We start from the raw sequence: 461,373 nt of genomic DNA on the forward strand, positions 1-461,373 counted from the left end.
CGGAGCGCACCAGCTTGTAGATCAAGGACCTGGGCGCACCTTTGAGTTGGCCCAAGAGGAAATTATCGAGCCGTTGACCTTCACGATCGTCGGGTACACGCACCGTCCGTGCGCCGGTGTTACCGGAGTTTGCTGTCTGGGTCATCCCGAAGCGTTATCTGTTACACTCGCGACGCGAGATAAGGTTTTGATTTCGCTGGGAGTTGTACCCGACCGCGTCGCCTGACAAGCGTGCGGTTCGGTACGGGCCGAAAGCCCCTCTCGCGATTCCGATCCGCGTCTAACCACTGCCCACGGGGTAGCCATGTTAGCAGCGACGGACCGGCGGAACCGGCCAGCGCCCGATGGGTCAAACCGTCGAGATGAACACCCGTGCGGCGCCCAAGCCTCGGCTTGACGCGCCGCCGCCCCGCCCCGAGCGACGTTCGCGTCGCCGGCCCCGAAAGAACCGAGTAGGTAAGAAGCGCTCCCGCGGCGTGCCGTGGTGATGTAGCGCTGGTAGTGGAGACCTCGCCGGCGCGCGGGCGGCCCGCATTCGCTGCGGCCGACGATCGCGACGGCGAAGTCTCAGTTCCCAGATAGCGAAACGCCATGGCGTTCCGCGCGGTAGAGCGCGCGAGGAACGCAACAATGAAGCGCATGCTGATCAATGCGACGCAGGCGGAAGAACTGCGCGTCGCCATCGTCGACGGCCAATCCCTGTACGACATCGATATCGAACAGCCGTCGAAGGAACAGAAGAAGTCCAACATCTACAAGGGCCGCATCACTCGGCTCGAACCTTCGCTGGAAGCCGCGTTCGTCGATTACGGCGCGGACCGCCACGGCTTCCTGCCGCTGAAGGAAATCTCCCGCGACTATTTCCAGCCCGGCGTCGACCATAACAAGGCCGGCCTGCGCGAACTGCTGCGCGAAGGCCAGGAAATCGTGGTCCAGGTCGACAAGGAAGAGCGCGGCAACAAGGGCGCCGCCCTGACCAGCTTCATCTCCCTGGCCGGCCGCTACATGGTGCTGATGCCGAACTCCCCGACCGCCGGCGGCGTTTCGCGCCGGATCGAAGGCGAAGACCGCGCCGCGCTCAAGGACGCGATGGACAAGCTCAACATCCCCGACGACATGGGGGTGATCATCCGCACCGCCGGCGTCGGCCGCGATGCCGAAGAGCTGCAATGGGACCTGGACTATCTGCTCAGCGTGTGGAAGGCCGTCACCGACGCCGCCCTGAGCAAGCAGGCGCCGTTCCTGATCTACCAGGAATCGCGCCTGATCATCCGTGCCCTGCGCGACTACATGCGCCCGGACATCGGCGAAATCCTGGTCGATACCGACGAGATGTACGCCGAAGCGCGCGAGTTCGTCGAACAGGTCATGCCGCACAACCTGCGCAAGCTGAAGAAGTACGCCGACGACACCCCGCTGTTCAACCGCTTCCAGATCGAGTCGCAGATCGAGAACGCCTACGAGCGCACCGTGCGCCTGCCTTCCGGCGGCGCCCTGGTGATCGACCAGACCGAAGCCCTGACCGCGATCGACGTCAACTCGGCGCGCGCGACCAAGGGCGGCGACATCGAGGAAACCGCGTTCAACACCAACCTGGAAGCGGCTGAGGAAGTCGCGCGCCAGATGCGCCTGCGCGACCTCGGCGGCCTGGTGGTGATCGACTTCATCGACATGGCCTCCAACCGCCATCAGCGCGACGTCGAGAACCGCCTGCAGAACGCCCTCAAGCAGGACCGCGCCCGCGTCCAGATCGGCCGCATCTCGCGCTTCGGCCTGCTCGAACTGAGCCGCCAGCGCCTGCGTCCCTCGCTCGGCGAGTCCAGCCAGCTGGTCTGCCCGCGTTGCGACGGCCACGGCCGCATGCGCAGCGTCGAGTCGATGTCGCTGTCGATCCTGCGCATCGCCGAAGAGCATGCGATGAAGGAGAACACCGGACAGGTGCTGGTGCAGGCCCCGACCGAGATCGCCAACTACCTGCTCAACGAGAAGCGCCGCGCGCTGACCGAGATCGAACAGCGCCACGGCGCGCCGATCGTGATCGTCGCCGACGAGCAGCTCGAGACCCCGCATTACGAAGTCACCCGGGTGCGCGAGAACGAGATCGGCGAAGAGTCCTCCAAGCCCAGCTACCAGCGCGGCACCCAGCGCAAGCTGCCGCTGCATGCGCTGACCAAGGCCCATCTGAACATCCCGGATGCGCCGATCGTCACCAACGTCAAGCCGCTGCAGCCGGCACCGCTGCGCGAACCGCGCGAAGCGCCGGTGGCGGCGGCAGCGCCGGCCCCGGCGCCGGTCGCCGCTCCGACCCATTCGGTCGGCCTGGTCGAGCGCATCCTGCGCATCTTCCGCGGCCCGTCGCAGCCCGCTCCGGCCCCGGCCGAGCCGGCCGCGCGCAACTCCGAAGGCCGTGGCCGCAACGACCGCAACGGCCAGCGCCGTGGCGAGAATCGTAGCAACGCCGGCAAGGGCGGACGCGATGGCGGCCGCCGCGACGAGCAGCAGCGCCGCGACGAACCGCGTCGTGACGAGCAGCGTCGCGACAAGCCGGCGCAGAACGCCCAGCCGCAAGCCGCGCAGCAGCCGCCCAAGCAGAAGCAGCCGCAGGCCCAGCAGCCGAAGCCGCAGCAGCAACAGCAGCCGCAAGCGCAACAGCAGCCCAAGCAGCCCAAGCCGCAGAACGAAGAGCGCGCGGCACAGGCCGCCGGCGGGACCCCGCGTCCGCCGCGCGAACCCAGGCCGCCGCGCCAGGACGCCCCGGCTCCGGCCGAAGCGCTCAGCGCCGCGGTGATCGTGCCGGCCGCCGTGGCTGCCGCGTCGGCCAGCGCCGGCGCCCCCATCGCCGTGCCCGCGGTGCCGGCCGTCAGCGACGAGACCGCGCTGAAGACCGAAGCCGCCGTCGCTGCCGTCGCCGTCGACAACGCCGGCACCGAGCCTCGCGACAGCGATGACGCCGCAGGCGAAGGCGGCGGCCGTCGCCGTCGTGGCCGTCGCGGTGGCCGTCGCCGTCGTCGCGGCAACGGTGAAGCCGCCGTCGGTGGCGAAGGCCAGGGCCAGGACGAGAACGCGTTCGACGACGAAGACGAGATCGGCGGCGAACCCGCCACGGCCCCGGCCGCGGCGAACCGTTCGCAGCCCGAGTTCGACTTCGACGACGAAGGCGGCGCACCCGCGTCGCGCGCCCAGGCCGCGGCACCCGCCGCTGCCGCTGCCGTTGCGCCTGCAGCAGCCGTCGCCGCCAGCCGCGTGTTCACGCCGGCCCAGGAGACGGCGGCCGAGCCGAAGGCTTCGTTCGCGAACATCGGCCACGAGGCCAAGCCGGCGGTGAGTGAAGCTGCCGTCAGCGAACCGTCGTCCGTGCAGCCGCAGGCCGAGCCGACCCAGGTTCAGCCCTCGCGCAACGACTATGTCGTCGCCGAGCCGATCGTGAACGAGCCGGCAGTCAACCAGAGCGTCGTCGCCGAAACCGCACCGGCCGAGCCGGTGCTGGAAGCGGCCATGCCGGTCATCACCCGCCTGCCCGAGGCAACGGTCGCGGTGCCCGCCGAAGCCGTCACGCCTGCGCAGAGCGCAGTCGCGGCGATCGAACAGGCGCAGCCCGCTCTGCAACAGCACGCCCTGCAACAGCCGGCTCCGCAACAGCAGGCTCCGCAACAGTCTGCGCTGCGGGCCGCGGCGCCGCGCAACGAAGACGTCGAACCGGTCGTCGAGCCGACTTCGGCCCTGGTCGAAGAGACCCGCGTCGAAGACACCGTGGTCGAACAGGCCGTGATCGAGCAGACCCCGGTCGAACCGACCGTGATCGAGCCGGTGGCCCCGTCGGCCGTCGACGAGACTGCTCAGACCGAAGCCCACCCGGCGTCGGTCGAACCGGCCGTGGCGGCTTCCGCTGCGACCGGATCGGTCGAACCGAAGGCGGCCGCCGCTGAAGCCAACTCGGTCGAATCCGCTCCGGTCGAACCCGCACAGGCCGACGCCGGCAACGCGGCGCCGGCAGCGACGCCGCGCACCGCCGGCCTGTTCGATGCCCTGCCCCATCCGGTCGAACCGGCCCGCACCGACGCGGCCAACGCCGCCGTCGAAGGCGAGCAGGATGCGGCCGATGGGTCGTCCGACGACGAGCGTCGCGCCTGACCGGCGACGCTCCAAGCGGAACCTGAGAACGAAGAAACCGGCCGCTGATGCGGCCGGTTTCTTTTTGCGCATCGGGTTGGCGACCCTGCGATCTCGCGGCCGCCACCCCGCATCGGTCAACGCCCGGCATCACGGTCTCGCCGTCGTGGATCGGCGCAGCAAGCGAGCCGGCTCGTTCGAGCCACGGCAGACAGCGCACCTACTGCGCTAAGGCACTCGACCGCAGTGGGCGCCAGAACGGCGCCAGCGCGAACTCAGCGCCGGCGCGCCCGCATCACAGCGAATGCGCGGGATCGGCCAGTCCGTACTGCGCGGCCAGGCGGGCCAGCGCGATGCTGTCGGTGATCGCCAGCTTCTCGAACAAGCGGGTCTTGTGGGTGTTGACCGTCTTCGCACTGAGGCTCAGGCGCTTGGCGATTTCTTCCTGGCGGAAGCCCTGCACCAGCAGCAAGGCGATCTCCAGCTCGCGCGGCGACAGCTCGTCGAACGGCGAGCTGCCGCCGTCGATGTTCGACAACGCCAAGTGCTGGGCGATGTTGCTGGCCAGATAGCGCTTGCCGCGAGCCACGTCGCGAATGGCGCGCAACAACTCGCTGGCATCGCCGCCCTTGCCGACATAACCGGACGCGCCGACTTCGAGCAGACGCTTCGGCATCGGGCCGTCTTCGAGCACCGAGACGATGATCACCCGCGTGCCGTGGTCGCCCTTGACGATGCGCTCGGTCACTTCCAGCCCGCTCACGCCGGGCAGATGCAGATCGCACAGCACCACGTCGGGTTTGAGCTTGCGGATCAGCGGCATCGCCTCTTCGCCGCTTTCGACGTCGCCGAGCACTTCGATATCCGTCTCCGCCGACAGGATCATGCGCATGCCCGTGCGGACCAACGCATGGTCGTCAACGATGAATACACGGATAGTCATTGTCCCTTCCCCTACGACCCAGACCTGCAACGCCAACGAGGCTACGCGCCGGCATGGTGCGGTGCAAGGCATTCATAATGTGAAAGTGGGCACAATGCGCTTCACATCCGGCCCTCCAACCTTCCCTCGAGAAGACCCAATGCGTTCTCAGAAACTCTCGCCGATCGTCACAACCGTCGTCACATCCCTGTTGTTGCTTTCGATGGCAGGCGCGAGCGCGCGCGAAACCGCTTCGGCGCCGACCGCGGTCACCACCGGCTCATGGCTCGGCGACGTCCGCAGCCTGTCCGAAGCCGGTGTCGGCAACCGCCGCGCGCCGATCGAAAAGCGTCTCGACGGCCTGGGCCTGAAGTGGAAAGCGGTCGCCTTCGAAACCGCCAAGAAGCAACAGGGGCAGAACCTGATCGCCGAAGTCTCCGGCGCCGCCGCAGCGCCGCTGCTGCTGTTCGGCGCGCATTTCGACCAGGTCGACGAGGGCCGCGGCGCGACCGACAACGCCTCCGGCAGCGCCACCGTGCTGGCCCTGGCCGAACGTTTCAAGCACAAACCGCTCGCCCACCATCGCGTCGCGGTCGCGTTCTGGGACCTGGAAGAAGCCGGCCTGCTCGGTTCCAGCGCCTACATCGCCCAGGGCAGCGAAAAGCCCGCGCTGTACGTCAATTTCGACGTGTTCGGCTGGGGCGACACCTTGTGGATGATGACGCCCGACGCCGACAGCGCCCTGGTCGGCGCCAGCCGCGATGCGGTCAAAGCGTCCGGGCTGCAGTTGTCCGCAGGCCGCGAGTATCCGCCGAGCGACCACCTGCCCTTCATCAAGGCCGGCTGGCCGGCGGTGTCGTATTCGCTGATCGGCAACGAAGAAGTGCCCTTGATCCTGTCCTTCTTCAAGGGCGAGAAAACCGCGACCCAGGCCAAGGTCATCAAAGTCATCCATAGCAGCAACGACACCGTCGAACAGATCGACGCGGCCGCCACCGCGCGCGGCGTCGACGCGGTCGAACGGGCGATCCGGCAGTGGGATGCGGCTCAGAATTGACCGATCACGTCAATAGCCGAAAACGGCGAGTCTGCGGGCGCGCGGCGTGAGATTCTTGCGCCCTCGCCTCGTTCTTCTTGCCCCTCTTCTTTCGGAGTCTTTCGCATGAGCGCACAAGCCCAACAAGCCGATCACTTCCACAGCCTGCACCGCGACGGCCTGCTGCTGCTCGCAAACGCCTGGGACGCCGGCACTGCGCGCCTGATCGAAAGCCTCGGCGCCAAGGCGGTCGCCACCACCAGCGCCGGCGTCGCCTGGTCGCACGGTTATCCCGACGGCGACCTGCTGCCGGTACGGCGCCTGGTCGCGACCGTCGCCGACATCGTCCGCGTCATCCGCGTGCCGCTGACCGTCGACATCGAAGGCGGCTATTCCGACGATCCCGCGGCGGTCGCCGAAACCGTGGCCGGCCTGATCGACGTCGGCACGGTCGGCATCAACCTCGAAGACGGCGGCGGCGACCCCGAGCTGCTGTGCGCGAAGATCGAACACATCAAGCGCGCCAGCGCGCGGCTCGGTGTGGCGCTGTTCGTCAACACCCGCACCGACGTGTATCTGCGCGGCCTGGCGCCGCCCGAGCGCCGGGTCGAGGAAACCCTGGCACGCGCTGCGCGTTATCGTGCCGCCGGTGCCGACGGCCTGTTCGTGCCCGGCCTGACCGACGAAACCGAAGTGCGCGCGATCGCCGCCGATGCCGGCCTGCCCTTGAACCTGCTCGCGCGCCCGGCCTTGCCGGCCGCGGCCGAACTGCAAGGCTGGGGCGTGCGCCGCCTGAGTGCGGGCTCGGATATTTCCCAGTCGATGTTCGCGCGCACCAGCGCACTGGCCAGTGGCTTCCTGCGCGACGGCGATTCGGCTCCGCTCGGCGCCGACGTCATGGCGTATTCGCAACTCAACGCGTTGTTCGCCGACCGTTGAGCGGCGGCGCCGCTCAACGCATCAGTCCATAGTCCTCGAAACGGACCTTGAACCTCAGCGCATCCTGGTACTTCGGCGGAATATCGCCGAGGTGCCGGTCGATGCGCTCGTCGTCGTCATCGTCGAACAGATAGAACGGCAGACCGTTCGCCGGGGTGATCTTGACGATCCGCCCCGGCCGTCCCCGCGCGCGGTATTCGCGGATCACGTCGTCGCCGGCGTAACGTACGCGCACCTGCGGGTCGACCAGGCCCGCGGTCGGGTCCGGCAGGCTGGCGCAGGCCGCCAGCGCGGCCACGGTCGATAACAGCACGGCATACCGCATGGAACTCTCCTTGCGATTCGCAACCGACTATACCCGGGCTGCAGGCCGACACAGCATGGCGCTTTCGGGTAGGAGCGGCGCAAGCCGCGACCGCGACATCGCGGTAACGACGCGCGCGGCAGGAACGCGATCGCGGCTTGCGCCGCTCCTACCCTAAAGCAGGAGTCTCCCGGCCGACAGGACGCAGTTCGCCGACTAGCCGCAACGGGCTATTTCGCCGCACCCGCGCCTGCCGTAGCTTGTGCCCCAAGCCGGGCCGGCGCGTCCCTACCGCATGCGCCACGGCCGATGTGCAGGCAGTTCAATGGATGGACTACCGAGGGATGGTCATGAACGATCCGAACCGAGCGCCGGCGGACACCGCCGGATGGACCGAAGCTCAACGCGCCTTGTGGCAACGCCTGTGCGATTACCGATTCGACGACGACGATTCGAACGAATTCCTTACCCGCGTCGCCACGACGTCTCTGCTCGCTCTGAGCGAAGCGCGTGCGGCACTCGATGAATATCGCCGTTTCTGTTTTCTCGCCGTCACCGTCGCCCATGCGGTCACGCCGAGCCAGCTTGTCGATGAGATCTGGCACACCCACATCATCGATACCCGGCGCTACGAGCGCTTCCGCACCGAGGTGCTGCGGTACGAACTGCATCATGTGCCTTCCCGCGGCGGCAGCGGCGAAGAGCTGAAACACCAGCGCCAGTACGCCGACACCGTGGACAGCTATCGGCGCTTTTTCGGCCTGCCGCCGAGCCGGTTCTGGCCGGAACCGCGCGCACCGCGTGCGCCTGCGGCGGCGAGCATCGCGTTCGCCGAGCCGCGCGCACCCTGGCGGCCGATGCGGTTCGGCATGGTCGCCGTCGTCGGCACGTATGCGCTGATGGCGCTGGGCGCAAACGAGACCAACCCGCTGCATTGGAGCGGCGGTCTGTTCCTCGCCTGGTTCGTCGTCCTGATGATCGCCGCGCTGATCGCGGGCTCCTGGCTGCGGCAGCGCATGCGCGGGCCGCAGGGCGCGGGGTCGAGTCACGATGCCGACCGTTGGGAGCTGGCGTATCTGTCCGGCGGCAGCGATCGCGTCGCCGATGCGATCGTGGTCGACCTGCTCGCGCTCGACGCGGTCAGCCTGGATTACGACCGCAAGAAAGCGCGCGAAGCCTACGAGAACGATCGGGTGTGGTTGCGCCCGCGCCTGCCCCCCGAACAGATCGAGACGCTGTCGCCGGTGCTGCGCGAGGCACTCGAGGTCGTCGCCGAAAAGCAGACCCTTTCCCGGATACTGCTGGCGCTGCGCGAACGTCATCGATCGCAGGAACGGCGCTTGCACCGCAAAGGCTGGCTGATGACCCCGCAGCAACAAGCCTGGGCGGCGAGGCTGTCGGCTTTGCCCTTGGCCGCGGTCGCCGCGCTGGGGCTGTGCAAGATCATGATCGGCCTGCAACTGCAACGCCCGGTCGGGTTCCTGATCGCACTGACCGTCCTGGCCGTGTTCATCGCGCTGTTTCGCGCGCTCTCGACCCAGCACCGGCCCCGTACCTGGGCCGGCGACTGGGAACTGTACAAAGCCGCCCGGCAGCAACGGGCAGGCGCCGACGATCCGGCCTCGACGGTGGCACTGGTCGGCACCGCGGTACTGATCGGCACCCCGTTCTCGGACTATCAGCAGATCCGTACGCCGTCTTCCTCCGACAGTTCGGGCGGCGACGGAGGCGGCGGTGGTGGAGACGGGGGTGGTGGCTGCGGCGGGGGGTGCGGAGGTTGCGGAGGTTGCGGCGGCAGTTGATCGAAAGCCACGGCTCGCCCCGCGCCAGCTCGGCCCGCCCCAGCCCGGCGCGATCCACAGGACCCGGCCGTTCCGACTCTCGCCCGCCAGGACGAGAGCCGGCACGCCGATGCTTCAATCCACGTTGATCACCACCACACTCATCCACGGCACCGACACCACTACCCGGCCCTGCGAGAACGCTCGCGCCGTAGCGACCTTCACCGGCGGCAGGAACTGCGCGCCGCTGGTGAAGTTGGCCGGATCCATACCGCGGCCGTAGCGCCACGCCGTATAGGTGCCGCTGCTCTTGCCGGTCAGGGCGAGCACGGCCTGACGGTCGGTGCTCTCGGACTTGTTGATCAGCACGATTTTCTTGGCGTTGTCGGTGGCGAACACTTCCAGGTCCGGCACCGCCGTCGTCGCCGTAACCATGCTCTGGCCGTAACGCCGCGACCAGGCGCCGCCGCTCCAGGCCGACACGCCCCAGTACGCCGGCAAACGCACATGACGGCCGCCGGGCTGATCGTTGAGGTCGGTGCCGTCGCTGATCAATCCCAGCGGGCCGTTGTTGTCGGAGTACTGATACGCACTGCCGCCGGCGCGCAGCACGTGGCCGATCACCGAGGCGGTGTGGAGGACGTTGCGCGAGGTGTAGAACGAAGCGCGCCACTGCGAGTCGTAACGCGTGTGGTAGTTGAACTCGCCGACCTGGATGGCGATGCCGTCGGCGCGCTCGCCGAAGCTCAGGTCGATCTCGTTGCGCAACCAGGCGATCGCATCGCCGTACTGCGCGGTCGCACCGAGGTTGCCCAGCGGCTGGCCGTCGCCGTACTTGTGGAAATCGACGACGTCGGTATCGGCATGGCTGCTGGCGAAGAACTGGCGGAAATCGCCGTACTTGTAGTCGGCCCAGGTCACCAGCGACGGCCCGGCCAACGACAGCGGCTGGGCACTGGCCTGGCGCATCGCCACGGCGATGTTGTGGAAGCCGTCGCTGCCGTTGCCGCCGGCGATGTAGTTGCCGACGCCGAAACCATTGTCGGGCTCGTTGCCGATGATGTAGTCGGCCACCGGGCCGCCGCGCTGGCCGCCGTTGTCGTTGAAGTAACGCACCAGCGCCGCCGCATCGGTCGCGCGAATGTCGTTGTCGCCGGTGCTGCCGCCGACCACGATCATCGGGATGCCGCCGATGCCCTTGATCCCGCGGACATAGGCTTCGCCTTCGTTGCCGCCGTGGATGTTGCCGGCCGACGAGCCCACCTGGCCGTTGTGATGGAACAGCGGAACACGCCACACCAGCGGCCCCAGGTCGCGCAGGTATTGGGTCCACAGCGTGCGCTTGCTGCCCTTGATCAGGTTGGTGCCGCCGTCGGCATAGGTCGAAATCGTGCCGCCGAGCGAGTACTCGGACGTGGGTTGGCCATGCGCGGTGAAATCGACGAATACATTCGCGGTCGGGTCGGCGGCGCTGACGGAACACACGGAGCCGGCGGCGAACAGGCCGGCGACGATGGCGATCAACGCGCCACTGAGGCGGCGGCGTCGGGGCGATGGGGGATTCGCTGTGCGGAGCATCGATGATCCTTGGTCGTTACGAAACGGAGAGCGCCGCCACGGAAAGACCCGAAGCGGCTGCGGGTGCTGGACGGCGACCACGGCATCGCCGTGCCCGGCCCCACGGCCGAGGCACGACGAATCGCAGTGCATGGCGCAGCCGGCCGCGATAGCGTGCGGCCGGATACGCTCCAACCGTTGCACGCCATCGCCTGCCCTGCTCGAATCTGCCCTGCTCGAATCGCCGGCAACATCCCCTTGCGCGACGGTCGTTGCGATAGCGCATGCACGCCTGCCAGCAGCGACCAAGGCTAGTGGGCCGCCGCTTGGCACGGCGTGATGCGCCGAGCGCTTCGACGATCCGATACGTGTCCAGATGTACTTTCGTGATCGCGGCTTTGTTCTGTGCAGAACGAGCGCCGCCAAGCATGCGAAAGCGATCGCGCGCTACAACCTTTCGCTTCGATTCCGCATCACATACGGCAGTCTCCACACACGGACTCGCCGATGAATCTGTTCCGACTCTGCTTCGCCGCGGCAATCGCCAGCGCGACCGCCGTCGTGTTCGCCAGCACGAACGCGGCGGCTCCGATCAAGACCTCCAAAGCGCCGGATGCGCGCTGCCACGTCGGCGCCTACCGGCTCGACGACGGCCGCGTCGTCAGCGTGATGCCGTCCGATGATCCCGGCAAGCTGCGCTGGCGCCTGCTCGACGGGCGCACCGGCAAGCTGGTCCGCGAGAACGGCGCATGGACCAGCACCCGCGGCTGGACCGAGCAGCCGGACGGCATCAAGGTGGCATTCGGCGCCTGCAATCAGTCCCGCATCCGCTTCGACGGCCGGCGCGGCAGGAAGATCGGTTTCGACATCGCCGAGACCCGCTTCGACAGCCATGGACTGAGCTTGCGCGGCCGTCTGGTGCTTCCACGCGGTCACGACAAAGTGCCGGTCGTGGTGCTGGTGCACGGTTCCGGGAATCTCTCCGGCGTCGACGCTTACTTCCAGCAGAACCTGTTTCCGTCCCAGGGCGTCGGCGTGTTCGTCTACGACAAGCGCGGCACCGGCGGCTCCGAAGGTAAATTCTCCAAGGATTTCGACCTGCTGTCCGACGATGCCGTGGCCGCGCTTGCCGAAGCCCGCCGTCTCGGCGGTACCCGCATCTCGCGTATCGGCTTCCACGGCAGCAGCCAGGGCGGCTGGGTCGCGCCGCTGGCGGCGAGCAAGACGCCGCAGGCGCAGTTCGTCATGGTCGTGTTCGGCCTCGCCGACAGCGTGCTGTCGGAGGATCGCGATCAGGTCGCCGCCGATTTGCGTGCCGCCGGTTTCGGCGACGCCGAAACGCTGGCCAAGGCACGCCAAGTCAGCGACGCCACCGGTCTGCTCGCGACGAGCAAGGGCCAGCACGGCTGGGAGGAGTTGGAGGCATTGCGCGCGCAGTACCAACACGAACCCTGGTGGAAAGCGCTCAAGGGCGAATACACCGGCGACGTCGTGCAGCGCCGCCGCGGCGACGACCTGATGCAGATCGCCATGCTCGACAGCGACGTCAGCTGGACTTACGACCCCATGCCGGTGCTGCGCAAGCTGGCGCAACCGCAGATGTGGATCCTGGGCGGCGACGACGCCGAGGCGCCTTCGCAGGAAACCCAACGGCGCTTGAGTGCGCTTGCCGCCGAAGGCCGTGCGATCGAGGGCGCCGTGTTCCCGCAGGCCGACCACGGCATCCTCGAATTCGAAACCGATGCCACCGGCGAGCGCCTGCACACGCGCATGGCCGAGGGTTATGTCGCCCTGCAATTGGACTGGATCAAGCACGGCAGGCTCGACGACACTTCCTATGGCCGCGCCGTGCGCCTGCCGGTTTCGCGCTGAGAAAACCTTTCCGGCCGACACAGCCGACACTGGCCAGCGCCTGCATCGTCACGAGCGCGACGACTGCGAGCGATGCAACGACGCCCACCAACGGATCTTGGCCGCACCGGCGAAGGCCTGCGTCCGAGGAAGCCATTACCGCGACTGGCCGCCCGCGCCCGTCGCGGCGGCGTCCGTGCGCCGCAGGACCTGCCCGCCGGCATCCTCGCTCACGGTCCAGCCTGGGTTGAGTGTGAGCGTCCAACCCTCGCCTAGCCACAGGCCATCGCTGTCGCGCAGCCGGCCCGGGCCCGGCAGGCGCGCCTGGCTCCAGGCCTCGTCGATCAGGGCGCCGGCGTTCGCTTCAAGAATGCCCCACTGGTCGCTGACCCTCAGGGTCGGGTAGACCGTGCCGTGCGGCGGCAACGGAAACAGCGCGCGCGGATCGAAGGAGATGTTCATCGCCACGAACGGCACGCGCAGACCGGGCCGATCGACCAGCTTGGCGGTCCATTCGGCCGTCCGGCGCTTGCGCGCGAGATCGCGGCCGATCTCATCCGCGCGCACCGCGTCGATGCCGTAACGCGCACCGGCCAGTGTCGCGGCCCTGGCGAGATCCTTGGCGGGGACGATGCCGGCCTTCGCCGCCAACAGGTCGCCGAGATCCGAATCCAGGTTCAAGCCGCGGCGCCAGCCGCCGTAGCGATCCAGCAGCAATCCGTAGGCTGGCCCGGACCGGTAGGCGAAGCTGCGCACGAAGGAGTCGTCGCCGTCGTGTTCGGCCAGTTGCGCGGCCGCATACGCCGCGGCATCCGTGCGGCCTGCGAGTCGTTGACCGGTGTATTCGGCCAGCCCCTCGTTGAGTTCGAGCTGGTTTTCCAGTTCGCCTGCCGTAACGGTCGCGGTACGGCGCTGGGCACGGAACAACAGCGCATCGCTGATCGCGCGTTTCCTGGCGCTGTCGTCGCTCGCGCTCAAGGCCACCGCCAATGCGCGCCACTCCATGCGCAAGGCGATGCGCCCTTCCGGTTCGGCCAAGTGCGCCGGCGTCGGCGAGCGCGCGGGCAAGTTCAGTCGATCCTGCGCGGCATGCCAGGACTCGTGCATCAGCAACTGGCGCCGCTCGAAGGCATCCTCGGGCAAAGGCCACAGCACCATCACCCATCGCTTGCCATTCCAATCGATCGCGGTATTGGCCGCGTTGCGCTCTTTCGGCAAGCGGCCGACGAACACCTCGCCCTTTGCAGCGAAACCTTCCACGGCCTGGCTCGCCACCGTCGCGCGAGTGGTCGCATCGACGAGCAGCAAGGGCGCACACAGCGGCTCGCCCCACAACTGGCCGGCATCGCCGCGACAAGCCGCATCGCGCTCGGCGATGTAACGCGCCGCCACTTCGGGATCCGGCGCTTCGGCAGCGGCCGTCGCGCTGAGGAATGCAAGCGCGAGCGACAGGCATAAGCGAGGCACGAACAAGGTCAAGGCGGGATCTCCGATGAGCGGTCTGCGAAGGCTAGCCGAGCGTCGCAGCTTCGTTATCTCTCGTGGCTTCACTTTCGAAAAAAGACACAGTCCGCTTGCCGATCCCGATCCTCTTGGCCGCTGCCCCGCGCAAACGGCGTTTATCTGGCAAACAGGGGCCAGGAAGGATCTATACATGAACGGATTTTTCGCGACGCTGCTGCTGGTCGCCGCGCTTCCCTTGGCTGCCGAAGCCGGCACCTGCAGTCGCTTCGACGCCAAGAACAGCACCGCCTACGATCCGGCCGCCAAGAAGATCACGCTGCCGTGGCGCACCGACTATCCGGCCGCGATTCCCAGCCATCCGGCTTACAGCTGGGAGTCGATCAGCTTCAAGACCAGTTGGAGGCGCTACACCGACGCGGTGCTCAAAGACATCCGCGATTCGGGCATCAGTATCAACAGCGCCGGCAAGATCCGCATGCCGGCGGGCTCGCCGTGGTGGATCGCGCCGTGGATGGACTACGGCTCGAACGGGCGCGAACGCGTCAACGGCCTGACCAAGGAACGCAGCCCCGATCCGCTGGATCTTTCGCCGACCTCGCCCGGCGGTTTCGACGTGTGGGCAGTCGGTTGGTACAACAGCGAAGGCGCGGTCGGACTGGGCAAGGTGTTCGCCGATCCCTGCGATCCACAACTGCCCGCTCGAAATGCACCCGGGCTGAAATTTCCCGACAAGACCGTCTCGTTCAAGATGCTGTTCTCCAACGCCACCGGCCTGAATTATCTCGACGGCGCGCCGACGGTGCTCGCCAAGATCGACAAAAACGGCAACGCCAGACGCCTGAAGTTGTTGCAGGTCGACATCGCCATTCGCGACCCCGACGCGGACGAAACCGATTGGGTCATGGGCACCTTCATCTGGAAAGGCCCGGCTCGCGGCGACGGTTTCCTCGACAACCTGGTGCCGGTCGGCCTGATGTGGGGCAACGACCCGAACGTGCACGATGCCAACTGGGGCGCCTGGGCGCCGATCAAGCAGAGCCGGATCAACAACGACCTGGCCGGCGTGCTCTGGCAGGGCGCACCCGGCAGTTGGCTACACCGCCCCTTCCCGGGTTTCCAGGGGCGCTTGAACGGACCGGCCGACAATATGCGTTCCTCCTGCCTGTCCTGCCACGCCCTCGCCCAGTGGCCGCGCCACCCCACTTTGAGCATCGTGCCGACTTACCCGGTCGGCCCCAACGGCCCGCAACCGCCGCTGACCGATGCCGACATCCAGAAGATCGTCAGCGACTACTTCCGCAACACCCGCGGCGGCGACTTGGTCGATCCGACGTTCGCGGCGCGGCCGCTGGATTACTCGCTGCAGCTCGAAGCCGGGTTGACCCGCATGTGCCAGGCCTGCAAGGAAGGCAAGCTGACCGGCCCCACGCCGAAGCTGTGCGCCGAGGCGCCCACGCGCTATCGCGTCACCGCCCCGGCGTGCGACCTGCCCTTGCTGCGGCGGATATTCATGAACCGCATCGAAGACGACCCGCCGCGGCAATAATCGATGCATTCGAGCGCGGCGATCGCCATCGAGATCGCCGCGCTGCAGGACCGCATCAGGCCAGCGCGAGATGCTCGGGTGCGAGTGCAGTCAGAAACTCCGTCGCATCGAAGGCTTCGCCGGCGGCGACCGTACCGATGCGCGTGCGGCGGCCATCGACGACCCGCTCCATCGCCTCGACGATCAAAGGCGCGCTGACCGCATAGATGTCGCGGCCTTGCGCGCTGGCATGACGTTGTACCTCGCCCTTGCGCACCATCACCTCCACCAGGAACCGCTGCGCTGAGCGCCCACTGCTGTCGGCCGCAACCGGCGCCGGCGTGGTGGGGTCGCGCACGTCCTTGAGCGAGACGAGGTTCAAGTAGGAATGCACCTCGCTCGAACGCAGATGCTTCGAGATCAGGACGATCTCGCTGAGCGGCACGCCGACGACGTCCTGCGTCCCGAACGGCGCCTGAAACCTCCATTCGCGCGTCGGCGCCGGATCGGCCACGAAATCCAGGGCGCCGTTGGACACCACTACGCGTCGCGCCTTGTTGCGTTCACCGGTCACGCGGGTGCCCTTGGTGGGATGCCAACTGTCCAGGCCGACCGCGATCAGGATCTCGTCGGCCGCCTCCCAGTCGCCCATCGCCTGGGTCGCCAGCAGATCCGCCAGCCCGCCATAGAACGCCATCGCCGGCACGATGACGATGCCGGCCGCCTTGGCCGCCTCGTCGTAACGCTCGAACAAGGCCAGTGCGGGCTGCTGCTCGGCCACCGTGTCCAGGTAATGCACCCGGGCGCGCAACGCCGCCTCGACCACCGGCACCGCGGTATCGCTGAAGGGCCCGGCGCAGTTGATCACCGCAACCGTGCCTGCCAGCGCACGATCCAGCGACGCGGGGTCGTCGACCGAGGCCACGACTCGCTCCAATCCCGGGAAGACGTCATCGAGCGCGGCCAGGCGATCGGCATCGCGGCCGCAAGCCACCGGCACCCAGCCACGCTCGCGCAGGCGCGCGATCACGAACCGGCCGGTATGGCCGTAGGCGCCGAACACGGCGACGCGACGGCCCTGGGTCGCCTGGGAATTCGAGGCTGCTACTGCATTGATCGACATCGTGCGTTTCCGTGATGCCCGCAGATCGGGCAGGCATAGGAAACCGCGAACCGGCCTGGCTGCGCTATCGAAATCTTTAGTTGCCTCGATCAGCCGGCCGGCTTCGCCTTGCTGTTCGCTTGCGACGGTCGATAGAACGCTGCGATCTGCGGGATGAAGCCTTCCGGATTGGCGCCGACCAGGTTGGTCAGCACCACGATGGCCAATCGCCGGTCCGGATAGACCACGAACGCGGCGCGCGCACCACCGATGCCGGCCACCTGGCGGTCGGGAGACTTCGCCAGCACCGGCCAGCCGACGGCCCAGGCGCCGTCGGCGCCGCTGTTCAATGTTTCCGGCGTCCACATGCGCTGGACCTGGGCGCGATCGATCAGGCGCCCGTTCGACAGCGCGATGATCCAGCCCGCCACTTCATCGGCGGTGGTCTGGATACCGCCACCGGCCCACAGGCCCTGCGGCATGTCGTAGAACCAATGCGACAGGCGCGGCTCGTCGTTCTCCGCGTCGGTCTTGCGCGGGAAATAGCTGTACATGGTGGCGGCATTGGCGACCAGGTCGTAACTGTCGCCGAAGGTCGACGAATGCATGCCCGCTGCAGCGAACTGGCGCTCGGTCATGTAGCGCTCGTACGGCATCTTCGCCTGCTTGGCGATGATGCGCGCCAACAGGCCGTAATTGGTCTGGTTGTAGAGGAAGCGTTCGCCGGTGGGAGCAGCCATGGGCAGCGCTCGCAACGCCTTCCATGCCTCCGCTTCGGAGGAACCACCGATCAGACCGTTCTGGTCGACGATGTCGGGCAGCCCCGAGGTATGGGCGAGGAGCTGACGCACGCGGATGTTGCGCCACGCCGCGGGCAGGTCGTCGAGATACCGCGACACCGGTGCGGCGAGATCGACCTGCCCCGCTTGCTCCAGCTGCATCATCGCTACACCGGTGAACGACTTGGTGGCCGAGTTGATCGGAAACAGCGTGGTGCGGGTCGCGGGCACGTGGTTTTCCACGTTGGCCAGACCGTAGCTTTCGGACAAGATCACCCGGCCGTCCTCGACCACCGCGATCTGCAGGCCCGGTATGCGCTTGTCCTTCATGGTCTGCTGAATCCAGTGCCGGGTACGCTCGTTCGCTTGCTCCGTAGCGCTCGCGGCGCCGGCAAGGCCAGGAAGCGACAGCAGGGCAACGGCGAGGATCGTGGTGTAGCGCTTCTTTGCAGACAGCATGGAGGTTCCTGAGGCGGAGTCGCCGATGAGGTGATGGCTAACGGTGTGTCCTGCGGTGTCGCATCCAGCGGGCCTGGGATGCATCGCGCGGTCGCAGAGTTTAAACCCGCATCGAAAACCGGCATGGCGGCGCGCGGCCGGCAGGAACCCGCCGAACCCACCTGGATCTGTGCGCAAACCGCACAGCTGCTGTTCGGACAGACGCCTGGGCATTCGGCAGCAGATCTTCATCATGGCGCCTCCACCACAACGAGGTTCCCCGGATGCGAATTTCTTCTCTGATCGGATTGGCGGCGCTCGGTATGGCCGGGCTCGGCAGCATCGATGCGCAGGCGTCGAAGCCAGTACCCCACCCGACCATCCGCGCCATGGCCGGGGCCGCACCGGTGTCGGAACTGCAGGCCGGCAAGACCGCCCTGCTCGTCATCGATTTCCAGAACGAATACTTCCCCGGCGGACGCATGCCGATCGCCGACGCCGATTCGGCACTGCGGCAAACCCGCCGCTTGTTGGATCTCGCCGACCGTAATCGCATCCGTGTCATCCACGTCCAGCACGTGCTGCCGGCGGGTGCGCCCTTGTTCGCCGACGGCGGCAACACCGTGAAGTTCCACGAGGCGATGCAACCGCGCAAAGGCGAACTGGTCGTGAAGAAGGATACGGTCAGCGTGTTCGCGGGCGCCTCCACCGCCACGATCGAACAGGCCTTGAAAGACGCCGACATCGACACCCTGGTCATCACCGGCCTACAGACCCACGCCTGCGTCGCCGGCGCTGCCCGCGATGCCGCCGCGCGTGGCTACAAGGTCATCGTCTCTTCCGACGCCACCGCCACCCGCGACCTCGACCTGCGCAACGGCAGCACGATCGGCAACGCTCAGTTGCACGCATCGGCCCTGGCCGAGATCGAGGACACCTTCGGCGACGTGCTGAGCACCGATCAGATTCTCTCGTTGCCGGTCCGCTGATACCCTGGCCGGAACACGGCATCCGCGCCACGCGGCTGCCGTCCGTGCGGAGTCGAGTGATGGATCAGTTGTCAGCCATGCGCGCCTACCGGAGCATCGTCGAGTCCGGGAGCTTCACCAAGGCGGCCGAACGCCTCGGCACCACCCATACCTCGGTCTCGCGCCTGCTGGGCCAGTTGGAAACCCACCTCGGCGTGCGCCTGTTGAACCGCAACAGCCGCCACCTGACCGCTACCGAAGCCGGCGCCCAGTACTATCGCGACTGCATCGACATCCTCGACCGGCTGGAAGCGGCGCAACACCGGTTGAGTACCGACCCCGAGCTGCCGTCCGGCGTGCTGCGGCTCAGCCTGCCCCACGCCATCGGCGCGCTCGAGCTGGCGCAGTGGCTGCCCGGCTTCATGCAGCGCCATCCGCAGATCGATCTCGACCTGTCCTGTGACGACCGCATGGTCGACCTGGTCAAGGGCGGCTTCGACATGGCCATCCGCATCTCCGGGCCACTCGCGGACAGCAGCCTGGTCGCACGCGAACTCGCGGTGTCCGAGCGGGTGCTGGTAGCGGCACCGCAGTACATCGCCCAGCACGGCCTGCCGCGCACCGTCGACGATATCCAGAACCTCCAGTTGCTGGCCTATGCCGCCGATGGTCCCGCTCTGCAATTGGCCTCAAACAGCGGCAAGGAAGCCGAGCTCAAGTTCGGCAGCCGGCTGCGCCTGGACTCGATCCTCGCCCTGCATGCGGCCGTCGTGGCCGGCCAAGGCATCGCCGCCTTTACCTTCCTCACCGTGCACGACGACCTGGCCGCCGGCCGCCTGCTGCGGGTATTGCCGCAATACCACGCCGGCCAACGGCACTACTTCGCGCTCTACCCTCACGCGCGCCAGCTGACGCCCAAGGTCCGTGCGTTCACCGAGTACATGCGGGCGCACTACGCGATGATCCGGCAAGGGCTTGCCGGAAAGTCAGCGTGATCTCGTTTAACCCGGCAGGGTCGCATTCGAACAATCGACGCAGGCAGACTGCCTGCTGTGCCGGCTTTCTTAACATCGCTGGCGTAAGCTTCGCAGTGCGTCCTCTACCCGTATCGGAGACCGTTATGGACAGGCAGCACGACCCGATCACCCGAGCAGAATTCGAATCGCGCATCACCGCGCTTGAAGGCCAATGCGAGGTGTACCTGCGGTACATCAAGGCATTCTTGACCGTCCTTCCGCCAGAGCAGTACGAGCTCGACGTCATTGCAACCACGGTGAGAGAGATCAATGTGTCCGCGGAAGAACATCCAGAACCGCTTCGAGCTGCCATACAGGCCACGAATCAGCGGGTGAACGCGCTAGAGCTGCCCCGGCGCCGATCCGGAAGTGCCGGCGGCATAGCTCGTTAGTTTCGTCACTGGACCCTACCTCGCCTTCGGAAAACGCCGCCGGGCTCACCCGAACCCGACGCGCGATGCAAGGCGCAAGCGCCCTCATTCTTCGCCGAAAACCTTGGCCGGCAAGCGCATGCCCGGCGTCCAACCGCTCTGCGCCAGCAACGCCTTCGGGTCGTCGAATTCGATGATGTTCTTGAGCGCGGCCTTACGATCCTTCGATCCCAGGTAATACGCCTTGGCGATCCGGTAGCCCACCCAGTAACCCAGGTCGTAGGGTTCGTCCGGACTGCGATAATTGGCGAACCAGGCGGACAAGTCGGTGCCGTCCATGACGCGTGCGAAGGCGGATTCGATCTCGGTTTCCTTGCCGCGGGTCCACTCGGCGTGTCGGCCGTTGCCGACATTGCCCGAGATCAATTCGGCGACGAACTCGGCCCCGCCCTCGATCAGCGCGAAGCGCAGGGCCGTGCCATTCGGGTCGCCCGGCTCGAACTCGGTCGGCCCCGTCTGCTGGATGTGGGCATACTCATGGGCGATGACGTGGACGAAGCGGTCTTCGGCATCCGGGTTCATGAAATCGGCCGAGCACAAGGCTTCCAGACCGATGGTGAGGCCGCCGTTATCTGCGATACCCACTGGCCGTCCGCGACCCACCACGACCGCCACCGGCGGGAATCGCGCCTCGGGATACCAGGTTGCGAGCTTGCCTAGCGCCGTAGCGACCCGCCGCTTCACCTCCGGCAGCTCGACCAGACAATCCTTCGCCTTCGCATACACCGCCGGGTCCTTGGCCAACCGGTCGGCGATGCTCTGCGCCGTCACCCGCCTGAGCCTGGCGAACTCACTCAAGCTCCGCGTGCCCTTGGCGAGATAGTCCTTCTCGATCTGCTCCACCGTCGGATGGCCGCCGGTGGCGTCGTACAACGCATAGAAGCGCGTGACGTCCTCGGTCAGGATTTCGGGTTCTTGCCTGGGCGCCGCCTGCACGAAGGCGGACGCGGCGAGCAAGCAGAGGAAAATAGCGGAGCGCGGTAACTTGGGCACGATCTCGATCCTGGAAGGCCTGCGCAGCCGGACATCGGTCGACTTCGGATCGCTTGCTTCCGAAGGCCGGTCTGCTATGGGGTGGGACGAACCGATGCGCCCGAAGCTTCCGGGCGCGTCGACGCGTACATCACCTCACACCCAGGCGCCGTTCAAAAGTGACGACAGTCACCCCCCCTCTCGCCAGGCGATTGCCACCCCTCGAAGGCTTTCATCTCAAGCAGCGCCCCGTCCGGGTAACTCTCCGCGCGCCTCCCAGAGCCTTCCCTGGCGCGGCTCTTGATGAATACACCGCACCATTTAGGACCGTTGTACGATGGCCGTGTCCCGCTGCCCAATCAAGGAACGACGCACCGTATGGACCAGACATCTCCCCCTGTCCCGCAACGCCTGCAGGACATGCTCAAGGATTATCCCGAGCTGATCGAAGCGCTCGCCGGCACGCTCAACGACGCCGCCACCAATCCTCGCGGCAATCCGCCGTATGAAATGGCGATTTGGGCGCTGGAAGACATGCTCAGCCGCTTTATCAGCGATGCCCGCGACGAGCTCGAGGCGGCCGAGGCCGGCGGCGATGCACAGGCCATCGAACGCGCCGACGACAAGTTGAACCTGATGTTCCGCGCCCGCTCGCCCAACATCGGCCTGCGCGACCTCAATGGATTGTGGGCGCACTTCAACGGTGCCAAGGAGAATCAAGGATGAGCGTTCCGGCCGACCATCTGGATAAGGAGACCCACGCCCGGATTCTCCAGAACAGGATTCTCCCGAACAGCGGCATCAACGAAGCCACCACGCAGGCCCATCCCAAGGCCATCATCCTCGCCGGCCAGCCGGGCGCGGGCAAAGGCGGTCTAGTCAACACCGCCGTAAACGAACTGGGTGGCGACGTCGTCGCCGTCGACCCCGATGCGCTGCGCGACTTCCACCCCAAGGTCAAAGAATTCCGCGCCAACGCGCCCTATACCTGGGCCGACTACACCCATCAGGACGCCAGCCAATGGGCTAAAGAACTGCGCGCCGCGGTAGTCGACCAGCACAAGAACATCATCATCGACACCACGCTCGGCAGCGGCGACAGTGCGGTCAATCTGGTCAACGACCTCAAGGCCAAGGGCTACGACGTCGAGATCCGGGCCATCGCCACCCACAGCCTGGAAAGCGAGCTGGGCGTGGATTCGCGGTTCGCCGCTTCCTTGGACAAGAACGGCTATGGCCGTTATGTGCCCGCCGAGATACGCCGCGAGGTCTATCAAAACCTGCCCGACAACCTGGACCGCGTGCATACCGAAACGGCTACGCCGATCCGGATATTCAACCGCGAAGGCACCGAACTCTACGACAGCCGGGTCAATACCCAGGCACCGGGGGAGGCGCTGCACCAGGCGCGCGAAGCGCGCATGCGCAATCCGGAAATCACTCGCACACAAAGCGAAAAATGGGCGCAACAGCAGCAGTGGCACGACGAACTGCCGCAGCGGCTCAAGGACAATCCGAATATCGATGCGAAGACCGCGGAAAACCTGCTCGCGGAACGCAAGGCGCTGAACATCGCCGATGACGTCGCCGTGGGCGCCAGGCAGGTGGCCGGGATCGATCATGCGGCGCGCGTGCGCCCGACCATGATCAAGGGCCTCAGCGCCGCCGGCGCATTAGCCACCGCCTACGACGCCGCGACCACGGGCTACAAAGTTTCGCAATTGAACGAAAAGGGCAACAGCGTCGGGATGGAATCGGAAGTGGTCCGGTTCGCGGCGACCAACGTCGGCGCCTGGGGCGGCGCGTCGCTCGGGGCTTTCGCCGGCGGCGTCGCCGGCGTCGAAACCGGTCCGGGCTTGTTGGTGACCGCGGCGATCGGCGGCGTGGTTGGCGCGGTCGCCGGCAACGAGCTGTCGCAGTGGCTGGAAAACCGCAAGATCAATCGGCAGGAAGACGGTAACGGCCATACCTGGCATCTCGATCCCAAGCATCCGGAACAGGGCTGGCGACGCAACGAAGACGTGGTCCGCATCGACCCGGTCACCGGTGCCCGCACCCAGACCCAGGACAACTTCGTCGCCTCGCCGGAACTGGCCAACCAGTTGAACTACCAAGCCAGCAATGTGGCGATCCAGCTCCGCCTGGCTACGCCACCGGCGCCCAGCGATCCCTATTCGATTCCGGCCGGCCCCAAGGACACCGTCAGCGAAGGCGCAGCCGATTGGAAGCGTTCCGCCGACGGCCATTGGAACCGCGAAGTCGTCGACGGTTATATCGAACACGGCATCAAGCTGACCCACAACGAAGGCGCGAACCCGCAGCGTTCCGCCGAACTCGACCAACAATCGCGGCAGATCATCGCCGGCAACGCCGCGCGCACGCCCGCGGCCATGGCCGCACGTTACGAAACTGCCTATGCCCAATTCGGCTGGTCCGCCTATGGCGAAGTGCCGGAGCCGGTGCGGCACGCCAAGGCCGAGGTCGACACCCTGCAAGCCTCCGATGGCGACGTCTATCGGCGCGGCGACGACGGCCAATGGGTCAGCAGCGGCTGGCTCTACGACAGCAAGGCCGACGGCAACACGCGCCAGGAACTCGACGCCACACACCAGCAATTGAGAACATTGCTCGCGCAGCAACCCGAAGTGCAAGCCCGCGCGCCTGCGACCGCGCACGAATCGCTGTATCAAACCGTCGCGACCGTGTATCAGAACGCCGGAGTCGCAGCCTCGCCGGAGCATCTGCAGGCGGCCACCTCGGCGATCGAGTGCAAGCACACCGAACAAGGACTTCCAGCCGGCGGTTTCGCCATCCAGTTGCTGGCCGCTCCAGGCGAACGCGCGGTCAGCCTCAACAGCAACCTGGTCACGCTGCAGGACGACGGCAAAGGCGTTTACGTTCCCAAGGCAACGACGACGGCCGCGGATATCGAACAAGCGAAGCAAACGGCTGCGCAGCAGCAATCGTCCCCTGCCCAATCGCTCCCCGCCGACCACCCGGATCGCAAGCTGTACGACAGCATCCGCGAACGCTTGCCCGACAGCGTCCCCGACGAGAAAGCGCTCGAAGCGACCGTGCAGGCCAAAACCGCCGGCCATATTCGCGAACCGAGCGATATCGATCGCGTCGACGTCGCCAACGGCCAGATCTTCGTGTCCGGGAAGGTTCCCGGCTCGCTCGCCGCGGTAGGCCTGTCCACCCCCGCGCCGACCGTGCAGGAATCGATGCAACGCTCCGATGCCTTCGACCGGCAGCAGGCGCAGACGCAGGCGCAAGGTCAGCAGCAAGAGCAGACGCAGGCGCCTCAGGGGCCGTCGCGCTAAGGGACGTACATCCGGGCTTATCCCGCTTCGATCAGAAGCGGGACTAGTGACTGGCGTCCTGGTGAGTTCGGAGCGCAGAAGTGTCGGCTTGAATACCGCTTACCAGCTCGAATCAGCGCAACTAACAAAAAAGGGGGGAGGTTCATTTCTCAGGAAATGAACCTCCTCCCTTTTTCACAGTACCAAAAAGTTGCCGACATAAATCTGACCCTTTGACTTGGTCGCTGTTGCCCTCGAAGGCGCCCAGCACTGTGCCGCTCACACCGATGTGAGACTCACTCAAATCAGATCCGCAGCCCGGCGGCAGCGGTTGTAGCCATTCTTTGCCGGAATCCTCCCGCCCCTGCGTTAGCTATCGATAGGCTCGGCTCCCAACCCGATCTCGATACCTGGGACTGATGTCAGAAAAGACCGACCGCAAGTCCATCCTGACGCCCGTTCGGCAAGGAAGAGCATGTGCGGCCACACCTCGTTTCGTAATTACTCCGACGAAGGATAGATGCCATGTACACGAGACGCGAATTCCTCGGCAGCGCAATGGCAATGGGCCTTATCGCCATGACCTCCAATCGCACCTGCGGGGCGCAGGATCTGTCGTTCGAATCGCTGCTTCAAGCCGCGGCGCAGGACACCGATGCATTGGATGCCTCCAGAGAAGTGCGCGAGGGTCTCCTGAGCCAGAGGAGCAGTCGCGCGATCACACCTGATCTGCCAGTGTCGACCCGGGCCATCTCCGAAGATGCGATGAAACTGATCGTGCTCTTCGAGGTCACCAGTCAGGCCCGATATGAACGGCAGTTCCAGCGTCCGATCTGGCCGCACGGTGCATCCGGTGTGACCATCGGAATCGGCTATGACGCTGGTTACGTCAACGAATCATGGCTGCGCAGCGACTGGAAAGACTATCTTTCGCAGGAGGAACTCTCTCTACTGGCTCCCGCCTGCGGCTTGACCGGCGAAGACGCCCGCGACGCCCTGCCGCGCTTCCAGACGTTGGCCGTTCCTTGGGATAAGGCAAACCCGCAGTTCCGCAAACAAGTGCTTCCGCGCTACATCGCGCAGACGCTCAAGTCTTTGCCGAAGGCCGCGACACTTTCGGACGACTCCCTCGGAGCACTGGTATCACTGGTCTACAACCGCGGCGCGAGCTTCCGTAAGCAAGGCGGCCGCTATAAGGAAATGCGCAAGATTCGCGAGCTGATCGAGAGGGGCGAGTCTGAAGCGGTTCCGGAGCAGATCCGTGAAATGAAGAACATTTGGGCCGGAGACCCGAAGCTCAGGGGGTTGCTGACCCGTCGCGATCTGGAAGCCAAACTGTTCGAGCGCGGCTTGAGCGCCTGAACGTTCTGCCGAATTGAACTGGAACAGAACGCATGGGAGTCCGATCATGTCGATGACCCGGTCGTTGTACGTACTGCTGACATTACTCTTCTTCATTGTCGCGTCGCCAGCTTCAGCCCAAAGCGAGCCCCCGCATCGTGTCGCGCTGCTGATCGGCAACTGGGATTACAACATGAATCGGAAATTTGACAACGAACGTTCGGACCCGTTCGTTTCCGACTTAAGTAATCCATGCCGGGACATCGAACGGTTACGGCCACTGCTTGAGCACAATCGTTTCAAGATTCATGAGTACTGCAACAACGACCGCGCAGCGTTTGAACGCAATATCGACGAATTCTCCAATTCCACCAAGGAACTACCTAAAGGCTCAATCGTATTTGTCTACTACGCCGGCCACGGAATTCAGTACCTTGGGCAAGCCTTTGCTTTGCCGGTTCTGATCCAGTTCGACCGAAATACCATCGAATAGAAGCACACCAAAGAGCGCCTTAAATTCTTCAAGGACAATGCCAATAGCATCGCCCGCCTGTTGGAGCGCCTAAACGATGACGACAACATCGCCTTGGTCGTTGCACTGGATAACTGCCGAAATTCACCTTTTGATGAGGAATCCGAGGAACGCATCGATAACGAAGTCGTCTATAGCAATGCCGTGTCGATCCGAACACGTCCCAACACCCTGATTCAGTACGCGACGACCGCTGGCGACCGTGCGGGAGACAGCTCCATCGAAAACTCCGGGAACAGCCCATATGCGGAGGTGCTCAGCCAGGAAATAGCCAAGGGCGGCGATATCGGCGACATCATGTCGCGCGTGGACGTGGAGGTTTACCGGCGTTATAACAGCGGCAAGCTCGACGCTTATACCGAAACCAACACCGGACCGGCCTTTAGCGCCTTGAAACACACTCCAGAGCGGGCGTTTGATCCGTTCACTGGAGCCAAGCCTGTGATGCCGGCAATGACTGCAGTAGCCATGGCATCACCCCAGGCAACGAAACCCGCTCCTGCCGCGAGCACCACTATCGTGCCGACGGCCCGGCCAGCGACACCGCCTTCAACCAGTTCTCCTGCGGCTTCACGGCACAAGATATTAGTTCGCAATATTTATGATGGCACCAGCCTGGACATCATTTGGTGCGAGGGGCCCGGAGAAGAGGAACGGTTTCGATACGCTAGCTGGATCGCGACGGACATTGCCCGGCGCGCACGCGAATTCGAGATCGGAAGAATCCAGATCAAACCGCTCAGCCAGCTGAAGAACGAGCACGGACGCTACAACGTCTATCGCAATTTGATGCGCTACGACATCGAGTATCCCGACGAAAGAAAGGTGCTCCGGCGCATCGCCGCAGCTTATCCACAGAGTCATTTCCTACTTCAGCGCGGCATCGGCGTCGGCGGCCGCCCCCTCCAGAACTACGTATCTGCCTTCATCTGCGAGCGCTTCGCTGACAACAACCTTGCTGCCGACGAGCCCAAGCAGTGATCGCTCCAACCGATTCGGGCACGGAAATCACGCGAGGCTGAGCCGGATCGATCGTGAGGAAGATGGAATGGCGGAGAGAGTGGGATTCGAACCCACGGAAGGTTTAACCCTTCGGCGGTTTTCAAGACCGCTGCCTTAAACCACTCGGCCATCTCTCCGTTGAGGTCTTGCGGCGACGGTCTTTCGATCCGTCGCGGGCGATTCCTTGCGAACCGCCCTGCGCGCCCGGTCTTGCACCGGGCGCGGGGCATTCTCTCATGCTGCCGGCGGTTACGTCGCCGGCCCTGATCCTGCCGAGCTCACCCCGCCGGGGCGGAAATCTTCACCGACCTGTCGTGCTTCTTGTCGTGGCGGGCGATGCCGTCGGGGCACGGAATGCCCTTGATGTCGCTGCACTGCAGGCGCGCGGACTCGACCAGGGACGGGGCCTTCTCGGCCAGGAAGTCGATGAACACCCGCACCGCCGGCAGCAGGCCGCGGCGGGAGGCGAACACAGCGTGGAAGATGCCCTGCGGCAGGCGCCAGTTCGGCAGCACCACTTCCAGGTCGCCGCGGCGCACGGCTTCGGCGCAGACGGTCTCGGGCAGCAGGGTGATGCCGACGCCCTGCTCGGCCAGCGCCATCAGCATGGGGAAGTCGAAGCCCATCACCCGCGGCTTGAGCTCCACCCGGCGCACTTCGCCGTCGGGGCCGTGCAGCTCCCAGCGCTGACGGGCATCGTCTTCGCTGATGCTCAGGGTGACGTGGTCGGACAGTTCGTCGGGGTTGCTCGGGCGGCCCATGCGGGTCAGGTACTTCGGGCTGGCGACCAGCAGTTCCTGGATCTGGCCGAAGCTGCGCATGACCAGGCTGCCGTCGTCGTCGAGCTTGGAACGCACGCGCAAGGCCACGTCGACGCCTTCGTTGATGATGTCGACGCGGCGGTTGCTGACGTTCAACTGCACCCGCACCTGCGGGTATTTGGCGAGGAATTCGGGCAGCAGCTTGGGGATCTGCTGTTGCGCCAGGCCGACCGGCACGCTGACCCGGATCACCCCGCGCGGTTCGGCGCTGAGGCGGTCGACGACTTCGCGGGCGGCCTGGGCCTCGGCGAGCATCGATTGCGCATGGCGGTAGACGCTGTTGCCGACTTCGGTGACGGCGAAGCGGCGGGTGGAACGCTGCAGCAGGCGCACGCCCAGGTCGGTCTCGAGCTGGCTGATGCGGCGGCTGAGGCGCGACTTCGGAATGCCCAGCGCGCGCTCGGCGGCGGCGAAGCCGGCGTGGTCGACGACCATCGCGAAGTAGTAGAGGTCGTTTAAATCGTGCATGACGATAGTTCCAATATTAGAACAATAAGTGATATTGAAGCATCTTTATCCCACCGAAGCAACGATACAGACTTTGCTCCAACGCGGCGACGCCCGCTTTACCGGCTCCGACCGAGCCACCGAGGTCCACCATGAAGCTGTTGCATATCGATTCGAGCGCCCTGGGCGCCCATTCCGTGACCCGTGAGCTTAGCGCGGCCGTGGCGGCGCGTTGGCAGGACGAGGTGCCGGGCCTGACGATCGACTACCGCGACCTGGATGCCGACCCGATCCCGCATCTTACCGGCCGTTCGCTGGCCAAGGCCGATCCGGCCGAAGCCGAGGAATCAGAACGCATCCTGCAACAATTCCTCGCGGCCGACGTGATTGTCCTTGGCGCTCCGATGTACAACTTCGGCATTCCTTCGACCCTGAAGGCCTGGGTCGACCGCGTCGCGGTCGCCGGCAAGACCTTCCGCTACACCGAGAAGGGACCGCAGGGTCTGGCGACCGGCAAGCGCGCGATCGTGGCCAGCGGCCGCGGCGGTTTCCACACCGATGCGCCGAGCGATTTCCAAGAGGCCTACCTGCGTCACGTACTCGCATTCATCGGCGTGACGAATGTCGAGTTCGTGCGTGCGGAAGGTGTGGCTTACTCGCCTCAGCATCGTGCCGACGCGCTCGCTGCGGCGCACGCATCGATTCCGTTGCCGTTGCGTCGGGCCGCGTAAGTCTTCGCGATCGAGTCTGCCCCGCCCAACCGTGTAGCTCCAAGTCCGACGCTTCCTCCCCCCGCGTCGGAATTAGCCGGGTCCTGACAGGCCCGGCTTTTTTCTTGCCCGATCGAAACGCTGGAACTCGGCAAAGATCAGGGCGAGACGGGAATCGCAGCAACACCGCCGCGAGCCCGCGCGACGAGCCACCGGCTCAGGCAATGACTGACGCCAAGGGCGACCAGCCCGCCGACCGGCAAGGCGATGAACATCATCAGCCAGGGCAGGCCCTGGAAGTCGCCGGTGAGGTAGGACGGGACGTACATGGTCAGCCAGAGCGCGCCGAACCCGGCCGCGCTGCCGACGATCACGCCCGCCGCCGCGCGCGCGGCCACACCCCGGCCCGACAACGGCACCGGGCGTTTGCGGTTGCGGCCGATCAACATCGCGTATTGCAGGGCGAAGAAGCCGATCAAGGCCGGCCCGAGCATCGTCGCGACGCTCAGGTAGTAGTCGAGTGCTTCGGCGTCGTGGGGCACGCGCTTGCCTTCCATGCCGCGCAGGCGGCGATCAGCTCAGTACTTCGACGCCGCCCATGTAGCGGCGCAGCGCCTCGGGCACGGTGATCGAGCCGTCGGCGTTCTGGTAGTTCTCCATGACCGCGATCATGGCGCGGCCGACGGCGACACCGGAGCCGTTGAGGGTATGGGCGAGTTCGGGCTTGCCCGTGGCCGGGTTGCGCCAGCGCGCCTGCATGCGGCGGGCCTGGAAGGCTTCGCAGTTCGAGCAGGAGGAAATCTCGCGGTAAGTGTTCTGGCTCGGCAGCCAGACTTCCAGGTCGTAGGTCTTGGTCGCGGCGAAGCCCATGTCGCCGGTGCACAGCAGCATGCGCTTGTACGGCAGGCCGAGGGTTTCGAGCACGACTTCGGCGCAGCGGGTCATGCGCTCGTGTTCGTCGTAGCTTTCGTCCGGACGCGCGATGGTGACCAGCTCGACCTTCTCGAACTGGTGCTGGCGGATCATGCCACGGGTGTCGCGGCCGTGGCTGCCGGCTTCGGCGCGGAAACACATCGAGTGCGCGGTCATGCGCAGCGGCAGCGCGGCGTCTTCGACGATCTCGTCGCGGACGATGTTGGTCAGCGGCACTTCCGAGGTCGGGATCAGGTAACGCTTGCTGGCCGCCTCACCCTCGCCGACCACGGTCGCGAACAGGTCGTCCTCGAACTTCGGCAACTGGCCGGTGCCGCGCATCGAGTCGGCGTTGACCAGCAGGGGCACGCTGGTTTCCTGATAGCCGTGCTGCTCGGTGTGCAGGTCGAGCATGAACTGGGCCAGGGCGCGATGCAGCCGCGCCAGGCCGCCGCGCAGCACGGTGAAGCGCGCGCCCGACAGCTTGGCGGCGGTGTCGCCGTCGAGCCAGCCGTTGCGGGCGCCGAGTTCGACGTGGTCCTTGACCTCGAAGTCGAACGTACGCGGGGTGCCCCAGCGGTGGGTCTCGACGTTGTCGGTCTCGTCCTTGCCGGCCGGCACCGAGTCATGCGGCAAGTTCGGGATGCCGAGCGCGATCGCTTCGATCTCGGCCTTGATCGATTCCAGGCGCGCTTCGCTGGCCTTGAGCTCGTCGCCGAACGCGGCGACCTCGGCCATCAGCGGGGCGACGTCCTCGCCCTTGGCCTTGGCCTGGCCGATCGCCTTGGAGCGCGTGTTGCGCAGGTTCTGCAATTCCTGGGTGCGCACCTGGATCTGCTTGCGCTCGCTTTCCAGCGATTCCAGCACGGCCGGGTCGAGGGCGTAGCCGCGCGTTTCGCGCAGGCGTGCGGCAAGTTCGGCGGGCTGTTGGCGCAGCAGGGTCGGATCGAGCATGGCGTAGCCGGTCGCAGTGGCAAGAAGAACCGCAGATTATCGCGTCACTCGGGGCTTTTCGCGAACCTTGCACTTGTCGGGAACGGCCGATCGAGAGGCGAGCCGGGGTCGGATCGCGGGCCATGGACGACGCTTTCGGGCGTTTCGTTGCAGAATGCGGCCCAACGCACATTCGGACCGCCCATGTCGACCACGCCCCCCGCTCCGTCGCGCCGCTCCTTCGATTTCGCCGCCTGGCGCCCGTCGGGCAAGGCCTGGCTGTTGGTGCTGGGCGCTTTCGCCATCGGCCTGGGGCTGTTCGCGTGGGTGTGGTCGAGCAACCGCAACAAGAGCGACGACTTCTACCGCGCCGACGGCGCGCTGCCGGCCGGCACCACGCCGCAATACGCGCCCCTGCCGGCGCCGGCCGGGGCCGGCGGCGACGGCGTCGCTCCGGCCGCGCAGCAGTCGCCGCAGGCCGCGGCACCGGGCCAGGACGAGGAACGCGCCGAGCTGGTCGAGAACCCGAACCCGCCGGCACCGCCGCAAACCATGCCGAGCGCGCCTGCGGCCGCGCCGGCCGCTTCCACGGCCGCACAGACGCCCGCCGCACCGCTGCCCGGCAATCGCCCGCCGCAGTACCCGGCGCAGGCCCTGCGCCGCGGCGAAGGCGGCACGGTGCGGATCCGGGTGTCGGTCGACGAGCAAGGTTCGTCGGGCGATGTGCAGATCGTCGAAGGCAGCGGTTCGCGCCTGCTCGATCGCGCGGCGGTTTCGGCCGTACGCCAGTGGCGCTTCCGCCCGGCGATGCGCAACGGCCGCCCGGTCGCCGACGCGGTGATCGTGCCGATCACCTTCAACGCCAACCAGTGATCCGCGTCTTGTAATCCGCGGCTTGCCTGTCGCTCGCCTGAATCTTCTTTACCTTTCGTTCACCGCTGGCTAACGAGCACCCTCGGAAGCTCGGCGCGCGCTCCCGCCCCCGAGGACCGCAAAACGGAGGCAAAAATGAGCGTTGCATCACATCCACTCGGCCCGAACGGCCACGATCTCGACGCCGCGCCGTCTCCCGAGAGCACTGCAGTCGAAGTCGCACCGAGTTCTACCGGCCTGTGGCTGTTGCTGCTCCTGCTCGGCGCCACCTTCATCGGCTGGTATTACTACGGCAAACGCCCGCCGGCCCCGCCGCCGGCCCCGGCGATGCCGCTGGTCATCGTTCCGCCGATCGATCGCAACCTGGTCGCTGGCGAAGCCGCGCCGGCCGTGGCCGCACGCAAGGCGGCCGTAGCCGCTGCCGTCGCCGAAGCCGCAGCGAAGCCGGCGCTGGAGGCCTCGGCGACGACCGAACCACCGCGTGCGACCGAAGCGCTGCCTTTGGCCACCGGCAATACCGAGCCGCGCTATCCCAGCGGCGCCCTGCGCCGCGGCGAAGGCGGCACCGTGGTCCTGCGGGTCAACGTCGGCGCCGACGGCAAGCCCGAGGAAGTCGAAGTCGCGCGCCACAGCGGTTCGCGCGAACTCGACCGCGCCGCGCTGGTCGCGGTGCGCGACTGGCGCTTCCGTCCGGCGACCCGCGACGGCCGCGAAGTGGCCTCGGTGGTCGAGCAGCCGGTGGAGTTCAAGCCCCGCTAACGGCGATTCCTGCCGAGAGCCGAGATAAACCGACGATGATGGCGAAGGTCGGCGACGACGAAACTCACGAAGAACCTTGCGGCCGCCATTGAGAAGCCGCGACGATGGCGAAACCGCCAACCGCGCCACTCGCCTCACCCATCGCTGATCTCACACAGCAAAACGGCGGCCCCAAGGCCGCCGTTTTGCGTTTGCAACGGGCTTGCTGCAAGCGCCCTACTCGGCCGCACCGACCCGCATGCCCGCCTTAGCAGCCAGGGATTCGAAGTCGGGGAACGAGGTCGCGACGTTGGCGACGTCGCCGATGCGCACCTCGCCGCTCGCCAGTTGCGCGGCGATCGCGAAGCTCATGGCGATGCGGTGATCGCCGTGGCTGTCGACGTCGCCGCCATGCAAGGCGCCGCCTTCGATGATCGCGCCGTCGGGCGTCTCGACGATGTTCGCGCCGAGCGCGCGCAGGCCGGTCGCCATGGTCGCGATGCGGTCGGATTCCTTGACCCGCAGCTCGGCGGCGCCGCGGATCGTGGTGCGGCCCTTGGCCGTCGCCGCGGCGATGAACAAGGCCGGGAACTCGTCGATCATGTCCGGCACCAGCGCTTCCGGCACCTCGATGCCGTGCAGCGGCGCGTACCGCACCCGCAGGTCGGCGACCGGTTCGCCGCCTTCGGCGCGCGGGTTTTCCTCGACGATGTCGGCGCCCATCAGGCGCAATGCCGCCAACAGGCCGGTACGGCGCGGGTTCATGCCAACCGCTTCCAGGCTCAGTTCCGAACCCGGCACCACGCTCGCGGCGACCAGGAAGAACGCCGCCGAGGAGAAATCGGCCGGCACCGCGATGTCGGTGGCGCGCAGCACATGGCCGCCGCTCAGGCGCGCGTAGCCGGGCGAGAACTCGATCGGCCAACCGAACGCGGCGAGCATGCGCTCGGTATAGTCGCGGGTCGGGTGCGGCTCGTGCACGACGGTGTCGCCGTAGGCGTACAGGCCGGCCAGCAGCAACGCCGACTTCACCTGCGCGCTGGCCACCGGCAAGGTGTATTCGATGCCCTGCAACGAACGGCCGCCGCGGATGCGCAGCGGCGGCAGGCCGCCTTCTTCGGTGTCGATCTTCGCGCCCATCGCCGCGAGCGGCTCGGTGACCCGGCGCATCGGCCGCTTCGACAGCGAAGCATCGCCGATCAGCACGCTGTCGAAATCCTGCCCGGCCAGCACGCCGGCGAGCAGGCGCATGCCGGTGCCGGCGTTGCCGCAATCCAATGCTTCGGCGACGCCGCGCAGGCCGTGCATGCCGACGCCGTGGACGATGCGTTCGCTCGCGCTCGGCGTTTCGATGCGCACGCCCAGGCGCTCGAACACGCGCGCGGTGGCGCGGGTGTCCTCGCCTTCCAGGAAACCGGTGACGCGGGTGACACCTTCGGCCAGCGCGCCGAGCATCACCGCCCGATGCGAAACCGATTTGTCGCCCGGCACGCGCAGCGAACCGCGCAGGGGCGAACCCGACCCGGCCGTCCAGGCCGCTTGTTCTTCGATGAGCGCACTCATGTCAGCACTTGGTCCAATGCCGCCAGCAGGCGGCGGTTTTCGTCGGGCGAGCCGACACTGATCCGCAGGCAATCGGCGAGCCCGTAGCCGGCCATCGGCCGCAGGATCACGCCACGCTCGACCAGGGCCGCTTCGATCTGCGCGGTGCGCGGACCGAACTCGACCAGGACGAAATTGGTCTGCGAAGGGAAGACCCGCAGGCCGCGCTGGCGCAGGGCCGCCGCCAGCGCATTGCGCTGTTCGGCGTTGCGCGCGCAGGCCCAGTCCAGATGCGCTTCGTCGGCGAGCGCCGCGACGCACGCGGCCAGGGCCGGGCCGTTGACGTTGAAGCTTTCGCGCAGCCGGTCCATGACCTGGATCAGGCCGGGCTGGGCGAGCAGATAACCGACCCGCAAGCCGGCCAGGCCATAGGCCTTGCTGAAAGTGCGGGTGATGGCGAGGTTCGGATAACGGCCGAGCAGAGGCAGCGCGCTGGCGTAGTCCGGGGCCTCGGCCATTTCGGCGTAGGCCTCGTCCATCACCACCAGCACGTCGGCCGGCACGCGGTCCAGGAAAGCGACCATCGCCTCGCGGCCGAACCAAGTGCCGGTCGGGTTGTTCGGGTTGGCCAGATAGACCAGGCGCGTGGCCGGGCCGATCGCGGCCGCGATCGCATCGAGGTCGTGGCCGCAGGGCATCGCCGCATCGCGCGGCAAGGCCTCGACGATGCGCATGCTCGCGCCGGCGGCCTGGGTCGCGAGCGCGAACACCGCAAAGCCATAGCGCGAGAACACCACCTCGTCGCCGGGGCCGGCAAACACCTGGGCGAGCTGCATCAGCAGTTCGTGCGAGCCGTTGCCGAGCTGGACCCGGGCGACGTCGACACCGTGTTTGGCGGCGAGCGCGCGCTTGAGATCGGCGCCGAGCGGGTCGGGATAACGGTGCAGCGCATGCAGCGCATCGAGGATCGCCGCGCGCGCCTGCGGCGACGGGCCGTAGGGGTTTTCGTTGGAGCCCAGCTCGGCGAGGTGGGCCTCGCCGAAACGGCGCCGCAGCGCGACCAGGTCGTGACCCGGGTCGTAGGCCTTCAGGCGCTGGATGCCGGCCTGCGCGCGCCCAGCGAACCAGGCTTCGTCGTAGGCCGGCGTGTCCGTGCCCGGCACGCCCTCACCCGGCGCACCCTTGCCGGGAATGTCCCTGTCCTCGCGACTGGCAGGCTCTTGCGCTTGCGTGGCCGGCGCGCTCATGCGATCGCCACCGGGTAGGAGCCGAGCACCTTCACTTCGTGCGCCAGCTCTTCCAGTTCTTCCAGCGCCTCACGCATCGCCGGCTCCTGCACGTGCCCACCGATGTCGACGAAGAACGCGTACTGCCACCGGCCGGTGTGACCCGGACGCGACTCGATACGGTTCATGCTCAGGCCGCGCTTGGCGAACGGCGACAACACGTTGTAGAGCGCGCCCGGCTCGTCCTTGATGAAGATCAGCAGCGAGGTGCGGTCGTTGCCCGAGGGCGTGAACAGCTCGCGGCCGATCACCAGGAAGCGGGTGGTGTTGTCGGGGCGGTCTTCGATCGGCCCCGCGACGGTGCGCAGGCCGTAGACGCTGCCGGCGCTGGCACCGGCGATCGCCGCGGCGTCGTCGGCATTGCGGGCGCGGCGCGCGGCTTCGGCGTTGCTCGATACCGCGATCTTCTCGGCTTTCGGCAGGTACTCGCGCAACCAGGCCTTGCATTGGGCGAACGACTGCGGATGCGAATAAACGCGTTCGATGTCCTCGATGCGGCCGCTGCGCGACAGCAGGTGCTGGTGCACGCGCAACTCGACTTCGCCGCTGATCTTGAGCCCGGAGGTCAGGAACATGTCGAGGGTCGACTGGATCGTGCCCTGGGTCGAGTTCTCGACCGGCACCACGCCGAAGTCGGCGTTGCCGGCTTCGACTTCCTGGAACACTTCCTCGATGCTCGCCAGCGGCAGGCCGTGGATCGAGTGGCCGAAGTGCTTGTACACCGCCTGCTGCGAGTGCGTGCCTTCCGGGCCGAGGAAGCCGATCTTGAGCGGCTCCTGCTGGGCCAGGCAGGCCGACATGATTTCGCGGAACAGACGCACCAGCACTTCGTCGTTGAGCGGGCCGTCGTTGCGGTCGACCACCCGGCGCAACACCTGGGCCTCGCGCTCGGGGCGGTAGTAATCCACCGCGGCAGCGAGCTTGCCCTTGGCCTTGCCGACCTGGTTGGCGAACTGCGCGCGCTCGCCGATCAGTTCCTGGATGTGGCGGTCGATGCCGTCGATGCGCTCGCGCAGCAACGCCAGATCGGGACTGGCCGCGGTCGGTTCCACTGTTTCAGGCACTGCTTCAGGCGCCGCTTTCGGTTTGCCGACGGCTTTCTTTTCGGTCGCGCTCTTAGCGGCAGCGGCCGGCTTTTGCTTGCCGGGCTTGGCCGGCGGCTTCTTGTCTGTTTGCGGGGTCTTGCGGGACTTGTCGGTCATTGTCGTCTCGTCGCTTCCGAAGCCGTTGCGATGGCGTCCCTGGCGCAACCTGGAGCGTTCGGATCGCACGGCCCGGCCATCCGTGACCGGGCGTTCGCAGCCGCAGCCGATGCCGATGCGGCACCGGACTGGCGTGGCCGCTTACCCGTGCCGTTGCTGGAAGTCCTGCATGAAGGCTGCGAGCGCTTGCACGCCCTCCTCAGGCATCGCGTTGTAGATCGAGGCGCGCATACCGCCGAGGGCGCGGTGGCCCTTGAGCGAGATCAGCCCCGCATCCTGCGCTTGCTTCAGGAAGGGCTTGTCGAGCGCCTCGTCCTTGAGGAAGAACGGCACGTTCATGCGCGAACGCGCGGCGGTCGCCACCTCGTTGCGGTAGAAGCCGCCGGAGTTGTCGATCACGCCGTACAGCAGCTTGGACTTGCGGTCGTTGCGCTTGGCGAATTCTTCCACGCCGCCTTCGGCCAGCATCCACTTGAACACCAGGCCGGCCAGATACCAGTTCCAGGTCGGCGGCGTGTTGAGCATGGACTCGCCCTTGACGTGGGCGCGGTAGTCGAAGATCTCGGCGCGCGGCTGGCCGGCGCGTTCGAGCAGTTCGCGCTTGACGATGACCACGCTGACGCCGACCGGGCCGAGGTTCTTCTGCGCACCGGCGTAGATCACCCCGAACTTCGACACGTCGAGCGGTTCGGAGACGATGCTGGAGCTGAAATCGCCGATCAGCGGCACCGCGCCGGTGTTCGGAATGTCGCGGAACTCGACGCCGTGGATGGTCTCGTTGGCGGTGTAATGCACATAGGCCGCGTCCTTGGACAGCGCCCAGCTGTCGCGTGCCGGGATGGTGCGGAAGCCGTCGGCCTCGCCGTTGGCGGCGATGTTGGCGTTGACGTAGGGCTTGACCTGCTTGAGCGCGGTCTTGCCCCAGTGGCCGGTGACCACGTAGTCGACGGTCTGGCCCGGTTCGGCGAAGTTCAGCGCGATCAGCGCCTGCTGGGCGGTCGCGCCGCCCTGCAGGAACAGCACGGCGTAATCGTCGGGGATCGACATCAGCGCGCGCAGGTCGCGCTCGGCTTCGGCGGCGACCTGGATGAACTCCGGGCCGCGGTGGCTGAGTTCGACGATCGAGGCCCCGGCGTTGTTCCACTCCAGAAGTTCCGACTGCGCCTGCAGCAGGACCGGTTCGGGCAGGGTCGCGGGACCGGCACTAAAGTTGAAAGCGCGGGACATCGGAAACTCCGTAGTGGGGGTTGGCCCCTCAGTATGCCGCAGTGCAACACCGTGTGCGCCTCCGTTTCGCGCGCAACTTTTGCCCCGCTGGCTGCCTCTATCCTCACATCGGGTCCCGTATGTGTTGAGGACTCGTAACCTGCCCCCGGAGCTGTCTCATGTCGTTGCGCGATGCCCTCAATATTCCCTCCTCCCAGGTCACCGACGAAGCGGTTTACCGCGAGCGACGACGCCTGCTGGCCGCCTTCGCCCTGACCCCGGCCCTGGGCCTGTCCGGCTGCGCCGAGGCCGAACCGCCGGCGCCGCCGGCGCGGCCGGCGGCGAGCCCGGAGCAGAAGGCCGGCTTCCGCACCGACGAGGTGCTGACCCGCTACGAAGACGTCACCACCTACAACAACTTCTACGAGTTCGGCACCGGCAAGTCCGACCCGTCGCGGGCCCGCCGGAGCCTGCGCACCAGCCCGTGGACGGTCGCGGTCGGCGGCGCCTGCGCCAAGCCGGGCAAGCTGTCGCTGGAAGACCTGATCAAAGGCCTGACCCCGCAGGAGCGAATCTACCGGCTGCGCTGCGTCGAGGGCTGGTCGATGGTGATCCCCTGGCTGGGAGTGCCGCTGGCCGACGTGCTCAAGCGCTTCGAGCCGACCTCCAAGGCCAAGTACGTCGCCTTCACCACCCTGGCCGACCCCAAGCAGATGCCCGGTATCGACTATCCGTTCATCAATTGGCCGTATCGCGAGGGCCTGCGCATCGACGAGGCCATGCACCCGTTGACCCTGCTCGCGACCGGCCTGTACGGCAAGGCCCTGCCGCAACAGAACGGCGCGCCGCTGCGCCTGGTGGTGCCGTGGAAATACGGCTTCAAGAGCATCAAGTCGATCATCGCCATCACCTTCGTCGAGCGCCGGCCGCTGACCAGCTGGAACGACCTGCAGGCCAGCGAATATGGCTTTTTCTCGAACGTGAACCCGGACGTCGACCACCCGCGCTGGACCCAGAAGACCGAACGCCGCATCGCCGGCACCGGCAGCAAGCTGTTCGTCGATCGCATCCCGACCCGCTTGTTCAATGGCTATGGCGACCAGGTCGCCAGCCTGTACGCCGGCATGAACCTGCGGACCTGGTTCTGAGATGGCCCAGGATTCGATAGCGAACACGACCGCCACGTCATCCCGCTGCCCGCCTCGGCCCGTGGTCAAACGCCGGACCCCGGCCGGGGTGATCCTGGCGAAGGTCCTCGTACACCTTTTAGCGCTGACCCCCGCGGCGATCCTGGCCTGGCAGATCCGCGCCGAGGTGCTGACCGGCAGCGGCGGGCTCGGCGCCGACCCGATCGCCGAGGTCGAACATCGCCTGGGCTTGTGGGCGCTGCGTCTGCTGATGATCGCGCTGGCGGTCACGCCGCTGCGCCAGCTCAGCGGCCAGGCGGTGCTGCTGCGCTTCCGGCGCATGCTCGGCCTGTACGCTTTCTTCTACGCCAGCCTGCACCTGACCGCTTACCTGGCGCTCGACCTCAAGGGTTATTGGACGCAGATCTTCGAGGAGATCGCCAAGCGCCCCTACATCACCGTCGGCTTTCTGGCCTGGCTGCTGCTGATCCCGCTCGCAGTCACCTCGACCCAGGGCATGATGCGGCGCCTCGGCCGGCGCTGGGGTCAGTTGCACCAACTCGTCTATGCGATCGCCGTGTTGGCGGTGCTGCATTTCTGGTGGCTGGTGAAGTCGGACATTCGCAAGCCCTTGTTGTACGCCACGATCCTGGCCGCCCTGCTGGGCTGGCGGGTGTGGCGCAAGGTCGCCGAGGCGAGGACGCGACGCAGGGCGGCGGCGCACTAGGCGCGGTTCGGTCTTCACTTGTAGGAACGGCGTCCCACAGGGATTTCCTCCGGTCATAAGCCGCGACCGCGTCGGCGACAGATAACGACGCGACCGGATACGGAACGGTCGCGGCGCGCGCCGCTCCTACCCCGGAACTGCGGCTTTCTGTAGGAGCGGCGCAAGCCGCGACCGCGAAAAGCAAATAACGGCGCTGGCTTGAACGGGCGGTGCGAGCTGAAGGAACACGGTCGCGGCTCGCGCCGCTCCAACCCTGTGTCTTGGGCTCAGCGGGTGCCGTAGAGCAGCAGCAGGCTCAGCAGGCCGGCCATGACCACCGCGGCCAGCAGCAGCCACGGCATGCGCCGCACCGAGGCCGGCAGGGCCGACGGCGGCTGCATGCGCTCTTCGTTCGAGGCCGCTTCCTGGGCCAGCTGGGCCTGCAGGGCTTCGGCGGCGCTGAACTGGCGGGTCGGGGCTTCGATCACGAAACGATGCTGGCCGTCGAGCAGCAACTGGTCGCCGGGCTTGAGCAGGGCGTGACGCACCGGCTGGCCGTTGACCACGCTGCCGTCGACCGAGCCGACGTCGCGCAGCACCACGCCATCGGCATGGGCTTCCAGACGCGCGTGGCGATCGGCGAAGGCCGGTTCGTTGATGCGGATGTCGCAATCGCCGGCGCGGCCGATCAGGCGCGGCTGCTCCAGGGTGTAGCAACGCCCGTGATGAATGCCGCCGACGCCGCGCACGACCATGCGCGAATCGGCCGGGATGTCGACCCCGAACGGCGGCGCGGGCTCGGGCTTGTCGTCGATCAGCAGCAGTTCGACGCCGTCGAGAAAGATCGCGTCGCCGGCACGCAGCATCGCCACGCGCTTCACCGGACGGCCGTTGACGTGCAAGCCGCGCAGGCCTTCGCGCACCTGCAGCCAGACGCCGCGACGGTCGACGCTGAGTTGGGCGATCGCCGCGCCGGCGTCTTCGACCAGCACGGTGCGTCCGGCCGAATCGCGGCCGATCGCATGCACCCCGGGCTTGAGGGCCAGGTCGGCATGTTCGCGATTCGGGTATCGAAGTTTGAGGGCGCTCACTCCGCCGCAATCTAGCAGGTTGTCGAATCGCGTACATCCTAACGGGCGCGAGCCGATCGCATCGGCGCCTTGCGCGCGAGCCGATGCGCATCGACCGCGCGGATGCGCCCAGCGGCCTCCGGCGAGCGACCGAGGCTTGGATGCGCCTGTCCCTGCCCCCACAATACCGGCCTCCAGGGAGAACCCAGACCATGTCCAGCATCGATATCCGCCATCCGCACACGCTCGCTCCGGCCAAGGCACGCAAAGCCGTCGAGGAAGTCGCGAAGAAACTCGCCGAACGTTTCGATGTCGAGTACGACTGGGTCGGCGACACCCTCAACTTCGTCCGCAGCGGCGTCGACGGCAAGATTTCCCTGCAGCCGAACCAGTTGCACGTGACCGCGCAACTCGGCTTCCTGCTCGGCGCTCTCAAGGGCCCGATCGAGTCGGAAATCCGCCGCGTGCTGGAAGAACGCTTCAAGTAAGCGGCCTCGCCCCGGCGCAGCGGAACCGCTGCGCTTCAGCGCCATAAACGGCTCGGCTCGTTTCAGCCTTGGCCGAGCTTGAGGATCGGTCTCACCCGCACCGATCCAGACACCAGGCCGCCCGCACTCGATCCAGCATCGGCTCAATCCAACTGCGGAAACGGATCGGCCTGGCCCGCGAACAGCCGCTCGGCGATGTCGCGTTCGTCCTGCTCGATCTCGGCGATGAACTCGCGCACGTCGCCGAGCCGGCCGAACGCCGCGAAGCCGCGTTCGAGAAACCCCTGCAATTCCGACAGCCCGGCCGCCTTGGCCGGACCGCGCGAGAGTTTGAGCAAGGTCAGGATGCCCGGCATCCGCACCGACTGGCCCAGGCCCAGGCCGACCGCGGCGATCAGGTCGATCTGGCGGTCGCGCAGCCGGGGCAAGCCGCAGGCGCGGTAGATCTGCGCGTATAGCGGCCCGTCGAGACGGCGCCGGCGCGGCGCCAGCGCCTGCAGGCGCTCGGCCATGCGCAGGTCGAAGGCGTGGGTCAGCAAACCCAGCTCGATCGCATCGGCGACCGTGCTCAGCAGCGAGCCCGGCAACAGCCGCTGCATCATCGGCAAGACCTTGGCGATGTCGGCGTCGCGGCGGCTGAAGTCGCGGTCGTTGTAGACGTCGCTGAGGAAGAACTGCGCCGCCGGGCGCCGGCGCGGGTCGCGCAGGAAGCGGTCGAAACTGGCCTCCAGCCGCCGGGCCTGCCACAGCCGCAGTTCGGGCAACCAGCGCAGGCGATTGCGCGGTTCGCGCCCGGGGTCGTGCAAGGCCTGGTGGCGGGCCAGCAGACACCCCAGACGCTGGCTATGTTCGGTCGTCCTGGCCATCGCGACGATGATCGCGGCGCCGGCCGGCCTCCGCAAGCCGACCGACGAGCCAGCCGAGGCCAGCCCATCGAGCCGGCTCAGACTTTGGTCCTGGCCCCCCTGGTGACCCTCTGGTGCCCCGCCCGTCCTGGGCTACACTCGACCGAATTCCGTCCGGGCCGTGCTGCCTATCACATGCTGTCACTCCATTCCGCCCGGAACCGGGCGAGCCGCAAACGTTCGGCCCACGGCACCCACGCTTCCGCTCCGAAGATCGGCCTGGCCATCGCCGGCGGCGGTCCCATTGGCGGCATGTACGAGCTCGGCGCGCTGCGCGCGCTCGACGAAGCGATCGAAGGCCTCGACCTCACTCGCCTGGACTGTTATGTCGGCGTCAGCAGCGGCGCCTTCCTCGCCGCCGGCCTGGCCAACCGCATGGACACCGCCGAGATGTGCCGGATCTTCGTCACCGGCGACAGCGCCGACGTCGAATTCCGCCCGGAAACCTTCATGCGCCCGGCCTTCCTCGAATACGTCAAGCGCGCGGCGAGCTTTCCGCGCCTGGCGACCGAGTGGTGGCGCGAGCTGCTGTTCTCGCCGCTGGAGGCGCGCTGGTCGGACCTGATCACCCGCTTCGGCGGCCTGATCCCGAACGGCCTGTTCGACAATGCCCAGGTCGAGCTGTTCCTGCGCGAGGTCTTCACCCGCCGCGGCCGCAGCAACGACTTCCGCGAACTCGACGCCGAGCTGTACGTGGTCGCGGTCGATATCGACAGCGGCGACGCGGTCCGCTTCGGCGGCGACAATTGGAGCGACGTACCGATTTCGCAGGCAGTCCAGGCCAGCGCCGCGCTGCCCGGGCTGTATCCGCCGGTGCAGATCCGCGGCCGTCATTTCGTCGACGGCGCGCTGCGCCGGACCATGCATGCCTCGGTGGTGCTGGATCGCGGCATCGACCTGCTGATCGGCATCAACCCGTTGGTGCCGTTCAACCACAACCAGGGCGTGCCGGTCGCCGAGGACAACAGCCTCGCCGCGGGCGGCCTGCCGGCGGTGCTGTCGCAGACCTTCCGCACCCTGCTGCAGTCGCGCATGCAGGTCGGCCTGGCCCGCTACGCCCAGCAATACCCGGACATCGACCAACTGGTGTTCGAGCCCAACGCCGAAGACCGCGAGCTGTTCTTCACCAACGCCTTCAGCTTCTCGGCGCGCCAGCGCATCTGCGAGATCGCCTACCGCAACACCCTGGCCGACCTGCACCTGCGCGCCGACGTGCTGGCGCCGGTGCTCGCCGCGCACGGCCTGCACCTGCGCAGGGACGTGATCGCCGACGCCCAGCGCTCGATCCTCGACGGCATCACCCCGCCCAAGCGCGATACCGAGACCACCGCACGCTTGCGGCGTGCGCTGGACGACGTCGACCGGCTGGTGGCGCAACCGCGACCGCGGCGGCGCAGGACGGCGTCGGAAGCCAGAAGCGAGAAATGAGGGGCGAGGAGTGAGAAACGAGTAAGAGCGAGCTCGCTTTCACTCGTTTCTCACTCCTCGCTCTCGTTACTGGCTCTTCGCTCTGGGTTGGTGTGATTACTCTAGACAGGGGGGCCATCTTGAGTGCACAGCGATAGCACTCATTACAGGACGTCCATGGCCGCCAAGTTCAAGAAGACCGCTAAGAAGACCACCGGCAAGAGCAGCAACGCCGGCAAGGGCAGCGCGCAGGAACAGGCCGAGCGCCTGTCCAAGACGCTCAGCGAATCCGCGCAGCAGATCTGGCTGGCCGGCGTCGGTGCGTTCGGTCGCGCCCAGGCCGAGGGCACCAAGCTGTTCGAAGGCCTGGTCAAGGAAGGCCTGAACCTCGAGCAGACCGCGCGCAAGTTCACCGGCGGCCAAGCCGGCGTGCTGCGCGACGCGGTCGAGTCCAAGGTCGGCCAGGCGCGCGAGCGCGCGTCCGACACCTGGGACCGCCTCGAAAAGGTGTTCGAAGAGCGCGTCCAGCGCGCCCTGGTCAAGCTCGGCGTGCCGGGCCGCGACGATCTGGCCGACCTCAGCGAGCGCGTCGAGTCCCTGACCCGCGAACTGCGTCGCCAGGGCGGCAGCGCCCCGGCCGCACGCAAGAGCGCAGCCAAGGCACCGGCCAAGGCCACCACGAAGAAGGCCGCGGCCGCCAAGCCGAAGGCGCAGAAGTCGCCGGCGGCGAAGAAGGCCACGCGCAAGTCGATCGCGCGTCCGAAACCGCCGCTCGCACCGTAACCCGCTTCAACTCCGGCTTCACTGCGCTGCGGGTCATCCGCAGCGCGACGTTTAAGCCCGCCAGTCCGCGCTTCCGTATGCTCCCCTCCCCTTACGGTTTCGGACTGGCGGGCTTTCTTATGCCCGCGACCGCCGCGGTCGGGTCGCGACGATGCCCTGCATCGAACGCCGTGCATCCGCCATGCCGTAGCGGATGGACTTCACGCTGACACCGAATCGTCGTTCTTGATGGAACGGCCAATGACGAACACGTCAATTTCGCGAACTGCGTCTCAGTTCGTATAAGTGCTAGATGTCGCAGGCCGTATATCCTCAGCGTCTTTTATGGGCCTAGCGCTTCATGTCGAGTTTTTCCCTGTGGGCTGCTGCCGCCGTCGCACTGACGATCGGATTGGTGTCCACCGCCTATCTCTGGTCCTATCGCCGTCACCGCACTGAGGTCGACACCGGCATCGCCGGCCTGGCCAAGATGCGTTGGCGCGAATTCGCTCGCCTGATCGTCGAATCCCTGCGCGAACGCGGCTTCGAAGCCGAATCGGTCGAGGAATCCCTCGCCCGCGGCACCCAGGCCGAGCTGCGCTTGCTGCGCGCCGGCAAGCCCTGGCTGCTGTCGTGCAAGCTCGGCGATGCCGACTACCGGGTGTCGGCGGCGACGGTGGCCGAACTGGCCGATGCGGTCCGCTTCAACGGCGCCGCGGGCGGGATGATGGTCACCACGGGGCGCTTCGACAGCAATTCCGAGCGCGTCGCCAACGGCCTGGACCTGTACAGCGGCGACACGCTGTGGGAACTGGTCGAACCGCAATTGCCGGCCTCGACCCGGCACGAAGTCATCGCCGCCGCGCAGAAACGCAGCATCGGCACCATCGTCGGCGCCTGGATCGCGGCGATCGTGCTGGGCCTGATCGCCGGCTTCGTGGTGCCGCAATTCGTTTCCGGCGAACCGGACGCCCCGGCGCCCGCGCAGGTCACGCCGGTGGAAGCGACGACGCCGCAAGAAGCGCCGTCCGACGCCGCGACACCCGCCGCCGCATCCACGTCGCCGGCAGCACGGCCAGCAGCCACGCCTGCGCCGACGCCGGCCGCAGCCGCACCGAGCGTCGCGCAGGCCGCGCAGACGCCGCCAGCGACCGCTTCGGCCGCTACCGCCAGCGCGCGACCGGCGAGCCCGCCGGCAGCCGCCCACACCGGCAACCCCGCGGCCGAACGCGGTCAGGTCATTCGCAGCATTTCGACCCTGGACGGCGTCGAACGCGCCCTGTGGTCGACCCCGTCGAACCTGTTGATCTACCGCCTGACCGACGCGCAGCAACAGGACATCGACCGGATCTGCTCGATCCTCGATGCCTATCCGGACCTGCGTTCCTCGCGCGTGCAACTGCAACCGCCGCCGGGCAGCAAGGCACGCGTGCGCTTCTTCCAGTGCCGGGCCTATTGATCCGGCCTCGTCGAAACGAACCGAGCGAACCCGAAAACAGCGCGCCGTGACGAACGGCGCGCTGTTTTCGTTTGGGGCTGGTCCGGGGCGCGATGTCGTGGACATCGCGATCGGGTTGGATCGCGGTCGCGGCTTGCGCCGCCCCTACCCGCCTCCGGGCTGTTACCGCCGCCCTTTGCAGGAGCGGCGTGAGCCGCGACACGCCACTACGCCCACGACGCGATCCCGAGGTCGCGCCGGACCTCAGTCGCGGCTCACGCCGCTCCTACAGGGGAGACGGCGCGCAAACGCATCGGGGCGGCCTGAGCCGCCCCGATGTTCGCGCCACGATGCGCGCCACGTACGGGCGCGCGCCGCTTACCAATGCACGCCGCGCATCAAGGCCGCGAACGCGATCTGTTCGCTGCTGGCGTGTTCGTCCTTGAGCCCCTTGCGGTCGCCCTTGGCAGCGGCCGAGTCGGGGAACAACTCGAATGCCGTGCTCATCACCACCTCGTAGGCCTTCGGCGCCAGCGCGTTGACCACGGATGCGAAGATGCCCAGGCGGGTGGCGATGCGGGTCGGCCGCTCGATGATGCCCTTGACCACCAGGTCGGCGGCTTCGTCCGGGGTCAGGGTCGGCACGCTGTCGTACATCTTGGTCGGCGCGATCATCGGCGTCTTCACCAACGGCATGTTGATGGTGGTGAAGCTGATGCCCTTGCCCGACAACTCGCCCTGGGCGCAACGGCTGAATGCGTCCAGCGCCGCCTTCGAGGCGACGTAGGCCGAGAACCGCGGCGAGCTGGCCAGCACGCCGATCGAACTGATGTTGATGATGTGGCCCTTGCGGCGCTCGGTCATCTTCGGCATGAAGCCCATGATCAGGCGCAGGCTGCCGAAGTAATTGAGCTGCATGGTGCGTTCGAAATCGTGGAAACGATCGTAGCTGAGCTCGATCGAGCGCCGGATCGAACGGCCGGCGTTGTTGACCAGGATGTCGACGTGGCCATGTTCTTCCAGGATCTGCTTGACCAGGCGGTCGCAATCGGCCATGTCGGCCAGGTCCGCGGTATAGGCGAAAACCTTGCCGCCGGCGGCTTTCATCGCGTCGCGGGCCTTGAACAGCTCGTCCTCGCCACGCGCGATGATCACCGTCACCGCACCGGCCGCAGCCACCTTCTCCGCCGTCGCCAGGCCGATGCCCGAGGACCCCCCGGTGATCACCACGACCTTGTTGCGGACCTTGCCCTTGAGGGTGCGGTCGATGAACAGGTCCGGGTCGAGATGGCGCTCCCAGTAGTCCCACAGGCGCCAGGCGTAGGTGTCCAGGTTCGGCACCTTGATCCCGCTGCCGCGCAGCGCGCGCTCGGTCTCGCGGTTGTCGAAGCGGGTCGGATAGGTGATGAACTTCAGGGTTTCCTTGGGAATCTTGAAGTCGCGCAGCAACATGCCGATGAAGCGCCGCACCGGCGGCAGGTTGCCGACCGCGCCGCGCACGCTGCTGGGCACGAAGGCGAACATGCGCGCATCGATGCGCATGGTCATCTCCGGGGTGTGGCCGGCGCGGGCGAAGGTGTTGAGCACCTCGCCGACGCGCTGCGGCTCCGGATCGGTCAGGTGGAAGCAATGGCCGTCGAGCTTGGGCTTGTGCGCGATGTGGTCCATCGCATCGACCACGTAGTCGACCGGGATGATGTTGATGCGCCCGCCTTCGACGCCGAGCATCGGCATCCACGGCGGCAGCATCTCGCGCAGCTTCTTGAGGAAGGTGAAGAAGTAGTACGGCCCGTCGATCTTGTCCATTTCGCCGGTCTGGGAATGGCCGACGACCATGCCCGGGCGGTAAATGCGCCACTTGATGCGCTTCTCGGCCCGCACCAGGCCCTCGGAATCGTGCTTGGTGCGCAGGTAGGGATCGTCCAGGCCCTCGGCCTCGTCGAACATGTCCTCGCGGAACACGCCCGAGTACATGCCCGCAGCGGCGATCGAGCTGGTGTGGTGGAAGCAGCCGACGTTGAGCGCGGTGCCCAGGTCCAGCGCGTGCTGGGTGCCGTCGATGTTGGCGGCGCGCTGCGCGGCCGGGCTGGCGGTCAGGTCGTAGATCGCGGCCAGGTGGAAGAAATGCTTGATCTTGCCGTTGAGCGCGCGGATCTGCGCGGCGCTCAGGCCGCACTTCGCCTGGGTCATGTCGCCGGCGACCGGGATCACCCGCTTGAGGTCCCAGCCCATTTTTTTTGCGGTGGCGTCGAACTTTTTCTGCGAGTCCTTGCGCACCAGCACGTGGATCGTGCCCTTGCGTTTCAGCAGATTGCTGACGAGGAAGCGACCGATGAAACCCGTCGCGCCGGTGACGAAATAGCTCATACCCCTCTCCTGGATGGCCGATCGACCGCCAATGCGGCGGCATGACGCTACGGTGCCAGAGCCCGTGCCGCGGAACAATTCCTTTCCGTATTGACCGTCCCGGGCGTGCATGCTGTTATGCCGCTTCACCCTGGCGCCAGGAGAGGCTCGCCGTGTCCGATATCCAGTCCGCGTTCGAACAAGCCGCCAAAGACGTCCAATCGCTGACCGACCGCCCCGACAACGACACCCTGCTGCGCCTGTACGCGCTGTACAAGCAGGGCGCCGATGGCGACGTCAGCGGCCCCAAGCCCGGCTTCTTCGACTTCGTAGGCACCGCCAAGTACGAAGCCTGGGAAAAGCTCAAGGGCACCGCACAGGCCGACGCGCAGAAGAAGTACGTCGACCTGGTCAAGAAACTGCGCGGCTGACGCCGCGCCCGCCCCTGCACGGCACGCCCGATGGCGAAACAGACCCGTCAGCGCATCCTCGACACCGCCTTGACCATGTTCAACGCGCAGGGCGAGCCGAACGTCACCACCAACCACATCGCCGACGAGCTGGAGATCAGCCCGGGCAATCTGTACTACCACTTCCGCAACAAGGACGACATCATCGAGCAGCTGTTCGCGCGCTTCGAGGAGCGCATGGACGCTGCGTTGGCTGCGCCGCAAGGCCGCCTGCCCGGGCTCGAGGACATCTGGCTGCAGCTGCACCTGGTGTTCGAGTGCATCTGGGACTACCGCTTCCTCTACCGCGACCTGGTCGAGATCCTCAGCCGCAACCGCCGCTTGCGCATGCGCTTCGCCCGCATTCTCAAGCGCGCCGATGAACAGGCGCACATGGTGATGCGCGGGCTGTCGCAGGCCGGGGTCATGCGCGCGTCCGGCGACGAACTGGCCGCAACCGCGACCAACGTGCTGGTCATCGCCACCTTCTGGCTCAACTACGCCGCCGCGCGCGGCGACAAGGACGAGCATGCGGCGATCCGCGACGGCATCGTCCAGGTGATGATGCTGCTCGCACCGTTCCTGCGCGACGCCGAACGCCTGCATCTGAACACGTTGATCCGGGTCTACCTGGACTGAGCGGGCGCTCGCTCGCCGGCCATGTCTGCGCGGGCTCCGAATTCAAACTCGAATCCGAAACCGAGCCGCAACGCAGCGAGGGCGCCGATCGGCGCCCTTGCTTGCTTCATCTGCTTGCTTCGTTCGAACCGACTCGCCGCCGTGGATGCGGCGAACGGACCGATCAGGCCTTGCGTGCGCGACGCGCCGCCGGCTTGCGGGCGGCGACCCGGCGCGATTGCGGCTTCTTCGCCGCGGTCTTGCGGGCCTTGCGCTGGCCGCGCTTGGGCTTCTTCAGGCCCAGCTTGTCCAGCACCGGTGCGAGGCGGGCTTCGACCTCGGCGCTGAACTTGACGACCTTGGGCTCGACCTGGTCGCGCACGTTTTCGATGCCGCCGCGCACGTTGCTGCGCGCGTCGTCGGCGAGGTCGCGTACGCGCTGCTGCAGCGCATCGACGCGGCCGACGCCGCGGCCCGCCGCGGCGATCGCTTCGCGACGCGCCAGCACCACCAGACCCAGGCCGGCCAGCCAGACATGGCGCAGCGTGGTTTCGCTCGCCGCCGGTTTCTTGCGTTTCACTGCTGCCATCGTTAGCTCCGCTGACCGCTCCGGATGAGCGGTTTCACCAGGCCACTGTGGCGACGGAGCATCGAGCAATCACACTAGCCGCTTCAGCTTTCTGACGGCGAAGCGCCGATGCATCGTCCCTCTTGCCACGGCGCGGCGACGGCGGGATGCTGCCTTCCCGACCTGTCGACAAGGACTGCAGATGGCTGCCAAATCCGCTTGGGCCAACTTTCCCCATGATGCCAAGGGCTATGCCTACGCTGGCGACGCCCTCAAGAAAGCCTGGCCCAAGCTGCACGCCGGCGATACCGAGCCCTTCCCCGACGCCAAGCGCGCCAGCGCGCTGATCGGCGCGGCCGGCAAGGCGGCCCCGAAGGGCCTGGACGCCGAGGCACTCGCCGCCGCCCTGCAAGACGCCTGGCGCGCCTTCCACCGCGGCGATTTCAAGGCCGCCTTCGACGCCGGCCAGGCGCTCGGCCCGGTCGGCGCCAGCGTCGCGGTCAAGGCCATGGGCATCCACGCCACCTACCTGGTCGACGACGACGCCGAAAAGCTGCACCGCTTCGAGCAGGCCGCCAAACTCGCCGAGACCGCGATCAAGGCCTTGCCCGAGGACGCCAACAGCCACTATCGCCACGCCTTCGCCCTGGGCCGCTACAGCCAGGGCCTGAGCATCGCCAAGGCGCTCAAGGCCGGCATCGCCGGCAAGGTCCGCAGCGCCCTCGAAACCGCGCTGGAGCTGTCGCCGAAGCACGCCGAAGCGCATACCGCGATGGCCCTGTACCACGCCGAGATCATCAACAAGATCGGCGGCATGATCGGCGGCCTGACCTACGGCGCCAAAGCCGCCGAAGCCGAAAAACACATCAAGACCGCGGTCAAGCTGACCCCGGACTCGCCGATCGCCCACATCGAATACGGCAACGTGCTGATGCTGCTGCACGGCGACAAACAGGAAAACGCCGCCGCCGCGGCCTACGAGAAAGCCGCCAAGCTCAAGCCGCTGGACGCGATGGAAACGCTGGATGCGGCCTATGCCAAGGAGCAGTTGGAATAAGCACTCTGACCCGGACAGTACCCGGCTGCGCCCCACCCGGCCCCTGCGCAGCGCCCGGGGCCGGTCCTGACAGGCGATTCATCCGGAGGCTTGCCTGTTCCGCGAGTCCCCCTGTAAACTTTGCGGCCCGATTCAACTCGGGCGGTTAGCTCAGCGGTAGAGCATCGCCTTCACACGGCGAGGGTCGCAGGTTCGAACCCTGCACCGCCCACCAGTTCCACGAAAGGCCGGCGCAAGCCGGCTTTTTTCGTTTCCGGGCCGCCACCACGGCGGCGATTGCTCGCAGGCCCGGCGGCCCGCGCACTGCCGAGGCCGGCGCCTCGCCCGGGCGGTCGCATCGCCACGAGCCGTATCGACGGCCCGCCCTGCCGATGCCCCGAACACGAAGCCTCCCTCGCCCGCGCGACCACCGAACCGTGAGGACCCGCCATGACCGATATCCACCCCGCCCCGACCCGCCTCTACCACAACCCGCGCTGCTCCAAATCGCGCAGCGCCCTGGAACTGCTGCACGCCCGAGGCATCGAACCGACCGTCCTCGCCTACCTCGACACCCCGCCGAGCGTCGATGAACTGCGCGAACTGTTGGCCCTGCTCGGCCTGCCCGCCCGCGACCTGCTGCGCAGCGGCGAAAACGAATACCGCGAACTCGGCCTGGCCGACCCGGCCCTCGACGACGACCATCTGCTCACCGTCATGGCCGCCCACCCGCGCCTGATCGAACGCCCCGTCTTCGTCCACGCCGGTCGCGCCGTGATCGGCCGCCCGCCGGAGCGCGTGCTCGAATTGCTTTGAGCGACGACGCGGCAATAAGCCGTTGCCGTTGCCGTTGCCGTTGCCGTTGCCGTTGCCGTTGCCGTTGCCGTTGCCGTTGCCGTTGCCGTTGCCGTGAAGATTTTGCTGTGGCTGTGCGTCGCCGAGCATTAGCGAAGGCAATCGAAGACCCGGAGGGCGGCGCGCAGGGATGCGCGCCGTTTTTCATCGGGACAGGGATGTCCCGTATGTAGAGCCCTGCGTCGGCATTGCTCGTGCGGGCCCTTGACTCAAAGAGAAGCAACTTCTTTGGTTACCTTTGACCGAAGGAACTCCCTGTGGGACTTTTGTTGCTTTAGACAAAAGAAAGTAACCCGCCGCTTTAGTGGCGGAAGCTTTAGGCGTTTGATCTAGATTTTGCATCGACGGATGCGCAGCGAGACCATCGTAACGATGTCGCGGCTTGCGCCGCTCCTACCCTGGCTCCAGCCGGGAGCGGCACAAGATTGTGGCGTCGTGGTCGCCGCCTCTAGGGTAGGAGCGACGCAAGTCGCGACCGCGTCCTGCCGGCTGCCGGCGCAGCCTTCAAGCAAAGAGCAGAGCTTCCGTCCGCTGACGCGGCCAGGTTACTTTCTTTTGCTAAGCCCAAAAGAAAGCTAACCAAAGAAAAGGGCTTTCCTTGACGAAGCTCCCCTGCGAGTACACAGCTTGCGCCGGGATTTTCCGATAAGACGTCCCTGTCTTATCGGAAAACGGCGCACGTCCTGTGCGCCGCCCTCCGGGTCTCCAGGGGTTCTCGCAAGCTCGTCGCTGCGCCAAGCTCTCGCTCGATTGATCGATGCGGCGCAAGGCCATCACGGCGCGGTCGCGGCTTGCGCCGCTCCTACCCTTCGCGAAAGCACGCCGCTTCGATGGATAACGTCGGCCTTGCAGCCTCTGCGCGTCCCTTGGTCGCGACTCACCTCGCTCCTAAAGTCGCGAAACTCGCAGCACGCCTCAAAACGACTTACTGCCCCGCATCGCCAACAACCGATCCGGCGCCGCAAACGAATCGCTGCGCGCATTCGCCCAGAACGATTGGAACACCGCATGCGCAGGTATCTTGCCGAGCAGATCGCCAGGAGCGAGGAAGTTGTACAACGCACCCAGCGAACGCACTTCGGTCGGCGAGACCCGACGCAGGATGTGTTCGGGCCCGATCTGGGCCGGATGGCTCAAGCCGGCCGCGCACAACAGATCGCGCAAGGCCTTGAGGGTGTTGTCGTGGAAGTGGAACACACGCGTGGCCTTGTCCGGCACGTCGAGCTTGCGCCAGCGACTCGGGTCCTGGGTCGCGACGCCGGTCGGGCAACGATCGGTGTGGCAGCTCTGGGCCTGGATGCAGCCCAGGGCGAACATGTAGCCGCGCGCCGCGTTGCACCAATCCGCACCCATCGCCAGGGTGCGGGCGATGTCGAAGGCGCTGGTGATGCGGCCGGCCGCGCCGATCCGGATCTTGTCGCGCAGTTCCAGGCCGATCAAGGTGTTGTGGACCAGCATCAAGGCCTCGTGCATCGGCACGCCGACGTGGTCGATGAATTCCGCCGGCGCCGCGCCGGTGCCGCCCTCGGCGCAGTCGACGACGATGAAATCCGGCAACACGCCGGTCTCCTGCATGGCCTTGGCGATGCCGAACCACTCCCAGGGATGACCGATCGCCAGCTTGAAGCCGGTCGGCTTGCCGCCCGACAGTTCGCGCAGGCGGGCGACGAAATGCAGCAGGCCCTGCGGCGAATCGAAGGCGGTATGGGCGGCCGGCGACACGCAATCCTGGCCCATCGGCACGCCGCGCGTGGCCGAGATCTCGGCGCTGACCTTGGCCGCCGGCAGCACGCCGCCGTGGCCCGGCTTGGCCCCTTGCGAGAGCTTGATCTCGATCATCTTGACCTGCGCGTCGCCGGCGTTGGCGGCGAAACGCTCTTCGCTGAAAAGCCCGCGTTCGTCGCGGCAACCGAAGTAACCCGAGCCGATCTCCCAGACCAGATCGCCGCCGTTCTCGCGGTGATACGGCGAGATCGAGCCTTCGCCGGTGTCGTGGTAGAAGCCGCCGAGCTTGGCGCCGCGGTTCAGCGCGCGGATCGCGTTGGCCGACAGCGAGCCGAAGCTCATCGCCGAGATGTTGAACACGCTCGCCGAATACGGGTGCGCGGTGTTCTCGCCGATGACGATGCGGAAGTCGTGCGAGACGTGCGCGGTCGGCGCCATCGAATGGTTGATCCATTCGTAATCCAGGCCGTAGACGTCCTGCTGGCTGCCGAACGGCCGCACGTCGTTGACCGACTTGGCGCGCTGGTAGACCAGGGCGCGCTGCTGGCGCGAGAACGGCACCTCGGCGGTGTCGGCCTCGATGAAATACTGGCGCATCTCCGGGCCGATCGACTCCAGGCCGTAACGGAAATGCGCCAGCACCGGGTAGTTGCGGCGCAGGGTGCTGCGGGTCTGCAACAGGTCCCAGGTACCGAGCGCTGCGAGCGCGCCGAACACGCCCACGCCCCACAGCCAATCGGTGTGGTGCAGGAACACCAACAACACCGAGATCAGGGTCAGGAGCAGGCTGGCGACATAAGCGGTATAGCGCATGGCGATCGGATCAGTTCACGAGCTGACGGCGAGCATAACCCTGCGCGTGTGCAATCGCTGTACGGGGCCGGGCGGATGGCCGTTCGGCCCCAGAACCACGCCACACCACACCACGCCACACCGCGTCACGCCTCGTCACGCCGACCACTCAACTCAGGCGCGTGCCGGCCGACCGATCAAAGCCGCGCGTCGACCTCGGCGCGCGGGTACAGGCTCTTGATGTCGTACAGCAAGGCGCCCGGACGGCCGTAGGCGCGCGCACCGGCTGCGCCGAGGGTGCGGAACTCCTCGTGGGCGACCGCGACCACGACCGCATCGAAGGCCCCGGCCTCCGGCGCGTCGATCATTTCCACGCCGTACTCGCGCCGCGCCTCCTCGGCGTTGGCCCAGGGGTCGTGGATCTGCACCTGCGCCCGGTACTCGCCGAGCTCGCGCGCCAGATCGACCACGCGAGTGTTGCGCAGGTCGGCGCAGTTTTCCTTGAAGGTGATGCCGAGGATCAGGATCCGCGAACCGGCCAGGGCCACGCCGCGCTGGATCATCAGCTTGACGATCTCGGAGGCGATGTGGCTGCCCATGGCGTCGTTGATGCGCCGGCAGGCCAGCAGGATGTCGGGGTAGTAGCCCGCGCTCTGCGCCTTCTGGATCAGGTAATACGGGTCCACGCCGATGCAGTGGCCGCCGACCAGGCCGGGCCGGAACGGCAGGAAATTCCACTTGCTGCCGGCCGCCTCCAGCACCTCGGTGGTGTCGATGCCGAGTTTCTGGAAGATCAGCGCGAACTCGTTGATCAGGGCGATGTTGGCGTCGCGCTGGGTGTTCTCGATGACCTTGGCGGCCTCGGCCACGCGCAGGCTGGAGGCCAGGTGGGTGCCGGCCGGAATGATGCTGCGGTACAGCGCGTCGACGCGCTCGGCGGTCTGCGGGGTCGAGCCCGAAGTCACCTTGGGAATATCGACCAGGCGGCGCGTGCGGTCGCCGGGATTGATGCGCTCGGGGCTGTAGCCGACGAAGAAGTCGACGTTGAAACGCAGCGACGAGGCGCGCTCGAGCTCGGGAACGCAGATCTCCTCGGTCGCGCCGGGGTAGACGGTCGACTCGTAGATCACCGTGTCGCCGGGCTTGAGCAAGCCGCCGAGGACCCGGCTGGCTTCGATCAACGGGGTGAAGTCCGGACGTTTGTGTTCGTCGATCGGGGTCGGCACGGTGACCACGTAGACGTCGCGGTCGGCCAGGTCCGCGGCGCTGGCGGTGAAGCGCAGGTGGGTCGAGGCCGCGATCTCGTCGGCGTCGTTCTCGCGGTGATGGTCTTCGCCGACGCTGAGCTGGGCCACGCGCACGGCATTGGTGTCGTAACCGATGGTGTCGTAGCGCTTGCCGAACTCCAGGGCCAGCGGCAGGCCGACATAGCCCAGACCGATCACGCCGATGCGCGTTTGCGCGATGCTGCCTTCGTACTGCGTCATGCCCTGCCCTAGGTTCACCGCCGTGGTGGCGGTCCGGTCCTGGATTCTAGAGACCCGCTTTCCGGACTGGCAAACCGGTGCGCCCGGTCGCCCTCTGCGGCCAGCCGGATCGCCCAGGCCAGGACGGCCAGAACGAACGGCCAAAGCAGCCGTAGCCGCCGATCGCCGGCTTCATCTCAGTTCTCGGCCACCACGACCGCATTGCGCCCCAACTGCTTGGCGCGATACAGGGCGCTGTCGGTATGGCGCATCCACATCGCCGCGCTGATGGTCTTCGGCCCGGTCGTCGCGACGCCGATGCTGACCGTGCAACGCAAGGCCGGCGCCTCGTCGAAGCGTGCGTCCTCGACCGCGTTGCGGATGCGCTCGGCGATCGCCACCGCCGCCTCCAGGCCGGTGTCCATGAGGATGAGGGCGAACTCGTCGCCGCCGATGCGGCTGGCGGTGTCGGTCAGGCGCACCACCTCGTGCAAGGTGCCGGCGACCCGCCGCAGCACCGCATCGCCGACCAGATGACCGTGGAAATCGTTGATCTCCTTGAAACGGTCGATGTCGATCAGGATCAGGGCCGCGCCCTTCGAGGACCGCGCGCAGTACGTCATGCTCGCGGTGGCCGAATCGTCCCAGTGCAGGCGGTTCTGCAGGCCGGTCAACGGGTCGGTGCGGCTGAGCTGGTCGAGCTGTTTGTTCTGGCGCACGACCTTGCGCGCCAGGCCATAGGCCGCGCTGCTGATCGCCATGGGGTAGACGAACATGAAAGGCAGGCTGGCCAGGATCACCGGCATCGAGCTGTCCGGCGCGAACCGGAAGCCCAGCAGCGCCCAGACCGTGGCGCAGGTCAGCAGCTGCGCGGCGGCGGTGCGCACGAAGAAGCGCCAGCCGCCCACGCTGATCTTGTCGGCCGACAGCATCACCGCCAACAGCGCGCTCGGCACGACGTTGAAATGCATCACCGCGATCCAGATGCCGCCGAGCGCCGAGTCGATCACTAGGTTGCGGTACTCGGCGTACTCGGGGTCGACGCTGCGCGAGGCGATCAGGTAGGCCAGCGGCGGCCACAGGTAGCCGTTGGCGAACAGCAGCGCCCAGACCCAGGCGCCGGCATCGTGTTCGTACAAGACCCCGGCCACGGCGAAGAACCCCGTACCCAGGCCGAGGGTGCGCATCTGGTAGATGCGGCGCACGAACCGCAGATGTTCGGTCGCTCGAACCGGTTCGAACGAGGTGTCGGCAATTCCAGTCACGCACGCTCCCAGCGGCCTGGATCATCGATACGAGTACCGCCCGGTGGGGGGCTGCGGCGGCGACCAGCATACCCTGCTCGCCTGGCCCTGAATGCGCAAGCGGGGCGGCTTCCGATGACCGGCGGCAGGGCTGCTCCGGCCCCTTGGGCAGGTCCCCTGGACGGGTCGCCGATCGGCCATGCGCCGGTCGAGTACCGGGCCGCGCCGGCCGGGCCCCGGACAGCGGGGATTTGAACGCCGCCTACACGGGGCGATAACGCCGTGATCGGGCAAGATTCGCCGCACAGGGGGTTCCCCGAGCGGAGCCTGTGTGATGACGACGACCTTGCAAGGCCGCCCCGCCCCGACGACGCCCGGCTTGAGCTATTGGGCGAGTCAGTTCCGCAACGCCGACTTCTATCGCGACGGGCTGCGTTTCAGCGACTACGCACCCGCCTTCTACGTCGGCATCGCCGCCCACCTCGAGCATCCGGACCGCGATTTCGACGATCCCCGTCTCGAGCTGAGATCGCGCTATCAACGCATCCGCCTCGGCTCGGCATTGGACTGGGACCAGGCCGAACACGCGGCCCGCTCGGCCTGGCAACGCGCGAAAGAGAACGCCGAAGCCGCGCAGTTGGGCATCGAACGCCGCGTCGCCGAACTGGCCCTGCATTCCTGAGCGAAACCCTCGCCGCCTGATCGCCGCATGCGACCCGGAGCGCCCCGCGCGCTGCGGACGCTCGCGTTGCGACCGCTACCGCCGCGCAGAATATCGATCAGGCCAGTTCGAGCTCGTAGTGGAACACCTTCGAGATGATCTGCCAGCGGCCGTCGAGCTTGATCAGGGTCAACAGATCGGTGAAACGCTTCGGCGGGATCGCGCATTCGACCCGCGCGAACGCAGTGACCGGCCCGGCGAATTCGACCGAAACGACTTTGTCTTCGCGCGCAACGCCTTGGCTGGCCGGCGATGCGCGTCGGTCGACCACCGCCCAATACGACTCCATGTCGAGCTTCAACAGACTGCCGTCGGTCGCGCTGACGTAGTGCGCCTGCGGATGCATGGCGCGACGCAAGCGAGTGGTGTCGCTGTGGTGCAGGCCGTCGAAATAATCCGCCAGGGTCGCGATGACCCCTTCGTACTCGTGGCTATGCTCGGTGCTCATGCGGCTTCCCTGGCGAGATGACGATGCAGCCGATTATCGGCAGCGCCCGCCGCCGCTACGACTGCACCCATGGACCGGCCTGTCGCGCCCTTGCAACGTTGTCGGCTGGGGCAGGCTCAGAGTTTGAAGCGGCCGCCGTCGACGCGCAGGATTTCGCCGGTGCTGTAGCCCGCATCGCGCAGATACAACACTGCCTCGACCACCGCCTCGACCGTGCCCATGCGACCGAGCACGGTGCGTGCCGCGATAGCGTCTTCCTGTTCGGCGCGCTCGGCCGGGTCGCGCGCCGACGGCAACACCGTGCCCGGCGCGACCGCGTTGACCCGGGTCGGCGCGAGTTCGGCAGCCAGCGCGCGCACCATGCCGGCACCGGCCGCACGGCTGACTTGATAGGCGGCGTGGCCCGCGAACGAGCGATCGAGATAGGTGTCGAGCATCACCACCACCGAGCGCAGCGGATGCCGCTGGTGCAGGCCGATCACCAGCTCCCAGGGCGCGATCAGATTGACCCGCAGATGCCGCTCCAGGCGCTCGCGCTCCTCCTCGGTATCGCCGGCGCCGAGGTCGCCCCAGGCATGGCCGCGCTCGAACAATGAAGCGTTGAGGACCAGGTCGGTCACCGCCACCGGCGGCAGGGCCTGCAACGGCTGGGTCATGTCCCAGCTCCATTCGTGCACCGGCGCCGAGTACGGCTGCGGCGTCGACGCGGCGCGGCGACGATGGGCGACGACCTGCTCGCCGCGTTGCAGGCAGGCCTCGACGATGGCCCGGCCGATGCGTTGCGAAGCGCCGGTAACGAGAGTGATCCGTTCGGACATCAGCTGGCCTCCTCGGCGGCGGTGGCTGGCGTAGCGGCCTGAGCGTGCAGAAAGCGTTCGACGAAGTCCGCTCCGGCCAAGCAATAGAAACCCATCGCATTGTGTTCGGGACGAAAGCCGCGTTGCAAGGCGACGGCGTCCAGCGCCTGCTGCAATCGCGGCAATGCCAGTTGATGCAGGCCATGGAACAGATAGGGACGGGCCGGGTCGTAGCGATCCTGCCACTGGACTTCGCCGTCGATCCTGCCGACCAGATCGATATCCAGCGGCACCGGCAACACCCGCTGCGGATCGCGCTCGCGTCCGAACGCCGCCTCGATCTGTTTGAAACGACGCTCCATGGTCTCGACCGACCACCGTGGCGCGACTTTCATCGCCAGCATCAGATTGACCGTGGCGCCGCCGCGATGCACGCGATGACGGTCGCCGTACAGCTCCGAGCAAGCGCACAAGGCGCTTGCGTCCGCCCCGCCGTCGAACTCGGTCAGCAACTGCGCCGCCGACAGCAGCAGATTCTCGACACGCGGACCATCGCTGGCCCCCAGGCAGATCAGTGCGGTCCAGCTCATAACACGCAAGCGGCCACGACCGCTGCGGCCGGGCGCGGCATCGATGCGACGGCCTGCGGCGGGGCCGCAACGATACGACATGTCAGGAACAGGTGCGGCAAGGGCCGGCCAGAATCGATCGCCATCTCGTCTACTCCTCGGCGCTGCGTCCAATCGACGGCGGCCGGAGCGTCGGCGACGGGGCGTACCTGCCGCAAAGCTCCGATCGCGATGATCGGCATTCTAGCCAGCTGACGGCGGTTTTCCCTATTCCAGCCCCTCAATGGCATGGAAACGAGACCGGTTAGACGGCAAAGGATGCCGACACGGCAGTGGGTAGGAGCGAGGCAAGTCGCGACCGTGACCTCTCCAGGCCAGGTTCATCCGCGGCCGCTCGCAATGCCGTGATCGCGGCTCGCGCCACTCCTACCCCGGCCTTCGGCGGTCCGATACCGCATCAGGCCACCGGATACGGCATGCCCTCGAACACGCGGTCGTGATAGCCCTTCACGCCGACCTCGTGGGCCAGCGCGCTGCGGAAATCCATGCCGGCTCGCAGGCAATCGAGCACGTAGGCGAAACCGTAACGCGGCTCCCAACCGAGATCGCGACGGGCCAGCTCGTTGACGTAGACCCGGTCGAGCTGCGGGAACAAGCGCCAGCCCTTGGCCGCGAACAGCTCGCGACAATCGGGAAACAAGCGCTCGACGACCGCAGCGGCGTCCTGGCGCAACGCGAGCAGATCCTCGCGGCCGAACGGCGTGGTCGCCGACACGATGTAGCGGCCGAAGCCCAGCGCCGGCGCGCGCTCGACCGCGCGCAGATGCGCGTCGACGATATCCTCGATATCCGCGCGCCGACACAGCAGTTCGTTGGCCTGGACATTGGCCGGCTGGTAGACGTCGCGCACCGAAGCGTCATCGTCGTCCTCGGGAAAGAACCGCGAGGTCCGCAACACCAGCAGCGGCAATCCATGCTTGCGGTGAAACAGCTCGCACAGACCTTCGGCAGCGATCTTGCTGGTGCCGTAGATATTCTTGGGCACCGGCGTCACCGCTTCGGTGATCCAGGTCGCCGGGCCGCCGGGCAACGGCTTCAAGGCCGCGCCGAACGCGCTGGTGGTGCTGGTGAAGACGAAGGACTCGACGCCGGCGGCGACCGCTTCCTCGAGCAGCACCAGGGTGCCGGTGACGTTGGTGTCGATGAAATCCTGGTAGCTGTGGGTAGCCACATGCGGCTTGTGCAGGGTCGCGCTATGCACGACAGCGCGCACGCCCTGCATGGCGCGGCGGACGAAACCGCGATCGGCGATCGAACCGACCTGGCCGGTGAACGCCGAGGCCTTGATGTCGATGCCGACGGCGTCGCGCGATTGCGTGCGCAGACGGCGCATCAGGCCTTCGCCGAGGTGACCGGCGCTGCCGGTGACGAGGATGGACATCGAGCGAACTCCTGGCGACGCACGCGCCTGCTGCCGCAGCGACAGCGGCCCGGGCTTGGATGGGTGCGCAAAGCCTAGCAAGGCTGCGATCAGGACGCCATGTGCAGCGCCTCCCATACTCGTTGCTGCGATAGGCCGACACGCAAGAACGGCGGCGCTGCGGATGCAGCGCCGGCGCTCGGTACCGGCTTAGGGCATGAACGGCGAAGGCTCTTCGACGTTGTAGCGGGTGACCGCACAGTCGGAGAAGCCCGAACGCGCGGTATTGATGGCGACGTTCTCGATGCAGGTCGCACCGCTGCCGCCCATCAGCCCCTGCACGCCCGAACGCGTCCGCAGCATGATCGAGTTGTGCACCAGCCGCGCCCGCGGCGAATCGCGCAGCTCGACGATCCGATCGGTATTGTCCGGAAAATCGAGGAACTGGTTGCCGGTCGCCTGTACGTCCGCCGAGCGGTCGACGAGCAGGCCGCCGCCGTTGTAGCCGGCGACCACGTTGTTGGTGATCACGGTGCGCGGCGCCATCGTGATCCGGATGGCTTCGCGCCACGGCGACACGTTCGGGTTGCCGTAGTCGATGACGCGATTGCCGACCAGCCGTGCGCCTTCGCCGTCCTGCGGGCTGTCGCCGATGATCACGATGCCCGCATCGTACGGACGCACCACGGTGTTATTGAGCAGTTGATCGCCCGATCGCGTGCGCAGGTGGATGCCGAGCGAATAGCCCTCGATGCGGCAGTTGCGCACCGTCACCTTGGACCAGGAGTCGACCGTAATGGCAGCGGGAGCGTTGCCGCTCGGGTCGGGATTGGCCAGGGTCCGCCCCTTGCAATCGAACTCGATGTCTTCGCCGGTGATGACGATGGGAACGTCGAGATTCCTGGCCAGGCAATACTTACCGGGGGCCATGATATGCGGATTGGCCGAAGTGACGACGGTGTCGCAAGCGAACGCGTTCGCACTGAACATCGCCGCCGACAGGGCCAGGTTGGAAAACAGAAAGGAGCGCATGAATATCCTTTTAAAAGCGCCGATGAAACGACGGCTCGCCAAACGCGCCGTCGTGCCGCGCAGGGACCCACGGTCGAACCGGCCGCGGCGCCCTGCCTTGGGTTGCATGTCGTGATGAAGCAGGCCGGCGAGCCCGGCGGTCGTCCTTGGACCTGCGGCGCGCCGGAAAGCATCGCATTCGATACCCGACATCCCTGTCGAATGCGGCGCTCGTGGCGTCGACCGCGAATGAAGCCGTCTCCCCGGCCTGCCTGCATCGCGACCGGGACAGAATGATCGATCGCCGTCGCAGACATCGCGACGGTTCAAGCCGTCCGAGCCGCTTTAAGAAGACGAGAATTTCGCTGGTGCTGCGACGCGCATACCGGGTCGGCGGCGTCTGCATTCGAGCGACCGGGAACTGCGCTCCCGCATCGCGATCACGTCGCGCGAACGACGCTTCTCGGTCGGCGCGTTGGCCGTGCCCGGCGCCTCGCCGACGGTAGAGGCGCGCTTTCAATCCGCGCCGCAACCGGCATAAGCCCTGCCGGTTGCGGTGATCGACGCCCGAGGCTCAGGCCTCGGGTCCGATCGTTGCCAGAGCCGACTCAGTCGTGCCCTTTGCCTTTTCCTTTGCCCTGCCCCTTGCCATGGCCGCCCCTGTCGGAGTTGCCCTGGCCGCGGCCGTTTCCTTTCGAGCTCGGGTGGTCGTAATGCGAGGAGGCGGGCCCGCTCTTCTTGCCGCCAGGATGGCCGTTGCTCTTGCCTTTGCCCTTACCCGGTCCGTGCTGGGCCCAATCCACGTGCACCGATTGATGCACGGTGATCGGATAGCCCCAGCGGTCGTAGGTGCCGACCGCGCCGCGCTTGAGCGCGTGGAAGGCCGGCGAACCCGGCTTGATGCCCATGCGCTGGGCGACCGCGCCCCAGCCCTGGCCGGGATTGCGGTCGTATTCGCGCACCACGTTCAGACACGGCACGCCGAGCGAACGCGCGATGGCGCATGCGTAGTAAACGTCGCCGGGCGCCCAGCCGCGGCGATCCAGCAATTCGTCGATCAGCGAACGCGGTGCGCCGTAGTAACCGCTGACCTCGTTGATGAAGGGCTCGCGATAACGGCGACCGTAGTCGTTGATCTCACCGAGCCGCGTGTCGACCCAGACGTCGCCGGTGCGGATGTTGTAGCCGACCGTCTGTGCCTGCGCGGCCCCTGCCAGACTCAAACCCAGCAACAGGGCCATACCTGCTCGCTTCATGTACCGCATGGCAAACACCTCGTCGTGATCGTGCGTGAAGTCTGGATGAAGGCGCCGAGCATACGTTTTCGCCGAGCCTTCGAGCGCAGTATCCGCCGTGCGCCTTAACCTCGACGGAGTAAAGCGTGATGCATCGCACAATGCATTCAGGGCGACATTCTGGTTACGTGGACGGGTCCGACCTGCCGGACACTTGGTTCATTTTCTCGGGGGTTTTTGAATGAAAATCAGTCTCATGTCCGCGGTCGCGGGCAGCATCGTTCTCGCTGGCGCGATCGCTTCCGTCACCGCGGCCCCGCCGCACGAAAAGAACAATCCTTTACGCATCGGTTTGATGGCCGTGGCCGATCAGAACGGAAACTTCGGCGGCCAGGTCGAAGTCACCGTCACCAACACCAGCCGTCACACCGCTCGCGTGCCGTCATGGCAACTGCCTTCGAGTCTCGCCGAGTCCAAGTTGTTCAACATCAGCCGCGATGGCGCAGCGGTGGCCTATAACGGCCCGATGATCAAACGCGGCCTGCCCGATGCGGCCGACTTCACGATCCTGCGCGCCGGCGAAACCTTGCGCAGCATCGTCGATCTGTCCAAGGCCTACGACTTCTCGCAAAGCGGCCAGTACGTGGTCAACCTGGATTCGCCGTTGCAATTCGCCTCGCTCTCGGACGGCAAGCTGCTGCGCCAGGACAACGGCCTGCCGCTCGTCGCCAAGAGCGCTCCGCTGAGCCTGTGGGTCAACGGCAAGGGCGGGATCAGCGGCCAGGGCAAGCCCGGCGGCGGCGGCAGCAGCGTCGTCAACGGCGTGTCCTACAAGAGTTGCAGCGCGACCCAGATCGACACCATCGGCAGCGCCATCACCGCCGCACGAGGCTATTCGGAAAACGCAAAGAGCTACCTCGGCGCCGGCACCGTCGGCCCGCGCTACACCACCTGGTTCGGCGCCTACACTTCGCAGCGCTACAGCACCGCCAGCCAGCACTTCGTCGCCATCGACTCGGCCATGGACCAGAGCAACGGCGCCATCACCGTCAACTGCGGCTGCAATCAGAAGTACTACGCCTACGTTTATCCGAACCAGCCTTACGAGATCTACGTCTGTCGCGCGTTCTGGACCGCGTCGCTGACCGGCACCGACTCCAAGGCCGGCACCCTGATCCACGAGATGAGCCACTTCGACGCCGTAGCCGGCACCGACGATCACGTCTACGGTCAGGCCGGAGCGAAGAACCTCGCGATCAGCAATCCGACCAACGCGCTCGACAACGCCGACAGTCACGAATACTTCGCCGAGAACACCCCGGCGCAGAACTGACGCTTACCGCAGCAACGAGAAGGCCCCGGTTTCCCGGGGCCTTTTTTGCGTGCTCGATCGGTCGCTCGCCCGAGAAGCCTCGCCTCAGAAACCACTGGCGTTGAGGCGCCCGCCGCTCACGGTCTTGCCGCTCAGCGACGGTGTTGCGATCGCCGAACTCATGATCGCGCTCTTGATGTCGGCCGCTGTCGCGCCCGGATGCGAGGAGGCGTACAACGCGACCGCGCCGGTCACGTGCGGCGTCGCCATCGAGGTGCCGTTGTAGCTCGCATAGCTCGGCACGACCTTGCCCTTCGAGGAAACCGGCACGGTCGACCAGATGCCGTAGCCCGGCGCGCCGATATCGATGGTGGTCGAACCGTAGCTGTAGATCTGCGAGCCGTCCGAACGCAGCGCCGTCACCGACAGCACGTTCGGGTTCGGGTACTCGGCCGGATAGCAGTCGGAGGTTTCGCAATTGACCCCGGCATTGCCGGCGGCGACCACGAACAGGATGCCGGCGGTGTTGGCGCGGCCGATCGCATCCTGCAAGGCCTGCGAGAACGGCCCGCCGCCCCAGGAGTTGTTGGTCGCGACGATGTTCAGGCCGTGGCGCGACTTGAGGTCGTTGAAGTAGTCGATCGCCTTGATCGCATTGGCGGTGGTGCCGCTGCGGCGGCCGAGGAACTTGCCGCTGATCAGCTTGACGCCGCTCCAGCACACGCCGGCCACGCCCTGGCCGTTGCCGCCCGCACCGGCGATGGTGCCGGCCACATGGGTGCCGTGATCGTCGCCGGCGCCGTCGAAGACCTGGTTGTCGTTGCCTTCGAAGTCCCAGCCGCGTACGTCGTCGATGTAGCCGTTGCCGTCGTTGTCGACGCCGTCGACCGGATCGTAGGGATTGGTCCAGGCGTTGGCGGCCAGATCCGGATGCGAATACATATAGCCTTCGTCGATGATGCCGACGACGACGTTGCTGCAATCGGTGTGGCCGCCGGCCCAGGCGACCGCGGCTTGCGAGCCGTACTGGTTCGCCGGGCTCGATCCCGAGCCGTACATGCCCCATAACGAACCGTTGGTGTAATAGGTGTCGTTCGAAGCGGCCTGGTGTTCGTACTGCCAATTCGGTTCTGCGTATTCGACGCTCGGGTTCCGGCTGAGTTCGTACAGGGTCGCGGCCAGGTCGCGGCCGGCCGGCACCCGCATCAGGGCCAGCTCGCCGCGTTTGGAATTGCCGCCGCGCAGGGTCTCGAGCTTTTGCAGACCGAATGCCTGACGGGCCGAAGTTTGCTGCACGGCATTGCTGCCGTCGCGGTACTTCACCAGGAGCTCTCCCGGCTGGTGCGCGCGGCCGGCCTTCAGCCCGGCCAGGACCAGGTCCGGCCTGCCGCCGGCGACCGCAGCGGACGAAACACCGAGCGCGGACAGCACCGCACCACACAGCAAGGCGATACGAAACGACGATTTCATTGGCTGACACCCTTCAGGTATTGGCTGACGACCCGACCGGTCGCTTGACGACTGTAATGTGCCGACTCGGTCACATACATGTTGCGTCGCAGCAATCACTGAATTGGCTGAATCCGGCCGCAAACTTGCCTGAGACAGGCGCCTTACGGCCCGCTCGGCGGGCCTAGTTTTAGCCGGGCACGGCCCGCTTGGCGGGCTCGTCTTTAACCGCGCACGGCCCGCTTGGCGGGCTCGTCTTTAACCAGGCACGGCCCGCTTGGCGGGCTCGTCTTTAACCGGGCACGGCCCGCTTGGCGGGCCTTGCCTTTAGCCGGTCAGGCCTCCTTGCGCGCGCGCGCCGGGGCGCGCTCGGCCTTGGCGCGGACGGGTGCGGTCTCGGGCATCTGCGGGTCGGTATCGGTGCCGAGCGCGCGCAACCTCACCGGCGTAAACTCGCCGTCGCCGAGCAGATCGAGGCTGGCGAGCGGATTGCGCAGCAGGGCCTCGCGTTGCAGGAAGGTCTCGCTGCCGACCTTGGGCGGCCGGCGCTCGCTGCACAGACGCAAGCTGATCTTGAGGATGCTGGTGCCGGAACGGCGCCAGGCGTGGCCCGGGATGAGTCGGCTGACGATGGCGCTATCGAGGCGAACCGTCACCGACGATTGATCGATGGATTCGCATTTGCCAACGGCGATGTCGAACATAAGCTGCATGAAAACCTCAATGCGACACGGTAGTTAAAACACTGCTGAGCCTGGAATCGTCCAGCAGCCGGCGAAGACGCGACTCGACGACACGCAGATCGCCGAGCCTGGGCGAAGCGCGCAGGGAATAGATCGCGGTGCGCTTTCCCAGCAATAAACGGTGAGTGCGGTGAACGCTCACGTTGGTGGAACTGCAGGCTTCCATCCAGATCCGCCGCAATTGCAGCGGCCCGATGCTTTGGCCATTGCCCAGCGTGAAATAGAACCATTCGACGTTCTCTTGCATCGACCTCTCCGGCACACGGCGAACGGGTTGCGTTGCGCCCGGCTGATTCCATCGCGAGCCGCCGCGGCGGTACCGGACCTGAAGTCCTTTACCGTCGACTCCTTGGCTCGCACCTAAACGACGGCGAAGAATCCCTCGCCGCCTCGCTTTGTTGATGGATCATTGACTCTTCGATTCGGCGCACCGGCGGTTGGGTCGTGCCGGCGCTGCGGCCGAGGCCGCACCAATACCGGATGCGGAACCCGCAAACGCCAGTCATGCCGATCGTTCACTACGATCTCCAGCGACGCGATAAACGACCAAGACCGTGCACTCGCCGGACGCGGGAGTGCGAAGCTGATGCGGAAGGAAAGGATTCTTCTGCGCCTGAATGGCTGAATACGACATTGCGTCGTGGTGACGGGCCAGCCTGCGCCCCCAAGCGTTAGCCGCACGTGAATCAACCCAAGGCCATCTTGCCCCGGCCCCCAGGCTGCGGCCCCGATCCTCGCCGATACGGCCCGGCCGGGGGCTGGTCTGGTGGACCGATCGCCTTGCCCTGCGGTCTTTCAGCGGTTTGCCTCCCGCTCACTGGGCCCGCCGTCGGCGGCTCGCCGCCTCCACAGCCGGATTGACGCAACCCAAGAATATCCACTAAAAGATACAAATGACCACTTTACTGGATGACTCCAGCCTGCAACTCGCCCGCCGGATACGCCTGGAGCGCGAAACCCGTGCCTGGTCCCTGGCCGAGCTGGCGGCACGCTCGGAGGTATCGAAGGCGGCGATCAGCAAGATCGAGCGCGGCGAAACCAGCCCGACCGCGGCCTTGCTGGTCCGCTTGGCCGGCGCCTTCGACCTCACTCTGGCCGGCCTGTTGCTGCGGGCCGAAAGCGATGGCGGACGACTGTCGCGGGCCGATGCGCAACCGGTCTGGCGCGATCCCGAAACCGGCTATCGGCGCAAGCAAGTGTTCGTCCGCTCCGACCATCCGGTCGAGATCGTCGAGGTCGAGATGCCGCCGGGCCAACGCGTCCACCTGCCCGCCTCGTCCTATGCGCGCATCCGCCAGGCCATTCGCGTGATCGAAGGCGAACTGAGCATCGTCGAGGGCGGCGACAACCACCGACTGCTGGCCGGCGATTGCCTCGGATTCGGCGCGCCCTCGGACGTCACCCTCGCCAACGATTCGTCGGAACCCTGCGTTTATCTCGTCGTCCTGGCCAGGAGCTGAGCCGCATGCTTTCCATCGACATGCCCGCCATCGAAATCGGACCGCTGTCGTCGTCGGCCGAAATCCGCTCGATGCTGAGCGAACTGCTGATCGACGTGGTCGCCCACGGCGGCTCGGTCGGCTTCATGCATCCCCTGCCGCTGGAGCAGGCGCAAGCATTCTGGCGTAATTCGCTGGCGGCGGCCGCTCTCGGCGCGCGCATCGTGCTAGGCGCCTTCGAGCGGGACAGTCTGATCGGAACGGTGAGCCTGCTGCTCGACTGCCCGCCCAACCAACCGCACCGGGCCGAGATCGCCAAGCTGATGACCCGCCGCGACCATCGCGGCCGCGGCGTGGCCTCGTCGCTGATACGCGCCGCCGAAACACTCGCTGTCGAGCACCGACGCTCGTTGCTCGTGCTCGATACCGCCACCGACCAAGGCGCATCGGCCTTCTACGAAAAACTGGGCTACGTACGCGCCGGCGAAATCCCCGATTACGCCCTGAAACCGCATAGCGGGCTGACCGGGACGATCGTTTTCTGGAAAAGGCTTCAGGCCGAGCCGCTCGGCGCGACCGAGGCTATTCGATAAGTCGCGGCCCGGCTCGAACAGGTCGTTATCGGCGAATTCGCCTTGCCCCAGGCGATTGTCCGGTCATTCGCGAAAGCCAGGCCCGACCGTCGTATGCGGCACTTATGCTCGACACCGAGCCAGGAACGACTGGGCCGCAAATCCAAACACGCCCCAAATCACGGTGCGTTGGTGCCCGGAGCCGGAATCGAACCGGCACGGAGTTGCCCCCGGCAGATTTTAAGTCTGCTGCGTCTACCGATTTCGCCATCCGGGCAGGATGCGGTGACGGGAATAGCTTACGACAGCCGTGCGCGACACGACACCACGAGCGCTGTCCGAACCACCCGGCGCGCGGTTTCGCCTGGCTACCGACGGCAGCAGCGTCCGGTGTTCGACTCCGCACTGCACATCCGGCGGGCCGTGAACTTGCGAATGTGTCGAGGCAGTTCCCCGCCCGATCCGATCGCAACACTCCGCTGCTGGAGTGAGCGAAGCCGCCGCGGCAAAACGACCCGCGACGAATAATCGCGATCGTCGATGCATGCGATAAGCGCGCAAGACCATGGCGCAAAAAAAAGCGACCAGGTTGCCCTGGTCGCTTTTCGAATTGGAGGCCGAGGTCGGAATTGAACCGGCGTACGCGGATTTGCAGTCCGCTGCATAACCACTCTGCCACCCGGCCGGTGACTTGCCACAGCATACTGCCTGCGGCCGCGTCGGCTTGCAATCGCTGCAAGCTTTCGCCTGAAAAAACAAAACCCCGCGGGCGGGGTTTTGTTTCTGAGGGTGACTCCGTTATCGGAGGCCCTCTTATCTGGAGCGGGAAACGAGACTCGAACTCGCGACCCCGACCTTGGCAAGGTCGTGCTCTACCAACTGAGCTATTCCCGCTGAAGGAAGCGATATTTTAGGGATCGAAAGAAAAGTGTCAACTACTTTTTTCGATGCCTGGAAGCGATTCAGTCCCCGATGCGTTCGTTGCCTGCCAAGGCTTCGTTCGCGCCGAGCCGATGCGATCAGTTCGTGGGCTTGTTGGCGTCCTCGCGCATTATAGGCCATGCCGCGCGTAAATACGCTAGTCCCGACCACAAAGTCAGCAACGCCGCCGCAGCCAGCAACCATTCACCGATGCCGAAGATCGGCAAACCCCACACGCGCTCCTGATAAAGCAGGCAAACCAGCGCGACCATCTGCACGATGGTCTTGATCTTGCCGATCGAGGCCACTTTCACCGCAGCGCGCTGGCCGAGCTCGGCCATCCATTCGCGCAGCGCGGAAACCGCGATTTCGCGACCGACGATGACCGCCGCCCACAAGGTCATCCACACGGTCGGATGCTTCTGCACGATCAGCAGCAGCGCCACCGCGACCATCAGCTTGTCGGCCACCGGGTCGAGAAAAGCGCCGAAAGCCGAGTACTGGTCGTAGCGGCGCGCGATCCAGCCGTCGAGCCAGTCGGTGATCGAGGCGAAGGCGAAAATGAACGCGGCGGCGAAGTTGGTCCACGGATAGTCCAGGAAAAACACCACCACCAGCACCGGGATCAGCACAATCCGGGCCAGAGTCAGCATGGTGGGTATGGTCAACTTCATCCTTCACTCCGCTTGCGATCGGGTGCCGCAGCCGCGGCCCCCTGCTTCTTGCCGCCCGTCGCCGCCGCAGCGGCGCCCTTTTGGATAGTGCCCGTAACCGCGGCCTCGGCGGGCGCGTCCAGCCCGTGCAAGGCGGCGTAGATGCGCTCGGCCAGGGCTTCGTTGACCCCCTCGACCCGGGAAATCTCCTCGACCCCGGCGGCCTTCAGGCCGCCCAGACCGCCGAAATGCCGCAACAGGTTAGCGCGCCGACGCGGTCCGATACCGGGAATGTCTTCCAGCCTACTGCTGTTGCGGGTCTTCTGGCGACGCCCCCGATGGCCGGTGATGGCGAAACGGTGCGCCTCGTCGCGAACCTGCTGGACCAGTTGCAGGGCCGGCGATTCGGCGCCGGGGCGCACGGTCCGGCCGTCCGGGAGCAGCAGTTCCTCGTCGCCGGGGCGGCGGGCCGGGCCCTTGGCCACGCCGACCAGGATCAGGCCCTCGACCCCGAGCTCTTCGAGCGCGGCCCGGGCCTGGGCCACCTGCCCGGCCCCGCCGTCGATCAGCAGGATGTCGGGGACGACCCCGTTTTCTTCGACCGCGCGCCGGAACCGGCGCGAAATCGCCTGGTTCATGGCGGCGTAGTCGTCGCCCTCGACGATGCCGGCGATGTTGTAGCGGCGGTACTGGCCGCGCACCGGCCCTTCGGCATCGAACACCACGCACGAGGCCACGGTGGCCTCGCCCATGGTGTGGCTGATGTCGAAGCACTCGATCCGGGCCGGCAGCGACGGCATGCCGAGCAGGTCGCGCAACGCCTCGGCGCGGGCGAGCTGGGCGGCATGGCTGGTGAGCTCGGTGCCGAGCGCCAGTTCGGCGTTGCGCCGCGCCATGTCGAGATAGCCGGCGCGTTCGCCGCGCACGTTGTATTTGATCTGGACCCGGCGCTCGCCGGAACTCGACAGCGCGTGCTCGAGCAACTCGCGCTCGGGCAGGTCGCGGTCGAGCACGATCTCGCGCGGCGGCGGTTGCTCGGCGTAGTACTGCGAGACGAACGCGGCCAGCACTTCCTCGGGGTTGTCGCTGCCGTTGGTCTTGGGAAAGAACGCGCGCGTGCCGAGGTTGCGGCCGTCGCGGAACGCCAGCAGCAGCACGCAGGCCGAGACGCCCTGCATCGCCACCGCGAGCACGTCGAGGTCGGCGGCGCGGCCGTCGACATATTGGCGCGCCTGCAGGGTGCGGATGCCGGTGATGAGGTCGCGCAGGCGTGCGGCGTCTTCGAAATCCAGGCGCATGCTCGCCTCTTCCATGCTGCGGCCGAGCTCGTCGGTGAGCTCGTCGCTGCGTCCGTCCAGCAGCAGGCCGGCACGGCGCACGCTCTCGGCGTAGTCGCGCGCCGGCACCAGGCCGACGCAGGGCGCGCTGCAACGGCCGATCTGGTGCTGCAGGCACGGCCGCGAACGGTTGCGGAACACGCTGTCCTCGCAACTGCGCAGGCGGAACAGCTTGTGCATCAGGTTGAGCGTGTCGCGCACCGCGCCGACGCTGGCATACGGGCCGAAATAGCGGCCCGGGATAGCGCGCGGACCGCGGTGCATGGCGATGCGCGGCCAGGCCTCCTGGGTCATCAATACGTAGGGATAGCTCTTGTCGTCGCGCAGCAGCACGTTGTAGCGCGGCTTGAGCGACTTGATCAGCTGGTTTTCGAGGATCAGCGCCTCGGCCTCGGTGCGGGTGACCGTGACCTCCATGCGCGCGGTCTGCGCCAGCATCGACATGATGCGCGTGGACTTCGGCGTGGCGTTGAAATAACTCGAGACGCGATTGCGCAACGCCCCGGCCTTGCCGACATAGAGCACGTTATCGTCGGCGCCGATCATGCGATACACGCCCGGCGCGGTGCTCAGATGCTTGACGAAGGCCTTGCCGTCGAACGCTGCGGGCTGGGAAGCGGTCGTCACGAGGCCCTCGCTTGCGGACAGGCGCGAACGCCTATCGCGCGGGCGGACACGCCGCGGGCGCGGCCCCGCGCGCCGGCGACGGCACGGTTGAAAGCGTTCGAACGGGCGGGCGCGGTGGCGGGCATCGGCAGATCGGGGAACCGAAAACAAAGGGCCGGGTTCTGGATTGGGTTGATTATGCGCGAGCGCAAGGGCCCGAACCGGGCCCTCGGACTGAATGCAGCGGGGAACGGCCCAGGCGGCAAGGCGGTCGTGCCGCGATCGGCAAATCCGTATGCGCCATGGCGGTGGCCCGGCCCGACGAGTCTCCGGCGCATGTTCGGTGCCGCCGCCCCGCCCCCATCCGTCCCGCCTCCATCCGCATCGGCCGGCGCCGGCGCGGTGCCGAGGCCTGCCGCCGCACCCGGCGATCAGCGCAGATGCAGCTCTTCGCGCAAGCGCGCGATCGCGCCGTCGGCGGCGCGGTCGAGCAACTGGAACACATGCTCGAACTGGGCCGGCCCGCCGGTGTAGGGATCGGGCACTTCGCCCTCGGTTTCCAGGCCGCACCAGTCCAGCAGCAACGCGCTGCGGGCCCGTGCGCCGCGCGGCGCACGGGCGCGGACATCGCGCAGGTTGGCGCGATCGGCGCACAGCAACCAGTCGAAGTCGGTGTAGTCCGACGAAGCGAGCTGGCGCGCACGCAGGCCGGAAATGTCGACGCCGTGTTCGGCGGCATTGGCGATCGAACGCCGGTCCGGCGGCTCGCCGACATGCCAATCGCCGGTGCCGGCCGAATCGAGCTCGACTCGCCCGGCCACCGACGAGGTCTCGATGCGTGCGCGCAGCACGCCCTCGGCGACCGGGGAGCGACAGATGTTGCCGAGGCAGACGATCAACAGGCGCATGCTCAGCCGCCCTCGCCCGCCGCACCCGTTCCGTTTTGAGCCAAATGCGCTTCGGCGCGGGCGAGGTCTTCGGGGGTGTCGACGCCGGGCGGAAACGGCTCCGGGGTGATGCCCACGGCGATGCGGTAGCCGGCTTCGAGCGCGCGCAGTTGCTCCAGCGACTCGATTTGTTCGAGCCGGCCCGGACGCAGCTTGGCGAACTTGCGCAGGAAGCCGGCGCGGTAACCGTAGATGCCGATATGCCGCAGCCATTCGCCGCCGCCGGGCATGCGCTCGCGGTCGTTGGCGAAGGCGTCGCGCGGCCACGGAATCGGCGCGCGGCTGAAGTACAGCGCATCGCCGTTGCCGGCGCGCACCAGCTTGACCGCGTTCGGATCGAACAGGACCGCGACCTCGCTGATCGGCGCGGCCAGGGTCGACATCTCGGCGCCGCTGTCGCGCAGGGCGGTCGCGGTGGCGAGGATGCCCGAGGCCGGCGCGAAGGGTTCGTCGCCCTGCAGATTGACGATGACAGTATCGTCGCGCCAGCCGGCGATGTCGGCGCATTCGGCGAGGCGGTCGGTGCCCGAGGCGTGTTCGGTCGAGGTCATCGCCACCTGCACGCCGCTGTCCTTCAATGCTTGGGCGATGCGCTCATCGTCGGCCGCGACCCAGACCTCGCGCGCGCCGGCCGCGAGGGCGCGACGGGCGACGTGCAGGACCAACGGCTCGCCGGCCAGTTCGCGCAGGGGCTTGCCCGGCAGGCGCGAGGCAGCGTAACGGGCGGGAATGGCGACGACGAAATCCTGGGACATGTTCGGTTCCGGTTATGGACTAGAGCGCATCGCAATGGCCGACGCGTACGCAGCGATCTTGGGTAGGAGCGACGCGAGTCGCGACTGCGACATCTCAGCTACGACGCAAACGGCGCCATGACGGTCGCGACTTGCGTCGCTCCTACCCTGGACCACTGCGAATGCGCTTGTCATTGCGACGGACTTCAGCGCGCGGCGCGCGCCGGCAGCTTGTCCAGCAGCGAAACCCAGAACGCTTCCGGCAATTCGGCACGCACGGGCACGCTGTAATGCAGGTCCGAGGCGAACGCGCCCTCGCCCGCCAGCGGAATCTTGACCGCGTCTTTCTCGGTCATCAGCACCGGCAGGCGGCTGCCGAACTCGAAATCGGCGGCGCTGTAGCGGTGATGGTCGGGGAAGGCGTGCGGCACGATGGCGATGCCGAGGCTGCGCAACATGCTGAAGTAACGCTCGGGGTCGCCGATGCCGGCGACCGCGTGCACGCGCTGACCGACGAAGACGTCGAGCTTGAGCGGGCGGCCGCCCAGCAGCGGCAGCGCCTGGTCGGCGATCAGTCGCATCGGCCATTCGCCGAAACCGGTGGTCGCGGCGGCATCGCCGCCGGCGAGGTTGGGCATGTTGACCACGCGGAAGTCGCATTCGGCGCCCCGTTCGGGCGGTTCGCGCAACGGCCCGGCCGGCAGCAATTGGCCGTTGCCGTAACGACGGCGGCCGTCGACGACTTCGATCTCGATGTCGCGGGCGAGCCGGTAATGCTGCAGGCCGTCGTCGCAGACGACGATGTCGCAGCCGGCGTCGGCCAGCGCTTTCGCGGCGGCGGCGCGGTCGCGGTCGGCGCGCAGCTTGGCGCCGGTGCGACGCACGATCAGCACCGGCTCGTCGCCGCCCGCACGCGGATCGGTGTCGCGCTCGACCCACAGAGGCGTGGCGATATCGTCGCGGCCGTAACCGCGGCTGGCCACGCCCGGGTTCCAGCCTTCCTGCTTCAGGCGCTGGACCAGGGCGATCGTCAGCGGCGTCTTGCCGGCGCCGCCGGCGGTGATGTTGCCGACCACGATCACCGGTACGCCGGGGTGGCGGCGGCGCTTGAGGCCTTTGCGGTACAGGGTGCGGCGCAGGTCGGTGACCGCGCCGTACAGGCCCGAAAGCAGGCGCGCATGCGCAGGCACCGGGACGTCGCCGTACCAATACGCCGGCACATGCGGTTGCCGATCCGAGGCCCCGCTCATTCGGCTTCCCGGAACTGCATGCGGTGCAGATGCGCGTACAGACCGCCCTGGGCGAGCAATTCGCCGTGGCTGCCGCGCTCGACAATGCGGCCCTGGTCGAGCACCAACACCTGGTCGGCATGCTCGATCGTCGACAGACGGTGAGCGATGACCAAGGTGGTGCGATCCGGCATCAGGCGTTCGAGCGCGTCCTGCACCAGGCGTTCGGATTCGGTATCGAGCGCGGCGGTGGCCTCGTCGAGGATCAGGATCGGCGCGTCCTTGAGCATCGCGCGCGCGATCGCCAGGCGTTGGCGCTGGCCGCCGGAAAGCTTGCCGCCCTTGGCGCCGATCGGCGTGTTCACGCCTTCCGGCAGGCGCTCGATGAACTCGCTGGCATTGGCGCCGCCGACCGCGCGCTGCAGGGCCTCGGCGTCGCTGTCCTGCAGTTCGCCGTAGGCGACATTGGCCGCGACCGTGCCGTCGAACAGCATCACCTGCTGGCCGACCAAGGCGATCTGGCGACGCAGGTCGGCCAGGCGATAGTCCTGCACGGGGTGGCCATCGAGCAGGATCTGCCCGGCCTCGGGGTCGTAAAAGCGCGGGATCAGCTTGATCAGGGTCGACTTGCCGCTGCCGGAACGGCCGACGATGGCGGTGACGGTGCCGGGACGCGCAACGAAGCTGATGTCCGACAACGCCGGACGGTCCTGGCCCGGATAACGCGCGGTGACCTCGCGGAACTCGACCAGGCCCTGGCTGCGGGCGAGTGCGCGGGTGCCTTCGTCGAGCTCGTCGGGAGCGTCCAGCACGTCGAACAAGCGCTCGGCCGAAGCCAGGCCGCGCTGCAGCATGTTTTGCACGTTGGTGAGCTGACGCAGCGCCGGAATCATCGCCATCATCGACATCATCAGAGCGACGAAACCGCCGGCGCTGAGACGCCCGGCGAAGGCTTCGTGGCTGGCGACCAGCAGCAGCAAGGCCAGGCCGATCGAGCCCATCAGCTGGACCATGGCCGAGGCGATGCTGCGGGTGGATTCGACCTTGAGGCTGAGGCGCAGGTAGTCGTCGGCGATGGCGCCGTAGCGGGTCAGCTCGGTCGGCTGCGCGCCGTAGACCTTCACTTCCTGCTGGTTCGACAGCGCCTGATCGGCCGCGAGCAGCAACTGCGCACCGCTTTCCTGGATCTTGTGGCTGATGCGGCGATAACGGCGGCCGACCTTGTCCATGACCCAGGCCAGCGGCGGCGCCATCACCGCGACGGCGATGGTGACCTGCCAGCTCGTCCAGATCATTACGCCGAGCAGTGCGATCGCCTGCAGCGACTGCTGGACCATGACCTTGAGCGCGTCGACCGCGGCCTGCGCGACCTGGTCGCTGTCGGAGCCAAGCCGCACCAGCATCGACGGCACCGGCTCGGTATCGAAGCGCGAACCCGGCAGGCGCAGGTACTTGCCGAGCACCTTCACCCGCAGATCGCGGGCGACGCCGCGGCCGGACTTGGCCATGTAGTAGTCGGTGATATAACCGGCGACACCGCGCAACACGAACAAGGCGACGATCGCGGCCGGCAGCCAGATCGCCAACGCCGAGTTCTTGGCGATGAAGGTCTGGTTGATGATCGGTTCCATGATCTTGGTGAAACCGGCGCCGGCGGCGGCCTCGATCAACATGCCGAGGGCGGCGATCCAGAGCAGTCCGCGGTAGGGCCGCGAGAATTCGAGCAACCGGCGGTAGGTCTGCCAGGGCGATGCGGTGGCTGTCACCGCACCGTCCCCGCGGCCGCCTGGGCGCCCGGTTGCGGCGGCGCGGTCGCGCTCATGATCCTGCGGAAACCGAGCTGGCCGAGCGCGTCGTAGACGGTGACCACGGCCTGGTACGGCGTGCGCGCGTCGGCGCGCAGCATGACGGTGCGGTCGCGGTCGCTGCCGGCCACCTCCGCTATCGTGGTCTTGAGCGATTCGAGATCGTCGCGCAGCACTTCGCGGTCGCCGACGAAATAACGCCCTTCGGCGTTGACCAGCACAATCAGGGCCTTGCTGGCGTCGCCCGAGGGCTCGCCGGTGGCGCGCGGCAGCTCGAGCTTGAGCACCGAGCGCGCGTCGAAGGTGGCGGTGACGACGAAGAAGATGATCAGGACCAGGATCACGTCGATCAACGGCACCAGGTTGATCTCGGGCTCATCGTCGGAGCGATGGTCGCGGATGCGCATGCGTGGGCGCCTCAGCCGGCCTGGCCGGCCAGGCGCACCGGCGCGCGCGCCTCATGCTGCTGGCGCGACTCGACCGTACCCGGGGTCAGCACGTCGACCAGGGCGATCGCTTCGTGCTCCATCGCCACGATGTATTCGGCGATGCGGCCGCGGAACCAGCGGTGGGCCATCAGCGCCGGAATCGCCACGATCATGCCGGTCGCAGTGCAGATCAGCGCCTTGCCGATGCCGCCGGCGAGTTGGTTGACGTCGCCGATGCCGTGGTCGTTGATGACCATGAACATCTGGATCATGCCGACCACGGTGCCGAACAACCCGAGCAGCGGGCCGGCGGCGGAAATGGTGCCGAGCGTGTTCAGGTAACGCTCCATGCGGTGCACGAGATGGCGGCCGACGTCCTCGATGCGTTCGCGGATTTCCTCGCGCGGGCGATGGCGGACGTCGAGCGCGGCGGCGAGCAGTTCGCCGAGCGGCGCGGTCGCACGCAACGACTCGATGTGGGCCGGGTCGAGCTTGCCGGTCGCGGCCCAGGCGCGCACTTCCTGACCGAGCTGCGGCGGCAACACCGCCCTGCGACGCAGGGTCCAGAGGCGTTCGATGATGATCGCCAGCGCCACCGCCGACAGGATCAACAACGGAATCATCGGCCAACCGCCGGCCTTGACCAGTTCCAGCACTCGCGAACCTCCGGCCCGTGGCCGACATCAATCTGGCCGATAGGATAGCCCAGCGCCCGCACGCCGGGTCGCATCCCACAGGCGCGGGTGTGTCTGGCGTCGCGTTTCCACGGCGATGCCGCCGGCGCGCAGCCCCACCCGCAGGGCGCCGTCGGCAGCGGTATCGCGGGTGGCGGCGCCGGCCCGCTGCCAGCGCTCCAGCACGTCCGCACGCGGATGGCCGAAGCGGTTGCCGTGCCCGCTGGAGACCAGGGCGTGGCGCGCGCCGGTCGCGGCGATGAAGTCCGGGTCGGAGGAACCGCCGCTGCCGTGGTGGGCGACCAGCACCACCTCGGCGTGCAGGCGGTCTTGCGCAGACAGCCCGGCGCGGCGGACCAGGTCGCGCTCGACCACCTCGCCGATGTCGCCGGTCAGCAGCGCCGAGCCGTGCCGGCTTTCGACCCGCAGCACGCAGCTCGATTCGTTGCCCAGGTAGGGAAAATGCCGGGGCGGGTGCAGGAAACGCAGGCGCACGCCGTCCCATTCCCAACTGCGCCCGGCCTCGCAGGGGCGCGTACGGATACCGCGCAACGCCTCGCCGTCGACCTCGGGCGGCGCCCACACGTCCGGCGCCGGAAACGCGCGCAGCACGCTGGCGACGCCGCCGGCGTGGTCGTTGTCGCCGTGGCTGGCGACGACACGGTCGAGACGACGCACGCCGAGCGCATGCAGGGCCGGCACCACCGCGCGCTCGCCGGCGTCGAAGCCATCGCGCACCGAGGGCCCGGCGTCGAACAGCAGGCTGTGGTTCGCCGTGCGCACCAGCACCGACAGCCCCTGCCCCACGTCGACCACGATCAATTCGGCCTCGCCCGGCTCGGGCAGGTGGCGGTCCGGCCACAGCAACGGCAGCCACAGCAGCAGGGCCAGCGCCTTGCCCGGCACGCCGCGCGGCAGCAGCAACCAGAACGCGCCCAGCATCGCCAACGGCAGCGCGAACCAGGCCGGTTCCGGCAGCCACCACAGGGCCAGGCCGCTGTCGGCCAGCCATTCGAACCCGGGCCAGCTCGCGTCGAAGCAGGCGGCGGCCCAACGCCAGGCGAACTCGCCGGCGCCGGCATGAATCGCCTCCAGCCCGGTGCCGAGCAAGGCCAAGGGCACCACGACCAGGCTCCACCACGGCACCGCGACCAGGTTGGCGAACGGCCCGGCCAGAGACGCCTGGCCGAACAACAGCACGCAGACCGGCAACAAACCCAGGCTCGCCACGCCCTGCGCGCTCAGGAACCCGCGCAGCCGATCGCGCCAGCCGGTCGCGGCCATCGAATCCGGCAGACACCACAGCAGCCAGGCGACGCCGAGAAAGCTCAGCCAGAACCCTGCACCGAGCAAGGCCAAGGGATCGGCCACGGCCATCGCGATCGCCGCCATCGCCAAGGCGTCGAAGGCATGAAAAGGCCGGCGCGACATGCGCAGCGCCGCGACCAGGGCGATCATCAGCCAGGTGCGCACGGTCGGCAGGGCGAAACCGACCGCGGCCGCATAGGCCAAGCCGCCGAGCATCGCCGCGACCGCCGCCGCGACCACACAAGGGCAACGCCGCCCGAGCGCGGGAAACAGCCGCCAGAGTCGGCCTGCGAACAAGGCGAAAAAGCCTGCGACCAGGCCGACGTGGAAGCCCGAGATCGCGATCAGATGGGTCAGGCCGTCGGCGCGCAGCACGCTCCAGTCGCGCTCGTCCAGGCCGCGGGTATCGCCGAGCGCGAGCGCACGCACGAAGCGCGAAGCCGGCGAGCGCACCGTAGCGGCGATGCGGTCGGAGATCGATTCGCGCCAGGCATCGAGCCCGCTCGCTTTGGCCAACAGTCGCCCACGCTCCGGTTCGCGCAGGTAGCCGGTCGCGGCGAGGCGCTGCATCAAGGCGTATTTCTCGGCATCCGGACCGCCCGGGTTGCGCAGGCCGCGCGGCGCCCTCACCCGCACCTGGAAACGCCAACGCTGGCCAGCCCGCAGCACCCGGCGCGGTTCCAGTTCGTCGTCGTACCAGGCCAAGCGCAGCAAACGGCCGCGCAAGGGCTCGGGCTGGGCGGTGTCGTCGTCGACCCGGAACAGGAAGCGGCTGCGGCGCGGTTCGTGCTGCGGCAGGTCGACGATGCGCCCGCTGACCGCGACCTCGCGCTTCTCCCACTCCGGCGGCAGTTGCAGGCTCAACGCATACGTCGCGTGCAGGCTGGCGAGCGCGAAGCCCAGTACCGCCGAGGCGAGCCAGCGCCAGCGTGGCAGCCGCCACCACGCGACGGCGGCGGCGATCAGGGCGGGTAACGAAATTCCCCACGGACACGCCTGCGGCAAGGCCAATCCGGCACCGATGCCGGTCAGCAATGCGCAGGCGACGAGTTTTCCGAAGGGCGGCGTCCTTGCCGCGTCGTGCATGTCTACACCTCGGCGGCGTCCAGTTGCCGCAGTTTGCCTTCGTGCAATTCCAGCACGCGGTCCAGGCGCCGCGCGAGGCGGCGGTCGTGGGTCACCAACACCAGGCTGGTGCCCTGGTCGCGGTTGAGCGCGAGCATCAGCTCGAACACCACCGCGGCGGTTTTTTCGTCGAGGTTGCCGGTCGGCTCGTCGCCGAGCACGCAGGCCGGGCGGTTGACCAGGGCGCGGGCGACCGCGGCGCGTTGGCGCTCGCCGCCGGACAGCTCGCCTGGCTTGTGATCGAGACGGTGGCCCAGGCCGACCGATTCCAGCAAGGCCTTGGCCCGCTCGGTCGCCTGCTTGGTCGTGGCCGAACGGCTGCGGCCGTCGAGCAGCACCGGCAGCATCACGTTCTCCAGCGCGGTGAACTCGGGCAACAGATGATGGAACTGATAGACGAAGCCCAGCGCCTGATTGCGCAGCAGGCCGCGCGCGCGATCGGACAGGGAACTCATGCGCTCGCCGGCGACATAGACCTCGCCCGCGGTCGGCGTGTCGAGGCCGCCCAGCAGATGCAGCAGGGTGCTCTTGCCGGCGCCGGACGCGCCGAGAATGGCGACCGTCTCGCCCTTGCGCACCGCCAGTTCCAGCCCCTGGAACACCGGCGTGTGCAACTTGCCTTCCGAGTAGGTCATCGCCAGGCCGTCGCAACGCAGCACGATGTCGTCGGCGACGGCCTCGCGGACGTCGGCCTTGTGGGTATTACTCATAACGCAGCGCCTCCGCCGGCGCCGTGCGCGCGGCGCGCCAGGCGGGATAGATCGTGGCCAGGAAGGCCATCGCCAGCGCCACGCAGGCGATGATGGTCACGTCGCTGGTCTGCAGATCGGTCGGCAGGCCGGTGATGTAATAGACGTCTTCCGGCAACAGCTGCACACCGAGCACGGTCTCGATGGCCTTGAGGATGTGTTCGAGATTGAGGGTCAGGACGATGCCGCCGACCACGCCGAGCACCGTGCCGATGATGCCGATCAAGGTGCCCTGGACCATGAAGATCCGCATCACGCTCATCGGGGTGAGGCCGAGAGTGCGCTGGATCGCGATGTCGGCCTGCTTGTCGGTGACCAGCATGACCTGCGAGGACACCAGGTTGAATGCGCCCATGGCGATGATCAGCGACAGCAGGATCGCCATCACCGTCTTTTCCATCTTCAGGGCGCGGAACATGTTGGCGTTGTCGTTGCTCCAGTCGGTGACCCGGTACGGGCCGCCGAGGTTCACCGCGAGATCGCGGGCGACCTCCCAGGCCTTGTCCATGTCGTGCAGTTTCAGACGCACGCCGGTGACGCCGTCGCCCATGCGCAGCACGCGCTGGATGTCGCTCATGTTGACCACCGCCAGGCCCTTGTCGTACTCGTTGTAGCCGGCCTCGAAGATGCCGCTGACGGTGAAGCGCTTGAGCTGCGGCATCGCCCCCATCGGCGTGCTGCGGCCGTCGGCGGTCATCACCACCACGCTGTCGCCGACCTGGGCGCCCATCCACAGGGCCAGCTCCTTGCCGAGGACGATGTTGAAACTGCCCGGGGTCAACGAGCTCAGCTTGCCTTCGACCATCTTCTCGGCGAGCACCGAGACCTTGCCTTCCTGGGCCGGATCGACGCCGCGGATGATCGCCGGCTGTTGCCGCGTCGACGACAGCAGCGCTTCCTTTTCGATGTAGGGCGCGGCGCCGGCGACGCGCGGGTCGGCGGTGGCCTTGTCGATCGCCAGCCGCCATTCGGCCAGGGGCTCGCCGTAGGCACTGACGGTGGCGTGGGCCGCCATCTGCAGCATGCGATCGCGGATCTCGCGCTGGAACCCGCTCATCACCGCCAGAGTGGTGATCAGCGCGGTCACGCCGAGGGCGATGCCCGCGATCGAGGCCAGGGAAATGAAGGAGATGAAGCCGTTACGGCGTTTGGCGCGCAGATAGCGCAAGCCGATGGCGACGGAAATGGGTTTGAACATCTATGCAGCCGGGACCATGGAGTTGGAAATAGCTTTCATCGTGGGGCTCTGTCTCTGTGATGCCGGCTGCGAATGGACGAACGGTGCTGATGGTTCGGTGATGGCGGATGCCGACGAGTCCCGAATCCCGAATCCCGAATCCCGAATCCCGAGTCCCGAGTCCCGAGTCCCGAGAATTCCGAATCCCGAGAATCCCGAATCCGCCTCATGGTGCCATCGAACGCGTATCGCGCGCAGGGGCTGAGACCGCGACGGCCAGCCTCAGTTCACGGCGGCCGCGGGCGTCCAGGCGATCCGGCCACCACAGCAGGCGCCGCCGCTGCCCGTCCGGGCCGGTGAAGTCGAGCCGGGCCAGCCAGCCGCGCCAATGCAGGCGCAACTCGGTGATCGGCAATTCATCGAGGCTGGCACGCTCGCCGGCGATCAGCAGGCGCTGCGGCGGCCGGCGCAGTTCGCGCCGTGCCGAGTGCAAGCCCCAACCCAACGCCAGCACAGCCAGCGGCCAGGCCACCGCGCGTGGGCATTCGCTAAGCCACAGCGAGAACGCCGCGGCCAGCCCCAGGACGATCAGCGCCGCGGCGAGCAGGCGCGAGGGCCGCCACTCAAGGCGGCAAGGCGCGGATCGATTGGACGAGACGGTCGAGTTCGGCATCGCTGGCGGTTTCGTGGCCCATGAACCAGTGCCAGAGCTTATCGTCCTCGGTTTCCAGCAGCCGTAGGAAAACCCCGCGCTCGGCGTCGGAAGCCTGCTTCCAGACGCGGTCGAGATAGCGCCCGAACAACTGGTCGAGTTCGCGCATGCCGCGCCGGCAGCGCCAACGCAGGCGACGCAGTTCGATCTCGTCGCGTTCCGCGCGGCTGGTTTCGGCTTCGCTCATCTCGTCGCTTCCTCGCACCGAACGCTCACGGCGCGGCCTGGGCCGGCTTCAGCACGTCGCACAGCCCGCCCGGATGATTCCCGCAATAGCCTGCGAGGTCTTTCGCCAGGGCCGGGTCCTGCTCGAGCGCGAGCTTGGCCGAGGCGGCGAAATCGGCATCGCCGCTGTCGCCGGCCATGATCTCGCCGAGCTTGTTCTCGATCGAGGTGTCGGCGAAGGCGCGATGCGCCTGCAGGTGCGCCTCGCCGCCGCGCTCGCGGATGCAGTCGAGCGTGGTCGGCGTGCCGAGCGTGTCGCGCACGCAAGCCAGCTCGGTCTGCCCGGCCGCGCCGCGGAAGTACGCTAAGGCCTCGTCGATTTCGGCCTGAGTCGCGCTTTGCGCCAGACGCTGGGAGGCGCCGTCGAGGAAAGGCCCGCCCGGCATGCTGTCGAACAAGCGCTTCATCACCGCGTTGTGCTCGTCGGAAAGCGCCTCGCTGCCGGGCATGGCCTGACTGAACACCAGGCTCAAACCCTGCTTGAGGATCTCCGCGTAACGCATCGTCTCCAGCAGCTGGCGGGCATCGGCGACGCGGGCGCCGCCCTGCGGAGCATCGGCGGTCTTGCTGGTGTCGGCGAAAGCCGGTGCGGCGCAGAACGCAGCGGCGATCAGCACGACCAGGCTGCTGCGGGCAGAACGCGAAGCGGTCACGCGGGAAAAATTATTCATGAGCTCAGCAATCCGATTGCGAGATGTATCCACAACGCCCACAGCGCGAGCGCGCCGGCGGCGTAAACGAAGAAACGGTGCATGACCCGGTTGTAGCTGCACTGGATCGCGCTATGGGCGATGCGCAGCACTACGAACGACCAGACCAGGGTCAGGCCGATGCCATCGGCCAACCCGGCCAGCACGGCGACGACCACCGCCAGATAAAACAGCACCGGCAGCTCGAACAGATTACGGAAGTTGTCGGCCGCCGCGCTGTCCGTGAGCCTCGCGGTGGCCTGCGCCGAGGTCGCCACCGCTTGCGGGTGGATGCGATCGCGGCGCATCTGCCCGATCCGCACCACGTACATGCGCAACCACACCGCGCAGGTCAGCGCGACCATCGCCAGCACCGGCAGAAACATCGCCTTCGAGTGCATCGTTCACCCCCGGCGCGGCGCGCATCGGCCGCCTGCCACTGGCTGGGACGGCACGACGGCGCCCGAGGCGCCGTCGTGGGTTCGAACTGGGCGGTACCGCGTCGGCTTAGACGCGACGCGCCAGCATCAGCTTCTTGATCTCGCCGATCGCCTGCGCCGGGTTGAGACCCTTCGGGCAGGTGCGGGCGCAGTTCATGATGGTGTGGCAGCGGTAGAGCTTGAACGGATCTTCCAGATCGTCCAGGCGCGCACCGGTGTCCTCGTCGCGCGAATCGATGATCCAGCGATAGGCCTGCAGCAGGATCGCCGGCCCGAGGTAACGGTCGCCGTTCCACCAGTAGCTCGGGCAGCTGGTCGAGCAGCACGCGCACAGGATGCATTCGTACAGACCGTCGAGCTTCTTGCGGTCTTCCGGCGACTGCAGGCGCTCGCGGTCCGACGGGGTCGCGCTCTGGGTGCGCAGCCACGGGCGGATCGAGGCGTACTGGGCGTAGAAGTGGGTCAGGTCCGGCACCAGGTCCTTGACCACCGACATATGCGGCAAGGGGTAGATCGGCACCTCGGGCTTGTCGCAATCGGTGATCGCGCGGGTGCAGGCCAGGGTGTTGGTGCCGTCGATGTTCATCGCGCACGAACCGCAGATGCCTTCGCGACAGGAGCGGCGGAAGGTCAGGGTCGGGTCGATCTCGTTCTTGATCTTGATCAGCGCGTCGAGAACCATCGGGCCGCAGGTCGCGAGGTCCACTTCATAAGTGTCCACGCGCGGGTTGAGGCCGTCGTCGGGGTTCCAGCGGTAGACCTTGAAGGTACGCGGCTGCTTGGCGCCCTGCGTCGGCCAGTGACGGCCCTTCTGGATCTGGGAGTTCTTGGGTAGAGCGAATTCGGCCATGCTGGCGATCTCTCGGCTTGCGGCAGTACTGCGGTGGGTTGCGTGAATGGCGCGCAGCGGAACTGCGCGCCGTAGCGCCGATCAGTACTTGCGTTCCTTGGGCGGGACGTAGGCGACGTCGTCGGTCAAGGTGTAGTTGTGCACCGGACGGTAGTCGATGCTGGTCGTACCCTTCTCGTCGACCCAGCACAGCGTGTGCTTCTGCCACTCTTCGTCGTTGCGCGTGGCGAAGTCCTCGCGGGCGTGAGCGCCGCGCGACTCGGTGCGGTTCTCGGCCGAGACGATCGTGGCCAGGGCCTGGCCGAGCAGGTTCGACAGCTCGTAGGTCTCGATCAGGTCCGAGTTCCAGATCAACGAACGGTCGCTGACCTTGACGTCGGCGAACGAGGCATGGATCTCGCGCATCTTGCGCACGCCGTCGGCGAGGGTCTCGCCGGTGCGGAACACCGCCGCGTCGGCCTGCATGGTGCGCTGCATCTTGTCGCGGATGACCGCGGTCGGGGTGCTGCCGGTGGCGTTGCGCAGCTTGTCCAGGCGCGCGAGCGCTTCGTCGCAGGCGTCGCCGGCCAGGCGCGCGTGAGCGCCGCCGGGGGTGATCGTTTCGGCGCAGCGGTTGGCCACCGCACGGCCGAACACCACCAGGTCGAGCAGCGAGTTCGAGCCCAGGCGGTTGGCGCCGTGCACCGACACGCAGGCCGCTTCGCCGATCGCGTACAGGCCGGGCACGACCGCATCGGGGTTGCCGTTCTTCAACTGCACGACTTCGCCGTGGTAGTTGGTCGGGATGCCGCCCATGTTGTAGTGCACGGTCGGGATGACCGGGATCGGCTCCTTCTCGACGTCGACGTTGGCGAAGATGCGCGCCGATTCGGCGATGCCGGGGAGCTTTTCGTGGATGACCTCGGGGCCGAGGTGGGTCAGGTCGAGCAGGATGTGGTCCTTGTGCTCGCCGACGCCGCGGCCTTCGCGGATCTCGATGGTCATCGAACGGCTGACCATGTCGCGCGGCGCCAGGTCCTTGACGCTCGGCGCATAGCGCTCCATGAAGCGCTCGCCGTTGGCGTTGCGCAGGATGCCGCCCTCGCCTCGCACGCCTTCGGTGATCAGGCAGCCGGCGCCGTAGATGCCGGTCGGGTGGAACTGGACGAATTCCATGTCCTGCAGGCCGAGGCCGGCGCGCAGCGCCATGCCGCCGCCGTCGCCGGTGCAGGTGTGGGCCGAGGTGGCCGAGAAATAGGCGCGGCCGTAACCGCCGGTGGCCAGCACCGTGCCCTGGGCGCGGAACAGGTGCAGCGTGCCTTCGGCCATGTCGAGGGCGAGCACGCCGCGGCAGGCGCCGGTCTCGTCCATGATCAGGTCGAGGGCGAAGTACTCGATGAAGAACTGCGCGTCGTGCGCCAGCGACTGCTGGTACAGGGTGTGCAGGATGGCGTGGCCGGTGCGGTCGGCGGCGGCGCAGGTGCGCTGCGCCGGCGGGCCTTCGCCGTACTTGGTGGTCATGCCGCCGAACGGGCGCTGGTAGATCTTGCCCTCGTCGGTGCGCGAGAACGGCACGCCCTGGTGCTCGAGCTCGATGATGGCCGGGATGGCCTCCTTGCACATGTACTCGATCGCGTCCTGGTCGCCCAGCCAGTCCGAACCCTTGACGGTGTCGAAGAAGTGGTAGCGCCAGTCGTCCTCGCCCATGTTGCCGAGCGCGGCCGAGATGCCGCCCTGGGCGGCGACGGTGTGCGAACGGGTCGGGAACACCTTGGTGATGCAGGCGGTCTTCAAACCCTTCTGGGCGAGACCGAAGGTGGCGCGCAGACCGGCGCCGCCGGCGCCGACCACGACCATGTCGAACTTGTGTTCTTGAATCTTGTAGGCAGAGGCCACGACTCAGGCTCCCAACGCGATGCGGATGATGGCGAGCACGCTGGCGAGAGCCGCGAGTACGCAAACGAAAACCACCGCGAGCTGGGAAGCGATCGCCAGCCCCGGGGTGTGGACGTAGTCCTCGATGACGACCTGCAGGCCGAGCTTGGCGTGCCAGAACATCGCCACTACGAACGCGCTCAGCAGCACCGCGTTGCAGGGATGGGCGACCGAGGCGCGCACCGAGGCGTAGTCGCCGCCGATCCAGGACACGATCAGGCCGAGCACGTACAGGGTCAGCGCGATCAACGCGATCGCGGTGATGCGCTGGACCACGAAGTGGTGGGTGCCGTCCTTCGCCGAGCCCAGGCCGCGCGCGGTCTTGAGCGGGTTGCGCAGATGCTTGTTGTTCGCGCTCATGCGCCACCTCGCGACATCATGGCGACGATCCAGATCAGGGCCGTCAGCACCAGGCTGCCGATCACGCTGATCCAGCCGTTGCGCACGAAGGTGTCGACCTTGTAGGCGTAGCCCGCGTCCTGGACCAGATGGCGGATGCCATTGAGCAGGTGGTAGGCGAAGGCCCAGGTCCAGCCGAACAGGACCAGGAAGCCCAGCGGCGAGCGGGCGCAGGCGGTGAACTGGGCCCAGGCTTCGGGACCGGCCGCGAGCGACACCAGCGCCCAGGCGATCAGCAAAGCGCCGACGGAAAGGATGACACCGGTGGCCCGGTGCAGGATCGAGGTCACCATCTGTATCTGCCAGCGGTAAACCTGCAGATGCGGTGACAGGGGTCGTTCGCGGTTCGCCATTAGCGTGGCAATCTCGGCTGGGCGGCGGCGCCGCGTGGCGGGGGGAGCGTGGGAGCGCTGTGTGGGGGCGTGAGGGCTAGCGGTCGGACGTCGGATCAGAAATCGATGCAGCGGCCGTTCTTTTCCCAGTCGCCGTAACGGGTCGGTTCGGGACCCTCGCGACCACCGTGCTCTTTACGAGCGTCCTTGGCGGAAGACGAATCGCCTCCCGTATCCGGTACGGGAGTCGCCGGGGTCTCGGACCCAAGGTCCGAAGGTGCTTCCGGGGTGGTTTCGCCTATCATCACAGCGTTAAATATTAATTCCCGGCCCCCATGCCTGACAACCCGCACCCCTTGCACGGACAGGCGTTTGCCCTGCCCGGCCAACGCCTCATTACCCTCGAAGGCCGCGACGCAGCAGCGTTTGCGCAGTCTCAGTTCATGAACGACGTGAAGACGCTCGCCGACGGTCATTGGCATTGGAGCGGCTGGCTGACGCCTAAAGGGCGCCTGATTGCGCTATTTGCGCTGCTGCGCCTGTCCGACCAGCGCATCTGGTTGCTGCTCCCCGATGCCGACCCGGCGACGATCGTCGAGGCGCTGAAACGCTTCGTGTTCCGCAGCAAGGTGGCGATCGCCCTGCGCGAGGACCTCAGCGCCGAAGGGCGCTGGGCCGAACCGGCGCAAGCACGCGGCGGCGCCCTCGGCGGCGACGAGAACGAAGACCTGGAGCTGGACTTCAGCGGCGATGGCAGCGCGCGCAGCCTGCGCATCGTCGCGACGGCGGCAGCGCCCGAGGACCCCGCGGCGGTCGCGCAGTGGGCGCTGGCCGATCTGCGCCACGGCCTGCCCCGGCTGCCGGCGTCGCAGGCCGAGCAATGGACCCCGCAACAGCTGTCGCTGGAACGCCTGCGCGCCTTCAGCGTCAAGAAAGGCTGCTACCCCGGCCAGGAGATCGTCGCGCGCACCCATTTCCTCGGCAAGGCCAAGCGCGGCGTGGTGACATTCGCCGCTTCCGCGCCGATCGAGGCCGGGGCGGAAGTGCGCGGCGAAAGCGCTGCACTGGGCACCGTGGTCGCCTCGGCGAGCGATGGCGGGACCCATCTCGCCCTGGCGGTGTTGCCGCTGGAGCGCCCCGAACAGACAGTGACCATCGGCGGGCAGGCGGTGGAGGAAGTGCCGCTACTGGAAGGTTTCGCACGCTGAAGAAACTGCGCTTCCAAGAGTAGGAGCGGCGCAAGCCGCGACCACGGGGTTGCAGGTGGCGGCGTCGGTGTCTTGTGGAGGCGCGGTCGCGGCTTGCGCCGTTCCTACCCTGATTGCGCGACCAGATCGCCTACAACCCGCCTTCGCCGGTGGTCGACATCCAGACCGAGCGCCCGACTTCGTTGCGCTCGGTTTTCCAATGCTCCTGCCAGGCCTGGAACATCAACACGTTCCACAGATGGGTGTGCCAGCGGCGCTCGCCGGCCAGGAACTGTCGCCACAGGCCGCCGACCAACTCGGCGTCGAGATAACCTTCCTGCGCCAGGCGCGACGGGTCGAGCAACCCCGCCGCCCATTCGCGCAGGTCGCCGCGTAGCCATTGCGTCACCGGCGCGCCGAAACCGCGCTTGCCGCGGTCGACCATGGCGTCCGGCAGATAGCGCTTGAGCACGCGCTTGAGCAGGTACTTGCTGCCGCCGTCGCAGCGCTTGAACTGCAACGGCAAGGACCAGGCGAATTCGGCGACGTGGGTGTCGAGCAACGGCGCGCGCGCCTCCAGGCCGACCGCCATGCTGGCGCGGTCGACCTTGCACAGCAGGTCGTCGGGCAGGTACACGCTGTAGTCGGCCAGCATCATCGCGTCGGCCGGCGTGCCCAGGCCGCCCAGCGGTTCGGCGAGGTCGTACATCGTCGCCGGCAGTTTCGACCCGGGCACCGCGGCCTGCGGGAAGCGCCAGCGCACGATGCGGTTGCGGTAGACGTCGCCGATGCCGTGCGCGCCCATTTCGGCGGCGAACGCAGCGAAACCACCGGCGCGCGAGGCTTCGCCGTGGCCGCTCGCGGACTTGGCCAGCCAGCGCCGCAGCGGCGCCGGCACCCGCTGCTGCAGACGCAGGTTGCGCAAGGCGCGTTCGTAGCGGGTATAGCCGAAGAACAACTCGTCGCCACCATCGCCAGACAGCGCCACGGTGACCTGGCTGCGCGCCAAGGCGCAGACCAGGGCGGTCGGTACCTGCGAAGCGTCGGCGAAGGGTTCGTCGAACATCGTCGGCAGCCGCGGCACCACCGCCAAGGCATCGGCGCCGCTGACGTAGAGCTCGGTATGCGCGGTGCGCAGATGGCGCGCGACTTCGCGCGCGAGCGGCGCCTCGTCGTGATGCGAGCCCTCGAAGCCGATGGTGAAGCTCTGCACCGGCTTCGCGCTCAGCGCCTGCATCAACGAAGTCACCACCGACGAATCGGTACCGCCGGAGAGAAACACGCCGACCGGCACGTCGGCGACCATGCGCAGGCCCACCGCATCGCGCAGCAAGTCGTCGAGCCGGTCTTCGGCGGCATCGATGTCGCCGTCGAAGGGGTGCCGGATCGCCGTGGCCATGCGTTCGCGCGCCTGCCAATAGCTGTGCTGGTCGCGCTTGGGATCGTGGGCTGCGGCACCGCGCGCGACCGTGGCGGCGTCGAAACGCAGCAAGGTGCCCGGCATCAGCTTGAAGGTGTCGGTATGGATCGCATACGGCGACGGCACGTAGTCGTAGCGCAGCAACAGAGCCAATGCGTTGCGGTCGACGCCGTTGTCGAATTGCGGATGCCGCCACAGCGCCTTGAGTTCGGAACCGAACACCAGGCTGTCGCCAGCCCAGCCGTAGTACAGCGGTTTCTTGCCGACCCGGTCGCGGGCCAGCCACAGGGTCTGCTCGTGGCGGTCCCACAGGGCGATCGCGAACATGCCGTTGCAGCGCGCCACCGCGTTCTCGACGCCCCACTCCACCACCGCGGCCAGCAACACCTCGGTGTCGGAATGGCCGCGGAAAGCATGGCCGCGTTCGAGCAGTTCCTCGCGCAGGGCGGCGAAGTTGTAGACCTCGCCGTTGTAGGCGATCACATAACGGCCGTCGGCCGAAGCCATCGGCTGATGGCCCAGCGGCGACAAGTCGAGAATGCTCAAACGGCGATGCGCCAGGGCGATGCCCTGCCCGGCATCGGCCCAGACGCCGTCGTCGTCGGGGCCGCGGTGACGCAAGGCGTCGCCCATCGCGCCGGCCAGTTCGAGCAGATGCTCGTGGCCGATATCGGTGCGCGGACACAGCAGGCCGGCCAGTCCGCACATGGCCGTCAGCCCTTGGCCAGCGCGGCGGCGGCGCGGACGATGTCGTCTTCGCCGGGGATCACCAGGAAGGCCGCGCCGGCCAGCGGGGTGTAGGTGTCGACGCCGACCACGCGCTGCAGCGGCACGCCGCCGAAACCGGCCTCGGTCAATGCCGCGATCACGCCCTCGCCGACGCCGGCGCTGCGCCGGCCTTCGTCGACCACGATAATGCGCTTGGCGCCGCGCGCCTGTTCGGCGATGTAGGCGTCGTTGAGCGGCACCAGCCAGCGCAGGTCGACCACCCGCGCCTTCCAACCGTGCTGCTTCTCTATCTCGCGCGCCGCGCGCAGGCTCATCGGTACACCGTTGCCGTAGCTGAAGATCACCAGGTCGTCGCCCTGGCTGCCGTCCTGCGGCGCATACACGCGACCTTCGCCGAGGGTCATCGCCTCGTCCGGCTTCGGATACGAGGTCAGCCAGGCGCCGTCGCCGGCTTCGTACAGATCCTTGGTCATGTACAGCGCGATCGGCTCCAGGAACACCGACACGCGGCCGTCGACCTTGGCCAACGCGGTCAGGGTGCGCAGCATGGTCGCTGCGTCGTCGCCGCGCGAGGCGCAACCGACCACCAGGCCGGGGATGTCGCGCAAGGCGGTGATCGAGTTGTCGTTGTGGAAATGCCCGCCGAAACCGCGCTGGTAGCCCAGGCCGGCGATACGCACCACCATCGGGTTGCGGTACTGGTTATTGCTGAAGAACTGCAGCGACGCCGCCTCGCCGCGGATCTGGTCGCAGGCGTTGTGGAAATACGCCAGGTACTGGATTTCCGGGATCGGCATCAGGCCGACGTTGGCGAAACCCTGGGCCATGCCCAGGATCATGGTCTCGTCCAGCAAGGTGTTGAATACGCGGCGTGGGCCGAAGGCCTTCTGCAAGCCCTTGGTGACGGTGTAGACGCCGCCCTTCTGCGCCACGTCCTCGCCGAACAGCAGCGTTTCCGGGTACTTGGCGAACAAATCGTGCAGGGCGTTGTTGATCTGGATCGCCAAGTGCCGCGGCGGCTGTTGCTCGGGCAGCTTGGCCTCGCTGCCGAACACCTGCAGGCGACGCTCGGCGAAATCGGCGCGCTTGGCTTCTTGCTGCACCGCTTCGGGCGAATACGGCGCCAGCGGCGCGATCACTTCGTCGAGGCGGTCGAGCTTGGGTCGGCGGTCGGCTTCCTCGGCGGCGGCGAAGCACTGCTTGCGCGTCGCCTCGTACAGATCGAGCACGTCCTGCTTCGACATCAGCCCCGATTCGAGCGCGATCGCCGCCGAGCGCAGCAGCGGGTCGCTGGCTTCGACCGCGCACAGCTCCTCGAAGGAACGCCATTCGATTTCGAAATCGGTGCCGGCGTGGCCCATGATGCGGGTCGTGCGCAGGTGCAGGAAGGTCGGACGGCGGCTGCGGCGGCAATGCTCGACCGCGCGCTGCACGTCGGCGTAACCGCTGGCCAGGTCGAGGCCGTCGGCGGCGAAATAATCCAGGCCGTCCATGTTGCGGAAACGGTTGGCGATCCAGCCGCCGGGCGTCTTGACCGAAATGCCGATGCCGTTGTCTTCGCAGACGAACAACACCGGTGCCGGCAGTTTTTGATATGCGGTCCAGGCGGCGGCGTTGAACGCGGTCTGGGCGGTGGCGTGGTTGGCCGAGGCGTCGCCGAACGAACAGATGGCGATGCTGTCGTCGGGGATCGGCAGGGCGTGGCCGAGGCGGCGGCCGGTTTCGATGGCGACCGCGGTGCCGAGCGCCTTCGGCAGGTGCGAGGCGATCGTCGAGGTCTGCGGCAGCACCCACAAGGGCTTGCTGCCCCACACTTTATGCCGGCCGCCCGAAGCCGGGTCGTCCTTGCTGGCGGCGAAGCTCAGCGCCGAATCCATCACCGGGTCCATACCGGGCAACTTGCGGAAGCGCTCGGCCATGAAGCCGCCGCTGCGGTAATGCAGGAACGCCGGATCGGTGTGGCGGGCCAACCGCGCGACCATGGCGTTGCCTTCGTGGCCGCTGGAACCGATGGTGTAGAAGACCTTGTTCTGCACGCGCAGCACGCGCGCCATCAGGTCGAGATGGCGGCTGATCAGCTGCGACTCGAACAGTTCGCGGAAGCCGCGCGCGTCGAGCGCGCTGCCCTGCAGGATCGCCTCGTCCGGCGCCGGCCGCGCATCGGCGCGGCCGTTCCACCGATTGACGAACTCGACGAAATTGACGTCGCAGATCTCGGCCCGGTTGAGCCCCTTCATGCGTGCCGGGATCGGGCTCGGCACCGCATTGAAGTTCGGCACGTTGTTGAAGATCGAAGACTGCAGTTGCGCTGACATCGAACACTCCGCCGCCCGTCGCCGGGCCGGCTCATCAAGGAAGAATTAGACGGAACCCGTCACGGCGTCTGGGCGATGCGCTGCGCCGCCTGCGGGTCGGGATCGGGCAAGGCGACGAAACCCGGCGTCGCCCGCACCCGCGCGCGCCAGGCATCGATCGCCGGATACGGCGCCAACTCGATGCCGCCATGGCCGGCGACGTCGGTGTAGGCGAACAAGGCGATGTCGGCGATGCCGTAGGCCTCGCCGCTGAACCAATCGTGGGACTGCAGATGCCGTTCCATCACCGCCAGCGCGCGATGGCCGCGTTCGCGCAGCGACGGCAGCTCGGCGCGCCGCGGCGAATCCAGCGGCGTCCAGCCGGCGATGAAACGGGCCACGGCGACATAAGGCTCGTGGCTGTACTGCTCGAAGTTCATCCAGCTCAACGCCTGCGCGCGCTGCCAGCGATCGCTCGGCAGGAACGCGCTGCCGTCGGCGAGGTAGTACAGGATGGCGTTGGATTCGCTGAGGGTGCGGCCGTCGTCGAGCTCGATCACCGGCACCTTGGCGTTGGGATTGCGGGCGAGGAATTCCGGCGTGTGGGTTTCGCCGCGGCTGCTGTCGACCTCGACCCAGGCATAGGCTTCGCCGAGTTGTTCGAGCAACAGGCGCAGCTTGTGGCAATTGCCCGAGGGCGAGAAACCGTAGACGGTGATCACGCGGCGGCTCCCGAGCGGCGGCGTGCCCGCCATTCCTCGCGGGTCTGGCCCCAGACTTCCACTTCCATGTCGGCCGGCGCCGGCAGCCGGTCCTGACGCATGTAGCGCGAACCGAGTTTGGCCGCTACGCCTTTCGACGGCAGATTGTCCGCGTCGATGGTGTGGATCACCTCGCTCCAGCCCAGGTGTTCGAAGGCCCAATCGGTCGCCGCGGCGGCGCCCTCGGTGCCGTAGCCCTTGCCGCCTTCGCTTTCGACGATGCCCCAACCCACCTCGGTGCCGGGCCAGCCGTCCGGCTGCCAGGGGCCGAGGCGGCCGATCCAGCGGCCGGAGGTTTTTTCGTAGACCGAGAAGAACCCATAGCCGTATGCGGCCCAGGAGCCGATCACCGACATCAGGCCGCGCCAGGCCACCGAACGCGGCTGCGGCCCGCCGATGTAGCGCAGGTAGTCGCCGGCATCCATGAAGGCGGCCCAGTCGTCGAAATCGTCCAGGCACGGCGGGCGCAGGACCAGGCGCGGCGTTTCCAGTTCGATGTCGGGAATCGTCATCACGGCTCGGTTCTCCCCTTGCGCCAGCATCGCCATGTGAAAGCCCCTCGCCGCTTATGTGAGAGAGATTGGACGAGGGCCGCGATCCGGCTGCCTCCGGTTGCGTACAGGGCCGTCAGACCGCGTGCGCCCTCATCCGGCCCTTCGGGCCACCTTCTCCCGCGCGCGGGAGAAGGGAAATACCGCAGTTCGCGCCTATCGCATCAGGCCTATCGCATCAGGCGAGAGCGGACACTCAGAACGCGCTGATCCCGGTCAGCTCGCGGCCGACCACCAACTGGTGCACGGTCTCGGTGCCTTCGTAGGTGATCACCGACTCCAGGTTCAGCGCGTGACGGATCGCCGCATGCTCGGTGGTGATGCCGGCGCCGCCGAGCAGGTCGCGGCATTCGCGCGCGATGTCGATGGCCATGCGGCAGTTGTTCCACTTCGCCAGGCTGACCTGGGTCGGCTGCATGTTGCCGGCGTCCTTGAGGCGTCCGAGCTGTACGACCAGCAACTGCGCCATGGTGATGCGGCGCGCCATCTCGGCCATCTTGATCTGCGCCGACTGGGTCGCCGCGACCGGACGCTCGAACAGGATGCGTTCCTTGGTGTAGCCCAGCACTTCGTCGAGGCAGGCGATGGCCGCGCCGATCGGGCCCCAGGTGATGCCGTAGCGGGCCTGGGTCAGGCAACCCAGCGGACCCTTCAGGCCCTTGACGTTGGGCAGGCGGTTGGCCTCGGGCACGCGCACGTTGTCGAAGAACAGCGACGAGGTCACCGACGCGCGCAGGCTCATCTTGTGCTTGATTTCCTGGGCGGCGAAACCGGGCATGCCCTTCTCGACCACGAAGCCCTGGATGCCGTCGTCGGTCTGCGCCCAGACGATGGCGATGTCGGCCAGGTTGCCGTTGGTGATCCACATCTTGGAGCCGTTGAGGACCCAGTCGCCGCCGTCGCGCTTGGCGTTGGTCTTCATGTTGGCCGGGTCGGAACCGCCGTGCGGCTCGGTCAGGCCGAAGCAGCCGATGATCTCGCCGCGGGCCATGCCCGGCAGCCAGCGCTCGCGCTGTTCTTCGGTGCCGTAGGCGTAGATCGGGTACATGCACAGCGAGGACTGCACGCTGACGAAGCTGCGGATGCCGCTGTCGCCGCGTTCCAGCTCCTGGCAGATCAAGCCGTAGCTGACTGCGTTGAGGCCGGCGCAGCCGTACTTTTCCGGCAGCGAGGAACCGAGCAGGCCGAGTGCGGCGATCTCCGGGACCAGCTCCTTCGGGAAGCGGCCCTGGTCGAAGGCGTCGCCGATGATCGGGATCACGCGCTCATCGGTGAAACGGGCCACGGTGTCCTGAACGGCGCGCTCCTCGTCGCTGAGCAAGGAACGGACGTCGTAGAGATCGTAGGGATTCAGGGCCATGGCGCGCTTGGGAGACCTCTAGGACAGAAAGACCGTCATTGTAATGGCCCCTTGCGACCGGGGTAAGGCCGCAACCCCCCGGATCTGCGCCGTGGGCGGTATTGGGGGAATTCTTGCGCCAGCCCACGCGGCAACGGGCGGCTTTCTCGTCCGCGCCTGCGCTCAAGCACAAAACCGTGCGCCCTGCGCGGCCGCCTGCACGTTTGCTCAAGGCCGCGACGACGCACCCTGGCCGCTCCGGCCGCGACGGCCTCAGCCAGACCCGGCCTGGCCTGGCCGTCGGATCGCGAGGCAAAAAAACGGGGCCGGAAGATCCGGCCCCGTTCGGGTGTCGCGTGGTGCGCTGGGCTCAGCCGCGGCTCGGCACGCCGGCCGACGCGGTCTGGGTCACGACGTGGCCGTCGATGACCGGCAGGCGCTGGGTCGGGCGCTCGTCCATGCGGATGGTCTGCTCCTGGCCCTGGTAGCGGTAGGTCACGTCGTAGCCGACGACCTTGTCTTCGCTGCCCAGCGCGATGCGGCTGCCCGGCTTGCTCTCGGTACGCATGGTGCCGGTGGTGCCGTCCGGATTGCGGTAGGTCACGTTGTAGGCGACCACGCGCGAGGACTGCGACTTGTCCGAGACGGTGTGGCACTGGCGCTCGGTGCGGTTCACGACGCGACCGCCGACATGGTTGCGGTCGACGCGGTTGCCGATGAAGCCGCCGGCCACGGCGCCGGCCGCGGTCGCGGCCTTCTTGCCGTTGCCGCCGCCGACCTGGTTGCCGAGCAGGCCGCCGATGACCGCACCGGCGACGGTGCCGCCGACGTTGCCGTCGCGCTCGGGCAGGCGCTCCTGCACGACCACGTCTTCGCAGACTTCGCGCGGGGTCGAGGTGGTGTTGGTCTCGCGGACCGGATCGGTGCCGATCACGGTCGCGTACAGCTTCTGCTTCTCGTTGATCGGGTCGACCTTGACCACGTCGGCGTAATCGACCTGCGGCGCGGTGTTGATCGCGCCGTTGGCGGCGATGTCGCCGACGGTGCCGGCCGGCGCGAGTTCGGCGCCTGCCACCGGAGCCAGTGCAGCCTGACCGGCCGCACCGTTGCCACGGAAGCTCTGGAACGCCGCGACGGCAACGCCGCCGACCAGCAGCGCCGCAATCGCTACAGCTATCATGTTCTTGTTCATTTGGAGTCTCCGGGGCGCGGTGAGCAGCTATGTAAGTACAGACGGTCGGGATAGGTTGCCGACCGTTGGGGGGATGGCGCCATTCCACCACTTGAAAGCTGAACCAGTGCCTATTGATATTCGCCAATCTGTCCCGGGTATGAATCGTCACGCGGCCCCGTGCTAGCGTGTTTGCAACCTGCGTCACAACTCGACTGAACATGGCCAATCCTCTGCTCGCTCCCCTGTTGGGCTTTCTCGGACGCCTGAGCTATCCGCGTCTGTTCGTGGTCACCGCGGCGCTGTTTCTGGTCGACCTGGTCATCCCCGACTTCGTCCCGCTCGCCGACGAAATCCTGCTGGGCCTCGGCACCTTGCTGTTGGCCAACTGGAAGAACCGCAAGGCGCCGCCGACCATCGAGCCGCCGCGGCCGCCCACGCGCTGAGCGCATGCACTTCCTGGTCGACAGCCACTGTCACCTCGATGCGGCCGAGTTCGACCTCGACCGCGGCGACGTCGTCGCACGCGCGCGCAAGGCCGGCGTCGCCCGCCAGGTCGTGCCGGCGGTCGACGCGACCGGCTGGCCGAAGTTGCGCGAGGTCTGCGCGAGCGCACCCGGCCTGTATCCGGCCTACGGCCTGCACCCGATGTATCTGTCCTCGCACCGGCCCGGGCATCTGCACGAATTGCGCGATTGGATCGAGCGCGAACGGCCGCTCGCGGTCGGCGAATGCGGCCTCGATCATTTCGTCGAGGGGCTCGATCGCGACGAGCAAATGCGCTACTTCGAAGGCCAGCTGAAACTCGCGCGCGAGTTCGACCTGCCCTTGATCGTGCACGCACGCCATGCGGTCGAGGCGGCCATCGCCGCGTTCCGCCGCATCGGCGGCCTGCGCGGCGTCGTCCACAGTTATTCCGGCAGCGAGGAACAGGCCGAGCAGTTATGGAAGGCCGGTTTCCTGCTCGGTCTCGGCGGGCCGGTTACTTACGACCGCGCCAAACGCTTGCGGCGCATCGTCGCGGCGATGCCGATCGAACAGTTATTGCTCGAAACCGATGCGCCCGACCAGCCCGATGCCGCGATTCGCGGCCAACGCAACGAACCCGCGCGCCTGGCCGGCATCGCCGAAACCATCGCCGGACTGCGCGGGATATCGCTGGACGAACTCGCCGCCGCGACCAGCGCCAACGCCGAGGGGTTGTTCAAGCTGCCGGCTGCTTCAGACATTGCTTCTGAGTAGGAGCGGCGCAAGCCGCGACCGCGCCAACGCAACGACGGCGCAAACACAGTTGCCGATTGATTTCGCTACTGCTGCCTTCGCACTGGGTTGAAAGCCCGCGGTCGCGGCTCGCGCCGCTCCTACCCCTTTGAGCCTCAGCGCTCAGGCCGCCTGCGCCTTGGGCTTGAGCAGGATTTCCAGCGCACGCCCGACCGCGACGAAAGCGAACACGCCGGTGATGTGGGTGGCCGCGCCGAGCCCGGCACCGCAATCGAGCTTCAAGGCCGCGTCGCCGGCGAGCTTCGGCCGCAGGCCGCAGACGCTGCCGTCGGGCTGCGGGTATTTGACGTTCTCCAGCGAGTAGATCGCCGAGACGCTGAAATAGCGGCCGGGGTTCTTGGGGAAATTGAACTCGCCGCGCAGCTTCTTGCGGATCAGGGCCAGCATCGCATCATGTTCGGTGCGCGACAGATCGCGCACCCGCACCAGGGTCGGGTCGGTGCGTCCGCCGGCCGAGCCGACCACGATCACCGGCAGCTTGCGGCGCCGGCACCAGGCGATCAGTTCGACCTTGCTGCGGAAGCTGTCGCAGGCATCCAGGACCAGGTCGAAACCGCGGTCCAGCAGCTCGTCCAGGTTCGACGGGGTCAGGAAGCTCTGCACCGCATCGACCTCGATCGCCGGATTGATCGCCCGGCAACGCTCGGCCATGGCCTCGACCTTGGCGCGGCCGTACTGGCCTTCCAGCGCCGGCAACTGGCGGTTGGTGTTGGACACGCACAAGTCGTCGGCATCGATCAGGGTCAGGTGGCCGATGCCGGTACGCGCCAGCGCTTCGACCGCCCAGGAACCGACGCCGCCCATGCCGACCACGGCGATGCGGCATTGGCGGAAGCGTGCGACCGAGCCGTGGCCGTACAAGCGGTCGATGCCGGCAAAGCGTTCTTGCCAGAGGGTGTCGGAGGATTGCGGGGTCATGCGCTTATTGTAAGGGCGACGGCGCGGCTTTCCGGCGCGGCCGCTGGGACACTGCGGCGCAGGACCTGCGACATGCGGGCAAGGCCGCCCCACCCGCCTCCCCACCCGGCCGCCATCTGCGCGCATGCAATGTGCCTTTAAAGGCATCGAAAAGCCTGATCCGACGGGCTTTCGTCCGCTCCAGCGCTGACCCGGGCCTCACATCGGCGCGTGCTATCGTGCGCCGACATTGGATGGAGGCCAGGCAATGAGCGATACCCAGCCCACTAACGCCGAAGCGAAACGCAAAGGCAATGGTTCGAAGTACCTGTTTCTGTTTCTGATCGGCTTGGTCGGCGGCGTCATCGCCACCGTCATGGCGGTACGCGCACTGGATCAACGCAAGGACCATTTCCCCGACAGCGTCATGCAAGTGCAGCAGTGGCACCTGGGCCAGCTCAAAGGCAAGGTCGAGCAGAACCGTTGCGGAGCCACCGACACGCTCCCGCATCTGAAGGCCTTGCGCACCATGGCCGACGATCTCGAACCGGCCTTCCCCGATCTCAAGGACGACGCCCGTTTCGGCCAGCACGCAAGCAAGATGCGCGCCGCGCTCGACGGCGCCCTGACCAGTCCGCCGCTCAATTGCGCCGGCGTCGGCGCAGTCTCCGAACAGATCGGCGAAGCCTGCAAGGCCTGCCATCAGGACTTCCGCGGCTGAGCGCCCCGCGCTTCCCCGCCGCGAGCTGAACGCGGTGGGGATTTGTCCGATACAGGGCGCCGAAATTGAACACGTGTTCACGTGACTGCGCATAGCTTGACTGGCGCGTGGCAACTGTCCGCCACCCGCCCCTAAAGCGCAGGAGCCTCGAATGAACACCAATAACATCCGATTGCTGGGTCTGGCCACGGTCGCTACGCTGGCCCTCGCGGGCTGCGCGACCTCCCCGGGCTACGGTGGAGGCTACGGCAACAGCTACCCGCCGCCGTCGCAGCCGAGCTACGGCAATCAACAGAACAATTGCTACGACTGCGGTGTCGTGACCCGCATCGAGCAGACCACCGCGACCAGCACGGCGCCGCGCGCGACCGGTGCGATCCTGGGCGGTCTGGTCGGCGCCGTCGCCGGCCGCGAAATCGCCGACGACCACACCGACAGCAAGGGCCGCCGCAACACCGCCACCGTCGCCGGTGCCGCCGCCGGCGCCCTCGCCGGCAACGCGATCCAGAACCGCGTCGGCGCGCCGACCTACAACGTCTATGTGCGCATGAACGACGGCCGCACCGTGGTGGTCAGCCAGAAGGATCTCGGCGGCATTCGCGAGAACACCTACGTCCGCGTCGCCAACGGTCGCGCCTACATTCGTTGATCGAAGCGCGACCGATCGATAGGTACGGTTGCTCGACGCGGCATCGAACCAAGTCGACGCCTACTTGCGATGAAACAATGTAACGAGAAACGATAACGAAAAACGGCCCGCATCGCGGGCCGTTTTTTGTTGCGCGCGCGCCGCGATTCGCGTTCACGACCCGCATCACGATTAAGCGCGGAACTGGCTCACTTATCGCGCGCTGCACGATCTTGCCTTCGGTTAGGGTTTTCGGGTCCGCCACCGGACCCCGCCCATCGCAACATCAGGAGATCGTGGAATGAAACTTCGCTTCGTGCATCTGGTTTCCGCGAGTGCCGTGCTCACCGGCGCCATTGCAGCCGCCGTCGCCGCGCCCGGCGCCGCCCAGAATAATCCGCTGCGCGTCGGCATGGTCGCCGTCTCCGGAGCCGCCGACGATTTCCTCGGCTCGGTCGAGATCAGCATCACCAACACCAGCCGCAAGGCCGTGCGCCTGCCGAAGTGGCAGCTGCCGTCGGACCAGTTCGACGCCAAGCTGTTCAACGTCAGCTACAACGGTCAGCCGGTCGCCTACGAGGGCGCGATGGTCAAGCGCGGCCTGCCGCAGGCCGAAGACTTCGCGATCCTGCAGCCGGGTCAAACCTATCGCCGGGTGATCGATCTCTCGGCCGGTTACGACCTGTCGCAAACCGGCCAGTACGTGGTCAGTTTCAACGCGCCGTTGCAGCACGCTTCCACCTCGGACCGGGTCATGCTGCATCAGGCCAACGGCCTGCCGATGAGTGCGCAGAGCGCGCCGCTGAGCCTGTGGGTCGACGGCCTCGACCAACTCGGCGGCAGCAAGGCCTCACCGGCGGCGAAGAAGCCCCCGGTCGGCCCGAGCGCGATCGTCAACGGCGTCAATTACGTCGGTTGCACGACCTCGCGCACCAGTTCGGCCGGCCAGGCGGTCAACGCCGCGCGCAGCTATGCCGAAAACGCCAAGGGCTATCTCAATGCCGGCACGGTGGGCCCGCGCTACACGACCTGGTTCGGCGCCTACACCTCCAGCCGCTACAGCACCGCGCGCTCGCACTTCGTGTCGATCGATTCGGCGATCGACCAGAGTAACGGCCAGATCACCATCAACTGCGGTTGCACCAGCAGCGCCTATGCCTACGTCTATCCGAACCAGCCGTACCAGATCTACGTCTGCAACGCGTTCTGGAACGCGCCGCTGACCGGCACCGACTCCAAGGCCGGCACCCTGATCCATGAGATGAGCCACTTCACCGTCGTCGCCGGCACCGACGATCACGCCTACGGCCAGAGCGCGGCGAAGAGCCTCGCCAGCAGCAACCCCAGCGCCGCGCTCGACAACGCCGACAACCACGAGTACTTCGCCGAAAACACCCCGTTCCAGAACTGAGCCGCGCACTCGCGCAGCACGCTCGCCCCGTCGAGCTCCGAACGGCCCGCTACGGCGGGCCGTTCGCGTTGATGCCGTCGTCGATGCGAAACCCGCTCGCGCTCGACCCCATGCATCGGACTCGCGCGTTCGATAACCACGAGCCTTCCGCCAGCTGTGGAAACAAGCACGATGTGGAAACCAGCACGATGCGGAAACCGACGCCAGGATGGCGCGAGGCGCCGACCGGGAGACGAGGCCGGGTCGGCGCCGTGCGGGGCTCCTTCCGGATGGAGATCCGGAAGCGCGAACGGCGCAGGGCGATGGGAAGCGCCGCTCGCGGGCAACAGGCGCAGGGACGCGGGACGGCTCGGCAAGGCCGTCGGGTTGCCGGGGGCTTCGTGCCCCCGGCGCTTTTTTTCTCCGGGATTCGCGCAGGCGCATCGGCCGACCGACGGCTTGGCGATGCGGTCGCCGATACCGCACTTCTACCCATCGGCATTCAATCGATACAACCAAGGGGGATTTCGTATTCGCAGGATTCGCGCTCGGCTGCGCTGGCGGCGTTTCGAATCCGGCGGTGCCGGAATCGTTGCGATTGCGCTGGAGCGAAGCGGGCAATATCCGAAATTGTGACGAAAATCAAGAAATGTATAGCAAAAAGCCCGGCCGAAGCCGGGCTTTTCTGACGCTATGCGCTGCGATCGAAGAGCGCAGCTGAACATCGGTGCGAGCTTTACAGCGGTTCGACTGCGTCGGCCTGCAGGCCCTTCTGGCCCTGGACGACGGTGAAGGAGACCTTCTGGCCTTCCTTCAGGCTCTTGAAGCCCTGGGATTGGATCGCGCGGAAGTGCACGAAGACATCTTCGCCGTTTTCACGGCTGATGAAGCCAAAACCCTTGGCATCGTTGAACCACTTGACGGTTCCCGTTTCTTTGCCGGACATCGCTACTCTCTCCCTGGAACGTGATGTTGTTAACACGACCTTCGTCGCGTGCTGGTTGCAAGGAGGAAGCGAGGTGCAACGATGTAGCGGATCGATGGATCTACCGCATCGGGGCCACGATTCACGGTGACCCTTGGCAAACGCAGCGACCGCAACGTACCCCGACATGGGCCAAAATGCAAACAGCCCGGACAGCCTGTCCGGACAAGGGATTCGGGATGAATTTGGATACGTTTTATTACATTTTGGCCGGGGTGCTGGTCGTTGTCGGAATGGTCGGAACGGTGCTCCCCGCCCTGCCCGGCCTGCCCCTGGTTTTCGCCGGGATGGTGCTCGCCTCCTGGGTATCCGGATTCGAGAAAGTCGGCTGGGTGGTGCTGGTCCTCCTCGGCGTGCTGACGGTGCTGTCGATGGGCGTGGATTTCGCGGCCACCGCGATGGGGGCCAAACGAGTCGGGGCCAGCAAGCTGGCGATCGTCGGCTCGATCATCGGCACCTTCGCCGGGCTGGCCTTCGGCCTGGTCGGCGTGTTCATCGGCCCCTTCGTCGGCGCCCTCGTCGGCGAACTGATCCACACCCGCCAGCTCAGTCAGGCCACCAAGGTCGGCGTCGGCACCTGGGTCGGCATCGTCGCGGGCACCGTGCTCAAGCTCGGCCTCGCCTTCGCGATGGTCGGCCTGTTCGCTTTCGCCTGGTTCTTCTGATGCATGCCTCTTCTGAACCGCGGGCGACCGCGTCGCCGCCGCGCGCTGCGACGCGGTTCACGTCTCGTTCGCATCCGGATGCAAGACTGCATCGGTTTTCGTTCGCGATCCATACGCTATGAATGAGGCCATGCCCTTGCAAAGCACCCTGCTGTTCGCCGCGCTCGCGAGTACGCCCGCGCTCGCCTTCGCCCAGGCCGCATCGCAAGCGGCGACCCCGGAGGCCTGCGTGGCGATCACCAGCAATGCCGATCGCCTGGCCTGCTACGACGCCGCACTCGGCCGTCCGGCCGACGGCGCGCGCCAGGCCGACATCGCGGCCAAGGAAGCCAAGGCGATCCAGCAGAACCTCGAGGTCGGCGACGAGATCGCCGGCGAACCCAAGCCGACGGTCGGCGAACGCGCCAAGCGCGCGCTGTCGGGCAGCGTCTTCAACCACGACGACCCACTCGGCAGCGCCATCGCCAACGCCGGCAAGGGCAGCCTGCTCGACAGCCGTTGGGAGCTGGCCAAGGACTCCAAGCTCGGCGTGTTCAACTTCCGCGCCTACAAGCCGGTGTATCTGCTGCCGGTGTTCTGGAACGACGACCCGAACACGCTGCCGTCCTCGCCGAACCCGCGCAACACCGTCACCGAGCCGCAGTCGCTCAAGGACATCGAGGCCAAGTTCCAGATCAGCTTCAAGACCAAGGCGGTCGAAAACCTGTTCGGCGACAACGGCGACGTCTGGATGGGCTATACCCAGAGTTCGCGCTGGCAGGTCTACAACGGCGAGGATTCGCGGCCGTTCCGCGAAACCAACTACGAACCGGAAGTGCTGCTGGTGTTCCGCAACAACTACCGCATCGGCGGCTGGAACGGACGCATGGCCGCGATCGGCATCAATCACCAGTCCAACGGCCGCACCGATCCGTTCTCGCGCAGTTGGAACCGGGTGATCGCCAACGTCGGCCTGGACCGCGAGAACTGGGCGGTGATGCTGCGTCCGTGGTGGCGTTTGTCGGACGGCAACGACGACGACAATCCGGACATCGAGGATTACATCGGCCGCGGCGACGTCACCGTGGTGCATCGCCGCGGCGGCCATGAGTTCTCGCTGATGGCGCGCCACTCGATGCGCGGCGGCGACCGCTCGCACGGCGCGCTGCAGTTCGACTGGGGCTTCCCGATCCACAACCAGTTGCGCGGCCATCTGCAGATCTTCGACGGCTACGGCGAGAGCATGATCGACTACAACCATCGCGCGACTTACATCGGTCTGGGCGTGTCGTTGCTGGAGTGGTATTGAGCTCGTAGCGACCGCCGCGCCGGTTCATAGCCGTCAGTCGTGGCCCCTCTGTAGGAGCGGCGTGAGCCGCGACCAAGGGACGCGCAAGGGTAACGAGGCCGTCATCATTCGTCGAAGCCGCGTGTTATCGCCAGAGTAGGAACGGCGCAAGCCGCGACCGCGCTGTGTCGGTCTTGCGGCGCATCTTCGAGGGGATGAGCCTCCCACTGTAGGAGCCACGTAAGTCGCGACTGAGGGACACGCAAGGGTAACGCGGCCGTCGTCATTAACCGAAGCGGCGCGCTATCGCCAGGGTAGGAGCGGCGCAAGCCGCGACCGCGCCGCCTGCCGTTACGGCGTTTTTTCCGCAGAGCGGTGAAGCAACGTCAACATCTAAAGCTTCCGTCCGCTGACGCGGCCGGGTTACTTTCTTTTGCTAAGCCCAAAAGTCCCACAGGGAGTTCCTTCGGTCAAAGGTAACCAAAGAAAAGGGCTCTCCTTGCAAGGGCACAAGCCCGCACGAGCGATGCATACGCAGGGATGCTCCAGACAGGCCATCCATGGCCTGCTTGCGCACGGCCCGCATCCATGCGGGCCGCCCTACGGGTCTTCTCTTGACCGGAAAAGCGGCAAAGCTGCAAAGCGGATCAAAATCACGGCAGCGGCAGCGGCAACGCGCTGTCGCATGAGCGAACTGCGACGGTCTGTAACCCGGGTCGTGGCCGAGCTGCGTTAGTCTGCGAAGATCGACGGAGAACCCGATGAAGATGCGGCGCATCCTCTCGCTCGACGGCGGCGGCATACGCGGCCTGGTGAGCTGCCATTGGCTCGACGGCGTCGAGCGGACGCTGACCCAGGCCGGCAAACCCGGCCTGCTTGAGAGTTTCGACCTGATCGCCGGCAGCTCGACCGGCGCGCTCGTCGCCTGCGGCCTGGCCCATGGGCTGAGCCCGGCGGCCTTGGCCGAGCTGTATCGCGACCAGCGCCACCTGATCTTTCCCGACCTGGCCGGGCGACTGTGGTCGCGCGCCGGGCGGCTGTTCTATGCCGGCCTCTCGGCCCCGCGCTACGATGGCCTCGGCCTGGAGAAAGTGCTCAAGAAGGTGTTCGGCAAGACCACCCTCGGCCAACTCAAGACGCCGGTGCTGGTCACCAGCTACGACACGATTTCGCGCACCCCGGTGATCTTCAAGAACTTCGATGCCTGCCATCGCGGCTTGCCGGTGTGGGAAGTCTGCCGCGCCTCGTCGGCTGCGCCGACCTATTTCCCGGCCCACCCGATGAAGATCCAGGGCCAGCAATGCGCCCTGATCGACGGTGGCGTGGTCGCCAACAACCCGACCGCCTGCGCGATCGCCGAAGCCATGCGCAAGGACGCCCAGGTCGACAACAGCCGCGACCTGGTGGTGCTGTCGGTCGGCACCGGCGAACGCACCCGCAGCATCGACCTGCATTCGGCGCGCGAATGGGGCGCGCTGGAATGGGCGGTGCCGATCATCGACGTCCTGTTCGACGGCAACACCGACTCGGTCGACTACATCGCCAGGCAGCTGGTCGGCGACGGCTATTACCGCATGCAGACCGAGCTGCTGGTCGGCCTGGACGACCTCGACGACACCAGTGCGACCAATGTCGCCGCGCTGGAGATTTTGTCGAACGAGTATCTGCTGCGGCCGGCGACCAGGAAGATGCTGGCGCAGTTGGTGAAGAAGCTTTGAGGGGCGGCTGCGTCACCCGGGAACGCGACGCGGTTGCATGCAGATTCGCGGTCGCGGCTCACGCCGCTCCTACAGGGCAACGGAAGTCCAGCCGATGGCGACGCGAGTCCGCGGCATGACGGTCGCGACTTGCGTCGCTCCTACCCAAGAGCAGCGAGGACCTGGCCCGGCCGTTTTCGTTGCAGTTGCTGTTGCTGTTGCTGTGCGCCGCCTCGCACCAGCGATGGCAGTAGAAGACCCGGAGGGCGGCGCGCAAGGATGCGCGCCGTTTTTCATCGGGACAAGGATGTCCCGTATGAAAAATCCCCGCGTTGGCATCGCTCGTGCGGGCCTGTGATTCAAAACAAAGCAACTTCTTTGGTTAGCTTTCTTTTGTTGCTTTAGACAAAAGAAAGTAACCCGCCGCTTTAGTGGCGGAAGCTTTTGGCGTTTGATCTTGACCTTGCGTGAGCGATGCGTCGCGAGACCGTCGCAGCGCGGTCGCGGCTTGCGCCGCTCCTACCCTGGGCTCCAGCCGGAAGCCGCGCGAGATTGAAGCGTCGTGGCCGGCGCTTCTAGGGTAGGAGCGACGCAAGTCGCGACATCGTCCTGCCGGCCTCCGGCGCAGCCTTCAAGCAAGTGCAAAGCTTCCGTCCGCTGACGCGGCCGGGTTACTTTCTTTTGCTAAGCCCAAAAGAAAGGTAACCAAAGAAAAGGGCTTTCCTTGACGAAGCTCCCCTGCGAGCACGCAGCTCGCGCCGGGATTTTCCGATAAGACATCCCTGTCTTATCGGAAAACGGCGCACGTCCTGTGCGCCGCCCTCCGGGTCTACGATTGCATCGCAAGGTCGGAACTGCGCCAAGCTCATCACGGCAACGGCAACGGCGATATTTGATCGACCTCAGTCGAAAGATACATACCGACCACGGTTCGCGGCCGCGGCTTACGCCGCTCCTACAGGGATACATACGCGGCGACACATCCACGAGGATGACTACGAAGGGGACACATGCGACAACGCCCGGCACCAGGCCGGGCGTTGCGTGGACATACGAAGTGACGACTCGCGACTCGCGAAAGCGAACCCCAGGCTTACTCCACCACGACCGGAATCTTGCCGATCCGCGCCTGCCATTCCTTCGGCCCGGTCTGGTGCACCGACTCGCCGGCCGAATCGACCGCGACCGTCACCGGCATGTCCTGCACGGTGAACTCGTAGATCGCCTCCATGCCGAGGTCGGCGAAACCGACCACGCGCGAGGCCTTGATCGCTTTCGACACCAGATAAGCCGCACCGCCGACCGCCATCAGATACACCGAGCGGTGCTTCTTGATCGACTCGATCGCGACCGGGCCGCGCTCGGCCTTGCCGACCATGCCGAGCAGGCCGGTCTGGGCCAGCACTTGTTCGGTGAACTTGTCCATGCGCGTGGCAGTGGTCGGGCCGGCTGGGCCGACCACTTCGTCGCGCACCGGATCGACCGGGCCGACGTAATAGATGAAGCGGCCCTTGAAATCGACCGGCAAGGCCTCGCCCTTGTTGAGCATGTCGACCATGCGCTTGTGCGCGGCATCGCGGCCGGTCAGCAGCTTGCCGTTGAGCAGCAGCACTTCGCCGGGCTTCCAATTGGCAACGTCGTCGGCGGTGACCGTGTCGAGGTCGACGCGACGGCCCTTGGACGAGTCGTACGTCAGCTTCGGCCAGTCTTCCAGCGACGGCGGATCGAGCGCAACCGGGCCGCTGCCGTCGAGGGTGAAGTGCGCATGGCGGGTGGCGGCGCAGTTCGGGATCATCGCCACCGGCAGGTTGGCGGCGTGGGTCGGATAGTCCTTGACCTTGATGTCGAGCACCGTGGTCAGGCCGCCGAGGCCCTGCGCGCCGATGCCGAGCGCGTTGACCTTCTCGTACAGTTCAAGACGCAGCTCTTCGGCGCGATTGCTGGCGCCGCGCGCCTGCAGGTCGGTGATGTCGATCGGCTCCATCAGCGCTTCCTTCGCCAACAGCATCGCCTTCTCGGCGGTGCCGCCGATGCCGATGCCGAGCATGCCCGGCGGGCACCAGCCCGCGCCCATGGTCGGCACGGTCTTGAGCACCCAGTCGACGATCGAGTCGGAGGGGTTGAGCATGGCGAACTTGGACTTGGCCTCGGAACCACCGCCCTTGGCCGCGACGATCACCTCGACGGTATTGCCCGGCACGACCTTCATGTTGACCACCGCCGGCGTGTTGTCCTTGGTGTTGCTGCGCTTGCCGGCCGGATCGGCCAGCACGCTCGCGCGCAGCTTGTTGTCGGGGTGGTTGTAGGCACGGCGCACGCCTTCGTTGACCATGTCCTCCACGCCCATGGTGGCGCTGCCTCCATCGGCACCGCTCCAGCGCACGTCCATGCCGATTTCCAGGAACACGGTGACGATGCCGGTGTCCTGGCAGATCGGCCGGTGGCCTTCGGCGCACATGCGCGAGTTGATCAGGATCTGCGCGATCGCGTCCTTGGCCGCGGTGCTTTCCTCGCGCTCGTAGGCGGCGGCGAGGTTCTTGATGTAGTCGACCGGGTGGTAGTAGCTGATGTACTGGAGCGCATCGGCGACGGACTGAATCAGGTCGTCCTGGCGGATGACGACGGGTCCGCTCACGGCGGAAACGGCATGGGACTGGGAGGCGCTCACGGCGGGCGTAGGCTGGCGGTGGGGACCGCCATTCTACCCGTCCGGCCCGGCCCCAGCCCTTGCACGATAGGTCGGGCGCCACGGTCGCGGCTAAGCTGGCGGCTGTCCCGGCCGTCTCCCTGGTCCCTCGTGCCCCCTTCGCCCCCACAAACCCCGCCGGCGCCGCAAGCACCCGCCCGCTTCAACCCGGCCCTGCCGATCATCGGCCTGGCCCTTGCCGGGCTCGGCGGCGTCAGCCCCTTGCTGCTGGTGCCACGGTTCGAGCCGATGTTCGCAATCTTGAGCATGGATCTGCCGCTGCTCACCCGGACCCTGATCGACTACCCCTGGGTGCTGTGCCCGCTGCCGGCGGCGGTTTTGGCGCTGTGGATGCTGTGGCCGAAGCGGCGCCGCGATCTGGCCGCGTTGCTGTTCGGCGGCATTGCCGGCATCGGCGCCGGCGCAGTGGCGTTGATCGCGATGTATCTGCCCATCTTCAGGTTGGCGCAGACACTCTGATTGAATCCCCTGGGCGAGCACTCCGAGCGAGGCCGTGCACCCGCATCGCAGCCCCACCGCGCCCGTCGCTGAAACCGGCGCGGCCGCAGGCTACAGTGCCCGCCTGCATTCGTCCCTGGAGCCATCGTCCGTGATCACCTGTTATCTGCGCTACGTCATCGACCCTTACCAACTGGCCGAGTTCGAGCATTACGGCAAGCTGTGGATTCCCCTGGTCGAAAAATTCGGCGGCCAGCACCACGGTTATTTCCTGCCCTCCGAAGGCACCAACAACATCGCCCTGGCGATGTTCTCGTTCCCTAGCCTGGCCGCCTACGAGGACTACCGCACACGCTCCTTCGACGACCCCGACTGCCAGGCCGCCTTCGCCTACGCGCAGGAGAAGCGCTTCATCGTCAGCTACGAGCGCAGCTTCTTCCGCCCGGTGTTCAAGCCCGACTGAGCGTCCGCCCATCGGGGCGCCGTGGCGCGACCGCCGACCAGGCCACAACCCTGTGGCCCGGTTCTTGGGCACAATCGCCGCATGAGCACATCCAGCGACGCGAGTCCGTCGCCCCGGCAGGTCCAGGCCGACGGCGGCAAACCCAGTCTGCGCGAACGCTTCGACGCGTTGCGCAATCTGCGTCCCTTCCTCAAGCAGATCTGGGCGACCAGCCCGGCGCTGACCCTGATCACCCTCGGCCTGCGCCTGATCCGCGCCATGCTGCCGGTGGTCACCTTGTATGTCGGCAAGCTGATCATCGACGAGGCGGTGCGTCTGGTCGCCGCCGATCCTGGCTTCGATTCGCTGTCCTCGGCCTGGGCCAGCGGCCAGTTGAATACCCTGCTGAGCTTGCTCGCGCTCGAGTTCGGCCTGGCGATCGGCTCGGACCTGCTCGGACGCATCGTCGCCTACGGCGATGCGCTGCTGTCGGAGCTGTTCACCAACGCCACCAGCGTGCGCCTGATGGAACACGCCGCCACCCTCGACCTCGAAGACTTCGAAGACCCCGACCTGCAGGACAAGCTCGATCGCGCGCGCCGCCAGACCATGGGCCGCATGAACCTGATGAGCCAGTTGTTCGGCCAAGTCCAGGACACCATCACCGTGGTGAGCTTCGCCGTGGGCCTGCTGGTCTACGCGCCGTGGCTGATCCTGCTGCTCGCGGTGGCGCTGGTCCCGGCCTTCATCGGCGAGGCGCATTTCAACGCCTTGGGGTATTCGCTCAACTTCGCCTGGACGCCGGAACGGCGCCAGCTCGAATACGTGCGACAAATGGGCGCCAGCGTCGAAACCGCGAAGGAAGTGAAGATCTTCAATCTTCATCGCTTCCTGATCGCGAAATACCGCGAGCTCGCCGGCAAATTCTTCAAGGCCAACCGCGCCCTCGCCCGCCGCCGCGCGCTGTGGGGCACGGTGCTGGCCGGGCTCGGCACCCTGGGTTACTACATCGCCTACGGCTATATTGCCTGGCGCACGGTACGCGGCGATTTCAGCATCGGCGACCTGACCTTCCTCGCCGGCAGCTTCCTGCGCCTGCGTCAATTGCTCGAAGGATTGCTGATCGGCTTCTCGCAGGTCGCCGGACAGGCGCTGTACCTGGAAGACCTGTTCTCGTTCTTCGAAATCAAACCCGAGATCGTCTCGCCGGCCGACCCGCTCGCGATCCCGAAACCGATCCGCCAGGGCTTCGTGTTCGAGAACGTCGGCTTCCGCTATCCCGACGCCGAGCAGTGGGCTCTGCGCGGGCTGGATTTCGAACTGCGCGCCGGCGAAGTGCTGGCCCTGGTCGGCGAGAACGGCGCCGGCAAGACCACCCTGGTGAAACTGCTCGCGCGTTTGTACGACCCCGACGAAGGCCGCATCCTGCTCGACGGCCGCGACCTGCGCGACTACGACCTCGACGACCTGCGCGCCAGCACCGGGGTGATCTTCCAGGACTTCGTCCGTTATCACCTGACCGCCGGCGAGAACATCAGCGTCGGCCAGATCGAGGCGATGGGCGATGCCGCGCGCATCCGCGAAGCGGCGCGGCGCGGCATGGCCGACCAAGTCATCGAGAGTCTGCCGCGCGGCTACGACCAATTGATCGGCCGCCGCTTCAAGACCGGCGTCGACCTGTCCGGCGGGCAGTGGCAGAAGATCGCGATCGCCCGCGCTTACATGCGCGATGCGCAGGTGATGATCCTCGACGAACCGACCGCGGCCCTGGATGCGCGCTCGGAGTTCGAGGTATTCCAGCGTTTCAAGGAACTGTCGGCCGACAAGACCGCGGTGTTGATCTCTCACCGTTTCTCCAGCGTGCGCATGGCCGACCGCATCCTGGTGCTGGCCGAGGGCCGGCTCGAAGCCAGCGGCACCCATGTCGAACTGCTCGCCCAGGGCGGGCGCTATGCCGAACTGTTCGAGTTGCAGGCCGCGGGCTATCGCTGAGCCGGCAGCGGATACCCAGGCGGAACTGTCTCGGCGCCTCGTTGTCCCAGTGCGGAGCGGCGGCTATGGTGGGCGCGCCGTCGCCGAGCGGGCTTCCGCTCGCGAACTCACCGATCCAGGAGCGCACATGATCCCGATTCTTCATCGCAGCGTCCTTTCCCTTGCCCTGTTGCTGAGCCTGGCGGCCTGCCAGCGCAACCAGGAAGCCGAAGCCGCGACCGCCAAGGCGGCGCCGGCGCAACAAACCACGCACCAGGTCAAGAGCGAACTCGGCGAGGTGCGCGTCACCGAAATCGCATCGGGCCTCGAACATCCCTGGGCGGTCGCGCTGTTGCCCGACGGCGGCTTCCTGGTCACCGAACGCCCCGGCCGCCTGCGCCATGTCGCGGCCGATGGCGCGATCTCGGCGCCGATTTCCGGCGTGCCCGCGGTGTGGGCCGAAGGCCAGGGCGGCCTGCTCGACGTGGTGCTGTCGCCCGACTTCGCCAGCAGCAAACGCATCTACCTCAGCTATGCCGAGCCCGGCGACAACGGCAGCGCCGGCACCGCGGTGGCCTCGGCGACACTCGGCGACGCGGCCCTGGCCGACGTCAAGGTGATCTATCAGCAGCAACCCAAGCTGGTCGGCCCGAATCACTTCGGCTCGCGCCTGGCCTTCGACAAGCAGGGGCATATTTTCATCACCCAGGGCGAGCGCCAACAGCGCATGGCCTCGCAGGAGCTCGACAAACTGCAGGGCAAGCTGGTGCGCCTGAACCTCGACGGCAGCGTGCCCGAGGACAACCCCTTCGTCGGCCGCCAGGATGCACGCCCGGAGATCTGGAGCTACGGCCACCGCAACATGCAGTCGCTGGCCGTCGACCCGCGCACCGGCACCGTCTGGGAAGCCGAACACGGCCCGCGCGGCGGCGACGAAATCAATCTGCCGCAACCCGGCAAGAACTACGGCTGGCCGTTGATCACCCATGGCATCGACTACAGCGGGCTGAAGATTTCCGAAGCGCAGGGTAAAGAGAAACCGGGCCTGGAATCGCCTTACCACGTCTGGGAAAAATCCCCGGCCTTGTCGGGCATGGCCTTCTACACCGGCCAGCCCGGCTCGCCGTGGAACGACAGCCTGTTCCTGGGCGCCCTCGCCGACGGCAGCCTGATCCGCTTGAACCTGGACGGCGACAAGATCGTCAAGGAAGAGCGCCTGCTCAAGGAGCTCGACTGGCGCATCCGCGATGTGCGGGTATCGGCGGATGGGAAGGTGTATGTGTTGACGGACGAGAACGAGGGCAAGTTATTGCGGTTGGAGCCGCCGACCAAGAAGTGACCGGCGGTTGCGGTTGCCGTTGCCGTTGCCGTTGCCGTTGCCGTTGCCGTTGCCGTTGCCGTTGCCGTTGCCGTTGCCGTTGACAAGATTTTGATCTGCTTTGCGCTTTACCGGTCAATTGAAGACCCGTAGGGCGGCCCGCATGGATGCGGGCCGTGCGCAAGCAGGCCATGGATGGCCTGTCTGGAGCATCCCTGCGTCGGCTTCGAACGCGCGAGCTTGTGCCCTTGCAAGGAGAGCCCTTTTCTTTGGTTACCTTTCTTTTGGGCTTAGCAAAAGAAAGTAACCCGGCCGCGTCAGCGGACGGAAGCTCTGCTCTTGCTTGAAGGCTGCGCCGGAGGCCGCCAGGACGATGTCGCGACTTGCGTCGCTCCTACCCTAGAAGCGCCGACCACGGCGCCTCAACCTCGCGGCGCTCCCGGCTGGAACCAGGGTAGGAGCGGCGCAAGCCGCGACATCGTTGTTGCGGTCTCGCTTCGGATCGACCGAGCAAGATCAGGATCAGGATCAGGATCAGGATCAAACGCCAAAAGCTTCCGCCACTAAAGCGGCGGGTTACTTTCTTTTGTCTAAAGCAACAAAAGAAAGGTAACCAAAGAAAAATGCTTTGTTTTGAATCACAGGCCCGCACGAGCGATGCCGACGCAGGGATTTTTCATACGGGACATCCCTGTCCCGATGAAAAACGGCGCGCATCCTTGCGCGCCGCCCTCCGGGTCTTCTATTGCCTTCGCAAGGTCGAATCGGCGCACAGCAACAACAACATCTATACGACAACGGCACTGCTCGGCTCGGCAACCAAAGCCAAGGCTGAGCGGCAACTCCGCCGCCTCCATCAGCGACACCCTCGACTCATCCATAAAAAAACCGCCCCCTTTCGCAAGGAGGCGGCTTTCGATTGTCGCCAAAAACAAAACCCTGAAAGTCAGGGCTTCTGCTTCGCTCTCGCGAATGCATCCGCCAGGGCGCCGCCCATCGGTGCGGCGGCTTTCGGGGCGAACGAGCCGCCGCGGGCCGGGGGCGCGTCGCGACGGCCGCCGCGCGGGTCGTTGCCGCGCCCTCCGTTGCGGTCGCTGCGTTCGTTGCGCTCGGCGCCCGCTCCGGGCGCGCGCGGCGCCGGCACGGCGTCGTCGAGACGGCGCGTCAGGGCAATGCGCTTGCGCGGGATGTCGACTTCGAGCACCCGCACCTTGACCACGTCGCCGGCCTTGACCACGTCGCGCGGGTCCTTGACGTATTTGTCCGACAGGGCCGAGATGTGGATCAGGCCGTCCTGGTGCACGCCGATGTCGACGAAGGCGCCGAACGCGGCGACGTTGCTGATCACGCCTTCGAGGATCATCCCGACCTGCAGGTCCTTGAGGTCCTCGACGCCGTCGGCGAAACGCGCGGCCTTGAACTCGGGACGCGGGTCGCGGCCGGGCTTTTCCATTTCCTTGAGGATGTCGCGCACGGTCGGCACGCCGAACTTCTCGTCGGTGAAGGCTTCCGGTTTCAGGCCACGCACGAACTGCGGGTCGGCCAGCAACTGTTTCACCTCGCGTCCGCATTGCTGGACGATGCGTTCGACCACCGGATAGGCCTCCGGGTGCACCGACGAGGCGTCGAGCGGTTGTTCGCCGTCGACGATGCGCAGGAAGCCGGCGCATTGCTCGAAGGTCTTGTCGCCCAGGCGCGGCACCTTGAGCAGGGCCTTGCGCGAAGCGAAGGGGCCGTTCTCGTCGCGGTGGCGGACGATGTTCTCGGCCACCGTGCTCGACAGGCCCGATACCCGTGCCAACAGCGCCGCCGATGCGGTGTTGACGTACACGCCGACCGCGTTGACGCAGTCCTCGACGCGTGCGTCGAGCGTGCGCGCCAGGCGGTACTGGTCGACGTCGTGCTGGTATTGGCCGACGCCGATCGCCTTGGGTTCGATCTTGACCAGTTCGGCCAGCGGGTCCTGCAAACGCCGCGCGATCGAGACCGCGCCGCGGATGCTGACGTCGAGATCGGGGAACTCCTTGGAAGCGAATTCGGAAGCCGAATACACCGAGGCGCCGGCCTCGCTGACCACGGCCTTGGTCAACTTCGCTTCCGGCACGAGCTTGATCAGGTCGGCGGCCAGCTTGTCGGTTTCGCGCGAGGCGGTGCCGTTGCCGATCGCGATCAATTCGACGCCGTGCTTGATGCACAGCGCGCGCAGCGTGTGCAGGGACTGGTCCCACTGCTTGCGCGGCTCGTGCGGGTAGATGGTGTCGTGGGCGACGAACTTGCCGGTCGCGTCGACCACCGCGACCTTGACCCCGGTGCGCAGCCCCGGGTCGAGCCCGAGCACGGCACGCGGACCGGCTGGCGCGGCCAGCAGCAAATCCTTGAGGTTGTCGCCGAACACGTCGATCGCCTCGGCCTCGGCCTTCTCGCGGGCCTGCCCGAACAGGTCGAGTAACAGGTGCAGGTGCAGCTTGGCGCGCCAGGTCAGGCGGCAGGCGTCGAGCAACCAACGGTCGGCGGCGCGGCCCTGCTCGGAAATACCGGCGTTGAGCGCGACCCGGCCTTCGCCATAGGCGTGGCCGGCATCGGGGTCGGTGCCGGGTTCGAGTTCGAGAAACAACACTTCTTCGCGACGGGCACGGAACAAGGCCAGCAGGCGGTGCGAGGGAATCTTCGCCAGCGATTCGGCATGGTCGAAATAATCGCGGTACTTCGCGCCCTCGGCCTCCTTGCCTTCGGCGACGCGGGCGCGGATCACCCCGACCTCGGTCAGCCAGCCGCGCAGTTCGCCGACCAGCCTGGCGTCTTCGCCCCAGCGCTCCATCAGGATCGCGCGTGCGCCGTCGAGCGCGGCCTTGACGTCGGCGACCTGCTTGTCTTCGCTGACGAAACCGGCGGCGAAGGCTTCCGGGCTCAGGCTCGGGTCGGCCAACAGACCGTCGGCCAGTGGCTCCAGGCCCGCTTCGCGGGCGATCTGCGCCTTGGTGCGGCGCTTGGGCTTGTACGGCAGGTACAAGTCTTCCAGGCGCGCCTTGCTGTCGGCCGCTTCGATATCGCCGCGCAACTCGTCGGTCAGCTTGCCCTGCTCGGCGATGCTTTCGAGCACCGCGGCGCGGCGGTCTTCGAGCTCGCGCAGATAGCGCAGGCGCGATTCCAGGTCGCGCAGCTGGATGTCGTCGAGGCCGCCGGTCACTTCCTTGCGGTAGCGGGCGATGAAGGGAACGGTCGCGCCTTCGTCCAGCAAGGCGATGGCGGACAGGGCCTGGGCGGTCTGGGCGCCGATCTCGACGGCGATGAGTTTGGCGATCTTGTTTGCGATCTGCGCGGACTGCGTGTTCTGGTCTTGCATCGTTTCCAATCGATTAGCCCCGCTGGCGGGGGACCGGGCGATTGTCGCAATGCCGGCGTGAACGCGAAACCCATTGACAGGACTGGGTTTTTGGGGCCGGGCGGATGAGAAACGAGCGAAAAGGAGTGAGGGGTGAGCTGAGCCGTTGCCGGTCCAGCTCTCGCTCACTCCTCGCTCCTCTCCGCTCACTCCTGGCTTTAAGAACCGTTCTCATCGCTCGGGTACAATGAGCGCCCCGCTCCACCCGAATCGATCCTCGCATGTCCTCCGCTTTTGGCACCGAAACGGTGCTGGACGTCCGCCACTGGACGGACGATTACTTCAGCTTCACCACCACCCGCGACGACGGTTTCCGCTTCGAGAACGGCCAGTTCGTGATGATCGGACTGCAGGTCGAGCAGGCGGACGGCTCGCACAAACCGCTGCTTCGCGCCTATTCGATCGCCAGCGCGAACTGGGAAGAACAGCTCGAATTCTTCAGCATCAAGGTGCCCAATGGCCCGCTGACCTCGCGCCTGAAGTCGATCCAGCCCGGCGACAGCGTGCTGATCGGGCGCAAGCCCACCGGCACCCTGCTGATCCACGACCTGCATCCGGGCCGCAATCTGTATCTGCTCGGCACCGGCACCGGCCTGGCGCCGTGGCTGTCGGTGATCAAGGACCCCGAGACCTACGAGCGCTTCGACAAAGTCGTGCTCTGCCACGGCGTGCGCAACGAAAAAGACCTGGCCTACCGCGACTACATCGTCAACGAGCTGCCGCACCACGAGTTCCTCGGCGAACAGATCACGGCCAAGCTCAAGTACTGCCCGGCGGTGACTCGCGAAGCCTTCGAGTACGCCGGCCGCGACCAACGCGGCCGCCTGACCGAGATGATGGAAAGCGGACGGATGACGGATCTGCTCGGCATCGAGGCGCTCGACCCCGAACACGACCGCGCGATGATCTGCGGCAGCCCGCAGGTGCTGGCCGATTTCCGCGGCGTGCTCGACCAGCGCGGCTTCACCGCCTCGCCGCGCATCGGCACGCCGGGCCAGTACGTGTTCGAGCGCGCCTTCGTCGAGAAGTAAGGCCGCCCCGGCCCGGCGTGGTATGAGCCGCGATAGAGCGCGGGCCTGCATGGGCTTGCGACGTCGTTGCGTTGGCGCGGTCGCGGCTTGCGCCGCTGCTACCCCGACACTGCGCACGCTCAGGCCGCGCGCCGCTCCTGGCGCAGGGCGCCGCGATAGCGCCGGCTGCACGGGATGCGGGTGCCGTCGCTCATGGTGATGCGCGCATCGCCGCTTTCCAGCGGCTCGATCTCGCCGACGCAATCCAGATTGACCATGTAGCTGCGGTGCACGCGCACGAAGCGGGCCGGATCGAGTTGGGTCTCGATACCGGCCATGGTCGTGCGCAGCGGATAGTCGCGGCCGCGCAGATGCAGGTTGACGTAGTTGGACGAGGCCTGCAGCCATTCGACCTCGGCCGCGGCGATCAGGAACTCCTTGCCGAGCTTGCGCACCAGGAAGCGTTCCGGCCGTTCCGCCACGACCGGCTCGGGCATGTCGTCGGCGACGGTCAGCACGCTGGCCTCGCCCTGCCACCGCCGCAGCAACAGGCGATAGGCCTCGATCCACAGGACCATATAAGTGTAGGAACGCACGTCCTTGAGGTATTCGTAGACGTATTCGGTCGCCCAGGGGCTGAAGTCGTAGCTTTCGCCGAAGCCGACGTAGATCGCCTTGCGGATCGCCACCATGCCGGTCACGTGCGCGACCGACCAGGCCACGCTGCCGAGCAGGTGCAGGGCTAGGGCGCGGCGCCAGGTATCGACATGGAACGGGACCCGGCGCGTATACCAGACCAGGGCCGGCACCAGCGCCAGCGCGACCAGGCAACTGCTGCCCTCCCACACCGGTGGCGCCCAATTCGGGATGTCGAGGCCGGCCCGACGGATGTCCATCAAGGTAGTCAGGCTGCCGGCGACCGCATTGACCCCGAACAAAACCACCCAGGCCAGGACCTCGACCGTGCGGCGCCACGGCTGAAAGCGGTCCCAGGCGCTCGGCGGGACCGTCGGATGGGTGGGGGGAATGGCTGCGGCGCCGGAGTCGGCCGCATGGATCGGGGAAACGTCGTCGCTCATGCGCGCATTCTCGCCCGGCGGCCGTCCAACGCGACGACCGGTCGTCCCCCGGGACCGCGATTCGTCCCCCCGGACCGCCACCGGTCACCCCGGCCTCGCTCGCAAACGCCCGGCGCCACAGGCTTGCGGCTCCGCCACTGCCGTGACCGCCCATGCAACGCCGATACGACATCGACGCCCTGCGCGCCCTCGCCTTCGCCCTGCTGATCCTCTATCACTGGGCCATGCTCTACGTCGCCGACTGGGGCTGGCACCTCAAGAGCACCCACCTGTCGGAGACCCTGCAACTGCCGATGCTGTTCGTGAACCGCTGGCGCATGGACCTGATCTTCCTGATCTCCGGCCTGTCGGTGCATTTCCTGTTGCGCGGTACTTCGCTCGGCCGCTTCCTGCTCCAGCGCAGCTGGCGGTTGCTGCTGCCGCTGACCTTCGGCTGCCTGGTGGTCGTGCCGATCCAGCCCTATGCCCAGGGCGTGGCGAACGGCCTGGTCGAGCCGGGCTTCGTCGACTTCCTGTTGCGCTATTACCGCTTCCAGCCCTGGCCGGCGGAGGCCTTCGACGGCTGGGAGTACGGCTTCACCTGGAACCACCTGTGGTACCTGGTCTATCTGTGGGTCTACACCCTGGTCTTCGCGGCGGTGTTGCCGTTGTTCCGCAATAGCCATGGCCGCCGCGCCCACGCCGCGCTGGCGAGATTGCGCGGCTGGAAGTTGATGACGCTGCCGGCGCTGCCGTTGGCGCTCGGCTCGATCCTGCTGCAGCCGCATTTCGAGGAGACCGGCGACCTGATCCACGACTGGTACCGCCATGCGATCTATTTCAGCGTGTTCCTCTACGGCTACTGGCTCGGCAACGAGGCCGGGCTATGGCAGGAATTGCTGCGCTTGCGCCGCCGCACCCTGGGCTGGGCGCTGGGCCTGTTCGCTGTCTATCTGGCGATGATCCGGCTGTTGCCCGACGAGGTGCCCGACAGCGTGCAATACGCGATCTGGACGATGCGCAGCCTGTACATCTGGACCGCGATCTGCGCGATCCTGGGCTGGTCGCACCATCTGCTCAACCGCCCGTTCCGTTGGCTGCCCTGGGCCACCGAAGCGGTCTATCCCTGGTACGTGCTGCACCAGAGCTTGATCGTGCTGATCGCTTACTGGGTGCTGCCGCTCAAGTTCGACGCAGGGGTCGAGCCGGCCATCGTCCTGGTCGGCACGGTGCTCGGCTGCTGGGTGCTGCACGAGGCGATCCGGCGCGTGCCCTGGCTGCGGCCTTGTTTCGGTTTGAAGGCGAAACGTCGTGGACGGCCGCAAGCCGCGATATCGAGCGACGGCCTGCCGCGGCCGGTGGCGGAAGCCGTGTGATCGCCGCTAGCTGAGAGGGCGCGCCGGCTTCGGAGTAGGAGCGGCGCAAGCCGCGACCACGTGGCTTCGACCGCCGGCGCGGTCGCGGCTCGCGCCGCTCCTACCCGGTGAAGCCTGCGGCAGTCATTGAGCGATTCGGTCGGAAGCGTTCCGCAGCGGCCGCAGAGACCGCTCGATCGCCGAGTACTACACGGCGCGCCGGCTTCGGGGTAGGAGCGGCGCAAGCCGCGACCACGTGGCTTCGGCCGCCGGCGCGGTCGCGGCTCGCGCCGCTCCTACCCGATGAAGTGCAGCGCTCGCTTCAGGCCAGCGCTTTCTCGATGTCGGCGGCGATCGATTCTGGCTTGTCGGTCGGCGCATAACGCTTGATCACGGCACCGTCGCGGCCGACCAGGAACTTGGTGAAATTCCACTTGATCGCATCGATGCCGAGGAAGCCGCCCTTCTCGTCCTTGAGCCACTTCCACAGCGGATGCGCCTGGTCGCCGTTGACGTCGACCTTGGCGTACAGCGGGAAGCTCACCTCGTAGGTCAGCGAGCAGAATTCCTTGATCTCGGCCTCGTTGCCGGGTTCCTGGTGACCGAACTGATCACAGGGGAAGCCCAGCACCTCGAAACCGCGCGCGGCATAGTCGCGCTCGAGTTTTTCCAGACCGGTGTACTGCGGAGTGAACCCGCATTTCGAGGCGACGTTGACGATCAGCAGCACCTTGCCGCGATAGCGGTCGAGCGACTGGTTCTGACCGTCGATGTCGACGGCGGAGAAATCGTAGGCGGTGGTCATCGCGGGGACTCCCTGGGGACTGGACGCACCATAGCGCTTCGCGATGGCGGTGTCTGGGGCTGGATCCCCCTTGGCGACGGAAGCCGCAATGCAGTGCGGATATTCGCAGGGCCGTCACGCTTTTCAAGCCGCCTCCGGTCCACAACCCGCTTCCGTCCTCCCGGTAGTGCCGTGGTCCTTCTTGCCGTCATCCCCGCGAAGGCGGGGGTGAGTGGATGCCGCATGCGAGCCTCTGGCTCGCGCATCCACTCACCCCAAAAAACGAACGGCCCGCACAGGGCGGGCCGTTCGCAACATCACATGCAGGCTCGGATCAGAACGAAGCCTTGAACTCCGCACCGACGATGCGCGGGTCGTTGACGAAACCGACCAGGTTGTTGAAGTCGATGCCGCCGACCGCACGCTTCTCGTTGAGGATGTTGCGGCCGTACAGAGCCACGTCGTAACGGCCGTTATCCCACTGGTAGCCGATGCGCAGGCCGCCTTCGAGCAGGTCCTTGCCACGGAACTCGCGGGCTTCGTACAGGAAGAAGTTCACTTCGCTGCGATACGCCCAGTCGGTGTAGACGTAGAACTCGTTGCCGTTGGCGAGCGGCAGGCTGTAGCGCGCGGTGACGTTATAGACCCACTTCGGCGCCTGCGGCAGCGGATTGCCGTCGATCGCCGCGAGGGTCTGGCCGTTGCGCACCACGGTCGGGTCGGTGACGGTGCAGCCGCCGCCGCAGGGAGCCACGAACAGGTTGCTGTCCTGGATCTCGGTGTCGTTGTAGCTGGCGCCGAAGGTGACCATCAGGTTATCGGTCACGTAGGCGTCGAGGTCGACTTCCACGCCCTGGCCGAGGGTCTTGTCGGCATTGACCAGGATGGTCTGGTTGAGCGCGCCGCCGACCGCGTTGAGCTGCTGGTTGTCGACGGTGTAGCGGAACAGGGCCACGCCGAGACGTGCGCGCTTGTCCCACAGGTCGGCCTTGAGGCCGGCCTCGTACGAGATCACCTTCTCGGCGTCGGCGACCGACGGCTGCGGCGGCGTCTGGAACAGCAGGCGGCCCTGGATGCTGGGCGCGCGGAAGCCCTTGGCGATGCGCGCGTACAGATTGATGTCCGGGGTGGCCTGGAACACGCCGCTGATGTCCCAGCTGACGTCGTCGACGTCGGTGCGGACCTTGAACGGGCCCGATACCGGCGCACCGAACGGCGCGCTCTGCAGCACGCTGGCGCTGAAGTCCTTCTTGTCCTGGGTGTAGCGCAGACCGCCGCGCAGCTTGAAGCGCTCGGTCACGTCGTATTCGAGCGAACCGAACGCGGCCCAGGCCTTGTTGCGCTGCTTCTGCTGGGCGTGACCGGCCTGCACGCCACCGGCGAGGCTGTCGTAGTTGAGGCTGTCGACGGTGATGTCTTCGTCGAAGTAGAACAGGCCGGCCTGCCAGTTGAGCGGGCCCGCATAGCTCGACTCGATGCGGAATTCCTGGGTCCACTGGCGGTGGTCCGGCAGGCCGTCGGCCGACTCGGCGGCGAACGGAATGCCGACCGGGGTGCTGCCGCCGGGCAGGAACATCGCGCCGACGCCGCCATCGATGTCGCCGCGGCTCAACGAGTCGGCGGTTTCGTAACCGGTGATCGAGTACAGGGTCAGGTCGTTCGGCAGTTCCCAGCTCAGGCGCGCGCTGGCGCCGTAGCTGTCGAGCTTCTGCGAGTTGCGGCCGTCGATGCCGACCTCGTCGATATCGAAACCGTCGACGAAATCGTTCGTGCCCTTCTTGAACAGCATGGCGCGAAACAGACGCGCGGTGCCATTGAGGTGGCGCGAGTGGACGTTGAACAAGGCGTTGAAGGTGTCGCTGCCGTCGTACTGCAGCTGCAGGCGCACGGCGGATTCGTCGTAGCCTTCGAGTTCGCCGTTGCTGCGCGCGTTCGGATTGGTGTTGGTGACCCAATCGTCGCGGCGCTGGTACATCGCCGACGCGCGGGCCGACCAGTTGGCGCTCAGCGGGCCGCTGATCGCGCCTTCGAAATTGGTGGTGCCGTAGGTGCCGTAGGACACCTGGCCGTAGCCTTCGAGCTCGCGGGTCGGCTTGGCCGACTCGAACTTGACCACGCCGGCCGGGGTGTTGCGGCCGAACAAGGTGCCCTGCGGGCCGCGCAGCAGTTCGACGTTCTCCAGGTCGAACACCGGGAAGCCCTTCAGCAGCGGGTTCTCCAGGACGATGTCGTCATAGACCAGCGAGACCGGCTGCGAGGCGTTGAGGTCGAAATCGGTGTTGCCCAGGCCGCGGATGTAGAAACGCGGGAAGGCGCGGCCGAACGAGGACTCGATGTTGAGGCTCGGCAGGCGGCCGGACAGGAAGCGGATGTCGCCGCCGCCGGAGCCCAGCACGTGCAGCTTCTCGCGGTCGACCGTGGTCAGCGCGACCGGGACATCCTTGGCGCGTTCGACCTTGCGCTGGGCGGTGACCATCAACGCGTCGAGGGTCTTGGCCTCGCCTTCGGCGGGCGCGGCCGCGGCGGGCGCAGGGTCTTGAGCGAAGACCGAGGCGGAAGCGAGGGTCAGGCCGATAGCGACGGCCAGGGCGTGACTACGGGGCGCAGGGCTGCGAAGAGCACGCAAGTGCTGGAACATGGTCGGGTTTCTCGATGGACGCGGCGCGTGGGGCGCCAGTTCGTGGGAAACCGCCGCCGCCATGCTCCCTCGGGCACGCGCGTACGGCGATGGGCGATCGGACCGTCCCTTGACGGCCGTGGCGCGGACTGCCCGCGCCGGTGGCGGCTCATTGACCGGCGAATGTTACCAAACCATTAAAGAGTCGGTGCTCGAATGGGCTTTCCGGCCGATCGGCGGGACTCGGGGCTCGGGACTTGGGACTTGGGACTTGGGACTCGGGACTCGGGACTTGGGACTTGGGCCTCGGGATTCGGGGCTTGGGATTGGGACGGCTGGGGCTTGGGCGAGTTTCAGGCTCCATGCGGCCTCTTTGAGGAGCCGCGTGGCGATCAAAAGCAAATCCCCCCTGCCCCCCCCTTTTTCAAAGGGGGGAACTCTTCGGCAGGTTTCGAAGGGGCTTTTCGCCTGGCTCCCGGGGAACTCTTCGGCGGGTGTCGAAGGACGGGTCTTCGGCCGATCCCAAAGGGACGCTCGGGTAGTTTTGAAGAAGCCGCCGAACCATGGCCCCCTTTGACAAAGGGGGCTAGCGCACGGCGCATCGGGCCGAAGGCAGGGATCTGTAGCGCGGGGGATTTGCTGTTGCGCGCTCGCTTGCGGCGTTGTCCGAAGCAACAGCAAATCCCCCCTGCCCCCTTTCACAAAGGGGGGACGCTTCGGGTTGGATTCGTCGCGGGCCATATGCCGCGACCCGTTTCGCTACGACGTACGCTCGCGCTTACTTCGCCGCGGCCACCTTGGCCGGTGCGGCGAAGGGCTTCACGCCCAGGGCGTCGTAGACCTCGCTCGGGTAGTAGGCGGTCTCGCCCTGCAGCACCAGCGAGACCTTGCGGATGTCGGCGATGTCGCGGGTCGGGTCGCCGTCGATCAGGATCAGGTCGGCGCGCTTGCCGGCCGTCACCGAACCGCGGTCGTCGAGCACGCGGGCGACCTTGGCGGCATTCCAGGTCGCGACCTGCAAGGCCTGCGACGGGGTCAGGCCGGCACGCACGTACAAGGCCAGCTCGTGCTGCAGGGTGAAACCGGGCACTTCGTCGGTGCCGGCCAGCAGCGGCACGCCGGCCTTGTAGGCGCGACCGACGAACTCGACCGCCTTGGCGTAGGACTTGTTGTAGCGCGCGGCGGTCGCGTCGTCGGGGATGTTCATCTCGGCCGAACGACGACCGCGCTGCACGTCGGGCGGCAGATGATCGGCGATGCCGTCGACGATCGGCGACAACTCGCCGTCGCGCTGATGCAGGAACTCGAACGTCGCCAGGGTCGGGTCGATCGCGATCTGCTTCTTCGCCAGGGTCGCGATGAAGTCCTGCACCGGCTTGGAATCCAGGTCGAGGTCGGCGGCCTTGTCGGCGACCAGGTAGAAACGCTGCAAGGTGCGGGTGTCGGTCTTGTCGTCGACGAAGAAATTCAACAGCAATTGATTGATGTGCTGGACTTCGTCGTAGCCCTGGTCGACCACGTCCTGGGCGCGCATGAACGCCGGCACGTGGCCGCTGACGCGCAGGCCTTTGCTGTGCGCATAGGCCGCGGTCTCGCGCAACAGTTCCTTCGGGAACGAGTTGTAGATCTTGACCTGCGGATAGCCGTTGGCGGCGTACCAGTCGACCGCCGACTTGGCGCCGGCGATGTCCTTGATGACGAAGCCGTTGCGCGCCGAGAAGTTGCTCTCGCCCTCGATGAAGCCGGCCGGCACCACGTTCGGCGACAGCAAGGTGCCCGCCTTGATCTCGCCGATCATCTGCTGCAGGGTCGCGTTGTCGTTGCCCATGTCGCGCACGGTGGTCACGCCGGCGGCGATGTTGAGGCCGCCGTCCCAGCGCGACAGGTGGCCGTGCATGTCGAACAGGCCCGGCATCAGCACGCGGCCGCCGCCGTCAACGCTGCGGTCGTACTTCAGCGCAGCCGCGGCCTTGCCGACCGAGACGATCTTGCCGTCGGCGACGACCACGTCGGTGGCCTCGCCGAGCTGGGCCTTCTCGCTGTCGAACACGCGCACGTCGCGCAGCAGGGTGGTGCCGCCGAAACGGTGGCCGAGTTTCTGCCTCAGGTCCACCAGCAGCTTGCCTTCGGCGGCCTTCTGCCGGGTTTCCAGGGCAGTGGCGTTGCTCTGCCAACCCTCTTCGATCAACTGCAGATAGCCGGGATAGATGAAGGCGAACAAGCGCGGTTCCGCGCCGGTGGTGGCCCAGGCGAAGTTCGGGGTGAAACCCTGCCCGGTCATCGCCAGCAACTGCACCTTTTCGGTCTTGCCGTCGCGGGTGACCTCGGCCTCGTCGATCTTGCGCGCGCTCAGGCTGCCGTTCGGCAGCAGCGGCAGCTTGCCGTCGCTGCGCTTGGCCAGCGCGTTGAGGACCACCGAAAAACCGGCCGGGGTGCCGCCGAGCGGTGCGTACAGACCGGGGCCGGACACGGTCGCCTCGCCCGAATCGGACAGCGACTTCCACACCGCCTTGTCGCCGTCGCGGCGGAAGCTCTCGTCGACTTTCGCGCCGAAGGTCGAGGTGCCCTGGACCTGGTAGGTCCGGTAGGTGCCGTCCTTCGCCAGCGTGTAGGTTTCCTTGAGCTCGGGGCCGCGACCGTTGTCCTTGAAGATGAAATCGACCGTGGTGGTGCCGTCGTCGGCGCGGGTCACGACCTGCTGGCCGGCCTGCTTGCCGCCGTCGACCAGGGCCAGATAACGCGTGGTCTCGGCCGCGAACGCACTGGCGGCAAAACCCGAGGCGAGACAGACCGCCAGCGCCAGGCGGGCGACGCGGGGCAGGCGCGATGCGCGCAGGGTCGAACGGGAGATCGGCAGTTGAGGCATCGGATCGTGCTCCGGAAGAATGGGTGAGACTTGGGAAAGAAGCCTGGGCAGGCCGTCAGTCGTGATGGGTGACCATCAGGACGTAACCGTCCGGGTCGCGGACCCGGAACTCGCCCTTGGGTCGGTAGAACGGATAGGCCATCGCGCCCGCGTCGATGCCGGCGGCGAGCACGCGTTCGCGCATCGCCGCGACGTCGTCGCAATACACGTAGAACAGCACGGCCTGCACGGTGTCGTCGACCGGCCCGTCGGCCAGCACCAGCATCAGCTCGGCGCCGCCAGGGCTGTGCAGCGAGGCCCAGACCGGGTCGTCGCCGCAGGAGGGCTCGTAGTGGGCGTTGCCGATCGCGAAGCCGAAGGTGGCGTAGAAGGCTACCGCGCGCGGCACCTGGGCGACGTGCAGCATCGGCACGAAACGCTGTGCGCTCGGCGCCGTCATGAGGTCCGTCCTGGCACCCGTCCTGTGTGTCGGCCGCTGCGCGCCATCGCCCCGCTCCCTGGTGAACTGCGCCGGAGTGTAAACCCGTCGCCGCCGGCGAACCTGGTCCCTTGGTCATGCTTTGCCCCGCCTCATGGGCCGGTCCCGGGCGGCCATGCCTTTCGTCACGGGCCGCCCCGGCCCGGGGTCGGTTAGGCTTTAAGGTTCCTATTGACGAGGTTCCGCACGATGAAGCATCCCCTCGCGCTGGCGTTGGCCGTGGCCCTGTTCGCCACCGGTACCAGCCTTGCCCACAATGCCCAGGCCCAGACCAAAGCAGACCAAGCCGTGACCGCCAACGCTCAATCGCACGCGAACCCGTTCTTCCAGGAGAGCCCGCTGCCGCTGCAGTTCCCGCAGTTCGACAAGATCAAGGACGCCGATTTCGCGCCGGCCTTCGATCGCGGCATGGCCGACCAGCTCAAGGAGATCGACGCGATCGCCAACAGCGCCGACGCGCCGAGCTTCGACAACACCATCCTGGCGCTGGAGCGTTCGGGCCGCATCCTCGCCCGCTCGACCTCGACCTTCTTCAACCTGATGAGCACCGACACCAACCCGGTGCGGCAGAAGCTCATGCAGGAATACGCGCCGAAGATGTCGGCGCACCGCGATGCGATCAACCTCAATCCCAAGCTGTTCGCGCGCATCAAGACCCTGTACGGCCAGCGCGACTCGCTGGGCCTGGACGCCGAGGGCGTACGCCTGGTCGAGCGTTACTACACCGACTTCGTGCGCGGCGGCGCCAACCTCGGCGATTCGCAGAAGACCCGGCTGAAGGCGATCAACGCCGAGCTGGCCGAGCTGGGCGCCAAGTTCAGCGAGAACGTGCTCGAAGAGGTCAAGGACTCGGCCATCGTCGTCGACAGCAAGGCCGAACTCGACGGCCTGTCCGACGAGCGCATCGCCGCCGCGGCCGAAGCGGCCAAGGCGCGCAAGCTCGAAGGCAAGTACCTGCTGACCCTGCTCAACACCACCGGCCAGCCGCCGGAAACCGACCTGACCAACCGCGCCCTGCGCGAAAAGCTGCACAAGGCTTCGGTCGCGCGCAACAGCCGCGGCAATGCCTTCGACAACACCGAGCTGGTGTCCAAGGTCGTCACCCTGCGCACCGAGCGCGCCAAGATGCAGGGCTACCCGAACTACGCCGCCTACGTGCTCGAGGACGAGACCGCCAAGAACCCCGAGGCGGTCAACAGCATGCTCGGCCAGCTCGCCCCGGCCGCGGTCGCCAACGCCAAGCGCGAAGCCGCCGATCTGCAGGCGATGATCGACAAGGAACAGGCCGCCAAGGGCGAGAAGAGCTTCCAGCTCGAGCCCTGGGACTGGGCGTTCTACGCCGAGAAGGTGCGCAAGGAAAAGTTCGCCTTCGACGAAGCCCAGCTCAAGCCCTACTTCGAGATGAAGAACGTGCTCGAGAACGGCGTGTTCTACGCCGCCGGCCAGCTCTACGGCCTGAAGTTCAAGCAGCGCACCGACCTGCCGCTGTACCGCCCGGACACCAGCGTCTACGACGTGTTCGACGCGAACGGCAAGCAGTTGGCGATCTTCATCGCCGACATGTACTCGCGCGACTCCAAGCGCGGCGGCGCCTGGATGAACTCCTACGTCGACCAGTCGGAACTGTTCGGCACCCTGCCGGTGGTGGCCAACCACCTCAATATCCCGGCGCCGCCGGCCGGCAAGCCGACCCTGATGACCTGGGACGAGGTCACCACCATGTTCCATGAGTTCGGCCATGCCCTGCACGGCATGTTCTCGAACGTGAAGTACCCCTACTTCTCCGGCACCAGCGTGCCGCGCGACTTCGTCGAGTTCCCCTCGCAGGTCAACGAGATGTGGGCCGACTGGCCGTCGGTGCTGGCCAACTACGCCAAGCACTACCAGACCGGCGAGCCGATGCCGAAGGAACTGCTGGACAAGGTCCTGGCCGCGTCCAAGTTCAACCAGGGCTTCGCCACCACCGAATACCTCGGCGCGGCCATGCTCGACCAGAACCTGCACCAGATCGGCGACGCCGCCCAGGTGCCGAAGGCCAAGGACGTGATGGCCTTCGAGACCGCCTCGCTGAAGAAGGACGGCATCTACTACACGCCGGTCCCGCCACGTTACCGCACCCCGTACTTCAGCCACATCATGGGCGGCTACGCGGCCGGCTACTACGCCTACATCTGGTCGGAAGTGCTGGACGCGAACACGGTGGAATGGATCAAGCAGCACGGCGGCCTGACCCGCGAGAACGGCGACCGCTTCCGCGCCACCCTGCTCTCGCGCGGCGGCAGCAAGGACGCCCTGCAGCTGTTCCGCGATTTCTCCGGGCATGAGCCCAAAATCCAGCCCCTGCTGGAGCGCCGCGGCCTGACCGCTCCGGCCACCGGCGAGCCCAAGAATAAATAATTCAGGCTAGCCCCCGGCTTTTTGCCAACCAAGGCCGCCCACCTGTCCGGTGGGCGGCCTTTTTGTCGTTGGAAGGCACATAACCACCGTTATCACGATCTAAAGATTTCCAAGGAAATTACGCACTTTCGACGAAGCTCGACTTATGTCACATTCGGTCCAAGTGGAGCCCAACTAACCTGATTTTGGATATCGACCGCGTCGTCGCGCGCAAGCGCAACGGCAGGAAGTTCGATCAACAGGGGACATCAGGATGGCCGCCATCTCCGTGGTCCAAGCTGCAAGCTCGTCCGGCACCAGTTCCAACCGCAACGAACGACGCATCGCGCTGGTCGAACGCGACCCGTTGTTGAGACAACAGATCCTGCACTCGCTGCAGATGCGCCAGTTCGCGGTCGTCGAATGCGCGAACGCCACCGCGCTATACCGCAACCTGCTCAGTTCGCCCTGCGATATCGCAGTGATCGCCAGCGACCTGCCCGACGACAATCCGCGCACGGTCGCGCTGCACCTGCGCCAACATTCCGACATCGGCATCGTCATGCTCGACGCCGATGCCGACAGCAGCCGCCACGCCGAGTCGTATCACGAGATCGCCGACGCCTGCTTCGCCAAGCCGGTCGACCTCGACGGACTCGCCGCGGTCATCACCGCGATGCACAGCCTGCAACACCACATGCGCGCCATGCCCACGCGCAGCAGCGCCGGCTTGAGCGAGTGGGAACTCGCGCTCGACGGTTGGACCCTGCGCACGCCCGACGGATCTTCGATCGACCTCAGCGCACCGGAACGCAGTGTGCTTTTGCGTCTGGTCAACACCGGCGCCGGCGGCCATCCGGTTTCGCACGACAGTCTGATCGGCTCGTTGACCAGCGACGTCTACGATTTCGATCCGCACCGCCTGGAAATGCTGATCTATCGTCTGCGCAAAAAAGTCGCGCTGATGAGTCCCTTGCCGTTGCCTCTGCGCGCCGTGCGCGGCATGGGTTATCTGTGCACCATCGTGCGCGCGAACAACTGAATAGTCATTGCGGACTTTCATAGCAGCCGCAGGGGGCGGCTGACGTCGAGAACTGTGCAATTTCACACATTCGCTTGCGTGAGCGCACGTGAGTGAAGGTGATGCTGCATGAGTGTATTGCGTAGATGGGCTACCTAGCCTGCATCAGCCGATGGCTGCCGCGCCAGCGAACGCGTCAGCAGTGATACCCGGGGACGAAAAACGAATCGCGGCCCAGCGGCCGGCTTGCATGCGCTTCGTCTCGCGCTATCGATCGGCTCACCGCATCGATCGTAGACGGAGACTGTTGCCATGAATCAGCGCGACACGCAGAACGGAATTCTTCTGACCACTGCACCGGCATCCACGCGCGAAACCCGAATGACGCGCACGCCTTTGTTCCGACTGACCACGTGCTGGTGCCTCGCGCTGAGCCTGGCGGCCACGCCCTTGCTCGCCAGCGCCGCCGAAGACGGCTCGGCGCTGTCCGTACCCACGATCGAAATCGGCGACGAAACCTCGTCCTCCTCCGGCGAACAACCGACCACCAGCGATGAATTGCTCGACGAGGAAGCGCCGCTGCTGCCGCTGGTGTTCGACGGCATACCCAACAGTTCCACCTGGGATTCGATGGCGTTCGACGATGGCGGCATGGCCTCGCCGATGAGCGTGATCCAACCGCCCGACCCGGCCAACAACAGCCTGCCCGGCATCAGCGCCTACCTCAGCAACTGGCTGCTCGGCAACGACTACCAGGCCTGCGGCCTGCTCGGCAGCGGCTGCCTAACCATCGACCGCGCCAACTTCAACTATTCGTATCTGTCGCTGATCCTCAACCTGGTGCAGGCGCCGAACGTGCTCGACCTGGACGGCAACCAGCCCGCGAACCATTTGACCCTGATCGGCGCGGTGCAGTCCGACAGCTACATCCAGTTCCAGGACAGCAACTACACCGGCAACAACAACAACGCCTCCTGCATCATCATCGGCCTGGCCTGCACCTGGCGCACCAATGCCGCGCAGAACAACCAGGTCATCATCGGCGACGGCAGCTACGCCAACGGCTCCAACACCATCGTCATGGGCACCAACGCGCGCCATCAGCTGCCGACCGTCACCGCGGCCTCGCAAGGCTTCACCGGCGGCCCCGACACCAACTACGCCGCGCGGCTCGGCAACTCGGTGCTGATCGGCGACAACACCTTCGGCAACGCCAACCGCCAGACCATCCTCGGCTTCGGCGCGACCTCGACCCACGCCAACAGCGTCGCGCTCGGCGCCGGTTCCAGCACGGTGGTCGGCGCCCAGGCCGGCTATACCGCGTTCGGCCTGGTCGCGCCGCAAACCTCGGCCGGCGAACTCTCGATCGGTGCGGCCGGCGCGACCCGCTAGCTCACCAACCTCGCCGCCGGCAGCCTCGGCACCGACGCGGTCAACGTGGCCCAGTTGCAGGGCGCGCTGGCCAACGCCGCGGCCGATCCGTTCGCGGTCAAGTACGACGACCTCGGCGGCAGCCCCGACTTCGGCAACGTCACCCTGCAGGGCGCAGGCGGCACCATCGTCTCCAACCTCGGCGCCGGCGTCATCGCCGCCGGCAGCACCCAGGCGGTGAACGGCAGCCAGATCTTCGCGATCAGCCAATCCAACGCGCAGCGCCTCGGCGCCGGCGCCTCGGTCGCGGCCGACGGCACCGTCACCGCACCGAACTTCATCATCGACGGCAACGGCTACAACAACGCCGGCGACGCCTTCGCCGCGGTCAACGCCGGCATGGCCAATGCCGACGCCTTCGCCGTGCAGTACGACGACGACGGCAGCGGCAACCCCGACTATGGCCGGGCCACCCTGCGCGGCCCGGCCGGCACCGGCACGGTGATCGGCAACCTCGCCGCCGGCCAGATCGCCCCAGGCAGCCTGGAAGGCGTCAACGGCGGCCAGATCTTCGGCATCGGCAGCTCGGTGGCGAACCTGCTCGGCGGCGGCACGGTGTTCAACATCGGCGGCACCTTCACCGCGCCGAACTACGTCATCGCCGGCAACAGCTACAACAACGTCGGCGCCGCGCTGACCGCGCTCGACGGCGGCCTGGCCGGCAGCAACGCCTTTGCCGTGCGCTACGACGACGACGGCAGCGGCAATCCGGACTACGGCAACGTCACCCTGCAAGGCCCGGCCGGCACCGGCACCGTGATCGACAATCTCGCCGGCGGCCAGATCGCGGCCGGCAGCCTGCAGGCGGTCAACGGAGGCCAGTTGTTCAGCCTCGGCACCTCGACCGCGGCACTGTTCGGCGGCGGCGCCACCTTCAACGTCGGCGGCGGCTTCACCGCGCCGAACTACGTCATCGGCGGCAACACCTATAACGATGTCGGCGCGGCGCTGAGCGCGCTCGACGGCGGCCTCGCCGGCAACGACGCCTTCGCCCTGAAGTACGACGACGACGGCAGCGGCAACCCGGACTACACCCGCGCCACCCTGCGCGGCCCGGCCGGCACCGGCACCACCCTGGACAACGTCGCCAACGGCCAGATCGCCGCCAGCAGTCTGGAAGCGGTCAACGGCGGCCAGGTGCAGAGCTTCGGCGACGGCATCGCCACGATCTTCGGCGCCGGCGCCAGCTTCAGCGGCGGCGTTTTCGGCGCACCGAGCTTCACCGTGCAAGGCGGCAGCTACCAGGACGTCGGCGCCGCTTTCGCCGCGGTCGACGCCAGCCTGACCAACATCAACAACCGCATCGACAACCTGCCGCCGGGCAGTACGCCCGAACCGCGCATCGCCATCGACGGCACCGGCAACGCTACGGTCGGCGCCGGCACGCGCGCGATCGCCGCGGGCGCCAGCGCCAGCGCGATGGGCCAGCACGGCGTCGCGATCGGCGGCGACGCCTACGCCGCCGGCGACAACGACACCGCGGTCGGCGGCAACGCCCGCGTCAACGCCGACGGCAGCACCGCGGTCGGCGCCAACAGCAGCATCTCGGCGAGCGCGACCAATGCGGTCGCGGTCGGCGAAAGCGCCAGCGTGACGGCGTCGGGTGCGGTCGCACTCGGCCAGGGCGCGGTGGCCGACCGCGCCAACACGGTCTCGGTGGGCACCGCCAGCGCGCAGCGCCAGATCGTCAACGTGGCCGCCGGCAGCCAGGACAACGACGCGGTCAACGTCGCCCAATTGCGCTCCTCGCAGGCCGGCACGGTGCGTTACGACACCAACGTCGACGGCAGCGTCAACACCACTCAAGTGACCCTCAACAACGGCGGCGGCTCGGTGCAGATCCGCAACGTCCGCGCCGGCACCTCCAACACCGATGCGGTCAACGTCCAGCAGCTCAACGAGGGCGTCAACCGCGCCATCACCACCTCCAACCAGTACACCGATAACTGGGGCAACGGGCTGCGTCGCGAGATCGGCCAGCTCGACGACAAGGCCAGCGCCGGCGTCGCTTCGGCGATGGCGGTCGCGGGGCTGCCGCAGTCGTACATGCCCGGCAAGAGCATGGCGGCGATCGCGGCGAGCTCGTTCCGCGGCGAAACCGGCTTCGCGATCGGCGTCTCGACGATCAGCGAGGACGGCCGCTGGGTCTACAAATTCTCCGGCAACAGCAACTCCAAGGGCGATGTCGGCGTGACCGTCGGCGCCGGCCTGATGTGGTGAGCCCGGAAACCTGACCTCCCCCCGGCGACCGCGCGCGCCCCGCCGTGGTACGCCAGGCCGCCCGAAGCGATTCGGGCGGTCTTCTTTTGCGATAAGCACCCCGTCGCCGCGGAACCCGCACCTTGGATCGCCGCCGCATCGCCGCCATCTAGGCTTCAGCCCCGCCCCCTCTGCGAACGCCCCACGAATGACTTCGAACACCGCCGCCGATACCCGAGATACGCACGCCGCCGCGCAGGCCTTGTACGAGTGGCTGCGGCCGCACCGGCGCGTGTTCGTGCTGACCGGCGCCGGCCTCAGCACCGGCTCGGGCATTCCGCATTACCGCGACGAGAACGGCGCCTGGCAGCGCAAACCGCCGATCGATTTCCGCGCCTTCGTCGGCGATGCCCGCGCGCGTGCCCGCTACTGGGCGCGCAGCTTCGTCGGCTGGCCCTCGTTCGCCGGCGCGCGGCCGAACAGCGGCCACCAGGCATTGGCGCGCTGGCAGGAACGCGACGGCCCGCATGCGCTGGTGACCCAGAACGTCGACGGCCTGCACGCGCGCGCCGGCAGCCGCGACGTGGTCGATCTGCATGGCTGCCTGGACGAGATCGTCTGCCTCGACTGCGGCGTGCGGCGTGCGCGCGAAGCCGTGCAGGCCGAGTTGGCCGAACGCAATCCGGACTGGATCGATCTGGGCGCGGCGGTCCTGCCCGACGGCGACGCCGACCTGGAAGGCCTGGAATTCGAGCGCTTCGCCATGCCGGTGTGCGAACACTGCGGAGGCATGGTCAAGCCCGACGTGGTGTTCTTCGGCGAAAACGTGCCGCGTGCGCGCGTCGCCGCGGCCCAGCAGGCCCTGGCCGAGGCCGACGCGATGCTGGTGATCGGCTCGTCGCTGATGGTCTATTCGGGCTTCCGCTTCGCCCGCGCCGCGCGCGAGGCCGGCCTGCCGCTGGCCCTGCTCAACCGCGGCGTGACCCGCGCCGACGACATCGCCACGCTCAAGCTCGAAGCCGATTGCGCGGCGACTTTGCAGGCGGCGTTGGGGTGAGTTGGGGTTCGGGACTCGGGACTCGGGACTCGGGACTCGGGACTCGGATGATGATGCCGCCGACTGCAGGAGCGGCATGAGCCGCGACCAACCGAAGTAATTAACGCCAGCGCCATAACCGAAGCCCGGATAATCGGTTTTTTGTTTTCATACGTCGCAGCCCCGCCTGCAAACGAGGACGTGGCATCTCACCGCTTCGCCTATCGGGGCTTACATCCCTCCTACACAAGCCGCGCGGCGGCAATCAGGGCATCGGGCGCTGGAGGTTAACGCCAGCGCCGTAACCGAAGCCCGGATAATCGACGTTTGTTCTTTCGCATGTCACAGCCCCGGGCTGCGGACGAAGACGTGATATTTCACCGCTTCGCTGTGTCGCGGCTTGCGCCGCTCCTACCCCAAAGCGCCGGCACGGCGGCGCTCAGGGCGTCGGACGCCGATCGATCCGGCTGTGTTCGAGAAACAGCTTGCGCGCGGCCACGCCGATGTCGGGTTGGTCGATGAAGAAACCCTGCACGCCCAGGCTGTAGAGCTGCAGCGCTTCGCCGAGCGCGCTCTGGGCCACGCCGTTGGCGGTTTCGGTCAGGAAGGGTTCCTCGGCGCGCACGGTGTACGGATGCACTTGCAACCCGAGTTGCAGGGCGCGGCCCAGCACCGGATGGACAAAGCCGGTATTGCGCGTCGCCAGCACGGCGTGGCCGTCGCCGTCGGCATCGCGCTTGGCCGGCAAGGCCACGCGCGGCAGCAGGCTGCTCTTGGACGGGCCCAGGCCGGCGACGTAGTGGGTCCGCATCCAGCTCAGCGCCGCGGTTTCGGTCAGCGCCGCATAACCGGTGCCGGCGCCGATGCCGCCCGGGAGCGCCGCGCCGAGGTCGCCGTAGATCGCGCCCAGGTCGCTGCCGTGCGCGAGGTGATAAACGAAGTCATAGGGGCGGTCGCGCTCGAAGTCGCCGTACAACTGCACCAGCGGCAGGTCGATGCCGGCCTTCGGCAGGATCGTGCGCTTGAGTTCGATCAGGTTGGCGACTTCGAAACTCTGGATATAGACCCGGGCCGGGTCGGTGAAGCCCTCGGCGACCAAGGTCTGCACCAGCTTTTCGCCGAGCGAGACGTGGATCGGGGTGCCGTCGATGCGCTTGCCTTCGAGGGCGAACCAGGTCGGATGCTTGGTCTCGGGATAAATGCCGATGACGCGGCCGTCGCGGCTGTGCTGCTTGGCCAGGGCGATCACTTCGCGCAGGGTCGCGATCTCGAACTGGCCGTCGAAGCGTCGGTTGCCTGGACGGATCTGCGGGATGCGTTCGCGCGCGCGCAGGGTCTTGAGCTCGGCCAGGGTGAAGTCTTCGGTGAACCAGCCGGTCAGGGTCTCGCCGTCGATGACCTTGCTGACTCGGCGGTCGGCGAACTCGGGGTGGTCGGCGACGTCGGTGGTGCCGGAGATCTCGTTCTCGTGGCGCACCACCAGTTCGCCGTCGCGGGTCGCGACCAGGTCCGGCTCGATGAAGTCGGCGCCCTGCTGGATCGCCAGCCGATAAGCCTCGAGCGTGTGTTCGGGGCGATAGCCGCTGGCGCCGCGGTGGGCGATCACGATCAGGCGCGGAGCGGCGGCGGTGTGCACGGCGGACGAAGGCTCCGGGGCGGCGACGGGGGCGGCGTCCGCAGCCGCGCAGGCCAGCGCGCCGCAGACGATCCAGGCCAGTCTAAGAGATGTCATGCGCTTCACCGATCGATTCTCCACAAGTTCGTGTGCATCCGTGTATGTCCGTGCGGGTCCATGCCGGTCCGCGTGCCGCCTCGAGCGTTCGCGAGCCGGCGCCATGGCCGCCAGCACAGGTGCGAAGGCCGCGCCCGACCCGCCATCATCCGGCCCGGGCATTGCCGCGATTTGACGATCCGGCCCCAGAACGGTCCCGTATTGAGGCGCGACCCGCCGCAGCCGCTATGATGCGGCGATCATTCGGGGAGAGCGTTCGATGAGCCTGGTGGCCAAGGTATTCCGGCACAAGTCGGTGGAACAACTGCAGGCCGAGGCCAGCAAGCGTACGGATTTCCGCCGCGTACTCGGGCTCTGGCAGCTCACCGCGATCGGCATTGGCGGCATCATCGGGGTGGGCGTATTCGTTCTCGCCGGCCACGAAGCCGCGACCAACGCCGGCCCCGCCGTCGCCCTCGCCTTCCTGCTCGCCGGCATCGCCAGCGCCGCCGCGGCGCTGTGCTATGCCGAATTCGCCGGCATGATCCCGGTCACCGGCAGCGCTTATACCTACAGCTACGCCACCCTCGGCGAATTGCCGGCCTGGCTGATCGGCTGGGACCTGTTGCTCGAATACGCGCTGATCGTGGCGGTGGTCGCGATTGGCTGGTCCGGCTATGTGCAGGCCTTGCTCGGCAGCGCCGGCTTCCATCTGCCGGTCTGGGCGCAAGGCGCCATCGGCACCGGCGAAGGCCGGGTGTTCAACCTGATCGCGGCCCTGGCCACGCTCGGCGTGTCGGCGCTGCTGGTGTTCCGCACCGAATGGGGCGCGCGCTTCAACACCCTGATCGTCGCGATCAAGGTCGTCGCAGTGGTGCTGGTGATCGGCGTCGGCGCGTTCTACATCGACCCGGCCAACTGGGTGCCGTTCATCCCCGAGCGCGTCGTCGACGCCAACGGGGTCGGCCACTTCGGCCTGCAGGGCGTGGCGACCGCCGCCGCGGTGGTGTTCTTCGCGGTGTTCGGCTACGACACCCTGACCACGGCTGCCGAGGAGTCCAAGAACCCGCAACGCGATCTGCCGCGCGCGGTGCTGCTGTCGCTGGGCGTGTCGATGGCGCTGTACCTGGCGGTGTCGCTGGTGCTGACCGGCATCGCGCCCTATACGACCCTCGGCGGCGACGCCCCGGTCTCGGAAGCCTTCACCCGCCTCGGCCTGCCGTGGATCGCCGCGGCCATCTCGATCTCGGCGGTGATCGGCATCGCCAGCGTGCTGTTCGCCTTCATGCTCGGCGCGGCGCGCATCTGGTTCTCGCTGTCGCGCGACGGCCTGCTACCGGGCTGGTTCGCCAAGATCCATCCCAAGTACGGCACGCCGCACCGCCCGACCATCGTGCTGGGCGTGTTCACCGCGCTGGTCGCCGGCTTCCTGCCGATCGGCGAGGTCGCCAAGCTGGTCAACATCGGCGTGCTCTCGGCCTTCATCATCATCTGCGCCTCGGTGTGGGTGCTGCGCGTGCGCAAGCCCGACCTGCACCGCGCCTTCCGCACCCCGCTGGTGCCGCTGATCCCGCTGATCGGTATCGCGTTTTCGATCTGGCTGCTGTCCGAGCTCGCCGCGATCACCTGGCTGATCTTCCTGATCTGGGTCAGCCTGGGCCTGGTGGTGTATTTCGCCTACGGCATCCACCACAGCAAGCTGGCGGCCGAGGTGCAGGAGTGAGTTGAGAGGAGTGAGTTGAGAGGAATGAGTGGAGAGGACTGAGGAGTGAGTAAGGGCAAGAGCGGCTTTTCGCTCACTTCTCACTCCTCCCCATTCACTGCTCGTTCCTCCTGCTCACTTCTCGCTTCACCTGGGCGCGACGTAACCGCCCGGTACGCCTTCCGGCGACAGCACCAGCTGCCACAGCTGCGCATGGCGGCTACGGAAGGTCGCCATCGACGCGGCCAGGTAGAACCGCCACATGCGCCGGAAGCGCTCGTCGTAGCGCGCCGCATCCAGATGCTCCCAGCCGCGCTCGACGTTGTCGCGCCAAGCCTGCAGGGTCAGGTCGTAGTCGGCGCTGAAGTTGTGCCAGTCCTCGATCACGAAACGGTCTTCGACGTGCTCGGCGATCTGCATGGCCGAGGGCAGCATCGAGTTCGGGAAGATGTACTTGGCGATCCACGGGTCGGAATGGGTGACCGAGCGGTTGCCGCCGATCGTGTGCAGCAGGAACAGGCCGTCGCGGCCGAGGCAGCGCCGGGCGACGTCGAAATAGACGTCGTAGTTCTTGACCCCGACGTGCTCGAACATGCCCAGCGAGAACACCCGGTCGAAGGGCTCGTCGAGCTCGCGGTAATCCTGCAGCCGGAATTCCAGCGGCAGCCCGGCGCAGAGTTCCCCGGCCAGATCGGCCTGCTCGCGCGAAACGGTCACGCCGACCCCGCGGATGCCGTAGCGTTCGGCGGCGAACTTCAAGGCCTCGCCCCAACCGCTGCCGATGTCGAGCACGCGCATGCCGGGGCGCAGGCCGAGCTTGCGGCAGACCAGGTCGAGCTTGGCCTCCTGGGCCGCGTCCAGGTCGCGCAGCGGCTGGCCGCTTTCGTCGCGCCAATAACCGCAGCTGTAGACCAGGCGCTTGCCGAGCATGGCCCGGTAGAGGTCGTTGCCGAGGTCGTAATGGCGCTCGCCGATGGTGAAGCTGCGGCGGTGGCTCTGCAGATTGACCAGGTGGGCACGCAGGCCGTCGAGAATCGCCGCCCAGCCGTGGACCTGCTCGTCGACATGGGCGCGCATCAGGCGCACCAGCATCTCGTCGAGCGAATCGGTATGCCACATGCCGTCCATGTAGGATTCGCCCAGGCCGAGCGAACCTTGCGCCATCACCCGGGAGTAGAACTCGTCGTCTTCGACCCGGATGTCCCAGGGCCGTTGGCCGCCGACGCGCACGTCGGCCAGTTCCAGCAACCCTTCGACTCGTTTACGCAGCGACGCAACGGACATTTCGGCCTCGGCTCGTTCGTTGAAACGCACGGCACTGCCTGCGGGCCACGACGATGGGCGGACCCGCGCTCTTCCTGAGACGACGCTCCTGGGCAAGACCTTCGTACCGCCGTGCCGCATCGCCGGCACGATAACAAACGCCGCGCCGCGCGTTGTGCCGGGCTTGGCCGTTTCGCGCGGCGCTCAGCCGATGTTCGTCCACCCAGGCACGGCGGCGGCGACGCTCAACCGCCGCCGCTGAACATCGCACGGTACTGCGGCGCCAGATGCGGCAGCAGCGCCGAGGCCGGCACTTCCACGGTCTGGGTGCCGTCCGAGTACGGCCCGACCTCGTAGGGAGCGAACACGAACTTCAGCCCGCTGAGCTTGCCGTCGGCGGCCTTGACCGGTTCGAACATCGCGAAGTTGGCCGGATCGGCCGCGGTGCCGTCGTCGATCATGCGGCCGCCGGTCTCGATCTGTTCGGCGCGCACCGCCGGGGCCAGGTCGTCGGCGTCGATGCGCTGCGACAGAGCCGAATGCAGCTGTTCGCGGACGTAGCGCGAAATCGCATCCCAGCCTTGTTTCTGCGGCACCAGTTCGGCGGCGGTGAGCTGCTTGTTCTGCTTGGGCAGCCAGACGAAGCGCGCGATCAGCGGCGCGGCATGGGCGCCGCCGGTGTAGCTGCTGCCGTCGGCGGACACCGCGACCAGGTCGGGGGTGTCGAGGAGGTCGTTGAAGGTCAACGACAACTCGTACGGCGACGGGTTCTCTTTCGCGGTGCGTCCGTTGGCCGACTCGATCAGCTCGGCGCGCGCACGGTCGGCGTAGGCCTTGAGTTCTTTCGCCAACCCCGGGTATTTCGCCGCCTGGGTGTCGTAGGTGATGCCGACCACGTAGTTCGGCGTGGTCTCGACGACTTCCTTGAGCTCGATCGGTGCGTCCGCGACGGCGACCGGCGCCGGCAAGGCCGCACCCGGATCGGCCGGCGCGACGCCCGGCGGCGGCGAGGCTTCTTTCTTGCAGGCGGCCAGGGCCAGGGCCAGCAGGGAGACGGCGATGACACGCTTCATACAGCAATCCTTTTGGCAGACGTCCATGGTCGTTTCGCGCGACATTATCGCGCAAAGCGTGACGTCTACATCTAGATCGCCTTCGGTCCGCCGCTGTGCGCGGCGCCGTTCACCACTCGTTGCGCTGAGGCAGCAGCCCTTGCAGTTCCTGGTCGGTCAGGTTGCGCCATTGGCCGGGCTTGAGATGGCCCAGCTTGACGTTGCCGATGCGGGCGCGCAGCAGTTGCTTGACCCGGAAACCGAAGTGCGCCGCCATCAGGCGGATCTGCCGGTTCAAGCCCTGCACCAGCACGATGCGGAAACCGAAGCGGCCGAGCTTGCCGGTCTTGCACGGCAAGGTGGTCTGGCCATGGATCGGCACGCCGCGGCCCATGCCGCGCAGGAACTCGGGGGTGACCTCGTGGTTCACCGCGACCAGGTATTCCTTTTCCAGCTTGTTCTCGGCGCGCAGGATCTCGTTGACGATGTCGCCGTTGCTGGTCAACAGGATCAGGCCTTCGGAATCCTTGTCGAGGCGGCCGATCGGGAAGATGCGGCGCTCGTGGCCGACGAAGTCGACGATGTTTTCCTTGACCGTCGACTCAGTGGTGCAGACGATGCCGACCGGCTTGTTGAGCGCGATGTAGACGTGCTGGCGCTTGCCCTTGACCACCGCGCGCGCGCGCAGGACCTCGCCGTCGATGCGGACCTCGTCGCCCTCGCCGACTTCCGCGCCGATGCCGCCGCGCATGCCGTTGACGGTGACCCGGCCTTCGGCGATCAACCGGTCGGCCTCGCGGCGCGAGCAGAAACCGGTGTCGCTGATGTGTTTGTTCAGACGCATAAAGACAGGATGCCGGAAACCGGCAGCAGACGGGCGAAGGGCGCGTAGGCTGGCACAGCCGCGCCGGCTTGGCGACCCCCGGCCGCGCTCGGTTCAGGCCCGCGAGCGTCGCCGGCGCCCGGCCGGGCGGCCCAGACGCCCGGCCCGGGCGTCTCGGCACGATGGCCTCGGCCGCACCGCGCCGCGGAGGCTCAGCCCAGTTGCTCGGTGTATTCCGGGTGGCGTTGGATCCAGGCCGCCGCATAGGAACAGGCCGGGCGGACCTTGTAGCCGGCCTGGCGGGCATGCTCGAACGCCGCCCTGACCAGGTCGCCGGCGATACCGCGGCCGCCGATCGCATCCGGCACCAGAGTGTGGGTGATGACGAGCTGGTCGCCGTTGAGGTGGTATTCGAGCAGCGCCTGCACCCCGTCGACTTCGGTGAGGAAACGCTGTTGGTCGGGAACGTGGCGGACGGAAACGGCCATGGGTCTACCTGCAATGCGAGTGAGGACGGGTCGGACATCGGGCCAGGCTCGGCCCGATGTCCTGCCCGCCGGTCGGGGCTCAGCGATTATCGCGCTTGCCCTGGTTGTGCCGGTCCTGGGTGCCGATCGACCCCTGGATGGCGTCCATCCGGCTTTCCGCGGCGTGCAATTCCTCGGCCTTTTGCGCCGCAGCCTGCGACTGCGGCCCCGGCTGCGGCACCTGGCCGTGCTTGGGCTCAAGCTGCTGCCAGGGCTGCGGCTCGCGCGCGTGCTCTTGCTTGGCCTCCAGCAACTGGCGGGTGTTGGCCAGGGCCTGTTCCGGGGTGATGCGCGGACGGCCGCCCTCCTCGTCGCCGCTGCCGGCGGCCTCGGCCGCCTCCATGGCCGCCTCGTCCTCGCGTCCCGGCGCATCGGCGCCGGCCGGCTCGGCTTCGGCGGCGGCTCCGGCGGCGGCCAGGCTTCCGGCCGCGCCCGGCGACTGCGACGCCCGCGAGCGGTGAGCCTCGGCCTGCAAAGCCGGCGCCGCCGACCCTGAAGCGGCCGCGGACGCCACCAGCGAGCTCGCCGCCGACGACCCGGCGGCCGGGGCATCGGCCGTCTTCTTGGCCTTGCGCGGCTTGGCCGCGGGCTTGGGCAGCGCGGTCACTGCGGGCGTCGCGACCAAGGGCGTGTCGACGACTGCATCGGTCGGCGTCACCGCGGCGATGCGACTGTCGATCAGCGGCGCCAACGGTGCCGCCGGCGTCACCGCCCGCGGTCGGGGCGCACGCGCTGCCGGCGCCTTGTTGGCGACGGATGCGCTGCCGAGGTTCTGCACGGCCTTGTCGTCGCGCCGTGCGCTTGCGCTCGATGGCTTGGCGACGGGCTTGCTTGCGACAGGTCGGCTTAGGCCGGTCTTGCTTGCGGCGGGTTTGCTCACGGCGGCCGGCTTGATGACTGCAGGCTTGGTGACTGCAGGTTTGGTGGCTGCCAGCGCGGCTTGCTTGCTCGTGGTCTGTTTCGCGGCGATGCCTGGCCTTGCAAGCTTGTTCGATGCGGCCTGGCTGGCCGTGCTCCTGGCGCCTGCAGCCTTGTTCGCCGATGCTGTTTTCGCGGTGTTTTTCGCTACTTTCTTGCTCGCGGCCGGTTTGCTCGCGGCGGGCCTGGAAGAAGCCGGCTTGGCCGGTACTTTCCTGACGCTCGCTTTCTTGGCGACGATTTTCTTGGCATTCGCCTTCTTGCTCGCCGTCTTGCCGGCGCCGGCTTTCTTGGAGACGGTCTTGTTGGAAGCGGTCTTCTTGGCCGCCGCCTGCTTGGTCGGGGTCTTGCCCGCGGCCTTCTTCGCCGGCGCTTTCTTGCTTGCGGCCTGTTTGGCGACGGCTTTCTTGGTTGCCGCTTTCTTGGCGACGGTCTTCGTCGCCGCGCGCTTGTCCGCTGCGCTCTTCGTAGCCGCACTCTTCGTGACCGTGGTTTTCTTGGCTGCGATTTTCTTGGCTGTCTTGGCAGCCTTGCGCACGACCTGCTTGCCTGCGCGCTTCGTGCTCTTGCCCGCGGCGCTCTTGCCTGACGTTTTAGTGACTGACTTGCTGACGGACTTGCCGGCTTTCTTGATCGCCATGCCCTGCTCCTGTCGGTTTTTCCGGATGAGCGGTCACCCCAAGGACCGTGCTGATTTGTTAACACGTGCGACCTTCATGACGGGTGAGCAAAGGTGAGACTCGCCCCTCGACGTCAGCCGCCTGATCCTGACCGCCCGGTGTTGACACGATGTGTCACTTTTGAACGCTCAAACCCCTTGAAATCGCTGGCATGGAATGTGCTTCAATGTGAAGTACGTCACACAGTAAAACCAAAGGGGGTCTCAAATGCGTTACTTCAAGCCGCAGGACGACGACCAGCAGGCCGAAGCCGTCATCACCCGTCTCTACGAGCTGGCCCGCACCGGCGAACCCGACGCAGCCGAACTGCGCCGACTCGATGCCCAGATCTACGCGGGACTGATCGCCTCGTACGGCGACGAGGCCTACGACAAGGCCACCACGCCCGCACTGCTCCTGTCCTGAGCATCGCTCAAACGGCAACGGCGGCCTGAGCCGCCGTTCGCAAAGCCGCAATCCGGGGACGCGGCGATACGACATGGCAGCGGCGAAGGCCGCTGCCGCCTTCTCAGCCGCCGAAGAAGTTCGGCAGGCTTGGGCTCGCGAGCCGCTGCAGGAACACCCAGAACACCTGCGGCTCCATCAGCAGCATGAACAGCACGCCGTAGATCGCGCCCGACAGATGCGCGTTGTGGTTGATGTTGCCCTGGCCGCGCTTGTCCATCCAATACGAATAACCGACATAGGCGATCGCATAGACGATGGCCGGCACCGGGATCACGAACACGATGATCCAGCTCCAGGGGTTGATCAGCACGAAGGCGAACAACACCGCCGACACCGCGCCGGACGCGCCGAGGCTGACGTAGCCGGCATCCTTGCGATGGCGCAGATAGCTCGGCAGGATCGCGACCACGATCGCCGACAGATAGAAGAAGGCGTAGCCGAACGGCCCGACCAGTTCGCCGAACAGGCGCTCGACCGCGCCGCCGAAGAAATACAGGGTGATCATGTTGAACAGCAGGTGCATCCAGTCGGCATGCACGAAGCCGTGGGTCAACAGGCGGTCGTATTGACGGAACCGCGCGACGCCCGGCGGCCACAGCACCAGGCGTTCGTACAGGCTGCGTTTTTCGAAGGCTTGCCACGACACCAGCGCGGTCACGGCGATCAGGATGAGGGTGATCAGCATCGGCTCGGGTTCTCGTCGGCGGGTCCGGCCGGGCCGGAATCGCTCAGGTCGGATCGCCCGGCGGCGCCGGGCGGGTTCGGATGGGGGCTGGCGCTGACCGCAGGCTCGCTCACGCGGCCTGGCGGTAGTGGTCCTGCATCGGATAGCTGCGCGCGTACAAGGCGAACGCGGCCGCCGCGACGAAGGCGAACCCGGCGAAGAAGAACATCAGGAAGGCGTTCTCGCTGAGCCCGGTCGCGGCGATATGCGTGGTTACCGCTTCGTTGCGCACCGCGGCGTTGGTCAGCATCACCCACAGGTTGCCGAAGGTGCTGGTGAGGTACCACAGCGCCATGATCACGCCCTTCATCGCGTGCGGGGCCTGGCTGTAGGCGAACTCCAGCGCGGTCGCCGAGACCAGCACCTCGCCGAGGGTCAGCAGCACGTAGGGAAGGACCTGCCATGCCAGCGACATGGGGTGGCCGGCGTCCATATACAACTGCAGCACCGCGGCCACGATCCAGGACAGGCCGGAGATGGCGATGCCGAAACCCATCCGCCGCAACGGCGTCGGGTGCAGGCCGATGCGGCGCAGCGCCGGGTACAGCAGCAGGTTGTTGAACGGGATCAACAGCATCACCAGCAACGGATTGATCGCCTGCATCTGCGAGGCCGCCGCGCGCGCGCCGCCTTCGCCGGAGATCAACCAGGTCGGCCACCACCACAAGTCGGTCGGCACGAACATCTTCTGGCCCTGCAGCACCCAGGTCGAAGCCTTCTGGTCGAACAACGACCAGAATGGGGTCACGAAGGCGAACACGATCAGGATGCGCAGCACCGCGCGCACGCCATCGACCGCGGCGTCGGGGTGCTTGCCGCGGGCGCGGTCGAGCTGCAGGGAAATGCCGTAGCCGCCGAAACCGATCAGCAGGCCCAGCGCCAGGCAGGCGCTCTTGACGAAGCCCATCGCCGGCACCGCGGTCAACGACAGCGCGCCGACCGCCAGGGCCACGCCGAGGCCGGCGACGATCGCGCCGGGGTTGCCCTGCCCGGCCACGCGGGTGCTCAGCGCGGTGCGGGCGACGTTGAAGAACGAATCCGGATCGGGCGCGTCGCGGGTCGGCGGCACCCGCACGTAACGCTTGCGGCCCAGCCAGAAAATCAGCGTGGCCAGGAACATCAGCGCACCGGGAATGCCGAAGGCGATGCTCGGGCCGTACTCGCGCAGGAAGATCGGCATCAGCAGCGAGGCGAACAGCGAGCCGAAGTTGATCGTCCAATAAAAGGCATCGAAGACCAGTTTGGCCTTGTGCTTGTTGCTCTGGTCGAACTGGTCGCCGCAGAACGACACCACCAGGGGTTTTATCCCGCCGGCGCCGAACGCGATCAGGAACAGGCCGGTATAGAAGCCGGCCTGGCTGTGCTCGAACATCGCCAGGCAGGCGTGGCCGGCGCAGTAGATCAGCGAGAACCAGATGACCGTGTTGTATTTGCCGAAATAGCGGTCGGCCAGCCAGCCGCCCAGCAAGGGGAAGAAATAGGTGCCGATCATGAAGCTGTGGAACACCTCCTTGGCGAGGTGTTCGCGCTCGGCCAGGTCGGAGGTCGAGGCCAGCAGCAGGGTCCCGACCAGGAACGAGGTCAGGATGTTGCGCATGCCGTAGAAACTGAAGCGCTCGGCCGCCTCGTTGCCGATGATGAAACCGATCTGGCGGGGCATCTTGCCCTGCGAATCGGCGGTGGCGGGGGCGGTGGCGGCTTGGCTCATCTACGGCAGTCCTCGGCGGTCGGGCGCGGAGGCGGTCGATAGGCGCCCCCGCTGGACCCGGGCGCGACGGCGGCCAGGCGGTCCAGCCCTACAGCCTAACCGATCGCCCCGGCGGCCGGCCTGACCGCACGCGCCGGCTCAGGGGCCACGGCCGCGGCCGTCCGGACCGCCGCGGGCAGGCCTTGTCCGTTGCCCCGTTCAGACGACCGGCGGCGTCATACCGCCGGCTCGCCGATCTCCAGCTCGTACTCGAAGTTCTGGATCATGCGGCCGAAGTCCGGGTCCTCGTCGCTGCCGTAGTTGGCGCCGATGCTCAGGCGATGGCGCCCGGGCGACAGCGGCGGCAGCATCACCCAGTACCCGTCGGCCGCGGCGTGATAAGGGCCGTCCGACGGACCGGCCGCGTCGATTGCGGCGAAGGGGTCGAAACATTTCGCCGTGGTCAGGCGCATCGAACCGTTGCGGTCCAGGCGCCGGCCGTCGAGCACGACTACGGCGCTGACCAGACGGTCGTTGTTGAGCGTGACCTGCGCCTTCACTTGTTGGCAGGTATGCGCGTACCGGCCGAAACGCGGCGCGTGGTAATACATATTGATCAGCGGCACCAGCACATGCTTGCCGAGCGGAATCCGGCAACGCCGCTTCGCATTGAAACGGCCGTCGGTACCGGCCAAAAACCACACCGGCCCGTCTTCGTCCTGGCCCATCGCGCAGCGGCTGCCGTCGCGGTCGAGATAAGGCTGCAGGCCGTCGGGGAAGCTGCGCGTCCAGCGCCACCAGCGCGCGGTCCACTCGGCCGGCTGTATCCCGCCGACCGCGCTGCGCAGCGGTTGTACGGTCGCGACGCCGGTTTGCACCACCGATTTGCCGGTCGCACCCGCGAACGGACCCGACAGCGCCAGGCACAGGCCAAGCGCTATCGCTGCACCGCCCCTCAAGCCCATTCGGTCAACCCTTCGCGCTCGTACACGGCGGCGAAGGTCGGCCGCGCCTTCATCCGCTGCGCGAACGCGCCCAGGTGCGGCCAGTCGTGCGCCGGCCGCGGCATCTTGCGGGTCCAGCGCATCAGCATGGTCAGGTAGAAATCGGCCGCGCTCAGGCGCTCGCCGAGCAGGTACGGGCCCTGCTTGGCGAGTTGCGCGTCCAGGCGTTCGCAGGTGGCCTCGATGCGCGCTTGCGCGCCGATGCGCACCGCCACGTCGTCGGCCTGCACGTCCCACGGATACCACCACAACCGCAGCGGCGATTGCAGGGTATTGGCGAGGTTGAACATCCACTGGTTGTATTCGGCGCGCTGCGGATCGTCGAGCGCCGGCGCCAGGCCGGCCTGCGGATGGCGATCGGCGAGGAACATCGCCAGGGCCGCCGCCTCGTAGCGCGGCTGGCCGTCGACGATCAGGGTCGGCACCACCCCGTTCGGGTTCAACACCAGGTACTCGGCGTTCTTGTGCGCGCGGGCGTCGATGTCGACCAGGCGCAATTCATGCTCGATCCCCATCTCGATGAGCAGCCAATGGACGACGAAGCTGGCGGTACCGGGGGAGTAATAGAGCGCGTACATGCGGAGGACTCCGGAAGTGAGGGCGACAGTCTAGGGGAGCGATGACGGTTGCGGGTTGAGGAGCTGAAGCAAATCCCCCTGCCCCCCTTTTCCAAAGGGGGGGACGGCACGGGCGAGATCGGGGATGAGTCGCCTTCGCATGGAGTCGCCTCTCGGACTGTCGCCGCTGCGAAAGTCGCACCCCCGAAACGCCCCGCCCGAAACTCGCGCCCCCCGAAACACGTCCCCCTGGAACACGCTCCGCTAAAAGTCGCCACCGCTGAAACTCGCCCCCTTTGGAGAGGGGGCTGCGCGCTGCGCAAGTCCGATGCAGTGGCGTAATCCATCGCGAGGGGGATTTGCTCTGCACTCGTAGCGACCATTGCAGCGCCACGCAGCATGCTCGCATCGCCACCGCCCCCAATCTCCAACCCCAAGCATCGATCCTGACAGCAGGCTGTCAGCAGTCTTGCCGTTTCGGCGCCGATCGGACGCCTGCGGCCAATCCAGAGGTGCGGTTCTTCGCTACCATGCGGAGCGATTCCGGGGAGAACCGATCCGATGCCACGTACCGCCTCACGTACCGTCCTGGTCGCCGCGATGCTCGCGGCCGCCGTTACCGCCTCGCTGCCGGCCGCAGCCGCTACCGATGCCCTGACCACCGTCGCCGAGCGCAGCGGCTTCCTCAAGACCGGCCGCTACGACGAAGTGATCGCAATGTGCGCCTCCTTCGCCAAGCGCTACCCCGACGCGGTGCGCTGCGAGGACTTCGGCACTACGCCGGAAGGCCGGCCGATGAAACTGCTGGTCGCGACCCGCAGCGGCGCGTTCACGCCGGCGCAGGCCCGGGCCAAGTCGCTGCCGGTCACCCTGATCCAGGGCGGCATCCACTCCGGCGAGATCGACGGCAAGGATGCGGGCTTCCTCGCCCTGCGCCAGATCCTCGACGGCGAGGCCGCGCCGGGCGCGCTCGACAAACAAGTGCTGCTGTTCGTGCCGGTGTTCAACGTCGACGGTCACGAGCGCTTCGGCCGCTGGAACCGCCCGAATCAGCGCGGCCCCGAGGAAATGGGCTGGCGCACCACTGCGCAAAACTACAACCTCAACCGCGACTATCTCAAGGCCGATGCGCCCGAGATGCAGGCCATGCTCAAGCTGTTCGGCCGCTGGGACCCGCTCGCCTACGTCGACCTGCACGTCACCGACGGCGCCAAGTTCGAACACGACGTTTCGATCCAGGTCGAACCGGTGCACTCCGGCGACGCCGCGTTGCGCCCGGCCGGCCTCGCCCTGCGCGACGGTGTGATCGAGCGCCTCGCCAAGCAGGGCTCGCTGCCGGTGTCGTTCTACCCGTCCTTCATCGAATCCGACAACCCGGCCTCGGGCTTCGAGGACGCGGTGCCGCCGCCGCGTTTCTCCCACGGCTATATCCCGCTGCGCAATCGCCTGGGCATGCTGGTCGAAACGCATTCGTGGAAGGACTATCCGACCCGCGTGCGGATCACCCGCAACACGATAGTGGACGTACTCGAATTGGTCGCCAGCAACGGCAGCGACTGGCGCCGCGAAGCCCTGGCCGCCGACCAGCGCGCGCAGGCGCTCGGCGGCCAGCCGGTCGCGCTCGACTACCGCGCCACCGACAAGACCCGCGACGTCGCCTTCCGCGGTTACGCCTATACGCGCACACCTTCGGAAGTCTCCGGCGCGCTGATGACGCGCTACGATGAGACCAAGCCCGAGGTCTGGAACGTAAAGCTGAAGTACGACATCCAGCCGAGCCTCGTGGTCGAAGCCCCGCGCGGCGGTTACCTGGTGCCGGCCGCGCAGGCACCGTGGGTCGCGGCCAAGCTCGATCAGCACGGCGTGAACTATCGCCGCCTCGGCGCCGCGCTCAAGGACGCGCAGGTCGAGACCTTCCGTTCCGACAAGACCGAGTTCGCCGCGCAATCGGTCGAAGGCCATCAGCGCGCCACCCTCAGCGGCGCCTGGAAGCCGGAAACTCAGAGCCTGACCGCCGGCGCGCTGTTCGTGCCGATCACCCAGCCCAAGGCGCGCCTGGCGATGTCCCTGCTGGAACCGCAGGCGCCCGACTCGCTCGCGGCCTGGGGCGAGTTCAACAACGCCTTCGAGCGCAAGGAGTACATGGAGGACTACGTCGCCGAAGAAGTGGCGCGCGAGATGCTGACCAAGGACCCGAAGCTGAAGGCCGAGTTCGAAGCGAAGATCAACAACGATCCGGCCTTCGCCAAGAGCCCGCAGGCACGCCTGGAATTCTTCTACCGCCTGCATTCGGCCTGGGACACGCGCTACAACCAGTACCCGGTGCTGCGCACCCAGCAGACGCTGCGCTAATCGTCGGCAGGTCCTGAAATAACGACTCTGAACGCGCGGAGCCCGAGCGGCTCCGCGCGTTTTTTTATGCCGTCGCCCTTGTAGGAGCGGCGCAAGCCGCGACCGTCGAAGCGACGATCCAACCCGTATCGCATGGCGACCGGAACGAGCTCGCGGCTTGCGCCGCTCCTACCCTGTTGCATCGCCGCCTGCCGAAGTCGAGCCGTCCGTCCGATCATTCACATCGGCCACGCTATCCTCGGCGCTTGTCCCGATCGGAGCGTCGCGCTGCATGCGAACCTTCCCTTCCTCCGCGATCACGCAGCCCCGGCGCGCCTTCGCCTCCGCACTCGTCACGCTGCTGGCCTCCACTGTCCTGCCGTCGCAGGCGGTCGCCGCGGAAAAAGCACCGCCCATCGAAACCCGCGCGACCACGGTGACGGTGCTCAGCTTCAACCTCTGGCACGACAAAGGCGATTGGCCCAAGCGCCGCGCCATGATCGTCGCCGAGATCGCACGCCTGAAGCCGGACGTGATCGCCCTGCAGGAAGTGCTGCAACGCGACGGCCTGCGCAACCAGGCCAAGGACCTCGCCGCCGCGCTCGGCTATCGGGCGCATTTCGTCTCGGTCGACCCGGCCGATGCGGCGCGCCGTTACGGCAACGCCATCCTCACCCGCAAGCGCAGCGAAACGCTGGAGATGCGCAAGCTCGAACCGCTCGACGACTACCGCACTGCCGCGCATGCGCGGCTGCGCGCGGGCGTGCCGCGTACCCGTATCGACATCTACGCCACCCACTTGCACAACGACCAGGGCGGCGGTGCGATCCGCGCCAGACAGGTATCGAGCCTGCTCGACTTCATCGACGCCAACGCACAGGGCGCCTACGTCATCGTCGCCGGCGACTTCAACAGCGATGCAGACTCGCCGGAACTGCAGGCGCTGGCCGCGCGTTATCGCGATGCCTACGGCAACGCCCACCCCGATGCCTCCGGGAATATCGCCGCCCACACCACGCTCAACCCCGCCTACCTGCCGGCGCAGCGCATCGACCACGTTTTCTACGACCCGGTCGGCTTCGAGCTCGTCGAGGCCCGCGTCGTGCTCAATCAAAACCACGACGGCGTCTGGCCGTCGGACCACTTCGGCGTGCTGGTCAAACTGCGTACCCGGCCGCGCATCGTGAGCCTGCCCGCGTCACCGAACTGACACTTGCGGCGACTAGCGTGGGTGGGTTCCCCCGCCCCTGCCGGAGCCCCGCATGATCCGTTCGACCCTGACTTCGTTGTTGCTCGCCTGCGCCGCGACCGCGTTCGCCGCCCCCGCCCTCGCCGCTCGTTGGTCGCTGACCGACCTCGTCGAAACCCCGGCGACCCAGCGCGACGCGGTGCGTCTGCCGCCGGGCACGCCCGACCAGGCCAACCTCAACCGCTTCGGCTTCTACTCCGACCTGAGCTATAACCCGCGCGACGGCTACTGGTACGCCCTGTCCGACCGCGGCCCCGGCGGTGGCGTGATCGACTACGCCACCCGCGTGCAGCGCCTGCGCATTGCCTACGACCGCCGCAGCGGCCGCATCGGTCAGCCCATCGTCGACAAGACCGTGTTGTTCAGCGCGCGCCGCGGCGACAGCCTCAACGGCCTCAACCCGCAGTTGCTCAACGGCGACGCCGCCAAACTCGGCCTGAGTTTCGACCCGGAAGGCTTCGCCGTCGGCCGCAACGGCCACTTCTACGTTGCCGACGAATACGGCCCGAGCGTGTACGAATTCGCCCCCAACGGCCGCTTCCTGCGCGCCTTCGCCACGCCCGCCAATCTGCTGCCGCGCAACGCCCAGGGCCGGCTCGACTACGTCGGCGACCGCAAGCTCGTGGTCAGCGGACGCCAGGACAACCGCGGCTTCGAGGGCCTCACCATCACCCCCTCCGGCGACAAGCTCTACGCCGTGATGCAAGACCCGCTGGTGCAGGAAGGCGCGAACAACGACGGCCGCCGCAGCCGCAACGTCCGCATCGTCGAGTTCGACCTGCGCAGCGGCCGTTCCAACGCCCAGTACGTCTACCAACTGGAGTCGATCGCCGCGCTGAACGCGCTCGACCCGTCCAGCGACGACGATTTCTCGGCGACCCACCAGGGCCGCAGCATCGGCCTCAGCGCCATCCACGCCTTGAGCGACCGCGACTTCCTGGTGCTGGAACGCGACAACCGCGGCCTCGGCGTCGAAGTCACCGCCGCGCCAATCCACAAGCGCGTGTATCGCATTTCCCTGCGCGGTGCGAGCAATGTCGCCACGCAGTCGCTGGCCGGCAGCAACGACCTGCCTGCCGGCGTGCGTCCGGTCGACAAGGCGCCCGAACTCGACATCCTGGCCGCCCTGCGCAACGCCGGCGTTCGCGACATCCCCGAGAAGCTCGAAGGCCTGGCGATCGGCCCGCGCCTGCGCAACGGCAAGCATCTGGTGCTGATCGGCAGCGACAACGACTACAGCGTGACCCAGAGCGGCGCCGGCGAGCAGTTCGAGGTTTGCGTCGACCGCAGCAGCGGCGAACGCGCGCAGGTTCCGCTGGATGCCGATTGCCCGGCCGGCAAGGCGCGCATCCCCGGCACCCTGATCGCCTTCGCGGTCGATTTCCGTCGCTGAGTCGGGCCGGAACGGATACTCCGGCGGCCAGACGACGCAACCCAAGTTGTTCCCCCCTTTGGAAAAGGGGGGCTGGGTGGATTTGCTTTTTGCTCAGTGGCATGGCCGGCGCAAATCCGAACGAAAGCAAATCCCCCACGCTGCATGGAACAGTCGCTCCATGCGCGCAACGCCGGGCGCCCGCCCCCTTTTTCAAAGGGGGCAGATTGTCGCGGCTACGCGGCGAGTGGCAGCCAGCAGAAATGCCCAACTCCCCGTGCTGTTCCCCCCTTTGGAAAAGGGGGGCTGGGGGGATTTGCTTTTCGCCCGTCCCCTCACTTCGCCATGTACTTCCAATTGCGTACCTTGCCTTCGGCCATCCACTCCACGGCCTGGGCCACCCGCGCCTTGCGGGTTGCTTCGCGTTTCGCGCTCTCGATCCATTCGACGTACTCGCGTCGTTGGCTCGGCGGAAACGCTTCATAGGTGGCCTTGGCTTTCGCGTTTTTCTTCAACGCCAGCGCGGCGGCCAAATCCGCGGGCAGTTCGACCGGCGGTTTGGCTTGCGCACGCTTGGTCGTGGGCCGCGCCACCCCGGCCTCGATCAAGGCCATCGCCTGCTTCACCAGCCGAGTAAGTTCGCGCTTGCCGGGCAAGTCGCCGATCTTGCCCAGACGGCCGAACTGGCCCATCGCATCGCTATCGGCGGACTGCTGCGCGCCGACGATGTTCGCGCCTTGCCAGAAGCCGAAGGTGGCGTGCTGTTTGAACGCCGCCATGCTGCACATCAGTTTGCCGCAGTAGACGAAACTGGGCATGCCCCACTTGATCGCTTCCTCGACCTGCGGACAGGCCGCGTGTACGACCGCGCGCAGGTGTTCGAGGATCGGCTGCGCGAACGGCGCGGCCTTGGCGATATAGGCGTCGATGCGCGGATCGGGGTGGCTCATGGCGGTCGACCGTCGGTCTGGCGATGAGGCCCTATTCTGCGCCGCTCACGCCGTCAGCGGCCACTGGCCCAGCACGTCGTAGGCGTTGCGCGAGCCGAGCTGGCTGTGGATCAGCACGAAAGCATCGACGCGCCAGTCGATCGCCTCGATGGCGACCGGCGGATGCAGGGGACGGACCGCGTCCCGGACGATGGTCACGTGCGGCACCAGGGCGCGCCCGGACTCGACCCGCACGCCTTCCTTGGCCAGGGCCACGCCGAGCCGTTGAAACAAGTTGTCGAGGGCCTCCGGCGTGCGCTCGCTGCCGAGCCACCAGGGGATCGACTTGTTGCGGAAACTGCCGGCGCGGTCGAGCCGCAGATCGAACGCCGGCAGGGCCAGGCTGGCCGCGGCCGCCTGCGCACGCGCCGCGCGCTCGGGCTGGAACTCGGAGGCGTCGCCGAGGAACTGCAGGGTCAAGTGATAACGGTGCGCGCCGATCAGGCGCCCGCCGGCGTCGTGCTCGCGGTGCAGAGCCGCGGCGGCATCGGCGATGCGCGCCTGGGTCGCCGCATCGGGCAACAGGGCGAAGAACAATCGATGGATATCGGACGAGGCGGCCGGGGCCGCGAACAGCGAGTCTTGATGCATGGCGGCAGTGTAAAGCGGCCGCCGCGGCCTGCCCATTACGCGAACTGGGTCGACGCCGCCATACAGGCGCTGGGGCATGATGGGCGGGCCGCCGGCTGGCGGTCCGAAAACCTCGCGCAGCCCGTAGCGGCGGCGTCCCCCAGCGAATGGAGTCCCTCATGAAGTCGATCCTGAATCTCTGCGCCCTCGCCTTTCTGGCGCTGTCCCTGCACGCCCAGGCGCAGACCGCGCCGGCCGCGGCCCCACAGGGCTCCGACACCCACGAGCAGGACCGACGAGCGCAAGCCAGGCGCGAAATCGAGGGCATCGTCGAGGCCTTCAAGGCCGCGATCATCGCCAAGGACTCGGCCACCTTGAAGAGCCTGTTCCTGCCCGAACACAACTCCTGGATCCTGGTGTCCTCCGACGAAGAGTTCCGCCAGCGCAAGGCCAAGAACCCCAAGCTCAACAAGCTCGAACCCGGCACCTACGTCGAGTTCGCCGAGCAGATGGGCCAGGGCAAAGAACGCTTCGAGGAGAAGTTCTCCAACCTCAAGATCGACACCGACGGCGCCATCGCCAGCGTGCATTTCGATTTCGTCTTCCTCGAAGACGAGCGCATGACCGGCAAGGGCCAGGAAGCCTGGCAGTTGGTCAAGACCGAACAGGGTTGGAAGATCAACGCGGTGATCTACTCCTCCTACCCGCTCGAGTGAGTCATGCTCCCGGCCCACGCCGGGAGCACCGCGCTATCGCCTGAGACCGCCGCGAACGGCGCCGCATTCGCCTAAGCCGTCGCCGCGACCGGCGCCGGCTCGCTCGAAGCGCGCTCCGAATATGCATCCAGCAGGCTGGCAACGATCTTGCGCGCCCCGCCGAACGGCTTGCGTCCGTGCGCCATCTGCATGTTGTCGAGCAGCATCACGTCGCCGACCTGCCAGGGGAAACGGATCGAAGCGCCGGCGAAGGCCTCGCGCACCGCCTGCAGGTCCTCGGCCGCGATCTCGCCGCCGTCGCCGTAATAGGCATGGCGCGGCAGCCGGTCGGCGCCGAACATGTTGAGCAAAGAAGTCGCGACTTCGGCGCCCAGATTGCTGACGTGGAACAGATGCGCCTGGTTGAAGAACACGCGTTCGCCGGTCAGCGGGTGTCGCGCCGTGCCGTGGTTGGTTTGAGCGGTGCGCAGGGTCTGCGCGTCCAGCCATTCGTGGACGATGCCGTTGGCCTCGCAGAAACGCGCGACTTCGCCGCGGTCGGAGGTCTGGAACACGGTTTCCCAGGGAATATCGACATAGGGCCGGTAGTGGCGCACGTAGCGCACGCCCCGCGCCTCGAAACGGTCCATCCGTTCCTCGCCGATGGCCGCCGCGACCCGGCGCATGTCGGCGATCGGGGTCTCGCCGCCGCTCTGCGGCGCGACCAGGCAGCAAAACGCGATCTTCAGCGGCCAGTCGCGCTGATAGGCGTTCTCGCAATGCAGGGCGATCTCCTGGTCGGGCGGGTATTCGGTGGCGGTGAACACGCCCTTGCCGACCGAACTGCGCGGGGTCGAGCGATAGGTGTAGTCCAGCGCACGCGGGGACACCGCTTCGCCGAAGCCCTCGAAGTCGGCGACGCTGGCAACGTCGAAACCGCGGAACAACAAGGCGCCGTGTTCGAGCAGGCGCTCTTCGATCAATGTGCGGCGCGCCGACACGAACGCGGCCAGATCGCGTTCGCCGGCGCCGGGTTCGAATACGCGCGGTGCGCGGCCGTCGGCGAACAGCGCGGTTTCCTTGAAAGCATGCATGGCCGGTACTCCTGTAAAACGTTGCGTCGCGGTAGCCGCCGCGGCGCATGACGATGTTGGCGCGGCTCAGAACCGGTAACGGATCTTGGCCAGCAGTTGGTCGGAATCGCGCAGTTCCAGCGCGTCGGTGAATTGGTCGTAAGTGCCGAGCGGATCGCGTTCGAGGAAGGTCGAGCCGCCGCGCGAATAGGCCACGAAGATGTCCGACTGCGGGCCGAGCAGATAGCGATAGCGCAGCTGCAGGCCGAAGTTGTTGACGTCGAAGTCCGCCCTCGCCTGCCCGCTCGCCAGCATCTGCCCGTTCGGCTGCAGGAGGTAGCCCTGGCCGCCGTCGGCCCGCACCGAGGCCCACTCGGTCTTCAGGCGCACCTCGTGATGCAGGCCCGGGAACCAGCTCAGGTTGAGGCTGGCGTAGTCGCCGCGCCGCGAGTAGCGGCCGAAATTGCGTCCGTCTTCCCAGATCAGCCAGTCGCTGCCGCGGTCCGGGCTGAAGATCAACTGGGCGTTGAAGTCGTCGTTGGGGTACCAGACCGCGCTCAGTTCGAGCTCCGGCGTGGCCTTGCCCGACAGGCCCTGCGGCAGCATCGACAGCGCCGCCCCGTAGGTCCAGTCGCCGTAACGGCGGCTGACGAACTCGGCTTCGGAGCGATAACGCTGCGAACGCTTCCACAGACCGTTGCCGCGCGAGATCAAATCGTCCCAGCCGGAGCTGATCAGGCTGACGTTGAAGTTGAGGCGGTTGCCGCTGCGGTAGTTGTAGTTGTTGACGATCGCCAACGTGGTCGGCAGACGGTCGCCGCGGTCGTTGCTGCGTGCCTGCAGGTCGGCGAACCAGCGCACGCTGCGCAGGTTGGCGTCCTCGTCCTTGACCCGGTGAACGTAGTCGGCGGCGAGCTTGACCTCGTTGAGGCTGGCGCGGCGCTGGTAGCCCAAGTCGTTGAAGTCCAGCTGGTTGCCGACGTGATTGGCTTCGAGGCGATAGCGCCAGCTTTCCGATGGCGTCCAGTTGATCCGCATCCAGGCGCCGCTGTCGTTGACCTTGCGGCCGCGCTGCTCGATGAAGCTGCCGAGCACCTGGCCGTTGATCACCAGCGCATCGCTCGGCCGCCAGCTCATGTCGACCGCCTGCACCTGCGCGCTGCGATCGCGGAACGGGCGCTCGGTGTCGGTGCCGAGCCAACCGATGCTGAGCTTGTCGTGCACCGGGAACAACAAACGCGCCGCGTAGAAATCGCGGCCGGCCTCGCCGTCCTCGGTCGCCGCCAGCACGCCGTAGCTGAGCCGGCCGAGCGAGCCGTTGAGCTTGATCGCCGCGTCGATGTCGCTGGCGCCGCTGCCGTCGTCGGCATCGCCGCCGATGCGGCGAGTGTGGATCAGCCGGCCCTGGTCGGGCGTGCTGAGGTCGAAGATGCCCTGGTTCTCGGTGAAGAACGGGCGCCGGTCGCTGAAGAAGGTCTCGACGGCATCGAAGTTGATCACCAGGTCGTCGGATTCGACCTGGCCGAAATCCGGATTCACCGTCGCGCTCAACTGGAAGCGCGGCGACGGCTTCCAGAACAGGTCGACGCCGCCGTTGTACTTGGTCCGGCCGGTGATCATGTCGTGGTTGGCGGTGACGTAGGGCCAGAAGTGCAGCAAGGCCTTGCGGTACTGCGGAATCTCCAGGCGCTCGAAGCCGGAGACGAAGCGGCCGCGTTCGATCGACACCGCCGGGTAGGACTGGCGCTCGCCGTTGCCGCCGAGCACGCGGCTGAAATACACCGCGATATTGCGACTGGCCGAATCCGTGCCGCGCATCGGCGCCACCGTCCACGGGATCAGCATCTCGACCTGCCAGCCGTTCTCGGTCTCCTCGACCGCCCAGCTCCAGTCAGTGTCCCAGTCGTAATTGGGCACGTTCTCGTTGGTCACCACGCCGTCCATGATCGAACCCGACAGGCCGACGCTGAAGGTGTAGGCGGTGCGGCCATCGCCGTCGAAATCGACCATGAAGTTGACGCCGTCGATGACGTCCTCCTGGTCGCGCTCCAGGCGCGGCTTGACCCGCGCGAATGCCGGCGCCTGTTCGAGCACGAAGGCGACGACGATGCCGTCCGGCGTCGACAGCAGACGCGCCTGGGTGCCGCTGCCGGTGTCCGGCGCGGTCAGGCGATACGGCTCGGTGACCTTGAAGTCGTCGTAGCGCTTGGCCTGTTCCCATTCGATTTCGTCGAGCTTGCCGTCGATCACGATCGAGGCGCAGGCCGGCGCGCTGACCATGAGGGTCAGCATCAGCACCGAACCGGCGCGCAGTCGCGAGGCGGGAAAATCTGCAGTCATGTGGTGTCCAAAGGTGGGGCTGGAAGAAGGCGTGGCGCGTCGGGTCCGGATCAGGTCTCGGACAGGTAGGCGAGCGTCTTGCGTTCTCCCTTGAACGATTCGCGGCCGTGCATCATCAGGATGTTGTCGATCATCAGCAGATCGCCGCGCTGCCAGTCGAACAGCAGCTTGCTGGCATCGAGCGCGCGACGGACCTCGGCCAGGGCTTCCTCTTCCATCGGCTCGCCATCGCCGTACTCGCACTCGTGCGGCAGATTGCCTTTGCCGACCATCTGCTCGTACATGCTGCGCAGTTGCGGATTCAGCGCCGAGGGATGCCACTGCTCGGCCTGGTTGAACCACACCTCCTGACCGGTCTGCGGGTGGGTCACGAAGGCATCGCAACGCGTGGTCACGCGCAGCACGCCGTCGGCCTGCCAACGGCAGGTCGAGCCCTGCTCGGCGGCGATGCTCTCGACCTCGGCGCGGTCCTGGGTCTGGTAGGTGGTCTGCCAGTTCTTGCCGAGCGGGATGCTCGACTGGAAATTGCGCACGTAGTTGATGCCGCGCTCGCGCAGCTTGCGCACGATCTCGTCGGGCACCGCGCGCAGCACGTCGCTGCTGTTGGCCAGCGAGGTCTGTCCGCCCGAGGCGGCCGGAATCACGCTGTGGAAGAACAGCCGGCGCGGCCAGCGCGGCAGGTAGGACATCTCGTTATGCAGGCTGATCACTTCGCTGGCCGGATATTCGGTCGAAGTGTAGACGTCGGCGGCGACACGGCTGCGCGGCGAGTTGCCGCCGATGTAGTCGAAGGCCTGCGCGCCGAGGCGCTCGGAACAGGCGCGGAAATCCTCGGCGCCGTTGAGCTGAAACCCGCGCAGCAGGACGCCGCCGTGCTTGAGCAACCAGGCCTGGACCTGATCGCGGTTCTGGACGAGGTAATCGTGCAGCACCGCCTGGCTGGCATCGCCGGCGGGGGTGATCACGATCGGATGGTGGTCGGAGTTGAACAGCGCGTTGACGTTCATGGCAGGTCCCTGTCGTTCTTGAAATCCGTAGCGTTCGAATACTGTGCGTGCAGCGTCGCGTCTGGCGCGGCGGCTATACACACAAATTTGCGGTCAGTTCGGCGTTGAGTTGTTCCAGCACCGCCGCGCGCTGGCTGTTGACGAAAAAGTGGCCGCCGTCGAACCAGGTCGCCTGGCAGGCCCCCGAGGTTTCCTTCTGCCAGCCGTCGACCTGGCCGGGCTCCTTGTTCAGATCCTCATGCCCGGCGAACACGCTGATCGGCATCGACAACAGCGGGCCGTGGCGATAGCGGTAGTTCTCGGCGATGGCGAAATCGGCGCGGATCGCCGGCAGCAGCAGCTCCATCAGCTCGCGGCTTTCCAGCACTTCCGGCGGCGTGCCCTCGTACTCGCGCAGCACCTCGGTGAACTGCTCGTCCGACAAGGTGTGCAGTTGCCGGGTCGGGCTGCGGAACTGCGGCGCGTGGCAGCCGGACATGAACAGATGGCTCGGCGTGCTCAAGCCGTGCAGGCGCAGATAACGGCTCAGCTCGAACGCGACCAGGGCGCCGACACTGTGGCCGAAGAACGCGCACGGCAGATCGTCCATGCGCGAGATCACCGGCGCCACCGCCTGCAGCAAGGCCGGCAAGGATGCGATCGGCTCCTCGGCGATGCGCGCGCTGCGCCCCGGCAACTGCACCGCGCAGACTTCCACGGCCGGGTCGAGCGCCTCCTGCCAGCGGAAGAAATTGAAGGCGTTGCCGCCGGCGTAGGAAAAGCAGAACAGCCGCATGCGCCGGGTCGAGGACGGCGTGCGGATCAACCACGGCGTGGTCTGCAAGGACAGCGACGAGCTCATGTCAGGGTCTCGGCAAGGGCGCACGCGGCATCGGCGCTGCCGCGGGAGGTGCGTGTGGAGGTGGAATGGGCAAGGAAGCCGGCGATGGCCGCGGCGATGCTTTGCGCATGCGGCTCGGCGAGCATGGCGTAGTGGCCGGCGTCGACCGCGACCGCGGTGCCGCTGCCGGTAATGACCTCGATGCCTTCGGCGATGCGAGTCGACGAATCCGCAGCGAAGGCCTGCACCGGCGCATCGACGCGGCTCGCGACATAGCCCGACAACAACTGCAGATGCGCACGCGTCACCGGCCATTGCGCCTGCAGATGGGCGAAGGCCACCGCATCGGCGTCGTGCCAGCCAAGACGCTGCAACAGCGGTTCGGCCTGTTGGAAGTTTTGCGCCGACAACACCTCGATGGCCAGTCCGTCGAACTCGACCGATACTGGCCAGGCCAGGCCGCGGCTCTGCAGCTCCGCGCGCAGGGCGACCTCGGCCGCGCGCATCGGGTCCTTGTCGAGACCGGCGATGGGCAGATGGGTATCGAGCAGGCCGAGGTACTCGACCCGTTCCCCAGCGGCGATCAATTGTTGCGCGATGGTCGCCGCGAGGATGCCTCCGCTGGACCAGCCGAGCAATCGGTACGGGCCCTGCGGCTGGCGGCCGCGGATCGCTTCGAGCTGGGCCTGCGCCAGCGCCTGCAACGAGGCGGGGCGCTGCGGCAGGCCGGCCGCCTCCGGCGATTGCAGGCCGTAGACCGGACCCAGCGCGGCCAATCGCGCGGCCAGCGCGCCATAGAACGACACCTGCCCGCCGACCGGATGCACGCAGAACAGCGGCCGGCCCGACGTTGCCGCCTGCAGCGGCACGCACAGCGACGCCGGTTGCACCGCCGCGTCGTCGATCATCGCGGCCAATGCCGCGAGTGTCGGCGCCGAGAAGGTCGCCGACAGCGGCACCGCCACGCCGAGGCGCGCACGCAGCTCGTGCACCACCCGGATCGCCAGCAACGAATGGCCGCCGAGTTCGAAGAAACGCTCGTGGCGCCCTACTCGCTCTACGCCGAGCAACTGCGACCAGATCTCGGCGATGGCCTGCTCGGTCGCGCCCTGCGGCGCGGCGTACTCGTATTGCACCCGCGCTGCGCCATCCGGCGCCGGCAAAGCGGCGCGATCGAGCTTGCCATTGGCGGTCAGCGGCCACGCCGGCAGGACCATGAACGCGGCCGGCAGCATATGCTCGGCGAGCGAGCGCGCCAGTTGCGCGCGCAATTCAGCCGCGCCCGGTGCGGCGTCGCCGCGTGCGAGCAGATAGGCCACCAGGCGCTGATCGCCGGATTGGTCTTCGCGTGCGACCACCACCGCCTCGCGCACGCCGTCGCATTCGCCCAGCCGGGCCTCGATCTCGCCGAGCTCGATGCGATGGCCGCGGATCTTGACCTGGAAATCGTTGCGGCCCAGGTATTCGATGCGGCCGTCTTCGCGCCAGCGGCCGAGGTCGCCGGTGCGGTACATGCGTGCGGCAGTCTCGGCGCCGAAGGGATCTTCGACGAAACGTTCCGCGCTCAGCTCGGGACGATGCAGATAGCCGCGCGCCACGCCGGCACCGCCGATATACAGCTCGCCGGCCACGCCGATCGGCACCGGCTGGCGTTCGCCGTCGAGGATGTAGACCTGGGTGTTGGCGAGCGGCGTGCCGATATGCGGGGCGACGCCGGCGCGGATCGGCGCCAGGGTCGCGTCGACCGTGCATTCGGTCGGGCCGTAGACGTTGAAGCAGTGCAGCGACGAGGCCGCGGCGGCGTCCCAGGCGCGCGAGGACAGCGCTTCGCCGCCGATCAGCACCATGCGCAGGTCGCCGTCGTCGCGGCGCAACAGGCCGTGTTCGATCAGCAACTCGAACTGGGCCGGCGTGCAGTCGAAGGCCTGGATGCGTTCGCGGACCAGGAAGTCGAGCATGGCCTGGCCATCGGCGCGGACCTCGGCCGGCACCAGCACCACGCTGCGGCCGGACAGCAACTGGCTCAGCGCTTGCAGCGAGGCATCGAAGGACAGGCCGGCGTTGAGCGCGACCCGCGCGTCGGCAGTGCAATGGACGAAGGCCTCGGCTTCCAGCGCGGCCCACAGATTGAGCACGTTGCGGTGCTCGACCATTACCCCCTTCGGCCGTCCGGTCGAACCGGAGGTGTAGATCGCGTAGGCCAACTGCTGCGCGCCGATGCCGGCCACCTCGGGGTCGTGCTCGGGCTGCGCGGCCAGGGCCGCATCGTCGAGCGCGATCGTCGGTAGCGCGGTCGTGAGCTGCGATGCCGCGGAGGTCGTCAGCAAGGCCACCGGCGCGCTGTCGGCGAGCATGTAGTCCAGGCGCTCTTGCGGATAGGCCGGGTCCAGCGGCACGTAGCCGGCGCCGGCCTTGAGGATGCCGAGCACGCCGACGATGCTGTCGAGCTCGCGTTCGACCCGGATCGCGACGCGGTCGTCGGCGCGCACGCCCAGTGCGATCAGGCGATGAGCGACGCGGTTGGCGCGGCGGTTGAGTTCGGCGTAGCTCAAGCGGCGTTCGCCGCAGACCAGGGCCTCGGCCTCGGGCGTGCGACGCACCTGCAGTTCGAAGCCGCGATGGATCGAGTCGGGCAGAGCGAACCTTGCCTCGGTGTCGTTGAAGCTGCGCAGCACCTGCACGCGTTGCGGCGCGCCCAGCAACGGCAACGCGGCTATGGCACAACGCTCGTCGGCGACCATCGCTTCGAGCATCGACACCAAGCAGGCGGCATAGCGCTCGGCGGTGGCGCGATCGAACAAGGCGGTCGCATAGGCCAGGCTGCCGGCAATGCCGTCGGCACCGTCGGCCAGGGCCAGCGACAGGTCGAACTGAGTCGTCGCCAGCGGGCTGTCGATCGATTCCAGGGCCAGCCCCGGCAAGGCGAGCGCGCCGCCGCCCGGGGTGTTGTTGAACGCGAACATGGTCTGGAACAGCGGGCTGTAACTCAGGCTGCGCGCGGGCTGCACCGCTTCGACCACCTGCTCGAACGGCAGGTCCTGATGCGCATAGGCATCGAGCATGGTCGCCTTCACCTGCGCCAACAACTCAGCGATGCTGGCCCGGCCGTCGACGCCGATGCGCAAGGCCAGAGTGTTGACGAAGAAACCGATCAGCGGCTCGATCTCGGCACGCTGGCGGTTGGCGACCGGGCTGCCGATCACCACCTCTCCCTGTCCGCTCAAGCGCGACAACAGGCTCGCCCAGCCGGCCAGCAAGGTCATGAACACGGTCGTGCCGTGACGCTGCGACAAGGCACGCAAGCCCGCCGAGGCCTGCGCCGACAGCCGCAGTTCGACCCGGTCGCCGGCATAGCTCTGCAGCGGCGGGCGCGGACGGTCGCTCGGCAGTTCCAACAGCGCCGGCGCGCCTTGCAGATGGCCGCGCCAGAACTCGACCTGCTCGCGCAAGGTCTCGCCCTGCAGCCACTGGCGTTGCCAGAGTGCGTAATCGGCGTACTGGATCGGCAGAGGCGGCAGTGGATCGGCGCGGCCCTCGTGGCGGGCCGCGTACAAGGCCGCCACTTCCCGCACCAGCACGCCGATCGACCAACCGTCGGAGACGATGTGGTGCTGGGTGACCAGCAATACGTGCTCGTCGTCGCGCAGGCGCAGCAGGCGGCCGCGAATCAGCGGGCCGCGAGCGAGGTCGAACGGCGCGCGCGCCTCCTGCAGGCTCAGGCTGGCCAGCGCATGTTCGCGCGCCGTCTCGTCGAGTTCGCGCAGATCGTGTTCGATCAGGGCAAAGCCGGCATCGACGGCGGCGATCAGCTGCACCGGCTCGCCATCGACCTCAGCGAAGCACGTGCGCAGGTTCTCGTGGCGCGCGACGACCCGGTCGAGCGCGGCCTTGAGCGCGTCGCGGTCCAGCGTGCCGCTCAAACGCAGCGCCGCCGGCATGTGATAAGCCGCGCCCGCGGCCGGATCGAGCTGATCCAGGAACCACAGGCGTTGTTGCGCCCACGACAAAGGCAGCGGACCGTTGCGGTCGGCCGGCGCGATCGGCGCCAGCGCCCCGGCGACGCGGTCGATGCGATCCAGGGCACGCGCCATGCCTTCGAGGCTGGGCTGCGCGAACACCTCGCGCAGGGCGAACTCCAGGCCGAGGGTCGAACGCAGGCGGGTGACCAGTTGCAGCGCCAACAGCGAATGCCCGCCGAGTTCGAAGAACTGGTCGTGGCGGCCGACCCGCTCCAGGCCCAGCAGCTCGCACCAGATTTGCGCGAGCGCGGTCTCGGTCTCGCCCTGCGGCGCTTCGAAATCGCGGCGGATCACCGCGTCGTCGCCCGGCGCCGGCAGTGCCTTGCGGTCGAGCTTGCCGTTCGGGGTCAGCGGCAGCGCCGCCAGGCTCACGAAGGCGCTCGGCAGCATGAACTCGGCCAGGCTGCGCGACAGTTGTTCGCGCAGGTTTGCGGCCGACAGTTCGATGCCTTCAGCGGGGACCACGTAGGCGATCAAGCGCTTGTCGCCGCCCTCGCCTTCGCGCGCCACCACCACCGCTTCGCGCACGCCTACGCAGGCGGCCAGCTTAGTCTCGATTTCGCCGAGCTCGATGCGGAAGCCGCGGATCTTGACCTGGAAGTCGTTGCGCCCGAGGTATTCGATGGTCCCGTCGGCGCGCCAGCGGCCGAGGTCGCCGGTCTTGTACATCCGCGCATCGGGATTGGCGACAAAGGGGTCGTTGAGGAAACGTTCCGCGGTCAGCTCCGGGCGATGCAGATAGCCGCGCGCCACGCCTTCGCCGCCGATGTACAGCTCGCCGACCACGCCAACCGGCACCGGCTGCAGGTGCGCATCGACGATGTAGATACGGGTATTCGCGACCGGCTTGCCGATGTGGGCGACGAAGCCATCGTTACGATCCATCGCCACCCAGGTCGAGTACGTCGTGGTCTCGGTCGGGCCGTACAGATTGGCGACCGTCGCCACCTCGGTCTGGGCGAACAACTGCTCGACCAGGGCGCGCTTGAGCGGTTCGCCGGCCAGATTGACCGTGCGCGTGGCCGCCGGCACCCCGCCGCTCTGCAGCAAGGCGTTGATGCCCGAAGGCACGGTGTTGATCAGGCTCAGCGGGCTGCTCGGGTCGGTGGCCAGCACATCGCGCACGACCGTGATCTGCGCACCGACACTGAGTGGCGCGAACAGCTCGTACACCGCCAGGTCGAAGTTGATCGACGTCGAGAACAGCGTGTTGGCAAGCTGCTCGCGGCTGAAGTTGGCGTTGGCCCAGGCGATGAAGTTGGCCGCATTCGCGTGTTCGATCGCCACGCCCTTGGGCTGGCCGGTCGAGCCGGAGGTGTAGATCACGTAGGCCAGATGACGGGCAGTCAGCCCATCCACCGTCGGGTTGTGCCCGGGCTGATCGGCCAAAGCCGTATCGTCGGCGCATAGCACCGGCACAGCGACCTCGCCGAGCAGACCCGCCAACGACGTTTGACTCAGCAGAGCCATCGGCGCGCTGTCGGCGAGCATGTAGGCCAGACGGTCCGGCGGATAATTCGGGTCCAGCGGCACGTAGGCGGCACCGGCCTTGAGGATGCCGAGCACGCCGGCCACCAGCGACGGACCGCGTTCGAGGCAGATCGCGACGCGGTCGTCGGCACGCACGCCGCGCGCGATCAGACGATGGGCGATGCGATTGGCGCGGCGATTGAGTTCGGCGTAGCTCAACCGCTCGTCGCCACAGAGCAGCGCGGTCGCTTCCGGGGTCGAATGCACCTGTGCCTCGAACGGCTGATGCAGCAAGCGCTCGCGCGGGTAATCGAACGCAGTGTCGTTGAAGCTCTCCAATACGAGCTCACGCTCGGCCGCCGGCAGCAGCGGCAGGCGGCTTACCGGGCACTGGGCGTCGGCGACCATCGCTTCAAGCAGGCGCACGAAATAGCCGGCGTAGCGTTCGATGGTCTCGCGCTCGAACAGGTCGCTGGCGAAGGACAAATTGCCCTGCAGGCTGTCGCCGCTGTCGGCCAGGGCGAGTTCGAGATCGAAATGCGCGGTGTGCAGCGGCCGGCCGATGCTTTCGAGTTCCAGCCCCGGCAGTTGCAAGGTGCCGCCGCCCGGGGTGTTGTTGAACGCGAACATGGTCTGGAACAACGGGCTGTAGCTCAGGCTACGCGCGGGCTGCACCGCTTCGACCACCTGCTCGAACGGCACATCCTGGTGCGCATAGGCGTCGAGCATGGTCGCGCGCACGCGATCCAGCAGCTCGGCGACGCTGGCTTGGCCGTCGATCTCGATGCGCAGCGCCAGGGTGTTGACGAAGAAACCGATCAGCGGCTCGATCTCGGCGCGCTGGCGGTTGGCGACCGGGCTGCCGACGACGATCTCGCCCTGCCCGCTCAGCCGCGACAGCAAGGTCGACCACGCTGCGAGCAAGGTCATGAACAAGGTCGCGCCGTGGCGCTGCGACAACTCGCGCAGACCTGCGGTGAGCTGCGGCGACAGGCTCAGGCCGACGCGGTCGCCGGCATAGCTCTGCAGCGACGGGCGCGGACGGTCGCTCGGCAGTTCCAACAGCGCCGGCGCGCCGTGCAGATGTCCCCGCCAGAACTCGACTTGCTCGCGCAAGGTCTCGCCCTGCAGCCACTGGCGCTGCCATTGCGCGTAGTCGGCGTACTGGATCGGCAACGGCGGCAGCGGGTCGTCCTGGCCCTGGCTGAAAGCCGCATACAGCGCGGTCACTTCCTTGACCAGCACGCCGAGCGACCAACCGTCGGAGACGATATGGTGCTGGGTCAGCAACAGCACGTTCTCGGCCTCGGCCAGGCGCAGCAGGCGGCCGCGGATCAGCGGGCCGGCGGCGAGGTCGAACGGCGAGCGCGCTTCCTCGGCGCCGAGTTCGGCGACCGCACGGTCGCGCGCATCGGCGTCGAGCTCGCGCAGGTCGATCTCGATCAGGTCGAAACCGCGATCGGCCGGCGCGATCGACTGCGATGCGATCCCCTCGATTTCGACGAAACAAGTGCGCAGGTTCTCGTGGCGGGCGACGATGCGGTCGAGGGTGGCCTTGAGCGCATCGCGGTCGAGACGGCCGCTGAGGCGCAAGGCGGTCGGCATGTGATAGGCCGCGCCCGCGGCCGGATCGAGCCGGTCGAGGAACCACAGCCGCTGCTGCGCCCAGGACAGCGGCAGCGCCTGGCTGCGGTCGGCGTGCGGAATCGTCGCCTCGTCGGCGCGTTCGGCGCCGGCCAGGGCCGCCGCCATCGCCGCCAGGGTCGGCCGCGCGAACACCTCGCGCAGAGCCAGCGCCGCGCCCAGGCTTTCGCGCAGGCGCGTGGTCAGTTGCACGGCGAGCAGCGAGTGACCGCCGAGTTCGAAGAAATGGTCGTGACGGCCGACACGCGGCAGGCCCAACAGCTCGCACCAGATCGCCGCGACCGCGGTTTCGGCCTCGCCCTGCGGCGCCTCGTACTCGCGCGCCGCTACCGCCGATGCGTCCGGCGCCGCCAGCGCCTTGCGGTCGAGCTTGCCGTTCGCGGTCAGCGGCCACGCGCTCAGGCTGACGAAGGCCGACGGCAGCATGTAGTCGGCCAGGTTCTTGGCCAGGGCTTCGCGCAACGTTGCCGCCGACAACTCGATGCCGTCTTCGGCGATCACATAGGCCACCAGGCGCTTGTCGCCGGGCTGGTCTTCGCGCGCCAGCACCACCGCTTCGCGCACGCCTTCGCAGTCGGCCAGGCGCGCTTCGATTTCGCCGAGTTCGATGCGGAAGCCTCGGATCTTGACCTGGAAATCGTTGCGGCCGAGGAACTCGATGCTGCCGTCGGCTTGCCAGCGGCCGAGGTCGCCACTGCGATACAAGCGCGCGCCCGGCTCATCGCCAAAGGGGTCGGCGACGAAACGTTCGGCGCTGAGCTCGTCGCGGTTGAGATAACCGCGGGCCACGCCGGGGCCGCCGATGTACAGCTCGCCGGCGACGCCGACCGGCACCGGCTCGCCGCGCGGGTCGAGCAGATAGATGCGGGTGTTGGCGATCGGCTTGCCGATCGGAATGCTGCGCGCGCCCTCGGCGACCGCGGCGATCTCGAAGTTGGTCGCGAAGGTGGTGGTCTCGGTCGGGCCGTAGCCGTTGACCAGGCGTCGCGGCCGCTGCGCGCGGCTCAACGCGCGCGCGACGCTGCGCGGGTCGAGTGCGTCGCCGCCGATCAGCAGATGGTTCAGCCCGGCGAAGGCCGGCGCCAAGACATCGACGTATTCGTTGAACAGGCCGACCGTCAGCCACAGCGCGGTCACGCCGCCGTCGATCAGGGCTGCGGCGAAGCGCGCCGGTTGCAGCACGTCGGCGGCTGCGATCACTTCCAGACACGCGCCATTGAGCAAGGCGCCCCACAGTTCCCAGGTCGAGGCATCGAAGGCCGGGTTCGCGCACAGGCCGATCACGTCGTCGACGCCGAACTGGGCGCACTCGTTGTTGATCACCAGACGCAGCACGTTGCGGTGCTCGACCATCACCCCCTTGGGCAGGCCGGTCGAACCCGAGGTGTAGATCACGTAGGCGAGATGACGCGAACCCAGCCCGGCCACGTCGGGAGCGAGATCGAGCGGCGACGGCGATTGCGCATCGGCGATGCCGTCCATGGCCACGAACGCGGCCTCGGCCTGCGCCAGAGCGGCCACGGACTCGCGCAAGGCGGCCGGCGCCAGCAGCGCACGCGGCGCGCTGTCGATAAGCATGAAGGCCAGGCGTTCGTCGGGATGCTGCGGGTCCAGCGGCACGTAGCCGGCGCCGGCCTTGAGGATGCCGAGCACGCCGACCAGCAGCTCCAGGCCGCGTTCGGCGCAGATCGCGACGCGATCATCGGGTCGTACGCCGAGCGCGATCAGGCGATGGGCGACACGATTCGCGCAGCGGTCGAGTTCGGCATAGCTCAGGCTGCGGCCCTGGAAACGCGCGGCGATCGCCGTCGGCCGCTCGGCCGCGCGCTGCTCGAATACCTCGTGGATGCAACGCTCATGCGGATAGTCGGCATCGGTGGCGTTGAAGCCGCGCACCACCTGTTCGCGCTGCTCCGCGCTGAGCAAGGGCAAGGCATCGACCGTACGCGCGTCGTCGCCGGCCATGGCTTCGAGCAGGCGAACGAAGTGCCCGGCGTAGCGCTCGATGGTGGCGCGTTCGAACAGGTCGGTGGCGAAGGCCAGATTGCCTTCGAGAGTGGCGCCGGCGTCGGTGACCGCCAGTTCGATGTCGAAGTGCGCGGTGTGGCGGGCGCCGCCGATCGCTTCCAGGGTCAGCCCCGGCAGCTCCAGGGCGCCGCCGTCCGGAGTGTTGTTGAAGGCCAGCATGCTCTGGAACAGCGGGCTGTAGCTCAGGGTACGCGCCGGCTGCACCGCTTCGACCACCTGCTCGAACGGCAGGTCCTGATGCGCATAGGCATCCAGGGTGGTGGCCTTGATCTGGGCCAGCAGCGCGGCCACGCTCGGCGCCGCGCTCAGGTCGACGCGCAGGGCCAGGGTGTTGACGAAGAAACCGATCAGCGGCTCGACTTCGGCGCGCTGGCGGTTGGCGACCGGGCTGCCGACGACGACCTGGTCCTGCCCGCTCAGACGCGACAACAGCACCGACCACGCCGCCAGCAGGGTCATGAACAAGGTCGTGCCGTGGCGCTGCGACAAGGCGCGCAACGAGGCGGTCAAGGCCGGCGACAGGCTCAGGGCGACGCGGTCGCCGGTATAGCTCTGCAGCGGCGGGCGCGGACGGTCGGCCGGCAGTTCCAGCAAGGCCGGCGCGCCTCGCAGATGCTCGCGCCAGAAGTCCAGCTGCGCCTGCAGGGTCTCGCCCTGCAACCACTGCCGTTGCCACAGGGCGTAGTCGACGTACTGGATCGGCAGCGGCGGCAAGGGATCGTCGCGGCCCTCATGGAACGCCGCGTACAGCGCGCTGACTTCGCGCACCAGCACGCCGAGCGACCAACCGTCGGAGACGATGTGATGCTGGGTGACCAGCAGCACGTGCTCGTCCTCGGCCAGCCGCAACAGACGGCCGCGGATCAGCGGGCCTACGGCGAGATCGAACGGCGCCTGCGCTTCCTGCGCGGCCAGTGCCGCCACCGCGGACTCGCGCGCCTCGGCGACGATGTCGCTGAGGTCGTGTTCGATCAGGGCGAAGCCGACTTCGGCCGGCGCGATCACCTGCACCGGCGTACCGCCGCCGTCGACGAAACTCGTGCGCAGGTTTTCGTGACGGGCGACGATGCCGTCGAGGGTGCGCTTGAGCGCGCTGCGATCGAGCGTGCCGCTCAGGCGCAGCGCCGCCGGCATGTGATAGGCGGCGCTGGCGGCGCGATCGAGTTGATCGAGGAACCATAAGCGCTGTTGCGCCCACGACAGCGGCAAGGCGCCGCTGCGGTCGGCGCGGGCGATGGCGCTGTCGTCGGCGCGGCCGGCCTCGGCCAAGGCCGCCGCCATCGCGGCCAGGCTCGGGTGAGCGAACACCTCGCGCAAGGCCAGCTCGACGCCGAGCGCTTCGCGCAGGCGCGTGACCAACTGCACCGCGAGCAAGGAATGCCCGCCGAGTTCGAAAAACTGGTCCTGGCGGCCGGCGCGTTCCAGGCCGAGCAGTTCGCACCAGACCCGCGCCACGGTCTGCTCGAGTTCGCCCTGCGGCGCTTGGTACTCGCGCAGCGCCAGCGCGGACTGGTCCGGCGCCGGCAAGGCCCTGCGGTCGAGCTTGCCGTTCGGCGACATCGGCCAGGCGTCCAGGGTCACGAACGCGGACGGCAGCATGTATTCGGCGAGGTCGCGGGCCAACGCGGCGCGCAAGCTCGCCGCCGACACGTCGGCGCCCCGCTCGGCCAACAGATACGCGACCAGGCGCTTGCCGCCGGCCTGGTCGTCGCGCGCGGTCACCACCGCCTCGCGCACGCCGGCGCAGGCGCACAGGCGCGCCTCGATCTCGCCGAGCTCGACCCGGAAGCCGCGGATCTTGACCTGGAAATCGTTGCGGCCGAGGTAGTCGACCGTGCCGTCGGGCAACCAGCGGCCGAGGTCGCCGGTCTTGTACATGCGCGCATCGGCGTCGGCGACGAAGGGGTCGGCCAGGAAGCGCTCGGCGCTGAGTTCGGGGCGGCCGAGATAACCGCGCGCCAGGCAGGCGCCGCCGATGTAGATCTCGCCGTTGACGCCGGGCGGCACCGGTTGGCGCTCGCCGTCGAGCAGATAGATGCGCGCATTGGCGATCGGCGCGCCGATCGGCGGCGTCGCCGGCCAGTCCGTCGGATCGCCCGCCAGGACGTGGGCGGTGCAGACGTGGCTTTCGGTCGGGCCGTAGTGATTGTGCAACTCGCGTCCGGGGACGCGGGCGAAGAAACTGCGGATCGCCGGGTTGACGAACAACTGCTCGCCGGCGGTGACCACGCGGGTCAGCGAGGGCAAGGCTTCGCCGTTGCGCTCGGCCGCCGCGACCAGGCCCTGGAAGGCCACGAACGGCAGGAAGATCCGCTGCACCTCGTGGCGCTTGATGAACTCGACCAGCGCGAACGGGTCCTGGCGGGTCGCTTCGCGCAGCAGCATCAGGCAGCCACCCGAAGCCAGCGTGTAGAACAATTCCTGGAAAGCGACGTCGAAACCGAGCGCGGAGAACTGCAGCACCTTCTCGCCGGCGGCGCGGCCGGCCTGGTCGCGGCACTGCCAATCGATCAGGTTGACCAGCGGCGCTTGCGGCATCGCCACGCCCTTGGGCTGGCCGGTCGAGCCCGAGGTGTAGATGACGTAGGCCAAGTGATCCGGCGTCAACCCGGCCACGAGCGGGTCGTGTTCGGGCTCGGCGGCGAGTGCGGCATCGTCGAGGTCGAGCAGCGGTACACCCGAGGCAGCGAGCGCCGGCACTTCGACGAGCAGGCTGCGCTGGCTCAGCAAGGCCAGCGGCTCGGCGTCGCCGAGCATGTAGGCCAGGCGCTCGTCGGGATAGGCCGGGTCGAGCGGCACGTAGCCGGCGCCGGCCTTGAGGATGCCGAGTACGCCGATCACCAGTTCCGGCCCGCGCTCGGCGCAGATCGCGACACGGTCATCGGACTTGATTCCGAGCGCGATCAAGCGATGCGCGACGCGGTTGGCGCGGCGGTTGAGTTCGGCGTAGCTGAGGCTGCGTTCCTCGAACACCAGCGCACAGGCATCGGGCGTGCTGCGCGCCTGCTGCTCGAACACTTCGTGCAACACCCGCGGCGGCGCGAACGCGATCGCGCTGTCGTTGAAATCTTCGAGCACGCGCTGGCGTTCGGCCGCGGCCATCAACGGCAGGCGTGCGACCGGCTCGGCGCGATCGGCGGCCAGGCCTTCGAGCACGCTGACGAAATAACCGGCATAGCGCTCGATGGTGGCGTGATCGAACAAATCGCTGGCGTAACCGATGTTGCCCTCGACCGCGCCGTCGATCTCGCGCAGGCCCAGTTCCAGGTCGAAATGGGCGGTGTAGCGCGAGGTGCCGAGCATCTCCAGGCTCAGGCCCGGCAGCGTCAGTTCGCTGTTGCCGGGCGTGTTGTTGAACGCCAGCATGGTCTGGAACACCGGCCCGTAGCTGAGGCTGCGCGCCGGCTGCAGGGCTTCGACGACCTGCTCGAACGGCACGTCCTGGTGAGCGTAGGCGCCGAGGGTGGCGGCCTTGACCTGGGCCAGCAAGGCGGCGACGTCGGGCCGGTCGCGGAAGTCGATGCGCAGGGCGATGGTGTTGACGAAGAAACCGATCAGCGGTTCGACTTCGCTGCGGCGGCGGTTGGCCACCGGGCTGCCGATGACGACTTCGTCCTGGCCGCTGAGCCGCGACAACAGGGTCGCCCAGGCCGCCAGCAAGACCATGAACATGGTCGTGCCGTGACGTTGCGCCAAAGCATGCAGGGACGCGGTCAACTGCGGGGTCAGACGCAGGTCGACGCGGCCGCCGGCATAGCGCTGCACCGGCGGGCGCGGCCGGTCGCTCGGCAGTTCCAGCAGCGCCGGAGCGCCGCCGAGGTGGCCGCGCCAGAAATCCAGTTGTCCCTGCAAGGCTTCGCCCCGCAGCCATTGGCGCTGCCACACCGCGTAATCGGCGTACTGGATCGCCAGCGGCGGCAGCGGATCGGCCTGGCCCTGACTGAAGGCGCTGTAGAGCGCGGTGACTTCGCGCACCAACACACCGATCGACCAACCGTCGGAGACGATGTGGTGTTGGGTCAGCAGCAGCACGTGCTCGTCGTCGGCCAGGCGCAGCAAGCGGCCGCGTATCAGCGGGCCGGTGGCGAGGTCGAACGGGGCGCGCGCTTCGACGCCGCCGAGTTCGGCGATGGCGGTTTCGCGCGCCTCGGGCGCCAACGCGCCGAGGTCTTGTTCATCGAGAGCGAAACCGCGCTCGGCCGGGGCGACCACTTGGGTCGGCACGCCGTCGACTTCGATGAACCCGGTACGCAGGTTTTCGTGGCGCGCGATCAGACGATCGAGCGTGGCCTTGAGCGCATCGCGGTCGAGGCGGCCGCGCAGGCGCAGCGCCACCGGCATGTGATAGGCGGCGCTGGCGGCGGGGTCGAGCCGGTCGAGGAACCACAGCCGCTGCTGCGCCCACGACAGCGGCAGCGGCGCGCTGCGGTCGGCGAGCGGGATCGTCGTCGCGGCGAGGTCGTCGCCGCGCTGTTCGATGCGTTTCTTCAGCCGGTTGCGCAAAATCGCCTGTTTCAGCTCTTCCAGAGCCTGGTCCTGCTTATTCATTTACGGATTCCCTTTCCAGCAGCTTGCGCAGTTCGTCTTCCGACATCGAATCCAACTCGTCCTGCATGTCGCCCAGTTCGTCGCCGATGAAGACCTCGACCTGCAAGGCCTTGATCGCATCGGCCAGCACCGACAGCAGCGGGCGTTCGAACAGCTCGCGCAGCGGCACTTCGACGTGGAACTGTTCACGCACGCGGATCGCCAACTGCATGATCAGCAGCGAGTGACCGCCGAGCTCGAAGAAATGATCGTGGCGGCCGACCCGTTCGATCCCGAGCAGGTCCTGCCAGATCGTCGCCAGGGTCTGTTCGACTTCGCCGAGCGGCGCTTCGTACTCGCGGCTGGCGAGCGCGGACTGGTCCGGCGACGGCAAGGCCTTGCGGTCGAGCTTGCCGTTCGGGTTCAAGGGCAGGGATTCCAGCGCGACGAAGGCGCTTGGGATCATGTATTCGGCCAGGTCGCGCGCCAGTGCTTCGCGCAGGTTGGCCGCCGAGATCTCGACGCCCAGCTCCGCCACCACATAGGCCACCAGGCGCTTGTCGCCGCCATCGTCTTCACGCGCGATCACCACCGCCTCGCGCACACCGTCGCAAGCGGTCAGACGCGCTTCGATCTCGCCGAGTTCGATGCGGAAACCGCGGATCTTGACCTGGAAGTCGTTACGGCCCAGATATTCGATGCTGCCGTCGGCGCGCCAGCGGCCGAGGTCGCCGGTCTTGTACATGCGCGCATCTTCGTTCGCGGCGAACGGATCGCGGACGAAGCGCTCCGCAGTCAGCTCCGGACGGTCCAGATAGCCGCGTGCGACCTGCACGCCGCCGAGAAACAGCTCGCCCGGCACGCCAACCGGAACCGGCTCACCACGGCTGTCGAGCAGATACACCGGGGTATTCGCAATCGGGCGACCGATATTCGGGCCGCCGACCGCATCGCGGATGCTGCCGATGGTGGCGTCGACCGTGCATTCGGTCGGGCCGTACATATTGTGGAAGTGGATGCTCGGCGAGGCCTTGAGCTTGTCCCACATCGCCTTGCCGATCGGCTCGCCGCCAAGCAGCACGCTGGTCGGCTGGTGACCGGGCTTGCCGATCAGGCCGGCCGCCAGCAACACCTCCAACTGCGACGGCGTGCTGTCGAAGGCATCGATGCGGTAGCGGTCGATGAACTCCAGCATCGCCGGGCCGTTGGCGCGGATCGCTTGCGGGATCAGTACCAAGGCATGGCCGGACAACAGTTGCAGGATGCCCTTCAAGGACATGTCGAACGAGAACGCGGCATTAAGCGCGACGCGCGACGGCTGGGTCAGCTCGCGATGAGTGGTTTCGCCCATCACCCGCCAGAAGTTCACCGCCGAGCGATGCTCGACCATCACACCCTTGGGCTGGCCGGTCGAACCGGAGGTGTAGATCACGTAGGCCAGGTTGCGCGGGCTCAGGCCTTCTATGCTCGGATTCGCATCGCTATACGTCACCAACGACTCGTCGTCGAGCACCACCAGCGGCAGCGGCGATGACTCCAGCATCGGCATCGCCGCACGCAAGGCCGACTGGGTCAGCAAGGCGATCGGACGGCTGTCTTCGAGCATGTAGGCCAGACGCTCGATCGGATAGCTCGGGTCCAACGGCACGTAGGCCGCACCGGCCTTGAGCACGCCCAGCAGGCCGACGATCATCGCCACGCTGCGCTCGGTGCAGATCGCCACCCGATCATCGGGTTTCACGCCGAGCGCGATCAGACGATGCGCGACCCGGTTGGCGCGGCGGTTGAGTTCGGCGTAGCTCAGCGCTTCGTCTTCGACCAACAGCGCTTCGGCATCCGGCGTGGAAGCCGCCTGCGCCTCGAACAGCGCATGGATGGTACGGTCGTGCAGCGCATCCGCGCGCAGATCGTTGAAGCCGTTGAGCACCTGCTCGCGCTCTGCGCCCGGCAGGATCGGCAGCGCCAACAACGGCGTCTCGCCGCCGGCTTCGAGCGCGCCGATCAGCGACTCCATCGCGGTCTGCATGTAGCGGACCACACGCGGGCCGTCGATGCCGGCCACCGACAGCAGGGTCAGGCCGAAGCCTTCGCCGCGGTCTTCCACCGACAGAGTCAGCGGGTAGTTGTTGCGGGCATCGCCGCCGATCAGGCGCATGCCGTCCCAGGCCGCATCGGCGTCGCGGTTGTCGGCCTGGCGCAGTTCGCGGCGATTGCGGTAGTTGAGCAAGGCGGTGAACAGCGGCAGCGGCGGCAGGATCGCGCTGCATTGCTGCGCCAACGCCAGCGAGGCTTGTTCGCGTTCCAGCAACTCACCGAGGAAGGCGTAGGTTTCGCCCACCGCCTGGCCGACATCGCGGCCGGCCAGGCCGACCCGCACCGGCAAGGTGTTGAGGAACATGCCGACCACCTGGTCGGCGCCTTCCGAACCCTGCATGCGGCCCGACAGCACCGTGCCGAACACCACGTCGTCGCGGCCGCTGCACTGGCCGAGCACGCGGGCCCAGGCCAGGTGGAACAGCACCGACGGGGTCACGCCCCGGCGGCGCGCGGTGTCGCGCACGCGCACGGCGAAGGCATCGGCGAACTCGACCCGCGACTCGTTGGCGCGGGCGCCGTCGACCTGCACGTCGAGCACGCCGAACGGCGCGGTCGGTTCGTCGACGTCGCCGAAGCGCTCGCGGAACCAGGCCTCGTGCTGCTGTTCCGGCGCGGCCACGGTGCGGGCGATGAAGTTGCGGTACGGCATCGGCGCCGGCAGCGCATCGCCCTGCCCCTGCAGCAGCAGCTCGGCTTCCTTGAGCATGAGCTGCTTGGAGTAGTTGTCTTCGACGATGTGGTGGGTCAACAGCGCCAGCAACCACTCGCCCGACTCGGCATCGAAAGCGATCTGCGCCGCCATCACCGGCGCGCGGCTCAGGTCGAGGCGAATGCGGTTGGTGTCGCTGTGCGCCATGAGTTGCGGCAAGGCCGCCTCGCCTGCGACCAGCTGCAATTCGTCGACCGGCAGCGGCGCGCGCCGCTGCACCACCTGCACCGGCTGCGGCAGGCCGTCCCAATGCACGGCGCTGCGCAGGATGTCGTGGCGGTCGATGACCTGCTGCAAGGCGCCGAGAAAACGGTCGAGGCGCTCGCGGCCGTCGAAGGCCACCACCGAGCGCAGCAGATAGGTGTCGCCCTCGCTCTGGTTTTCGAGCAGGTGGTGGAACAGGATGCCCTTCTGCAGCGGCGCCAGCGGATAAATATCCTGGACGTTGCCGACCCCGCCCGGGACCGCGGCGACGATCGCGTCGATCTGGGCCTGTTCCAGCGCCACCAGCGGCAGCAGCTCCGGGGTGATGGCGACGGTGTCGGCGGCGATGCGGTTGGCCGGCACCTCGGCCTCGCCGGGTGCGTTCGCGCCGTCGGCGCGCGCGGCCAGCGCGCTCAGGGTCGGCGCGGCGAACACGCTGCGCACGTCGACCGACAGGCCGTGCTGACGCAGGCGTTCGATCAGGCCGATCAACAGCAGCGAGTGACCGCCGAGTTCGAAGAAATGATCGTGGCGGCCGACCCGTTCCAGGCCGAGCAGTTCCTGCCAGACCCCGGCGATGACGCGCTCGGTCTCGCCCTGCGGCGCCTCGAAGCCGCGGCTCGACACCGAAGCCTGGTCCGGCGCCGGCAAGGCCTTGCGGTCGAGCTTGCCGTTGGCGGTCAGCGGCAGCGCCTGCAGGCGCACGAACGCACTCGGGATCATGTATTCGGCCAGCTCGCGCGCCAGCGCTTCGCGCAATTCGGCCGCGCCGGGCTCGGCGCCGTCGGCGGCGATGAAGTACGCGACCAGGCGCTTGTCGCCCGGGCTGTCTTCGCGCGCGATCACCACCGCTTCGGCGACGCCGGCGCAGGCGGCCAACTTGGCTTCGATTTCGCCGAGTTCGATGCGGAAGCCGCGGATCTTGACCTGGAAGTCGTTGCGGCCGAGGTACTCCAGATCGCCGTCGGGCAACCAGCGGCCGAGGTCGCCGGTCTTGTACAAGCGCGCCCGCGGCGAAGCCGAGAACGGGTCGCGCAGGAAACGCTCGGCACTGAGTTCGGCGCGGTTGAGATAACCGCGGGCGACGCCGTCGCCGCCGACGTAAAGCTCGCCGGCCACGCCGACCGGCACCGGTTCCAGCCGTTCGTCGAGCACGTACAGCTGCAGGTCCGGGATCGCGCAGCCGATCAGGCTGCCGCTCGCCTGGCGCACGTCCTCGGCGCGGATGCGCCGATAGCTCGCGTGCACGGTGATCTCGGTGATGCCGTACATGTTGATCAACTGGGTGCGTTCGCAGTCGTTGCGCTCGATCCAAGGCGCCAGGGTGTGCAGCTCCAGCGCTTCGCCACCGAAGATCACCCTGCGTAAGGCATGCGCCTGTCCGCTGCGCGCCTGCGCCGCGATCAGGGCGCGGAACGCGCTCGGGGTCTGGTTGAGCACGGTCACGCCCTGCCCGGCAAGCAAGGCATAGAACTCGTCCGGCGTGCGCGCGCACAGCTCCGGTACCACCACCAGGCGGCCGCCGTGGAACAGCGCGCCCCAGATTTCCCAGACCGAGAAATCGAAGGCGAAGGAATGGAACAGGGTCCAGACGTCGTCGCGGCCGAATTCGAACCAGGGCCGGGTCGCCGCGAACAGGCGCACGACATGGCCGTGTTCGACCATCACGCCCTTGGGCTGGCCGGTCGAACCGGAGGTATAGATGACATAGGCCAGGTGCTCGGGGCGCACCGCGATCAGCGGGTCGTGGCCGGGCTGGCCGGCGAGCGAGCCGTCGTCGAGCGCCAGCACGGGCGCGCCGGTGTCGCCGAGCAAGGGCAACGCGTCGCGCAGGGCGGTCGAAGTCAGCACCGCCACCGGCGCGCTGTCGCCGAGCATGTAGCTGAGGCGCTCGCCCGGGTACACCGGGTCGAGCGGCACGTAGCCGGCACCGGCTTTGAGGATGCCGAGCACGCCGACCAGCATGTCGAAACCGCGGCCTATGCAGATCGCGACGCGGTCGTCGGCGCGCACGCCGAGTTCGAGCAAGCGATGCGCGATCTGGTTGGCGCGGCGGTTGAGTTCACCGTAGCTCAGCTCGGCACCGTCGAAGCTCAAGGCGATCGCGTGCGGGTCGCGCGCCGCCTGCGCCTCGAACAGGCCGTGGATGCTGTCTCCGCTGCGGTAGTCGCCGCGCGCGGCACCGAAGCCGTCGAGCAGTTGCGCACGCTCTTGTGCCGGCAACACCGGCAGGCCGCGCAGCGCACGCTGCGGCTCGTGCGCAAGCGCATCGACCAGGGCGCGCACCGCGGTTTCCAGGTAGCCCATCAGGCGCGGGCCGTCGATGCCCGGCACCGCCAGGGTCGACAGACCAAAGCCCTGGCCGCGGTCGTTGACCGACATCGTCAGCGGGTAATTGGTGCGGTCGTCGCCGCCGATGCGGCGCATGCCGGCCCAGACCCTAGCGGTGTCTTCCGACTCGGCCGCGCTTTCCTGATGGCTGTGGCGGTAATTCAGCAAGGTGGTGAACAAGGGCGTCGGTGCGCGCACGCCGCTGCAGCGTTGGGCCAGCGCCAGCGACGCCTGTTCGTGGGCCAGCAACTCGCCAAGCGCGCGGTAGGCGTCGCGGACCGCGTCGCCGACCTCGACCCCGGCCAGCGCCACCCGCATCGGCAAGGTGTTGATGAACATGCCGACCACGTTCTCGGCGACTTCGGCGCCCTGCAGGCGGCCCGACAGCACGGTGCCGAACACGACCTCGTCGCGGCCGCAGCATTGGCCCAGGACCTGCGCCCAGGCGACGTGGAACAGCACCGCCGGGGTCACGCCCTGGCTACGCGCGGCCTCGCGGATCGCCGCGGCCAACGCATCGTCGAATTCGACCCGCGCCTCGGCGACGGCGGCGCCGTCGCCCTGCACGTCGAGCACGCCGAACGGCGCGGTGGCCTCGTCGATGTGGCCGAGTTGCGCGCGGAAATAGGTCTCGTGCTCGGCCTCGCCCATGGCCCGGGTGCGGGCGATGAAATTACGGTACGGCAACGGCGCCGGCAGCAAGGCGCCCTGCCCCTGCAACAGCAGATGGATCTCGCCGAGGATCAGCTCCATGGTCACGTGGTCGCAGACCATATGGTGATTGAGCAGCGCCAGCAGCCATTCGCCGCTGTCGGCGTCGAACACGATCTGCGCGGCCAGGTTCGGCGCGCGTTGCAGGTCGATGCGGTGACGGCGCGGGTCGCTGCGCTGCATCAGGCAGTCCATCGCGGTCTCGCCGACGTCCGGGGTCAGTTCCGACAGCGGCAACGGCGCGCGGCGGTGCACCACCTGCACCGGCTCGGTCAGGCCCTGCCAGCGCACCGCGCTGCGCAGGATGTCGTGGCGGTCGATCACCGCCTGCAGCGCGCCGAGGAAGGCATCGAGACGCTCGCGCGCCTCGAAAGCGACGACCGAACGCAGCAGATAGGTGTCGCCGCCGTCCTCGCCTTCGAGCAGATGGTGGAACAGGATGCCTTCCTGCAAGGGCGCCAGCGGGTAGATGTCCTGGATGTTGGCCACGCCGCCGGGCACGGCGGCGACGATGCCGTCGATCTGCTCTTGGCTCAAACTCACCAACGGCAGCATCTGTGGAGTGATCTTCGCCGGTGCCTGCTCGCGACCGCCGCCGACCAGGTCGACGCCGTCCTCCACCGCCATCGCCAGCAGGGCCGGCTTGTGCAGCTTCAACTGCGCCAGCAGTTCCGGCCCCATCACGCCGCGCGGCGCGCGGATCGACAACTCGCCTTGCTTGACCAGCACGGCGACGTCGAGTTCGCGCAATCGGGCCAGCAGTTCCTGGAGACTCATACTTGGAATTCCTCGGTGTCCGCATCGGCAACGGAAGCGGCGAAAGAGTCGGGGATCAGATTGACCGGCACCTGGTAGGCGTCGGCGGCCGCGCCGGCCACCGGCACCAGGCGCTGGGCGAGCTCGCTCAGACTCGGCGCGGTGAACACCGCACCGATGTCGGCGTTGTAGCCGCGCTGGCGCAGGCGCTCGATCAGCACCATCGCCAGCAGCGAATGGCCGCCGAGAGCGAAGAACTGGTCGTGGCGGCCGACCCGTTCGATGCCGAGCAGGCCCTGCCAGACCTCGGCGACGGCGAGTTCGGCCTCGCCCTGCGGCGCTTCATAGGCGCGCGCGGCGACCGCCGAAGCGTCCGGCGACGGCAGCGCGCGGCGGTCGAGCTTGCCGTTCGCGGTCAGCGGCCAGGCCTCGACCACGACGAAGGCGCTCGGCAGCATGTACTCGGCCAGCTCGCGCGCCAGCGCTTCGCGCAACTCGCCCGGCTGCGGCGTCGCACCGTCGTGCGGCAGCACGTAGGCGACCAGGCGTTGATCGCCGGGGCTGTCCTCGCGCGCGATCACGACCGCTTCGGCGACGCCGGCGCAGGCGGCGAGCCGGGTCTCGATCTCGCCGAGTTCGATGCGGAAGCCGCGGATCTTGACCTGGAAATCGTTGCGGCCCAGGTATTCGAGTTCGCCGTCGGGGCGCCAGCGCGCGAGGTCGCCGGTGCGGTACATGCGCGCGCCGGCGACGCCCGCGAACGGGTCGTCGAGGAAACGCTCGGCGCTCAGCTCGGCGCGGCCGAGATAGCCGCGCGCCACCTGCACGCCGCCGATATACACCTCGCCGGCGACACCGACCGGCACCGGCGCGCCGAGGCGGTCGAGCAGGTAGATGCGGGTGTTGGCGATCGGCTCACCAATCGGCACTGCATCGGCGGCGGACGACGCTTCGTTCGCCTTGCTGACGTAGACGGTGCAGCCGACCACGGTCTCGGTCGGGCCGTATTCGTTGACGACCAGCGAGGCCGGCAGCACGCGTTCGCGGAAGCGCTGCAGGCCTCGACGGGTCAACTGTTCGCCGCCGACCACCAGCACGTGCGCGGTCTGTGAGACCGCAGCCGCGGACAGGTTGGACAAGGCATCCAGATGCGCCGGAGTCAGCTTGAACAACCACGGCTGCGCCTGGCCAGCGTAATCGAGCAATTGCGCCAGGCAGACCTGCGCTTCCTCCGCCAGCAGCACCACCGGCTTGCCCGCGAGCCACGGCGTCAACAAGGTGGTCACGGTGGCATCGAAGCCGAACGGCGTCGCCACCAGCGCGCCCTGTAGCGCCTCGCCAAGGTATTCGCGGCGCGCGTGTTCGAGGTAATTCACCAGGCCCTGGTGATGGACCATCACGCCCTTGGGGCGCCCGGTCGAGCCCGAGGTGTAGATGACGTAGGCCAGGTGCGCGGGGGTCAGCGCCGCGACCTGCGGTGCCTGTTCGTCGCCGTCCGACCACTGCCCTTCGTCGAGGGCGAGCAGGTTCGCCGACGGCGCCAAGGCCTCGATGCGGCCGCGCAAGGCCGGCGACGCCAGCACCGCGACCGGCGCGCTGTCGTCGAGCATGTAGGCCAGGCGCTCGTCGGGATAGCCCGGCTCCAGCGGCAGGTAACCGGCGCCGGCCTTGAGCGTGGCGAGCAGGCCGATCGCCATCGCCTCGCTGCGTTCGGTGCAGATCGCGACGCGGTCATCGGGTTTCACGCCGAGCGCGATCAGACGATGAGCCAGGCGATTGGCGCGGTGCTCGAGTTCGGCGTAGCTGAGCCGGGTCTCGCCGCAGATCAGCGCGAGCGCCTCGGGCGTGCGCGCCGCCTGCGCTTCGAACAACTCGTGCGCGCAGCGGTCCTGCGAATAAGCCACCGCGGTGTCGTTGCAGGTCTGCAGTAGGCGTTCGCGTTCGGCCGCATCGAGCAAGGGCAGACGCGCGACCGTGACGCTGTCGTCGGCCGTCATCGCTTCAAGCAGACTCAGCAAATGCCCGGCGTAGCGCTGCATGCTGGCGCGGTCGAACAGGTCGGTGGCATAGGCGAAGCTGGCTTCGAGCGCCTCGCCGGTGTCGTTGACCGCCAGTTCCAGGTCGAAATGCGCGGTCTGGCGCGGCGTGTCGATCGCCGACAACTCCAGCTCGGGCAGCCTCAGCACGCCGCTGCCGGCGGTGTTGTTGAACGCCAGCATGGTCTGGAAGATCGGGCTGTGGCTGAGCGAACGCTGCGGCTGCAGCGCCTCGACCACCTGTTCGAACGGCAGGTCCTGGTGGGCATAAGCGTCGAGCGTGGTCGCCTTGATCCGCTGCAGCAGCTCGGCCGTGCTCGGCTCGCCCTGCAGGTCGACGCGCAGCGCCAGGGTGTTGAGGAACAGGCCGATCAGCGGTTCGAGCTCGCTGCGACGGCGGTTGGCGACCGAGGTGCCGATGACGACTTCGTCCTGCCCGCTGAGGCGCGACAACAGCGCGGCCCAGGCCGCGAGCAGGGTCATGAACAAGGTGGTGCCGTGGCGTTGCGACAGCGCACGCAGGCTCGCCGTCAACGCCGCCGGGATCTGCAGGTCGAAGCGATCGCCGGCATAGCTCTGCGCGGCCGGGCGCGGCCGGTCGCTCGGCAGTTCCAGCAGCGCCGGCGCGCCGCTCAGGCGCTCGCGCCAGAACTCGATTTCCTGCTGCAGGGTCTCGCCCTGCAGCCACTGCCGCTGCCACGCGGCATAGTCGGCGTACTGGATCGCCAGCGGCGGCAGCGGGTCGTCCTGGCCCTGGCTGAAAGCGGTGTACAGCGCGGTCACTTCCTTGACCAGCACCCCGAGCGACCAGCCGTCGGACACGATGTGGTGCTGGGTGACCAACAGCACGTGCTCGTCCTCGGCCAGACGCAACAGGCGGCCGCGCACCAACGGGCCGGTGGCGAGGTCGAACAAGGCATGCGCCTCGGCCAGGCCGCGTTCTACCACCGCCGCTTCGCGCGCGTCGCCCGACAAGGCACTCAGGTCTTCTTCGACCAGATCGAAACCGCGCTCGGCCGGGTCGATCGCCTGCACAGGGGTGCCGTCGACGCTGACGAAGCGCGTACGCAGGTTTTCGTGGCGCACGACCAGGCGGTCGAGGGTGGCCTTGAGCGCATCGCGGTCGAGGCGGCCGCGCAGACGCAGCGCCACCGGCATGTGATAGGCGGCGCTGGCGGCGTGATCGAGGCGGTCGAGGAACCACATACGCTGCTGCGCCCACGACAGCGGCAGGCTCGCGGTGCGCTCGGCACGCTGCATCGGCGGCAGCGCCGCGGTCTCGCGGCGCGCGCCTTCGCGCTTGCGCAACTGCTGCAGAGCCACCGCGCGGCGCAGTTGCTCCAGCTTGCGGCTTTGATCATCGTTCATCGACGGCGTCCTCCGACAACAGGGCCAACAACTCGCTTTCGCTCAATTCGCCGAGCGACTGCTCGATATCGGCGACATCGCTCTCGGCGAAGGATTCGATCTGCGCCGACACCACCAACCCGGCGAGGAAGGACAGGGTCGGCTGCTCGAACAGGGTGCGCAGCGGAATCTCGACCTCGAAGCGCTCGCGCACCCGAATCGCCAACTGCATGATCAGCAGCGAGTGGCCGCCGAGTTCGAAGAAGTGGTCGTGACGCCCCACCCGTTCGATGCCCAGCAAGTCCTGCCAGATCGTCGCCAGGGTCTGTTCGACCTCGCCGAGCGGCGCTTCGTACTCGCGGCTGGCGAGCGCGGACTGGTCCGGCGACGGCAAGGCCTTGCGGTCGAGCTTGCCGTTCGGGTTCAGCGGCAAGGATTCCAGCGCGACGAAGGCGCTCGGGATCATGTACTCGGCCAGATCGCGGGCCAGCGCTTCGCGCAGGTTGACCGCCGAGATCTCGACGCCCCGCTCCGCCACCACATAGGCCACCAGACGCTTGTCGCCGCCGTCGTCTTCGCGGGCGATCACCACCGCTTCGCGCACCCCGTCGCAAGCGGTCAGGCGCGCTTCGATCTCGCCGAGTTCGATGCGGAAACCGCGAATCTTGACCTGGAAGTCGTTGCGGCCCAGGTATTCGATGCTGCCGTCGGCACGCCAGCGGCCCAGGTCGCCGGTCTTGTACATGCGCGCATCTTCGTTCGTGGCGAACGGGTCGCGGACGAAACGTTCGGCGGTCAGTTCCTGACGGTCCAGATAGCCGCGTGCCACTTGCACGCCGCCGAGAAACAACTCGCCCGGCACGCCGACCGGTACCGGCTCGCCGCGGCTATCGAGCAAGTACACCGGCGTATTCGCAATCGGGCGACCGATGCTCGGGCCGCCGACCGCATCGCGGATGCTGCCGATGGTGGCGTCGACCGTGCACTCGGTCGGGCCGTACATATTGTGGAAGTGGATGCTCGGCGAGGCCTTGAGCCTGTCCCACATCGCCTTGCCGATCGGTTCGCCACCGAGCAGCACGCTGGTCGGCTGGTGACCGGGCTTGCCGATCAGGCCGGCCGCCAGCAACACCTCCAACTGCGACGGCGTGCTGTCGAAGGCATCGATGCGGTAGCGGTCGATGAACTCCAGCATCGCCGGGCCGTTGGCGCGGATCGCTTGCGGGATCAGTACCAAGGCATGGCCGGACAACAGTTGCAGGATGCCCTTCAAGGACATGTCGAACGAGAACGCGGCATTAAGCGCGACGCGCGACGGCTGGGTCAGTTCGCGATGGGTCGTTTCGCCCATCACCCGCCAGAAGTTCACCGCCGAGCGATGCTCGACCATCACACCCTTGGGCTGGCCGGTCGAACCGGAGGTGTAGATCACGTAGGCCAGGTTGCGCGGGCTCAAGCTCTCGACGCTCGGATTGCTTTCGCTGTACGCCAAAAGCGACTCGTCGTCGAGCACCACCAACGGCAGCGGCGAGGATTCGAGCATCGGCATCGCCGCACGCAAGGCCGACTGGGTCAGCAAGGCGATCGGACGGCTGTCTTCGAGCATGTAGGCCAGGCGCTCGATCGGGTAGCTCGGGTCCAGCGGCACGTAGGCCGCACCGGCCTTGAGCACGCCCAGCAGGCCGACGATCATCGCCACGCTGCGTTCGGTGCAGATCGCCACCCGATCATCAGGTTTCACGCCGAGCGCGATCAGACGATGCGCAACCCGGTTGGCGCGGCGGTTGAGTTCGCTGTAGCTCAGCACCTCTTCTTCGACCAACAGCGCTTCGGCATCCGGCTTGGACGCGGCCTGTTCCTCGAACAGCGCATGGATGGTGCGGTCGTGCAGCGCATCCGCGCGCAGATCGTTGAAGTCCTTGAGCACCTGCTCCCGCTCGGAGACCGGCAGAATCGGCAGCGCCTGCAACGGCGTCTCGCCACCGGCTTCGAGCGCGGCGATCAAGGACTCCATCGCGGTCTGCATATAGCGGACCACGCGCGGGCCGTCGATGCCGGGCACCGACAGTGCGGTCAGGCCGAAGCCCTGGCCCAGATCCTCGACCGACATGGTCAGCGGGTAGTTGTTGCGGGTGTCGTCCTTGAGCACGTAGACGCCGTCCCAGGCCTCGACCATGGCCTGTTCCTCGGCGGCGTTGCCGGGTTCGTGGCTATGGCGATAGTTGAGCAACGCGGTAAACAAGGGCAACGGCGGTGCGATCGCGCTGCAGCGCTGGGCCAGGGCCAGCGAGGCCTGCTCGTGCGCCAGCAGTTCGCTGAGCCGGCGGTGGGTGTCGCGCACCGCCTCGGCCACGGCTTCGCCGCCGACCGGAATGCGGATCGGCAAGGTGTTGAGGAACATGCCGACCACTTGGTCGGCGCCCTCCGAACCCTGCAGGCGGCCCGACAGCACGGTGCCGAACACCACTTCGTCGCGGCCGCTGCAGCGCGCCAGCACTTGCGCCCAGGCCACATGGAACAACACGGCCGGGGTCACGCCGCGCTCGCGCGCGAGCTCGCGGATGCGCCGCGCCAGGGCGTCGTCGAACACGATCCGCGCTTCGCGCGCCTGCTCGCCGCTGCTCTGCACGTCGAGTACCCCGAACGGAGCGGTCGGCTCGTCGACATGGCCGAGCTGTTCGCGGAACCAGGCCTCGTGCTCGGCCTCGGGCACCGCGCGGGTGGCGGCGATGAAGTTGCGGTACGGCAGGCTGGCCGGCAATGCTTCGCCGCGCCCCTGCAGCAGCGCCAGGATCTCCGACAGGATCAGCGCCATGGCGACGTGGTCGCCGCTGACGTGGTGGCGCAACAAGGCCAGCAGCCATTCGCCGCTGTCCGGGTCCTGGGCGCGGAACGCGGCCAGGATCGGTGCGCGCTGCAGGTCCAGGCGCATGCGCCGCGGGTCGGTGTGGGCGAGCAGTTGCGGCAACGCCGGCGCATCGGCCGACAGCTCGGCCTCGTGCAGGGGCAAGGGCGCCTGCCGGTAGACCACCTGCACCGGTTGCGGCAGGCCCTGCCAGATCACCGCGCTGCGCAGGATGTCGTGACGGTCGATCACCTGCTGCAAGGCATCCAGGAAAGCGTCCATGCGCTCGCGGCCGTCGAAACCGAGCACCGTGCGCAGCAGATAGGTATCGCCGCCGCTGTCGTTCTCCAGCATGTGATGGAACAGGATGCCTTCCTGCAACGGCGCCAGCGGGTAGATGTCCTGGACGTTGCCCGCACCGCCGGGCACGCTGGCGACGATGGCGTCGATCTCGGACTGGTTCAGCGTCACCAGCGGCAACAGCTCGGGGGTGATCGCGGTGGTGCCGGCGACGATCAGGTTCGGCGCGACTTCCGCCGCCGGCGCTTCGGCCTCACCGGCGATCTTGCCGGCCAGCACGCTCAACACCGGGGTGGTGAACACGGTGCGCACGTCGACGTTGAGGCCGCACTGCCGCAGGCGTTCGATCAGGCTGATGACCAGCAGCGAATGCCCGCCCAATTCGAAGAAATGATCGTGGCGGCCGACCCGCTCGATGCCGAGCAAGTCCTGCCAGACCCCGGCGATGGCCTGTTCGGTCTCGCCTTGCGGCGCCTCGTATTCGCGGCTCGCCAAGGCCGACTGGTCCGGCGACGGCAAGGCCTTGCGGTCGAGCTTGCCGTTCGGCGTCAGTGGCAGCGCGTCGAGCACCATGAAGGCGCTTGGGATCATGTATTCGGCCAGGTCGCGCGCCAGTGCTTCGCGCAGGTTGGCCGCCGAGATCTCGACGCCCTGCTCCGCCACCACATAGGCGACCAAGCGCTTGTCGCCGCCGTCGTCTTCGCGGGCGATCACCACCGCTTCGCGCACCCCGTCGCAAGCGGTCAGGCGCGCTTCGATCTCGCCGAGTTCGATGCGGAAACCGCGGATCTTGACCTGGAAGTCGTTACGGCCCAGATATTCGATGCTGCCGTCGGCGCGCCAGCGGCCCAGGTCGCCGGTCTTGTACATGCGCGCATCTTCGTTCGTGGCGAACGGGTCGCGGACGAAACGTTCGGCGGTCAGTTCCGGACGGTCCAGATAGCCGCGTGCGACCTGCACGCCGCCGAGAAACAGCTCGCCCGGCACGCCGACCGGTACCGGCTCACCACGGCTGTCGAGCAGATACACCGGGGTATTCGCAATCGGGCGACCGATGTTCGGGCCGCCGACCGCATCGCGGATGCTGCCGATGGTGGCGTCGACCGTGCACTCGGTCGGGCCGTACATATTGTGGAAGTGGATGCTGGGCGAGGCCTTGAGCCTGTCCCACATCGCCTTGCCGATCGGTTCGCCGCCGAGCAGCAAGCTGGTCGGCTGGTGACCGGGCTTGCCGATCAGGCCGGCCGCCAGCAACACCTCCAACTGCGACGGCGTGCTGTCGAAGGCATCGATGCGGTAGCGGTCGATGAACTCCAGCATCGCCGGGCCGTTGGCGCGGATCGACTGCGGGATCAGCACCAAGGCATGGCCCGACAGCAATTGCAGGATGCCCTTCAGCGACATGTCGAACGAGAACGCCGCGTTCAAAGCCACGCGCGACGGCTGGGTCAGCTCGCGATGAGTGGTTTCGCCCATCACCCGCCAGAAGTTCACCGCCGAGCGGTGCTCGACCATCACGCCCTTGGGCTGGCCGGTCGAACCGGAGGTGTAGATCACGTAGGCCAGGTTGCGCGGGCTCAAGCTCTCGACGCTCGGATTGCTTTCGCTCTGATCCGCCAGCGACTCGTCGTCGAGCACCACCAGCGGCAGCGGCGAGCCTTCCAGCATCGGCATCGCCGCACGCAAGGCCGACTGGGTCAGCAGAGCGATGGGACGGCTGTCCTCAAGCATGTAGGCCAAGCGCTCGCTCGGATAACTCGGGTCCAGCGGCACATAAGCCGCACCGGCCTTGAGCACGCCCAGCAGGCCGACGATCATCGCCACGCTGCGTTCGGTGCAGATCGCCACGCGATCGTCGGGTTTCACGCCGAGCGCGATCAAACGATGCGCGACTCGATTCGCGCGCCGGTTGAGTTCGGCGTAGCTCAGTACTTCGTCTTCGACGAGCAAGGCATCGGCCTCCGGCACCGAAGCCGCCTGTGCCTCGAACGACGCATGAATCGTACGGTCGTGTACCGCATCGGCACGCAGGTCATTGAACTCGCGCAGCACCTGCTCGCGCTCGGTGCTCGTCAACAGGGCCAGCTCGCCGACCTTGCGCGCATCGCCGCCGACCATGCCCTGCAGCAGCGCGATCCACTGCCGCACCATGCGTTCGGCGGTGGCGCGGTCGAACAGGTCGCTGGAGTATTCCAGCTCGCCGTTGAGATCGTCGCCAGCATCGCCGAGCAGCAGGCGCAGGTCGAAATGCGCCTTGGCGTTGGTCGCCGGCACTGCGCTCAGTTCCAGGCCGGGTAGCGCCAAGCTGCCGCTGTCGGGGGTGTTGTCCAGGGTCAGCATCACCTGGAACAAGGGGCTGTGGCCGAGGCTGCGCTCCGGCGCCAGCGCCTCGACCACTTGCTCGAACGGCAACTCCTGATGCGCATAGGCGCCGAGCGTAGTGGTCTTGACCTGGGCCAACAGCTCGGCGACGGTCGGGTCGTCGCGCAGGTCGACGCGCAAGGCCAGGGTGTTGATGAACAGACCGATCAGCGGTTCGAGTTCGGTGCGCGCGCGATTGGCCACCGGCGTGCCGATCACCACCTCGTCCTGGCCGCTCAGGCGCGACATCAGCGCCGACCAACCCGCCAGCAGGGTCATGAACACGGTGGTGCCGTGGCGCTGCGACAACGCGCGCAAAGCGGTGCTCAAGGCCGCCGGCAAGGCGACCGGGATGCGGTCGCCGGCATAGCTCTGCAGCGGCGGGCGCGGACGGTCGCCGGGCAGTTCCAGCAAAGTCGGCGCACCGCCGAGGTGACCACGCCAGAAATCGATATGTTTCTGCAAGGCCTCGCCCTGCAGCCACTGGCGCTGCCACACCGCGTAATCGGCGTACTGCACCGGCAGCGCCGGCAAGGGGTCGGCGCTGCCCTGGGTGAAGGCGGTGTAGAGCGCGCTGACTTCGCGCACCAGCACGCCCATCGACCAGCCGTCGGAAATGATGTGGTGCTGGGTCACCAGCAGCACGTGCTCGTCGTCGCCGACCCGCAGCAGACGGCCGCGGATCAGCGGGCCGGCGGCCAGATCGAACGCCGCCAGCGCTTCGTCGCGGCCGATCCGGGCGGCTTCGGCTTCGCGTTCGGCCGGCGCCAACGCGCGCAGGTCGTGATCGACCAGGACGAAACCGATTTGTTCAGGCGCGATCTCCTGCCGCGCCGAACCGTCGACGCCGACGAAGCGGGTACGCAGGTTTTCGTGGCGGGCGACGATGCGGTCGAGCGCGGACTGCAGCGCAAGGCGGTCGAGCCGCCCCTTCAGGCGCAGCGCCGCCGGCACGTGGTAAGCCTCACCGGCCGCCTGGTCGAGGCGGTCGAGGAACCACATGCGTTGCTGCGCCCACGATAGCGGCAGTTCGCCGTCGCGATCGGCGCGCGCGATCGGCCGCGCGCCGTCGGGCTGCGCGGCCGGGGTCGCCGACTTGTTGAGCCGGCGCCGCAACAGTTCCAGTTTCAGCAGCTCGATGTCCGCCGACGATTCCTTAGACATCCCGCATCTCCATCGCTAGTTGTTCCATGGTGTGTCGTCCCGCAACGGCCGCGTGCTCGCGGCGGCTCACGGGTTTTCCTCTTCGAGCAGGGCGCGCAATTCTTCTTCCGAGAGCTGGTCGATGTCGGCGGCCATGCGCTCGACGTCCTCGTCGGCGTAGCGGCCGACGCTGGCGACCAGCACCACCCGCGCCAGCAGCGCGACTTCCGGCGACTTGAACAACTCGGCCACCGGCACGTCGACGGCGAAGGCTTCGCGCACCCGCGCCATCACCTGCACCGCCAGCAGCGAGTGCCCGCCGACCTCGAAGAAGTGGTCGTGGCGACCGACCTGCTCCAGGCCCAGCAGTTCCTGCCAGATCGTCGCGATGGTCTCCTCGACCTCGCCCTGCGGCGGCTCGTAGCTGCGCGCGGTCACCGCGATGCGATCTGGCGCCGGCAAGGCCTGGCGGGCCAGCTTGCCGTTGCCGGTCAGCGGCCAACGGTCGATCAGCATGAACGCGCTCGGCACCATGTACTCGGGCAACTGCGCCGCCAGCACTTCGCGCAAGCGGCCCGGCAAGGTGCTGCGCCACTTGGCTTCGAGCGGGTCGTGAGCGAAGCCGGCTTCGTCCTTCGACAACTGCTCCTGTGCGATCACGCTGCGCCAGTCGAAATGCAGGGCCTGGCCGTCGCGACCGATCAGGGCGTGGTACTCGCCGCCCTGCGCGTTCGGCGCCCAGCTCAGGTCCAGGCTGTAGCCGCGCTCGCGGCAGAAGTCTTCGAGATCGGCGCACAGCGCGCCCTGGCGCGCGTCGAGCGCGGCCTGGGCCTTGATCGCCGCGACCGAGGCCCCGCCCCCGCCCTCGTCCGCGCCCGCGCCCGCGCCGAGCCGCTGCCAGGCGCGTTGATAAGGCGTGGCCCAGGGATGCGCGATCGCGCGCAGGCCGAGCACCGCCTCGCCGGCGGCGTCGACGCGCTGCTGCAGGCGCTGCGCATCGAAGCCCTCGTCGCCCCAGTCCTGCCAATCGACAGCGAACACCTCGTCGCGTTCGCCGTCGATGCTCAGCACCACGTCGTAGCGATAGGCCGACATCTCGTTTTCGTGACGCGCCAACTTGGGCAGCACGCGCACCGCGCTGATCCGCGGATAGCGCTCGCGCAGGGCATGGAACCAGACCGGGTCGATCAGCAGTTCGATGTCGCCGCGCATCTTCTGCGCTGCGCGGTCGCCCAGTTGCGTCGCCGACAGGCTGTCCGGCGACTGGAAGGCCTGCACCGACAGATGGAACGAGGGCATCAGGCCGTGGTGGCGCACGTCGCCGATCATCAGCTTGCCGCCGGCCGCGGTGACCCCGATCGACGAGGCGATCACCTGCTCCAGGTAGGCCAGGTTCGGGAAGTACTGCACCACCGAGTTGATCACCACCGTGTCGAACTCGCCGCGGATCGCCGAGAAGTCGGTGGCCTCGCCCTGGAACACCTCGGCCTTGCCGATCAGGTCCGCAGTGACGCCGACCAGATGGTTGACCTTGGCCACGGTCTTGACCGACAGGTCGGTGCCGACATAGCGCTCGCAGCGCGGCGCGATGTTGCACAGGATCATGCCGGTGCCGACGCCGATCTCGAGCACGCGCCGCGGCTGCAGCGCCTCGATCCGCACCAGGGTGCCGTCGAGCCATTCGCGCATGCCTTCGCTGGCGATCGCCTCGCGGGTGTAGGTGCTGTTCCAGCCGGTCAGGTCGAAACCGAAGTCGGCTTGCTCGATGGTTTCTTCCTCGCCCTGGTCGTCGAAGATGTCCGACCACTGCGCGACCTGGCCGTCCAGCAGTTCTTCCAACGCTTCGTCCTTGGCCGCGGCACGCGGCGCGATGTAGGCCACCAGGCGCTTCTCGCCGGGCTGGTCTTCGCGTGCGATCACCACCGCCTCGCGCACGTCGGCGCAGGCCGACAAGCGCGCCTCGATCTCGCCGAGCTCGATGCGGTAGCCGCGCAGCTTGACCTGGAAGTCGTTGCGTCCGACGTATTCCAGCTTGCCGTCGCTGCGCCAGCGGCCGAGGTCGCCGGTGCGGTACATGCGTGCTTCGGCGCCGGCCGCGAACGGGTCGCGGACGAAGCGCTCGGTGCTCAACTCGGGGCGGCCGAGGTAGCCGCGGGCGACGCCGGCGCCGCCGATGTGGATCTCGCCGACCACGCCGACCGGCAAGGGCTCGCCGTCGCCGCCGAGCACGTAGATGCGGGTATTGGCGAGCGGCCGGCCGATGTGCGGCGCGACCCCGGCTTCGATGCGCGCATAACTGGCGTCGACCGTGCACTCGGTCGGGCCGTACACGTTGTAGCAACGCATCGACGAGGCCGCGGCCGCGTCCCAGGCGCGCGCCGGCAGGGCTTCGCCGCCGACCAGCAGGGTGCCCGGGCGTTTGCCGCCGCTGACCGCATCGTCGAGCAGACCGGCCGCGAGCAAGGCCTCGAACTGGGCCGGCGTGCAGTCGAAGATGTCGATGCGCTCGCGACCGAGGAACTCGATCAACGCCGCGCCGTCGGCGCGGATCGCCGCCGGCACGATCACCATGCAGCGGCCCGACAGCAGTTGCACCAGCGACTGCACCGAGGCGTCGAAGGACAGCGCCGCATCCAGGCCCAGGCGCGCGCCCGGCGCGCATTCGGCGAACACTTCGCGCTCGAACGCCGACCACAGATTGAGCACGTTGCGGTGCTCGACCATCACGCCCTTGGGCTGGCCGGTCGAGCCGGAGGTGTAGATCACGTAAGCAAGGTGCGACGGCGACAAACCACCGACCACCGGGTCGTGCTCGGGCTGCGCCGCCCAGGTCTCGTCTTCGTCGAGCATCAACACCGCGATGTCGGGGGCGTGTTCGTCGAGCGACCAGGCCGCTTCGCGCAGCGCGTTCTGGGTCAACAAGGCCTTGGGCGCACTGTCGCCGACCAGATAGGCCAGGCGTTCCGGCGGATAGGCCGGGTCCAGCGGCACGTAGGCGGCGCCGGCCTTGAGCACGCCGAACACCGCGACCACCGCATCCAGGCCGCGTTCGACGCAGATCGCGACGCGGTCGTCGGGCGCCACGCCGAGCGCGATCAGGCGATGGGCGACGCGGTTGGCGCGGCGATTCAGCTCGCCATAGCTCAGCGCACGGCCCTCGAACTCGACCGCGGTGGCCTGCGGATCGCGCGCCACCTGGGCCTCGAACAGGCCGTGCACGGTCTGCCCCTCGTGACCCGCAGCCGGCGCATCGCCGCCCACCTCGTTGAAGCGTTCCAGCACCAGCCGGCGGTCGTCGGCGCTGAGCAGCGACAGGCGGCCGATGCGGCGCTGTTCGTCCTCGGCCATCGCCTGCAGCAAGGTCTGCAGATGCTGCGACCAGCGTTCGATGGTGGCGGCGTCGAACAGGTCGTTGGCGTATTCCAGGCTGCCGTCGAGGCCGCCTTCGTTCTCGATCAGTTCCAGCGACAGGTCGAACAGCGTCTCGTCGCGCGGCTGGTCGATCAGGCTCAAGCTGAGCTCGGGCAGTTGCAGAGTGCCGGTCGGGGTGTTCTGCAGCACCAGCATGTTCTGCACCACCGGGTTGTGGCCCAGGCTGCGCGCCGGCTGCAGCATGTCGACGACCTGCTCGAACGGCACGTCCTGGTGCTCGTAGGCGCCGAGCATGACCGCGCGGGTGCGGGCCAGCAGTTCGCCGATGGTCGGGTCGTCGCCGACGTCGACGCGCAGGGCCAGGGTGTTGACGAAGAAGCCGAGCAAGGGCTCGACCTCGCCGCGGCGGCGGTTGGCGACGGCGGTACCGACGACCACGTCGTCGCTGCCGCTCAGGCGCGACAGCAGCAACGACCAGCCGGCCAGCAGGGTCATGAACAAGGTGCTGCCGTGGCGCTGCGACAAGGCGCGCAGGCCGTCGACCGTGTCCTGGCCGATGCGGAACCGGCGGGTGCTGCCGATGTAGCGCTGCACCGGCGGACGCGGCCGGTCGGTCGGCAGTTCCAGCAGGGCCGGCGCACCGCTGAGGTGCTCGCGCCAATAGCCCATCTGCGCTTCGAGCGCGTCGCCGCGCAGCCACTGGCGCTGCCACACCGCGTAGTCGGCGTACTGCACCGGCAGCGGCGGCAGCGGATCGGCGCGGCCTTCGGTGAAGGCGGCGTACAGCGCCGACACTTCGTCGACTAGCACGCCGAGCGACCAGCCATCGGAAATGATGTGGTGCTGGGTCAGCAGCAGCACGTGTTCGTCCGCGGCCAGGCGCAGCAGGCGGCCGCGGATCAGCGGGCCGGTCGCCAGGTCGAACGGTTTGCGCACTTCCGCCGCCGACAGACTCTGCACCTCACGCTCGCGCGCCGGCGCGTCGAGCGCGCTGAGGTCGAGATCGTCGAGGACGAAGCCGCAATCGGCCGGCGCGATCGACTGCACCGGCTCGCCGTCGCCGGCGACGAAGCAGGTGCGCAGGATCTCGTGGCGCGCGACGACGCGGTCGAGGGTAGCCTGCAGCACCGCGCGGTCGAGCCGGCCGCTGAGGCGCAGCGCCGCGGGCATGTGATAGGCGGCGCCGGCGGCGGAGTCGAGCTGGTCGAGGAACCACAGGCGCTGCTGCGCCCACGACAAAGACAGCGGCGCGCTGCGGTCGGCGGCCAGGATCGGCGGCAGCGACGCCGCACTGGCGCCGCGCAGGTTCAACGCCATGTCGGCGAGCTGCGGCCGCGCGAACACGTCGCGCAGCGACAGCTCCAGGCCGTGGCCTTCGCGCAGGCGGGTGACCAGCTGCACCGCGATCAGCGAATGGCCGCCGAGTTCGAAGAAGTGATCGTTGCGGCCGACCCGTTCGCGGCCGAGCAGGTCCTGCCAGACCTGGGCCAACGCCGCTTCGGCCGCGCCCCGCGGTTCGGCGTAGGCGCGCGCGGCCATCGCCGCATCGTCGGGCGCCGGCAGGGCCTTGCGGTCGAGCTTGCCGTTCGCGGTCAGCGGCAGCGTATCGAGACACACGATCGCCGACGGCAACAGGTAATCGGCCAACGAGCGCGCCAGTTGCTCGCGCCACTGCGCCACGCTCGGCGCGGCCTCGGCGACGACGCCGCTTGCGGCCTCGACCGCAACCACGACATAAGCCACCAGGCGCTTGTCGCCGGGCACGTCCTCGCGGGCGATCACCACCGCTTCGCGCACGCCGGCGCAGGCCGACAGCGCCGCTTCGATTTCGCCCAACTCGATGCGGAAGCCGCGGATCTTGACCTGGAAATCGTTGCGGCCCAGGTACTCCAGGCTGCCGTCGGCGCGCCAGCGCGCCAGGTCGCCGGTCTTGTACATCCGCGCCAACACCGGGTCGGAATCGCGACTGACGAAAGGATCGCGGAGGAAACGTTCGGCGCTGAGCGCCTCGCGGCCGAGGTAGCCGCGTGCGACCTGGGCGCCGGCGATGCACAACTCGCCGCCGACGCCGATCGGCGCCGGTTGGCCCTGCGCATCGAGAATGTAGACCCGGGTATTGGCGACCGGGCGGCCGATCGAGACTTCGTGTTCGGGCAGTTGCGAAGCATCGGAGAATGCCGCCGCGGTCGCATACACCGCGGCCTCGGTCGGGCCATAGGTATTGAGCAAGCCGCAGCGCAGGCCTGGTGCCTCCAACCACTGGGCCAGGTGACGGCGTTCGACTTTCTCGCCGCCGACCACGACCAGGCGCAGGCTCGCCGGCGGCGACAACCGGCCTTCCGTCACCGACTGCGACCACTGCTGCCAGAACGCGGTCGGCAGGTCGGCGATGTTGATCCTCTGGGCGGCCAGGAAATCGACGAATTCGGCATCGGGCGCGAGCAGATGCGGCGGACGCAGCACCACCGTGGCGCCGGCCGACAAAGTCGGGAAGATTTCCACGACCGAGCTGTCGAAGGAATACGAAGCGAACTGCAGCATGCGGTCGCCGGGCTGCAGCGCGCATTGGCCGATGTGGGTGCGGACCAGCTCGGCGACGTTGCGGTGTTCGACCATCACGCCCTTCGGCTGGCCGGTCGAACCCGAGGTGTAGATGACCTGGGCCAGATGCGCCGGGCTCAGCCCGAGCGATTGCGCATCCGGATCCTGCGACTCGCCCTCGCCCGCTGCCGCGATCAGTTCGTCGATGGTCAGTACCGGCAGGCGCGCCGGCTCGCCGAGCGGCAGGCGTTCGCGCAACCCGGCCTGGGTCAACAAGGCCACAGGACGGCTGTCTTCGAGCATGTAGGCCAGGCGTTCGGACGGATAGCCCGGGTCCAGCGGCACGTAGGCGCCGCCGGCCTTGAGCACGCCGAGCAGGCCGGCGACCATCGCCGCGCTGCGTTCGACGCAGATCGCGACCCGGTCGTCGGGCTTCACGCCCAGGGCGATCAGGCGATGAGCGATACGGTTGGCGCGACGGTTGAGTTCGCCATAGCCGATCGCGGTGGCGCCGTCGATCACCGCGATCGCATCCGGCTGCAGCGCGGCCTGACGCTCGAAGCGGCGATGCAGCAAGCCGTCCGGCGCCGCCGTGGTCGCGGTGTCGTTGAAGCCGAACAGCACTTGCTCGCGCTCGGGCGCCGACAGCAGCGGCAAGGCGCTGAGCGGGCCTTCGGCGCCCTGCGCCAATGCGCTCAACAGATTGCTCAGATGAGCGCCCATGCGCTCGGCGCTGGCGGCGTCGAACAGCGCTTGTGCGTAGTGCAGACGGCCGCGCAGGCCGTCGGCGCCGTCGGCGAGCTCCAGCGCCAAGGCCAGGTCCTGCGACGAAGATGTCGCCACCGTCGCGCCGTCGAGTGACAACAGCACCTCGTACAAGGCTTCGCCGCGGCCGCGCACGGCTTCGGCGATCTGCGCGAACGGCAGTTCGGCATGCGCAGCGGCCTCATTGAAAACAGTTGCGGCGCGAGCGATCGCATCGGCGACGCTCGGGTCGTCGTGCAGGTCCAGGCGCAGGGCCGCAACCTCGTTGCTCAGGGCGGTCGAGGCCAGGCCGGTCACGACCTCGCCCTGCCCGCTCCAGCGCGTCAATGCAGCCGTCCATGCCGTGAGCACCACGGCCGGCAACGGCGCCGCCTGTTGCGCAGCGAGCGCGCGCAGAGCCGCCGTGGTCTGCGCCGGCAAGGCGATCTCGACCGAACCGCAGCCACGCTCGACCTGCGTGCGCTCGACCTGCGTGCGCTCGGCCTGCGCACGGCGCGGACGATCGCTCGGCAACGCCAACGCTATCGGCGCATCGTCGAGCTGGGCCTGCCAGTAGGCACGGTCGCGATCGAACACCCCGGCCTCGCGCCACGGCGCGGCGCTGCCGGCGCGCGCCGACAACACCGCGCGGTCTCCGATCAACATGCGGTAACGCGCGATCAAGGCGCTGGCCGCGGCCGGATCGGCTGCGGTCAACGCGGGCGACAGGCGCAGGGCCAGGACCTGGGCACCGTCGCGGCGATAGGCGGCGACGGTCAGCGGCGCATCGGTGGCCCCGATCTGGCTCAGGGCGACGTCGATGCCGGCCTGTTCGTCGTGGCCGGCGGCGAAGGCCGGGCTCAGCAGATGCAGGGCCGGGCCGGCGGCGCCGGCACCGAAGGCACGCTGCACCACCTCGGTCGCGGCGGCGTCGAGCGCGGCGGCGTCGAGCGCGGCGTCGAAACGCAGCAGCGCATGCGCGGCACCGTCCTGGCCGTGGCCGAACACCGGCAGATGGTGCGCCGGCAGCGGTGCGATGACAGCGTCGAAATCGGCGGTCATCGCCTCCAGCGCATCGACATAGGTGCGCAGCAGCGCCTCGATGTGGATCGGCTGCAGGTTCAGGCGCGCATCGAGGATGACGGTGTAGCCGTCCTCGCGGTTGCCGTTGGCGTGCAGGGACAGACCGAAGTTGACCTCCTCGAACAACTCGCCTTCGCGCACCCGCAACGAGGCTTCGCGGGTCAGCGGATTGGAGACGCGGAAATTGGTGTAGGTGAACAACGAATCGACCGCGAGCGCGGGATGGCGCTGCAGGATCGAGGCCAGCGGATAGCGGCGGTGAGCGCGGCTGGCGCTCTCGGCCTCGTGCACCGCCGCGGCCAGTTCGCGCCAGCGCTTGCCGCGCAGGTCGACGGTCTGCGGCAAGACATTAAGGAACAGGCCGAGCACGTTCTCGGCGCCGCGCGCTTCCAGGCGGCCGTTGTCGGTCTGGCCGGTGACCACGCGGTCGCTGCCGATCATCGCCCGCAGGGTGCAGGCATGGGCCATGAACAACAGCGTGCGCACCGCCACGCCTTCGTGCACGGCCAGCTCGTCCAGGCGCGCGGCCAGAGCGGCGTCGAGACGGATCTCGCGGTGCTCGCGGGCCGGCGCGGAGGCGGCGACCGCGGCCAGGCGGCCTTCGCCGGCACGACGGCCGGCATCGTCCCAGAATGCGCGGTTGGCCGGGTCGGCCTGTTCCCGCGCCAACTGGGCGACGTAGTCGGCGAAACGCGAACGGCCGCTGTCGAAGGTCGGCGGCGTCTCGGCGCCGGCCTGATAGGCGCGATAGCACTCGAACACCTGGCGCTGCAAGGTCGCCATGCTCCAGCCGTCGAGGATCGCGTGGTGGGCGTCGATCACCAACTGGATGCAGTGCTCGGCTTTGCGCAGCACGGTGAAGCGGATCAGGCTCGGCCCTTCGAGGGCGAAGCCCTTGGCCTTGATCGCAGCGATGACGAGCGCGACTTCGCGCGCCTGCGCCGGCTCGTCGAGCCCGCGCAGGTCGGCCTGGTCGATGTTCGGGGCGACCTGGGCGTGCACCAGTTGCAACGGCACCGAATAACGGCCGAGGTCGAAGCCGGTGCGCAGCACCGGATGGCGGGCGACGACGTCGCCGATCGCGCGCACGAAGGCCTGCACGTCGAAGGCATCGAAGCTGAGTTCGAACGAGAACACGTCGTGATAGGTCGAACCGCTCGTATCGAGCAGGCCGTGGAAGATCATGCCGTGCTGCAGCGAGGTGACCGGATACGCGTCCTCCAGGCCGTCCGGCAGCAGGCCGCGGTCGGCCTCGGACAACAGCGCGAACGGCGCCAGCACGGCGTCCTCGGCGGCGGCGCCGGCCTGGTCGTCGGCTTCTGCCGCGACCGCGGCAGCGGCATTGCGCGCGGCGAGGCTCGCGAGCTGGCCCAGGGTCGGATGCTTGAAGATGTCGGCGACCGAGACCTTGATCGCGTGCGCCTGCAGTTCGGCCACGAGCTGGATCGAGAAGATCGAATCGCCGCCGAGCGAGAAGAAGTCCGAGCCGCGCTCGATCCCCTGCACGCCAAGCAATTGCTCCCAGACCGAGGCGATCAGGCGCTCGGTCTCGTCGAGAGTTTCGTCGACCGCTTCGGCGTTGGCGCGCTGCGCCTCGAACACCGCGGTCAGCGACTTGGTGCAGATCTTGCCGTTCGGGGTCAGCGGCATGCGTTCGACGAACAGGATCTGCGCCGGCACCATGTGTCGCGGCAGCCGCTGGGCCAGGCTCTGCTTGAGTTCGTCGACCCCGGTCGCGGCTGCGGCACCGCCGTCGGCGAAGGCCAGCAGCAGTTCCATGCCGTTGGCGGCGTACAGCTGCACGCTGATCTTGCGCGCCGGCAGCAAGGCGGCGAGCTGGGCGACGATCTCGGCCGTCTCCACGCGCTTGCCGCGGATCTTGATCTGGCCGTCGCGACGGCCCAAGTAAACGATCTGGCCGTCTTCGTCGTAGCGGCAGACGTCGCCGGTGCGGTAGATCGGCGAATCGGCGAGTGGCGCGCGCACGAAGCTGCGCGCGCTGGCCTCGTCGAGGTTGTGGTAGCCCGCGGCGACGCCGCGGCCGGCGATCACCAGCTCGCCCGACACGCCCGGCGCGCACAGGCGCAAGCCGGCGTCGACGATATAGGCCTGCGCGTTCTGGATCGGCCGGCCGATCACCACTTGCGAGCGCTGCAACCATTCCTCGCGGCCGGCCTTGTACACCACCGAGATATCGGTGCACTCGGTCGGGCCGTAGATGTTGGCGAGCGCAGCCTGGCAGGCCTCGCTGGCCAGCCACGGCCGCAGCAGGCTCAGGTCCAGGGCTTCGCCGCCGAGCGCGAGCAGGCGCAGGCTGCGCAGCGAGCGATAGCCATGACCGGCATCGTGCTTGACCAGGGCGTACATCGCGCTGGGCGCGCAGTTGATCAGGCTCACCCCGGTCTGTTCGATCTGGCGCAGCTGCGACTCGGGATCGAACAGGTCCGGGCGCGCCAGCACCAGGGTGCCGCCGGCCATCAGCGGGGCGAAGATGTTCTTGATCGAGGCATCGAAACCGATCGGGATCATCAGCAGCACCCGGCTGCTCGCGTCCAGATCGCAGAAACGGATGTACCAGTCGCACAGGTTGGCGAAGGCGCCGTGCGGGACCAGCGCGCCCTTCGGCCGCCCGGTCGAGCCGGAGGTGTAGAGCAGATAGGCGATGTCTTCGGCGCCCAGGGCCGGATAGGCCGGCGCGGCGATGTCGGCATTCGGCGTCGGCAAGGTGTCGAGATCGAGCACGAAGCCGTAGAACTCCGGCAGGTGATCGGCCAGGGTCGATTGGGTCACCACCACGCCGGCGCCGCTGTCGCCGAGGGTGTAGTCGATGTGCTCGCGCGGATAGCTCGGGTCCAACGGCACGAACACCGCGCCGGCGCGCATCACCGCGACCACCGCCGCGGCCAGGTCGATGGAACGGTCCAGGTGCACGGCGACCTTGTCGCCCTTGGCGATGCCCATCGCCAACAGGCGCGCGGCGATCTGGCGCACGCGCGCGTCGAACTGCGCGTAGCTGGCTTCGCCGTCGACCGCGCGCACCGCGATCGCCTGCGGGTTCGCCGCCACCGCGGCGTCGATGCGGGCGAACAAGTCGGCGGGGTCGACGACGCGCTGCTCGCCCTGGGTGAAGTCGGCATAGCGCTGGGCCAGGCTGCCCTGCAGCAGCTCGGCGACCGGGCGTTGCGGCTGCTCGACGATTTCGTCGAGCAAGGCCAGGTACAGATCCAGCCAGGCCTCGACCGTGCCGGCGCGGAACAGGTCGGTGTTGTAGTAGGCGATGACCTGGTCGCCCTGCACTTTCAGGGTCAGGTCGTATTGCGAACGGGTACCGAAGGAGGCGCGTTCGCTGGCCTCGACCTCGTCGAACAGCTCCAGCTTGCGCGCCGCGCGCTCGTACAAAAACTTGACCTGGAACACCGGCGAATAGGCGGCGTCGCGCTCGATGCCGAGGGCGTCGACGACCTTGTCGAAGGGCATGTCCTGGTAGCGCAGCGAGTCCATCGCGGCGATGCCGGCCTGGCCGAGATACTCGCCGACCGGCGTTTCCGGATGGATCTGGCTGCGCAGGGCGAGCTGGTTGACGAAGAAGCCGGCCATGTCGCGCAGGTCGGCGTGGTCGCGGCCGAACACGTCGGTGCCGACCACGATGTCGTTCTCGCCGCTGAGCTTGTTGAGCAGCAGATGGCAGACGCCGAGATAGAAACCGAACTCGGGCAGGCCGCGGCTGCGCAGGAAGGCGCCGACTTTGCCGCTCAGTTCATTCGGCAGCTGGCGGGCAAGCTGGGCGCCGTTGTAGCTCTGCAACGCCGGGCGCGGGAAATCCAGCGGCAGTTCCAGCACGCCCTTGATGCCGTCGAGCTGGTGCTGCCAGTACGAACGCGACACCTCGTAGCCGCCGGCCTCGTACTGCTCGACCTGCCAGGCGGCGTAATCGAGGTAGGACACCGGCTCGACCGCGACCCTCGCGTGGCCGCGGTCGCGGTAGATCCGCGAGACTTCGTGGACGAACTGCTGGATCGACCACTCGTCGGTGGCGATGTGGTGGAAGCCGACCAGCAAGGTGTAGGCGCCGGCGCCGCGCTTGAGCAGATGCACGCGCAGCGGCAGTTCCTCGCCGAGGTCGAACGGCCGCTCGGAGACGTCGCGGCGGCATTCGGCCAGGCCGGCCTCGCGCGCGGCCTCGGAGGCCTCGCTGAGGTCGCGGAAACCGACCTCGAAGCTGCGCCCGGCGTCGAAACGCTGGCGCGGCACGCCGGCCTCGACCCGGTACGTGGTGCGGTAGATCGGATGGCGCTGGACCACCGCCGCGACCGCGTCGCGAAAGGCAGTGACGTCGAGTTCGCCGCGCAGTTCCAGCTCCATCGGCAGGAGGAAGCTGGTCAGCTCCGGCTCGTACTGGTACAGGAAGTACAGGCGCTGCTGGGCGAACGACAAGGGATAGGAGCCTTCGCCAACGCGCGCGGGGATCGCATCCTGCGACATGCGCGTGTAATAGGCCGACAGCTCGGCTTTATAGCGCTTCATCGTCGCTTTGACTTCGTCGGTCAGCAAGGCCTGGTCGCCGGTGATGCGCAACTTGCCGTCGACGACCTTGATGTCGATGCCGTTTTGTTCGACGTACTGCACCAGCTCGAAAAGAAACATTAGCTAATTCCCTGTGATCCTGTGGGGTCGCCGCTACCGGCGACCGCTCGACGTTGCATTCCCTGCCGCCGCGACGCGCCTGTCGGCCGCCGCGGCGTGCGCATCAACTAAAGTTCCAGACGTGCTTGGCGAACAGACGCCCGGACTGCACCTGGCGGGCGGCGCAGAATTCGAGCAACTGGCTCGATTCCTGGATCTGGCGCGCGTCCTCGGTGTAGTCCATGCCCATGAAGTACTTGAACCACGGCTCCATGCCGAGCGCGTAGACGTAGACCTGCGAGGGCTTGAAGATCTCGATCATCTTCTGCGCCGAGGCGCAGTCGGAGCCGTTGAAGCGGCGCGACTCGTTGATCTCGCGCGGAATCGGCTTGGTGAACAGCGAGCCGTACAGCCAGCTCATCGGCGCGCCCACGCATTCCATGCCGATGAACAGCAGGTCGATATGGCCGATCACCTTCTGGATGCGCTCGTACATGCGCTCATCCAGGCTCGAGGAGTCGGCGCCGGAGAAGATCTTCTGCCCGGCGAACTCGAAGTACCACGCAGTCTTGGAGCGGATGTGCAGGTCGGCGTGTTCGCCGAGGAAGGGGATCGCGCGGATGCGTCCGTCGACGCAGTCCAGGATCTCCATGTCCTCGAACTCGCGCACCTTGAAGCCGATGGTCTGCAGCATCAGCTTGATCGAGGGGTCGACGATGCTGCCGCCGCCGTTCTTGGGCACCAGCACCTCGCCGATCTTGTGGCGCAGCTGCAGCAGGGTCTCCACACAGACGTGGTCCATGTGGGTGTGGGTCAGGCAGACGTAGTCGATGGTTTCGGGCAGTTCGCTGAAGCTCAGCACGCGGTCGCCGTTGGCCTCGTCGCGCACCGCGATGATCGGGTCGACCAGGATGCTGGTGCGGTCGGTCTCCAGCAGCAGGCCGGCGTGGCCCAGGTAGCTGACCCGCAGCCGCCCCTGCAGCGGCGCCCGCGTCAGCCGCGGCGGCTCGGTGGTGAACAGCTCGTCGACGGTCAGCCCGCCCTGCAGGCCCACGCCATCGAACAGCTGGTCGATCTGTTCGCGCTTGATCGGCGTGCCGCGTGCGGCGAACAGGCCGTCGATGAAGTCGTGGGCGAACGGCACCTCGACGTGCAGGTGGTTCTCGTCGGGCAGGCGCGGCGAGCTGAGCACGAACGGACGCTCCTTGACCTTGCCGAGCAAGCCGAGCGAGACGCTCTGCGCCAGCGGCTTGTACAGCGGGCTCTCGTAGATCAAGCCTTCGATCAGGCGGAACGAGGCGTTGTGGTTCATGTCGTAGATCAGCTCGACGTAACCGCGCAGCGCCTCCGGCACCTGCGCGTACAGCGGCTCCAGCGACAGGCCCTTGGCCTGCTCCAGCATTTCGTTGAGCTTCGCCACCGCCTTGCGCAGGTCCAGGTAGTCCTGGTGGGTATGTTCGATGTCGTGGATCAGGCCGCGCACGTTGTCGAGTTGGTCTTCGCTGCAATTGACGAAGTCGCCGCCGGACAGCTCCGGGTTTTTGCTCGCGGCCAGGTGCAACTGATGATTGGCGACGAAAGACTTCATCAGGCGCAGGCTGCGGCCGGTGATGTTCATCGCCGCGCTGACCGGCGGCAGCAGGTAGGGCCAGGCGTACCACTTGAGCACGAGCGGCTCGAAATAGACGTTCTCCTTGAGGTAATAGCGCTGCTGCATGCTCATGTCCTTGCCGTTTCCATTCCAGAATGTGGTCGTTCGTTCAGTGCGTATGGCCGCGGCGGCCGCGGCTACAGGTCGAATTCGATGACGGTGGCGTCGTCGGCCTCGCGGCGCAGGCGCGGCGATTGCTGCTCGACGTAGGCGGCCATGTCCTTCAGCGCCTGGCGTCCGTACAGCTCGCCGACGTTGGCGTTGATGCCGTAGCGCTGGCGGATCTCGAAGCCGAGCCGGGTGATGACCAGCGAGCTGCCGCCGAGTTCGAAGAACTGGTCGTGGCGGCCGACGCGCTCCAGGCCCAGCAGTTCGCACCAGATCGCGGCGAGCGCGGTCTCGGTCTCGCCCTGCGGCGCTTCGAAATCGCGGCGGATCACCGCATCGTCGCCCGGCACCGGCAGCGCCTTGCGGTCGAGCTTGCCGTTCGGGGTCAGCGGCAGCGCCGCCAGGCTCACGAAGGCGCTCGGCAGCATGAACTCGGCCAGGCTGCGCGACAGTTGTTCGCGCAGGTTTGCTGCCGACAGTTCGATGCCTTCAGCGGGCACCACGTAGGCGATCAAGCGCTTGTCGCCGCCCTCGCCTTCGCGCGCCACCACCACCGCTTCGCGCACGCCCTCGCAGGCGGCCAGCTTGGTTTCGATTTCGCCGAGCTCGATGCGGAAACCGCGGATCTTGACCTGGAAATCGTTGCGGCCCAGGTATTCGATCGTGCCGTCGGCGCGCCAGCGGCCGAGGTCGCCGGTCTTGTACATGCGCGCATCGGAGGCCGCGACGAAGGGGTCGTTGAGGAAGCGCTCGGCGGTCAGCTCGGGGCGATGCAGATAACCGCGCGCCACGCCTTCGCCGCCGATGTACAGCTCGCCGACCACGCCGACCGGCACCGGCTGTAGGTGCGCATCGACGATGTAGATACGGGTATTCGCGACCGGCTTGCCGATGTGCGAGGCGAAACCGTTGGCGCGGTCCATCGCCACCCAGGTCGAATAAGTGGTCGTTTCGGTCGGGCCGTACAGGTTGGCGACCACCGCTACGTCGGTCTGGGCGAACAACTGCTCGACCAGGGCGCGCTTGAGCGGTTCGCCGGCCAGATTGACCGTGCGCGTGGTCGCGGGAACCCCGCCGCTCTGCAGCAGCGCGTTGATGCCCGAAGGCACGGTGTTGATCAGGCTCAGACGGCTGCCGGAATCGGTCGCGAGCACGTCGCGTACCAGGGTGATGGTGGCGCCGACACTGAGCGGTGCGAACAGCTCGTACACCGCCAGGTCGAAGTTGATCGAGGTCGAGAACAGCGTGTTGCCGAGCTGTTCGCGGCTGAAGTTGGCGTTGGCCCAGGCGATGAAGTTGGCCGCGTTGGCATGTTCGATCGCCACGCCTTTGGGCTGACCGGTCGAACCGGAGGTGTAGATCACGTAGGCCAGATGACGGGCGGTCAGGCCGTCGACCTTCGGATCGTGCTCGGGCTGCTCAAGCAACGCGGAATCGTCGGCGAACAACACCGGCACAACGACCTCGCCGAGCAATCCGCTCAGGGACGTTTGACTCAGCAACGCCATCGGCGCGCTGTCGGCGAGCATGTAGGCCAGACGGTCCGGCGGATAATTCGGGTCCAGCGGCACGTAGGCGGCGCCGGCCTTGAGGATGCCGAGTACGCCGGCCACCAGCGACGGACCGCGTTCCAGGCAGATCGCGACGCGGTCGTCGGCACGCACGCCGCGCGCGAGCAGACGATGGGCGATGCGATTGGCGCGACGATTCAGTTCGGCATAGCTCAACCGCTCATCGCCACAGACCAACGCGGTCGCTTCCGGGGTCGAATGCACCTGTGCCTCGAACGGCTGGTGCAGCAAGCGCTCGCGCGGGTAATCGAACGCGGTGTCGTTGAAGGTTTCCAGCACCCGCTCGCGCTCGGCCGCGGGCAGCAGCGGCAAGCGGCTGACCGGGCACTGGGCGTCGGCGACCATCGCTTCGAGCAGGCGCACGAAATAGCCGGCATAGCGCTCGATGGTCTCGCGCTCGAACAGGTCGGTGGCGTATTCCAGCTCACCGACGATCTCGTCGCCGGACTCGCTGAGCGCCAGCGACAGGTCGAAGCGGGTGGTGCTCTGCGCCGTCGCCAGCGGGCTCAGGCTCAGGCCCGGCAGGTTCAGGGTGGCGCCGCCGGGCGTGTTGTCCAGCGACAGCATCGCCTGGAACAGCGGGCTATGGCTGAGCGTGCGCGCCGGCTGCAAGGCATCGACGACCTGCTCGAACGGCAGGTCCTGGTGCTCGTACGCATCGAGCGCGACCGCGCGCACCCGCGCCAGCAACTGCGCCGCGCTCGGGTCTTCGCGCAGGCTCACGCGCAGGGCCAGGGCGTTGACGAAGAAGCCGATCAGCGGCTCGGTCTGCGGATGCTGGCGATTGGCGACCGGCGTGCCGACCACCACCTCGTCCTGCCCGCTCAACCGCGACAGCAGGGTCGACCAGGCGGTCAACAAGGCCATGAACAAGGTCGCGCCCTGCCCCTGCGCCCAGGTGCGCAGCTCGGCGCTGAGCGCGGCCGGCACCACCAGCGGCACGCTGTCGCCGGCATAGCTCTGCAGCGGCGGGCGCGGCCGGTCGCTCGGCAGTTCCAGCAGCACCGGCGCGCCGCGCAGTTGCGCGCGCCAGAATTCGCCGAGCTCGCGCAGCCGCTCGCCCTGCAATTGCTCGCGCTGCCAGGCGGCATAGTCGGCGTACTGGATCGACAGCGGCGGCAATGGGTCCGGCTGGCCCTGGCGCAGCGCCGCGTACAGCGCGCTGACTTCCTTGACCAGCAGGCCGATCGACCAACCGTCGGAAATGATGTGGTGCTGGGTGAACAGCAGAATGTGTTCGTCCGAGGACAGCAGCAGCAAACGGCCGCGGATCATCGGGCCGCTGGCGAGGTCGAACGGCGCCACCGCTTCGGCTGCGCCGTGCTCGGCTGCGGCCAGGGCGCGCGAACCGGGGTCGAGATGACGCAGGTCGTGATCGACCAGTTGGAAGCCGGTATCGGCCGGGCCGATCGACTGGCGCGGCTCGCCCTGTTGCTCGACGAACACCGTGCGCAGGCTTTCGTGGCGGGCGACGACCCGGTCCAGCGCCGCCTGCAAGGCGCCGCGGTCGAGCTTGCCGCGCACGTGCAAGGCCGCGCACATGTGGTAGGCGGCGCCGGCGGCCGGGTCGAGTTGATTGAGGAACCACAGGCGCTGCTGCGGCCACGACAGCGGCAAGGCGGCGTCGCGTGCGACCGGCCGGATCGGTTCGAACGAGGCGACCCGCGGCGCGTCCAGCGTGTCGGCGTGCGCAGCCAGCGCCGACAGCGTCGGACGCGCGAACAGATCGCGCAGGGCGATGTCGACGCCGATCGTCTGACGGATCCGCGACACCGCCTGCAAGGCCAGCAAGGAATGCCCACCGAGTTCGAAGAACTGGTCGTGGCGGCCGACCCGCTCCAGGCCCAGCAGTTCGCACCAGATCGCGGCGAGCGCGGTCTCGGTGTCGCCCTGCGGCGCCTCGTAATCGCGGCGGATCACCGCATCGTCGCCCGGTGCCGGCAGCGCCTTGCGGTCGAGCTTGCCGTTCGGGGTCAGCGGCAGTGCAACCAAGGTCACGAAGGCGCTCGGCAGCATGAACTCGGCCAGGCTGCGCGACAGCTGCTCGCGCAGGTTCCCGGCCGACAACTCGACGCCATCTTCAGATACCACGTAGGCGATCAAGCGCTTGTCGCCGCCCTCGCCTTCGCGCGCCACCACCACCGCTTCGCGCACGCCCTCACAGGCGGCCAGCTTGGTTTCGATTTCGCCCAGCTCGATGCGGAAGCCGCGGATCTTGACCTGGAAGTCGTTGCGGCCCAGGTACTCGATGGTGCCGTCGGCGCGCCAGCGGCCGAGGTCGCCGGTCTTGTACATGCGCGCATCGGAGGCTGCAACGAAGGGATCGTTGACGAAACGTTCCGCGGTCAGCTCAGGGCGATGCAGATAGCCACGCGCCACGCCTTCGCCGCCGATGTACAGCTCGCCGACCACGCCGACCGGCACCGGCTGCAGGTGCGCGTCGACGATATAGATACGGGTATTCGCGACCGGCTTGCCGATATGGGCGACGAAGCCATCGTTGCGATCCATCGCCACGCAGGTCGAATAGGTGGTCGTTTCGGTCGGGCCGTACAGGTTGGCGACCGTCGCTACGTCGGTCTGGGCGAACAACTGCTCGACCAGGGCGCGCTTGAGCGGCTCGCCGGCCAGATTGACGGTGCGCGTCGTCGCCGGCACCCCGCCGCTCTGCAGCAAGGCGTTGATGCCCGAAGGCACGGTATTGATCAGGCTCAGACGGCTGGCCGGATCGGTCGCCAGCACGTCGCGTACCAGGGTGATGGTGGCGCCGACACTGAGCGGCGCGAACAGCTCGTACACCGCGAGGTCGAAGTTGATCGAGGTCGAGAACAACGTGTTGGCAAGCTGCTCGCGGCTGAAGTTGGCGTTGGCCCAGGCGATGAAGTTGGCCGCATTCGCGTGTTCGATCGCCACGCCCTTGGGCTGGCCGGTCGAACCGGAGGTGTAGATCACGTAGGCCAAATGGCGGGCAGTCAGGCCGTCGACCTTCGGATCGTGCTCGGGCTGCTCAAGCAACGCGGAATCGTCGGCGAACAACACCGGCACCTCCACCTCGCCGAGCAAGCCGCTCAGGGACGTTTGACTCAACAACGCCATCGGCGCGCTGTCGGCAAGCATGTAAGCCAGGCGATCCGGCGGGTAGTTCGGGTCCAGCGGCACGTAGGCGGCGCCGGCCTTGAGAATGCCGAGCACACCGGCGACCAGCGACGGACCGCGTTCGAGGCAGATCGCAACGCGGCCGTCGGCACGCACGCCGCGCGCGATCAGACGATGGGCGATGCGATTGGCGCGGCGATTGAGTTCGGCGTAGCTCAACCGCTCAGCGCCGCAGACCAACGCAGACGCTTCCGGCGTCGAGCGCACCTGCGCCTCGAACGGCTGATGCAGCAAGCGCTCGCGCGGGTAATCGAACGCGGTGTCGTTGAAGGTTTCCAGCACCTGCCTGCGCTCGGCCGCGGGCAGCAGCGGCAAACGAGCGACCGGGCACTGGGCGTCGGCGATCATGCCGTCGAGCAGCACTTCGAAGCACTGCGCGTAGCGCGCGACCGTGGCCTCGTCGAACAGATCGGTGTCGTAGACGAAATCGCAGCGCAAGCCGTCGTCGAACTCCATCGCCTGCAAGGCCAGGCCGATGCGGTCGCTGCCGAGGCGTTGCGGCAGCGGGAACGGGCGCAGGCCGATCTCGCCCCAATGCGCCACCGGCGCGTCGGATGCATCGGCCTTCCATAGCGCCGCCAGGTCCTGGCTGCGACGCGCGTTCTGGAACACGAACACACTCTGGAACAGCGGATGCTCGCCGCGGTCCTGGCCGGCGTGCAGGCGGTCGACCAGCCGCGAGAACGGATAATCCTGTTGGGCCATGCCCTTGAGCGCGGCGTTGCGGGCCAGGCGTAGCACGTCGGCCACGCTGTGGCGCTCGGCGAAGCCGGCGCGCAGCGCGACCATGTTGACGAAGTCGCCGACCACGCCGTCCCACTGCGGGCGGCTGCGGCCCGGCATCGGCGAGCCGACCACGATGTCGTCCTGGCCGCTGAGGCGGTGCAACAGAATCTGGTAAGCGGCCAACAACGTGGTGAACAGGGTGCCCGCCTGGCGCGTCGCCAGGGCCGTCAAGGCTTGCGTCGTCGCCGCCGACAGCGACAACGAAACCACTGCCTGTACCCCGCTCGGCCGCGCCGGACGCGGACGGTCGCCCGGTAGGTCCAGCACCGGCGCGGGCGTAGCGAAGCGGTCCTGCCAATAGGCGAACTGGCGCTCGGCCTCGGCGCTGCCGAGCCAGTCGCGCTGCCAGGCGACGTAGTCGCGATAGCTGGCGGCGGTCGCGCTCGCTTCAATCTCGGCCGCGGCGCCGGACAGCAGCGCACCGAACTCTTCGAGCAGACGCCAGTACGACCAGCCGTCGCAGACCAGGTGATCGAAGGCCAGCACCAACACCGATTCGCGCGCATCGCGCACATAGAGGGCCGCACGCACCAGCGGCGCACGCTCGTCGTCGAACGCGCGCAGCGCATCGGCGCCGACCTGCGTCTTCAACTCGTCTTCGTCCAGCCCGCCCGCATCGATGATCGACAGCGGCACCTGCGCGTCGGCCGCGATGCACTGCTCGGGCTCGCGACCATCCAGGCAACGCACGCGCGCACGCAGCATCGGGTGACGCCCGGCCAGGGTTTCCAGCGCACGCGCGATCGCCGACGGCTCGACCCGCCCCTGCAGGGCCACGGCGAACACGTTGTTGTGATTGCCGCGCCCGGCCGGGTCGAAACGGTACAGGAACCACCGCCCCTGCTGCGCAGCGGACAGCGGAAACCAGGCGTCCATGTCCTCGTTTCGCTCCATGTCGATGGCCCTCTCCAAATTCATCTATCGCGTCCTGTCGATTCGCGTCCTGCGGAAACCGGCCCGGAAACTCCGGCCCGGTCCTGTGTCGTTGCGCCTCAGTCCTGGCGCGTCCAGTGCGCCGCGGCCGCGACCACGTCGCTGAGCACGCCGGCGGCGGTGATCTCCACCCCCGCACCCGGGCCGCTGACGCACAAGGGCATGCGGTCCTGCAGTTCGGTGCGGATCGAGATCAGGTTCTGGCCCGGTTCGAGCTGCGCGAACGAGGAGTGCGCCGGCACCCGGCGCAGGTTGATGCGCCCGCCTTCGCGGCTGGCCTCGGCCAGCACCACCCAGCGCTCGCCCTGCTCCAGGGCGCTGGCGATGCGCGCCTTCCAGCCGGCATCGGCGACCTGCAGGGCCGGGATCAGATCGTCGGAGGCGATGTCGAGGTCGGCGAAGGGCTCGATGACCAGGTCTTCCAGTTCCATCGCGAAGCCGGCCTCGCGCGCCAGCACCAGCAGCTTGCGGCTGAGGTCGATCGCGCGCAGGTCCTCCATCGGGTCGGGCTCGGTGTAGCCGAGCGCGCGCGCTTCGGCGACCGCGGCCGAGAACAGGCAGCCTTCGTGCATGCGATGCAGGATGTAGCTCAGCGAACCCGACAGCACCCCCTGCACCGAGATCACCCGCTCGCCGCGCAGGCGCAGGTCGCGCAGCGGGCCGAGCAAGGGAATCGCCGAGCCGACCGTGGTCTCGTAGCGGTAGGGCACGCCGCGTTCGCGCGCGGCGTGCTGCAGATCGCGATAGCTCGACAGGCTGCGCGCATTGGCGCGCTTGTTGGCCGCGACGATGCCCATACCGCCCATCAACAGGCGCGGATAGAAATCGGCGATCTCGTCGCTGGCGGTGCAGTCGACCACCAAAGTGCGCACGGCACCATGGCGGCCGACGTGCGACATGAGACGTTCGACGTCGTCGGCGCCGCGCTCGGGCATGTGCTCGTCGATCGACTCCGGGACGATGCCGTGGGTGTCGAAGGCGAAGCCGCGACGGTCGAAACCGGCGAGCAGGCGCAGATCGAGATTGGCTTCCGACAACAGCGCCGGCTGGCGATTGCCGAGCTGGCGCCGGAAGGCGCTGCCGACTTTGCCGCGGGCGCCGATCAGCACCAGGTCGATGCGATGGGCATCGACCACGCTGTTGCGGGCCTGGATGCGTACGGGCGAGTAATCAGCCAGCATAAGTTGCGACCTCCGCTGCGTTGATGAAGCGGGCGCCGTGGCCCGGTGTTGCGGCGACGCCGCGGAATTGGGCGATGCTGCGTTCCATCGCGCCGGCATCGATGAGGAAGCCGTCGTGGCCGTGGCGCGAATTGATCTCGAGGAAGTGCGCGCCGGGAATCGATTCGCACAGCAGTTCCTGCTCGGCCGGCGGATACAGGCCGTCGCTGGAAATGGCCACGATCAGGGCCGGCTGGCGGATGCTCGCCAGGGCCGCGTCGATGCCGCCGCGGCCGTGGCCGACGTCGTGCTGATCCATCGCGTCGATCAGCGCGAGATAGCAATTGGCGTCAAATCGGCGGACGAAATTCTCGGCATGATGCTGCATCCAGCCGCGCACGGCGAAATCGTCGGGAAGCTTGGCGTGAACATCGAACACCGAGGCGCCGTTGGCGCGCCCATAGCGGTCGTCGAGCGAACCCGGGCTGCGATAAGTCGCCATCGCGATTGCGCGCGCCGCGCCGAGACCGGCATGCGGCGCGTCCTCGCGCGGGTAATCGCCGCCGCAGAATTTCGGATCGGCGCGCAGCGACAGGCGCTGCGCTTCGCTCCAGCTGATGCACCAGGCCGAGTGGCGCGCGCTCGCGGCGATCACCGCGATCGACTCGACGCGTTGCGGATCGAGCAAGGCCCACTCCAGGGTCTGCAAGCCGCCCATCGAACCGCCGATCACCAGCTTGATCCGGCGGATGCCGAGCGCATCGGCCAGCGCCATCTGCGCCCGCACCTGGTCGCGGATGGTCAGCTTGGGAAAGCGCGAGCCCCAATGGCCGCCGTCGGGGTGCGGCGAGGCCGGCCCGGTGCTGCCGTAGCAGCTGCCCAGGGCGTTGCTGCAGACGATGAAATCGCGTTGCGGGTCAAGCGCCTTGCCGGCGCCGAACAGCGGCTCCCACCATTCGGCGGCGTCGGCCGAGCCGGTCAATGCATGGCAGACGACGACGGCGTTGTCGCCGGCCGCGGACAGCTGGCCCCAGGTGCGATAACCGAGGCTGTAGCCGGGCAGGCTCTGCCCGAGTTCGAGTGCGAGCGGCGCGGCGCTATGCCAGTGGCGAGTCGCGGGCGATACCGGAAATTCGCTCATGTCGCTGATTCCTTTCGTGACGCGTTGAGCAGGCCGCTCGGTTCCGGATCGCGGAACCGTCCATGACCAGCCTGCGGAGGGTTTGGTTCGTCGGGTCGGCTGCTTCAACCCGTGCCGACGGGCGCGGCGTCGATCTCGCCGAAGCGCTCGTCGAGGAAACGCGCGAGCTGGCGCACGCTGGGGTGGTCGAACAGCCATTCCAGTTCGACTTCGCTGCCCAGCAGGTCTTCCAACTTGCGCGTCAGGCGCAGTCCCAACAGAGAATCCACGCCGAGTTCGGCGAAGGACTCGGTCGCCGACAACTGCGAACGGTCCACCTCCAGCACTTCGGCCATCGCATCCATCAACCACGGTTCACGCTTGCTCATAGCCTTACCCCCAACTGCTCCATGTCTTCCGGTCCGCGAGGACCGGCGCTGCACTCACTGGCGCTACGTTTCTTGTTATCGCGGACGCGGTCCGCGTAGCCCTCTGTCGGGGCCGGTCGGTCATCCCGCGCGCTGCAAGGCACCGGCGAGATAATCCATACGACACTGGCTGCGCCGCACCTTTCCGCTCGACGTACGCGGCAAAGTGCCGGGCTTGATCAGCACCACCTCGGATACCGGCAGGCCATACGCGGAGTTGACCGAGGCACGCATCGAGCCGATCACGTCGTTCCACTGCGGATGGCGTCGCAACCACTCGCGCTTGAGTTCGAACACGACCACCAATCGGCCGCTGTCGCCCTCGGCGACGTCGAACGCGGCGCCGCCGGACTGGCGCAACGCTTCGTGGCTCTGCTCGCATTCGTCCTCGATGTCCTGCGGCACGTACTTGCGGCCGTTGACGATGATCAGGTCCTTGAGCCGGCCGGTGACGAACAACTGGCCGTCGTGCAGATAGCCCAAATCCCCGGTGCGCAAATAACCGCCGGGCGCGACCGTCTCGGCTTGGCCGGCGATGCGCGCATGGAAGGCGATTTCATTGAGTTCGGGGCGCTGCCAATAGCCTTGGGCGACGCTGGCGCCGTGCACCCAAATTTCGCCGCCCTCGCCGTCCGCCACCAGGCGGTGGGTCTTCGGGTCGACAATGACCAGGCGCATGCCGACCCGCGGCGTGCCGCAGCCGACCACGGCCGCACCGTCGCGGCGATCGACCGCAGTCGCGCTGCCGCAGCGCACGCCGGTGATCAGCAGGGTCGACTCGGCCATGCCGTAGCAGGGATAGAAGGATTCGGCGCGAAAGCCATACTCGCCGAATCGCTCGGCGAAACGCGTCACGGTGGCGGCGCGGATCGGCTCGGCGCCGCAGAACGCGACCCGCCACGACGACAGGTCGACGCCTTCGATCTGTTCGGGCTTGATCGCGCGTCCGGCCAGGTCGTACATGAAATTCGGCCCGCCGCTGACGGTGACGCCGAATCTGGAAATGATCTGCAGCCAACGTTCCGGGTATTGCACGAATTCGGACGGCGACATGAAGCCGGCCGGGCAACCGCTGTACATCAGCTGCAGCACGCCGCCGACCAGGCCCATGTCGTGGAACAGGGGCAAAGCGGTGAACAGCACCGAATCCGGCGACAGTTCCATCGCGTCCTGGATCGCCGCGCAGTTGTGGACCAGATTGCCGTGGCTGACCACGACGCCCTTGGGGTCGCCGGTGGAACCGGAGGTGTACTGGAAGAAGGCGTGCGCCGAAGGCTCGGGAAAGACTTGCTTCCATTGCGCAGCATCGGCGCGCAAGCCGGCCGCGTCGTATTCGCGCAGGTCGATCTTGAGCAAACGCTCGCCGTCGAATTCGAGCTCGGTGTCGAGCAATTCGTCGCCGTCGAACAGCAGCGCGCGCGCCTGGGCGTCGCCGACGATCAATTGCAGGCGGCTCTGCATCACCTGGCGGCGCGGCGGCGCCGACGGCACCGCGACCACGCCGGCCAGCATGCAGGCATAGAAAGCGACTACGAAACTCTGCTGCGACTTGCATACCAGCACGGCGCGCTGGCCCGACAGGCCGCGCTGCTGCAACCGCGCCGCCAGGCCGGCGGCCTGCTCGAACAGGCCGCCGAACGTGAATACCTCCGGCTCCAACGAGGCGCCCTTGAAGAAGCGGCAGGCCACGGCGTCGGGCATGGTTCGGGCACGGTGAAGCATGATCTCGGGAAAACTTTGCACACTGACTTCCTTGAGCAAACCTTTGCTTGACTGAACTGCTTCCGTTCGAAGACCCCATGTATGGCGTGCTTCGCTTCATGCGATATGCGGACCAACAATCCTCCATCGGCGCGCGAATTCCGCGCGCCGCCGCTGGTACTTCCTTTCGATTTCCCCCTGAGTCCGAGCCGATTCGGTTCGGACGGTGCGAGCCTAGTGCTGCCGGTTCGCACTCGTTGCGACGGTCGTCAACGCGATCCGCGCATCTCCGGGGCCGACGACGCTTGCCACTGCATCTTGCGTAATCGGCCCTCGCGAGGCTTATACGCTTGGCGTCTCAAGCGCGTCAAATGTACGTATGGAATCTGTGCACTTGGTCTCTACAACCACACAAAACTGAAACGCGATCACATAAAAAATACGGCCAGGTACGTGCAGCCTACACACTCGATTGCTCGCGCCCTGATCCGATGTGAAGGCGATGTATTGGGTAAATCCCTAGGGAAAACACCACTTTCGAGTGCACTGGCGAATTTTTCGCCAACTCCGATTCATTAAATCCGATTCACATAGATGAGCGAGAGTCATTTTATTGACGCGACATCCTCATTAAGCTATTGCTGTGTGACGTTGGTCTTTCATCGACGGCGATTTCCGTCGACTCGATCGCCCCCTATCAGCAACGATCCGGGGACGCCATAGGCGCATGATCATTGCGATAGCCGACAACGTGATCGCACTCAAGAATCTGCAAAGAAAGGATCGAAACCCCAAGGAACAGGGAAATATCCGAAACACAGCAAACGGCATCCGGGGGATGTACAGGACACGACGTGCGTCGACGGCCGCAATGGGCCGCGGGCGGGCATGCCGGGACTTCGGCCCGCTCCGACTGGCCTGATCGAGGCCGGCGCGACGTTAGCTACCCGCACGGACCCGTAAGCTTCGCCCGCTGCGATGGCGCGTCTCGTTGCGTGCAACGCCCGACCACGAGCATGGCCGAGCCGCCCAGGGCGATGGCCGCTCACGCGCGAGTGCGGCGTCATCGCGGACCGTACCAGGGCGGACCGTACCAGGCTGCTGAAGCCGCGCTACGGCAAGCACTCATCGCATCCCGAAACGGGATGCGGACCGAAGCCGAACGCTTCGGCTGCAAGGATGGTACGCATCGGCACTCCGTGGGGACGGCGTCGACGGCGGAGACAAGGAGTCGTCCCCTTCACGATCATGGCGAGAGCATCGGTGAAGTTTTTTGCATTATTCAGTTCCTTTCCGCTCGCCTCGCGGTTCCTGGCCATCGTCGTCGTACCGTTGCTGGCCGCTTCGGTCTGGACCTGGTCGTCGCTGAAGGCGAGCTTGCCGCAAGCGGCCACCTTGCAGATCAGTCGTGGGCAGCTCGGCCGCGGCGCAACGGCACCGGCGACGATCCGGCGCGATGCCGACGGCATGGTGCATATCCAGGCCGCGAGCGACGACGACGCTTTCTTCGCGGTCGGCTATGCGCAGGCGCAAGACCGCCTGTGGCAGTTGGAATTACAGCGGCGCCTGGCGCGCGGCCGTCTCAGCGAGATATTCGGCAAGGACAGCGTCGACACCGACGTCTGGTTCCGCACCCTCGGCTTGTACGACGCCACCGCCACCGCATGGCCGGCGCTGAGCCCGCAGGCGCAGCGGTCGCTGACCGCCTACACCGCCGGCATCAATGCCTGGATCGGCGAAGGCCATCCGCTGCCGAGCGAGTTCCGCGTGTTCGGCGTCGCCCCGGAACGCTGGACCGAGCGCGATTCGCTGGCCTGGATCAAGATGTTCGCCTTGGACCTCGGCGGCAATTTCCAGCGCGAACTGGCGCGCTACGTCGCCCTGCGCGGCCTCGACGAAGCGCAGCTGAAACCGTTCTTTCCCGATTACCCCGCCGACGCGCCGACCACGGTGGCGGCCCTGGGCGAACGCAATGCCGCGCCGCTGGCCGCGCTCGGCCGCCTGCAATCGCGTCTGCAACGCGATTACGGCCTGGCAGTGCCGAACACCGGCAGCAACGCCTGGGTGGTGGCCGGCCGGCTGAGCGCCGACGGCTCCGCCCTGCTCGCCAACGACCCGCACTTGGGCCTGCAGATTCCGTCCTTGTGGTATCCGCTCAGCATCCAGACGCCGGGGCTGAAGACTTCGGGCATGAGCCTGGTCGGCCTGCCGGTGGTGGTGTTCGGACGCAACGACCGCCTCGCCTGGGGCGGTACCAACATGATGGCCGACACCCAGGACCTGTTCTTCGAGCGCGTCGACCGCGGCAGCGAACACTACGACACCGGCGCCGGTTGGCAGCCGTTCGCGGTGCGCGAGGAGCGCATCGAGGTGCGCGCCGATTTCCCGCGCCAGTTGCGCGAGCAGTACGCGCCGGTGGCGCTGAAAGTACGCGCCAGCCGGCACGGGCCGATCATCAGCGATCGCTACGGCGTGTTCGATCAACCGGTGGCGCTGCGCTGGACCGGGCTCGACCCCGGCGACACCAGCTACGAAGCGTTCTTCCGCCTCGGCTATGCCAAGGACTGGGACGGCTTCCGGCAAGCGCTGGCCTTCCACGTCGCCCCGGCGATGAACATGGTCTACGCCGACCGCGAGGGCAACATCGGTTACCTCGGCGCCGGCCGCCTGCCGCTGCGCAAACAAGGCGAAGGCACCCTGCCCTCGCCCGGCTGGGACGAGGCCTACGGCTGGTCCGACGAAGTGCCGCCGGCGCAATGGCCGCAAAGCTACAACCCGCCGTCGGGCTATATCGTCACCGCCAACAACAAAGTCGCCGGCGACGCTTACCCGTATTTCGTTTCGCACGACTGGGCTTCGCCGGCGCGCGCGCGACGCATCGAACAACTGCTGCGCGAACGCATCGACGCCGGCAAGCGCCTGGGCGTGGCCGACATGCAGCGCATCCAGGCCGACACCCTGGACCTGGAAGCGGCGGCGCTGATCGGCGAGTTGCGCAAGCGCCTGCCCGGGCTTTCGGACAGCAGGCTTTCGGACAACAAATCCTCGAACAAGATCGGCGAACATGCAGAGCAAGCGGCCCGCCATCTCAAGGACTGGAACGGCGACATGCGTGCCGACAGCCAGGCCGCGGCGATCTTCCATGCCTGGATGCGCCATTTTCGCGAGCGCGTCTACGCCGACCGCCTGCAGGCCAAGTGGGGCGAGACCCAGGGCGAGGACATTCTCGACGGCCTGGTCGAGGGCGTCGGCCTGGACCAGTTGACCGCGCTGTTGCGCAAGGATGCCGATGGCTGGTGCGACCGGCGCGCCACCGCCGCACGCGAAAGCTGCGACCAGGCCTTGGCGGTATCGCAGGATCGCGCGTTGTGGGAGCTGTACAAACTCAAAGGCGACTGGAGCATGGACAGCTGGCGCTGGGGCGAGGTCCAGCACACGGTGTATCGGCACACGCCCTTCAGCCAGTGGAAGCCGTTCGACAAACTGTTCGAGCGCCGCATCGGCAACGGCGGCTCGCCGAACTCGATCAACGTCGCCGGCGCCACCTATGCCGGCTCGGACGGGTATCTGCAAGCCTTCGGCGCCGGCTTCCGCCAGGTGATCGCCTTGCGCCGCGACGCGGTGCAGCACCATTACATGAACTCGACCGGCCAGTCCGGCAACGTGTTCAGCCCACACTACGACGACAGCATCGAAGCCTTCCGCAACGTCGAATATCGCAAGCTGGAGGCGGCCTACGACCGCCCCACCGCCGCACGGGCCGGCCAGGCCACAGGAGCCGCCGAATGAAATTGTTCGCCGAGTATTCGCGCCGCGCGCCCAACAAGGTGTTCTTCTCGATCCTGTTGGGCGGCCTGTCGGGCATCTGTTATTCGATGCTGATCCCGCTGGTGATGAACGTGCTCAAGCAGGGCGACCCGCGCCTGCACACGGTCGCCGCCGCACCGACCCGGCTGCTGTCGCTGGAGATCGCCAACGCGCCGTTCGCCCTGGTGTTCACCCTGGTGTGCGTGTTCATCCTGGTCACCCGCACTTTGTCGCAAGTGGTGCTGACCCGGGTCGCGATCGACGTCGCCTCCAGCCTGCGCACGCGCCTGTACGACCGCATCGCCCAGGCGCCGCTGTCGGCGCTGGAGAAGATCGGCCACTCGCGCCTGATCGCCGCCCTGACCTCGGACGTGCCGCGCATCGTGCTGGGCGCGCGCATGTTCCCGGACATGCTGATCAACCTGGTGATGCTGCTCGGCATGCTCGGCTTCTTGCTGGTGCTCAACGCCGACCTGTTCTGGTTCGTGCTCGGCTGCATCGCCTTCGGCGTGGTCACCTACCAGATCCCGATGCTGATCGGCGGGCGCTATTTCAACAGCGCGCGCCAGCATTTCGACCACCTGCAGGAATCGATCCAGGGCCTGATCCACGGCATCAAGGAGCTCAAGCTCGACGACGCCAAGCGCGAGGCTTTCTTCGACAAGGTGCTGATGCACTGCGAACGTTCGGTGCAAAAGGACGAGAAGACCGGCTATACGATCCTGCGCGCGGCCAGCAACTACGGCGACCTGCTGAGCTTCTTCGTGATCGGCTCGATCGTGTTCATCGTGGTCAACTACCGCACCATCAGCAACGAGCAGTTGATCGGGGTGATCATGGCGCTGCTGTACATCGCCGGGCCGATCTCGGCGATCCTCGGTTTCCTGCCGCAGATCTCGATCTCGCGCGTGTCGATCCAGCGCGTGGCCAAGCTGTTCGAGGAAATCCCGCAGGAAACCATCTCGGCCGTGCAGGAGCCGGCGCGCGACTGGGACAGCGTCCGCTTCGAGCAGGTCAGCTATCGCCACGGCAGCAAGGACGACAAGGACGACGGTTTCCGGGTCGGTCCGCTCGACCTGGAATTCCGCAAGGGCGAGATCAGTTTCATCGTCGGCGGCAACGGCTCCGGCAAGTCGACCCTGAGCAAGTTGCTGACCCTGCACTACCGCGCGGTCGGCGGCACGATCCGCTTCGGCGAGCACGCGGTGAGCGACGATTCGATCGGTACCTACCGCCAGTCGATCAGCGCGATCTATTCGGACTATCACCTGTTCGACCAGATCCTCGGCGCCGACGACGACCGGCTCAAGGCGACGGTCGACCACTACCTCAAGGCGCTGCACCTGGACCGCAAGGTCAGCTACCGCGACGGCCGCTTTTCGACCCTGGCCCTGTCCGACGGCCAGCGCCGGCGCATGGCCCTGCTGGCCTCGATCATCGACGACAAGGAGCTGTACTTGTTCGACGAATGGGCCGCCGACCAGGACCCGACCTTCAAGGCCGTGTTCTATCACGAGATCCTGCCGGCGCTGAAGGCGCGCGGCAAGGCGATCGTCGCGATCACCCACGACGACCGCTATTTCGATGTCGCCGATCAGTTGATCGTGATGGAAGAAGGCCGGGTCGCCCGGGTCGAACGTCGCCAGACGCGCGCGGCGCAGGAACTGCCGTCGCCGCGCGCGCAGGCCTTCGTCATGGCCGGCTGACCGGCGCCGGTTCGGATGCGGCGTCCGGCTTCGTAACGCCGGTCTTCGCATCGCCCTCGGCCTCGCGGCGCTGGGTGTCGGCGATCAACACGTCGCGCGCGGTACGGCGCACCGCTTCGGGATCGGCCTTGCGCAGATCGGCGTCCGCAGCCAGGCCGAGTTTCGTCGCCACCTCGATGGTGACGCGCTTGTTGGCGTAGGGATGCGGGTGATCGGGCTCGTCGTCCTGGCTGCGATAGAAACGGTCGAGCAGTTTTTCGCGGGTGGTATCGGCCTGGGCCAGTTCGACCAGCTTGGCGCGGTACTCCAGGGTCCAGGCCGGCATGTCCGGCCAACGCTTCATGTCGGCGAAGTGCTGGGCCTCGTGGCCGAGGAAGCTGACCTGGAAGTTCTCGCCCTTCATGTCGCCGTAGGAACTGCGCACCGCATACAGGCCTTCGGGCTTGGCCCAACCGGCCGCGCCGGTGCGCTCGCACGAGGTGTAGTGGGCCCAGCCGCGGCTGACCCAGGCGTCCATCACGAACACCTTGACCGGCTGCCGTTCGCCGCTGGGCAGATCGACGGTATACGGGCGCTCTTCCTGCTCGCCCCACAGCATCAGGTCGTACAACGGCGGGGTGCGGCCTTGCAGCGGATGGAAGCCGCGCTTGCGCAGTTCGACGTTGATGCGTTCGCTCAAGGCTTCGAACGCCTCTTCGGTCGGCGTCGGCGCGGGCTCGCCGAGCAATGCGGCCAGATCGGTCTTCAGGCGGGTTTCTTCGCCCGGGCGCACCGCAGGATCGCGCAACGCCTGCCACCAGTAGCGCTGGTACAGCTCGAGCACGCTGCGCGCGAACGGGTCGGCGACGGTGCCGGCGAGGTACGGCGGCGCGCTGCGGTCGTGGCGGCTGAGCATGCAGGCGCGGAACTCGGTGTCCCTGGCGTTGAATTCGGCCAGCGGCGCCGCCTTCAGGGTGCTGAGCGCGGTCGGCATGTCGGCGCGCAGCGAAGCGCCGATGGCATCGTTGACCGCCTTGGCCGCGATCGGGCCGCTGGCGGGGACCGTCGTCGATGCGCCGGTCGCCGCCCAGGCGAGCAGGACGGGCAAGGCCGTGGCGGCGGCAAGTCGGGTCAGGTTCATGGCGTGGCTCCTTGTGCGCCGGCGGCGCGTTGGAGCCATTAAGCCGCCAGGGCCAGGGTCCGGTCTTGTACGTAATTGATCTGTTGCCTGAGCCGCTGGCGGATCTGCTCGCGCAACCGCGCCGGCGTGCAGCCGGCATGGGCAAGGACGACGCGATGCAGATGGCTCTGATCGCTGAAACCGGCGTTGGCGGCGACCTCGGCGAGCGAAGTATTGCCGGCCATCAACTGCAGCGCCTGGCGCCAACGCAACTCGCGCCGCAGCGCCTGCGGCGACATGCCGTAGGTACGGGTCAAGGCGCGGCTGGCGTGTTCGGCGGACACGCCGAGCGTGCGGGCGAGCGTGCCGATCTCGTCGTCGCAGATAGCCATCGAGCGCAGCAATTCGCCCTGCCAGTCGGGTACGACCACGGCCGCTTGCGGCGTCGCGCAGGCCAGCAGCTCCGGCAGGCGCTGCGGGCAACGCGCGAACACTTCCCGGGCTTCGCGCAAGTCGTGCACCTGCCAGGCGCTGGCGGCCAGGGCGAAGTGGTCGGATGGCAGTTCGATGTTCATCGCGCTCGCACCGAGGCGGCCGAAGCGGTCGCCATGGGCGTGATACGGCGGATGCAGCACCAGGGTGCCGGGGCTGCACGACAAGGGGCCGTCGACACTCGATTCGGTGTAGTCGCCGTCCAGCACCAAGGCCGCGTACGGCGCTTGGTGGCGATGGGTCGCCAGGATCGCGCCGCGATCGTGGCGAGTGGGATAGGCGACGTCCGAACTCACCGGTCGGAGCCGGCCTTGGGCTGCTCGTGCCCACGCCGCAGATAGTCGGCCAGGCCGCCGAGTTGCAGCCCCTGCACCCGGTCGATCACCGCGACGAACTTGCTCAGATCGTCGGGCGTATAACCGCCGGCGCGGTAGTACAGGACGATGCGGGTACCGCCGTCCTTGGCCGGGCTCAGGCGGAATTCCATCGCTCCGCTCAGGCCCATGCCCTGCAGCGGCCCGAGGCCGCCGAGCATGCGCAGGGTCTTGCCCGGGTCGACGAAGCCGATGGTCATGTGTTGGGCCTGGCGCTTGCCGTCGCGACCGATCTCGCAGAAGCAGCCGCCGGCGCGGGCATCGATCGACAGAGTCGATTCGGCGCCCCACCAGGTGTGGTCCTTGGGCCACCAGCGGTCGACGTCCTCGACCAGGGCCTTCCATGCGGTATCCGGGTCGACCGCGACCACCTGCTCGTTCTCGACGGTGAAACCGTTGGGCGCCGCTTCCTTGACCGCAGCCGCGGCATTGCCCGCGCCCAGCAAGGCGAACGCCATCGCCCCGCCCCATACGATTCGACCCAACCCGATCCGATCCAGTCCGAGCCTGCGCATCGCCGCTCTCCCCTCGCCGGCCGCGCCGGCTGTCGAGGAGATTAGGAACCGCCGCCCAGGCCCGCGCAAGCGACGAAAGTTGGGGTCCGGGGCCGGCCTCTCTCGCCGAACCGGGAGAAACGGCCCCAGAGCCGTCCAGATCGATGAACCTGCGGCCAGCGATGCGTTCGGGTTACGTTAGCTTGTGTTCTCGGCGAATCCACCACCCACAAATCAATAGATCCCCGCACGATGAGGAAACAGACGCCCGGCAGTCACCCGCGGCCCGCCTTCGTGTCGGCGCCATAGACCGCATCCCGCAGGTCGGTGACGAAAGTCCCGGACATGCCTTCGTACAGGGTGTTGGTGAAAGCCACCACGCTGAGGCCCTGTGCAAGATCGACGAACCATGAGTGCCCGTACGCACCACCCCAGCGCCAAGTGCCTGGCGACTCAGGCGAGGCGGCGGCGCGCGGATCCCGCAGCACCGAAAAGCCCAGGCCAAAACCGAACCCAGGGGCATCCGGCAGCGTAAATCCATGGGTCTGGTCACGACCCATTTCCTCTACCAATACAGGCGGCAGCAAGGGACTACCACCCTTGCGCAGCATTTCCAGCAAGCGCAGGAAATCCCCAGCACTGCCGACCATGCCTACTCCGCCGGATGGAAACGCGCCGACATCGAAGGCACGCGCCGGTGCGAAACGGATGCCGACCGCGCTTTCGAAGGCAGAGACGACCTCCAGCTCTCGCATGCGACGCGGCGCAGGAGTGTCGTTGACGTAAGCCGTTGCCAGTCGGTCCGCATCGCGCGCAACGAAGCCGGTGTCGTTCATACCCAGCGGCCCGGTCACCAACGCTTGCACGGCCTCGTCCAGCGGCTGGTCGCAGACCCGCTCGATCACTGCGCCCAGCACGTCGATAGCCAACGAGTAGGCCCACGAAGTTCCCGGCGCATACAACAGCGGTACGCTGGCAAGGCGCCGCAGGTTCTCAGCGAGCGTGATGCCGGTCATGTCCATACCATCGGAAACGCCAGCCTGAGCATACGGGCCGCTGTCGTCGGCCTCGAAGAAGCGATAGCCGAGACCGGCCATGTGGCTCAACAGATGCCGGGGCGTAATGTGTACCGCCCCGGCGCCGGGCAAACGCGGCTGGAAATCGGGCAGCCAGCGTTCGATGCCTTCGTCCAGCTTGAGCCGCCCCTGCCCGACCAGCACCATCGCCGCCGTGGAGACGATCGGTTTACTCACCGAGGCCAGGCGGAATAGCGTGTCCTCGGTCATCGTCCGCATCGCTTCGCGATCAGCGCTGCCGGCTGCACGCCGATGGATAAGTTCGCCGTCCTTGGCGACCAGCACTACCGCACCGACCAGACGTTGGTCGGCGAGAGCTCGGTCGACAACCGCATCGACACGCGCGGCGAAATGCACCGGCGGTACGCCGATGCGCAAACTGAACCGCTGGACTGACATGGCGCATTCCTTCCTTCTTGATTGGATCGTCTAGCCGACATCCCGCCAGAAGCAGCCAGCAGAGACAGGGCGGGAAGCAGGACAGTTCGCTTGGAACATCCGCTGGCAACAGCCCTTATTCGGGCATGACCGTGCTTGTCGAGCAGTCGTTGCGACTCACTCTGCCGCGCCGTCCACACACTTCGCGTCGCGAAACAGCGACCACTCTTCACATTTCCGGCCATCAGGCAGCTTGCACATGCCGTACTCGCCACCGTCCTTGTCCTTCCTCGTCTCCAACTTTCCGCCGAGCTTCACGCAATGAACGGATGCGGGATTGGCCACGCCGACACGGGGAACAAGCTCTGTGCCTTCGCTCTTCTTGCCCTTGTCCAACGCGTTGACGCAGGACGCCAAAGCAACGGCCACGACGCAGGCCACGACATACTGATAGTTGAATTTCATCCGGAACCTTCTGCTTGATGAGGATTGATTGATCAAAATATTCATATCGACCGGCAATCGAGCAGCGAGCAGCAGCCCGTACAGCTCGATCATTCACTTGCACTCGTGGTACTCGCATCGCTTCTCGACGGCCACTTGCTCCACCTACCCGGCCAGGGCTCTATGAATCTCTATCTGAGCGGTGGGGCTCGACAATGGGAGCGAACGACCCGAGCGCATGCTGTATCCAGGCCCCGCAGAGACCATGCAGCATGTTTGCCGCCTCATCGGTCTCGCTACGAACAGACACCGTAATCGACCCCAGCACCGTGTCGATCGTGCTGACCACCACGAACTCAACGACGTCTTTTTCGTCCAGAACCACGCTATTCGCCCTCGCCGAAAGAGCCGACGCAGGCATCACAGAAGAGATCCGAAACAATCGACGGGGTACAACTGCATACGGGGATTAATGGCATTCGAACAAGGCCTCCGGCCCGTGCACTTGCGGCACCCCAGTCGTCGACTGGAGCCCTCTGCGGTTCAAACGAATCCGTTTCCACAAAGCGCGTGTCGTTTCTCTTGGGTAGCGGCGTCGCTCTCGCCGATTCCCTCGGCATGGGGAGGCGAACTTGCGTGGCGGCCATCGTGTTCGCGACGAGTGCCGTACTGCTGGCGAGGGTTCTCATTGCCCCGTTCGCCTTGCGCCTTCCCGTAATTTTCCTGGCATTTGGAAGCCGCACGACTGATCCGCTCTCTGTTTCGAGTCAGGCCTCCGTCCCGCCTGAGCACCTCTCTGTGGACGGCGCTGTGCTCTCCGAAAACCGCACCCAGGGAGTTCCAGACGCGTCGCTCGTTCCATCGCAGGTAGCGCACATACACCGCACGCGACGAGCCGAACTCTTTCGGCAGCTCGGTCCATGCACTTCTTGTAGACAGGACCCAGAGCACCGCATTGACGAAGTCCCGGTAGATGGCCGGCCGATTCGTCGCTATGGCCGCCCTTCTTCCCGACAACATCGCGACGAACAGGGCCCACTGCTCGTCGTTCAACTGAACCAATCGACCTTTCGTCTTCTTCATCTGGCCCTTCTTGTCTCGACTGAACGACATGCCTCTGCCCGTTCGAAACGCAGTGCATTACGCCGTTCCCGGCTTGAGAACGCGCCCCGCCGTTTTTCGTGCAGGCGGGACCCATTGAAAGCACTGAACTTGCGCGCGCATTGCAGCCGCACAGCCATCCAGTTCTATTTCGCCCCGTCAACCTGCACTTCGACGCGGCGGTTCGGCGCCAGGCATCCGATTAGCTCGGCGCGATCGCGCAGGCTGCAGGCTTTCACGGGCTCGTCGCTGCCGACGCCCATTGCGGAGATCGGTGCGCCGACGCCTTGGTCCAGCAGAAACCGACGGACCGTCGACGCGCGCAGCGTCGACAGGGTCTTATTGGCAAGGTCGCTGCCGATTCTGTCCGTATGGCCTTTGATCCGGATTTCGCGCACCGAGCGAAGGCCCTTGAGGTTTCCAGCCATCTCCATGAGTTCAGCGCGGCCTTGTTCTTTCATCCCGGCGAGGTCGCCCCGACCGAACTGGAACAGCGCATCGGACGATAGCGTCACCGACCGCGAAGGGGTCGGAAGGTCGTCCACATCGGCCACCGGCTTGAGGATGTCGGCGCAGGAAGCCGGGGACCAATGGAAGCTTCGTCCCTTGTAGCCGCTATCGAATATGACCTTGTATTGGCACTGCGCGATTTCGCCGTCGGCCATCTTGAAGTTGAACAGATAGTCCCATTCGCGTACGCCCGCATAGCCCTCGCGGAAGTGGGGCCTGCCGACCAGGGCGGACAACTGGTCTTTCGTTACCCCCGGGCCGATCGTGCGCAGGTTGTCGATGTTCGGGAAGGTGCCGTCCTTGAGAACGATGCGGTTTCTATCGGGAAAAACGACATCCCGCGCGGTGCCGTCGGGGGCGATGTCGCGGCTGACATGGCGGGTGCCGCACCCGGTACCGACTGCGGCAATCGAGACGGCCAGGGTGAACAACCCCAGCCGATGGAGAAGAGCGCTTTTCATTGTTTTTACCTGGATGTGTTTGTTTAGCAGCCTGCGTCGCGTCCTGGCGACGCAAGCCCGCTTAGAGCCTGGGCAGCTCTGCCGTTACCACTGGATGCCTGCGCCCACCGAGAACCCCCACTCGCGTGCGGTGTTTCCGCTGGCCTGCGCTTTGTAGACGTAGCGCCCGTTCTCGGTAACGCCCGACAGGCCGACCGCCAGGCCGACTTCGCTCTGGTATCCGCCGACGCCGACCGCGAGCATGCTCTTGCCCGGCAGGTAGGCCTGCGGCAAACCCGCCATGGCCATCGCCGAGGCGGTCGCGCCCCGGTAATTACGGTTCAGCGTCCAGACGTCGTTCTCGATCTGGTTGATCCGGCTGTCGGTGTAGTTGTTGGCCTGGGTGATCGCATGGTTGACGCCTGCGTTGAGCTGGCTCACGTTGACCGCGTCGGTACCCGCGATGCCCGGCGCGACGCCAGTCACGGTGCGCCCGCCCATGTTCACTTCGCCCGTCGAAGTGCTGCGGCCCACATAGGCTGCGTTGTAGTTGGCCTGGGCTCCGACGGTCGTAGCCGACCCGGCGCCGAGCGCAACACTGTTGGCGTGGGTCGCGCGGGCGCCGTAGCCGACCGCCGTGCTCGCAGTGGCCGATGCAGAGGCGCCAGTGCCGATGGCCGAGCTGTTGCCTCCCGAAGCGCTGCTGCCGTTGCCGACGGCCAACGCGTTGTTGCCGGCCGCGGCCGCACCGGCACCGCCCGCGGCCGAGTTGGTCCCGGTCGGGCGCGGCGGCGGCGAGTTGTGGTCCTGGCTGACCTGGAACATGCCCGAGGCGCCGTTCTCGACATTGGTAACGCGGTTATCGAACTTGTTCACCGTGTCGCCGATCTGGGTGACCGAGCCTTCGACGTTGGTCACCCGGTTGTCGATGTTGGCGACATCGGTCTTGATGTTGGTGATGTCGCCCTCGACGTTGGTGACTCGGTTGTCGAGGTTGTCGATGCGCGTGTTGACGGTGCTGATCTGGGTGTTGGTGTACTGGATGGAAGAATCCGTGCCGGCCTTGAGCTGGTCGACGTTCACCGCATCCGTACCGGCAATGCCCGGCGCCACGCCGGTCATCGTGCGCCCGCCGATGTTCACTTCGCCGGTCGAGTTGCTGCTGCCGACATAGGCGGCGTTGTATCCGCTTTGCGCGCCGACCGTGGTGGCCGAACCGGCACCGAGCGCCACGCTGTTGGCATGGGTGGCTTGCGCGCCTGCGCCGATGGCCAGACTGTTGAGGGTCAAGGCTTGCGCGCCCGAACCGAACGCGAGGGCGTCCTTATCGCTTGCCTTCGCCCCCAGGCCTACCGCCACGCTCTCCTCGCCCGTAGCCTCGGCATCCTTGCCCGCGGCGATGGCATCCGCACCGGTGGCGCCGTCGTTGTTCTCGTTGCCGCCGCCGCTGGAGTTGACGCTGTAGTACTTGGTCTTGTTCGCGACAACCGCGTCGGTCAGCTGCGAGACATTGACCGCATCGGTCGGGTCGGTGCCCGCGGCGACGTTGACGATCTTCGTGCCGCCGGCGTCGATCCCGACATTGGTGACGCTCGGGCCACCGACGATGGTCAGGCCTTGGTTGTTGATCGTGGTGTTGCCGGCGGTCACGCTGTCGACCTTCAGGTCCTTCGCGAGATTGAAGCTGACGTTGTCGCTGTCGGCCGTCTTGCTGACCACGATGTTGCCATCGCTGTTGCTCAGGTCCACCGTCTCGCCCGGCGCCACGTTGCTGCTGTTGGCGCCCTGCGCGCTCACGTTCCAACCCTTGTTGGCGGTGGTGTTGACCTCGTTCAACTGCGACACGTTCACCGCGTCGGTGTCCGCGGTACCGGCGGTCACGCCGCCGATCTTGCCCGTGCCGCCTTCGTTGATCGTCACGTTGCCGAACTTCGGCGCATCCGCCATCTGCAACTGGATCGCACCCGTAGCCGGGTCGGTCACCGTCTTCAGGTTGCCGCCGCTGTAGGTCCCGGCCGTGGTCGCATCGCCCTTGATCGCCAGCGTCTGGCCCAGGTCGCGATGCACATCGCCGGCGGCGTTGTCGTTGCCGGTGAAATTCAGGCCCTTGGAGGTCAGTTCGATGCTGGTCTGGGTCAGCTGACTCACGTTCACCGCATCGCTCGGGTTCACGCCCGCCGCGACATTGGTGATGGTGGTCGGCCCCGTACCGCCCGGATTGAGGGTCACGCTGTTGTAGTTGACCGTGCCGTCCGGGTTCAGGTCATAGCGCACCGCCTGGTCGCCCAGCGCGTCGATGGCCTGGTGGGTAGCGAACAGCTGCGAGCCGTTGATCGCATCGGTGCTGGTGGCGCCGATGCGGCCTGCGGCGAGGTTGGTCAAGGTGCGCTCGGCGCCCACGCTACCGATGCTCACGGTACTTTGCGGGGCGGTCCCGGCGAAGTTATAGACCTTGCCGAGAATGGTGGTCGAAGCAGTGCCGACCGCCGCCGCCTCGACCGAGCCTTTACCCAATGCCACGCCGCCCGCAACCGTCGCGACCGAGCCGTCGCCCAAGGCGGTGCCGCCGGCACCGGCGGACGCGCCCGCACCGATGGCTACCGAACCGGTTGCGGTGGCGCCGGTGCCGATCGCGACGGCGTCGACGCCGCTGGACTTCGAGTTCTTGCCCAGCGCGATCGCCCCATCCGCACTGGCCAGCGCCTGCGTTCCGAGCGCCACGGTGTCGTTGGCGATTACCGGGTTCAACCCGACGATAAAACCGTCGGCGTCCAACGTCACGTCAGCGCCGGCCTGTTTGCCGAGCGCTACGTTACCGTTGCCCTGCACCCCGTTCCCGGCATATGCGCCCAGCGCGACGTTGTGGTCGCCTTGGGAGAAAAACCCCGAATATTGACCCATGCCGATGTTGCTGTTGCCTGTAGAGAACGATCGTCCCTCTGGGCCGAATGCAACATTGTTGTCGCCGGCCGCAGCCGCACCCGCACCGAAACCCAGATAGCTGTTTCCGCTGCCCGTCGACTGGAGGCCCGCGAGGAGGCCGATATTCGTGTTTCGGTCGCCAGTCAGAAACGAGCCGGCGCCACTGCCGATACTCGTATTGCTCTCACCGCGAACCGATTGCCCAGAGCTGATACCAATCGCCGTGTTGTTGTTCCCGCTGGAATTCGATCCTGCTATCGCACCTACGAACGTGCTCCCTTTTTCATTTGTGGTGCCCGACCCGGCGCCACTGCCAACGGCCACGCTCAATGAGCCGGCTGCGTTGGCTCCCACTCCCACTGCTACCGAATGACTGCCGGCCGCGGTCGCACCGATGCCGGCGGCCAAGGAACTGATGCCGGTCGCACCGTCATTGTTGTAGTTTCCAGTAGGTGTCCCGCCATCGTTGGTGCTGTAATAGTGGGTCGCCTGACCTGCAACATTCTCGATGGCCAGATTGGTGGCGTGCAGTTGCGAACCGTTGACCGCATCGGTGCTGGTCGCGTTGACGCGGCCCGCGGCCACGTTAGCGATCTGGCGCTCGTTTCCGACCGAACCGACCGAGACTACGCCCACTGGCACTGCGCCTGCGTACGTATAGGTCCTGCCGCCGATGACGCCGCTCGGCGTGGCCACCGCGGTCATCGTCGTGCTGTTCGCACCCAACGCCACGCTGTTGGCGGTTGTCACCGCTGCATTCGAGCCAAGCGCGGTGCCGTTGTCGACGTTGTCTGCGCTCGCATTCTTGCCGAACGCAGCACCGCCGCTGCCGCCATTGGACGTCGCGATAGCGCCATCGCCAAAAGCGGCCCCACCTCCACCCGCCTGTGCGCCCGCACCAACGGCAACTGAAGCCTTGGCGACGGCGCCGGTACCGATGGCAATCGTGTTGACGCCCAAGGCCTGCGTGTCGGCGCCGATAGCGACGGCCTTGTTTGCGCTAGCCCTGGCATTGCTGCCCAAGCTGATCGTATCGTCGGCAGAAACATTTTTGCCGGCGCCATTGCCGACAGCTATGTTGTTATTGCCGACTACGCTATTGCCGGCAAACGTGCCAGCAGCGTAGTTGCTATTGCCCTTTACATCTCGACCCGCTTGATAGCCCATGACGGCATTGAAACTGCCCCCGGCCCGCTGGCCCGATTCCCGGCCTATCGCGACATTATTGTCGCCATTAGCCTGCCATCCCGCGTAGGTGCCGATCGCGGTATTGTCCGACCCGAAAACGCCGCGCCCCGCATAAGCGCCAAACGCCGTGTTATTGCTTCCGTTGATGCTGTCTGCCGAGAAGGCACCTACAGCTAAATTATTGCTGCCCCTGACATCATTGCCCGCCGCATAACCGAAAGCGGAGTTGTCGTCGCCTGCAACGTACCTGCCGGAGTCGGCTCCGACACCCGTATTGTGAGCGCCCACGATATTGCTGCCGGCATTGTTTCCCACCGCAGTTTGCGAGCTGCCGGCCACATTCTGGCCCGCCGAGCTGCCTATCGCATTGTTGTAGTCGCCGGCAACATTGTTGCCTGCCAGACTACCCTGCGAATTATTGTTCCGTCCGGTGACGTAGCGCCCAGCGTACGATCCGACAGCAGTATTGTAATGACCGGTAACATCCTGCCCGGCACGAAAACCGAAAGCCGAGTTGTATTCGCCAGCGGCGGCCGTATCTCCCTTTATCCGCTGCCCTGCCTCGAATCCGACGGCGGCGTTATAGTTTCCGCTAACGCCATTGCCGGCGCCGGCGCCGATGCCGATATTGCCCGCATTGGAAGCCAGTCCCCCTACCCCGGCGCCATCGCCCACGTAGAGATCATTCGTACCTGCGGCTACCGCGTTGCGCCCGATAGCGATCGCATTCGCGCCAGAGGCTACAGCGCCCTGACCACAAGCCACCTCGTCGCCGCTGCCCGACGCCGTGCCTACAGGTAGACCCGTAATAGCGTCCCTACATACCGCATCCGCAGCCCATGCCGATGCCGCTGGCATCAGCCAGCCCGACGACATCAATACGGAGGCCAAAGCGGCAGCGAGCGCCGTATGCTGGTGACCAGAGCGACGCTTACCGCCGACAGCTCTGTTGCGGCCGTTGCTGGCCAGTTCCGATGCCACCACCCATTGGTTCAGGCTCGGATTCCAGATGTGACTGAAGAATTTGTTCATAAGTCTTTGAGTGATCTTTCGTAGCTGAGGAATGTTCTGACAGAGCTGAAATATTTCTCATGTATGTCAAAGACTTACCGGAAATTTTTCGGCGATGTACACGTTTGGCCCGTCATCCGAACCGACGGATCAGGCGATTGCTCCTGCCTGCCTTGTCATCAAAGTTCGTGATACGAGGCACAATTCAGACATTCACTTTCCTGTGACGCGCGACACGTTCTCATAGAGAGCTGAGATGACTACTCCTGCCCCCTCTACAGCTCCGAACGACGACACGGCGGGCGTAATCACACGGCTGCTGGGGCAGACGGCTGGGCAGGAGGCCGCGACCTGGGAGCGCATCTACGCCCTGCTCTACGACGACCTTCGTCGGATCGCCGGCTCGCAGTTGCGCAAGCTTCAACAGTCGGGGTTTTCTCCTACCTCGCTGGTCAGCGAAACCTGGCTGAAGCTGGCCGGCACGGACTTGAATCCCAGCAACCGTCGCCACCTCACCTTGCTGATGACCAGGGCGATGCGTTTCGTGTTAGTGGACGAGGTACGCCGGGTGCAGACCATCAAGCGGGGCGAAGGCGCAGAGGAATTGCCCTTGGAGGAAGCCGTGGCCATGGCCGAGACGGACATCGGCAAGGGCGAGCAGTTGATCGCCCTCAACGAGGCCTTGGACGAGTTGTCCAAGGTCAACGAGCGCATGGCACGCGTGGTCGAGCTGCGCTACTTCGGTGGGCTGACCGAAGCCGAAGTCGCCGCGCTCGAAGGCGTGACGACCCGCACCATCACCCGCGATTGGCGAACGGCGCGCGCATGGCTGCAGACGCAGTTGAGCGAAGCGCCGATTCCGCTCTGAGGCCGAGATGGGCCACTCCGACGACGAAAGCACTTCGCCCGGCGGTTCGGGTTCGAAGCTCTCTGCGCGTCTGCTCGATCTCTTCGGCGAGCTGGTTTCGGCCAGCGCCGCGCAACGCAGCGCGATCCTCCAGCAGCTTTCGCTCGACGATCCGCCGCTGCACGACGCGCTTACGCAAATGCTCTGCGCGGACGCAAGCCATTCGCCGCTGGATTCGTCGCCGCTGTCCCTGCTGCCCTCCCATTCGTCGGCTCCCTCCTCCGACCCAAGCCCGGAGATGGAGCGCAGAATCGGGACCCGGCTGGGGGCCTGGCAGATAGACGGCGTGCTCGGCCGCGGCGGCATGGGAACCGTGTACAGCGCGCATCGGGCCGATGGACAGTACGAGCAGGAAGTGGCGTTGAAGACGATCAGCGCGGCGGTGCTGTCGCCGGCGACCCGCGCCAACTTTCTGATCGAACGCAACGTGCTGGCGCGCCTGGTCCATCCGGACATCGCGCCGCTGCTCGACGCCGGTGTCGATGCCGACGGCGTGCCCTGGTTCGTCATGCAGAAAGTCGAAGGCGCGCCGATCGATGCCTGGTGCGATCAGCGCAAGCTCGACTTGCGCCAGAGAGTGCAGCTACTCGCATCCGCCTGCGACGCGGTGGCATTCGCGCATCGCCGCGGGATTCTGCACCAGGATCTGAAGCCCTCCAATCTGCTCGTGACCCCGGAAGGCAAGCCACGGCTGCTGGATTTCGGGCTGGCGATTCTGCTGCAGGCAGGCGGAACCACGCCCGGCGTGCCGATAGCGATCAGCTCCGGTTATGCCGCACCGGAGATCCTTCACGGCTCGGCGCCCACTCCGGCCATGGATGTGTACTCTCTGGGCGTCGTGCTGTATCGCTTGCTATGCGGGCAATGGCCGGTCGCCGAGCAGGCGAACGCGCTCCCGCTCAGGGGACGCGGCACGGCGCTCCCCCCCCGGGCACCGAGCCTGCTTGCGCTGCAACTGGGCAGCACCGCCGTTGCCGAGCGTGGCGAACCCGATGCCCGCAGGCTGTCCCGGCGGCTGCGGGGCGATCTGGATGCCATCGCCATGCGTTGCGTTGCCGTAGACCCGGAACAGCGCTACGCCTCGGTGGAGGCATTGCATGACGACCTGCAGCGCTGGCTGGGGTGCCGACCGGTATCGGCCAGAGCAGGCGGCCGGGCCTACCGCATGGGCCGAATGATCCAACGGCACCGGGTCGCGGCCGCCATATCCTCAGTGCTCGTGCTCGCGCTCGTGGCTGGCACCGCTGCCACCGGCTGGCAGTATCTGCGCGCACAGAACGAGCTTGCCGCGTATCGCGCGGTAGGCGAGTTGTTCGAGAAGACCCTGGGCGAAGCGACCCGCTCCAACATCGGCAGCGCGCGCCTTCAGCCGATCGCTTTGCTCCAAGCCACCGAACGCCGCCTGCGCCAGCTGGACCTGGGCGGCGACACGATCGTTCTCTCGCACGGCCTGGCTGCGCTTGCGCGGAGCTACCTGGCGATCGGCGACTATCGAAAAGCCACGGCACTGGCCCGCGAAGCTGAGGCACTGGGCAATCGCGATCTTCGGCAGCGCCTGGCGAATTCGACGCTGCTGACAGCGCTGTTGCGCGAGCAGGGCGACATCACCAGAGCCGAGGAAACCGCCCGTCGCGAAATTGCGAGTTCGGACTTTTCACAAGCCGACGATGAGACGAAGGCTGCCTTGCTGGTGGAGCTATCGGAAGTATTGTGGGACCGCGCCCGCTATCAGGACGCCGAGCGACTGCTCGACAAATTGATAGCCGAAGCGCAACACAAGGCAGAGCACGACCCTGTTCCATTGGCGCAGTTGCTCATCATCCGCGCCAAACGGCTGCACAACCAGGACAGGTTTTCCGAAGCGGCGAAACTGTCGGAACGCGCTGAAGCGCTGGCAAAGAATCGGACCGACGTCGCCGAGAAGGCACGCGACGGTCTGATCATATCCTTGACCTTCATCGACGCGAACGAAGCCGTCCGGCTTGCGCAGGAAGCCGTTTCGCGCGACGAGAAGCGCTGGGGCAGCGAACACCCGCAAACAGGCGGGGATTGGATGACCCTGGGCAATGCGCTCGCGGCGAACGGGAACCTGAAAGAGGGCCAGGCGGCGGCGGTACGCGGCCTGGACATCTATCGCAAGGCCTATGGCGAGACGAGCATACGAACCGCCAATTCAATGCGGATCGTGGCCTTGTCGCGCTACGGCCTCGGCGATACCGAGAGCGCGATCGCGTTGGCACGCGAAAGCCTGCGCATTCAACAGGGTGCACTACCCGCGGGTCATCATCGCGTACTGGAGGCTAAATTCGCCCTGGCTTCGCTGATGTCGAAGCAGGCAGCGGCCGAAACGAACGACGATGCACGTAAAAAGGCCGCTGATGAAGCCGTAAGGCTGCTCAGAGAAGTTCTCGATGTCGGGGCCGACAAAGGGATCGCCAAGGCTCGCTGGCGGCGCCCGTACATTGCGTCCTTGCTGATCCTGGGTCGGGTTGGCGAAGCCAAGCAGCAAGCCGAGCTTGCGCTGGCCGAAGCGCGCGCCTTGGGCAGCGCCAAAGCGGTGGTCGCCGCGCGGCTGCAACTGGCCGACATAAAGCTCGCTCAACATGACGACGCAGACGCCGAGCAAGAGCTATACGCCGTATTGCACTATCTGGAAAAAACCCGGGAATTCGACCCGCGCGGGTTGAAGCTTGAGGTGCTGCGGAACCTGGCCAGGATGAAGTTGTCGCAGGGCAAGCCGGCTGAAGCGCGCAAGGAAGCCGAAGCGATGTTGGCCGTCGCCAAGGACATGAAACTTCAAAAAGCGATAGCGGGAGCCGAACGGCTATTGGCCGAGGCAGCCGACCCCGCTGCAAAAGAACGGCGGTAGTCCGCATCCATGTCGCATGGATGCGTTTCTTGATTCGGTATTGCTGGAGGTGCCGGGCCGCCGATCGGCGAAGCCGTGTCTGCGCTCCGCCTCGCACCCGCTCGCGGGTTCCGCTATCGGCCCGGCTGACACGCCGCGATACTTCGGTTGCGATAAGACGATGGAGAAGACGTTCCCGAACTCGCCATGGGCGGGGTGCAGCGCCCATGGCGGCACGGGCTGGCCGACGTACCAGCCTTGGGTGCTAAAGGAATAGAGTGCCGGCCATTACGATTACACCGCTGCCGGAAAGCTTCACGCCATCGCGAAGATCGACGTTGAGCCTGCTCGGGCGGCCCATGTACCGGCCCTGCTCGATGACGATCGCCCGCTCGGTTCCTACCAACCCATGAGCGTCGAGGAATGCCGCCAGCGGTCCGGCCGCGGTGCCGGTTGCGGAGTCCTCCCATAAACCCACGGTGGGATTGAAGAATCGTGCGTACGCAGTGACGCCGTCTGCATGAGGCTCCATCGAGAACAGATAGCAGCCCTCGCCACCGGCCTGGCGAAGCTGGGCCAGCAGGCGCTGCGAATCGGGGCGCGCCTTGTCCACGTCCGTGCGTTTACGCACGGCCACGAGCAAGTGCTGCGCTCCGGTGGTCACCACCTGCGGCGCAGGGTCGCAAATATCCTGCGGATCGAGCCCTAGCGCCGTCGCGAGCCCAGCCAGGTCCTGCGCCTTAGCGAGGAACTCCGGCCGGCCCTGGGTCATGACGGCGCTGGCGCGTCCGCCTTCTACTTTGATGCGCACCGGCAGCACCGCAGGCCCTATCTCCTGCCAGAACTCCTTCTGCGTGCTCAAATCGCCGAGTTGTCCGGTTTCGGCCAGCCACAGCCATGCGCCCAGCGCGTTATGGCCCGCGCCGAACACCTCGGCGCCGCTGGCGGTGAAGGAACGCAACTTTCGGTCCGCATTGGCCGCCACGGGATCGAGCACGAACGTCGTTTCCGCCTGATTGAACTCCCGCGCCACTGCGCGAAGCACGTCGTCCGACAAATCGTCGCCGCCGCTGACGATGGCAAGGGGATTACCGCTCAAGGGGCTCTCCGCGAATACGTCGATGACGGCAAAGTTGAGGTGGCTCATGGCGCTCCCGAATGGGTGAAGGAACAGGGCTTCGAATCCAGGTACGAGCGTGCCTGCGCGAAGCTCGCCCGCCAAACGATCTTTTTTCGGACTAAAGTTAGCTGAGCTAACTTGAAGACCGCAGCGAATGAAACCCCGCGCCCCGCTTCCGAACCTGCCGCTCGCCGCGATTCGCGCCTTCGAGGCGGCGTCCCGCCTGGGGAGCCTGAAAGCGGCGGCCGAGGAAATCTCTGTCACGCCGGCAGCGATCAGCCATCAGATCAAGGCACTGGAGGCATATCTCGGGGCTAACCTATTCGATCGGTTATACCGCTCCGTGCGGCTGACCAGCGCCGGCGAGCGCTTGGCTGCCACGACGCAGCGGGCTTTCAAGGACATCGGCCGAACGCTGGACGAGTTGAAGCTCGACGGGCTTAGCGCAGGCCCTGCGACCTTGAGCATCAGCGCCGCGGCCTCATTCGCCGCGATGTGGCTGGCGCCACGGATCCATCTGTTCCAGGCCTTGTATCCGGCGATCGAAATCCGGCTCGCGGCCGACAGCACGGTGGTGGATCTGGCGCACGACGCCAGCATCGATATCGCATTGCGCTACGGCCCCGGCCCTTACGGCAACGCATTGGACGCGGACAAGCTCTGGCCTTCGGGCGAGGTGTTCCCGGTATGTGCGCCGTCCTTGCTCGCCAGCGGAAGCCTCGATGCGCCCCAGGCATTGGCTCATCACCCGCTGCTGCGAACGGCGCCCCCGCTTGGAGCCGGCATCGCCGGACGACCCGATTGGCTGGCTTGGCTGGCCGCGGCGGGCATGAGCGGGACCGAGGCGACCCGTCTGCTGGAGCGCGGCCCACTCTTCGACAGCACCCAACTGGCGATTGAAGCCGCGATGGCGGGACGCGGCGTTGCGCTCGCTCCAGCCATGCTCGTGCAAGAGGCGATTCGTAGCGGCCGCCTCGCCAAACCGTTCGCCCTTGGCATTCCGGATCCGTATTCGTACTGGATCGTGTGTCGCAAAGACCGGCTGCAAGAAGCTCGCATCGGCGCGTTTCATGGCTGGATCATGCTGGAAGCAGAAAAAGCCGGTGCGGAGCTGCGGCAATCGAAAGCGGAATGATCTGGCAATCACTGTTGTATGGCCTCGGCCAAGCGTCCCCGCTGGCACGACGATTGCCTCCTGGCGGACCAGCGGCCTCCACGAAATCCGTTGTCCTGGATCGCGCCTGACCTACTGCCGCTGCCGGGCTTGCAACGCTCCGGATTGATTCGTTGTATCGAACGCCCTACTTCCAAGGCCGCAAGCTCCGGGTAATGCCAAGCATTGCTACACCTATCGGCTCAAGCGCCCGAAGGCAGATGAGCCGGACCATCGGCAACCCTCGTGCCAGGCCGGGCAGGAACTCTGCTTACATGCTGCGAGCGCTCCGCTGCTGTTCGTCCGGTTGTTGCTGGGCTTCGACGAGTTGTCTATCCCGCTGCTGATTGAACGCCTGCGTTTCGCGCACCGTATCGCGCATGGCGGGAGCCGGCTCGGAAATCGATACACCGGTGTGGAAGCCAGGAATATTCGAGCCGACCCAGAGCTTGCCGTTAGCGACGCCGACCGGCCCGATGCTCTCGGCATCCGGTATGCCGTTGCGCTTGGCCGCGAGCATCGCCGCCGCCACCGTTTCGTCTGGCACCTCGGCCGATACGTTCCCGCGAATCTTCGCGAACATCGCCTTATCCGCAGGAGAAAGGTGCGACAGATCCTGGGCCGCTGCCGACCGTTCCGGTATCGCCCTGCCGACAGCTTCGTCGTTCCGTGCGTAAGGCGGCTCGCGCTGGTTCGAGTGCGTTTCGCCAGCCGCCCTTGAAGGCTCGGCGCGGCCGGTCGCGGTCGCGGTCGCGGTTTGGTTCGGCCGCGTGTCGGGCGGCGGCGCGGGAATCGACGCCGCGGCTGGCTCGGCGACGCGCTCGTCGCGTACTGCCAGCGCCGGTTCCATTGGCTTCGGAGTCTTCTCGGGAGTGAGCGCTTCGTTGTCTGGTCTTGCGGTTTTCTGCAACTCGATCCTGGCCTGCTGCGCAATCGCAAGCGCCTGGACGGTGTCCGGGTCGACACGCCCGGTATCGGGCAGGCCGTGGTCGCGCTGCAATCGGCGAACGGCTTGCTCGGTCGTGGCATCGAAGTGCCCCGGCTCGGGAGTCGGATCGCCCTCGCCACCGCCATAGCCGACACGCTGCAAACGGAACTGCAGCATCTCGACATCGTGTCCGCGGTCGCCGCGGCGCAAGGCGGTGTCGTCCAGCGCGGCTTCCACTGCCGGCGGCACAACCGGCGGCGCGACCTGGGGCTCGAGCTGGGCTGGCGCGTCGGGCGCGGGCGCCGGCTGGGGCTTGGCTGCGTACGGCTCAGGTGGTTTGGTGGCCACCCCATCGGTCGGTGCCGGCTCGGTCATCGCGCGGGTGGGCTGTGCTTCGCGAACGGGAGGCGCCACCAGCGAATCGGCGGAAGAGGCGGCAACGGGCCGCACGCCAGCCAGCGACTCGGCTTTCGTCCGCTCGCCCTCGCCCTGCGGGTTACGCGGCTCCTCGGGTCTTTCGGATGCGAGCGCCGCTACAGGCGACTTTGTTGCCGCGGGCGACGGTGCGCTCGAATCGCGAGGCGCTTGCGGCAACCGCGGCAGCCGCTCGCTGTCGGCATCGGCAAGATCGAGAGCAAGCTCCGGCGCGCGGTCCGCTGCGATCGCTCCAGCCACCGCTTGCTTTGCCGCGGACTGCACGTCGTCGCGCTTCAAACCCAAACGGTTCGCCTCGCGCACGACTTGTTCCAAAGCTTCGTGTTGCTGCGGCGACAGGTTGGCGATTCGCAGTTCCGGAGGGTCCGGCGCCGTGGGCGGTGGCGAGCGCAGATCCAGCATTGCCAGTTGCACTTCAAGCGGGCTCGTGACCGCATGAACACGGTTCGCGCCGTCAGCGTCGCGGCCAATGTGCTCGATCGGGCTGTCGATATCGAATTTGCCATGCGCGTTGAGCCCCAGGTGCAGCGAAGTCGCCAGCGGAGCGACGCCATGCTCCTGCTGGGTGCGCCTTACCGCTTCCAGGGACGCTTCCAGCTGTTCCGGGCTCGGGTCGAGCTTGTGGACTCTGTAGGTCGCCAACAAATCGGCCCGCTCGACATCTTCCAGGGTCGGCGGCTGCCGCTTCGGAATCTCGGCGACCTGCTGCTGATGCAGCGCCAATTGCGGTTGCAGGGCCGCCCGCGTGCTCTCCAGTTCCTGGCGCAGATTGGCTTCGACCACCGCGGGCTGGCCATCGCGCTGCCATTGCCCCTGCGCATCGCGAAAATACAACTTCCCATCCGACGCCATCAGCGCATTGTCCTGCAATGCCGATTGCACCGAGGGCGGCATCGCGCCGAATCGCTCCCAGCCGGCGCTCCGATGCACCATCTGGTAGCGCGCCGCCATCGGGGCGGGACCGTTGGCGATGTTGTCGCGAATCACCTGGTCCGATGCGCGATCGAGTTCGGCCACGCGCTCGGGACTCGCGTGGTCGATTCGGTACATCGGCACGCCGGCTTGCTCGAAGCCCACGACGACTCTGCGGTCCCATGCGCCGGATTGCGGATTGCGCTCCCAATCCGCCCGCCGCAGGCTCACCGGGTCGTTGTCGGCCGCCGGAAGCGAGTACGGATTACGCGGCGGGTCGAGCTTGCCCATGGCCAGTTCCGTTGCGGAATTGCTGGCCCGGTAACTCAGCTCCTCGGCCTTTTCCGGATCGGCGGAGAAGGTCTGCACCACCGGTTTGTTCTGGCCATCGTCGAGCATATCGCCCAGGTCCTGCCGGACCCATTGCAGCCCGTTGGACGCCCAATGAACGCCTTGTCGGTCGGTCTGCTTGAAGGTCTTGTAGCTGTCCAGAACCGTGGCGACGTGCTCGCCCACATGGCTGCCCGCCACGGCCGCGCCGCCAATGACGATGAAGCCGACTACGCCCGGGCCGGTCGCGGCGGCGGTGGCGACCAGGCCGGCCGAGGCGCCGCCGATCCAACCGCCTGTACCGCGCGCGGCGTAGTGGGTCAGCTCGGATTGCGCGGCCAGTGGATTGTCTTGCGACAGCAACGTGCTGGCTCGATCGGCGCTGGCCTTGGCGTCGACCACGCTCGCGGCGATGCCGGCGACGCCGGCTGCTGCCGCTACCTTGGCACCCGGGCTCAGCTGCATCGGCGGCTGATACGGCCGGACTTCGACATTGCCAACTTTCCTGTGCCACTCCGCTATCGCCTCTTCGGCAGGCGGTGCCGCCATCTGTTCGGGAACAGCACGGACCACGGGCGTAGCGCCTTGAGCAAGTTCAGCTACGGTCGCAGCCATCGGCTTCGGTCGATGCAGGGTAGCTGCGACCACCGGATCGGTCGGTTTCGGGCTGCCGTCGTCGGGCACCAGCTTGGTGACTTCACCTGCCGGCAAGTCGCGCTGTGTTTTCGGCATGTACTTGAAGATACTGCCTTCTTCGGAGCGATGAATCACGTTGAGACGTGGATCGTAGGTCTCCGGCAATCGCCGCAATAGCGGTTCGCTGAACAGTGCGTTGTGGTAGTCCGTCATCAGGTTCTGACTGCGCGTACCGAGGCCGTTGCGCAGGTAGCTGCCGCCAATGTCGGAATGCGCGCCCGCTACGCTGACGCTGAGAAAACGTCCATCCTCCGACATCCCCTGAGGAATGATGCGGTCAACCGGAAACTTGGTGCGCTTCTCGTCGGCGGCGTTGATTTGGAAGCCGGACACGACCGAGGGCGGCAAACGCCGATCCAGCTTTTCCATCGCACCGGTCGGCACCGGGTCGTAGAGACCCACCGACATCGGCGTGTACCCGGGGGCTTGATGGAAGTGCGGGTAGGCCTTCGTGAGAGTTCCGTGCTCGTCTTGGACGTACTCAGGACGGTATAAGTTGGGAATGCCACGGTCGTGAATCATTTGCGCCAACAATGGAACTTGGCTAGCCCCTCGACTGAATCCCTCAGCATGGATAGCAATCTTCGCGTCAGGATCAATCTTGTAGATCTTCTGCGCACGATCTACCAAACTTTGGTAGGTGCGCTCGGCGATTGACTCACTAGAACGCCCGGTAGCCGCGTCTATATTTTTTGCAAGGATGCTTTCCTGCGTCCCGGGACCGGCTTCGTACTCGACAAAGATTCGTTTATGGCCTGATCGCCTGAGGTTAAGGACCTCATCGTTGAACTTGGCAACATTGGTGGCATGCAGTGGGTCTTTCGCGACATCGTTACCGGTACCGTCCATCAGCCCGATCAAAAGGTACGAGTGGCGATCCTGGGCGTCGTACAACGCGGGCACCTTGAACTTATACAGTTCATCAGCAGCCCGGTCGTAGCTGCTCAGATGCTCTGCTGTCGCCGCGTAGTACGAAACGTCCGCCTTCGGAAGTCCGTCCTCGGCGAGATGAACTACATGCTTCTTTCTATTGTTGTCATCCATGACGTGCCGCTCCGTTAGTACGTCTTCGACCAAGCCAGCATTAAGTCTTGACAGCCCACAATGTCGGGCCGATCAGGATTCGGGGGGAGCTTGGTGAGCACCATTGCACTCATATAGACATTGATGGTTAGGTCGTTTATTTCCATAAGGATTTCGGGAGGGCGAGTCTTACCGCCCTCGTAACGCGCCCAATCTTCGTTGACATCCTCTTTGTTTACGTTGTGCAGAACCACCTGTTCAGGAAATATTTCCTTGATCAGATCGATTTCAACGTGATGTTCGACGCCATCCAACGAGGTCCATTGGACCTCCACCGGCCCCGGGGGCATCCTGTAGTCCGAGACGATGAAGCTAGCGGCCCAATCCTCTTTCCAATCAGGGACATGGGGCCCACCGGATGGCTGATCCAACTCGCTTTTTAGGGCGAATTGATGCCTCTCGAAGATGATGTTGCAGCGAAGCGTGTTGTATACCCGTGTGCCGAACGAAAACTCATCGAAGGTTAGTGGCCAGGGCATCGGGGTGGAATTGCTCGGGGCCTGGTTGTTCATCGTTATTGCCTTGTAGAAGTTGATGCAAGAGATGCATCAGGTTCGTTGGTAACTACGTTGTCACGGGACAGTGATCTCGACCAGCTCTCCCCTAGTGCCAGTGCTTGCCCCTAGGTAGAAGTATGAGTAGCAAGATTGGCATGACAACGATTGCGGCGCCGAAGGCCAGGATAATTCCTAGTGGCCAGTCGAACTTCCAGATGGTGAACGGCATCAATAGGCACGCTGTTGCCACATACAAAATCGATAAAATCTTTAACATTGATCGCCTCCAAACGTCGCTACTCGTAGGCGCGGGAACGTTCTTCCGCGCACAAAAAGGGGGCGGCGCAAACTGACGTGACGTTGGCAGCAGAGATGGCGCATGAACTGTCCGTGTTGGTCCCGTGTAAGCAAACCCACCGCACTTCATGCGCGATGAGCACCTGCATGCCAGCCATAGGGTCTGGTCAAGGATTCGGGTCAACCGACGCACCGGCATTTGGTGGTCCGAAGAATAGGCGAAGCTTGGACCGCGCGCCACGCAGGAGTCAAGACTGTCTACTTGTTTCTGCGGAAACATTTCAGCAACGACCATATTTTAATGTGCCATCGACTTGGCGACCGCGAAGCACTGACGATGCATGTCCGTCACTCTACTAATGAGCTCGCACTTGGAGCCATGCGGTTTGGCACGCATTAGACTCATACCGCTACTTAAAGTAGCGCCCACGACAGAGTTTCAGTTTTATTGCTTCTAGTTGCGCTGATTCAGAATGCAGCGATCCAGCTCTAGTTAGCTGAGTCGCGAGTCGATTGATACGCAGAAGCGCAATCACTTTACTGACAGTCAGCGCATCGGTCATATAACGCACCCCTCTCCAATCTCCAAGGCGATGCTGTAGCCGGAGTAGTCAGCGGAGTAGACGCCAGATCCCTGATATATCGTCAGGGCGGCTTTCAGATCCTCAATGACCTGTGTTTTGTATTGCCGCAGGTGCTGTGGCAGTCCGTTACTGCCATTGAGCCAAACCAGCTTCCAATGCGACCAACCAGGTTCACCTGGGCCACCCGTGGCAGCAAGGAGGTCGAGGCGAAGCGTCAACAGATCGCCGCGCCAGTAGAACGACCAAGTCAATTGATTACGTAGTTCGAGTTCAGCCCCTGCGCCCATCGCAACATTGCGCAGATAGATATTTCGATCACGATCCACTGTCCAATCTCGAGCATCGGTCCCACCAACGATAAATTTCTCGTCGATGGCTTTGATCCCGTACTTCTCTACGTCCTCGGCAGGAATGAATTCGTTTACAAATGGCATTTCCAGGCTCCGTGAACACTCCGCATGCGTCGAGTATCGCTCAGAGGCGTGTGTAGTCGCGACTGTTTGACCAAGGTCGCATCTCGTTTAATACGCACTGATCACTATCGACCGCTACTTTGAGTATCGCCAATGGCCGAATTTTCAGTTTTGCTGCTCGCGGTTGTATTGATTCCCGGTGCGATAATCCAACTTGAGTTAGCCGAATCGTGGATCGGATTGTTGCGCGAGCGCGCGCGACACGATTTGAACTTCGGCGTCTGTCTTAATCTGGGACAGGCCGGCGAAGCCCCGCTCGCCGCCCAGGTCGGCACCGGGCGCGGGTTGAAGACTTCGCGGTCGAAGCGAGCGGGCGCCCCGACTGAAGCTGCGTGGCGGGCGGCGTTTTCAGGTGCAGGAACTAGAGCCCGGCGAGACGGCCGTGGCCCAACGTGTGGTCGTCCAGTGGCGAGAATCCCGACATGACGAAGAGATCGGTTACGCGCGTGACCTGCTAGACAGGTTGATAGAGGCTTGGGGCGGATCGGACGCGCTCGCCACGGGGCGATTCGACGCCCCGGATCGGATCGGATCAGTTGGCAGTTGGTCGCATTGGATCGACAGATGTCGCCGACTCAGCTTCAGGAGCTGCTGGAGGAAGACCTGCCGTTCGGCCGCGTGATCCGTATCCTCGATGCCTTCGCGGAGCGGCCGCCTCGGCGTGATCCGTGAGCTGTCGGCCGGGCGCGATGCCGCTTGTTTCGTTCGCACAGGAACAGCAACAGGCAGTTCCGCACGAAGCACTTGGCCGGCGGAAGATCACTCTAACTCTCGGACACTTCCAGCAAAGCGACGGGGGCAGCATGGACCATGACCCAAGCCCGATGACTGCCCCCTAGCCTCTCAGCCGTCCAGTTCCGCCCAGCGCGCGTAAGCCGCATCGAGCGTGGCCTGGGCCTCGGCGAGGGTCGCGTTGTGGGCGTTGATCGCGGCGGCGTCGCGTTGGTAGAAGGACGGCTGGTTCATCTGCGCGGTGAGTTCGGCCAAACGTGTTTCCAAAGCCTCGATCTTCGCCGGCAGTTGCTCCAGTTCGCGTGCGTCCTTGTAGCTCAGCTTGCGCTTGGCGACGACCGGCGCGGCCGCTTCGGCCTCCGGCTTCGACGCCGCGGCCTTGTTGGCGACGCTCCTGGCCGCAGCATTGGCGCGCTGTCGCACCCAGTCGCTGTAGCCGCCGACGTATTCGCCGACCCGGCCATCGCCTTCCATGACCAAGGTCGAGGTGACCACGTTGTCGAGGAAGTCGCGGTCGTGGCTGACCAGCAGCAAGGTGCCGGTGTAGTCGCCGAGCAGTTCTTCCAGCAGTTCCAGGGTCTCGACGTCGAGGTCGTTGGTCGGTTCGTCCATCACCAGCAGGTTGGACGGCTGCGCGAACAGCTTGGCCAGCAGCAGGCGGTTGCGTTCGCCGCCGGACAGGCGGGTGATCGGCGCACGCGCGCGCTCCGGGGTGAACAGGAAGTCCTGCAGGTAGCCGATGATGTGCTTCTGCTTGCCGCCGACTTCGACGTACTCGCGGCCTTCGGCGACGTTCTCGATCGCATTCCAGTCCTCGCGCAGGGTCGCGCGGTACTGGTCGAAATAGGCGACCTGCAGCTTGCTGCCCTCGCGCACTTCGCCGGTGTGCGGCTTGAGGTCGCCGAGCAGGGTCTTGAGCAAGGTGGTCTTGCCGCTGCCGTTGGGGCCGATCAGGCCGATGCGGTCGCCGCGGAAAATCGTGGTCGACAGATCGCGCAGCAAGGGCTTGCCGCCGTAGTCGAAGTTGACGTCCTTGGCCTCGATGACCTTACGCCCCGAGGACTCGGCCTGGGCGAAGTCCATGCGCACGTTGCCGACGGTGTCGCGGCGCGCCTGGCGTTCGTTGCGCATCGCCTTGAGCCGGCGCACGCGGCCTTCGTCGCGGGTGCGGCGGGCCTTGATGCCCTGGCGGATCCACACTTCTTCCTGCGCCAGCAGCTTGTCGAAGCGGGCGTTTTCCTGGGCCTCGGCGTTGAGGCGCTCTTCGCGGCGGCGCACGTAGTTGTCCCAGTCGCCGGGCCAGCTGGTGACCTGGCCGCGGTCGATCTCGACGATGCGGGTGGCGAGCGAACGCAGGAAGCGGCGGTCGTGGGTGACGAACAGCAGCGCGCCCTGCCAGGACTTGAGGAATTGTTCGAGCCAGTCGATGGCTTCGATGTCGAGGTGGTTGGTCGGTTCGTCGAGCAGCAGCAGGTCGGGCGCCGAGACCAGCGCGCGCGCCAGCAGCACGCGCCGCTTCATGCCGCCGGACAGGCCCGAGAACGCGGCTTCGCCGTCGAGGCCGAGGCGGTCGAGGGTTTCGGTGACGCGCTGATCCAGGCCCCAGCCGTTGGCGGCCTCGATCTTGGTCTGCACGTCGGCCAGGGCGTCGCCGTCGAAGGGTTCGGCGTGGCTGAGGTGATGGTATTCGGCCAGCCAGTGGCCGAGTTCGCCGAGGCCGTCGGCGACCACGTCGAACACCGTGCCGCTGGCGCCGGGCGGTACTTCCTGTTCGAGCCGGGCGACGCGCACGCCGGATTCGCGGCGGATTTCGCCGTCGTCGGCCTGCAATTCGCCGGCCAGCAGTTTCATGAGAGTGGACTTGCCCGCGCCGTTGCGACCGATCAGGGCGATGCGTTCGCCCGGTTCGATGGACAGTTCGACGTTTTCGAGCAGGAGCGGGCCGCCGACGCTGTAGTCGGCGTTCTGTACGGTAATCAGGGGCATCCGACCATTCTACCGGGCGCGGCGCGCCAATCGGCAGGTCGTGCGACGGGTCGCGGCCGGCCGACGGTGCCGCGGCTCAGGCACGAGCCGATGCCGGGGACTCAGCGGGCGGCGGCTGACGGACGCAGGCGCCGATGCGGCCGGCGGCGCATACTTGGCCACGGGCGCCCGGCATCCGCCGCGACGCGCCGCCATCGAACGAGGATCGGATCATGAGCAAGGGAATGGACCGCAAGAAGGAAACCAAGAAGAAACCGGCCAAGACCATGAAGGAAAAGCGCGCCGAAAAGAACGAAAAGAAGACCACCAAGGGCTTCGCCCCGGTCTGAACGACCGGCCCGGCGACTGCGGCCGCGCCGCGGCGCCGGCCGTCAACAGGCCACGGCCGCCGCGCGATGCGAGTCGTCGGCGCGGCGCAGCCGGGCCTTGTGCGTTAGCGGGCCTGGGTCCCTGGCGAGCCCTGCCCTAATCAGCCTTGCCCTAATCGGCCCCGGACCCTAACGAGCCTGGGAGGCAAGAGCGAGGTTGGGAGCAAGCGAGGCTGGCAGCAAGGCCGGCCAGCGCCGTCAGCGGTAGCCATCGCCGGCCTCGCCGCGATCAGGTCCGCGCCAGCCTCAGGTCCGCGCGAGCAAGGGAAACCGGTGCGGCCCCGCCGGCAAGACCAGATTGCGCACGAACAGGTCGGCGTCGGCCTCTGCGCCGACCGCACGAGCCTGCGGCCACAGGCGTTCCGGGGTAAAACCGAACCGGACCGTGTGGATCGGCTGCCCGATCAAATGCGGCAATGCGGCCGACAGGTCGAACGGCCGGGTCGCGAATACGTCTTCGATCGTCAACACACCGTCCTCGACCTCGGCGAACACCCAGGTGTCGTGGTCGAGCCGGATCAACGGGCTGGCGTAACCGTTGGCGGCGTACCAGGTGGCGATGCGGCCGTAGTCGCAGGCGGCGAAACGCTCGCTGACCGCAGATGCGGCGGCGGCCAGACGCAGGAAGTCGGCGCGGGTGTCGTCATCGGACAGGTCGAGCGTCGCGCCGCGGCCGTCGCCCGCCGGTTCGGCCTGCAGGCTCGCCTCGAACAAGCTCTGCGGCGCCGCTGCGAAGCCGAAGCGCGGATAGAAATCCAGCACGCTGTCGTTGGCGAACAGGAATACCGGCGTCGACCCGCAATAGCCGAGCGCGGCCTGCATCGCCCTGCGCGCCAGCCCCTGCCCGCGCGTTTGCGGGAGGCAGCCGACCGCGCCGAGCTGATAGCCGACGACCTCGCGCCCTTCGACCCGCAGGCGCATGCGCGACACCGAGGCATTGGCGAGCACGCGGCCGTCGTAGCCGACGATGCAGAACGCGCGATAATCCTCGCCCCACTGCCGCCATTCGCACCAACGGCGGAAATCTGCCTGGCGGAAGACCAGGGAGACGTAGTCGCAGTACGCGCCATGCCATGCGATGTCGTCGTGGTCGACGACGCGGAGTTCGGGTAGCGGATTCATGGCGGCCGATTGTGCTGCAAGCGCCGCTCGTTCGCGATGGCGGCGACTGAACTGCGCCTCAGCCGGGCACGCTGCTGATCCTTACGGATATGACCTTTACGGATATGACCTTCACGGTTATGACCTTCGCAGTCATGACCTTCGCAGTCATGACCTGCGTGGCGATGAACTACGCGCTCAAGAACTGCACGACAACATCGAACAACCGGCGCGGTCGCGGGCCCATTCCGGGCGGCGCGCGGCATAGGCTTCGCGTCCCGGCTGGTCCTGGTACGGTCGGCGCATCACTTCCAGCAATTCGGCGATGCCTTGCGGGTCGCCCTGCTCGGCACGGTCGATGGCCTGCTGGGCCAGGTAATTGCGCATCACATAGCGCGGGTTGGCGGCATTCATGCGGGCGATGCGCTGCTCCGCGGGCCAGGCGTCGGCGCGCGCGCGTTCGGCGTAGCGCGTCAGCCAGGCACGCAGGGCCGGTTCGCCTGTCGCGCCCAGTTCGGCGTCGTAATAGGCCTCGGCGAAACCTTCTACATCCGGCTGCGCTTGCGCGATATCGACCGAGGCCAGGGTGCGGAAGAAAATCGTCATGTCGACCTGATGCCGATGCAGCCACTCGCGCAGCGCCTGCATCAGTTCGACATCGTCGTCGCCGCATTCGCGCAGGCCGAGCTTGCGCGCGATGCTGTCGCGTTCGGCGACGTTATACGCGTCGACATAACGGCGCAGGCCGTCCTGCAAGGCCTCGACCGGCAGCAACAGCGACAAAGCCCCGGCCAGGCGGCTGAGGTTCCAGTACGCCACCTGCGGCTGCTGGCCGTAGCGGTAACGACGCTGGCCGGCATCGGTGGTGTTCGGCGTCCAGTCCGGGTCGTAGTCGTCGATCCAGCCGTAGGGGCCGTAGTCGATGGTCAGGCCGAGGATCGACAGGTTGTCGGTGTTCATCACGCCATGGACGAAACCGACCCGCATCCAGTGCGCCATCGTCTCCGCGGTGCGTTCGCAGACTTCGCCGAACCACGCGGCGTACAGGGCCTCGCCCTCGCCGACCAGGTGCGGGAAATCGCGGGCGATGCAGAAGTCGACCAATTGCCGCAGCAGTTCGGTCTCGCCGCGCGAGGCCGGCAGCTCGAAATTGCCGAAGCGGATGAACGACGGCGCCACGCGACACACGACCGCGCCGGGCTCGGCCTGCGGATGGCCGTCGTAGAACATGTCGCGGACCACGTTCTCGCCGGTGCCGACCAGGCTCAGCGCACGCGTGGTCGGCACGCCGAGATGGTGCATGGCCTCGCTGCACAGGAATTCGCGCACCGACGAACGCAGCACCGCGCGGCCGTCGGCAGTACGCGAATACGGGGTCGGGCCGGCGCCCTTGAGCTGCAGTTCCCAGCGTTCGCCGGCGGCATTGACGACTTCGCCGAGCGAGATCGCGCGGCCGTCGCCGAGTTGGCCGGCCCAGTGGCCGAACTGATGGCCGCCGTAGTTGGCCGCGTAGGGCTGCATGCCGTCGAGCAAGGCATTGCCGCCGAACACGTCTGCAAAGGCTTGGCTGGCGACCTCGTCCTCGCTGAAACCTAAGCGTTCGGCCATCTCGGCCGACCAGGCCAACAGCCGTGGCGCCGCCACCGGGGTCGGATCGACCCGCGAATACAGCGCGCCATGGACCTGGCGTATGCCCGGCGCGGTGTCGGGGTCGCCGGGAAGCTCACGGACGAAGGCGTTGTCGAAATGCGGCGAATGCATGCGGGGCTACGGCTCGGGACGAGGGATTCGGAATGGCCGCGCCGGCGCAGCGGCGCGTTCCCCATCAGTGGGCCCGACGCGGGCCGAAAGCAAGCCAGCTCAGCTCAGCAGCGAGTACGGCCCGCCCTTCTCGAGGGCGCGCTGGTAGGCCGGCCGCGCCTGGATGCGCTCGACGAAGGCCTGCATGCGCGGCCGGTCGCGGTCCCGGGCGCGGGCAACCGCGGCCTCGACCGGGAAACTCATCTGGATGTCGGCGGCGGTGAAACGATCGCTCGCGAACCACTCGTGCTTGCCCAGTTCGCTTTCGATGTAGTCCAGATGCAGGGCGAGTTGCGGCCCGACGAAGGCCGACACCGCCTTGTCGGCGATGCCGCGTGCGATGGGCTTGGCGAAGAACGGCATCGGCGCGCGCCGCAATTTGGAAAACACCAGGTTCAACAGCAAGGGCGGCATCGCCGAACCTTCGGCGTAATGCAGCCAATAGCGATAGCGCAGGCGCTCCTCGCCCTGCAGCGGCTGCAGCGGCGGCGACAGCCGGTGGCCGCTGTCGTAGCGTTCGGCCAGGGTTTCGATGATCGCCGCCGATTCGGCCAGCACCTGGCCGTCGAGCTCGACCACCGGCGACTTGCCGAGCGGATGGATCGCGCGCAGCTCCGGCGGCGCCAGCATGGTCTTGGCGTCGCGCTGGTAATGCACGATCTCGTACGGCAGTTGCAGCTCTTCGAGCAACCACAGCACACGCTGCGAGCGGGAATTATTGAGGTGATGGACCTTGATCATGCGCGGCGCTCCGGGGAGATGGCCGCCAGACCGCTGCGGCAACACGGGCCCCATGGTAGCCGGCCGCAGGCGACGCGGCGCAGGGCTTGGCGCGACAATGCCGGATCACAGCCAACCCGACCCTGCCCGCCTATGACCGACACCGCCGCGCCGCAGATCTGGGTCGATGCCGATGCCTGCCCCGTCGTGATCAAGGACATCCTGTTCCGCGCCGCCGACCGCGCCCGGGTGCAGCTGACCCTGGTCGCCAACCAATGGCTGCGCACGCCGCCCTCGCCGTATATCCGTGCGATCCAGGTGCCCGGCGGCTTCGACGTCGCCGATGCGCAGATCGTCGAGCGCGTCGTCGCCGGCGACCTGGTGGTCACCCAGGACATCCCGCTGGCGGCGCTGGCCCTGGAAAAGCATGCGGTCGCGCTGAATCCGCGCGGCGAGCTGTACACCCGCGACAACATCGCCGAACGCCTGTCGATGCGTAATTTCATGGACGAGTTGCGCGGCGCCGGCGTGCAGACCGGCGGCCCGACGGTGTTGCATGCGCGCGACCGCCAGGCCTTCGCCGCGCAACTCGACCGTTGGCTGGCGCAGCGGCCGCGCTGAGGTTCCCCTAATCGGTCGCGATCAGTAGCGATCAATTGCGATCAATCGCGCGCGGCGGCGATGCGCGCGCTCGCCGCCACCGCGACCAAGGCCGCGCCGAGCAGCAGGAAGGCCACCGCCAGGCTGCTGAATTTGGCGATCCAGCCGATAGCGGCCGGCCCGATCAGGATGCCGGCATAACCGAGGGTACTGACCGCCGAGATCGCCGCACCGGCCGGCATCGCAGTCTGCCGACCCGCGGCGCTGAACAGAATCGGCACGATGTTGGAGGCGCCGAAACCGACCAGGGCAAAACCGATCAAGGTCGGCAAGGCCCCCGGCGCCAACGCCGCCAGGGCGAAGCCGGTCGCAGCGCAGGCGCCGCCGGCCACGAGCACCGGGCGCGGGCCGAAGCGATGCACGATGCGGTCGCCGCTGAAACGTCCGATGGTCATCGCCAGGGCGAACACCGCGTAACCGATGCCGGCCACGCTGGCCTCGACGCCGCGCTGCGACACCAGCAGCAAGGCGCTCCAGTCGAGCATCGCGCCCTCGGCGAGGAACACGATGAAACACAACGCGCCGATCAAGATCACCACCCCGTGCGGCAGCACGAACATCGAGCCGGCCTGGCTGTCGTCGCCAAAGCGCAACAGGCCGCGGCTGCCGGCGAGCATCAACAGCGCCAGCGCCACCGCGACGCTCATCGCCGCCACCGAGGGCGCCGCCTGCAGCCACAACAGCGCACTGACCAGACCGGCACCGGCGATGCCGCCGACGCTGAAAAAGCCGTGGAAACCCGACATCAGCGCGCGGCCGCTGGCCTTCTCGACGATCACCGCCTGGATGTTGATGGCGACGTCGATGGTGCCGATGGCGGCACCGAACACGAACAGGGTCAGCGCCATCGCCGGCACGCCGGAGAAATGGGTAAGCAAGGGCAAGGCCGCGCAGACCACCGCGCTGGCCAACAGGATCACCCGGCGGCAGCCGTAACGCGCGGCGATGGCGCCGGTCAGCGGCATGGTCACCAGCGAGCCGGCGCCGAGTGCGAGCAACAGCAGCCCGAGCATGCCCTCGTCGATGCCGGTGCGGACCTTCGCATACGGCACCAACGGCGCCCAGGCCGCCATCGCCAGCCCGGCGATGAAGAAGGCGATGCGGGTCGACAGGCGCTCGCTCGCGCCGATGGTGGCGCCCTGGTTTTCGTCGTTTGTCGTGTTGCCGCGCACGGGCTCGCGCTGGCCGGCGGTGGTGACAGTGGAATCGTCGACAGTGGCGTCGGCGGGTTCGAATTCGCTCATGGTCGTTCTCGGTTCGGTGGCGGCGCGTGGCCGCGACAGGCGGAAGGCATCGGCGCCCAGGCTGCTGGTCATGGGCGCATTAGGCGCCGGGTTCGGCGCGCGGTACGCGCGCGCGGTCGATGGCTGGTTCGGCGCGCGGCACGCGCGCGCGGTCGATGGGTGGCTCGGCGCGCAGCACGCGCGCACCGAGTTTGGCGAAGGCCTCGGCTTCGCCGGCATCGCCGCCGTGCTCGATCACCAGCGCGTGCACGCCCTCGGCCGGCCACACCGTGTACGGCGCGGCGGTGCCGAGTTTGTCGTCGGTCGCCACCGCGACCACGGCGCGGCTGGCGGCGGCGACGGCGCGCTTGAACTGCGCATCCTCGTAATCGATCGCACTGATGCCGGCCTGCGCATCGGCGCCACAGACACCGACGAAATACACATCGCTGGCGATCGCCGCGGCGTCGCGGATCGCGCCGCTGCCCAGGCTGGCGCCGACGTGCGGATCGACGCGCCCGCCGATCACGATCAGCTCGATGTCGTCGCGTTGCGCGAGTAGGGCTGCGATCGCCGGTGCATTGGTCGCCACGGTCAGGCTGTAGTCGCGCGGCAGCACTTCAGCGATGGCGATGTTGGTCGAGCCGGCATCGAGGAACAGCACTTGGCCGCGTTCGATCAAGGCCAGCGCGGCACGCGCGAGCGCCGCCTTGCGGGTCGGCGCCTGGGCCAGGCGCTGGCTCAGCGAGCCGTGATCGGGCGCCAACGGTAAGGCGCCACCGTAGACCCGCCGGCATTGCCCGGCCGCGGCCATCTCGCGCAGGTCGCGGCGGATGGTGTCGTGGGAGACCTCGAGTTCGCGGGCCAGGTCGACCGCGATCACCCGGCCTTCGGCCAGCAAACGCTCCAGGATCAGGCGGTGGCGCTGTTGCGGCAGCAGTTCCTCAGCGGACATGGCGAACTCAATCGTTAATGATTGAGCTCAATTGTGCACAAACGTGCAAACGACGCAAGCCACTACCCGGCAAGGCCCGGCAAAGGACCGATCCGGCACAGCCGCGCCCGCCGCGAGCCCGGAGCTGCCCAAACCACACCTCGCCCTCATCCATCCCGCATCCCGCCCGCATATGCGACCGCGCCCCACCTGTACCCAGGATGCGCGCCGATCCTGCGACCGAGCCGTAGCTCCACACTCATAGGAGTAAACTGGTGGGTCTTCCGACCGGCATCGCCGGCGCTGCTGAGCCTCGTTATGAGCGCCGACCCGACCAATACCTCTCCCGATACCCCGAAATTCACCGACCTCGCCCTGTCCGAGCCGCTGCTGCGCGCGCTCAAGGACGTCGGCTATGAGTCGCCCTCGCCGATCCAGGCCGCCACCATCCCGCCGCTGCTCGAAGGCCGCGACCTGCTCGGCCAGGCCCAGACCGGCACCGGCAAGACCGCGGCGTTCGCGCTGCCGATCCTGGCCCAGATCGATCCGAAGCAATTCAAGCCGCAGGCCCTGGTGCTGGCGCCGACCCGCGAGCTGGCGATCCAGGTCGCCGAGGCCTTCCAGAAGTACGCCGTGCACCTGCCCGGCTTCCACGTGTTGCCGATCTACGGTGGCCAGAGCTATTACCCGCAGTTGCAGGCCCTGAAGCGCGGCGTGCACGTCGTCGTCGGCACGCCCGGCCGCGTCATCGACCACCTCGACCGCGGCACCCTGGACCTGTCCGAGCTGCGTTGCCTGGTGCTGGACGAAGCCGACGAAATGCTGCGCATGGGCTTCATCGACGACGTCGAGAACGTCCTCAAGAAGACCCCGGAATCGCGCCAGGTCGCGTTGTTCTCGGCGACCATGCCGAGCCAGATCAAGCGCATCGCCCAGACCTATCTGAAAGACCCGGTCGAAATCGCGATCAAGTCGACCACGACCACCGCCGCCAACATCCGCCAGCGCTACTGGTCGGTCAGCGGCGTGCACAAGCTCGATGCGCTGACCCGCATCCTCGAAGCCGAGCCCTACGACGCGATGATCGTGTTCTCGCGCACCAAGCTCGGCACCGAAGAGCTGGCCGAGAAGCTGTGCGCGCGCGGCCTGTCGGCGGCGGCGATCAACGGCGACGTGCAGCAGGCGCAGCGCGAGAAGACCATCCAGAACCTCAAGGACGGCAAGATCGACGTCCTGGTCGCCACCGACGTGGCCGCGCGCGGCCTCGACGTGGACCGCATCAGCCACGTGCTGAACTACGACATCCCCTACGACACCGAGAGCTACGTCCACCGCATCGGCCGCACCGGCCGCGCCGGACGCAAGGGCGAGGCGATCCTGTTCGTGACCCCGCGCGAGCGCGGCATGCTGCGCGCGATCGAGCGCGCCACGCGCCAGCCGATCGAAGCGATGGAACTGCCGAGCGTCGAAACCGTCAACGAACAGCGCGTCGCGCGTTTCCTCGGCCGCATCACCGAAGCCCTGGAAAGCGCCGACCTCGGCCTGTTCCGCGAAATGGTCGAACGCTACGAGCGCGAAAAGAACGTGCCGGCGGTCGAGATCGCCGCGGCGCTGGCCAAGGTGGTCCAGGGCGACAGCCCGCTGCTGCTGGCCCCGGCGCCGGCGGCGCGTTACGAGCGCGAAGAGCGCGACGGCCCGCGCGAACACCGCGGCGCGGCGACGCGCAAGTTCGTCGAACGCGACAACGCCTCCAACTCCGGCGCGCACCGCAAGGAATTCCGCCAGACCGACGCACGTCCGCCGCGCGACGGCGAGCGCGCTCCGGCGCCGCGTCGCGAAGACCGCCAGTACACCCCGCCGTCGGCGCGCCCGTCCAACAAGGCCGAATCGCTGTTCGACGACGAGTCGCCGGCACCGCGCGCCGAGCGCGCCCCGCGCGGCGCGCCCGAAGTCGGCATGGAAACCTTCCGCATCGAAGTCGGCCACGCCCACGGCGTCCAGCCCGGCAACATCGTCGGCGCGATCGCCAACGAAGCCGACCTGGAAAGCCGCTACATCGGCCGCATCGACATCCGCGACGACTACACCTTGATCGACTTGCCCGAAGGCATGCCGCGCGAGTTGATGGAGCACCTGAAGAAGGTGCGCGTGGCCGGTCACCCGCTGCGCATCCAGCACGCCAGCCCCGGCGACACCGAAGGCGGCCGCAGCCGTCGCCCCGGCCCGGGCGGCCCGCGTGGTCCCGGTGGCCCGCGCGGTCCTGGCGGCCCCGGCGGCCCGAAGTCGCACGGCGGCCCGCGCAAGCCGTTCAAGCCGCGCCCGCCGCGCTGAGTCCAGCTGAGGTTTGATGTCCCCTTCTCCCGCGTGCGGGAGAAGGTGGCCGAAGGCCGGATGAGGGCGTACGAGCTGGCATAGCTTAGCGCCACTGCCCCATGCCCTCACCCCAACCCTCTCCCGCACGCGGGAGAGGGAGCAGTCGCATCACAGCCGATCGCCCGTATCTCCATGCCCTTCCCTTCTCCCGCTAGCGGGAGAAGGTGGCCGAAGGCCGGATGAGGGCACCCGCGGCAGCACCCACACCAGAAGTCATAAGCCGGCCATCGCGCATCGGCGCCGATCTTTGGCATAGTCGCAACGTAGTCGCTACGCCGCCGCACATGCCCCGCATCCTGGTCTTCCAACACGTCGCCGCCGAACCGCTGGGCACGCTCGATCCCCTGATCCGGCGTCGCGGCCATCGCATCCGTTTCACCAACTTCGACCGCGACCCGCACGCGCAGCCGAACGTCGACCGCTACCGCGGCCTGATCGTGCTCGGCGGGCCGATGAACGTCGAAGACCAGGCCCAGCGCCCGCATCTGCGCACCGAGCTGCTCGCGATCGAACGCATGCTCGAACAAGGCAAGCCGGTGCTCGGCATCTGCCTCGGCGCGCAACTGCTCGCCCACGTGCTCGGCGCACCGGTACGCAAACATCATCGCCCCGAGATCGGCTGGTACCCGCTGCAGACCACCGAGGCCGGCCACGACGACCCCGTGCTCGCGCCGCTGGCCGGCACTGCGCCGGTGTTCCAGTGGCATCGCTACAGCTTCGAAGTCCCGCAAGGCGCGCACCACCTCGCCCGCACCGACACCTGCGAGCAACAGGCCTTCCGCTGGGGCGACAACGCCTACGGCTTCCAGTTTCATTTAGAGATGGACGTGCCGCTGATCGAACGCTGGCTGGCCAACCCGGTCTATCGCGAAGAACTGGCCGAACTGGGCCACGACACCAGCGAAGCGGCGATCCGCGCGCATACGCTCGAACACATCCACGCCATGCAGACCCGCGCCGACGCGGTGTTCAACAACTTCCTCGACCTCATCGGCCAACCGCAACGGCGCTACACCCTGCCCTCGCGCGAGTGGATCTGAGCCCACCCGACTTTCAAGCTGCGCAGATCTGCTCCAAGGGTAGGAGCGGCGCAAGCCGCGACCGCGTCGCTTCCGGCCGCGCCGCCAATGACGACCGAATGGCAGATGCTCCTATGCTTACCAGCGTCGGAGCATTACCTGCGATCGCAGCCCGATCAGTCGATCCGCAAAGCCTGTTCCATTGCGTAGCACTGGTCCCATATGTAAACGTCGTAGGCGGCGAGCTTAGTCGACCACTTCGGCGTTACGGTGTTGACGCACTGGACCACGACGCGATCGATGTAATTGTCGTAGACCGCCCATGGGTTCTTCATGTCTGCCGGATCGACGCCTTCGCCCGGCCTGGTCGAGGCCAGTGCATCCGAAGCTGCCTGTTTCAGGTCGCGATAGAACTCGGCCTGCAGGTCCACATCCGCATGCGTGCCTACGCGCTCGACGTGGCCGGCCACGAGTGTCTCCCAAGGCATCTTGCTGATCTCGTCGACCTGCGCGATGGAGCCCAGCACATCCTGCGCAACGGCAAAGCGACGCCATGGCATCCACCTCGGGAACACCACGTCCACCACCATCAACACCTTCTGCTCGGGCGCGCTGATGAAGATGTTGCCGGGTTCGTGCCCGCTGCCGTGGTAGGTCAGCTCTAGCTTCCTGCCGCCCACCTGCAGGGTATAGGCATCCTTGAACGTCACGGTCGGGAGCGGACGATCGGGATCGCGGTCGCGCTCGAGCAGGCGCAATGTCTCTTCTTGCGCAATGATCGTCGGGTTTCCGCCCAATCCCTTCGTGCCGCCGATGTGGTCCTTGTGCGAATGGCTGTAGATCACGTGGGTTATCGGCTTGTCGGTCACTTCCGCGATCGCTTTGGGCAACTTCGCGGCGAAATTCGGCGGTGCATCCACGACGACGACGCCCTTGTCGTAGGCAAGAAACATAGACTGGTAAATGTTGTCCGTCACCATGTACAAACCGAGCCCGAGATCCTGTAGGCGGTAGCCTTTCGCAGGGTCGACAGCAGGCCCTCGCGCATTGGCAGGCACGTCTATGTACTTGCCAATCCGGACGCCTATCGGGGCGATACTCGGCATGTCCGCGTAGGGCGTGCGTGCAGGCGCCCCCGGCTTCTGCGGTCCAGACGGGTCACCTCTGCCGGATTGAGATACCGGCGCCGACACGGCTTGCCCTGCGTGGGCAGGAGCGATGATAGCGATGCCGCCAGCGAGCAACGCTGAAGCGATCAGGTGCAGTCTCATTGGAAAATCTCCCGAAGCGGTCGTTGAATACACCGTCGATCCCGCCAACAGTGATCGAATCGTGGATGAGGTGGCGGCGCATCGATTAGGCCGACCAATCCGACACCGCTAATCTAGGATCGCAACATGGGTTCGAGAACTCCCGTCATTCGGCAGACATTCTTCCGCGCCGCGATGGAGTCGGAGGCGTGAGCCGCGTCGATGCCTCCTTGCTCGGGTGAGTGAACAGCACACCCAGATACGGAAAGACAACGAAGTTATGAATTCTCGACATGGACAGGCGCCCGTACGGCGGGGGGGCTGGACATCGAGGTCGACCTGTCGCCGCCATCGGCACGTGTGATCGGGGCTCAGGGACAGATCATCGAATGGCGCGGAAAGTCTGACGCGATCCGCTGCGACAACGTATCCGGATACATCAACGGCACCCGAATCGATCGAGCAGCACAGGAATCGGCCACCCGTTGGTTATGGGCTTACCACCGTAAGCGCCCGAAATGACCATCGATGGCGTCCCCCCAATGCAGAAACGGGCATTGGCCACCAAGCTCCACTTTGCTTTGCGATCAGTGACTTACTGACTAAAAGGAAACGGTTGATCAAGGACTCAAAAACCCCAACCCACTCTCAAACCACCTCTCGCCCCCCTCCACCGGATCGACGAACCGCAACGAGCGCGCCAGCAGTTTCAGCGGCCGCGCGTAGTCGTCCGCGAGCGCTTGCGGCGACAAGGGGTAGAACGGGTCGTTGAGGATCGGCGCACCAAGGGCGGCCAGGTGCACGCGCAGTTGGTGTTTGCGGCCGGTCACCGGTTCCAGGGCGTAGCGCCAGACCGGGCCATCGCGGTCGATGACGTCGATGCGGGTTTCGCTGTTGGGTTCGCCTTCGGCCTCGCACATGCGGAAGAAGGGTTCGCCGGCGACCAAGCGCGAGCGCCGCACTAGCGGGAATTCGAGCTCCGGCAGCGCCGGCGCCAAAGCTTCGTAGCGTTTGTGGATGCGGCGTTCGCGAAACAGGCTTTGATAGGCCGCGCGCGAGGCCGGGTCGCGCGAGAACAGCATCACCCCAGCAGTGCCGCGGTCGAGCCGGTGCAAAGGCACCAGATCGGGTTCGTCGTAGCGCCGGATCAGCCGCGCCAGCAGGGTCTCGGCGACGAAGCCGCCGGACGGGGTCACCGGCAGGAAATGCGGTTTGTCGACCACCAGCAGATGCGCGTCGCGATGCAATACGCGCTCTTCGAACGGGATGCGCGGTTCCTCGGCGACTTCGCGGAAATACAGGATCTCCATGCCGACCCGATAGGCGTCGTCGGCCGCCAACGCTCGCCCCTGCGCGTCGAGCACGCGCCCGCGTGCGAAGCGGTCGAGCCAACGTTCGCGGGCGATGGCCGGGAAGCGTGCGCACAGGCCGTCGAGCAGGTTCGTCCACTGGCCGGGCGGAAGTTGCAGTCGGCTCGGGGCGACGCCGTCGAGGGGCGCATTCGGTTCGTTCGTGGACATGCCGGCATCATCGCCGACTTCACTGCCCTCGCCCACGCCGGAGAACGGCGGCTTGGTGCCCGATCCAGCCATGATCTAACAAGACCCAGCCAAGATGCAGCCAGCCGGACGACGACCCGACCAGCCTGAACCAGCCCGGGCACCCCGAACCGGACGCGGAAGCCGCCAACGCCTAGAATGCGCGCTGTTTTCCTGCGAGCTCAGCCCATGGCGCCCAATGCCACCATCGTCAAGATCGAGTTGCAAATCAGCGACATGGACCGGCATTACTACGCCGCCCACGCCCTGACCCTGGCGCAACACCCCTCCGAAACCCAGCAGCGGCTGATGGTGCGGATGCTGGCGTTCGCGCTGAACGCACAGGAGCGGCTGGAATTCGGCCCGGGCCTGAGCAGCGAGGACGAGCCCGACGTGGTCCTGCGCGACTACACCGGCGATATCGAGCTGTGGATCGACGTCGGCCAGCCCGACGAGTCGCGCATCCGCAAGGCCTGCGGCCGCGCGCGCCAAGTGGTGGTGGTGAACTACGGCGGTCGCGCCGCCGACATCTGGTGGGACAAGAACGTCGCCATCCTGCGCCGGCTCAAGAACCTCACCGTGCTCGACATCGACAGCGATTCGGTCGAGGCGATGGCCGGGCTGGTCGAACGCAGCTTCCGCCTCGATTGCCAGATCCAGGACGGCGAAGTGTCGCTGAGCACCGACAAGGCCGCGATGGTGCTGACCCCGGGCGTGCGCCAGAGCGCGGACGCGCGAGCCGCCTGAGCATGACCGAAGCGGTCGATGTGCTGATCGTCGGCGGCGGTGCCGCCGGCCTGATGTGCGCCCTGACCGCGGGCCGCCGCGGCCTGCGCGTGGTGGTGATCGAGCACGCCAACAAGGTCGGCAAGAAGATCCTGATGTCGGGCGGCGGGCGCTGCAATTTCACCAACACCGGCACCACCCCGGCGAACTACCTCTCGGGCAATCCGCATTTCTGCAAATCCGCACTGGCGCGCTACACGCCGTGGGATTTCATCGCGATGGTCGAGCGCCATCGCATCGCCTATCACGAGAAAGAACTCGGCCAGCTGTTCTGCGACGTGTCGTCGAAGCTGATCGTGCAGATGCTGGTCGACGAATGCCAGGCGGCCGGGGTGCGCATCGAGATCGGTTGCGCGGTCGAACGCATCGTCCACAACGAAGGCGACAGCGGCTTCCGCGTGCACACCGCGCGCGGTGGGTTCGCGGCGCGCTCGCTGGTCATCGCCAGCGGTGGCCTGTCGATCCCGAGCATGGGTGCGAGCGGCTTCGGTTACGAATTGGCGAAGCGCTATGGCCACACGGTGTTGCCGACCCGCGCCGGCCTGGTGCCGCTGACGCTCAGCGGCAAGCATCAGGAACGCCTGCAGGAACTCAGCGGCGTCGCCCTGCCGGTGACCGCCAGTTGCAACGGCCAGAGTTTCAGCAACCAGATGCTGATCACCCATCGCGGCATCAGCGGCCCGGCGATCTTGCAGATCTCGTCGTATTGGCAGCCCGGCGACGATCTGCGCTTGGACCTGTTGCCGGGGCAGGATGCGCTGGAATGGCTGCAGACCCAGCAGCGCGAGCGTTCCGCAGCAGAGTTGAAAACCGTGCTCGGCGAAGTGGTGCCGCGACGTTTCGCCCAGCGTTTGTGCGAGGTCTGGCTAGGCAACAAGCCGATGAAGCAATACAACCTGCCGGAGCTGAAGCAGCTCGCCGCGAGCTTGAGCGAATGGCCGCTTATCGCCAGCGGCACCGAGGGTTATCGCACCGCCGAAGTCACCTTGGGCGGCGTCGATACCGACGAGCTGTCGTCGAGCACGATGCAATCCAAGCGCGTGCCGGGCCTGTATTTCATCGGCGAGGCGATCGATGTCACCGGCTGGCTCGGCGGCTATAACTTCCAGTGGGCCTGGGCGTCCGGGCACGCGGCCGGTCAGGCGGTTTGAGCAGCGTGCGTGTTCGCCTTATGTAGGTGCGGCGTGAGCCACGACCTCGAAACCGCGGTTACGTCGTAGTCCCATTGCCGCAGTCGCGACTTGCGTCGCTCCTACAGGGGGTTGCGACGCGATGATTTTGTAGGAGCGGCACGAGCCGCGACCTCGAAACCGCGATTACGTCGCAGTCCTATTGGCGCGGTCGCGACTTGCGTCGCTCCTACAGGGGGTTGCGACGCGATGATTTTGTAGGAGCGGCACGAGCCGCGGCCTCAGAACCGCGGTTGCGCCGTAATTCCATTGGCGCGGTCGCGGCTTGCGCCGCTCCTGCCCTGGGGTTCGGCGCCCCGCCTCAATCCTGTTCGACGGCTTCGCCGAACAGGTCGTGTTCGTCGCTGCCCATGATCTCGACATCGACGAACTGGCCGACGCGCAGTTGCGCTTCGAGGCCGTTCTGGATCTGCACCAGGCCGTCGATCTCGGGCGCATCGGCCATCGAGCGGGCGATGGCGAGGTCGCCGTCGATGGCGTCGACCAGGCAACGCTGGATGCTGCCGACCTTGGCTTCGAGCTTGGCCGCGGAAATCTCGGCCTGGCGCTCCATGAAACGCGCCAGGCGTTCCTGCTTGACGTCTTCGTCGACCGGGTCGGGCAGATCGTTGGCCTTGGCGCCGTCGACCGGCGAATAAGCGAAGGCGCCGACGCGGTCGAGCTGGGCCTCATCGAGGAAGTCGAGCAGTTCTTCGAACTCCTGCTCGGTCTCGCCGGGGAAGCCGACGATGAAGGTACTGCGGATCGCGATGTCCGGGGCGATCGAACGCCAACGCTGGATGCGCTCTAGGGTCTTGTCGACCGCGCCGGGGCGCTTCATCAGCTTGAGCACGCGCGGGCTGGCGTGCTGGAACGGAATGTCGAGGTAAGGCAGCAGCTTGCCGTCGGCCATCAAGGGGATGATGTCGTCGACGTGCGGGTACGGGTAGACGTAGTGCAGGCGCGTCCAGATGCCGAGTTCGCTGAGGCCTTCGCACAGCGCCTTCATCCGGGTCTGGTAGGACTTGCCGCGCCATTCGCGCTCGGCGTACTTGACGTCGACGCCGTAGGCCGAGGTGTCCTGCGAGATCACCAGCAGTTCTTTGACCCCGCCCATCGCCAGTTTTTCGGCTTCGCGCAGCACTTCGTCGACCGGGCGCGAGACCAGGTCGCCGCGCATCGAGGGGATGATGCAGAAGCTGCAACGATGATTGCAGCCCTCGGAAATCTTCAGATAAGCGTAGTGCTTGGGCGTGAGCTTGACGCCGATGCCATCGTCGCGGCGCGGCACCAGGTCGATGAACGGGTCGTGCTTCGGCGGCAGCGCCGCGTGCACGGCGCTCATCACGCTGCCGTAGTCCTGCGGGCCGCTGATCGACAGCACGCCGGGGTGCGCTTCGCGGATCAGCTCCGAGCGCTTGCCGAGGCAGCCGGTGACGATGACCTTGCCGTTCTCGGCGATGGCCTCGCCGATCGCGTCCAGCGATTCGGTCACCGCCGAGTCGATGAAGCCGCAGGTGTTGACCACCACCACGTCGGCGGCGTCGTAGGTCTGGACGATGTCGTAACCCTCGACCCGCAGCTGGGTGAGGATGCGCTCCGAATCGACCAGCGCCTTGGGGCAACCGAGACTGACGAAACCGACTTTGGGATTGGCTGGCGAGACGCTGGCGGAAGACATGAACGAGGAGACCTGAACAAGAGAGCCGGACGCCGCAGGGGGCGGCCGGGCCCGAGCGGGAACCGCCGGCGCGCGAATTATAGCCTCCGGGGCTAAACTGGCCGCGGTTTGGATGAATTCGTTCGGGAGCAGGCCATGGGCCACTGGATCGACCTCGACACCCCGGCCGGCACGGTCGCTGCCTGGCGCACCGACCCCAGCGCGGTTCCGCGCGGCGGATTGGTGGTGATTCAAGAGATTTTCGGGGTCAACGCGCATATCCGCGACGTCGCCGAACGCTTCGCCCAGGCCGGTTACGCGGTGCTGGCGCCGGCCCTGTTCGACCCGGTCGAGCGCGGCGTCGAGCTCGGCTACGACCAGTCGGCGGCCTCGCGCGGGGTCGAATTGCGCAATGCGGTGGGCTTCGACCGCGCCACCGAGATCGTCGGCGCCGCCGCCCATGTGCTGCAGGGCGAAGGCCTGCGCACCGGCGCGGTCGGCTTCTGCTGGGGCGGCTCGGTCGCTTTTCTCGCCAATACCCGCCTCGGCCTGCCGGCGGTGAGCTACTACGGCGCGCGCACCGTCCCGTTCCTGGCCGAACCGCCGCGCGCACCGGTCCGTGCGCCGATCCTGTTCCACTTCGGCCGCCACGACGGCAGCATCCCGCCGGAAGCGATCGAACAGCATCGGCAAGCCCTGCCGACCGCACCGATCCACCTCTACGAAGCCGGCCACGGCTTCAACTGCAACCTGCGCGCCGACTACGACGCCGACAGCGCCGCGCTGGCCTGGACTCGCACGCTCGATTTTCTAGCGGACAGCCTCAAATGAACCCCTGGCACCTGCACCCGCAACTCGCCGACGACACCCATCCGGTCGCCCAGTTCGAACTCAGCGAACTGCGCCTGATGGACGACGCCAACCATCCCTGGCTGATCCTGGTGCCGCGCGTCGACGGAGCGGTCGAACTGATCGACCTCGACGAGCCGCAACAGCTCGCCCTCACCCGAGAGGTCGCCCGCGCCAGTCGCGCTCTGCAGACCGCGTTCAAGCCGTACAAGCTCAATGTCGCCGCACTTGGCAACCTGGTGCCGCAGTTGCACGTGCACGTGATCGCGCGCTACCGCGAAGACATCGCCTGGCCGCGCCCGGTCTGGGGCATGGCCAGCGCGCAACCGTATTCGCCCGAGATCCTGGTGCAACGCATCCGCCGCCTGCAGGACGCGTTGCCGGCGTGAGCGCGGCTACGGCGTCGGCGCCATCGGCCATCGTGTTCGAGGCGCTTGCCGACGATGCCTGGCTGTTGCGGCTCGGCGACGGCATCGACGACGCGGTCAACGCACGCGTACACCGCCTCGCCGCGCGGCTGCGCGGGCAAGCGCCGCCGTGGCTGCGCGACCTGGTGCCGGCCTACGCCAGCCTGGCGGTGTTCTTCGACGAAAGCGCGATCGATGCGCTGGCGGTGAAGACCTGGCTCAGCGCGCAATGCGGGGAGCCTGATTCCGCCAGCGAACAAGCGTGCGCGCCGCAGCGCCTGGTCGAGATCCCGGTCGCCTACGGGGGCGACTATGGGCCCGACCTCGCCAGCGGCGCGGCCGAGCTGGGCCTGTCCGCGCACGAACTGATCGCTCGCCACGCCGGCGGCGACTACACCGTGGCGATGATCGGCTTCGCCCCCGGCTTTCCGTATTTGTCCGGACTCGACCCGGCGCTCGCCCTGCCGCGCCTGGCGACGCCGCGCACCGAGGTCGCCGCCGGCAGCGTCGCCATCGGCGGCGCCCAGACCGGCATCTATCCGCGCCCCGGCCCCGGCGGTTGGCGGCTGCTCGGTCGTACGCCCCTGCCCTTGTTCGACGTCGCCCGCGCCGAGCCCAGCTTGCTGCAACCCGGCGACCGGGTGCGCTTCGTCGCCATCGACGCGGCCGAGTTCGCCGAACTGGCGCGCCTGCAAGCGCAGGCGTCGGCATGAACATGCGAAATGAAAACAGGCGAAACGACTTCATCGAAGTGATCGCGCCCGGCCCGCTGACCAGCGTGCAGGACCAAGGCCGCCACGGTTGGCGCCATCTCGGCATCGCCCGCAGCGGCGCGCTCGATCCGGAGCTGGCCGCGCTGGCCAATCATCTGGTCGGCAATCGCGACGACGCCGCGGTACTCGAACTGAGTCTGCACGGCCCGAGCCTGCATCTGCCGCGGCCATCGCGCATCGCCTTGCTCGGCGCCTCGGTCGACGCGCGCTTCGAGGGCTTGCCACTGCCGATGGCGCGGCCGATCGAACTGCCGGCCGGCACGCTCAGGCTCGGCGGCCTGCGCAACGGCGTGCGCGCGTGGCTGGCCATCGCCGGCGGTTTCGATATCGAGCCAGTGCTCGGCAGCCGCAGCACCGATCTGCGCGGCGGCTTCGGCGGCCACCAGGGACGCGCCCTGCAGGCCGGCGATCGTCTGCCGCTCGGCGCGTCGCCGAGCTTGCGCATCGACTCGCCGCGCATCGCGCCATGGTGGGTCGACCCCGATTTCGACGAAGACCCGGACCTGCCGATCCGCTACCTGCCCAGCGCGAACGCAGCGCAGGCGGACAGCGCGGCCGCGCTCGCCCGCCAACCCTGGACCGTCGCCACCGCCAGCAACCGCCAAGGCCTGCGCCTGGACGGCGCGCCCTTGCCCGCCGTCGGCGGCAGCGGCCTGTCCGAGCCGGTCGCGCCCGGCACGATCCAGTTGCCGGCGGACGGCCATCCGATCGTCCTGCTCGCCGACGCCCAGACCGTCGGCGGTTATGCGCGCCTGGGCCATGTGATCGCCGCCGATCTGCCGCGCTTGGCGCAGGCGCCTCCGCATGCGCGGCTGCGCTTCCAGGCTTGCGATGCGCCGGCGGCGATTGCTGCGCTGCGGCATCGGCGCGAACGCATGGTGCGTCTGCGTCTGGCGGTGTCGGCGCGCTTGCAGGGCATGCGCTAGCGGCCTCGCGGGCACTCGCCACTGTGCCGAATTCGGCACCCAGCTAGGGCAAAAGGCACTATCGCTTCCGGCCCGGTTGCCGCGACGATCGACAGCGCATCTCGCCGCGCACCGGTCGAGATCGACCGCCCATCGAACCGCTTCGCCGTCATCGCCTTCTGGAGATTCCGCATGCGTTCCCTGCGTCTGTTGTCGCTGTCCGTCTGTGTCGTCGCCGCGCTTGCCGCCGGCTGCAAATCCGAAACCGCCGCGCCCGCCGCCGGCGCCGATACCGCACCCGCCGCGACCCCGCCGGCCAGCGCCGAATGGAACGCCGCGGTCGACGGCTTCCTCAGCGGTTTCTTCGAACATTTCCCGACCTGGGGCGCGAACGCCGGCAAGCACGAATTCGACGGCCGCCTGCCGGATTTCTCGGTCGAAGGCCTGCAGCGCAACATCCAATGGCTGCACCAGCAGCGCGACGCGGTCAACGCCTTCGGCGACGACCGCCTCGACGCCGCCCAGCGCTATCAGCGCGACTATGTGCGCGCGGTCATCGACGGCCAGTTGTTCTGGCTGGAAGAGTCCGGTTTCTCCAGCAAGAACCCGGCCTTCTACGCCGGCGACCTGTCGCCGAGCATGTACCTGACCCGGCCCTACGCGCCCTTGCCGCAGCGCATGGCCGCGTTCGTGACCTATCAGGAAAACCTGCCCAAGGCGGTCGCGCAGATCCGCGCCAACCTCAAGGGCCCGTTCCCGGACACCTATATCCAGCTCGGCACCGCGGTGTTCGGCGGCCTGGCCCAGTTCTTCGACGACGACGTGCCGAAGATCTTCGCCGAGGTCAAGGACGATGCGCTGCAGGCGCGCTTCAAGAAATCCAACGCCATGGCCGCGACCGCGATGCGCGAACTGGCCGAACACATGGCCTCGCAGAAGGCGCAGGCCACCCAGGATTTCGCTTTGGGCGCGGACAAGTTCGCGAAGATGCTCAAGGCCACCGAAGGCGTCGACCTGCCGCTGGACCAGCTCAAGGCCGCCGGCGAAGCCGACCTGGCACGCAACCTCGCCGCGCTGAAGAGCGCCTGCGACCAGTACGCCCAGGGCAAGTCGCTCAACGATTGCATCACCCGGGTCAACGACGACAAACCGGTCGGCGGCGCGGTCGAAGGCGCGCGTGCGCAATTGGTCGGCTTGCGCCAGTTCCTGGTCGACAAGGACCTGGTGACGATTCCCGGCACCGAGCAGGCCAAGGTCGAGGAAGCGCCGCCGTTCAACCGCAACAACTTCGCCTACATCGAGATTCCCGGCCCGTACGAGAAGAACCTGCCGTCGGTGTACTACATCGCCCCGCCCGATCCGAAGTGGCCGAAGGCCGAGCAGGACGCCTACGTGCCGGGCAAGGCCGACCTGCTGTTCACCTCGGCGCACGAAGTGTGGCCGGGCCATTTCCTGCAGTTCCTGCACGCCAACCGTTCGCAGTGGAAGTTCGCCCAGCTGTTCGTCGGTTATGCCTACGCCGAAGGCTGGGCGCACTACACCGAGGAGATGATGTTCGACGCCGGCCTCGACGGCGCGACGCCGGAGATCCACATCGGCCAGCTCACCAACGCCTTGTTGCGCAACGTGCGCTATCTGTCGGCGATCGGCCTGCACACCGGCGGCATGACCGTCGCTCAGTCCGAGCAGATGTTCAAGGACAAGGCCTTCCAGGACCCCGGCAACGCACGCCAGCAGGCGGCGCGCGGCACCTACGATCCGGCCTACCTCAACTACACCCTCGGCAAGCTGATGATCATGCAGTTGCGCGAAGACTGGACCGCTACGCGCGGCGGCCGCAGCGCATGGAAGGGCTTCCACGACCAGTTCCTGAGCTACGGCGGCCCGCCGATCCCGCTGCTGCGCGGCCAGATGCTGGGCAGCAAGCCGGAAACCAAGCTGTGGACCGGAGCGGTCAAGCCGGAAGCGGCCGCGGCGCCTGCCGCAACGACACCGGCGGCGGCAACGCCGGCAACCGCGCAACCGCCCGCAGGGGACGCTGCCGCAACGAAGCAGTAATACGCCGCGTCGGCCTCGATTGAGACTGCGCCGCGAGAGTCAACGAGAGTCCGTAGGCTCCATTCCCCCCTTTGGAAATGGGGGGCTAAGGGGGATTTGCTCCTCGCTGTACAGCAAAGGCAAATCCCCCGGCGCAGCCGGTTACATCGGACTTCCCGCGACGTAAGCGCCAGCCCCCTTTCCAAAGGGAGCTCATTGTCCTGCACCCGCAGGCTCGTTCGCTCTTCTGCGATCGCCTCGTTCGCTCTTCTGCGATCTGCCAATGCAGATTCCATCCCCCGAAACAGGCATCTGCATTCCCCCCTTTGGAAAAGGGGGCTAGGGGGGATTTGCTTCTCGCTGTACAGCAAAGGCAAATCCCCCGGCGCAGCCGGCTTCATCGGACTTCCCGCGACGTAAGCGCCAGCCCCCTTTCCAAAGGGGGCTCACTGTCCTGCACCCGCTGGCTCTGCTCGTTCGCTCTTCTGCGATCGCCTCGTTCGCTCTTCTGCGATCTGCCAATGCAGATTCCATCCCCCGAAACAGGCATCTGCATTCCCCCCTTTGGAAAAGGGGGCTAGGGGGGATTTGCTTTCGCTCCAACAGCAACAGCCCCGCGCGCAGTCGCTCTAGTCGCCCCCGATTCACGCAAGCGCCCGCCCCTTTTCAAAGGGGGGCGACTCTCGCGCTCATTCGCTCGTCTGCGACTGAAGCCTCCCCGGCGCTTGGTGCCCCGCCCCAACCCGTCTAGACTCCTTGCGTCCCCGGGCCCGGCGCCCTGCACCTGTACGAGACCGCATCAATGAAATCCCATGTCGTCGGCGCCCTGATCCTGATCGTCATCGGCACCTTGTTTCTGCTCAATAATCTGGGCCTCACCAACGTCAGCCTGACCCGCTTGCTGATGACCTGGTGGCCGGCGATCCTGATCGCGGTCGGCCTGGGTCTGCTGTTCAAGCGCGGCAAATAGCCGCGCGGAGTTTCGCCTCATGCAAGACCGCATCGATTTCAATTGCGATCTCGGCGAGGGCTGCGGCGACGACGCCGCGATCCTGCCCTATGTCAGCTCGGCCAACATCGCCTGCGGCGGCCATGCCGGCGACGAGGCGACGATGCGCGAAACCCTGCGCCTGTGCCGCGAACACGGGGTCGCCGCCGGCGCCCATCCCGGTTACGACGACCCCGAACATTTCGGCCGCCGCCCCCTGCCGCTGAGCCGCGACGAGATCGGCATGCTGATGCTCAACCAGCTCGCCCGGCTCGCCGCGGTCGCCGCCGACGAAGGCGTGCGCCTGGGCCACGTCAAACCGCACGGCGCGCTGTACAACCTCGCCGCCGACGATCGCATCGTCGCCGAGGCCATCGTCGGCGCGGTCGCGGCGTTCGATCCGAACCTGATCGTCTACGGCCTGTCGCAATCGCAACTCACCGAAGCGGCCGAAGCCGCCGGCCTGCGCGTCGCCCACGAGGTCTTCGCCGAGCGCGGCTATGCCCGCAACGGCCGGCTGTTGCCGCGCGGCCAACCCGGCGCCGTGATCGAGTCGCTCGACGCGGCGATCGCCCAGGTCCATGGCCTGGTGGTGCGCGGCGAAGTCGCCACCGCCGACGGCGGCAGCATCGCGCTGCGCGCCGACACTTTGTGCCTGCACGGCGACCGCAGCGACGCGCCGGCGTTCGCGCGCGCGGTGCGCGCCGCGCTCGAGGCCGACGGCATCCGGATCCTGCCGATCGCATGAGCGCCTGCGCGCCGCGGCCGAGGCAGCGGTCCGCCCACAAGCACCCGTTTTTCCTGAGCGAGGGCGTGGCATGAATTATTGGCCCCTGATCGGCGTCGCCGCGGTCGTGATCGGCTTCGTACTGCGGCTCAACCCGGCCCTGGTGGTGGTCGCCGCCGGCTTCATCACCGGGCTGGCCGCGCAGTTGTCGCCGCTGGACATCCTCGAAGTGCTCGGCAAGGCGTTCACCGAGAAACGCTTCCTGCTGCTGTTTCTGTTGACCTTGCCGGTGATCGGCCTGCTCGAACGCCACGGCCTGAAGGAACACGCACAAAACTGGGTCGCGCGCTTGCGCGGCGCGACCATGGCGCGGCTGTTGGTCGCTTATCTGCTGATGCGCCAGCTGTCGTCGGCGCTCGGCCTGACCAGCCTCGGCGGGCATCCCCAGACGGTGCGCCCGCTGCTTGCGCCGATGGCCGAGGGCGCGGCGCAGACCCGTCATGGCGAGCTCGACGACGACGAGCGCCAACGCATCCGTGCCCTGGCTGCCGGCACCGACAACGTCGGCATGTTCTTCGGCGAGGACATCTTCATCGCCTTCGGTGCGGTGCTGCTGATCCAGAGTTTCTTCGCCGAACACGGCTTCAAGCTCGATCCGCTGCAGATCGCCTTGTGGGGCATTCCGACCGCGATCTGCGCCTTCCTGATCCATTCGGTGCGGATCTTCCGCTTCGAACGCAGGCTGGCGCGACGCCGCGCCGTTACCGCTGCGACGGAGCCTTCGTCGCCATGATCAGCCTGACCTTCGTCTACTGGGTGCTCGGTGTCTACTTCGGCCTGCTCGCCTGGCGCGGCCTGCGCGACCGCACCAATCCGCGCCGCCTCGCGAACGGTGCGTTCTGGGGCCTGATCGCCCTGCTGATGTTCACCGCCGAGCATCTGCCGAACAAGCTCGTCGGCGCCTGCGTGGTCGTGCTCGCGGTGCTCGCCGGTTTCGGCGGCCTCGGCAAGGGCGGCTACGACGAAACCGCCGCCGAAGAAAAACAGGACGAGGCGCAGCGGCTCGGCAACCGGCTGTTCTGGCCGGCCTTGTTGATCCCCAGCGTCACCCTGGTCGGTGCGCTCGGCCTGAAGTACGTGCGCATCGGCGACACGCCCCTGTTGCAGACCGCCAACGTGACCCTGATCGCGCTCGCGATCGCCTGCCTCATAGCGCTCGCCGCCGCTTGTCGCCTGACCAGGCAGACGCCGTGGAGCGGCGTCGAGCAATCGCGGCGCCTGGTCGATTCGATCGGCTGGGCGGCCTTGCTGCCGCTGCTGCTGGCGACGCTCGGCAGCGTGTTCGAGGCCGGCGGCGTCGGCCAGGCCGTGGCCGGCGTGGTGCGCGCGGTGATTCCGGTCGACAACGCCTTCGTGGTGGTCGCGGCTTACGCACTCGGCATGGCCTTGTTCACCATAATCATGGGCAATGCCTTCGCCGCGTTCCCGGTCATGACCGCCGGCATCGCCCTGCCCTTGCTGGTCCATCACCACGGCGCCGAACCGGCCTCGCTGGCAGCGATCGGCATGCTCTCGGGTTATTGCGGCACCTTGCTGACGCCGATGGCGGCGAACTACAACCTGGTGCCGGCGGCCTTGCTCGAACTCAAGGACCCCTACGGCGTGATCCGCGCGCAGTGGCCGACCGGCGTGGTGCTGCTGGCCTGCAACGTGGCGTTGATGTACTGGATCGCATTCCGGTGAAGGCTCACGCACCGGTCTTGCAGGCAACGACTTTGCAGGCGCCGATCCTGTTGACCGGCTTCGCGCCGTTCGGCGGCGAGAGCGACAACCCGAGCTGGGACGCGGTGCGCCGGCTCGACGGCGCCGTCATCGCCGGCGCCGACGGCCGCGAACATCGCGTCGTCGCGCGTTGCCTGCCGGTCGCGTTCGGCCAATGCCTGAGTCAATTGAACGAGGCCATCGAAAGCCTGCAACCGGCGCTGGTGCTGTGCGTCGGCCAGGCCGGCGGACGCTCGCAGCTGTCGCTGGAGCGCATCGCGATCAACGTCGACGATGCGCGCATCGCCGACAACCGCGGCGCACAGCCGATCGACGAGCCGGTGGTCGCCGACGGCCCGGCCGCGTACTTCACCGATCTGCCGATCAAGGCCATGCTCGCGGCGCTGCGCGCGGCCGGCATCCCGGCCGAGGTCTCGCAGACCGCCGGCACCTACGTCTGCAATCACGTGTTCTATGGGCTGATGCACGCCCTGCGCGGCCACGACGGCGTTCGAGGCGGCTTCATCCACATTCCGTATGCTCCGGCACAGGCTGCGCGCCATGCCGGTGCGCCGAGTCTGGCGATCGACACCGTCGTGCACGGCCTGCGGGTGGCGCTGGAAACGGCGCTGACCACCCAGGTCGACCGACGCATCGCCGGCGGCGCCGAACACTGATCCGACGTTCGCTGCGCAGCCGCTCACCTCAAGACATATCCGACGGAGAATCCCATGCATCGCCTGCTGCTCGCCGCCCTGCTCGCCACCGCCACCGTCGCCGGCTCGATTGCGGCGCCCGCGCATGCCGGTCTGTTCGACAAGAACCCCGAGCAAGTCGCCACCGAGGCCGTCAACAAGAACCTGATCGCGGTGACCCTGTGGGTCGATGCGAGCTGGGGTTTCCGCAACCAGGGCGCGGCCAATGCGCTGAGCCGCGCGCACCAGGCTTTCACCACCCGCGATTACGACGTGGTCAGCGTCGAGCCGTATATCGAGAACGGCGATCTGCAGGGGTTTTTCGTGACCTATCAGCGGCGTTGAGTCGGGCCGTTTTGATGCAGTGACGCTGGCGGTCGGGGTGGCGCGGTCGCGACTTGCGTCGCTCCTACCCTAAGAGCCTCGGCGTCGGGAGGGGGCGCGGTCGCGGCTTATGACCGGAGGAAATCCCTGTGGGACGCCGCTCCTGCACAAGAGCATCCTCGATGCATAAAAAAACGCGCCGATGCGAAAGCATCGGCGCGTTTTCATAAGGCGCGGACGCGGCTGGGATCAGCGCGCGACGACGACCTTGGTGCCGGCGATCTGGTCGTGCAGGCAGCGGCGGTCGTCGCGGAAGATCATCAGCACGTCGACCAGCTGGACGATCGCGCCCAGGCACGGAATCAGGCCGATGCCCTGCGAGAACAGGTAGCGCTTGCCGAGCAGCTCGGCCAGGCTCGGCTGCAGGCCGTCCATGTCGACGATCTTGATCTTCATGACCTTCTTGCCCCAGGTCTGGCCGCTGGCGTTGAGCGGATAGGCCTGGACCAGGAAAAACACCACGATGCCGATCAAGCCCCACATCGCCTGCAGGCCGAAGCTCTGCTCGCCGCTCTGGGCCGCGGTCATGACCTGCTCGAAGTAGCCGCCGACGAACATCACCGGCACCAGCAAGACCAGCAAGATCACGGTGTCGATGATGGCGGCGACCAGCCGGATGCCGCGATCTGCCAATTCCTCGCCGTCGTGCTCGGGCGCGGTCAGCGAGGATTGCGGGCTTTGATACGGGTTCTGCGGGTCCATTCCTTTGCTCCTTTGGTTGAGATGACGTCGACGGCCCCCTGCCCCGACGCCTGGTGAATTGTGACGGCGAACGATAACAGGCCGGCGACGTCAGTACGCATCCATTCGATCGATTCGCCGCTTTGCGCAGGCGACCGACGGCGAGCCGGCGCCGCCGGACGCATACGCGAACGGCCTGGCACGCATCCGCGCCAGGCCGTCGGGTGTCGCTGTCGCCCCGTCCGCCGCGGCGGCGGGCTGCGCTCAGGTGCGCGGCAGGGTCACGCCGACCTGGCCCTGGTACTTGCCGCCGCGGTCCTTGTAGGAGGTCTCGCAGACTTCGTCGGACTGGAAGAACAGCATCTGCGCCACGCCTTCGTTGGCGTAGATGCGCGCCGGCAGCGGCGTGGTGTTGCTGAACTCCAGGGTGACGTGGCCTTCCCACTCCGGCTCCAGCGGGGTCACGTTGACGATGATCCCGCAGCGCGCGTAGGTGCTCTTGCCCAGGCAGACCACCAGCACGTCGCGCGGGATGCGGAAGTACTCGACCGTGCGCGCCAGGGCGAACGAGTTCGGCGGGATGATGCAGACGTCGTTCTCGATGTCGACGAAGCTGCCCGGGTCGAAGTGCTTGGGATCGACGATGGTCGAGTTGATGTTGGTGAAGACCTTGAACTCGCGCGAGCAGCGCACGTCGTAGCCGTAACTGGAGGTGCCGTAGCTGACGATGCGCTCGCCGTTGGCGGCGTGCTTGACCTGGCCGGGCTCGAACGGCTCGATCATGCGCTGCTGCTCGGACATGCGGCGGATCCAACGGTCGGACTTGATGCTCATTGCGATGTTCCAGTAAGGGCAGCCAGGCCGCCGATGGTAAGGGAGGGGGTGCGGGCCGCGCTCAGCCGAGCAGCGAGGCCGAGATCGACGGCGTCGCCCGCGCGCGCAGCGCGAGCTGCACGGCGAGCCGGCGCGCGGTGGCGCGATAGGCGCGCGCGGCGGCCGAGTCCGGCGCCGCGGCGACGATCGGCACGCCGGCGTCGCCCTGCTCGCGGATGCCGATTTCCAACGGCAGGCTGCCGAGCAAAGGCACGCCGTACTGCGCGGCCATGCGCGCGCCGCCGCCTTCGCCGAACAAATGCTCGGCGTGGCCGCAGTTCGAACACACGTGCACGGCCATGTTCTCGATCAGCCCGAGCACCGGCACTTCGACTTTCTCGAACATCCGCAGGGCTTTCTTGGCGTCGAGCGTGGCCACGTCCTGCGGCGTGGTCACGATGACCGCACCGGCGACCGGGATCTTCTGCGACAGGGTCAGCTGGATGTCGCCGGTGCCGGGCGGCAGGTCGACGATCAGATAATCGAGCTCGCCCCAGCGGGTGTCGTTGAGCAAGGTGGTCAGCGCCGAGGTCGCCATCGGGCCGCGCCAGATCATCGGCGTGTCCTGCTCGACCAGCGGGCCGATCGACATCGCTTCCAGGCCGTGCGCGCGCATCGGCTCGATGCTCTTGCCGTCCGGGCTGTCGGGGCGGCCGCTGAGGCCGAGCATCATCGGCACGCTGGGGCCGTAGATGTCGGCATCGAGCACGCCGACGCGGGCGCCGTCGGCGGCCAGGGCCAAGGCCAGGTTCACCGCGGTGGTCGATTTGCCGACGCCGCCCTTGCCGGAGCCGATCGCGATCAGGTTGCGCACGCTCGGCAGCGGCGACAGTTTCGGCTGGACCGTATGCGACACGATGCGGGTGTTGAGTTCCAGGCTCGCCAGGCTGAGGCCCTGGCCGGCCAGCAGTTCGCCGATCGACGCTTCCAGCGCCGCGCGCAAGCCGTCGAGCGGATAACCGGCGGTGATCGAGACCGCGGCACGGCCCTCCGCGATGCCGGCGCGGATGCGCGCCTCGCTGTCGCCCAGGCGTATCTCGGTCTCCGGGATGAGTAGCGCCGCGATCGCGGCCTGCAAGGTCTCGCTCATAGCGGCCATCCGGCCGTACGGGGTGTCTGATTGCGCATGGGGACTCTGAATGGGGGTCGGGCCGCTGAGCGGCCAACGCACATGGTAAGGCCTGCGCCTGGCAGCGTCCTGCCCGGCCACGGGCTGCGACCGCGCTCGCGGCGGTGTCGCCGCGCCGGCGGCGCTGGCCATCGGCGAGTCCCGGCGCCGGCAACATGGGCGCTCAATATGCAATCTTAAATTGCATATCGTGACCGCACGCTGTTACAGATCCGGCGATCGCGGTCGCGCCGATCGGCGCCGGGCGGCCCTTTCCGGAACCCGCCACGGCCCGGCAACAAACGCGAAACCGCATTGCAATCAATGGCTTGATTGGTGGCATTCGGCAAAACCAAACACCACCCCGCGCCAAGCAGAGAGATATTACGTGCGTGTTAAGTTCAGGTTTGTAAATGGATTGTTAATTCGCCAGGAAGGCACCCGAAACATGCACTTACGCTCTTTCCGCTAGGGGACAAACTCAATGGCAGTACGCAACTCGCAGGGCCTGCAGCGCAGCAGGCTGACGGCGGCGCTGATCAGCGCGATGCTGATCTCGGTCGCCGGCACCGGTCATGCCCAGGACGCGGCTCCGGCCGACGGCGCCGCCACCGCGGCGACCGACATCGACGCGGTCACCGTGACCGGCTCGCGCATCAAGCGCATCGGCTTCGTCACGCCTTCGCCGGTGGTCGGCATCAGCGCCGAGGAAATCCGCTCGACCGGCGCGGTCACCATCGCCGACCTCATGACCACCCTGCCGCAGTTGTCGGCGACCTACACCTTGGGCAACTCGACCCGCGCCATCGGCACCGCCGGCCTCGGCCTGCTCGACCTGCGCGGCATGGGCAGCGCGCGCACCCTGGTGCTGGTCAACGGCCGCCGCCATGTCGGCGGCACCTCGGGCTCGACCGCGGTCGACGTCAACACCATCCCGGTCGAACTGATCGAGCGCGTGGAAGTCATCACCGGCGGCGCCTCGGCGGTGTATGGCGCCGACGCCGTCGCCGGCGTGGTCAACTTCATCATGAAGAAGAAGTTCGACGGCTACGAAATCCGCGCCCAGACCGGCGACGCCAGCGAAGGCGATTTCAGCCGCTCCTTCATCAGCGCCACCGGCGGCAACGAATTCGCCGGCGGCCGCGGCAACATCGTGTACTCGGCCGAGTACAGCAAGCAGGACCGTTTCGGCCGCGGCGATCGCAAGATCGGCCGCGAGTTCAACGTCAGCATGCCGAACCCGAACTTCGACCCGAGCAAGCCGTCGAGCCAGACCAACCCGCAGCGCGTGTTCATGGGCCCGGGCGGCAACTCCAGCCTGTCCTACGGCGGCACCTTCAACCTCGGCGGCAAGCGTTATCTGTTCAACGACGACGGCAGCTTCCGCCCGAACCGTTACGACGGCCCGCGCGACGGACCCAACACCTGCGTCGACTGCGATTTCGCCGACCTCAACGGCGTGGCCGACCTGCAGCCGGGCTTCGACCGCTACAGCGTCAACACCATGGCGAACTTCGAGATCAACGAGAACCACAAGTTCTTCTTCGAAGGCAAGTACACCAAGACCGAATCGGACTTCCTCGGCCAGCCGCCGTTCGACCAGCCGTTCCGGATCCGCCGCGACAACGCCCTGATCTCGCCGCAGCTCGGCGCGCTGATGGACGCCAACGGTCTGGCCTCGCCGGCCAGCCAGTTGCAGATCAGCCGCTTCAACGTCGACGCCGGCCGTCGCGGCGAGAAGGTCGACCGCAAGACCCAGCGCTATGTCGCCGGCCTGGAAGGCTATCTGTCGGAGCACTGGACCTATGAAGTGTCCGGCGTTTACGGCAAGACCGAAATCGACCGCCTCAACCTCAACAACCGCATCAACGACCGCTGGCAGGCCGGCATGGACGTGGTGCGCGACGCCAGCGGCAACCTCGCCTGCCGCGTCTCGGTCGATCCCAACGCGATCAACCCGAACACCGGCCGCGCCTACCTCGACATCTCGCGCGCCGGCTGCGTGCCCTTCAGCGTGTTCGGCAACGGTGCGGTCGACCCGAAGGCCGCGGCCTGGTTCAACTACGACGCGATCAACCGCAGCAAGATCACCCAGAGCGTGTTCAGCGCCTCGGTCGCCAACAGCGCGCTGTTCGAGCTGCCGGCCGGCGGCGTCGGCTTCGCCGGCGGCGTCGAATACCGCAAGGAAACCAGCGAAGAGATCACCGATCCGCTGGCCGCGCAGGGCCTGACCTTCCTCAACGCCATCCCGAGCCGCAAGGGCGAGTACAGCGTCAAGGAAATCTTCGCCGAAGCCACCGTGCCGCTGTTGGCCGACCTGCCCGGCGTGCAGCGCCTGAGCATGGACCTGGCCGGTCGTTACTCCGACTACGACACGGTCGGTTCGACCAAGACCTGGAACGTCGGCCTGGACTGGGCGATCAACGATTCGCTGCGTTTCCGCGGCAGCGTCGCCCAGGCCGTGCGCGCGCCGAACATCGGCGAACTGTTCAACCCGCAGACGCAGAACTTCGCCACCATCGCCGACCCCTGCGACACCCGTCCGGGCGTCGCCAACGGCGTCTCGACCGCAGCCGACCCGGCCCTGCGCGCCAGCAACTGCGCCGCCCTCGGCGTCCCGGCCAACTACCGCGACACCTACACGGGCAACCGCCCGGGCGTCAGCGCCGGCAACCCGGACCTCAACGTCGAAGAAGCCCGCTCGCTGTCCTACGGCCTGGTCTGGCAGCCTGAATTCATCGAAGGCTTCGGCTTGTCGGTGGACTACTGGCGGGTCACCCTGACCGACGCCATCGGCGCCGTCACCGCGCAGACCATCGCCACCCGTTGCGTCGACTCGCCCGGCGGCATCGGCAACGATTTCTGCGCCCTGATCCAGCGCGCGCCGGCCGCCGGCTACGTCGACTCGCAGGGCCGCACCTTCCCGGCGAACTCGATCTACAGCTGGAAGGCGATCAACGAGAACCTGGCCAAGACCCGCCGCGCCGGCGTCGACATCGAAGCCGACTACCGCTTCGAGATGCTGGGCGGCCAGGCCGCGCTGCGCTTCGTCGGCACCCGCCTGATCTCTTCGCGCGAGTGGCCGTTCCAGGACTTCCCGGCCGAGTACGACGAGTACGTGACCTATGTCAGCGATCCGCGCTGGCGCGCCTCGCTCAACGCCAGCTACAAGCGCGGCAACTGGCGCGGTTCGTGGGACATGCGCTACATCGACGGCAACCTGCGCGTGGTTCCGGAAAGCTACAACAGCAACCCGGGCCAGGTCTCGCCGATCCGCAACCCGTCCTACACCTACCACAACCTGCAGATCGGCTATAAGGTCCCGAACACCGGGCTGGACCTGTACATCGGCGCCGACAACGTGTTCGACAAGGATCCGCCGTTGAACTACTTCGGCGAAACCGAGGACAACGCGAACTACGACAGCATCGGCCGCTACGTCTACGCCGGCGCCACCTACAAGTTCTGATCCTCGCTCCAAGCCGTACCGCGTCAGCAGGAAGCCCGGCCTCGGCCGGGCTTCTTTTTGCCCGCCTGAACGGCGGCCCGGGTCGACTTCCATACCCCGGCGGATGCGGTATAAAGGCTGCAACCGCGAACACCGGCCGGCCTGTCGAGCGGTCCGAACGCGGTCCGATCACGCCTAATCCCTGGGAGGGGACCCATGCGTACCAAACTGTTTGCACTGTTGCTGCTCGCGCTGCCGATCGCGGCATTCGCCCAGTCCACCCCGGTCGGCACCTGGACCACGGTCGACGACAAGACCGGCAAGCCCAAGTCGGTCGTCGAGATCTACGAAGCCAAGGACGGCAGCCTCGCCGGCCGCGTCAACGAAGTCCTGCAATCCGATCGCGGCCCGAACCCGACCTGCGACAAATGCTCGGGCGAGCGCAAGAACAAGCCGGTCAAGGGCATGGTGATCCTGTGGGGCATCCGCAAGGACGGCTCCACCTGGGACGGCGGCCAGATCCTCGACCCGGCCACCGGCAAGATCTATTCGGTCAAGGTCACCCCGATCGACAGCGGCAAGAAACTCGAAGTCCGCGGCTTCATGGGCTTCTCGCTGCTCGGCCGCACCCAGACCTGGATGCGCCAGCAGTAAGCGCAGCGCCGGTCCGCGATCCACCGAAACCCGGCCTGTGCGCCGGGTTTCTTTTTGCGCCGACACCGGCCCCAGACCCTGCGGTCCGCCACGGCCGGCGCGCAGGCCCATGCCATAATTCACGACCACCCACGGCACCCGCACTCATGTCCCGCGAAATCGTCGTCTCCAACGCCCTGCCCTATGCCAACGGGCCGCTGCACCTCGGTCATCTGGTCGGTTACGGCCAGGCCGACATCTGGTGCCGCGCGCAGCGAATGAGCGGCCACCGCGTCCACTACATCTGCGCCGACGACACCCACGGCACGCCGATCATGCTCGGCGCCGAAAAAGCCGGTATGACCCCGGAAGCCTTCATCGCCGGCGTCCAGGTCAGCCATGAGCGCGACTTCGCCGACTTCGGGGTCAAGTTCGATCACTACGACTCGACCCACTCGGCCGGCAACCGCACCCTGACCGAGGGCTTCTACGCGCGCCTGGACAACAGCGGCCACATCACCCGCCGCTCGGTCGCGCAGTTGTACGACCCGGTCAAGGGCATGTTCCTGCCCGACCGCTACGTCAAGGGCATCTGCCCGAACTGCAACACCCCCGACCAGTACGGCGACAACTGCGAAAACTGCGGCGCGACCTATGCGCCGACCGAACTCAAGGAACCGCGCTCGGTGGTCAGCGGGGCGACGCCGGAGCTGCGCGAGTCCGAACACTTTTTCTTCGAGGTTGGGCATTTCGAGGCCTTCTTGCGCGAATGGTTGGCCGGCGACGTCGCCACGCCCGGCATCAAGGCCAAGCTGCACGAATGGCTCGACGTCGACGGCGGCCTGCGCGCCTGGGACATCTCGCGCGACGCGCCCTACTTCGGTTTCGAGATTCCCGGCCACCCGGGCAAGTACCTGTATGTCTGGCTCGACGCGCCGATCGGCTACCTCAGCAGCTTCCAGGCCCTGTGCGAGCGCGAAGGCCTGGATTTCTGGTCCTATCTGGCGCGCGACAGCGAGGCCGAACTGCACCATTTCATCGGCAAGGACATCGTCACCTTCCACGGCCTGTTCTGGCCGGCGGTGCTGCACGGCGCCGGTTTCCGCGCGCCGACCCGCCTGCACGTCAACGGCTATCTGATGGTCAATGGCGAGAAGATGTCGAAGTCGCGCGGTACCTTCATCCAGGCGCGCACGTATCTCGACGTCGGCCTCGACCCGGAAGCGCTGCGGTATTACTTCGCCACCAAGACCAGCGGCGGCGTCGAGGACATCGACCTCAACCTGTCCGACTTCGTCGCCCGGGTCAACGCCGATGTGGTCGGCAAGTTCGTCAACCTCGCCAGCCGCTGCGCCGGCTTCATCGAGAAGCGTTTCGACGGCCAGCTTTCGGCGGTGTTGCCGGACGCGGCGATGTACCAGCGCTTCGTCGCCCAGCTGACGCCGATCGCCGAAGCCTATGCGCGCAACGAAGCCGCGAGCGCGGTGCGCCTGACCATGGCGCTGGCCGACGAGGCCAACAAATACATCGACGAGCACAAGCCCTGGGTGCTGGCCAAGCAGGAAGGCGCGGAAACCCATCTGCAGGCCGTGTGCACGCAAGGGCTGAACCTGTTCCGCGTGCTAGCCGCCGCGCTCAAGCCGGTGCTGCCGCGCGTATCGAGCGAAGCCGAGGCCTTCCTCGCCGCGCCGGTGACGCTGTGGCAGGACCTCGCCGAGCCGCTGCTCGACCACAAAATCGGCGCCTACGTCGCGCTCTTCACCCGCATCGACACGAAACTGATCGACACCATGATTGAAGCCAGCAAAGAATCCCTCGCCGCCTCGGCCCCGGCAGTCGTCGCCGATGCCAATGGCAAAAACCCGGGTACTGCCGTCGCCGCTGCGAGTTCAACGCCGGCTGTCGTGTCCTCGAGCTCGAATGCAGCGGTCGTCGCTACGGTTGGCATCGACGAGTTCGCCAAGCTCGACCTGCGCATCGGCACGGTGCGCGTGTGCGAATTCGTCGAAGGCTCCGACAAGCTGCTGCGCTTCGAACTCGACGCCGGCGAACTGGGCACGCGCCAGATCTTTTCCGGCATCCGCGGCTCCTATGCCGAGCCCGACAAGCTGGTCGGCCGCAAGGTGGTGTTCATCGCCAACCTGGCCCCGCGCAAGATGCGCTTCGGCATCAGCGAAGGCATGATCCTATCGGCCGGCTTCGACGGCGACGGCCTGCACCTGCTCGACGTCGACGGCGGCGCCGCAGCGGGCATGCCGGTCAAGTGAGGGCGAGCGAGAAATGAGTTTGGAGGAGTGAGAAGCGAGTCCTGGCTACGAAGCGCTTCAACAAAGCCGATAAACACGGCTGCTTTTACTCACTCCTCACTCCTGCGCCCTCACTTCTAGCCCATGGATCTGACCGAACGCCTCGACCGCCTTCTGCCGCAGACCCAATGCGGGCAGTGCGGCTACGCTGGCTGTCGCCCGTACGCCGAAGCGATGGCGCGCGGCGAGGCCGGGATCGACCACTGCCCGCCCGGCGGCGACGCCGGCGCACGCGCCCTGGCGCGTCTGCTCGGCGTACCGGCGCAGCCTTACGACCGCAGCCGTGGCGAACACAAGCCGGCGCCGGTCGCGTTGATCGTCGAAGCCGATTGCATCGGCTGTACCAAGTGCATCCAGGCCTGCCCGGTCGACGCCATCATCGGCGCGGCCAAGCATATGCACACGGTGATCGAGCCGCTGTGCACCGGTTGCGAGCTGTGCGTGCCGGCCTGCCCGGTCGATTGCATCGTGCTGGTTGCGGCGCCCGACGCAGGCGTCGTTGCCACTCAGTAGCGCGACGCGCTGGTTCGGGTCGCCGGCGGGTTCGTCGTCAGAAGCAGCTCCCTTGATCCCCCTTCTACAAAGGGGGAAGACAAGCAGGTGGATACATCGCCGAGAGCGGCGAAGCATCCGCCCTTCTCCCGCCGTCATTCCCGCGAAGGCGGGAATGAAGATAGACAGAAATCTCGCTGCGGTCGGCAAGTCCACGACGCGCTGGCTCCTGCCCGATCGACGCTTACTTGACCGACTCTTGTTTGGTCGGCTCTTGTTTGGCCGCCTCGGCCTCGCTGCCGTCGTGCTTGCTCGTATCGTGTTTGCTCGCGGCGTCCTTGGCGGGCTTGTCCTTGCCGCGCTTGCCGTCGGCCGGCTTGGCGGCGTCCTTGGCGGCGAAGGCACGCTCGGCGCCGATCACCGGCACCGCGCCCCCCGCGGATGCGCCCTCCGCCGACACGCCGTCGGTCGGCGCGCACACCGAGCACACGCGCTCGACCGTATAGCCCTTGCTGCGCAGGCGCTCGACCAGACCGTCGTTGCCGAGCAAGTGCAGCGAGCCGACCACGACCAGAGCGTCGCCCTGTTTGGGCTCGTCGAGCATCTTCTGGATCTGCGGCACCCAGGCTTCGTTGCGTTCGACGTTGACCATCCGGTAGGTCTCCGGGGTCTTCTGTTCCATCTCCACCCGCGCCTTCTCGTCGAGCTTGGCGAGGTCGGCGTTGCGCCAGGCCGCATGGATTTCGTCGAGCATGCCCGGCACGTCCTCGGGCTTGTCGACGAACTCGCGCAGCGCGGTGATCTGCTCGGGCAGCGGGCCCGAATCCATCACCTGCAATTGCAGCTCCATGGTCTCCAGGCCCGAGGTCGGCTTGCCGGCTTCGGCCGCCTGCCGCATCAGGTATTGGTCCAGGCCCAATTGCGGGCTGAAGCCCATCGACTGGGAAACGCCGAGCACCAGCGACAAGTTGACGAACCAGGGTTCGAGCGCGTCGAGCTGGGCCAGCGAGCTGCCGTTCTTGGCCAGCACGCGGTTGAGTTTTTCGCGCAGATCGGCCGGCAACACCTTGCTCAGGGTGCGGCCGTCGTCGTAGCGCGCACGCGCCATGAAACGCTGCGGCACGGTCGGGTCGAACATCTCTTCCGGCGCGACCTCGAACACCAGCTTGCCGGCGCCGGCGAAGGCCTGGTCGATGTCGGACGACAGTGGGTAGTCGTCGGCGCGCAGCAGATGGAACGAGCCCAGCAGATAGACCGCGTTGTCCTGGTCGGAGACTTTCCACAGCAAGGGCACCGGCGGCGCCTTCGCGGCCGCCGCGGGTACGTCGCCGGCGGCGATCGCGGTCGCGGAGGTCAACGATGCGCTGAGCACCGAGGCGGTGAACAAAGGCAGGACGAACAGCTTCAGGAACCGCATGGGCAAACTGATCCTTGGGTCGGCGACGCAGGCGTCGGACTCGGGTGAAAGGCGACGGCGAAATGCCGCGATAAAGCCGAACGCGTCACGGGGCCTGCGCGGTGGCGCTCGCGGCCGGTGCGGGGTCGTCGTGCTTATAGGTCTTTTCGCCGGCGGCGACTTCCAGGTCGAGACGGTTTTCCGCCGGCGGCAACGGACAGGTCGCGAACGGCGTGAACGCGCACGGCGGGTTGTAGGCCTTGTTGAAATCGACCGTGACCAGCCCTTGCAGGTTCGGCCGCGCGACGTCGAGAAAACGGCCGGCGCTGTAGCTCTGATGGCCGCTGGTGCGATCGGCGAACACCAGCAGCAACTCGTCGCCGCCCTGGTCCAGGGCCTCGATGCGATAGGTCTTGCCGTCGCGCTCGAACTCGATCGCGCCCGGGTTCGGCGTCGCTTCGATGGTGCCGATGATGTTGACGATGTCGATGCTCTTGCCGGCCGGATGGGCGACGAACTTCGCGCTGAGCTTCCACTCCTGCTGCGGCTCCCAGTAGTCGATGCCCTTGAAACCGGTCAGGGTCGGCGCCTGCGCATGGCGCGCGCGCAACAGATAGCGGTCGCCGCGCTTGATCACGGTCAGGATGCCCTTACCCTCGTCGAAGCCGATCTTGCTCGGGCCGGCCGGGTAATCGTCGGCGAGCAGGTTCACTGCACCTTTGAGCGGCTGGTCGTTGAGGGTCAGCGAATTGCCCCGCTCGGGGATGAAACGCAGGCGGCCCTTGTTGAGCGAGAGCAGGCCGAAATGAGCCGGGCCGACGCCCAGGCGGATGCCGTTGTCGGGATCGCTGCCGAAATAATGCGAGCCGGCGTCGATCGGATACAGACCGACCAGACTGGCCCAGCCGTCGGGCTTCAACAACTCGTCCTTGCGTTGCTGGCGCCACAGTTGTTGGTCGCGGGCGAAGGTGTCGCTGACCGCGGCGGCGCGCGCGACTTCGCGCTTCTGCGCGGCCTGTTGTTCGGGCGAATCGCAAGCGGCCAGGCCGAACAACAGCAAGGCCGACAGCGCCGGCGCGGACATCGCGCCCGACAAAGTGCGTGCAAAGGAGCGTGCAGCGGTCATCTCAACGGCCTCGCAGGAACCAGCGATCGATCTCGGGCAGGCTGAAGCGCGCCCAGGTGGGGCGGCCATGATTGCATTGACCGGAGCGTTCCGTAGCCTCCATCTCGCGCAACAAGGCATTCATTTCCGGCAAAGTGAGACGTCGGTTCGCGCGTACCGCGCCATGGCAGGCCATGGTCGAGAGCAATTCGTCGCGCGCCGCGGCGACCCGGCGCGATTCGCCGTGTTCGCGCAGGTCGGCGAGGACGTCGCGCAGCAAGGCCTCGACGTCGCCATGCGCCAACAACGCCGGCACCGCGCGCAAGGTCAGCGACTGCGGGCCGCTGCGGGTGACTTCGAAGCCGAGCGCGACCAGGGTGGCTTCCTCGCGCTCGGCGACTTCGGCCTCGCGCTCGGACACCGCCAGGCTCGCCGGCACCAGCAAGGGTTGGGTGCGCAGGCCTTCGCCGTCGTGCGCGGTCTTGAGTTTCTCGTAGCCGATGCGTTCGTGGGCGGCGTGCATGTCGACCACGATCAGGCCTTCGGCGCTTTCGGCCAGCACGTAGATGCCGTGCAACTGCGCGATCGCATAACCGAGCGGCGGCAAGGTCTGGTCGTCGCTGTGCGGCAATGCGCCCGGCGACTGCGACCCATCGTTCGCTTCGCGCGGCGGCATCGCATAGGCGCTGCCGCTGCCTGCACCGGCGCCGTAACCGCCGCCGGCATACGACCCCCCCGCGGAACCCGCTCCGCCGCCGCCGCCGTTGCCGTTGCCGTTGCCGTACAGCGCGGCATAACCGGCGCGGGTTTCCTGCACCTGCAAGCCGAGCGGCGCCTGCGGACGCCAGGCGTACATCGAGCCGGCGGCGGCGGCATTCGGCTCGGCACCGGCCGGCGCCTGCTGGGCCATGCCGGCGCGGGTCTCGGCCAGGGCATCGTTGAGGGTGCGATAGACGAAGTCGTGGATCAGGCGCGCATCGCGGAACCGCACTTCGTGCTTGGCCGGATGCACGTTGACGTCGACGCGGCGCGGATCGAGTTCGAGGAACAACACATAGGCCGGCTGGCGGCCATGGAACAACACGTCGGCATACGCCTGTTTGACCGCGTGGGCGATGCTGCGGTCGCGCACCGCACGGCCGTTGACGTAGAGATATTGCTGGTCGGCGCTGGCGCGGTTGTAAGACGGCTGCGCGATCCAGCCGTGCAGGCGCAGATCGGCGCCGCTGTGTTCGACGCGCAGGGCGTTCTTGGCGAACTCTTCGCCGAGCGCCTCGCTGATGCGGGTGTCCGACAAGCCCATGTCGACCAGATCGCCCTCGCCCTTCCAGCGCCGCGTCGGCTTGCCGTTGTGCGAGACGCGCAGCTCCACATCGGGACGCGCCAGCGCGAGCTGGCGCAGCCACTCTTCGATATGGCCGAGCTCGGTGCGCTCGGCCTTGAGGAATTTACGCCGCGCCGGCACGTTGAAGAACAGGTCGCGGACTTCGACCGTGGTGCCCTGCGGATGCGGCTTCGGCGCGATCTCGCCGACCCGGCCGCCGTCGACTTCGAGCATGGCGCCGCGGTCTTCGCCGATCCGGCGCGAGGACAAGGCGAAACGGCTGACTGAAGCGATCGAAGGCAAGGCTTCGCCGCGGAAACCGAGCGTGGTCACGCCTTCGAGGTCGTCGAGCGAAGCGATCTTGCTGGTGGCGTGGCGCGAAATCGCCAGCGGCAGTTCTTCCGGCGAGATGCCGGCGCCATCGTCGCGTATCCGGATCAGGCGCACGCCGCCCTCTTCCAGATCGATGTCGACCCGGCGCGCACCGGCGTCGAGCGCGTTCTCGACCAGTTCCTTGACCACGGAGGCAGGACGTTCGACCACTTCGCCGGCGGCGATCTGGTTGATGAGGGTGTCGGGCAGTTGGCGGATGCTCACAGGCGGCATTCGGTGCGCAGGCACCGTCGGGGGGGATGGGGATCGATGATAGCCGCTGGGGTGCGGCAGCCGCGATCCGCAGCTTGCGGTTTCGGGCGTGCTGGCGGTTCCGATGCTAGCGCCCGGCCCTTATCCGCTCTTCTCGGGGCATTCTCCCGCAAGCGGGGGCATCCTTGATCCGCCCTGCGGGCGCCTTCTCCCGCAAGCGGGGGCATCCTTGATCCGCCCCTGCGGGCGCCTTCTCCCGCAAGCGGGAGCATCCATGATCCGCCCCTGCGGGCGCCTTCTCCCGCAAGCGGGAGAAGGATTCAACTACGGATTGGGCGGGCAAACGAAAACGGCCCCGAAGGGCCGTCGATCCATAGTGACGCGGGACGAACGCCGGAGCCTCAGGGGCTGCCGCCGCCTCCGAACCCGCCCGGCGAAGGCAGTTGGGCCTCGGCGCGGGCCGCGTACATCGTGCCCGGCGGCGGCTGGCGGGTGAAATAGGTGTTGACGCCGTCGAGCACCGCACGTGCGAGCGCGCGTTGGTGCGAGGGATCGGTGAGACGGCGCTCTTCTTCCGGGTTGGAGATGAAGGCGGTCTCGACCAGCATCGCCGGCATGTCCGAGGTGCGCAGCACCGCGAAGTTCGCCCGCTCGATATGCGGTTTATGGTTGTAGCCGACTTCCTTGAGGCCGCTGAGCACGTGCCCGGCCGCGTCTTCGGAGGCCTTCATGTGGCCGCTCTGAGTGAGGTCGAGCAAGACCGAGGTCAGGGTGTTGTCGGTCTGTTGCAGGCGCACGCCGCCGACCAGGTCGGAGGCGTTTTCCTTGTCGGCCAGCCACCGCGCGCGCTGCGAGGACGCGCCCTTCAGCGACAGCACGTACACCGACGAGCCCTTGGCGGAGCGGTTCTCGGCGGCGTCGGCATGAATCGAGATGAACATGTCGGCCTTGGCCTGGCGCGCCAACTGGGCGCGGCGCGGCAAGGGGATGAACACGTCGGTGTCGCGGGTCATATAGGCTTTGAGGCCCGGCGTGGCGTTGATCTGGCGCGCGAGTTCGCGGCCGATCGCCAGGGTCACGTCTTTCTCGCGCTTGCCGGTCTGGCCGATCGCGCCGGGGTCCTGGCCACCATGGCCGGGATCGATCGCGATCACCAGCGGGCGCATGCCGCGGCCGCGCATGACGTCCTTGAGGGTCTTGACCGCGCCGGCCGGCGGCGCGCTTTCCGGCATCGCTGCGGCCGGAGCCGACGCCGTGGCGCCGGGCATCGGCGTCGGTACGCCAGTCGCGACCCGGGTCGGGACGCCGGTGGCGATGCGGGTCGGAACACCGGTGGCGACCGTGGTCGGCATCGGTGCCTGTGCGGCCTGCTCGAACACGGCCTGACGCGCGGCCTGACGCGCGGCCTGCTGGGCCGCGAGTTGCTGGGCGTTGGCGGCCGGCGGCGGCGCAGTCGGTTGCGCGGCAATCGCGCCCGGTGCGGTGCCGCCAGGCGCCGCAACGTGGCTGTTATTGGGAAGCGGGACGTTCGGAGCCTGTGCGTTCGCCGCTTGCAGGTTCGAAGCCGGGGCGGCCGGATGCGGCACCGGCGCGGCGGGCGCCTGAGCCGAAGCCACGGCCGCCGGCGCCGCAGCATTGCGGGCGGCGAGTTCCGAGATCAGGCGGCTGGTCGCGGCAGCGGACTCGACCGAAGGATCGACCGTAGCGGCAGGAGCATTCGCCGTCGGCGCAGCGGCGGCCGGCGCTTGCGGCGCGGGTGCAGCGGCGAGCGCGGCCTTGGGTTCGACGCCGTCGCCGGGCCATTCCAGGACCAGGCGCGGGCCCGAGCCCCCCTGCTCGATGCGCGGCTTGAGCGCGGCGACCGGCTGGGCGAGATCGAAAACGATACGGACGGTGCCCGGCTGCGGTGCGCCGGTGCGGACGGATTTGACGATGCCGGCGCCGGCCGGGAGCTTGACGCTCTTGCCGACGCTGGAGGCCGGCAGGTCGACGACGAGGCGCTCCGGGCCCTTGAGGCTCAGGACTTTGTAATCGGCGTTCTTGTCGAGGGTGATCTCGGCGCGCGTGCCCGTGGCACCGGTACGCAGCTCCAAACCCTTGATTTCACTGGCATGCGCGAGGTTCCAGGCCAGCGCCGCCAACAGCGCTATGCCGAGCAGGAATTTCTGGACGGTGGCGCCTTTGACTCGCATGGGCGTAAGTCAAGCACTGCGACACAGTAAATGCAAGAACTTTTCCCTTTCAAATCCGGCACCTGGGGCCACTTCCTATGGAATCGTTCAGGAGTCGGCCGCAAACGCATAGCCGACGGTCGCCGTTCCCAGGGCGGCAAGCCAGGCCTGACCCACGGCGGACACGGCACTGAGCTGAGCATCGCGTCCGTCTCCTTCGACGGCCAGTTCGACCCGCAGATCGGGCGCGGGCAGCCAGCCGCGGCCACGTTCCGGCCACTCAACCAGCCACAACACCGCTTCGCCGCCGTCGAGGCCGAGGAATTCGAGCTCGCCGGCATCGCCGATCCGGTACAGGTCGAGGTGCCAGGCCTCGCCGCCTTCGGCCAACGGATAACGCTCGACCAAGGTGTAGGTCGGGCTGCGGATCGCGCCGGTAACGCCGAGCGCGCGCAACAAGGCGCGCGCCAGGGTCGACTTGCCGGCGCCGAGGTCGCCGTGCAGGTGCACGTGCAAGGCCTCGCCGTCGTGCGTCGGTCGCGCCCGCGCCAAGGCGGCGCCGAGCGCGTCGGTGGCCTCGGCCTCGGCCAGATGCAGTTTGATCGAATGCATGCTCATGTCCGCCCAATTCTACGTATTGGCGCGCGATACGTATTGGCGCGATACGTATTGGCGGGACACGTATTGGCGGGAGCTAGGGATTGGCGCGGCGGCGCAGCCACGGCATCAGGTCGCTCGGCAGCAGACCGCGCTCGCCGCCGTCGCGCGCGGCATCGTCGCCGGCCAGCGAATGCAGCAAGGCGCCGCAACCGGCGGCGTCGAAGGCATCGAGGCCTTGCGCGCGAAGAGCGGCGATCACACCGCTGAGCACGTCGCCCATGCCGCCGACCGCCATGCCCGGATTGCCGGCGCCGATCACCCGCACGATGCGATCCGGCGCGGCGACCAGGGTGCCGGCGCCTTTGAGCACGACGACGCAAGCGTAACGCTCTACCAGTGCGCCCACCGCAGCGAAACGATCGGCTTGCACCGTGGCGGTGTCGCTGCCCAGCAAGCGCGCGGCTTCGCCGGGATGCGGCGTCAGCACCGTATCCGCCGGCAAAGTGCGCGGCGCGGCGGCGAGCAAGTTCAACGCATCGGCATCGAAAAGCAGGGGTTTTCCGCTGTCCAGCGCGTATCGGTACAACTTGCGCCCCCATGCCTGTTGGCCGAGCCCGGGGCCTATCGCGATGACGTCCGCGGCTTCGAAGGCAGCACGCGGATCGTCGCCGTCGCCGATCGCACGCGGCATCGCTTCGGGCAATCGCGCCAGCATCGACGCGACATGCGCCTCGCGCGTGATCGCATCGAGCAAGCCGGCGCCGCTGCGCAAGGCCGCCTGCGCGCACAGCAACAGCGCGCCGCCATGGCCGTGATCGCCGCCGATGCACAACACCCGGCCGTTGCGGCCCTTGTGACTGTCGCGCAGGCGCGGCGACAGCCAGCGTTGCAGATCGCCGGCGCGCAACCAATGCGCGCTCGCCGGCACGCCGTAGAACTCGCGCGGCAAACCGAGCCCGGCGGTCGACAGCGCGCCGACCCGATCCAGCGCGGCGCCGCTGCGCAGCCCGCGCTTGGCGGCGATAAACTCGAGCGTGCGTTGCGCGTTGACCGCCGACGGATACGCGTAACCGCGGTCGGCATCGACGCCGCTCGGCGTGTCGAGTGCGAGCACCGGTGCCGGATGGGCGTTGATCGCATCGATCAGGGCCGACGCCTCGGCACCGGGCGCGCGCGACAGCCCGATGCCGAACAGCGCATCGACGATGACCTCGGTTTCGGGCAAGGCGCCATCGAACTCGACCGTACGACCACCAGCCTGCGCGTAGCCGGCCGCGGCCCGCTCGGCGAGCGCGCCGCGCGGCGCGTGCCCCGGCAGGCGCAGCACCAGCACCTTGCGCCCGGCCTGCTGCGCATGCGTGGCCAGTACGTAGCCGTCGCCGCCGTTGTTGCCGGGGCCGCACACCACCAGCAGGCGCATCGCCTGCGGCCAATGGCCGAGCCATTCGCGCCATGCCGCCTCACCGGCTCGCGCCATCAGCGCATAGGCGTCGCCGAGCTCGGCCGCGGCCGCGGTTTCGATCGCGCGCAATGCAGCGGCGTCGAACAGGGCCGTCGGCGGCATCGGCGATGAAGTTTCAGCGGTCGGCGACATCCGGCGATTCTATACTTGCCGCATCGTGAGCCAGCCCGACGCCCGCCCCACTTCGTCTTCCGTGTCCGCCGACGCGCCCGGAACCGCGCCCGACTACCCGGCACTGGCCCTGCGCATCCGCGAGATCGCCCGCGAATTCGGCTTCCAGCGCTGCGGCATTTCCGGCATCGAGCTGGCCGAGGACGAGGCCTATCTGCTCGACTGGCTCGACCAGGGCCTGCACGGATCGATGGACTGGATGGCGCGCCACGGCGGTCTGCGCGCGCGTCCCGACGAACTGTTGCCGGGTACCTTGCGGGTGATCTCGGTCGGCCTCGACTACGGCCGCCGCGACGACGACGACGCCTGGGTCACCCTCGCCGACGGCGAACGCGCCTACGTAGCGCGGTACGCCCTCGGCCGCGATTACCACAAGCTGATGCGCCAGCGCCTGCAGCGTTTGGCCGACCGCCTGGCCGAACTCGTCGGCCCGTTCGGCCATCGCGTGTTCGTCGACTCCGCACCGGTGCTCGAACGCGCCCTGGCGCGCAACGCAGGGCTCGGCTGGATCGGCAAACACACCTGTTTGATCGATAAAGACGGCGGCTCCTGGTTCTTCCTCGGCGAGATCTACGTCGACCTGCCCTTGCCGATCGACCGCCCGGCCAGCGCGCATTGCGGCACCTGCACGCGTTGCATCGACATCTGCCCGACCCAGGCCATCGTCGCTCCGCACCGCCTCGACGCGCGGCGCTGCATTTCCTACCTGACCATCGAGCACGAAGGCTCGATACCGGTCGAACTGCGCGCGCCGATCGGCAACCGCATCTTCGGCTGCGACGACTGCCAACTCGTCTGCCCCTGGAACAAATTCGCCAAGCGCAACGACGAGCCCGATTTCCGCGCCCGCAACGACCTCGACCACGCCAGCCTGGCGCAATTGTTCGCCTGGGACGAAGCCGAATTCCTGCGCCGCACCGAAGGCTCGGCGATCCGCCGCAGCGGCCACGAACGCTGGCTGCGCAACATCGCCGTCGCCCTGGGCAACGCCCCGGGCACCGACGAAGTGTTCGCTGCCCTGCGCTCGCGTCGCGAACACCCCAGCGAGATCGTGCGCGAGCACGTGGAATGGGCACTGGCGCGGCATGGGCTGCCGTAGCCCGGTAGCAGGGCGCGCCGCGCACCCAGGGTAGGAGCGGCGCGAGCCGCGACCGCGGACCGGCAACTACCGTGCCGCCTTCCAATCGCATCGAAGACTTCGCGCCGACGTCACCATTGACTATCGTGTCGCGGCTTGCGCCGCTCCTACCCATGAGCCGACGTTACCCTCCACGACGTTGCCGTTGCTGTTGCTGTTGCTGTTGCTGTTGCCGTGAAGAGCTTGGCGCGGTACCGACCTTGCGAGAACACCTGGAGACCCGCAGGGCGCCGCACAGGACGTGCGGCGTTTTCCGATAAGACAGGGACGTCTTATCGGAAAATCCCGGCGCAAGCTGCGTGCTCGCAGGGGAGCTTCGTCAAGGAAGGCCTTTTCTTTGGTTAGCTTTCTTTTGGGCCAGCAAAAGAAAGTAACCCGGCCGCGTTAGCGGACGGAAGCTTTGCTCCTGCTTGAGGCTTCTAAAGAAGCAAGATCAAACGCTAAGAGCTTCCGCCACTAAAGCGGCGGGTTACTTTCTTTTGTCTAAAGCAACAAAAGAAAGGTAACCAAAGAAAAATGCTTTGCTTTGAATCACGGGCCCGCACGAGCGGTGCCGACGCAGGGATTTTTCATACGGGACATCCATGTCCCGATGAAAAACGGCGCGCATCCCTGCGCGCCGCCCTCCGGGTCTTCGATGGCCTTCGCGAGTGCGTATCGACGCATAGCAACGGCAAAGGAAAAGCAAAAGCAAAGAGCAACGCGACAACGACAGCGACAGCGATATTTGGTTGACGTCGCCGTGAAAGATCCGCGTCGATCAAGGTTCGCCGTCGCGGCTTGCGCCGCTCCTACCCTGAGAACCAAAGCCACACCCAAAAATGAAGAACGGCGCCGTAGCGCCGTTCCATTCATCGCAACCCGACCGCAGCCTCAGCCGCGCAACTGCCGGATCAATTCGCGCGTCACCGGGTCGTCGGCCTCGGCCTCGCCGGCCAGCGCCGGCAACAGACGGCTGGCGACCTGCTTGCCGAGCTCGACGCCGAACTGGTCGAAGGCGTTGATGCCCCAGAACACCGACTGCAGATACACGCTGTGCTCGTACATCGCCAACAAGGCGCCGAGCGAATGCGGGGTCAAGGCATCGAGCAGGATCGTCGTGCTCGGGCGGCCGCCGGCGTAGACGCGATGCGGATCGTCGCTGCCCTGGCCGTTGGCGAAGGCCTCGGTCTGGGCCAGCAGGTTGGCCTGCAGCGCGCGATGGTTCTGCGCATACGGCGCGTCGGAACGGACCACGCCGATGAAATCGGCCGGTACGATCGAGGTGCCCTGGTGCAGGGCCTGGAAGAAGCTGTGCTGGGTGTCGGTGCCGACGCCGCCCCACCACACCGCCACGGTGTCGCCGGCCACGGCCGAACCGTCCAGGCGCACCGACTTGCCCAGGCTTTCCATCACCAACTGCTGCAGATAGTTCGACAGCAGCTTGAGGCGGTCGTCGTAGGCGAGCACGGCCTGGGTCGCGTAGCGCAGGCCGTTGCGGTTCCAGATCGCGGTCAGCGCATGCCAGGCGGCGAGATTGTTCTGCAGCGGCGTGCGCAGCACGTGCGCGTCCATCTCGGCGGCGCCGTCGAGGAATTGCTCGAACGCGTCCATGCCGATGGCCAGCGCGATCGGCAGGCCGACCGCCGACCACAGCGAATAACGCCCGCCGACCCAGTCCCACATCGGCAGGATGCGCTCGGACGGAATGTTGAAGGCGTCCGCGGCCCGTTCGACGTTGGCGCTGATCGCGTACAGACGCGAGTCGTCGCCGAGCCAGTCGCGCAGGATGCCGCCGTTGAGCAGCGTCTCCTGGGTGCCGAAGGTCTTGGAGATCAGCAGCGCGGCGGTGCGCTTGGGGTCGAGGCCGGCGAGCACGCGCTGGGCGGCGTGGCCGTCGACGTTGGACAGGAAATGCACGCGGAAGCGGCCCGGGGTGGCGCCGGTCAACGCGTCCACGGCCAGGCGCGGGCCGAGATCGGAACCGCCGATACCGACGCTGACGATGTCGGTGACTTCGCTCGCGGCGAGCGCGTCGACCACCGCGCGCATGCGCCTGCGCGCTTCCAGCGCCTGGGCGTGGGCGGCGCGCGCGATGTCGCTGGCGGACAGGTCGCTGCGCAACGCGCTGTGCAGCGCCGGGCGGCGTTCGGTGACGTTGACGATCTCGCCGTCGAACAGCGCGCGCAGACGGCCGACGCTGTCGACGACCCCGGCGGCGCCGAACAACCAGTCCAGCGCGGCGCGGTCGTAGCGCTGGCGGGCGAAGCTGGCGTAGACCGGCCCGACCTTGACGGTGAAGTCCGTCGCGCGGGCCGGATCGGCGGCGATCAACGCCGGCAGCGGAGTTTGGGTGACGCGCCCGACTTCGGCGCGCAGCTCAGTCAGTCGGGCGTCATCGCTCATCTGTCTTCGGTTCTCAGGCGGCCTGCGCCGGCATCGAGGTGTTGGTATGGGTGAGTTGGTTGTCGCGGTCCACATAGACCAGGGTCGGCTTGTACTTCGCCGCCTCGGCCTCGTCGCAGATACCGTAAGCGCAAATGATGACCAGATCGCCGGGCTGGGCCTTGTGCGCGGCCGCGCCGTTGACCGAGATCACGCCGCTGCCCTCTTCCCCGCGGATGGCGTAGGTCGAGAAGCGGTGGCCGCTGTTGATGTTGTAGATGTGGACCTGTTCGTACTCACGGATGCCCGAGATGTCGAGCAGGCGGCCATCGATGGCGCAGGAGCCTTCGTAGTGCAGCTCGGCGTGAGTCACGGTGGCGCGGTGGATCTTGGCCTTGAGCAGGTTCAGTTGCATGTCGGTTACTCCGTCCGCAGACGCGCGGGCGCGAAAGGCCAGAAGTCTAGCAGCGCATGGCGCGCTGCAACATGGGTCGGGGGCGCAGCCGGCGGAACGGAGCATTCCCGTTCAGTGGCGCGGGTTTCGGGGGTGCCGGGCGCCTGTTCAGGTCTCGAATTCGAGGTTGTCGATGAGCCGGGTGCGACCCAGCCGGGCAGCGATCAGGGCCACCCGGGCGCCGCCCTCACCCGCCCCGCCCTCACCCGCCCCGCCCTGACCCGCTTCGGGCAGGCTCAGGTCGGGGCGCCGGATGGCGGCGTAGTCGACCACGAAGCCGGCCGCGCTCAGGCGCTCGAGCGCGCCGGCCTCGACCGCTACGCGCGCTTGCCCGGCCTGGCTGGCTTCGCGCATCCATTGCAGACAGGCATGGATGCCCACTGCCTGCGGGCGCTCGCTTTCGGACAGGTACTGATTGCGCGAGCTCAGGGCCAGGCCGTCGGCCTCGCGGCGGGTGTCGGCACCGACGATCTCGATCGGGAACGCGAGGTCGCGGACCAGGTAGCGGATCACCGCGAGCTGTTGGTAGTCCTTGCGGCCGAACACGGCGACGTCGGGGCGGACCTGGTTGAACAGACGCGCGACCACGGTGGCGACGCCGTCGAAATGGCCGGGCCGGTGCGCGCCCTCGAGGGTCTCGGTGACTTGCGGCACCCGCACCTGCACGGTGCGCTCGGCGCCGAAGGGATACATGGTCTCGACCGAAGGCAACCACAGCAGATCGCAACCGGACGCGCGCAGGCCTTCGGCATCGGCCTCGGGCGTGCGCGGGTAACGGCCGTAGTCTTCGTTCGGGCCGAACTGGGTCGGGTTGACGAACACGCTCGCGACCACCCGGTCGGCGCGCTCGCGCGCCAGGCGGATCAGCGAATGATGGCCGGCATGCAGGTTGCCCATGGTCGGCACGAAGGCGATGCGTTGCCCGGCCAGGCGCCAGGTTTCCAGGGTCGAGCGCAAAGCGCTCAGTTGATCGACAGTCTGCATGCGGTACTCGGTAGGACGATGCGGACCGGGTCCGCGATGAAGGCTGGAAATGAAAGCAAGATCAGGGTGCAAGACGGCGATTTCCAGCGCGCCGCGCAGCGGCGGCGACGCCGGAAGGGATACTGAAAACCGACCGAAGGATCAGTCGTAGGAATGGGCCGCGTCGGGGAAGGCGCCGCTGCGCACCGCGTCGGCGAAGGCCTGGAAGGCGCCGGCGACCGAACCGCCCTCGGCGAGGAAATCCTTGACGAACTTGGGCCGGCGATGGCCCGAGTTGACCCCGAGCAGGTCGTGCAGCACCAGCACCTGGCCGTCGCAGTGCGGGCCGGCGCCGATGCCGACGGTCGGGATGCCGAGGTCGTCGGTGATCGCTCCGGCCAACGCGGTCGGCACGCATTCGAGCACGAGCAAGCTCGCGCCGGCCTCGGCCACCGCGCGCGCATCGGCGCGCAGCTTGGCCGCGGTGGCGTCGTCGCGGCCCTGCAGCTTGTAGCCGCCCAGGCGCAGCACCGATTGCGGGGTCAGGCCGAGATGCGCGCAGACCGGGATCTCGCGCTCGACCAGGAAACGGATGACTTCGAGCTTATGGCCCGCGCCTTCCAGCTTGACCATCGCCGCGCCGGCCTGCAGCAACTGCGTCGCCGCGTCGAGCGCACGCTCGGGCGTGGCGTCGGACTGGAACGGCAGGTCGCTGATCAGCAGCGCTTTCGCCAAACCGCGGGCGACGCAGGCGGTGTGGTAAGCCATGTCGGCGGTGGTGACCGGCAAGGTGCTGTTCTGGCCTTGCACGACCATGCCGAGCGAATCGCCGACCAGGACCAGGTCGACGCCGACCGCGTCCATGGTGCGGGCGAAGCTGGCGTCGTAGGCGGTGAGCATGACCAGCTTGCGGCCGTCGCGCTTGGCGTCGGCGAGCATGGGCACGGTCCAGGCCTTGGCGGCCGGCTTGTCGGTGGGGGCCGATGTGTACATGGTGTGGGTTCGTCCGGGCGGTGGCGCGCGGACGCCGCTGGGGAGAGCGCAATAACTTAACAGGTTGCGCCGGGGTGCGACCGGCCGTGCGCGCAACGCTGTCGGCCCGCCACGGTACGGCAAGCCGACCGCCTCAAGGCCGCAACGCCGCGGTCAATCATCGACCGGATCGAGCCGGCGGATCGAGCCGGCATCGATGCACTGCAAGGCCGCCTGCGCCGATCCGCGTCGCGGAATACTCGCCTCGGGGGCGATTTCGAGCAAAGGCACCAGGGCGAACGCGCGCTCGTGCAGATGCGGATGCGGCACGTGCAAGCCGGGTTCGTCGATCACCGACTCGCCGTACAGCAGCAGATCGAGGTCGAGGGTGCGCGGGCCCCAGCGATCGCTGCCGTCGGCGCAGCGCGCGCGTCCGGCCTCGCGTTCGATCGCGAACATCGCCGCCAGCAGGTCCTGCGCGCTCAGGCCGGTGTCGAGCATGGCCACGGCGTTGACGAAATCGGGTTGTTCGGTGACGCCCCAGGCCGGCGTGCGGTAGAGGCTGGACAGGCGCAGCAAGCGCGTCTGCGCCACGGCGTCGAGTGCGCGCGCGGCCGAGCGCAACACCTCGGCGCTGTCGCCGAGGTTGCTGCCGAGGCCGACGAAAGCGACCGTCAACGAGGCGGATGCGGTCCAGGTCATGCTCAGGCCATTGCAGATTCAAGGTCACCGAACGCCGCTCGCGACCGGGGTCGTCTGGTCAGAGCCATGGCCTCGTCAGAGCCATGATCTCGTCAGAGCATTGCCGCCGGAGCATCGTCTCGCCGGGATGGCGTCGGGCCTGTCGTCGCCAGCGACGCAGGCCCCGGCGGTCACTCCGACGCGGTCGGCGCACCGCGACGGCGGCGACGGCGCTTGCGCGGGGCGCGATCCTCGCCGCCCTCCTCGTCGTCGTCGAGCTGCGCATGCGCCTCCTGGTGCGCGACCAGTTCGCCCGGATGCTGCTGCGCCTCGCGCCAGAACTCGACGTCGGCGGCGTGCTCGTCCGATGCGGCCATGCGCAACGAGAGGAAATCGAAAGCGGCGCGGAAACGCGGATGCGACAGCAGCCGGAACACACGCTTGCGCTGACGCTGCTGGAAACGCGACTGCAACAGCCAGATCTCCTGCATCGGCAGCGAGAACCGACGCGGCAAGGCGATGGTCGACAACTGGTGCAAGGTGACGCGGTCGGCAGCGCGGCGCTGGGCTTCGGCGGTATGCACGCCCTGTGCCTGCAGGCCCATCAGGTCGCGGCAATACGCCGGCCACAGCAACAGCGCGAACAGGAACGCGGGCGAAACCGGCTCGTCGTTGGCGACGCGCGCGTCGGTGCCCTTCAGCCCTTCCAGCACCATCCGGCGCAGGGCGCCGCTGCGGTTGGACTTCAAGGCCGCGGCGCTTTCCGGCAACAGCGCCGACAGCAATCCGAAACGCTCCAGGCCGAGGAAGCTCTCGACCGCGTGGCCGGACAGGAACAGCTTGAGGCATTCCTCGAACAAGCGCGCCGGCGCGGCATCGGCCAGCAACGGCGCCAGGTGCGGGATCGGCGCGGCGGTGGCCGCTTCGATCTCGAAACCGAGCTTGGCCGCCAGGCGCACCGCGCGCAGCATCCGCACCGGGTCTTCGCGATAACGCGTTTCCGGATCGCCGATCAGGCGCATCAGGCGGTTCTGCACGTCCTCGAAGCCGCCGACGTAGTCGCGCACCGAGAAGTCCTCGACCGCGTAATACAGCGCATTGGCGGTGAAGTCGCGGCGGACCGCGTCGTCCTCGATGCTGCCGTAGACGTTGTCGCGGACCAACCGGCCGCCGGTGTCGGTCTCGCGGTCGCCGCTGCCGTCGTCGCTGTTGGCGCGGAAAGTCGCGACTTCGATGATCTCGCGGCCGTACACCACGTGCGCCAGGCGGAACCGGCGGCCGATCAGGCGGCAGTTGCGGAACAGCCCCTTGACCTGCTCGGGCGTGGCGTCGGTGGCGACGTCGAAATCCTTGGGATGGCCGCCGACCAGGATGTCGCGCACGGCACCGCCGACCAGGAAGGCGCCGAAGCCGCTGTCGCGCAGCCGATACAGCACGCGAAGCGCGTTCGGGCTGATCTCCTTGCGCGAGACATTGTGCTGATCGCGCGGGATCACGCGCAGCGAGGTATGGAATGAAGAGTTGGCTTGCATCGAGCGGGCGTGCCGCCTTATAGGTTCGTAAGGTTCAACCGTTGCCCGTGGCAACGGCGGCGCATATACTAGCAGGCCGCATCGGGTTGAGAGTCCGTGCGGTCTGCCAGGAACCCGTTCCCGGCCGAGTTTCAACCTGCTCCCTTCGTCTAGAGGCCTAGGACGTGGCCCTCTCAAGGCTAAAACACGGGTTCGAATCCCGTAGGGAGCGCCAATGCGCGACCAGGTCGCCAAAAGCCCGCGCAGCGATGCGCGGGCTTTTTCTTGGCGCCAGCCGCGTTACGGGGCCGGGCGGAAGCGCGATCCGCGCCAACGGCCAAGCCCCGCCTTGGGTCGTCGCGGCGCGAATGGCTACACTATCGCTGCCCGGCCTGTTCGCCCCGGACCATAGCTCAGGATTCCCGCCATGCCCTTCGTCGTCACCGAGAACTGCATCAAATGCAAGTACACCGACTGCGTCGAGGTGTGCCCGGTCGACTGCTTCCATGAAGGCCCGAATTTCCTGGTGATCGACCCGGACGAGTGCATCGACTGCACCCTGTGCGAGCCGGAATGCCCGATCAACGCGATCTACCCCGAGGACGACGTCCCGGCCGGCCAGGAGCCCTTCGTCGCGCTCAACGCCGAACTGTCCAAGTCCTGGCCGGTGATCACCACCCGCAAGGACGGTCCGCCCGACGCCAAGGATTGGGAAAACAAGCCCGGCAAGCTCGACCTGCTCGAACGCTGAGCCTCGCCGGCCGGCATTGGCCGTGCTCGCCAGAAGCCCCCATTAAAGACTGGGCGGGCCTCGCCCCGCCCTGTACAGCGACCCAGCTGGCCCCCGACTCGGCCACGCCAACCTACCCTGCCCTGGTCGCCCGACATGGCCGGCGACGTCCGTACCGGCTCATGCCCGGGCCCACAGGCCGCCAGCTCCCGCGGCCGCCTGGCATTCATCGGCGCGCACCTAGACTCGGCCGGTCACGGTCCGAATGAAACCACGCCATGCCGCATGCCCGTTTGCGCCTGAGCCTGCTCCTCGCGCTTTGCGCCGCACCGATCCTCGCCGGTGCCCAGCCGCGCACGCTCGCGCTCGCGCTCGCCCAGCTCGATCTGTCGCAACTGGACTTGTCCCGGCTGGACCTGTCGCAGCTGGATTTCTCCCAAGTCGACCTGTCCCAAGTCGACCTGTCACGGCTGGACCCCGGCGCGATCGCCGCCGGCGCCAGCGACACCCTGATGCGCGCACCCGACGGCTCGATCGACGACTTGTTCCAGGCCGTGCACCAGGCCTCGCGCAATCCGCGCGACGCGGCCACGTTATGCGCCTTGTTCGATCCGGCGGCCGATCGCAGCCCGCAGGCGCTCGCGTCCGCGGCGCAGAACCTCGGCGACGCCAGTCGCCAAAGTTTCGCCAATGCCCTGCTCGGCATCGCCGCGAACGGCTTGCAGAACCCGCGCCAGCCTTACGACGCCGGCGCGGCGAAGCAGACGCTCAAATCCGCCGGCACCACCGCGATGCTGCTGCACGACGGCTTCATGGGCGCGCTCAATGCCGACGCCACCGAAGCGGGCGGTCGCGAGGCGCGCTGCCAGGCGTTCGGTTGGCTGCTCGATGCGCTTAAAAGCATGCCGCGCGCGCAGCGCGCCTCGGCGATGCGTTTGATGTTGAACGAAGGCCTGACCCGCTGGTCGCCGCCGCGCTGACGCCGCCGCCCGGCCGCCCAGGCCACCCAGGCATGCAAACGAAAACGGGCGCCATCGGCGCCCGTTTCGCAAGCAGGACTGCAGCCTTCGATCAACGGCCGCCGAGCGCTGCCTTGAGGTTGGCGATCAGCTTGGCCGGGGCTGCGCCGGTCGCCGGCAGGCCGCGCGGATCGACCGCCGAGATGTAGGCGCCGGCCTCGACCGCACTGATGCGGACCAGGAAGTTGCTGCCTTCGTAGTTCACGTCGTAGGCGCCGAGCAACTGCGCACGGCTGGCGATGTTGAGGCCTTCGACCTTGCCGAGCGCTTCGCCGACCTGGTTGAACACCGCATCGCGGTTGCCGCTGACGGTGAAACCGTTGGCCGACGAAGCCGGGGTGCCGGCAGCGACCTGGGTCGGACGCGACGCGGCCAGGCCCGAGGCGGTCACCGAACCGCCCGGCACGGCCATGGCGCCGTCGGTGCGCGGCTGGTCGAGGTCCGGCGGCACTTCCAGCGGACGGTTCTCAGGCGTTTCGGCGTAGAGCTTGTTGCCCTTGCGGAACCAGCTGCAACCCGACGTGGCGACCATCGCCAGCAACAGACCGGCGACAACCGCGCGGGACAGAGAAACATTGGAACGCATGAGCATCTCCTACAGGGATTCAGGCCGCAAGGGTGTCGCGGCAGACGTGTTCGAGTTCGACGACGAGACCGGCGGTGCGCCGGGCGGCATCCTGATGGGCGGCCGAGAGCGACTGCAGGGGCAGGCGCAGACCATGGCCGATGCCCTGGGCGCTGAGCAAGGCCTTGACCGGAATCGGGTTCGGTTCCAGGCCGAGGAAATCGTAGGCCGGGCGCAAACGCGCGTCCCAGGCCTCGGCTTCGGCGCCGCGACCGGCGCGGGCCAGGTCGGCGAGACGGCGGAACGCCGCCGGCAGCACATTGGAACCGACCGAAATGATGCCGTCGGCGCCGGCGAGCATGGCCCGGCAGGCGGTCGGGTCGTCGCCGCTGAGCACCGCGAAGCCTTCGCTCTTGAGCGCCAGCAAGGCCTGCATCCGCTGCGGATCGGACACCGCTTCCTTGATGCCGACGATGCGCGTATGGCCGGCCAGCTCGGCCACGGTCTCCGGCAGCAGGTCGCCGCCGGTGCGGCCGGGCACGTTGTACAGCACCACCGGCAAGGCGCCGTCGTCGGCGATCGCACGGAAATGCGCGATCAGGCCGGCCTGGGTCGGGCGTACGTAGGGCGGGGTCACGACCAGCGCCGCGTCGGCGCCGAGGGCGGCCACGTGGCGGGTCAGTTCGATGGTTTTGGCGGTATTGGACAAGCCGGTGCCGGCCAGGACCGGTATGCGGCCGGCGACGAATTCGACCGCGGCGCGCAGCACGGCGTCGTATTCGGCGTCGTAAAGCGCGGCGGCCTCGCCGGTCGAGCCGGCGACGACGACGGCCTGGGTGCCGCCTTCCAGCTGCATCGCCAGCAGCTGGTGCCAGGCGTCCAGGTCGATTTCGCCGGACGCGGTGAAAGGCGTCGCCAGCGCGGTGATGCTGCCGGAAAGTCGCAAGTGAAGACCTACTAAGTGGAGTTCGCGTCCGCAGCCGTGCTGTGGAGCGGTCGGGGGCCATTATTCCAGCGGGCGGGCCGGTGCGGAAACGTGCGCCGGTGCAGCCACGCACGGGACGATGTTACTTGCGGCCCGAAAGCGCGGGCAAGTATGCTCCCTTCAGCCGCAGCCCGTCCGCGGGCCGCCGTTCATATCCGAGCATCACGCTCCCCTTGCAGGCGCCGCCTTGACCGATTCCGCTTCCCGGCCGTCGCCGAACGAAAACCACCTCCTGATCAACGCCTATACGACGCATCCGGAGTCGCCGCTATTGTCGGTGACGCGCCGGATCGCCGATTCGGGCTGCAATCTCGTCGATGCGCGCCTGTCGACGGTCGGCCGCGACGTCTCGGTGACCGCGCTGGCGGTCGGCTCCTGGGACTCGGTCGCCAAGCTCGAGGCCATGCTGACGCGCCTGGAGCGCGAGGAAGGCCTGAAGCTGGTCTGGTACCGCACCGGCGCCAAGCAGGTGCAGTCCAACCTGCTGCCCTACATCGTCGAGGTCGTGGCCGCCGACAAGCCCGGCATCCTGTTCCAGCTGGCCGACTTCTTCGACCGCCAGGGCATCACCATCGAAAGCCTGCATTGCTCGCGTTACCGCGCGATGCAGACCGGCGCCGACATGTTCTCGGCGCAGATCACCATCGGCGTGCCCTCGAGCATGCACATCGCCGCCCTGCGCGACGATTTCCTCGAGTTCTGCGACCATCTGAACCTAGACGCCATCATGGACCCGATGAAGTTCTGACCATGCTCGATACCGGCGACCACGCTTACGGCAAGAAAACCCCCGACCTCGCCCTGGCCCTGTCCGGCGGCGAGACGGTCAGGCTCAAGGACTATGCCGGCCAATGGCTGGTGCTGTACTTCTACCCGAAGGACAGCACCCCGGGCTGCACCACCGAAGGCCTCGACTTCAACGCCCTGCTGCCGAAGTTCAAGAAACTCGGCGCGACCGTGCTGGGCGTGTCGCGCGACTCGATCAAGTCGCACCAGAATTTCTGCGCCAAGCAGGGCTTCAAGTTCGAACTGGTCAGCGACGCCGACGAATCGGTGTGCAACGCCTTCGGCGTGATCAAGGAAAAGAACCTCTACGGCCGCAAGTACATGGGCATCGAACGCAGCACCTTCCTGATCGACCCCAAGGGCGTCATCGCCCAGTCATGGCGACCGGTGAAAGTCGCTGGCCATGCCCAGGCCGTACTCGACGCACTCAAGGAACACGCCGCCCAGTGAGGCCCCTCGTCTCCACGTCCGCACGCTGTCCCGCCCCGCGGGCCACGGCGGCGCGGCCGTGCGCGCGCGCCTCCCGCTCCCGTTCGCCGCACTTGTGCGACCCAGGCCCCGCCCCGGCGGAGGCCGCTGGCGGACACTCGCTTCAGCGCCTTCGCAGGTTGCGCCACCCCGTTCCGCCGTCGCAACGAAACGCACCACCCATCATCTCCGACGAGACTTCCGAATGACCAGAAGCAAGCGGATCTATGTGCTCGACACCAACGTGCTCATGCACGACCCGACCGCGCTGTTCAAGTTCCAGGAACACGATGTCTACCTGCCGATGCAAGTCATCGAGGAGTTGGACAACGGCAAGAAAGGCACCTCCGAAGCCAGCCGCAACGCGCGCCAGGTCAGCCGCTTCCTCAACGAACTGATCCAGGCCGAAGGCACCGACAAGATCAGTACCGGCATCACCCTCAACCGCCCGCAGGGCCTGCAGCTGCGCGGCGCGCAGAGCATCGGCAAGCTGCGCTTCCAGACCGGCTCCTTCGACGCCGGCAAGCGCTTCAGCGCGGTGATCCCCGACAACCAGATCCTCGGCGCGATCCTCGCCCTGCAGGAGCAGGAACCCGGCGTGCCGGTGGTGTTCGTGTCCAAGGACATCAACCTGCGCATCAAGGCCTCGATCGCCGGCATCGTGTCGGAGGATTACGAGAACGACCGCGCGCTCGACGATTTCAGCCTGCTCTACACCGGTGCGACCGCGTTGCCGGAGGATTTCTGGCAGCGCCACGGCCAGGACCTCAAGTCCTGGACCGAGAAAGGCCGCACCTATTACGAGATCAGCCGCACCGAGAACGACGACTGGTACCCGAACCAGTTCCTCTACCTGCCCGGCGACGACGAGTCCGAACTCAAGGTCACCAAGGTCGGCGAAGACCGCGTCCAGTTGCAGATCGTCGACGACTTCCGTCATAACCAGCACGCGGTATGGGGCATCATCGCGCGCAATCGCGAACAGAACTTCGCCCTCAACGCGCTGATGGATCCGGAGATCGACTTCGTTACCCTGCTCGGCACCGCCGGCACCGGCAAGACCCTGCTCGCCCTCGCCGCCGGCCTGGCGCAGACCATGGACCAGCAGCGCTACCGCGAAATCATCATGACCCGCGCCACGGTCAGCGTCGGCGAAGACATCGGCTTCCTGCCCGGCACCGAAGAGGAAAAGATGACGCCGTGGATGGGCGCGCTGACCGACAACCTGGAAGTGCTGACCCACAACCAGGAAGGCGGCGCCTGGGGCCGCGCGGCGACCAACGACCTGCTCGCCTCGCGCATCAAGATCCGTTCGATGAACTTCATGCGCGGCCGCACCTTCCTGAGCCGCTGGCTGATTCTCGACGAAGCGCAGAACCTGACCCCGAAGCAGATGAAGACCCTGATCACCCGTGCCGGCCCCGGCACCAAGATCGTCTGCCTCGGCAACGTCGAACAGATCGATACGCCGTACCTCACCGAAACCACCTCGGGCCTGACCTACGCGGTCGACCGCTTCAAGGGCTGGGCGCACAGCGCGCACGTGACCCTGCGTCGCGGCGAACGTTCGCGCTTGGCGGATTACGCTTCCGAAGTGTTGTAAGTCAAAGCGCGGCTTTCGCCGCGACGCAAAACGAACAAGCCGGCGCATGCGCCGGCTTGTTCGTTTACGCAAAAGACGAGGGGACTCAGCTGCCCGGCACCCGACAGCAGGTCGCGGTGGCCTTGTAGGAAATCGCGCTGAGAATCGAACCGACCAGATCGCACTTCCAACCCGTGAGTTGTCCACCGACCACGTTGGGTTCCGAACCACTGATGGTCAGGCCAAGTGCGCCGGAGCAAGAACCGCTGGTCACCGTGTAACCGGCTGCACAATCAATCGTCCGGGTCTGCAAACCACCGAGCAGATCGAGGAATCCGGTTTGCTGAGCGTAAGCGCAATCCAGAGCTGTGGCCTGTGGCTCTTTGAAGTAACCGGTCACATCGACGACGAGATCGGTATGTGCGCTTGAGTAAAGACTGAACTGTTTCGCACAACCGGGACGGCACAACTTTACATGTGCGTCATTGGAGAATACGGGGCCAATATTGTAGTTGAGCGAAGATGCCACCGGCCGTGGTTCGTCATAGGGATAGGCAGTGAACCAACCGACCTGCAGCGGCTGAACCGCGGCGACTTTGACGGTGATTGCCGAAACATTCGCTGGCAAATTGCAGTTGGATGCGTCGCCGCCTTGCTCGGCGAAATCGGTTGCCGTGAATGCGGCGAAGCTACGGGTGGAATCGGCTGCGAATGCGCCGCCCCTCAGGCGCGTATCGACGATGCGGCATGGCGTGACCGGCGTATAAACCAAGTCCGACCCGGGGCTTCCGAAAGAAGATACCGTGACTTTTGCCGTCGTGGTTTCAGGAGTATTTGCGGCCCCATCGATCGAACCAGCTCCGCCCAACAACACATGAGTCATGTCCCTGAAATTATCCGCGCTGGCCGCTCGCTCGAGATTGGCGATGTCGACGTTGTTCAAGGTCGACTGCATCCGATCTCCCCAGCCCTGACCCGAAACGCCATAGGTCTTTTCGACGTAAGGCGTCCATCGAGAAACGATGCTGCGTCCCAGTTCGGCGCGCATTTTCTCCGGCGCCAACCCCGAGTCCTCGCTGATAGCCCAGCCAACACCAAAAGCGACGACCGGCAACCCAATCGCCAGTAGTCCGACCAATATCTTCCCTTTCGTAATCATAGGGATCGCCCTTTCCTTTAGGTAAGAAAAACGCACGTTTCTGAGCGTGCGGGGTGCGAGCTCGGCAAGCACTTAGTTCGATGCGCATTTACAGCGCAACGTATGGATAGTTCATATACCGACTCGCCATCAATATCCGTTTTCGCTAACGAGTCGCGCCCCCGATATCGGGGGCCTCCAATTCGCCACATTTACCTGCCACATTCATGTGACGAGTTACTCAATCCCTAACCAAGTGTTATTCCATCTGTACCAATAGCGACGGGTTTCGCTATCAGGTTAGTACTCGCTCATGCATGATCGACTAGACGCCAACGGGGGATCGTCATGGCTGCATTGCCGGAACGCATACGCCGAGCACGCGCATTGTCCCGAACCTCCCAGCTCGCGCTGGCTCAAGCTGTTGGCGTACAACGCAGTGCCGTCGCTCAGTGGGAGCGAAGCAATGGAAGCCGCCCATCCATGCTCCACTTAGTCGCGATCGCCATGGCTACAGGCGTTTGCCTGGAATGGCTCGGAACCGGGCGAGGGCAGGTTCGTCCCAACGAGGATGCCTGGACACCGGCCATGCGGCCGGGCGACTACGCCCAGGACGAAATCGAAGAGGAATGCCTGGTTTCTCTGCGACAACTGCCGTTCCAGTTACGCAAACAACTGGTCACGACGATTTCGTTGATGGCCAAGATGTCGAGCCCGGCCGAACCAAAACGTGCGGTACCACGCGCGCTTACCCCATCGAACGATGAGGGCACGAACCATCCAGGCAACGAGGAAGTCGATAACTCGGCGATGGAACGGCATCTTGTGGCCCGATAAGATATCGTGATGAAAATCACATCACGACCTTTGGCTTGATCGTGTCCCATCGCAAACATTCTCGTTCTATGAGCCTGTCAATTCGCTCCGCCCTCACCATCGCCGGTTCCGACTCCGGCGGCGGCGCCGGCATCCAGGCCGATCTGAAGACCTTCGCCGCGCATCGCGTGCACGGGCTCAGCGCGCTCGCGGCCTTGACCGCCCAGCACACCCGCGGGGTGAGCGCGGTGCACGTGCCCGACACCGGATTCCTGCGCGCGCAGATCGATGCTTGTTTCGACGATTTCGAGGTGCGCGCGGTCAAGCTCGGCATGCTCGCCAACGCCGAGGTCATCCTCGCCGTCGCCGATGCGCTCGAGCATTACCGACCCGAGTACGTGGTGCTCGATCCGGTGATGGTCGCGACCTCCGGGGCGCGCTTGCTCGAAGCCTCGGCCCTGGACGCCATGCGTACGCGTTTGCTGCCGTTGGCCAGCCTGGTCACGCCGAACCTGCCGGAAGCGGAACTGCTGCTGGGCAGCGCCATCGGCGATCTCGACGGCATGCGCGCGGCCCTCGACGGTCTGTCGGCGCTCGGCGCACGCGCGGTGCTGCTCAAGGGCGGGCATTTGCCCGGGCAAGGCGATGTCGTCGATCTGTTCGCCGACGGCACGCGCGTACGCGAGATCGCGCATGCGCGCCTGCGGCTCGACGCCCACGGCACCGGCTGCACCCTGGCTTCGGCGGTCGCGGCGAATCTTTGCCTCGGGCGCTCGCTCGAAGAGGCCTGCGTGGCCGCAGCCGACTATGTGCACGCCGCGTTGCGCCTGGGCTATCGCCCGGGGCGCAGCGAGGTGTTGGTGCTCGATCACTTCGGCGCCGCGCCGCATGACTGATCGTCCCGAGCCGTCCGGACTGCCGCTGCGCGCCGGGGACGGCCATCGCTGGAACCTGTACGCACGCGTCCCGGCCGAACCGACCGCGAGCCTGTTGTGGCTGCCCGCACTCGGCGTCGCCGCTCGCCATTACCTGCCCTTCGCCGACGCCCTGGCGGCGCGCGGTATCGCGGTGTACGTGCACGATTGGCGCGGCAACGGCAGCAGCAGCGTGCGCGCCAGCCGCGACAGCGACTGGGGCTATCGCGAGTTGTTGCTCGACGATCTGCCGGTCAGCGATGCCGCGGTCGCCGCGGCCCTGCCTCAAGTACCGCGCACCATAGGCGGCCACAGCCTGGGCGGTCAGCTCGCCTGCATGCGTCTGGGTCTGGCTGCGTTGCACAACGACCCGACTCTGCCGACATCGCTGTGGCTGGTCGCCAGCGGCGCACCCTACTGGCGTACCTTCCCGATGCCGCAGCGCATCGCGATGCCGCCGATCTACCGTTTCCTGCCCTGGCTCGCCAAGGTCAACGGCACCCTGCCCGGCCGCCGCATCGGCTTCGGCGGCAACGAAGCGCGCAGCCTGATCCGCGACTGGGGCCGTACCGCTCTGAGCGGCCGTTATGTCGCTGCCGGCATCGACGCCGACGTCGAAACCGGCATGGCGCAGGCCGCGGTCGACGCGCGCGCGGTGTCGATGGACGACGATTGGCTGGTGCCGCCGGGGTCAGTGCGTTATCTGCTGTCGAAGTTGCCGCGTGCGCACAGCGAGAGCCTGTTGCTGGGCAAGCGCGATCTCGGCACCCGCGCCGATCATTTTTCCTGGATGAAGCAGCCCGACGCGGTGGTCGAGGCGCTGTTGCGCCGATAGACCATGCTTTGGGGTAGGAGCGGCGTCCCACAGGGATTTCCTCCGGTCACGAGCCGCGACCACGCCGATAAAGCGCCGTCGCCGGTGTGGTGCCGCCGTTGATGCGGTATCGCGGTCGCGGCTCGCGCCGCTCCCACCCCGAAAGCGGCTTGCCTCGCTCAGCGATTTACGCCGAACCACCTAAGTTTTACGCTGAATTTACGCAGCGGCGGCAGTCGCGAAATAGCGGCTTTACGCCCCCGGTTCCGAGAATGGCGATGTGGCCAGACAGGCCTCTCCCACTCGGATTCCACTATGTCGTCGCATCACCTCTTTCGCAGCCGCGAAGCCGCCCTCCCGCCGATCCTGGCCGCCTGCGCCGGCATCGGCCTGCTTGCGCTCGGCACCCAGGCTCAAGCCGCCGAGCAGGACGCCATTCAATTCAGCGGCTCGGCCGCGCTCACCAGCGACTACGTCTGGCGCGGCAGCTCCCAGACCCAGGGCGATCCGGCCGTGCAGGTCGGCTTCAAGGCCGCCGCGGCGAACGGTTTCTACGGCTCGGTGTGGGGCTCGAACGTCGAGTTCGCCCCGCACACGCATGCCAGCAGCGAGTTCGACTTCACTGTCGGCTGGGCCGGCCAGGTCGCCGAACACTGGGCGCTGGACGTCAACATCCTGCACTACCGCTATCCCTCGACGACCAGCGACCTCAATTGGACCGAGCTCAACGGCACCGTGAGCTACCGCGACAACTACTGGCTGTCGCTGGGTTACTCGAATGAAGCGCTCGGCAGCGAGCAGCGCGGCCTGTATTCGCAGATCGGTGCACGCTTCCCGGTCAACGACGCGCTGCGCTTCGAAGCCGCAGCCGGCCATTACTTTCTCGACGACGTCTATGACCGCAGCTACAGCCACGGTCAACTCAGCGCGATTTGGGCAGTTAAAGCCCCTGCTTCCAAAGCGAGTGTCGAACTGCGCCTGACCGCGCACGCCACCGACCGCAACGCCGAACGCATCTTCGGCGACTCGCTGGCCGGTTCGCGCATCGAAGCGGCCGTGCAAGCGTCCTTCTGACAGGAGTAACCCTCATGCCCGGCTGGCTTTCCATGTTGTGCGCGGTTTCGGTCCTGGTGGCCGGCGCCTACCTGCTCTACGTCGTGCTGCGTCCGGAAGACTTCTAGTCCGCGCAGCCGCCATGCGGACCAGGACCGATCCGCATCACCCTATCCCTGAAGGCGCCGGACGCGCCGCCACGGACCCATCACCGCCCGGTGTTTCACCATGATCGAAATCTTTCTCGTATTCGCGCTGGCGATCGGCCTGGGTTGGCCGCTCGGCCAATACCTGGCGCGGGTCATGCGCGGCGACCTCTCGCGCCTGGACGCGCTGTTCGGGCCGCTGGAGCGCGCGATCTATCGCTTGATCGGCATCGACGCCGCGCGCGGCATGAGCTGGCGCGGCTACGCACTCGCGTTCGCCTTCAGCAACCTCGTGCTGGCCGTGCTGGTCTGGGTGTTGTTCATGACCCAGGCCTGGCTGCCGCTGAATCCGGACCACATCCCCAACCTGCGCTGGGACACCGCGCTGCACACCATGGTGTCCTTCCTCACCAACACCAACCAGCAGCATTACTCCGGCCAGGCGCAGCTGAGCTATCTCTCGCAGATGGTCGGTATCGTCGGCCTGCAGGTGGTCACGCCGATGATGGGTCTGGCGATCGTGGTCGCGACCTTGCGCGGCCTGTTCGGCGGTCGCCAAGCGATGGGCGCATCAGGCGCGGCGCCGGCCGAAGGCGCGCCGCGCGACCTCGGCAACTACTGGGTCGACGTAACCCGCGCCACTTTGCGCTTCATGCTGCCGCTGTGCCTGGTCTGGGCGGTGCTGCTCACTTCGCAAGGCGTGCCCTCGACCTTGCAAGGCGCGGTCAGCGTCGCGCCGCTCGACCAAAGCGCCGGGCTGAAAGATCAGCCGATACCGGTGGGGCCGGTCGCGTCCATGGTCGCGGCCAAGCAGCTCGGCACCAACGGCGGCGGCTGGTACGGCCCCAACAGCGCGGTACCGCTGGAGAACCCGACCCCGTTCGCCAATCTCCTCGAAACCCTGGCGCTGATCCTGATCCCGGTCGCGGTGACCTTCATGATCGGCCCGTTCACCGGCCGCCGGCGCCTCACCGCCCTGGTGTTCGGCAGCATGCTGCTGATGTCGGTGATCTCGACCGGCCTGACCGTCGGTTCGGAAGCTTATTCGTCGAGTAGCAACGACGTCGCCGTGATGGAAGGCAAGGAGACCCGTTTCGGCGCCAACGATTCGGCGCTGTGGACCGCGCTGACCACGCAGAGCAGCAACGGCTCGGTCAATGCCATGCACGATTCGCTGGCGCCGCTGACCGGCGCGATGGCGATGATCAACATGTTGATCAACGCGATCTGGGGCGGCATCGGCTGCGGCCTGCAGCAGTTCCTGGTCTATCTGCTGCTGTCGGTGTTCCTCGCCGGCCTGATGACCGGACGCACGCCGGAGCTGTTCGGCCGCAAGATCGAAGCGCCGGAAGTGCGCTTGCTGGCTTTGCTGATCCTGCTGCAACCGCTGGTCGTGTTGGGCTTCAGTGCGATCGCCCTGGCGCTGCCGTCGATCACCGGCAACTCCAATCCGGGTTTCCACGGCATCAGTCAGGTGTTCTACGAGTACACCTCGGCCTACGCCAACAACGGCTCCGGCTTCGAGGGCCTCGGCGATGCGACCTATTGGTGGAATCTGAGCTGCGCCGTCGTACTCGCCCTCGGCCGCTACCCGGCGCTGATCATCCCGCTCGCGGTCGCCGGCCTGCTGTCGCGCAAACGGGTCTCGCCGGAAAGCGCCGGCACCCTGCACGTCGAAACGCCGACCTTCGCCCTGACCCTGATCGCGGTGATCGTGATCCTGACCGTCCTGCAATTCATGCCCGCGCTGGTGCTCGGCCCCATCGCCGACCACCTGACGCTGTCTGCGGCCGCCGTACCGGCGCTGAGCAGCCCCGCTCTCTGAGGTAAGCCATCGTGACCGAACAAACCCATCTCGGCGTGCAGCGCCGCAAATCTGCGGTCGCCGGCCTCGACGCCGTCGGCGTACGCGCTGCAATAGTCGAATCCTTCCTCAAACTGTCGCCGCGCCACGCCGTGCGCAGCCCGATCATGGCCGTGGTACTGCTCGGCACGGTCCTGTCGGGGCTGATCACGATCTTCGTCCCCGGCCACCTCGGCTTCGGCGCCGCGGTTACCGTCATCCTGCTGGTGACGGTGCTGTTCGCCAACTTCGCCGAAGCGGTGGCCGAAGCGCGTGGCCGCGGTCAGGCGGCGTCCTTGCGCGCGGCGCGGCGGGACTTGGTCGCACGCAAGCTCGACACCGTCGGCAAGAACGAAACCCGCGTGCCGGCGTCGAGCCTGAAACCCGGCGACCGCGTCATCGTCTCGGCCAACGAATTGATCCCGGCCGACGGCGAAATCGTGCGCGGCCTGGCGACGATCAACGAATCGGCGGTGACCGGCGAATCCGCGCCGGTGCTGCGTGAGGCCGGCACCGACCGCTCCGGCGTGATCGGCGGCACCAAGGTGCTGTCGGACGAAATCGTGATCGAAATCAGCGCCGAACCCGGCCACAGCTTCCTCGACCGCATGATCGCCCTCGTCGAGGGCGCCAACCGGCAGAAGACCCCGAACGAAATCGCCCTGACCATGCTGCTCGCGGCGATGACCCTGACCTTTTTGATCGTGGTCGCAACCCTGCCGTTGTTCGCCGGTTTCGTCGGCGCCAAGCTCGACCCGCTGTTGCTGCTCGCGCTGCTGGTCTGCCTGATCCCGACCACCATCGGCGGCCTGTTGCCGGCGATCGGCATCGCCGGCATGAACCGCGCCTTGTCGGCGAACGTGTTGGCGAAATCCGGCAAGGCGGTCGAAGTGGCCGGCGACGTCGACGTGCTGCTGCTCGACAAGACCGGCACCATCACCCACGGCGACCGCCAGGCGACCGCGTTCCATCCGCTCGCCGGCATCGATCATGCGCAGTTGCGCGATGCCGCCCTGCTGTCCTCGCTCGCCGATCCGACCCCGGAAGGCAAGTCCATCGTGCGCCTGGCGCGCGAGCTGCACAGCGCCGTGGCCGAGCCCGAGCGCGCCGACTACATCCAGTTCACCGCGCAGACGCGCATGTCCGGTGTGGATCTTCCGGCCGAAGCCGTCGACGGCGCGCGTTCGATCCGCAAAGGCGCGGGCGATGCGATCTCCAAGTACGTGCAATCGCTCGGCGGCGAAGCGACCAGCGAACTCATCGCCCGCATCGAACAGGTCGCGCGCGGCGGCGCCACTCCGCTGGTGGTGTCCGAGGGCCGCCACGTGCTCGGCGTGGTCGAGCTCTCCGACGTGGTCAAGCACGGCGTCAAGGAACGCTTCGCCCGCCTGCGCGCCATGGGCGTGCGGACGATCATGATCACCGGCGACAACCCGCTCACCGCCGCGGCGATTGCGGCCGAGGCCGGCGTCGACGACTACATCGCCGAGGCCCGCCCCGAGGACAAGCTCGCCCGCATCCGCGCCGAACAGGCCGGCGGTCGCCTGGTCGCGATGGTCGGCGACGGCACCAACGACGCGCCGGCGCTGGCCCAGGCCGACGTTGGCCTGGCGATGAACTCCGGCACCCAGGCCGCCAAGGAAGCCGGCAACATGGTCGACCTGGATTCCGATCCGGCCAAGCTGTTGGCGGTGGTCGAAGTCGGCAAGCAACAGCTGATCACCCGCGGCGCGCTGACCACGTTCTCGCTCGCCAACGACGTCTCCAAGTACTTCGCGATCCTGCCGGCGCTGTTCGCCGCGGCGATTCCGCAGATGGCCGCGCTCAACGTCATGCAATTGTCGAGCCCGAGCAACGCCGTGCTGGCCGCGTTGATCTTCAACGCGATCATCATCCCCGCGCTGATCCCGCTCGCCCTCGCCGGCGTGCGCTTCAAGCCGGCGACCGCGGTCGCCCTGCTGCGCCGGAACATGCTGATCTACGGCCTCGGCGGTGTGCTGCTGCCGTTCGTGGCGATCAAGCTCATCGACATGGCGTTGGTAGCGATCTTCTGAATCATCGCCACCCAAGCCCCTATGCCGCCCGCGGGAGAGGGGTTGCGATGAGGGCCTCACGCGCTTCACCGACTACCACAGGACACCGACATGAACACCCACGCCATCCAGCCCCCCCACCTCGACGACCGCATCCCGCTGCGCGCCCCGCTGCTGTTCGCCGCCGTCGCCCTGCTCGGCTTCGGCCTGCTCTACTCGCTGACCGCCACCATGCTTGGGCGCCTCGCGTTTCCGTGGCAGGCCACCGGCAGCCTGATCGAACGCGGCGGCCGTGCGGTCGGCTCGGAATTGATCGCCCAACCCTTCGCCGACGCCGGCTATTTCCAGGCCCGGCCCTCGGCCGCCAACTACGACCCCATGGCCGCCGCCGGCAGCAACCTGGCGCGCACCAACCCCGACCTGCGCAAGCGCATCGCCGAGACCACCGCGGCCGTGGCCGAGCGCGAAGGCATCGCGCCGGCGCAGGTACCGGCCGAACTGGCGACCCAATCCGGCGGCGGCCTCGACCCGCACCTGTCCCCGCGCGCCGCGCAAGTCCAGGCCGCACGCGTGGCCCGTGTGCGCGGCCTCGACAGCGCGCAAGTCGAGCGGTTGATCGCGGCCCATACCGAGGCCCCGCAGTTCGGTTTGCTCGGCGAGCCTAGAGTGAATGTGTTGAAGCTCAATCTGGCCTTGGATGCGCTGCGCTGATGTGTTTGTGGGTCTGGGGTCGGGTTCGCCGCGAGACCCCATCACTACACCTCCCTCACCCACCCAGCGCACAATCCTCCTCATGACCGACCCGCGCAGCGCCCAAGCCGATGCCCTCATGGGCGAACTGCAACGCCAGGGCGCCGGGCGCTTGACGATCTTTCTCGGCGCGGCGCCCGGGGTCGGCAAGACCTACGCCATGCTCGGGCGGGCACGCGAGTTGCAATGGCGTGGGGTGGACGTGGTCGTCGCCATCGTCGAAACCCACGGCCGCGCCGAAACCGGTGCGCTGGTCGAAGAGCTCGACGTGCTACCGCGCAAGCGCCTGGACTATCAGGGGCGTGCGCTCGATGAGATGGATCTCGACGCCGTGCTCGCGCGCAAGCCGGCGGTCGCGCTGGTCGACGAGCTCGCTCACCGCAATGCTCCGGGCAGCCGCCACGAGCGGCGTTGGCAGGACGTGCTGGAACTGCTCGATGCCGGCATCGACGTCTACACCACGATCAACATCCAGCACCTGGAAAGTCTCAACGACGTCATCCACCGCATCACCGGCGTGCGGGTCAGCGAGACCGTCCCAGATGCGCTGTTCGACCGCCTGCGCGACATCGTCCTGGTCGATCTGCCGCCGCGCGAACTGATCGAGCGCCTGCAACAAGGCAAGGTCTACGTGCCCGAGCAGGCCGCGCATGCGCTGCAGGCGTTCTTCTCGCCGTCGAACCTGACCGCCTTGCGCGAACTGGCGATGCAGACCGCCGCCGACCGCGTCGACAGCGATCTGCGCGAGGCCCAGACCGCGCGCGGCCTGCCCGGGGTGCCGCTGCGGCGGGCGGTGATGGTGGCGATCGACGGTCTCGGCCAATCGGAATATCTGGTCCGTGTCGCGCGACGCCTCGCCGAACGCCGCGACGCCCCCTGGCTGGTGGTGACCGTGCAGACCGGCGCCTCGCCCGACGAAGCGCGCCAGTCCGAGCTCGATCGCGCCTTCGCGCTGGCCCGGCGGCTCGGCGGCGACACCGCGGTCCTGCACGGCAACAGCATCGTCGACGCGCTGCTCGACCACGGCGAACGCGCCGGCGTGTCGACCATCGTGCTCGGCCGCACCCGCGAGCGCCCGCTCGCGCGCATGGTCAACCGCACCCTGACCCAGCAACTGATCCAGCGCGGCGCGCATTACGAACTGACCATCGTCAGCACGCCCGAAGCGCGCGCCCGCGCCCGCCGTTCGCTGCGCCAGAGCGGCAGCTTGCTGCGCAGCCTGCTGACCCGCAGCGACGCCGGCCTGGCCGTCGTGGCCGCAACCGTGGCCACGGCGCTGGCCTGGATCGCCGAGCGCTGGATCGGGCTCGGCGAGTTGTCGCTGATCTTCATCGTCGCCGTGGTCGTGGTCGCCGCACGCACCCGCATGACCGCGGCAGTGATCGCCTCGGTCCTGTGTTTCCTCGCCTACAACTTCTTCTTCATCGAACCGCGCTTCACCTTGTTGATCGGCGCCCGCCAGGGCGTGGCGACGGTGTTGCTGTTCCTCGCCGCGGCGCTGGTCGCCGGGCGCCTGGCCTCGAAGCTGCGCATGCAGGTGCTGGCGCTGCGCGCCTCCAACGCGCACGCCACCGAGCTGCAGACCCTCGGCCGCGAACTCGCGACTGCGGCCGACGTCGGCCAGGTCGTGCGCGCCGGCCGCGATGCGCTCAAGCGTTCGCTCGGCGTCGAAGCTTTCATCTATATCGGCGCGGCACCGCTGCGCGGCGAGCACCTACCGGAGATGGGCGACAAGGACCGCGCCGCCGCCGACTGGAGCCTCAAGCATCGCCAATCCGCCGGGCGCTATACCGACACCCTGGCCGGCTCGGAATGGTGGCTGCTGCCGCTCAAGGGCGACGGCGGCGCCGACGCACCGGCCGCGGGCGTGGTCGGGCTGCGCTTTCCGGCGTCGCTGACGCGCCTGGGGCCCGAGCAACGGCGCCTGGCCGAGGCGATGACCGACGACGTCGCCCAGGCAGTGTTGCGCACCCGCCTGGTCGCCGACCTCGAGGACTCGCGCGTCAGCGGCGAGTCCGAACGCCTGCGTTCGGCCCTGCTGTCTTCGGTCTCGCACGACCTGCGCTCGCCGCTGGCCTCGATCATCGGCGCCGCCAGCAGCCTGGACAGTTATGCCGAGGCGATGCCGCGCGAAGACCGGCACAGCCTGCTCGAAACCATCCGCATCGAAGGCGAGCGCCTGGACCGTTACATCCAGAACCTGCTCGACATGACCCGCCTCGGCCACGGCGGGCTTGCGCTCAATCGCGACTGGATCGGTGTCGACGAATTGATCGGCTCGGCGGTCACGCGGCTGCAGCGCTACGAGCCGCGTGCGCGCTTCGAGCTGCGCATCGAACCCGGGCTCGGCCCGATCTGGGTGCATCCGGCCCTGATCGAGCAGGCACTGTTCAACGTGATCGAGAACGCGGTGAAGTTCTCGCCGGCAGACGCGGCAGTGACGATCGATGCGCGCCGGGTCGACGCCGAACCCGAACCCAGCCCCGAGCCGGGCCCAAAGCCCGGACAGGCTCCAGCGCAGGTGCTGCGCATCGACGTCAGCGACCGCGGTCCCGGCATTCCCGAAGACGAGCGTGCGCGCATCTTCGACATGTTCTACAGCGTCGAGCGAGGCGATCGCGGCCGCCAGGGCACCGGGCTCGGCCTGGCGATCTGCCAGGGCATGATCGGCGCGCATGGCGGCAGCGTAGTCGCCCTGCCCGGTCTGGCCGACGAGCAGGGTCGCCGCGGCACCACGATCCGGATTACCCTGCCGCCCATCGAACCCACCGTGCCCGCCTCCCCATGACCGAGGATCGCGTTCCACCCTCCGCCACGACGCCGCCGGCGCGCGTGCTGGTGATCGACGACGAGCCGCAGATCCGCAAGTTCCTCGACATCGCCCTGCGTGCGCAGGGCTATGCGGTGGAACTGGCCGACACCGGCGGCGCCGGCCTCGAGGCCCTGGCCACGCGCGGCGCCGACCTGGTCGTGCTCGACCTCGGCCTGCCCGACCGCGACGGCCACGAGGTGCTACGCGAACTGCGCCAATGGTCGAGCGTGCCGGTGATCCTGCTCACCGTGCGCGCCGGCGAGACCGAGAAGGTCGCCGCGCTCGACGGCGGCGCCAACGACTACGTGACCAAGCCGTTCGGCGTACAGGAGCTCATGGCGCGCATACGCGCCCTGCTGCGCGCGCACGGCCCGCAAGGCGAAACCCTGCCGGTGTTCGACGACGGCCGCCTGCATATCGACCTGGCCCGCCGCGAAGTAAGCCTGGACGGCGTAGCGGTGGTGCTGGCGCGCAAGGAATACGCTCTGCTGGCGATGCTGGTGCAACACGCCGGCCGGGTCGTGACCCAGCCGCAGCTGTTGCGCGAACTGTGGGGCCCGACCCATCAGGAAGACACCCATTACCTGCGCATCCTGGTCGGCAAACTGCGCCACAAACTCGGCGACGACGCCGCGGCGCCGCGCTACATCGCGACCGAACCCGGCGTGGGCCTGCGCTTCATCGAGAAGCGTTGAGTCGGGCTAGCGTCCGTGCCTCTGTAAAAGCGGCGGTCATCGGCAATCCACCACGCCACCGTGCTCAAGGGGTAGGAGCGGCGCGAGCCGCGACATCGACCTCGCAGTTGCGACGCCAGTGCGGTGACGCGGTCGCGGCTCGCGCCGCTCCTACCCAAGAGCTGCGTCGACAGTTGCCGTTGCCGTGAAAGCTTGGCGCGGCCCCGAGCTCACGATGCGATCGTAGACCCGGAGGGCGGCGCACAGGACGTGCGCCCAGCGTTTAGACCGAATGACTCGATAGGACAAGGATGTCCTATCGAAAAATCCCGGCGGACGTATCGACCTCGCAGGGGAGCTTCGTCAAGGAAAGCCCTTTTCTTTGGTTAGCTTTGACCGAAGGAACTCCCTGTGGGACTTTTGGGCCAGCAAAAGAAAGTAACCCGGCCGCGTCAGCGGACGGAAGCTTTGCTCTTGATGTTGCGTCACCGCTCAGTGGCAAGAGGCGCGGCAACGGCAAGCAACGCGGTCGCGATTTACGTCGCTCCTATAGGGGTACGGCCAGTAGCGCCGCGAGGTCGAGGCGGCGCGGTCGCGGCTTGTGTCGCTCCTACCCCGCGACAGTTCACGGCATCGATCACCGACGACGGCGGTGCGGCGACTACCCATTCCTTGGTCGCGGCTTGCGCCGCTCCTACCCTGGAAGGCCCCACGCCGCTTCATGGATGTATCGCTCCCGCGCAGACGCTGCGCGGATACTGCGAGCGACCGATATCCGCGATGTTCGGTTGGACTCGTAGTTAATCGGCCCGTGCGCAAGCTCGCGCGCAAGCAAGCGAACGACCGCCGTCGACAACCGTCATCGACAACCGACGCCGAACAAAATCTCGCGCAAAGAAAAACCCGGCAATCTTGCGATTGCCGGGTTTCTTTGTATGGCGCGCCCGGAAGGATTCGAACCTCCGACCCCCAAGTTCGTAGCCTGGTGCTCTATCCAGCTGAGCTACGGGCGCTGAGTTGAAAAATTATGACGGACGTTTTTCTGTTCGTCAACATTTTCTGTTTTGCTCTTTACCTCCTCATCGACTGCGAAAACCCCGATGAATCGGTAAAGAAAAGCCGCCAGAAGCGGCTCTTTGTAACTGGCGGAGAGTGAGGGATTCGAACCCTCGATAGAGCTTTTGACCCTATACTCCCTTAGCAGGGGAGCCCCTTCAGCCTCTCGGGCAACTCTCCGCATCACTTAACGCGGTGCGGGCGGGAAGCATAACGGCTCACCCGATTCGCAGCAAACTTTTTTTATCAGCTGCCGGTGTTCTTGCCCGAGTCGTCCGACGCATCCTCGCCGCGCTGGATGCGCTGATAGATCTCTTCGCGATGGACTGCGACATCTTTGGGTGCGGTAATACCGATACGCACCTGGTTCCCCTTGACGCCGAGCACGGTGACAGTCACCGAGTCGCCGATCATCAGGGTTTCGCCGACGCGACGCGTCAGGATCAGCATTGAAAACCTCCTCGAGCCGGCACCGCAGCGCCGGCGTTGGCATTCTTTTCCATCAGGAAGAATGCTTCAATTTGTACACAAACGTGAACCATCTTAGCGACCGGTCAAACCCGGTCGCAAGCGATAGAAGTCACTGTTCGCCATTCATACAAGCCTACTCTCAACCCACTGCGCCACGCCCGCAAGAGCCTTCGACAACGCAGGGCCGTCGTCACCGCCGCCCTGCGCCATATCCGGGCGGCCGCCGCCTTTACCGTTGATCTGACTGGCAACGTGGGCGAGCAGTTCCCCCGCCTTGACCTTGCCAACCGCGCTTCCGTTCACTCCGGCGACCAAGGCCGCCTTACCGTCGCTGGCTCCCGCCAGCACGATTACCGCATCGCCGAGCTGCTGCTTGAGGCTGTCCACCGCCTCGCGCAACGCTTTGGCGTCAAAACCTTCCAACCGGGTCGAGACCACCCGCACCCCGCCAATCTGCGCCGCCGAGGCGGCCAGGTCGGTCGCGGCGCCGGAGGCGGCCTTGGCCTTGATCGATTCGAGCTCGCGTTCGAGCTTTTTCTGCCGGTCCAGCAGGGCCCGCAGCTTGTCGGCCACGTCGGCGGCATTGCCGCCGAGCAGACGCGCGGCCTGTTCCAGACGCTGCTCCTCTTCGGCCACGTAGTCCAGCGCGCCCTGCCCGGTCAGCGCTTCGATCCGGCGCACGCCGGCCTGGACGCCGCTCTCGGAGACGATCTTGAACAGGCCGATGTCGCCGGTGCGCGCGACGTGGGTGCCGCCGCAGAGCTCGGTCGAGGCCTCGCCCATGCGCAGCACCCGCACGCGGTCGCCGTATTTCTCGCCGAACAACGCCATGGCACCGAACTCCAGGGCTTCCTGCATGCCCATCTGGTGGACTTCGGCCTCGTAGTTGCGGCGCACCTCGGCGTTGACCTGGCGCTCGATCTGCGCGAGCTCGGCATCGGTCATCGGGTTGAAGTGCGAGAAGTCGAAACGCAGGCGGTCCGGGGCGACCAGCGAGCCCTTCTGGGTCACATGGTCGCCGAGCAGGCGGCGCAGGGCCGCATGCAGCAGGTGGGTCGCCGAATGGTTGAGCACGGTCGCCGCGCGGCGCGCCTCGTCGACGGCGCCCAGGACGCGGTCGCCGCGCTTGAGGGTGCCGGCGGTCAGCTCGCCGATGTGGCCGTGGAACTGGCCGGCGAACTTCTGGGTGTCGCGGACCAGGAAGCGGGTGCCGGCTTCGTCGAGCTCGCCGGCGTCGCCGACCTGGCCGCCGCTTTCGGCGTAGAACGGGGTGCGCTCGAGGATCACCACCGCGTTGTCGCCGGCCACGATCTGGTCGACCGGCATGCCGTCGCGCAGCAGGGCGACGACTTCCAGGCCGCCCTCGGTCAGACGGTCGTAGCCTAGGAATTCGGTCGGGGCGAGCTTGGCGGCGAGTTCCGCCGGCATCGTGGTCTTGCTGCCGAAGTCGGCGCCTTCGCGGCCGCCCTGCTTCTGCTTGGCCATGGCGGCGTCGTAGCCCTCCATGTCCAGGGTCAGGCCGCGCTCGCGCGCGATGTCGGCGGTCAGGTCGGTCGGGAAACCGTAGGTGTCGTAGAGGCGGAACACGTCGATGCCGGGGATCACCCCGGTCGAGCGCTCGGCCACTTCGTCGAAGATGCGCATGCCCGAATCGAGGGTCTGCGAGAAGCGTTCCTCTTCGGCCAGCAGTGCGCGTTCGACGAACTCGCGCTTGGCCGCCAGTTCCGGATAGCCGTCGGCCATCACTTCGACCAGCGCCGGCACCATCAGATGGAAGAACGGCTTCTTCTGCCCGAGCATCCAGCCATGGCGCAGCGCGCGGCGGATGATCCGGCGCAGCACGTAGCCGCGGCCGTCGTTGGACGGCAGCACGCCGTCGACGATCAGGAACGAACAGGCACGGATGTGATCGGCGATCACCCGCAGCGACTTGTTCTGCAGATCCTGGGTGCCGGTGAAGCGCGCCGCAGCGGCGATCAGGTGGCGGAACAGGTCGATGTCGTAGTTGCCGTGTACGCCCTGCAGCACCGCTGCCAGACGCTCCAGGCCCATGCCGGTGTCGACGCACGGCGCCGGCAACGGCAGCAGGCTGCCGTCGGGCTGGCGGTCGAACTGCATGAAGACCAGGTTCCAGATCTCGATGAAGCGATCGCCGTCCTCATCGGGCGAACCCGGCGGGCCGCCGGCGATGTGGTCGCCGTGGTCGTAGAAAATTTCGGTGCACGGGCCGCAGGGGCCGGTGTCGGCCATCTGCCAGAAGTTGTCCGACGCGAACGGCGCACCCTTGTTGTCGCCGATGCGGACGATGCGCTCGGCCGGCACGCCGATCTTCTGGTTCCACAGTGCGTAGGCCTCGTCGTCGGTGTGATAGACGGTGACCCACAGGCGCTCCGGCGCCAGACCCCAGACCTTGGTCAGCAGCTCCCAGGCCCAGACGATGGCGTCTTCCTTGAAGTAGTCGCCGAACGACCAGTTGCCGAGCATCTCGAAGAAGGTGTGGTGACGAGCGGTGTAGCCGACCTGGTCGAGGTCGTTGTGCTTGCCGCCGGCACGCAGGCAACGCTGGACGTCGGCCGCGCGCACATAGCCCGGCTTTTCGCTGCCGAGGAAAACGTTCTTGAACTGCACCATGCCCGAGTTGGTAAACAACAACGTCGGGTCGTTGGCCGGCACCAACGGTGCCGACGGCACGATGGTGTGACCTTTGCCCCGAAAGAACTCGAGGAAATCGCTGCGGATTTCAGTGGTGGTTTTCATGCCTGGGATTATTTGCCTGGTCGGGAGCGGTGCCGCTCGACCGAACCCATGCCACCACGATGGAGGCATCGACTGGAGCAGGCAACCCGGGACCCGAAAGCCGCGTAGCCTAACAGGCCCGGGGGCCTTATGTGCAAGGCCGTACGGCAAATATGTCCGACCGTTCAGTCGTCGACGGCGGAACGGTTCGCATTACGCGCCGTATCGCCGTCGAAGCCCCGCCGCATCAGCAGATCGGCGGCCTTGCGCCGCCTTGCCGGGTCGGCGGCGAAGTCCTCGCCGTAGCGGCGTCGGACCAGATCGCGGGCGTTCTGCAGCCAGTCGCCCTCGTAACGGCCCAGGGCGTCGGCGATGGTCTGGCTGTCCAGGCCGTGGCTGGCCAGTTCGGCACGTATGTGCAAGGGCCCATAACCATTGCCGGCGCGGCTTCTGACCATGCTTTCGGCAAAGCGGACGTCGTTCTGCCAGCCGGCCTCGGCCAGCTGGGCAACTGCGGTTTCGACCTCGCCGGCATCGAGGCCGCGGGAGGTCAGTTTGCGGGTCAGCTCCTTGCGCGAATGCTCGCGACGGGTCAGCAGGCCCAGGGCGCGCTGGGTCGGGCTCTGCTCGCGCGGCGCCCGCCGGCGCTTGCCCGCACCGGAGCCATCGGGGCTGCTTAGACTTTCGTCGAACAGTGCACTGGGTCGATCTTCCGCAGAGGCCTCGGAGGCCGAATCGACCGGATCGGCGCCGCCCAGGGCCAGCTGCGCTTCGAAGCGGTCGGCCTCGGGCCAGGCCGACCCGGCCGGCTCGGACCGCTCCTGACGACCGGCCCCGCCGCGAAAACCACCGCTTCCGTACAATTTCGAGGCGAACGGTTTCGAGCCGAAGCCGTTGGAGCCGGATCGTTTCGAACCCGACGACGGTTTCAAACCCGAGCCTTTGGAGCCGAAGCCGCCGCCCGAGAACCCGGTGCGCCGGTCGGTGTCCGGGCCCGAACTCGGGCCGGCCGTGCCCTCATCCATGTCCAAGGACCTGTCCGGCACTGCAGGCTGATCCGGACCGGAGGCCAACGGGCCCAGGGCCGACTTCGCAACCGCGCTGCCGGCCTCGATCGCACGCATCCGCGCACGCAGCTCCTCGCGAAGCTGCGTGTCGCAGTCGGAACCGCGGCCGGGCTTGGGCCTGGCCTGCCCGCCCTGCCCGTCCGGGTCTTCGGCGCCGCCTTCACGATGCCGATCGTCGTCGTGCCGATCCGACGTCATGGAGCCTTAACCGTTAAGAGCCGAACCATTCAGAGCCTGGCGATCATTCCTCGACGGCTTCGTCGCGCGGGGCGTCGCTCGGGACGAACTTCTCGCGCAAGGTCGCCTCGAGACGCGCGGCCAGCTCGGGGTTTTCCTTGAGGTATTGGCGGGCGTTTTCCTTGCCCTGACCGATGCGCTCGTCGCCGCAGCTGTACCAGGCGCCGGACTTCTCGACCAGTTTGGCTTCCACGCCCATGTCGATCAGTTCGCCTTCGCGCGAAATGCCTTCGCCGTAAAGGATTTCGGTCAGGACCTGTTTGAACGGGGGCGCCAGCTTGTTCTTGACGACCTTGATCTTGGTCTGGTTGCCGATGATCTCGTCGCCTTTCTTGATCGCGCCGATGCGGCGGATGTCCAGGCGCACCGAAGCGTAGAACTTGAGCGCGTTGCCGCCGGTGGTCACTTCCGGGCTCTGGCCCGGCATCATCACGCCGATCTTCATGCGCAGCTGATTGATGAAGATCACCAGGGTGTTGGAACGCTTGATGTTGCCGGTCAGCTTGCGCAGCGCCTGGCTCATCAGGCGGGCCTGCAGGCCCGGCAGCTGGTCGCCCATCTCGCCTTCGATTTCGGCCTTCGGGGTCAGCGCGGCGACCGAGTCGATCACCACCATGTCCACCGCGGCCGAACGCACCAGCATGTCGGCGATTTCGAGCGCCTGCTCGCCGGTGTCGGGCTGCGAGACCAGCAGGTCGTCGATGTTGACGCCGAGCTTGCCGGCGTAGATCGGGTCGAGCGCGTGCTCGGCGTCGATGAAGGCCGCGGTGCCGCCCTTCTTCTGGCACTCGGCGATGGCCTGCAGGGTCAGCGTGGTCTTGCCCGAGGACTCCGGACCATAGATCTCGACGACACGGCCCTTGGGCAGGCCACCGATGCCGAGCGCGATGTCGAGCATCAGCGAGCCGGTGCCGATGACTTCGGCGGCTTCGACCGGGCGGTCGCCCATGCGCATCACCGAGCCCTTGCCGAACTGCTTCTCGATCTGGCTCAAAGCGGCGGAAAGAGCGCGCTTTTTGTTCTCGTCCATGGTGGTGTCCTTAAGTCGTGTCGTGGTGAGAGGGAAATTAGAGGAGGCGGATCGCAGAGACTGAGACCGCGGCGCCTGAAGGCAAATTATCGCTCGCCGCGGCGGCGGTCAGCCGGGCGGAAGCCTGCGCGGGAGTCGGATTTCTCCGCGAAAGCGCCGCGGAAATCGACTCGTCCAGGCCTTGCAGGGCGGCTTGCGCGGCAGGCACGGCGGCACAGGCGCGCACCGAGCCGTAGCGATCGACGTTGGGATCGGGCTTCGCGCGGGCCATGTCAGCGATTCGGCCGGACCAGGCCGCAGTACAGGCCCTCGATCGCGAAATCCTGATCGGGTTGGACCTCGATCGGCGCGTAGTCGGGGTTGCGCGGCAGCAGACGGATGCGGTCCTTGCCGATCTTGAGCAGCTTGACGGTGATTTCGTCGTCGATGCGCGCCACCACGATCTGCCCGGACCGGGCGTCGCGGGTGCGGTGCACGCCGATCAGGTCGCCGTCGAAAATGCCTTCGTCGCGCATCGAGTCGCCCTTGACCTTGAGCAGGTAGTCCGGCGACGGAAAGAACATGTTGCGATCGAGCAGGACGTAGTTGTCGGCGCCGGCGTCCGCGCCGATCGGCGCCCCGGCGGCGACGCGGCCAAGCACCGGTAGACGGATCGCCTCTTCGTTCGCCGACACCAGACCCAGCTCGCGCTGCGCCTGCGGCGATGGCTGCAGCACGCGGATGCCGCGCGCCCTGCCCGGCATGCGCTCGATGGCGCCGGCGGTCTCCAGCGCATCGAGGTGGTATTGCGCCGCGCGCACGCCCTTGAAGCCGAAGGCCTTGGCGATTTCGGTCTGCGACGGCGGGAAACCCTCGACGTCGATCCGTTCGGCGATCAGCGCGAGGATGGCTTGCTGGGTGTCGGTGAGATTCATGGTTAGTAGTATTACTACTAACAAACCATGGGAGCAAGTGTCTCGGCCGGCCATTTAATTGACAAAGTCAAACAATCGCCTAGTCTGAGGCTCTACTCCCGGAGCCCCGACATGACCGCCGTTGCCGAGACCGCCGACGTCGATGCCGTTCGTGCCTTCAATCGTTTTTATACCCGCCGGATCGGCGTACTGCAGGAAGACTTGCTCGACAGTCCCTTCCCGCTGACCCAAGCGCGGGTGTTGTTCGAACTCGCCCAGCGCGAACCGGTGGCCGCGCGCGACATCGGCGAGGTGCTCGGCCTGGACCCCGGCTATCTGAGCCGCATCCTGCAGGGCTTCGCCAGCGACGGCCTGATCGAGAAAACCCGCTCCGAGCAGGACGCACGCAGCTTCGTGCTGACCTTGTCGGCGAAGGGCCGCGAGGCCTTCGCGGTGCTCGATCGCAGCTCGCACGAGTCGACCGCGACGATGCTGTCGGCCTTGTCGATGCTGGATCGGGACCGCCTGTTGCGCGCGATCCGCGAGGCCGAACAGGCCTTGTCGACACCGTCGCTGCCGGCTGCGCAGCGCCTGCTGTTGCGCGAGCACCGGATCGGCGACATCGGCTGGGCGATCGAGCGGCACGGGCGTCTGTACGCGGACGAGTACGGCTGGAACGGCGAGTTCGAAGCCTTGGTCGCGACTTTGTTCGCGCGCTTCGCGACCCGTCACGACCCGCAATACGAACGCTGCTGGATCGCCGAACTCGACGGCGAACGGGTCGGCTGTGTGTTCGTGGTCCGCAATGAGGACGATGCCGCCACCGCGCAGTTGCGTTGCCTGCTGGTCGATCCACGCGCCCGCGGCCTGGGCGTCGGCCGCCGCCTCGTCGAAACCTGCATGGCGTTCGCGCGCGACGCCGGTTATCGGCGGATGCTGCTGTGGACCAACGACGTGCTGGGCTCGGCGCGCAAGATCTACGAAGGCTGCGGCTTCGGCCTGATCGAGCAGGAGCCGCACCACAGCTTCGGCCACGACCTGGTCGGCCAGGTCTGGGCTCGCGAACTGGATTGATCGGATCGACCGATCGAGCGAATCGGCGGACGAGCGTGGACGCCCGCTGCGGGCGTAATCGTCCCAGCCCTCCGTCGCGGCGTCAGTTCGTCAGCGATTGCATCGCGTGCAGGGCCGCGGCGACGGTCTTGCGCCGCACCGCTTCGCGATCGCCGTCGAAATGGAAGACCTCGGCCATCGGGTAACCGCCGCGGCGTTTCCAGGCGATCCAGACCGTACCGACCGGCTTGTCCTCGGTGCCGCCGCCGGGGCCGGCGATGCCGGTCACCGCGACCGCGATGGTCGCGCCGGTATTGGCCAGCGCGCCGGAAACCATTTCGATCACCGTCTCGCGGCTGACCGCGCCGTACTGCTCCAGGGTTTGCGGGCGCACGCTCAGCAGCGACTGCTTGGCCTCGTAGCTGTAGGCCACGATGCCGCAACCGAACCAGACCGAGGAACCGGCGATATCGGTCAGGGTCTTGGCGATCCAGCCGCCGGTACAGCTCTCGGCGGTGACCAGCATGTGGTGGTTGAGGCGTGCCGCCTCGCCGAGTCGTTCGGCGAGGCCACGCAGGGCGGTGTCGCTGGTATCGGGCGTCATGGCGCCACTATAACGGGCGTCGCGGGCGTGGCTTTGCCTGGACGGTCGGGATGGGCGGCCGATTGGCGCGCGGGCCTCCCTGTAGGAGCGGCGTGAGCCGCGACAGGGGATGCGGGGTTGCATGAAGTGGCGTCGCCGTTGCGGCCACGCGGTCGCGGCTTGCGCCGCTCCTACCCTTGAAGCCAAAGCGATGCGATGTGGGATTGCATCGGGTGGCGTCGCCGTTGCGGCTACGCGGTCGCGGCTTGCGCCGCTCCTACCCTTGACCGCGTCGCGACCGCTTTGGGGTAGGAGCGGCGCAAGCCGCGATCAACCGAAGCGATCGACGTAAGCGCCACGACCGAAGCCCGGCCATACGGCGCTCTTGCCCTGGCATGCGGCCCTCCCCCACAACGGTGTAACCGCGTTATGGGGCGCCGGGTTGCATCGGGCGACGACGTGGTGGCGGTGGCGCGGTCGCGGCTTGCGCCGCTCCTACCCTTGGAGCGCGGAAGCGCAGCATCCCCTGTAGGAGCGGCGTCGATCGCTCTCGCGAAGGAAACGGCGTCGCCGCCGCTCCCCCGGGTCGCTCAGTACATCACCCGCAAGGTCACGCCGTAGGTGCGCGGGGCGCCCAGGAACGCATTCCAGGAGCCGGTCTGCAACGGCGCATCGAAGCCGACCTGCTTGTACTCCTCATCGGTCAGGTTCATCGCCCAGGCCTCGACCATCCAGCGCCGGTTCTTGGCGCCGATGCCCAGGCGCGCATTGACCACGGTGTAGGCCTCCTGGCCCTTCTCCGGGTCGAGGTCGGAACCGGTGTTGTAGTCGGACGAGTACTTCGCGCCGATGTTGAAGCGGCCGATCAAGGAAGCGCCGAAATCCCACTGGTAGGTCGCCGAAGCCGAGGCCGACCACAGCGGCGCGAAGCTCGCCCGCGCGCCCGGCAACTTGGCCAGGTCGGCATCGGGCAGCGGGTCGTCACCGTACTTGGTATCGGCATACATCAGGCCGCCCTGCAGCATCAGGCCCTTGAGCCCGGTCTGCCACAGGATCTCGGTGTCGATGCCCTGCGAAACCACTTCCGGGATCGAACGCACCACGAAACTGGTGCCGAGAAAGCTGTTGAGCTGGAAGTCGGTGTAGGTCTGGTGGAACAGAGTCGCGTTGAGCAGCAGGTTGCCGTCGGCCCAGGTGGTCTTGGCGCCCAACTCGTAGCTGTCGACGAACTCGCCCGGGAACGAGGTGTCGTTGACCGGGGCGATGCCGGCGGTGCCCGAGGACAGGCCGTTGGACGACTGCACGCGATCCAGGTTGAAGCCGCCGGCCTTGTAGCCGCGCGCGGCCGAGGCGTAGCCCATGACGTGCTCGTTCCAACGGTAGGCGGCCTTGATCGTGCCCGACCATTCCTTCTCGTCGCGTTCCTGCTTGGTCACCCGGCCGTTGTGCAAGGTGTTGGCCCACGGCAGGCACATGAAACCGACCACCTGCTGGACCAGCGCCGCGCGCGCCGCGGCCGGCACGCCGCGTGCGGCCAGGGCCGCGCCGACCCGGGTCGGGTTGGCCAGCGCCGCGCCGCAGCCGAGGCCGCCGTTGGGATTGCTGTAGACCGAGTCGAGTTCCTTGTTCTCCTTGGTGTAGCGCAGGCCCAGGGTGATATCGAGGGCGTCGGTCGCATGCCAGGTGTTGTTGGTGAACAAGGCGACGCTCTTGCTGTTCTGCTGGTAGCGGTCGAGCGCACCGAGCCCGCCGAAGCTGCTGCCGAACGGGCGGCCCGAAGCCTGCGACAAGAAGGTCGCGGCGTTGGCGGTGTTGATCAGCCCGGCCGGGAAGCGCGCGGCGATCTGGCTCAGCACCGCGGTCGACAGGTAGGGCTCGTAATGCGCGCCGAGGCTGTAGGAGTCGTTGCGCTTGAGGTCTTCGTCGGCATAGAACAGGCCGAACATCCAGTCGAGCTTGTCGGTCGCGCCGGTCAGGCGGAATTCCTGGCTGAACTGCTTGAAGCCGGTGAAGGATTCGTCCGGGTCCGGATTGCGGTAGATCAGGTCGGCGGTGGTGAAATCGAAATCCAGGCCGTTCATCGCCTGCCAGTCGCGCGAGGCGGTGACCGAGGTCAGGGTGGCGCCGCCGAACCACGGCGTGATCCAGTTGACCTCGGCCGAGACGCCCTTGTCCTTGATGTCCTGGGTCGTCGGGCGGTTGCTCCAGGCCACGCGCGCGAACGGATCGGCGACCGGCGCCACGCCGGTGCCGCCGACCAGGGCATTGATGATCGCCGACGTCGGGCCGCGCACCGTGGTCAGGCCGACGCAGCAATTCTCTTCGCGGCTGCTGTAGTCGGCGATGAAGTTGATGTCGAGGTTCTCGGTCGGCTCCAACAGCAGCTGGCCGCGCAAGGTATGGAAGTTCTGGTCGCCGTCCTCGCGCTCGCCGCGCGGGCCGCGGCCGATCTCGACGTCGGTGAAACCGTCGCGCTTGCGCTTGCCGGCGTAGACGCGAAACGCGGCGTTCTCGCCGATCGCGGTATTGAACGAGCCGGCCAGGCCGACCGCGCCGTAGTTGCCGATCGTCAGCTCGCCCTCGACCGTGGTGTCGTAGCTCGGCCGCCGGGTGATGACGTTGATGACGCCGGCCGAAGTGTTCTTGCCGAACACCGTACCTTGCGGACCCTTCAGCACTTCGATGCGTTCGATTTCGCCGAGGTCGCCGAAGCCGACGCCGTTGCGCGGGCGATAGACGCCGTCGATGACCACGCCGACCGAGGACTCCAGGCCGGCGTTGTCGCCGACCGTGCCGATGCCGCGGATGCGCGCCACCGTCTGCACTTCGCTCTGGGTGCTGCTCACGGTCAGGCCCGGCACCAGTACCTGCAGATCCTTGACGTCGCGTACGCCGGTGTCCTGCAGCAGTTGCTCGGGCAGCGCGGTGATCGAGATCGGCACGTCCTGCATCGCCTCCTCGCGCTTCTGCGCGGTCACGGTGAGGCCGGCCAGCGTGGTGGCCTCCTCCTCGGCGGGCGTGGCGCCGGCCTGTTGCGCCTGTGCGGTCGCGGCGAGCGACGCCACGGCCAAAGCGATGGCCAAAGACAAGGACTTGCGACCCGGCTGGCGAGCGATCATCTGGTTTCCCCCAAGTTTGAATACGTTCGGGACGTGCTGGACTTCGATGTCCGGTGCGGCGGGTGCGCAAGATGAAGGCATGCGTCCGGGGGGCCGACCCGTGTCTGCGATGCCGCGCCCGTCCCCTGCGCGGACCACATCCTTGTTCGATACGTAATTCGTGAGCGATTGCGGCCTGAGTTCGTGAGGCGCGAATCGAATCGTCGTCCGGAAATTAGCATGCTGTTAACGAACGTCATGCGGCGATGCAACACCTTTGTACCGGCAATCGCTCGCCGAAGCGAACAAGCGCGTCGCATCGTGGTTCACGGCTTAAAAACGAACGAACGTTCGCGCTTTCAACGCGCGAGCGCACGACGCTGCGGTGTCGGATTGCGCAAACGCGACTGCACAGCCGTGCACGAAAACTGCGTCATCGGTCCGCCCGCGCTAGGGTCCATCCCAGGTGGCGTACCCTCCGCCCGCGGCGTGCAATGCAGGCGAACCTTCCGTGGAATCTCGCCCGAGCGGCGGAGTTCCGGCCCGTTCCCCCGACAAGGAATACGTCCATGGACAGCGTCAACGGCGTATCGCACAGCAGCGAATCGCAATCCACCGCCTCGGCCACCGAAGCCCAGACCGCGCCGAGCATCAGCGAAGAGCGCGAGGAGGAAATCCGCACCGAGCTGGCGCAGAACCCGCAGGCGGTCGCCGCGCTCGACCAGTTGGTCGCCGACCGCAACTTCGCCCAGCTCAGCGAAGAACAGAAAGTCGAATCGCTCAATTCGTTCATGAGCGCGCCCAATGCGGCGACGGCGACTTATCTGCAAGGCACCGCCGAGGTCAGTTTGAACCCCCAGGCGACCCCGTCCTCGCTGACGCCGGACGCCGGCACCCTGACCCTGGACGGCGTCACCTACAGCATCGAGCAAGGCAATCTGCTCGATGCCCAGGGCCAGACCGTCGGCACGATCCGCAACGACGGCAGCGTCCAGCTCGCCAGCGAAGCCACCGCGCGCAGCGTCTACGACAACATCAGCACCCGCGTGCAATTGACCGAACAAGTCGGCGCGCAGACCCGGACCCTGGTCGACCTGCATGCCGCCGATCCCCGCGGCCGCCTGGCCGACCCCAATCTGAATCAGGAAGTCGCCAATCGCGTCACCGCGGTGATCGAGCAAGCGCGCCGCGAAGGCATGAACATGCGCGTGGACACCGCCTATCGCACCTTCGCCGAACAGGACGCGCTGTACGCACAGGGCCGCACCGCACCGGGCAACCGGGTCACCAACGCGCGCGCCGGCCAGTCCTGGCACAACTACGGCGTCGCGGTCGACCTGGTTTTCAACAACGCCAACGGCCAGCCGAGCTGGGCCGAGACCAACAACTGGGACCGCTACGGCGAGATCGCCGTCGCCCAGGGGCTGGAATGGGGCGGCAACTGGCAAGGGCTGGTCGACCGTCCGCACGTCGAATACCACCCCGGCTTCGACGCCGGCGATGCGCGCAACATGGTGCAGAGCCATCGCCAGGGCGGGCTGGAGGCGGTCTGGGACCGCATGGGGATCGGCCAGATACCGTGACCGAGGCCGCGGTGCCCCGCCTCGCGATGGCTAGACTGGTTCGCGCATGAACTCGAACCCGCACCGCCCGTGTTTCGCGATCGCCTGTGCGATCGCCCTGTTGCCGGCCTGCCGGGCCGGTGCCGCGCGCCCTGCCCCCGTGTCGCCCACCGCGTCGGCCACTGCCGAAGCCGCCGCGTCGCCGCGTCTGCTCGCCGGAGCCGGTGCGGTCGCGTTTCACCCGAGCCGGCCGCTGCTCGCCTGGAGCGACGGCAAGCGCTGGCATGTGCTCGACCTGCGCAGCCGCCGGGTCGCCGACTTCGCCACCGACAGCGAAATCGCCGACCTCGGCTACGCGCCCGATGGCGACCTGTGGCTGGTCGCCGATCATGCCGAGCGTTGGCGCGACGACCGGCTCGGCTGCCGCAGCGACGCCGCCGACCTGAGCCGGGTGCTCGGCACCGCGAACGACGGTCTCGCCGCCGCCGGCTACGGCCAATCCGACGGCGTCGGGCCCTTGCGTCGTCCGGTCTGGATCGATCGTCGCTGCGCCATCGCCCGCTACCCGGCCGAGCCGTTGCCGGCCGGCGTCGCCGATGCCTCCGCCGACGATGGCGGCATCGCCGGCAAGGACACCCGGCCGCCCCGGGCGGTGCCGGCTGGATTCGTCGCCCCCGCCGATACGCCCGCCAAACCGGTCGCGGTGTCGCACGACGGCCGTTGGTGGGTCGGCGAAACAGCAGGACGCTTGCTGTTGTATCGGACTGCGAACGGCCGCTGAGTGCGGACCGCATAGACCCCGAGCCCGTTTGCGACCGACGAGAACCAAGCTGGGCCAAGCCGAACTCGCCTGAGCGCCGGCCACGCGTCGCGGCGCGGGTCTGCAGCCCGGCTGGCATACTGTGCGCCCGCCTGCAGCCCAAGTGCGCAGGCTCCTTCCGCATCAGAACACCGGTATTTCGTGTCCGCCCCAGACTCCTCCAGCGCCCGCAATCTCGACGCCCACACCCCGCTCATGCGCCAGTTCTTCGCCGCCAAGGCGGAGCATCCGGACGTACTGATGTTCTTCCGTATGGGCGATTTCTACGAGCTGTTCTACGACGACGCCCGCAAGGCGGCGCGACTGCTCGACATCACCCTGACCCAGCGCGGCAATTCGGCCGGGCAACCGATCCCGATGGCCGGCGTGCCGCACCATTCGGCCGAAGGCTATCTCGCGCGCCTGGTCGCGCTCGGCGAATCGGTGGCGATCTGCGAGCAGATCGGCGACCCGGCGCTGGCGAAGGGCATCGTCGAACGCAAGGTGGTGCGGATCATCACCCCGGGCACGGTCACCGACGAGGCCTTGCTCAACGAACGCCGCGACACCTTGTTGCTGGCGGTCGCGCGCGGCAAGAACGCTTACGGCGTGGCCTGGGCCGACCTGGCCTCGGGCCGCTTCCTGGTCAACGAAGTCGCCAGCGAAGACGCCCTGGAAGCCGAACTGGCCCGGCTGGAGCCGGCCGAATTGCTGGTCGCCGACGAAGACGGCTGGGCGCCGTTCGTGGCCGAACGCAACGGCATGCGTCGCCGACCGCCGTGGCTGTTCGACGTCGACAGCGGCCGCCGCCAGTTGCTGCGTTTCTTCGGCCTGCACGATCTCAGCGGTTTCGGCCTGGAAGACAAGCCGCTGGCGATCGCCGCCGCCGCGGCCCTGCTCGGCTATGTCGAGGAAACCCAGAAGCAGCGCCTGCCGCATTTGACCTCGATCGCGATCGAATCCGGCGACGGCGCGATCGCGATGAACGCGGCCACCCGCCGTCATCTCGAACTCGACAGCCGCATCGACGGCGACAGCCGCACCACCGTACTCGGCGTGCTCGACAGCACGGTGACGCCGATGGGCGGGCGCCTGTTGCGGCGCTGGCTGCACCGCCCGTTGCGCGACCGCAGCGTTTTGCGCCATCGCCACCAGGCGGTGGCGACCTTGATCGACAGCCGCGCCGGCGACGACATCCGCGAACGCTTCCGCGCGCTCGGCGACCTGGAACGCATCCTCTCGCGCATCGCCCTGCGCAGCGCGCGCCCGCGCGACCTGTCGACCTTGCGCGACGGCCTCGGCCTGTTGCCCGACGTGCGCGCGAGCCTGAGCCCGCTCGACTCGCCGCGCCTCAACGCTTTGGGCGCCGAACTCGGCGAACACGACGCGCATGCGCATCTGCTGGCCGAGGCGATCGTGCCGCAGCCGCCGGTGCTGGCCCGCGACGGCGGCGTGTTCGCGACCGGCTACGACGCCGAGCTCGACGAGCTGCGCACCTTGTCGACCAACGCCGATCAGTTCCTGGTCGACCTGGAAGCGCGCGAGCGCGCCAGCAGCGGCATCGCCACGCTCAAGGTCGGCTACAACCGCGTTCACGGTTATTACCTCGAGATCAGCAAGGGCCAGGCCGACAAGGCGCCGACCCATTACACCCGGCGGCAGACGCTCAGCAATGCCGAACGTTACATCACCGAGGAACTCAAGCAGTTCGAGGACAAGGTGTTGTCGGCGCGCGAGCGTTCGCTGGCGCGCGAACGCTTGCTGTACGAACAACTGCTCGACGTCCTCAACGAACGCTTGGAACCGCTTAAGCACTGCGCCGCCGCGCTGGCCGAGCTCGACGTGCTGTGCGGCTTCGCCGAACGCGCACAGGCGCTGGACTGGACCCAACCGGAGCTCGGCGATGCGCCGGGCCTGCGCATCGAACGCGGCCGCCATCCGGTGGTCGAAGCGGTGCGCAAGGACCCGTTCGAGCCCAACGACCTGATCCTCGACGAAGACAACGGTCGGCGCATGCTGGTCATCACCGGCCCGAACATGGGCGGTAAGTCGACCTACATGCGCCAGAACGCGCTGATCGTGCTGCTCGCGCATATCGGTAGCTTCGTGCCGGCTTCGCGCGCGCTGATCGGCCCGATCGACCGCATCCTGACCCGCATCGGCGCCGGCGACGACCTCGCCCGCGGCCAGTCGACCTTCATGGTCGAGATGAGCGAGACCAGCTACATCCTGCACCACGCGACCGACCAGTCGCTGGTGTTGATGGACGAGATCGGCCGCGGTACCTCGACCTACGACGGCCTGGCCCTGGCCGAAGCCTGCGCACGCCACCTCGCCCACAGCAACCGCGCCTACACCCTGTTCGCGACGCATTACTTCGAACTCACCGCCTTGGCCGAGCCCGGCAACGGCATCGCCAACGTCCACCTCGACGCGGTCGAGCACGGTGACCAGCTAGTGTTCATGCATGCGGTCAAGGACGGCCCGGCCGACCGCAGCTTCGGCCTGCAGGTCGCCGCCCTCGCCGGTCTGCCGAAGTCGGTGGTCAAGCAGGCGCGCGGGCGTTTGATCGAACTCGAACAGCAGGGCCGCGACACGCCCAAGCCTTCGTTCGCCACCGCCGCCCTCGACCAGCCGCAACAGTTCGGCCTGTTCGCCACCTCCTCGGCCGCGTTGGACGCACTGGCCGAGGTCGATCCGGACGAACTGACGCCGAAGCAGGCCCTGGAAGCGCTGTACCGGATCAAGGCGCTGGTCTGAGCGTTGTCGGCGGCGCAGGCCGCTGCTGTTTCGTTGCTCGTGGCGGATGCGCTTGCCTCGCCATTACCCCAAGACAAGCTGCGCCTGCCTTACGGCCTCATCCCCGCGCAGGCGGGGGTCCAGGGCTTTACCGCAGCATCGCTCTGAAGTCTCTGGGCCCCGCCTGCGCGGGGATGACGGCTGCGAAATCCGCCGGGATAAGGGCTGACAGATCGAAAGCTGCTGAGCGCCGTCGCGGGACGACGGCTGAGAGATCGATAGCGGCATCAAACGACATCGCCGTCAGCCGTCATAGCGCACGGTCCCTATCGGGCGAACCGCTAAACTAGCGCCCGGAACGGACACCGGAGCGCATGTGGAAGCCTTATTACTCGTCGTCGGCCTGATCGCCGGCCTGATTCTCGCGCGTCTTTATCGGCCGCAGGCGGCGGTCGCCGCTGCGGTGGTGGATGCGCCGCGGGCCGATGCGGAACAGCTGCCGAGCGCCGAACAAATCCAAAGCGAAACTCCGGCCGAACCGACTTCGGAAACGAGCGAAACGCCGGAAGATCAACTCCTTCGCTTAGTCCGTTCCATCGACGCGCTCGACGAACGCATCCAGCGTCCGCAGGATCTGCTCGCACTGCCCGAATTCCACCAGGGCGTCGACTTGGTCGCAAGCGAGGCCTTCAGCGCCGCCGATCTGATGCGCCAGCTCAGCGGCACCGGTTACGTGCAGCAGTCGATGATCACCAAGGCGCTGCCGCGCCGCAGCGACGTCGCGCTCGACCCGGTGTTCGAACACGTCGGTCAGTTCGGCGGCTATCCGCTGCACTTCCTGATCGAGTACCTGCGCACCCGCCCCGACGCCAGCGACCTGCCCAAGCTCCTGCGCCATGCCCAGCCGTGGTGGTGGGACTTCGCCCCGCTGCGCCAGCAACTGCGCGATTACCTGCAATGGGCCGAATCAGTCGGGCCGGCGCCGGCCGCTCCGGTGCTGGAAGAACTGGAGGAGCACGCCGCGACCCAGTTGCGCGACACCCTCAAGCGCTTCCAGTCGCCACTGTTGGAACCCCTGCTCGAACAAGCCGAACACGCCGCCAACGCGCGCCGCGAAAGCCGCGTGCTCGGCGCCTTCGGCCGAGTCAACGCGAGCGCCAAGCCGCAGACGCGCATCGTCCACGACGCTCTCGCCCGCCAACTCGAACGCCTGCACGAATTGCTGTCGGGCGACGACGCCGCTTCGGTGCTGGTCTCCGGCGAGCACGGCGTCGGCAAGACCGTGCTGATCGACCTGCTGGCCGAGCGCCTGCAGGCCGAAGGCTGGCTGGTGTTCGAAGCCTCGGCGGCCGAGATCCTGTCCGGCCAGAGCTACATCGGCGAACTCGAAGAGCGGGTCCGCGAGATGCTGGGCGTGCTCAACCGCAAACGCGCGGTGTGGCGCGCGCCGGAATTCTTCGACCTGCTCGCCAAAGGCTCGCACTCGCGCGACCCGCGCGGCCTGCTCGACCTGGTGCTGCCGGCGATCGAGCGCGGCCAGCTGCGGGTGATCGGCGAGATCACCCCGCGCCAATTGGCGCAGTTGCTGATCGCGCGTCCGGTCATCAAGCACCACCTCGAAATCGTGCAGTTGTTGCCGACCGAAGCCGACGCGCTGGAGGCGATCGCCGCCGAGTGGGCGCGCCTGGAAGGCGAGCGTCTCGGCCGGCCGGTGGCGGACGCGCGCGCGCTAGCCGAGGGCGCGCGCATGGCCGCCCAGTACTTCCCCGAACAACAAGAGCCGGGCCGTTTGCTGCGCCTGCTCAACGACGCCCTGCTGAGCGCGCTGGCCGAAACGCCGCCGGCGCTGCCGCTCGACGCCGAGCGCCTGCTAGCGACCATCGCCCAGCGCAGCGGCCTGCCGCTCGACGTCATCGACGACCGCCAGAGCCTCGACCTCGACCGCCTGCGCGCCTTCTTCCGCCAGCGCGTGATCGGCCAGGACGAAGCGGTCGATGCCCTGCTCGACCGCATCGCGATGCTCAAGGCCGGTCTGATCGACAGCAGCCGGCCGATCGGCGTGTTCCTGTTCGCCGGCCCGACCGGTACCGGCAAGACCGAACTGGCCAAAGCCCTCGGCGAGCTGTTGTTCGGCAGCGACGAACGCCTGTTGCGCCTGGACATGAGCGAGTTCCAGTCGGAGGACTCGGCCTGGCGCCTGACCGCCGACGAAGGCGGCCAGAGCGGCGTGCGTTCGCTGACCTCGCGCATCCGCGAACAGCCGTTCTCGGTGGTGCTGCTGGACGAGTTCGAGAAGGCCCATCCGAAAGTCTGGGACCTGTTCCTGCAGGTGTTCGACGACGCGCGCCTGAGCGACCGCAGCGGCCACACCGCCGACTTCCGCCACAGCATCATCATCCTGACCAGCAACGTCGGCTCGACCATCTCGCGCAGCGCCGGTCCGGGCTTCACCTCGGCGCGCGGCGGCTATTCGCGCGATGCGGTCGAGAAGGCCTTGTTCGACACCTTCCGCCGCGAGTTCCTCAACCGCCTCGACCGCATCGTGCTGTTCAATCCGCTCGACCGCAGCCTGATGCGCGAGATCCTGCACAAGGAACTCAAGCGCGTGCTGACCCGGCGCGGCCTGCGCAATCGCGACTGGGCGGTGGAATGGGAGCCGTCGGCGATCGAATTCCTGCTCGACCGCGGCTTCACCCCCGACCTCGGCGCGCGGCCGCTGCGGCGCGCGATCGAGCACTACCTGCTGGCGCCGTTGGCGCGCAGCATCGTCGAGCACCGCGCGCCGCAGGGCGACCAGTTCCTGTTCGTGCGCAGCGCCGGCGACCAGCTCGACGTGCAGTTCATCGATCCCAACGCAGCGCGACGACAGGAAACGGCCGAGACCGAAGTCGCCGCGCCCGCCGACGCCGGCGATCTGCGCGATCTGGTCCATGCCCCATCGGCGTCCTCCGCGGCGGTGGCGCGGCTCGATGCCCGCCTGCAACAGCTCGACCAGACCGCGGTTGCGCAGGACTGGGTCTGCGCGCGCGAAGCCGATTACGCGCGCATGGCCGAAGCCGACTTCTGGAACGCGAGCGACCGCCATCTGGTGCTCGACCGCATCGAGCGTCGCGACCGCATCGAGAGTGCGCTCGATACCGCCCACCGCATGCGCCAGCGTCTGCGCGAAGACGGCGGCAACGACGAGTTCGCCGGCCGCATCGCCCAATTGCTGTTCCTGCTCGGTCTGGCGGTCGATGCCGTGCGCGAGCAGCGCCCGCAGGACGCCTTGATCGAAATCGATACCGACGAGGCCGCGCACCTGCGCCACGGCCCCGACCTGCGCCTGTGGTGGCAGCGCCTGCTGGCGATGTACCTGGCCTGGGCGCAGCGCCGCAACATGCGCGTCGAGGTGTTGCGCCAGGATGCCGAGCGCTGCAAGGCCTGGCTGGCGGTGAGCGGCTTCGGCGCCTTCGACCTGCTGCAGGCCGAGTCCGGCCTGCACGTACTCGAAGACCAGGAGGACGGCGTCACCCGTCGGGTCTCGCTGTCGGTGCAGGTCGCCCCGGACCTGCCGGGCCGCGCGCGCGTCGCCCAGGCCACGGCCGAAGGCGAGCGGCGCATCAGCCGCCGTTACCGCGAATCGCCTTCGCCGCTGGTGCGCGACGGCGTGCGCGGCTGGCGCAGCGGCCGCCTCGATCGCGTACTCGGCGGCGAATTCGACGTGATGCAGGGCGGTTGATGGGCGGTTGATTCGCGCCCGCACATCGTTTCGGGGCATCCCGCCGTCGGCCGCGATCGAATCGGCGACGGCTCGACCCTTCCGAATCCGTCAGGCGGTCACGGCCTGGCAGCGATAAGCCTTCCATGATCCGTGCTGGATGAAGCGGCCGCGCCGCCGTCCCGCAACGCCATCCATAGCCACTCCCTATCGGATACGTCGAAAGGATCGATTTCACATGCGGATGATCCCGGCCTATCGTTCCGTCGTCCCCACCTGACACGGAGCGCCAGCGATGAGCCAGCAGAACCGACGACCTTCGACACCCACAGCCTTCGGTGCTCGGGTCGGCGAATGTCCGGTTGCTGCCTCGGCGCGCCTGCGCGGATCGCCTTCATCGCACGACGGTCGGTCGAACGATCCGTCGCCCCCTTCCTGAACAAACCTTGCACGGACCCGCTGCCGGGCCCGTGCGCACGCTGTTGCGCCATACAAACGAACGTCCCCAGTCGCCGGATCCACCTCTTCAAAGGCACGTAGCCATGTCAAACGAAAGCAAATGCCCCTTCAATCACACCGCCGGTGGCGGTACCTCCAACCGCGACTGGTGGCCTAACCAGCTCAACCTCAAGGTCCTGCACCAACAGACCCCGCATGCCGACCCGATGAGCGAGGGCTTCGACTACGCCGAAGCCTTCAAGAGCCTCGACCTGGCCGCGTTGAAGAACGATCTGCGCGCGCTGATGACCGACTCGCAGGAATGGTGGCCGGCCGACTTCGGCCATTACGGCCCCTTGTTCATCCGTATGGCCTGGCACAGCGCCGGCACCTACCGCACTTTCGACGGCCGCGGCGGCGCCGGTGCCGGTCAACAACGTTTCGCCCCGCTCAACAGCTGGCCGGACAACGGCAACCTCGACAAGGCCCGCCGCCTGCTGTGGCCGATCAAGCAGAAGTACGGCAACAAGATCTCCTGGGCCGACCTGATGATCCTCACCGGCAACGTCGCCCTGGAATCGATGGGCTTCAAGACCTTCGGCTTCGCCGGCGGCCGCGCCGATGTCTGGGAACCGGAAGAACACGTCTACTGGGGCACCGAAACCACCTGGCTCGGCGACAAGCGCTACTCCGGCGACCGCGTCCTGGAAAACCCGCTCGGCGCCGTGCAGATGGGCCTGATCTACGTCAATCCGCAGGGCCCGAACGGCAATCCCGACCCGCTCGCCGCGGCCCGCGACATCCGCGAGACGTTCGCGCGCATGGCCATGGACGATGAGGAAACCGTCGCCCTGATCGCCGGCGGCCACAGCTTCGGCAAGACCCACGGCGCCGGCCCCGAATCGCACGTCGGCCGCGAGCCGGAAGGCGGCGAACTCGAACAACAGGGCCTGGGCTGGAGCAGCAGCTTCGGCAGCGGCCTCGGCGGCGACTCGATCACCAGCGGCCTGGAAGTCACCTGGACCAGCACCCCGACTCAGTGGAGCAACCAATTCTTCGAGAACCTGTTCGGCTACGAATGGGAACTGAGCAAGAGCCCGGCCGGCGCGCACCAGTGGATCGCGAAGGACGGCGCCGGCGCCGACAGCATTCCCGACGCGCACGACCCCAGCAAGCGCCGCGCGCCGACCATGCTGACCACCGACCTGTCGCTGCGCTTCGACCCGGCCTACGAAAAGATCTCGCGCCGCTTCCTGGAAAACCCCGATCAACTCGCCGATGCCTTCGCCCGCGCCTGGTTCAAGCTGACCCATCGCGACATGGGGCCGCGCGCACGCTATCTCGGCCCGGAAGTCCCGGCCGAAGAACTGATCTGGCAGGACCCGGTGCCGGCCGTCGACCACCCGCTGATCGACGAGCAGGACATCGCCGCACTCAAGAGCAAGATCCTCGCCTCGGGCCTGCCGGTCTCGCAATTGGTCTCGACCGCCTGGGCTTCGGCCTCGACCTTCCGCGGCTCCGACAAGCGCGGCGGCGCCAACGGCGCGCGCATCCGCCTGGCTCCGCAGAAGGATTGGGAGGTCAATCAGCCGGCGCAGTTGGCCAAGGTGCTGTCGACCCTGGAAGCGATCCAGCAAGACTTCAACGCCGCGCAATCCGGCGGCAAGAAAGTTTCGCTGGCCGACCTGATCGTGCTGGCCGGCGCCGCCGGCGTCGAGCAGGCGGCGAAGAACGCCGGCCATCCGGCCAAGGTGCCCTTCACCCCGGGACGCACGGACGCTACCGCCGCACAGACCGACGTCGATTCCTTCGCCGCGCTCGAACCCATCGCCGACGGCTTCCGCAACCACCTCAAGGGCAAGTACGAGGTCAGCGCCGAATCGTTGTTGATCGACAAGGCGCAGTTGCTCGACCTGAGCGCGCCGGAACTGACGGTACTGGTCGGTGGCCTGCGCATGCTCGGCACCAATGTCGGCCCGAGCCAGCACGGCGTGTTCACCCATCGCGCCGATGCCCTGAGCAACGACTTCTTCGTCAACCTGCTCGACATGGGCACGGTGTGGAAGCCGGTTTCGGATGCCAAGGACGTGTTCGAAGGCCGCGACCGCAAGACCGGCGAACTGAAGTGGACGGCGACCCGCGTCGACCTGGTGTTCGGTTCGCACTCGCAGTTGCGCGCGCTGGCCGAGGTGTATGCGAGCTCGGACGCGCAGGAGAAGTTCGTCCACGACTTCGTCGCCGCCTGGAACAAGGTGATGAACGCGGATCGCTTCGATCTCGCCTGACGAGGCCGGCTCGGCTTCGACTCGAACGGGCCGGCCGCGAGGTCGGCCCGTTTTGTTTCCGAACCGGTGGGTTCCAAGCCGGCGGACGGGCGAACCGGCGCCTGGCAGTCCGAACGATAGATCGCCCCGGATCGTCGTTTATCGGCTGCCTATCGCCCGCTTATCGGCGGATAAGTGTGCTATCGAAAAAAACCCGCGAATCTCACCCCAAGCTCATCGGCCGGCGCTAGCATCGGGGTTCCTCGCAATGGACCCACCCCGATGAGCGCTTCGCTGACCGACGACCTTCTCAACCAACTCCAGGGCCAGCCGCTGGCGCAACTGGGCACCCAACTCGGGCTGTCGCAGCCGCAGACGCAGACCGCGGTGAGCGCCGCCCTGCCCTTGCTGCTGGGCGCGCTCGGCCGCAACGCCAGCCAGCCGCAAGGCGCCGAGGCGCTGTTCGGCGCGCTGCAACGCGACCACGCCGGCGCCGGCAGCGGGCTCGACATCGGCAGCGTGCTCGGTGCGGTGCTCGGCGGCGGCGCAAGCCGGCAGACCGACGGCGCCGGTATCCTCGGCCACATCTTCGGCGGCCGCCAGGAAACCGCGGCGGAAGGCCTCGGCCAGGCCACCGGCCTCGGCGGCAGCCAGGCCAATACCCTGTTGAAGGTGCTGGCGCCGATCGTGTTGTCCTACCTCGCCCAACGCATGATGTCGGGCGGCAACCAGGCCGCATCGCCGCAGGCGCTCGGCCAGGTCCTCGGCCAGGAAGAGCAGCGCATCTCCCAGCAGGGCGGCCTCGGTGGCGGCCTGCTCGGTGCGGTGCTCGACCAGGACGGCGACGGCCAGTTGGGTCTGGGCGACCTGCTCAAGATCGGCGGCGGCCTGCTCGGCGGCCAGCGCTGACGCTAAACCGCTCTCTCGATGGATCGGAAACGGCTGCGCCCAGGCGCAGCCGTTTTCGTTTGCGCCGTTATCGACCGGCGAAGCGCGCGCGAGTCACAGCGCGTCGATATCGCCCAGCGCCTTGATCAATCGCCGCGCACGTTTGTCGGGCTTGGTCTCCGGTGCGCGATAGCCGTTGCGCTCGGCCACGCGCATCGCCCGGGCCTGCTCGCGGGCGAGACGCGAGGCTTCGGTTTCGGCGTACAAGGTCTGGGCGACGCTCGCCGGCCCGCGCGTGTCGCTGAGCCCGGTCACCGCGACCTCGAACCTTTCCTCGCCGCGCGCGATGCGCAAGGCGTCGCCGACGCGCAGCGCGCGCGAGGCCTTGCCGCGCTGACCGCCGATCTCGACCTTGCCGGTCTCGACCGCCTGCCGCGCCAGACTGCGAGTCTTGAAGAAACGCGCCGCCCACAGCCACAGATCCAGACGGACCGAGGCTTGCGGCGGCGGCGAAGGAATCTCTTGTTTGCTCATCGGCGCGAACGATACCACCGCCTTCGTTTACGGCAACTGCGGGCCGCGGGCCGGCCTGCGCGATCGTCCGCAGAGTCGCATCGCCAGGCAGGAATGCAGGCCGCCCGCCGTCGTACCGGCCTGCGTACGCATGGCTACAACCCGCTCACCGGTCAGCCGGCATACTGCCCCCACTCCGCACGGATCCCGTCATGGCCCCCAGCCCCGCACGCGGCAGCCATCTGCTGACCGAAGGCCCGATCGGACGCACGATGATCGGTTTCGCCTTGCCGATCATGGCCGGCAACGCCGCGCAGTCGCTCAACGGTTCGATCAACTCGATCTGGGTCGGCCGTTATCTCGGCGAGGCCGCGCTGACTGCGACCGCGAACGCCAACAACATCATGTTCTTCCTGATCGGTTCGATCTTCGGCATCGGCATGGCCGCGACCATCCTGATCGGCCAGGCGATCGGCGCCAAGGACACCGCGCGCGCGCGCCGGGTCATGGGCACCAGCGCGACCTTCTTCATCGGCCTGTCGGCGCTGATCGCCGCGGCCGGTTGGTTCATGGCCGACCCGGTGTTGCGCGCGATGGGCACGCCGGCGGCGGCGCTGCCGCTGGCCGAGGACTACCTGCGGGTGATCTTCCTGTCGATGCCGTTCCTGTACGCGTTCGCCTTCATCTCCGCGGCCCTGCGCGGCGCCGGCGATTCGCGCACGCCGTTCCGCTTCCTGCTGATGGCGGTGGTGCTCGACATCGCCTTCAACCCCTTGCTGATCTTCGGCTGGGGGCCGGTTCCCGCGCTCGGCATCGCCGGCTCGGCGGCTTCGACCTTCTTCGCCCAGGGCCTGAGCCTGATGGCGATGCTGTTGCACCTGCGGCGCAAGCGCCACGTGCTCTGGCTCGGGCGCCAGGACGCGCATCTGCTCAAGATCGACCCGACCGTGTTGCGCGCATTGATCGTCAAGGGCGTGCCGATGGGCCTGCAGATGGTGCTGATCTCGCTGGCGATGATCGCGATGATCAGCCTGGTCAACGCCCACGGCACCGGCACCGCGGCCGGTTATGGCGCCGCGCTGCAGCTGTGGACCTATGTGCAGATGCCGGCCATGGCGATCGGCGCGGCCTGTTCGTCGATCGCCGCGCAAAGTGTGGGCGCAGGACGTTGGGACCGGGTCGACGCGACCGCGCGCACCGGCACCGGTTTCAACTTCCTCATGACCGGCGCACTGATCGTGCCGCTGATCCTGTTCGACCGCTACACCCTGGCGCTGTTCCTGCCCGAGGGCAGCGCCTCGTTCGAGATCGCGCGCCATCTCAGCCACATCGCGATCTGGTCGTTCCTGTTCTTCGGCGTGACCTTCGTGATTTCCGGCGTGGTGCGCGCAACCGGCGCGGTGGTACCGCCGCTGCTGATCCTGGGTTTCGCGCTATGGGGCATCCGCGTGCCGTTCGCGACCCTGCTGCAACCGGTGATCGGCACCGATGCGCTGTGGTGGAGTTTTCCGGTCAGCGCGCTGTGCTCGATGCTGATGTCGATGGCCTATTACCGCTGGGGCGGCTGGCGCCGTTCGCGCATGATGGCCGCGCCCGAGCGCGTGGTCGCGCCGATCGCCACTCAGACCATCGCCACGCCGGCCGAGGTCGCCGCGCAACCGCCGGCGCCGGTGGCCGACGCCAGCCCGGAGGAGATCGACGAGATCGACAAGATCGCCGCGATGGCCGATGCCGACTCGGGCTCGCCCGAGCGCCCTGCACTCTGACGCCGAACCCGCTCCTGTAGGAGCGGCGTGAGCCGCGACTGCGACGTCTTAATCTCGCGCCGATGCCAGCAAACCCGTTGGGTAGGAGCGGCGCGAGCCGCGACCACGCTGCGACGGTCTTGCGGTGTGCGCATCAAGCAAGCTCAAACCGGTGGCGGGGCCAACAGCTCTTCGCGGCCTTGCGCGACGCGACGCCTGTTACGTGGCGTGCAATCAGGCCGACTGCGACGCGCAGACGCTCGGAGATTCGTAGTCGGCCAAGCCGTCGTCGCCGATCAGCGTCGGCCTGCTCAGATGTCCTGCAAGGCGAGAGTGAACACGCCGGCCTCACCCTTGTCGAAGGCCTCGCGCCAGATCCGGTAGCCTTCCAGATCGTCCTCGCGCACCGGCATATGACCGATCACTCGCGGCTCGACTTCGGCCACCCGCGTGCCGACGATGGGGAAATGGCCGAGCAGCCGCAGGCTCTTGAGTTCGGCGACCTCATCGACGTGCTCGCGCAGCACTTCCTCGGCGGTGTGGGTATCGAACTTGCGCAGCGACAAGGCGTCGCGGCCGTCGGGCAAGGCATCGATGCGCTGCACCCAGAAGAATCCCCAGGCACCGTCGCTGCGCAGATAAGTGCAGATATCGCCTTCGGACAAACCCGGATTCACCTGACCCTCTCCTGCCGCGGGGGCGGCATCGTGCGGCGGCGCCGCGTCGGGAATCTAGCGCGAACCGGACTCGGCGTACATTGCCGCGGCGGCCGAAAACCAGGGCGGTTGCGGCCAATCCTGTGGACCCGCGCAGCCGCGCGCGCAAGGTAGCCGCCGCGCCGGAGTGGCCGGCAGGCCTAGCCCGTTTCGCCGGCCGTTGCCAGGTTGCGGCGGGTTCGCTCGCCGGAAACGAAAACGGCCGCCTTGCGGCGGCCGTTCGATGCGCTGCGCGCTGAGGCGCGGCGACGGGATTACTCGGCTGCGGCAGCCGCGGCAGCGCTCTTGGCGCGCGCGTAGGCAGCGAGGTCTTCCTTGATGCGGGCCTTCTTGCCTTCCAGGCCGCGCAGGTAGTACAGCTTGCCGGCGCGAACCTTACCGCGGCGCTTGACGTCGACCGAGTCGATGATCGCGCTGTGGGTCTGGAAGACGCGCTCGACGCCGAAGCCGTGCGAGATCTTGCGGACGGTGAACGAGGAGTTCAGGCCGCCGTTCTTCTTGGCGATGACCACGCCTTCATAGGCCTGGACGCGCTCGCGGTTGCCTTCCTTGACCTTGACGTTGACCACGACGGTGTCGCCGGGGCTGAAGTCGGGCAGCTTGCGCTGGATCTGTTCGGCTTCGAAGTTCTGCAGCAGGGTGTGGATAGAGGGCTTGTTCATGGGTGCGGCCTGTTGGATTAGTTGTTGCGCGAGTGCACGTGGACCCGCGTCATGGCATTGGTACAGCAAATGGGTACAGCTAAGCGGCTAATTATAACGGCATTTTTTCCTGGGTTGCCAGCCTGGGCTACCCGCTTCAGGCCGGCGAACCCGGGCCGGGGCCCGCGGCCGGGGCCCGATCGTCGCTGGAAACGGTTCCAGCCGCGCCCTCGACCGATGTCGCGGCGGCGGCCTGCGCGGCCGCCAGCTCGGCCCGGTAGGCCTCGAGCAGCTTGCGGTCGGCCTTGGAGAGGGCCGCTTCGTCGAGCAGATCCGGCCGGCGCTGCCAGGTCCGGCCCAACGCCTGCTGCCGGCGCCAGCGCGCGATATGGGCGTGGTTGCCCGACATCAGCACCGCCGGCACGCCGCCGAGCTCGTGCTCGACCGGGCGGGTGTAATGCGGGCAGTCGAGCAGGCCATCCTCGAAACTGTCCTGGACCGCCGACTCGGCATCGTTGAGGGCGCCGTCCTGGAGCCGGGCGACCGCGTCGACGATCACCGCCGCAGCGAGCTCGCCGCCGGACAGGACGTAGTCGCCGATCGAGACTTCCTCGTCGACCTCGGCCTGGATCAGGCGCTCGTCGACGCCTTCATAGCGGCCGCACAGCAGGATCAGGCGCTCGTGGGCGGCCAGTTCGCGGACCTTGGCCTGGCCCAGGCGCACGCCCTGCGGGCTCATATAGACCACCCGCGCCGGGGTCGGGTCGGCCGCGCGCGCGGCGCGGATCGCCGCACGCAGCGGTTCGATCAGCATCACCATGCCGGGACCGCCGCCGAACGGACGTTCGTCGACACGGCGGTAATTGCCCTCGGCGTAATCGCGCGGATTCCAGCCGTGCAGCGACAGCAGCCCGCGTTCGCCGGCACGGCCGACCACGCCGAACGCGGCGCACTGGGCGACGAATTCGGGGAACAGGCTGATGACGTCGATGCGCATGTCGAGGAGTGAGCTAAGAGAAGTGAGAAGTGAGAAGAAGCGAGAAGCCTTCGCTCACTCCTCACTACTCTGCACTCATTTCTAGAAATCCGGATCCCAGTCGACGGTGACCGTATTGCTATCGAAATCGACCGAAGTCACGTACTGCGGCAGCACGAACGGGATCATGCGCTCGCGGGTGTCGTCGCGCGCGACCAGCACGTCGTTGGCGCCGGTGGAGAACAAGTGCGAGACCGTGCCGAGCGAAACGCCCTCGGTGGTGACCACGCGCAGGCCTTCCAGGTCGACCCAGTAGTATTCGCCGGCCTTGGGCGGCGGCAGCGCCGAACGCGGCACGTAGATCTCGGTGCCGTGCATGGCCTCGACCGTGTCGCGGTCGGTGACCTCGGGGAAATTGGCGATCAGGTACTTGCCGCTTTCGCGCCCGCGCACGCCCGAAAGCTCGCGCTCGCGGCCCTGCGGGTCGCGCACGATCCAGGGCTGGTAGCGGAAGATCGCAACGCGCGGCTCGGTCCAGGACTCGAGCTTGGCTTCGCCGCGAAGACCGAAAGCGCCAAGCACCCTGCCCAGCAGGATGCGGCGCGTGGAATCTGTCATCGGTGCGGTAACCGGGCCGCGCGCCAGGCGCGCGGCCCGCCGGCTCAGGCGGCCGGAGCGGCCTTGACGGCCTGCTTGTACAGGTCGGCGACCTTTTCGGTCAGCTGCGCGCCCTGGGAGACCCAGTGCTTCACGCGCTCGACGTTGAGCTCGACGCGCTTTTCGGCGCCGTTGGCGACCGGGTTGTAGAAACCGACGCGCTCGATGTTGCGGCCGTCGCGGGCGCTGCGGCTGTCGGTAACGATGATGTGGTAGAACGGACGCTTCTTGGCGCCGCCGCGGGTCAGTCGAATCTTGACCATGGGGTCTGCTTTCCTGTGTTGCCCAGCCGTCGGAGTGACGGGGTAAGCCGACAAGTTTAACCGATTCCGCGGCTTGGGCAAACCCGGGCCCTTCGCGACCCCAAACCGCCACCCGGATCGGTCCAGATCGGGCCCGGATCGCCGGGCCTCCTACCCTCGAAGAAGCCCGAGACCTCGTGCGGCGGACCATAACGCCGCCCCCCGGATGGCTCGGCCCAGGCGGCATATGCCAGAGCCGCCGCCCCACCCGGCCAGCCGCGAACCGGCACATACAAAACGGCGGCCCTGCGGCCGCCGTTCTTGCCTGCCATGTCGACGCCGCCAGCGCGGCGCGCGATCAGCGGAACGGCATGCCGCCGCGGCCACCCATCATGCCCTTCATGCCGCGCATCAAACCCTTCATGCCGCCGCCGGAGAGCTTGCTCATCATTTTTTCCATCTGCTGATACTGCTTCATCAGCTTGTTGACGTCGGCCGGGGTCAGGCCCGCGCCCTTGGCGATGCGGGCGCGGCGCGAGCCGTTGAGCAGGCCCGGGTTGCGGCGCTCTTTCTTGGTCATCGAATTGATGATCGCGACCATGCGCGGCACTTCCTTGCCGGTGACCTGGTTCTTGACCGACTCCGGGATCTGGCCCATGCCCGGCAGCTTGTCCATGAGGCCGTGCAGGCCGCCCATGTTCTGCATCTGCTCGAGCTGGTCCTTCATGTCGTTGAGGTCGAACTTCTTGCCCTTGGCGACCTTCTCGGCAAGCTTCTGCGCCTTGTCCTTGTCGACCTGCTGCTCGACCTGCTCGACCAGCGACAACACGTCGCCCATGTCGAGAATGCGGCTGGCGACGCGGTCGGGGTGGAACACGTCGAGGCCGTCGGGCTTCTCGCCGACGCCGATGAACTTGATCGGCCGGCCGGTGACGTAGCGCACCGACAAGGCCGCGCCGCCGCGGGCGTCGCCGTCGGTCTTGGTCAGCACCACGCCAGTCAACGGCAGCGCTTCGCTGAAGGCCTTGGCGGTGATCGCGGCGTCCTGGCCGGTCATCGAGTCGACCACGAACAGGGTCTCGACCGGTGCGGCGGCGGCGTGCAGCGCCTTGATCTCGCTCATCATCGCTTCGTCGATGGCGAGGCGGCCGGCGGTATCGACCAGCAGCACGTCGACGTAGGACTTGCGCGCGTCGGCGATTGCGGCGCGGACGATGTCCTCGGGCTTCTGCGAAGCATCGGAGGCGAAGAACAACACCTCGACCTGTTCGGCGAGCTGCTTGAGCTGCTCGATCGCGGCCGGACGGTAGACGTCGGCCGAGACCACCATGACCTTCTTCTTGCGGCGCTCGCGCAGGTGCTTGGCGAGCTTGCCGACCGTGGTGGTCTTGCCGGCGCCTTGCAGGCCGGCCATCAGGATCACCGCCGGCGCCGGCACGTTGAGGTTCAGGTCGGCGGCCTGCGAGCCCATGACCGTGGTCAGCTCGTCGCGCACGACCTTGATCAGGGCCTGGCCCGGGGTCAGGCTCTTCAGCACTTCCTGGCCGACCGCGCGGATCTTGATGCGCTCGATCAGGGCCTGCACCACCGGCAGGGCGACGTCGGCCTCAAGCAGGGCGATGCGGACCTCGCGCAGCGATTCGCGGATGTTTTCCTCGGTCAGACGGCCGCGGCCACGCAGGCGCTCTATGGTGCCGGAGAGACGTTGGGTCAGGGATTCGAACATGCGCGCGCTACCTGCGTTGGGGCCGGCGCGACCGGGACGATGCCGGGCGGCCTTGCCGTATGGGTCTGATGAGACCGCGAAGTATAGCCCGGCGCGCGAATCCGCCATCCGGCCGCTGCAGATCGCCATGCCGCTATGCCACACTGCCGCGATGACAATCGTTCTCATCGCGGTCGCACTCTATCTCGTCGCCAGCGGACTGCTGATCGCAGCGGTGCGCCACGACGCGGGGCGACAGGCCCGATTGTGGTTGTTGCCGGCCAATCTGGCGGTGCTGCTGCACGGCGCCGCGCACTTCCTGGCCTGGCGCAACGCCGGCGGCGCCGACCTGCACTTCTTCGCCGCGCTGTCCCTGGTCGGCCTGGGCATGGCCGCGCTGACCGCGATCGTCGGCGCCTCCGGGCGCATGGCCGCGCTCGGGGTGGTGGTGTTCCCGCTCGCCGCGCTGATGCTGGGCGCCTATCAGTTCACCGGCCATGTCCAGCACCCCGCGCCGCTGGACTGGCGCCTGCAGTTGCACGCCTGGTTCGCCCTGCTCGCCTACGCCACCCTGGCCGTCGCCGCTCTGTTCGCGCTGATGCTGTGGCTGCAGGAACGCGCCCTGCGCCGGCGCGAGTTCCACGGCTGGTTGCGCGCCCTGCCGCCGCTGGTGGAGCTGGAAACCCTGCTGTTTCGCACCATCGCGGTCGGCTTCGCCCTGTTGACCGCGACCCTGCTGACCGGGGTGCTGTTCGTCGAAAACCTGTTCGCCCAGCACCTGGTCCACAAGACCGTGCTCAGCGTGCTGTCGTGGCTGGCGTTCGGCGGGCTGCTGCTGGGGCGCTGGCGCTATGGCTGGCGCGGCGCCACCGCGGTGCGCTGGACCCTGGCGGCGATGATCCTGTTGGTGCTGGCCTTCTTCGGCAGTAAGTTCGTGCTCGAACTGGTCCTGCGCAGGACCTGAGGGTCCGCCCGGCGGCGGACCGCACCACCCTCACCGGCACAGGCATGGACCGCTGGATCAAGTCGCTTTCGGCGCGCAATGAATTCGTTTTCGTGCTGGTGCTGGCGTTCGCCTGGCCGGTGTTCGCCAGCCTGACCGCCGTCGCTTACCCGCAGCCGCCGACACCGATCAGCGGCGCCGGCCTGGCTTCGATCCTGGCCCTGGAAATCCCGGTACTGGCGGTGATCGCGGTATTCCTGTCGCTGCGCGGCTGGAACCTGGCCATGCTCGGGCCGGCGCCGGGCAAGAGCGACCTGCCGCTGGGTCTGGCCCTGGCCATGCTGACCTCGGTGCTGTTCTCGCTGCTGCTGGCGCTGGCGCCCGCGTTCGGCCTGAACCTGCCGCGCGTGGACGAGGCGGTACCGGTCGCCAAGGACATCGGCTGGCCGATGGTGATCGCGGTCTCGGCGGTGAACGGCTTCTACGAGGAAGTCCTGGTCTGCGGCTATCTGATCACTGCCATGCGCGGGCGCCGCAGCCTGTGGACCGCGATCCACCTGAGCACCGCGATCCGTACCGCCTACCACCTCTACCAGGGCAGCATCGGGGTGGTCTCGATCGTGCCGATGGGGCTGCTGTACGCCTGGCTGTATGCCCGCACCGGTCGGCTGTGGCCGCTGGTGGTGGCCCATATCGTCCTCGACCTGTTGGCGCTCGGCGTCACCCACTGAGCCCGCAGGGGGCCGCCGGGCCTCTGTGCGGTCCCGCCCCGCCCAGTCAAATATCCATATAAATCATATACCTGCCCAGCCACGACGCAAGCACCGTCATCGCTTGTGCACGAAGCATCGGCCCGGCTGAATAGGCGCTTGCCGGGACAATATTTGCCTTGACAACTATTGCCTAGGCGCAGATTATTTCGCGCCATGACCACCCCCAACCCGAACCAGCCCTGCTCGACCTCGAACCTCGGCCTGCTGTTCCGCCAGGTCCGCGACGCGATGTGGGCGCAGATGGAACGCGAACTGGCCCGAGCCGGCCACGACCTGACCTTCAGCCAGTTCATCACCCTCAAGGAACTCGCGATCGGCACCGCCGGCGTGACCGAACTGGCGCGCGCCGCTCAGCTCAATCCCGGGGCGATGACGCGTCTGCTCGACAAGCTGGAAAGCCGCGGCCTGGTCGCGCGCGTCGCCGACCCCGACGATCGCCGCGCCATCAACATCCATCTGACCGAAGCCGGTTCGGCGATCTGGACCGATATCGACCAATGCGGCCGGCGCGTGCGCGAACGCGCGATGGCCGGCCTCAGCGACGACGACCGCGACCAGCTCTACCGCCTGCTCGAACAGGTTCGCGACAACCTCTCCCTTACCGGTTCCTGAGCCATGTCCCCCATCGACACTCGCCCGCGCCGCGGGCTGCTCTCGCTAGCGCCGCTCGCCGCGGCTCTGATCCTCGCCGGTTGCGCCAGCACCCGCGGCCTGGTTCCCGAAGGCCGCGCGCTCGATGCCGACGACCTGGCGACCCAGCGCAGCTTCGCCGGCGCGCCGCAATCCGGGACGGCGTTGTCCGACGCCGCCTTTCCGCAACGCGATTGGTGGACCTCGCTCGGCGACGCGCAATTGAATGCGCTGATCGACGAAGCCCTGGCAGGCACCCCGGGCCTGGACGCCGCCGACGCGCGCGTGCGCCAGGCCATCGCCCAGGCCGGCCTCGCCGACGCCGCGCGCAAGGCCACCCTCGGCGGCAGCGCCCAATACGCCGGCCTGCAATTGCCCGAGACGGTCGCCCCCGAACCGCTCGGCGGCAAATACAGCGGCGTGGAAGTGCTGTCGCTGAGCTTCAAGTACAGCCCCGACCTGTGGGGCGGCAAGCGCGCCCGCTGGCAGGCCGCATTGGGCCAGGCACGCGCCGCCGAAGTCGAGTCGCAGGCCGCACGCCTGACCCTGTCGTCGAACATCGCCCGCGCCTACGTCTCGCTGGCCCAGGCCCATGCCGGGTTCGACGTCGCCCAGGCCGAGAAACAACGTTCCGAACATTTGCTCGGCCTCGGTCGCCAGCGGGTCAAGGCCGGCCTCGATAACCAATTGCAGATCCGCAACGCCAAAAGCGCCAGCGCCGCCGCCGACCAGCAGATGCAAGCGGCGCAGCAACAGATCGATGCGACCCGCAACGCGATCGCCGCGCTGCTCGGCAAGGGCCCGGACCGCGGCCTCGACATCGCGCGCCCGTCCCTGCTGAAAGCGAAGTCGCCGGCGATCCCGGCGGTGACCTCGAGCGAGTTGCTCGGCCACCGCCCCGACGTGGTCGCCGCGCGTTGGCGGGTGGAAGCCGCATCGCACGGGATCAAGGCGGCCAAGGCCGACTTCTATCCGAGCGTGAATCTCAGCGCCATGCTCGGCCTGGCCTCGGGCGGTCTGTCGGATCTGTTCAGCAGCGACGCCGTGCTGATCCAGGGCGGCCCGGCGCTCAGCCTGCCGATCTTCGACGGCGGCCGCCTGCGCAACCAGCTCGCCGAAAGCGATGCCGAGTACGACCTCGCCGTCGCCAACTACAACCAGAACCTGATCGCCGCCCTGCGCGAAGTCGCCGACGCCCTGCAATCCTCGCGTTCGCTCGATGCGCAATTGGTTTCGGCCCAGCAGGCGCGCGACGCCGCGCAACAGGCCTGGCAGATCGCCAGCACCCGTTACCGCGCCGGCCTGGGCACGCAGCTCGACGTGCTGTCGGCGCAACGCCCGCTGTTGCAACTCGACCAGCAGCTTGCCGGCTTGCGCGCGCAGCGCCTGGCCGCGGCGATCGACCTCGACCGCGCGCTCGGCGGCGGTCTTGAACTGCGCGCGCCCGATCCGGTCGCCGCGAAGCACCCCGTCACCACTTCCGATTCCAGCGTTATCGCCAAGGCCTCCACGCCATGACCACCGAAATCAATCCGCAAGCCGCGGCCGCCGCAGCCGCCGCCCCGCCGTCCAACGGCAAGCGCCGCAAGGCGCTGTTGATCCTGCTCAGCGTGGTCGCGGTCGTCGCGATCGCCTGGGGCCTGTACTACATGCTGGTGCTGCGTTGGCACCAGGACACCGACGATGCCTATGTGCAGGGCAACGTCGTCAGCATCACCCCGCAGACCCTGGGCACCGTGGTCAGCATCGGCGCCGACGACGGCATGAAGGTCGTCGCCGGCCAGGTACTGGTCCAGCTCGATCCGAACGACGCCCAGGTCGCCTACGACCAGGCCACCGCCAACCTCGCCAACACCGTGCGCCAGGTGCGCGGTCTGTTCAGCGCGGTCGATGCCGGCCAGGCCGATCTGTCGGCGCGCGAAGTCGCGGTGCAGAAGGCGCGTGCCGACGTGAAGCGTCGCGAAGGCCTGGTCGCGGGCGGTGCGGTCTCGGCCGAAGAACTCGCCCACGCCCGCGACGAACTCGCCGCGGCGGAAGCGGCGCTGTCGTCCTCGCGCGGTTCGCTGGCGCGCAATCGCGCGCTGGTCGACGCCACCACCGTCGCCAAGCAACCGCAGGTCGCTGCGGCCGCCGCGCAATTGCGCCAGGCCTATCTGAACCTGCAGCGCGCGGCCATCGTCGCGCCGGTCGACGGCTACGTCGCCAAGCGCAGCGTGCAGCTCGGCCAGCGCGTGCAGCCGGGCACCGCGCTGATGACCATCGTGCCGCTGGAGCAGGTCTGGATCGAAGCCAACTTCAAGGAAACCCAGCTCGCCGATATGCGCATCGGCCAGCCGGTCGAACTGCACTCGGACCTGTACGGCAGCGACGTGACCTACCAGGGCAAGCTGGTCAGCCTCGGCATGGGCACCGGCAGCGCCTTCTCGCTGCTGCCGGCGCAGAACGCCAGCGGCAACTGGATCAAGATCATCCAGCGCGTGCCGGTGCGCATCGAAGTCGAACCCAAGCAGCTCGCCGAGCACCCGTTGCGCCTGGGCCTGAGCATGCATGTCGATGTCGGCATCCGCGAACGCGGCGGCGGCGTGCTCGCCGCCGCGCCGCCGGCCAAGCCGCTGCTGAGCACGCAGGCCTATGCCAAGCAGTTGTCCGAAGCCGATGCGGTGATCGCGAACATCGTCCGCGACAACCTGCCCGGCACGCATCACGGTTGACGAACGCGCGACCGGATCCGCATCCCAGACGCGATCCGGTCGCGCACTGCCCCGCAGCAAAGACGAAGCGCCTCCCCCACGTCGTTCTTCGTCTGTCGCGACGCATCGCATCGAAGCAGCCGCGCCATCGGCGCCGCTTCGTCCCCTCCCCCGGCGATGCGCCGCGAGCTCCGAGACCGTCATTCCGGCGCAAGCCGGAATGACGGGAATCGGAAACTTTCGCTCCCGCTATTGGTCCCGCGTCCGCGCGGTCCACCCGAACAGACAGGCAGATCCATGTCCGCCACCACGGCCAATGCCGGCGCCGCCCCCGCAGCGTCCACGCAAGCGGGCTTCCGCCCGCCGAACATCGCGCTGACCACGCTGGGCCTGGCCCTGGCGTCGTTCATGCAGGTGCTCGACATCACCATCGCCAACGTCTCGTTGCCGACCATCGCCGGCAACCTCGGCGGCAGCAGCAGTCAGGCGACCTGGGTCATCACCTCGTTCGCGGTCAGCAATGCGATCGCGCTGCCTCTGACCGGTTTCTTCACCCGCCGCTTCGGTGAGCGCAAATTGTTCATGTGGGCGACGCTGGCGTTCGTGGTCGCGTCCCTGCTGTGCGGCCTGGCCAGCAGCATGGGCCTGCTGGTCACCGCGCGCGCGCTGCAGGGCTTCGTCGCGGGCCCGATGTATCCGGTCACCCAGGCGCTGCTGATCTCGATCTATCCCCCACATAAACGCGGGCAGGCGATCGCCTTGTTGGCGATGGTGACGGTGGTCGCGCCGATCGCCGGCCCGATTCTCGGCGGCTGGATCACCGACAACTACAGCTGGGAATGGATCTTCTTCATCAACATTCCCATCGGCATCTTCGCCAGCCTGGTGGTCGGCAGTCAGTTGCGCGGCCGGCCGGAGAGACTGGAACGGCCGAAGATGGACTACATGGGGCTGATGACCCTGATCGTCGGCGTCGGCGCGCTGCAGGTGCTGCTCGACCTGGGCAACGACGAAGACTGGTTCAACTCGACCAAGATCGTGGTGCTGGCGATCGTCTCGGTGATCGCGCTGACCGTGTTCGTGATCTGGGAACTGACCGAGCGCGACCCGATCGTCAACCTGCGCCTGTTCCGTCATCGCAACTTCGCCGCCGGCACCGCGGCGATGGTGCTGGCCTACTCGGCCTTCTTCGCAGTCGGCCTGCTGGTGCCGCTGTGGCTGCAGCGCAACCTGGGCTATACGCCGATCTGGGCCGGTTTCGCCACCGCCCCGATCGGCATCCTGCCAGTGCTGCTGACCCCGTTCGTGGGCCTGTATGCGACCCGCTTCGATCTGCGCGTGGTCGCCAGCTTCGCCTTCATCGCGATGGCCTTCACCAGCTTCATCCGCTCCGGCTTCAACCTCGACGTCGACTTCAACCACATCGCGATGGTGCAGTTGTGGCAGGGCCTCGGCGTGGCCTTGTTCTTCATGCCGGTGCTGACGATCCTGCTGTCGGACCTGGAGCCGCACGAAATCGCCGCCGGCTCGGGCCTGGCCACCTTCGTGCGCACCCTCGGCGGCAGCTTCGCGGCATCGCTGACCACCTGGGGCTGGAACCAGCGCAGCACCATCCACCACGCCCGGCTTACCGAACACATCGGCGCCTACGACCCGGCGGTGCTGCAAACCGTCGACACGCTCGGCCGCGGCGACCTGCAGCGCGGCGCGGTGAGCCTCAACCAGATGATTTCGCAGCAGGCCGCGCAGATCGGCTTCAACGAGATCTTCCACCTGCTCGGCATCCTGTTCCTGGCGGTGATCGTCATCGTCTGGTTCGCCAAGCCGCCGTTCACCGCCAAGCTCGGCGGCGGCGCGGCCGCAGCCGGCGGGCATTGATCGCGGCGGATCGCTCCACGCCACGATCCAGCAGGCCGCCGCACTCGCAATGCGGCAGCCGACGCCATCCCACGACAGGCCGGGTTCGCCCGGCCTGTCGCGTTTTGCGTCTTGCGCGCTTAGGGTCGACCGCGCGCCGATGCCCGGCTCAGGCCGGCACCCGCACCGCGGGCTGCGCCACCGGCGCCGCCTCGCAAACCTCCGCCGCGCACTTCAATACGAAGCGCTGCCGCGCCTCGTGGTAACTGCGGTCGGCGCCGAAGAAATTGCGGTACATGTGCGCGAGTTCTTCGGCGCCGTAACTTTCCAGCGGTTTGCGGCGTTCGTCGGCGGCGCGGCGGCGACGCTTGAGCGCCAAGGCCTTGCGACAACTCGCCGGATCGGCGGCGCGTTCGGCGCGCTGTTCGACATGGGCGACGAAATCGGCGGCGCTGGCGCCGAACGCGGCATCGATCAGGCCGATGCGCTCGGCGCCGGCGGCGCCGATCGGGCGCAAACCTTCGGTCAGCTCCTGGGCCAAGGTGTCGCCGACCCGCCGCGGCAACAGATAGGTCCAGTACTCCGAACCGTATAGCCCGCCCATGCTTTTGTAATGCGGGTTCATCACCACGCCGCGCCGCGCCCAGACCTGGTCCGCCGCCAAAGCCAGGATCACCCCGCCGGCGCCGGCGTTGCCCTGCATCGCCGAGATCACCAGATGACTGTCGGTCAGCACGATCTCGCGCACCAGGGCGTTCATCGCCAGGATGTTGCGCCACGACTCCAGCGCCGGATCGTTCGAGGCCTGGATGGTGTTGAGGTGGATGCCGTTCGACCACAGGTCGGCGCCGCCCATCAGCACGATCGCCCGGGTCGGGCGTTGCCGCGCCTGCAGGAAGGTCGTGCGCAATTGATCGCATTGCGTGGTCGACATCGCGCCGTTGTAGAAATCGAAATGCAGATAGCCGACCGCGCCGGCTTCGCGGTAACGGATCTGACGGTAGCCGTGGTCGCGGCGACCGGCGACCGACAGCGCCGGCCTCGACGCGCGCTCGATCACCTCCTGCATGCGCCGTTCGCCGAGCACCTGGGTCGCCGGCAGCTTGATCCCGTCCTTCTCGCGCAGATGGCTCAGCCAGACCGCGCCGTCGCCGGTGGCCACGCAAATGGCGCCTTCGCGCCAACCGAGCAACTCGCCCGGCCGCCCGCGCAGCGAACGTTCGGGGTGGGCGCCGAACACTTGGCAGCGCAGTCCGGCCAGTTCGGCGCGTGCGCCGGGATAGCTGTCGGCGCTGCGCACCCGCGCCAACACCGCGGCGGTGTCGAGTTCCCAGTCGATCGCCCGCTCGGACGGGCGCATCGCCGCACGCAGCCGCCCGCGCACCTCGGCCCGGCCGTAATCGAGCGGCTGCGGGCGATAGCCGCCCCCGGCGTAGCGCTCGACCGCCTGCAGCAAGGCGCGGATCGCGGCATCGGTGACTTCGTGCCGGTACAGCTGGCTCTTGGACGCGCCGCGCATGGCGAAGCCGGCGCTGGCCCAGATGTCGCCGGCGTCCATCTCGGCCGCCGCCTGCAGCACCGTCACCCCCCAGTCGTGTTCGCCGCCGAGGATTGCCCAGTCCAGCGAGGACGGTCCGCGGTCGCCGACGATGCCGGGATGGACGATCAGGCAGGTGTGGCGGGTCCAGATGTCGTCGGGAATCGCCGACTTGAGCATCGGCGCGACGATCAGTTGCGGCCGCTCGCGTGCGACCGCGGCACGCATCGTGTCGGCATCGGCGGCGACTTGCACGCTGACCTCATGGCCGAGATCGGTCAGCTCGACCCAGGCGCGCTGCGCAAGGCCGTTGTACGCGGTGCACAGGAACAGGATACGCAGCGCCATCGCACGCTCCATGTCACGACGAAGCGTCGAATTTGTGCCATCGCATGTTCATATTCCTGAGCGGCGATCACAAATTTCTGCTGCGCCGCAACGGAATCGCGAATTCTCGACGGCCATCGCCGTTCCATTAAAAAATGCGGAAAACAAGCGCTTTTATTGACCGTCGTCGCAGCCATGCTGCGTTTTGCTACTGGCGACGACCGTCGGTTTTGACAGTCCGCCGGCACGCGCTCGCGCGGGTCGGTCATTCTTGCCGGACGACGACGGATTCGTTGTCAGCGCGGCGTCGGGGACGCAACGCCGCCCCGTTATCGGGAGCGTCCAGGAACGGCCGCGATCGCGGCCTCATCGCCCATGACGGGCTCAAGGAGAGGACTGATGTTGAAGCGCACGACCACCCAGTTGTTCGCCGCCTGCGCATTCTGTTTCGGCATGGCGTTTTCGTTGAGCGCCATCGGCTCCGGCGGTTGCCAGAGCTGCTGGGACGCTTGCCAGGCGGAGTTCGATTCCTGCATCGACGCCGGCTATCCCGCGGAAAACTGCCGGATCACCTGGCGCAGCTGCGGCATTTCCTGCGGTTGCCAGATCCCCTGAGCCGCTCTCGCGGCCCGCGCGAGCGCATTCGCTCCTGCGGGCCGCATTCGGCGCGCGAGATCGTGATGCATCGCAGCGAAGGCCGCTCTTGGCGTACCCGCGGCGACGCGAGTACCGGCCGCCGCGAATGCCCGGGTGCGGGGCCGGATCGTTTTTTAGCAACGCCGATCACACCGGCATGGCGTCAGGGCCATGGCGCCGGATCGCGGCGGTGCTATAACTCCGGACGTCCAGTGACGGACCAGGAGCAACAGTGACGTTGACGCCCTCCACCGGCTTATCTGCGCAGGCCGCATCGCCTCCGTTACGACCGCTCCCGAAGCCCGGCACCCGCCCGGATCGCCGCACTGGCCGCTACCCGCATACCTCGCATCGCCTGTCGGCGCACGCAACCGCCGTGCAGCGGCTGCGATCGCAGGCCTGCGCGATCACCCATCACAGCCATGCCGGTCAGCGGACGCTCCGGCTCTACGAGGACATGGAATGAACTTCAAATCGATCCTGACGACGATCCTGGTCGTGGCACTGGCGCTCGGCCTCGGCGTAGGTGCCGGTTACCTGGTCCGCAACAGCGGCCTGCTCGGCAAGAGCGGAGGCGGTGGAGGCGCGCTGGTGACCCAGGGCGATTACTCGTCGGTCTACGCCAAGGCCGGCGGCGACGTGGTGATGTACTCGCTGTCGACCTGCCCGTTCTGCAAACAGGCGCGCGCCGTACTCGAAAAGCAGAACGTCAAGTTCGTCGAACGCATCATCGACCAGGACAAGGATGCCAAGCTCGAAGCCGACGGTCTGAAGATCAAGAGCGTGCCGACCTTGTACATCGGCGACCAAAGCCTGCAGGGCTACGACGAGGCCAAACTGGTCGAACTGATCAATGCGCACGGCAAGGCGGCCAAACCGGCGGCCTGAGCTCATCCGGATTGATCACAGCCGGTTCGACCTCATCCGGATTGAACTCGACCGGGTTGGGTTCAACCCGGCTCAGCGCGACTCGCCGGTCGGGCCTCGACGAGGCTAGCCGGCGAGGACCTGCAGGCCACAGGCGAACGCTGCGCCCAGCAGCGCCCCGCCGATCGTTTCGGCCCGCGTATGTCGCGCCAGTTTCAGGCGCGACCAGGCCAACAACGGCAGCAACAACAGCGCAACGATCGCCAGCGCCGGCTGCAGCGAAAACAGCGACACCCCGGCGAACGCGAGGCTCGCCATATGCAGGGACAGCTTGATCCAGCGATTGAGCAAGGCCGCCGCGACCAGCATCGCCGCGACCGCGAGTATCCCCTGCCCCATCGGCGCCGCGCGTTCGCGCATCCACCACCAGCACACCGCCAACACCACCAGCAGCACCGCATACAGCAGCGGCCGCTCGCTGGGATGCGAGGCGTCCACGGTCGACCAATGCCCGCCCCGGCGACGCTGCGCCACGAAGGCCCAGCTCACCAACACCGCCACCGCGACCCCGCACAGCGCCGACCAGAACGCCTGCGGCGCGAGCACCCGCACGCTGATCATCGTCAGGCCGATGAAAACCGCGAACGGGTGCAGCACGATCGATATCCAGCGGGCGAACCCGCTTGGTGCGGCTAGTTTGCGCTCAGTGTCGCTCACGCCGCATCCAAGGCCTCGGACAGGCGCTCGACCGCGATCACGTCCATCTCGCCGATACGGCTGCCGCGCGGGGCGTTGCCCTTGGCCACGATGGCGCGCTTGAAGCCGTGGGTTGCGGCCTCCTTGAGTCGGTCCTCGCCGTTCGGCACCGGCCGGATCTCGCCGGACAGGCCGACTTCGCCGAAGGCGACGGTGTGCTCGGCCAGGGGCTGGTCGCGCAGCGAGGACAACACCGCCAGCAGCACCGGCAGATCGGCCGCGGTTTCCTGCACGCGGATGCCGCCGACCACGTTGACGAACACGTCCTGGTCGCCGACCGAGATGCCGCCGTGGCGATGCAGCACGGCCAGCAGCATCGCCAGGCGGTTCTGCTCCATGCCGACCGCGACCCGGCGCGGGTTCGACAGCGGCGAGGAATCGACCAGGGCCTGCACTTCGACCAACAACGGCCGGGTGCCTTCGCGCGTGACCATCACGCAACTGCCCGGCTGCGGGCTGCGGCTGCCGGAGAGAAAGATCGCCGAGGGGTTCGGCACTTCGCGCAGGCCCTTGTCGCTCATCGCGAACACGCCGAGCTCGTTGACCGCGCCGAAGCGGTTCTTGAATGCGCGCAGCACGCGGAAACGGCTGCCGCTCTCGCCTTCGAAATACAGCACCGCATCGACCATGTGCTCGAGCACGCGCGGGCCGGCGATGCCGCCCTCCTTGGTCACGTGGCCGACCAGGAACACCGCGGTACCGGTCTCCTTGGCGTAGCGCACCAAGCGCGCCGCACTCTCTCGCACCTGGCTGACCGAACCGGGCGCCGCGCCCAATTGCTCGGTCCACAGGGTTTGCACCGAGTCGGCGACGATCAGCGCCGGCTTGGTCGCCGCGGCGTGTTCGAGGATGCGCTCGACGCCGGTTTCGGCCAGGGCATGCACGCCGTCGAGCGGCAAGCCGAGCCGGGCCGCGCGGCCGGCGACTTGCGACAGCGACTCTTCGCCGGTGACGTACAAACCCGGCAGGGTCTGGGCCATGCGGGTGATCGCCTGCAGCAGCAGGGTCGATTTGCCGATACCGGGGTCGCCGCCGACCAGCACGACCGCGCCGTGCACCAGGCCGCCGCCGAGGACACGGTCGAACTCGCCGATGCCGGTGCTGACCCGCGATTCCTCGCTATGGCGTACGTCCTTCAACGCGGTCACCGCGGGCGCATCGACGCGTCCGGCCCAACTCGAACGGCGGCTGGCGGCCACTCCGCCGCCGCCCGAGCCGGCTTTGACCGCCGGTTCGACGATGAACTCGCTGAGGGTATTCCAGCCGCCGCATTCGCCGCACTGCCCCTGCCATTTGTTGTAGTCGGCGCCGCACTCCGAACAGACGTAGGCCGTGCGGGCGGCCTTGGCGGCGGACTTGCCGGGCGATTTGGACATATTCGACATGGGCGGATTCGACATGGGTAGACGACTGGCAACGATGCGGCACGAAGCCGCACTGTAGCCGCTCGCCGTCGCATGCTGCGAGATGGGCCGCGCAATTGATCGAGCCGGATAGCCGGACGCCACCATCGCGCGGACCGAGCCGAGGGAGCCGCGAAGCGATGGATCACCGATGTCCGAGCCGGCTAAACGGCGGACCGGACTGGTCCGTGTCGATGCAGCGAAGCGCCGGACCTCGTCCGACCGCCTCGCCACATACGCCTTGAGTGCCTCCAGTCGCCCTGTCTTGACTCGTTTCGGCTGGCACCAATCGGCGGGTACCATTCGACCCGCGTCGATCAGTCGGGCCTCACTGGCCGGCAGTGTTCAGGATTGACGCCAACGGGTTCCGACCTGGAACGACCGGCAGGTCACCGGCTTGCGCAAGGCAACGATGCCGTATGCGCGCTCATCAATGAACGCGACGCGCTCCAGTGTCGCCCCATGCAGATCGACTTCAGCCGGACTGCCTTCGCCTCGACATCCTCCAATTCCCCAAGTTTCGATGACTCTACGCCTGCATCCGAACTCTAAAACGGAGCGGCTGGCTTCGACTTTCGTCTAGCGCCTGCAGCGCGATACCGCGCCCTTGAACGCTGCGCATTTCAGCGTTCAACCCCCCGCAGCCCTGCCACAGCGGGCGCTCGCTTCGGTTTCGACACTTCTACTCCAGCACTTGAACTTCCAAGTGAGCCGCGAGCTTCGACTTATGTCTAAGGCTTCAAACCGGCAATCGATGTCCGGAATGCTCGCCCTTCTTCTACTCGACTAACGGCCCCGAACACTTTGCGCTGCGTCGAGATCAGCAGCAACGCCATCACGCACAACATCGCCTCCGCGATTTTCGGGCCTCGCCACGACCACTTCGACCGAGGTTCAAAGATGTCTTACACAACATCGAAAGTTGCCGTTCCCCATTTACATTGGAGATACAAACGGCTCTTTTCCGGCATATGGTCCCGAGTCACCGGCTTCACCGTCACACGGGCAGTCGTTCCCGAATACGACCAAAGTCGTAATCGACCCCGCGCCTTGTGCAGTCTCTCTCTCCTGATCGCCCTACTCTTCGCATGCACGGCGGCCCCGGCACAAACGACGACGACGACCAAGCGCTACCAACAAAATATCGTCGGTGGCGCGAGCATGTTCGGCAACTCGTGGTTCTATTCGATCGGCGCCGCCCCGCCCGTATTGGTGCCGGATGTCGATAACGCCACCATCCTGGGCCCGCAATCGACCCACTCGACCTATGCCGATCTGATCCTGCCGCCCGGCTCCACCATCGTGAAAGCCTATCTCTATACCGAAATGTCGATGTACAACGGTGCTCCAGAGCCCGTGATGAACTCCGTCAAATTCGCTGCACCGGGAGATGCCAGCTACACCACGCTGACCAGCGCATCCGCAGGCTTCGTCACCGCCAATACCGCAAATCAGCCGGCCATTGGCGACTATCGTCAGATGGCCTGGGACATCACCGGCCGCATCAATCCAAACGCTTACAACACATCGGCTAGCGGTGGAACTGCCGGGCGATTCTTCCTGGCCGACCCGTCGCCGCTTCCATTCAGCGGACCGTTTGACCTGGACCGCATGGGCGGATGGTCGATCATCGTGGTGTATACGAATCCGAATTCGCCGGCGCGTTCCATTACCGTCTCGGATGCTTGGGTCGCCTACATAACCGGTGGTCTCATCACGGACATTCTGGGCATTCAGGTGCCGTCGAGCGGCCCGGTCAAGGCCGTCGTCGGCCTGACCGGCAGCTACGGCGACCGCGGCTCCAGCGACAGCCTGCGTTTCGGACTCGCCAGCGCTGCCGGCACGGCGCTGGCCGACCCTAGCACTGGCTCGACCACGGATGTCATGAACAGTTCTGTCGCCTGGGCGCCGATGAACAATGTAGCCGCCGACGGAGGCCCGGCCTTGTCGGGCAATCAGACTACCCGCAGCCCCATCAGTGCCTATACAGGCCTTTACCAACCTGCGGAATCGTGGCAGTACGACAGCGACATCTTCAATGTCGGCGGCATCCTGCCGAATTCCAGCACGCCCATTAACGTTCGGCTGAGCTCGAGCACCACCGAATACCTAGCGAACGGCGCCTATTTCATCTCCATCGATATCGCCCTGCCGAAGCTGACCAAGGCGTTGGCTCCCGTTTCCATCAACGCCGGCGGCATCGCCACTTACACCTGGACGATCGACAACACGGTGACCGGCAGTGTCGGCATGACCGGGATCGGCTTCATCGATGCCCTGCCCAGCTCGATCGTCGTCGCCACACCGAACGCGGCCACCACGACCTGCAGCGGAGGAAGCGTCGTCGCTACGCCGGGATCGGCCCAGGTGAGCTTGTCCGGAGCGTCCGTCGGAGCCGGGCAGACCTGCACCGTGACGGTCGCCATCACCAATGTCGCCGGGCAGACCAATGCCGATTGCGCGTCCAACCCGAGCGCTTTCACCAATTCGGCGGCGAACATCGCCTCCAGCAGCAATGTGGTGAACGCGTTGACTCCCGTCTGCCTGGTGGTTCTGCCGTCCTCGACGATCACCATCGTCAAGGATGCGCTGCCCGATGATGCACAGGACTTCGTCTTCAACACGACCGGCGACGGACTGAGCGGGTTCACCCTGGACGACGATGGCGACGCCACGCTATCCAATACCCGAACTTTCACCGGCCTTACCGCGGGCAGCTACACGGTGACGGAAAGCGCTGTACCGGGCTGGAGCCTGAGTGAACTGAGCTGCACCGATCCGGACAGCGGCACCACGGCAAACCTGGGTACGGGTACGGCCGCGATCGACCTGGATACGGGTGAGCACATCACCTGTACCTATACCAATACCCGCCGAATTGCCGATCTGTCGATCACCAAGACCAATACGCCGGGATTGAATGGCGAAGTGGACCAGACCAACGACACCCTGGCACCGGGCAGCAGCACCGCCTACACCATCGTAGTGAAGAATGCGGGACCCGATAGGGCCGACGGAGCCGTGATCCGCGACCAGGCCACGGCAGGGCTTGGCTGCGTCACGGCGACGTGCACTGCCAGCGGCGGCGCGGTATGTCCGGCCGCGGTGGACGTAGCCGGACTGCAGGGCAGCGGACTGGTGATCCCTACCTTCCCGGCTGACGCTAGCCTCACGTTCCTGTTGACCTGCACCGTTCAGTGAGAACCGCAAGCGTCGATAGCTGCGTGATGCTTCTGAAAGAGCATCGCGCACTCGATACATACCGGATGGCGCACGGGACCCGAAGATCCAGGACCCGAGCATGTCCGGAGGGAGACTTGCCGGCAGCCGCCCTCGAACGCCATCGCCCTCTCCGAACCAATGCCGCCCCTATCCACGCAGGAATCAGGCCGCGACCGGCCGGTGCTGCTCGGGATAGATCGCGAGCAGGTTCTGCTGCGGGATCGCCAGCAGGCCGCCGACGTCGTGCGAGGCCACGATGCTGTAGCCGCGCGCGTCGATGTCCTTGGCGATGGTGTGCCAGTCCAGCTTCGGCATCGCCATCGAAGTGTCGATCGTCCAACCGAAGCGCAAGGCGCCGAGGGCCTTCATTTCGTCCAGCGGCAGCCAGCTGTCGGCAGGCGCGACCACATAACCCTCGTCCTCACCCACCACGAATACGTCTACGCGCATTTTCATCAGTGCCTTTGCTGTATTTGCTGCAAGCCGGCGCATGGTGTCGATCGGCCCGATAAAAAAAGGTGAAGAAGAAATAGCGATTTGGTGAAGCGACGCCGGTTGCTGATCTTGGATTCAAGTTCTATGCAAGTTGATGACAGAAATGCAGGACTCCGTGCTGCCCTGCAGCTTGACAAGGCAAGGTCTCAGGCATTGCGACACAGGCGTTCCAATCTGAACGCTAATACCAGGGGCGAGCACATTCATCCGGCTACCGCCGTACTGGGACTTCGGGTTTAACGGCGAAGCTACGAACTTTCGCTCCGGTCCTGCACAAAACCCCGCTGCAGCGGGGTTTTGCATTTGACGACCGCCGAACGATTTCGCTGCGCGGCATGCGGACGGCTTCCCTAAGCTATGTAGCTCTTCACCTGATCCCGGCTGATGTTCAGGAAACGCGCGATGGCGTCGAGGTGCTCGTTATTCTCGCGCAAGCGCGACTCCTTCGGCGCCACCACCACCGGTTCGAACTCGTTGAGCTTCTTGGAGTTCTGGACCGCGTGATAGCCCCATACCATGCCCTGGTCGAATACCTTGCCGCTCGGCATGTCGACCACGTAGTTGGCGAATTTGGTGGTGGTATCGCCCTCGAAGCGGCCGTTGACGAAACGGCTGTTGAACTCGCGCGGGGTATCGATCAGCCAGCAATCGGTCGGCGACAGATAGCGGGTCGGCTGGCCCGCGTAGTACTGCGAATGCGCGCCGACGAAGGCACCCGGCTCGCTGTACAGGCATTGACGCATCATCGTTTTCCCGGGAGTCGGGTCGCGCTTGTCGACGTTCCACTTGCGGACCTGGGTCTTCGGGAACACCGCCGTCTGCGGAAAGATCAGCTGGATCAGCCCGATCTCGTTGCTCTGCGGCGCAGCGCGCGAGAAACGCGCCTTGAAGTCGCCGCCGTATTGCAACGCGGCTCCCGACGCGAATACGTTCTCGGGCACGGCGAGATACGGGTGCAATTGCAGATGGAACTTACCAGTGTCGAAGTTTTGCTCGGGCCAATAATTGCCCATGACGGTATCCCTCGTGTCGGAATGGCGAAATCTCCCCGCGCCGTCGCCGTTTCTGCGGTCCACCCGCCAACGCTGCGCCGGCCGAGGGCCGTCAGTAGGAACGAGGCAGTCCGACGCCCGTGAAAGGAACGAGAGGCCTGACGACTCTAGCGGGGCCCTTCAGCTGGCGCCCGAGTCATCGTTGTTGCTTGTGACACGACACGTCGCGCAAGCGGCCCCGGCAGTCGTAATCGGCACGAGAACAAGGGAGGTGGCAGTTCGCCGACTCAAGAACGATCCGCAGCTCAAATTTGATTCGAATCATCACACTTGCCTACCTGGCAATTACCGCTCCCTCAAAGCCTCGCTCGTATGCTGCTGCAATGGACTGAGCAGATAGTCGATGACGCGGCGCTTTCCGGTATTGATCTCCACGCTCAAGGCCATGCCTGGCGTCAGTCGGACCTCGACGCCATCGATCTTCAGCGAGGCCTCCGCCAGGCGTACCCGTGCCGGAAACACCAAACCCAGCTTTTCGTCTTGCGCGGCGTCATGCGACACGCTTTCGACTCGGCCGCTCAGATAGCCATAACGCGTATAAGGAAAGCTCTCGATCTTCACCGTTACCGCCTGTCCGGCGCGGACGAAGCCGATGTCCTTGTTGAGTACCGTGGCCTCGATTTCCAGGGCTTCCTCATTGGGCACCACGGCCAATAGAGGCTGCGCAGGCGTGATGACGCCGCCGACGGTATGCACGGCCAACTGCTGAACCGTACCGGCGACCGGGGCGCGCAATTGCATCAACTTGTCGCGCTGCGCGGTCTTGGCCACTTCCGGGGCGAACTGCTGGACCTGTTCGCGCGCTCCACGCAGCCCGTCCAGGGTCTGTTGGCGCGTGTCGGCGACCAGCACTTTGAGTTGTTCCTGGGCGCTGTCCAGAGCGGACTGCGTTTCATGCAGGCGGCTGCGTTGTGCGGCGAGATCGCGCTCGGCGGCGATGCGCTCCTGTTCGCGCAACAGATACTCATGGCGACCGACGTATTTGCCCTCGACCAGCTTGGCGTAGTCGTCCGCGCGGCCCTTGGCGATCAACGCGCTTTGCTGCAGTGGGCCGATCAGGGATTGCACCGTCTGCAGCTCGGCCTTGCGCTGGGCGATAACTGCCTGGAGATTGTCGCGCTTGGCGCTGAACGCCTGGAATTCGCTATGGGCCAGTTGCTGCTCGGACTGGAACCGCACCGCCGGCAGGCCGGGCTCCGTCGCCAAAATCGCCGTGCCGCGCCCGTCGATGGCGCTGGCCAACGCAGCCAGTCGCAGTTCGGCCAGTCTCGCATTGACCAGGGTTTCCCCCGCCTTTTCGTAGTCCGCGGCGGTCGCGGTAGCGTCGAGCTCGATCAGCAACTGCCCCTGTTTCACCGATTCGCCATCGCGCACCAGAATGCGCCGCACCACCGCCGTCTCGGCGGACTGCACAACCTTCGTCCGCGAGTCGGCCACCGTCTTGCCTTGCGCCACCGCGACGATGTCGAGCTTGCCGAAGCAGGCCCACAGCAAGGCTACGCAGAAGAAGGCGACGATGATGCGCATCGTCCAGCGCGGCAGCGGCGATATCGGCGTCTCGATCAGCTCCAGGTGCGCCGGCAGGAAGGCCAGCTCATCCGGGCTGCGCTTGGGCGGATCGAGCTTGTCGCGCACGGACCACGCCATCTTGAACACGCGGCCATAGCGCGCGGCGAAATCGCCCAGGGCCTGAAAAACGTGCTTCATGGCCTCATCCCTGCTGCAACCGATGTAGATACGCATAGTGACCGTCGGGCTTCTCCAACAGTTCGGCATGCGAACCGCTTTCGACGATGCGCCCCTTCTCGAGCACGACGATGCGGTTGGCGTGGCGCACGGTAGACAGACGATGAGCGATGATCAGCACCGTGCGTCCTTTGCAGATCGCACGCATATTGGCCATGACCGCATGTTCGGACTCGTAGTCGAGCGCACTGGTGGCTTCATCGAAAATGAGAATTCGCGGATTGGTGATCAAGGCCCGGGCAATGGCCACGCGTTGTCGCTGACCGCCCGACAGCCCGGTGCCGTGCTCGCCGACCTTGGTGTCGTAACCTTCCGGGAGTTCGACGATGAAATCGTGCGCACCCGCCAGTTCGGCCGCCTGGATCACGCGATCCAGCGGCAACCCCGGGTCCGACAACGCGATGTTCTCGCGCACGCTGCGGTTGAACAGGAAGTTCTCCTGCAGCACTACGCCGAGTTGACGGCGCAACCAGGCCGGATCGGCCAGCGCCAGGTCGTGGCCATCGACCAGCACGCGCCCGCGCTCGGGCACGTACAAACGCTGCACCAGCTTGGTCAGCGTGCTTTTACCGGAACCCGAGCGGCCGACGATGCCGATCACCTCGCCGGCGGCGATATCCAGACTGATGCCGCTCAGCACCTCGCCGGCGTCGGGTCGGTACCGGAAGGTCACGTCCTCGAAACTGACGCGGCCGCGTATCGCCGGCAAGGTCATGCGACTGCCGGGCAGCTCGGTACGGGTATTGAGGATATCGCCGAGGCGCTCGACCGAAATGCCGACCTGCTGGAAATCCTGCCACAGCTGCGCCAACCGGATGATCGGCGCAGCCACCTGGCCGGCCAGCATATTGAACGCAATGAGCTGCCCGATCGACAGCTTGCCCTCGATGACCAACTGCGCGCCCCAGAACAGAATGCTGATGCTGACCAGCTTCTGCACGAGCTGCACGCCCTGCTGGCCGATCGTCGCCAACCGGGTGACCCGGAATGCGGCGGCGACATAGCCGGCGAGTTGATTGTCCCAGGTGCGGGTAACGCGGGGGTCCACCGCGGTCGCCTTGATCGTGCCGATGCCGCTGATGGTCTCGACGAGGAACGATTGATTGTCGGCGCCGCGTGCGAACTTGTCGTTGAGGCGCTTGCGCAGCACTGGCGTGATCGATGCCGACCACAGTGCATAGACCGGCAACGAGATCACCACGATCAGCGTCAACCAGCCGCTGTAGTAGAACATCACCGCCAGGAACACCACGGTGAAGAACAGATCCAGTATCGACGTCAGCGCCTGCCCGGTCAGGAAGTTGCGGATGTTCTCTAACTCCCGCACGCGGGCCATGGTGTCGCCGACGCGGCGCGACTCGAAATAGGCGAGCGGCAAGGCCAGGATATGCCGGAACAATCTGGCCCCCAGTTCGACATCGATCTTGCTGGTGGTGTGCGCGAATACATAGGTCCGCAGCCCGGACAGGACCACGTCGAACACCGCAATCGAAACCAGGCCGATTGCGATGACGTGCAAGGTGGTCAGGCCGTGATGCACCAGCACCTTGTCCATCACCACCTGGTAGAACAGCGGCGTGATCAGGGCGAACATCTGGATGAAGAACGACACCGCGAACACTTCCAGCAACAGCTTGCGGTACTTCACCACCGCCGGCACGAACCAGCTGAAATCGAACTTGGCCAATTCGCCGAGAACCGAAGCCCGCGATGCCACCTGCAACAGACGGCCCGCATAGCGCGACTCGAACTCGGCGAGCGAAATCGCGCGCGGACGTTTTTCGGCCAGGTCGTGAATCAGGATTCCATCGCCGCTGACTTTGGCGACGATGAAAGCCTGCCCCTCAGGCAGCAGTGCCAACGCCGGCAGGCTGGCCATGGCGATGCGGGAAGCCGGCTGGGCGACGATTCTGGCCTTGAGGCCGAGGTGCTTGGCGACCAGCAGCAGACGCGTGTCGTCGAAAGCCGCCTCGCTTCCTCCGAACTGATGACTGAGCTGCGCTGAGTCGGCGGCGATTCCGTGAAACTGCGCCACCAAGACCAACCCCATCAGGGCTTGGTCATCGCAGGGCGTGGCGGCCGTTTCCACGACTGCAAGCGCCGCATTTCCTTGCGACATTCGAAACGCCCTTCATTCGTGCCCGGCACCGGTTGGCGCCCCCCCAATGGAATAGCGTCACATTCGCTTTAGATGACTGTCAAGGTTGTACGGCATTGCCGCATGCCAGTCAGCGAGTTCAGTTTTTTGGGGCCCTGGGGAATCGCCGCCTGAACAGCGAAGCGCCAGCCAAAACGGCCTTGAGTCTATGCATGGATTTGGCTGTGACGAATGTGATTCTTCTATTGCGAGCGAGAGCTCGACCGCCCGGAACGCTTTCGATCGATCCGCCCTGCCCTTGCCGAGATTCCGATGCACGCCGACCTGGTGCTCGAAAGCCGTTCCGCGGACACGCTCCGTGCGGGAAATCGAAGGAATGCTGGGCGATGCCGCAGTCGCGGCTTGAAGGTGGGCGTGAACGACGCGAGGCTTTCTACAGGGCGGCAAAGAGCCACTTTCGCTTCCACTTCAACGAGGCCGCTGACGGCGCCACAAAAAAAGCCCCGCTTTCGGCGCGGCTTTCAGTACGGCTCCGGAAGGCGGACGGCCATTGGATGGGCGGCCGGGCGGTTGCTTTGCCTTTCGCTTCAGTTTCAGCGGGCTACTGACGATCAATACAAAAAGCCCCGCTTTCGGCGGGGCTTTCAGTACGGTCCAGAAGGCGGACGGCCGTTGGATTGTTGGCCGGGCGGTTGCTTTGCCTTTCGCTTCAGTTTCAGCGGGCTACTGACGATCAATACAAAAAGCCCCGCTTTCGGCGGGGCTTTGAGTACGGCTCCGGAAGGCGGACGGCCGTTGGATCGTTGGCCGGGCGGTTGCTTTGCCTTCGGGGTTACGTGGTGCCGGAAATAGGAATCGAACCTACGACCTACGCATTACGAATGCGCCGCTCTACCAACTGAGCTATTCCGGCGAAGGCGGTGATTCTAGGGCGCCAGGGCCCGGGCGGTCAATTGACCAGTTGCAGACGCAGTTCCTTGGGCAGGGCGAAGACCATGTTCTCGGGCTCCCCTTCCAGTTCGTTGACCCGCTCGGCGCCCAGCTCGCGCAGGCGCTCGATGACCCCCCGGACCAGCACCTCCGGGGCCGAGGCGCCGGCGGTGATGCCGATGCGCTTGCGCCCGCGGACCCAGTTCGGGTCGATCTCGATGGCGCCGTCGATCAGGTGGGCCTCGACGCCCTCGCGCTCGGACAGCTCGCGCAGGCGGTTGGAATTGGAGCTGTTCGGCGAGCCGACCACCAGCACCAGGTCGCAGCGCTCGGCCAGCTGGCGCACGGCGTCCTGGCGGTTCTGGGTGGCGTAGCAGATGTCGTCGTGGCGCGGGCCCTGGATCGCCGGGTACTTGGCGCGCATGGCCTCGATCACCGCGCGGGTGTCGTCGACCGACAAAGTGGTCTGGGTGGTGTAGGCCAGGTTCCCGGGTTGGTCGACCTCGAGCGCGGCGACGTCTTCGATGTCCTCGACCAGGTAGATCCGGCCGGAACCGGCTTCGCGCCGCCATTGGCCCATCGTGCCTTCGACTTCCGGGTGGCCTTCGTGGCCGATCAGGATCACGTCGCGGCCGGCGCGGCAATGGCGCGAGACTTCGAGGTGGACCTTGGTCACCAGCGGACAAGTGGCGTCGAAGACTTTGAGGCCGCGACGCTCGGCTTCTTCGCGCACGGCCTTGGAGACGCCGTGGGCGCTGAAGATCACCGTCGCGCCGTCGGGCACTTCGTCGAGTTCTTCGACGAAGACCGCACCGCGATGCTTGAGGTCGTCGACCACGAAGCGGTTGTGCACGACTTCATGGCGCACGTAGATCGGCGCGCCGAGCGTCTCGATGGCGCGCTTGACGATCTCGATCGCGCGGTCGACGCCGGCGCAGAAGCCACGGGGGTTGGCGAGGATAACGTCCATGGGGGCTATTGTACTCCTGGGGGGAGGATCAGGAGTGAGTCGGGAGGAGTGAGAAGAGAGTTGGAGCTGGCCGCCTCACTTCTCACTTCTCACTCTTCATTTCTCGCCTTCCGGCTTACTGAACAAGCCGTACACCGCGATCCCGATCGCGCCGGCGACGATGGCCGAGTCGGCGATGTTGAACGAGGGCCAGTGATAGTCGCGCCAGTACCACTGGATGAAGTCGACGACGTGGCCGTGCAGCATGCGGTCGATCACGTTGCCGATGGCCCCGCCGATCACCAGGGCGTACGGCAGCGCGGTCTTCCAGTCGCTGCGCGCGGCGCGCGACAGCCAGTACCCGAGCAGGCCGCTGATGCCGACGGCGAGGATCGCGAAGAAATACTTCTGCCAACCGCCGGCGTCGCTGAGGAAGCTGAAGGCCGCGCCGGTGTTGTAGCTGCGGTACCAGTTCCAGAAACCGTCGATGACCGGCACCGCGGTGTACTCGGGCAAGGAACTCAGCACCCAGGCCTTGCTGAGCTGGTCGAGCGCGATCACGACGATCGAGACGATCAGCCAGGGCAATGCGTTCTTGCGGGAGGTATCGGTCATAAGCTTTCGGTTCTACGGATCGGTGCGAAATCGGTGGAGTGAAGCGGCCGCGCGCGATGCCTCGCCGCGCGGCCGTGCTGCGGTCAGAACCAGTGCCGGTCCTCGCCCTCGCCGGCCACGTTGTCGACGCAGCGGCCGCAGAGCTCGGGATGCTCGGCGACGGCGCCGACGTCGGCCCGGTAATGCCAGCAGCGAACGCACTTGCTCTTGCTGGTCGGTGCGGCGAGCACGGCGATGTCCTTGATGCCGTCGTCGGCCACCACTTCGACATCGCCGCTGATGAACAGGAAGCGCAGCTCCTCGGCCAGCGGCGCCAGCCAGTTCTGGTCGGATACGCCGCAGCGCAGCGAGATCTCGGCCTCGAGCGCGGCGCCGATCCGGCCGGCGGCGCGCATCGGCTCCAGGGTCTTGGCGACGCTGTCGCGCAGCGCGAGCAAACGCTCGAACTCTTCGTTCGACAAGGCGGCGTCGGCCGGCAACAGGGCCAGGCCGTCGTACCAGGTGGTGAACAGGACGTTGTCTTCGCGCGCGCCGCGTTCGGTCTGCGCCGGCAGATGGCGCCACATCTCGTCGGCGGTGAACGCCAGGATCGGGGCGATCCAGCGCACGAAGGCTTCGGAGATGCGGTACATCGCGCTCTGCGCCGAACGGCGGCCGCGCGAATCCTCCTGCATCGTGTACAGGCGGTCCTTGGTCACGTCGAGGTACAGCGAGCCCAGGTCGACGCTGCAGAAATTCGACAGCAGCTGCACGATCTCGGCGAAGTCGTAGCGCTCGTAGGCCGAGGCGATGCGGTCCTGCAGTTCGGCAGCGCGATGCACGATCCAGCGGTCCAGCGCGACCATGTCGGCCAATGCGACCAGATGCTGCCCAGGGTCGAAACCGGCGAGGTTGCCGAGCAGGAAGCGCGCGGTGTTGCGGATGCGCCTGTAGACGTCGCCGTTCTGCTTGAGGATGGCGTCGGACACCGTCATCTCGTTGCGGAAATCGGTCGAGGCCACCCACAGACGCAGCACGTCGGCGCCCATCGCGTCGGTGACCTTTTCGGGCGCGAGCGCGTTCTGCATCGACTTCGACATCTTCTTGCCTTCGGCGTCGACGGTGAAACCGTGCGTCAACACCTGCCGGTACGGCGCCGCCGCATCCATCGCCACGCCGCTGAGCAGCGCGCTGTGGAACCAGCCGCGGTGCTGGTCGGAGCCTTCCAGGTACAAGTCGGCCGGCTTGCGCAGCCCGTCCTGCGGCCGCTGTGCGAGCACGCATTCGTGGCTGGTGCCGGAGTCGAACCAGACGTCGAGAATGTCGTTGACCTTCTCGTAGCCCTCGGCCTCGTCGCCGAGCAATTCCTCGGCGGTCATCGAATACCAGGCGTCGACGCCTTCGCGCTCGACCCGGTCGGCGACCTGATGCATCACCTCGACCGTGCGCGGATGCGGCTCGCCGGTTTCGCGGCTGAAGAACAGCGCGATCGGCACGCCCCAGTAACGCTGGCGCGAGATGGTCCAGTCCGGGCGCGCCTCGATCATGTTGTAGATGCGCGCCTCGCCCCAGCCCGGCACCCAGGACACGCCGCCGATCGCGGCGAGCGCATCGCGGCGCAGGCCGGCCTGCTCCATCGAGATGAACCACTGCGGCGTGGCGCGGAACACCACCGGCGTCTTGTGGCGCCAGCAATGCGGATAGCTGTGCTTGAGCCGGCCGGTCGCGAGCAAGGCGCCGCGCTCGCGCAACACCTCCAGCAACACCGCGTCGATCTTGAAGATGTGCTGCCCGGCCAGCTCGTGCGAGCCGGCCGGCGGCGTCGACGGCAGGTAACGGCCGCGCGCGTCGACCGGATTGATCTGCGCAGCGCTGTAGCGCTCGATCAGGCCGTACTTGAGCGAAACCGCATAGTCCTCCTGGCCGTGGCCGGGCGCGGTGTGCACCGCACCGGTACCGGCCTCGACGGTGACGTGGTCGCCGAGCAGCACCGGGATTTCGCGATCGTTGTAGAACGGATGCTGCAGCCGCAGGCCTTCGAAGGCTTCGCCCTTGTGCGAGGACCAGTCGCGGCTTTCCACGCTATGGCCTTGCTTGAGCGCATCGGCGGCGGTGATCGCGGCGAGCACGCCGCCGATCAGTTCGCTGGCGACCAGCAGGTACTCCGGGCGCTGCCCCGGCTCTTTGAACAGCGATTCTTCGCTGGGCTCGACCCGCACCAGCGAGTACTCGACCTGCGGCCCCATCGACACCGCGAGGCTGGCCGGCAGCGTCCACGGCGTGGTCGTCCAGATCGGCACCGACAGCGGCGCGCCGTCGTCCTCGATGCCGAAGGTGTCGAACACCTTCTTGCGCTCGATCACCGGATAACGCACGTAGATCTGGGTCGATTCCTTGTCCTGGTATTCGATCTCGGCCTCGGCCAGGGCCGACCCGCAGTCGAAGCACCAGTGCACCGGCTTGGAACCGCGCACCAGATGACCGCGCTCGACGATCTTGGCGAGCGAACGGATGATGTCCGCCTCGTAGCGGAAATCCATGGTGCGATAGGGGTTGTCCCAATCGCCGATCACGCCCAGGCGCTTGAAGCCGCGGCGCTGCAGGTCGATCTGGGTGGCGGCGTACTCGCGGCACTTGGCGCGGAATTCGGCGGCGTCGAGCTTGTCGCCGACCTTGCCGAATTCCTTCTCGACCTTGTGCTCGATCGGCAGGCCGTGGCAATCCCAGCCCGGCACGTAGGGCGCGTCGAAGCCGGACAGCAGCTTGGACTTCACCACGATGTCCTTGAGCACCTTGTTGACCGCGTGACCGATGTGGATCTCGCCGTTCGCATAGGGCGGGCCGTCGTGCAGCACGAAGCTGCGCTCGCGGTCCTTCACCTTCTCGCGAATTCGCCCGTACAAGCCTTCGCTTTCCCAGCGCGCCAGGGTTTCCGGTTCGCGCTTGGGCAGGTCGCCGCGCATCGGGAAATCGGTCGCCGGCAGCAACAAGGTGCTCTTGTAGGGGTTGGCGGGAGCGGATTGGCTCGGGTCTTTGGCGGTCACAGCAGCTCTCATGCAGGTGTTTGGGTCGCTGCCGCAAGCGGAGCCGGCAACGGCGCGGCGGCGCGTTGCGAGTCCAGTCGCAGCAGACCGCGCGCCTGTTCGGCATCGCGGTGCATTTGCTCGGTCAGCGCCGGCAAGTCGGGGAATTTCAATTCGGGACGCAGATGGGCGACGAATTCGACCTCGATGCGGCGACCGTACAGGTCGCCGTCGAAGTCGAACAGATGCGCTTCGAGCAAGGGCTCGACCCCGGCGACGGTCGGCCGCGTGCCGAGGCTGGACACCGACGGCCACGGACGATCGCCGACGCCGTGGACCCAGGTCGCATAGATACCGGACAAGGCCGGGGTCTTGCCGCCGAAGCGCAGGTTGGCGGTCGGAAAGCCGAGCGTGCGGCCGAGCTGCTGGCCGTGCACGACATGGCCGCCGATCGCATAGCGGCGTCCGAGCCAGCGCGCGGCAGTGGCGAAATCGCCGGCCAACAGCGCTTCGCGGATGCGCGTGCTGGACACGCGCTCGCCGTCGAGCAGCACCGGTTCGATCTCGTGCGCGCTGAAGCCTTGGCCCTCGGCCCGGCCCTCCTCGCCCATGCGCCGCAGCAGCGCGATGTCGCCGCCGCGCGCCTTGCCGAAACGGAACTCCGGGCCGACCCAGACTTCGCGCGCCGATAACCGCTGGATCAGCACTCGGCGCACGAACTCTTCGGCGCTCAGGGCACTGAGACGGCCGTTGAAACGCAGCAGGCCGACCTGATCGGCTTCCAGCGCCAGCAAACCTTCGGCCTTGGCCCGCGGCAACAACAGCCGCGGCGGCGGCGCGGCCGGGGCGAAGAACTCGCGCGGCAGCGGCTCGAAACTCAGCGCGACCGCCTCCACGCCCAAGGCGCGCGCGCGCGAAACCGTGTGGCGCACCAACGCCCGATGCCCGAGGTGCAGGCCATCGAAGGCGCCGATGCAGACCACACTGCCGTGCGGGCACCGCGGCCCGCCCTCGACGTCACGAAACAGCCTGCTCATTAGTGTCCGGCGTGGGACCCGGACGAACCGGGACATTGCGTGAAGGATGAATCAGGAAGTATAGCCGCCGCCCGCCGCTCTCAACGGGGCCGCTGAACGCGACCGCGGCCGCGGCGGCGGCGGCGGGCGATTCACGATGCCGGCGGCGGCGAACCGTGTTCAATGGCCGCGCAGATCGCGCATGCGGATGCCCTGCAGCCACAGCGCGGCGCCGTAGAACGCGCCGCCGGCGCCGACCACCACCGCGAGCTTCCAGGCGCGCTCCCACCACGGCCAACCGGTCCAACCGGTCCAGAACCACAGCAGCCCCAGCACCACGACCGTCATCGCCACGCTGGCGACCCCGATCTGGCGCAGGAATCGGCCCCAGCCGGGTTGGCGCGCATAGACCTTCGCGCGGCGCAGGTACCAGGCCAGTTGCAGGGCGTTGACCCAGCCGGCGATGGCGATCGCCAGGGCCAGGCAAGCGTGCGCCCCCGGTACTTCGCCGAGCGCCCGGCGCAGATCGCCGCCGCTGCTCAGCAGCGCGGCGCGGCCGGCTTCGGTCAGGTACAGCACCGCCAGCAACAGGCTCGCGGTCGCGACCAGGTTGACGATCACCGACACCACCGCCGACTTGACCGGGGTCTTGGTGTCCTGGCGCGAGTAGAACGCCGGCGCCAGCACCTTCACCAGCAGGAAGGCCGGCACCGCGATCGACTGCGCCATCAGGCTCAGGCGGATCATTGCGGTGTCGTGGGCGGTCAGGCGGCCGTACTGGAACAGCGAAGCGACCAGCGGCTCGGCGCACAAGACCAGCCCGAGGCAGGCCGGCACGCCGATCAGCAGACACAGGCGAAAGCCCCAGTCCAGGCCCTTCGAGAAGCCCTGCGGGTCGGTCGCGGCATGGCGCTTGGACAAGTGCGGCAGGATCACCGTGCCGATGGCGACACCGAACATGCCGAGCGGAAACTCAAGCAGGCGGTCGGTCAGGTACAACCAGGTCACGCTGCCGGCGATCAGGAACGAGGCCATCGCCGTGTTCAACAGCAAATTGACCTGGGCCACCGACGAGCCGAACAGGGTCGGCACCATCAGCCGCATGATCTTGCGCACGCCCTCGTGCGCGGCGCCCCAGCGCGGCCGCGGCAGCAGCCCCAGCTTGGCCAGCGCCGGCAACTGGAAGCCCAGTTGCAGCACACCGGCGAGCAGGACGCCCCAGGCCAGGGCCAGCACCGGGTTCAGGCCCATCGGGCTGAACACCCGCTCGGCGCAGACCGCCGCGGCGATCATCGACAGGTTCAGCAACACCGGCGACAGCGCCGGGATGGCGAACTTCTCGTAGCTGTTCAGCACCCCGCCGACCAGCGAGGCCAGGGAGATGAACAAGGCGTACGGGAAGGTGATCTGCAGCATCTGGGTCGCCATCCGGTACTGCTCGCTGCCGGGTTCGAAGCCCGGGGCGAACAGCGCCATGACCCAGGGCGCGGCGAAGATCACCACCGCGGTCAGGACCAGCAGGAAGGCACTCAGGGTGCCGGTGACCCGGTCGATCAGCTCCTTGACCGCGGCCTGGTCGTGCTTTTGCTTGTACTCGGCCAGGACCGGCACGAAGGCCATCGAAAACGAGCCCTCGGCCGACAGCCGGCGCATGAAGTTCGGGATCCGGAAGGCCACGAAGAACGCGTCCATGGCCGGACTGGCCCCGAAAACCACCGCATAGACCTGGTCCCGGACCAGGCCGGAAACCCGCGAAATGAAGGTCATCGCGCTGAAAATGGCCGAAGAACGCAGCAAGCCGTTACCCTTGCTCATCGCCGCGTCCTCTTCCAGTTGACGCAACCCACTGAATCGCCCATACTTTTGGGTCTGATTTTCCGTAACTGCATTTCACCGCCCAGTTTCATTAACGCTTTTCACCAAATATTCCAGGAATCCACTCGTGGCAAACATCAAGTCCGCCAAGAAGCGCGCCAAGCAGACTGTCGTGCGTAACGCCCGTAACGCCAGCCAGCGTTCGATGCTGCGTACCGCCGTCAAGAAGGTGCTGAAGGCCCTCGGCGAGAACGACGCCGCCAGTGCCAAGTCCGCGTTCGACGTCGCTCAGCCGATCCTCGACCGTTTCAGTGCCCGTGGCCTGATTCACAAGAACAAAGCTGCCCGTCACAAGAGCCGCCTGTCGGCCCGCATCAAGGCACTGGCAGCCGCCTGATACGTCGCTCGCGACGTGACGCAAAAGCCCGGCTTCGGCCGGGCTTTTTCGTTTTGCGGCCGATGCTGCGACAGACCGCCCGGCCAAGCCGGCGATGGAGTGCTTCGCGCTGCACACCGCACGCATCATCGGCGCCGCCGGTGAAGCGAGCTTGAAGTCGCGCATGCGCACGGCGACGCTCGCGCTCGAACGCGTCGAGTTCAGAGTCTGCGCAGCACCGAAGACCGCGCCCACGGCAAAGCCGCGACGCATCGCGCGCCGCAGCCTGTAGTCATTCGGTTTCCGACGAGCCCGCGGCTCAGGGCACATGGTCGCCGGCAGCGCTCGCGGCTTCCAGGGCATCGGCGCGCTGACGGTCGAAGAACGCCATCACGTCGCGCATGATCGGCCAGGTGCCTTCGCGGCCGATCGCCGAGACCAGATACCAGCGGTCCTTCCAGCCCAGCTCGTCGATGACCGCCTGCGCCGCGGCCTGCTGCTCTTCTTCGAGCAACAGGTCGGCCTTGTTGAGCACCAGCCAACGCGGCTTATCGAGCAATTCGGGATCGTGCTTGCGCAACTCGTTTTCGATCGCGCGCACCTGCTCGGCCGGGGTCACGCCCTCGACACCGCCCTCCATCGGCGCGACGTCGACCAGATGCAGCAACAAGCGCGTGCGCTGCAGGTGACGCAGGAACTGCGCACCCAGGCCGGCACCGTCGGCCGCGCCTTCGATCAGGCCCGGGATGTCGGCGATCACGAAGCTGCGGTGCGCCTCGACGCTGACCACGCCGAGGTTCGGGTACAAGGTGGTGAACGGATAGTCCGCGACCTTCGGCGTCGCCGCCGAAACCGCGCGGATCAGGGTGCTCTTGCCGGCGTTCGGGAAGCCGAGCAGGCCGACGTCGGCCAGCAGCTTCAGTTCCAGCTTGAGCTCGCGCTCCTCGCCCGGCAGACCCGGCAGGGCCTTGCGCGGGGTGCGGTTGATCGAGCTCTTGAAATGCATGTTGCCCAGGCCGCCCTTGCCGCCGTGGGCCACCAGCAGACGGTCGCCGTGCGCGACCAGGTCGCCGATGATCTCGTCGGTCTCGACATTGGTGACCACGGTCCCGACCGGCACCACGATGACCAGATCCTCGCCGCCCTTGCCGTAGGCCTGCCGCCCCATGCCGTTCTCGCCGCGCTGGGCGCGGAACTGCTTTTGGTGGCGGAAATCGACCAGCGTATTGACGTTCTCGTTGGCCACCAGCCACACGCTGCCGCCAGCGCCGCCGTCGCCACCGTCCGGCCCGCCGAGCGGGATGAACTTCTCGCGACGGAAGCCGATGCAGCCGTTGCCCCCGTTGCCGGCGATGACTTTGATTTCTGCTTCGTCTACGAGTTTCATGGGGGCCGGGAATAGGAAATGGGGATTCGGGAATCGTAAAAAACAACGGCTAGACGCCAAGGATTGTAACGGCAGCGGAAGCATCGGGTTTTCGCTTCTGCGAATCCCGAATCCCCACCGCCAAATCCCGGCTTACAAACGAAAAACCCCGCCGAAGCGGGGCTCCTCGCAGTACGTCGCGCCGGAATTACTCGGCGGCGACGACACTGACGGTGCGACGCTTCTTCAGGCCCTTGGTCGAGAACTCGACCTTGCCGTCGACCAGCGCGAACAACGTGTGGTCGCGACCGAGGCCGACGCCGGCGCCCGGATGGAACTGGGTGCCGCGCTGACGCACGATGATGTTGCCGGCTTCGATGGCCTGACCGCCGTAGATCTTCACGCCCAAGTACTTCGGGTTGGAGTCGCGGCCGTTGCGGGTGGAACCTACGCCCTTTTTATGTGCCATGGCGGCTTCTCCTTACTTGTTGTCGCCACCGGCAATGCCGGTGATCTCGATTTCGGTGTAGTGCTGACGGTGGCCCATCTGCTTGCGATGGTGCTTACGACGGCGGAACTTGACGATGCGCACCTTGTCGGCGCGGCCGTGGCCGACGACCTTGGCGGTGACGCTGGCGCCCTTGAGCGCGTCGCCGAGCGTGACGCCTTCGCCGTTGCCGAGCATCAGCACGGTGTCGAACTTGATTTCGCTGCCGGCTTCGACGTCGAGCAATTCGACGCGGAGCTTTTCGCCTTGCATCACGCGGTATTGCTTACCGCCGGTGACGAGAACTGCGTACATGACCAGGATTCCTCTGTAGTTATTTTGGTCGCTGCCGCGCCCAAGCGGGCGGACAGAAGCGGAATTGTAGCGGGGCCAAGGGCTTAGGGTCAAATCGCCCCGGCTTTTCCCGAGCTCCGCCCCGCCTGCACCGGGCCGCCATGGCCTGTCGCCCACTCGAATGTGCCTTCTAGTGTGCTTTCAATGTGCCTTCTTGAACAATCCTGCCCGTTCGTAGCCGTACGGATGCCGTCCGTCCGCCAGGCCATGGCCCGACGCAAAAAAAGCCGACCCGACTATGCAAATCCTGGCGGGAACGTGATAAATCGGCGGTGCGCGTCAGCTTTCGTGATGCGCATCACATTATCCACGGGAAGCACTATGCGCATCGACCTGTTAGACAACCTCATCAGCGACGTCTCCGGCCGCTTCGGCCTGAGTACCGACAAGGCCCGCCAGCTGGTCGGCGTCCTGATCGCCCTGATCTTCGACGAGAAACGCGGCGGCTTCGCCGGCTTCGTCCGCTTGTTCGAGCAAAAGGGCCTGGGGCGTCTGATCCAGTCCTGGGTCGGCACCGGCCCGAACGAATCGATCAGCGCCTCGCAGGTCGACCATATCTTCGGCGCACCGCTGCTCGGCGCGATCGCCGGCAAGCTCGGCGCCCCGGTCTCGGCCACGGCCGGCGCCATCGGCGGCCTGCTGCCGAACCTGATCAACGGGCTGACCGAGGGCGGCAAGGAACCGACCGGCATTCCCGAAACCCTGAAGTCCTGGGTAGCCGGCATCGCCGACTGGCTCGGCGACCTCGGCCGCTTCGGCTGGGGCGCACTGGCGGCCGGCGCCGCTGCGGTGGGCGGTGCGGTAGCCGGCGGCGCGCGTGCGGTCGGCCAGGCCGCCGACGCGACCGTCGACGCCGCGGCCTATGCCGCCAAGAAAACCGGCAGCGGTCTCGGCAAGATCCTGCCCTGGCTGCTGCTCGGCGCGCTGCTGATCGGCGCCTTCCTGCTGTTCAAGGGCTGCAGGAAGGACGAGGCCGCAGTGGTCGCGCCCAACACCGACAGCTCGGTCTCCTCGACCACGCCGATGATGCCGCCCGCGGCGCAAGCCAACCCGCGTTTCAGCTTCGAGAACGTCGACGGCAAGGCGACGGTCAGCGGCCAGGTGGCCAGCGATGCCGAGAAGTCCAAGTTGCTCGACGCGATCAAGGCCACTTTCGGCGCGGACAACGTTAATGGCGACATCAGCGTCGATGCCGCGACCGCCCCGGCCGGCTGGATGGACAAGCTGATCGCCCTGCTGCCGGACCTGAAGGCGCGCGGCGTCAAGCTCGGCTTCGACGGCGACAAGATCGCCATCGACACCTCGGCGCTGCCGGAAGCGGAACGTTTCGCCCTGTCGCAGAAGCTGCGCAGCGGTTTCGGCGGCTTCGAGATCAGCGGCCTGTGGGACAAGGCCATGGCGGCGTTGTCCTCGCTCAAGGCCGGCTTCAGCGCCGACGATCTGATCAAGGCGCTGAACCTGTCGGGCATCAACTTCGACACCGGTTCGGCCACGATCACCCGCGACAGCTACGAGACGCTCAGCAAGGCGGCTGAAGCGATCAAAGCCGCTCCGGCCGGCACCCGCATCGAAGTCGGCGGCCACACCGACAACACCGGCGACGCCGCGGCGAACCTGCAGCTCTCGCTGGATCGCGCCAACGCCGTCACCGCGAAGTTGGTCGAACTCGGCGTGTCGGGCGAGCAACTGGTCGGCAAGGGCTATGGCCAGGACAAGCCGATCGCCGACAACGCCAGCGAAGAAGGCAAGGCGCAGAACCGCCGCATGGAATTCACCGTACTCAAGTAAACGGCGAACCATCGGGATCGACACAAAGGGCGCCTCGGCGCCCTTTGTGTTTACTCAGGCGCCTCGGCGCCGTTTTGTGTTTACTCAGGCGCCTCGGCGCCGTTTGTTTGCTTAGGCACTTCGACGCCGTTTGTTTCCAACGAATCGACCCATCGCGATGTTGCGCGCTCGCAACATCGCGACGCCCCGCATCGATCGCCGCTTTCGCAACACGCATCTCTTCCGCACATCGCGCATTCACGTCGAAACTTCGCGCCGCGCCTTCGCCGCGCGTCGCACGCCGGCCGAAGAACAGTGTAGGCGATCAAGAAAAAACCCGGCCTCGCGACGCAAAGAGACCGACACAGTTCACAGTTCCGAAAGAAAATTTGCTTGAAGCGAAAATCCGCGCGTTGCCGCGCGCACTCGCATCGAACGCAAAAAAACCCTTGATTTTCCACACCGGCGAATCGCCGTCGCGACCGCGCCGTGCGCGCGCATCCGCGCCGTCTGTGAGCCCAGTCGCATTCATGCAGTCATGCCGGCGCAAACGACACTTGCACGCACCCACCGGCCTCAATTAGCTTCGATCTCGAGCGACACGTTGGGGTCGCGCGACAAGGAACAGCACTTCGTAGCGCAGCCTCTGCGACGCAGACGCGCCACGATGATGCCGTCGCGTTGAATTCCAGTATCCCGTGCATGTCGTTCGCAGTCGTCCGCCATACCGGTTTTCAGCGCTGGGGCTTCGCTCCTGCGCAGCAGACGCATTCACCCACCCACTCACGCCGCCTTGCGCGCGTGCAGGCAGACGAATGCGTCTTCGCCAGCAATTCCGCAGCCCGGCGCGCTCCTGGATGGACGCCGGCCCGGCTGCCCCAAGGAAGTACCTCGGAGGAGGCGGTACCGCCTCCGCGGACCAAGGCCCGACGCTCGACAGGGGATGCGAAGGGGATCATGCGCAACGAAAGGATCAAGGATGTTTGTCATGACTCGTAAAGAACGTTCATTGAAATGGACCGCACTGGCTATCGCGACCGCCGTACTCGTCGCTCCGGCTGCCTATTCGGGCAGCAAGCTGCAGACGTTCTCGAAGTTGCAGGGACCGAAAGCGACGACTTCGGCCAAGGCGGTGAAGAAAGCCGCCGCTCAGACCTACGACCGCTTCATCGTCACCCGCGCGCCCGGCGCGAACGCCAAGCTCAGCGCTGCCGCGGTCGATAAGCAGTACGCCACCGCCGCGAGCAAGCTCGGCATCGGCATCGCGCCGATGCGCACTCTGGCCACCGGCGCCAGCCTGATCCGCACCGACACCAAGCTCAATACCGCTGCAGTGAAGGAACTGGCGATCGAGCTGATGAAGGACCCGAGCGTGATCGCGGTCGAACCCGATCTGCTCAAGCAAAAGGCGATGGTCCCGAACGACCCGGGCTACGCGCAGCAGTGGCACTACAAGAACGGCCCGGGCGGCATCAACCTCGAACCGGCCTGGGACATCACCGACGGCGACGGCATCGTGGTCGCGGTGCTCGACACCGGCATCACCCCGCACACCGATCTCGACGCCAACATCCTGCCGGGCTACGACTTCATCATCGACCAGGAAGTCAGCGTCGATGGCGACGGCCGCGACGCCAACCCGAACGATCCGGGCGACTGGCACGCCGGCGAGTGCAACATCTTCGGCATTCCGGAAGACAGCAGCTGGCACGGCACCCACGTCGCCGGCACCATCGCCGCGGCCACCAACAACGCCAGCGGCGTCGCCGGCGTAGCGCACGGCGCCAAGGTCCAGCCGGTGCGCGTGCTCGGCAAGTGCGGCGGCTACACCTCCGACATCATCGATGCGGTGACCTGGGCCTCGGGCGGCAGCGTCGCCGGCGTGCCGGACAACGCGACCCCGGCCGAAGTCATCAACCTCAGCCTCGGCGGCAGCGGCGCCTGCAGCGTGGCCGAACAGACCGCGTTCGACGCGGCGCGCGCACGCGGCACCACCGTCGTCATCGCCGCCGGCAACTCGGGCGGCGATGTGGCCAACTTCTCGCCCGCCAACTGCGACAACGTCATCGCCGTGTCCGCGGTCGGCCCGACCGGCACCATGGCCAGCTATTCCAACTTCGGCCCGAAGATCGACGTCGCCGCACCGGGCGGTTCCGGCGCGCAGCCGGCGGCCGACAACATCCTGTCGACGCTCAACCTCGGCCTGCAGGCCCAGGAAGGCCCGGGCTACGCCTGGATGGCCGGCACCTCGATGGCGGCGCCGCACGTCGCCGGCGTGGTCGCGCTGATGCAGTCCGCGGCGGCCACGCCGAAGACTCCGGCCGAGATCGAGAAGATCCTGGTCAACACCGCCCATGTCGGCGGTCTGCCGGGCGGCTGCAGCTGGGCCAATCCCTGCGGTTCGGGCATCGTCGACGCGCGTCTCGCGGTCGCCGTGGCCAACGGCAGCGAGCCGCTGCCGCCGGACCCGCAGGCTCCGGAACCCGAGCCGCCGATCGAGCTGGAAAACGGCATCACCGTGACCAACATCGAAGTCGCGGCCAACGGCGTGATCAAGTACCAGTTGCTGGTGCCGAACGGCGCGTCGAACCTGTTGTTCGCCATGTACGGCGGTACCGGCGATTCGGACATCTACGTCAAGTACGGCGCAGAACCGACCAATACCTCCTACGACTGCCGTCCGTTCACCGCGAGCAACAACGAGACCTGCTTCTTCCCGACCCCGAAGGGCGGCGTGTGGTACGTCAACGTCAAGGGCTATCGCGCCTCGGCGGGCATGTCGCTGTACCCGAGCTTCGTCGACGCCAATTGGCCGCGTCGGGTCGAGGCCAAGGCCAGCGCGCTGCCGAACCACCGCACCTCGGTCAACCTGTCGTGGGAGAAGGGCAAGAAGAACATCGACATCTACCGCAACGGCGCGATCCTCAAGACCGTGCGCAACACCGGCGCCAACACCGATACCTTCCGCATCATCGGCAGCGGCACCATGAGCTACAAGCTGTGCAACAACCAGACTCAGGAATGCGCGGATCCGGTGGAGATCCAGTACAACTCCAGCAAGTAATCGCCAAGTAGGCAATCGCGAAGGGCCCGGAATGCTGGGCCCTTCGTTTTTTGCGGACACCGATCCGCCGATACGCCCGATCGCCGGTCGCGAAAGCCGCGGCGTCGCGACCGGGAACCCGCATCGGCAAATGCACTCCATCCGTTTCGATGCGCTCCATCCGTTTCCCGGATGAAGCGACGCACCCTCGCTGATCGTCCGGCCGCATCCGGCACGCTCCAGCCATCGCTCAAGCGCTCCATACTCACGAATCCCGGTTCCAGAACAGCGGAGATTTCATGCGCCATCTTCCATCCGCCCCACACCGCAACCGCCCGGCTCTCGCTGATGGCGCTCTCGCCAATAGCGCCCTCGCCCATGCCGGCCTCGCGCGCAGCGGTTTGCTGCTCGCCGTGCTGATCGTCGGCGTGGCGGGCTGCAACAACGCCGCCGCACCGGCCGAAGACAGCACGGCGGCGGCGACACCGGCGCCGGTCGCCGCGCCGGTGGTGCGCTTCGACGCCAAGCTCAGCCTGGTCAACAACAACGGGGCGATCCGTTACGACGGCACCGTCGACAGCGAAGCCACCCGCAAGGCGCTGAGCACCGCCCTGACCCAGGCCTACATGGGCCAGATCAGCGGCAACCTCAGCGTCGACAAAGCCTCCAAACCGGCCCCCTGGCAGGACAAGCTGCCGCAGTTCGCCGCCGCACTGACCATGCCGGGCGTCGCGGTGAGCTTCCAGGGCACCCGCATCGAACTCAGCGGCCAAGCCTCCGACGCCGACCGCGTGACCCTGCTCGAAAAAGCCAAGACGCTGTTCCCGGGCTACAACTACGGCGGCCTGTTCGAAGGCGTCGGCGGCGCGGCCGCGTCCTCGGCTGCCGCGGCGCAGGCCCTGGCCGCGCTCGAACCCGGCAAGGCCGGCAGCGCCGAGATCGCCAAGGCCCTGAACCTGATGAACCTGCACTTCGACGAAGGCAGCGCGCGGATCGCGCCGGCCAGCCTCGACATCCTCAGCCGCGCCGCCAAGGCCCTCCAGGCCGGCCCCAAGGACGCGCGCTTCGAGATCGTCGGGCCCGGCGGCGGCGCCGGCCAGCCGGCCGACAACGAGGCCCTGTCGCGCCAGCGCGCCGAGGCGGTCAAGGTCCAGCTGATCGTCGCCGGCGCCAATCCGGGCGCGCTCGACACCCGCGGCGAACCCGGCACGGCGGCGACGCCGTTGCGCTTCAATCCGCTGAAATGATCGGCCGGCCGGGCTCGCCCGGCCACGGCCCGACAAGCTGAACCCGTCAGACGGGGGCCGACGGCCCCCGTCGTGTTTGCGCACTCCGCCCGCGCGCGCGGCGATGCGCCCCGGCCCGGGTCGCCGCGACCGCCGATGAACCCCAGGCCCCACGGGCCTCGCGCGGCCTGCCCGAAGACTTCCGTTTTCCGGATTTGCCCCCACCTAGCCCACTCGATACGCTCCTCTGTTCGCCGTCGCGTTTCGCGCCGGCAGCCCTCCCCCCTTGCAGGCACCCGATGGCGCTGGACTACATCCGCATCCGCGGCGCGCGGACGCACAACCTCAAGAACATCGATCTCGATCTGCCGCGCGACAAGCTGATCGTGATCACCGGCTTGTCCGGTTCCGGTAAATCCTCCCTGGCCTTCGACACGATCTACGCCGAAGGCCAGCGACGCTACGTCGAATCGCTGTCGGCCTATGCCCGGCAGTTCCTGTCGGTGATGGAAAAGCCCGATGTCGACCACATCGAAGGCCTGTCGCCGGCGATCTCGATCGAGCAGAAATCCACCTCGCACAACCCGCGTTCGACCGTCGGCACGATCACCGAGGTCTACGACTACCTGCGTCTGTTGTACGCACGAGTCGGCGCGCCGCGTTGCCCCGATCACCACTACCCGCTCGAAGCGCAGACGGTCAGCCAGATGGTCGACCAGGCGCTGGCGCTGGACCCCGATCAGCGCTACATGCTGCTCGCGCCGGTGATCCGCGAGCGCAAGGGCGAGCACGCCCAGGTGTTCGAGCAACTGCGCGCGCAGGGCTTCGTGCGCGTGCGCGTCGACGGCGAGCTGTACGAGATCGACGCGGTGCCGCCCCTGGCGCTGCGGGTCAAGCACACGATCGAAGCGGTGGTCGACCGCTTCCGTCCGCGCGACGACATCAAGCAGCGTCTGGCCGAGTCCTTCGAGACCGCGCTCAAGCTCGGCGACGGCATGGCCCAGGTGTATTCGCTGGACAAGGCCGACACCGCACCGTTGCTGTTCTCGTCCAAATACAGCTGCCCGGTCTGCGATTACTCGCTGCCCGAGCTGGAACCGCGCCTGTTCTCGTTCAACTCGCCGGTCGGCGCCTGCCCGACCTGCGACGGCCTCGGCGTCGCGGAATTCTTCGATCCGGGCCGCGTGGTCGTGCACCCGGAGCTGTCGCTCTCGGCCGGCGCAGTGCGCGGCTGGGACCGCCGCAACGCCTACTACTTCCAGTTGATCCAGTCGCTGGCCAAGCACTACAAGTTCAACGTCGACGCGCCCTGGCAGTCGCTGTCGGCGACGGTGCAGAAGGCGGTGCTGTACGGCAGCGGCGACGAGCTGATCAGTTTCACCTACCTCACCGAGAACGGCGGCCGCAGCCAGCGTAAGCATCGCTTCGAAGGCATCGTGCCGAACCTGGAGCGGCGTTATCGCGAGACCGAATCGGCAGCGGTACGCGAGGAGCTGGCCAAGTACATCAGCCAGCGTCCCTGCCCCGACTGCGCCGGCGCCCGCCTCAACCGCGCCGCGCGCAACGTGTTCGTCGCCGAGCGCCCGCTGCCGGACCTGGTGGTGCTGCCGGTCGACGAAGCGCTGCAGTTCTTCAAGACCCTGGAACTGCCGGGCTGGCGCGGCGAGATCGCGGTCAAGATCGTCAAGGAGATCGTCGACCGCCTGCGCTTCCTGGTCGACGTCGGCCTGGATTACCTGACCCTGGAACGCAAGGCCGATTCGCTCTCGGGCGGCGAAGCCCAGCGCATCCGCCTGGCCAGCCAGATCGGCGCCGGCCTGGTCGGCGTGATGTACGTACTCGATGAGCCCTCGATCGGCCTGCACCAGCGCGACAACGAGCGTTTGCTCAGCACCCTGACCCGGCTGCGCGACCTCGGCAACACCGTGATCGTGGTCGAACACGACGAGGATGCGATCCGCCTGGCCGACTACATCGTCGACATCGGCCCCGGCGCCGGCGTGCATGGCGGCGAAGTCGTGGCACAGGGCCAGTTCGCCGACGTGCTGAAGGCGCCGCGTTCGCTGACCGGCCAATACCTCAGCGGCAAGCGCCGGATCGAAATCCCGAAGAACCGCCACAAGCCCAACCCGAAGGCGATGCTGCATCTGCGCGGCGCCACCGGCAACAACCTCAAGGACGTCGATCTCGACATCCCCTCGGGCCTGTTGACCTGCGTCACCGGCGTGTCCGGTTCGGGCAAGTCGACCCTGATCAACGACACCTTGTACGTGCTCGCCGCCAACGAACTCAACGGCGCCTCGCAGACGCCGGCGCCGTATCGTTCGATCGAGAACATGGAGTTGTTCGACAAGGTCGTCGACATCGACCAGTCGCCGATCGGCCGCACCCCGCGTTCGAACCCGGCCACCTACACCGGCCTGTTCACGCCGCTGCGCGAGCTGTTCGCGCAGGTGCCGGAAGCGCGCGCGCGCGGCTATTCGCCGGGCCGCTTCAGCTTCAACGTGCGTGGCGGACGCTGCGAGGCCTGCCAGGGCGACGGCCTGATCAAGGTCGAGATGCACTTCCTGCCCGACGTCTACGTGCCCTGCGACGTCTGCCACGGCAAGCGCTACAACCGCGAGACCCTGGAAGTCCTGTACAAGGGCTACAACATCAACGACGTGCTGTCGATGACGGTCGAAGCGGCGCTGAACCTGTTCGAGGCGGTGCCGACCATCGCGCGCAAACTGGAAACGCTGATGGACGTCGGCCTGAGCTATATCAAGCTCGGCCAGAGCGCGACCACCTTGTCGGGCGGCGAGGCGCAGCGGGTCAAGTTGTCGAAGGAACTGTCGCGGCGCGACACCGGGCGCACCCTGTACATCCTCGACGAGCCGACCACCGGCCTGCACTTCCACGACATCGAGCATCTGCTGGTGGTCCTGCACCGCCTGCGCGACGACGGCAACACCGTGGTGGTGATCGAACACAACCTCGACGTGATCAAGACCGCGGACTGGGTCATCGATCTGGGACCGGAAGGCGGCCATCGCGGCGGCACCATTCTCGCGACCGGTACGCCGGAGCAGATCGCCGCGCTGCCGCATTCGCATACCGGCCACTTCCTCGCCCCCCTGCTCGGTACGCCGAAGGCAGAGACGGCGAAGAAGAAGCCGACTGCGAAAAAGACCGCCCCCGCTGCGACCGCGTCGCGCGCCAAGAAGAAATCCGCTGCATGACCGATACCCAGCAGCCGCCCGCGGGCGGCAAGAAAGCGGCGCCGCGCAAGCGTGCGCCGCGCAGCCGCAAGGCCGCCACGGCTCCGGCCGCGGACCTCGCGACCGTTGCGAACGACGCCGTCGAGGACGCCGCCCAGCAAGCACAGGCCTCGGTTGCGCTGCCGGCGACGCCGCCGGCCCTGATCCGAGTGCCGCTGTCGGTGCGTTGGCGCGACCTCGACGCCTTCAATCACGTCAACAACTCGAAGTTCCTCAGCTATCTGGAGGAAGCGCGCCTGCGCTGGATGGTGACCCTGCCCGGCCGCGGCATGGACGAGCATGTCGCCCCGGTGGTCGCGGCGGCGCATCTCAACTATCGCCGTCCGATCGAATGGCCGAACGAGCTCGATGTCGAACTGTTCGTCGAACGCCTCGGCAACACCAGCCTCAGCATCGGCCACCGCATCATCGGCGCCACCGACACCTCGGCGGTGTATTGCGACGGCAACGTCGTGCTGGTGTGGATCCACCGCGAAACCGGCCAGCCCGCAGCCTTGCCGGAGCCGGTGCGCGCAGCCTGCACGGCTTGACGATTATCCGATCGTCGTTTGCAGCGACGGCCATTGCGCCGTCGCCTTCAGTGAGCTTCAGGGTAGGAGCGGCGCAAGCCGCGACCAACCGAAGCGACGTACGCAAGCGCAGCCGCCGAAGCTCGGAAGTCTCGGGCTACTTTATCGAGCTGCCCAACGGCTTCGGATGGACAAGTGGTATCTCACCTCTGCGGTTGGTCGCGGCTCGCGCCGCTCCTACCCCCTTGAGTCAGGGCGCGGCCTTGCGCACTTCGAACTCGCCGAACAGCGAGCCGCCGTCCTTCAGCCCGAACTCGACCGCGACGCGGCTGCCTTCCTTGAGCGGTTTGTGCGGCTGCATCAGCATAAGATGTAGGCCGCCCGGCTTGAGCTGCGCTGAACCGTCCGGGGCGATGCGCAATTCGGGCACCGCGCGCATCTTGCTGACGCCGTCGACGATGCGGGTCTCGTGCAGCGATACATCGGCGAACGCCGCGCTCTTCGCTGAAACGATAGTCACCGGCACCGAGCAGCGGTTCTCGATGCGGCCGAAGCCGGCCATCATCGGCATCTGCATCGGCGGCATCCGTACCCAGCCCTCGCGCACCTGCGCGGCGCAAGCCTTGCCCGCGGGCGCCTTGGCCTGCTGCGCGGCGCGGCCCTGCGCGCCGGCCTGAAATACCGACGCCGCGGCCAGCATGGCGGCGAGCGTCAACCCCGTTCGGATGCCAGATACGTTCATCGGCCTATGATACCTCCCGCCTGTGGAGGAGTTGACCATGAAGGAGTTGACGATGAAGCATCCGCTCAGCCTGCTCGCCCTGGCCTGTTCATTGGCCGCCTGTTCCGGCGCACCGACCGACGGCACCGACCAACGTTCGGCCGGCCCCGCCGCAGGGCCCGAGGCTCCTGCCGAAGCCCCCGCCAGCGATGCGCCCGGCGGCGAAAGCCGGCTCACCGTCTACAGCGGCGACTACGAGGCGCTGGCCAACGCGCGCGCGCCCAATGTCGGCATGCCCGGCTATGCGCTGGTCGAACGTCCCCTGCGCTACACCCTCAAGAGCGGCCGCAATGCCCTGTCGAGCAAGTCCCTGCCGCCGTCGATGGACACCGAGGCCGCGGTGCTGCAGCCGCGCAGCAACGGCATCGCGATCGTCGGGCAGCGCTACATCGCCCCGGTCTCGGGCGCGCAGAACGTGGTCGGCGTGGCGATCGGCCGCAAGGTCACGGTCGAACACACCGCCGGCGGCGCCAAGCAGACCGACAGCGGCATGCTGTTGTCGGCCGGCGACGGCCTGACCCTGGCGCTCGACGACGGCCGCATCAAGGTGATCCGCAACTACGACAGCTTCAGCCTGGTCGACAACGACAACCTGCTGCCGCGGCAGTCGGCCCTGCAGTGGACGGTCAACGCCGACAAGGCCGGCGACGCCGATTTCGTGCTGTCCTATCCGATGGGCGGCATGGCCTGGCGCGCCGAATACCTCGCCACCTTGACCCCGGGCCAGGGCTGCAAGCTCGCGCTCGATGGTGCCGCGCTGGTGGCCAATCGTTCCGGCTCGGGTTTCAACCAGGCCCGCTTGAGCCTGGTCGCCGGCGAACCCAATCGCACTCGCCGCGAGGAAGTCGGCATCATGGGCGGCCATGCCGAACGCTTCGCCGCGGCGCCGATCGCCCAGGCCGCCGACGCTGAGATGCCGGTCGAACGCGCCGCCGGCGAGTACCACGCCTACGACCTGCCGCAGCCGGTCACGCTCGGCAACGGCAGCACCGAACGCATCGCTCTGTTCCCGCGCAACGGCGCGGTCGCCTGCGAACGCATCTACGCGATCGAAGCCGGCGACAACGACTGGCGCCCGCCGACGCCGTTGATCGATCCGAACTTCCAGGGCCAAACCGGCGACGTGCCGGTGATGTCCAAGGTCGAGTTCAAGAACGACAAGGCCGCCGGCCTCGGCCTGCCGTTGCCGGCCGGGCGCGTGCGCGCCTTCGACGGCAAGGATTTCCTCGGCGAATCGCAACTCGCGCACACGCCGCAGGGCGCCGAGATCCGCTTGCAGCTCGGCAAGGTCTTCGACCTCAGCAGCACCCGCGAAGCGAGCGGTTTCCAGCTCGACCGTACCGGACGCACCATCACCGAATCGTTCGCGGTGACGATCAAGAACGCAAAGAAGCACGAGGCCACGGTTCGGGTGATCGAACCCTTGCCGCGCTGGACCGATTGGGAGATCGTGTCGTCCAGCCTGCCGTCGAAGAAGAAGGACGCGCGCCACGCCCAGTTCGAAGTGGCGGTGCCCGCCGGCGGCGAAACCAAGCTGACCTACACCGTGCGCTATCGCTGGCCCCAGGACGTCAAACCATGAGCTTCGTAGAAACCCAGACCCACGGCGACATCGTCGAAATCCGCCTGGCGCGCGCGCCGGTCAACGCGCTCAACCCGCAGTTGTGCAACGACACGCGCGAGGCGATCGAGCAGGCCGTGCACCACGGCGCCCATGGCATCGTCCTCAGCGGCGGGCCGAAGGTCTTCTCGGCCGGCCTCGACGTGCCCTATCTGCTTTCGCTCGGCGACCAGCGCGACCATTTGCTGCTGGCGTGGCAGGCCTTCTTCGGCCTCGCCCGCTCGCTGGCCTCCGCGCCGGTGCCGGTGGTCGCAGCCCTCGCCGGCCATGCGCCGGCCGGCGGTTGCGTGCTCGCGCTGTGCTGCGACTACCGGATCATGGCCTCGGGCCCGTACCGGATCGGCCTCAACGAAACCCAGGTCGGCCTGGTCGCGCCCGAAGGCATCCAGCGCCTGATGCGGCGCGTGGTCGGCGCTTACCGCGCCGAACGCCTGCTGGTCGGCGGCGAGATGGTCGACGCCGACACCGCCGTGCGGATCGGGCTCGTCGATGAGCTGGTCGAGATCGAGAACGTCGCTCAGCGTGGCCGGGTCTGGCTGGAGCAATTGCTGAGCCTGCCGCGCAGCGCGATGCTGCACACTCGCCAGCTCGCCCGCGCCGACCTGGTCGAAGCCCTGCGTCCGGAGCACATCGAGCTCGATCGTTTCGTCGACGCCTGGTATTCGCCGGATACGCAGGCCGCGTTGAAGGCGCTGGTGGCGAAGCTGGGCAAGTAAGGCCCTCGCGCTTGTGTATCGGCACATCCGCGGCTTGCGCCGTTGCGGATAATTTCGCGGTCGCGGCTCGCGCCGCTCCTACCCTTTGATTCGTCTTTAGGGGGAGGAGCGGCGCAAGCCGCGACCGCGTAGCGAACCGAAACCGCGACTCGTCACGCCGGGTGACGCCAATCAAGCGGCCGCTACGACATCACAACAACCATACCTCGACCCGCTCGTTGCGATAACGCGAACCGGCATCGCGCGCGATCGCCTTGCGCGCGCTGCCCGGCAGCGCAGCCGCCAGCGGCAAGGCCGTGCCCATGCCGCGGGCCTGTTCGACCCTGAGGCCGCGCGACATCAGCTCCTGCGCGACCAGGTCGGCGCGGTCGTTGCTCATCATCATCGCCGCCATCGTCGAACCGGCGCTGGCGTCGGCGAATCCGACCACCAGCAATCGCCGGCCGCGATTCGGCGGCAACGCCATGAAGCTGCGCAGGCGATCCAGATCGCGCACCGCTCGGCTGTCGAACACGTTCGCGGCGACGCCGCTTTCGCCGGGTCCGCCGAAGTTGAAGCGCAGGCTCAGCGGCAGACGCACCGCGCGACCGACCAATTCGCGATACTCCGCCGGGCCGGCCGAGACAGGCCGCTCGCGCCCCGGCACCAGGGTCACCGCGAGATGACCGCTGCGCGCGACCGCGCGCTGACCGGCGCGGGTCATCGCGTACAAGGCGAAGCTGCGGCTCAAGGCGCCCATCATCTGGCCGCCGTACAGATACAGGCGCCGGCTCAAGGGATAGTCCTCGCTCAGCACCTCGGTTCGGGTCGGCGCGATCGCGCGCCCGCCGTCTGCGATCGCCACGGGCTTGGTGCCGTCGCCGTAGTGCTCGCCGATCGGGATCAGGCCGATCGCCATGGGATCGGCCGCGACCGCCGCGATCAGTTCGCGAGCGCTGCGATGCTGCTGCGCTTCGCCGAACGTCGTACCGAGCATGACCCGCTCGTTCATCAGGTCGCGCACCGCACCAGCGCCGGAATCGAGATGCAGCCGCACCTCGCCCTGGCTGCCGCCGAACTCGCTCCATTGCCGCGACTGCCCGGAAAACAGCCGGCGCAACTGGGCGAAATCGAGGCGCACGACCGGATTGCGACGATTGACCACGACCGCGACACCGTCGAGCGCAACCACGAACTCCTGATCCTGCGAACCCAGATCGCCTAGCTGCCACCCGGCGTCGAGTTCGGCCGCATTCGGCCGCCGCGCCATCATCGCGATCTGTGCCTCGCCTTCGACGAGATCGGTGAACCCCTGCGCCGAATCGCTGCCGGCGATTTCGACGATCAACGGCTGGCCATCGCGGCTGGCGTGGATTTCGGTCAAGGCCGGGCGCGGACGAAGGGTGCGAATTCCCGAATAACCGATATCGCGCAACCAGGCCTCGGCCAAGCCAGGCACCAGCGCATGACCGAGCGTTTGAGAACCGTGAATACGGACGCGCTCGGCGTCCTGGGCATGAGCGGGAAACGCAATCGCAGATAACGATACGAACAAAAACAACACGAACGGCAACCCAACGGCACGCGGCATGGCGCGCACTCCCCCTGTACGAACTGCGCGCAGGATGGGCGCGACCTGTGACGCTGCGATTACGCGACGACAAGCACAGTAATGATGAAGTGGAATGAGCTTATTTCGTCAAGCTGCAACAAGCGCGGGGCAAGGCGGCCGCGAGTCGGTGAGGTGGCGGAATGTTCGCGATGCGCGGAGGCGATTGCGGATCGCAGTGCGGATGGCTTCGCGGTCGCGGCTCGCGCCGCTCCTACAGGGATGGATTCGCGGTGCTGCTTGTCGAGCAAGTGCAGAGCTTCCGTCCGCTGACGCGGCCGGATTACTTTCTTTTGCTGGCCCAAAAGAAAGCTAACCAAAGAAAAGAGCTCTCCTTGACGAAGCTCCCCTGCGAGTTCGATGCGCCCGCGGGGATTTTTCGATAGGACATCCTTGTCCTATCGGGGCATTCCATTTAGGAGCTGGGCGCACGTCCTGTGCGCCGCCCTTTGGGTCTACGGTTGCATCGTAGTTCGGTACTGCGCCAAGCTCTTCACGGCAAAGGCAAAGGCCGTGTTGCTCTTGGGTAGGAGCGGCGCAAGCCGCGACCGCGTCATGACGGTAACGACGCAGCGATCCCGAGGCTGCGTGGTCGCGACTTGCATCGCTCCTACAATGGCGGCGTCACACACGTGCCCCCTGTGTGGTCGGCGGCTCTTGCCGTGCGTCGATTTGATCTGGATCTGATCCCGCTCTTGCTTGAGCGACACGCCGCGAGACCACCACGACGCGGTCGCGGCTTGCGCCGCTCCTACCCCTAAGGCAGCCATTCTCCGTTGCTGTTGTTGTGCGCCGATTCGCACTAGCGAAAGCTAGAGAAGACCCGGAGGGCGGCGCGCAAGGATGCGCGCCGTTTTTCATCGGGACAGGGATGTCCCGTATGTAGAGCCCCGCGGATGCATCGATCGTGCGGGCCATTGACTCAAAGAAAAGCAACTTCTTTGGTTAGCTTTCTTTTGTTGCTTTAGACAAAAGAAAGTAACCCGCCGCTTTAGCAGCGGAAGCTTTATGCGTTTGATCTTGCTTGAGCGAGGCGCCGCAAGACCGTCGCATCGCGGTCGCGACTTGCGTCGCTCCTACCCCCGGCGAAACCGCGCCGCTCCGCTCGATGACATCAGCCTTGGTGTCCCTGCGCGTCCCGTGATCGCGGCTCACGGCGCTCCTACAGGAGAGCACCCACGACGGTTCGTGGCTTCGATTTATGGCAGCAACGACTGCGCATCCCTCGCCTCACTCGTCCCCGGTCGCCACCGGCCGCTGCGGATCCTCGATCCACCCGCTCCACGACCCGGTATACAGCGCCGCGCCGTCGAACCCGGCATGCGCCATCGCCAACAGATGATGGCAGGCGGTCACGCCGGAGCCGCACATCACCGCGGTCTGCGCAGGCGCATACCCTGCGAGCAAGGGCGCGAATTCGCTGGCTAGGGTTTCGCTCGACTTGAAGCGGCCATCGGCGAGGTTATTCGCATACGGGCGGTTGCGCGCGCCCGGCACATGGCCGGCGACGCGGTCGAGCGGTTCGACTTCGCCGCGGAAACGCTCGCCGGCGCGCGCATCGATCAGCAGGCCACCGGAATCGAGCAAGGAGCGCACGTCCTGCGCATCCAGCACGCGGCGCGCGTCGTAGCCGGCTTCGTAGCGGGTCGCTGCCGGCGTGGGCACGAGGTCGTCGCTCGGCAGGCCGAGCGCGGTCCAGCGCTGCCAACCGCCATCGAGCACAGCGACGCGTCGGTGGCCGAGCACGCGCAGCAGGAACCACAGGCGCGCCGCGGCCAGGGCGCCGTCGCCGTTGTCGTAGACCACGACCTGATGCTGCGGGGTGATGCCCCAGCGCCCGAGCGCGGCGGTGAAATCGTCGGCCTCGGGCCAGGGATGGCGGCCGCCGCCGGATTTGCGGTGATCCGACAAGTCGCGATCGAGGTGGGCATAGCGCGCGCCGGGCACATGCGCCTGGCGATAGGCGTCTTCGCCCGCGGCGGTGTCGTTGAGGCCGAAACGCGCGTCGACGACGATCAGATCGTCGCGGCCCAACGCCGCGGCGAGGTCCTCGGCCGATACCAGGGTGGTCCAATCGCTCATCGGGTCGTCTCCAATCGCTGCCGCAGGTTCAACAGCATCGAGGCGGTCGCGCCCCAGATGCGTTGGCTCGGATAACGGTATTCGAGCACGTGACGGGCGCGGCCCTTGTACTCGAGGGTGCGCGTGGTGAGGTTGTCGGGGTCGAGCAGGAAGACCAGCGGCACTTCGAACACGTCCGCGACTTCGTTCGGATCGGGCCGTGCGACATAGGCCGGGTCGATCACCGCGACCAGCGGCAGCACGCGAAAACCGGTGATCGTCACCAGCGGGTCGAGGAAACCGAGCGGCGCGATCAACGCGGCCGGTACGCCGATTTCCTCCTCGGTTTCGCGCAAAGCGGCCGCGACCGCGTCGGCATCGCCGGGCTCGATGCGGCCGCCGGGAAAGCTGACCTGGCCGCCGTGCTGGCGCAGGCCGTCGGTGCGGCGGGTAAGCAGCACCTGCACGCCCTCGGCGCGCGGCACCAGGCCGACCAGCACCGCGGCTTGCGCATGCGAGGCATCGTCGGGCAACAGCCCGGTCAGGTCGTCGAGGTTCCAGCCGTCGCTCTCGGGCGCGGCATCGAGCGGGTGCAGCGCCGCCAGCAGACGGGTGCGTTCGCGCGAATCGCCGTCGAGGAAGTCGGCGCCCACGAAGGCCGGCGTTGGCGCAGGCGTGGTCACCGCAGTTTCGACTCGCGCTGCGGCAGCACCACTTCCATCAGACGCAGGCGCTCATCGTCGTTCATCTGCGACCAACGGGCGATTTCGGCCGTGGTGCGGTGGCAGCCCGAGCACAGGCCGTCGTCGCCGAGTTGGCAGACACCGATGCACGGACTCAACACCGCGCGGAATGTCGTCATATCGTCCACCGAGGCCATGCCGCCATTGTGCCTGGCGGGGCGACCTCGTAAAGCCTGACCGATGCGATCGGCAGGTGGTGCGAAACATCAGGTACCGCGCATCGGATCGGTGAATCGCCGGATGCGCCGCCCTGCTCCAGAAACGACTTGCGCCGGGCTAGCCGGCGCAAGTCTGTGACGCGTTGCGGGTCTTACTTGACGCTGACCAGCTTGATTTCGAACTGCACGGCGACGTTCGGCGGGTACGGGGTACGCGGGTCGGCGCCGTAGGCCTTGTCGGCCGGCAGGGTCACTTCCCACTTCGAGCCGCTCGGCATCTGCAGCAGCACTTCGCGCATCGCCGCCATTTCGATTTCGCTGACCTTGATCGACGGAATCGAGTTGGCCGGACGCGCCTGCTCCGGACGCTGGCCCCACGGGAACGGACCGGCGACTTCCAGGGCGACGGTGCTGGCCTGGGTCGGCTTGGCGCCGGTACCGGTGTCGATGATGCGGTACTGCACGCCGCTCGGCAGCACCTTCACGCCGGCCTTGCCCTTGTTGCCGTTGATGAAGGTGTCGCTCTTGCCCTTGTTCTCGGCAGCGGCCTTGTCCCACTCGGCCTTGGCCTTGTCCTGCTGGCGCTTCTGCATGTTCTGCACGGCAGTGCGCAGCTGGTCGACCGGCACCGACGGCTGCTTCTTGGAATAGCCGTCCTGCAGACCCTTGACGATCGTGTTGACATCGACCTGCTCACCGCTTTCGACGGCATTGCGGCCGAGGTCGTAACCGAGCGCGTAGCTCAGCTTGCCCTTCTCGGAAGAAGTGTCCTGCGCGACGGCGTTGCCGGCGGTCAGTGCCAGGGCCGCAACGGCGGCAGCAATCAAACGCAACTTCATTCGGTGGAATCTCCGGTTATGGCACGGGGCGACTGCGTCGCCCCGATCGGCTAGGGGCATAGTCCAATCATGCCCCGATGTAGAAAGCCCTGGGTCGGTCGTAAGTGCCCGACGGGACGAGTTAGGATACCGGCGGCAGCGCTTAACCGCCACTGACGCTGCGGGCTGAGACCGCGACGCAGGGCCGGAGTTCCCTGCCTGCCGCCCCCCATCGCCCCGGAATCCTACGGCCATCACATGACCGAATCGCCCCTGCTGATCGCCGATCGCGGCGCCGTGCGCCAGATCACCGTCAACCGTCCCGACAAGCTGAACGCGCTCAATGCGGCGACCCTGGACGCCCTGCTGGCCGCCTTCGAGGCCGCCGCGGCCGATCCCGCCGTGCGCGCCGTGATCCTGACCGGCGCTGGCCCCAAGGCCTTCGTCGCCGGCGCCGACATCTCGGAAATGAACACCCTGACCCCGGTCCAGGGCCGCGATTTCTCCCAGCGCGGGCAGAAACTGATGCGCCGGATCGAGAAAATGCCCAAACCCGTGATCGGCATGATCAACGGCTTCGCCCTCGGCGGCGGCCTGGAACTGGCGATGGGCTGCCATCTGCGCATCGCCTCCGACAACGCCAAGATCGGCCAGCCCGAGATCAACCTCGGCCTGATCCCGGGCTTCGGCGGCACCCAGCGCCTGCTGCGCCTGGCCGGCCGCGCCGCCACCCTGGAGCTGTGCCTGGTCGGCACCCCGATCGACGCCGCGCGTGCGCGCGAGCTCGGCATCGTCAATCGGGTGGTGCCGGCGGCCGAACTCGAAGCCGAGACCTTCAAGCTGGCCGAACAGCTCGCCGCGGCCGCGCCGCTGGCGCTGCGCGGCGTGCTCGACTGCATCGCGGTCGGCGGCGAATGCGGGATCGAAGAAGGCCTGGAGTACGAAACCGCGCAGTTCGGCCTGATGTTCGCGACCGACGACATGCGCGAAGGCACCACCGCCTTCCTCGAACGGCGCAAGCCCGCTTTCGCCGGAACGTGAGCGAGCGCACGTCCGCGCTGTGCCGCTGCGGCTGCGCCGATGCGCGCGGCGCGGCGGCGCACGCGATCGTCGCGGCCCTGGCGCAGGACGACCTGGATGCCGCGATCGCGCTCGGCTTGTTGAACGCGAACTTCGACGACCGCGACATCGACGGCATCGTCTGTCGCCAGTGCACGGACGCCTGCATGCAAGCCTTGCGCAGCGCACGCGAGGCGCGCCTGCGCGCCCTGGCCGCGCGCGAGCGCTATCGCGCCCGCAACCAGCGCCTGCAGCGACGCGCCGACGAGCGCGCTGCGCGACGCGCGGCGACACCTGCGCCGACGAACTCGGCCGACACTTCGGCTGACAACACGATCGCCGACACCTCCTCCCCCACCACGCAGCGCCCGGCCCTGCCTTCGGCCGCCGCGGCCGCCCTGGCCCGCGCCAAGGCCAAGGCCGCGCAGCGCGGACCGACCTGAGACCGACCCTCCGCATGGCCAAGACCTCCCCGCCCGCCGCCAAGCCCGCCAGGAACGCCGCCCTCAAGACGCTCAAGAAAGCGACCAACAAGGTCGCCAAGAAGAGCGTCGCAAAACCTGCCGCGAAAATCCCGGCCAAGCGCGCCGTGACCAAGTCGGCAACGACCAAGCCCGCCACGGTCAAGCCCGTCGCAAAAAAGACCGCGAAACCGGCCGGCAAACGCGTCGTCCGTCTCGGCCCGGCCGAGATCGAGGAGATGTTCTCGCGCCTGCAGGCCTTGAACCCGAAGCCGACCACCGAACTCGAATACAGCACGCCGTTCGAATTGCTGGTCGCGGTAGTGCTGTCGGCGCAGGCCACCGACGTCGGCGTCAACAAGGCCATGCGTAAATTGTTCCCGGTCGCCAACACCCCGCAGGCGATCGCCGCACTCGGCGTCGACGGGCTCAAGCCCTACATCGCCACCATCGGCCTGTTCAACACCAAGGCGGCGAACGTGATCGCCTTGTCGCAGCAGCTGATCGAACGGCACGGCGGCGAAGTGCCGCACGACCGCGCCGCGCTCGAAGCCCTGCCCGGGGTCGGCCGCAAGACCGCCAACGTCGTACTCAACACTGCCTTCGGCGAACCGACCATGGCGGTGGACACCCATATCTTCCGCGTCTCCACCCGCACCGGCCTGGCGCCGGGCAAGGACGTGCGCGCGGTCGAGGACGGCCTGCTCAAGGCGGTGCCCGCGCACTACCTTCACGACGCGCATCACTGGTTGATCCTGCACGGACGTTACGTTTGCAAGGCACGCAAGCCCGATTGCCCGCATTGCGCGATCCGTGATCTGTGCCGCTTCACGGACAAAACGCCGGGCGAACCCGAGCCCGTAGCGGCTTGATTCCAAACGGAAACCTCATCGGCGCGCGGCGCTTGCGCGAGCGTCATCGCAACGTCATGCCTGCGAAATAAGTCAGATCTGTCACATTTACGCAACTTTCACACTCTAGCCTGCGCGCCATCACTCCACGCCTCAGGGCTAGACCATGAAACTCTCCCGCAACACCCTTGCCGTCGCGTTGTTCGCCGCTCTCGCAGCGCCCGCCGCGCACGCCGAAATCGCACTCGACGTCATCGGCGACTCGGAAGTCACCTTCGAAGGTCTGCTGCAGGCGGATTACAACGATTTCAACAGCGACGTCCTCAACCTCAACGCCGACCTGCCGGACGGCAAGGACAACGACAACGAGCTGCGCCGCGCCGAGCTCGTGCTCAAGGGCAAGGGCCCGGGCAACATCGAGTGGGTCGCCGGCTACGACGCCAAGGCCGACAAGTTCCTCGACGTCAACCTGAAGTACAAGCTCGGCGGCAACGCCAACCACTTCATCCAGGTCGGCCAGTACAAGCAGCCGAACAGCCTGGAAGAGCTGTCCTCGACCAAGAACAACGACTTCATCTCCAAGGCGATGGTGACCAACACCTTCGGCGTGGCGCGCCGCCTCGGCGCCGCCTACAGCTACGGCACCAACGACTGGAGCCTGACCGCGAGCTACTTCGGCCGCGAGCTGACCCGTAACCTCGCCCACGGCTCGGGCTACGGTCTGCGCGGCACCTTCGCCCCGATCAACGAGAAGGGCAACATCCTGCACCTCGGCCTGTCCTACGTCGACCTCGACACCGACGCCGACACCGTGCGCATCCGCACCCGTCCGCAGGTCGATCTCGCCGCCGGCCGCTTGGTCGACACCGGCAACCTGCTCAACGTCGACCGCCAGAACACCATCGGCGCCGAAGCGATGTGGGTGCACGGCCCGGTCAAGGTCCAGGCCGAGTACATGCGTTCGGAATTCGACCGCTACGCCACCCGCTCCATCGCCCAGCCGGGCAAGAAGTTCAGCGGCGACAGCTTCTACGTCAGCGGCGTGTGGAACATCACCGGCGAGACCTGGGGCTACAAGGCCGGCGTGCCGACCACCCCGCTGCCCGACGAACCCGCCAGCGGCATGTGGCAGGTCGGCGTGCGCTACGACAAGATCGACCTCAACGACGGTTCGGTGCGCCCGGGCGCGACCCCGACCGCCGCTCCGATCGTCGACGGCGTGCTCGGCGGCGAAATGGACGCCTGGACGGTCGGCGTGAACTGGTACTGGCGCTCGAACTTCAAGTTCATGCTCGACTACTCGATCGTCGATAGCTCGCGCTACATCGGCAAGACCAGCGCCACCTACTCGCAGACCGCGGCCTACAACAACCGCACCTTCAACCGCGTGGTCGACGACAGCCCGAACGTGATCTCGGCGCGCGTGCAGTTCTACTGGTAAGCCGCGGCTTACCCCTCGATCGGACATCTCTCCCCCTCGATCGGCAACGATCGTTACGGGCGCGGCCTAGGCCGCGCCCTTCTTTTGCGCGCACCGCGCGTCGGAAAGAAAGGGATGTCACGTCTCTGTCATGTTTCCGCCTCGCGACTGTCATCGAACCGTTATGAAATGCGCCGCAACGGATCTGTGCCAGCCGTCTGCCTTCAGGAGCTCACCGTGTTCAAGTCTCTGTCCTTCCGCCTGACCGCACTCGCCTTCGCGACCGCGTTCGCCGTCAACGCCCAGGCCGCCGACGTCACCGGCGCGGGCGCGTCGTTCGTGTATCCCGTGATGTCGAAGTGGTCGGCCGACTACGCCAAGTCGACCAGCAAGAAAGTGAACTATCAGTCGATCGGCTCCGGCGGCGGCATCGCCCAGATCAAGGCCGCGACGGTCGACTTCGGTTCTTCCGACGCCCCGCTCAAGCCCGAAGAGCTCGCCAAGTTCGGCCTGGCCCAGTTCCCGTCGGTGATCGGCGGCGTGGTGCCGGTGATCAACGTGCCGGGCGTGGCCTCGGGTGCGATGAAGCTCGACGGCGAAACCCTCGCCGGCATTTTCCTCGGCAAGATCAGCATGTGGAACGACCCGGCGATCGTCGCCCTGAACGGCGGCCTGAAGCTGCCGGCGAAGAAGATCACCGTCGTCCACCGCTCGGACGGTTCGGGCACCACCTTCAACTTCGTCAACTACCTGTCCAAGGTCAGCGGCGACTGGAAGAGCTCGGTCGGCGAAGGCACTGCGGTCAAGTGGCCGACCGGCATCGGCGGCAAGGGCAACGAAGGCGTGGCCGCTTACGTCAAGCAGATCCAGGGCGGCATCGGCTATGTCGAGCTGTCGTACGCGCTGCAGAACAAGATGGCGTATTCGCGCCTGAAGAACGCCGACGGCAACTTCGTGCTGCCGACCGACGAGACCTTCTCGGCCGCCGCCGCCAGCGCCAACTGGGCCGACGCCAAGGACTTCTACCTGGTCATGACCAACGCGCCGGGCGAGAACTCCTGGCCGATCACCGCGACCAACTTCATCCTGATGTACAAGCAGCCCAAGAACGCCGCCGGCGCCAAGAACGCCAAGGAATTCTTCCGCTGGGTTTACGCCAACGGCGACCAGCAGGCCAAGACGCTCGACTACGTGCCGCTACCGGACGCGCTGGTCAAGCAGATCGAAACCTACTGGACGGCGAACATGAACTACTGATCCGACCGATCGTCGGATCCGGGGGGATCCTTCAGATTGGGAAGATCGGACACGACGGGCCTTCGGGCCCGTTTTGTTTTTTCGGGACTCGGGACTCGGGACTCGGGATTCGGGGTTTGGGAGACTTCAGTGCCCTGCCTGGATGAAGCCCTGGGTTCCCGCCCTCGCGGAAACGACGGCAGGACCGCCCACTCCACTCCGGCCCAGCGCCTCAAACAGCCTGTGCCGCAGTCGCCGTGAAAACCGTGCCTGGGGCCGTTTGTGACCGCCAAACAGCAGCTCCAGCCCCTCAAAGCGCGACTTTCAACACCCCTCCCGTCCTTTCGCTACAGATTCATTACGAATCCATGTCATAGCCGTGTAACAAAAAGATCATCAAATGGCGCCATCCGAGCCGGCGCCCTCGCCGGCCTTCTTTCATGGAGTAGCGCATGAAATCGTCGCCGGCCCGCATCGCCGTCCTGTCACTCGCCATTACCCTGGCCGCCGCCGCGTGTTCGGGCAGCCAGACGCCGGCCCCGGCCGCCGACGGCAAGACCGAGGCCGCCGCGCCCGCGGGCGACCAGGTCGCCGCGCAGATCACCGGCGCCGGCGCGACCTTCATCTTCCCGCTGCTGTCGAAGTGGTCGGACGACTACCACAAGGCCACCGGCGCCAAGGTCAACTACCAGTCGATCGGTTCCGGCGGCGGCATCGCCCAGATCAAGGCCGGCACGGTCGATTTCGGCTCCTCCGACAAGCCGCTGCCGAGCGAAGAGCTCGCCGCCGCCGGCCTCGGCCAGTTCCCCTCGGCGATCGGCGGCGTGGTGCCGGTGGTCAACGTGGAGGGCATCGACGCCGGCAAGCTGCGCCTGACCGGCCCGCTGCTGGCCGACATCTTCCTCGGCAACGTCGGCAAGTGGAACGACGCCGCGATCGCCGCGGTCAACCCGGGCGTCGCCCTGCCCGACCTGAAGATCAACATCGTCCACCGCTCCGACGGCTCGGGCACCACTTTCAACTTCTCCAACTACCTGTCCAAGGTCAGCCCGACCTGGAAGAGCAAGGTCGGCGAAGGCACCTCGGTGCAGTGGCCGGGCGGCGTCGGCGGCAAGGGCAACGAAGGCGTGGCCTCGTACGTGAAGCAGATCAAGGGTTCGATCGGCTACGTCGAGCTGGCCTATGCGCTGCAGAACAAGATGGCGCACACGCAGTTGCAGAACGCCGCCGGCAACTTCGTGCAGCCGAGCGCCGAGGCCTTCCAGGCCGCGGCCTCGACCGCCGACTGGGCCAGCGCGAAAGACTTCAACCTGGTCATCACCAATGCCAGCGGCGCGCAGTCCTGGCCGATCACCGCGACCAATTTCATCCTGATGTACAAGCAGCCCAAGGACGCCAAGCGCAGCGCCGACACCCGCGCCTTCTTCAAGTGGGCCTTCGAGAACGGCCAGACGCAGGCGCAGGGCTTGGACTACGTGCCGCTGCCGCCGGAACTGGTCAAGCAGATCGAAGCCTACTGGGCCGCCGAGTTCAAGTGACGAATCGGCCCGTGCGCGCAAGCGCGCGGCTTTGCCGATTCGCCATCTCCGCGCAGGCGGAGATCTAGAGACCTCAAACGTTCTCGCACGAAAGTCCCGTGGATCCCCGCCTACGCGGGGATGACGAGTAAGAAAGGTTTTAGCAACCCGCCGCTGAAACCCACTTCATCGACAACTCAGTAGCACCCGCACCACGCCCGACCAGCACCCCGCATCCGCCACAGCCCCGCACGCTCCCGATGCATCGCACTGCCACGACGGACCTCCCTTCGCAATGAACGCGACCGCCCTACCCGCTCGATCCGGTATTTCCAGCCGCGATAGCAAAGATGCGCGCAACGACCGTCTGTTTCGTTATGTGCTCACCGCCACCGTCGTCTTCGTCCTGTTCGCTCTCGCCAGCGCCGCCTTGTCGATGCTCTGGGGCGGACGCGACGTATTGGCCAAGGAAGGTCTCGATTTCTTCATCACCGCCGAATGGAACCCGGTCGAGGACCAGTACGGCGCGCTCGTTCCGATCTACGGCACCATCGTCACCGCGCTGATCGCGATGGCGATCGCGGTGCCGGTCAGCTTCGGCATCGCCTTCTTCCTGACCGAAGTGGCGCCGCGCTGGGCGCGCGGCCCGATCGGCACCGCGATCGAACTGCTCGCCGGCATTCCCTCGATCATCTACGGCATGTGGGGCTTGTTCGTGCTGGTGCCGGTGATGACCGAACACGTCACGCCCTGGCTCAACGACAACGTCGGCACCTGGCCGGTGATCGGCAAGCTGTTCCAGGGCCCGCCGCTCGGCATCGGCATGCTAACCGCCGGCATCGTCCTGGCGATCATGGTGATCCCGTTCATTTCCTCGGTGATGCGCGAAGTGTTTCTGACCGTGCCGACCCGACTCAAGGAATCGGCCTACGCGCTGGGCTCGACCAAGTGGGAAGTCAGCTGGGACATCGTCCTGCCGTATACCCGCTCGGCGGTGATCGGCGGCGTGTTCCTCGGTCTCGGCCGCGCCCTCGGCGAAACCATGGCGGTCGCCTTCGTGATCGGCAACTCGGTCAACTTCTCGGCCTCGCTGCTCGAACCGGGCACGACCATCGCCGCACTGATCGCCAACGACTTCGGCGAAGCCACCGAGACCTATCGCTCGGCGCTGCTGCTGCTCGGCTTCGTGCTGTTCATCGTGACCTTCTTCGTGCTGGCCGCGGCGCGGCTGATGCTGATGCAACTCTCGCGCAAGGAGGGCAACTGATGAACGCGACTCCGACTACCTTCGACGCCGACCTGCAACGCCGCCACCGCGTCGCCGATTCGCTGTACGGCCGTCGCCGCGTGTTCAACGCGATCGCGGTGCTGATGGCCTGCGCGGCCGCCGCGTTCGGCCTGTTCTTCCTCGGCTGGATTCTCTACACCCTGCTCTCCAAAGGCCTGGGCGGCATCAACGTCGCGCTGTTCACCCAGAACACGCCGCCGCCGATGCAGGAAGGCGGCCTGCTCAACGCCTTCTTCGGCAGCGCGGTGATGTGCCTGATCGCGATCGTGCTGGGTACCCCGCTCGGCATCGCCGCCGGCACCTGGCTGGCCGAGTACGGCGCCGGCCGCAAGATCGGCACCATCGTGCGCTTCGTCAACGACATCCTGTTGTCGGCGCCGTCGATCGTGCTCGGCCTGTTCGTCTACACCCTGGTGGTCATGCAGAGCGGCGGCAATTTCTCGGCCTTGGCCGGTGCGATCTCGCTGGCCTTCATCGTGCTGCCGGTGGTGGTGCGCACCACCGACGAAATGCTGCGCCTGGTGCCTTCGCAGATGCGCGAGGCCGCGCTGTCGCTCGGCGTGCCGCAGTGGAAGGTGATCGTGCAGGTGCTGTACCGCAGCGCCTCGGCCGGCATCGTCACCGGCGTGCTGCTCGCCCTGGCGCGCATTTCCGGCGAAACCGCGCCGCTGCTGTTCACCGCCTTCGGCAACCAATACTGGAGCCACAACGTGCTGCAGCCGATGGCCAGCGTGCCGGTGGTGATGAACCAGTTCGCCGGCAGCCCTTACGAAACCTGGCAGACCCTCGCCTGGGCCGGCGCCTTGGTGCTTACCTTCTTCGTCCTGGTCGTCAGCCTGCTCGCCCGCGCCCTCGTGTTGCGCAATCGGATCTCCAATGACTGATCTTTCGAACCAACCCGTTGCCCGGACCCCGGCCATGAACGATGCACGCCTTTCCGTCGCCACCCCGGACCGCGCCGCGGCCGTGGTCGGCGCTTCGCCGGTCAAGCTCGCCGCCCGCGGCCTGGACTTCTACTACGACAAGTTCCACGCACTGAAGTCGATCGGCCTGGAGATCCCCGAGAAGCAGGTCACCGCGCTGATCGGCCCCTCCGGTTGCGGCAAGTCGACCCTGCTGCGCATCTTCAACCGCATCTATGCGCTGTATCCGAAGCTGGAAGCGCGCGGCGAAGTGCTGCTCGACGGCGACAACATCCTCGACCCGAAGTACCCGATGAACCGCCTGCGCAGCAAGGTCGGCATGGTGTTCCAGAAACCGGTGCCGTTCCCGATGACGATCTTCGAGAACGTGGCCTACGGCATCCGCCACCACGAGAAATTGTCGAAGCCGGAAATGAACGATCGCGTCGAGCAGGCCCTGCGCCAGGGCGCGCTGTGGGACGAGGTCAAGGACAAACTGGGCCAGAGTGCGCTGGGCCTGTCCGGCGGCCAGCAGCAGCGCCTGTGCATCGCCCGCGCGGTGGCGTTGAAGCCGTCGGTGCTGCTGCTCGACGAGCCGACCTCGGCGCTGGACCCGATCTCGACCAGCCGCATCGAGCAGTTGGTCGAAGAGCTGAAGAAGGACTACACGATCGCGATCGTGACCCACAACATGCAGCAGGCCGCGCGCGTCTCGGATTTCACCGCCTTCATGTACCTGGGCGACCTGATCGAGCACGGCCCGACCGAACAGATTTTCTCCAAGCCGACGAAGCAGCAGACCGAGGATTACATCACCGGTAGGTTTGGCTGACCCGAACGGGACTCGGGATTCGGGATTCGGCAGAGCCACAGCTGCCAAGTCCTGCCCTCCGGCCGAGTCCCGAGTCCCGAGCTTCCGAGTCCCGAAAACTTCCGAGTCCCGAACATGAGCAACCAAATGCACGACCATATCGTCAAGAGCTACGACGACGAGCAGCGCCGCTTGCTCGACGAAACCCTGCGCATGGGCGAGATGGCCGCGTCCCAGCTCGAAGCCGCGCTCGACGTGGTCCAACGCCGCGACGACAAGGCCGCCGAGCGCATCATCGCCAACGACGAGGCGATCGACGCGCTCGAACAGGAGATCAGCCACGACGTCATGAAGCTGGCCCTGCGCGGGCCGATGGCGCGCGACCTGCGCGAGATTCTGGCCGCGATCCGCATCGCCTCGGACATCGAGCGCGTCGGCGACTACGCCGCCAACGTCGCCAAGCGTTCGACCGCGCTGAACCTGTCGCCGCCGTTGCCGCACGTGGCCGGCCTGCATGCGCTCGGCACCCTCGCGGTCAAGCAACTGCGCGATGTGTTGTCGGCCTATCGCGACAACGACATCGAACTGGCGCAGAGCGTGCGCGCCCGCGACGCCGAGGTCGACACCGCCTACACCGGCCTGTTCCGCGAACTGCTGACCTACATGATGGAAGACGCGCGCAGCATCACCGCCTGCACCCATCTGCTGTTCATGGCCAAGAACATCGAGCGCATCGGCGACCACGCCACCAACATCGCCGAGAACGTCTGGTTCCTGGTCAAGGGCGAAGAGCAGTTGCCGCCGCGCGAGAAGCGCGACGACACCAACACCACCGGCGCGGTCTGACCCTGCCCACTCCGCCCCGGCGAAGACCGGGGCGGATTCGCGCGACCGCGTCGCGCTGCGTCGCAACAAAATCGCCCGACCGAATCGGCCGAGTCGGCCGCATTCGGCCGATGAGCGGGCCCCCTGCTCGGGCCGGGACCGCCTCGACCTCGCCGCCGGCTAGGCCGGCACCGGTTCTCGACCCAGGCCACGGCGCCGTGCAAACGGTTACAGCGGCTCCAGGCTGAATCCGCTGTAAACGAATCCGCCAATCCGGTCGCAAACGCGAACCGATCGCCCCGCTTCCAAACTCTTGGTACATGCCCGCAGCGCCGTGCTGCGGTGTATTTTGCGTACCTCGGAGGGAGACCCGGGCATGATCTTGCTGATGGCGAACGGGGATTTGGCGGCCGCCCGCTCGGGCGACCGCGCCGCGCTGGAGCGCGTGCTGACGCATTCGCGTCAGGATCTGCGTCGTTACGCGGAATACCACTGCGTCATCAACGACGTCGAAGACGCGGTCCAGGAAAGCCTGATCACGGTCTCGCGCAAATTGCGCGACCTGCGCGTGCTCGAATGCTTCGTCTCGTGGACCTTCCGCATCGTCAAGCGCGAGTGCAACCGGCTCAAGCGCTGCCGGCGTATGCTCGGCGGCGACGCCATCACCGATGAAATCATGCCGGTGGTCACTCCCGAGCCCTGCGAATGGCGCCACGATGTCGCCGCAGCGCTCGAATCGCTGCCCGCGCACTACCGCGAAGTCGTCCTGTTGCGCGACCTGGAGGGCCTGACCATCGCCGAGATCGGCGATCAACTCGGGCTCAGCCGCGAAGCGGTGAAATCGCGTCTGCACCGGGCCCGCCTCCTCGCCCGCGAATATCTCAATCCGTGATGCATCCCGACTTCGCTTTCGCCCTTATCGCGACCCAACCCCCGCTTCGGATTCGTTAGCGCTCACTTCGATACCGTTGCACACCGCATCCAGACGGAACCCGGCACACTGGGCCGTTCATCCCGACGGCGGGCTTCCCGCCGTCATCGCCACGTAGGAGTCATCCATGTCCAAGCAAATCAAGAAGCCCATCGCCCTCGCCCTCGGCGCCACCCTGCTCGGCGGCCTGAGCCTGTCGGCTTCCGCGTTCGCCATGAGCGACCTGTCGCAGGGCTATCTGCTCGGCGCCCAGCAGGCTCCGCCGGCCGCCGAGAAGGCCGCCGACGCCAAGGCCGCCGCCGACACCACGAAGCATGCCGAAGGCACCTGCGGCGCCGACAAGAAGGCGAAGGAAGGCAGCTGCGGCGGCGACAAGAAGCACGCCGAAGGCAAATGCGGCGAAGGCAAGTGCGGCGCCGACAAGAAGAAGGCCGGCGAAGGCAAGTGCGGTGAAGGCAAGTGCGGCGGCGACAAGAAGGCCGCTGAAGGCAAGTGCGGCGAAGGCAAGTGCGGTGGCGACAAGAAGGCCGACGCCAAGCCGACCGGCGCCAAGGCCGCTCCGGCCAAGAAGGCGGCCGAAGGCAAGTGCGGCGAAGGCAAGTGCGGCGGCTCGGTCTGATCGCAACCGGCCGACGACGATGAACCACCCGCATCCCCTGAAACCGGATGCCGTCGGCCTCGGCCTGCGGCGGGCCCTGTTGGGCCCGCTGCAGTCCGCCGCGGCCGGGGACTTCGACTTCCTCGAATGCGCGCCGGAAAACTGGATCGGCATCGGCGGCCGCTATGGCGAAGCCTTGCGCGATCTGGCTTCGCGCCATCCGCTGGTCTGCCATGGCCTGTCGCTGTCGCTGGGCGGCACCGAGCCGCTCGACGAAACCTTCCTGACCCGGGTCCGCCGTTTTCTCGACGAACACCGCGTCGCTTGTTATAGCGAGCACCTGAGCTATTGCAGCGACGACGGCCATCTCTACGACTTGTTGCCGATTCCGTTCACCGAGGAAGCCGTGCACCACGTCGCCGCACGCATCCGCCGCACCCAGGACATCGTCGGCCGCCGCATCGCGGTCGAGAACGCCTCCTACTACGCAGCGCCCCACCAGGAAATGAGCGAGATCGAGTTCACCCGCGCGGTGCTCGCCGAAGCCGATTGCGAACTGCTGCTCGACGTCAACAACATCTACGTCAATTCGATCAACCACCGCTACGACGCGCGCGAATTCCTCGCCGCGATGCCGGGCGAACGCATCGCCTACCTGCACGTGGCCGGCCATTACGACGAGGCCGAAGACCTCAAGGTCGACACCCACGGCGCCCCGGTCAAGCACGAGGTCTGGTCGCTGCTCGGCGACGCCTACCGCCTGTTCGGCGCGCGCCCGACCCTGCTCGAACGCGACTTCAATTTCCCGCCGTACGAAGAACTCGTCGGCGAACTCGACACCGTCCGCCAGGTATTGCGCGAGGCCGCGCCGCAAACCGCGAGCGGCGATGCGCGCCGGGTGCGCGCCCGAGCGACACGATGAACGACAGCCACAGCACGAGCGGCGCCCCTTCGCGCCTGCGCGCGCAGCAGTTCGAGCTGACCCGGCACCTGCGCGATCCGCAGGCCAGCCCGGCGCCCGCGGGCATCGAAGACCGGCGCCTGGGGATCTATCGCGACCTGTTGTTCAACAATATCGAAGGCCTGCTGGCCAGCAACTTCCCGGTCATCCGCAAGCTGCTCGGCGAGCAGGCCTGGAACGCGCTGGTGCGCGATTTCTACCGCGACCATCGCTGCCACACCCCGTTGTTCGCCGAGATCGCCCGCGAGTTCCTGCGCTACCTGCCCGAACGCGCCAACTGCGACCCGCCGTTCCTGGCGGAGCTGGCGCATTACGAGTGGGTCGAACTCGCGCTGCAACTCAGCGAAGCGCAGGCGCCGCAGGACGACCCCGGCATCGGCGACGCCAATCTGCTCGAACACGCACCGCAGTTGTCGCCGCTGGCCTGGCCGCTGGCCTATGCCTGGCCGGTGCATCGCCTCGGCCCCGAGCACCAGCCCGAGCAGCCGCCGCCGGCCCCGACCCTGTTGCTGCTGCGCCGCGAGGCCGACGGCGAGGTGCGCTTCTCCGAGTTGAGCCCGCTCGCCTTCCGCCTGATCGAACGCATCGGCGAAGCGCCCGAACTTCGCGCACGCGACCAACTGCTGGCGCTGGCGCAGGAAGCCGGCAGCGACGACCTTGCCGCCTTCATCGAGCTCGGCCACGGCCTGCTGCGGCAGATGCGCGCCAGCGGTGTGATCTTTTTTTCCGCTGCGGCGAATCCTTCCGCCTGTGCGCTGCCTCTTTAGTGGAAAGCGCCGGCAACCCGGCGCACGTCCTCACTGGAGCAGTTCATGGCACATCCCCTCATCGCATCCTGCCACGCCCTGCGCGACCGTCTCACCGGAGTCGGCGCCTGGCTCTCGCCGCTCGGCCTGCGCCTGGTATTGGCCTGGGAGTTCTACGAGTCCGGGCGCGAAAAACTGCACGGCGAAAACTGGTTCGGCGGGGTCATGTCGAACTTCCCGTTTCCGTTCGACCGCGTCCCCGCGGACCTGAGCTGGGGCATGGCGACCTGGTTCGAACTGCTCGGCGGCCTGGCCCTGTTGATCGGCCTGGGCACGCGCCTGGTCGCCGCCTCGCTGTTCGTCCTGACCGTGGTCGCCATCGCCGCCGTGCACTGGCCGCAGGACTGGATGGGCCTGTCCCAGCTCGTCCAGGGCTATGCCATCACCGATAACGGCGCCGGCAACTACAAACTGCCGCTGCTGTTCCTGGTGATGCTGTGGCCGCTGATTCTCGGCGGCGCCGGCCGCCTCAGCGTCGATGCCCTGCTCGCCCGCGCGGCCGCCGTATGCGCGCCGATGCCGCGCGACGACCTGACCGGCTGGGGCCTGGTCCTGCTGCCGGTCGGTGGGGTCGTGGCGATGCTGCTGCCGGCACCGGGCCTGGCCCTGGCCGGGCTCGGTGCGGCGTTGCTGTTGTCCGCTGCCGCGTTCCGGCATCGCCGTATCCAGTCCCCCGCAACCGCTTGAGAGGCCTGCAAAGGGGTAGGAGCGGCGCGAGCCGCGACCACGACACCGAAACAACGACGCCACCGGGATTCGAGGTCCTGGCTGGTAACCGCAGGAGTCCCTGTGAATGTCGCTCCTACTCTTGCAAGCAAATCCAGGTCTCCGCGCCCTGCGGAACGACCGATTCGCGACAACCTGCTAGGCTTTCGCGATGATCGAAACCGGCCCCACTCCGTCCACGCCCCCCGCGGCTCCCACCCTCGCCAACCGTTTCCGCGGCTACCTGCCGGTCGTGGTCGACGTCGAAACCGGCGGCTTCGATTGGAACAGGCACGCCCTGCTCGAAATCGCGGTGCAGCCGCTCGAACTCGACGCCGACGGCCGCCTGGTCCCGGGCCCGATGAGCAGTGCCCACGTGGTGCCCGCGCCCGGCACCTTGATCGACCCCAAGTCGCTCGAAGTGACCGGCATCGACATCGACCACCCGTTCCGCGACGCCAAGCCCGAGCGCCAGGCCCTGGAAAGCGTGTTCGCGCCGGTGCGCGAAGCGCTCAAGCGCCAAGGCTGCCAACGCGCGATCCTGGTCGGCCACAACGCCCACTTCGATCTCAACTTCCTCAACGCCGCGGTCGCCCGCAGCGGCCACAAGCGCAATCCCTTCCATCCCTTCAGCGTGTTCGACACCGTCACTCTCGCCGGCGTCGCCTACGGCCAGACCGTGCTCGCACGCGCGCTGCAAGCCGCCGAGCTGGAATGGAACGCACTGGACGCGCATTCGGCCGTCTACGACACCGAACGCACCGCGCAACTGTTCTGCAAGATCGTCAACGCCTGGCCGCAACGCGGCATCGGCACGCCCTAGCGGTTCGGCTGCGGACCGCTGCGCATCGACAAGGAGTCGGCTCGTGCGCGCATCGCCCGACAATTCATCTGCCTGCGCCTGGCGGCTCGCCGGCGCCGGCCTGCTGGCGGTCGAACGGTAGGGGCTAACGAGCCAGTACGGCCGAGCCGGCACGGCCACGGGGATTTTCGTTTCCCTCGCGAAACACCGCATTTGGCCGGCTTGCCTGCAGCGCCGCGTTGATTGGACTGCGAGCGGCATTGCGCCGCCACGACCGGCAGGACGCGCGGCCGCTTTCGCGCGCACATGCCGTTGCGCATGCAGGGAGGACAGGATGTTCGCTTTCGACGACGAGCAGTTTCTAGACGGTTATCGCCGGCGCTTCGGGCCGCTGCGCGACGAACTCGCGCAGGCCGTGCGTTTCCTGATCGGACGCATCGAACAGGACGCCAGCTTCAACCAGAACCCGGTGCATCGCCACCAGATCGCCTATTGCCTGGCGACGTTCAAGTGGGAGACCGCGCATACCCTGCGCCCCATCGACGAGTTCGGCGACGACGCGCGCTTCGAACGCCTTTACGGGCCGAGTACGCGGGTCGGCAAGATGCTCGGCAATACCCGCGCCGGCGACGGCGCGCGCTACCACGGCCGCGGTTACGTGCAACTCACCGGCCGCGCCAACTACGAACGCGCCGGCAAGATCCTCGGCATCGACCTGATCAACCGTCCCGACGAGGCCAAGAAGCCCGAGGTCGCCTATGCGATCGCGATGGAAGGCATGAAGAAGGGCTGGTTCACCGGCAAGAAGCTCGACAGCTACTTCAAGCCCGGGCAGTTGCCGAACTACGAAGACGCGCGACGGATCATCAACGGCCAGGACAAGGCGCAGACCATCGCCGACATCGCGCGTCGCTTCGACGAGTTGCTGGTCAGTTCGCTGCACTGAACGATTTGCGGCGTGTACGCACGCAACGAGGCACCCCGGCGCGACAGGAAGTCGCGCCGGGGTGCGGGCGATACCGCGGCGCGGAAACTCAGGCCAGTTTCAGGCCGACCAAGCCGGCGACGATCAACAGCACGCTGACGACGCGCATCGTATTGAGCGGCTCGTTGAACAGCACGATGCCGAGAATGACCGTGCCGACCGCGCCTACGCCTACCCATACCGCATAAGCAGTGCCGACCGGCAGCGATTTCATCGCCACGCCCAGCAGGCCGAGACTGATCGCCATCGCGGCGATGGTGCCGACCGACGGCCACAAACGGGTGAAACCTTCGGTGTATTTCAGGCCGATGGCCCAACCCACTTCGAACAGGCCGGCGAAGAAAAGAAGAATCCAAGGCATGACGATGCTCCCATGATGAAGGGGCCGTCCCCGGATGAAAGTGGTGCGAACGGGGTCGTCCCCGTTCGCGAACGATTATAACGAGCCCGATTCGCCGGGGCCGGCCGCTGCGTCCGTGGGGTCAGCGGGGGGTCACAAAGCGCGACAACGCCGCACTTGCCGGTTTCCCGCGCTGCCTGCGATGCCCTGTCCGCGGCGCCGGATAACCATGGCGGTGCTTCGGCGTCGACAGGACGAAACGAGGCTTCGTCGCCGATCCGATCGCGACGGGGCCGCCGTATCGCAGCACTGCGGACGCGCCCTGTCCAAGGCTGAGCGCGTCCTGCACGCATCAACCGCGCTGGCGCACCGCCTCGAACAAGGTCACGCCGGCGGCGACCGAGACGTTGAGGCTTTCGACGCCGCCTGCAGCATCGCCGCCCGGCATCGGGATCTTGACCAGTTGATCGCAGGTATCGCGGGTGAGCCGGCGCAGGCCATCGGCTTCGCCTCCGAGCACCAGGGCGACGTTGCCGCGCAGGTCGATCGAGTACAGCGAGGCGTCGGCTTCGCCGGCCAGGCCGTAGATCCACACGCCGAGCTGCTGCAGGTCGCGCAGCGCGCGCGCCAGGTTGGTCACCGGAATCACCGCGACGCTGTCGGCGGCGCCGGCCGAGGTCTTGCGCACGGTGGCGTTGACCTGCACCGACTTGTCCTTCGGGATGATCACCGCGGTCACAGCGGCGGCCGCAGCGCTGCGCAGGCAGGCGCCGAGGTTGTGCGGGTCCTGCACGCCGTCGAGCACCAGCACCAGCGCGCGGCCTTCGGCGGCCTGGATCAGGCCTTCGAGTTCATTCTCGTTCCAGGTCTTGGCCGCGGCGTAGCGCGCGACCACGCCTTGGTGGCGCAGATTGCCGACCACGCCGTCGAGCGCCTGGGTCGCGACCCGGCGCACGTCGATGTCGGCGCGGCGCGCGGCGGTCTCGATCTCGGTCAGGCGCGGGTTCTTGGCGCCGGCCTCGATGAGGACCTCACGCACGTTCTGCGCGTCGTGTTCGATCGAGGCGGAGACGGCGTTGATGCCGGCGATCCATTGTTTCTGGCTCATGGGGATTCCGTGGGGCTGAGGCACGCGCGGCGGCGATGGGCGGCGGCGCGGTGGGGGGCGGACGGCAATTCTAAGCTACCGGGCCCGGAGTAGCCGGCGCCGGGCCGATCCGATGGCCCGCTGCCTGCTTGCTGGAGCCTGTTCGAGGCGTGGGAGTCCCCTCCAGGGGTATCCCCCCCTTTGCGTAGGGGGCTAGAGGGGATTTCGCTTTGGTTTTGGCTTCAACGCCCTCACCCGGCCGAAAGCAAATCCGCCGCGCTGGAGCGCAATCCGAAACGAATCAACGCCGGGCGCTCGCCCCCTTCTTCAAAGGGGGCTATGGACCTGCGCGCTCGACAAAGGGGCTATATAACTGCAATGCGCGCCGGGACGGGCGCCCGGCGCTGTTGCCTCAATACTTCTGCTTGGCCCGCTTCGCCGGCTGGCCGCGCGGCGGCAGCGGTTTGGCGCCGCGTTCTTCGACCAGGCGGAAGTCGATCTTGCGGTCTTCCACGCTGGCCTTGAGCACGACGATGCTGACCCGGTCGCCGAGGCGGAACTCGCGCGCGGTGCGTTCGCCCTTCAGCGTCTTGCGGATCGGATCGAAGTGGTAGTAGTCGTGCGGCAGCTGGGTCACGTGGACCAGGCCGTTGACCTTGGATTCGTCGAGTTCGATGAACAGACCGAAGCTGGTCACGCCGCTGATCGTGCCTTCGAACTCGCCGCCGACGTGCTGCTCCATCCAGGCGGCACGGTAACGCTCGTCGACTTCGCGCTCGGCCTCGTCGGCGCGGCGCTCGCGTTCGGAGCACTGCAACGCCAGCGCGGTCATCTGCCGCGGCGAATACACGAAGGTCGCCGGCTGCGCGCCGCCGAGCGCGTGCTTGATCGCACGATGCACCAGCAGGTCGGGATAACGCCGGATCGGCGAGGTGAAGTGCGCATAGGCGGTCAGGGCCAGGCCGAAGTGGCCGACGTTCTCCGGCGCGTACACGGCCAGGCTCTGGCTGCGCAGCAGCACCGATTCGATCAAGGCCGCATCGGGGCGTTCGCGGATCTTCTTCAGCAACTGGGTGAAATCGCGCGGCTCGACCTGCTTCCAGGCCGGCATACGCAGCGCGAATTCCTTGAGGAATTCTTGCAGGTCGGCGTATTTCTGTTCCGGCGGACGGTCGTGGATGCGGAACGGCGCCGGCACCTGCTGCGCGATCAGGAACTTCGCCGCCTCGACGTTGGCGGCGATCATGCATTCCTCGATCAGCTTGTGCGCATCGTTGCGCTGAAGCATGCCGGCCTGCACCACTTCGCCGCTCTTGCCGAGTACGAAACGCACTTCGCTGGATTCGAACTCGATCGCGCCGCGCTTCTGCCGGGCCTTCAGCAGCACCTGGAACAACTGGTGCAGACGCTCGATATGCGGCAGCAGCGAGCCGATCTGTTCGCGCGCTTCGGTCTGCGCCTCCTCGGGGACGTCGCCGACCGCGTTCCAGACCTGGGTATAGGTCAGGCGCGCATGCGAGTTCATCACCGCTTCGTAGAACTTCGACTGGGTCACTTCGCCGTCGCGGCCGATCTGCATGTCGCAGACGAAGCACAGGCGGTCGACCTTGGGATTAAGCGAACAGATGCCGTTCGACAAGGTCTCCGGCAGCATCGGCACGACGAAGCCGGGGAAGTACACCGAGGTCGCGCGCTTCTGCGCTTCGTCGTCGAGCGGGGTGCCGGGACGCACGTAGTGCGAAACGTCGGCGATGGCGACCACGAGACGGAAGCCGTCGCGATTGCTTTCGCAATACACCGCGTCGTCGAAGTCCTTGGCGTCCTCGCCGTCGATGGTGACCAGCGGCATCGCGCGCAGGTCGACGCGCTGCGCGGCGACGGAAGCCTCGACGGTCAGCGGCACCGCCGCGGCTTCGTCGAGGGTTGCCTGCGGGAATACGTCGGGAATCTCGTGGCCGTGGATCGCCGCCTGCACCGCCAGCGAGGCGGTGAGCTTGTCGCCGAGCACCGCGAGCACGCGGCCGATCGGCGGGCGCTTCGGGTCCGGCGCCTGCAGCAGTTCGCAGACGACCAGTTGGCCGTTCTGCGCCTCCATGCGCGCGTCCGGCGGAATCTGCACGTTGCGCTGGATTCGGCGGTCGTCGGGCACGACGTAGCTGATGCCCGACTCGACCGTGAAGCGGCCGATCAGGCGGTTGATGCGGCGTTCGAGCACTTCGACGATGGCGCCTTCGCGGCGGCCGCGCCGGTCGACGCCGGTGACGCTGACCAGCACGCGATCGCCGTGCATGGCCTTGCGCATCTCGAACGGCGGCAAGAACAGATCGTCGCCGCCGGCTTCGGGGCGCAGGAAGCCGAAACCGTCGGGGTTGGCGATCACCACGCCGGGAATCAGGTCCATCTGCGCCGCCGGCGCGAATTCGCCCTTGCGGTTCTGGATCAGCTGGCCGTCGCGCAGCATCGCGCCCAGGCGTTTGCCGAGAGCGTCGACGCGATCGGGTTCGGTCAGTTGCAGGCGCTCGGCCAGCGCTTCGGCGCGCATCGGCCCGTCGGCGGCAACCAGGGTCTGCAGGATCAATTCGCGGCTGGCGATCGGCTGGGCGTAGCGCGAGGCTTCGCGGTCGGCGTAGGGATCGTGATAGGCCGGAGTACGGGCCGGACCGGAGGCAGGCTTGGCGTGCGGGCCTTTGGGCGGGCCGTGCTGGAGATTCTCGGGCAGCCAGGCCGGGCGTGGCGCGGCGCTCTTGCGGCTGCGGGGGCCGGCGCTCGGAGCGGCGCCGCCAGGGGTCTTGCGGGAGGGGGTTTTGCCGCCGGTCGGACCGGACTTGTTGCTTTTCGTCTTTTTTGTCATGCCGGTATGGTCTCACATCGCCATGAACGGGGCGTCTGTAGCGCCTCTCCGGCAGTCGGCTCCCGACGTGCGGTCGCTCGGTTCCCTACCCGCCTCGCCGCCGTTCGGCGCGGACCAACGCATGCGATGCGCACCGGCCATGCAGTCTGCGCGCGCAGCGAACATCGGCCTCGCCGCAAACGCGCGCGCGCCGCAGCTGAACGAGAAAACCGCTGTTTTCATGCTGCTTCGCACACGCGTTCGTGCTCGCGTCACGTTCCGGACATGATCGAGTTGCAACGCAGCGCACAAATAATCCGCTCGCTCGCGAAGCCGGCGTCTTGTACTTGAAGCGCTTCGGCGAAGCCGGAAAGACCGCACAAAACCGCGTTCCGGGCGGCCGTAGGGTCCGGGCGTCCCCGCTGCGGCGGCGGACTTGCGGCACTACGCCGCCCCTCCCTTTGGCACTCCAAGGAATCGAACGATGATCCGCAAGAACGCGCTCTGCCTGGCGCTCGTCGCCGGGCTGTCCAGTTTCTCGATGCATGCCGCTACCCGTTCCAACACCGCCGAGATGGATTCGGCGCCAGTCACCGAAGCGCCGTTGGCCGGCGCGATGGGTGCGGCCGAGTTCGCCGTCGCCACCAAGGCTTCGACGCCTCGTTTGTTCAGCCTGGGCCGGCCTACCAGCCTGGACGTTTCGGCCCTGAAAGACCGCCGGATTCGCCAGGACAAGAACGGCGAACCGCTCGAAATAGGTTTTGCCCGCAACATCGCGCGCAGCGCGGTCGATCTGAGCACCCTCGCCTGGCAACCGCTGGCCGACGGCTCGCGCGCCGCACGTTTCGAAGTGTCCTCCAGCGGCGCGGTCGCGCTGCGCGCCGGCCTGTCCTTGCGCGGCGCCGGTGCGGCCTCGGCGACCCTGCATTTCGCCGGCAACGACGGCCGCGTGTTCGAGCAGCGCGGCGCCGATTTCGCCGGCAATGCGCTGGGTTGGTCGCCGGTGGTCGCCGGCGACACCGTCGCCGTCGAATTGATCCTGCCCAAGGGCGTGCGCACCCAAGCGCTGAGCCTGAAGATCCCGCAGCTCTCGCACCTGGATGTCAGCCCGGTCGCGAGCGAGCGCGAGTTCCAGGCCAAGATCGGCGAAAGCGACTATTGCGAGAAGGACATCGTCTGCCGCACCAGCCCGCCGTCGGGCTTCGTCTCCACCGCCAAGTCGGTCGCGCGCATGACCTTCACCAGCGGCGGCGGCACCTACCTGTGCACCGGCACCCTGCTCAACAACAATCACTCGCCGAAGAAGCGTCTGTTCTGGACGGCCGCGCACTGCATCAGCACCCAGACCGTCGCCAACTCGCTGCAGACGTATTGGTTCTACGACGTCACCACCTGCAACGGCTCGACCGTCAATCCGGCCTACACCACGCTCAGCGGCGGCGCCTACCTGCGTCACGCCAACACCACCCGCGACACTGCCCTGCTCGAGCTCAAGACCGCGCCGCCGTCGGGCGCGGTGTTTGCGGGCTGGTCGAGTGCGGCGATCGGTGCCACCGGCACCGCGATCGAAGGCATCCACCACCCGGCCGGCGACGTCAAGAAATACTCGCTGGGCTCGGTGACCGGGCTGTCGACCTCGATCGACGGCAAGTCGCCGCTGTATCGCGTGGTGTGGAATACCGGCGTCACTGAAGGCGGCTCGTCGGGCTCGGGCCTGTTCACCGTGACCGGCACCGGCGGCTACCAACTGCGTGGCGGCCTGTACGGCGGTTATTCCTACTGCAGCGCGCCGCGCGATCCGGATTACTACTCGCGTTTCTCGGATATCTATTCGAGCGTGTCGAGCTATTTCAATCCCTGAGTGCGATAGCGAACGGCCGCTGCGCAGGCAGCGGCCGTTTTCGTGTTCGCGAGGCGCCTTGGCCTCCGGGTAGGAGCGGCGCAAGCCGCGACCATGCAGCTACACGGTTGAGGGCGTAGTCGCGGCTTGTGCAGCGTCGCTCTTGGGTAGGAGCGACGCAAGTCGCGACCGCGCAGCTTCGGGTGAGGACGTGGTCGCGGCTCGCGCCGCTCGTACCCCTAAAGCCGAAGCCGTTGCATCGCTCAGCGACGCAGCACCCTCAATGCCAAGGCATCTCGCCCTTGGCGACCTTCGCACTGATTTCCAGCGACAGCTCACCGCCGAGGTCGGGATAGCGCTGCTTCATCGCCGCGATCAAGGCCTTCGAGTCGGCCGCCTTCGCCGCCTCTTCATCGAAGGCGCGGATATAGCCGGCGCTGAAACGCACCGCTTCGACGTTCTGCGCGGCGCCCTCGGCGAAATGCCCCGGGATCACCACTTCGGGCTTGAGGTCCTCGATGCCCTTGAGCGTGGCCAGCCAGGCTTCATGCGACTGCGGGGTCTGGGTGTCGGCCATGAACAGATGCTCGCCCGAGACCACCGGTACACCGCCGGCGACGGTGCGGATCGACGGTATCCAGACATAGCTGCGGTCCGGCGTGGCGCCGTCGAGGCCGACGATCTGCAGCGACTGGCCCTCCAATTCGATGCGGTCGCCCACCAGCGGTTGCGGCACGACGATGCGCTTGGGCGCGTTGGCGCCGAGCTTCGGGCCCCAGTAGGCGAACTTGCCTTCCTGGGTGCTGCGAATGTGTTCGACCGTCTGCGGCGTGGCGACGATGCTGGCTTCGGGGAAAGCGTCCTGCAGGGTGTCCAGGCCGAAATAGAAATCCGGGTCGCCGTGGCTGATGTAGATCGTGGTCAGGCGCTTGCCCGACGCCTTGACCAAGTCGACGAGCTTGCGCGCGTCGGCCGCGGCGAACTGCGCGTCGATCAGCACTGCATCGCGCGCACCGGTCACCAATACCGAGCTGACCTCGAAGATGCCCTGTTTGCCCGGGTTATAGACCTCGGTCTTGAGCGGTGCCGCAGCCGGCTCGGCCGGCGTCGCCGCTGTGGCTGGCGCGGCGCTCGGTTCAGCGGGCGTGGATTCTTGGCGGCCGCAAGCGGCCACGGCCAGGCTCAGGCAGGCGGCGGACACGGCCAGGAACAGGCGGCGCTGGTTATAGACGGGAAGCTGAGACATGGAGGTTTCCTCGTGGCGGACGATCTGGCGGACGACGGTGGCGAACGACAAGCGCGGATTCCGGCCCGGAGCCAGGGTGCGAGGCCCCAGGCGCAGACCGTGTGATGGGTCGGCAAGGCCGGCGATGTAGGCCACGACCTCGATGGCGATCAGGATAGTTGCCTGGAACAGTGCGAAAAACCGCGTATAAGTCGATTGTCTTTTGCATATTTCGAGCGAATCGAATGGACCGGATGACCGCCATCGCCGTCTTCGTCGAGATCGCCGAACGTGGCAGCCTGACCGCTGCAGCCGAGGCCCTGGACATGTCGCGGGCCATGGTCACGCGCTATCTGGCCGAGCTGGAGCGCTGGCTCGGCGTGCGCGTGCTGCACCGGACGACACGGCGGGTCGGCCTGACCGGCGCTGGCGAAACCGCGCTGGCGCGGTTCCGCCAGATGCTCGAGATCGGCGACGACCTGCGCCTCGCCCTGGCCGCCGACGACGCCGAACCGCACGGGCAGATCCGCATCACCGCCTCGATGTCGTTCGGCGCGAGTCATCTCGCCGCCGCGGTCGCCGACTACCTCGCACGCCATCCGCACACGCGCATCGACATGGTCCTGGGCGAGCGCGCGGTCAATCTGGTCGAGGAGCGCATCGACCTGGCGATCCGCATCGCGCGCGAACTCGACCCCAACCTGATCGCACGCCGGCTGACGGTATGCCGCTCGGTGCTGTGCGCGGCGCCGGCCTATCTGGCGCAACGCGGGCGGCCGCAGCGCATCGAAGAACTCGCCGCGCACAACTGCCTGACCCATCACTACGTCGGCCGCAGCCTGTGGGAGTTCCGTCATCGCGGCGAGCCGTGCAGTGTCGCAGTCGGCGGCAACATCAGCAGCAACGAAGCCACTGTGCTGGTCGCCGCGGCCCGCGCCGGCGCGGGCATCGCGCCGCTGCCGACCTATCAGGCCCTGGACTGGGTGCGCGCCGGCGAACTCGAAATCGTCCTGCCGGACTACGAACTGCCGCCGATGGGCATCCATGGCGTTTATGCCTCGCGTCGGCAGATGCCGGCGCTGGTGCGCAGCTTCCTCGACTTCCTGGTCGAACGTTTCGGCGACGAACCCTATTGGGACCGCGCCTGAGCCGTCGGTCGGAACCTTTGAAATCGATATTGAAGGTTAGACGGAACCGGCCTAGTCTCGTGGTGAACCGCAAGGGCCCCCCGCATGCGTCTCGAACATCACGCCTTCCAGCCCGCCGACCTCGTCGGCGGCGACCCGGCACTCGATCTGGTCAACACCGTCACCGCGCGCGACAGCGAGCCGCGCGATTGGCTCGACGATTACGCCGCGCTGCTGCGCTGGGCGCGGCAGACCTCGTGCTTTTCGCGCGCCGACCTCAATGCGCTCGACGCGCTGCAAGCGCAGGCACCGGCCAAGGCCGCCGCCGCACTGACGCGCTGCAAGGCCTTGCGCGAAGCCTTGTGCAATGCGCTGTACGCTCTCGCCGACGGCAAGGCGCCCGCCCACGCCGATCTCGACGTCATCGACCAGGCCCGCCTGGCCGCATCCAAGGCCGCGCGCCTGGTGTCGCGACGCTCGCGCCTGCAGACCGAGTGGTCGCTGGAACGCTCCGGGCTCGACCTGATCGCACACCTGATCACCGCCTATGCCATCGAACTGCTCAAGGACGCCCGCCTCGACCGCCTGCGTGTCTGCGACGGCCACGATTGCGGCTGGGTGTTCGTCGACACTTCCAAGAACGGCCGGCGCCGCTGGTGCGACATGGCGACCTGCGGCAATGTCGCCAAGGCACGCCGCTTCCAGCAGCGCGTGCGCGACGGCGATTGAGCGCAGACCAAGCGCAGACCGAGTCCCGGCCGCCCACCGCACGAGCGCCGCCATGGCCATGCACCGATCGTCGTCAGTTTTTCCCCGGCTGCGTTCTCCCCTGCTGCGCTCGCTCGCATCCGGATTGCTGCTGATCGCCGGCTGCGCCGATGCGGGCGCGCCGAACCCGCCGAACCCGCCGAACCCAACCGGCGCGCCGCTGCGCTGGACGCCGCCGGGCATCGCCAGCGATCAATACGAATCTTCGCCGACCTTCTCGCCCGACGGCCGCGAGCTGTACTTCATGCGCAGCGACCGCCAGTTCGCGAACTGGAAGATCCTGTATTCGCGTTGCGGCCGCGACGGTTGGTCGACGCCGCAGCCGCCGTCGTTCGCCGCCGCATCCGGCGCCGATGCCGATCCCTTCCTGAGCGCCGACGGCCGGCGCCTGTATTTCGTATCGACCCGCCACGACCCCGCCGGCGAGGATCTCGATATCCATTACGTCGAGCGCGGCGCCGACGGCGCCTGGGGTGGCGCGCAGCGCCTGCCCGAGCCGGTCAACTCGAAGGCCTCGGAACTGTTGCCGCGCGCGACCGCCGACGGCCGGCTGTATTTCGGTTCCAGTCGCGGCGGCGGGCACGGCAAGAACGACCTCTACCTCGCCACGCCGCAGGCCGACGGCGACTGGCGCGTGCGCAATCTCGGCGCACCGCTGAGCACTGCGGCCGACGAATACGAAGCCGACGTCGCCCGCGACGGCCGCAGCCTGGTCGCGGTGATCGACCGCGGAGACCGCTCGCATCTGTACCGCTTCGAGCGCCGTGGCGATGGCTGGCGCGAAAGCGGACGTATCCCGGCCCGCAGCGACGTATTCCAGGTCGGGCCCTTGTTGTCGCCACGCGGCGACCGGCTGTTGTTCGCACAGGCCGATGGCGAACGCTCGGGCGAATTGTTCCTGATCGACCTGGTCGCCAAGCCCGATCTCGCTTGGCCGCCGCGCTGTCCGCAAGGCGGAGCGGGAACCAGTAATTAGTAAAAACGAGAAGTGAGGAATGAGGTCAGCAGGACGCTTATCCGCCGCTGGCGGCGTCCTCGACGGCCGGTTCGACCGGCTTGGCTCCCGCGCGCGGTTTCGGCGTGACCAACGGGGTCTGCTGCATGTTGCCGTACAGCAGCGGCACCCCGGCACGCACGCCGCCGACCAATTCCAGCTCGAAGCGCTCGGCGTCGCGATGGCGGATCTCGGCCACGACCTCGGCGGCCTCGTCCTGCGGCACGCCGAGTTCGACCAGGGCCGCTTCGCCGAAGCGCATCGCCGACTCGAAAGTCTCGCGCACCTGCAGATCGACGCCGGCATGCACCAGTTCCAAGGCATGCTCGCGGTCGAAGCTGCGCGCCAGCAGCCGCGCCTGCGGAAATTCGTGGCGGATCAATTGAGCCGTGACCGTGGCCGCAGCGCGATCGTCGATGCAGATCGCGATCAACTGGGCGGTGTCCGCGCCCGAGGCGTGCAGCACGTCGAGGCGGGTGCCGTCGCCGTAATAGACCTTGAAGCCGAAGGTCTGCGCGCTCTGGATCATCTCGACGTCGGTGTCGATGATCGACACCTCGACGCCCCGGGCGAGCAAGGATTGGCAGACCACTTGGCCGAAGCGGCCGAAGCCGATCAGCAGCACGCTGCCGCCGAGGCCGTTGGGCTCGTCGATGCCTTCCAGCGACAGCGCGGTCTTCGGCGCCAGCCGGCGCAAGACGATGATGGCGATCGGCGTCAGCGCCATCGACAGCACCACGATCGCGGTCAGGTTGGCGCCGACCTCGGCGTCGATCAGGCGGGCGCTGGCGGCGGCCGAGAACAGCACGAAGGCGAACTCGCCGCCCTGCGCCATCAGCACCGCGCGGTCCAGCGCTTCGGTGTGGCAGGCCTTGAGCAGGCGCGCGACGATGTAGATGCACGCGGCCTTGACGACCATCAGCGCGATCACGCCGCCGACGATCAGCGGCCAGTTCGCCGCGACCACGATCAGGTCCAGCGACATGCCGACGCTGAGGAAGAACAGGCCCAGCAGGATGCCGCGGAAGGGTTCGACGTCGGCTTCGAGCTGGTGGCGGAAGGTCGATTCCGACAACAGCACGCCGGCCAGGAAGGCGCCCATCGCCATCGACAGGCCGCCGACCTGCATCAGCAGCGCTGCGCCGAGCACCACCAGCAAGGCCGCCGCGGTCATGACCTCGCGCGCCTTGGCCGCAGCGAGCACCCGGAACAACGGGTTCAACAACCAGATGCCGGCCGCCAGCAAGGCCGCCAGTGAGGCCAGGGCGATGCCGATGTCGAGCCAGCGCGAATGCGCGGCGCCATCGACGGCGAGATCGGCCGGCGCCATCAAGGCGACCAGGGCCAGCAAGGGCACGATCAGCAGGTCTTCGAACAACAGGATCGAGACGATGCGCTGCCCGCGCGGCAGGGCCAGGTCGCCGCGTTCGCCGAGGATCTGCATGACGATCGCGGTCGAGGTCAGCACGAAGCCCATCGCACCGATGAAGGCGACCACCGGCGGGAAGCCGAACAACAGGCCGACTCCGGTCATCGCCGCCGAACACAGCAGGATCTGCGCGGTGCCCAGGCCGAAGATCTCGCGGCGCAGGCTCCACAGGTGCGACGGCCGCATCTCCAGGCCGATCAGGAACAGGAACATGACCACGCCGAGTTCGGCGACGTGCAGGATCGCCTGCGAGTCGGCGAAGAAGCCGAGCCCGAACGGACCGATCGCCAGGCCCGCGGCCAGATAACCGAGCACCGAGCCCAGGCCGATGCGCTTGAAGATCGGCACCGCGATCACGCCCGCTGCAAGCAGCACCACCACCTTGACCAGTTCGCTGCCCTGCGCCTCGGCTGCCATCGCGCGTCTCCCCTTCTCGACTCACTGCGTATTCGGATGCACGGCCGTCCTGACGGGCCGGACCGAGGTATTCGGCTGCACGGCCGCCCCTTCAGGGGGACCAGGACACAGCCTAACAGGCACGCCGCGCGCGGCTTGCGGGCAGGCGCCCGCGGCGTTGCTATGATCGCGCCTCGCAACTCTCCTCTAAGGACCGGACCATGCTTCGCCGTGCGGCTGCGCTCGCCCTAGTTCTTTGCTGCGGCACGCCCTGCGGCGGCACGGCCCAGGCATCGAGCCCGAGTACGGGTACGGGTACGACCGGCCTCGACGGTCTGCGTATCGTGTTGAGCTGGAACGCGGTCGAGGCCGACCTCGACTCGCACCTCAGCTATCCGGACCACCACGTCTATTTCGAGCGCAAGGTCGGCGACGACGCGCGCCTGGACGTGGACGACGGCGCGCGCAAGAGCCCGGAAACCATGACCCTGCTGCGCAAGCGGGCCGGTTACGGCTACACCTATGCGGTACACGATTTCGGCAACCGCGGCCGCCCCGAGGCCAGCGTGCTCTCGCGCAGCGGCGCCCGGGTCTCGCTGTATCTCGGCGAGCGATTGCTGCGCAGCTACCCGGTGCCGCAGGACCGCCCCGGCAACCTGTGGCGGGTGTTCCGCATCGACGGCGAAGGCCGCCTCCAGGACATCGACCGGATCGACGCCAGCACCGCGCAGGCCGAACGCATCGATGCCGAACTCGACCGGCTCGACGGCGCCGGCGACGATGCCGGCGGCGACGAGATCGATGCCGGCCTGGCCGGCCCGGCCGCCAATGCCAACCAGCGCGGCGAAGCGGCCTATCGCGCCGGCAACCTCGAAGGCGCGGTAGCGCTGTACCAGCAGTCGATCGAGCTAGACCCCGATTACGCCCTGGCCTACAGCAACCTGGGCCTGGCCTACGTCAAACTCGGCCGCAGCGCCGAGGCGATCTGGGCCTCGCGCAAGGCCATCGCGCTGGCCCGCGGCGCCAGCGCCACCGCGATCCGCGCCGGCGCCTACTACAACATCGGCAAGCTGTTCGAGGAAGCCGGCCGCTACGACGAGGCCATGTCGAACTATCTCTCGGCCAAGCGCGAGCAGACCCTCCCGACCTACGACAAGGCGATCGAACGGGTGCGCGGGCTTTGACCCGGGCCCTCGCCGCCATGAGCGAGCCGATGAAATCCCCGCTGAAATCCCCGCTGAAATCTCCGTTTGAATCACTATTGGCCTGGACCTTATTGGCTTGGAGCGCGCTGTGTCTCGCCCCGCTGGCCCAGGCCGCGGGACCGTCCGCGGTCGCCAGCGCCGATCGCACCACCTGGCCGCAGGCCTTGAACACACCGGCCGCGTTCGACCGCGCTTCGCGCGCCGAGATCCTCGCCTTCGCCCATGAGCTGGCGGCCAGCGAAACTCTCGACGAGGCCGCTTTGCTCGCGCGCCTGAAGCTCAAGCAGATCGACCGCGCCTCGCTCGACAAGATCCGCGCGCGCTTCTGGCAACGGTTGAGCGCGAACTATCGGCTGGCCTCGCGCTCGTGCACACCGCGCGAAGCGTTTTGCGCCGCGGCCGACGACGCCGTGGCCCTGCGCCGGCTCGCCGAGGCGTTCGATGCCGCGCCCCAGCCCGCTTACGCCGCGTGGCGCGCCGATGCCGCACGCTTCCATCGCATCTACCTCGACGAGACCCTGCGCCTGGCCGCCTTGTTTCCGCGGGTCAGCAGCGAGATCGACACCTACTCCGCGGCCGAACTCGATGGCAGCGAGTTGCGCGACCGCCAATTCCTGCTGAGCTTCGACGACGGCCCGAGCGCGCCCGGCGGCAACACCGACCGCCTGTTGGCGACGTTGCGCCAGGCCGGGCTCGATGCGACCTTCTTCGTCGTCGGCGAATCGCTGCAACGCAGGTTCGGTGCCGCCCCGGCGCGGCCGACCGATCTGTACGCCGGCATGTGCGTCGCCTCGCACGGTTGGGAACACCAGTCGCATGCGCGCTGGCCGCAGTGGCAGGACTCGGTGATCCGCAGCGATGCTTTGGTGCGGTCCGCGACCGGCTCGGCCTACGTGCCGCTGTTCCGACCGCCGTACGGCCAGCGCCGCGCCGACAGCGGGCCGTTCTTCGCTCAACAAGGCCTGCGAGTGGCCTTGTGGAGCATCGACTCGCAGGACTGGAATGCCAAGGTCTCGGCCGTTGAGGTGCAAGGCCGCTTGCTCAGCCTGATGCTGCTGTGGCGCCACGGCACGATCCTGTTCCACGACATCCACGACAAGGCGCGCATCGCCGTGCCCGGGCTGCTGCAACGCACCCGCGGCGCGGGCCTGCACTGGCTCGACTGCAAGGACTATCCGGGCCGCGGCTGAGTCCCCACGAGCACTTCGTCCGCGCCCGGCGGGGTTTCGTCGGGCCGCCGCCGGCTTCGTCGCAAATGCCGTCCCGGCGCGTTAACGCCGCGCACCGCCTGTGCCACATTTTCGCCCCGGCGCCGCCCGTCGCGGCGCCGTCCGTACAGTCGCGGCACGCGCGCGGCGCATGCCCCCCCGGGGAACCTGTCCCCGGAGAACCGGTCCGCGCAGAGCCGGCTGGCGGGCTCTTACTCAACGTCATCCAAGGAAGATTCGACAATGTTCAAGACGTATCGGATTCCGGCGCTCGCCGCCGGCATGCTCTCGCTCGTCCTGCTTTGACCGCACTCGCCTCCGACCCGCCGAGCATCTCGGAGAACCAGTCCGCCTGCGCCGGCAAATACTCGGCCAAGCTCAAGCTGGTGTTCGACCACAGCGGCAGCGCCGCCAGCGCGCACGCCGAAGCCAGCCTGGTGCGCAACCCCTTCGCCCAGGGTTCGGTGCCCTACCCGAACTATTTCGTCGCCCAAAGCGTGGTGATGAGCCGCAACTCGGCGAACCCCAACTGGGTCAGCGATGTGCAGGACACCGAGATCGCCGGCGCGTACTCCACCACCCCGGTGACCAGCGGCACGAGCGTGTTCAAGGCCGCGGGTTGCGAATTGGTCGCCGCCGCGACGGTCAACGTGCAATGCCCGAACGGCAGCTGGGAATACAAGAACCTCGAACGCCGCTGGCCCGGTTGCGGGCAGTAATCCGCAATCGACGGATGCGATCGCGATCGCCATCTCTATCGCCAGAGACGACGATCGCGTCCGCCCGAGTCGACGACGTCTTGCCGGGTCTCGCACTGCGAGGCCCGGCAAGATCGCCTCAGCCCGCGCCGCTCAGACCAGCGCCGCCTGATGCACGCCGGCCACCGCGCGACCGGACGGATCGGCGGCGTTCGCGAACGAAGCGTCCCAGGCGATCGCCGCCGGCGACGAGCAGGCGATCGACTTGCCGCCCGGCACGGTCTCGGCGCAGGCCGCGCCCGGGAAATGACGCTCGAACAGGCTGCGATAGAAAAACGCCTCCTTGGTCTGCGGCGTGTTGATCGGGAAACGCCCGACCGCCGTGGCCATGTCGCGGTCGCTGACCTGCGCTTCGGCGTGAGCCTTGAGCCCATCGATCCAACCGTAGCCGACGCCGTCGCTGAACTGCTCCTTCTGCCGCCACAGGATCGAATCGGGCAGATAGCCCTCGAAGGCTTCGCGCAACACCGCCTTCTCGATGCCGCGCTTGCCGCCCGCGGCCTTGTCGACCATCTTCGCCTGCGCGTCCATGCGCATCGCCACGTCGAGGAATTCGACGTCCAGGAACGGCACCCGCGGTTCCACGCCCCAGGCCATCATCGACTTGTTCGCGCGCAGACAATCGAAGCTGTGCAGCGCGTCGAGCTTGCGCACCAGTTCCTCGTGGAATTCGCGCGCGTTCGGCGCCTTGTGGAAGTACAGATAGCCGCCGAAGATTTCGTCCGAGCCTTCGCCCGACAGCACCATCTTCACCCCCATCGCCTTGATCCGCCGCGCCAGCAGGAACATCGGCGTCGACGCGCGGATGGTGGTGACGTCGTAGGTCTCGATGTGCTGGATCACGTCGGGCAGTACGTCGAGGCCTTCCTCGAAGGTGTAGGTGAAGCCGTGATGCACGGTGCCGAGCGCCTGCGCGGCGATCTCGGCCGCAGCCAGGTCGGGCGAGCCTTCCAGGCCGATCGCGAACGAGTGCAGGCGCGGCCACCAGGCTTCGGCCTGATCGTCTTCCTCGACGCGGCGGCGGGCGAAACGCGCCGCGCAGGCCGCGACCAGCGACGAATCCAATCCGCCCGACAGCAACACGCCGTAGGGCACGTCGCTCATCATCTGCCGGTGCACGGCGCGTTCGAAGGCTTCGCGCAGTTCCTGCTTGGACACCTCGACGCCGCGGGTGGCGTCGTAGTCGCGCCACGGCCGCTGGTAATACTTCACCGGCGCGCCGACCTCGCTGTCGTAGTAGTGGCCCGCCGGGAACGGGCTGACGTCGTCGCACAGGCGCGCCAGCGCCTTCATTTCCGAGGCCACCCACAGGCGGCCGTCGGCATCGTGGCCCCAGTACAACGGGCAGACGCCGATCGGGTCGCGCGCGATCACATAGCGGCCGCGCGCCGCGTCCCACAGGGCGAAGGCGAAGATGCCGTTGAGGCGGTTGAGCAACTCGCCGAGGTCGCCGCCTTCGCGGTACAGGGCGTTGATGACTTCGCAGTCGGACTTGGTCTGGAACTCGTAGGGCTGCGCGAGTTGCTGCTCGAGTTCGCGATGGTTGTAGATCTCGCCGTTGACCGCGAGCGCGAGTTCGCCGTCGCTGGAACGCAGCGGCTGCGAACCGCCGGTCGGGTCGACGATGGCGAGCCGCTCATGCACCAGGATCGCGCGCGGCTCGACGCTGACGCCGGACCAGTCGGGGCCGCGATGGCGCTGGCGTGCGGACAGGGACAGGGCCAGCGGCCGCAGCGGGCGCAGGTCGGCGCCGGGGCGCAGGTCGAACAGACCGAGGATCGAGCACATCTGAGCATCTCCTGGAGGGTTTGCAGCGTTCGGATGGAAGGGACGGAAGGGACGGCGGAAAAACCAAGGGCCCAAAACGCAGAAAGCCCGCACTTCGCAGTGCGGGCTTCCTGAGCGATTGAGCGTGTGTTGCGCGCGCTAATCGCCGGCCCGCGGGAGGCTGGCGTTATTGCGATTATTGTTGTTGACCCGCACGTCGACCGCGGCCGGGCGCGCACGGCCGCGGAGGGCGGCGTTGCGGCGGCAGGCGGTGGCGAAGACGGCGGTCATGGCTCGATCCTGCTTGAGGATCGCGCCGGATGCAAGCGCCGGATTCGCAACATGCCCGGGCGGCGCGACCGCGGTCGCGGTTCCGGCGTCCCGCTCTCCTGCGAGACCGGGCCGGCGCCGGCCCGAGCCGATGCGATACGGCCACGGCACCGTCGCGGACTTCGGCTAAGCTCGGCGGCGGAGGAAATCATGGCCAAATGGATCAAGCGCGGCCTGATCGCGCTGCTTTGCCTGTCGTTGCTCGGCGCCGTCGCGGCCTGGTGGTGGTTGCGCGGCAGCCTGCCCCGCCTGGACGGCGAACTCGCCCTGCCCGGCCTGTCGGCCCCGGTGACGATCCAGCGCGATGCGCTCGGCGTGGTCACCGTCGATGCCGCCAACCAGATCGATGCGATGCGCGCCCTGGGCTACGTCCACGGCCAGGAACGCTACTTCGAGATGGACCTGCTGCGACGCACGGCGGCGGGCGAACTGTCGGCGCTGTTCGGCGCCCGCGCGCTCGACTACGACCGCCGTCACCGCGTGCATCGCCTGCGCGGCCGGGTCGAAGCGCAGCTGGCGTCGTTCGCCGGCGACAAGACCGCCTTGCTGCAGGCCTATGCCGACGGCATCAACGCCGGACTGGCCGGCTTGTCGCGCAAGCCCTGGCCTTACCTGTTGCTCGGCACCGAGCCCGAACCCTGGAAACAATCGGATTCGGCTCTGGTCGGCTATGCCATGTATTTCGACCTGCAGGACGCGAGCAATGCCCGCGACCTCGCCTACTGGCGCATGCGTCCGCATCTGCCGCCGGCCTTGTACGCCCTGATCACCCACAACGGCAGCCGCTGGGACGCGCCGCTGTTCGGTGCGCCGTTCGGCGATGCCGAACTGCCTAGCGCCGACCAGGTCGATCTGCGCAAGCTGCCGACGCCGGCCTCCGGCGGCGTCCTGCAACTGCCGTTCCCCGACGAGATCGGCAGCAACAACTTCGCCGTCGCCGGCAGCCTGACCGCCGACCGTCGCGCGATCGTCGCCGACGACATGCACCTGGGCCTGCGTGCGCCCAACCTGTGGTTCCGCGCGCGCCTGCGCTACGCCGACCCGCGCGTGCCCGGCGGCCGCGTCGACGCCAGCGGCTTCACCCTGCCCGGCCTGCCGGCGCTGGTGGTCGGCAGCAACGGCCATGTCGCCTGGGCTTTCACCAACAGCTATGGCGATTGGGCCGACTGGTCGCGCGAACCCGGCTGCGCCGGCGACACCAAGGCGCCGACCTGCGCCAGCCTGCGCGTGCATGAGGAAATCATCGCGGTCAAAGGCGCGCCGCCGAGCAAACTGATCGTCCGCGAGACCGCCTGGGGGCCCCTGCTGCACGACAACCCCGACGGCAGCGCCCTCGCCCTGCGTTGGGCCGCGCACCTGCCGGGCTCGCTCAACATGGGTCTGGCCGACCTGAGCCGCGCGCAATCGGTCGACGAAGCGATAAGCCTCGCGCGCGGCGTCGCCATGCCGGTGCAGAACCTGGTGCTCGGCGACCGCCAGGGCAAGATCGCCTGGCGTCTGCTCGGGCCGATCCCGGAACGCGACGACGACTGCTCGACCGCGACCCTGGTCGAGAACGACCTGGTCGACGGCAAGCAGCGCAGCACCGCCGCGTGCTCGCCCTGGAACCTGCAGACCGCAGACGCGCCGCAATTGGTCGCGCCGCCGTCGGGCCGTTTGTGGACGGCGAACACGCGCACCCTCGACGGCCACGAATACGACCGCATCGGCGACGGCAACTACGTGCTCGGCGCGCGCGCCGGGCAGATCCGCGACGGTCTGTTCGCCAAGCAGCGTTTCAACGAACGCGACCTGCTCGCGATCCAGCTCGACGACCGCGCGCTGTTCCTGCAGCGCTGGTGGAAGCTGCTGCAGGACCAGGCCGCCCGCGTCGACAAGGCCGGCAACGCCAGCCCCGCGCTGGCGACCCTGGCCGAAGCGGCACGCCGCTGGGAAGGCCGCGCCGTGCCCGACTCGGTGAGTTACCGCATCGTCCGCGATTGGCGTCGCGCCGTGCACACGCGCGTCGCCAACGGCCTGACCGCACCGGTACGCGCCGAACTCGGCGAAGGTTTCGAAATGCCGGAACTGAAGCAACTCGAAGGCGTGGTCTGGCCGCTGCTGACGCAACGGCCGGATCATCTGCTACCGCGCAGCGAACGCTCCTGGGACGAATTGCTGGAGCACTCGGCCGACGACGTACTCAAGGAATTCGCGGTAACGCCCGGCCCGGATGCATCGGCGCGACTGGCCCAGCAGCGCTGGGGCGAGCACAACACCGCCTCGATCTGCCACCCGCTCGCCTCGGCCCTGCCCGGCTTCGCCAAGCGCGCCCTGTGCATGCCGTTCGACGAACTGCCCGGCGACTCGGCGATGCCGCGCGTGCAGCGCCCGGATTTCGGCGCCTCCGAACGCATGGTGGTCTCGCCCGGCCACGAGGCCGACGGCATCATCCACATGCCCGGCGGCCAGAGCGGCCACCCGCTGTCGCCGTTCTGGGGCGCAGGCCACGACGATTGGGTGCACGGGCGGCCGACGCCGTTCCTGCCGGGCCCGGCGCGGCATACCTTGACGGTCAAACCGCTGCAGTAATCGCTGCGTTCGTGGCGATCCGAAACCCCGCGGTCGCGGCTTGCGCCGCTCCTACCCCTGCGACACCGCTCCCGGGTAGGAGCGGCGCAAGCCGCGACCGCCATGCCCATGATCGCCGCGCCATCGCATGGCGGCGATGACGCTATGGCGACGCCGGCTTAGCGGCTTTCGACCAACAAGCGCTCGATCAACGTCCGATACAGATCCGGCAGCGCTTCAAGGTCGGAGACCAGGACGTTCTCGTCGACCTTGTGGATGCTGGCGTTGACCGGGCCGATCTCGATGCACTGCGCGCCCAGCGGCGCGATGAAACGCGCATCCGAGGTGCCGCCGCCGGTGCTTTCCTCGGGCACGCCGCCGGAGAACTGCGCCAGCACTTCGCGCGCCGCCGCGCGCAGCGGACCTTCCGGGGTATAGAACGGCTCGCCACCGCGGAACCAGCGCAATTCGTATTGCAGGCCGTGCGCGCGCAACACCTCTTCGCATTGCTGTTCCAGGCGTTCGGCATTCCAGCTCGGGTTGTAGCGCAGGTTGAACAGCACCTGCAGTTCGCCCGGGATCACGTTGTTGGCGCCGGTGCCGGCGTGGATATTGCTGATCTGCAGCGAGGTCGGCGGGAAGGTTTCGTAGCCTTCGTCCCAACGCCGCGCGGCGAGTTCGGACAAGGCCGGCATGGCCTGGTGGATCGGGTTGCGCGCCTTGTCCGGATAAGCGACGTGGCCTTGCACGCCGATCACCTTCAAGGTCGCCGACAAGGTGCCGCGACGGCCGACGCGCAGCAGGTCGCCGAGTTTGGCGGTCGACGAAGGCTCGCCGGTCACGCACCAATCGATGCGCTCGCCGCGTTCGCGAAAAATATCGGCGACACGACGCACGCCATCGATCGCATCGCCTTCTTCGTCCGAGGTCAGCAACAGAGCGACGCGCCCGCGATGCTGCGGATGCGCGGCGACGAAGTCCTCCAGCGCGACCACGAACGCGGCCACGCTGCCCTTCATGTCGGCGGCGCCGCGACCGTACAACACGCCGTCGCGGATCTCCGGCAGATAGGGATCGCTGGACCACGCATCGACCGGGCCCGAAGGCACCACGTCGGTATGGCCGAGCAGGACCAGGGTCGGGCCTTCGCCTTCGCCGTGCACCGCCCAGAGATTGTCGACCTCGCCATAGCGCAGGTGCTCGCAGACGAAACCGGCGCGACGCAGGCGTTCGGCGATCAGCGCCTGGCAACCGAGGTCGTCGGGCGTGACCGAGGGTCGTGCGATCAGGTCCAGCGTCAGATCCAGTACGGCACTCGACGAGGCCCCGCTCGACGAGGCCGCGCTCACGACCCGACCCCGAAGCGTTGCTTGAAGCCGTTGTCGCTGAAGCCCTGGCTGACCTTGCCGTCATCGGTCACCACCAGCGGGCGGCGGATCAGTTGCGGGTATTCCTTCAACAGCAACTTCCACTCCGCATCCGAGGCCGGCTCCTTGCGGTTCGGCGCCAAGGTGCGCCAGGTGGTCGAGGACTTGTTGATCAGCGACTCCCAGCCGCCGACCTGGTTCTTCCATTCGACCAGCGTTTCCGGCGCCTGCCGGTTATCGCGATAGTCGACGAAGGTGTGGGCGACGCCGAAGCGGTCCAGCCACTTGCGGGCCTTCTTGCAGGTGTCGCAGTTGTTGAGTCCGTAGAGCGTGGTCATTGCCGAAATCCTTTGAAACAGGAACCTGGAACTGGGAACCAGAAACCAGGAACTGGAAACGAGCCGCAGCCGGCGGCACTCGTTACTCGTTCCTCCCCACTCGTTCCTCGCCTCAGTCGGCCAGGCCGCGCAGCAAGTCGTTGATGCTGGTCTTGGAACGCGTCTTGGCGTCGACCTGCTTGACGATGACCGCGCAATACAGCGAGTGCGATCCGTCCTTGGCCGGCAGCTGGCCCGACACGACCACGCTGTACGGCGGCACGTGGCCGTAGCTGATCTCGCCGGTGGCGCGGTTGTAGACGCGGGTGCTCTGGCCGAGGAACACGCCCATGCCGATCACGCTGTGGTGGCCGACGACGAAGCCTTCGACCACTTCCGAACGCGCGCCGATGAAGCAATGGTCTTCAATGATGGTCGGCGAGGCCTGCAGCGGTTCGAGCACACCGCCGATGCCGGCGCCGCCGGACAGGTGGCAGTGCTTGCCGATCTGGGCGCAGGAACCGACCGTGGCCCAGGTGTCGACCATGGTGCCTTCGCCGACGTGGGCGCCGATGTTGACGAAGCTCGGCATCAGCACCACGTCCTTGCCGATGTAGGCGCCGCGGCGGGCGATCGCGCCGGGCACGACGCGCGCGCCGAGCTTGCGGAAATCCGCTTCGCCGTAGCCTTCGAAGCGCGCCGGCACCTTGTCCCAGAACGGCGCCGGATCGGCTTCGACGACCTGCATGTCGTTGACGCGGAAGTACAGCAGCACCGCCTTCTTCAGCCACTCGTTGACGCTCCAGCCGCCCTTGCCGTCGGGCTCGGCGACGCGGAACTCGCCCTGCTCCAGGCCGGCGATCACGCGTTCGACGGTGGGCCGGGTCGAACCTTCGATCTCGTCGGGCGTGAGCATGCTGCGGCGCTCGAAGGCGCTGTCGATCATGAACTTAAGCTCGTCGATGCCCGGCACTTCGTTGCTCTTCTTGCGTGCGGTCTTCTTGGCGGTCTTCTTGGCGGGGCTCATCGACTGTCTCCTTCGAGGCAGGCCAGCAGCGCGTCGCGCAGGGCCTGCTGTTGCGTTTCGTCGAGCGCGCGATCGCGCCCGTCGGTGATCTGGAATACGTCCTCGGCGCGTTCGCCGAAGGTGGCGATGCGCGCGTCGTACACGCGCAGGCGCTGTTTTCGCAAGGTCTGGGCGACGTCGGCCAGCAGGCCGGGGCGGTCGGTGCAGACCAGGCTCAAGGTGGTGCGCGCGCTCGCGGCTTCGTCCTTGTTGAACGAGGCGAACACGATCTGCGGGGCGATGCGGAAATGGCGCAGGTGCCGCGGTTGCGCGCGGCGCGCCGGCTTGATGCGTTCGAGCGGACCGGCCAGGGTCGACTCCAGGCGCCGTTCGACGTCCTCGGCGCTCGGCGGCTGGCGCGGATCGGTCGGCACCACTTCGAAGGTGTCGAAGATCGCGCCTTGCGGGCCGTCGAGCACGCGCGCCTGCTGGATCGCCAGGCCGAGCCGGTCGAGAGTGGCGACGATCGCGGCGAACAGGCCGTCGCGGTCGGGCGAATGCACGAACACTTCGAGCGCGCCGGCATGAGCGCCGCCGTGGGCGCTGACCGGCCGCGCGCGCACCCGGGTGTCGCCGAGCGCGATGCCGCGCAACGAGGCCGCCTGCCAGGCGATCTGGTCGGGGCGGCCGCGCTGGAAGGCGATCTCCGGCATGCGCGCGAACAAGGCGGCGATTTCCTCGTCGCGCGCGCCGAACGCGGCCAGCATGGCCTGCGCGGCTTCGCGGGTTTCGGCGGCGCGCTCGGCGCCGGCGACCGGGTGTTCGAGCCCGCGCCGCAAGGCCAGGCGGGTGGCGGTGTAGAGGTCGGCGAGCAGGCGGTCCTTCCAGGCGTTCCACAGCTTCGGCGAGGTACCGGCGATGTCGGCGCAGGTCAACAGATACAGATGATCCAGGTGTTCGCGATCGGCGACCTTGGTGGCGAAGCGATGGATCACCTCGGGGTCGGCGATGTCCTGCTTCTGCGCGGTCACCGACATCAACAGATGCTGGCGCACCAGCCATTCGACCAGGGCGGTGTCGGACTCGCTCAGGCCCATGGTCGAACAAAACACCCGCGCATCGTCGCCGCCGAGTTCGGAATGATCGCCGCCGCGGCCCTTGGCGATGTCGTGGAACAGGCCGGCGAGCAGCAACAGCTCCGGCTTGCGCAGGCGCGGCCAGACTTCGTGGGCGATGCTGAAGCGTTCGTCGGCCACGCCCGAGGCGAAGCGCGCGAGATTGCGCAGCACCGCCAGGGTGTGCTGGTCGACCGTGTAGACATGGAACAGGTCGAACTGCATGCGCCCGGAAACTTTCGAGAACGCCGGAATCCAACGCCCGAGTACGCCGAGGCGCGCCATGCGTTCGAGCGCGTGCACCGGGTGCGGGCCGCGCAGGATCTTGATGAAACGTTCGCGCAACGCCGGCTCGGCCTGGACGAAGCTCGGCACCTGCGACAGCGCCTCGGCCAGCGCGCGCGCAGTCTGCGAATGCAGACCGCGGATCTCGTCGTGCGCGGCCCAGGCCGCGAACAGGGCGAACACTTCGGAAGCATCGCGCGGCCATTCGGCGTCGCGGGCGGCAATGTAGTCGCGACGCAACTCGAAGGCCTCGAACACGCCGTCCAGCGGCACCGGCACGGCTTCGCCTTCGATTTGTTCCTCGAAGCGTTGCAGCAGGCGCTCGCCGATGCGCAGCACCAGGGCGGCGCTGCGATAAAAGCCTTGCATCATCTGCTCGACGGCGAGGTTGTCGGCGTTGTCGACATGGCCCAGGCGTTCGGCGAGCAGTTTCTGGTAATCGAAACGCAGCCGCTCTTCGCGTTTGCGCGCGACCAGGTGCAGCCCGAATCGCAAACGCGACAAGATGCGGCGCTCGCGCTCCAAGGTCGTCAGCTCATCCGGCCCGAGTTGGCCGATCGACACCAGCGATTCCAGGTCGGAAGTGCCGATGATCCGCAGCGCCATCCAGTGCAGGGTCTGCACGTCGCGCATGCCGCCCGGACCTTCCTTGAGATTGGGCTCGAGGTTGTCGGCGGTGTCGCCGTAGCGGGCATGGCGCAAGCGCAGCTCTTCGCGCTTGGCGATGAAGAATTCGCGCGCCGGCCACACCTGCGACGGCGAGATCGCCGCCTGCAGCGCCATCTGCGCGACCGCGCCGGCGGCGAGCGGGCGCGCTTCCAACATCGCGGTCAATACGCTGAGGTCGGCTGCGGCTTCGGTGCATTGCTCGGCCGAGCGCACGGCATGGCCGACCGGCAGGCCGGCGTCCCACAGCGAGGCGAAGAAGCAGCCGAGTTGTTCGGCCTGCGCGGTCTGCGCCTGCGAATCGGCGAGCACCAGCAGGTCGATGTCCGACTGCGGAAACAATTCGCCGCGGCCGTAGCCACCGACCGCGAACAAGGCCAGCGGCGCGGCCTCGTCGATGCAGGCCTGCCAAGCCGCGCGCACCTGCGCATCGACCGCGTCGGTGCGTGCGCGCAGCAGGCGGTCGATGTCGGCATCGGGGCCGTTGTCGAAGCGCTGCGCGAGCGCGGCGTCGACCGCGCTCAGGGCGGCGCGGATCGCCGCCGGGCTGCCGGGTGTGGGAGCCGCGGCGGGCGTCGCCGACCGATCGGCCAATGGTTCGTCAGGCCGATCGCCGGCGACGGGGCCGGTCATAGGTCGTTGTCGTCGCCCGGCACGCGGGTCAGGATTTCGACGCCGTCCTCGGTCACCGCGACGGTGTGCTCCCACTGCGCCGACAACTTGCGATCCTTGGTCACCACGGTCCAGCCGTCCGGCAGGGTCTTATGGCGATAGGTGCCTTCGTTGATCATCGGCTCGATGGTGAAGGTCATGCCGGGCACGAGCTTGACGCCCTCGCCGGGACGGCCGTGGTGCAGCACCTGCGGGTCTTCGTGGTAGACGCGGCCGATGCCGTGGCCGCAGTAGTCCCGCACCACGCTGAAGCGCTCGGCTTCGGCATAGGTCTGGATGGCGTGGCCGATGTCGCCGAGGGTGATGCCGGGCCGGACCAGGCGAATGCCGCGGAACATCGCTTCGCGGGTCACGTCGACCAGGCGCTTGGCCATGACCGAGGGCGTGCCGACGTAATACATGCGGCTGGTGTCGCCGTGCCAGCCGTCCTTGATCACGGTGACGTCGATGTTGACGATGTCGCCGTCCTTGAGGATCTTGCTGTCGCTCGGGATGCCGTGGCAGATCACGTTGTTGACCGAGGTGCACACGGTCTTCGGAAAGCCTTTGTAGCCGACGTTGGCCGGAATCGCTTTCTGCACGTTGACGATGTGCTCGTTGCAGATGCGGTCCAGCTCGCCGGTGCTGACGCCCGGCTTCACGTACGGAGCGACGATCTGCAGCACCTCGGCGGCCAGGCGGCCGGCGACGCGCATCTTCTCGATGTCTTCGGGTGTCTTGATGGAAATAGCCATGCCGGCATTATCGCTTAATCGGGGCCGCCCATCACGCATCGCGGGCCTCGCCGGCGCGATGCTGCGTGCCATCGCCGGTGCAGTCGCAGCGCGGGTCCCGAGAGTGGACCGTGCGGCCCAGGACGGCGCCGACACTCGCGCTCAAGAACGACGTTCGGGACCCTGCAGGCCTGGTGACAAAGTCGGGGCCAGTGGGCCCTGCCGCGCGACCAAGCTGGGTTCGCCCCCGGCCGGCCCGACGAACGGTCTCAGCCCGCGGCGAGATCCTGAGCCGGCGAGCAGGAACTCGGCCCGGACGGCCGAATCCGTGGCCAACGGGGCCTAGAGCCACCGGTCCCGGCCCCGAAGCCGCCCGCACCAGCCCCTCGACTTGCCCCAAGCCCCCGTCCCCGTTACACTTTCGCGGCTCAGCGACCGGACCGATCTTGCTTCACCGGACCGATCTTGCTTCACCGGACCGAATCGCGCCGCCCACGTCGGGCGTCACCGACGAATACACACCTGCCGCCACAGCCCGTGCCGGGGTGCCTGGGAACCGATCGCAAGCTCGGCTCCACGGGTTCGGACACGGAAGCGACAGGGAGGCCCAACCCCGGAACCTTCGCTGCGGACCTGCGTCCGCGGCCAGCCGCCATCACTCAACCGGCGGTCGGTTCCCTTGCCTTCGGAGTTATCGCAATGCCTCAGATCACCATGCGTCAGATGCTGGAAGCCGGCGTCCATTTCGGCCACCAGACGCGCTACTGGAATCCCAAGATGGGCCCGTACATCTTCGGCGCCCGCGGCAAGATCCACATCATCAACCTCGAGAAGACCGTTCCGCTGTTCAACGACGCGATGAACTTCATCTCGGGCATCGCCCAGAAGCGCGGCACCATCCTGTTCATCGGCACCAAGCGTTCGGCGCGCGATTCGATCAAGGAAGAAGCCCAGCGCTGCAACATGCCGTACATGACCCAGCGCTGGCTGGGCGGCACGCTGACCAACTTCCGCACCGTCAAGCAGTCGGTCTCGCGCCTGAAGGAACTGGAAGCCGGCGAAACCGACGGCACCTTCCAGAAGATGGTCAAGCACGAAGTGCTGGGCCTGCGCCGCGAGCGCGACAAGCTGGAAGCCTCGCTGGGCGGCATCAAGGACATGAACCGTCTGCCCGACGCGCTGTTCGTGATCGACATCGGCCATGAAGACATCGCGATCAAGGAAGCCAAGAAGCTCGGCATCCCGGTCATCGCCGTCGTCGACACCAACTACGACCCGGCCCTGGTCGACTACGCCATCCCGGGCAACGACGACGCCATTCGCGCCGTGCAGCTGTATGCCCGCGCCGCCGCCGACGCCGTGCTCGAAGGCAAGGCCGCCGCGCCGCAGGTCGGCAACGTCCGCGAAGAGGACTTCGCCGAAGCCGAAGGCGAAGGCGCCACGAAGGACGACCGCAAGTCCGCTCCGCGCGGCCGCGCACCGGCCAAGAAGGGCCCGGCTCCGGCTGCCGCCCCGGCCGCGAAGAAGGCCGACGGCGAAGCGCCGGCTGCCGAGTAAGCGTCATGTAATGCAGCCGCGCGACACTGCGCGGCTGCACTTGCCCGTATCCGCTCCGGGTAGCAGCGGCGTAAGCCGCGATGCCTCGCTGCACTCAGCGATGAAACGCGGCTTACGCCGCTCCTGCCCGGACTTTATCGAACACCCGAGGTAACCCCATGGCTGAAATTTCCGCTTCCCTGGTCAAGGAACTCCGCGAGCGCACCGGCGCCGGCATGATGGAGTGCAAGAAGGCGCTCGTCGAAAACAACGGCGACATCGACGCCGCGGCCGAATGGCTGCGCAAGTCGGGCCTGGCCAAGGCCGACAAGAAGGCCGGCCGCGTCGCTGCCGAAGGCCGCATCGCGGTCGCCCAGGACGGCGGCAAGGCCGTGCTGGTCGAGATCAACTCCGAGACCGACTTCGTCGCCAAGGACGCCAACTTCCTGTCCTTCACCGAGACCGTGGCCCAGGCCGCGCTGAGCTCGGGCGCCGTCGACGCCGAGGCGCTGAAGGCGGTCAAGCTGGCTTCCGGCGAAACCGTCGAGGAAACCCGCGCCGCGGTCATCGCCAAGGTCGGCGAGAACCTGCAGGTGCGTCGCCTGATCCAGATCGACAGCGCCAACAACGTCGCGGCCTACGTCCACGGCGGCCGCATCGGCGTGCTGATCGAGCTCAAGGGCGGCGATGCCGACCTGGCCCGCGGCCTGGCCATGCACGTTGCCGCAATGAACCCGCCGCACATCAAGGCCAGCGACGTCCCGGCCGAGTTCGTGGCGAAGGAAAAGGAAATCGAACTGGCCAAGATGTCCGACAAGGACAAGTCCAAGCCGGCCGACATCCTGGAGAAGATCATCGGCGGCAAGATCGCCAAGATCGTCAACGAAGTCACCCTGTACGGCCAGCCCTACGTGCTGAACACCGACCAGACCGTCGAGCAGGTGGTCAAGGCCGCCGGCGCCGACGTGGTCAGCATGCAGCGCATCGCCGTCGGCGAAGGCATCGAGAAGCAGGTCGACGACTTCGCCGCCGAAGTCATGAAGCAGGCCGGCCTGGCGTAAGCCGCCGCCGCTTCGACGCAGTACGGGAAAGGCCGCGGATTCCGCGGCCTTTTTCTTTGTTCGGGACTCGGGACTCGGGGTTCGGGGTTCGGGGTTCGGGGTTCGGGGTTCGGGGTTCGGGGTTCGGGGTTCGGGGTTCGGCAACAGCGTAAGCAGCACCCGTCGTTCCCGCGTAGGCGGGCTCCGCTTTACTTCGGCGAAGCCGAACACCCAGGGCTTTCGGGCGAGAACGCTTGAAGTCTCTGAGTTCCCGCCTTCGCGGGAACGACGAGCAAATATGGCGGGTCACCGGTCGCTTCGACGCAACAAAAAAGGCCGCGGAATCCGCGGCCTTTGCCTTAGCGACCGGGTCCGCAACCAGCGCGGACGCCGCGCCCTCGCCTCACTCGATCGGCGGGCAGGACTCGGCATAGTGCGAACTCTGCGAGATCACCACCCACTGACCGCCGGTGTAGCGGTACTTGGTCAGCACGATCTCGTAGGCCCAGCCCTGGTATTCGCAGGTGGTCTCGGTGCGGAACGAACCCTCGGCCGGATCGGCCTGGGCGACCGGCAGGAACAGCAACAGGCCCGACAGGCCCAACGCGCACACGGTATTCCGAAACGTCATGGCAACCCCTCCTGGGTTAGGCGAACCGATTCGCCGAGCCGATCATAGTCCGGCCGCGTCCGGGTCCCTGCGACACCTGTCAGATTCCCCGCCCCGACGCGACACGGCCGCGATTTCTCGCGGCCGTGCGCTTACCGACGACGCTGTGACGGTCGCGACACCGGACCCCGGCGCCGCGGCGGCTCAGCCGGCCTGCTGGAAATACACCTCTTCGTACGGCTGCACGACCACCCAGCCGGTGCCGGCGAACTTGAGCTGCACGCTCTCGCCCGAGCCGCGGCCGAACAGAGTGCCCAGGGAGATGTCGGTGACGATGTCCGGGCTGAGGCCGCCCGACCAGGCGACGGTCGCGTTCGGGTCGGTGAACACCGGCTGGTCCGGGGTCACCGCCAAGGTCAGCGGTTCGTAATGCGAGGTGATCGCGACCACGCCGCTGCCGCTGAGTTTGATGTTGAACAGGCCGCCGGACATCATGCCCGAGACCTTGCGCATCATCTTGATGTCGGCGGCGATGCCGTCCTCATAGGCCAGCACGTCGTTGCCGTTGACGTAGATCGACTCGCCGCCCAGGCGCAGCAGGGTGATCTTCTTGCCGGCATCGGCGATGTAGACCCGGCCCTTGCCTTCCATCTTCATCAGCTGCGTGCCTTCGCCGCTGATCGCCTTCTTGAGCAGATTGCCCAGACCCTGCTCCAGCACGCCCTGGCGCACGAACTTGACGCCGCCGCGGTACGCGACCATCGAGCCGGCCTTGGCCCAGACCCGGCCGTCGAGCTTGACTTCGAGCAGGTGCGAGCTTTCCAGCTCGAACACGTCCTGGCTGAGGTCCTTCTGCTTCGAAGCTTCGACGAATTCGTTGAGGTTCTTGATCGACACTTCCATCTCCTTGGGTGGTGCGCGGCGCGTGCCGGGACGGCACGGGCGCGATACGGCGGTTCCAATCTGGACCGGCGGCGGGATCATAAGGGATCGCCGTGTCGGAACGCGGGCGGACGGCGCGACGCGCCCGCTACGAGTGCGGCCGGCAAAGCCTTCGCGGCCGCCGGAGGCCTGTTTGCGCACGACCTGGGGTGGGCGCTTGAGCTACAATTCGGCCGCTGCCCGCCTCCCCCCGAGAATGCCCCATGTCCCAGCTCGCCTATCGCCGTGTCCTGTTGAAACTTTCCGGCGAGGCGTTGATGGGGGACGAGGACTACGGCATCGATCCCAAGGTCATCGGCCGCCTCGCCCGCGAAGTCATCGAAGTCCAGCAGGCCGGTGCGGAAATCGCGCTGGTGATCGGCGGCGGCAACATCTTCCGCGGCGCCGGCCTCGCCGCCGGCGGCATGGACCGGGTCACCGGCGACCAGATGGGCATGCTCGCCACCGTCATCAACGCCCTGGCGATGCAGGATTCACTCGAGAAGCTCGGCGCCAAGGTGCGGGTGATGAGCGCGATCAAGATCAACGACGTCTGCGAGGACTACATCCGCCGCCGCGCGATTCGTCATCTGGAAAAAGGCCGCCTGGCGATCTTCGCCGCGGGCGTCGGCAGCCCGTTCTTCACCACCGACTCGGGCGCCGCCCTGCGCGCGATCGAGATCGGCGCCGACCTGTTGCTGAAGGCGACCAAGGTCGACGGCGTGTACGACAAGGACCCGAAGAAGCACGGCGACGCGGTGCGCTTCGACAAGCTCACCTACGACGACGTCATCACCCGCGATCTGCAGGTCATGGACACCGCGGCGTTCGCGCTGTGCCGCGACAGCGAACTGCCGCTGCGCATCTTCGACATGGGCCAGCCCGGCGTGCTGTTGAAGATCCTGCGCGGCGAGAACATCGGCACCCTGGTCAAGGGCCGCAACTAAGCCCTACCGCGATTCGCTGCAACGGCCGCGACAGCCGCAACAACCGCAACGGCCGCCCTCGGGCGGCCGTTTTCATTTCGACGCGGCCGTTTGCATTTCGACGCAGCCGTTTGCATTTAAGGCGGCCGTTTACATATCGGCCGGCCATCTCGTTTCAGGCCGGCCAACGGCGGCCCGAGCGCGGTACGCGATCAGCCTTCCTCACCCAGTTCGCGGGTGGCATCGGCCGCCTCGCGCGCGACCTCGGCGGCGGCGCGCGTCGCCTCGGCGGCCTGGCGCAGCGCCAACTCGGCGCTACGCTGGGCCTGCACACCGACCTGCTCGGCCGCGCCTTGTTCGCGCACCGCATCGCGCGCCTGCACCCGGGCCTGGACGGCATCGCCTTGGGCCTGCGCCCGCGCCCGCTCGGCCTCACGCCGGGCCTTCTCCGCCTCGCGCCGGCCTTCTTCGGCCGCGCGCTGGCCCTCCTCGGCCGCACGACGCCCCTCCTCTGCTGCGCGCGCTCCCGCAGCGACCGCCACGGCGGCCTCGCGCGTGGCCTGTTCGGCGGCAATCGCGGCCTGGCGCGAGTCGCGCATGCGCTGGCGCAGCCGGTCGCGCGTCGCCGGGTCGGTCACCTCCTGGTAGCCGCCAGCAGCGTCGATGCGGTAGTAACGGTCGCCGCGCACCGCCCAGCGCTGCGGCGCGCCGCCGCCGAGTTCGGTGATATGGGTTTCGCCGTCGTCGCCGCGGTCTATCGTCGATACGGTGCGCGACGGCGTGTCGGCGGCGGCGATCCGGTACGGCGCGAGGCCGAACAGCACGACCGCGGCGGCCAGGCTCAGGGCGAGCGCGCGGGAGGCAGGAGCAGCGTCTTGCAGCATGGTCAATCTCCTCTTGAGGATCAGATAAGTGGGCGAGGCGCTGGCGAGCCCGGCCTGCGGGCGCGGCGCCACGCCCAGGCGCAACAGCAGGCGGCCGTAGTCCTGTGGCGTGTAACGGCGGCTGTCGAGCACTGCCGCATCGCAGGCGGCCTCGCGCGCAAGCGAGTACTCGCGCGCGACCAGGTGGGCGAGCGGATGGAAGAAGAACAACTGCTGGGCCAGTGCCGGAACCCAGCCCCACCACAGGTCGCGACGGCGCAGATGGGTCAGCTCGTGGTGCAGGGCCATGTCGAGTTCGCCCGCGCTCATCGAGGCGATGCGGTGTTGCGGCAGCAGCACCACCGCGGGCCACGGGCCGAGCAGTTGCGGCGAGTCGATCTCCGCCGACAGCCGCAGCTCGGGCAAACGCTGCAGACCGAGGTTGTCGCCGAGGCGGCGATAGGCCTGCGCCACCGGCAGCGGCACGTGCGCCGAGGAACGCGCGATGCGACGGCGCGTGTCGAGGTAAGCGCGCAGGTTCACCGTGACGACGGCACTGAGACCCAACAACCAGATCCCGGCCAACAATGAAGTCCACGACGGCCAGAACTCGAGGAGCGCAGCGTCGGCCCGCGACGTCGCCGAGGCATCGACGCTCGCGATCGCAAACGGCAGCCGCGCCGACGCAGGCAGCGACGGCAACGAGGCCAAGCCTGCCGGCGCATCGGCGATCAGGCCGCTGAAAGATTCCGGCAGCAGCGGCAGCACCAACGGCGTCGGCCACAACACGCCGATCAGCAACTGCAGCGCCGCCAGCCACCACAGCCAGCAGCGCGCCGAAGCGCTCAGGCGCGGCAGATAACGGCACAACGCCCATACCGCAGCGACCAGCAGCAAAGACTGCAGGCTGGCCGCGGCCAGGCGCGGCAACAGCGTGTCGGCGATGAAGGACAGATTCATCGAGGGCAGACTCATCAATGGCTGGCTCATCTCAGCCCTCCTTGCGGCGCGACTGCAGGTCGGCGACCAGGCTTTCGAGTTCGGCCAGTTCGTCGTCGCTGACCTCGGTGCGCTGCGACATCCAGGCCACGAACGGCGACAGCGAACCCTGCAGGGTGTTGGCGACGAACTTGCCGACCGCCGAGCGCATCACGTCGTCGGGCGCGGTCGCGCTGGCGTAGCGGTATACGCCGCCGTGCTTGCGCCGGCGCAGATACGACTTCGCGCGCAGGCGCTCCATCATCGTCAGCACGGTCGAACGCGCCAGCCCGCGCGGTTCGCCGTAGCCGGCGGCGACTTCGCCGACCGAGGCGTCGCCGTTCTCGTCGATGTACTGCAGCAACGCCAGTTCCTGGTCGCCGATGGATTTACGGTTCATGACGCTCCTGCTGATCGCCTGCCTGGAGGGTGGCCGGCCATGACTACATGTGTAGGCATGGTTGTCGTGACTACAGACGTAGTCAAGGTGTCGGAAGTCATGCCGGGCCTGCCCAGCGGAGCCGCGTTGGGGGCTTCTGCGACGCTCATCGAGCTTCCGCCGGCGCGCGGCCGGGGCTGTAATAGTGTTCACGGCGCGGGCCGTGACAGCATTCGCGCATGCACTCGCACAGCCATCACCACGGCCCCAGCGGCACCCGCGCCTTCGCCGCGGTCACCCTGATCAACCTGGGCTATACGATTCTCGAAGCCGGTTATGGCTTCATGACCAATTCGCTGGCCCTGCTGTCGGACGCCCTGCACAACCTGGGCGACGTGCTCGGCCTGGGCCTGGCCTGGGGTGCGGCGGTACTGGCGCGGCGCGCACCGACCGCGCGCCACACCTACGGCTGGCGCCGCGCGACCCTGCTGTCGCCGCTGGCCAACGCCCTGCTGTTGGTCGGCTTTTCCGGTGCCCTGGGTTGGGAGGCGATCCGCCGCTTCAACGCGCCGCCGGAGATTCCGGCCCTGCCGGTGATGCTGGTCGCGGCGCTCGGCATCGCGGTCAACCTGGGCGCGGCCTGGCTGGTGCGCGACGGCCACGACCACGACCTCAACCGCCGCGGCGCCTTCCTGCACTTGATGGCCGACGCGGCCGTGTCGCTGGCCGCGGTGCTCGCCGGCGCCGGCATGTGGTTCACCGGCTGGGCCTGGCTCGACCCGGCCATCGCCCTGCTGATCGGCGCGGTGGTCGCGATCGGCGCCTTCGGCCTGCTGCGCGAGAGCTTCAACGCGGCGATGGACGCGGTGCCGCGCGGCGTCGACCGCGGCGAGGTCGAGAACCTGCTGCGCGCGCAACCGGGCGTGGAGGCGATCCACCATCTGCACATCTGGTCGCTCGGCGCCGGCGAAATCGCCATGACCGCGCACATCGTGCGCCCCGACGACCGCGACCACGACGTCTTCATCGACCGCCTCAATCGCGAGCTCGACCAACGCTTCGGCATCAATCACCCGACCCTGCAGGTCGAGCACGGCCGCGCCTGCGAGCACGACCGCCACGATCGCGCGCCGCACGGCGGCGGCGACGGCGACGGCGACGGCCACGAGCATGGCCATGGCCACGACGATCATCACCGCCACGAGCACGAGCACGATCGAAGCCCCGAAGGTCATCGCCACGCACACGGACATGGCCACGGCGGTCACGGCCACTCGCACGGGCATTGAGGGCTCATGCTGCATTGCAGCGAAAGCCGCATGGCGCGCGGCCGTGGCGCGGCATAACGAAAACTTCGCATTCGTCCGGGCCGGAACCGTGACGCAGTGCTGCGCACAGGCGCACGCGATCGCAGGCCAATACCCGCAGGAAACCGCCTAAACGGCGCCTGCCGCGGCCCGTCGCGGCGGTCGCCGCGGCCGCGCTCGGTCCGCAAAACCCGCCCGAGCCCATATAATCCCGCGATTACCGTTACAGGACCGGAGCCGGCGATGCTCAATGAAATCAAGAAAGACGCACAGAACCGTATGGCCAAGAGCGTCGAAGCCTTTCGCCACGACCTGACCAAGGTCCGCACCGGGCGCGCCTCCGCCGCGCTGGTCGACCACCTGAAGGTGAACTACCACGGCTCCGAGATGCCGCTGAACCAGGTCGCCAGCGTCGCCGTCTCCGACGCGCGCACCCTGACCATCAGCCCGTGGGAGAAGCAACTGGTCGGCGCGGTCGAGAAGGCCATCCTCGCCTCCGACCTGGGCCTGACCCCGAACACCGCCGGCACCGTGATCCGCATCAACCTGCCGGCGCTGACCGAAGAACGCCGCAAGGAACTGACCAAGGTCGTGCACAGCGAGAGCGAGAACGCGAAGGTCGCGATCCGCAACATCCGCCGCGACGCCAACACCCAGGCCAAGGAATTGCTGAAAGACAAGAAGATCACCGAAGACGAACTACGCCGCTACGAGGACGACATCCAGAAGGTCACCGACAGCGCGATCAAGGACGTCGACGGCGTGGTCAAGGCGAAGGAACAGGAATTGATGGCGGTCTGACCGATCGCCGCGGTTCCTGGACGATCGCGCACTGAACTTTCTGCCGATCGCACGGGTCAGCACTGGGTCCCGGACGGGACCCGCCGTCGCCGGAACTCCGCTTCCGGATGCCTCTTCCGCTTCCAAGGTCAAGACCATCGGCGCCATGCCCAACGAGCCCGCACCCACCGCGCCCGCACGCATCCCGCGCCACCTGGCCGTCATCATGGACGGCAACGGGCGCTGGGCCGAGCGCCGCCGCCGGCCGCGCATCATCGGCCACCGCGCCGGCGCGCGTACCGTCAACATCTGCATCGACTTCTGCATCGCCCGCGGCATCGAGGCGCTGACCCTGTTCGCGTTTTCGAGCGAGAACTGGGGCCGCCCCGAAGACGAAGTCGGCGCGCTCATGAAGCTGTTCCTCAACGCGCTCGAACGCGAGGTCGAGGAGCTGCACCGCCGCGGCGTGCGCGTGCGCTTCATCGGCGAGCGCGAGCGCTTCTCGGAAAAAATCCGCGAGCGCATGGCCGCGGCCGAGCACCAGACCCGCAACAACGACACCTTGCATCTGACCGTCGCCGCCAGCTACGGCGGGCGCTGGGACATCGCCCAGGCCGCGCGGTCGCTGGCCGCCGACGTCGCCGCCGGCCGCCTGGCGCCGGACGAGATCGACGAGGTGCTGATCGCCTCGCGCCTGTCGCTGGCCGACCTGCCGGCGCCGGACCTGTTCATCCGCACCGGCGGCGACACCCGCATCAGCAACTTCCTGCTCTGGCAGCTGGCCTACACCGAGCTGTGGTTCACCGAGTTGTTGTGGCCGGAACTGGACGCGACGACCCTGCAACGCGCCCTCGACGACTACGGCAACCGCGAGCGCCGTTTCGGCCTGACCGGTTCGCAGCTCGCCGCCGCCCTGTCCAACGAGACCGTTGAATGACCCGAACCCGCTTGCTCGCCGCACTGGTAATGGCGCCTGTCGCGATCGCGGCGATCCTGCTGCTGTCGACGCCGTGGATGATCGCGCTGGCCGCCGTCCTGTTCCTCGCCGGGCTGTGGGAATGGTTCGATCTGGCCGAGATCGAAGACACCTTGTCGCGCACCGTGCTGCTGGTCGCGCACCTGGCGCTGATGGTCACCATCGTCTGGGCCTCGCGCTCGGGCGGTTTCGGCGGCGCCCAGGCGCCGTCGATGGTGTTGTTCAAGCTGGCTTCGCTGATCGGCGTGATCTGGTGGCTGCTGGCCCTGCTGTGGCTGCAGCGCTATGAATTCGCCAGCAACCACGCCACCTATGCGCGGATGTTCAAGCTCGCCGCCGCGGCGCTGAGCGTGATCCCGGCCTGGTGCGCGCTGGCCTGGATCCATGCCGAAGGCAGCAACGGCCACTGGTGGCTGCTGACCGCGTTGGCCGTGGTCTGGGCCGCCGACACCGGCGCCTACTTCGCCGGGCGCAAGTTCGGCATGCTCAAGCTCGCCCCGCGGGTCAGCCCCAACAAGACCGTCGAAGGCCTGATCGGCGGCGCTTTCGCCGGCGTCGCCGCCGGCGTCGGTTTCTCGCTGTTGGCCGGCGCGACCACGGCGCAGTTGCCCTGGGTCGCGGTGGTCTCGCTGGCGGCGGTACTGTTCTCGGTGGTCGGCGATCTGTTCGAGAGCCTGCTCAAGCGCCACGCCGGGGTGAAGGATTCGGGCCATCTGATCCCGGGCCACGGCGGCATCCTCGACCGCATCGACGGCGTGCTCGCGGCGTTGCCGGTGTTCGCCCTCGGCAAGGCGATCTTCGGGTTCTGATGATGAGTGCGTGGGTCTGCCGGCTGGAAGCAAATCCCCCCTGCCCCCCTTTTGCAAAGGGGGGAAAGGCCGAGGGTGTGGGTGAAACGGCGCGACCGGCCAGTCTTCTCTCTTTGCGACGCTCTCCTCGTCCTCTCCCTTTGCAGCGCCCTGCTTATCTTCCCCCTTTGCAAAAGGGGGACCGAGGGGGATTTGCTCTCCCCCCGACGCACGACGCAACCGCCCCCCTCAGGCCCACCCCAGCGAGCGCCAGCGCATGACCTGTCCCGCCCGCAAGGTCGCCGTGCTCGGCGCCACCGGTTCGATCGGCACCTCGGCGCTCGACGTGATCGCGCGCCACTCCGAGGCGCTGCGCGCCAGCGTGCTCGCCGCCGGCGGCAAGGTCGATGCCTTGCTGACCCTGTGCGAACAGCATCGCCCCGAGCACGCCGTGATCGCCGACCCGGCCGGCTATGCCGCCCTGCGCGACGGCCTGCGCGAACGCGGCCTGGCGACCCAGGCCCATTGCGGCGACGAGGCCCTGGTCGAACTGGTCTCCTCGGACGTCTGCGACACCGTGGTCGCCGCCATCGTCGGCGCCGCCGGCCTGTCCTCGACCCTGGCCGCGGCCCGCGCCGGCAAGCGCCTGCTGCTCGCCAACAAGGAGTCGCTGGTCCTCGCCGGCGAGCTGCTGATGAACGCCGCGCACCAGGCCGGCGCCTGCATCGTGCCGATCGACAGCGAGCACAACGCCATTTTTCAATGCCTGCCGGCCGCGCCCGCGCAGTCCGGCGGCCTGCCCTACGCCCGCGCCCATGCCGGTCTCAAGCGCATCCTGCTGACCGCCTCGGGCGGGCCGTTCCGGGGCCGTACACGTTCCGAGTTGACCCAGGTCACCCCGGAACAAGCGGTCGCCCACCCGAAATGGTCGATGGGGCCGAAGATCTCGGTCGACTCGGCCACGCTGATGAACAAGGGCCTGGAAGTCATCGAGGCCCATCACCTGTTCGGGGTCGAAGGCGAGCGCATCGAGGTGCTGGTGCACCCGCAGAGCCTGGTCCATTCGCTGGTCGAATTCGTCGACGGCTCGACCCTGGCCCAGCTCGGCCTGCCCGACATGCGCACCGCCCTCGCGGTCGGTTTCGGCTGGCCGGAACGGATCGACTCGGGCGTGGGCGGGCTCGACCTGCTGGCCCACGGCCGCCTCGATTTCGAGCGCCCGGACCTGGAGGCCTTCCCCTGCCTGCGCCTGGCCTTCGAGGCCCTGGCCGCGGGCGGCACCGCCCCGGCGGTGCTCAACGCCGCCAACGAAGTGGCCGTTTCAGCCTTTCTTCAGCGGCGGATCGGTTTCCTAGCGATACCCGCGCTGGTCGAGGACACACTCGCCGCGCTCCCGACCATCCCGGCCAGCTCCTTGGCGGTGCTGCGCGAGGCCGATGCCCTGGCCCGCCGCCACGCCGAACTAGCGATCGGCCACAGGGCCTGAATCATGGCGACCACGGCAGGACAGCGATGCGGAGGCAGCCATGAGTGAAGTCCTGGGTTCGTTGTGGTGGCTGATCGTCAGCCTCGGCGTGCTGGTCACGATCCATGAATTCGGCCACTTCTGGGTCGCGCGGCGCTGCGGCGTCAAGGTGCTGCGCTTCTCGATCGGCTTCGGCAAACCACTGTGGCTGCGCAAGGGCCGCGACGGCACCGAGTACGTGATCGCGCGCATCCCGCTCGGCGGCTACGTCAAGATGCTCGACGAGCGCGAATACGAAATCAGCGAAGCGCTGGCGCCGCAGGCCTTCAACCGCAAGCCGGTATTGCAGCGCATCGCCATCGTCCTGGCCGGCCCGGTCGCCAACCTGATCCTGTGCGTGATGCTGCTGTGGGGCATGTTCGTGATCGGACGCCCCGACTTCGCTCCGGTGGTCGGCAACGCCACCGGCATCGCCGCCGAAGCCGGCCTGCGCCGCGGCGACACCGTGCTGCAGATCGCCGATCGCCCGACGCCGACCTGGAGCGAAGTGCAGATGGCGCTGATCCCCTACGCGCTCGACCACCAGGACGTGGCGGTGCGGGTGCGCGCGGAAAACGGCGCCCCGGCGACCCGCGAACTGCGCTTGTCGCGGCTGCCGGCCAAGTTCGACGAACGCCGTTCGATCGAAGTGCTCGGCCTGAGCGGGCGCCACGAGTTGCGCCCGGCGCTGATCGGCCGGATCGTGCCCGAGTCCCCGGCCTGGGGCGTGCTCGCCGAGGGCGACCGCGTCACCGCGCTCGACGGCGACCCGATCGGCGACTGGGAAGACATGGCCGCGGCGGTAACCCGCCTCGGCAAGCGCGGCGGCAGCGCGATGATCGAAGTGGCCCGCAACGGCGACCGCCTCGCCCTGGAGATCACCCCGGCCCGGCTCAAGAAGCCCGACGGCGAGGAATACTGGGGTCTCGGCCTGACCTCGGCCGCGGTGGCCGCGCCCAAGCGCGACGCCGTGCTGCGCTACGGCCCGATCGACGCGGTGCCCGCGGCGGTGCGCGAAGGCGTGCACCAGACCGAGCAGTTGTTCGCCATGATTGGGCGCGCGTTCACCGGCCGAGTCTCGATCCAGAACACCGTGGCCGGCCCCGTCACCATCGGCCGCGCCGCCAACGCCTACGCCAGCAACGGTCCGGCCTGGTACCTGCAGTTGCTGGCGATGCTGTCGCTGAGCCTGGGAATCCTGAACCTGCTGCCGATCCCGATCTTGGACGGCGGACACCTGCTGTATTACCTTATCGAGCTGGTCAAAGGCAGTCCGGTCAGCGAACGCGTCATGGCGGCCGGGCATTTCGTGGGCCTGGCGTTGATCGCGAGCCTGATGGGCCTGGCGTTCTACAACGACATCTTGAACAACCTGGTGCGCTGATGCCGGCCTGACGCTCGAACGAACGCTTTGCCCTCACCCTGCCGCACTTTCGACCGATGCCCGCGATCGCCGGCATCCAATGCCCCAAACGGACGTAATGATGACGCGAACTCCTAATCGCCGCCTGCTCGCCCTCGCCCTTGCCACGGCAATGACCTCGGCCCCGGTGATTCCCGCGTTGGCGCAGTCGGCCGATCCGTTCGCCCTCGGCGGCAGCACGCCGAACACCCCGGCGCCGGGTTCGTTCACCGTCAGCGACATCCGCATCGACGGCCTGCAGCGCATTTCCGCCGGTACCGTCTTCACCTACCTGCCGGTCGAGCGCGGCGACACGATGGACTCGGCCAAGGCCGGCGACGCCATCCGCGCCCTGTACAAGACCGGCTTCTTCGAGGACGTGCACCTGGACCGCCAGGGCAACATCCTCGTGGTCACCGTGACCGAGCGCCCGGCGATCAACAAGCTGACCTTGACCGGCAACAAGGACATCAAGAGCGAAGACCTGCTCAAGGGCCTGAAGGAAATCGGCCTGGCCGAAGGCGAAACCTTCGACCGCCTCGCCCTCGACAAGGTCACCCAGGATCTCAGCCGCCAGTACAACAACCGCGGCAAGTACAACGTCGAGATCACCCCGACGGTGGCGCGCCTGGACCGCAACCGCGTCGACCTGACGATCACCGTCAAGGAAGGCAAGGCCGCGAAGATCCGCCACATCAACCTGATCGGCAACGACAAGTTCGAGCAGAAGGACATCCTCAACGGCTGGGAATCGCGCGAGCACAACTGGCTCAGCTGGTACCGCCGCGACGACCAGTACTCGCGCGAGAAGCTGTCGGGCGATCTGGAAAAGCTCAACTCGTATTACCTCGACCGCGGCTACGTCGATTTCAGCATCGACTCGACCCAGGTCGCGATCAGCCCGGACCGCCAGGACATGTTCCTGACCGCCGGCCTCACCGAAGGCGACCAATATAAGGTCTCCAGCGTGCAGGTCACCGGCGACACGATCCTGCCGAAGGAGCAGGTCGAGAAGCTGGTCATCGTCAAGCCCGAGCAGATCTTCTCGCGCCGCCTGCTCGAGGTGAGCTCGGAAGCGATCACCGCCTCGCTCGGCAACGTCGGCTACGCCTTCGCCCAGGTCAATCCGATCCCGGACGTCAACCGCGAAAACAAGACCGTCGGCATCAACATGCAGGTGGTGCCGGGCCCGCGCGTCAACGTGCGCCGGGTGATCTTCCAGGGCAACACCCGCACCGGCGACGAAGTGCTGCGCCGCGAAATGCGCCAGTTCGAAGGCGCGTGGTATTCGCAGGCCGCGATCGACCGTTCCAAGATCCGTCTGCAGGGCCTGGGTTACTTCGAGAACGTCGACGTCGAGAGCAAGCCGGTGCCGGGCACCAACGACCAGGTCGACGTGGTCTACAACCTCAAGGAAACCACCTCGGGCAGCTTCGTGTTCGGCCTGGGCTATTCCCAGCTCGGCAAGCTGACCACCCAGGTGCAGCTGTCGCAGAACAACTTCCTCGGCAGCGGCAACCGCGTGTCGGTGCAGGCGCAGCGCAGCTACTACCAGCAGCGCTACGACTTCTCCTACACCAACCCGTACTTCACCGACGACGGCGTTTCGCTGGGCTACAACGTGTCCTGGCGCGAGTTGGACTACTCCGACTTCAACACCGCCCAGTACTCGACCACCAGCGGCATCGGCCAGGTCGTGCTCGGCATTCCGCTGACCGAGACCGACTCGATCACCGGCATGCTCGGCATCGACAGCAACGAGATCCTGATCGGCCGCACGGTCACGCCGCCGAGCATCGTCGATTACCTCGACGCGCTCGGCCAGCGCACCTTCCACGCCTGGCGCGCCCAGGTCGGCTGGGGCCGCAACAGCCTCAACCATGCGCTGACGCCGACCGCCGGCACCCAGCAGCGCGTGTGGATCGAAGCCACGCTGCCCGGCTCGACGGTCGAGTACTACAAGATCAACTACAACTTCTCCAAGTTCTGGCCGTTGTCGCGCCACCTGGTGCTCAACACCCGCACCGAGCTCGGCTACGGCGACAGCTACGGCAAGGACTCCACCCGGGTCATCGACCGCGACGGCCCGAACGGCCCGCTGCCGCCGGAGACCATCACCGCGACCGGCCTGCCGTTCTTCGAGAACTTCTACGCCGGCGGCGTGCGCTCGGTGCGCGGCTTCACCGACAACACCCTCGGTCCGCGCCAGGCCTCGCTCTCGGGCGGCAGCTACACCCAGCCGCTCGGCGGCGCGTTCAAGACCACCGGTTCGCTGGAAATGTATTTCCCGACCCTGCTCGACACCCCGGCGGCACGCATCTCGGCCTTCGTCGACTTCGGTAGCGTCTACAAGAGCTACGACGACTTCGACGCCGGCGAACTGCGCGCATCGGCCGGTGTGGCGATGATGTGGCGCTCGCCGATGGGCCCGATCTCGATCAGCTACGCCTTCCCGTTCAAGAAGCAGGGCCCGACCTACAGCGCCGACGGCAAGACCCAGCTCGACCGCGGCGACGAACTCGAACGCCTGCAGTTCACCTTCGGCGGCACGTTCTGATCGCAACTGCGACGACTGCCCGCATCGTGGACACCCGCAGCAACCGCTACACCGCCCAGGTGCTGGCCGAGCGTTATGCGCTCGGCCTGCACGGCGACGGGGCCGCCGAAGTCGGCGGCGTCGGCACCCTGGCCAAGGCCGGCCCGGACCAGCTCGCCTTTCTCGCCAATCCCAAGTACCGCGCGCAACTGGCGAGCAGCCAGGCCGGCATCGTGGTCATGCGCGAGGACGATGCGGTCGGTTACCCCGGCACCGCGCTGATCGCGCGCGATCCCTACTCCGCCTTCGCCAAGATCTCGGCCCTGTTCGAGCCGCGCCCGGTGCGCGAGCCCGGCATCCACGCCTCCGCGGCGGTCGATGCCA

The 461,373-nt window shown here is 67.2% G+C and carries 337 protein-coding genes, 9 tRNA genes and 7 pseudogenes (2 of these 353 only partly in view); 162 read left to right on the forward strand and 191 right to left on the reverse strand.

What is annotated here, in order from left to right:
- Positions 1–145, reverse strand: partial view of an RluA family pseudouridine synthase gene (locus tag ACTOWK_RS00570; protein ID WP_441328284.1) — the beginning only. 812 nt of this gene lie to the left of the window's left edge; 145 of the gene's 957 nt are visible here — the first part of the coding sequence; its start codon is at positions 143–145; its stop codon lies beyond the left edge, outside the window.
- Between the two features lie 485 nt (positions 146–630).
- Here ACTOWK_RS00570 and ACTOWK_RS00575 point away from each other — a divergent pair, with 485 nt between their 5' ends.
- Positions 631–4,131: an Rne/Rng family ribonuclease gene (locus tag ACTOWK_RS00575; RefSeq protein WP_441328285.1), complete on the forward strand. Its 3,501-nt coding sequence runs from the start codon at positions 631–633 to the stop codon at positions 4,129–4,131.
- A gap of 274 nt (positions 4,132–4,405) precedes the next feature.
- Here the strand turns inward: ACTOWK_RS00575 and ACTOWK_RS00580 are convergent, their stop codons facing one another.
- Complete coding sequence (locus tag ACTOWK_RS00580) at positions 4,406–5,053, reverse strand: response regulator (protein ID WP_441328286.1); 648 nt, start codon at positions 5,051–5,053, stop codon at positions 4,406–4,408.
- Between the two features lie 139 nt (positions 5,054–5,192).
- On the opposite strand from ACTOWK_RS00580, the gene ACTOWK_RS00585 reads away from it, so the two are divergent.
- Positions 5,193–6,089 carry a M28 family metallopeptidase gene (locus tag ACTOWK_RS00585; RefSeq protein ID WP_441328287.1) on the forward strand — a complete coding sequence of 299 codons (897 nt, stop codon included), beginning with the start codon at positions 5,193–5,195 and terminating at the stop codon, positions 6,087–6,089.
- Between the two features lie 105 nt (positions 6,090–6,194).
- Positions 6,195–7,007 (forward strand): isocitrate lyase/PEP mutase family protein, encoded by an 813-nt coding sequence (locus ACTOWK_RS00590; RefSeq protein ID WP_441328288.1) that lies wholly within the window; start codon positions 6,195–6,197, stop codon positions 7,005–7,007.
- Positions 7,008–7,020: 13 nt separating this feature from the next.
- Here the strand turns inward: ACTOWK_RS00590 and ACTOWK_RS00595 are convergent, their stop codons facing one another.
- Complete coding sequence (locus ACTOWK_RS00595) at positions 7,021–7,332, reverse strand: DUF2782 domain-containing protein (RefSeq protein WP_441328289.1); 312 nt, start codon at positions 7,330–7,332, stop codon at positions 7,021–7,023.
- A 137-nt stretch (positions 7,333–7,469) separates the two neighbouring features.
- On the opposite strand from ACTOWK_RS00595, the gene ACTOWK_RS00600 reads away from it, so the two are divergent.
- Positions 7,470–9,113, forward strand: a complete 1,644-nt coding sequence (locus tag ACTOWK_RS00600) for a TIGR04222 domain-containing membrane protein (RefSeq protein ID WP_441328290.1) — start codon at positions 7,470–7,472, stop codon at positions 9,111–9,113.
- Between the two features lie 114 nt (positions 9,114–9,227).
- Here ACTOWK_RS00600 and ACTOWK_RS00605 read toward each other — a convergent pair whose 3' ends face one another.
- A complete protein-coding gene (locus ACTOWK_RS00605; protein WP_441328291.1) occupies positions 9,228–10,670 on the reverse strand; it encodes a hypothetical protein in 1,443 nt (480 codons plus the stop codon).
- 486 nt (positions 10,671–11,156) lie between these two features.
- On the opposite strand from ACTOWK_RS00605, the gene ACTOWK_RS00610 reads away from it, so the two are divergent.
- Complete coding sequence (locus ACTOWK_RS00610) at positions 11,157–12,521, forward strand: alpha/beta hydrolase family protein (RefSeq protein WP_441328292.1); 1,365 nt, start codon at positions 11,157–11,159, stop codon at positions 12,519–12,521.
- Positions 12,522–12,656: 135 nt separating this feature from the next.
- Here the strand turns inward: ACTOWK_RS00610 and ACTOWK_RS00615 are convergent, their stop codons facing one another.
- On the reverse strand, positions 12,657–14,249 hold the full coding sequence (locus tag ACTOWK_RS00615) for a hypothetical protein (protein ID WP_441328293.1): 1,593 nt from the start codon (positions 14,247–14,249) through the stop codon (positions 12,657–12,659).
- Here ACTOWK_RS00615 and ACTOWK_RS00620 point away from each other — a divergent pair.
- A complete protein-coding gene (locus tag ACTOWK_RS00620; protein WP_441328294.1) occupies positions 14,155–15,510 on the forward strand; it encodes a hypothetical protein in 1,356 nt (451 codons plus the stop codon). The two genes, ACTOWK_RS00615 and ACTOWK_RS00620, sit on opposite strands and share 95 nt — an antisense overlap.
- A 55-nt stretch (positions 15,511–15,565) precedes the next feature.
- Here ACTOWK_RS00620 and ACTOWK_RS00625 read toward each other — a convergent pair whose 3' ends face one another.
- Positions 15,566–16,612, reverse strand: coding sequence for a saccharopine dehydrogenase family protein (locus ACTOWK_RS00625; RefSeq protein WP_441328295.1), 1,047 nt, complete (start codon positions 16,610–16,612; stop codon positions 15,566–15,568).
- An 89-nt stretch (positions 16,613–16,701) separates the two neighbouring features.
- The gene (locus tag ACTOWK_RS00630; RefSeq protein ID WP_441328644.1) at positions 16,702–17,829 is read right to left on the reverse strand and encodes a serine hydrolase domain-containing protein; all 1,128 of its coding nucleotides are present in this window, start codon (positions 17,827–17,829) and stop codon (positions 16,702–16,704) included.
- Between the two features lie 263 nt (positions 17,830–18,092).
- Here ACTOWK_RS00630 and ACTOWK_RS00635 point away from each other — a divergent pair, with 263 nt between their 5' ends.
- The 3 genes from ACTOWK_RS00635 (at position 18,093) to ACTOWK_RS00645 (ending at position 20,184) form a co-directional block, all read left to right on the forward strand.
- Positions 18,093–18,797, forward strand: coding sequence for a cysteine hydrolase family protein (locus ACTOWK_RS00635; RefSeq protein WP_441328296.1), 705 nt, complete (start codon positions 18,093–18,095; stop codon positions 18,795–18,797).
- A 59-nt stretch (positions 18,798–18,856) separates the two neighbouring features.
- A complete protein-coding gene (locus ACTOWK_RS00640) occupies positions 18,857–19,771 on the forward strand; it encodes a LysR family transcriptional regulator (RefSeq protein WP_441328297.1) in 915 nt (304 codons plus the stop codon).
- Positions 19,772–19,896: 125 nt separating this feature from the next.
- Positions 19,897–20,184 carry a hypothetical protein gene (locus ACTOWK_RS00645; protein ID WP_441328298.1) on the forward strand — a complete coding sequence of 96 codons (288 nt, stop codon included), beginning with the start codon at positions 19,897–19,899 and terminating at the stop codon, positions 20,182–20,184.
- 84 nt (positions 20,185–20,268) lie between these two features.
- Here ACTOWK_RS00645 and ACTOWK_RS00650 read toward each other — a convergent pair whose 3' ends face one another.
- Positions 20,269–21,216 (reverse strand): DUF2268 domain-containing putative Zn-dependent protease, encoded by a 948-nt coding sequence (locus ACTOWK_RS00650; RefSeq protein WP_441328299.1) that lies wholly within the window; start codon positions 21,214–21,216, stop codon positions 20,269–20,271.
- A 279-nt stretch (positions 21,217–21,495) separates the two neighbouring features.
- Here ACTOWK_RS00650 and ACTOWK_RS00655 point away from each other — a divergent pair, with 279 nt between their 5' ends.
- From ACTOWK_RS00655 to ACTOWK_RS00670, 4 genes and pseudogenes are all read left to right on the forward strand, one after another.
- On the forward strand, positions 21,496–21,921 hold the full coding sequence (locus tag ACTOWK_RS00655) for a hypothetical protein (RefSeq protein WP_441328300.1): 426 nt from the start codon (positions 21,496–21,498) through the stop codon (positions 21,919–21,921).
- Positions 21,918–24,518 carry a zeta toxin family protein gene (locus ACTOWK_RS00660; protein WP_441328301.1) on the forward strand — a complete coding sequence of 867 codons (2,601 nt, stop codon included), beginning with the start codon at positions 21,918–21,920 and terminating at the stop codon, positions 24,516–24,518. Before ACTOWK_RS00655 ends, ACTOWK_RS00660 begins: the two co-directional genes overlap by 4 nt.
- A 504-nt stretch (positions 24,519–25,022) precedes the next feature.
- Complete coding sequence (locus tag ACTOWK_RS00665) at positions 25,023–25,859, forward strand: glycoside hydrolase family protein (protein WP_441328302.1); 837 nt, start codon at positions 25,023–25,025, stop codon at positions 25,857–25,859.
- Positions 25,860–25,911: 52 nt separating this feature from the next.
- A pseudogene (locus ACTOWK_RS00670) lies at positions 25,912–27,351 on the forward strand (caspase family protein).
- A gap of 68 nt (positions 27,352–27,419) precedes the next feature.
- Here the strand turns inward: ACTOWK_RS00670 and ACTOWK_RS00675 are convergent.
- Both ACTOWK_RS00675 and ACTOWK_RS00680 read right to left on the reverse strand, forming a co-directional pair.
- Positions 27,420–27,509 (reverse strand) — tRNA-Ser (locus tag ACTOWK_RS00675).
- A gap of 141 nt (positions 27,510–27,650) precedes the next feature.
- Positions 27,651–28,676 (reverse strand): LysR family transcriptional regulator, encoded by a 1,026-nt coding sequence (locus tag ACTOWK_RS00680; protein WP_441328645.1) that lies wholly within the window; start codon positions 28,674–28,676, stop codon positions 27,651–27,653.
- A gap of 116 nt (positions 28,677–28,792) precedes the next feature.
- On the opposite strand from ACTOWK_RS00680, the gene ACTOWK_RS00685 reads away from it, so the two are divergent.
- Positions 28,793–29,371, forward strand: a complete 579-nt coding sequence (locus ACTOWK_RS00685; protein WP_441328303.1) for an FMN-dependent NADH-azoreductase — start codon at positions 28,793–28,795, stop codon at positions 29,369–29,371.
- A 137-nt stretch (positions 29,372–29,508) separates the two neighbouring features.
- Here ACTOWK_RS00685 and ACTOWK_RS00690 read toward each other — a convergent pair whose 3' ends face one another.
- Both ACTOWK_RS00690 and serS read right to left on the reverse strand, forming a co-directional pair.
- Positions 29,509–29,907: a hypothetical protein gene (locus tag ACTOWK_RS00690; protein WP_441328304.1), complete on the reverse strand. Its 399-nt coding sequence runs from the start codon at positions 29,905–29,907 to the stop codon at positions 29,509–29,511.
- Positions 29,908–29,923: 16 nt separating this feature from the next.
- Positions 29,924–31,216: a serine--tRNA ligase gene (serS, locus tag ACTOWK_RS00695; RefSeq protein ID WP_441328305.1), complete on the reverse strand. Its 1,293-nt coding sequence runs from the start codon at positions 31,214–31,216 to the stop codon at positions 29,924–29,926.
- 183 nt (positions 31,217–31,399) lie between these two features.
- On the opposite strand from serS, the gene ACTOWK_RS00700 reads away from it, so the two are divergent.
- Both ACTOWK_RS00700 and ACTOWK_RS00705 read left to right on the forward strand, forming a co-directional pair.
- Positions 31,400–32,068 (forward strand): energy transducer TonB, encoded by a 669-nt coding sequence (locus ACTOWK_RS00700; protein ID WP_441328306.1) that lies wholly within the window; start codon positions 31,400–31,402, stop codon positions 32,066–32,068.
- A 135-nt stretch (positions 32,069–32,203) separates the two neighbouring features.
- Positions 32,204–32,827: an energy transducer TonB gene (locus ACTOWK_RS00705; protein ID WP_441328307.1), complete on the forward strand. Its 624-nt coding sequence runs from the start codon at positions 32,204–32,206 to the stop codon at positions 32,825–32,827.
- Between the two features lie 216 nt (positions 32,828–33,043).
- Here ACTOWK_RS00705 and aroA read toward each other — a convergent pair whose 3' ends face one another.
- The 4 genes from aroA to serC all read right to left on the reverse strand — a co-directional run bounded on the left by aroA (position 33,044) and on the right by serC (position 38,063).
- Positions 33,044–34,369 carry a 3-phosphoshikimate 1-carboxyvinyltransferase gene (gene aroA / locus ACTOWK_RS00710; RefSeq protein WP_441328308.1) on the reverse strand — a complete coding sequence of 442 codons (1,326 nt, stop codon included), beginning with the start codon at positions 34,367–34,369 and terminating at the stop codon, positions 33,044–33,046.
- Positions 34,366–35,595 carry a histidinol-phosphate transaminase gene (gene hisC / locus ACTOWK_RS00715; RefSeq protein ID WP_441328309.1) on the reverse strand — a complete coding sequence of 410 codons (1,230 nt, stop codon included), beginning with the start codon at positions 35,593–35,595 and terminating at the stop codon, positions 34,366–34,368. Before hisC ends, aroA begins: the two co-directional genes overlap by 4 nt.
- Positions 35,592–36,836 (reverse strand): prephenate dehydratase, encoded by a 1,245-nt coding sequence (gene pheA, locus ACTOWK_RS00720; protein WP_441328310.1) that lies wholly within the window; start codon positions 36,834–36,836, stop codon positions 35,592–35,594. Before pheA ends, hisC begins: the two co-directional genes overlap by 4 nt.
- A gap of 141 nt (positions 36,837–36,977) precedes the next feature.
- Complete coding sequence (gene serC, locus ACTOWK_RS00725) at positions 36,978–38,063, reverse strand: 3-phosphoserine/phosphohydroxythreonine transaminase (RefSeq protein WP_441328311.1); 1,086 nt, start codon at positions 38,061–38,063, stop codon at positions 36,978–36,980.
- Between the two features lie 158 nt (positions 38,064–38,221).
- Between serC and msrP the strand changes: the two genes are divergently transcribed.
- Complete coding sequence (gene msrP, locus ACTOWK_RS00730; RefSeq protein WP_441328312.1) at positions 38,222–39,190, forward strand: protein-methionine-sulfoxide reductase catalytic subunit MsrP; 969 nt, start codon at positions 38,222–38,224, stop codon at positions 39,188–39,190.
- Positions 39,191–39,278: 88 nt separating this feature from the next.
- Positions 39,279–39,896 carry a protein-methionine-sulfoxide reductase heme-binding subunit MsrQ gene (gene msrQ / locus ACTOWK_RS00735; RefSeq protein WP_441328646.1) on the forward strand — a complete coding sequence of 206 codons (618 nt, stop codon included), beginning with the start codon at positions 39,279–39,281 and terminating at the stop codon, positions 39,894–39,896.
- A 266-nt stretch (positions 39,897–40,162) separates the two neighbouring features.
- Here msrQ and ACTOWK_RS00740 read toward each other — a convergent pair whose 3' ends face one another.
- Entirely contained in the window at positions 40,163–40,966 is an 804-nt protein-coding gene (locus ACTOWK_RS00740) for an FHA domain-containing protein (RefSeq protein WP_031371723.1), read from the reverse strand.
- A 191-nt stretch (positions 40,967–41,157) separates the two neighbouring features.
- Here ACTOWK_RS00740 and ACTOWK_RS00745 point away from each other — a divergent pair, with 191 nt between their 5' ends.
- Positions 41,158–41,433, forward strand: coding sequence for a polyhydroxyalkanoic acid system family protein (locus ACTOWK_RS00745; protein ID WP_441328313.1), 276 nt, complete (start codon positions 41,158–41,160; stop codon positions 41,431–41,433).
- A gap of 143 nt (positions 41,434–41,576) precedes the next feature.
- Here ACTOWK_RS00745 and ACTOWK_RS00750 read toward each other — a convergent pair whose 3' ends face one another.
- Positions 41,577–42,299, reverse strand: coding sequence for an FFLEELY motif protein (locus ACTOWK_RS00750; RefSeq protein ID WP_441328314.1), 723 nt, complete (start codon positions 42,297–42,299; stop codon positions 41,577–41,579).
- Between the two features lie 174 nt (positions 42,300–42,473).
- Between ACTOWK_RS00750 and ACTOWK_RS00755 the strand changes: the two genes are divergently transcribed.
- From ACTOWK_RS00755 to ACTOWK_RS00765, 3 genes are all read left to right on the forward strand, one after another.
- Positions 42,474–43,766, forward strand: coding sequence for a patatin-like phospholipase family protein (locus ACTOWK_RS00755; protein ID WP_441328315.1), 1,293 nt, complete (start codon positions 42,474–42,476; stop codon positions 43,764–43,766).
- Positions 43,767–43,922: 156 nt separating this feature from the next.
- Positions 43,923–44,528 (forward strand): phasin family protein, encoded by a 606-nt coding sequence (locus ACTOWK_RS00760; RefSeq protein WP_441328316.1) that lies wholly within the window; start codon positions 43,923–43,925, stop codon positions 44,526–44,528.
- Positions 44,529–44,868: 340 nt separating this feature from the next.
- The gene (locus ACTOWK_RS00765; RefSeq protein ID WP_441328317.1) at positions 44,869–45,966 is read left to right on the forward strand and encodes a restriction endonuclease; all 1,098 of its coding nucleotides are present in this window, start codon (positions 44,869–44,871) and stop codon (positions 45,964–45,966) included.
- 357 nt (positions 45,967–46,323) lie between these two features.
- On the opposite strand, the gene ACTOWK_RS00770 is transcribed toward ACTOWK_RS00765, so the two are convergent.
- Entirely contained in the window at positions 46,324–48,312 is a 1,989-nt protein-coding gene (locus ACTOWK_RS00770) for an SDR family oxidoreductase (protein WP_441328318.1), read from the reverse strand.
- A 152-nt stretch (positions 48,313–48,464) separates the two neighbouring features.
- Here ACTOWK_RS00770 and ACTOWK_RS00775 point away from each other — a divergent pair, with 152 nt between their 5' ends.
- The gene (locus tag ACTOWK_RS00775; RefSeq protein ID WP_031371730.1) at positions 48,465–48,722 is read left to right on the forward strand and encodes an acyl-CoA-binding protein; all 258 of its coding nucleotides are present in this window, start codon (positions 48,465–48,467) and stop codon (positions 48,720–48,722) included.
- Positions 48,723–48,752: 30 nt separating this feature from the next.
- Positions 48,753–49,379, forward strand: coding sequence for a TetR/AcrR family transcriptional regulator (locus ACTOWK_RS00780; RefSeq protein ID WP_441328319.1), 627 nt, complete (start codon positions 48,753–48,755; stop codon positions 49,377–49,379).
- 163 nt (positions 49,380–49,542) lie between these two features.
- Here ACTOWK_RS00780 and ACTOWK_RS00785 read toward each other — a convergent pair whose 3' ends face one another.
- The gene (locus tag ACTOWK_RS00785) at positions 49,543–49,947 is read right to left on the reverse strand and encodes a phasin family protein (protein ID WP_441328320.1); all 405 of its coding nucleotides are present in this window, start codon (positions 49,945–49,947) and stop codon (positions 49,543–49,545) included.
- 181 nt (positions 49,948–50,128) lie between these two features.
- Here ACTOWK_RS00785 and ACTOWK_RS00790 point away from each other — a divergent pair, with 181 nt between their 5' ends.
- From ACTOWK_RS00790 to arsC, 3 genes are all read left to right on the forward strand, one after another.
- Positions 50,129–50,983: a hypothetical protein gene (locus tag ACTOWK_RS00790; protein ID WP_441328321.1), complete on the forward strand. Its 855-nt coding sequence runs from the start codon at positions 50,129–50,131 to the stop codon at positions 50,981–50,983.
- Between the two features lie 139 nt (positions 50,984–51,122).
- Positions 51,123–51,197, forward strand: a tRNA-Val gene (locus ACTOWK_RS00795).
- 215 nt (positions 51,198–51,412) lie between these two features.
- Positions 51,413–51,778 (forward strand): arsenate reductase (glutaredoxin), encoded by a 366-nt coding sequence (arsC, locus tag ACTOWK_RS00800; protein WP_441328322.1) that lies wholly within the window; start codon positions 51,413–51,415, stop codon positions 51,776–51,778.
- A 954-nt stretch (positions 51,779–52,732) separates the two neighbouring features.
- Here the strand turns inward: arsC and ACTOWK_RS00805 are convergent.
- The 3 genes from ACTOWK_RS00805 to ACTOWK_RS00815 form a co-directional block, all read right to left on the reverse strand.
- A complete protein-coding gene (locus ACTOWK_RS00805) occupies positions 52,733–54,355 on the reverse strand; it encodes an FMN-binding glutamate synthase family protein (protein ID WP_441328323.1) in 1,623 nt (540 codons plus the stop codon).
- 176 nt (positions 54,356–54,531) lie between these two features.
- Positions 54,532–55,821: a nucleotide sugar dehydrogenase gene (locus tag ACTOWK_RS00810; RefSeq protein WP_441328324.1), complete on the reverse strand. Its 1,290-nt coding sequence runs from the start codon at positions 55,819–55,821 to the stop codon at positions 54,532–54,534.
- 176 nt (positions 55,822–55,997) lie between these two features.
- Complete coding sequence (locus ACTOWK_RS00815; protein ID WP_441328325.1) at positions 55,998–57,065, reverse strand: diguanylate cyclase; 1,068 nt, start codon at positions 57,063–57,065, stop codon at positions 55,998–56,000.
- Positions 57,066–57,378: 313 nt separating this feature from the next.
- Here ACTOWK_RS00815 and ACTOWK_RS00820 point away from each other — a divergent pair, with 313 nt between their 5' ends.
- On the forward strand, positions 57,379–57,726 hold the full coding sequence (locus tag ACTOWK_RS00820) for a hypothetical protein (protein ID WP_441328326.1): 348 nt from the start codon (positions 57,379–57,381) through the stop codon (positions 57,724–57,726).
- 97 nt (positions 57,727–57,823) lie between these two features.
- On the opposite strand, the gene ACTOWK_RS00825 is transcribed toward ACTOWK_RS00820, so the two are convergent.
- From ACTOWK_RS00825 to ACTOWK_RS00850, 6 genes are all read right to left on the reverse strand, one after another.
- Positions 57,824–58,213, reverse strand: coding sequence for a nuclear transport factor 2 family protein (locus ACTOWK_RS00825; protein ID WP_441328327.1), 390 nt, complete (start codon positions 58,211–58,213; stop codon positions 57,824–57,826).
- A 116-nt stretch (positions 58,214–58,329) separates the two neighbouring features.
- A complete protein-coding gene (locus ACTOWK_RS00830; RefSeq protein ID WP_441328328.1) occupies positions 58,330–59,031 on the reverse strand; it encodes an SDR family oxidoreductase in 702 nt (233 codons plus the stop codon).
- Entirely contained in the window at positions 59,031–59,600 is a 570-nt protein-coding gene (locus ACTOWK_RS00835) for a hypothetical protein (RefSeq protein WP_441328329.1), read from the reverse strand. The genes ACTOWK_RS00830 and ACTOWK_RS00835 overlap by 1 nt, the downstream gene beginning before the upstream one ends.
- Before the next feature lie 436 nt (positions 59,601–60,036).
- Complete coding sequence (locus ACTOWK_RS00840) at positions 60,037–61,020, reverse strand: NAD-dependent epimerase/dehydratase family protein (RefSeq protein WP_441328330.1); 984 nt, start codon at positions 61,018–61,020, stop codon at positions 60,037–60,039.
- A 189-nt stretch (positions 61,021–61,209) separates the two neighbouring features.
- On the reverse strand, positions 61,210–62,031 hold the full coding sequence (locus ACTOWK_RS00845; RefSeq protein ID WP_441328331.1) for a right-handed parallel beta-helix repeat-containing protein: 822 nt from the start codon (positions 62,029–62,031) through the stop codon (positions 61,210–61,212).
- 587 nt (positions 62,032–62,618) lie between these two features.
- Positions 62,619–63,251, reverse strand: a complete 633-nt coding sequence (locus ACTOWK_RS00850) for a hypothetical protein (RefSeq protein ID WP_441328332.1) — start codon at positions 63,249–63,251, stop codon at positions 62,619–62,621.
- A 235-nt stretch (positions 63,252–63,486) separates the two neighbouring features.
- On the opposite strand from ACTOWK_RS00850, the gene ACTOWK_RS00855 reads away from it, so the two are divergent.
- Positions 63,487–64,578 carry a M35 family metallo-endopeptidase gene (locus ACTOWK_RS00855; protein WP_441328333.1) on the forward strand — a complete coding sequence of 364 codons (1,092 nt, stop codon included), beginning with the start codon at positions 63,487–63,489 and terminating at the stop codon, positions 64,576–64,578.
- Positions 64,579–64,662: 84 nt separating this feature from the next.
- Here ACTOWK_RS00855 and ACTOWK_RS00860 read toward each other — a convergent pair whose 3' ends face one another.
- From ACTOWK_RS00860 to ACTOWK_RS00870, 3 genes are all read right to left on the reverse strand, one after another.
- On the reverse strand, positions 64,663–66,027 hold the full coding sequence (locus tag ACTOWK_RS00860) for a S8 family peptidase (protein ID WP_441328334.1): 1,365 nt from the start codon (positions 66,025–66,027) through the stop codon (positions 64,663–64,665).
- Between the two features lie 314 nt (positions 66,028–66,341).
- Positions 66,342–66,719 (reverse strand): hypothetical protein, encoded by a 378-nt coding sequence (locus ACTOWK_RS00865; RefSeq protein WP_441328335.1) that lies wholly within the window; start codon positions 66,717–66,719, stop codon positions 66,342–66,344.
- Positions 66,720–66,726: 7 nt separating this feature from the next.
- Positions 66,727–66,996 (reverse strand): hypothetical protein, encoded by a 270-nt coding sequence (locus ACTOWK_RS00870; protein ID WP_441328336.1) that lies wholly within the window; start codon positions 66,994–66,996, stop codon positions 66,727–66,729.
- A 646-nt stretch (positions 66,997–67,642) separates the two neighbouring features.
- On the opposite strand from ACTOWK_RS00870, the gene ACTOWK_RS00875 reads away from it, so the two are divergent.
- The gene (locus ACTOWK_RS00875) at positions 67,643–68,209 is read left to right on the forward strand and encodes a helix-turn-helix domain-containing protein (RefSeq protein ID WP_441328337.1); all 567 of its coding nucleotides are present in this window, start codon (positions 67,643–67,645) and stop codon (positions 68,207–68,209) included.
- A gap of 5 nt (positions 68,210–68,214) precedes the next feature.
- Positions 68,215–68,781 carry a GNAT family N-acetyltransferase gene (locus ACTOWK_RS00880; protein WP_441328338.1) on the forward strand — a complete coding sequence of 189 codons (567 nt, stop codon included), beginning with the start codon at positions 68,215–68,217 and terminating at the stop codon, positions 68,779–68,781.
- A gap of 169 nt (positions 68,782–68,950) precedes the next feature.
- Here ACTOWK_RS00880 and ACTOWK_RS00885 read toward each other — a convergent pair.
- The 23 genes and pseudogenes from ACTOWK_RS00885 to ACTOWK_RS00995 all read right to left on the reverse strand — a co-directional run bounded on the left by ACTOWK_RS00885 (position 68,951) and on the right by ACTOWK_RS00995 (position 88,319).
- Positions 68,951–69,037, reverse strand: a tRNA-Leu gene (locus ACTOWK_RS00885).
- Positions 69,038–69,371: 334 nt separating this feature from the next.
- Positions 69,372–69,445: transfer RNA gene (locus tag ACTOWK_RS00890), tRNA-Cys, on the reverse strand.
- A gap of 133 nt (positions 69,446–69,578) precedes the next feature.
- Positions 69,579–69,654 (reverse strand) — tRNA-Gly (locus ACTOWK_RS00895).
- Between the two features lie 125 nt (positions 69,655–69,779).
- A complete protein-coding gene (gene pgsA, locus ACTOWK_RS00900; RefSeq protein WP_031371443.1) occupies positions 69,780–70,355 on the reverse strand; it encodes a CDP-diacylglycerol--glycerol-3-phosphate 3-phosphatidyltransferase in 576 nt (191 codons plus the stop codon).
- A gap of 101 nt (positions 70,356–70,456) precedes the next feature.
- Positions 70,457–72,298 (reverse strand): annotated as a pseudogene (gene uvrC, locus ACTOWK_RS00905) (excinuclease ABC subunit UvrC); the annotation flags it as partial.
- Positions 72,299–72,708: 410 nt separating this feature from the next.
- Positions 72,709–73,185 (reverse strand): low molecular weight protein-tyrosine-phosphatase, encoded by a 477-nt coding sequence (locus ACTOWK_RS00910; RefSeq protein WP_441328339.1) that lies wholly within the window; start codon positions 73,183–73,185, stop codon positions 72,709–72,711.
- Positions 73,186–73,187: 2 nt separating this feature from the next.
- Positions 73,188–73,979, reverse strand: coding sequence for a 3-deoxy-manno-octulosonate cytidylyltransferase (kdsB, locus tag ACTOWK_RS00915; RefSeq protein WP_441328340.1), 792 nt, complete (start codon positions 73,977–73,979; stop codon positions 73,188–73,190).
- A 185-nt stretch (positions 73,980–74,164) separates the two neighbouring features.
- Entirely contained in the window at positions 74,165–75,208 is a 1,044-nt protein-coding gene (lpxK, locus tag ACTOWK_RS00920) for a tetraacyldisaccharide 4'-kinase (RefSeq protein WP_441328341.1), read from the reverse strand.
- Positions 75,205–76,953 (reverse strand): lipid A export permease/ATP-binding protein MsbA, encoded by a 1,749-nt coding sequence (gene msbA, locus ACTOWK_RS00925; RefSeq protein WP_441328342.1) that lies wholly within the window; start codon positions 76,951–76,953, stop codon positions 75,205–75,207. Before msbA ends, lpxK begins: the two co-directional genes overlap by 4 nt.
- Positions 76,950–77,399: an ExbD/TolR family protein gene (locus ACTOWK_RS00930; RefSeq protein ID WP_031371449.1), complete on the reverse strand. Its 450-nt coding sequence runs from the start codon at positions 77,397–77,399 to the stop codon at positions 76,950–76,952. The genes msbA and ACTOWK_RS00930 overlap by 4 nt, the downstream gene beginning before the upstream one ends.
- Before the next feature lie 11 nt (positions 77,400–77,410).
- Positions 77,411–78,076: a MotA/TolQ/ExbB proton channel family protein gene (locus tag ACTOWK_RS00935; protein ID WP_036148319.1), complete on the reverse strand. Its 666-nt coding sequence runs from the start codon at positions 78,074–78,076 to the stop codon at positions 77,411–77,413.
- Positions 78,077–78,103: 27 nt separating this feature from the next.
- Positions 78,104–80,488: a DNA internalization-related competence protein ComEC/Rec2 gene (locus ACTOWK_RS00940; protein WP_441328343.1), complete on the reverse strand. Its 2,385-nt coding sequence runs from the start codon at positions 80,486–80,488 to the stop codon at positions 78,104–78,106.
- A gap of 2 nt (positions 80,489–80,490) precedes the next feature.
- Positions 80,491–81,237: a lipoprotein-releasing ABC transporter ATP-binding protein LolD gene (gene lolD, locus ACTOWK_RS00945; protein ID WP_441328344.1), complete on the reverse strand. Its 747-nt coding sequence runs from the start codon at positions 81,235–81,237 to the stop codon at positions 80,491–80,493.
- Positions 81,230–82,474 carry a lipoprotein-releasing ABC transporter permease subunit gene (locus ACTOWK_RS00950; protein ID WP_441328345.1) on the reverse strand — a complete coding sequence of 415 codons (1,245 nt, stop codon included), beginning with the start codon at positions 82,472–82,474 and terminating at the stop codon, positions 81,230–81,232. Before ACTOWK_RS00950 ends, lolD begins: the two co-directional genes overlap by 8 nt.
- A gap of 205 nt (positions 82,475–82,679) precedes the next feature.
- Entirely contained in the window at positions 82,680–83,126 is a 447-nt protein-coding gene (locus tag ACTOWK_RS00955) for a hypothetical protein (RefSeq protein WP_441328346.1), read from the reverse strand.
- Positions 83,077–83,352: an FAD assembly factor SdhE gene (locus tag ACTOWK_RS00960; protein WP_441328347.1), complete on the reverse strand. Its 276-nt coding sequence runs from the start codon at positions 83,350–83,352 to the stop codon at positions 83,077–83,079. The genes ACTOWK_RS00955 and ACTOWK_RS00960 overlap by 50 nt, the downstream gene beginning before the upstream one ends.
- Before the next feature lie 25 nt (positions 83,353–83,377).
- The gene (locus ACTOWK_RS00965) at positions 83,378–84,061 is read right to left on the reverse strand and encodes a hypothetical protein (protein WP_441328348.1); all 684 of its coding nucleotides are present in this window, start codon (positions 84,059–84,061) and stop codon (positions 83,378–83,380) included.
- Complete coding sequence (locus ACTOWK_RS00970) at positions 84,058–84,480, reverse strand: MAPEG family protein (RefSeq protein ID WP_441328349.1); 423 nt, start codon at positions 84,478–84,480, stop codon at positions 84,058–84,060. The genes ACTOWK_RS00965 and ACTOWK_RS00970 overlap by 4 nt, the downstream gene beginning before the upstream one ends.
- 106 nt (positions 84,481–84,586) lie before the next feature.
- Positions 84,587–85,369 carry a succinate dehydrogenase iron-sulfur subunit gene (locus ACTOWK_RS00975; protein WP_031371457.1) on the reverse strand — a complete coding sequence of 261 codons (783 nt, stop codon included), beginning with the start codon at positions 85,367–85,369 and terminating at the stop codon, positions 84,587–84,589.
- 81 nt (positions 85,370–85,450) lie between these two features.
- Entirely contained in the window at positions 85,451–87,205 is a 1,755-nt protein-coding gene (gene sdhA, locus ACTOWK_RS00980) for a succinate dehydrogenase flavoprotein subunit (RefSeq protein WP_441328647.1), read from the reverse strand.
- Between the two features lie 42 nt (positions 87,206–87,247).
- Positions 87,248–87,643: a succinate dehydrogenase, hydrophobic membrane anchor protein gene (gene sdhD / locus ACTOWK_RS00985; protein ID WP_441328350.1), complete on the reverse strand. Its 396-nt coding sequence runs from the start codon at positions 87,641–87,643 to the stop codon at positions 87,248–87,250.
- Positions 87,640–88,035 carry a succinate dehydrogenase, cytochrome b556 subunit gene (sdhC, locus tag ACTOWK_RS00990; protein WP_441328351.1) on the reverse strand — a complete coding sequence of 132 codons (396 nt, stop codon included), beginning with the start codon at positions 88,033–88,035 and terminating at the stop codon, positions 87,640–87,642. The genes sdhD and sdhC overlap by 4 nt, the downstream gene beginning before the upstream one ends.
- A 95-nt stretch (positions 88,036–88,130) precedes the next feature.
- Positions 88,131–88,319 carry a DUF1674 domain-containing protein gene (locus ACTOWK_RS00995; RefSeq protein ID WP_441328352.1) on the reverse strand — a complete coding sequence of 63 codons (189 nt, stop codon included), beginning with the start codon at positions 88,317–88,319 and terminating at the stop codon, positions 88,131–88,133.
- A 30-nt stretch (positions 88,320–88,349) separates the two neighbouring features.
- On the opposite strand from ACTOWK_RS00995, the gene ygfZ reads away from it, so the two are divergent.
- Positions 88,350–89,222 (forward strand): CAF17-like 4Fe-4S cluster assembly/insertion protein YgfZ, encoded by an 873-nt coding sequence (ygfZ, locus tag ACTOWK_RS01000; RefSeq protein ID WP_441328353.1) that lies wholly within the window; start codon positions 88,350–88,352, stop codon positions 89,220–89,222.
- Positions 89,223–89,352: 130 nt separating this feature from the next.
- Here the strand turns inward: ygfZ and asnB (ACTOWK_RS01005) are convergent, their stop codons facing one another.
- From asnB (ACTOWK_RS01005) to ACTOWK_RS01030, 6 genes are all read right to left on the reverse strand, one after another.
- Positions 89,353–91,329, reverse strand: a complete 1,977-nt coding sequence (asnB, locus tag ACTOWK_RS01005; RefSeq protein ID WP_441328354.1) for an asparagine synthase (glutamine-hydrolyzing) — start codon at positions 91,327–91,329, stop codon at positions 89,353–89,355.
- Between the two features lie 5 nt (positions 91,330–91,334).
- Positions 91,335–93,587, reverse strand: coding sequence for a thiamine pyrophosphate-dependent enzyme (locus ACTOWK_RS01010; RefSeq protein WP_441328648.1), 2,253 nt, complete (start codon positions 93,585–93,587; stop codon positions 91,335–91,337).
- A gap of 137 nt (positions 93,588–93,724) precedes the next feature.
- Positions 93,725–94,399, reverse strand: coding sequence for a glutathione S-transferase family protein (locus ACTOWK_RS01015; RefSeq protein WP_441328355.1), 675 nt, complete (start codon positions 94,397–94,399; stop codon positions 93,725–93,727).
- The gene (locus tag ACTOWK_RS01020; RefSeq protein WP_441328356.1) at positions 94,363–94,917 is read right to left on the reverse strand and encodes a GNAT family N-acetyltransferase; all 555 of its coding nucleotides are present in this window, start codon (positions 94,915–94,917) and stop codon (positions 94,363–94,365) included. The genes ACTOWK_RS01015 and ACTOWK_RS01020 overlap by 37 nt, the downstream gene beginning before the upstream one ends.
- Before the next feature lie 235 nt (positions 94,918–95,152).
- Positions 95,153–96,316 (reverse strand): acyl-CoA dehydrogenase family protein, encoded by a 1,164-nt coding sequence (locus ACTOWK_RS01025; protein WP_031371466.1) that lies wholly within the window; start codon positions 96,314–96,316, stop codon positions 95,153–95,155.
- Between the two features lie 349 nt (positions 96,317–96,665).
- Positions 96,666–97,487: a glycine zipper 2TM domain-containing protein gene (locus ACTOWK_RS01030; RefSeq protein ID WP_441328357.1), complete on the reverse strand. Its 822-nt coding sequence runs from the start codon at positions 97,485–97,487 to the stop codon at positions 96,666–96,668.
- 200 nt (positions 97,488–97,687) lie between these two features.
- Here ACTOWK_RS01030 and ACTOWK_RS01035 point away from each other — a divergent pair, with 200 nt between their 5' ends.
- Both ACTOWK_RS01035 and ACTOWK_RS01040 read left to right on the forward strand, forming a co-directional pair.
- A complete protein-coding gene (locus ACTOWK_RS01035) occupies positions 97,688–97,912 on the forward strand; it encodes a DUF6116 family protein (protein ID WP_441328358.1) in 225 nt (74 codons plus the stop codon).
- A gap of 4 nt (positions 97,913–97,916) precedes the next feature.
- Positions 97,917–98,708: a TatD family hydrolase gene (locus ACTOWK_RS01040; protein ID WP_441328359.1), complete on the forward strand. Its 792-nt coding sequence runs from the start codon at positions 97,917–97,919 to the stop codon at positions 98,706–98,708.
- 141 nt (positions 98,709–98,849) lie between these two features.
- On the opposite strand, the gene ACTOWK_RS01045 is transcribed toward ACTOWK_RS01040, so the two are convergent.
- Positions 98,850–99,665, reverse strand: a complete 816-nt coding sequence (locus ACTOWK_RS01045; protein WP_441328360.1) for a tRNA threonylcarbamoyladenosine dehydratase — start codon at positions 99,663–99,665, stop codon at positions 98,850–98,852.
- A 247-nt stretch (positions 99,666–99,912) separates the two neighbouring features.
- On the opposite strand from ACTOWK_RS01045, the gene ACTOWK_RS01050 reads away from it, so the two are divergent.
- The 3 genes from ACTOWK_RS01050 to ACTOWK_RS01060 all read left to right on the forward strand — a co-directional run bounded on the left by ACTOWK_RS01050 (position 99,913) and on the right by ACTOWK_RS01060 (position 102,404).
- Positions 99,913–100,365, forward strand: coding sequence for a hypothetical protein (locus ACTOWK_RS01050; RefSeq protein WP_441328361.1), 453 nt, complete (start codon positions 99,913–99,915; stop codon positions 100,363–100,365).
- A gap of 151 nt (positions 100,366–100,516) precedes the next feature.
- Positions 100,517–101,014 (forward strand): glycine zipper 2TM domain-containing protein, encoded by a 498-nt coding sequence (locus ACTOWK_RS01055; RefSeq protein WP_441328362.1) that lies wholly within the window; start codon positions 100,517–100,519, stop codon positions 101,012–101,014.
- Positions 101,015–101,294: 280 nt separating this feature from the next.
- Positions 101,295–102,404, forward strand: coding sequence for a M35 family metallo-endopeptidase (locus tag ACTOWK_RS01060; protein WP_441328363.1), 1,110 nt, complete (start codon positions 101,295–101,297; stop codon positions 102,402–102,404).
- A 715-nt stretch (positions 102,405–103,119) separates the two neighbouring features.
- Here the strand turns inward: ACTOWK_RS01060 and ACTOWK_RS01065 are convergent.
- Complete coding sequence (locus ACTOWK_RS01065) at positions 103,120–103,329, reverse strand: cold-shock protein (protein ID WP_031371474.1); 210 nt, start codon at positions 103,327–103,329, stop codon at positions 103,120–103,122.
- A gap of 218 nt (positions 103,330–103,547) precedes the next feature.
- Here ACTOWK_RS01065 and ACTOWK_RS01070 point away from each other — a divergent pair, with 218 nt between their 5' ends.
- The 3 genes from ACTOWK_RS01070 to ACTOWK_RS01080 all read left to right on the forward strand — a co-directional run bounded on the left by ACTOWK_RS01070 (position 103,548) and on the right by ACTOWK_RS01080 (position 107,018).
- Positions 103,548–104,033 (forward strand): DUF456 domain-containing protein, encoded by a 486-nt coding sequence (locus ACTOWK_RS01070; protein ID WP_441328649.1) that lies wholly within the window; start codon positions 103,548–103,550, stop codon positions 104,031–104,033.
- A 130-nt stretch (positions 104,034–104,163) separates the two neighbouring features.
- The gene (locus ACTOWK_RS01075; RefSeq protein ID WP_441328364.1) at positions 104,164–105,321 is read left to right on the forward strand and encodes a phospholipase A; all 1,158 of its coding nucleotides are present in this window, start codon (positions 104,164–104,166) and stop codon (positions 105,319–105,321) included.
- Between the two features lie 740 nt (positions 105,322–106,061).
- Positions 106,062–107,018, forward strand: coding sequence for a patatin-like phospholipase family protein (locus tag ACTOWK_RS01080; protein WP_441328365.1), 957 nt, complete (start codon positions 106,062–106,064; stop codon positions 107,016–107,018).
- Between the two features lie 1,072 nt (positions 107,019–108,090).
- Here the strand turns inward: ACTOWK_RS01080 and ACTOWK_RS01085 are convergent.
- Positions 108,091–109,632: a fumarate hydratase gene (locus ACTOWK_RS01085; RefSeq protein WP_441328366.1), complete on the reverse strand. Its 1,542-nt coding sequence runs from the start codon at positions 109,630–109,632 to the stop codon at positions 108,091–108,093.
- Between the two features lie 318 nt (positions 109,633–109,950).
- On the opposite strand from ACTOWK_RS01085, the gene ACTOWK_RS01090 reads away from it, so the two are divergent.
- The 4 genes from ACTOWK_RS01090 to ACTOWK_RS01105 all read left to right on the forward strand — a co-directional run bounded on the left by ACTOWK_RS01090 (position 109,951) and on the right by ACTOWK_RS01105 (position 113,894).
- Positions 109,951–110,163 (forward strand): hypothetical protein, encoded by a 213-nt coding sequence (locus ACTOWK_RS01090; RefSeq protein WP_441328367.1) that lies wholly within the window; start codon positions 109,951–109,953, stop codon positions 110,161–110,163.
- Between the two features lie 130 nt (positions 110,164–110,293).
- Positions 110,294–110,605 (forward strand): NIPSNAP family protein, encoded by a 312-nt coding sequence (locus ACTOWK_RS01095; RefSeq protein WP_441328368.1) that lies wholly within the window; start codon positions 110,294–110,296, stop codon positions 110,603–110,605.
- An 81-nt stretch (positions 110,606–110,686) separates the two neighbouring features.
- On the forward strand, positions 110,687–112,576 hold the full coding sequence (locus ACTOWK_RS01100) for an ABC transporter ATP-binding protein (RefSeq protein ID WP_441328369.1): 1,890 nt from the start codon (positions 110,687–110,689) through the stop codon (positions 112,574–112,576).
- Positions 112,577–112,703: 127 nt separating this feature from the next.
- On the forward strand, positions 112,704–113,894 hold the full coding sequence (locus ACTOWK_RS01105; RefSeq protein ID WP_441328370.1) for a PQQ-dependent sugar dehydrogenase: 1,191 nt from the start codon (positions 112,704–112,706) through the stop codon (positions 113,892–113,894).
- A 617-nt stretch (positions 113,895–114,511) separates the two neighbouring features.
- Here ACTOWK_RS01105 and ACTOWK_RS01110 read toward each other — a convergent pair.
- Both ACTOWK_RS01110 and ACTOWK_RS01115 read right to left on the reverse strand, forming a co-directional pair.
- On the reverse strand, positions 114,512–114,802 hold the full coding sequence (locus ACTOWK_RS01110; RefSeq protein WP_441328371.1) for a hypothetical protein: 291 nt from the start codon (positions 114,800–114,802) through the stop codon (positions 114,512–114,514).
- Positions 114,803–114,819: 17 nt separating this feature from the next.
- Positions 114,820–117,216 (reverse strand): Tex family protein, encoded by a 2,397-nt coding sequence (locus ACTOWK_RS01115; protein ID WP_441328372.1) that lies wholly within the window; start codon positions 117,214–117,216, stop codon positions 114,820–114,822.
- A gap of 260 nt (positions 117,217–117,476) precedes the next feature.
- On the opposite strand from ACTOWK_RS01115, the gene ACTOWK_RS01120 reads away from it, so the two are divergent.
- Positions 117,477–118,286 carry a ferredoxin--NADP reductase gene (locus ACTOWK_RS01120; protein WP_441328373.1) on the forward strand — a complete coding sequence of 270 codons (810 nt, stop codon included), beginning with the start codon at positions 117,477–117,479 and terminating at the stop codon, positions 118,284–118,286.
- A gap of 119 nt (positions 118,287–118,405) precedes the next feature.
- On the opposite strand, the gene ACTOWK_RS01125 is transcribed toward ACTOWK_RS01120, so the two are convergent.
- Positions 118,406–119,344 carry a LytTR family DNA-binding domain-containing protein gene (locus ACTOWK_RS01125; protein ID WP_441328374.1) on the reverse strand — a complete coding sequence of 313 codons (939 nt, stop codon included), beginning with the start codon at positions 119,342–119,344 and terminating at the stop codon, positions 118,406–118,408.
- A gap of 152 nt (positions 119,345–119,496) precedes the next feature.
- Between ACTOWK_RS01125 and ACTOWK_RS01130 the strand changes: the two genes are divergently transcribed.
- Entirely contained in the window at positions 119,497–120,699 is a 1,203-nt protein-coding gene (locus ACTOWK_RS01130) for an acyltransferase family protein (RefSeq protein WP_441328375.1), read from the forward strand.
- Between the two features lie 301 nt (positions 120,700–121,000).
- Here ACTOWK_RS01130 and ACTOWK_RS01135 read toward each other — a convergent pair whose 3' ends face one another.
- From ACTOWK_RS01135 to ACTOWK_RS01150, 4 genes are all read right to left on the reverse strand, one after another.
- Positions 121,001–121,483, reverse strand: coding sequence for a glutathione peroxidase (locus ACTOWK_RS01135; protein ID WP_441328376.1), 483 nt, complete (start codon positions 121,481–121,483; stop codon positions 121,001–121,003).
- Between the two features lie 313 nt (positions 121,484–121,796).
- The gene (locus ACTOWK_RS01140) at positions 121,797–124,100 is read right to left on the reverse strand and encodes a TonB-dependent receptor (protein ID WP_441328377.1); all 2,304 of its coding nucleotides are present in this window, start codon (positions 124,098–124,100) and stop codon (positions 121,797–121,799) included.
- A 757-nt stretch (positions 124,101–124,857) separates the two neighbouring features.
- Positions 124,858–126,945 (reverse strand): amidohydrolase family protein, encoded by a 2,088-nt coding sequence (locus ACTOWK_RS01145; protein WP_441328378.1) that lies wholly within the window; start codon positions 126,943–126,945, stop codon positions 124,858–124,860.
- A gap of 55 nt (positions 126,946–127,000) precedes the next feature.
- Positions 127,001–127,384, reverse strand: coding sequence for a VOC family protein (locus ACTOWK_RS01150; RefSeq protein WP_441328379.1), 384 nt, complete (start codon positions 127,382–127,384; stop codon positions 127,001–127,003).
- Between the two features lie 228 nt (positions 127,385–127,612).
- On the opposite strand from ACTOWK_RS01150, the gene ACTOWK_RS01155 reads away from it, so the two are divergent.
- From ACTOWK_RS01155 to ACTOWK_RS01180, 6 genes and pseudogenes are all read left to right on the forward strand, one after another.
- Positions 127,613–129,820, forward strand: a complete 2,208-nt coding sequence (locus ACTOWK_RS01155) for a M3 family metallopeptidase (protein ID WP_441328380.1) — start codon at positions 127,613–127,615, stop codon at positions 129,818–129,820.
- 253 nt (positions 129,821–130,073) lie between these two features.
- Complete coding sequence (locus ACTOWK_RS01160) at positions 130,074–130,841, forward strand: response regulator transcription factor (RefSeq protein ID WP_441328381.1); 768 nt, start codon at positions 130,074–130,076, stop codon at positions 130,839–130,841.
- 291 nt (positions 130,842–131,132) lie between these two features.
- Entirely contained in the window at positions 131,133–132,212 is a 1,080-nt protein-coding gene (locus ACTOWK_RS01165) for a hypothetical protein (RefSeq protein WP_441328382.1), read from the forward strand.
- A gap of 15 nt (positions 132,213–132,227) precedes the next feature.
- A pseudogene (locus ACTOWK_RS01170) lies at positions 132,228–132,284 on the forward strand (hypothetical protein); the annotation flags it as partial.
- A gap of 306 nt (positions 132,285–132,590) precedes the next feature.
- Entirely contained in the window at positions 132,591–134,471 is a 1,881-nt protein-coding gene (locus tag ACTOWK_RS01175) for a YadA-like family protein (RefSeq protein WP_441328650.1), read from the forward strand.
- A 187-nt stretch (positions 134,472–134,658) separates the two neighbouring features.
- Positions 134,659–135,507 carry an NAD-dependent protein deacetylase gene (locus tag ACTOWK_RS01180; protein ID WP_441328383.1) on the forward strand — a complete coding sequence of 283 codons (849 nt, stop codon included), beginning with the start codon at positions 134,659–134,661 and terminating at the stop codon, positions 135,505–135,507.
- A 418-nt stretch (positions 135,508–135,925) separates the two neighbouring features.
- On the opposite strand, the gene ACTOWK_RS01185 is transcribed toward ACTOWK_RS01180, so the two are convergent.
- Positions 135,926–137,218, reverse strand: a complete 1,293-nt coding sequence (locus ACTOWK_RS01185; protein ID WP_441328384.1) for a glycerophosphodiester phosphodiesterase family protein — start codon at positions 137,216–137,218, stop codon at positions 135,926–135,928.
- 259 nt (positions 137,219–137,477) lie between these two features.
- On the opposite strand from ACTOWK_RS01185, the gene ACTOWK_RS01190 reads away from it, so the two are divergent.
- Positions 137,478–138,920 carry an amino acid permease gene (locus tag ACTOWK_RS01190; RefSeq protein ID WP_441328385.1) on the forward strand — a complete coding sequence of 481 codons (1,443 nt, stop codon included), beginning with the start codon at positions 137,478–137,480 and terminating at the stop codon, positions 138,918–138,920.
- 126 nt (positions 138,921–139,046) lie between these two features.
- Here ACTOWK_RS01190 and cfa read toward each other — a convergent pair whose 3' ends face one another.
- From cfa to ACTOWK_RS01215, 5 genes are all read right to left on the reverse strand, one after another.
- Positions 139,047–140,183, reverse strand: coding sequence for a cyclopropane fatty acyl phospholipid synthase (gene cfa, locus ACTOWK_RS01195; protein ID WP_441328386.1), 1,137 nt, complete (start codon positions 140,181–140,183; stop codon positions 139,047–139,049).
- Between the two features lie 224 nt (positions 140,184–140,407).
- Positions 140,408–141,235: a DUF3298 domain-containing protein gene (locus tag ACTOWK_RS01200; protein WP_441328387.1), complete on the reverse strand. Its 828-nt coding sequence runs from the start codon at positions 141,233–141,235 to the stop codon at positions 140,408–140,410.
- Between the two features lie 109 nt (positions 141,236–141,344).
- Complete coding sequence (locus ACTOWK_RS01205) at positions 141,345–142,058, reverse strand: pseudouridine synthase (protein WP_441328388.1); 714 nt, start codon at positions 142,056–142,058, stop codon at positions 141,345–141,347.
- A gap of 191 nt (positions 142,059–142,249) precedes the next feature.
- Positions 142,250–142,525 carry a GNAT family N-acetyltransferase gene (locus tag ACTOWK_RS01210; protein WP_441328389.1) on the reverse strand — a complete coding sequence of 92 codons (276 nt, stop codon included), beginning with the start codon at positions 142,523–142,525 and terminating at the stop codon, positions 142,250–142,252.
- A gap of 79 nt (positions 142,526–142,604) precedes the next feature.
- A complete protein-coding gene (locus ACTOWK_RS01215; protein ID WP_441328390.1) occupies positions 142,605–144,122 on the reverse strand; it encodes a hypothetical protein in 1,518 nt (505 codons plus the stop codon).
- 247 nt (positions 144,123–144,369) lie between these two features.
- Here ACTOWK_RS01215 and ACTOWK_RS01220 point away from each other — a divergent pair, with 247 nt between their 5' ends.
- Positions 144,370–144,567, forward strand: coding sequence for a hypothetical protein (locus ACTOWK_RS01220; RefSeq protein ID WP_408953379.1), 198 nt, complete (start codon positions 144,370–144,372; stop codon positions 144,565–144,567).
- A gap of 103 nt (positions 144,568–144,670) precedes the next feature.
- On the opposite strand, the gene ACTOWK_RS01225 is transcribed toward ACTOWK_RS01220, so the two are convergent.
- The 4 genes from ACTOWK_RS01225 to ACTOWK_RS01240 all read right to left on the reverse strand — a co-directional run bounded on the left by ACTOWK_RS01225 (position 144,671) and on the right by ACTOWK_RS01240 (position 148,602).
- Entirely contained in the window at positions 144,671–145,291 is a 621-nt protein-coding gene (locus tag ACTOWK_RS01225) for a rhomboid family intramembrane serine protease (RefSeq protein WP_441328651.1), read from the reverse strand.
- Between the two features lie 112 nt (positions 145,292–145,403).
- On the reverse strand, positions 145,404–147,041 hold the full coding sequence (locus ACTOWK_RS01230; RefSeq protein WP_441328391.1) for a POT-type proton-dependent oligopeptide transporter: 1,638 nt from the start codon (positions 147,039–147,041) through the stop codon (positions 145,404–145,406).
- A 215-nt stretch (positions 147,042–147,256) separates the two neighbouring features.
- Complete coding sequence (locus ACTOWK_RS01235) at positions 147,257–147,985, reverse strand: hypothetical protein (RefSeq protein ID WP_441328392.1); 729 nt, start codon at positions 147,983–147,985, stop codon at positions 147,257–147,259.
- Positions 147,976–148,602, reverse strand: coding sequence for a glutathione S-transferase family protein (locus tag ACTOWK_RS01240; RefSeq protein ID WP_441328393.1), 627 nt, complete (start codon positions 148,600–148,602; stop codon positions 147,976–147,978). Before ACTOWK_RS01240 ends, ACTOWK_RS01235 begins: the two co-directional genes overlap by 10 nt.
- A gap of 540 nt (positions 148,603–149,142) precedes the next feature.
- On the opposite strand from ACTOWK_RS01240, the gene ACTOWK_RS01245 reads away from it, so the two are divergent.
- From ACTOWK_RS01245 to ACTOWK_RS01255, 3 genes are all read left to right on the forward strand, one after another.
- Complete coding sequence (locus ACTOWK_RS01245; RefSeq protein WP_441328394.1) at positions 149,143–150,933, forward strand: M14 family metallopeptidase; 1,791 nt, start codon at positions 149,143–149,145, stop codon at positions 150,931–150,933.
- 271 nt (positions 150,934–151,204) lie between these two features.
- On the forward strand, positions 151,205–152,122 hold the full coding sequence (locus tag ACTOWK_RS01250; protein ID WP_441328395.1) for an endonuclease/exonuclease/phosphatase family protein: 918 nt from the start codon (positions 151,205–151,207) through the stop codon (positions 152,120–152,122).
- A gap of 52 nt (positions 152,123–152,174) precedes the next feature.
- The gene (locus ACTOWK_RS01255; RefSeq protein WP_441328396.1) at positions 152,175–153,554 is read left to right on the forward strand and encodes an esterase-like activity of phytase family protein; all 1,380 of its coding nucleotides are present in this window, start codon (positions 152,175–152,177) and stop codon (positions 153,552–153,554) included.
- A 314-nt stretch (positions 153,555–153,868) separates the two neighbouring features.
- Here the strand turns inward: ACTOWK_RS01255 and ACTOWK_RS01260 are convergent, their stop codons facing one another.
- Positions 153,869–154,483, reverse strand: coding sequence for a YdeI/OmpD-associated family protein (locus ACTOWK_RS01260; protein ID WP_441328397.1), 615 nt, complete (start codon positions 154,481–154,483; stop codon positions 153,869–153,871).
- Positions 154,484–154,528: 45 nt separating this feature from the next.
- Positions 154,529–155,113, reverse strand: a complete 585-nt coding sequence (thpR, locus tag ACTOWK_RS01265; protein WP_441328398.1) for an RNA 2',3'-cyclic phosphodiesterase — start codon at positions 155,111–155,113, stop codon at positions 154,529–154,531.
- 158 nt (positions 155,114–155,271) lie between these two features.
- Here thpR and ACTOWK_RS01270 point away from each other — a divergent pair, with 158 nt between their 5' ends.
- A complete protein-coding gene (locus tag ACTOWK_RS01270; RefSeq protein WP_441328399.1) occupies positions 155,272–155,808 on the forward strand; it encodes a nuclear transport factor 2 family protein in 537 nt (178 codons plus the stop codon).
- A gap of 71 nt (positions 155,809–155,879) precedes the next feature.
- Here the strand turns inward: ACTOWK_RS01270 and ACTOWK_RS01275 are convergent, their stop codons facing one another.
- The 15 genes from ACTOWK_RS01275 to ACTOWK_RS01345 form a co-directional block, all read right to left on the reverse strand.
- Entirely contained in the window at positions 155,880–156,881 is a 1,002-nt protein-coding gene (locus ACTOWK_RS01275) for a TauD/TfdA family dioxygenase (RefSeq protein ID WP_441328400.1), read from the reverse strand.
- 66 nt (positions 156,882–156,947) lie between these two features.
- A complete protein-coding gene (locus ACTOWK_RS01280; RefSeq protein WP_441328401.1) occupies positions 156,948–159,200 on the reverse strand; it encodes a DUF5916 domain-containing protein in 2,253 nt (750 codons plus the stop codon).
- Between the two features lie 50 nt (positions 159,201–159,250).
- Complete coding sequence (locus ACTOWK_RS01285; RefSeq protein WP_441328402.1) at positions 159,251–160,207, reverse strand: TauD/TfdA family dioxygenase; 957 nt, start codon at positions 160,205–160,207, stop codon at positions 159,251–159,253.
- Between the two features lie 73 nt (positions 160,208–160,280).
- Entirely contained in the window at positions 160,281–161,048 is a 768-nt protein-coding gene (locus ACTOWK_RS01290) for a thioesterase II family protein (RefSeq protein WP_441328403.1), read from the reverse strand.
- Positions 161,045–174,736, reverse strand: a complete 13,692-nt coding sequence (locus ACTOWK_RS01295) for an amino acid adenylation domain-containing protein (RefSeq protein WP_441328404.1) — start codon at positions 174,734–174,736, stop codon at positions 161,045–161,047. Before ACTOWK_RS01295 ends, ACTOWK_RS01290 begins: the two co-directional genes overlap by 4 nt.
- On the reverse strand, positions 174,729–181,544 hold the full coding sequence (locus ACTOWK_RS01300) for an amino acid adenylation domain-containing protein (RefSeq protein WP_441328405.1): 6,816 nt from the start codon (positions 181,542–181,544) through the stop codon (positions 174,729–174,731). Before ACTOWK_RS01300 ends, ACTOWK_RS01295 begins: the two co-directional genes overlap by 8 nt.
- Positions 181,541–184,927 carry an amino acid adenylation domain-containing protein gene (locus ACTOWK_RS01305; protein ID WP_441328406.1) on the reverse strand — a complete coding sequence of 1,129 codons (3,387 nt, stop codon included), beginning with the start codon at positions 184,925–184,927 and terminating at the stop codon, positions 181,541–181,543. The genes ACTOWK_RS01300 and ACTOWK_RS01305 overlap by 4 nt, the downstream gene beginning before the upstream one ends.
- On the reverse strand, positions 184,917–191,576 hold the full coding sequence (locus ACTOWK_RS01310) for an amino acid adenylation domain-containing protein (protein WP_441328407.1): 6,660 nt from the start codon (positions 191,574–191,576) through the stop codon (positions 184,917–184,919). Before ACTOWK_RS01310 ends, ACTOWK_RS01305 begins: the two co-directional genes overlap by 11 nt.
- Positions 191,577–191,642: 66 nt before the next feature.
- Complete coding sequence (locus tag ACTOWK_RS01315) at positions 191,643–203,939, reverse strand: amino acid adenylation domain-containing protein (protein WP_441328408.1); 12,297 nt, start codon at positions 203,937–203,939, stop codon at positions 191,643–191,645.
- A 103-nt stretch (positions 203,940–204,042) separates the two neighbouring features.
- Complete coding sequence (locus ACTOWK_RS01320; protein WP_441328409.1) at positions 204,043–205,641, reverse strand: MBL fold metallo-hydrolase; 1,599 nt, start codon at positions 205,639–205,641, stop codon at positions 204,043–204,045.
- Between the two features lie 65 nt (positions 205,642–205,706).
- Positions 205,707–212,108: an amino acid adenylation domain-containing protein gene (locus ACTOWK_RS01325; RefSeq protein ID WP_441328410.1), complete on the reverse strand. Its 6,402-nt coding sequence runs from the start codon at positions 212,106–212,108 to the stop codon at positions 205,707–205,709.
- Positions 212,109–212,182: 74 nt separating this feature from the next.
- A complete protein-coding gene (locus ACTOWK_RS01330) occupies positions 212,183–213,304 on the reverse strand; it encodes a hypothetical protein (protein ID WP_441328411.1) in 1,122 nt (373 codons plus the stop codon).
- A complete protein-coding gene (gene metX, locus ACTOWK_RS01335; protein WP_441328412.1) occupies positions 213,294–214,424 on the reverse strand; it encodes a homoserine O-acetyltransferase MetX in 1,131 nt (376 codons plus the stop codon). The genes ACTOWK_RS01330 and metX overlap by 11 nt, the downstream gene beginning before the upstream one ends.
- Before the next feature lie 104 nt (positions 214,425–214,528).
- Positions 214,529–214,792 carry an acyl carrier protein gene (locus ACTOWK_RS01340; protein ID WP_441328413.1) on the reverse strand — a complete coding sequence of 88 codons (264 nt, stop codon included), beginning with the start codon at positions 214,790–214,792 and terminating at the stop codon, positions 214,529–214,531.
- A 120-nt stretch (positions 214,793–214,912) separates the two neighbouring features.
- The gene (locus ACTOWK_RS01345) at positions 214,913–216,553 is read right to left on the reverse strand and encodes a fatty acyl-AMP ligase (RefSeq protein WP_441328414.1); all 1,641 of its coding nucleotides are present in this window, start codon (positions 216,551–216,553) and stop codon (positions 214,913–214,915) included.
- A gap of 1,242 nt (positions 216,554–217,795) precedes the next feature.
- Between ACTOWK_RS01345 and ACTOWK_RS01350 the strand changes: the two genes are divergently transcribed.
- Positions 217,796–220,321: a penicillin acylase family protein gene (locus tag ACTOWK_RS01350; RefSeq protein ID WP_441328415.1), complete on the forward strand. Its 2,526-nt coding sequence runs from the start codon at positions 217,796–217,798 to the stop codon at positions 220,319–220,321.
- Positions 220,318–222,045, forward strand: a complete 1,728-nt coding sequence (locus tag ACTOWK_RS01355) for a cyclic peptide export ABC transporter (RefSeq protein WP_441328416.1) — start codon at positions 220,318–220,320, stop codon at positions 222,043–222,045. The genes ACTOWK_RS01350 and ACTOWK_RS01355 overlap by 4 nt, the downstream gene beginning before the upstream one ends.
- Here the strand turns inward: ACTOWK_RS01355 and ACTOWK_RS01360 are convergent.
- The 8 genes from ACTOWK_RS01360 to ACTOWK_RS01395 form a co-directional block, all read right to left on the reverse strand.
- On the reverse strand, positions 222,032–223,165 hold the full coding sequence (locus ACTOWK_RS01360; RefSeq protein ID WP_441328417.1) for a hypothetical protein: 1,134 nt from the start codon (positions 223,163–223,165) through the stop codon (positions 222,032–222,034). The genes ACTOWK_RS01355 and ACTOWK_RS01360 overlap by 14 nt on opposite strands.
- Positions 223,166–223,203: 38 nt before the next feature.
- The gene (locus ACTOWK_RS01365) at positions 223,204–223,932 is read right to left on the reverse strand and encodes a helix-turn-helix domain-containing protein (protein WP_441328418.1); all 729 of its coding nucleotides are present in this window, start codon (positions 223,930–223,932) and stop codon (positions 223,204–223,206) included.
- A complete protein-coding gene (locus ACTOWK_RS01370; protein WP_441328419.1) occupies positions 223,929–224,495 on the reverse strand; it encodes an SRPBCC domain-containing protein in 567 nt (188 codons plus the stop codon). Before ACTOWK_RS01370 ends, ACTOWK_RS01365 begins: the two co-directional genes overlap by 4 nt.
- A 284-nt stretch (positions 224,496–224,779) precedes the next feature.
- Positions 224,780–225,979: a serine hydrolase domain-containing protein gene (locus ACTOWK_RS01375; protein ID WP_441328420.1), complete on the reverse strand. Its 1,200-nt coding sequence runs from the start codon at positions 225,977–225,979 to the stop codon at positions 224,780–224,782.
- Between the two features lie 156 nt (positions 225,980–226,135).
- Positions 226,136–226,516, reverse strand: a complete 381-nt coding sequence (locus ACTOWK_RS01380; RefSeq protein WP_441328421.1) for a putative hemolysin — start codon at positions 226,514–226,516, stop codon at positions 226,136–226,138.
- Between the two features lie 429 nt (positions 226,517–226,945).
- Positions 226,946–227,485, reverse strand: a complete 540-nt coding sequence (locus ACTOWK_RS01385) for a transposase (protein ID WP_441328422.1) — start codon at positions 227,483–227,485, stop codon at positions 226,946–226,948.
- 164 nt (positions 227,486–227,649) lie between these two features.
- Complete coding sequence (bamE, locus tag ACTOWK_RS01390; RefSeq protein ID WP_441328423.1) at positions 227,650–228,474, reverse strand: outer membrane protein assembly factor BamE domain-containing protein; 825 nt, start codon at positions 228,472–228,474, stop codon at positions 227,650–227,652.
- 84 nt (positions 228,475–228,558) lie between these two features.
- The gene (locus tag ACTOWK_RS01395) at positions 228,559–233,595 is read right to left on the reverse strand and encodes an ESPR-type extended signal peptide-containing protein (RefSeq protein WP_441328424.1); all 5,037 of its coding nucleotides are present in this window, start codon (positions 233,593–233,595) and stop codon (positions 228,559–228,561) included.
- Positions 233,596–233,830: 235 nt separating this feature from the next.
- On the opposite strand from ACTOWK_RS01395, the gene ACTOWK_RS01400 reads away from it, so the two are divergent.
- The gene (locus ACTOWK_RS01400; protein WP_441328425.1) at positions 233,831–234,442 is read left to right on the forward strand and encodes an ECF-type sigma factor; all 612 of its coding nucleotides are present in this window, start codon (positions 233,831–233,833) and stop codon (positions 234,440–234,442) included.
- Positions 234,443–234,449: 7 nt separating this feature from the next.
- Positions 234,450–237,350 (forward strand): protein kinase domain-containing protein, encoded by a 2,901-nt coding sequence (locus tag ACTOWK_RS01405; RefSeq protein ID WP_441328426.1) that lies wholly within the window; start codon positions 234,450–234,452, stop codon positions 237,348–237,350.
- A gap of 244 nt (positions 237,351–237,594) precedes the next feature.
- Here the strand turns inward: ACTOWK_RS01405 and ACTOWK_RS01410 are convergent, their stop codons facing one another.
- Positions 237,595–238,476: a PhzF family phenazine biosynthesis protein gene (locus ACTOWK_RS01410; RefSeq protein WP_441328427.1), complete on the reverse strand. Its 882-nt coding sequence runs from the start codon at positions 238,474–238,476 to the stop codon at positions 237,595–237,597.
- 127 nt (positions 238,477–238,603) lie between these two features.
- Between ACTOWK_RS01410 and ACTOWK_RS01415 the strand changes: the two genes are divergently transcribed.
- Positions 238,604–239,584 (forward strand): LysR substrate-binding domain-containing protein, encoded by a 981-nt coding sequence (locus ACTOWK_RS01415; protein ID WP_441328428.1) that lies wholly within the window; start codon positions 238,604–238,606, stop codon positions 239,582–239,584.
- Between the two features lie 289 nt (positions 239,585–239,873).
- On the opposite strand, the gene ACTOWK_RS01420 is transcribed toward ACTOWK_RS01415, so the two are convergent.
- The 7 genes from ACTOWK_RS01420 to ACTOWK_RS01450 all read right to left on the reverse strand — a co-directional run bounded on the left by ACTOWK_RS01420 (position 239,874) and on the right by ACTOWK_RS01450 (position 252,565).
- On the reverse strand, positions 239,874–243,947 hold the full coding sequence (locus ACTOWK_RS01420) for a phospholipase effector Tle1 domain-containing protein (RefSeq protein WP_441328429.1): 4,074 nt from the start codon (positions 243,945–243,947) through the stop codon (positions 239,874–239,876).
- A gap of 14 nt (positions 243,948–243,961) precedes the next feature.
- Complete coding sequence (locus ACTOWK_RS01425; RefSeq protein ID WP_441328430.1) at positions 243,962–244,498, reverse strand: hypothetical protein; 537 nt, start codon at positions 244,496–244,498, stop codon at positions 243,962–243,964.
- Between the two features lie 841 nt (positions 244,499–245,339).
- Complete coding sequence (locus ACTOWK_RS01430; protein ID WP_441328431.1) at positions 245,340–245,798, reverse strand: hypothetical protein; 459 nt, start codon at positions 245,796–245,798, stop codon at positions 245,340–245,342.
- Positions 245,799–246,680: 882 nt separating this feature from the next.
- Entirely contained in the window at positions 246,681–248,555 is a 1,875-nt protein-coding gene (locus ACTOWK_RS01435; protein WP_441328432.1) for an ATP-binding cassette domain-containing protein, read from the reverse strand.
- A gap of 614 nt (positions 248,556–249,169) precedes the next feature.
- Positions 249,170–250,045 carry a GNAT family N-acetyltransferase gene (locus tag ACTOWK_RS01440; protein ID WP_441328433.1) on the reverse strand — a complete coding sequence of 292 codons (876 nt, stop codon included), beginning with the start codon at positions 250,043–250,045 and terminating at the stop codon, positions 249,170–249,172.
- A gap of 177 nt (positions 250,046–250,222) precedes the next feature.
- Positions 250,223–251,785 (reverse strand): protein adenylyltransferase SelO, encoded by a 1,563-nt coding sequence (locus ACTOWK_RS01445; protein WP_441328434.1) that lies wholly within the window; start codon positions 251,783–251,785, stop codon positions 250,223–250,225.
- A gap of 99 nt (positions 251,786–251,884) precedes the next feature.
- Complete coding sequence (locus ACTOWK_RS01450; protein ID WP_441328435.1) at positions 251,885–252,565, reverse strand: glutathione S-transferase; 681 nt, start codon at positions 252,563–252,565, stop codon at positions 251,885–251,887.
- A 132-nt stretch (positions 252,566–252,697) separates the two neighbouring features.
- On the opposite strand from ACTOWK_RS01450, the gene ACTOWK_RS01455 reads away from it, so the two are divergent.
- Positions 252,698–253,165, forward strand: a complete 468-nt coding sequence (locus tag ACTOWK_RS01455; protein ID WP_441328436.1) for a YaiI/YqxD family protein — start codon at positions 252,698–252,700, stop codon at positions 253,163–253,165.
- Positions 253,166–253,206: 41 nt separating this feature from the next.
- Here ACTOWK_RS01455 and ACTOWK_RS01460 read toward each other — a convergent pair whose 3' ends face one another.
- A complete protein-coding gene (locus ACTOWK_RS01460; protein WP_441328437.1) occupies positions 253,207–254,520 on the reverse strand; it encodes an MFS transporter in 1,314 nt (437 codons plus the stop codon).
- Positions 254,521–254,527: 7 nt separating this feature from the next.
- The gene (locus ACTOWK_RS01465; protein WP_441328438.1) at positions 254,528–255,382 is read right to left on the reverse strand and encodes a DeoR/GlpR family DNA-binding transcription regulator; all 855 of its coding nucleotides are present in this window, start codon (positions 255,380–255,382) and stop codon (positions 254,528–254,530) included.
- Positions 255,383–255,679: 297 nt separating this feature from the next.
- On the opposite strand from ACTOWK_RS01465, the gene ACTOWK_RS01470 reads away from it, so the two are divergent.
- Together ACTOWK_RS01470 and ACTOWK_RS01475 are read left to right on the forward strand one after the other, a co-directional pair.
- The gene (locus ACTOWK_RS01470) at positions 255,680–257,692 is read left to right on the forward strand and encodes a DEAD/DEAH box helicase (RefSeq protein ID WP_441328439.1); all 2,013 of its coding nucleotides are present in this window, start codon (positions 255,680–255,682) and stop codon (positions 257,690–257,692) included.
- A gap of 326 nt (positions 257,693–258,018) precedes the next feature.
- On the forward strand, positions 258,019–258,774 hold the full coding sequence (locus ACTOWK_RS01475; protein WP_441328440.1) for a type 1 glutamine amidotransferase: 756 nt from the start codon (positions 258,019–258,021) through the stop codon (positions 258,772–258,774).
- Positions 258,775–258,929: 155 nt separating this feature from the next.
- On the opposite strand, the gene ACTOWK_RS01480 is transcribed toward ACTOWK_RS01475, so the two are convergent.
- Positions 258,930–260,024, reverse strand: coding sequence for an MBL fold metallo-hydrolase (locus ACTOWK_RS01480; protein WP_441328441.1), 1,095 nt, complete (start codon positions 260,022–260,024; stop codon positions 258,930–258,932).
- 297 nt (positions 260,025–260,321) lie between these two features.
- On the opposite strand from ACTOWK_RS01480, the pseudogene ACTOWK_RS01485 reads away from it, so the two are divergent.
- Positions 260,322–260,525 (forward strand): annotated as a pseudogene (locus tag ACTOWK_RS01485) (hypothetical protein); the annotation flags it as partial.
- 98 nt (positions 260,526–260,623) lie between these two features.
- On the opposite strand, the gene ACTOWK_RS01490 reads toward ACTOWK_RS01485, so the two are convergent.
- Complete coding sequence (locus ACTOWK_RS01490) at positions 260,624–261,523, reverse strand: pseudouridine synthase (protein WP_441328442.1); 900 nt, start codon at positions 261,521–261,523, stop codon at positions 260,624–260,626.
- A 207-nt stretch (positions 261,524–261,730) separates the two neighbouring features.
- Here ACTOWK_RS01490 and ACTOWK_RS01495 point away from each other — a divergent pair, with 207 nt between their 5' ends.
- Both ACTOWK_RS01495 and ACTOWK_RS01500 read left to right on the forward strand, forming a co-directional pair.
- Complete coding sequence (locus tag ACTOWK_RS01495; protein ID WP_441328443.1) at positions 261,731–262,288, forward strand: YaeQ family protein; 558 nt, start codon at positions 261,731–261,733, stop codon at positions 262,286–262,288.
- A 2-nt stretch (positions 262,289–262,290) separates the two neighbouring features.
- Positions 262,291–263,478, forward strand: coding sequence for an NAD(P)/FAD-dependent oxidoreductase (locus tag ACTOWK_RS01500; RefSeq protein ID WP_441328444.1), 1,188 nt, complete (start codon positions 262,291–262,293; stop codon positions 263,476–263,478).
- A gap of 340 nt (positions 263,479–263,818) precedes the next feature.
- Here the strand turns inward: ACTOWK_RS01500 and rimO are convergent, their stop codons facing one another.
- Entirely contained in the window at positions 263,819–265,177 is a 1,359-nt protein-coding gene (gene rimO / locus ACTOWK_RS01505) for a 30S ribosomal protein S12 methylthiotransferase RimO (protein ID WP_057971095.1), read from the reverse strand.
- 135 nt (positions 265,178–265,312) lie between these two features.
- On the opposite strand from rimO, the gene ACTOWK_RS01510 reads away from it, so the two are divergent.
- The 11 genes from ACTOWK_RS01510 to ACTOWK_RS01560 all read left to right on the forward strand — a co-directional run bounded on the left by ACTOWK_RS01510 (position 265,313) and on the right by ACTOWK_RS01560 (position 274,643).
- On the forward strand, positions 265,313–265,987 hold the full coding sequence (locus tag ACTOWK_RS01510; RefSeq protein WP_441328445.1) for a dienelactone hydrolase family protein: 675 nt from the start codon (positions 265,313–265,315) through the stop codon (positions 265,985–265,987).
- Positions 265,984–266,394: an HIT domain-containing protein gene (locus ACTOWK_RS01515; protein ID WP_441328446.1), complete on the forward strand. Its 411-nt coding sequence runs from the start codon at positions 265,984–265,986 to the stop codon at positions 266,392–266,394. The genes ACTOWK_RS01510 and ACTOWK_RS01515 overlap by 4 nt, the downstream gene beginning before the upstream one ends.
- Positions 266,391–267,125: a 5-oxoprolinase subunit PxpB gene (gene pxpB, locus ACTOWK_RS01520; RefSeq protein ID WP_441328447.1), complete on the forward strand. Its 735-nt coding sequence runs from the start codon at positions 266,391–266,393 to the stop codon at positions 267,123–267,125. The genes ACTOWK_RS01515 and pxpB overlap by 4 nt, the downstream gene beginning before the upstream one ends.
- On the forward strand, positions 267,122–268,111 hold the full coding sequence (locus tag ACTOWK_RS01525; protein ID WP_441328448.1) for a biotin-dependent carboxyltransferase family protein: 990 nt from the start codon (positions 267,122–267,124) through the stop codon (positions 268,109–268,111). The genes pxpB and ACTOWK_RS01525 overlap by 4 nt, the downstream gene beginning before the upstream one ends.
- A 171-nt stretch (positions 268,112–268,282) precedes the next feature.
- Positions 268,283–270,148 carry a DUF885 domain-containing protein gene (locus tag ACTOWK_RS01530; RefSeq protein ID WP_441328449.1) on the forward strand — a complete coding sequence of 622 codons (1,866 nt, stop codon included), beginning with the start codon at positions 268,283–268,285 and terminating at the stop codon, positions 270,146–270,148.
- Positions 270,149–270,929: 781 nt separating this feature from the next.
- Positions 270,930–271,097, forward strand: a complete 168-nt coding sequence (locus tag ACTOWK_RS01535) for a LiaI-LiaF-like domain-containing protein (RefSeq protein WP_169795620.1) — start codon at positions 270,930–270,932, stop codon at positions 271,095–271,097.
- A gap of 19 nt (positions 271,098–271,116) precedes the next feature.
- A complete protein-coding gene (locus ACTOWK_RS01540; protein WP_441328450.1) occupies positions 271,117–271,863 on the forward strand; it encodes a 5-oxoprolinase subunit PxpA in 747 nt (248 codons plus the stop codon).
- 70 nt (positions 271,864–271,933) lie between these two features.
- A complete protein-coding gene (locus ACTOWK_RS01545) occupies positions 271,934–272,635 on the forward strand; it encodes a DUF969 domain-containing protein (protein WP_441328451.1) in 702 nt (233 codons plus the stop codon).
- Positions 272,632–273,585, forward strand: a complete 954-nt coding sequence (locus ACTOWK_RS01550) for a DUF979 domain-containing protein (protein ID WP_441328452.1) — start codon at positions 272,632–272,634, stop codon at positions 273,583–273,585. The genes ACTOWK_RS01545 and ACTOWK_RS01550 overlap by 4 nt, the downstream gene beginning before the upstream one ends.
- Positions 273,582–274,280 carry a pyroglutamyl-peptidase I gene (gene pcp, locus ACTOWK_RS01555; RefSeq protein ID WP_441328453.1) on the forward strand — a complete coding sequence of 233 codons (699 nt, stop codon included), beginning with the start codon at positions 273,582–273,584 and terminating at the stop codon, positions 274,278–274,280. Before ACTOWK_RS01550 ends, pcp begins: the two co-directional genes overlap by 4 nt.
- A 54-nt stretch (positions 274,281–274,334) precedes the next feature.
- Entirely contained in the window at positions 274,335–274,643 is a 309-nt protein-coding gene (locus ACTOWK_RS01560) for a hypothetical protein (RefSeq protein WP_441328454.1), read from the forward strand.
- Between the two features lie 228 nt (positions 274,644–274,871).
- Here ACTOWK_RS01560 and ACTOWK_RS01565 read toward each other — a convergent pair whose 3' ends face one another.
- The 3 genes from ACTOWK_RS01565 to apbC all read right to left on the reverse strand — a co-directional run bounded on the left by ACTOWK_RS01565 (position 274,872) and on the right by apbC (position 277,326).
- Positions 274,872–275,384, reverse strand: coding sequence for an RDD family protein (locus tag ACTOWK_RS01565; RefSeq protein ID WP_441328455.1), 513 nt, complete (start codon positions 275,382–275,384; stop codon positions 274,872–274,874).
- A gap of 243 nt (positions 275,385–275,627) precedes the next feature.
- Positions 275,628–276,197 (reverse strand): dCTP deaminase, encoded by a 570-nt coding sequence (gene dcd / locus ACTOWK_RS01570; RefSeq protein ID WP_441328456.1) that lies wholly within the window; start codon positions 276,195–276,197, stop codon positions 275,628–275,630.
- A 61-nt stretch (positions 276,198–276,258) separates the two neighbouring features.
- Entirely contained in the window at positions 276,259–277,326 is a 1,068-nt protein-coding gene (gene apbC, locus ACTOWK_RS01575; protein WP_441328457.1) for an iron-sulfur cluster carrier protein ApbC, read from the reverse strand.
- A 502-nt stretch (positions 277,327–277,828) separates the two neighbouring features.
- Here apbC and ACTOWK_RS01580 point away from each other — a divergent pair.
- The 4 genes from ACTOWK_RS01580 to rnfB all read left to right on the forward strand — a co-directional run bounded on the left by ACTOWK_RS01580 (position 277,829) and on the right by rnfB (position 284,244).
- Positions 277,829–280,813 carry a TonB-dependent receptor domain-containing protein gene (locus tag ACTOWK_RS01580; RefSeq protein WP_441328458.1) on the forward strand — a complete coding sequence of 995 codons (2,985 nt, stop codon included), beginning with the start codon at positions 277,829–277,831 and terminating at the stop codon, positions 280,811–280,813.
- A gap of 195 nt (positions 280,814–281,008) precedes the next feature.
- Complete coding sequence (locus ACTOWK_RS01585; protein WP_408953334.1) at positions 281,009–281,446, forward strand: DUF2147 domain-containing protein; 438 nt, start codon at positions 281,009–281,011, stop codon at positions 281,444–281,446.
- Between the two features lie 146 nt (positions 281,447–281,592).
- Positions 281,593–283,692 (forward strand): methionine--tRNA ligase, encoded by a 2,100-nt coding sequence (gene metG, locus ACTOWK_RS01590; protein WP_441328459.1) that lies wholly within the window; start codon positions 281,593–281,595, stop codon positions 283,690–283,692.
- Positions 283,693–283,815: 123 nt separating this feature from the next.
- The gene (gene rnfB / locus ACTOWK_RS01595; protein WP_441328460.1) at positions 283,816–284,244 is read left to right on the forward strand and encodes an Rnf electron transport complex subunit RnfB; all 429 of its coding nucleotides are present in this window, start codon (positions 283,816–283,818) and stop codon (positions 284,242–284,244) included.
- A gap of 223 nt (positions 284,245–284,467) precedes the next feature.
- Here the strand turns inward: rnfB and ACTOWK_RS01600 are convergent, their stop codons facing one another.
- The 6 genes from ACTOWK_RS01600 to ACTOWK_RS01625 form a co-directional block, all read right to left on the reverse strand.
- Complete coding sequence (locus tag ACTOWK_RS01600) at positions 284,468–285,640, reverse strand: TraB/GumN family protein (RefSeq protein ID WP_441328461.1); 1,173 nt, start codon at positions 285,638–285,640, stop codon at positions 284,468–284,470.
- Positions 285,641–285,725: 85 nt separating this feature from the next.
- On the reverse strand, positions 285,726–286,745 hold the full coding sequence (locus ACTOWK_RS01605) for a DUF1684 domain-containing protein (protein WP_441328462.1): 1,020 nt from the start codon (positions 286,743–286,745) through the stop codon (positions 285,726–285,728).
- A 1-nt stretch (position 286,746) separates the two neighbouring features.
- Positions 286,747–288,645 carry a DNA mismatch repair endonuclease MutL gene (mutL, locus tag ACTOWK_RS01610; RefSeq protein ID WP_441328463.1) on the reverse strand — a complete coding sequence of 633 codons (1,899 nt, stop codon included), beginning with the start codon at positions 288,643–288,645 and terminating at the stop codon, positions 286,747–286,749.
- Positions 288,646–289,034: 389 nt separating this feature from the next.
- Positions 289,035–290,825, reverse strand: coding sequence for an N-acetylmuramoyl-L-alanine amidase (locus tag ACTOWK_RS01615; RefSeq protein WP_441328464.1), 1,791 nt, complete (start codon positions 290,823–290,825; stop codon positions 289,035–289,037).
- Between the two features lie 87 nt (positions 290,826–290,912).
- Positions 290,913–291,416: a tRNA (adenosine(37)-N6)-threonylcarbamoyltransferase complex ATPase subunit type 1 TsaE gene (gene tsaE / locus ACTOWK_RS01620; protein ID WP_441328652.1), complete on the reverse strand. Its 504-nt coding sequence runs from the start codon at positions 291,414–291,416 to the stop codon at positions 290,913–290,915.
- 82 nt (positions 291,417–291,498) lie between these two features.
- Entirely contained in the window at positions 291,499–292,998 is a 1,500-nt protein-coding gene (locus ACTOWK_RS01625; protein WP_441328465.1) for an NAD(P)H-hydrate dehydratase, read from the reverse strand.
- Between the two features lie 103 nt (positions 292,999–293,101).
- Between ACTOWK_RS01625 and queG the strand changes: the two genes are divergently transcribed.
- Complete coding sequence (queG, locus tag ACTOWK_RS01630) at positions 293,102–294,136, forward strand: tRNA epoxyqueuosine(34) reductase QueG (RefSeq protein ID WP_441328653.1); 1,035 nt, start codon at positions 293,102–293,104, stop codon at positions 294,134–294,136.
- 912 nt (positions 294,137–295,048) lie between these two features.
- Here the strand turns inward: queG and pgi are convergent.
- The 6 genes and pseudogenes from pgi to pcnB form a co-directional block, all read right to left on the reverse strand.
- A complete protein-coding gene (pgi, locus tag ACTOWK_RS01635; RefSeq protein WP_441328466.1) occupies positions 295,049–296,560 on the reverse strand; it encodes a glucose-6-phosphate isomerase in 1,512 nt (503 codons plus the stop codon).
- A 13-nt stretch (positions 296,561–296,573) separates the two neighbouring features.
- Positions 296,574–296,954, reverse strand: coding sequence for an aspartate 1-decarboxylase (panD, locus tag ACTOWK_RS01640; RefSeq protein WP_441328467.1), 381 nt, complete (start codon positions 296,952–296,954; stop codon positions 296,574–296,576).
- Positions 296,955–297,101: 147 nt separating this feature from the next.
- Positions 297,102–297,977, reverse strand: a complete 876-nt coding sequence (gene panC / locus ACTOWK_RS01645; RefSeq protein WP_441328468.1) for a pantoate--beta-alanine ligase — start codon at positions 297,975–297,977, stop codon at positions 297,102–297,104.
- Between the two features lie 141 nt (positions 297,978–298,118).
- A complete protein-coding gene (panB, locus tag ACTOWK_RS01650; protein ID WP_441328469.1) occupies positions 298,119–298,949 on the reverse strand; it encodes a 3-methyl-2-oxobutanoate hydroxymethyltransferase in 831 nt (276 codons plus the stop codon).
- Positions 298,950–299,102: 153 nt separating this feature from the next.
- Positions 299,103–299,606: a 2-amino-4-hydroxy-6-hydroxymethyldihydropteridine diphosphokinase gene (folK, locus tag ACTOWK_RS01655; RefSeq protein ID WP_441328654.1), complete on the reverse strand. Its 504-nt coding sequence runs from the start codon at positions 299,604–299,606 to the stop codon at positions 299,103–299,105.
- A gap of 194 nt (positions 299,607–299,800) precedes the next feature.
- Positions 299,801–301,114, reverse strand: a pseudogene (gene pcnB, locus ACTOWK_RS01660) (polynucleotide adenylyltransferase PcnB); the annotation flags it as partial.
- Between the two features lie 165 nt (positions 301,115–301,279).
- Here pcnB and ACTOWK_RS01665 point away from each other — a divergent pair.
- From ACTOWK_RS01665 to ACTOWK_RS01675, 3 genes are all read left to right on the forward strand, one after another.
- Positions 301,280–301,355, forward strand: a tRNA-Glu gene (locus ACTOWK_RS01665).
- Positions 301,356–301,547: 192 nt separating this feature from the next.
- Entirely contained in the window at positions 301,548–301,871 is a 324-nt protein-coding gene (gene fdxA / locus ACTOWK_RS01670; RefSeq protein ID WP_031373455.1) for a ferredoxin FdxA, read from the forward strand.
- A 257-nt stretch (positions 301,872–302,128) separates the two neighbouring features.
- Positions 302,129–302,830, forward strand: coding sequence for a pentapeptide repeat-containing protein (locus tag ACTOWK_RS01675; protein WP_441328470.1), 702 nt, complete (start codon positions 302,129–302,131; stop codon positions 302,828–302,830).
- A 91-nt stretch (positions 302,831–302,921) separates the two neighbouring features.
- Here the strand turns inward: ACTOWK_RS01675 and ACTOWK_RS01680 are convergent, their stop codons facing one another.
- Positions 302,922–303,455 carry a hypothetical protein gene (locus tag ACTOWK_RS01680; RefSeq protein ID WP_441328471.1) on the reverse strand — a complete coding sequence of 178 codons (534 nt, stop codon included), beginning with the start codon at positions 303,453–303,455 and terminating at the stop codon, positions 302,922–302,924.
- A gap of 19 nt (positions 303,456–303,474) precedes the next feature.
- Positions 303,475–304,380 carry a 4-hydroxy-tetrahydrodipicolinate synthase gene (dapA, locus tag ACTOWK_RS01685; RefSeq protein ID WP_441328472.1) on the reverse strand — a complete coding sequence of 302 codons (906 nt, stop codon included), beginning with the start codon at positions 304,378–304,380 and terminating at the stop codon, positions 303,475–303,477.
- A gap of 226 nt (positions 304,381–304,606) precedes the next feature.
- On the opposite strand from dapA, the gene ACTOWK_RS01690 reads away from it, so the two are divergent.
- The 3 genes from ACTOWK_RS01690 (at position 304,607) to ACTOWK_RS01700 (ending at position 307,276) form a co-directional block, all read left to right on the forward strand.
- A complete protein-coding gene (locus ACTOWK_RS01690; RefSeq protein WP_031373451.1) occupies positions 304,607–305,167 on the forward strand; it encodes a glycine cleavage system protein R in 561 nt (186 codons plus the stop codon).
- Between the two features lie 2 nt (positions 305,168–305,169).
- A complete protein-coding gene (locus ACTOWK_RS01695) occupies positions 305,170–305,655 on the forward strand; it encodes a peroxiredoxin (RefSeq protein WP_441328473.1) in 486 nt (161 codons plus the stop codon).
- 223 nt (positions 305,656–305,878) lie between these two features.
- A complete protein-coding gene (locus ACTOWK_RS01700) occupies positions 305,879–307,276 on the forward strand; it encodes a PhoH family protein (protein WP_441328474.1) in 1,398 nt (465 codons plus the stop codon).
- An 85-nt stretch (positions 307,277–307,361) separates the two neighbouring features.
- On the opposite strand, the gene ACTOWK_RS01705 is transcribed toward ACTOWK_RS01700, so the two are convergent.
- Positions 307,362–308,450: a hypothetical protein gene (locus ACTOWK_RS01705; protein WP_441328475.1), complete on the reverse strand. Its 1,089-nt coding sequence runs from the start codon at positions 308,448–308,450 to the stop codon at positions 307,362–307,364.
- A 291-nt stretch (positions 308,451–308,741) separates the two neighbouring features.
- On the opposite strand from ACTOWK_RS01705, the gene ACTOWK_RS01710 reads away from it, so the two are divergent.
- The 10 genes from ACTOWK_RS01710 (at position 308,742) to ACTOWK_RS01755 (ending at position 320,269) form a co-directional block, all read left to right on the forward strand.
- Positions 308,742–309,230 (forward strand): helix-turn-helix transcriptional regulator, encoded by a 489-nt coding sequence (locus tag ACTOWK_RS01710; protein WP_441328476.1) that lies wholly within the window; start codon positions 308,742–308,744, stop codon positions 309,228–309,230.
- 68 nt (positions 309,231–309,298) lie between these two features.
- A complete protein-coding gene (gene thiD / locus ACTOWK_RS01715; RefSeq protein ID WP_441328477.1) occupies positions 309,299–310,105 on the forward strand; it encodes a bifunctional hydroxymethylpyrimidine kinase/phosphomethylpyrimidine kinase in 807 nt (268 codons plus the stop codon).
- Positions 310,098–310,958 carry an alpha/beta hydrolase family protein gene (locus tag ACTOWK_RS01720; protein ID WP_441328478.1) on the forward strand — a complete coding sequence of 287 codons (861 nt, stop codon included), beginning with the start codon at positions 310,098–310,100 and terminating at the stop codon, positions 310,956–310,958. The genes thiD and ACTOWK_RS01720 overlap by 8 nt, the downstream gene beginning before the upstream one ends.
- Positions 310,959–311,252: 294 nt before the next feature.
- On the forward strand, positions 311,253–312,011 hold the full coding sequence (locus tag ACTOWK_RS01725; protein WP_441328479.1) for a TorF family putative porin: 759 nt from the start codon (positions 311,253–311,255) through the stop codon (positions 312,009–312,011).
- A 14-nt stretch (positions 312,012–312,025) separates the two neighbouring features.
- Positions 312,026–312,118: a potassium-transporting ATPase subunit F gene (locus ACTOWK_RS01730; protein ID WP_031373443.1), complete on the forward strand. Its 93-nt coding sequence runs from the start codon at positions 312,026–312,028 to the stop codon at positions 312,116–312,118.
- Positions 312,119–312,218: 100 nt separating this feature from the next.
- Entirely contained in the window at positions 312,219–313,961 is a 1,743-nt protein-coding gene (kdpA, locus tag ACTOWK_RS01735) for a potassium-transporting ATPase subunit KdpA (RefSeq protein ID WP_441328480.1), read from the forward strand.
- A gap of 92 nt (positions 313,962–314,053) precedes the next feature.
- Positions 314,054–316,033, forward strand: a complete 1,980-nt coding sequence (kdpB, locus tag ACTOWK_RS01740) for a potassium-transporting ATPase subunit KdpB (RefSeq protein WP_441328655.1) — start codon at positions 314,054–314,056, stop codon at positions 316,031–316,033.
- 90 nt (positions 316,034–316,123) lie between these two features.
- Positions 316,124–316,723 (forward strand): potassium-transporting ATPase subunit KdpC, encoded by a 600-nt coding sequence (gene kdpC, locus ACTOWK_RS01745; RefSeq protein WP_441328481.1) that lies wholly within the window; start codon positions 316,124–316,126, stop codon positions 316,721–316,723.
- A gap of 82 nt (positions 316,724–316,805) precedes the next feature.
- On the forward strand, positions 316,806–319,550 hold the full coding sequence (locus ACTOWK_RS01750; protein WP_441328482.1) for a DUF4118 domain-containing protein: 2,745 nt from the start codon (positions 316,806–316,808) through the stop codon (positions 319,548–319,550).
- Positions 319,547–320,269 (forward strand): response regulator, encoded by a 723-nt coding sequence (locus tag ACTOWK_RS01755; protein ID WP_441328483.1) that lies wholly within the window; start codon positions 319,547–319,549, stop codon positions 320,267–320,269. The genes ACTOWK_RS01750 and ACTOWK_RS01755 overlap by 4 nt, the downstream gene beginning before the upstream one ends.
- Before the next feature lie 915 nt (positions 320,270–321,184).
- On the opposite strand, the gene ACTOWK_RS01760 is transcribed toward ACTOWK_RS01755, so the two are convergent.
- From ACTOWK_RS01760 to lexA, 8 genes are all read right to left on the reverse strand, one after another.
- Positions 321,185–321,261, reverse strand: a tRNA-Arg gene (locus ACTOWK_RS01760).
- 130 nt (positions 321,262–321,391) lie between these two features.
- Positions 321,392–321,484 (reverse strand) — tRNA-Ser (locus ACTOWK_RS01765).
- 66 nt (positions 321,485–321,550) lie between these two features.
- Complete coding sequence (csrA, locus tag ACTOWK_RS01770) at positions 321,551–321,754, reverse strand: carbon storage regulator CsrA (RefSeq protein ID WP_441328484.1); 204 nt, start codon at positions 321,752–321,754, stop codon at positions 321,551–321,553.
- Positions 321,755–321,898: 144 nt separating this feature from the next.
- Complete coding sequence (gene alaS, locus ACTOWK_RS01775; RefSeq protein ID WP_441328485.1) at positions 321,899–324,532, reverse strand: alanine--tRNA ligase; 2,634 nt, start codon at positions 324,530–324,532, stop codon at positions 321,899–321,901.
- 164 nt (positions 324,533–324,696) lie between these two features.
- Positions 324,697–325,206: a recombination regulator RecX gene (recX, locus tag ACTOWK_RS01780; RefSeq protein ID WP_441328656.1), complete on the reverse strand. Its 510-nt coding sequence runs from the start codon at positions 325,204–325,206 to the stop codon at positions 324,697–324,699.
- A gap of 613 nt (positions 325,207–325,819) precedes the next feature.
- Complete coding sequence (gene recA / locus ACTOWK_RS01785) at positions 325,820–326,845, reverse strand: recombinase RecA (protein ID WP_441328486.1); 1,026 nt, start codon at positions 326,843–326,845, stop codon at positions 325,820–325,822.
- Positions 326,846–326,882: 37 nt separating this feature from the next.
- Complete coding sequence (locus tag ACTOWK_RS01790; protein WP_441328487.1) at positions 326,883–327,116, reverse strand: hypothetical protein; 234 nt, start codon at positions 327,114–327,116, stop codon at positions 326,883–326,885.
- A gap of 1 nt (position 327,117) precedes the next feature.
- Positions 327,118–327,759 carry a transcriptional repressor LexA gene (gene lexA, locus ACTOWK_RS01795; protein WP_441328488.1) on the reverse strand — a complete coding sequence of 214 codons (642 nt, stop codon included), beginning with the start codon at positions 327,757–327,759 and terminating at the stop codon, positions 327,118–327,120.
- 111 nt (positions 327,760–327,870) lie between these two features.
- Here lexA and ACTOWK_RS01800 point away from each other — a divergent pair, with 111 nt between their 5' ends.
- Entirely contained in the window at positions 327,871–328,812 is a 942-nt protein-coding gene (locus ACTOWK_RS01800; RefSeq protein WP_441328489.1) for a bifunctional helix-turn-helix transcriptional regulator/GNAT family N-acetyltransferase, read from the forward strand.
- Positions 328,813–328,894: 82 nt separating this feature from the next.
- Here the strand turns inward: ACTOWK_RS01800 and ACTOWK_RS01805 are convergent, their stop codons facing one another.
- Together ACTOWK_RS01805 and ACTOWK_RS01810 are read right to left on the reverse strand one after the other, a co-directional pair.
- The gene (locus tag ACTOWK_RS01805) at positions 328,895–329,395 is read right to left on the reverse strand and encodes a CinA family protein (protein ID WP_441328490.1); all 501 of its coding nucleotides are present in this window, start codon (positions 329,393–329,395) and stop codon (positions 328,895–328,897) included.
- A 569-nt stretch (positions 329,396–329,964) separates the two neighbouring features.
- Positions 329,965–332,493 carry a TonB-dependent receptor gene (locus ACTOWK_RS01810; RefSeq protein ID WP_441328491.1) on the reverse strand — a complete coding sequence of 843 codons (2,529 nt, stop codon included), beginning with the start codon at positions 332,491–332,493 and terminating at the stop codon, positions 329,965–329,967.
- Positions 332,494–333,041: 548 nt separating this feature from the next.
- On the opposite strand from ACTOWK_RS01810, the gene ACTOWK_RS01815 reads away from it, so the two are divergent.
- The 6 genes from ACTOWK_RS01815 to ACTOWK_RS01840 all read left to right on the forward strand — a co-directional run bounded on the left by ACTOWK_RS01815 (position 333,042) and on the right by ACTOWK_RS01840 (position 344,883).
- Positions 333,042–334,055, forward strand: coding sequence for a M15 family metallopeptidase (locus ACTOWK_RS01815; RefSeq protein WP_441328492.1), 1,014 nt, complete (start codon positions 333,042–333,044; stop codon positions 334,053–334,055).
- Positions 334,056–334,101: 46 nt separating this feature from the next.
- Entirely contained in the window at positions 334,102–334,815 is a 714-nt protein-coding gene (locus ACTOWK_RS01820; RefSeq protein ID WP_441328493.1) for a hypothetical protein, read from the forward strand.
- A gap of 234 nt (positions 334,816–335,049) precedes the next feature.
- Positions 335,050–337,593, forward strand: coding sequence for a DNA mismatch repair protein MutS (gene mutS / locus ACTOWK_RS01825; RefSeq protein ID WP_441328657.1), 2,544 nt, complete (start codon positions 335,050–335,052; stop codon positions 337,591–337,593).
- A gap of 355 nt (positions 337,594–337,948) precedes the next feature.
- Positions 337,949–341,293 (forward strand): AAA family ATPase, encoded by a 3,345-nt coding sequence (locus ACTOWK_RS01830; RefSeq protein ID WP_441328494.1) that lies wholly within the window; start codon positions 337,949–337,951, stop codon positions 341,291–341,293.
- A gap of 521 nt (positions 341,294–341,814) precedes the next feature.
- Positions 341,815–343,995 (forward strand): catalase/peroxidase HPI, encoded by a 2,181-nt coding sequence (gene katG / locus ACTOWK_RS01835; protein ID WP_441328495.1) that lies wholly within the window; start codon positions 341,815–341,817, stop codon positions 343,993–343,995.
- Between the two features lie 261 nt (positions 343,996–344,256).
- Positions 344,257–344,883 carry a DUF937 domain-containing protein gene (locus ACTOWK_RS01840; protein ID WP_441328496.1) on the forward strand — a complete coding sequence of 209 codons (627 nt, stop codon included), beginning with the start codon at positions 344,257–344,259 and terminating at the stop codon, positions 344,881–344,883.
- 93 nt (positions 344,884–344,976) lie between these two features.
- Here the strand turns inward: ACTOWK_RS01840 and ACTOWK_RS01845 are convergent, their stop codons facing one another.
- Positions 344,977–345,396, reverse strand: coding sequence for an RNA-binding S4 domain-containing protein (locus tag ACTOWK_RS01845; protein ID WP_441328497.1), 420 nt, complete (start codon positions 345,394–345,396; stop codon positions 344,977–344,979).
- A 191-nt stretch (positions 345,397–345,587) separates the two neighbouring features.
- On the opposite strand from ACTOWK_RS01845, the gene ACTOWK_RS01850 reads away from it, so the two are divergent.
- Positions 345,588–347,141 carry an MATE family efflux transporter gene (locus ACTOWK_RS01850; protein WP_441328498.1) on the forward strand — a complete coding sequence of 518 codons (1,554 nt, stop codon included), beginning with the start codon at positions 345,588–345,590 and terminating at the stop codon, positions 347,139–347,141.
- Between the two features lie 290 nt (positions 347,142–347,431).
- On the opposite strand, the gene ACTOWK_RS01855 is transcribed toward ACTOWK_RS01850, so the two are convergent.
- The 6 genes from ACTOWK_RS01855 to ffh all read right to left on the reverse strand — a co-directional run bounded on the left by ACTOWK_RS01855 (position 347,432) and on the right by ffh (position 352,078).
- The gene (locus ACTOWK_RS01855; protein WP_441328499.1) at positions 347,432–347,797 is read right to left on the reverse strand and encodes a hypothetical protein; all 366 of its coding nucleotides are present in this window, start codon (positions 347,795–347,797) and stop codon (positions 347,432–347,434) included.
- Between the two features lie 293 nt (positions 347,798–348,090).
- A complete protein-coding gene (gene rplS, locus ACTOWK_RS01860) occupies positions 348,091–348,498 on the reverse strand; it encodes a 50S ribosomal protein L19 (protein WP_031371752.1) in 408 nt (135 codons plus the stop codon).
- A gap of 136 nt (positions 348,499–348,634) precedes the next feature.
- Positions 348,635–349,474, reverse strand: a complete 840-nt coding sequence (gene trmD / locus ACTOWK_RS01865) for a tRNA (guanosine(37)-N1)-methyltransferase TrmD (protein WP_441328500.1) — start codon at positions 349,472–349,474, stop codon at positions 348,635–348,637.
- An 81-nt stretch (positions 349,475–349,555) separates the two neighbouring features.
- Complete coding sequence (gene rimM, locus ACTOWK_RS01870) at positions 349,556–350,071, reverse strand: ribosome maturation factor RimM (RefSeq protein WP_441328501.1); 516 nt, start codon at positions 350,069–350,071, stop codon at positions 349,556–349,558.
- Between the two features lie 44 nt (positions 350,072–350,115).
- The gene (gene rpsP, locus ACTOWK_RS01875) at positions 350,116–350,373 is read right to left on the reverse strand and encodes a 30S ribosomal protein S16 (protein WP_057917552.1); all 258 of its coding nucleotides are present in this window, start codon (positions 350,371–350,373) and stop codon (positions 350,116–350,118) included.
- Between the two features lie 337 nt (positions 350,374–350,710).
- Positions 350,711–352,078 carry a signal recognition particle protein gene (gene ffh / locus ACTOWK_RS01880; protein WP_441328502.1) on the reverse strand — a complete coding sequence of 456 codons (1,368 nt, stop codon included), beginning with the start codon at positions 352,076–352,078 and terminating at the stop codon, positions 350,711–350,713.
- A 151-nt stretch (positions 352,079–352,229) separates the two neighbouring features.
- Between ffh and ACTOWK_RS01885 the strand changes: the two genes are divergently transcribed.
- From ACTOWK_RS01885 to ACTOWK_RS01910, 6 genes are all read left to right on the forward strand, one after another.
- Positions 352,230–353,021, forward strand: a complete 792-nt coding sequence (locus ACTOWK_RS01885) for a cytochrome C assembly family protein (protein ID WP_441328503.1) — start codon at positions 352,230–352,232, stop codon at positions 353,019–353,021.
- A 44-nt stretch (positions 353,022–353,065) separates the two neighbouring features.
- Positions 353,066–353,731: a CPBP family intramembrane glutamic endopeptidase gene (locus tag ACTOWK_RS01890; protein ID WP_441328504.1), complete on the forward strand. Its 666-nt coding sequence runs from the start codon at positions 353,066–353,068 to the stop codon at positions 353,729–353,731.
- 195 nt (positions 353,732–353,926) lie between these two features.
- Complete coding sequence (locus tag ACTOWK_RS01895; protein ID WP_441328505.1) at positions 353,927–354,385, forward strand: MarR family winged helix-turn-helix transcriptional regulator; 459 nt, start codon at positions 353,927–353,929, stop codon at positions 354,383–354,385.
- 3 nt (positions 354,386–354,388) lie between these two features.
- Entirely contained in the window at positions 354,389–355,921 is a 1,533-nt protein-coding gene (locus ACTOWK_RS01900; protein ID WP_441328506.1) for an efflux transporter outer membrane subunit, read from the forward strand.
- The gene (locus tag ACTOWK_RS01905) at positions 355,918–357,114 is read left to right on the forward strand and encodes an HlyD family secretion protein (RefSeq protein ID WP_441328507.1); all 1,197 of its coding nucleotides are present in this window, start codon (positions 355,918–355,920) and stop codon (positions 357,112–357,114) included. Before ACTOWK_RS01900 ends, ACTOWK_RS01905 begins: the two co-directional genes overlap by 4 nt.
- 276 nt (positions 357,115–357,390) lie before the next feature.
- Entirely contained in the window at positions 357,391–358,971 is a 1,581-nt protein-coding gene (locus ACTOWK_RS01910) for a DHA2 family efflux MFS transporter permease subunit (RefSeq protein WP_441328508.1), read from the forward strand.
- Between the two features lie 148 nt (positions 358,972–359,119).
- Here the strand turns inward: ACTOWK_RS01910 and ACTOWK_RS01915 are convergent, their stop codons facing one another.
- The gene (locus ACTOWK_RS01915; protein ID WP_441328509.1) at positions 359,120–360,835 is read right to left on the reverse strand and encodes a hydrogenase maturation protein; all 1,716 of its coding nucleotides are present in this window, start codon (positions 360,833–360,835) and stop codon (positions 359,120–359,122) included.
- A gap of 378 nt (positions 360,836–361,213) precedes the next feature.
- On the opposite strand from ACTOWK_RS01915, the gene ACTOWK_RS01920 reads away from it, so the two are divergent.
- Together ACTOWK_RS01920 and ACTOWK_RS01925 are read left to right on the forward strand one after the other, a co-directional pair.
- Complete coding sequence (locus ACTOWK_RS01920) at positions 361,214–361,429, forward strand: hypothetical protein (RefSeq protein WP_441328510.1); 216 nt, start codon at positions 361,214–361,216, stop codon at positions 361,427–361,429.
- 483 nt (positions 361,430–361,912) lie between these two features.
- Positions 361,913–362,338 carry a glutaredoxin family protein gene (locus tag ACTOWK_RS01925; RefSeq protein WP_441328511.1) on the forward strand — a complete coding sequence of 142 codons (426 nt, stop codon included), beginning with the start codon at positions 361,913–361,915 and terminating at the stop codon, positions 362,336–362,338.
- A gap of 105 nt (positions 362,339–362,443) precedes the next feature.
- Here the strand turns inward: ACTOWK_RS01925 and ACTOWK_RS01930 are convergent, their stop codons facing one another.
- The gene (locus tag ACTOWK_RS01930) at positions 362,444–363,034 is read right to left on the reverse strand and encodes a hypothetical protein (RefSeq protein ID WP_441328512.1); all 591 of its coding nucleotides are present in this window, start codon (positions 363,032–363,034) and stop codon (positions 362,444–362,446) included.
- Positions 363,031–364,449 (reverse strand): DNA repair protein RadA, encoded by a 1,419-nt coding sequence (gene radA, locus ACTOWK_RS01935; protein WP_441328658.1) that lies wholly within the window; start codon positions 364,447–364,449, stop codon positions 363,031–363,033. The genes ACTOWK_RS01930 and radA overlap by 4 nt, the downstream gene beginning before the upstream one ends.
- A gap of 927 nt (positions 364,450–365,376) precedes the next feature.
- Here radA and ACTOWK_RS01940 point away from each other — a divergent pair.
- Positions 365,377–367,677 carry a DUF7933 domain-containing protein gene (locus tag ACTOWK_RS01940; RefSeq protein WP_441328513.1) on the forward strand — a complete coding sequence of 767 codons (2,301 nt, stop codon included), beginning with the start codon at positions 365,377–365,379 and terminating at the stop codon, positions 367,675–367,677.
- 183 nt (positions 367,678–367,860) lie between these two features.
- On the opposite strand, the gene ACTOWK_RS01945 is transcribed toward ACTOWK_RS01940, so the two are convergent.
- From ACTOWK_RS01945 to murJ, 10 genes are all read right to left on the reverse strand, one after another.
- Complete coding sequence (locus ACTOWK_RS01945) at positions 367,861–368,154, reverse strand: hypothetical protein (protein ID WP_441328514.1); 294 nt, start codon at positions 368,152–368,154, stop codon at positions 367,861–367,863.
- 389 nt (positions 368,155–368,543) lie between these two features.
- Positions 368,544–369,206: a hypothetical protein gene (locus ACTOWK_RS01950; RefSeq protein ID WP_441328515.1), complete on the reverse strand. Its 663-nt coding sequence runs from the start codon at positions 369,204–369,206 to the stop codon at positions 368,544–368,546.
- Between the two features lie 324 nt (positions 369,207–369,530).
- Positions 369,531–370,952 (reverse strand): HlyD family type I secretion periplasmic adaptor subunit, encoded by a 1,422-nt coding sequence (locus ACTOWK_RS01955; protein ID WP_441328516.1) that lies wholly within the window; start codon positions 370,950–370,952, stop codon positions 369,531–369,533.
- A gap of 4 nt (positions 370,953–370,956) precedes the next feature.
- Positions 370,957–373,110: a type I secretion system permease/ATPase gene (locus tag ACTOWK_RS01960; RefSeq protein ID WP_441328517.1), complete on the reverse strand. Its 2,154-nt coding sequence runs from the start codon at positions 373,108–373,110 to the stop codon at positions 370,957–370,959.
- Positions 373,111–373,926: 816 nt separating this feature from the next.
- Positions 373,927–374,002: transfer RNA gene (locus ACTOWK_RS01965), tRNA-Thr, on the reverse strand.
- 36 nt (positions 374,003–374,038) lie between these two features.
- Positions 374,039–374,989, reverse strand: coding sequence for a 4-hydroxy-3-methylbut-2-enyl diphosphate reductase (gene ispH / locus ACTOWK_RS01970; RefSeq protein WP_441328518.1), 951 nt, complete (start codon positions 374,987–374,989; stop codon positions 374,039–374,041).
- 96 nt (positions 374,990–375,085) lie between these two features.
- Positions 375,086–375,583: a signal peptidase II gene (lspA, locus tag ACTOWK_RS01975; RefSeq protein WP_441328519.1), complete on the reverse strand. Its 498-nt coding sequence runs from the start codon at positions 375,581–375,583 to the stop codon at positions 375,086–375,088.
- 83 nt (positions 375,584–375,666) lie between these two features.
- Positions 375,667–378,525, reverse strand: a complete 2,859-nt coding sequence (gene ileS / locus ACTOWK_RS01980) for an isoleucine--tRNA ligase (RefSeq protein ID WP_441328659.1) — start codon at positions 378,523–378,525, stop codon at positions 375,667–375,669.
- 89 nt (positions 378,526–378,614) lie between these two features.
- Positions 378,615–379,622 carry a bifunctional riboflavin kinase/FAD synthetase gene (locus tag ACTOWK_RS01985; protein WP_441328520.1) on the reverse strand — a complete coding sequence of 336 codons (1,008 nt, stop codon included), beginning with the start codon at positions 379,620–379,622 and terminating at the stop codon, positions 378,615–378,617.
- A gap of 159 nt (positions 379,623–379,781) precedes the next feature.
- Positions 379,782–381,416, reverse strand: a complete 1,635-nt coding sequence (gene murJ / locus ACTOWK_RS01990; RefSeq protein ID WP_441328521.1) for a murein biosynthesis integral membrane protein MurJ — start codon at positions 381,414–381,416, stop codon at positions 379,782–379,784.
- A gap of 127 nt (positions 381,417–381,543) precedes the next feature.
- Here murJ and rpsT point away from each other — a divergent pair, with 127 nt between their 5' ends.
- Positions 381,544–381,813 (forward strand): 30S ribosomal protein S20, encoded by a 270-nt coding sequence (gene rpsT / locus ACTOWK_RS01995; RefSeq protein WP_031371909.1) that lies wholly within the window; start codon positions 381,544–381,546, stop codon positions 381,811–381,813.
- A gap of 298 nt (positions 381,814–382,111) precedes the next feature.
- On the opposite strand, the gene cgtA is transcribed toward rpsT, so the two are convergent.
- From cgtA to rplU, 3 genes are all read right to left on the reverse strand, one after another.
- The gene (cgtA, locus tag ACTOWK_RS02000; protein ID WP_441328522.1) at positions 382,112–383,179 is read right to left on the reverse strand and encodes an Obg family GTPase CgtA; all 1,068 of its coding nucleotides are present in this window, start codon (positions 383,177–383,179) and stop codon (positions 382,112–382,114) included.
- A 187-nt stretch (positions 383,180–383,366) separates the two neighbouring features.
- Positions 383,367–383,627: a 50S ribosomal protein L27 gene (gene rpmA, locus ACTOWK_RS02005; RefSeq protein WP_031371911.1), complete on the reverse strand. Its 261-nt coding sequence runs from the start codon at positions 383,625–383,627 to the stop codon at positions 383,367–383,369.
- Positions 383,628–383,639: 12 nt separating this feature from the next.
- Positions 383,640–383,960, reverse strand: a complete 321-nt coding sequence (gene rplU, locus ACTOWK_RS02010; RefSeq protein ID WP_031371912.1) for a 50S ribosomal protein L21 — start codon at positions 383,958–383,960, stop codon at positions 383,640–383,642.
- Between the two features lie 360 nt (positions 383,961–384,320).
- Here rplU and ACTOWK_RS02015 point away from each other — a divergent pair, with 360 nt between their 5' ends.
- From ACTOWK_RS02015 to ACTOWK_RS02035, 5 genes are all read left to right on the forward strand, one after another.
- Positions 384,321–385,787, forward strand: coding sequence for an OmpA family protein (locus tag ACTOWK_RS02015; RefSeq protein WP_441328523.1), 1,467 nt, complete (start codon positions 384,321–384,323; stop codon positions 385,785–385,787).
- A 967-nt stretch (positions 385,788–386,754) separates the two neighbouring features.
- Positions 386,755–388,830 carry a S8 family serine peptidase gene (locus ACTOWK_RS02020; protein WP_441328524.1) on the forward strand — a complete coding sequence of 692 codons (2,076 nt, stop codon included), beginning with the start codon at positions 386,755–386,757 and terminating at the stop codon, positions 388,828–388,830.
- Between the two features lie 278 nt (positions 388,831–389,108).
- Entirely contained in the window at positions 389,109–390,056 is a 948-nt protein-coding gene (locus ACTOWK_RS02025; protein WP_441328525.1) for an OmpA family protein, read from the forward strand.
- Between the two features lie 278 nt (positions 390,057–390,334).
- Entirely contained in the window at positions 390,335–393,256 is a 2,922-nt protein-coding gene (uvrA, locus tag ACTOWK_RS02030; RefSeq protein WP_441328526.1) for an excinuclease ABC subunit UvrA, read from the forward strand.
- A gap of 158 nt (positions 393,257–393,414) precedes the next feature.
- Entirely contained in the window at positions 393,415–393,825 is a 411-nt protein-coding gene (locus tag ACTOWK_RS02035) for an acyl-CoA thioesterase (protein WP_441328660.1), read from the forward strand.
- 229 nt (positions 393,826–394,054) lie between these two features.
- Here ACTOWK_RS02035 and ACTOWK_RS02040 read toward each other — a convergent pair whose 3' ends face one another.
- Positions 394,055–394,585, reverse strand: a complete 531-nt coding sequence (locus ACTOWK_RS02040; protein WP_441328527.1) for a copper chaperone PCu(A)C — start codon at positions 394,583–394,585, stop codon at positions 394,055–394,057.
- Between ACTOWK_RS02040 and ACTOWK_RS02045 the strand changes: the two genes are divergently transcribed.
- Both ACTOWK_RS02045 and ACTOWK_RS02050 read left to right on the forward strand, forming a co-directional pair.
- The gene (locus tag ACTOWK_RS02045) at positions 394,584–396,167 is read left to right on the forward strand and encodes a DUF4139 domain-containing protein (RefSeq protein WP_441328528.1); all 1,584 of its coding nucleotides are present in this window, start codon (positions 394,584–394,586) and stop codon (positions 396,165–396,167) included. The two genes, ACTOWK_RS02040 and ACTOWK_RS02045, sit on opposite strands and share 2 nt — an antisense overlap.
- Positions 396,164–396,922, forward strand: a complete 759-nt coding sequence (locus tag ACTOWK_RS02050) for an enoyl-CoA hydratase/isomerase family protein (protein ID WP_441328529.1) — start codon at positions 396,164–396,166, stop codon at positions 396,920–396,922. Before ACTOWK_RS02045 ends, ACTOWK_RS02050 begins: the two co-directional genes overlap by 4 nt.
- 190 nt (positions 396,923–397,112) lie before the next feature.
- Here the strand turns inward: ACTOWK_RS02050 and ACTOWK_RS02055 are convergent, their stop codons facing one another.
- The 4 genes and pseudogenes from ACTOWK_RS02055 to ACTOWK_RS02070 form a co-directional block, all read right to left on the reverse strand.
- Positions 397,113–398,492: a substrate-binding domain-containing protein gene (locus ACTOWK_RS02055; protein WP_441328530.1), complete on the reverse strand. Its 1,380-nt coding sequence runs from the start codon at positions 398,490–398,492 to the stop codon at positions 397,113–397,115.
- A gap of 1,248 nt (positions 398,493–399,740) precedes the next feature.
- Positions 399,741–400,592 (reverse strand): sulfurtransferase, encoded by an 852-nt coding sequence (locus ACTOWK_RS02060; protein ID WP_441328531.1) that lies wholly within the window; start codon positions 400,590–400,592, stop codon positions 399,741–399,743.
- Positions 400,589–401,451: pseudogene (locus tag ACTOWK_RS02065) on the reverse strand (NUDIX hydrolase). Before ACTOWK_RS02065 ends, ACTOWK_RS02060 begins: the two are co-directional and overlap by 4 nt.
- A gap of 173 nt (positions 401,452–401,624) precedes the next feature.
- Positions 401,625–402,311, reverse strand: coding sequence for an FKBP-type peptidyl-prolyl cis-trans isomerase N-terminal domain-containing protein (locus ACTOWK_RS02070; RefSeq protein ID WP_441328532.1), 687 nt, complete (start codon positions 402,309–402,311; stop codon positions 401,625–401,627).
- Between the two features lie 237 nt (positions 402,312–402,548).
- On the opposite strand from ACTOWK_RS02070, the gene ACTOWK_RS02075 reads away from it, so the two are divergent.
- From ACTOWK_RS02075 to ACTOWK_RS02155, 17 genes are all read left to right on the forward strand, one after another.
- Positions 402,549–403,331, forward strand: coding sequence for an enoyl-CoA hydratase/isomerase family protein (locus ACTOWK_RS02075; RefSeq protein WP_441328533.1), 783 nt, complete (start codon positions 402,549–402,551; stop codon positions 403,329–403,331).
- Entirely contained in the window at positions 403,328–403,792 is a 465-nt protein-coding gene (locus ACTOWK_RS02080; protein ID WP_441328534.1) for a hypothetical protein, read from the forward strand. The genes ACTOWK_RS02075 and ACTOWK_RS02080 overlap by 4 nt, the downstream gene beginning before the upstream one ends.
- Before the next feature lie 257 nt (positions 403,793–404,049).
- Positions 404,050–404,682 carry an endonuclease III gene (nth, locus tag ACTOWK_RS02085; protein WP_441328661.1) on the forward strand — a complete coding sequence of 211 codons (633 nt, stop codon included), beginning with the start codon at positions 404,050–404,052 and terminating at the stop codon, positions 404,680–404,682.
- A 145-nt stretch (positions 404,683–404,827) separates the two neighbouring features.
- Positions 404,828–406,102, forward strand: a complete 1,275-nt coding sequence (locus tag ACTOWK_RS02090) for an OprO/OprP family phosphate-selective porin (RefSeq protein ID WP_441328535.1) — start codon at positions 404,828–404,830, stop codon at positions 406,100–406,102.
- Between the two features lie 168 nt (positions 406,103–406,270).
- Positions 406,271–407,338 carry a phosphate ABC transporter substrate-binding protein PstS gene (gene pstS / locus ACTOWK_RS02095; protein WP_441328536.1) on the forward strand — a complete coding sequence of 356 codons (1,068 nt, stop codon included), beginning with the start codon at positions 406,271–406,273 and terminating at the stop codon, positions 407,336–407,338.
- Between the two features lie 431 nt (positions 407,339–407,769).
- The gene (pstS, locus tag ACTOWK_RS02100; protein ID WP_441328537.1) at positions 407,770–408,855 is read left to right on the forward strand and encodes a phosphate ABC transporter substrate-binding protein PstS; all 1,086 of its coding nucleotides are present in this window, start codon (positions 407,770–407,772) and stop codon (positions 408,853–408,855) included.
- A 274-nt stretch (positions 408,856–409,129) separates the two neighbouring features.
- Entirely contained in the window at positions 409,130–410,101 is a 972-nt protein-coding gene (gene pstC / locus ACTOWK_RS02105; protein ID WP_441328538.1) for a phosphate ABC transporter permease subunit PstC, read from the forward strand.
- Positions 410,101–411,006, forward strand: coding sequence for a phosphate ABC transporter permease PstA (gene pstA, locus ACTOWK_RS02110; RefSeq protein WP_441328539.1), 906 nt, complete (start codon positions 410,101–410,103; stop codon positions 411,004–411,006). The genes pstC and pstA overlap by 1 nt, the downstream gene beginning before the upstream one ends.
- Positions 411,007–411,040: 34 nt before the next feature.
- Positions 411,041–411,856, forward strand: coding sequence for a phosphate ABC transporter ATP-binding protein PstB (pstB, locus tag ACTOWK_RS02115; RefSeq protein ID WP_441328540.1), 816 nt, complete (start codon positions 411,041–411,043; stop codon positions 411,854–411,856).
- A 114-nt stretch (positions 411,857–411,970) separates the two neighbouring features.
- On the forward strand, positions 411,971–412,681 hold the full coding sequence (gene phoU / locus ACTOWK_RS02120; RefSeq protein ID WP_441328541.1) for a phosphate signaling complex protein PhoU: 711 nt from the start codon (positions 411,971–411,973) through the stop codon (positions 412,679–412,681).
- Positions 412,682–413,036: 355 nt separating this feature from the next.
- The gene (locus tag ACTOWK_RS02125) at positions 413,037–413,552 is read left to right on the forward strand and encodes an RNA polymerase sigma factor (protein WP_441328542.1); all 516 of its coding nucleotides are present in this window, start codon (positions 413,037–413,039) and stop codon (positions 413,550–413,552) included.
- 166 nt (positions 413,553–413,718) lie between these two features.
- Complete coding sequence (locus tag ACTOWK_RS02130; RefSeq protein ID WP_441328543.1) at positions 413,719–414,210, forward strand: HvfA family oxazolone/thioamide-modified RiPP metallophore; 492 nt, start codon at positions 413,719–413,721, stop codon at positions 414,208–414,210.
- 19 nt (positions 414,211–414,229) lie between these two features.
- Positions 414,230–415,111 (forward strand): HvfB family MNIO-type RiPP peptide maturase, encoded by an 882-nt coding sequence (locus ACTOWK_RS02135; protein ID WP_441328544.1) that lies wholly within the window; start codon positions 414,230–414,232, stop codon positions 415,109–415,111.
- Positions 415,108–415,917 carry an HvfC family RiPP maturation protein gene (locus ACTOWK_RS02140; protein WP_441328545.1) on the forward strand — a complete coding sequence of 270 codons (810 nt, stop codon included), beginning with the start codon at positions 415,108–415,110 and terminating at the stop codon, positions 415,915–415,917. The genes ACTOWK_RS02135 and ACTOWK_RS02140 overlap by 4 nt, the downstream gene beginning before the upstream one ends.
- A gap of 45 nt (positions 415,918–415,962) precedes the next feature.
- A complete protein-coding gene (locus tag ACTOWK_RS02145) occupies positions 415,963–416,643 on the forward strand; it encodes an HvfX family Cu-binding RiPP maturation protein (protein WP_441328546.1) in 681 nt (226 codons plus the stop codon).
- 190 nt (positions 416,644–416,833) lie between these two features.
- Positions 416,834–417,484, forward strand: a complete 651-nt coding sequence (gene rnt, locus ACTOWK_RS02150) for a ribonuclease T (protein ID WP_441328547.1) — start codon at positions 416,834–416,836, stop codon at positions 417,482–417,484.
- A 313-nt stretch (positions 417,485–417,797) separates the two neighbouring features.
- A complete protein-coding gene (locus tag ACTOWK_RS02155) occupies positions 417,798–418,409 on the forward strand; it encodes a glycoside hydrolase family 19 protein (protein WP_441328548.1) in 612 nt (203 codons plus the stop codon).
- 88 nt (positions 418,410–418,497) lie between these two features.
- On the opposite strand, the gene sugE is transcribed toward ACTOWK_RS02155, so the two are convergent.
- The 3 genes from sugE to rnr form a co-directional block, all read right to left on the reverse strand.
- Positions 418,498–418,809: a quaternary ammonium compound efflux SMR transporter SugE gene (sugE, locus tag ACTOWK_RS02160; protein ID WP_441328549.1), complete on the reverse strand. Its 312-nt coding sequence runs from the start codon at positions 418,807–418,809 to the stop codon at positions 418,498–418,500.
- Between the two features lie 331 nt (positions 418,810–419,140).
- Positions 419,141–419,896 carry a 23S rRNA (guanosine(2251)-2'-O)-methyltransferase RlmB gene (gene rlmB, locus ACTOWK_RS02165; RefSeq protein ID WP_441328550.1) on the reverse strand — a complete coding sequence of 252 codons (756 nt, stop codon included), beginning with the start codon at positions 419,894–419,896 and terminating at the stop codon, positions 419,141–419,143.
- A gap of 391 nt (positions 419,897–420,287) precedes the next feature.
- Positions 420,288–422,726, reverse strand: a complete 2,439-nt coding sequence (rnr, locus tag ACTOWK_RS02170; protein WP_441328551.1) for a ribonuclease R — start codon at positions 422,724–422,726, stop codon at positions 420,288–420,290.
- A gap of 463 nt (positions 422,727–423,189) precedes the next feature.
- Here rnr and ACTOWK_RS02175 point away from each other — a divergent pair, with 463 nt between their 5' ends.
- Entirely contained in the window at positions 423,190–424,566 is a 1,377-nt protein-coding gene (locus tag ACTOWK_RS02175; RefSeq protein WP_441328552.1) for a trypsin-like serine peptidase, read from the forward strand.
- A gap of 259 nt (positions 424,567–424,825) precedes the next feature.
- Here ACTOWK_RS02175 and ACTOWK_RS02180 read toward each other — a convergent pair whose 3' ends face one another.
- The gene (locus tag ACTOWK_RS02180; RefSeq protein ID WP_441328553.1) at positions 424,826–425,791 is read right to left on the reverse strand and encodes an MBL fold metallo-hydrolase; all 966 of its coding nucleotides are present in this window, start codon (positions 425,789–425,791) and stop codon (positions 424,826–424,828) included.
- Positions 425,792–426,015: 224 nt separating this feature from the next.
- On the opposite strand from ACTOWK_RS02180, the gene ACTOWK_RS02185 reads away from it, so the two are divergent.
- From ACTOWK_RS02185 to ACTOWK_RS02195, 3 genes are all read left to right on the forward strand, one after another.
- A complete protein-coding gene (locus tag ACTOWK_RS02185) occupies positions 426,016–426,918 on the forward strand; it encodes a LysR family transcriptional regulator (RefSeq protein WP_441328554.1) in 903 nt (300 codons plus the stop codon).
- Positions 426,919–427,002: 84 nt separating this feature from the next.
- Complete coding sequence (locus tag ACTOWK_RS02190; RefSeq protein WP_441328555.1) at positions 427,003–427,626, forward strand: CGNR zinc finger domain-containing protein; 624 nt, start codon at positions 427,003–427,005, stop codon at positions 427,624–427,626.
- A gap of 52 nt (positions 427,627–427,678) precedes the next feature.
- Positions 427,679–428,641, forward strand: coding sequence for a TolB family protein (locus ACTOWK_RS02195; RefSeq protein ID WP_441328556.1), 963 nt, complete (start codon positions 427,679–427,681; stop codon positions 428,639–428,641).
- A 37-nt stretch (positions 428,642–428,678) separates the two neighbouring features.
- Here the strand turns inward: ACTOWK_RS02195 and ACTOWK_RS02200 are convergent, their stop codons facing one another.
- Positions 428,679–430,505, reverse strand: a complete 1,827-nt coding sequence (locus ACTOWK_RS02200) for a monovalent cation:proton antiporter-2 (CPA2) family protein (RefSeq protein ID WP_441328557.1) — start codon at positions 430,503–430,505, stop codon at positions 428,679–428,681.
- Positions 430,506–430,705: 200 nt separating this feature from the next.
- On the opposite strand from ACTOWK_RS02200, the gene ACTOWK_RS02205 reads away from it, so the two are divergent.
- The 3 genes from ACTOWK_RS02205 (at position 430,706) to ACTOWK_RS02215 (ending at position 433,616) form a co-directional block, all read left to right on the forward strand.
- The gene (locus ACTOWK_RS02205) at positions 430,706–431,668 is read left to right on the forward strand and encodes a tetratricopeptide repeat protein (RefSeq protein ID WP_441328558.1); all 963 of its coding nucleotides are present in this window, start codon (positions 430,706–430,708) and stop codon (positions 431,666–431,668) included.
- Positions 431,669–431,697: 29 nt separating this feature from the next.
- Entirely contained in the window at positions 431,698–432,879 is a 1,182-nt protein-coding gene (locus ACTOWK_RS02210) for a polysaccharide deacetylase family protein (protein ID WP_441328559.1), read from the forward strand.
- Positions 432,880–433,199: 320 nt separating this feature from the next.
- Entirely contained in the window at positions 433,200–433,616 is a 417-nt protein-coding gene (locus ACTOWK_RS02215) for a hypothetical protein (protein ID WP_441328560.1), read from the forward strand.
- A 132-nt stretch (positions 433,617–433,748) separates the two neighbouring features.
- Here the strand turns inward: ACTOWK_RS02215 and asnB (ACTOWK_RS02220) are convergent, their stop codons facing one another.
- Entirely contained in the window at positions 433,749–435,443 is a 1,695-nt protein-coding gene (gene asnB / locus ACTOWK_RS02220; protein ID WP_441328561.1) for an asparagine synthase B, read from the reverse strand.
- Between the two features lie 138 nt (positions 435,444–435,581).
- Complete coding sequence (locus ACTOWK_RS02225; protein WP_441328562.1) at positions 435,582–435,713, reverse strand: hypothetical protein; 132 nt, start codon at positions 435,711–435,713, stop codon at positions 435,582–435,584.
- A 189-nt stretch (positions 435,714–435,902) separates the two neighbouring features.
- Between ACTOWK_RS02225 and ACTOWK_RS02230 the strand changes: the two genes are divergently transcribed.
- Positions 435,903–438,323: a penicillin acylase family protein gene (locus ACTOWK_RS02230; protein WP_441328563.1), complete on the forward strand. Its 2,421-nt coding sequence runs from the start codon at positions 435,903–435,905 to the stop codon at positions 438,321–438,323.
- A gap of 158 nt (positions 438,324–438,481) precedes the next feature.
- Here the strand turns inward: ACTOWK_RS02230 and dapE are convergent, their stop codons facing one another.
- The 5 genes from dapE to map form a co-directional block, all read right to left on the reverse strand.
- Positions 438,482–439,651 carry a succinyl-diaminopimelate desuccinylase gene (dapE, locus tag ACTOWK_RS02235; protein WP_441328564.1) on the reverse strand — a complete coding sequence of 390 codons (1,170 nt, stop codon included), beginning with the start codon at positions 439,649–439,651 and terminating at the stop codon, positions 438,482–438,484.
- Positions 439,648–440,007, reverse strand: a complete 360-nt coding sequence (locus ACTOWK_RS02240) for a Spx/MgsR family RNA polymerase-binding regulatory protein (protein WP_031370445.1) — start codon at positions 440,005–440,007, stop codon at positions 439,648–439,650. Before ACTOWK_RS02240 ends, dapE begins: the two co-directional genes overlap by 4 nt.
- A gap of 112 nt (positions 440,008–440,119) precedes the next feature.
- Positions 440,120–441,034 carry a 2,3,4,5-tetrahydropyridine-2,6-dicarboxylate N-succinyltransferase gene (gene dapD, locus ACTOWK_RS02245; protein WP_408953781.1) on the reverse strand — a complete coding sequence of 305 codons (915 nt, stop codon included), beginning with the start codon at positions 441,032–441,034 and terminating at the stop codon, positions 440,120–440,122.
- Entirely contained in the window at positions 441,010–443,691 is a 2,682-nt protein-coding gene (gene glnD, locus ACTOWK_RS02250) for a [protein-PII] uridylyltransferase (protein WP_441328565.1), read from the reverse strand. Before glnD ends, dapD begins: the two co-directional genes overlap by 25 nt.
- Entirely contained in the window at positions 443,688–444,464 is a 777-nt protein-coding gene (map, locus tag ACTOWK_RS02255) for a type I methionyl aminopeptidase (RefSeq protein ID WP_057917488.1), read from the reverse strand. The genes glnD and map overlap by 4 nt, the downstream gene beginning before the upstream one ends.
- Before the next feature lie 678 nt (positions 444,465–445,142).
- On the opposite strand from map, the gene rpsB reads away from it, so the two are divergent.
- The gene (gene rpsB, locus ACTOWK_RS02260; RefSeq protein WP_441328566.1) at positions 445,143–446,000 is read left to right on the forward strand and encodes a 30S ribosomal protein S2; all 858 of its coding nucleotides are present in this window, start codon (positions 445,143–445,145) and stop codon (positions 445,998–446,000) included.
- Positions 446,001–446,158: 158 nt separating this feature from the next.
- Positions 446,159–447,040, forward strand: coding sequence for a translation elongation factor Ts (gene tsf, locus ACTOWK_RS02265; protein ID WP_031370437.1), 882 nt, complete (start codon positions 446,159–446,161; stop codon positions 447,038–447,040).
- Positions 447,041–447,422: 382 nt separating this feature from the next.
- Here tsf and ACTOWK_RS02270 read toward each other — a convergent pair whose 3' ends face one another.
- Both ACTOWK_RS02270 and ACTOWK_RS02275 read right to left on the reverse strand, forming a co-directional pair.
- The gene (locus ACTOWK_RS02270) at positions 447,423–447,650 is read right to left on the reverse strand and encodes a hypothetical protein (protein ID WP_031370436.1); all 228 of its coding nucleotides are present in this window, start codon (positions 447,648–447,650) and stop codon (positions 447,423–447,425) included.
- A 183-nt stretch (positions 447,651–447,833) separates the two neighbouring features.
- A complete protein-coding gene (locus ACTOWK_RS02275) occupies positions 447,834–448,526 on the reverse strand; it encodes an AIM24 family protein (protein WP_441328567.1) in 693 nt (230 codons plus the stop codon).
- 248 nt (positions 448,527–448,774) lie between these two features.
- Between ACTOWK_RS02275 and pyrH the strand changes: the two genes are divergently transcribed.
- Positions 448,775–449,497: a UMP kinase gene (gene pyrH / locus ACTOWK_RS02280; protein WP_441328568.1), complete on the forward strand. Its 723-nt coding sequence runs from the start codon at positions 448,775–448,777 to the stop codon at positions 449,495–449,497.
- Between the two features lie 850 nt (positions 449,498–450,347).
- On the opposite strand, the pseudogene ACTOWK_RS02285 reads toward pyrH, so the two are convergent.
- Both ACTOWK_RS02285 and ACTOWK_RS02290 read right to left on the reverse strand, forming a co-directional pair.
- Positions 450,348–451,329: pseudogene (locus ACTOWK_RS02285) on the reverse strand (M56 family metallopeptidase); the annotation flags it as partial.
- Position 451,330: 1 nt separating this feature from the next.
- Positions 451,331–451,717, reverse strand: a complete 387-nt coding sequence (locus tag ACTOWK_RS02290; RefSeq protein ID WP_441328569.1) for a BlaI/MecI/CopY family transcriptional regulator — start codon at positions 451,715–451,717, stop codon at positions 451,331–451,333.
- 218 nt (positions 451,718–451,935) lie between these two features.
- Between ACTOWK_RS02290 and ACTOWK_RS02295 the strand changes: the two genes are divergently transcribed.
- The 8 genes from ACTOWK_RS02295 to lpxD form a co-directional block, all read left to right on the forward strand.
- A complete protein-coding gene (locus ACTOWK_RS02295) occupies positions 451,936–452,985 on the forward strand; it encodes a cation diffusion facilitator family transporter (protein WP_441328570.1) in 1,050 nt (349 codons plus the stop codon).
- Between the two features lie 261 nt (positions 452,986–453,246).
- Positions 453,247–453,804, forward strand: coding sequence for a ribosome recycling factor (frr, locus tag ACTOWK_RS02300; protein ID WP_057917482.1), 558 nt, complete (start codon positions 453,247–453,249; stop codon positions 453,802–453,804).
- A gap of 145 nt (positions 453,805–453,949) precedes the next feature.
- Complete coding sequence (gene uppS, locus ACTOWK_RS02305) at positions 453,950–454,720, forward strand: polyprenyl diphosphate synthase (protein WP_441328571.1); 771 nt, start codon at positions 453,950–453,952, stop codon at positions 454,718–454,720.
- Entirely contained in the window at positions 454,717–455,568 is an 852-nt protein-coding gene (locus ACTOWK_RS02310) for a phosphatidate cytidylyltransferase (RefSeq protein WP_441328572.1), read from the forward strand. Before uppS ends, ACTOWK_RS02310 begins: the two co-directional genes overlap by 4 nt.
- 256 nt (positions 455,569–455,824) lie before the next feature.
- On the forward strand, positions 455,825–457,033 hold the full coding sequence (locus ACTOWK_RS02315; RefSeq protein ID WP_441328573.1) for a 1-deoxy-D-xylulose-5-phosphate reductoisomerase: 1,209 nt from the start codon (positions 455,825–455,827) through the stop codon (positions 457,031–457,033).
- Between the two features lie 40 nt (positions 457,034–457,073).
- Entirely contained in the window at positions 457,074–458,435 is a 1,362-nt protein-coding gene (rseP, locus tag ACTOWK_RS02320) for an RIP metalloprotease RseP (protein ID WP_441328574.1), read from the forward strand.
- A gap of 100 nt (positions 458,436–458,535) precedes the next feature.
- Positions 458,536–461,010, forward strand: a complete 2,475-nt coding sequence (gene bamA, locus ACTOWK_RS02325) for an outer membrane protein assembly factor BamA (protein ID WP_441328575.1) — start codon at positions 458,536–458,538, stop codon at positions 461,008–461,010.
- Between the two features lie 26 nt (positions 461,011–461,036).
- Positions 461,037–461,373, forward strand: the 5' portion of a protein-coding gene (lpxD, locus tag ACTOWK_RS02330; protein ID WP_441328576.1) for a UDP-3-O-(3-hydroxymyristoyl)glucosamine N-acyltransferase. The gene runs 689 nt beyond the window's last position; only the first 337 of its 1,026 coding nucleotides appear in the window; the start codon lies at positions 461,037–461,039; its stop codon lies beyond the right edge, outside the window.

Source organism: Lysobacter sp. CA196 (assembly GCF_052078695.1).
GTDB lineage: Bacteria > Pseudomonadota > Gammaproteobacteria > Xanthomonadales > Xanthomonadaceae > Lysobacter.

Excerpts from the sequence above, each read along its gene's own strand:
- ACTOWK_RS00575 (WP_441328285.1), top strand. The coding sequence starts at position 631 with ATGAAGCGCATGCTGATCAATGCGACGCAGGCGGAAGAACTGCGCGTC.
- ACTOWK_RS00580 (WP_441328286.1), bottom strand. The coding sequence starts at position 5,053 with ATGACTATCCGTGTATTCATCGTTGACGACCATGCGTTGGTCCGCACG.
- ACTOWK_RS00585 (WP_441328287.1), top strand. The coding sequence starts at position 5,193 with ATGCGTTCTCAGAAACTCTCGCCGATCGTCACAACCGTCGTCACATCC.
- ACTOWK_RS00590 (WP_441328288.1), top strand. The coding sequence starts at position 6,195 with ATGAGCGCACAAGCCCAACAAGCCGATCACTTCCACAGCCTGCACCGC.
- ACTOWK_RS00595 (WP_441328289.1), bottom strand. The coding sequence starts at position 7,332 with ATGCGGTATGCCGTGCTGTTATCGACCGTGGCCGCGCTGGCGGCCTGC.
- ACTOWK_RS00605 (WP_441328291.1), bottom strand. The coding sequence starts at position 10,670 with ATGCTCCGCACAGCGAATCCCCCATCGCCCCGACGCCGCCGCCTCAGT.
- ACTOWK_RS00610 (WP_441328292.1), top strand. The coding sequence starts at position 11,157 with ATGAATCTGTTCCGACTCTGCTTCGCCGCGGCAATCGCCAGCGCGACC.
- ACTOWK_RS00620 (WP_441328294.1), top strand. The coding sequence starts at position 14,155 with ATGAACGGATTTTTCGCGACGCTGCTGCTGGTCGCCGCGCTTCCCTTG.
- ACTOWK_RS00625 (WP_441328295.1), bottom strand. The coding sequence starts at position 16,612 with ATGTCGATCAATGCAGTAGCAGCCTCGAATTCCCAGGCGACCCAGGGC.
- ACTOWK_RS00630 (WP_441328644.1), bottom strand. The coding sequence starts at position 17,829 with ATGCTGTCTGCAAAGAAGCGCTACACCACGATCCTCGCCGTTGCCCTG.
- ACTOWK_RS00635 (WP_441328296.1), top strand. The coding sequence starts at position 18,093 with ATGCGAATTTCTTCTCTGATCGGATTGGCGGCGCTCGGTATGGCCGGG.
- ACTOWK_RS00640 (WP_441328297.1), top strand. The coding sequence starts at position 18,857 with ATGGATCAGTTGTCAGCCATGCGCGCCTACCGGAGCATCGTCGAGTCC.
- ACTOWK_RS00645 (WP_441328298.1), top strand. The coding sequence starts at position 19,897 with ATGGACAGGCAGCACGACCCGATCACCCGAGCAGAATTCGAATCGCGC.
- ACTOWK_RS00660 (WP_441328301.1), top strand. The coding sequence starts at position 21,918 with ATGAGCGTTCCGGCCGACCATCTGGATAAGGAGACCCACGCCCGGATT.
- ACTOWK_RS00665 (WP_441328302.1), top strand. The coding sequence starts at position 25,023 with ATGTACACGAGACGCGAATTCCTCGGCAGCGCAATGGCAATGGGCCTT.
- ACTOWK_RS00685 (WP_441328303.1), top strand. The coding sequence starts at position 28,793 with ATGAAGCTGTTGCATATCGATTCGAGCGCCCTGGGCGCCCATTCCGTG.
- ACTOWK_RS00690 (WP_441328304.1), bottom strand. The coding sequence starts at position 29,907 with ATGGAAGGCAAGCGCGTGCCCCACGACGCCGAAGCACTCGACTACTAC.
- serS (WP_441328305.1), bottom strand. The coding sequence starts at position 31,216 with ATGCTCGATCCGACCCTGCTGCGCCAACAGCCCGCCGAACTTGCCGCA.
- ACTOWK_RS00700 (WP_441328306.1), top strand. The coding sequence starts at position 31,400 with ATGTCGACCACGCCCCCCGCTCCGTCGCGCCGCTCCTTCGATTTCGCC.
- ACTOWK_RS00705 (WP_441328307.1), top strand. The coding sequence starts at position 32,204 with ATGAGCGTTGCATCACATCCACTCGGCCCGAACGGCCACGATCTCGAC.
- aroA (WP_441328308.1), bottom strand. The coding sequence starts at position 34,369 with ATGAGTGCGCTCATCGAAGAACAAGCGGCCTGGACGGCCGGGTCGGGT.
- hisC (WP_441328309.1), bottom strand. The coding sequence starts at position 35,595 with ATGAGCGCGCCGGCCACGCAAGCGCAAGAGCCTGCCAGTCGCGAGGAC.
- pheA (WP_441328310.1), bottom strand. The coding sequence starts at position 36,836 with ATGACCGACAAGTCCCGCAAGACCCCGCAAACAGACAAGAAGCCGCCG.
- serC (WP_441328311.1), bottom strand. The coding sequence starts at position 38,063 with ATGTCCCGCGCTTTCAACTTTAGTGCCGGTCCCGCGACCCTGCCCGAA.
- msrP (WP_441328312.1), top strand. The coding sequence starts at position 38,222 with ATGTCGTTGCGCGATGCCCTCAATATTCCCTCCTCCCAGGTCACCGAC.
- ACTOWK_RS00745 (WP_441328313.1), top strand. The coding sequence starts at position 41,158 with ATGTCCAGCATCGATATCCGCCATCCGCACACGCTCGCTCCGGCCAAG.
- ACTOWK_RS00750 (WP_441328314.1), bottom strand. The coding sequence starts at position 42,299 with ATGGCCAGGACGACCGAACATAGCCAGCGTCTGGGGTGTCTGCTGGCC.
- ACTOWK_RS00755 (WP_441328315.1), top strand. The coding sequence starts at position 42,474 with ATGCTGTCACTCCATTCCGCCCGGAACCGGGCGAGCCGCAAACGTTCG.
- ACTOWK_RS00760 (WP_441328316.1), top strand. The coding sequence starts at position 43,923 with ATGGCCGCCAAGTTCAAGAAGACCGCTAAGAAGACCACCGGCAAGAGC.
- ACTOWK_RS00765 (WP_441328317.1), top strand. The coding sequence starts at position 44,869 with ATGTCGAGTTTTTCCCTGTGGGCTGCTGCCGCCGTCGCACTGACGATC.
- ACTOWK_RS00770 (WP_441328318.1), bottom strand. The coding sequence starts at position 48,312 with ATGAGCTATTTCGTCACCGGCGCGACGGGTTTCATCGGTCGCTTCCTC.
- ACTOWK_RS00780 (WP_441328319.1), top strand. The coding sequence starts at position 48,753 with ATGGCGAAACAGACCCGTCAGCGCATCCTCGACACCGCCTTGACCATG.
- ACTOWK_RS00785 (WP_441328320.1), bottom strand. The coding sequence starts at position 49,947 with ATGGCAGCAGTGAAACGCAAGAAACCGGCGGCGAGCGAAACCACGCTG.
- ACTOWK_RS00790 (WP_441328321.1), top strand. The coding sequence starts at position 50,129 with ATGGCTGCCAAATCCGCTTGGGCCAACTTTCCCCATGATGCCAAGGGC.
- arsC (WP_441328322.1), top strand. The coding sequence starts at position 51,413 with ATGACCGATATCCACCCCGCCCCGACCCGCCTCTACCACAACCCGCGC.
- ACTOWK_RS00805 (WP_441328323.1), bottom strand. The coding sequence starts at position 54,355 with ATGCGCTATACCGCTTATGTCGCCAGCCTGCTCCTGACCCTGATCTCG.
- ACTOWK_RS00810 (WP_441328324.1), bottom strand. The coding sequence starts at position 55,821 with ATGACGCAGTACGAAGGCAGCATCGCGCAAACGCGCATCGGCGTGATC.
- ACTOWK_RS00820 (WP_441328326.1), top strand. The coding sequence starts at position 57,379 with ATGACGACGACCTTGCAAGGCCGCCCCGCCCCGACGACGCCCGGCTTG.
- ACTOWK_RS00825 (WP_441328327.1), bottom strand. The coding sequence starts at position 58,213 with ATGAGCACCGAGCATAGCCACGAGTACGAAGGGGTCATCGCGACCCTG.
- ACTOWK_RS00830 (WP_441328328.1), bottom strand. The coding sequence starts at position 59,031 with ATGTCCGAACGGATCACTCTCGTTACCGGCGCTTCGCAACGCATCGGC.
- ACTOWK_RS00835 (WP_441328329.1), bottom strand. The coding sequence starts at position 59,600 with ATGAGCTGGACCGCACTGATCTGCCTGGGGGCCAGCGATGGTCCGCGT.
- ACTOWK_RS00840 (WP_441328330.1), bottom strand. The coding sequence starts at position 61,020 with ATGTCCATCCTCGTCACCGGCAGCGCCGGTCACCTCGGCGAAGGCCTG.
- ACTOWK_RS00845 (WP_441328331.1), bottom strand. The coding sequence starts at position 62,031 with ATGCGCTCCTTTCTGTTTTCCAACCTGGCCCTGTCGGCGGCGATGTTC.
- ACTOWK_RS00850 (WP_441328332.1), bottom strand. The coding sequence starts at position 63,251 with ATGGCCCTGTTGCTGGGTTTGAGTCTGGCAGGGGCCGCGCAGGCACAG.
- ACTOWK_RS00855 (WP_441328333.1), top strand. The coding sequence starts at position 63,487 with ATGAAAATCAGTCTCATGTCCGCGGTCGCGGGCAGCATCGTTCTCGCT.
- ACTOWK_RS00860 (WP_441328334.1), bottom strand. The coding sequence starts at position 66,027 with ATGAAATCGTCGTTTCGTATCGCCTTGCTGTGTGGTGCGGTGCTGTCC.
- ACTOWK_RS00865 (WP_441328335.1), bottom strand. The coding sequence starts at position 66,719 with ATGCAGCTTATGTTCGACATCGCCGTTGGCAAATGCGAATCCATCGAT.
- ACTOWK_RS00870 (WP_441328336.1), bottom strand. The coding sequence starts at position 66,996 with ATGCAAGAGAACGTCGAATGGTTCTATTTCACGCTGGGCAATGGCCAA.
- ACTOWK_RS00875 (WP_441328337.1), top strand. The coding sequence starts at position 67,643 with ATGACCACTTTACTGGATGACTCCAGCCTGCAACTCGCCCGCCGGATA.
- ACTOWK_RS00880 (WP_441328338.1), top strand. The coding sequence starts at position 68,215 with ATGCTTTCCATCGACATGCCCGCCATCGAAATCGGACCGCTGTCGTCG.
- pgsA (WP_031371443.1), bottom strand. The coding sequence starts at position 70,355 with ATGAAGTTGACCATACCCACCATGCTGACTCTGGCCCGGATTGTGCTG.
- ACTOWK_RS00910 (WP_441328339.1), bottom strand. The coding sequence starts at position 73,185 with ATGCGCCTGTTGATCGTCTGCCTCGGCAACATCTGTCGCTCCCCGGTC.
- kdsB (WP_441328340.1), bottom strand. The coding sequence starts at position 73,979 with ATGTCCCAGGATTTCGTCGTCGCCATTCCCGCCCGTTACGCTGCCTCG.
- lpxK (WP_441328341.1), bottom strand. The coding sequence starts at position 75,208 with ATGAGCGGGGCCTCGGATCGGCAACCGCATGTGCCGGCGTATTGGTAC.
- ACTOWK_RS00930 (WP_031371449.1), bottom strand. The coding sequence starts at position 77,399 with ATGCGCATCCGCGACCATCGCTCCGACGATGAGCCCGAGATCAACCTG.
- ACTOWK_RS00940 (WP_441328343.1), bottom strand. The coding sequence starts at position 80,488 with ATGCACGACGCGGCAAGGACGCCGCCCTTCGGAAAACTCGTCGCCTGC.
- lolD (WP_441328344.1), bottom strand. The coding sequence starts at position 81,237 with ATGAGTAATACCCACAAGGCCGACGTCCGCGAGGCCGTCGCCGACGAC.
- ACTOWK_RS00950 (WP_441328345.1), bottom strand. The coding sequence starts at position 82,474 with ATGTTCAAACCCATTTCCGTCGCCATCGGCTTGCGCTATCTGCGCGCC.
- ACTOWK_RS00955 (WP_441328346.1), bottom strand. The coding sequence starts at position 83,126 with ATGCCGAACTCGACCGTCTCGTCCAATCGATCCGCGCCTTGCCGCCTT.
- ACTOWK_RS00960 (WP_441328347.1), bottom strand. The coding sequence starts at position 83,352 with ATGAGCGAAGCCGAAACCAGCCGCGCGGAACGCGACGAGATCGAACTG.
- ACTOWK_RS00965 (WP_441328348.1), bottom strand. The coding sequence starts at position 84,061 with ATGAATAATTTTTCCCGCGTGACCGCTTCGCGTTCTGCCCGCAGCAGC.
- ACTOWK_RS00970 (WP_441328349.1), bottom strand. The coding sequence starts at position 84,480 with ATGCACTCGAAGGCGATGTTTCTGCCGGTGCTGGCGATGGTCGCGCTG.
- ACTOWK_RS00975 (WP_031371457.1), bottom strand. The coding sequence starts at position 85,369 with ATGGCCGAATTCGCTCTACCCAAGAACTCCCAGATCCAGAAGGGCCGT.
- sdhA (WP_441328647.1), bottom strand. The coding sequence starts at position 87,205 with ATGGTCGTGGTCGGCGCCGGCGGCGCCGGTCTGCGCGCCACCTTCGGT.
- sdhD (WP_441328350.1), bottom strand. The coding sequence starts at position 87,643 with ATGAGCGCGAACAACAAGCATCTGCGCAACCCGCTCAAGACCGCGCGC.
- sdhC (WP_441328351.1), bottom strand. The coding sequence starts at position 88,035 with ATGGCGAACCGCGAACGACCCCTGTCACCGCATCTGCAGGTTTACCGC.
- ACTOWK_RS00995 (WP_441328352.1), bottom strand. The coding sequence starts at position 88,319 with ATGATAGGCGAAACCACCCCGGAAGCACCTTCGGACCTTGGGTCCGAG.
- ygfZ (WP_441328353.1), top strand. The coding sequence starts at position 88,350 with ATGCCTGACAACCCGCACCCCTTGCACGGACAGGCGTTTGCCCTGCCC.
- asnB (WP_441328354.1), bottom strand. The coding sequence starts at position 91,329 with ATGTGCGGACTGGCCGGCCTGCTGTGTCCGCGCACCGATATCGGCCAC.
- ACTOWK_RS01010 (WP_441328648.1), bottom strand. The coding sequence starts at position 93,587 with ATGAAGGGGCTCAACCGGGCCGAGATCTGCGACGTCAATTTCGTCGAG.
- ACTOWK_RS01015 (WP_441328355.1), bottom strand. The coding sequence starts at position 94,399 with ATGGCGGGCACGCCGCCGCTCGGGAGCCGCCGCGTGATCACCGTCTAC.
- ACTOWK_RS01020 (WP_441328356.1), bottom strand. The coding sequence starts at position 94,917 with ATGACGATTCCCGACATCGAACTGGAAACGCCGCGCCTGGTCCTGCGC.
- ACTOWK_RS01025 (WP_031371466.1), bottom strand. The coding sequence starts at position 96,316 with ATGGCCCTGAATCCCTACGATCTCTACGACGTCCGTTCCTTGCTCAGC.
- ACTOWK_RS01030 (WP_441328357.1), bottom strand. The coding sequence starts at position 97,487 with ATGAACAAGAACATGATAGCTGTAGCGATTGCGGCGCTGCTGGTCGGC.
- ACTOWK_RS01035 (WP_441328358.1), top strand. The coding sequence starts at position 97,688 with ATGGCCAATCCTCTGCTCGCTCCCCTGTTGGGCTTTCTCGGACGCCTG.
- ACTOWK_RS01040 (WP_441328359.1), top strand. The coding sequence starts at position 97,917 with ATGCACTTCCTGGTCGACAGCCACTGTCACCTCGATGCGGCCGAGTTC.
- ACTOWK_RS01045 (WP_441328360.1), bottom strand. The coding sequence starts at position 99,665 with ATGACCCCGCAATCCTCCGACACCCTCTGGCAAGAACGCTTTGCCGGC.
- ACTOWK_RS01050 (WP_441328361.1), top strand. The coding sequence starts at position 99,913 with ATGAGCGATACCCAGCCCACTAACGCCGAAGCGAAACGCAAAGGCAAT.
- ACTOWK_RS01055 (WP_441328362.1), top strand. The coding sequence starts at position 100,517 with ATGAACACCAATAACATCCGATTGCTGGGTCTGGCCACGGTCGCTACG.
- ACTOWK_RS01060 (WP_441328363.1), top strand. The coding sequence starts at position 101,295 with ATGAAACTTCGCTTCGTGCATCTGGTTTCCGCGAGTGCCGTGCTCACC.
- ACTOWK_RS01065 (WP_031371474.1), bottom strand. The coding sequence starts at position 103,329 with ATGTCCGGCAAAGAAACGGGAACCGTCAAGTGGTTCAACGATGCCAAG.
- ACTOWK_RS01070 (WP_441328649.1), top strand. The coding sequence starts at position 103,548 with ATGAATTTGGATACGTTTTATTACATTTTGGCCGGGGTGCTGGTCGTT.
- ACTOWK_RS01075 (WP_441328364.1), top strand. The coding sequence starts at position 104,164 with ATGCCCTTGCAAAGCACCCTGCTGTTCGCCGCGCTCGCGAGTACGCCC.
- ACTOWK_RS01080 (WP_441328365.1), top strand. The coding sequence starts at position 106,062 with ATGAAGATGCGGCGCATCCTCTCGCTCGACGGCGGCGGCATACGCGGC.
- ACTOWK_RS01090 (WP_441328367.1), top strand. The coding sequence starts at position 109,951 with ATGGATCTGCCGCTGCTCACCCGGACCCTGATCGACTACCCCTGGGTG.
- ACTOWK_RS01100 (WP_441328369.1), top strand. The coding sequence starts at position 110,687 with ATGAGCACATCCAGCGACGCGAGTCCGTCGCCCCGGCAGGTCCAGGCC.
- ACTOWK_RS01105 (WP_441328370.1), top strand. The coding sequence starts at position 112,704 with ATGATCCCGATTCTTCATCGCAGCGTCCTTTCCCTTGCCCTGTTGCTG.
- ACTOWK_RS01115 (WP_441328372.1), bottom strand. The coding sequence starts at position 117,216 with ATGCAAGACCAGAACACGCAGTCCGCGCAGATCGCAAACAAGATCGCC.
- ACTOWK_RS01120 (WP_441328373.1), top strand. The coding sequence starts at position 117,477 with ATGTCCTCCGCTTTTGGCACCGAAACGGTGCTGGACGTCCGCCACTGG.
- ACTOWK_RS01125 (WP_441328374.1), bottom strand. The coding sequence starts at position 119,344 with ATGAGCGACGACGTTTCCCCGATCCATGCGGCCGACTCCGGCGCCGCA.
- ACTOWK_RS01130 (WP_441328375.1), top strand. The coding sequence starts at position 119,497 with ATGCAACGCCGATACGACATCGACGCCCTGCGCGCCCTCGCCTTCGCC.
- ACTOWK_RS01135 (WP_441328376.1), bottom strand. The coding sequence starts at position 121,483 with ATGACCACCGCCTACGATTTCTCCGCCGTCGACATCGACGGTCAGAAC.
- ACTOWK_RS01140 (WP_441328377.1), bottom strand. The coding sequence starts at position 124,100 with ATGTTCCAGCACTTGCGTGCTCTTCGCAGCCCTGCGCCCCGTAGTCAC.
- ACTOWK_RS01145 (WP_441328378.1), bottom strand. The coding sequence starts at position 126,945 with ATGCCTCAACTGCCGATCTCCCGTTCGACCCTGCGCGCATCGCGCCTG.
- ACTOWK_RS01150 (WP_441328379.1), bottom strand. The coding sequence starts at position 127,384 with ATGACGGCGCCGAGCGCACAGCGTTTCGTGCCGATGCTGCACGTCGCC.
- ACTOWK_RS01155 (WP_441328380.1), top strand. The coding sequence starts at position 127,613 with ATGAAGCATCCCCTCGCGCTGGCGTTGGCCGTGGCCCTGTTCGCCACC.
- ACTOWK_RS01160 (WP_441328381.1), top strand. The coding sequence starts at position 130,074 with ATGGCCGCCATCTCCGTGGTCCAAGCTGCAAGCTCGTCCGGCACCAGT.
- ACTOWK_RS01165 (WP_441328382.1), top strand. The coding sequence starts at position 131,133 with ATGAATCAGCGCGACACGCAGAACGGAATTCTTCTGACCACTGCACCG.
- ACTOWK_RS01175 (WP_441328650.1), top strand. The coding sequence starts at position 132,591 with ATGGCCAATGCCGACGCCTTCGCCGTGCAGTACGACGACGACGGCAGC.
- ACTOWK_RS01180 (WP_441328383.1), top strand. The coding sequence starts at position 134,659 with ATGACTTCGAACACCGCCGCCGATACCCGAGATACGCACGCCGCCGCG.
- ACTOWK_RS01185 (WP_441328384.1), bottom strand. The coding sequence starts at position 137,218 with ATGACATCTCTTAGACTGGCCTGGATCGTCTGCGGCGCGCTGGCCTGC.
- ACTOWK_RS01190 (WP_441328385.1), top strand. The coding sequence starts at position 137,478 with ATGAGCCTGGTGGCCAAGGTATTCCGGCACAAGTCGGTGGAACAACTG.
- cfa (WP_441328386.1), bottom strand. The coding sequence starts at position 140,183 with ATGTCCGTTGCGTCGCTGCGTAAACGAGTCGAAGGGTTGCTGGAACTG.
- ACTOWK_RS01200 (WP_441328387.1), bottom strand. The coding sequence starts at position 141,235 with ATGAAGCGTGTCATCGCCGTCTCCCTGCTGGCCCTGGCCCTGGCCGCC.
- ACTOWK_RS01205 (WP_441328388.1), bottom strand. The coding sequence starts at position 142,058 with ATGCGTCTGAACAAACACATCAGCGACACCGGTTTCTGCTCGCGCCGC.
- ACTOWK_RS01210 (WP_441328389.1), bottom strand. The coding sequence starts at position 142,525 with ATGGCCGTTTCCGTCCGCCACGTTCCCGACCAACAGCGTTTCCTCACC.
- ACTOWK_RS01215 (WP_441328390.1), bottom strand. The coding sequence starts at position 144,122 with ATGGCGATCAAGAAAGCCGGCAAGTCCGTCAGCAAGTCAGTCACTAAA.
- ACTOWK_RS01220 (WP_408953379.1), top strand. The coding sequence starts at position 144,370 with ATGCGTTACTTCAAGCCGCAGGACGACGACCAGCAGGCCGAAGCCGTC.
- ACTOWK_RS01230 (WP_441328391.1), bottom strand. The coding sequence starts at position 147,041 with ATGAGCCAAGCCGCCACCGCCCCCGCCACCGCCGATTCGCAGGGCAAG.
- ACTOWK_RS01235 (WP_441328392.1), bottom strand. The coding sequence starts at position 147,985 with ATGGGCTTGAGGGGCGGTGCAGCGATAGCGCTTGGCCTGTGCCTGGCG.
- ACTOWK_RS01240 (WP_441328393.1), bottom strand. The coding sequence starts at position 148,602 with ATGTACGCGCTCTATTACTCCCCCGGTACCGCCAGCTTCGTCGTCCAT.
- ACTOWK_RS01245 (WP_441328394.1), top strand. The coding sequence starts at position 149,143 with ATGCCACGTACCGCCTCACGTACCGTCCTGGTCGCCGCGATGCTCGCG.
- ACTOWK_RS01250 (WP_441328395.1), top strand. The coding sequence starts at position 151,205 with ATGCGAACCTTCCCTTCCTCCGCGATCACGCAGCCCCGGCGCGCCTTC.
- ACTOWK_RS01255 (WP_441328396.1), top strand. The coding sequence starts at position 152,175 with ATGATCCGTTCGACCCTGACTTCGTTGTTGCTCGCCTGCGCCGCGACC.
- ACTOWK_RS01260 (WP_441328397.1), bottom strand. The coding sequence starts at position 154,483 with ATGAGCCACCCCGATCCGCGCATCGACGCCTATATCGCCAAGGCCGCG.
- thpR (WP_441328398.1), bottom strand. The coding sequence starts at position 155,113 with ATGCATCAAGACTCGCTGTTCGCGGCCCCGGCCGCCTCGTCCGATATC.
- ACTOWK_RS01270 (WP_441328399.1), top strand. The coding sequence starts at position 155,272 with ATGAAGTCGATCCTGAATCTCTGCGCCCTCGCCTTTCTGGCGCTGTCC.
- ACTOWK_RS01275 (WP_441328400.1), bottom strand. The coding sequence starts at position 156,881 with ATGCATGCTTTCAAGGAAACCGCGCTGTTCGCCGACGGCCGCGCACCG.
- ACTOWK_RS01280 (WP_441328401.1), bottom strand. The coding sequence starts at position 159,200 with ATGACTGCAGATTTTCCCGCCTCGCGACTGCGCGCCGGTTCGGTGCTG.
- ACTOWK_RS01285 (WP_441328402.1), bottom strand. The coding sequence starts at position 160,207 with ATGAACGTCAACGCGCTGTTCAACTCCGACCACCATCCGATCGTGATC.
- ACTOWK_RS01290 (WP_441328403.1), bottom strand. The coding sequence starts at position 161,048 with ATGAGCTCGTCGCTGTCCTTGCAGACCACGCCGTGGTTGATCCGCACG.
- ACTOWK_RS01295 (WP_441328404.1), bottom strand. The coding sequence starts at position 174,736 with ATGAATAAGCAGGACCAGGCTCTGGAAGAGCTGAAACAGGCGATTTTG.
- ACTOWK_RS01300 (WP_441328405.1), bottom strand. The coding sequence starts at position 181,544 with ATGAGTCTCCAGGAACTGCTGGCCCGATTGCGCGAACTCGACGTCGCC.
- ACTOWK_RS01305 (WP_441328406.1), bottom strand. The coding sequence starts at position 184,927 with ATGAACGATGATCAAAGCCGCAAGCTGGAGCAACTGCGCCGCGCGGTG.
- ACTOWK_RS01310 (WP_441328407.1), bottom strand. The coding sequence starts at position 191,576 with ATGTCTAAGGAATCGTCGGCGGACATCGAGCTGCTGAAACTGGAACTG.
- ACTOWK_RS01315 (WP_441328408.1), bottom strand. The coding sequence starts at position 203,939 with ATGTTTCTTTTCGAGCTGGTGCAGTACGTCGAACAAAACGGCATCGAC.
- ACTOWK_RS01320 (WP_441328409.1), bottom strand. The coding sequence starts at position 205,641 with ATGAGCATGCAGCAGCGCTATTACCTCAAGGAGAACGTCTATTTCGAG.
- ACTOWK_RS01325 (WP_441328410.1), bottom strand. The coding sequence starts at position 212,108 with ATGAATTTGGAGAGGGCCATCGACATGGAGCGAAACGAGGACATGGAC.
- ACTOWK_RS01330 (WP_441328411.1), bottom strand. The coding sequence starts at position 213,304 with ATGCTGGCTGATTACTCGCCCGTACGCATCCAGGCCCGCAACAGCGTG.
- metX (WP_441328412.1), bottom strand. The coding sequence starts at position 214,424 with ATGAGCGAATTTCCGGTATCGCCCGCGACTCGCCACTGGCATAGCGCC.
- ACTOWK_RS01340 (WP_441328413.1), bottom strand. The coding sequence starts at position 214,792 with ATGAGCAAGCGTGAACCGTGGTTGATGGATGCGATGGCCGAAGTGCTG.
- ACTOWK_RS01345 (WP_441328414.1), bottom strand. The coding sequence starts at position 216,553 with ATGCTTCACCGTGCCCGAACCATGCCCGACGCCGTGGCCTGCCGCTTC.
- ACTOWK_RS01355 (WP_441328416.1), top strand. The coding sequence starts at position 220,318 with ATGAAATTGTTCGCCGAGTATTCGCGCCGCGCGCCCAACAAGGTGTTC.
- ACTOWK_RS01360 (WP_441328417.1), bottom strand. The coding sequence starts at position 223,165 with ATGAACCTGACCCGACTTGCCGCCGCCACGGCCTTGCCCGTCCTGCTC.
- ACTOWK_RS01375 (WP_441328420.1), bottom strand. The coding sequence starts at position 225,979 with ATGTCAGTCCAGCGGTTCAGTTTGCGCATCGGCGTACCGCCGGTGCAT.
- ACTOWK_RS01380 (WP_441328421.1), bottom strand. The coding sequence starts at position 226,516 with ATGATCGAGCTGTACGGGCTGCTGCTCGCTGCTCGATTGCCGGTCGAT.
- ACTOWK_RS01385 (WP_441328422.1), bottom strand. The coding sequence starts at position 227,485 with ATGAAGAAGACGAAAGGTCGATTGGTTCAGTTGAACGACGAGCAGTGG.
- bamE (WP_441328423.1), bottom strand. The coding sequence starts at position 228,474 with ATGAAAAGCGCTCTTCTCCATCGGCTGGGGTTGTTCACCCTGGCCGTC.
- ACTOWK_RS01395 (WP_441328424.1), bottom strand. The coding sequence starts at position 233,595 with ATGAACAAATTCTTCAGTCACATCTGGAATCCGAGCCTGAACCAATGG.
- ACTOWK_RS01400 (WP_441328425.1), top strand. The coding sequence starts at position 233,831 with ATGACTACTCCTGCCCCCTCTACAGCTCCGAACGACGACACGGCGGGC.
- ACTOWK_RS01405 (WP_441328426.1), top strand. The coding sequence starts at position 234,450 with ATGGGCCACTCCGACGACGAAAGCACTTCGCCCGGCGGTTCGGGTTCG.
- ACTOWK_RS01410 (WP_441328427.1), bottom strand. The coding sequence starts at position 238,476 with ATGAGCCACCTCAACTTTGCCGTCATCGACGTATTCGCGGAGAGCCCC.
- ACTOWK_RS01415 (WP_441328428.1), top strand. The coding sequence starts at position 238,604 with ATGAAACCCCGCGCCCCGCTTCCGAACCTGCCGCTCGCCGCGATTCGC.
- ACTOWK_RS01420 (WP_441328429.1), bottom strand. The coding sequence starts at position 243,947 with ATGGATGACAACAATAGAAAGAAGCATGTAGTTCATCTCGCCGAGGAC.
- ACTOWK_RS01425 (WP_441328430.1), bottom strand. The coding sequence starts at position 244,498 with ATGAACAACCAGGCCCCGAGCAATTCCACCCCGATGCCCTGGCCACTA.
- ACTOWK_RS01430 (WP_441328431.1), bottom strand. The coding sequence starts at position 245,798 with ATGCCATTTGTAAACGAATTCATTCCTGCCGAGGACGTAGAGAAGTAC.
- ACTOWK_RS01435 (WP_441328432.1), bottom strand. The coding sequence starts at position 248,555 with ATGCCCCTGATTACCGTACAGAACGCCGACTACAGCGTCGGCGGCCCG.
- ACTOWK_RS01440 (WP_441328433.1), bottom strand. The coding sequence starts at position 250,045 with ATGAATCCGCTACCCGAACTCCGCGTCGTCGACCACGACGACATCGCA.
- ACTOWK_RS01445 (WP_441328434.1), bottom strand. The coding sequence starts at position 251,785 with ATGCATTCGCCGCATTTCGACAACGCCTTCGTCCGTGAGCTTCCCGGC.
- ACTOWK_RS01450 (WP_441328435.1), bottom strand. The coding sequence starts at position 252,565 with ATGATCAAGGTCCATCACCTCAATAATTCCCGCTCGCAGCGTGTGCTG.
- ACTOWK_RS01455 (WP_441328436.1), top strand. The coding sequence starts at position 252,698 with ATGACCGACACCGCCGCGCCGCAGATCTGGGTCGATGCCGATGCCTGC.
- ACTOWK_RS01460 (WP_441328437.1), bottom strand. The coding sequence starts at position 254,520 with ATGACCAGCAGCCTGGGCGCCGATGCCTTCCGCCTGTCGCGGCCACGC.
- ACTOWK_RS01465 (WP_441328438.1), bottom strand. The coding sequence starts at position 255,382 with ATGTCCGCTGAGGAACTGCTGCCGCAACAGCGCCACCGCCTGATCCTG.
- ACTOWK_RS01470 (WP_441328439.1), top strand. The coding sequence starts at position 255,680 with ATGAGCGCCGACCCGACCAATACCTCTCCCGATACCCCGAAATTCACC.
- ACTOWK_RS01475 (WP_441328440.1), top strand. The coding sequence starts at position 258,019 with ATGCCCCGCATCCTGGTCTTCCAACACGTCGCCGCCGAACCGCTGGGC.
- ACTOWK_RS01480 (WP_441328441.1), bottom strand. The coding sequence starts at position 260,024 with ATGAGACTGCACCTGATCGCTTCAGCGTTGCTCGCTGGCGGCATCGCT.
- ACTOWK_RS01490 (WP_441328442.1), bottom strand. The coding sequence starts at position 261,523 with ATGTCCACGAACGAACCGAATGCGCCCCTCGACGGCGTCGCCCCGAGC.
- ACTOWK_RS01495 (WP_441328443.1), top strand. The coding sequence starts at position 261,731 with ATGGCGCCCAATGCCACCATCGTCAAGATCGAGTTGCAAATCAGCGAC.
- ACTOWK_RS01500 (WP_441328444.1), top strand. The coding sequence starts at position 262,291 with ATGACCGAAGCGGTCGATGTGCTGATCGTCGGCGGCGGTGCCGCCGGC.
- rimO (WP_057971095.1), bottom strand. The coding sequence starts at position 265,177 with ATGTCTTCCGCCAGCGTCTCGCCAGCCAATCCCAAAGTCGGTTTCGTC.
- ACTOWK_RS01510 (WP_441328445.1), top strand. The coding sequence starts at position 265,313 with ATGGGCCACTGGATCGACCTCGACACCCCGGCCGGCACGGTCGCTGCC.
- ACTOWK_RS01515 (WP_441328446.1), top strand. The coding sequence starts at position 265,984 with ATGAACCCCTGGCACCTGCACCCGCAACTCGCCGACGACACCCATCCG.
- ACTOWK_RS01525 (WP_441328448.1), top strand. The coding sequence starts at position 267,122 with ATGAACATGCGAAATGAAAACAGGCGAAACGACTTCATCGAAGTGATC.
- ACTOWK_RS01530 (WP_441328449.1), top strand. The coding sequence starts at position 268,283 with ATGCGTTCCCTGCGTCTGTTGTCGCTGTCCGTCTGTGTCGTCGCCGCG.
- ACTOWK_RS01535 (WP_169795620.1), top strand. The coding sequence starts at position 270,930 with ATGAAATCCCATGTCGTCGGCGCCCTGATCCTGATCGTCATCGGCACC.
- ACTOWK_RS01540 (WP_441328450.1), top strand. The coding sequence starts at position 271,117 with ATGCAAGACCGCATCGATTTCAATTGCGATCTCGGCGAGGGCTGCGGC.
- ACTOWK_RS01545 (WP_441328451.1), top strand. The coding sequence starts at position 271,934 with ATGAATTATTGGCCCCTGATCGGCGTCGCCGCGGTCGTGATCGGCTTC.
- ACTOWK_RS01550 (WP_441328452.1), top strand. The coding sequence starts at position 272,632 with ATGATCAGCCTGACCTTCGTCTACTGGGTGCTCGGTGTCTACTTCGGC.
- ACTOWK_RS01560 (WP_441328454.1), top strand. The coding sequence starts at position 274,335 with ATGCATCGCCTGCTGCTCGCCGCCCTGCTCGCCACCGCCACCGTCGCC.
- ACTOWK_RS01565 (WP_441328455.1), bottom strand. The coding sequence starts at position 275,384 with ATGGACCCGCAGAACCCGTATCAAAGCCCGCAATCCTCGCTGACCGCG.
- dcd (WP_441328456.1), bottom strand. The coding sequence starts at position 276,197 with ATGAGCATCAAGTCCGACCGTTGGATCCGCCGCATGTCCGAGCAGCAG.
- apbC (WP_441328457.1), bottom strand. The coding sequence starts at position 277,326 with ATGAGCGAGACCTTGCAGGCCGCGATCGCGGCGCTACTCATCCCGGAG.
- ACTOWK_RS01580 (WP_441328458.1), top strand. The coding sequence starts at position 277,829 with ATGGCAGTACGCAACTCGCAGGGCCTGCAGCGCAGCAGGCTGACGGCG.
- ACTOWK_RS01585 (WP_408953334.1), top strand. The coding sequence starts at position 281,009 with ATGCGTACCAAACTGTTTGCACTGTTGCTGCTCGCGCTGCCGATCGCG.
- metG (WP_441328459.1), top strand. The coding sequence starts at position 281,593 with ATGTCCCGCGAAATCGTCGTCTCCAACGCCCTGCCCTATGCCAACGGG.
- rnfB (WP_441328460.1), top strand. The coding sequence starts at position 283,816 with ATGGATCTGACCGAACGCCTCGACCGCCTTCTGCCGCAGACCCAATGC.
- ACTOWK_RS01600 (WP_441328461.1), bottom strand. The coding sequence starts at position 285,640 with ATGCGGTTCCTGAAGCTGTTCGTCCTGCCTTTGTTCACCGCCTCGGTG.
- ACTOWK_RS01605 (WP_441328462.1), bottom strand. The coding sequence starts at position 286,745 with ATGACCGCTGCACGCTCCTTTGCACGCACTTTGTCGGGCGCGATGTCC.
- ACTOWK_RS01615 (WP_441328464.1), bottom strand. The coding sequence starts at position 290,825 with ATGCGAGTCAAAGGCGCCACCGTCCAGAAATTCCTGCTCGGCATAGCG.
- tsaE (WP_441328652.1), bottom strand. The coding sequence starts at position 291,416 with ATGCATTCGATCAAACTGCATCTGGCCGAGGCCGAGGCCACCGACGCG.
- ACTOWK_RS01625 (WP_441328465.1), bottom strand. The coding sequence starts at position 292,998 with ATGTCGCCGACCGCTGAAACTTCATCGCCGATGCCGCCGACGGCCCTG.
- pgi (WP_441328466.1), bottom strand. The coding sequence starts at position 296,560 with ATGAGCGATGACGCCCGACTGACTGAGCTGCGCGCCGAAGTCGGGCGC.
- panD (WP_441328467.1), bottom strand. The coding sequence starts at position 296,954 with ATGCAACTGAACCTGCTCAAGGCCAAGATCCACCGCGCCACCGTGACT.
- panC (WP_441328468.1), bottom strand. The coding sequence starts at position 297,977 with ATGCAGACTGTCGATCAACTGAGCGCTTTGCGCTCGACCCTGGAAACC.
- panB (WP_441328469.1), bottom strand. The coding sequence starts at position 298,949 with ATGTACACATCGGCCCCCACCGACAAGCCGGCCGCCAAGGCCTGGACC.
- fdxA (WP_031373455.1), top strand. The coding sequence starts at position 301,548 with ATGCCCTTCGTCGTCACCGAGAACTGCATCAAATGCAAGTACACCGAC.
- ACTOWK_RS01675 (WP_441328470.1), top strand. The coding sequence starts at position 302,129 with ATGCCGCATGCCCGTTTGCGCCTGAGCCTGCTCCTCGCGCTTTGCGCC.
- ACTOWK_RS01680 (WP_441328471.1), bottom strand. The coding sequence starts at position 303,455 with ATGCGTTCCAATGTTTCTCTGTCCCGCGCGGTTGTCGCCGGTCTGTTG.
- ACTOWK_RS01695 (WP_441328473.1), top strand. The coding sequence starts at position 305,170 with ATGCTCGATACCGGCGACCACGCTTACGGCAAGAAAACCCCCGACCTC.
- ACTOWK_RS01700 (WP_441328474.1), top strand. The coding sequence starts at position 305,879 with ATGACCAGAAGCAAGCGGATCTATGTGCTCGACACCAACGTGCTCATG.
- ACTOWK_RS01710 (WP_441328476.1), top strand. The coding sequence starts at position 308,742 with ATGGCTGCATTGCCGGAACGCATACGCCGAGCACGCGCATTGTCCCGA.
- thiD (WP_441328477.1), top strand. The coding sequence starts at position 309,299 with ATGAGCCTGTCAATTCGCTCCGCCCTCACCATCGCCGGTTCCGACTCC.
- ACTOWK_RS01720 (WP_441328478.1), top strand. The coding sequence starts at position 310,098 with ATGACTGATCGTCCCGAGCCGTCCGGACTGCCGCTGCGCGCCGGGGAC.
- ACTOWK_RS01725 (WP_441328479.1), top strand. The coding sequence starts at position 311,253 with ATGTCGTCGCATCACCTCTTTCGCAGCCGCGAAGCCGCCCTCCCGCCG.
- ACTOWK_RS01730 (WP_031373443.1), top strand. The coding sequence starts at position 312,026 with ATGCCCGGCTGGCTTTCCATGTTGTGCGCGGTTTCGGTCCTGGTGGCC.
- kdpA (WP_441328480.1), top strand. The coding sequence starts at position 312,219 with ATGATCGAAATCTTTCTCGTATTCGCGCTGGCGATCGGCCTGGGTTGG.
- kdpC (WP_441328481.1), top strand. The coding sequence starts at position 316,124 with ATGAACACCCACGCCATCCAGCCCCCCCACCTCGACGACCGCATCCCG.
- ACTOWK_RS01750 (WP_441328482.1), top strand. The coding sequence starts at position 316,806 with ATGACCGACCCGCGCAGCGCCCAAGCCGATGCCCTCATGGGCGAACTG.
- ACTOWK_RS01755 (WP_441328483.1), top strand. The coding sequence starts at position 319,547 with ATGACCGAGGATCGCGTTCCACCCTCCGCCACGACGCCGCCGGCGCGC.
- csrA (WP_441328484.1), bottom strand. The coding sequence starts at position 321,754 with ATGCTGATCCTGACGCGTCGCGTCGGCGAAACCCTGATGATCGGCGAC.
- alaS (WP_441328485.1), bottom strand. The coding sequence starts at position 324,532 with ATGAAAACCACCACTGAAATCCGCAGCGATTTCCTCGAGTTCTTTCGG.
- recA (WP_441328486.1), bottom strand. The coding sequence starts at position 326,845 with ATGGACGAGAACAAAAAGCGCGCTCTTTCCGCCGCTTTGAGCCAGATC.
- ACTOWK_RS01790 (WP_441328487.1), bottom strand. The coding sequence starts at position 327,116 with ATGGCCCGCGCGAAGCCCGATCCCAACGTCGATCGCTACGGCTCGGTG.
- lexA (WP_441328488.1), bottom strand. The coding sequence starts at position 327,759 with ATGAATCTCACCGACACCCAGCAAGCCATCCTCGCGCTGATCGCCGAA.
- ACTOWK_RS01800 (WP_441328489.1), top strand. The coding sequence starts at position 327,871 with ATGACCGCCGTTGCCGAGACCGCCGACGTCGATGCCGTTCGTGCCTTC.
- ACTOWK_RS01805 (WP_441328490.1), bottom strand. The coding sequence starts at position 329,395 with ATGACGCCCGATACCAGCGACACCGCCCTGCGTGGCCTCGCCGAACGA.
- ACTOWK_RS01810 (WP_441328491.1), bottom strand. The coding sequence starts at position 332,493 with ATGATCGCTCGCCAGCCGGGTCGCAAGTCCTTGTCTTTGGCCATCGCT.
- ACTOWK_RS01815 (WP_441328492.1), top strand. The coding sequence starts at position 333,042 with ATGGACAGCGTCAACGGCGTATCGCACAGCAGCGAATCGCAATCCACC.
- ACTOWK_RS01820 (WP_441328493.1), top strand. The coding sequence starts at position 334,102 with ATGAACTCGAACCCGCACCGCCCGTGTTTCGCGATCGCCTGTGCGATC.
- mutS (WP_441328657.1), top strand. The coding sequence starts at position 335,050 with ATGCGCCAGTTCTTCGCCGCCAAGGCGGAGCATCCGGACGTACTGATG.
- katG (WP_441328495.1), top strand. The coding sequence starts at position 341,815 with ATGTCAAACGAAAGCAAATGCCCCTTCAATCACACCGCCGGTGGCGGT.
- ACTOWK_RS01840 (WP_441328496.1), top strand. The coding sequence starts at position 344,257 with ATGAGCGCTTCGCTGACCGACGACCTTCTCAACCAACTCCAGGGCCAG.
- ACTOWK_RS01845 (WP_441328497.1), bottom strand. The coding sequence starts at position 345,396 with ATGAGCAAACAAGAGATTCCTTCGCCGCCGCCGCAAGCCTCGGTCCGT.
- ACTOWK_RS01850 (WP_441328498.1), top strand. The coding sequence starts at position 345,588 with ATGGCCCCCAGCCCCGCACGCGGCAGCCATCTGCTGACCGAAGGCCCG.
- rplS (WP_031371752.1), bottom strand. The coding sequence starts at position 348,498 with ATGAACAAGCCCTCTATCCACACCCTGCTGCAGAACTTCGAAGCCGAA.
- trmD (WP_441328500.1), bottom strand. The coding sequence starts at position 349,474 with ATGCGCATCGACGTCATCAGCCTGTTCCCCGAATTCGTCGCCCAGTGC.
- rimM (WP_441328501.1), bottom strand. The coding sequence starts at position 350,071 with ATGACAGATTCCACGCGCCGCATCCTGCTGGGCAGGGTGCTTGGCGCT.
- rpsP (WP_057917552.1), bottom strand. The coding sequence starts at position 350,373 with ATGGTCAAGATTCGACTGACCCGCGGCGGCGCCAAGAAGCGTCCGTTC.
- ffh (WP_441328502.1), bottom strand. The coding sequence starts at position 352,078 with ATGTTCGAATCCCTGACCCAACGTCTCTCCGGCACCATAGAGCGCCTG.
- ACTOWK_RS01885 (WP_441328503.1), top strand. The coding sequence starts at position 352,230 with ATGACAATCGTTCTCATCGCGGTCGCACTCTATCTCGTCGCCAGCGGA.
- ACTOWK_RS01890 (WP_441328504.1), top strand. The coding sequence starts at position 353,066 with ATGGACCGCTGGATCAAGTCGCTTTCGGCGCGCAATGAATTCGTTTTC.
- ACTOWK_RS01895 (WP_441328505.1), top strand. The coding sequence starts at position 353,927 with ATGACCACCCCCAACCCGAACCAGCCCTGCTCGACCTCGAACCTCGGC.
- ACTOWK_RS01900 (WP_441328506.1), top strand. The coding sequence starts at position 354,389 with ATGTCCCCCATCGACACTCGCCCGCGCCGCGGGCTGCTCTCGCTAGCG.
- ACTOWK_RS01905 (WP_441328507.1), top strand. The coding sequence starts at position 355,918 with ATGACCACCGAAATCAATCCGCAAGCCGCGGCCGCCGCAGCCGCCGCC.
- ACTOWK_RS01910 (WP_441328508.1), top strand. The coding sequence starts at position 357,391 with ATGTCCGCCACCACGGCCAATGCCGGCGCCGCCCCCGCAGCGTCCACG.
- ACTOWK_RS01915 (WP_441328509.1), bottom strand. The coding sequence starts at position 360,835 with ATGGCGCTGCGTATCCTGTTCCTGTGCACCGCGTACAACGGCCTTGCG.
- ACTOWK_RS01920 (WP_441328510.1), top strand. The coding sequence starts at position 361,214 with ATGTTGAAGCGCACGACCACCCAGTTGTTCGCCGCCTGCGCATTCTGT.
- ACTOWK_RS01925 (WP_441328511.1), top strand. The coding sequence starts at position 361,913 with ATGAACTTCAAATCGATCCTGACGACGATCCTGGTCGTGGCACTGGCG.
- radA (WP_441328658.1), bottom strand. The coding sequence starts at position 364,449 with ATGTCCAAATCGCCCGGCAAGTCCGCCGCCAAGGCCGCCCGCACGGCC.
- ACTOWK_RS01940 (WP_441328513.1), top strand. The coding sequence starts at position 365,377 with ATGTCTTACACAACATCGAAAGTTGCCGTTCCCCATTTACATTGGAGA.
- ACTOWK_RS01945 (WP_441328514.1), bottom strand. The coding sequence starts at position 368,154 with ATGAAAATGCGCGTAGACGTATTCGTGGTGGGTGAGGACGAGGGTTAT.
- ACTOWK_RS01950 (WP_441328515.1), bottom strand. The coding sequence starts at position 369,206 with ATGGGCAATTATTGGCCCGAGCAAAACTTCGACACTGGTAAGTTCCAT.
- ACTOWK_RS01955 (WP_441328516.1), bottom strand. The coding sequence starts at position 370,952 with ATGAAGCACGTTTTTCAGGCCCTGGGCGATTTCGCCGCGCGCTATGGC.
- ACTOWK_RS01960 (WP_441328517.1), bottom strand. The coding sequence starts at position 373,110 with ATGTCGCAAGGAAATGCGGCGCTTGCAGTCGTGGAAACGGCCGCCACG.
- ispH (WP_441328518.1), bottom strand. The coding sequence starts at position 374,989 with ATGGACGTTATCCTCGCCAACCCCCGTGGCTTCTGCGCCGGCGTCGAC.
- lspA (WP_441328519.1), bottom strand. The coding sequence starts at position 375,583 with ATGACCGATACCTCCCGCAAGAACGCATTGCCCTGGCTGATCGTCTCG.
- ileS (WP_441328659.1), bottom strand. The coding sequence starts at position 378,525 with ATGCGCGGCGACCTGCCCAAGCGCGAACCGGAAACCCTGGCGCGCTGG.
- ACTOWK_RS01985 (WP_441328520.1), bottom strand. The coding sequence starts at position 379,622 with ATGAGCAGGCTGTTTCGTGACGTCGAGGGCGGGCCGCGGTGCCCGCAC.
- murJ (WP_441328521.1), bottom strand. The coding sequence starts at position 381,416 with ATGAGCAAGGGTAACGGCTTGCTGCGTTCTTCGGCCATTTTCAGCGCG.
- cgtA (WP_441328522.1), bottom strand. The coding sequence starts at position 383,179 with ATGAAACTCGTAGACGAAGCAGAAATCAAAGTCATCGCCGGCAACGGG.
- rpmA (WP_031371911.1), bottom strand. The coding sequence starts at position 383,627 with ATGGCACATAAAAAGGGCGTAGGTTCCACCCGCAACGGCCGCGACTCC.
- rplU (WP_031371912.1), bottom strand. The coding sequence starts at position 383,960 with ATGTACGCAGTTCTCGTCACCGGCGGTAAGCAATACCGCGTGATGCAA.
- ACTOWK_RS02015 (WP_441328523.1), top strand. The coding sequence starts at position 384,321 with ATGCGCATCGACCTGTTAGACAACCTCATCAGCGACGTCTCCGGCCGC.
- ACTOWK_RS02020 (WP_441328524.1), top strand. The coding sequence starts at position 386,755 with ATGACTCGTAAAGAACGTTCATTGAAATGGACCGCACTGGCTATCGCG.
- ACTOWK_RS02025 (WP_441328525.1), top strand. The coding sequence starts at position 389,109 with ATGCGCCATCTTCCATCCGCCCCACACCGCAACCGCCCGGCTCTCGCT.
- uvrA (WP_441328526.1), top strand. The coding sequence starts at position 390,335 with ATGGCGCTGGACTACATCCGCATCCGCGGCGCGCGGACGCACAACCTC.
- ACTOWK_RS02045 (WP_441328528.1), top strand. The coding sequence starts at position 394,584 with ATGAAGGAGTTGACGATGAAGCATCCGCTCAGCCTGCTCGCCCTGGCC.
- ACTOWK_RS02040 (WP_441328527.1), bottom strand. The coding sequence starts at position 394,585 with ATGGTCAACTCCTCCACAGGCGGGAGGTATCATAGGCCGATGAACGTA.
- ACTOWK_RS02050 (WP_441328529.1), top strand. The coding sequence starts at position 396,164 with ATGAGCTTCGTAGAAACCCAGACCCACGGCGACATCGTCGAAATCCGC.
- ACTOWK_RS02055 (WP_441328530.1), bottom strand. The coding sequence starts at position 398,492 with ATGCCGCGTGCCGTTGGGTTGCCGTTCGTGTTGTTTTTGTTCGTATCG.
- ACTOWK_RS02060 (WP_441328531.1), bottom strand. The coding sequence starts at position 400,592 with ATGAGCGATTGGACCACCCTGGTATCGGCCGAGGACCTCGCCGCGGCG.
- ACTOWK_RS02070 (WP_441328532.1), bottom strand. The coding sequence starts at position 402,311 with ATGAAGTTGCGTTTGATTGCTGCCGCCGTTGCGGCCCTGGCACTGACC.
- ACTOWK_RS02075 (WP_441328533.1), top strand. The coding sequence starts at position 402,549 with ATGACCGAATCGCCCCTGCTGATCGCCGATCGCGGCGCCGTGCGCCAG.
- nth (WP_441328661.1), top strand. The coding sequence starts at position 404,050 with ATGTTCTCGCGCCTGCAGGCCTTGAACCCGAAGCCGACCACCGAACTC.
- ACTOWK_RS02090 (WP_441328535.1), top strand. The coding sequence starts at position 404,828 with ATGAAACTCTCCCGCAACACCCTTGCCGTCGCGTTGTTCGCCGCTCTC.
- pstS (WP_441328536.1), top strand. The coding sequence starts at position 406,271 with ATGCGCCGCAACGGATCTGTGCCAGCCGTCTGCCTTCAGGAGCTCACC.
- pstS (WP_441328537.1), top strand. The coding sequence starts at position 407,770 with ATGAAATCGTCGCCGGCCCGCATCGCCGTCCTGTCACTCGCCATTACC.
- pstC (WP_441328538.1), top strand. The coding sequence starts at position 409,130 with ATGAACGCGACCGCCCTACCCGCTCGATCCGGTATTTCCAGCCGCGAT.
- pstA (WP_441328539.1), top strand. The coding sequence starts at position 410,101 with ATGAACGCGACTCCGACTACCTTCGACGCCGACCTGCAACGCCGCCAC.
- pstB (WP_441328540.1), top strand. The coding sequence starts at position 411,041 with ATGAACGATGCACGCCTTTCCGTCGCCACCCCGGACCGCGCCGCGGCC.
- phoU (WP_441328541.1), top strand. The coding sequence starts at position 411,971 with ATGAGCAACCAAATGCACGACCATATCGTCAAGAGCTACGACGACGAG.
- ACTOWK_RS02125 (WP_441328542.1), top strand. The coding sequence starts at position 413,037 with ATGATCTTGCTGATGGCGAACGGGGATTTGGCGGCCGCCCGCTCGGGC.
- ACTOWK_RS02130 (WP_441328543.1), top strand. The coding sequence starts at position 413,719 with ATGTCCAAGCAAATCAAGAAGCCCATCGCCCTCGCCCTCGGCGCCACC.
- ACTOWK_RS02135 (WP_441328544.1), top strand. The coding sequence starts at position 414,230 with ATGAACCACCCGCATCCCCTGAAACCGGATGCCGTCGGCCTCGGCCTG.
- ACTOWK_RS02140 (WP_441328545.1), top strand. The coding sequence starts at position 415,108 with ATGAACGACAGCCACAGCACGAGCGGCGCCCCTTCGCGCCTGCGCGCG.
- ACTOWK_RS02145 (WP_441328546.1), top strand. The coding sequence starts at position 415,963 with ATGGCACATCCCCTCATCGCATCCTGCCACGCCCTGCGCGACCGTCTC.
- rnt (WP_441328547.1), top strand. The coding sequence starts at position 416,834 with ATGATCGAAACCGGCCCCACTCCGTCCACGCCCCCCGCGGCTCCCACC.
- ACTOWK_RS02155 (WP_441328548.1), top strand. The coding sequence starts at position 417,798 with ATGTTCGCTTTCGACGACGAGCAGTTTCTAGACGGTTATCGCCGGCGC.
- sugE (WP_441328549.1), bottom strand. The coding sequence starts at position 418,809 with ATGCCTTGGATTCTTCTTTTCTTCGCCGGCCTGTTCGAAGTGGGTTGG.
- rlmB (WP_441328550.1), bottom strand. The coding sequence starts at position 419,896 with ATGAGCCAGAAACAATGGATCGCCGGCATCAACGCCGTCTCCGCCTCG.
- rnr (WP_441328551.1), bottom strand. The coding sequence starts at position 422,726 with ATGACAAAAAAGACGAAAAGCAACAAGTCCGGTCCGACCGGCGGCAAA.
- ACTOWK_RS02175 (WP_441328552.1), top strand. The coding sequence starts at position 423,190 with ATGATCCGCAAGAACGCGCTCTGCCTGGCGCTCGTCGCCGGGCTGTCC.
- ACTOWK_RS02180 (WP_441328553.1), bottom strand. The coding sequence starts at position 425,791 with ATGTCTCAGCTTCCCGTCTATAACCAGCGCCGCCTGTTCCTGGCCGTG.
- ACTOWK_RS02185 (WP_441328554.1), top strand. The coding sequence starts at position 426,016 with ATGGACCGGATGACCGCCATCGCCGTCTTCGTCGAGATCGCCGAACGT.
- ACTOWK_RS02190 (WP_441328555.1), top strand. The coding sequence starts at position 427,003 with ATGCGTCTCGAACATCACGCCTTCCAGCCCGCCGACCTCGTCGGCGGC.
- ACTOWK_RS02195 (WP_441328556.1), top strand. The coding sequence starts at position 427,679 with ATGGCCATGCACCGATCGTCGTCAGTTTTTCCCCGGCTGCGTTCTCCC.
- ACTOWK_RS02200 (WP_441328557.1), bottom strand. The coding sequence starts at position 430,505 with ATGGCAGCCGAGGCGCAGGGCAGCGAACTGGTCAAGGTGGTGGTGCTG.
- ACTOWK_RS02205 (WP_441328558.1), top strand. The coding sequence starts at position 430,706 with ATGCTTCGCCGTGCGGCTGCGCTCGCCCTAGTTCTTTGCTGCGGCACG.
- ACTOWK_RS02210 (WP_441328559.1), top strand. The coding sequence starts at position 431,698 with ATGAAATCCCCGCTGAAATCCCCGCTGAAATCTCCGTTTGAATCACTA.
- asnB (WP_441328561.1), bottom strand. The coding sequence starts at position 435,443 with ATGTGCTCGATCCTCGGTCTGTTCGACCTGCGCCCCGGCGCCGACCTG.
- ACTOWK_RS02225 (WP_441328562.1), bottom strand. The coding sequence starts at position 435,713 with ATGACCGCCGTCTTCGCCACCGCCTGCCGCCGCAACGCCGCCCTCCGC.
- ACTOWK_RS02230 (WP_441328563.1), top strand. The coding sequence starts at position 435,903 with ATGGCCAAATGGATCAAGCGCGGCCTGATCGCGCTGCTTTGCCTGTCG.
- ACTOWK_RS02240 (WP_031370445.1), bottom strand. The coding sequence starts at position 440,007 with ATGACCACGCTCTACGGACTCAACAACTGCGACACCTGCAAGAAGGCC.
- glnD (WP_441328565.1), bottom strand. The coding sequence starts at position 443,691 with ATGACCGGCCCCGTCGCCGGCGATCGGCCTGACGAACCATTGGCCGAT.
- map (WP_057917488.1), bottom strand. The coding sequence starts at position 444,464 with ATGGCTATTTCCATCAAGACACCCGAAGACATCGAGAAGATGCGCGTC.
- rpsB (WP_441328566.1), top strand. The coding sequence starts at position 445,143 with ATGCCTCAGATCACCATGCGTCAGATGCTGGAAGCCGGCGTCCATTTC.
- tsf (WP_031370437.1), top strand. The coding sequence starts at position 446,159 with ATGGCTGAAATTTCCGCTTCCCTGGTCAAGGAACTCCGCGAGCGCACC.
- ACTOWK_RS02270 (WP_031370436.1), bottom strand. The coding sequence starts at position 447,650 with ATGACGTTTCGGAATACCGTGTGCGCGTTGGGCCTGTCGGGCCTGTTG.
- pyrH (WP_441328568.1), top strand. The coding sequence starts at position 448,775 with ATGTCCCAGCTCGCCTATCGCCGTGTCCTGTTGAAACTTTCCGGCGAG.
- ACTOWK_RS02290 (WP_441328569.1), bottom strand. The coding sequence starts at position 451,717 with ATGAACCGTAAATCCATCGGCGACCAGGAACTGGCGTTGCTGCAGTAC.
- ACTOWK_RS02295 (WP_441328570.1), top strand. The coding sequence starts at position 451,936 with ATGCACTCGCACAGCCATCACCACGGCCCCAGCGGCACCCGCGCCTTC.
- frr (WP_057917482.1), top strand. The coding sequence starts at position 453,247 with ATGCTCAATGAAATCAAGAAAGACGCACAGAACCGTATGGCCAAGAGC.
- uppS (WP_441328571.1), top strand. The coding sequence starts at position 453,950 with ATGCCCAACGAGCCCGCACCCACCGCGCCCGCACGCATCCCGCGCCAC.
- ACTOWK_RS02310 (WP_441328572.1), top strand. The coding sequence starts at position 454,717 with ATGACCCGAACCCGCTTGCTCGCCGCACTGGTAATGGCGCCTGTCGCG.
- ACTOWK_RS02315 (WP_441328573.1), top strand. The coding sequence starts at position 455,825 with ATGACCTGTCCCGCCCGCAAGGTCGCCGTGCTCGGCGCCACCGGTTCG.
- rseP (WP_441328574.1), top strand. The coding sequence starts at position 457,074 with ATGAGTGAAGTCCTGGGTTCGTTGTGGTGGCTGATCGTCAGCCTCGGC.
- bamA (WP_441328575.1), top strand. The coding sequence starts at position 458,536 with ATGACGCGAACTCCTAATCGCCGCCTGCTCGCCCTCGCCCTTGCCACG.